Below are 461,373 nucleotides of genomic sequence, written 5' to 3'. Positions count from 1 at the left end.
GAGTTGGGCGACAGTAATCTAAGGTATCAGCGCGCTCAGCTAGGTTTTGAAGAACGTCTAATTGTGATACTGAAGAGGCGATGTTCTGCAGTTGCTCTAAGTGTGGCAGTAACAGGTCGAACAGCTCTTCCCAAAGCTGCTTTTCAATCGCTAGTGCTTTGGATTTTGAGTTCAGTACCTTGTCTTCGTGCTCTTTTAACTCAGGAATAATGTAGCGCTCAGCGTTCTTTAACGTTTGGCGGCGTACATAATGAGGCGGGACCAAGTGGCTTTGACCTCGGCTTACCTGAATAAAAAAGCCGTGTACGTTGTTGTAGCCAACCTTTAGCGTATCAATCCCGTGACGTTCACGCTCTTCCGCTTCGAGTTTGTCTAAGTACTCTGTTGCACCGTCTGCAAGGTCACGCCATTCATCCAGTTCTGCGCTGTACCCTGCAGCAATCACGCCGCCATCGCGAATTACAACCGGTGGGTTCTCTTTGATCGCACGAGTCAGTAGCTCAGAGACTTCTTCAAAAGGTGCCGCATATTGTGCAAGCTGAGTAAGATATGGATGAGAGACTTGCTCTAGGGTATCTGCAAGTTCTGGAAGGTAGTCCATCGCTTGGCGTAGGCGCGCCATATCGCGTGGGCGAGCTGAGCGAAGAGCTAATCGAGCAAGGATACGCTCAATATCACCAATCTGTTTCAGTGTTGGTTGTAGCTCTGTAAATAATGCCAAATCTTTCATCTCACCAATGGCATCTAAGCGTTGGTCGAGAGCGGAGATATTACGCATTGGCTGATGTAACCAACGCTTGAGCATACGACTACCCATTGGCGTTGCTGTATGATCGAGTACCTCTGCCAGCGTGTTGTCGGTGCCGCCTGCAAGGTTATGAGTGATCTCTAGGTTGCGACGAGTCGCTGCATCTAAGATCACAGAGTGATCTTGGCGATCATAAGTCAGTGAGCGAATATGCGGCAGAGCGGTACGCTGGGTATCTTTGACATATTGGATCAAACAACCTGCAGCACATAGACCGAGCTTGGCATGTTCCACACCGAAGCCGACGAGGTCGCGAGTACCGAATTGTTGGTTGAGTTGCTGCTTGGCCGTGTCTAACTCAAATTCCCATATTGGACGACGGCGGTTACCGTTACGGTTCGCCATCAGTTCTACAGGTTCGAAGTCTTCTGGGAAGAGCAGTTCTCTTGGTGAAGTCCGTTGCAGTTCAGCGGCCATTGACTCTTCGGTCTCTGGCTCCGAAAGTTGGAATCGACCTGAAGTGATATCTAAAGTAGCGTAACCAAACTTGCCGTTATGGTGATAAATCGCAGCAATCAGATTATCAACGCGCTCAGAAAGAAGGGCTTCGTCAGTGACGGTACCCGGTGTCACGATACGAACAACGGCACGCTCTACTGGACCTTTCGATGTCGCAGGGTTACCGATTTGTTCGCAGATCGCCACAGATTCACCGAGTTGAACCAGTTTAGCGAGGTAGCCTTCTACTGCATGAAACGGCACGCCTGCCATTGGGATAGGTTCGCCAGCAGATGAGCCACGTTTGGTTAGGGAAATATCAAGGAGTTGAGAGGCTCTTTTAGCATCATCATAGAAAAGCTCGTAGAAATCTCCCATGCGATAGAAAAGCAGGATCTCTGGATTCTCTGCTTTGAGTTTTAGGTACTGCTGCATCATGGGAGTATGTTTTTGATCGGCTTTCACTGGTAACTTCTTTCGTTTATTTCTATTGCGGCTTAGGATACGTGAAAGCGATACCTGCGAAAAGCGGTGCAAGCGATAAAGATTCAAATTCACTCATGTAGAAACCATGCAGAAACAATGGAGTTTGTCACCATGTCATCGATTCAACAACTCAGCGAAAAACTCGGCCAGCTTTTATTAAAAAATCAGCACGTTTTGGTCACGGCAGAGTCGTGTACTGGTGGTGGCGTTGCAAGTGCAATCACAGATATAGCCGGTAGTTCAGCATGGTTTGACCGTGCTTTTATCACTTACAGTAATGAAGCCAAACAAGAGATGATTGACGTGCAAGCTGCAACGCTGGAAGCGCATGGGGCAGTCAGTGAGGCTGTGGTGGTTGAAATGGCGCAAGGCGCATTGGCGCACTCTAATGGCACGATCGCCGTATCGATCAGTGGTATTGCAGGCCCTGGCGGAGGCAGTGAAGAGAAGCCAGTCGGCACTGTCTGTTTTGCTTGGGCTGCAAACAATGGCTGGCAAAACGTAGAAACGCATGTATTTGCGGGTGATCGATCACAAGTACGACAACAAGCGACCGCTTGTGCGCTTGAGGTTATTTATGATTACCTGTTGGAAGAGAAGTAACAATTGTACAAATAATTTTCATACAGGTATGGACACTGTATGAATCAACAGTATAATAAACACCAATTAGTCACCCCTATGTGGGTTAGAAACAGATTCTAAATCGCTTGTTATAGACAACCGATTATGTGGAGATAGTAATGGACGAGAATAAACAAAAAGCGTTAGCCGCAGCCCTTGGACAGATTGAAAAGCAGTTTGGTAAAGGCTCTATCATGCGTCTTGGTGACAACCGCACAATGGATGTAGAAACGATTTCTACTGGCTCGCTATCTCTAGATATCGCACTAGGTGCTGGTGGTCTACCAATGGGTCGTATCGTTGAGATCTACGGTCCAGAATCATCAGGTAAAACAACACTAACACTAGAACTTATTGCAGCAGCTCAGCGTGAAGGTAAAACGTGTGCATTCGTCGATGCGGAGCACGCACTAGACCCTATCTACGCTCAAAAACTGGGTGTTGATATCGATGCACTTCTTGTTTCTCAACCAGATACTGGTGAGCAAGCACTAGAAATCTGTGATGCGCTAGCGCGTTCAGGTGCGATTGACGTTCTTGTTGTCGACTCAGTAGCAGCATTGACACCGAAAGCGGAAATCGAAGGCGAAATGGGCGACAGCCACATGGGTCTGCAAGCACGTATGCTTTCTCAAGCAATGCGTAAGCTAACAGGTAACCTTAAGCAATCTAACTGTATGTGTATCTTCATCAACCAAATCCGTATGAAGATCGGTGTGATGTTTGGTAACCCAGAGACGACGACGGGTGGTAACGCACTTAAGTTCTACGCATCTGTTCGTCTTGATATTCGTCGTACAGGCTCTATCAAAGAGGGCGACGAGATTGTGGGTAACGAAACGCGTATCAAGGTTGTTAAGAACAAGATTGCTGCGCCATTTAAGCAAGCAGAAACTCAAATTCTATACGGCCAAGGCTTCAACCGTGAAGGTGAGCTGATCGACCTAGGTGTTAAGCACAAGCTGATTGAAAAAGCAGGTGCTTGGTACAGCTACAACGGCGATAAGATTGGTCAAGGTAAAGCGAACGCTGGTAAGTTCCTTCGTGAGAACCCAGAAGCAGCGAAAACTATCGATGCTAAACTTCGTGAAATGCTACTGACTCCAGCTCAGCCTGAAGCACCAGAAACTGGTGAGATGCCAGAAGAAGAGTTTTAATTCTCTTGATGAACAATAAAAGCCTCGCACTTGCGAGGCTTTTGTTTTTCTGAAGCCGAGGCCATAAATACTGGAAAATTATAGCTCTCCGGTTGGTGATGATCCGAAGCGGTTTTGTCCCGGTGTTCCTTTGAAAAATCCGCATTCGATGATCACCCATATTTGACCTATGATTGGGATCAGCCAGAGTAGCGCCCACCATCCCACTTTGTCTCGATCATGCCAACGCTTCACTTGAACGGCAAAATTAATCCAAATCACAATCACCATGTTAGTCAGGGTGAGAATGACATCACTAATCTGCATCAGGTTCTGCTCATTAAATTGAGAGAAGTAGACCTGATTTAATACACTCCCCCAAAGCAACAATGCAATACTGACCAACCAATAAGGTCGTCGAGAAATTCGTCCTTTGAAAGAAAATAGTAGTGCTTTTAAGCTCATATCGTCACCTAAAGTGCGGTTGCATTCTTTGAGTATAGAAGGTGTTTTAGTGTGTTGTTGTCCTCAAGGTAATTTTGCAAAAATCGATGCTTTGCGGTTTCTTTAGGTTGAACTGACCCTATAAGGACTCTTTTACGCTAGAAAACTAGTCGTCAGCGTTTGCTTGGTCTACAATAGCGCAAAATTCTAACTCGACTATTTTCAGGAAGAGCTGCATGTACATGAGCACTGATGAGGTTCGCAACGCGTTCCTTAAGTTCTTTGAGAGCAAAGGACACCAAATCGTAGACAGTTCATCGTTAGTTCCACATAACGATCCAACCCTGCTATTTACTAACGCAGGTATGAACCAATTCAAAGATTGTTTCTTAGGCGCCGAAAAGCGTGCCTACACTCGAGCGACTACGGCTCAACGTTGTGTACGTGCTGGTGGTAAACACAATGACCTTGAAAATGTAGGTTTCACGGCTCGTCACCACACATTCTTTGAAATGCTTGGTAACTTCAGTTTTGGTGACTACTTCAAAGAAGACGCGATTGCGTTTGCTTGGGAATTTCTAACCGAAACTCTTCAATTGCCTAAAGATCGTCTATTGGTAACGGTATACGAGACAGACGACGAAGCATTCGATATCTGGAACAAGAAAGTAGGTGTACCTGCTGACCGTATCGTTCGCATCGGCGACAAAGAAGGCGGTAAACAGTTCGAGTCTGATAACTTCTGGACAATGGGTGACACAGGTCCTTGTGGTCCATGTACTGAAATTTTCTACGATCACGGTGAACACATTTGGGGTGGCCGTCCTGGTACACCTGAAGAAGATGGTGACCGTTTCATCGAGATCTGGAACAACGTATTCATGCAGTTCAACCGTCACGCAGACGGCACAATGGAACCGCTACCTAAGCCAGCTGTAGATACAGGTATGGGTATTGAGCGTATCTCTGCAATCATGCAAGGCGTACACTCAAACTACGAAATCGATGTATTCCAAAAGCTAATCAAAGCAACGGCTGAAACGATCGGTTACGAAGACCTATCAAACCAGTCGCTACGCGTTATTGCTGACCACATCCGTTCTTGTTCATTCCTGATCGCGGATGGCGTTATGCCTTCAAACGAAGGTCGTGGTTACGTTCTACGTCGTATCATCCGTCGTGCAGTTCGTCACGGCAACAAGCTTGGTGCACAAGGCGTATTTTTCCACAAACTTGTGGGTGTACTGGCTGAAGTGATGGGCTCTGCAGCAGATGAGCTGAAGAAGCAACAAGAGCTTGTTGAGAAAGTACTTCGTATCGAAGAGGAAAACTTTGGCCGCACACTAGAGCGCGGCATGGTTATCCTGAACGAAGCACTAGACGCACTTGAAGGCAAAGAGCTAGACGGTGAAACCGTATTCAAACTTTATGATACTTACGGCTTCCCAGCTGACTTAACCAATGATGTAGCTCGTGAGCGCGACTTCACGATTGATGAAGAAGGCTTCGAGAAAGCGATGGAAGTTCAGCGTCAGCGTGCACGTGAAGCGGGCCAATTCGGCACTGACTACAATGCGACGCTCAAAGTTGAAACCAACACTGAATTCTGTGGTTACACAGGTACAGAAGGTGCTGGCGAAATCTCTGCACTGTTCGTTGAAGGCGAAGAGGTTGCTTCTCTGTCTGCGGGCGATAAAGCTATCATCATCCTTGAAGAGACACCATTCTACGCGGAATCAGGTGGTCAATGTGGTGATACAGGTACGCTAAAAACTGCGTCTGGTTTGTTCAAAGTTGAAGACACTCAAAAGCTAGGTAATGCATTTGCACACCACGGTGAGCTAGTTGAAGGCGTGTTCGCGAAAGGCGATAAAGTAGAAGCAACAGTAGACGCTGAGCGTCGTGCTGCTATCTCTCTGAACCACTCTGCAACTCACTTACTTCACGCGGCACTGCGCGAAGTTCTTGGTGAGCACGTGGCTCAAAAAGGTTCTTTGGTTAAGCCTGACAACCTACGTTTTGACTTCTCTAACCTTGAAGCGGTAACACCAGCACAACTAAAAGAAGTTGAGCGTCTAGTTAACGCACAAATTCGTAAGAACCATGTGATTGAAACCAACATCATGGACATCGAATCAGCGAAAGCGAAAGGTGCAATGGCACTGTTCGGTGAGAAGTACGATGATGAAGTTCGCGTACTGTCTATGGGTGAGTTCTCGACTGAGCTTTGTGGTGGTATCCACGCTTCAAACACAGGTGACATTGGCCTATTCAAGATCACTTCTGAAGGTGGTATCGCAGCGGGTATCCGTCGTATCGAAGCGGTAACGGGTGAAGCAGCACTTGATGCTATCGAAGAGCAACAAGCGAAGTACGAAGAGAAGATTGCTGAATCAGCTTCTAAGGCGAAAGCTCTAGAGAAAGAGATTCAAAAGCTAAAAGAGAAGATGGCTGCATCTGAAAGTGCAAACATCATGGGTAAAGCACAAGAAATCAACGGCGTGAAAGTTCTGATCGCTGGTATGGAAGGTGCGGATCCTAAGAACCTACGTACTATGGTTGATAACGCTAAGAACCAAATGGGTAGTGGTGTCGTGATGCTAGCTAACATCAACGGTGACAAGATTGGTCTTATCGCTGGTGTAACTAAAGATCTTATCGGCAAAGTAAAAGCGGGTGACCTAGTGAAGATGGTTGCTGAGCAAGTTGGCGGTAAAGGTGGTGGTCGTCCTGACATGGCGCAAGCAGGTGGTACTGATGTATCCGCTCTACCTGAAGCGATGAAGTCAGTTCAACCATGGCTAGAAGAGCGCCTATAAAACTTATCTCTTGATTCAAAGATGCCCAATCCGTCGATTGGGCATCTTTTATTTTGCATCGTCGTTAACTACTCGAACTTGTCGAATGCATTGAAATTAGCCAAGAGGTCGAGAGCCTATTCCGACCTTTTGGGTAATTTTTATGACTTCGCTATGACGCGAAGTGTGTTGTTTTGTCATATATAGACATTGGTCTTGGGAAGGTGAGGACGGGTGAAAATGCCTCTTATCGTGCAGAAATTTGGTGGAACGTCAGTGGGCTCTATCGAGAGAATCCACTCAGTTGCAGAGAAAATCATTGAAGCAAAGAACGACGGTAATCAAGTCGTGGTGGTGGTCTCTGCAATGTCAGGAGAAACAAACCGATTAGTTGATTTAGCCAATCAGATAGATTGCGTACCTAACGCGAGGGAGTTGGATGTCTTACTGACAGCCGGTGAACAGGTCTCGATGGCTCTATTAGCAATGACGTTACACAAATTGGGCTATGAAGCGACATCGATGACAGGTTATCAAGCCAAGATTCATACCGACTCAAACCACAACAACGCAGCCATCACTCATATTGATACCGCGCCGATCAAGGCTTTGCTCGAACAAGGACAGATCGTGATTGTGGCGGGCTTTCAGGGCGTTAATAGTAAAGGCGATATCACAACCCTTGGCCGCGGTGGTTCAGATACCAGCGCTGTTGCACTTGCGGGTGCACTCGATGCCCAAGAGTGTCAGATCTATACTGATGTTGACGGCGTCTACTCTTGTGACCCAAGAGTGGTTACGGATTCCAAACGCCTACCTCAACTGGATTTCCCTTCGATGGAAGAGATGGCGCGCTGCGGAGCTAAGGTTTTGCACCTGCCATGCGTTCAATTTGCATGGAAGCATCAAGTGCCACTGCGCGTGTTATCAAGCTTTGAGAAAGGCGAGGGGACATTGATCTGCGGCGAAGAGTGTTTGAATGACATATCTGGCATCGCCATTCAGAAAGATATGGTGTTAATAGAGTGCGCAGTAGAAGAGTTATCGTCTCTCATATCACAAGCGCAACTGCTTGGTATAGAAGTGTGTAGTGTGATCGAGGAAACAGAACGCGCAGCGGTGGTGATTAAACGCGACGCAAGTACGAAATTAAAACTAGTTTTTGCTGAAAAAATCCGTAATAGTGAACAAGTTAGTTTGTTAACTGTAGTAGGTAGTCGAACACAAGATATTGTGGTCAGTTCACATGGATTGTTGTCTGAAGGCGAGGTTGATGTACAGCATCACTTATTACAGCAGCAGTCTTTAACCCTGGTGGTTTCTCCCGACCAGGTCGATACAGCTGCTAACATACTACACACAGCATACATCGTAGCGCGTGAAACACAGGGTTATCTGAAAAAAGAAGTGCATTTTAGTTAAATAAACTCATTCGATAGTTTACGAAAATATAACTTTTGGTGGATAATGCTCTCGTAGCTAGATAAATTTAGAGATTATTCAAGGAGCAAAGAATGCTAATTTTGACTCGCCGCGTTGGCGAAACACTGATGATTGGTGATGAAGTAACAGTGACTGTACTAGGCGTTAAAGGTAACCAAGTACGTATTGGTGTTAATGCACCTAAAGAAGTATCTGTTCACCGTGAAGAGATCTACATGCGCATTCAAGCTGAAAAAGGTAATGGTAACGTTGCATCTGGCAACTACTAATACTTTCGCGTAGAAAAAGGGCTAGCACGGTTGCTAGCCTTTTTTGATCTTGGTGTGTTGAACCAAGAGTAGGTGGGAGTGATAGTGGGTGATTGAAGCATTTACTGCAATTCCACTTTCACCGCTAAACACTATAGCTGTGTCACGAGTTTGTCTTTTTTCTTGCATTCACATGTAGCGAAATTTTTAGGCTCGTAGTATGGTTGCTTATGCACTGACAATGTCATTGTTGAAAACTAGATAACTTAATTCAGCACGCAATCTCGCTAATCTTTCGCCTTAATTTTTAAGGGAAAAAGAGCCTTTTGATACGAATAAGTTCAAATAGCAAGCGCTTTGATTAAATTGCAAACGGTTGAGTGTTTTTATCCATTTTTTTTCAATAAAGTGTTTGACATATTTTCGGTAAAACGTAATATGTGCCTCCGCAAGACGGTGAGGTGGCCGAGAGGCCGAAGGCGCTCCCCTGCTAAGGGAGTATGTGGTTTGTAGCTGCATCGAGGGTTCGAATCCCTCCCTCACCGCCATTTCTTGCGAGTCTAAACGTAGCAAGTTAGACAACAATATGTGCGCTCTTAGCTCAGCTGGATAGAGTACCTGGCTACGAACCAGGCGGTCGGAGGTTCGAATCCTCCAGAGCGCGCCATTATCTCTCTTATCATAAGATAGGCGTGATAATAATGAATTAGGTGAGGTGGCCGAGTGGCCGAAGGCGCTCCCCTGCTAAGGGAGTATGTGGTTTGTAGCTGCATCGAGGGTTCGAATCCCTCCCTCACCGCCATTCATTACAGGCCGATGGCCTTTTTTTTGTTTCGTTGTAAGCAAAGTGTGATATATTTCACAACTTCATTCGGAAGAGTGAAACACCGTGCGCTCTTAGCTCAGCTGGATAGAGTACCTGGCTACGAACCAGGCGGTCGGAGGTTCGAATCCTCCAGAGCGCGCCACTATTTAGGGTTTCTTATTGAACTCCTGATATTGGAACACCGATATCGAAAACCGTGCGTCCTTAGCTCAGCTGGATAGAGTACCTGGCTACGAACCAGGCGGTCGGAGGTTCGAATCCTCCAGGACGCGCCACTTATTCAAGGGCTCTCTTTCTCAAGAGAATGAGAATCCTGATATTGATTATTATGCCTTTGGCAATTAATATCGAAACCGTGCGCTCTTAGCTCAGCTGGATAGAGTACCTGGCTACGAACCAGGCGGTCGGAGGTTCGAATCCTCCAGAGCGCGCCACTATTTAGGGTTTCCTCGTGAACTCCTGATGTTGGTAACACCGATATCAAAAACCGTGCGTCCTTAGCTCAGCTGGATAGAGTACCTGGCTACGAACCAGGCGGTCGGAGGTTCGAATCCTCCAGGACGCGCCACTATTTAACGGTTTTCTCTCGAATGAGTATGGAATCCGAGTATTAACTTAGGTTGATACAAAACCGTGCGCTCTTAGCTCAGCTGGATAGAGTACCTGGCTACGAACCAGGCGGTCGGAGGTTCGAATCCTCCAGAGCGCGCCACTATTTAGGATTTCCTCGTGAACTCCTGATGTTGGTAACACCGATATCAAAAACCGTGCGTCCTTAGCTCAGCTGGATAGAGTACCTGGCTACGAACCAGGCGGTCGGAGGTTCGAATCCTCCAGGACGCGCCACTATTTAACGGTTTTCTCTCGAATGAGTATGGAATCCGAGTATTAACTTAGGTTGATACAAAACCGCGCGCTCTTAGCTCAGCTGGATAGAGTACCTGGCTACGAACCAGGCGGTCGGAGGTTCGAATCCTCCAGAGCGCGCCACTCTTCAAAAAAAGCCTCGTTTATACGAGGTTTTTTTTCGTCTCGAGCTTTTAATGTTAACTAAATGTTAATATTTGGTTTTGGGTAACTTGTTGTATTTATTATAATTAGTCATATCTAACTATCTATTCCACCTTGCTCATATCATTTCCAGAAAAACACCTAATTAAGTCGCAGTTTATTCACCTGAAAATCACTAATTTATCAGATTTATGTGATCTGTATGGCGAATAATTAACCTGATCTGTGTGTTATCCGTAACACTACCTTAAACAAAATTGACAAACTTTTACCAATCGAGATAATCCAAGGGTCGGGATCATTATTCGCTGAAATCCTGCACACATGTCAGGATGACAAAGAAAGGAAGCAACATGACTAATATAGGAAGCCTGCTAGGAGATGCGGCAACCCTAATGGTGACAGGTATGTCTGTCGTCTTTATATTCTTAACTATTCTCGTTTATCTCGTTCGGTTAATGTCGAAACTGGTACCAGAAGAAGTACCCGAGCCGATCGCTGCACCAAAAACAATTCAAAAATCACAATCAACCCCTTCTGCTGTTAGTCCACAGGTTGTGGCAGCAATATCGTCCGCGGTTCATCAATACCGTGTATCGACTGCTAAGTAGCAATTAAAAGGATTAAAAGGAGTTAATGAGCATGTCTAAACCACTAGCTATCACAGACGTGGTACTTCGTGACGCCCATCAGTCACTATTTGCTACAAGAATGCGTATCGAGGATATGCTGCCAATCGCAGCTGAACTGGATAAAGTCGGATACTGGTCACTTGAAACATGGGGCGGAGCAACCTTCGATTCATGTATTCGTTTCTTGGGAGAAGACCCTTGGGAGCGTCTACGTGAGCTGAAAAAAGCGATGCCAAATACCCCAATGCAAATGTTACTTCGTGGTCAAAACCTTTTAGGCTACCGTCATTATGCAGACGACGTGGTAGAGAAATTTGTAGAGCGTGCACATAAGAACGGGATGGATGTATTCCGTATTTTTGATGCAATGAATGATGTACGTAACTTTGAGAAAGCGGTAAAAGCAACAGTTGATGTTGGCGCACACGCTCAAGGTACTCTGTCGTACACCACAAGCCCAGTGCACAACGCAGATACTTGGGTTGATCTTGCTAAGCGATTAGAAGATCTAGGCTGTCACTCGCTTTGTATCAAAGATATGTCGGGCTTACTGAAGCCTTATGAAGCAGAAGAGCTAATCACGCGTATTAAGGCGTCGTGTGATGTTCCTCTGGCACTGCACAGCCACGCGACAACGGGTCTATCAACAGCAACTGCTGTGAAAGCGGTTGAAGCGGGTATCGATATTCTAGATACCGCTATCTCTTCAATGAGCTGTACATACGGCCACACACCAACAGAAACGGTTGTTGCTATGCTGGAAGGCACTGAGCGTGCAACTGGCCTTAAGCTTGACCAAATTGAACCGATCGCTGCTTACTTCCGCGAAGTTCGTAAGAAGTACGCGAAGTGGGAAGGTCAATTGAAGGGTGTCGACTCACGTATCTTGATTGCTCAAGTACCAGGCGGTATGTTGACGAACATGGAAGGTCAGCTCAAAGAGCAAGGCGCTGCGGATCGCATGGATGAAGTTCTGGAAGAGATCCCACGTGTACGTAAAGAGCTAGGTTACATCCCACTGGTAACGCCAACTTCTCAAATTGTCGGTACACAAGCGGTCATCAACGTTCTAACGGGTGAGCGCTATAAGAGCATCACCAAAGAAACAGCGGGTCTTTTGAAAGGCGAGTACGGTCAAGCGCCTGCTGAGCTGGATGCTGAACTGCAAGCGAAAGTACTAGATGGTGCAGAGCCAATTACATGTCGTCCTGCTGATCTGCTTAAGTCAGAAATGGATGATCTAACTACTGATTTGTTAGAAAAAGCGAAAGCAGAAGGTATTTCTCTGGCTGAAGATACCGTCGATGACGTGCTGACGTACGCGCTTTTCCCACAAGTTGGTCTTAAGTTCCTTAAGAATCGCCACAACCCTGAAGCCTTTGAACCTGCACCAGGTGCTGAAGTTGAAGCTCCAGCAGCAGCTGCTCCTGCGCCAGTCGCGGGTGGTATTGAAAGCTACAGCGTGAAAGTGGATGGTCAAGTATACGATGTTGAAGTCGGCCCTCAAGGTCAACTGACGTCAGTATCACCTGCAGTACAACCAGCTCAGCAAAGCGCACCAGCAGCGCCTGCAGCATCGAACGCGGAATCTGTACCAGCACCATTGGCTGGCAACATCTTTAAAGTCAACGTACAGCCTGGTGCTCAGGTAGAAGAAGGTGATGTGCTACTGATTCTAGAAGCGATGAAGATGGAGACAGAAGTTCGTGCGGCACGTGGTGGTATCGTACAAGAACTGAATGTTAAAGAAGGCGATGCAGTTACTGTAGGCGCTCCACTACTAAGCTTGGCGTAAGGGAGTACCATGGAAGGATTGATGACCTTATGGTCTGAAACGGGTATTGCTAACTTTGAGTTTGGCCAGATCTGCATGATGTTGGTCGGCTGCTTACTGTTGTTCTTGGCAATTCGTAAAGGATTTGAACCCCTATTACTGCTACCGATTGGTTTCGGTGCAGTATTGGCGAACATTCCCAATGCTGGCTTTACCGAGCCGGGTGGTCTGCTGTACTACGTTTACTACATCGGGATTGAGACGGGCATCTTCCCGCTTCTGATCTTTATGGGCGTGGGCGCCATGACTGACTTCGGTGCGTTGATCGCTAACCCGAAAACATTGTGGCTTGGCGCGGCAGCGCAGTTTGGTATTTTTGCAACGCTATTTGGGGCGATCTTGCTGAACTACATCCCTGGTATGGAGTTCTCGATGGCGGATGCTTCGTCTATCGCGATCATTGGTGGTGCAGATGGCCCAACGGCAATCTTCTTAGCCAGCCAGTTGTCTCCGGATCTATTGGGTGCGATTGCGGTTGCAGCATACAGCTACATGGCGCTTGTACCCATTATCCAGCCGCCAATCATGAAGGCACTGACATCTCCAGAAGAGCGTAAAATTCAGATGGCTCAACTGCGTCACGTAAGTAAGGGTGAGAAGATCCTTTTCCCGCTTGCTGTGCTGCTGATGACGATTCTGTTCCTGCCATCGGCAACGCCGCTAGTCGGTATGTTCTGTCTAGGTAACTTGATGCGCGAAGCGGGTGTGGTTGATCGTCTATCGAAGACAGCTCAAAACGAGTTGATCAACGTGGTGACTATCTTCCTTGGTCTAGGTGTTGGTTCTAAGCTGCAAGCGGACACATTTTTGAACTTAGAGACGCTTGGTATTCTTGGCCTAGGTGCTGTTGCATTCAGTATCGGTACTGCGGGCGGTGTGTTAATGGCGAAGCTATTGAATAAGTTCTCCAAAGAAGACATCAACCCTCTTATTGGTGCGGCGGGTGTATCTGCTGTACCAATGGCGGCACGTGTAGTGAACAAGGTTGGCCTAGAGGCTAACCCACAAAACTTCCTACTGATGCATGCTATGGGTCCAAACGTTGCGGGCGTACTGGGAAGTGCGGTAGCGGCAGGTATCTTGTTAGCTCTCGTGGGTTAAGCAGGTTACATCTTGCCAAGCGGTTGAGTTAATTGGTGGTTAATTTTCAAACCAGTGGTTAACTTAGCCCAACAAAATGGTTTATAGTCGAAGGGATGCTTGTGCATCCCTTTCTTTTATTCGTTAGGTTTTAACTAATTAGGGACATGTTTAAATGGAAAACAAACAGATAGCGATTACCGAGTTTGGCGGGGTAGAAAATCTTGTACTTCAGACCAGTGCGATACCAGAACCTCAAGAGGGTGAGGTAGTGGTTAAGGTTGCGTTCTCTGGCGTTAACCCAATTGATGTTAAAACCCGTGCGGGATTAGGTTGGGCGGCTGCACAGAATAAAGATAACCTACCTTGGGTTCCTGGCTACGACATTTCGGGTCAAGTGATTGCTTGTGGTGAGTCGGCAGAGCGCTTCTCTATTGGCGCTAATGTCGCAGGTTTCATTGGTTTTCCGCTGCAAGGTGGCGGCTATAGCCAATACGTTGCTGTACCTGAGAGTGCTCTGAGTGCGGTACCTGATTCTGTGACTTTAGAAGCTGCGGCAGCACTGCCACTAGCCAGCCAAACTGCTGCACAGGCACTGAACAAAGCTGAAGTGAAAGAGGGCGACCGTGTTCTCATATTGGCTGGCGCAGGTGGTGTTGGTCACTTAGCGGTACAGATTGCCGTCGCCGCAAAAGCCGAAGTTTACACGACGTGCAGTGAAGCGAACCTCGACTACCTTGCTACATTGGGGGCTCATGCTATCAACTATCAGTTTGCTCCTGCGTCTGAGCGAGTGTCTGACGTTGATGTTCTGATTGATCTCGTTGGTGGCGACACGGCGCTTGATGCACTTAAGTGTCTTAAAGATGGTGCACGCGTAGTCACAGTGCCAACACTATCGGCAGAGCTTATCTGTGAAAAGGCTCAGCTGTTAGGCTTTACAGCAAGCGGTATGTTGGTTGAGCCACAACCAGAGCAGATGGATACCATGCTATACATGGTGAGTGTTGGTCTCTTGAAGACAGAAGTGCAACGTATCTTCCCAATGGAGGAAGCACAAGCGGCACACTTACAGGTTGAAACGGGTCATACTCGAGGTAAAGTTCTACTGGATATGAAGTGTTAGAATCATTTAATTCATTGTTTGAAGCCATAGCGCTGTGGTTCTCTGATTCCGCGCTATGGGTACTGTTCATTAGTGGTTTTCTCAGTGCCACACTGTTACCCGGAGGTTCAGAAGCCAGTCTTATTGCCGCTTTGAGCCTTAACCAATTTTCAACATTCTCGATTATTTTAGTCTCCACTGTGGGTAATACCCTAGGTGGATTAACCAACTATTGGATAGGTTTATGGTTACCGAATCGAACTCAATCCGAGAAGCATGGTCATAAAGCTATATCTTGGCTGCGCCGCTATGGTTATTGGACCTTATTGTTTAGCTGGTTGCCCGTGATTGGTGATCCTTTATGTCTCGCTGCGGGTTGGCTTCGAATGAAGTTCCTACCAAGTTTGATATTGATTGCGATAGGCAAAGCACTGCGCTACAGCTTATTGGCTGGCATCTATTTTGGTTTTTTCTAAGGAGAACCTATGAAGAAGGTTTTACTGGGTACATTTTCTCTTATTGCCCTTGCAGGGTGTTCTCATCAAGTACCTAGCTCAACTTCCCTATTTTCTTCCTTGCCAGAAGGCATCACGCTTGTTGATGAGGTGAAACCTTCTAGCGATAAAGTTGTGATTCCATACAAAAAGTATCAGTTGGAGAATGGTTTAACCGTCATCCTTTCACCGGATGATTCTGATCCCTTGGTACATGTTGACGTGACTTACCATGTCGGCTCTGCGCGAGAAGAGATTGGTAAATCTGGCTTTGCTCATTTCTTTGAGCATATGATGTTTCAAGGCTCTGAGAACGTAGGTGATCAAGAGCACTTCAAGATCATCACCGAAGCGGGTGGTACTTTAAACGGCACCACCAATCGAGACCGAACCAACTATTTTGAAACCGTGCCATCAAATCAGCTAGAGAAAATGCTGTGGTTGGAGTCTGATCGTATGGGGTTCTTGTTGGATGCAGTTTCTCAACGAAAATTTGAGATTCAGCGAGACACGGTGAAAAACGAGCGTGCTCAAACCTACGAAAACCGTCCTTATGGATTAATGTGGGAACGCATGGGGGAGGCGCTCTATCCTGAAGGTCACCCATATTCGTGGCAACCGATTGGTTATGTTGAAGATCTTGACCGCGTTGATGTTAATGATCTTAAAGCCTTTTTCCTTCGTTGGTACGGCCCAAACAATGCGGTACTGACTATCGGTGGTGATATTGATGTAGAAGACACACTTGAGTGGGTGAACAAATACTTTGGACCGATCCCTAGAGGACCAGAAGCCGAGAAAGCTGAGAAGCAACCAGCAGTCTTAACGGAAGACAAATACATTACGCTTGAAGATAATATTCGCCAGCCAATGGTTTTAGTTGGTTGGCCAACGACTTACCGTGGTGAAGAAACACAAGCGACATTGAATGCCTTGTCTGATGTTCTTGGTAAAGGAACGAACAGTTACCTGTATCAAGACCTAGTCAAGACACAGAAAGCCGTTAGTGCCGGTTCGTTCCATGATTGTGGTGAGCTTGCATGTACGCTTTATGTCTATGCGATGGGCGACTCGGGTAAGAAAGGCGACCTAACGGTATTGAACCAAGCACTATTGGATACGCTAGATAAGTTCTCTAAAGAGGGCGTGGATCAAGAGCGCCTTGACCAGATTACTGGCATGGCAGAGGCCAATGCAGTCTTTGCGCTGCAAAGTGTTCGCGGTAAAGTGTCTCAGCTTGCCTCAAACGAAACCTTCTACGGCCAGCCAGATCGCATTGAATCCCAGTTAGAGCAGATTCGAGCAGTAACCCCAGAGAGCGTAGCTCAAGCCTATAAAGACTTTGTCCAAGATAAGCACAAAGTGACGTTAAGCGTTGTTCCTCGTCGTCAGCTTGATTTAGCTGTGCGTGAAGCGACTTTTGTGACGCCACCTCGCACGCTACCTGAATATACCAAGGTAACAGAAGACCAGTTGGAGTTTAGAAAGGCACCTAATACCTTTGATCGCAGTGTCATGCCAGAGGTCACTTTTGGTGTTACCGCTACCATGCCTGAATTGTATCGTGTCCACTACGCCAATGGTGGTGAGTTGATTGGTACCGTGACGACAGAAACACCAACGGTGCAACTTCAATTCCAGCTACCGGCCGGTGAGCGTTACGTGGCAAAAGGTCAGGAAGGTTTAGCGACCCTAACCGCAGCTATGATGGAAGAGGGCTCAACGCAGCGTTCGGTTGAAGAGTTGCAGGCAACGCTCGATAAGCTTGGCAGCAGTGTCAGTATTAGCGCGGGTAGTTATACCACCGATATCTCAGTGTCATCGCTTGAGAAAAACCTAGCTCAGACATTGGCGATTGTAGAAGAGGTGCTGTTCTCTCCTAAGTTCGACGAACAAGACTTCGAACGAGTAAAAAAACAGATGCTAGAGGGTGTGGTGTATCAACATCAACAACCGAGCTGGATGGCATCGCAGGCCACACGTGAAGTGTTGTTTGGTGATAGCCTGTTTGCCCGCTCAAGTGATGGTACTGAAGAGTCTCTGAAGTCATTAACACTGGATGATGTAAAACAGTTTTACAATCAGCACTATACTCCTGAAGGGGCAAATATTGTTATTGTAGGCGATATCTCGAAAAGAGAGGCAGAAAAGCAGCTAAACTTCTTTAAAGAGTGGCAGGGTGATGCGGCACCATTGACGCGACCACAGATCATTACACCATTAGAAGGTCAACACCTGTACCTAGTCGACAAGCCAAATGCGCCACAAAGCATTGTTCGCTTGGTACGTAAAGGTCTGCCTTTTGACGCGACTGGTGAGCAGTACTTAGCTCAATTGGCGAACTTCAACCTTGCAGGTAACTTTAATAGCCGAGTGAACCAGAACCTACGTGAGGACAAAGGCTATACCTATGGAGCAAGCGGCTACTTCGCAAGTAATCGTGAAACCGGGGCGGTGGTATTCAGTGCTCAAGTTCGTGCTAATGCGACCGTTGCCTCTATTCAAGAGTTTATCAATGAGCTGAATGAGTTTAGCCAGAGTGGATTAACTGATGAAGAGGTGAAATTTATGCGCCTCGCAGTCGGTCAACAAGATGCACTCAAATACGAAACTCCAAGCCAGAAAGCGGGACTGTTAAGTAACATTGTGACCTTAGGTCTTGATGAAGACTATCTCAAGCAGCGCAATGAGATAGTCAACAACGTCTCTAAAGAGCAACTTAATGCGCTTGCTAAACGCTGGTTTGATCCGAATGATTATCAAATTATTGTCGTGGGTGATGCGGCTTCACTGCGTCCACAACTAGAAAAGTTAGATATTCCCATAGAAGAGCTTGAAATCATTCGTTAGAGTACACATTAAAGGGGGAGAAAAGAGAGAAGCTGTTTTTCTCTCCCCACCAATTATGATAGTTCTAATCAGAACGATATAAGATAAGTGAACTGAATTTTGACTGATTTTGCTGCGCGACTGAAGCAAGTTGCAACCAACCCAAAGACCTTTTCTCAATTTGGTCGTGGTGTTGAGAGGGAAACGCTCCGCTACAAGGAAGATGGTCGTTTAGCGACTGGTCCTCACCCTGAAGCTTTAGGTTCTGCGTTAACCAACGAGTGGGTAACAACAGACTTTTCTGAATCGTTACTCGAATTCATTACGCCGGTCTCGAATGATGTTCCGACACTTCTAAACCAGTTATCAGACATTCACCACTTTACTCAAACCAAGTTAAATGGTGAAAAGCTATGGCCCCTGTCTATGCCTTGTTACGTAGGTAGCGAAGATGACATTCAGCTGGCTCAATATGGCACGTCGAACACGGGTAAAATGAAGACTCTATATCGTGAAGGTCTCAAGCGCCGTTACGGTAGCCTGATGCAGATCATTTCAGGAGTTCACTTTAACTTCTCGTTCCCGGAAAGCTTCTGGGATAGCTTGTTTGGTGAGCAAACTGAACAAGAACGTAGCGATGCTAAATCGGATGCGTACTTCGGTTTGATTCGTAACTACTACCGCTTTGGTTGGTTGATCCCGTACTTCTTTGGTGCATCACCTGCTCTATGCTCTTCATTCATCAAAGGCCGCGAAACCAAGCTACCGTTTGAACAGCTAGGTGGCACCTTGTATCTGCCAAACGCAACGGCACTGCGCTTAAGTGACCTTGGCTACACCAACAGCGCGCAAAGTGTGCTTAAGATTGGTTTCAACAGCCTAGAGCAATATCTTGAAGGGTTGAACAAAGCGATTCGTACACCATCACAAGAGTTTGCTCAAATCGGCATTAAGGTTGATGATGAGTATCGTCAATTGAACAGTAATGTTCTTCAGATCGAGAATGAACTGTACGCACCAATTCGCCCTAAACGTGTGGCGAAAAGTGGTGAGAAGCCGTCTGAAGCGCTCGCGCGCGGTGGTGTTGAGTACATTGAAGTTCGTTCATTGGATGTTAACCCGTTTAGCTCGATTGGTATCACTGAGCAGCAGGTTCGCTTCCTAGACCTATTCCTAACTTGGAGTGTTCTATCTGAGTCGGCTGAAATGGACAACTGTGAACTTGAGTGCTGGCGCGACAACTGGAACAAGGTGATCCTTGAAGGTCGTCAAGTCGGGCTTGAGCTGCAAATCGGATGCGATGGCGAGAGATTGTCTCTACAAGATTGGGCGAAGCGCGTATTTAAAGATCTACGTGTGATTGCTGAGTTGATGGATGCTGAGCAGGGTGGTAGAGCTTACCAAGAGACATGCGATACTCTAGAAGCTTGGATTGATAACCCAGAACTGACGATTTCAGGTCAATTATTGGAAGAGACCAAAAAGCACGGCGGTTTAGGTAAGGTTGGTTGTGAGCTAGGTAAACAATATGCTCAGACACACCGCGAGCACCAATACCAAGTTTATTCTGCGGAGTTAATGGAGTCTGAGGTGACACGCTCAGTAATGGCCCAGAAACAGGTCGAAGAAGCGAGCACTCAAGACTTTGATAGCTTCTTGGCCGATTATTTTTCGTATCTTAAAGCGTAGCGAATAGCGAGTTTGTGGTGGAAAGGAATCAACCTGTATCAATAAACATGCGTCGACCATTGTTATCTTGGATCTCTTTTGGGGTTGCGGTAAGCCTACTAGCTGGTTGTGCAACCCCTCCACCTAAGAAACAGGATAACTTGTGTAGTATTTTCCGAGAGAACCCTTCTTGGTATGACGATGCGCTCGATATGCAAGAAGAGTGGGGTACGCCAATTAATGTGGCGATGGCATTTGTTAAGCAAGAGAGTAGCTTTCGACATGATGCACGCCCTCCGAAGGACTACCTACTAGGTTTTATTCCGTGGGGACATGTTAGCAGTGCGTATGGTTATGCTCAGGCGCAAGATCCGGCTTGGCAGGACTTTCAAAAAGCGACAGGACATGGTGGCTCTCGAACGAATTTTGATGACTCATTAATGTTCATTGGCTGGTATACCAATGAAACGCGTCGTCAATTAGGGCTCTCTTTATGGGACCCATACAATCAGTACTTGGCTTATCACGAAGGTCGTGGTGGCTATAAACGCAAAACCTATAACAGCAAGCCGTCATTGATTAAGGTGGCTCGCAAAGTTGAGCAGCAAGCGAAAGATTATGGTTGGCAACTGAAGCAGTGCCGCCAAGAACTGGAAGACAACCGGAGTTGGTTTTTCTAAACCGACCGTCATGGAGAAGAAGAATGCCTTTATTAGATAGTTTTACTGTGGATCACACACGCATGAATGCACCTGCGGTACGTGTGGCAAAAACCATGCAGACTCCTAAAGGAGATACGATCACAGTATTCGATTTACGTTTCACTGCACCCAATAAAGATATCCTGTCAGAGAAAGGAATTCACACTCTTGAGCACCTTTATGCTGGCTTCATGCGTGCACACCTAAATGGCGAACAAGTTGAAATCATCGACATCTCTCCAATGGGGTGCCGTACAGGTTTCTACATGAGCCTGATTGGTACACCTTCAGAGCAGCAAGTGGCTGATGCTTGGTTAGCGGCAATGGCTGATGTGCTTAAAGTTGAGAGCCAAAACAAGATCCCTGAGCTGAATGAATACCAGTGTGGTACAGCAGCAATGCACTCACTAGAAGAAGCGAAAGAGATCGCTAAAGCCATTCTAGATGCAGGTATTTCAGTGAACAAAAATGATGAGCTAGCTCTACCTGAGTCTATGCTAAAAGAGCTTAAGGTCGACTAAGTTCGTTTTATTACCGCTCTTGAAATGAAAAGCCCTGTTCAACGAGAACAGGGCTTTTTTGTGTCAGCTGAGACAGCAATGATTGTAGCGTTAGCCTGTTTTGTGGCTAAGTATTAAAGCTGGTGGTTTCTTGCATGATTTGCGGGAAAACACGCACCAATTTAATACGATTCTCTTCCAGCTCCACAATCTCCATTGGGTGACGCGCAACTTGAACACTCAGATGACTCTCTGGAATGTCTTCTAGGTGCTCTAGGATCAAACCGTTTAGTGTTCTTGGGCCGTCAGTAGGTAAGCTCCATTGAAGACCTTTATTAATGTCTCGAATATTGGCACTGCCCTCGATGAGGAAGCTGCCGTCGCTCTGCGGTGTGATCTCTTCTGATAGGCTTGGTGTCATTGAGGTGGTAAATTCACCGACAATCTCTTCCAAGATGTCTTCTAGCGTGACTAGGCCGTTGATATCCCCATACTCATCCACAATCAGTCCGATGCGCTGTTTATTGCGTTGGAATTTGAGTAGTTGAATATTCAGCGGTGTCGACTCAGGAATAAAGTAGACTTCATCGGCAGCGCGCAGAAGCGTTTCTTTGTTGAATTCATTCTTCTCTAGCATCAAGCGGTATGACTCACGCAATCTCAGCATCCCAACCACTTCATCGATCTGATCGCGATACAGCACGATACGGCCATGAGGTGAGTGAGTCAGCTGGCGAACGATGGATTTCCAGTCATCATTGATGTCGATACCTGTGATCTCATTACGAGGCACCATGATGTCATTCACGGTTACATGCTCAAGATCTAAGATAGAGACCAGCATATCTTGGTGGCGTTGTGGGATCAGAGTACCCGCTTCATTCACTACGGTTCTTAATTCTTCGGAGCTCAGGTGGTCAGTTGCATCGTGATCTGCCTTGACGCCTATGATGCGGATAAAACCGTTAGTGATGAAGTTAACCAGCACGACGAGTGGTGATAGCACCTTCATCAGGATCGTTAAGACAATGCTGCTGGCATAAGAGACGCGCTCTGGGTAAAGAGATGCAATGGTCTTTGGGGTGACTTCAGCAAAAACTAGGACCACTAAGGTCAGGGCACCCGTTGCGATAGCCACACCAAGGTCACCATAGATACGCATACCTAAGATGGTCGCAATAGCTGAAGCGAGAATATTAACGAGGTTATTGCCGATAAGGATAAGACCGATGAGGCGGTCAGGACGGCTCAGAAGTTTTTCTACACGGCGCGCACCCTTATGACCCGACTGGGAGAGGTGTTTCAAACGGTAGCGGTTCAAGGACATCATGCCCGTTTCAGAACCTGAGAAATAACCAGAAATTACAATGAGACACGCGAGTAGCGCAAATAAGATACCCGTAGATATGTCGTCCAAAACTATTACTTTCCTAAATTTGTATCTTGATTAATTTATGACCGATGCAGGTCGAGATGTCAACTGAATGTAAAGTATGCCATACATTAAAGGCAAGGTGTGTACCTTGCCTTTTATATCGAACTATTAATTCAGAATGATTTCTTGAACAAAGCGACTACCGAAGTAGGCGAGTGTCAGTAAGGTTGCACCCGCTAGCGCAAACCAAGTGACTTTCTGGCCTCGCCAACCTTTCTGGTAGTGACCCCAAAGCAGAATCGAGTAGATCACCCAAGCGATAAAAGAGAGTACGGCTTTGTGAGCTTTGCCTTGAGCAAACATGTCTTGAACAAAAATAAAGCCAGTTAATAGCGTACCCGTCAGTAGGCCATTACCAATAAGAATGATTTTGAACAGCTGCCTTTCTACCATCATCAGTGGTGGAAGGTTTGGGTTAATCACTAGTGCTTTTTTCTTCTTAAGCTTGTAATCAAGCCATGCTAACTGCATTGCGTACAGGGCACCGATGGTTAACGTTGCGTATGAGAACAGCGCTAAAGAAATGTGCATCAGCAGTTTAGGGTCGTTCTCTAAATGCTTAATAAAAGTACTTGGGAGAAACGCAGCGGCTAACAAGTTTAGGGCTGCAAAGCTGTATACAACAGGGAGAATAAACCACAAACGGTTTTTGAGCATTGCCCCGCTCATGACTAGCGAGATAATGAAACTGATCAATGAGGCAACATTGAGAATACTGAGATTTTGACCGCCGGCGTTAAAGATTAAGTCGCCCAGCAACCAAGCATGAAAAGCGATAGCAAGAAACGCGCTCACCAGTACCGTTTTGGCACGGATTCCTGTTTGGTGCACAAGACCTGGGATGATCGTGGATATGGCCATTATGTATAGAAAGGCTGCTGCGATCGCAATTAGACTGTCCATGGTATCCATTTAAATGATTACTAATTCACGAATTATACCCTGCATCGCCCTTTTGGGCTATGGTGAACCTCACTCATTTATTAGTGAACAGCGCCCTATATCACACACCGTCATTATTAACCGCAGACAACGGGTGTGACTCTATTCCACGCTAATGTATACTCTCGGTAATAGTCGCAGGATTGAGCGAAGAGAAAACTATGTTTGATAATTTAACGGATCGTCTATCCAAAACGCTGAAGAATATCAGCGGTAAAGGTCGTCTGACCGAAGACAACATCAAGGATACGCTACGTGAAGTACGTATGGCGCTACTGGAAGCCGACGTTGCACTACCGGTTGTCCGTGATTTCGTAAAGCGCGTTAAAGAAGGCGCGGTAGGTGTTGAGGTTTCTAAATCTCTAACTCCTGGCCAAGAATTTATTAAGATCGTACAAGCTGAGCTTGAAGCGGTAATGGGTGAGTCGAATGAGGCTCTTAACCTTGCTGCGCAGCCGCCAGCAGTGATCTTGATGGCTGGTCTACAAGGTGCGGGTAAAACCACATCGGTAGGTAAGCTATCTAAGCTCCTAACCGAGCGCGATAAAAAGAAAGTACTGGTTGTTTCTGCCGACGTTTACCGTCCAGCGGCGATCAAACAGCTTGAAACATTAGCCGCTGATGTTGGTGTGGATTTCTTCCCATCGTCTGCAGATCAAAAGCCTATCGATATTGCGAATGCAGCGATTGACCACGCGAAGAAGAAATTCTACGACGTGCTACTTGTCGATACCGCAGGTCGCTTAGCCATCGATGAAGAGATGATGGGCGAGATCAAAGAGCTACATACCGCTATTAACCCAGTTGAGACGCTGTTTGTTGTTGATGCAATGACAGGTCAAGATGCGGCGAACACAGCAAAAGCCTTTGGTGATGCACTTCCACTAACGGGTGTGATTCTAACTAAGGTCGATGGTGATGCTCGTGGTGGTGCGGCGCTGTCTGTTCGTCATATCACAGGTAAGCCAATCAAGTTCTTGGGTGTGGGTGAAAAAACCGATGCACTAGAACCGTTCCACCCAGATCGTGTTGCTTCTCGTATCCTAGGTATGGGTGACGTTCTGTCTCTTATCGAAGACCTACAGAAGAACGTAGACCAAGATAAAGCAGAGAAGCTGGCTAAGAAGTTCAAAGAGAAGAAAGGTTTCGACCTTGAAGACTTCCGTGAGCAGCTAGGTCAGATGCAAAACATGGGCGGCATGATGGGCATGATGGATAAGCTTCCAGGCATGTCTCAGCTACCAGACAATGTAAAAGACAAAGTTGATGACAAGATGTTTAAGCAAATGGAAGCGATCATCAACTCAATGACCATGAAAGAGCGTCAGCGCCCAGAGCTTATTAAAGGCTCACGCAAGAAACGTATTGCGGCAGGTTCTGGTACTCAGGTACAAGATGTTAACCGTCTGCTTAAGCAGTTCACCCAGATGCAGAAGATGATGAAGAAAATGCAGAAAGGTGGCATGAAAGGCATGATGCGTAACATGCAAGGTATGATGGGTGGCATGGGCGGTGGCGGCATGGGTGGCGGTTTCAACCCATTCGGTCGTTAAGTCCTTCTTCCTATTAAGTTTGAGCTATTACAGCTTAAGTTTGCGTAGTCAGTGAAATGCTCGCTACGTTACTTTTCAGAGTGTTAGCTCTGTCACAGAAAGTGTACAGAGACTCTGTTGGTGAAAAAATAGCTAAACCCCTTGCATTGCCCCGGAATAAGAGTAAAATTCCGGGGCTTTAATTTGGCACGAGACCCCAAGTTATTTATTGATAAATAGCTTCTGGGGTTAATTTATTTATTAAGAAAGCAAAGAGGACGACATGGTAACCATTCGTTTGGCACGTCACGGCGCTAAGAAGCGTCCATTCTATCAAATCGTAGTAGCGGACAGCCGCAATGCAGCAACTGGCCGTTTCATCGAGAAAGTAGGTTTCTTTAACCCTACTGCTCAAGGTCAAGAAGAAGGTCTACGTCTAGACCTAGATCGCGTTAACCACTGGGTTGGTCAAGGCGCATCTCTATCTGACCGCGTAGCTAAGCTAGTTAAAGACGCTCAAAAAGCGGCTTAATTTTACTTTAAGTAGAAGACATAGCTTATGTCGATGAAGGATAAAGAAACGATGAGCAAGCAAGACGAAAAAATTGTTATGGGCAAGTTTGGTGCTACCTATGGCATTCGCGGCTGGCTGAAAGTTTTTTCCTACACAGACAATGCTGAAAGCATATTCGATTACACCCCTTGGTATATTAACCAAAAGGGTAAGTGGGTTGAGTTCAATGTTGAAAGCTGGAAGCGCCATAACAAAGGTATGGTGTGTAAGCTTGAAGGGCTTGAGGTTCGTGAAGAAGCTCATACTCTGACTAACTTTGAAATCGCTGTAGACCCGGCATCACTACCTGAATTGTCAGAAGATGAATTCTACTGGCGTGAATTGTTTGGTATGCAAGTTGTTACCACTAAGGGCTATTCCCTTGGTGAGGTCACTGACCTATTAGAAACTGGCTCAAACGATGTTCTAGTGGTGAAAGCAAATCTTAAAGATGCTTTTGGCCAAAAGGAACGGTTAATCCCGTACCTTGAAGAGCAAGTGATCAAAAAAGTTGATCGCGAAGCTCAACGGATCGAAGTTGACTGGGATCCTGGATTCTAATTCCAAAATTGCAGAGCGAGAGAACACATGTGGGTTGGCGTAATTAGCCTTTTTCCTGAAATGTTCCGTTCTGTTACTGATTTTGGAGTAACAGGTCAAGCGGTTAAAAAAGGTCTTTTATCGATTGAGACATGGAATCCTCGCGATTTCACTCACGATAAACATCGCACTGTTGATGACAGACCTTACGGTGGTGGTCCTGGCATGTTAATGATGGTTCAGCCTTTGCGCGACGCTATCCATACTGCCAAGCAAGCATCACCGGGGAAGACGAAAGTTATCTACCTTTCACCTCAAGGTCGCAAGCTCGACCAGAAAGGTGTTGAGGAGTTGGCAACAAATGAGAATTTACTTCTTATCTGTGGTCGCTACGAAGGGGTAGATGAGCGCATCATACAATCTGAAGTCGACGAAGAATGGTCGATTGGCGATTTTGTGATGACGGGTGGCGAACTGCCAGCCATGACGTTAATTGACTCGGTCTCACGGTTTATTCCGGGAGTCCTAGGCGATTTCGCGTCAGCAGAAGAGGATTCTTTTGCAAATGGCTTGTTAGATTGCCCTCACTATACGCGCCCTGAGGTGCTAGACGATAAAGAAGTGCCTTCGGTACTCAAGTCTGGAAACCATAAGGACATTCGTCGCTGGCGATTAAAACAATCGCTAGGCCGTACTTGGCTAAGAAGACCAGAACTCCTGGAAAACCTAGCTCTGACTGACGAACAGGAACAATTACTGGCTGAATTCATTAAAGAGCATCGCTCTGAAACGAAAAGCAAGCAGTAACCTATTAAATTTAGTATCAGTTTATTCTAGGAATTTATACAAATGAGCAACATCATTAAAGCTCTTGAAGAAGAGCAACTAAAATCAGACCTTCCTAAATTCGCACCAGGTGACACTGTTGTAGTTCAGGTTAAGGTAAAAGAAGGTGACCGTGAGCGTCTACAGGCTTTCGAAGGCGTTGTAATCGCTATTCGTAACCGTGGTCTTCACTCTGCATTCACAGTTCGTAAGATCTCGAACGGTGAAGGTGTTGAGCGTACGTTCCAAACTCACTCTCCAATGGTTGATAGCATTGAAGTTAAACGCCGCGGTGCAGTACGTCGTGCCAAGCTGTACTACCTACGTGAGCGTTCTGGTAAGTCTGCTCGTATTAAAGAGAAGCTTGCTAAGAAGTAATTCTTTTTGCATTCTATCGATAAAAGCGGAGCCATTTGGCTCCGCTTTTTTGTGCGTGTTATATCGATTTTCGAAAGTAAGAGATCCCCAACTCGCTCGTTCCTCACTCTTGGGGATGACGGGGAGGTTTGAGTTACGAGGTTAGTAGCTAAAACTAGAGGAGCTGACAATGGGACTACTTTTGCCGTCATTCCCTAGACTGACGAAGGAAGGAGTAGGGAATCTCTTTCAGCCAACACCAATTTACCAGCAATAAAAAAGGATTGACGCAAAACGCCAACCCTTAATAATTCTTCTCGAATCTCGAATCTCGAATCTCGAATCTCGAATCTCGAATCTCGAATCTCGAATCTCGAATCTCGAATCTCGAATCTCGAATCTCGAATCTAGTACTGGTCTTCTGACCACCCATCACTATCAGACATATCCGGAGCACCAGCGATGCTGTTTTCTTCGTCTGCCCATTCACCAAAATCAATCATCTGGCACTGTTTGCTACAGAAAGGGCGGTGTGGACTCTGTTCACCCCACTCAACATCACTCTGACATTGTGGGCATTTAACGATGGTGACTTTTTTAGACATAATGTTTCTTAGTTGGGTGTGATTCTAGAATTGTAGGCCTGAGCGAGACTCAAGCCAATTTAATACGGTATTTAACTGCAGACAGCCAATTCAAATTCGATGTCTTGAGTACACGCCTGACCACTCTCAAAACACATAAACTTCACGGCAAAGCGGTTTTTGTGTCCTGAAATCATTGGGTAAGCACCATACTGCATTGGAATTGAGAGGCGTAAGATGTTCGCCTCTTCCGCATCGCTTTGAAAGAAGCCCGCACGAGCGATTTGCGGTTGGAAGTGCCCTGTTTCACGAGTTAACTTTAACCATAGGTTTAGGGCGTCGTACAGAGGTTGTAAGCTATCCATCCAAGCTTTAGCATCATTCATTCTCTTATCAAGAGGAAGATGCAGCCAATAGTGCAGAGCCGGTAGATCAAAGCAACATGAGCCACCGGGTAGGTTGAAACGCTGACGAATAGCACTTAGGAAGCGATCTTCTTTCAGAGACTGACCAAAGCGTTCAGCCAGCATTAGCTCACGGTAGATGTTGCTGATGTCTTCTAGCAGTGAAGTGAGCATCTCCTGATCGACGCCTTCGACATTGAGCCAGCTCTTGTACGTCACACGCTGCTTCTCAATGTCTTTTGCCAGTTCACTCTTTAGTTGAATTTGTTCAAAGATCTCAATCAGATCGAAGATTGAACGAAAGAACAGTTGGTACTGTTGAGCATCTGAAAATGTTGAAGACAGGTGCAGCTGCCTCAAGAGGGATTCCACTCTTAAGTAGATACGTGTTTTCTCATTTAGAGGATGTTCAAATTTATGAGTGATCATCAAGCAAACCTTCATTCAACATAAGACTATTTTTACCGATCTTGCGTGCTTATTGCTAGATACTTTTGATGTAAATCTGTGATTTGAGGCAAAAGATCTTGGTTTTTAGTATGGTTTTTAATCACGTCGTCCGCAACCGCTAAACGCTGTTCTCGTGAAGCTTGTGATTTGAGGATCGCGTTGACCTGTTCTTCAGAGACATTGTCTCGGTTCATGGTGCGTTGAATCTGAACTTCTTTAGGAACATCAATAACTAAAACGCGATCTGCCATACCTTGCATCTGGTTTTCAATCAGTAAAGGTGCAACGAGTAAACCATAGGGAGAGCGAATGTTTGTCAGCTCTTGTTCAATCTTATTACGAATCATTGGATGAAGCAGCGCATTCAACCAAGCTTTGTCTTCTGGGTGACTGAAGATCTGCTTACGAAGTTTCGCTCGGTTGAGGGTCCCGTCTTCTAAAAGGATTGCTTCGCCAAAATGTTCAGTGATCTGACGTAGTCCGTCGCTGCCTAGCGCAACGACTTCACGTGCTACGATATCGGCATCGACAATATCGATGTTGAAGTGCTTTTGAAACAGGTCAGCAACGGTGGTCTTTCCGCTAGCAATACCGCCAGTGAGACCAATAATGGTAGCCATAAAATTAAATTCCTAAAACCGAAGTAAAATACCAAGCCATAATGTTCTCGCCCCAAATTAGACTGATCCAACCGGCAATGGCGAGATAAGGACCAAAAGGGAAGGCTTTGTCGATGCCTTGCTGTTTCAATCGCAGCTGAATTAAGCCAAACACGAGGCCAACCAGCGAAGAGAGCAAAATGATCATGGGTAGGTGTTGCCAACCAAGCCAAGCCCCTAATGCGGCAAGAAGTTTGAAATCGCCATAGCCCATGCCCTCTTTGCCCGTTAGGAGTTTGAATAGCCAGTAGACTGACCATAGCGCTAAGTAGCCAGCCATTGCTCCTATGACAGAGTCTTGAAGGGTGATAGGGGTGATGCCAAACAGCGCAAGCGCAATACCTGACCAGACCAATGGTAGCGTGATTTGATCGGGCAGTAGCATGGTATCGAGGTCGATGAAGGTCGCTGATATTAAGGCAAAGGTAAAAAAGATCAGTGCGATTGCGTAGTAACCGAAACCAAAATGCGCCGCAACGAAGCTACACATCACCGCAGTGAGTAGCTCAACCAAAGGGTAGCGAGGGCTGATAGGGTTCGAACACTGTCGACATTTGCCTTTCAAAACCAACCAACTGAATACTGGAATATTATCGATGATTCGAATCTGCGTTTCACATTTCGGGCAGGTTGAACGGGGTACGCTGAGGTTGTATGTCCCCTTTGGCATCGGAATCTTGTAATCAGGGAAGCTTTCAGAGCACTCTTGCTGCCATTCTCGTTGCATCATAATTGGCAAACGATGGATAACGACGTTGAGAAAACTACCGATAAGTAGGCTGAAGATAAAAGCTAATACGGGGAATAGCCAAGGATAGTAGTGAAATACTTCCATAGTGTCCTGTCCACTGGGGTCTAACTGGCGAGAGCCATGAGTGTGTTGTCATTGATTGTCGCCTATCCTAACACACTCATTAAGTTAAAGATCGGTAAGTACATCGCAACCACTAAGCTCCCTACAACAGATCCCAGAAAAAGGATGATCAGTGGCTCTAAGATCTTGCCCAGATTATCGACGGTGTTGTCGACCTCAAATTCATAGATCGTCGCCACTTTATTGAGCATATCATCAAGGTTGCCAGACTCTTCGCCTATCATCACCATCTGCAGTACCATTTCAGGGAAGGCTTGGCTATTGCGCATCGCAATATACATTGGCATTCCTGCCGCTGTCTCTTTGTGGACTTCCGTAATCGCGGATTCAAAGTGTACGTTACCTGTCGTTTTGGCTGTCGTTCTAAGACTTGTCAGGATCGGTATCCCAGAACTGAAGCTGGTTGACAACGTGCGGCTGAATTTGGCTATCGAAGCCTTGGCGACTACACCTCCGATAATGGGTATGCGTAAGCCAATGCGGCTAGTGGCAAGCCGAATGGCATAAGAGCGTTTACGGGCCTGGATGAAGAGTAGAGTTACTGCACCCAAACCAACAAAGGTATAGAAGCCGTAGGCCTGCATCCAGTGAGACAGTTCCATGACTTTAGCTGTAAACCAAGGCAAGTCAGCACCAAATCCTGAAAACATGGACTCGAACTCTGGGATCACTTTAGTTAGCATCAGATAGGAAACCAATAAGGCTGTCATTACTACCATCACAGGGTAAATCAGCGCTTTAACCACTTTTGATTTGAGCTGCGCGCTCTTTTCTCGGTAGGTCGCCAGTCGTTCAAATACTTCTGCGAGGTTTCCAGACAGCTCTCCGGTTGCGACAAGGTCGGTATACAAGTCATCAAAATGGCGGCTTGCGGTTCTCATCGCTTTTGATAAAGGGGTTCCAGCTTCAATGCCTTTGCGTATCTGCGATAAAATCGATTTCATCTCAGCTTTTCTATGGTTATCTGACACCAGTTTTATCGCTTGGATGATTGGAACTCCGGTTCCTAACATGGTTGCTAACTGGCGTGTTAACAGGGTGATGTCTTTTGCTTTGACCTGATTTGTTAGGCGAGTGAGCGCGGAGATACTTTTTTTCTTTATCTTTTTGATCTGAATATGCTGTTCGCGAAGCTTGTCTCTGACTTCTAGCTCAGTAAGAGCCAAGGTTTGCCCTGACACTCTCTTTCCCGAGCTGTTAATGCCTCTCCAGTGATAATTCTTGAGTTGTGATTGTTTAGGTTTTATTGCCATAAATTTCACACCGTTGTTGGTCGAGGGGGAGATAATAAAAGGCGCATCTAGATATAAAGGACACGCTGCAGCTCTTGGTAGCTTGTGATACCCAATAACAGCTTCTCTAAACCAGAGTCTCGGAGAGTCTGCATACCTTCTTGTTTAGCGAGAGTTTCTATCTCGATCGCGTTTGGGCGGGAGATGAGACTGGCTTTGAGCTTGTCAGTAAACGGCATCACTTCATAGATACCCACACGGCCGGCATAACCTTGATTGCACTCATTGCAGCCGTTCGGATTCGCTTTAAAAAACGTGTGGTTAGCATCAATGGCATGACGGTGATAAATGGTTTGGTCATCGTCTCTAATTTTGCAATGTGGGCATAGTCGCCTTGCGAGACGTTGAGCAATGATGAGGCTCAATGATGAAGCCAAGTTAAAAGGTTCAATCCCCATATGTGCAAGGCGTGTGACTGTTTCTGCAGCTGAGTTAGTGTGCAGTGTCGAGAGTACCAAGTGGCCGGTTTGGGAGGCTTTTATCGCAATTTCAGCGGTTTCAATATCGCGTATTTCACCGACCATCACGATATCTGGATCTTGGCGCAGAAAAGATCGCAGCGCTTCAGCAAAGCCAAAGCCTATTTTGGGTTGAACCTGGACTTGATTGACGCCACAAAGGTTAATCTCTACAGGATCTTCAGCGGTAGAGATGTTTCTTTCTGAGGTGTTAAGGATGCGAAGCCCTGTATAAAGAGAGACGGTTTTGCCGCTACCGGTTGGGCCCGTCATAAGAATCATGCCTTGTGGACGTTTTAGCGCGTCGAGATAAAGTAATTTCTGCTGTTCACTGTAGCCAAGAGTGTCAATATCAAGGTTGGCTGCACTGCTATCGAGCAGGCGCAACACAATCTTCTCTCCCCAAAGTGTCGGCAGAGTAGAGACACGCATATCGATGGCGATCTCTTGATTGAGCCTCAGCTTAATTCGACCATCTTGAGGCAAACGGCGCTCCGCAATATCAAGCTTAGCAATGATCTTTAAACGTGCTGATAGTCTCCGACTAAGATGTGCTGCCGGTTGTTGGGTTTCGATTAAGATGCCATCGCAACGTAGACGGACTCGGTAGTACTCCTCATAAGGTTCAAAATGGATATCTGATGCGCCTTTACGCACCGCATCGACTAGGATTTGATTGATGAAGCGGCTGACGGGCGAGTCATCTTGGCTAAGATCTTCGACGGTACTGACTTCATCATCAGAAACCTCCACCAAATGGGCGAGTTCGTCTTGGGTAATCTCTTTGCGATTGCTATCACCATTGGTAATTGCTTTACCATAAAGTCGCCGAATTGCACTTTCAAGAGTACGATAGTTTGCAACTACTGAGTCAATTTGCAGTCCAGTGGCAAAACGAAAATCATCTTCAGCATGCAGGTTGGTTGGGTCAGCAGAAGCCAAGGTAAGTGTAGATGCTGCTTTGGCGATCGGTATGACTCGGTGTTGAGTGATGAGTTCGCGCAGCCCAAGCTGTTCACACAGAGGTTCATAGTCGTAATCAGTGAGTGATATTAACGGTAAGCCAAAGAGGTGTGCGGTCTGTTCGGCAAGGCTATCGGCACTGAACAAACCATGTGTGATTAAAGCTTCCGGTGTTGAGCCACCAGAAGCTTGTAAGTGTTCCACTACGACTTGTTCTTGAGCCAGGCTAAGTAGGTTAGCCTGACGCAGAACGGTGGGTAGGTTCGTTAGCATTAGTTTACAGGGCACCAGTCCGAAACGGCTGCGTTTTGCGTTGACCCATTGGCACAGGTGATAGACCACGTTACACCAGCGGTTGAAAGACTAGGAGTTATTGTTATTTTATCTCCAGCTAGGAGTTTTCCTTTACTTTGACCTGCATCAATTACTGCCTGGATCGTTGTCGCAGCACCACTCACACCTGCAACAGAAGATACAGTAAACGCGCCTAAGTCTTGTGCTGTTGGTACGCCTCCGTTACCCGAAGAACAGTCAGCTTCGCCGTTTATCAGGCATATCCCAAGTGAAGTTTTCATTGCAGAAGATGCGTTTAGCATTTCACTTGCGTGTGCTTTCATTGTGTAGTTTTGATAAGCAGGTACAGCAAAAGCCGATAAAATCCCAATAATCGCCACTACAATCATCAATTCAATTAACGTAAAGCCTTTCTGCTTTGTTTGTCTTGTTTTCATTGTTCTAATCCATTTGTTGTTGGTTACAGTGCAAGCACTTGGTGGATTTAGAATAAGAGTCGGTAATCGTGTGTGGAATGGTGTTCAGATAAGGGCGCGAGTCGCTTTGAATTTATTAGTAACCTGTTTCATATACTGCATAAGATTATGCGATCAAGTTAGATAAGATGTCTCATTAGTGACGTGTTAGAAACGAAAAAGGCACCGTAGGAAAGGGTGCCTTTAATATCAAATGTGTTTTTAATCAATAGATTACGCTTTGAAACGCATCGAAAGATCCATTGCTTTAAGGTGCTTAGTCAATGCGCCTACTGAGATGTAATCAACACCGGTTTCTGCAAACTCTGCAATGGTGTCTAGTGTCACGTTACCTGAATTTTCTAACGCTGCACGACCTGCGTTGATCTTAACCGCTTCACGCATCATGTCTGTGGTGAAGTTGTCTAGCATGATGATATCTGCCCCTGCGCTGATCGCTTGCTCAAGCTCTTCCAAACTCTCCGTTTCAACTTCAACCGGTTTACCTGGGTTGAGCTCTTTTGCTGTTGCGATGGCTTTCTCGATGCCGCCACAAGCAATGATGTGGTTCTCTTTAATGAGGTAAGCGTCGAACACGCCGATACGGTGGTTGAAACCGCCGCCACATGCTACAGCGTACTTGAGTGCGCTACGCAGACCTGGGATAGTTTTACGAGTATCAAGCAGACGGCACTCTGTGTGCTTAATTTTGTCTGCATAGATAGCTGTTGCCGTCGCACAGCCAGATAGCGTTTGAATGAAATTCATCGCATTGCGCTCACCCGTCAGTAGAGCGCGAGCAGGACCGGTTAGGGTGCAAAGCGTTTGGTTAGGTTCAACCTTGTCACCATCTTCTACGTTCCACTCAATAGTTACTTCACCGCCAAGCTGTTTAAATACCTCATCAGCCCATGCTTTACCACAGAATACGCCATGTTCGCGAGTGATGATGGTTGCGCTGTTGATTGCGTCAGCTGGGATTAGACTTGCCGTTATATCAGCCGCTGGATCCAGTGTACCGCCTAGATCTTCTTTAATGGTTTCTGCAACTGCACGAGAGATCTCTAATGGAAGCTGCTCTTTTAAGTAGTCAAGGCGTTGGTGGCTGTTATGTGTGTTTTTCATCGCAAATCTAATCTTGAAAGGGAGTGGGGTAGGAATGATACTCTTGCTTCACTGCAAATTAAAGAGTTGAGCCCGCCTTGAGTTAGGTCGAGCTCACACGAATAGTCATTATATATTGAGCAATAAGAGTAAGGAGTATGGCGTTTATGATGATCAGCGAAACTGGGTGGTATAGCGCCGCGAAACACCTGCCGTCCCCTTTCTATGACGCTCGCCCTCAGCAAGACGATGTCTCTTTGCTGGTGGTACATAACATCAGCCTGCCACCTGGACAGTTTGGTGGTCCTTATATTGAGCAGTTTTTTACTGGTCAGCTCAATCCAGAGGAGCACCCATTTTTTAAAGTCATTCACAATATGGGCGTGTCTGCGCACTGTTTGATTCGTAGAAGCGGAGAGATTGTGCAGTTTGTCTCTTTCCTTGACCGTGCTTGGCATGCGGGGAAGTCGAGCTTTGCTGGGCGAGAGCGTTGCAATGATTATTCTATTGGCATTGAGCTAGAGGGGACGGATTTTGTCGCCTACAGCGAATCGCAATACCGAGCACTAGCAGAGTTGACCGATGCGATTACCCAACGTTTTCCGCAGATCACGGCAGAACGTATTACAGGACATCAATACATCGCTCCATTAAGAAAAACGGATCCGGGGCTCTCCTTTGATTGGGTGAAGTACCGTCAACGCCTAACTCTGTAGCTATTCTGATAATCCTATATTGGCATATTGGTTTTACACCGATGTTAAGGGCTTGTAACTGTTCTGGGTGCAGGCCCTTTTTATCGCCTCAAGAGTGTGATGGATCTTTCAAAAGGCCAGATGTGAACAATTATTAATAGGATTTATTCTCAATCTGTGCGCTTGGTTTGAATTTTAACCAAGAGAGCCTAATCAATCTGAAATATTTCATTTTTATCCTGAAACTTTCTAGCACGGGCACTCCCCAATAGTATTAACGCTGTAAATGGTAAGACCAATTTAGTTGCTGTTTTAAATTTCATTTGTTAAATCATGGTTAATTCATGCTGCGTTCTATGATTCAGGTCAATTTTGAGCTGGACAGTGGCGTTTTAATTATGTTAATTTCTGCACCAATCAAAATTGGTATTACCAATTACCAGCACATAAAAAGAAGAACAGCAAACTATGGCTTATCAAAGGATTCGTCAGCCAAAACTCTCAGATGTCATTGAAAAAGAGTTAGAAAGGTTGATTGTGGAAGGAACACTGGCGCCCGGGCAGCAACTGCCGCCAGAGCGTGAACTGGCTAAACAGTTCGATGTGTCTCGTCCTTCGATCCGAGAAGCGATACAACGTTTAGAAGCCAAGCGCTTGCTTACTCGCCGTCAAGGTGGGGGAACGTTCGTCAGTGAAAATATCTGGAAAAGCTTTTCAGATCCGCTCCTGAATTTGTTGTCCACTCACTCCGAAACCCAACTAGACTTGTTGGAATCGCGTCATGCGATGGAGGGAATTTCTGCTTATTTTGCTGCGTTGCGTGGTACTGAAGAAGACTTTGCTCGAATTCAAGCATGCCTAGATAACATTCGAGGTGCGCAAGAAAAGACTGATATTGAAGCTGAATCTGCAGCTGTGATGGCTTTCCTTATCGCTTTAACGGAAGCGGCTCATAACGTCGTGCTTTTGCATATCGTTCGCAGTTTAGCTCCGTTACTTGAGCAAAATGTCTTAGAAAATCTAAAGCTGTTGCATCGTCGAAAAGACGTTGTGGAAAAAGTGAGTATACATCGAGCTAACATCGTGGATGCGATTGTTTCTGGCCAGCCTGAGAAGGCGCGTGAAATGTCACATTCTCATTTAGCTTACATCGAAGAAACATTGCTGGATTTGACCAGAGAAGAGTCGCGTCGCGAACGCTCACTGCGTCGAATTCAACAGGGTAAAGAGTCGTAATCCTACGGCTTTTTACGTGTTTAGTAGAATCCAACTAACAAAAAGGATAGATCGCCATGTCTGACATGAAGCATGACGTTGATGCTCTGGAAACTCAAGATTGGTTACAAGCTCTTGAGTCAGTAGTACGTGAAGAAGGTGTAGAACGTGCACAGTTCTTACTAGAAACAGTTCTAGAAAAGGCACGTTTAGACGGCGTTGATATGCCAACGGGTATCAACACTAACTACATCAACACCATTCCAGCAGCACAAGAGCCGGCTTACCCTGGTGACGTAACTCTTGAGCGTCGTATTCGTTCGATTATTCGCTGGAACGCAATCATGATCGTATTGCGCGCTTCTAAGAAAGACCTAGACCTAGGTGGTCACATGGCTTCTTACCAATCAGCGGCTGCTTTCTACGAAGTATGTTTCAACCACTTCTTCCGTGCTCCAAACGAGACGGACGGTGGCGATCTAGTTTACTACCAAGGTCACATCTCTCCAGGTATCTACTCTCGTGCATTCGTTGAAGGTCGTCTAACTGAAGAGCAGCTAGATAACTTCCGTCAAGAAGTTGATGGTAAAGGTATCCCTTCATACCCGCACCCTAAACTAATGCCTGAGTTCTGGCAGTTCCCAACGGTATCTATGGGTCTTGGTCCAATCTCTGCGATCTACCAAGCGCGTTTCCTTAAGTACCTAGAAGGTCGTGGTCTTAAAGATACTTCTGCTCAACGTGTATACGCTTTCCTAGGCGACGGTGAGATGGATGAGCCAGAATCACGTGGTTCTCTATCTTTCGCAGCACGTGAAAAGCTAGACAACCTAACATTCCTAATCAACTGTAACCTACAGCGTCTAGACGGCCCTGTAATGGGTAACGGTAGCATCATCCAAGAACTAGAAGGCCTATTCAAAGGTGCTGGTTGGAACGTTGTTAAAGTTATCTGGGGTAGCAACTGGGATTCACTACTTGCTAAAGATACGTCTGGTAAACTACTACAGCTAATGAACGAAACTGTAGATGGCGACTACCAAACATTCAAATCTAAAGATGGCGCGTACGTACGTGAGCACTTCTTTGGTAAGTACCCAGAGACAGCTGCACTAGTTGCAGACATGACTGACGACGAAATCTTCGCTCTTAAGCGTGGTGGTCACGAGTCTTCTAAGCTATACGCAGCTTACAAAAACGCGGCAGAAACTAAAGGTCGTCCAACAGTAATCCTAGCTAAGACTGTTAAAGGTTACGGCATGGGTGAAGCGGCTGAAGGTAAGAACATCGCGCACCAAGTTAAGAAGATGGACATGACTCACGTTCTACACCTACGTGATCGTCTAGGTCTTCAAGACATCCTAACTGACGAAGCAGTGAAAGAGCTTCCGTACCTGAAACTTGAAGAAGGTTCAGCGGAGTACGAATACCTACACGCTCGTCGTAAAGAACTAAAAGGTTACACGCCACAGCGTCTACCTAAGTTCACTCAAGAACTACAAATCCCAGAACTAGAAGAGTTTGCACCGCTACTAAGCGAACAGAAGCGTGAAATCTCTACTACGATGGCATACGTACGTACACTAAACATCCTTCTGAAGAATAAAGGCATCGGTAAAAACGTTGTTCCTATTATCTGTGACGAAGCGCGTACGTTCGGTATGGAAGGTTTGTTCCGTCAAATCGGTATCTACAACCCGCACGGTCAGAACTACACGCCTCAAGATCGCGACATCGTTTCTTACTACAAAGAAGCGACTTCAGGTCAGGTACTACAAGAAGGTATCAACGAACTAGGTTCAATGGCATCTTGGGTTGCTGCTGCGACTTCTTACAGCACAAACGATCTACCAATGATCCCGTTCTACATCTACTACTCTATGTTCGGTTTCCAACGTGTTGGCGACATGGCATGGATGGCTGGTGACCAACAAGCTCGTGGTTTCCTACTAGGTGCTACTGCTGGTCGTACTACGCTTAACGGTGAAGGTCTACAGCACGAAGATGGTCACTCGCACGTACTAGCGAACACTGTTCCTAACTGTATCTCTTACGACCCAACATTCGCTTACGAAGTTGCAGTTATCATGCAAGACGGTATCCGTCGCATGTACGGTTCTGAGCAAGAGAACGTGTTCTACTACCTAACAGTAATGAACGAAAACTATGCAATGCCAGCAATGCCAGAAGGCGCTGAAGAAGGCATCCGTAAAGGTATCTACAAGCTTGAGTCTTACGCTGGTGACAAGTCTAAAGTTCAACTAATGAGCTCTGGTACTATCATGAACGAAGTACGTAAAGCTGCGACTATCCTAAGCGAAGAGTACGGTATCGCGTCTGATGTGTTCTCTGTAACATCGTTCAACGAACTAACTCGTAACGGTCAAGATGTAGAGCGCTATAACATGCTTCACCCAGAAGGCGAAGCGAAAGTACCTTACATCGCTCAAGTTCTTGGTAACGAACCAGCAATCGCTGCGACTGACTACATGAAGAACTACGCTGAGCAAGTACGTGCGTTCATGCCAACTGAGTCTTACAAAGTACTTGGTACAGACGGTTACGGCCGCTCTGACAGCCGTGAAAACCTACGTCGTCACTTCGAAGTTAACGCAGGCTACGTAGTAGTTGCTGCCCTAACTGAGCTAGCTAAACGTGGTGATGTTGAGAAGTCTGTTGTTACAGAAGCAATTGCTAAGTTCAACATCGATACAGAAAAAACAAACCCGCAATACGCATAAGGTAGAAAAACAATGGCAATCGAAATTAACGTACCTGACATCGGTGCTGATGAGGTTGAAGTAACTGAGATTCTAGTAAACGTTGGCGACAAGGTTGAAGAAGAACAGTCACTGATCACTGTTGAAGGCGACAAGGCTTCAATGGAAGTTCCTGCGTCTCAAGCGGGTATCGTAAAAGAGATCAAAGTTTCTGAAGGCGATTCAGTAACAACTGGTTCTCTAATCATGATTTTCGAAGCCGAGGGTGCAGCGCAAGCTGCACCTGCTCCTGCGGCAGAAGCAGCTCCAGCAGCGGCTCCAGCTCCAGCAGCAGCGGCAGAACTGAAAGAAGTTCATGTTCCAGATATCGGTGGCGACGAAGTAGAAGTGACTGAAATCATGGTTGCAGTTGGCGATGCAGTAGAAGAAGAGCAATCTCTTCTAACTGTTGAAGGCGACAAAGCATCAATGGAAGTTCCGGCACCATTCGCTGGTACAGTTAAAGAAATCAAGATCGCTTCTGGAGACTCAGTATCAACTGGATCTCTAGTGATGGTATTTGAAGTAGCAGGCTCTGGCGCTCCAGTAGCAGCTGCTCCTGCAGTTGAAGCGGCTCCTGCAGCAGCTCCTGCGGCATCAGCAGAAAAAGAAGTAAACGTTCCTGATATCGGCGGTGACGAAGTAGAAGTTACTGAAGTAATGGTAGCGGTTGGCGACACAGTAGAAGAAGAGCAATCTCTAATCACTGTCGAAGGCGACAAAGCTTCAATGGAAGTTCCAGCTCCATTTGCTGGTACGGTAAAAGAGATCAAGATTGCAGCTGGCGACAAAGTAACGACTGGTTCTCTAATCATGACTTTCGTTGTTGAAGGCGCAGCGCCTGCTCCTGTTGCAGCACCTGCACAAGCAGCAGTTCCAGCACCTGCGGCGGCTCCTGCTCCAGCAGCAAAAGCTGAAGCGGCACCTGCAGCTAACGACTTCCAAGAAAACAACGATTACGCACACGCGTCTCCTGTTGTTCGTCGTCTTGCTCGTGAATTTGGCGTTAACCTATCTAAGGTTAAAGGTACTGGTCGTAAGAGCCGTATCCTTAAAGAAGACGTTCAGTCTTACGTTAAAGATGCACTTAAGCGTCTTGAGTCTGGTGCTGCGGCATCTGGCAAAGGCGGTGACGGCTCTGCTCTTGGTCTTCTACCTTGGCCAAAAGTTGACTTCAGCAAGTTCGGCGAAACTGAAGTTCAGAAGCTTTCTAAGATCAAGAAGATCTCTGGTGCAAACCTACACCGTAACTGGGTAATGATCCCTCACGTTACACAGTGGGACAACGCAGACATCACTGAGCTAGAAGCATTCCGTAAAGAGCAGAACGCAATCGAAGCTAAGAAAGACACTGGCATGAAGATCACTCCACTTGTGTTCATCATGAAAGCTGTTGCTAAAGCGCTAGAAGCGTTCCCAGCGTTTAACTCTTCTCTTTCTGAAGATGGCGAAAGCATCATTCTTAAGAAGTACGTAAACGTAGGTATCGCAGTAGATACGCCTAACGGTCTAGTTGTTCCTGTATTCAAAGACGTGAACAAGAAAGGCATCTACGAGCTATCTGAAGAGCTAATGGCTGTGTCTAAGAAAGCACGTGCTGGTAAGCTAACTGCAGCTGACATGCAAGGCGGTTGTTTCACAATCTCTAGCCTTGGCGGCATCGGCGGTACTGCATTTACGCCAATCGTAAACGCTCCAGAAGTAGGTATCCTTGGTGTATCTAAGTCTGAAATGAAGCCTGTGTGGAACGGCAAAGAGTTCGAACCACGCCTACAACTTCCACTATCTCTATCATACGACCACCGTGTGATCGATGGTGCTGAAGGTGCACGCTTCATTACTTTCCTAAACAGCGCACTATCTGACATTCGTCGTCTAGTACTGTAATTTAGAAAGTAAATATTAAGGTGGCTTTCGGGTCACCTTAATTCTTTATACAAAGTATTTTTTAGAGAACAGTTCCCGCTTTTCTCATAAAGCGAAAGGGAAGTGTTGTCTAGCTCACAGGCTAACTTAAAGCTACTTTCACACTGTTAACATCTCTGTAAAATGTTGGCTGTTTGAAAGCCCAATAATTTAAGAACATCTTCTCAAGCCTGTTAGGGATAATGACTACAAGAGGTCACAATGAGCAAAGAAATTAAAGCCCAAGTTGTTGTACTTGGTTCAGGTCCTGCTGGTTACTCAGCTGCATTCCGTTGTGCGGATTTAGGTCTAGAAACAGTACTAGTTGAACGTTACAGCACTCTTGGCGGTGTATGTCTAAACGTTGGTTGTATTCCATCAAAAGCACTTCTTCACGTTTCAAAAGTAATTGAAGAAGCGAAAGCGATGGCTGATCACGGCGTTGTATTCGGTGAGCCACAAACTGACATCAGCAAGATCCGTATCTGGAAAGAGAAAGTAGTAGACCAACTGACTGGCGGTCTTGGCGGTATGGCTAAGATGCGTAACGTGACTGTAGTTAATGGCTACGGTAAGTTCACTGGTCCTAACTCTATCCTTGTAGAAGGTGAAGGCGAGTCAACAACGGTTAACTTCGACAACGCTATCATTGCAGCGGGTTCTCGCCCAATCAAACTGCCATTCATCCCGCATGAAGACCCACGTATTTGGGATTCAACTGATGCGCTAGAGCTGAAAGAAGTACCAGAAAAACTGCTTATCATGGGTGGTGGTATCATCGGTCTAGAAATGGGTACGGTTTACCACTCTCTAGGTTCTAAAGTAGACGTAGTTGAGATGTTCGACCAAGTTATCCCAGCTGCGGATAAAGACATCGTTAAAGTATTCACTAAGCGCATTAAGAACAAGTTCAAGCTAATGCTTGAAACTAAAGTGACTGCAGTTGAAGCGAAAGAAGACGGTATCTACGTTTCAATGGAAGGCAAGAAAGCACCAGCTGAAGCTGAGCGTTACGATGCAGTTCTTGTTGCTATCGGTCGTGTTCCAAACGGCGCACTTATCGACGCTGAAAAAGCTGGTATCGAAGTTGACGAACGTGGTTTCATCAACGTTGATAAGCAAATGCGTACAAACGTTCCTCACATCCACGCGATCGGTGACGTTGTTGGTCAACCAATGCTTGCTCACAAAGGTGTGCATGAAGGTCACGTAGCGGCTGAAGTTATCTCTGGTAAGAAGCACTACTTCGACCCTAAAGTAATTCCATCAATTGCGTACACTGAGCCAGAAGTAGCATGGGTTGGTAAGACTGAGAAAGAAGCGAAAGCTGAGGGCATCAACTACGAAGTTGCTACTTTCCCTTGGGCAGCTTCTGGTCGTGCAATCGCATCTGACTGTGCAGACGGTATGACGAAGATGATCTTCGACAAAGACACGCACCGTGTAATCGGTGGTGCTATCGTAGGTACTAACGGTGGTGAGCTTCTTGGTGAAATCGGCCTAGCAATCGAGATGGGTTGTGACGCAGAAGACATCGCTCTTACTATCCACGCTCACCCAACTCTACACGAGTCTGTTGGTCTAGCTGCGGAAGTATTTGAAGGTTCAATCACTGACCTTCCAAACAAAAAAGCAGTGAAAAAGAAGAAGTAATTCTTCTTTAGCCACTCGCTAATGTTTTTGAAAGCCGCTGATTCGTCAGCGGCTTTTTTATGCTTGGAGTAAAGCAGTAACGTTGCACTTCGAGATGCGAGTACGCTGCGCTCTGGGATACGAAGAGCGGATGCATAAAAACAAAAAGGGCTGACCCATTAGGCCAACCCTTCACAATTATTCTCGAATCTCGAATCTACTTATAAATACACAACATATTTAAGTAGCTGTCAGTCAATGAGTGCAATTCTTCAGTTGAGTTTGCACGCTTCGCTTGGATGAACAGCGAGTAGCAAATACCGTGGAATAGGTTCGCCAAGTGTTTCGGTTCATGTTGGTCGCAAACTTCACCACGCTCGATCGCTTTAACGAACATGTTCTGTACCAGCATCTGGTTAGTGCGGTTGGTTGTTACGAACAGTGGCCATACTTCATCACGAGTTGACGCGCTCCACTCGAACCAAACATTGAGCCAGTGACAATCTTGCTCAACAAGAGTAAGCATCTCATTGGTGATGTTTGTTAAGTTCTGCTTAGCGTGAATATCGAGGTCAATATTGTCTGAAAGAAAGTTTGAGAACTGACGAACAACATGGTTTAGAACCTCGTCGACCAGATCTTCACGCGTTGGGAAGTAGTTAAATACAGTTGCGACAGATACTTGAGCAATGTCTGCGATATCTGCGTGTCCACCTCGGCCAATGCCGCGACGGGCGAATACTTCAAGTGCAATCTCCATCAATTGAAGTTTTCTTTTTAGGGGTGAAAGCCTAGTTCTAGGTCTCTTAGATATTGAGTCCATAATGTTTTCCTTGCCAACAAAATATTATATTAATGATTTTATTATTATTTAAGCCAGAATGAGTGTAATGGTGCATATGCAAATGGTCAATCATTTGTGCTTGTTTTATGGACAATTGCATCAAACTTGATACATAAATCGTGATCCGCACAGGGCGTTGTAATGCGATTTAACTCGGAAGCCGAGAATACGACTCTTGATACGAGAACTGTGATTTAAATTGATACGCGAGGTGGTGTGGGTATTTGAGCAGTGCTAGACTTACGCTCGAAAATCCGCGGCACTATTGATGAAACGATCTACACTTGTCGCAGTCACTAAACAAAATGAGAGCAGTATGAAACATACAGTTGAAGTCATGATCTCTGAGCAAGAAGTTCAAGATCGAGTGCAAGAGCTAGGCAAACAGATCACCGAGCACTATCAAGGTAGTGAAGATCTTGTGTTGGTAGGCCTATTACGTGGATCATTTGTATTCATGGCAGATTTAGCACGTGCAATCGATATTACTCACTGCGTTGATTTCATGACAGCTTCTAGCTACGGCAACACAATGGAAAGCTCGCGTGATGTGCGTATCCTTAAAGACCTAGATGATGACATCAAAGGTAAAGATGTACTGCTAGTTGAAGATATCATCGATACTGGCAATACGCTGAACAAGGTAAAAGAGATCCTAAGCCTGCGTGAGCCTAAGTCGGTACGAATCTGTACACTATTAGATAAGCCATCTCGTCGTGAAGTAGACGTAGAAGTAAACTGGATCGGTTTTGAGATCCCTGATGAGTTTGTTGTGGGTGTCGGTATCGACTACGCTCAGAAATACCGTCACCTACCATACATCGGTAAGGTTGTACCTCAAGAGTAATTGTCGATTGGATGAACTCGAATGATTAAAAAGCCCGCATGATGCGGGCTTTGTTGTATTTGTTAGCCTTGTTGCCCTAGAAGAGGCGTGGTTAGAATCTTGTTCAATGCCTCTAAATGACTGTTCTCTAGGGTATCGTTGCTTGAACAACGCACACCAAGATCTTTCAGTTTGCCATCACCGATACCATACACAACGCCGTGGATTTCAACCTCTTGGCCGCGCTCCCAAGCACTCTGCATAATAGTGGAATTACCTAAGTTGTAGACCTGCTCAGCAACGTTGATTTCACAGAGCTTATCACCCCATTGTTCACGAGGTAGCGCTTCAATTTGTTTGCGATACTTTAAATAGTTATCACGGATGTGCAGTAGCCAGTTATTGATAAGACCCAGTTTAGGGTTATCAATCGCTGCATTCACACCGCCGCAGCCGTAGTGACCGCAGATGATGATGTGTTTCACTTTCAAAACATCAACCGCATATTGCACAACGGATAGGCAGTTAAGGTCGGTATGAATGACTTGGTTTGCCACATTACGGTGGACAAACAGCTCACCAGAATAGAGCCCTGTTAAGCGCTCAGCCGGTACGCGACTATCTGAACAGCCGATCCAAAGAAACCCCGGGTTTTGACCCTCTTCAAGCGTGGTAAAATATTCAGGTCGTTCTGAACGAATTTCATCAGACCATTTGGAATTGTTTTCAAAAAGCTGTTTTATTTCTGGCATCTTGCTTCATACATCCCTCAATTAAGATGCTTAACTATACACAATGTTACAAATTCAATCTTGTAAAAAGTGCGTCAAAAAGTACTCATCTGACGTGTTCTAGTTCGTAAAATCATAAACTTAGGAATAAAGGTATCATCTGGTTATAAGACATAAATATTGTGATTGAATTAACACTTTCTGAGCAGTTGATACATTTGTTAAAGTAATAAGGTTTGTCAGTTCATCACATGGAGATGTATTTTGTTTGGAAGTCGTTTTGCAGATATCAATCTCAAAGGGGATATGTTCGGCGGTGTCACTACAGCCATTATCTCATTACCTTTGGCGTTGGCATTTGGTGTTGCTTCTGGTGCAGGCGCTGAAGCGGGTCTATGGGGAGCGATCATGGTCGGCCTATTTGCCGCACTATTTGGTGGTTCCAATACACTGATCTCTGAGCCAACAGGCCCAATGACGGTGATCATGACAGCGGTATTGACCAGTATGATGGCTAAGTACCCTGAAACGGGATTGGCAATGACCTTTACCGTGGTGATGATGGCGGGTGCATTTCAGGTGTTACTCGGAACGTTAAAGTTAGGGAAATACATAACTTTGATGCCATATAGCGTGATCTCCGGTTTTATGTCGGGTATCGGAGTTATTCTAATCATCCTACAGCTTTCTCCACTTCTCGGTCATGCAGCACCTGCAGGTGGTGTTATGGGTACCTTGTCAGCACTGCCTGACACAGTAGCGAATATGAAGTTCAGTGAGTTGTTTCTTGGTTTACTGACGCTGGGCATTCTATTTTTCTTCCCTAAGCAGTATCGAAAATATGTTCCCGCGCAATTGGTAGCCTTGGTTGCTGTAACACTGCTTTCGGTTATTTTGTTTGATACTGATGCGATTCGCCGCATTGGTGAAATCCCTGCTGGTTTGCCATCGCTGGTTGTGCCACATATTGATGCTTCTATGTTTACCGAGATGGTCATTGATGCATTGGTGTTAGGTACTTTAGGCTGTATTGATACACTTTTGACCGCTGTTATTGGGGACTCTTTGACTCGTAAAGAGCACGATTCGGATAAAGAGCTGCGTGGTCAAGGTTTAGCAAATATGATCTCTGGTTTGTTCGGTGCCCTTCCGGGTGCGGGTGCAACCATGGGAACCGTAACCAACATTCAGGTTGGTGCGCGCTCTCCATTATCGGGTGTGATTCGTGCATTAGTACTTGCACTAGTTGTTCTGGTGGCTGGTGGTTTGACTGAACCTATCCCAATGGCGGTACTGGCGGGCATTGCGGTGTATGTGGGTTTCAATATCCTTGACTGGAGTTTCATACAGCGTGCACACCGCGTGAGCTTTGCGGGTATGGCGATCATGTATGGCGTTATGTTGCTAACTGTATTCGTTGATCTAATTGTGGCGGTTGGCCTTGGTGTCTTTATTTCTAACATCATCATCATTGAGCGATTGAGCCGTGAGCAAGCGCGTCAAGTGAAGGCGATCAGTGATGCCGATGAAGATGATGTACCTTTATCGGACAGTGAGCGGGGCTTGCTGGATATGGCCAATGGCAAAGTGTTGTTCTTCTATCTATCCGGGCCAATGATCTTCAGTGTCTCTAAGGCGATTTCTCGTCAGCACACCAGCATCTCCGATTATGAGGCGATGATTCTCGATCTCACGGATGTACCTATGATTGATGTAACGGTTGGTCTTGCTCTAGAGAATGCGATTAAGGATGCTCTGGACGCCAACTGTGAAGTGTACTTATTGTGTCCGAATGACAATACTCGTCAACAGCTTGAAAAGTTCCATGTGCTTGACCTCGTACCAGAGTCGAATACCTATCGCTTCCGTTATGAAGCACTACGAGCTGCAACTAACTACGTGGCACGTGATGAGCATGAACTCGGTTCCGCTTAGTAAAAATGAATAGTTAGATGATAAGTACCGTTAAGTTAATGACTTAACGGTATTTTTTTATCTTGTTTGAGGCTGGTCTTTCTATATTTCTATAATTTTGGAAATATCAGTTTGTTTTCATCGTTATTTGACGATAGACTTGTTGGTATATTGGACGTGTTTGAGAATAAGGTCATTTTTTCTCTCATGCCTACTCACTAATCGCAAATGGCAAGTTATCTTCATGTACGCATTAGAAATAGAACAACTTAGAAAGACCTACACCGGTGGGTTTGAGGCTCTAAAAGGCATCAGCCTGCAGGTGAAAAAAGGCGACTTTTACGCACTACTTGGGCCCAATGGTGCGGGTAAATCGACAACGATTGGGGTTATCTCCTCGCTGGTAAACAAAACTTCGGGCAAGGTAAAAGTGTTTGGTTTCGACATCGACCAAGATCTTGAACTGGCTAAACAGAACCTTGGTCTAGTACCTCAAGAGTTTAATTTTAACCCGTTTGAAACCGTTGAGCAGATCGTACTTCAACAGGCAGGCTACTACGGGGTGTCTAAGTCTCTAGCTAAAGAGCGCGCTAAAAAGTATCTATCTAAGCTCGATCTGTGGGAAAAACGCAGCGAACGAGCAAGAAACCTGTCTGGTGGTATGAAACGTCGTTTGATGATCGCTCGCGCACTGATGCACGAACCTCAATTACTGATCTTAGATGAACCTACAGCCGGTGTTGATATTGAACTACGTCGTTCAATGTGGGAATTCCTACAAGAGATCAACGAGAAACAGGGTATCACTATCATCCTAACGACTCACTATTTGGAAGAAGCGGAGATGCTGTGTCGTAATATCGGCATCATTCATCGTGGTGAGTTGATAGAGAACACGACCATGAAGTCACTACTGAATAAGCTTAGCGTTGAAACCTTCATTCTCGATTTAGAAGAGGGGGCACCTGAGCCGACATTACAAGGGGTCAATAGCCAAGCGATGGTGAATGGCTCTCTAGAGATCGAGATTGATAAAGCCTTAGGTTTGAACACCATCTTTAGCCAACTTACAGAGCAAGGTATTAATGTATTGTCGATGCGTAACAAAGCGAACCGTTTGGAAGAGCTATTTGTGAGCATCGTGCGAGAGGGGAGTAAATAATATGTACAGCTTATATTGGACCGCTTTTCGCAGCTTATTGAACAAAGAAATCAACCGTTTTACTCGTATTTGGGTGCAAACACTTGTGCCGCCAGCGATCACTATGACGCTCTATTTTATTATTTTCGGTAACCTGATTGGTGCGCGAATTGGTGAAATGAACGGTTTTAGCTATATGGAATACATAGTACCTGGCTTGATTATGATGTCGGTAATTACTAACTCTTATTCGAATGTGGCGTCGTCGTTCTTTAGTGCGAAGTTCCAAAAGAACATTGAAGAGCTATTGGTCGCTCCGGTACCGAACTACGTAATTATTGCGGGTTTCGTGATGGGCGGAGTTGTTCGTGGTTTATTGGTTGGTGCTATTGTAACTTTTGTGTCGCTGTTCTTCGTTGATCTGCAAGTTGATCATTGGGGCGTGATCATTGCAACGGTATTTTTAACGTCAGTAGTATTTGCGTTGGGTGGTCTTATTAATGCGGTATTTGCGCGTACCTTTGATGATATCTCAATTATTCCAACGTTTATCCTAACGCCTCTGACTTACCTTGGCGGAGTGTTCTACTCAATCAGTCTACTGCCTGAATTCTGGCAAGGTGTCTCTAAGTTGAACCCGATTGTGTATATGGTTAATGCGTTCAGATATGGCTTCTTGGGCGTGTCGGATGTCGGTATTGTGACCTCGTTTGGCGTACTGGGTGTATTTATTGTAGTGCTTTATGGCGTTGCCCATTACTTGGTGACAAAGGGCATAGGTTTACGTAGCTAGTCTTTACACCACCGAGCTAACAGATAAAGAAAAAGGTCGATTTAACATCGACCTTTTTAGTTTTTTTCGTTCGAAAAACGGACGAATTATTCAGCGGCTTCTTCTTTCACTTCATCTTTTGTTTCCGTCACCAAATCAAGAACTTGGTTGTCGATAAGACGAGTCTTTCCTAAGAAGGCTGACATAAGAATGACGGCTTGCGTGGATTCAGAAGTGATGGATTGCAGAGTTTTAGCATCGCAGATGAAGATCTCATCCGGTTGTATGTCTGCAGCGCGAAGCTGATCAGTAGCATCTTCAATTACTGACGCATAGTCATCACGACCACCACGGATAGCACTGCTGATCCAACGCATAGTACGCGCCAGTACAGGAGCACGCTGACGCTCATCTATCGTAAGGTTGCCGTTACGAGAGCTCATTGCTAAGCCGTCCATCTCACGCACCGTAGGTACGCCCACAATGTCGATATCGAGTGCCAGATCGGCTGTCATTTGACGAATGACTGCAAGCTGTTGGAAATCTTTTTCACCGAAGCAGGCAACATCAGGCTGAACGATGTTGAACAACTTGGTTACGATCGTTGCTACACCACGGAAGTGACCTGGACGAGAAGCCCCCTCAAGCATGTGAGAAAGGCCAGGTACTTCAACAAACGTCTGTTTATCAAGGCCTGCCGGGTACATGATCTCTGGCGTTGGTGTAAATACCAACTCAACGCCTTCACCAGTCAATTTGCTCAAGTCAGCTTCTAGAGTACGAGGGTAGTTGTTAAGATCGTCTGCGCGGTCAAACTGCATTGGGTTGACGAAGATACTAACCACAACGATATCAGCCAATTCACGCGCTTTTCTTACTAGAGTAAGGTGACCCTCATGAAGGTTGCCCATAGTAGGAACGAAAGCAACAGTGCGTCCATCGCGTTTATATTGCTTAATCTGCTCACGAAGAGCCGCTACTTCAGCGAAAGATTGCATACTCTAACTCCTAAGCGATTGTGTGAGCGTCATCAGGGAAACGTGCGCTCTCAACATCTTCTTTATATTTGGCCACGGCTTTACGCATATCCCCTGTTTCCGCTAAGAAATTCTTAGAGAATTTAGGCATATAGTTCGCAGAGATACCGAACATGTCGTGCATAACTAGGATTTGACCGTCGGTCACATTGCCCGCACCAATACCGATTACTGGTACATCACAGGCTTCAGTAATACGTTTTGCCAATGAAGCAGGTACACACTCAAGCAGAACGATTTGCGCGCCAGCGTCTTGTAGAGCCAATGCGTCTGCCACCATTTTATCGGCTTGCTCGTCATCGCGACCTTGTACTTTGTAACCACCAAAGATGTTTACCGACTGAGGCGTTAAACCTAGGTGCGCACAAACTGGTACAGCGCGCTCTGTTAGCATTTTCACTGTATCTACCAGCCAGCTGCCACCTTCAATCTTAACCATGTTGGCACCAGCGCGAATGAGCTTTGCTGCGTTTTCACAAGCTTGTTCAGGTGTTGCGTAGCTCATGAATGGCATGTCAGCCATCAATAGGCAGTTAGGGCTGCCTGCGCGTACTGAACGAGTGTGGTACGCAATGTCTTCAACGGTAACTGGCAGTGTGTCAGTTTGGCCTTGCAGTACCATACCAAGCGAATCACCGACTAAAAGGACTGGGATCTCTTGGCTTTCGAATAGTTGACTGAAGCTGGCATCGTAAGCCGTTGACGTTGCAAATTTGCGGCCTTCACGTTTGCACTTGATCAGGTCGTTAATGGTTACTTTTTTCATTGGTTTTCCTTAATGCGTCTGGCTTATTTTTGCCAAACATTGAGCCCGTTTTTATCGACTACTTTCAGCAGTTCGCTGAGCTCAGTCCCATCAGGGAGTTGTAAACTTGGTGCGATTTCAGCTAGCGGGTAAAGAACAAACTCTCGCTCTTTCATTCCGTAGTGAGGAACAGTTAAGCGCTCTGAATCGATCACCTCATTGCCGTATAAGATGATGTCTAGGTCCAGGGTTCTTGGCCCCCAACGCTCATCTTTACGGACACGCCCTTGCTCTTGCTCAATCGCTTGGGTGCAGTTGAGCAGTTCAATTGGCGTTAATTCGGTCTCAATAGCGACCACCGCGTTGATGTAATCGGGTTGATTTTGCGGCCCCATTGGAGTGCTACTATATAGCTTAGAGGTCGCAATAAACTTTGATTGCGGTAGGCTTTTTAATGTTTCGATAGCCAAATTAGCTTGGCTTACAGGGTCGGCCAGATTACTGCCGACCGCGATATACGCTGTGATCATGATGACGGCTTACTTTTCTTGTTGCGGTAAGTCTTACGGCGTCGATGACCTGATTTTGATGGTGGCGCTACATCGTTTGCCATCGCTTGACGCATGTTGCGTCCTGCGCTTTGGTAGCGCTCCCACCATTTAGCAAGCTCTTGGGTTTCACCACCTTCGATCTCGCCGCGCATCTCAAGGAAGTCAAAGCCAGCACGGAACTTGTTGAGCTCCATTAGGCGTTGAGCGCGCTTGCCGTTGCGACGAGGTAGGCGAAGTTGCAGTTGCCATACTTCACGAATCGTCGCTGTGTGACGACGTGGAATAGCGATGCTCTTAACTTGTTGATCAAGAATAACATTGCTCGCTTCCATGATAGCGTCATATTGAGAAAGACCAAGCTCATCGGCCAGCTTCTCTGCCAGTTTGTTCATCGGGTACCACAAGATGGCCGCGAACATAAAGGCTGGGTTAACGCGTTTTCCATCTTCGATACGTAGGTCAGTGGAATCGAGGACCAAGTCTAGCATCTGTTCTGTCTGAGAAGAGTAGTCTTCAGTAAAGAACTCAGCCACCGCTGGGAACATCTGTTGGAACAGATTGTACTCGCGCATTAGGTGGTAAGTCTCAAGACCGTAGCCTGATTGAAGAAGCTTTAGTGACTCTTCATAGAGACGAGCCGCTGGGATATCTTTTAGCAGGTGTGCCAACTCTTCAATTGGATCAGCCGTGTCTTCTTCGATGTCAAAGTCTAGTTTCGCAGAGAAGCGCATTGCACGAAGCATACGCACCGGGTCTTCACGGTAGCGAGTTTCTGGATCACCAATCAGGCGGATTAATCGATCTTCTAAGTCTTCTACACCACCAGCGTAATCGTGGATGCTGTAGTCTGCAATGTTGTAGTACATCGCATTGATGGTGAAGTCACGACGTTCTGCATCTTCATCTACGCTGCCGTAGACGTTATCACGCAGCAACATGCCTTCTTTAGACTGAGCTGATACGTTTTTCGATGGTTCTTGGTGGTGACCACGGAAGGTGGCGACTTCGATGATGTCACGACCAAACATGATGTGCGCAAGGCGGAAGCGACGACCGATAAGACGGCAGTTTCTGAATAGGTTTTTGATCTGCTCTGGCGTCGCGTTAGTCGCGATGTCGAAATCTTTCGGTTGTGAGCCGAGCAGTAAATCTCGCACACCACCACCGACTAGGAATGCGTCAAAACCCGCACCATTCAGGCGATATAACACTTTGAGTGCGTTATCACTGATCTGCTTGCGTGAAATATTGTGCTCTTGTCGAGTGTAAATATTCAGAGCTAAATCGTGGAATCCACGTTGTTCGCTAGGGGTATTGTCGTTTGTATTCATTAGTTTACAACAAAGTAGGTATCGCCAACTTTGCTTTTCTCTTAGTCCAAAGTGGTAGTGCAGAGTTTAATTGCGGCTAATAATAGCCTAGCGGAAGCCATTTGAGAACATTGTCCGCTTATACGCACCTAAGGGTTATGGCATTTTTATGTGTCGTTTATACGATTTCATGCCGCGAACGTGTCAATCACGGTGCTCTTTATGCAGTGTATCGGGTAGCTGATTGATACGCCAATGCTGACAGCCCCAAGCCAAAATCTCGCTTAAAGAGCCCTGCTCAATGTCGAAAGGTAAAGTGAAACCGAGAAAGCGCATAGCGCTCAAAAGGGCCGGTTTAGGGTTATTTAAATCGATGCCTCGTGCACGATTCTGCTTTGAGAGCTTGTTACCTGTAGCATCGGTCGCTAAAGGCAAATGAAGATAACTGACTTGTGGCTGATTGAGCGCTTTATAGAGGCTGATTTGACGGCCTGTAGGCTCGATTAAGTCAGCTCCTCTCACGACCTCTGTCACGCCTTGAGCGATATCATCCAGTACTACCGCTAGGTTGTAGGCGAATAAACCGTCGCGACGCTTGATAATAAAGTCTTCTTTAGCGAGTTCGGCAGGGATGCTCATGGTGCCGTGACGAATATCCTCAAATGACTCAATAGGGTGATTCATCACTAGGCGTACCGCGCGTTCACCATTATCGTTTAGCGCTGCGTGACGACAGTGACCGTTGTAGAAGCCACCTAGGGCTTTTATCTGCTTGCGGGTACATTCGCAGTAGTAAGCTTGCTGTTCGGTAAGCCACTGTTCAATCTGAGCTTGGTAAGCCGCGTGTCGATGACTCTGGTATACGACTTCGCCATCCCAATGCAACTGATAGGTCTCTAAGGTTTTTAATATAAGATCGGCGGCTCCTGGCATTTCGCGCGGTGGATCAAGATCCTCCATGCGCACTAGCCATTGTCCCTTTTGTGATTTTGCTTGGAAGTAGCTACCGAGTGCAGCCACAAGTGAGCCAAAATGAAGAGGGCCAGAAGGAGAAGGTGCAAAGCGCCCGATATAACTCATAGTAAAAGCCTAAGTAATGGTTGTATGGGGAATAAAAGACCAAATAAAAAAGGGAGCGAGTGCTCCCTTTCTTCACATCAACAAGGATTAACCTTGCATCTGTTTTTCTTTGATTTCTGCAAGTGTTTTACAGTCAATACAAAGATCAGCAGTCGGGCGAGCTTCAAGACGACGAATACCGATTTCGATACCACAAGAGTCACAGAAGCCGAAATCGTCTTCTTCGATCTTGTCTAGTGTCTTCTCAATCTTCTTGATCAGACGACGTTCACGGTCACGGTTACGTAGCTCTAAGCTGAACTCTTCTTCTTGAGAAGCGCGGTCAACTGGGTCTGGGAAATTTGCTGCCTCGTCCTGCATGTGGTGAACAGTACGATCAACTTCTTCCCTGAGCTGGTTGCGCCAAGCTTCTAAAATCTTTGTAAAATGAGCCATTTGCTCAGGTGACATGTACTCTTCACCTGGCTTTTCTTGATATGGTTCAACACCTGCGATTGCTAGGATGCCTAGCGCTTTTTTCTTAGATTCTGGCATACAGCATCTCCTATTTACACCTAGTCAACTGCAAAGCAGCTATTTTTAAGGCGGGTATCTATAGCAGAAAGAACGAGTGGTGGCAAACACTCAAATGTAAACTTGCTATCAATGTGCAGAGTTCTGCATTTTGTGAATCAAGCGATGAATTCAACCGCTTGATTCAATGCCATTTGAGTATTGTTGAGCTCCGCTTTGTAACAGATAACTTCAACACCCGCGTCTTGTGCTTGTTTTAGTAATAACGAATATTTGGCGTCTATATGGTGTGCCGCTGAGACTTTTTCAATACCTGAATGTAAAACAGTGAATAAAAGTACTGCTCTTTGACCAGATTCTGCCATTTCTGTGAGTTCACGCAGATGCTTTTGACCACGCGTAGTAACGGCGTCTGGAAAGTAGCCTTGTCCCTTTTCAACACATGGGTCATCTGCCAGTAGCGTGACGCTTTTCACTTCGATATAGCAATCGGCCTTGGTTTCATCCTCGAGCAAAATATCTATCCGGCTATTCTCACTGCCATATTTCACTTCGGTACGCAGTGATTGATAACCCGAAAGTTCAACTATAGCGCCATTTTGAATCGCTTCCACTGCCAATTGGTTAGCGCGGGCAGTGTTCACACAAATTCGATCGCCTTGTGCTGTTTCTGAGATCTCCCAACTGTTTGGGTATTTTCTCTTAGGGTTGTCGGAGGTCGAGTACCACACGGTGTTTCCCGGTTCAGCGCAACCTGTCATCGCACCAGTATTGGCACAATGGATAGTACGTTCACTGCCGTCAGGAAGTTTGATGTCTGTAAGGAAACGTTTATAGCGTTTTATAAGAGTCGCAGACTCTAAAGGAGGATCGAAGTGCATTTTACTTATTTAGAGAGAACTGTTTTTATGTACAATATTGGCAACATTACACCACAAGGTCTTTCCATTGTCACAACTGCCCATTGAAGCTGTGATGCCCGAGTTGCTCTCCGGCGTTCGTTCTCACTCCCAAGTCATTCTTAAAGCGGCCCCCGGTGCGGGTAAATCGACGTTCTTCCCACTGCAACTGGTTAAGTCTCAGGCGGTGAGTGGCAAGATAGTTATGCTTGAACCAAGACGCCTTGCGGCACGAAATATTGCCAGTTATCTCGCTGAGCAATTGGGGGAGAAGGTTGGGGAGACGATAGGCTTTAGGGTTCGTGGTGAGAATAAAACCAGTAGCAATACTCGTCTGGAGATTGTCACTGAAGGGATCATGACCCGTATGATTCAGAGTGATCCTGAGCTCACGGGAGTTGATATGGTGATCTTCGATGAATTTCATGAACGCAGTATTCATGCTGATACCTCTTTAGCTTTCAGCCTAGAGATCCAAGAAGCGCTCAGAGACGATCTCAAAATAGTGGTGATGTCAGCGACGCTCGATCAAACGACCCTGCAAACTCTGTTACCAGAGGCCGAATACATTGAATCACAGGGGCGCTCATTTCCTGTCGCATACCGCTACCAACCGTTGGTAACCAATGACTACTTACCAGCTAAAATGGCCGCAACAATCGAATCTTTGATGGAGAGAGAGCAGGGGTCACTGTTAGCGTTTTTGCCCGGAGTTTCGACGATTAAGCAGGTGCAAGAACGATTGCAACATTTGAGTAATGACGTGGATGTATTTGCTCTGTATGGTCAGTTGAGTTTTTCTGAGCAACAGAAAGCAATTTCGCCAGCTGAAAAAGGCAAGCGTAAAGTGGTGTTGGCGACCAATATCGCCGAGACCTCACTGACGATTGAAGGGATCCGCTTGGTGGTCGACTCTGGGTTGGAACGAGTGGCGAAGTTTGATTTGAAAACTGGTGTTACTAAGCTAGAACAGGTCAAAATATCTCAATCTTCGGCTGAACAAAGGGCGGGCCGCGCAGGGCGTATTGAAGAAGGCTTATGCGTTCGTTTATACAGCGAAGCTCAATTGCAACAACAGCCCTTGGTTCCTGTTCCTGAAATTCTTCATTCTGATCTCTCCTCTTTGCTGGCTGAGTTGATTCAATGGGGAGCGACAAGTGCTGATGAGCTTCATTGGCTTGATACTCCACCTCAAGCGGCATTAGCGCAGGCGAGCAGCTTGCTACAGCAATTAGGGCTTTTGGATCATAGTAGGCAATTTACTGCGCAAGGTAAGCAAGCCCAGCAACTCGGGTTAGAACCTCGGATTGCGAGTATGCTGACCAAAGCTAAGCAGCACAGTAGTCAGTTGTTGAACGCTGCGATTGCTGCTGCTGCGTTGGTTGAGGAGCCTGAGCGTAACGTCTCTGATGTCCAGCACTCTTTATACCGTTTGCAGCAAGGAAAACACGCACGCAACCATTTCATGACTCAGAGAGTGAAAGTGCTCTCGGCGAAATTAGAACACAAATTTGACCTACAAAGTGTTGATGAATCACTGCTGTCTTTGGCATTGTGTCTTGCATTTCCTGATCGTATCGCTCAATCACGAGGTAAGCAGAATCATCAATTTCTGCTCGCGAATGGTCACGGTGCAGAAGTACGTGATGATGACCCACTCGCTGATAGTGAGTACATAGTGGTGATTGACCTAATGAGAAGTGCGGGCCGTTCCAGCCAAGTATTCTTAGCGACAGCAGTCGATATCGTGAATCTAGAAGCGCATTTTTCGGATATGTTTACTGTTCTTGACTATGTCGATTGGGATGATGCACGCGGGCGCTTAGTCGCTGAGCAGCGAGTTTGTCTGGGTCAGCTCGTCATTAATACCAAAGCCTTACCTGAACCGGATAGTGAGAAAGTCAGTGAGGCACTGCTCAATTATGTAGGGCGAAAAGGTCTAGATATATTGAACTGGACACCGGCTGCGAAGCAGCTCCAAGCTCGCATACTGTGTGCGGCGCAGTGGCTACCTGAGCAAGAGTGGCCAGCGGTGGATGAGCAAAGTTTGTTGACGAACTTAGATGCTTGGTTAATGCCGTACCTGAATGGCGTGAAATCAGTAAAAGGGCTGCACAGTGTCAATCTCGAGCAGGCTTTGATGGCGTATCTAGGATGGCCATTGAATCAAGAGATTGACCAATGGTTACCTACGCATTATGTAATGCCTACGGGTAGTAACAGATCTATTCGCTATCAAGAAAATGCAGAACCTGTGATATCGGTTCGAATGCAAGAAGTGTTTGGTGAGCAAGACTCTCCTTTGATTGCTCAAGGACGTAAAAAGGTCGTACTTGAGTTACTCTCACCGGCACAAAGGCCACTGCAAATCACTCAAGACTTAGCTGGTTTTTGGGCTGGGGCTTATAAAGAAGTGCAGAAAGAGATGAAAGGTCGATACCCTAAACACCCTTGGCCAGATGATCCGGCTAACCATGTAGCAACGACCAAAACTAAACGACAGTTGAATCGATGATGATAAAGATGTTTACACCCCAAAAGGGGCCTGCGAAAAAGGCACCTACGAAAAAGTCACCGACAGCTAAGTCGCCTCGAGCTAAGTCAACCAAAGCCAGAAAGCCGAGAGCCGCGGCAAAAAAACGCGCGCCGAGTAAGGGAGGCAAAACCAATCGTGGTTGGTTGAAGATGTTATGGGGCTTTGCTTGGAAAGCAGGCCTTGCCGTCGCTGCGATCTTACTCTTTGTCGGCATTTATCTCGATACGGTCGTCAAACAGCGCTTTGAAGGGCAGCTCTTTGACTTACCGACTGTGGTTTATGCGCGAGTATTAGATTTATCACCGGGTACGCCAATCAGTATTCAGCAAGTGCGTAATGAGCTTGATGTGCTCAATTACCGCAAGGTCAGTGCCCCTCGTCATCCTGGTGAGTACTCCTCGTCTTCCACTAAGATTGAGCTGATCCGTCGCCCATTCGAATTTGTAGATGGCCCAGAAGCAGACCGCCATGTGATGCTTCATTTCGATAGCAATGAGTTAACCCGCATTCAGTCGCTCGAGAAGAAGGGCGATATGGGTTACCTGCGTATCGAACCTAAGATGCTGGGTATGCTTGAGAAAAGTAACGACGAACAACGTCTTTTTTTAAAGCGCAACCAGTTCCCTGAAGTGATGGTTGATGCGCTGCTCGTGACCGAAGATAGAGATTTTTATCAGCATGATGGTGTATCGCCATTAGCGATAGCGCGAGCGATGGTGGTTAACGTAAAGGCTGGGCGCACCGTTCAGGGCGGCAGTACGTTGACGCAGCAATTAGCTAAAAACCTATTTCTCTCTAGTGAGCGCACTCTGTGGCGTAAGCTTCGTGAAGCTTATATCGCACTGATTTTGGATTACCGTTATAGCAAAGATCAGATCTTAGAAGCTTACCTAAATGAAGTATATCTAGGTCAGAATGGTGGTGAAGCGATCCACGGTTTTGGTTTGGCATCGCGTCTCTACTTTGGTCAACCAATCCAAGAGCTGAGAATCGATCAACTGGCACTGCTGGTGGGAATGGTGAAAGGGCCGTCATATTATAACCCTGTTCGTTATCCGGAGCGTGCAAAGGCACGGCGTGACTTGGTATTACGTTTGATGATGCAGCAAGATATTTTGAGTGCGAGTCAATATGAAGCGGCTGCCGGTCGAGATCTTGATATTCAAGATAACCCGCGTATTGCGAGCCGTCAGCCCGCTTATTTCCAACAAGTAAATATCGAGCTTAAGCAGTTTGTTGGCGACCGATTCGAGGCGCAAAAGGGTTTGCGGGTATTCACCTCACTAGACCCTGTTTCACAGCAAGAGCTAGAACGCTCTATCGCACGTAAGGTGCCTCAACTAGCTCAAACAGCAGGCAATAAGCTTGAAGCCGCTGCGGTTGCGGTTGACCGTAATACTGGTGAGATAAGAGCGATGGTCGGCGGCAAACGCACGGATTACGACGGCTTTAACCGTGCACTCAATGCAAGTCGTCCAATCGGCTCTTTAGTCAAGCCTGCGGTGTACCTGACCGCACTACAGCAGCCTGAAAAGTACACACTGGCGACCACGTTGATGGATACACCGCTGAGCTTGAAAGGCAGTAAGGGGAGCGTGTGGAGCCCGAGAAACTTCGACCGTAAATTCCGAGGAGAGGTGCCTTTATATGTGGCGCTATCTAAGTCTTACAATGTGCCGACGGTTCGCTTGGGAATGCAATTAGGCATTGAATCCGTATCGAATACCATCGAACAGCTGGGGGTGAATAAGAGTGAGATTCGTCCTGTGCCATCGATGTTCCTAGGTGCATTTTCTCTGACGCCTTTCCAAGTGGCACAGATGTATCAAACGGTGACCAACTCCGGTAAGAAAGCAACTCTGTCAGCGCTGCGCTCAGTGGTGGATAGTGATGGTGAGGTGCTCTATCAATCGATACCTCGTGTGTCACAAAGTGTCGAGCAACAAGCCGCGTGGCTTACCACTTATGCGATGAAGCGGGGTGTTTCGGAAGGTACGGGACGATTCTTGCAAAACCAGTTCTCTTGGGCTGGACTCGCAGGTAAAACCGGTACCAGTAACGACAGCCGCGACAGTTGGTTTGTTGGTGTTGATGGTCGCGAGGTAACCACCATTTGGTTAGGGCGCGATGACAATAAACCAACGAAATTAACAGGTTCGAGTGGCGCCCTGCGTGTCTATGCTGATTATCTAAAACAACGCGGCCCAGAAGTGCTGCGTTTACCTTGGCCAAATGGCATAACCACTGCTCATTTTAGAAATACGAGCTCAGGAGCACTAGAGTTTGATTGCGATGGCCCCGTGCAGTTACCTATTTGGGATGAACGTGGTGATATTAAAAAGGGGTGTGAAAGCCAACCAAAGCAGTGGCTAAAGAAGCTTTTTGAGTGGTAAAGTTGCACAAGCAATAGATGACAAGGATAGAGTTTTAATGGTGATTTCTCGTTGGCTGAGTCGAGGTTTAGGCGTCGTTGGCGTTATGTTTTGTTCGCAGATTTTGGCTGACAACGTCGTTGTACCTGCTGACAAAATGAAAGTTGAGCAAAAAACGCGCCCAAGTATCGCAGTGGTTCTTGCGGGGGGCGGAGCCAAAGGTGCAGCTCATATTGGTGTTCTAAAAGCTCTTGAAGAGATGCACATCCCTGTCGACTACGTCACAGGTACCAGTATGGGCGCTTATGTAGGTGGCTTATACGCAACGGGCATGAGTGCTGATGAAATTGAAAGTTTTATCTACTCAGTGGATTGGAACAAAGGCTATCGCGACCGTGTCAACCGTAGCGATCGACGCGTGCGTGACAAAGAGTATGAGGACCGTTACCAGCTGATCACGGATTTAGGTTTAGGTTGGGGAGAGATGCGTGCGCCAACCGGAGTCGTTCAAGGTCAGAACATGCTACGCATATTGCGTGAGACAACCGGTAATCTGGCACCATTTGAATCCTTTGATGATCTTGCTATCCCGTACCGTTCTGTCGCAACAGATATCATTAAACTTGAAGAGGTGATAATCGACAAAGGGCAGATTGTCGATGCAATGATGTCAAGTATGTCAGTACCGGGCGCTTTGCCGCCTTATGAGGTAGATGGTCGTATGTTGGTCGATGGTGGCGTCGTCAACAACATGCCGGTAGATATTGCCCGTGCAATGGGAGCTGACATTGTTATCGCGGTCGATATTAGTACCAACTATAAAGGCGAAGAGGAGTTTACCAACCTTTTTACTGTGGCTGACCAACTGTCTAACTACTTAGTACGTCGTAGTACTCAACAACAAGCGGAAGCCTTAACGGAAGAAGATGTCTTTCTTAAGCCAGATGTTGGCCAAATGGAGACCACTGAGTTTGATAAGATGCCGAGCGCCTATGAAGCGGGTTATCAAGTGGCTTACCAGTTTGAAGACAAGCTTCGTAGCCTTTCAGTAGGGGCTGCTAAGTATCAAGGCTACCTTGAAGGTAAACAGCAAGCTCGCCGGAAATTAAAACATGGCGACCAAACAGTGGTTGATGAGGTGGTGATTAATAACAATAGCCACTATTCCGACAAATTAATTGAAAACCGCCTTAATCTTGAAGCTGGAGAAGTGTTAAAAACCAACCATATTGAAACCAGCGTACAAAACCTCTATGCACTAGACCGTTTTGAATTGATTACCTATGAATTTGATAATGTTGATGGCAAAGAACAATTGGTTGTCGATGTAAATGAGAAAGAGTGGGGGCCAAATTACCTAAACTTCCGTTTCTTTTTAGAAGATGATTTTGCTACCGATAGTCAGTATTCAATTGGTGTGTCTGCAAACTTTACAGATATCAATCAACACGGTGCAGAGCTTAGAACAAATTTAGAAATGGGCACTGACAAGCGTATTGAGGCGGAGCTGTTTTCTCCTTTCTTCTCTCAGCAGAAGCTATTTACCTCAGCGTCGTTGGTCTATGCGAATCAAAAACGTAATTTGCCATTTAACGGTGAAATAGAAGAGCCGTCATTAGATGCGACGCAAGACTTTGTCTCGATGACCTATAAAGAGAGTATCGGTGAGTTGGCGTTTGGTTACCAACCAACCCTGTGGCAAGAGCTGAAATTTGGAGGTCGATACACTGACGGTGAAGTTGAAGTGTCGTCACTACCTTCATTCGGTGGTGGTTCTTACCAGCGAATAGGTGCTTTTGTTCGTTACCGTTTGGATACACTAGATAACTTCAGTTTACCGACGGAAGGCTATTTCGTTGATTTAGAATACCTTGTTTCTCATGATGAGTTTGACTCCGACCCTATAGCTTCTGATCCTACTTATATTGAGGACAGTGACACTGTTTATGAGTTCTCAGCGAATTTGAGAGCGGCACAAAGCTACAAACGCCATACTTTAGTCGCAAAGATGGATTATGGCATCGTAGAGAGTAAAAATTCTCTATTCCCGATTGACCCTAAACAGCTCGGAGGCTTTTTAAACCTCTCCGGTATTCCACGTAACAGTCTACTGGGGCAAAACCTGGCGTTTACCAGTTTGGTGTACCGCTATAAGTGGTTTGACAACGATTTCGGTTTGTTTGAATCCCCATTCTACCTAGGCGCGTCCATTGAGCATGGTGGAGTTTGGTCGAACAGTGATTTAAAAATTAGCGAAGCTCCGATGTACACCGCAGGTTCGCTGTTTGCTGGTATCGACTCTCCGATTGGGCCGATTATTTTGGCGTATGGTATGACAGAAGATAACTACAATTCGGTTTACCTTATTGTTGGAACGTCTTATAAATAACCATGCGAAAAATAACGATACTGGTGACTAATTAGGCAAAAATAATGGGACTTTCGTCTTAACTTGCTATGTTGGTCAAAATGATAAGATTTTAATTAATCGTTAAATTTGCTACTATACCGCCCACAGTTTGGCCTCTCTGATGCCGATCATCAATACAAATTGAATGACGAAAATGGCAATGGAGAGCCAAGTTTCCAAGGATGTTCACCGCTTTATTTTACTAACAATTATGAAGGAAGGTGGTGGACCGCAATGAGAGGAAAAAAGTCGTGCTTGAAGCCTACCGTAAACACGTCGAAGAACGTGCTGCCGAAGGAGTTGTTCCAAAACCACTAGATGCCGAGCAGGTTGCTGGCCTAGTTGAACTTCTAAAGAACCCACCTCAAGGTGAAGAAGAGTTCATTCTTGACCTACTAGAAAACCGCATTCCACCAGGTGTAGATGAAGCTGCTTATGTAAAAGCGGGCTTTTTAACAGCTATCACCAAAGGTGAAGTAACATCACCACTTGTTAGCAAAGAGAAAGCAGCAGAGCTGCTAGGTACTATGCAAGGTGGTTACAACATCGAGTCGTTAGTTTCACTTCTTGATGATACTGAACTTGCTCCTATTGCTGTTAAAGCACTATCGCACACATTACTGATGTTTGATGCTTTCTATGATGTAGAAGAGAAGGCCAAGGCAGGTAATGCTTCAGCACAACAAGTACTTCAATCTTGGGCAGACGCAGATTGGTTTACTTCGAAAGAGAAAGTTGCTGAAAAAATCACAGTAAAAGTCTTTAAAGTCACTGGTGAAACCAACACCGATGACCTATCTCCAGCACCTGATGCATGGTCTCGTCCAGATATTCCAGTACACGCAAAAGCGATGCTGAAAATGGAACGTGACGGCATTAACCCTGATCAACCAGGCACTGTTGGCCCAATCGCTCAGATTGAAGAGCTGCAAAAAGACGGTATCCCACTTGCGTACGTAGGTGATGTCGTTGGTACGGGTTCTTCACGTAAGTCTGCGACGAACTCAGTACTTTGGTTTATGGGGGAAGATATCCCATACGTGCCGAACAAGCGTACTGGTGGTGTTTGTCTGGGTGGTAAGATCGCTCCAATCTTCTACAACACAATGGAAGACTCAGGCGCACTGCCAATCGAACTAGACGTACAGAAAATGAACATGGGCGATGTTATCGATATCTTCCCATACGAAGGCGTTGTACGTAAAAACGGTGAAGTGATCTCTAGCTTTGAACTGAGCAAAGTGCTGCTTGATGAAGTTCGTGCTGGTGGTCGTATTCCACTTATCATCGGTCGTGGTCTAACTAGCCGCGCTCGTACTTCTCTTGGTCTAGAAGAGACTGATCTGTTTGCTAAGCCAGTCGATCCATCTGCATCTGATAAGGGCTACACGCTCGCTCAGAAGATGGTTGGTAAAGCATGTGGTGTTGAAGGTGTTCGCGCTGGTCAATACTGTGAGCCTAAAATGACCACAGTTGGTTCTCAAGATACGACAGGCCCTATGACGCGTGATGAGCTTAAAGACCTTGCATGTCTTGGCTTCTCAGCGGACCTAGTGATGCAATCTTTCTGTCACACATCGGCATACCCGAAACCAGTTGACGTAAACACGCACCACACGCTACCTGATTTCATCATGAACCGTGGTGGTGTTTCATTACGCCCAGGTGATGGTGTTATCCACTCATGGCTAAACCGTATGCTTCTTCCTGATACTGTAGGTACAGGTGGTGACTCGCATACTCGTTTCCCTCTAGGTATTTCATTCCCTGCGGGTTCTGGTCTGGTTGCATTCGCGGCTGCGACAGGTGTGATGCCTCTTGATATGCCAGAATCTATCTTGGTTCGCTTTAAAGGTGAAATGCAGCCGGGTATCACGCTACGTGACCTAGTACATGCCATTCCTCTATACGGCATTAAGCAAGGTCTCCTAACCGTAGAGAAAGCAGGCAAGATCAACGAATTCTCTGGTCGTGTACTAGAAATCGAAGGTGTTGAACACCTCTCTGTTGAGCAAGCGTTCGAACTTTCTGATGCGTCTGCTGAGCGTTCAGCGGCGGGTTGTACTGTTAAACTGTCTAAAGAATCTATCGAAGAGTACCTAAACTCAAACATCGTTATGCTTAAGTGGATGATCGCTGAAGGCTACGGTGATGTTCGTACTATCGAGCGTCGTATTACAGCAATGGAAGAGTGGCTAGCAAATCCAGAGTTGCTGTCTGCAGATCCAGATGCTGAATACGCTCACGTTATCGAAATCGACCTTGCTGACATCGATCAGCCAATTCTATGTGCACCAAATGATCCAGATGATGCTCGTCTTCTTTCTGACGTTCAAGGTACTGAGATTCAAGAAGTGTTCATCGGTTCTTGTATGACCAACATTGGCCACTTCCGCGCCGCTGGTAAGATGCTTGAAGAGTTCAACGGTTCTTTAAGCACACGTCTATGGGTGGCTCCACCAACTAAGATGGATAGAGATCAGCTAACAGAAGAAGGCTACTACGGTATCTTCGGTCGTGCAGGGGTTCGTATCGAAACTCCGGGTTGTTCACTATGTATGGGTAACCAAGCTCGAGTTGCAGACAAGTCGACCGTAATGTCTACGTCTACGCGTAACTTCCCGAACCGTTTGGGTACAGGTGCGAACGTATACCTAGCGTCTGCGGAGCTATCTGCTGTTGGTGCCATTCTAGGTCGCATTCCAACGAAAGAAGAGTACCTAGAGTACGCAGAGAAGATTAATGCAACGGCAGCTGATACGTACCGTTACCTGAACTTCCATAAAATGGGTCAGTACACAGAAAAAGCCGATACGGTTATTTTTCAGCAGCCAGCATAATCGCTGACTGATTGAGTCACTGACAGAACGCCCTCTATTTGCAGAGGGCGTTTTTTTATGTCTGAATGCTGGGGGACGAGCCCCTCGATCTATTGATCACTTCACTATATACTCTCGCCTCATTTTTACCCTGTCTCAGTTACTGCGTGGAGCCACTATGGAATTCGAATTTACAAGAAACACTTTGATGGGCGAGTACTACGTGAAATGCAGTATGGGGCACGAGATCGTTGGACGTTGGCTCCAGGAAGAGATTGGCAAAGACAAAAGCAAAATCGATCAGGTGTTAGCGCTTATTGAAGCGTCACGCACTAACTTTAGTGATGAACGCTCTATGGTCGGCAAAGAGATCACTTTATCGATTAATGAAGATGAAGTAACAATTCAAGAGAATGTACTTGGTCACGACTATGAAATGGAAGAGGGCAGCGAGTTCGATTTTTACAACAGTGAAAGCTTATCGGTTTGTGGAATTGATGACTTCGAGCTTTTAATAGAACGCTGGGTCGATTTCTTAGGGTTGTAGAGTATTAAAACAAACGCATTGCCCAAATATAGAGCAATTTGATACCAGCGCATTAAGATAGTGAAAAGACCGCACCATTATGGTGCGGTCTTTTTCGTTATTGGCGTTGTGTGAACATTAAAGTGTTTAATATCAATAGTTTAACTTTTTGGCACGCTACTTGGATTATAGAAAGAGTATTAACGGACTAAGTGAAAAATCTAAGGAACGATTATGAAACTCATCAATGCCATAGTGAAACCATTCAAATTAGACGATGTAAGAGAAGCGCTATCTGATGTCGGTATCGAAGGTATGACTGTATCAGAGGTCAAAGGTTTTGGTCGTCAAAAAGGCCACACGGAGCTGTATCGTGGTGCGGAATATCAAGTTGATTTCCTTCCAAAAGTAAAAATAGAAATCGCTACGCAAGCAGAAAATGTAGATCGCGTTGTTGAAGCGATTAGCCAAGCGGCTCACACAGGGAAAATTGGTGACGGTAAGATTTTTGTGTACGACCTGAGTCAAGCAGTACGTATTCGTACAGGTGAAATGGACGCAGAAGCACTTTAAGAATTCAAGGACTGGAGAATTTAATATGGAACTTTTAACAACAGTAACGGAGTTACGTTACGCACTAGACACTTTTTTCTTCCTCATTTCAGGTGCGTTGGTAATGTGGATGGCGGCAGGTTTTGCAATGCTTGAGGCAGGGCTTGTACGTTCAAAGAACACGACTGAAATCCTAACCAAAAACATTTGTTTGTATGCAATTGCATGTACTACTTACCTAGTGGTTGGTTACAACATCATGTATGTCGACAATGGTGAAGGCGGTTGGTTGCCATCTTTTGGTGCACTGATTGGTACACAAGGTGAAGGTGCGGATCACTCTTTAGAGTCTGACTTCTTCTTTCAAGTTGTATTCGTTGCAACAGCAATGTCAGTCGTATCTGGTGCGGTTGCTGAACGCATGAAACTATGGTCATTCCTAATCTTCTCTGTGGTTCTGACAGCGTTCATCTACCCAATGGAAGGTTACTGGACATGGGGCGGCGGTTTCCTATCTGAAGCTGGCTTTAGTGACTTCGCAGGTTCAGGTATCGTACACATGGCAGGTGCAGCAGCAGCTCTAGCTGGCGTACTTCTACTAGGTGCTCGTAAAGGTAAATACGGTAAAAACGGTGAAATCTACCCAATTCCTGGTTCAAACATGCCACTAGCAACATTAGGTACATTCATCCTGTGGTTCGGTTGGTTCGGCTTCAACGGCGGTTCTCAGCTAATGGTATCGGACTTCGAAAACGCAACAGCAGTGGGTCAAATCTTCCTAAATACAAACGCAGCAGCAGCAGCAGGTGCAATCGCAGCACTACTCGTGTGTAAGACAACTTGGGGTAAAGCAGACCTAACCATGGTATTGAACGGTGCGTTGGCTGGTCTAGTGGCTATCACAGCGGATCCACTATCTCCATCGCCTCTATTCGCAGTTGCTATCGGTTCAGTATCTGGTGCGCTAGTGGTATTCAGCATCATCGCTCTAGATAAAGCTAAGATTGATGATCCAGTAGGCGCTATCTCAGTACATGGTGTGTGTGGCTTCTTCGGTCTAATGGCTGTGCCACTAAGCAACGCGGATGCAACGTTTGGTGCTCAACTATTCGGTGCTGCAGTTATCTTTGCTTGGGTGTTCGGTGCAAGTCTAGCGGTGTGGGCAATCCTTAAAGCAACAATCGGTATCCGTGTAAGCGAAGACGAAGAGCTAGAAGGTATGGATATGCACGATTGTGGTGTTGGTGCTTACCCAGAGTTCGTATCTGTGAAGTAATATTTACAAATATTTACATTTAACCTACTTGAAACCTGCTCGGATGAGCAGGTTTTTTTGTTCTTCGTCATTGTTTTCTAAATTATGATGAATATAATAACGCAACTGATAAACGTTATCATTACGAAGTTAAAGGACTGAACCAATGAAAAAACTGCTAACTCTTTCTGCTCTAGCTTGTGCAACAATCGCACCTACAGCTGCAATCGCGGCAGAAGAAGTGAACGTATACTCTTACCGTCAACCTTTCCTTGTAGAGCCAATGTTCAATGAGTTCACGAAAGAAACGGGCATTAAAGTAAACGTTAAGTTCGCGAAGAAAGGTCTAGCAGAGAAGCTAGCGCAAGAAGGCGAGTACAGCCCAGCTGACGTTATCCTAACTGTAGACATCAGCCGTCTGTCTGAGCTAACTAAGCAAGGTCTTGTACAATCTGTTGAGAGCGATGTACTAGAGAAGAACATCCCTGCTCAGTACCAAGATACTGATAACGAATGGTTTGCTCTTACAACTCGTACACGTAGCGTTTACTCTTCACGTGACCGCGTTGGTCGTCTAGGTGAAGACTTCACTTACGCAGATCTAGCTAAGCCAGAATTCAAAGGTAAAATCTGTACTCGTAGCGGTAAGCACCCATACAACGTATCTCTAGTTTCTTCTATGATTGCTCATAAAGGCGAAGCAGAAACTAAAGAGTGGTTAGAAGGCGTTAAAGCAAACCTAGCTCGTAAGCCTCAAGGTAATGACCGTGCACAAGTTAAAGCTATCAAAGAAGGTCTATGTGACGTTTCTCTTGGTAACAGCTACTACCTAGGTAAGATGGTTAACGATAAAGAGCAAAAAGCTTGGGCTGATGCTGTTTACATCAACTTCCCTAACCAAGAGACGACGGGTACTCACGTAAATATCTCTGGTATGGCAATGGCGAAATACTCTCCAAACAAAGAGAACGCTGTTAAGCTAATGGAATTCCTAGCGGGTAACACTGCACAAGGCATGTACGCTGAGGTAAACTACGAATACCCAGTAAAAGCGGATGTTAAGCCATCTGAGCTTGTAGCATCTTGGGGTGAGTTTAAAGCAGATACAATTTCTCTAGATGAAATTGCTAACCACCACGAAGCGGCAATTAAGCTTCTAGACGAAGTGAAGTTCGACCTTTAATTTCATTGATGTAGGCTTCGGCCTAGATTAATCAACAACCTCAAGTTCCTACTTTAAGGGCTTGGGGTTGTTTTGTTTTTAAGTAAGTCACTTTTTGATACAAAGTAACGTCTAGAACGGTGGAGTTCTGAGCTTCGCGCCTTGCAGTCAATGCGCGATATCGGTATAACTACCCTTAGTTTTTAAAAGGATATGAGATGTATTTTCAAACGCATTTTCGAGTTATCCCTCTCCGTTGTAATTAAGCGATGAAACAAAAGAATTATATATGGAATACCAGTAGTGGAGTGATAGCTCTACTGCTGGTTTTGCCGATCTTAGCGATATTCACAACCGCTGTTGGTGAAACGGGTGATCTTTTCTCCCATCTTATGTCTACGGTGATGCCTACTTACGCCTACAATACGGTTGTACTGGCTTTGGGCACTATGTGTTTGTCGTTAATCTTTGGCATTCCCTCTGCGTGGATCATGGCGATGTGCCGCATCCCCAGTGAACGAGTCCTTCAATGGGCTTTGGTACTTCCTTTGGCGATGCCGGGTTACATCGTAGGTTATATCTTTACCGATTGGTTCGACTTTGCTGGGCCTGTACAGATTCTGCTACGTGATATTACAGGGTGGGGACCCGGTGAGTATTGGTTCCCTGACATACGCACTTTAAGCGGCGCGATAATCGTACTCTCCCTAGTTTTCTACCCGTATGTTTACCTACTGTGCCGAGCTGCGTTTATGGAGCAGAATGTCTCTTTGCTGCAATCTGCAAGACTCCTAAAATGTTCTCCGTGGGAAAGCTTCCGACGTATTTCTCTGCCTTTAGTTCGTCCGTCGATGGCGGTCGGTTTATCCCTTGTGGCGATGGAAACTATCGGTGACTTCGGTACTGTGAGCTACTTTGCGGTAAACACATTAACGACGGCGGTTTATGATACTTGGCTCGGCTACTCTAGCCTCACTGCTGCGGCTAAAATTTCGGCTATCATGCTGGTTATCGTGATCATGTTACTGAGTACAGAGCGTTACAGCCGCCGTAAGCAAAAGCTATTTCAAAACCAATTCAATAGCCGAGAAGATTTCCGTTATCAGCTCAACGGCTGGAAAAAGTGGCTAGCACTTTTTTGGTGTTGGGGATTGGTTTGTGTCGCTTTCTTATTCCCGCTCGGTCAACTGCTTATCTACGCGTACAAGTACTTCGCACAGAGCTGGACTGCTGAGTTTAGAGAATACGCGATGAACAGTTTAAATGTCTCTTTTCTCGCCGCTATGATTGCTGTGCTTGTGGCTCTGATTGTGAACTTTAACCAGCGAGTGAATCCAAGCAAGCGTAACCTTGCTTGCATGCGTCTTTCATCCATGGGCTATGCGGTACCGGGTACAGTGCTTGCCATCGGTGTTATGGTTTCGGTTCTATTTATGGATCACTTCGTCAATGATGTCGCTAAAGCTATGGAGTGGGGCCGTCCAGGACTTATCTTCTCTGGTTCAATGTTCGGACTGATTTTTGCCATGGTAGTACGATTTTCGGCAGTCGCCATCGGCAGTATTGAGAGTAGTTTGAGCAAGGTTTCTCCATCACTGGATATGGCTTCTAAAACGATGGGTTGTAACACCAACCAGATGTTGCGTCGAGTACATCTTCCTTTGATCAAGCGTGGTGCTTTAATTGCTGGCTTATTGGTGTTTATTGAATCAATGAAAGAGCTGAATGCGGCACTGTTATTGCGCCCGTTCAACTTTGAAACGCTAGCAACCTATGTTTATAACTACGCGTCGGATGAACACCTTGAGTTGGCTGCAATGCCAGCAGTATTGCTAGTTCTGGTGGGATTGATTCCGCTTATCATCGTTAACCGTTCTTTGGAGCAAAAAAACTAATGAGCTGTGCACTATTAATTAAAGATCTGACTTGTAAGTATGAGTCTCAGACGGTTTTAGAGTCTCTCTCTCTAGAGGTTGAGCACGGTGAGATTGTCTGTCTGCTTGGTGCTAGCGGTTGTGGTAAAACAACGTTGTTAAAGGCGATTGCTGGTCTGCTTCCGCTAAGCAGTGGTGTAATGAACCTTAACTGTCAAACCATTGATGATGGTAAGAATTGGTTACCACCGGAACAGCGCAATATTGGGATGATCTTTCAAGATTATGCGCTTTTTCCACACTTAACGGTAAACCAAAACGTAGCTTTTGGTTTGCGAGATCTTTCTGAGAAGGAGAAGCAGGCTAAGGTTAGAGAGATGCTTGAACTGGTTCATCTTGATGAGTACGGTGAGCGCTACCCTCACCAACTATCAGGCGGTCAACAGCAACGCGTCGCTATCGCACGCTCATTAGCTTATAAGCCTGATCTGCTGCTACTTGATGAGCCGTTTTCAAATATCGATACTCAGGTTCGACATGAGCTGATTTCTCAGATCAGAAAGATTTTTAAAAAACAGGGTGTTACCGCGATATTCGTAACGCATAGTCGTGAGGAAGCTTTTGCTTTTTCTGACAAAATGGCCGTGATGAACAATGGTGTGATCGAACAGTACGGTTCTGCTTCGGAGTTGTATTTCCACCCTTCAAGCAAGTTTGTGGCTGACTTCTTAGGTGGCGGTAGCTACTTGAATGCGCAGCGTATCTCCGAACATGAATTTGAAACCAGCTTAGGTGTGGTTGAGGCCAAATCTCAAACTGACATCAAGTTAGGCAATGATTGTGAACTGCTATTAAGACCTCAGCATATCTTGGCGAGCTATGAGCAAGACAGTGCTATCTCTGTGTTAGAGCAGCAGTTTATGGGAGACCATTGCCGCTACGTGATTGAAGCGCATGGTCAGAAACTGCTGGCGACCTCTTCTGAAGCATTGGAAGTCGGCATGCCAGTGACAGTGAAAGTTGATAGCAAGGGTGTTCTTGCTTTCTAAATTGTTCATCAGTAACTCATTGGCTTCAATCGAAATAATCTCATATGAATAAAAAAGCCCAGTATCAGACTGACTAAGTCGATACTGGGCAAGCGTTCTTCACCTATAGGGTTAAATCTAGGTATAAAACCCTTCCTTAAGGAGTTACAAAGATAGGAAGGCTTTCATGTTTTGAAGAACACGTTCAGCAGTGTCTTTATCTTCCATTTCTGCAAATATACGCAGCAACGGTTCGGTTCCTGAGAAGCGGGCAATCACCCAGCCACCATTCTTGAAGTAGACTTTCGCACCATCGTCATAGCTGACTTTTTCAATCTCATATTCAAACTCTGGCAGCTGTTTCTCGACATAAATTTTGGTGTAAAGCGCCTCTTTCTGAGAAGGTTTGAACGTGCAATCTCCCTCCGCTGTGTAGGCATAACCGTACTTTGAGTAGATCTCATCCAGCAATTCTGAGAGCTTCTTGCCCGTTACACTGATCATCTCAACCAACAAGCTTGAAGCGAATACGCCATCTTTACCCTTGATATGTCCACGAATGGTCAGGCCGCCTGAGCTTTCGCCACCAATCAGTGAGTCATCCGCTTCCATTTGAGAACTAATGTGCTTAAAGCCTACTGGAACCTCAAAGCTCTTTTCACCGTGGTCAGCGGCGACTTTATCGAGTAGGTGAGTGGTTGCAATGTTACGCACTACCGAACCTTTCCAGCCTTTGTATTCCAGCAAGTAGTAGTAAAGCAGCAGTAGCACTTCGTTTGGGTGAATGAAATTACCTTTCTCATCGATAATACCTAGGCGGTCAGCATCGCCATCGGTGCCAATACCGATGTCATAACCTTCAGCCGCAACCAAGTGCTTCAAGCGATACAATGTTGCTGCGCTTGGTGAAGGCATCAAACCGCCAAAGTCTGGGTTCTTGCCGTCGTTAATGACATCAACATCACAACGGCCGTTGATAAGAACAGTTTGCAGGGCATTTTTAGCTACACCAAACATAGGGTCAATCAGTACGCGCAGGTTAGCTTTCTTGATCGACTCGATGTCGATGAAGTTGATGATCGAATCGACAAAGTCGTTCATCGGGTTGATGATTTCGATCTCTTTGTCACTGAGTGCTTGTTCGAAATCGACACGTACAACGTCCTCGTTGGTTAACGTCGCAATCTGTTGTTCGATCTTTTCAGTAATAATCTCATCAGCATCGCGGCCACCCTCGATGAACACCTTAATGCCATTATAATCTGCTGGGTTGTGCGAAGCGGTGATACACGCCGAGTAGGTACAGCCCATCTCTTTCGCTTGGAACATCACTATTGGTGTCGGTACAAATTTGTCGATGAAACTGACCTTGATGTTGTTAGCAGCAAGTACTTCTGCAAACCAGCAGGCCGCTTTATCGGATAAGAAGCGACGATCGTAGCCAATGACAAAGCCATTTTGTGCTGCATCTTCATCATTGATGATGTTAGCCAATGCTTGAGCGACCAAGCGAACGTTATCGCGAGTGAACTCTTCACCTATGAAAGCGCGCCAGCCACCCGTACCAAATTTAATCATGTGAAAATCCTTTGAGTCTCATTGCCTCAAGTCACTTATGACCTGAGGCAAGAGCGATTGGTTAAATTACGCGATTAGCCTAGAACAACGATAACATCGTTCACGCTGCCTTCTGCCTGAACTGGGATAGCACCTTCGACTGCTTCGCCATTGATGGTGATAGAGGCCACCCCTTTGCTTACTGCATTCGGGTTCTGCACCGTGATGTTGTATGTCGCACCACGCCATTGGCGAGTCACTTCAAACTCTGGCCAATCTGTTGGGATACAAGGATCTACGGTTAAGCCTTCAAAGCCTGTACGAATACCAAGAATGAAGTTGGTAACCGCAAAGTATGCCCAACCTGAAGTGCCGGTTAACCAAGGGTGGTTAGCACGGCCATGGTCTTGGTGGTCTTTACCCATGATGAACTGCACGTACGAGTATGGTTCTGCGTAACGTGTTTCAATCATGTCGTTTTGGTTGTACGGGTTAAGTGCATCGTAGAATTTCATTGCACGGTCACCACGACCAAGTTTCGCTTCTGCTACCCAAGCCCATGGGTTCGGGTGAGAGAAGATTGCGCCATTCTCTTTTACGCCTTGGTAAACGCGAGTGACGAAGCCGATATCATCGTTTGGTGTCGCAAATGATGGAGAGTTTAGGTGCAGGCCGTATTCAGAGAATAGATTCTCATCGACAGCGTCCATCGCCTTCTCGCCACGCTCTTGAGATACTGCGCCGGATAAAACCGCTAGTGTGTTTGACTCTAGGTGTACGCGACCTTCAGTTTGTTGTGCAGTACCGATCTTGTCGCCATCTTTTGTTAGACCACGGATGTACCAGCCACCTTCGTCATCCCACAGGTGTGTTTCACACGCTTCACGAACGTTCGCGGCCATTTCAGTGTATTTCTCAACATCAGCGTCGTTATTGCGGAATTTAGCGAGATCTAGGAACTCTTGTAGAGCCCAGAAGTGTAGGAACGACACCATAGATGACTCACCGCCACCTAGGTTCAGACAGTCATTCCAGTCAGCACGTAGACCTTTACAGATACCGGTTTGACCAACGTATTCTGCAGAGAAGTTCAGTGCTGCTTTCATGTGTTCGTAGACAGTCGCTTCACCGCCGTCTGCGTATGGAATCACTTCATCAAAGAACTCGTGTTCACCGGTTTCCATCACGTATTTGATGATGGTTGGTACGATCCATAAATGATCATCAGAGCAGGTGTCTTCAATGCCGTGGATCTTGTCGTCGTCTGATGGCGTCGGCACTACCGTTGGTGATTTCGAAGGCTTAACATCCGCTTTCTCTGGATCAAACCAGTCAGGATCGAATAGGTGTAGGCCGTAGCCCGCTTTAACTTGGCCGCGTAGTAGGTCGACAATGCGCTTACGTGTCATCTTAGGGTTTGCGTGAGGTACAGAGATAGCGTCCTGCGCGGTATCACGGTAGCCAAGACCAGTACGGCCGCCCACTTCAATGAATGATGCAAAGCGCGACCACACTACACAAGTCTCTGCTTGGTATAGTGTCCAGGTGTTGATCATGGTATCTAAGCCTTCGTTTGGAGACTTAACTTGGAACTTGTTGCAACGCTCGTCCCAGTGATCTTTGATTCCTTGGAACGCAGCATCTACGTTTGCAGTGTCTTGATATTTCTCACGTAGGCGCTCACCGTTGCCTTTGCCGATACCTAGTACGTAAGCAAAGCGAACTTCTTCGCCTGGCTGAATGGTAAATTGCTTATGCAGAGAACCACAGTGGTTGTAACAGGTTTGCGCACTGTTCGAACATTTACCATTTTCAACCGCAATCGGGTTAGCTTCATCGCGGTACATGCCAAGGAAGGTGTCACGCTGACCGTCGTAGCTGTCTGGTGAGAAGGTGGATGCTAGGTAGTAGAAGCCTTCAAAGTCGTTGGTGTTGTAGTACAGATCGTATTCCAACACACCTTCTTGGTAAGACGTGCCCGCAGAGTACAGAGACATCTGGTGGTTTTGGTTGTCTGATTGGATGTGGCTGAATGAGAACTCTACAAATGAGAATGTGCTGATAGTACGTGGCTTATCAGTGTTATTCTTTAGTATAACGTCCCAAATCTCTGCATCTTCGCCTTTAGGGACGAATAGCGTTTTGGTTGCGGTAATGCCGCTATATTCACATTTGAACTTTGAGTATGACAGGCCGTGACGAACCTCGTAGTTGGCTTCGTCGAGGCTTTTAGCCACTGGCTGCCAAGAGATAGACCAGTAATCACCTGTCTCATCATCACGCAGGTAGACATAGTGTCCCGGACGATCAAAGGTGCCGTTGGGACGGAATTTAGTAACACGGTTATATTCTGGTGAGTTGTAGAACGAGTAACCGCCAGCGTTGTGTGATATGACAGTACAGAACTTCTCGGTACCTAAGTAGTTAGTCCAAGGTGCCGGTACGTCTGGGCGAGTGATGACGTATTCGCGATTCTCGTTGTCGAAATAGCCGTATTTCATTGTTATTTCCTTTTTAACAAACTGCACTCCGGCAGTTAATCTTACAAATATTGATTCAGAGCCTCGTGGCTATGTATCCGAAATTAATGGGTTTTCTAGTGTTCTTACCAAGGTGAGCGGTACTGAATATCTAACCGTTCAAGCAGAGGTAAGTGACCTTTTAAGCGGGATAGGTAATCCAGCCAGTTACGATTGTTCTTGTGGGTCCAGCATCCTTCCGCTAGTGCGCTGATCCGAGGGAATACCATGTAATCCATACGCTGTTGGTGGGTAACAATTTCACACCAAAGCGCACACTGAATGCCGCGAATTCGTTTTCGAATCGGGTCAGTGTCAGAGATCTCCGCGAGTGGCTCATAGTTGTAGGCTTGTTCCAGTGGAATCACTGAAGCCCAGTCGACACCAGGTTCTTCTGGTGCAAAATCTTGTGTCATGTCGAGGTAAGTGAATTGAGCTGGTTGCAGCACCACGTCAAAGCCTTGTCTAGCACAATTGACAGCGGCTTCTTCACTTAGCCATGAGTAGATGATGGTCTCTTTGCTGACCTTGTCGCCGTGTTGTGCTTCTTCCCAGCCGACCATTTTTTTACCAAGTTGTTTGAGCTTGTTTTCGGCATAGCGGAATAGGTGACCTTGCAGCTCTTTACTGTCTTGATAACCGTGTTCTTTCATTACTGCTTGAGCTGCAGGACTGTTTGTCCAAACGCCATGTGGCACTTCATCGGCGCCCATGTGGATAAGCTTGCTTGGAAAGAGAGCAGCGACTTCTTCGATAACAATATCTAGGAACTGATAGGTGCCTTTAAGCCCAGGGTTAAGTACGTTATCGGTATAGTGCTGAATACTCTTGTATGCGGTTGTATCTTCCTGCTCAACCAACATTTCTGGTAGAGATTTGATTGCTGCTCGGCAGTGACCCGGGATATCAATTTCTGGAATCACTGTAATGCCGCGCTTTTCGGCGTAGGCGATCACTTCACGAATCTCTTGTTGGGTGTAATAGCCACCGTAGCGCTGTGCCAGATGGGTATATTGAGGTTCCAGTGCTTCATTACGACCGCGCCATGCGCCAATGTCGGTCAGTTTAGGCAGCTGTTTTATCTCTATGCGCCAACCTTCATCGTCGGTGAGGTGCCAGTGGAAAACATTAAACTTGTATAGAGCGAGTTGGTTGATTAAACGCTTCACATCCTCTAGTGAGTGAAAGTGGCGTGCACAGTCGAGCATCATCCCGCGGTATCTAAATCTTGGTTTGTCGACGATTTTGCAGCATGGAACTGAGAAAGACTCCACACCTTGCTGATCAATAAGTTGAATCAGGGTTGCGGCTGCATGGATAAAACCACTTTGACTACCGGCTTCTGCTGTTATGGCTTCCTCTGTTACCGTGAGTTTATATTCAGCATCATCGAGTGTTGGGTTGGCTCTAAAGGTAATGGCACCCACCTCTTGCTCAGGCAGTGATAGCTCGAAATGGGTGCGCAATTCTTCTTTCAGCCACTCTCCACCATCGCTTGCCAGTGCAGAGATGATAGCGAGCGCTGTGTTTGGATTTAGAGAGAAGAGCCCGTTTTGTATTGTGACTGAGTTTGGTTGTGGGATCAGCGCCAATGGCGCGGCATCAACCTGAGGAACTTCAGTGCGTTCGCGGTAAGGAGAGGCCAGAACAATTGGGGAAATATCTACCGGTAAGATTTGCGTTTCATTATTAGTGTGAGTTTGGATAAACGCATCGTTTAAACCGTCCGAAAGAAAACGGAACGGAGCACTCTGAATACTGAATTCAAAGTAGTAGTGATTATTGGCTTTAAGTTCGCAGTCATTCGGCGTGTACGTGCAGTAGCTACCTACCTGAGTCAGAGTGCCTTGCGATAAGCTCTCTGGAACAATAAAACGATCAAAGGCAAAGTGTAGCGACCATGTTTTGATGTCGGCATCACTTAAGTTGTGTACGGTTAGACCAAAGCGGCAGTTTTGCTTCTGTTCTGAGAGAACGGCTAAGTCAATGCGGTAATTCATATCACTTCCCTGTTAAGTCTATTAGTACAAGTTGTGTTCGGGCTTTCCAGCAAACATCAATGCACCTTCGATGGCGTCGAATTGAGGCTGTACAACCCATTGCTGAACAACGGGAGAGAGCCAAGGCAGAATACGTTCAGCGATACTGCCCATTAGGCACACTTGATTGGCTCCTTTTCGGTGGAGGGCATTGATAAACATCTCGATGTCAGCTGCAGTTTGTTTGAGCATCTCAATCGCGAGCTCATCCCCTTCGTTAGCGAGTTGAAAAATCACCGGGGAAAACTGACCGTAGTCTTTTGGTATGGCGGTCTTTGACCATTCAACAATATTGTCGACGTCATTATCGAAGTGGTTCATGACGTGTTGGCACAGTGATGTTTTTGGGCGAATACCATCTTCCGCAAGCAGTACTTGCTGGATAAGTCTCAGTCCCATCACGGCACCACCACCTTGGTCTGAGATTGGGAACTCGCGACCACCAACGACGTGTTGATCCCCATCTTTTAGCAAGATCCCACATGAGCCTGTACCACCAATCATGATCGCGCCGTCTTGCCCGTTATGAGCACCAACACAAGCACCATAGGCATCGGTATTTAGGGTGATAGAGGCAAAAGGGTGGTCAATTTGCATAAAGCTCAACCAAGCCGCTTTTTGTTCAGCTCCTGCAAGTGCTAGTCCGACATGCATCTTAGAAAAGTCAGACTCCGTTAAACCGCCTTGTAGAGCTGCATCACGAATAGCAGCTACGATGGACGCCATCGCAATATCAGTACCAAGAAGAATATTGGCGCTGCCGCTTTTGGCTTCACCAATAAATTGGCCTTCAGTGTCACGGATTCGAGCTCGGCAAGAGGTGCCGCCGCCATCAATACCAACGTAGTACATGTTATTGCTCCCCTTGATTAACGGTGAAGTTAAACTGGGCGGCTGTTGCTAACAGATACCAAGTAGCATGAGGGATCCACTGCTCCCCCCAACGCCAGTTTTGCAGCATGTCGTCTTTCTGAGCGGGTGGATTAAAGGCGATATCTTCTTCGTCTTCAAAACCCGCAGTAATGCCATTACAAATACCGCCCTTGGCATTGAAAAAACCAAGTTGTGGCAGGTAGTCTGGGTTGTTGTGGCCGTGACCGTCTAGCATGCACATGTGGTAAGGGTTGAGACCTAAAATCCAGTCTAAACAGTTTTGAGATAGGGTAATCAGACGAGCTTTAAGTGCTTCGTTATGAATATACGGTTGAGCGAGTAATGCCATAGTCGCCAAAGAACCTAGGCGCGCATTCTCCCCCTGCCACCAATAGCCCGTTTCGTTGTTGTGAGCGACGAAGAAGGCGTCTCGCTTATCGCCGTCGACTGGTTTGACATATTGTCGAGGGTAGCCAAATGGGTTCGTGACTTTGTCGGTAATATTGACTTCAAATTGGCAGGCTTGCTCGACCACGAGACGTGCAGCTTGATGCTGCTGCTCATCCGGTTCTATAGCTAAGTATTCGCATAGAGCGATAACAGGCAATCCTGCTTCTGCAGCATGGAAATAGGGGCGCGAGCCGTCAGCAGTTGCAGACCAGAAATACTCAACGGTTTGATCTGACTGTTGGCGCTGGCTAAGGCGTTTAGTCCAGATTCTTGCCTCAGCAAGGTATTTAGAGTCTTTAGTTACGCGATAGAGTTCGCTTGCCGCTAATAGTGCGCAGTACTCATCGATGATGTTCTCTTCACCATCGTTGAGATAGAGGTGGTTGTACTCTTTTAGGTGCCAGTAGCCTTTTTCAGCAGTCTCTAAATAGGTTTGATTTGAGTACTCTCCAGAAACGTCCAGAGCAGAAGCACTCGCCAGCGCTGCGATAGCGACTCCAGCACCTTGGCGGAATCCGGCTTGAAAATCATCAGATTTGATACCTTCTTGCGTCGCGTAGGCGCAGATATCACGTTGGTTGATATCTTTGCTCCACTTGTCAAACACAGTCATGTAGAAGTAGCCGGCTGCATCTTGCATACGCACTAAGAAGTCGGCGCCAAATAGTGCCTCTTCCGTAAGGCGAGTTTGAGTGAACTTTTGGAATGCTTGATGATCCTGAGCTAAACGCAGCCCTTTGAGCATGTTCCAAACCACCATCGGGATCTGTTGTGGATTTAGGTAGTTTGCATAAGAGAGGTGACTAAAGTACTTACTGACGTCACCCGATGCGTCGTACCAACCACCGTGCACATCAACATAACGCTCAGTGCCCAGCAATTGAGCTTGTTTATCCTTCTTGTCGAAAATGCCACCACAGCGCTGTGATTTGAAGTAGTGCAGAACGTCAGAGAAGGTTCTCTGCATCAGTAGATTTACACCAATCTCGAAAACTTCTGAACGCAGATTTTCAAAGCGTAGGTAGTAACGCCCCGGCTGTGTCACTTCACTGAAATCAATCGTGAAGTAGTTTCCTGTGTGCCAGTTTGCAACTTGGCCGTGCTTAACCACATCAAAACTATCAACGGTGACATGATTATCTGCACACACCAACAGTACGGAGGTAGAGGAAAGACGAGCCTTGCGAGTTTGCAGTATCGCTTGCTTTGGCGCATTGGCTTCATAGCCGATGTGATTGGTGAGTAACAGCATCAAATGTCTCCGACAGTCCTAATTTCTATTGGCTAGGTACTAAATCTTTGGTTAAAAATGGTCGACGTTAAATGACCAGAGTGAAAAGGTTAGGGACAGTGCAGCCCCCAACCAACTTGTTAACTCTCGTGTAGGTAACAACGTACGAAGTGGTTTTCACCCAACTGAGTCACACCCGGTAACTGCTCTTTACACTTGTCAGTTGCGTGCGTGCAGCGACCAGCAAAAGGACAGCCTGCAGACTCAGGAGTCCACAGTGGAATTTCGCCTTTGTTGCCAGCCAATTTTTCATGGATTGATTTCTTTGGATCCGGAACTGCTGACACCAAAAGCTGGGTATATGGGTGTTGTGGGTTGGCGATGACCTCATCGGTATCTCCCCATTCCACCATGTGTCCGACATACATCACTGAAAGGTCTTCCGCGATGTAGCGAGCTGTCGCGATATCGTGGGTGATGTAAAGTAGCGACATCTCTTTCTCAAACTTCATCTCTTCCATCAGGTTGAGAACACCTGCACGGATTGATACGTCGAGCATTGAGGTTGGCTCGTCAGCTAGAACTACCTCGGCACCTACTGCGATGTTACGCGCCAGATTGACACGCTGACGCTGACCGCCAGACAGTTGGTGCGGGTACTTCTGAGCTGTCTCTTTTGGTGGGATCAAACCAACTTGCTCAAGAAGATCGTATACGCGCTCTTCTTGCTCACGCTTATTGCGAGGGTCCACTTTTTTGTGAATCAGCAGTGGGCGCAAAATATGGTGGAAGATGTTGTGAGTTGGGTTGAGTGAACCAAACGGGTCTTGCCATACCATCTGTACGCCTTCACGGTAGGTCATCAAATCACGCTTAGACGCGATAGTTTGGATATCACGACCTTTGTATTCGATAACGCCGTCAGTTGGCGCGTACATCTTAGCGATCATCTTCGCTGTGGTTGATTTACCTGAGCCAGATTCACCTACAACGGCGAGGCCACGGCTTTTATACATCTTGAATGACACGTCGTTGATCGCACGCATCATTGGAGTTTGAATTGTGGTGCTGCTTATTGGGAAGTCTTTGACGACGTTCTTACCTTCTACCAATAGTTGACCGTAATTTTTGCTCATAATTGTCTCCAGAATCCTTTATCGCTTTTTGCTTGCATGGCGGTTTGTCCGCCTTGTTGTATTGATGCTCTAAGAGCAGGCAAGCTAGAGCTTGGTATGTACTATTGGCTCACCATAAAGGTGGCAGTTTGAAAGATGCCCTGGTTCAATTGAGCGCAGTTTGGTTGGCACTTTCGTACAAGTTTCATGTACACGGTCACAACGAGCTTGGAAGCGACAACCTTCTGGTATTTCTAATAAGTTCAGAGGGTTACCAGGGATGCCTGCCAATTTCGTTTTTGGACCCGTCAAAGGAGGGAAGGAACTTCCCAGTCCTTTGGTGTACGGGTGGTAAGGGTTTTCTAGAATATCTTGTGAGTTCGCCACCTCGATCAGTTCACCTGAGTACATGATGCCGATACGGTCAGAGAACTCGACCATCAGCGACAAGTCATGGGTAATGAACAAGATAGAGAAACCGAACTCCTCTTTTAGCGCGTGGATCTTCTGTAGGATCTCGCGTTGTACTACCACATCGAGAGCCGTTGTTGGCTCATCCATGATGATCAATTTCGGATTCAGAGCTAATGCAATCGCAATCACCAAGCGCTGACGCATACCGCCAGAAAATTGGTGCGGGTAATCGCTAAGACGGCTAGGGTGGATATCAACGATCTCCAGCAGGCCTTCAGCGCGTTGTTTTGCTTGTTCACGAGTCATGTTAGTGTGACGCATAATCACGTCACAGAATTGCTCTTCCATTGGTAATACAGGGTTCAACGCGTTCATCGCACTCTGGAATACCATCGACATCTCGCTCCAGCGGAATGCCTGCATACGTTCGTCGCTATAATCTAAGATGTTCTCACCATTGAAGATAACTTCACCACCTGTGATAAACGCTGGCGGCTTGTGAAGGCGCATCAATGAGAACGCGACCGTTGACTTGCCACAGCCAGACTCTCCAGCTAGACCGAAGACTTCTCCGGGTGCAATGTCAAAGCTTACGTTGTTACAGGCGCGGACATCGCCCGCGTCTGTGATGTAATCTACGCAAAGGTTGCGGATAGAAATGAGTGGTGCTGTCATGATTATTTATCTCCGCTCCAAAGTGCATTTTGTGGTGGTAGTTCAGGCTCACGCTCTTGTTTGTCTTGCGCTGCAAGTTTCTTCCAGCGCTTCATGCCTTTGTGTGAACGCAGTTGTGGGTTAGCAATCTCATCAACAGCAAAGTTCAGTAATGCCAGGCCGGTGACAAGTAGCGTTAGCGCAATACATGGAGCTAGTAGTTCCCACCAAGCGCCAATCAGCATTGAAGAAGAGGCTTGTACGTTGTAAAGCATGATGCCCCAGCTCACGGTATTCGGGTCGCCAAGACCAAGGAAAGAGAGCGTCGCTTCCATCATGATTGCGTACATCACTGAGCCGATGAAGCTCGCGCCAACGATAGAGATTAGGTTTGGTAGAATTTCAACAAAGATGATTCGGAAAGAAGACTCACCCAATACCTCAGCAGCTTTAACAAACTCTTTTTCACGCAGAGCCAGCGTTTGTGAGCGGATAACCCTCGCGCCCCAAGCCCAGGACATAAAGCCGATCACTAAGGTGATGGTTAATGGGCCGGCCTCACCAATGAATGCTGCGACTACAAAGAGCAATGGGTATTGTGGAATAACCAGCATGATGTTCATCGCCGCGGTAAGAATGTCGTCAACGCGACCGCCGAAGTAACCTGCCGAAACACCGATTACCGTTGCGAGCAGACATACTGTGATACCTGCACCGAAACCTACTGCTAATGATACGCGCGCACCGTGGACTACTTGAGACCAAACATCTCGACCCATGCGAGTGGTTCCCAGTGCGTGGTCTGCCTTTTTAGACATGATCAGTGTACGGCGATCATCAGCTAGGTTGGTTGCTACCCAGCCATCAGGGTTAGATTGAGCTGACTTCACTACGAAGCTTGGGTATTCGTGCGGATTACCCGTACGTTTGTCTGGAGCGTGTTTTGCAATTAATGGTGCAAACAGCGCTGCTAAGATGAAGACACCAAGGATAATGACACCAGTGAGTGCCATCGGGTTGCGCCAAATGAGTTTTAGAAAGTCTTTCATGATTATTTACCACCCTTACGTAGACGAGGGTCAAGAACAACGTAAAGCATGTCAGCGACAAGGTTAAAGAACAGCATGAATAGCGTCATGATAAGCAGCTGACCTTGAAGAACTTGGTAGTCACGCGCGTTAATCGCATTGAACAGAACCGTACCAAGACCTGGGTAGTTGAAAATGATTTCGATGATGAGCTGACCACCGATAGCCATACCAAGGGACATTGAAAGTGCGGTTACACTCGGTAATAGTGCGTTACGTGCCGCGTAGTTGAAAACGACTCGGTTTTCACTCAGGCCCTTACCTTTAGCCATAGTGATGTAGTCTTCTGCAAGAAGGTTGATCATGTTGTTACGCATGTTGACTAGGAAGCCACCGATCTGAACCACAGATGCACAAAATAGAGGAAGAACAGCGTGATAAGCCATATCTTTAATAAATGCCCAGCTTGTCCAATCTGGCACTGTACCTGCAGTATATGCATAGCCAGTCGGGAACCACTTAAGGCCGATTGCGAAGGTGAACAGGGCAATCATTGCGATAACCACTTGAGGTACCGCTTGTAGAATCAGCATACCTGGGGTCACGAATGCATCGTATTTACTGCCACGCTTCCAAGCTGCGAAGATGCCTAGAATAGAACCTAGCGAGAACGATAGAACAACCGCAGTACCTGCTAGGAATAGAGACCAACCGAATGCGCCGCCGAGTAGCGAGTTTACAGACAGTGGGTAGAATTGAATTGAAGTGCCTAGCTCCCAGCTAAGGATGTTCTTCATGTAAGCAATGTATTGTACTAACAGACCGCCATCGACAAAGCCGAGTAGCTCTTTCATTGCTGCGATACGCTCAGGGGTTACCTGAACAGAAGCATTAGCGAACATCATCGTCACCGGGTCGCCCGGCATTGCTCGAGGAATTGCAAAGTTTAACGTCGCAGCAACTAATAGCGCGACAAAATAAAATGACAAACGTCTTAAAAAATAACCCATAACTCACACCTTACTCACCCAGATTGTTTCCCTGTTTCTGGATTCAGGTCGCTCCTAGCGAAAATTTGGAACGAGAAACCCCCTGACGACGAGCGCCATACTTTCAATTGAGAGTGTGGGGATTTTTATAAGCGGCGTAAGGAGTTACGCCGCAAGGATTGAACGACTGCTTATTGAACTGGTTTTAGGTCCAGTACGTGAAGTAGACGCTCTGGAATACCAGCCCAGATGTTTGGACGACCTTTTGGATTCTCTTCATTCCACCAACCAGTGAAGCGAGTTGTGTTGTATTGGTACATGTAAGCACCAGACATTACAGGAATCGTTACTTGGTCAGCTGCGATGATCTTCTGGATACCGTGAGCGATGTCTAGCTGTTCGTTCTTATCAGCCGTTTTGTAGAAGCTGTTTAGAAGACCGTCTAGCTTGTCGTTCTTGTAGAAGTGCATCGCGAAACGAGGCATACCGTCACCAGATTGCAGTGAAGAGTTATACGCGCTGTTCCAGTAAGTGTATGGATCCGCACCGTGGAAGTAGTTTGTGTAAGCTACGTCGTACGTGCCTTCAAGCATTGCTTGGTTGTACACAGAGAAATCTGGTGTACGAGCTTTTGCTTTGATGCCAACTTCGTTCAGTTGCTCAACAGCAAGTTGTACTGTGTTGTTGAAGTCAGTCCAACCGTTTGGCGATTGGATCAGTAGCTCGAAAGATTTGCCTGATGGTGTATCAACAAAGCCGTCGTTATTTACATCTTTGAAACCAGCGTCAGCAAGAAGCTTCTTCGCGCCTTCTACGTTGTACGTGTTGTACGCTTTGTACTTGTTGTGAGTCTTTTCGTCAGACCAAGCTTCAAATGCGTAGCCAAGACCTGATGCGAAGTCATTCACTGTACCGCCACCGTAGAATGCGATATCGATGATAGTTTGACGATCAAGAGCCATAGAGAATGCACGACGGAATTCAACGTTGTTTAGTGCTTCGTTCTTCGCAGCATCTGGGTGCTTGAAGTTCACAACAAATGCTTGAGTACCTGCTGGCGGGTACCAGTAGTGGTGCTTAGGACTTGCTGCTGCGTACGTACGGTCGATGTCTGGTACGAAAGAAGATGTCCAGTCCATTTCACCGTTAACCACTTTACCTAGGAATTGGTCGTTGTTTGCGATTTGTGGAACACGCAGACAGTCAACGTCTAGGTTGTCAGCATCCCAGTAGTTCGGGTTTTCACACTGAATGTAAAGTTGAGCTGTGAAAGTATCGATCTCAGTAAATGGACCAGAACCTACAGGGTTCTCATTGGTGAACGTTGCTGGATCTTTGATGTCTTTCCAGATGTGCTTAGGTACTACAGGTACTTTAGCAATCTCATAAGGCACGTTTGAGTTTGCTTCTGTTAGGCGGAACTTAACTTGGTAATCGTTAAGTTTCTCTACTGAAGTTACCCAAGAGTTGATACCAGATTGGTCAAGCTCTGGCTTCTCTTTTACAAGGTTGAAAGAAAAAACAACATCATCTGCTGAGAAGGTTTCACCGTCAGACCATTTAACACCTTTACGGATGTCGAACGTTACGCTCATTAGGTCGTCAGCCATTTTGAAGTTTTCAGCTAGACGGAATACTGGTGTGTTACCGTGCATTTCGTTGAAAACAACAAGTGGTTCGTATAAGAAGTCCGTCGTTGTATGTAAGTTCGTCGCACCTAGGTACGGGTTAAAGTTACGTACAAACGTTGTGTACTCTTTCGGGTGGATAGTCAGTTCGCTGCGTTCTGCAGCTGTTGCTACCGATGCAAAACCTGTAGTAGCAGTCGCAATAATTGCTGTTGCTAGTGCTGTTTTTTTTATATTGGCAAGCATAGCTGTTCCTTACTATTTGCTTTCATTTCACTAATGGATTGAATGTCATCTTTTGCTATTCGTAGATACACACTCTGTTCAAGGTCTACCTCTTTGTCATTGTTCCAAGAATCATCGCTGCTTCTATGAAGTGGAAAGAGTGGCCTGTAGACCTTTGGCACGAGTAAGAAAACACCTTATTCATGAATTAATCAAACTCGTTTCCCGTTAAAAACGTTAAAACTACAAATCGACACGTCATTAACGTTAAAAAATGCACTTTTGATGGATAAGTGTACAATTAATGCTTGGGTGATATGAGTCGCAGTTAATAACAGGTAGATAAATTTTGTAAGTAGTCACTTACTTTTTATGTCATTATTGACGGAGTTTTATAGCCTGTTTTCATATTTGTAGATCTCCATCACTTAGCCAAATAACGTTAAATTTCCACAAAAAATTAAATCTGCCGTTCTGTTGTGACTCGCTTCTCAAAGTCCAACAAATAGTCAAGCCAACACCTAGTAATGTATCAGTAGCGAAGAAATGCGCCCGATAATTAGCCACTTTCAACCGTTTGTATAACGTGATTTAGGGCTTGTTTTATATCTTTAAATAAGTGCTTTGTGAAGTGATTTAAGCGCTGCAGAAGGGATAGGTGTTTAGTGTATTAAAACCTCTTAAAGCGGCTATTGTGAACCGCCTGAGCACACAATATGACGATAGAAATGATTCCTAAGGGAATTAAGACTTGGAGAAGTGAGTTAAGGTTAATGAGTAGGTGGTAGGTGCTATAGGCATTAAAAAGCCCGCTGATGTAAGCGGGCTAGAAGAGTGAAGTTAACACTAGCTTGTGAGGAGCTTTTGTAGCTTATCTCGGAGCATCTCAATATGAGTTCTTTCCGGCGTTTGTTCTTTACAGTGATCCAGAATAAATTCAAGAGAGCTCAATACGGTGCGCCAGCGAGGTGTCTTAGGCAGAGTTTCTACGCGCAAGTACTTATCTAGTGTTCGGGTTTGCAATGTACTTCTGTCGAGATAGACACGCCATAAGCCACTCTTTTCAGCGAAGGCAAATTTACTTTCCCCGGTAACCGACTCCCAATAGGTAAGGGCGTTGGTCATGGCTTCAACAAGCACCTCTCGCATTAACTCTTGTTTATTCTTGCCTTCACCGGCAGCCTTGTCAGCAAGGCGAGTAAACTCGCCCCCCAGCTCTTTTAGTTGCTGCAGTTTGTCCTTGTCGCCTTCAAACGCATAGCTTGATAGCGCTTCTATGGCTGTTTCTAGGTCATTGATACGATTTGAGTTTACTGCACCACCGACATTGAAAATATACATGGTATCTAACCCTGAGCCTTCTGGGAGCTTGAGAATGTCACTTGACACTCGTTGGCGAGTATCACTGATGTAGACATCAATCTCGCCACAGTAGTGCGCTTGGTCTATGCGTAAGTACTTAGGGGCGATGATCTCATCAGCCATTGAGCGTTTGAGTTGCTCTTGGCTGCGTTTAAAGAGTTTAGCGGCAGCGTCATTCGCAAAGCGAATACGTTGGTCATCACGAATGCATATGATCGCTTCAGGCGCTGATTCTAATTGCTCAAGCAGTCGACCTTGGGTTTCAAGCAGGTTGGCTTCTACCATTGCGCGATGTTTCAACTCTTGTTGCAGTTGATCGTTCTCGATGCGTCTTTGCTCCGCTTTACTTGCTGATAAATGCGCCGTGATTCTCGCCGCTAGTTCCTGTTTATTAAATGGTTTTGATAGGTAATCATTAGCGCCAACCTCAAAGCCTCGTACGCGGTCTTCGGGTTGGTTCAATGCGGTCAGCATAATGATTGGCAATTGTGCGTGGTCATACTGCTTTCTTAGTGTTTCACATACTTGGTAGCCGCTCATACCCGGCATCATGATGTCGAGCAGTAACAGCTCTGGTTTCTCTTTTTCGATTAACTCAATGGTATCCGGACCATCGCAAGCGGTACGAACACGGTAGCCTTCTAGCTTTAAGAAGCTATCAAGTACGCGCAGGTTAACCGGTTCATCATCGGCAATCACTAATAGCGGGCCGTCTGGGTCTTCGTGGATCTCACTGTTATCTTGTTGGCTACTCTCTAGTACTTCTGGAGCTTGGAAGTGTGAGTAACTGCTAGATTCACTGTAGTGTTCAAGCTCTTCCGGTGTGGCGAGTGGTAAGGTGAAGCTGAATGTGGTTCCCACCATCGGCTGGCTGCTGACATAGAGTGAACCACCCATTAATTCAATCAATTGACGGCTGATCGATAACCCAAGCCCCGCGCCTTGTCGATATGAACTTGCTTCTTGCCCTGCTTGAATTAACGGTTCAAAAATATGTTCTAAATGCTCTGCTGGGATACCTTGGCCAGTATCGACTACCTGAACGCGAATATTGTCGTCAATGACACTCGCAGAGATGACGATTTTGCCCTCAGAGGTGTACTTAATGGCATTACCAACCAAGTTATACATCACCTGCTCTAGGCGTTGCGGGTCAGATGATACAAGACCTAAGTCCGTTGGAACTTGGTTGATGATACGAATGGGTTTACTGCCAAGTAGATGATGTGATAGCTCAAGTACCAAGCTGGTCGCAGCAGAGAGGTCAACAGCAGACTTTTTAATGTCTAAACTGCCATAACGCATTTTGTGATAATCAAGAAGGTCATCGACCAGTGTAGCGAGGCGCTGACCACTGTTGATGATGATATCCAGTTGGTATTTCTGGTTTGCTGGGATAGGGCCATTCGCGCCAGAGATTAATGCCTCCGCAATACCTACCATGCCGTGCAAAGGAGTGCGCAGTTCATGCGAGGTCGTAGCGAGGAATTCATCTTTGAGCTTGTTGGCGAGTTGTAACTCCTCGTTCTGCTTTTGGATGGTCTTGAGGTTATCTTCAAGCTCTTCATTTTGTGATTTGATTAAGCGCATCTTTTCACGAATGGAGCGCTGCATACGCTCAAAGCTTACCGCTAGGCGTCCTATTTCATCTTTTCGCTCGGTGTTGATCATCGCTTCATCAAGATCGCCTGCTGAGACTTTTTCGGCAGCCCAAGTGAGCTTAAGCAGGGGAGAAGTAATGAAATTAGACAGGTAATGAGATGCAACAAACACCAGTACGATAGCGGTTAACATCACGATGACGAAGATTTTTTCAAGCTGATGGATTCGAGCAAAGGCTTCTTTTTCTGGCAGTTCAACCACCAGCGCCCAGTTTGCGTAATCCAACTTGATTGGCGCGTATGCTGCAATAATGGCCTGATTCAAACTGTTGTTGAAAGTACCAACTGCCGTCTCACCTGCTAACGCTTTATCTATCACATCCAAGCTAAGGTCGATGGCTTGTTGAGAATGCGCCAGGCTTCTCGGGAGGTGGTCACTACCCACAAGAAGAGTCTGCATGTTTGAGCTCTTGTTGAGATCCGCAATCAGCTTAGTGATGCCGTTGATTGGCAGTCGGAACATTGCGTAGCTGTGTAAGTAACCTTGCTGAACAATAGGGGCACCTAGCCAAGCGCTCTGTTTACCGTTTTCGTCTAAGAAATCAGAAACGATCACTGGAGTGTAATCTTCGTTAATTTTGCGCTTTTCTGTTACGTCTTTAGCCAACTTTTGGAAAGTGAGCCCAAGGTTTGAATCTTTGTATTTGCCAGTGAGTAGATTAGTACCGTAGTTATCATGCTTAAATACCGAATAGGCCACATTGCCGTTGATATCGACTAGAAGAATATCGTCAAAATCGGCACGTTTGATCAGCTCTAGATAGGCATTGTGGTAGCGTTTATGAAGTAGGCGATAACGCTCACTGCCAACGTAGCTACTCGACTCCGGTAAAATTGACGTTTTTACCTCATTACCCGAACCTTGAATATAGCGTTGTTGCGCATTGCTACGTGCTTCTTCGATGTCTAAGCCGAGGCGTTGAAAAGCATTAATAAGGCCATAGAAACGCCCACCACTGGCGATAGCCAACTCTGAACGGACAAAACCAATCACTTGAGACTCTTGAGCTTCTAGGTAATCAATGATCTGTTGCTGTTTGGTATCACGAACTGAGACTAAATAGGAGGTACTCTGCTCTTGCAGATCTTGACTATGAGATTGGAGGAAAAAGACTGCGATAAGAGTAACAGGAGTCAGACTTAACACGAGAAACGCTAGCATGAGCGTACTTTGAAGGCGCTTAAACTTCTGCTTTCGATAGAATCTAAACATAAATTAGGGACTACTTCCTTGAATGTACTTCTGAAATCACTTGAAAATTGAGTACAAAGAATAGGTTGAGTGGTTTCTAATTTAACGAAATTAACGAGTTTTTTTACTTTGACAAGTAAGTGCTATTTAAAGCGTGTGCAGTCGCGCAAATTTACTAAAATTTGCGAGTAATTTGAGCGGAAAGTGCAGGCATTATCCTGCACTTGGAAGAGGTCGGTTATTTCGCTGCGTGATAGATAGCGAATTTTGTAGTCTTATTTAGAGTCGCGCATTTACCAAAGGCTTGCTCAATAATGGGTGGATATTTGAGGAAGCTGTTAGCCACAATGATTATTTCACCTTGAGCGTTCAGATAGCTTGGCGCATCGGCCAATAGTGTTTCTGTTGCGCTGTAGCTTGTGTCTAGACCTGAATGGAAAGGCGGGTTACTGATAATGAAGCGATAGTCCTTTGATGTGTCAGAGTAGACATCTGAAGCGAATACTCTGCCGTTTAGCCCATTGGCTGCCAATGTTGCTTTGCTTGATTCCACAGCAAAAGCACTGATGTCACACATCTCTAGCTCGATCTCTGGGTTACGCGAAGCCATTACAGCGCCAAGCACACCTGCACCACAACCAAAATCAAGCACCTTACCGTTTAGGCTTGGTAGTGTATCCAGCAGTAATTGGCTGCCGATATCAAACTCACCGTGGCTGAATACGCCGGGCAAGCTCTTAACGGTAAGTGATTGCTCACCAATGTTTACCGAGTAGGTTTTAAACCAGTCTTGAAGATTGAATGCTGGTGCTTGCTCTAGACATTGACCCCAATAGAATGAACAGCGGCGCGCGGAATCATATTTAACGACATTGCCGTATGTCTTGAACATCTTCTCGATACTCTTCACACCAGAGCGGTTTTCACCGACAACTACAATTTCAGTATCTTTACCTAGCTTCGCCATCAACATCGCCAATAAGAACTCTGCTTCCGCTTTGGCCTTCGGCCAGTACAGTAGAACGAGGTCTGCCTGAGTCTCTTCAGTGAACTCGGCACCGTAGAAACGTTGAATGGTGTGACAGTTTTCTAACTGACGGTAATAGCTGTAGTTTGAGGTAAATACCGATACCGACTCACAGTGCTTAGCCAATTCAACAGGGAAGAGGTCCTCCGCTTCACCAGCAACCAGAACATGTTTGCCTTCAAAGTAGGCGAGTTGGCGTTGAGCGATTTGACTTGGGGCGATATAGGCAGACATAGGGGCTCTCTGTTGAATCGTTAGCAAAAATAGGGGCGGATTTTCGCATAATCCGCCCTAAGCTTGAAGTTTTAATCGTCGCTAAGCTGATTATCTATTGTCTTGTCGATCGAGGAAGTCTTTAAACTCTTCATCGTAGATATTGAACAACACGATAGTAATCGCAAAGATCAGTGGACCGTAAATCAGACCGATAAGACCGAACAGTTGAATACCACCTAATAGTGAGAAAAAGATCATCAACGTATTCATACCTGCGCTGCCTTGCATCAAGAGTGGACGAAGCAGATTGTCAATCGAACCCACAACTGCGACACAGTAAACCGTAAGGAAAATAGCCCATGTAGTATCACCGGTTAGGAATAAGTAAACTGCGGCCGGAACCCAAATCAGTGCAGTACCAACGACCGGAATGAATGAGGCAAAGCCCATCATGGTGCCCCAAAATAGCCCAGGGAATCCTGCAATCCACATGCCTAAACCACCGGCAAAACCTTGCGCAATCGCAGTTAAAAATGAGCCCATAACTGCGGATTTAGAAACCTGTTCGATCTCTTCAAGCAACTTGTCTTCTTGACTGCGAGACAGAGGCAATATGTGGCGAACCACAGTGATGATCTTGTCGTGGTCGCGCAGTAGGAAGAACAGCACAAATAACATTAAGAAGAAGTCCATTAGGAAATTGGTCGCATCGCCTAAAATCTTGGCACTGATACCAACCAGTTTAGAGCCAAAGCTGGTGGCGAACTCGCCGACTTTCTTCGCAATAGCTTGTGGTTCAATCTTATCGAATGGCAGGTAGTCATTGATAAAAGCCAGTGCTTTAATCACCAATGGATGTTCAAACAGAGTTTGGATACCACCGTGCGTGACCCATTGATAAGTGTTTTGCGAGAACAACGAACCTTGCTGAACAATCGCAGCAAAGACAGCAAGCAAAGGGATCACAATGATGAACGTGAGAATAATGCACGAGAGTAGAGAGACTAGGTTGGCTTTATTGGGAAGTTTTTTCTCAAGCCATTCGTGGATAGGAAACATGAGTAGCGAGATGATGAACGCCATCACGATCGAATTGACGTAAGGTTCAATCAACAGATAACAGGCATACGCCGCCGCAAGTAGGGCAACAATAATCACCCAATGACTTGAGTTAATTTTGATCTTTTCTGACACGGTAATGGTCTCTATGTTTGCTAACTCAGTTTATAATGGCTGCAAAACAGAGAGTTAGCAATCAGGAGTTTTCATTATGGGGTGTTGCAATAACGACAATAAATGCCAAGAGAATGAACAGCAAGCTAAAAAAGCGATCCCGTGGTTTCGAATGTTGCTTGGCACCTTAATGCTATTGATGTTTCTATTTTGGGAGCGTTGATTGGAAGTCGCAAAAGGTGAGAAGTTTTTTGTCACTCTAGATTTGCTTGAAAAAGAAAAGGCTGCACAATGCAGCCTTTATAAAACAATGTGTTAAAGCTACATCGCTTTACTCTGCAGCAAGGATTGCAAAACAGCGGTCAGCCGCTTCTAGTGTTGCGTCGATCTCTTTTGAACCGTGAGCTAGCGATGTGAAGCTTGCTTCGAATGCTGAAGGTGCAAGGTATACACCGTGATCTAGCATTAGGTGGAAGAAGCGCTTGAAGCGTTCTACATCACACTTAGTTACATCTTCGTAGCAGGTCACCGTTTCTTGTTCAGTGAAGAAGAAACCAAACATACCGCCAACTTGGTGAACCAGTAGAGGAATACCGTGCTTGTCAGCAAGTTGCTTGAAGCCATTCGCTAGTTGCTTAGTTTTCGACGCTAGACGTTTCTCATTACCTTCTTCACGTAGAAGGTTCAGACATGCATAGCCCGCAGCCATTGCTACAGGGTTACCTGAAAGAGTACCCGCTTGGTAAACTGGGCCCGTTGGTGCGATGTATTGCATCACGTCTTTACGACCACCAAAAGCACCTACAGGCATACCGCCACCAATCACTTTACCAAGACACGTTAGGTCTGGTTTGATGTTGTAGTAAGCCTGCGCACAGCCTTCAGCAACACGGAAACCTGTCATCACTTCATCAAAGATAAGTAGTGCGCCTTCTTGGTCACAGATCTCACGTAAACCTTCGTGGAAGCCTTCTACTGGTGGAATACAGTTCATGTTGCCCGCTACAGGTTCAACGATGATACAAGCGATCTCACCTTTGTTTGCTTCGAATAGCTCACGTACAGAGTCTAGGTTGTTGAATGTTGCCGTTAGTGTGTGCTTAGCGAAGTCTGCTGGTACGCCTGGAGAGCTTGGTTGACCTAGAGTCAGAGCGCCAGAACCTGCTTTTACAAGAAGGCTGTCTGCGTGGCCGTGGTAGCAGCCTTCAAACTTAAGAATTTTGTCACGACCAGTAAAGCCACGAGCAAGACGAATCGCACTCATTGTTGCTTCAGTACCAGAGCTCACCATACGTAGCTGTTCCATTGAAGGAACCATCTCAGATACCAGTTCAGCCATTTTGATTTCAGTTTCTGTTGGAGCACCAAAGCTAAGACCGCGTTGAGCCGCTTCGATAACTGCATCACGGATAACCGCGTGGTTGTGACCAAGGATCATTGGACCCCAAGAACCAACGTAGTCGATATATGCTTTACCATCAGCATCAAAAATTAGCGGGCCATCAGCGCGCTCGATGAAGATTGGAGAACCACCTACACCGTTGAATGCACGTACAGGAGAGTTAACGCCACCCGGAATAGTTTGCTGTGCTTTTTGGTACAGCTCTGCTGATTTGGTCATTGATATATCCTCTTTTGACTGTCGGGACCAATTGGCTCGCATTGTACCTATCCGTAAACCAACTAGGAATGGTTTCGCTGAGATAATCGCCCGAATCTGGTGGTTTTGAGGGGTGAAGCGGCCAATTTATTTTTATTTGATGAGTTTTTAGCAGGAAAAGCGGCGATCAGATGGTGAATACTTGAACGTTTCAGTCAGGTATTGGATAATCAACGCAGTAGAAAAATAAATTCAACAACTATGATCTCGAACTCGATTTGTATCATGTTGTTTTTGACACAGGTAAGAGAGGTTGTCGTGAGCGAAGCAAATATTCCATTGTCTTTTTCTGATGCAGCAGCTACCCGCGTACAAACGCTGATTGCTGAAGAAGAAAACCCAGATCTAAAACTGCGTGTATACATTACCGGTGGTGGTTGTAGCGGTTTCCAATACGGCTTCACATTCGATGAAAAAGTAAATGATGGTGACATGACTATTGAAAATAGTGGTGTAACGCTAGTGGTTGACCCAATGAGCCTTCAGTACCTGATTGGCGGTGTTGTGGATTACACAGAAGGGCTTGAAGGTGCACGCTTTTTTGTAAACAACCCAAATGCAACAACAACTTGTGGTTGTGGTGCGTCGTTCAGCGTGTAAAAGCTGACAAAAACGTATTGTTTTATAGAAACGCTGAACTTAGGTTCGGCGTTTTTTTGTATTTTTATCTTAGTCGTTGGCACATTTACTAATGAATTCTGAGAGGGGGGATGCTCGGGTTTTAAGCTAAGTTGTTGTCTTTAAAAGAACTAGCTTTGTTTTCTATTGAACGACATGTTGAATAAAGTGTCGGTCCCATCGAATTTTACCTTTTTCGGGTCTGTTATGGTTGTAGGTGTGTATCAGGAAGTTGCACATGCTTAAATGAACTCAGTTTCTCTCTCAATCATCAGGTTATAAATAGTAAAAGGACGTGTTATGCCTAGCCGATTCTCCCGTATTGGGTTCTCCTTTTGGTCAAAGCAACCTTGGTTGGTATCTCTGTTTTTGGTGCTGCTACTATCTGCATGGTTAGGATTAGGTGTTGGGCAAGCTGAAGAGCCAACGTCCTCAGCGAACACAGAGGTTCCACTCGCCAAAGTCTCCTTTCAAACCTTTGATGCCTCACCCACTTACAAAACGATTGATTTGTATGGTAGAACAGCCCCAGATCGACATGCGCGTTTAGGTGCAGAGATCGCAGGAAAAATCGTTACACTCAATATTACGAAAGGTGATGTGGTCGAAGCGGGTCAAGCGATCGCGCAGATAGACAAAGCTGACTTAGGTATTCAATTAGAGCGAGCTTCAGCACTGTATCGCTTGAAGCAGAAAGAGTTTAAGGCTGCGCAGTCTTTGAAAAAGCGTGGCCTACAAGGTGAGATTGCCTACACCACCGCAGAAGCTGCACTGACCGAAGCAAAAGCCATGAAGAGTAATGCTGAGTTAGCCCTGCGCAATACGGTGATTCGTTCACCTTTCTCTGGCATTGTGCAGGAGTTACACGTTGAAGTTGGCGACTTCGTTGGGGTTGGCGATCCGGTTGCTGGTGTTATTGACCTCGACCCACTGGTGATTGAAGCCGATGTGAGTGAACGTCACATTCAACAACTGCAATTAGGTCAAGCGGCTAACGTTCGCTTGTTAGGGCATCAAAGTGTGGAAGGCAAGCTTCGCTATATCTCACGCATATCGACAGCGTCGACCAATACATTCCCAATTGAGATTGAAATCCCAAACCCGCAGCGCAGTTTGCCAGCTGGCGTCAGTGCAGAGGTTTCTCTGAATCTAGAAAGCAAGCTAGCGATCAAAGTGACACCTGCGATGTTGGCTCTCGATGATGCGGGCAACCTAGGTGTGAAAACCTTAGTAGCGTCTGATGATGCCAAGGTCGTCAAGTTTGTTCCAATTCAGTTAGTGAAAGCAGAACAAGATGGAGTTTGGCTTGCTGGACTAGGTGAGACAGTGGATATCATTACCGTTGGACAAGGTTTTGTCCGTGATGGTGATAACGTGATTGCCACAGAGCAACCAACAGCAGCGAACTAGGAGATAACGTCATGTATTCATTGATTGATGCTGCGATGTCTCGTTCGCGAACCATGCTGTCACTGCTGCTGTTTATTTTGGTCGCGGGCATCGGGACTTATATTACGATCCCCAAGGAGTCGAGCCCAGATATTACCATCCCAATCATCTATGTTTCTGTCGGCCACCAAGGTATTTCCCCAACCGATGCCGAACGCTTGTTAGTTCGACCAATCGAGCAAGAGCTGCGCTCGATTGAGGGTGTAAAAGAGATGACGGCCACTGCTTCTGAAGGCCATGCCTCAGTGGTGTTGGAATTTAATGTCGGGGTTGATCTCACCAAGGCAATGGCAGACGTGCGAGATGCGGTCGATCTTGCCAAACCTAAGTTGCCGGAAGACAGTGATGAACCAACCGTTAATGAGGTGACTTTGGCCTCAGAGCAACCCGTACTTTCCGTGGTTTTGTATGGCACGGTGCCCGAGCGCACTATCGTTCAGATTGCTCGTGAATTGGGGGACAAGCTAGAGAGCTATCGCCAAATACTCGAAGTGGATATTGCTGGTGACAGAGAAGATATCGTCGAAATCATTGTTGATCCCCTGCTTATGGAGAGCTACAGCTTAGATCAAGCGGATATCTATAACTTGATCGCACTGAATAACCGCGTCGTAGCCGCTGGGTTTGTGGATACCGGTTATGGTCGGTTCTCGGTCAAAGTTCCTTCGGTGTTTAATTCTTTGAAAGATGTGCTTGAGCTGCCAATCAAAGTTGACGGTAAACAGGTTGTCACTTTTGGCGATGTAGCCACGGTAAGGCGTGCCTTTCGCGACCCTGAAAGCTTTGCTCGTTTAGATGGTAAATCTGCCGTAGTATTAGATATTAAAAAGCGTGCCGGCGAGAATATTATTGAGACGGTAGAGCTGGTTAAGGCCGTTGTTGGTGTTGCTCAGCAAAGAGTAGAATGGCCAAACAACTTATTGGTTAAGTTCACTTGGGATGAGTCGAAAGACGTCAAGATCATGCTTAATGATCTGCAAAACAACATCCTCTCCGCCATTATTTTGGTGGTGATCGTAATCATCGCGATCTTGGGTGTTCGCACTGCGTTGTTGGTCGGTATCTCTATCCCCGGATCGTTCTTGACTGGGTTACTGGTGTTATCGGTGTTTGGTTTAACCGTCAATATCGTGGTGTTGTTCTCATTAATCATGGCCGTCGGTTTGCTGGTGGATGGTGCGATTGTTGTCACCGAGTTTGCTGACAGAAGGATGCAAGAGGGTGAAGCAAAGAAAACGGCTTACCAAGCGGCAGCGAAGCGCATGGCATGGCCAATCACAGCTTCCACAGCGACGACTTTAGCTGCATTTGCTCCGCTGCTGTTCTGGCCAGACGTGACTGGCGAGTTCATGAAGTACTTACCACTAACCTTGATAGCAACCTTGTTTGCTTCTCTGTTGATGGCACTGTTGTTTGTTCCTGTGTTGGGAGGGTTGATTGGTAAACCACAGTATGTCTCTGCTTCTAATCAATCTCGAATGGTCGCTCTACATAATGGGGACTTCTCACAAGCGACAGGGATAACCAAGCTCTATTACCACACCCTCTCTATAGCGATTCAACATCCACTCAAAATCTTGTTGAGTGCGATCTTGCTCTCGATCGCCGTTGGTTTTTCTTATGCGAAAGCGGGACTTGGGGCCGAGTTCTTCCCTGAGGTTGATCCCCCGTTTTTCAACGTTAAAGTGCGATCGCATGGTGATCTCTCGATTCAAGAAAAAGACGTCATCATGAGAGATATTGAGCAGATGATGCTTGGCCATGAAGAGTTCGACAGTGTTTATACGAGAACAGGGGGAGATGATCAGATCGGTCTTATTTCGATTACGCCTGTCGATTGGCAGTATCGTCGTAGTGTTAAAGCGATCATTGAAGAGCTAAAAGTTCAAACTGACCAATACCCAGGTGTCGAAATCGAGTTTAAGTTTCCGGATGCAGGTCCTCCAGTAGAGAATGACTTGGTGATTGAGCTCTCGGCCAAAACACCACAGCAGTTAAATCAAGCTGCTAAAATGGTTCGCTCGTGGGCAGATGCCAGTCCTGCTTTGACCAACATTAGCGACACTAGCAGTAAAGATGGTATTGATTGGAAAGTGGATATCAGGCGTGATGATGCGGCGCGCTTTGCTGCCGACGCCACTCTTGTCGGAAATACGGTTCAGTTTGTCACCAATGGGCTAAAGATTGGGGACTACTTACCTGATGACTCTTCGGAAGAGGTCGATATCTTAGTTCGTTATCCAAATGATAAGAGAGATATTGGTCGCTTCGATCAACTCAGAGTCAAAACGCCTGCAGGTCTGGTCCCTATCACCAATTTCGCTCAGATTGTACCCGACCATAAGCAAGACACCATTAAGCGCCTAGATGGGAAACGAGTGGTCAACGTGTTGGCTGATATGAAAGAAGGGTTCAACCTTGCGCTAGAGCTACCTAAGATTGAACAAGCGTTAAGTGAGTTGGGCTTGCCCAATGGCGTTGAGTTTCGTATTCGTGGTCAGAATGAGGAGCAAGAGAACTCATCAGCATTTTTGCAAAGTGCGTTCATGGTCGCGTTGGCGGCAATGGCCTTGATTCTCATCACTCAGTTCAATAGCTTCTATCAAGCCTTCCTTATCCTCAGTGCGGTGCTGTTCTCGACTGTGGGTGTGTTTATGGGATTACTGATATTCCAGCGTCCTTTTGGAGTGGTGATGTCCGGCATTGGGGTGATCGCATTGGCGGGTATCGTGGTGAACAATAATATTGTACTGATTGATACCTACAATCAGCTGGTCAAGCGGGGGCTAGACAAGCGAGACGCGATTTTAAGAACCGGTGTTCAGCGTCTAAGGCCGGTAATGCTAACAACCGTAACAACCATTTTGGGCTTGATGCCGATGGTGCTTGAGATGAACATCGACTTAATCAATCAGAAGATCGAGTTCGGCGCACCGAGTACCCAGTGGTGGTCGCAATTGGCAACCGCAATTGCTGGAGGTTTGGCATTTGCGACGGTTTTAACCTTGGTGCTTACACCTTGTTTGTTAATGCTAGGTAGAGATAAAAACAGACAGAGCACCAGCGCAGATGAATAATACCAATCACAGTAAATAAGTGATCAAAAATAGCGCAGGAAAAAGGCTTGAGAACAAGGCTGCTTTTCTGCAACAGAGAGTTTCGATAAATAGTTATTCTACAATCAAAAATTCTAACGCAGTTATCGAGCATTTTAACAAGCTAGGGTGAGCAATTATTTACTACGATTGGTATAAACTCAACAGTAAAAACTAGGTACGATAGATAAAACAAAGAGCACCCCAAAGTGCTCTTTGTCTTTTTATGTTGTTCAACGTTTTTGCTTACACAGAGTTCGAAGTGATAAATGAAAACGTTAGTTAGTGGCCAGTAGTTGGCTATACCGGTCTAACTTTTCCAGGCGTCGCTTCGAGTTAGCAATGAAGGTTGCTTTCGCTTTACCAGTCAGCGATTTAGACTGCGGTAGCTTCACAGTACGTGCGTTCTTGTGCACGCCATTAACTAAAAATTCGTAGTGAAGGTGTGGGCCGGTAACTCGACCTGTACCACCCAAGGTACCGATAGTTTGGCCTTGTTTCACTCGCTGCCCTGTTTTCACTAAGCGTTTCTTAAGGTGCAGGTACTTGGTTAGGTAAGTATTACTGTGTCGAATAAAGACATAGTTACCGTTGAATTGGTTGTAGCCCGACTTCTGAACAATACCATCGCCGGCAGCCCAAATCGGTGTACCCACAGGCGCGGCATAGTCGGTGCCTCTGTGTGGGCGTACTTTACCGGTGACTGGGTGCTTACGACGAGGGTTAAAGTTCGATGTTACGCGTCTAAAATCGACTGGAGAGCGGAGAAAGGCTTTTTTCATCGCTCGCCCTTGATCGTCATAGTAGTTTCCCGTCTTGTCATCAAGAATCGCGGTAAAGGTGTCGCCTTGGTTCTTGAAAATCGCAGCGGTGATCTTGCCGCGACCAATCACTTCACCCTCAACCACTTTTTCTTGGTACAGGATTTTAAAGCTGTCGTTTTTGCGAATGTCTAATGCAAAATCGATATCCCAACCAAAAATACCCGCAAGCTCCATGATTTGGTTGGCGGTTAAGCCCGCGCTAATGCCTGCGTTCCAGAAGTTAGAGGTGATGTCTGCTTCCGCGTAGTTGTATTGGTAAGCGACCTCTTTTTTATCAAAGCTTGAGGTGTAGCTGTCACCTGACTTGGTGATCTTAAAGCTCTCGAAGGCACTGAGTTGCCTTTTTAGCTGGATTAGGTCGTTGTTTTCATCAAAACCAAACTGCAAAACATCGCCAGGCTTAAGATTCGAGAGTTGTTTGTTGATGTCTTTGTTGGTGTTAAGCAGTGTAATTAAGAGCCGATAGGAGAGACCAATACGCTCGAACAGCACTGAGGTGCTTTCTCCAGAACGAACCGTGTACTTCTCCCAGTTGAGTACCGCTGTAGGTACATGTTCTTCATTGCTGACCAGTGCAGCAGCGTTGATGGTGAGGGGGTAATGTTTGCCAATAACGAGAGAGTCACTTTTATCACGCAGAGAACTGACATCGGGCAGAAGAAAAAGGGCAACGAAGATTACAGCACTAAAAAATGCAATAAAGACCCGGTGCAATATAGGAAGGCGTGCAAAAATAGACAACATGTTCCGGTTCGTATAGTAAAAATTAATAAAATAGACGGCTGAATAGTGTAACTGGTTTCAAAATACATCGCTATTCAAGTAAGATGTCTAACTATTATATTTTTGCCAAATCTGTGGGAGTGAACAAGAATGGCGAGTATTGAAGCTGCACTAGCCGAGATCAAACGTGGCGTTGAAGAACTGATTCCAGAAGACGAACTGATTGCAAAACTGAAAGAGGGTCGTCCTCTACGTATTAAGCTGGGTGCCGATCCAACAGCACCAGATATCCACCTGGGCCATACGGTTATCTTTAACAAGCTTCGTGCTTTCCAAGAGCTTGGTCATGAAGTGACATTCCTGATCGGTGATTTCACTGCAATGGTTGGTGACCCGTCTGGTAAGAACTCAACACGTCCACCACTAAGTCGTGAAGATGTTCTAAAGAATGCTGAAACATACAAAGAGCAAGTATTCAAAATTCTAGACCCAGAGAAAACACAAATTCGTTTCAACTCTGAGTGGCTATCAGACCTTGGTGCTGAAGGTATGATTCGCCTTGCTTCTAACCAAACTGTTGCTCGTATGCTTGAGCGTGATGACTTCAAAAAGCGTTACGCTGGTGGTCAACCGATCGCTATCCACGAATTTATGTACCCACTTCTACAAGGTCACGACTCTGTTGCGCTAGAGAGCGATGTTGAGCTTGGCGGTACAGACCAGAAGTTTAACCTGCTAATGGGCCGTGAACTGCAAAAAGCGGCAGGTCAGAAGCCACAAGCAGTGCTAATGATGCCACTACTTGTGGGTCTAGACGGCGTTAAGAAGATGTCTAAGTCTGCACACAACTACATCGGTATCAGCGAAGCACCAAGCGAAATGTTTGGTAAGATCATGTCTATCTCTGACGATCTAATGTGGAGCTACTACGAACTGCTGTCTTTCCGTCCGCTTGAAGAAGTGGCAGAGCTGAAAGCTGGCGTTGAAGCGGGTAAGAACCCACGCGACGTTAAAGTTCTGCTAGCGAAAGAGATCATTGCTCGTTTCCACAGTGAAGCAGATGCTGACGCAGCAGAGCAAGAGTTTGTAAACCGTTTTGCTAAGAACCAAGTGCCAGATGAAATGCCAGAGTTCGAATTCGAAGCAGGCCTACCAATCGCTAACGTTCTAAAAGAAGCAGGTCTAGTAAACTCAACTTCTGATGCAATGCGTATGATCAAGCAGGGCGCGGCTAAGATCGAAGGCGAAAAGATTGAAGACAGCAAACTAGTACCTGCAGCAGGTACAGCAGTTTACCAAGTAGGTAAGCGTAAGTTTGCTCGTATTACTATCAAGTAATATTCAATCTCAATGAGTTAGTAAAAAGGCATCTACGGATGCCTTTTTTATTGACCCCTATTTATTGACAGGAATTTGACCAAGTATTTTGTAAGGCCTTGCTACACTACGCACGCTGTCAAATTGGCAGTAATTTTGGAGATTTTTATGAACAATACCGACCATCCTCCTAGTTTGAAGGGAGAAGAATAACCTGTCTCGGTATTGATCTCATGTCCTGCCGTTCAGGTAGGGTATCTTTGTTTCCCCCTCATTCTTTTCCATACTCTAGACTCTACAAGTAGACACATCAGTGCTTTCAGCTCTTGGTGCGCTCAGTTATATGCTTTATGTATCGAGTTATACGCTCTTGATGTATACCGCTTTATGTTTGTGAAGTACTCACTGCAGGCTACTTGTTTTGATGGTCGTTACCTTTGCCAATCGGGAGATTCGCCATGACGGTAATGAACAACACTTTTTTATCTATAGAAGCTTTATACACTGAACGAGACATTCAGGCCGTATCGAGAGCCTTTCAACAGCACACGCGTGAGCAGCAAGTTGACCTGCTTAATCGTATGCCATTGGAAGATGCAGTCTTGGTACTGGGTCAGTGTTCTCTCAGTGTTATCCAAGCTCTACTTAGTGAGTTAGAAGAACAAGGGCATGAAAAACGCTCTCGCCATTTAGCCCACCAGTTAGGACTTATCTATTCTGAAGTTGAACCTCAACAGGGGTATCTCACAACGGGAGTAATGAACCACGTAAGGCAACGTATCGGTTGGATTATCGCGCTAGCCCTGCTAGGGATCGTTTCTGGCCTGATTATCGCCCAGTACGAGGATATTCTCAGCCAGTTGGTTTTGCTTGCGATTTACATGCCTGTCATTGCGGCTGCTGGGGGAAATACGGGCACACAAGCTGCGACCCTGGTAATTCGAGCCTTGGCAACGGGCGAACTCAAAAAGCGTCAATGGCTGAGCGTAGTTTGGAAAGAGTTTCGAGTGGCTATCTGTTTAGCTGGAGCGATTGCTGTAGTGATGGTTGGCCGTATTCTGCTGTTTAGCGAAAACCAGTCAACGGGTGGTTATGACATAAATATGATCGCGTTTGCGATTGCGATTGCTCTGTTTATTCAGGTGACGATTTCGACGGTACTTGGTGGCGGTTTGCCAATTGTTGCTCGTCTGTTCAAGCTCGACCCTGCGGTATTAGTGAGCCCAGTGCTCGCCTCTATCGTTGATATTTCTGGGATGTGGATCTACTTTACGGTGGTGAATACGTTTCTTGGTATCGCTTGATTTCACGCTTTAACTGGCTCCCAACAGTAAACGGTGCAGCAAGTGTTGACTTACTGCACCGTTTTTTATGTTTATTTACCCTGACTAAATTCAATCACATCAAGATAAAACGCCTTCTCGAAGGTCACTATAGGTGCTTCTACGGGCTTATCTTGGTCTTGCTTGTTTGGGAAGTAATCACGTACAAACTGTACAAACAGCGAGTTTGGTTTACCCGACTTATCAAGGCCATAACCTGCCATATTGTAGCTCCCATACACGGAACCACTCTTGGCGATGATGTTCTCTTTGATAGGGGCTTTACGCATACTCTGACGGTAACGCAGTGTGCCATCAACCCCAGAGGTTGGCATCGCCTTGATAAGCTGAAGATCAGTATCATTCTGCCATATGTAACGCAATACCTCAGCCATACTTTGCGATGTCATTCGATTGTTGCGAGAGAGCCCTGAGCCGTCTGCAAGATGCGCTTGGGATAAGTCGATATCTGCTTTGGTGAGTAAGATCTGTTTTATCGCCTCAGTACCGTTATTAAAGCTGCCCGGCTGTACGTAAAACTTAGAACCAAGAGTTTTAGTCAGGTTATCAGCGATCAAGTTATCTGATTTCTTAAGCATGGTATCGAGCAGAGCGGGGAGCTTCTTTGATTGATGGCTTGCGATGGCTTTATGCTGATCAGATGAAGGTTTAGACCCAATGATAACTTTGCCTTTGACGGTTATTCTTGACTCTTTGAGCAGCGATTGCGTTACCTTTTGGGTATAAAGCTCCGGGTTTTGAATCGCAAACTTAAGCGGCAATGGCTTCTTACGTTCAATCAAACACCCCGATAGCTGATAATGATTGTCTGGTGTGGTTAGAAGTTCTAACTCGCACTGTGTTGCTTTCTGGCCAGATTTAGTCACGGTATCAGCAATGGTTGAGACAATCACTGGGTAGTGAACAGGGATGTAGACACGCGTTTTGCCGTTGTCCTGAGTGTATATAGACGCTTGCGCACAATTGCTGTCTAGTGTGATAGCTGTGGACGGCGCACTGTAGCAGACGCCAAGAATGTCCCATGGCCAACCGACGGCTCGTTGATAACCAGTGAAAGCAGAGTTGTCTAAATAGAGATTTCCTTGAATCGTTTTGCTTTGCTTTTTCGCGTATTGATTTAACAGCTTTTTTAGGTCGTCACGTTGCAGGGTGGGGTCACCACTGAATTGGATGATCGCATCTTTCCCAGACTGAGCGATGCTGGTGGTGTAATGAAAATCATCGCCAAGTTCTAGCTTAGCGGCCAGCGCTGTTACTAGCTTGAGTGTGCTTGCTGGTGGATAGTAGCCCTGTGTGTTGGTACTTAGCTGAGCTTTATTTTCGCTCAAGGATTGTAAAATTAGGCTGCTAGAGCTGCCGTCAGGGAGTTTGTCGAGTGGGGCATAAGCTGATGCCGTGCAAGCGAAGCTGATAGCTAGCAAAGAAGACAATAGACGCATAAGAGTGCTGAGTCGTGGGTGATAATCTCAGTATACAGATATAAAAAACGCCCGCTAGTCAGCGGGCGCTTTGATTCGAAATTAACTAATTAATCAATTAGATAATCAGAATTAGAAGTCGTAACGCATACCTAGAGCTAGCTCGTCTTCAGCGCCTTTCTTACCTACAGTTGAGTTGCCTAGCGTGTCACCAGAGCTTAGTAGGTTAAAGTTGTACGATACGTAGCCACGGAAGTTAGGCTTGAAGTAGTAAGTAGCGTCTACCGCGATGTTGTCTGCAGAAGTATCGCTACCAGTTTCTGCGTTGTTGTAGGTCGCTGTGAACACAGTTTGGTCCATAGTGTAAGCTGCTGCTAGCTCGTAACCAGTGTAGTCTTGAACGCCAGAGAACTTAGAGTTTGTGTATTGAACACCGTCAAAATCTTTTTCACCGTCAGTGAATACACCCGCGAAGTATAGATCGCCCATAGTGTAAGAACCAGAAAGCATGTATTCGTTGTTCTTATCTTGGTCTGCGTAACCTGCACCTACTTTAATACCAGTTGAGCCAATTGCGTAGATACCAGATAGAGAGTAGCCGTCTTGACCGTTGTCAGTGTAGCCTTGATCGTTTGGAGTATTGTCGTCGCGGTCAGCGAAACGGTAGCTCGCTTTTACGCTTAGATCTTGGAATTGACCTTTGTAAGACAGCATGTTGTCTGAACGGTCAGCTACAGCAAGTTTGTCTGCAGCAGAGTTACCGTGGTAAGCCATGATATCTGTGAAGTCAGTGATTACGCCCAGTGCACCTTCGTTTTTACCGAAACTTACTTCACCGAATGTGCCACCTAGACCAGCGTACGCGTAACGGTTAGTTAGGCTGTCGCTGTTGCTGTCTGTAGCTCCGCCATTTTCAGCTGTTGTAAACTCACCTTCGTAGAAACCAACACCGTATAGGCCGTCTTGGATTTCAACTTTACCTAGGAAGTTTAGACGGATGCGAGATTTGTCTTCAACTTTGCCATCTTTCATAGATAGACGTGCTTCAGCGCGGCCGCCCATTTCTAGAGAAGTACCATCTTGGTTGTATAGCTCAGAAGCGTTAGCACCAGTTGCAAGAGCTGCAGCCGATACAGCAAGCGCGATCATAGTCTTGTTCATGTTATTAATTCCTAATTACTGTCCATAAAGGTTGTTATCAAGGATTTGAATCCTTTTTTTGTATTGCTCGTATAAATCAAGCTTCATAATCAGGCTTAGAACATAAGCGAGAAACTTGCCAGAGCAATCCATGGGGTACTTTTTACCCTTAAAGTTCCACCGCAAGATAGTAAAATGATATCAATAAAAATAATGAACAGTGTTTTTTTCTTGTTTTTATAAGTCAAGGTATTGTTTTTATTTGGTTTTTATTTTTAATTGCAAGTGTGGCTTTTTGCTTGTTTTTGTTTTTTTAGGTTTTTATTTCGATAGTTATTAATTATAAGGTTAATATTCATTTTTGTGATGTGTGTAATTTAGACCTAGATAGCGGTTTTGTAATACAACGCTGAATAAAGGTGATTTAGCCACTAAGTTTGTTTACACTAAGCTAAATCGTTTTGTTCTAACTACCTAACCCGCGAGGTTGGGTAGCTTTATTTTGGCTGAAGAAAACTTTCAGCATTGAGGTAGAAAATGGAAAAGGTTCCAATGACAGTTCGTGGCGCACAGCAGCTACGTGAAGAATTAGAGCGCTTACTAAAACAGCGTCCAATCATTTCAGCAGCGATCGGTGAAGCTCGTGAGCTAGGTGACTTAAAAGAGAACGCGGAATACCATGCTGCACGTGAAGAGCAAGGTATTTGTGAAGCGCAGATTCGTGATATCGAATATAAGCTATCTGTCGCTCAAATCATCGATGTTACACAGATGGAAAATACGGGTAAGATCATCTTCGGTACGACCGTAACGCTAATCGATGTCGATACCGATGAAGAAGTTCGCTACCAAATCGTTTCTGAAGATGAAGCGGACATCAAAACTGGCCGTATCTCTGTGAAATCACCAATCGCTCGTGGCCTTATCGGTAAAATGGAAGGCGATGAAGTCATTATTTCAACGCCAGGCGGCGAGAAAGACTTTGAAATTGATAAAGTAGAATACATTTAATTTATCAATCTCTAGATGGCAAAAAAGGTCGCAATTGCGACCTTTTTCTTTTCTCACCTAGTGATTCAACAACAAGATAATCTCTGATATTTGAGATTGCCTCTCGTGTTTAAATTACTTACGTGGAATCTCGATTTTACGCTCTTCAGACTGGCGGAATAGCACAAGTACTTTACCGATAGTTTGTACTTTTTCTGCTTTAGTCTCACGTACAATGGCGTCGATAATCAGTTGCTTAGTCTCACGGTCTTCTGATGCAACTTTAATCTTGATCAGTTCGTGGTGGTCTAGAGCGATTTCGATTTCCGCTAGAACAGCTTCAGTAAGTCCATTTGCGCCCATTAGCACAACAGGTTTTAAACTGTGAGCTAGGCCCTTTAGATGCTGCTTTTGTTTGGTACTTAGGTTCATTACGCGGCCAATTTTCTTTACTATTAGGGTTGAAAAAACCTATTTTAACGCCATCTAAAGCTGAAGACTATAATTTATTCAGCAATTAGTACTTTCCTCCAGTTTAGGTACCCAATGAGCAAACAGAAACATTCGGCCAGTTCAGGCCGTTGGTTGAAGGAACACTTCGACGACAAGTACGCGAACGAAGCCCGTAAGAAAGGCTACCGTTCACGCGCTTACTTCAAAATGGAAGAGATTCAAACGAAAGACAAATTGCTGTCTCCAGGCATGACAGTTGTCGATTTAGGGGCTGCACCTGGCGGGTGGTCTCAATATGCTGCTAAGATTGTAGGTGACAGTGGTCAAATCATTGCATGTGACTTATTACCTATGGATCCAATCGCAGGTGTGAGCTTCTTGCAAGGGGACTTCAGAGAGGATGCAGTACTAGAAGCACTATTAGATAGGATCCAACCGGACATGGTGGACGTAGTAATGTCTGATATGGCTCCGAATATCGCAGGCAACAACTCTGTAGATCAACCAAGAGCTATGTATTTAGTTGAATTAGCGTTGGATATGTGTCGACAAGTTCTAGCTACCAATGGTAGTTTTGTTGTTAAAGTATTCCAAGGCGAAGGGTTCGACCAATACGTTAAGGACGTTCGTGAGATGTTCAAAACGGTAAAAGTGAGAAAACCCGATTCTTCGCGAGCTCGTTCCCGTGAAGTGTTTATTGTAGCCACTGGTTACAAAGGTTAACGATTCTCTTAAATAGTGTGCGTTAACAATATAGCTACAGGTTACAAACTGTAGTACCCTACCTTTAATTACAATTAGTTATCGCGAGGCTGACACCTTGAGTGACATGGCAAAAAATTTAATTCTGTGGCTTGTTATCGCTGTAGTGTTAATGTCGGTATTCCAGAGCTTTGGCCCTGGTGAAAGTAACGGCAGAGCAGTAGATTACACCACGTTTGTACAGGAAGTTGGCCAAGGCCAGATTCAAGAGGCGCAGTTCAATAACAGCGAAATCACTTTCACACGTCGTGGTGGTGGTGCTAAGTACGTTACGTACATGCCTGTTTATGATCAGAAGCTGCTTGATGACTTAATTAATCAAAATGTGAAAGTTCAAGGTACACCACCTGAAGAGCAGAGCCTGCTTGGCACTATCTTCATCTCTTGGTTCCCAATGATCTTACTGATTGGTGTGTGGATTTTCTTCATGCGTCAAATGCAAGGCGGTGGCGGCGGTAAAGGCGCTATGTCTTTCGGGAAGAGCAAAGCTCGTATGATGAGCGAAGAGCAGATCAAAACGTTATTTGCCGATGTTGCTGGTTGTGACGAAGCAAAAGAAGACGTGAAAGAGCTAGTTGATTACCTTCGTGATCCAAGCCGATTCCAGAAGCTGGGCGGTAAGATCCCTACAGGTATCCTACTTGTTGGTCCTCCGGGTACAGGTAAAACGCTACTTGCAAAAGCGATTGCAGGTGAGGCCAAAGTACCATTCTTCACTATTTCTGGTTCTGACTTCGTAGAAATGTTTGTTGGTGTTGGTGCATCTCGTGTGCGTGACATGTTCGAACAAGCGAAGAAAGCAGCACCTTGTATCATCTTTATCGATGAGATCGATGCAGTAGGTCGTCAACGTGGCGCTGGTGTTGGTGGTGGTCACGATGAGCGTGAACAAACATTGAACCAAATGCTTGTAGAGATGGATGGTTTCGAGGGTAACGAAGGTATTATCGTTATCGCTGCGACTAACCGTCCAGACGTACTGGACCCAGCACTACTTCGTCCTGGTCGTTTTGACCGCCAAGTTGTGGTTGGCTTACCAGACGTACGTGGCCGTGAACAGATTCTTAAAGTTCACATGCGCAAAGTGCCTCTAGCGGGTGATGTAGAGCCTTCGTTGATTGCTCGTGGTACACCAGGCTTCTCTGGTGCTGACCTAGCGAACCTAGTTAATGAAGCAGCACTGTTCGCTGCCCGTGGTAACAAACGCAACGTATCTATGGTTGAGTTTGAACTAGCAAAAGACAAAATCATGATGGGTGCAGAACGTCGCTCTATGGTGATGTCGGAAGAGACGAAAGAGTCAACGGCATACCATGAAGCGGGTCACGCAATTGTTGGTCGATTAGTACCTGAGCATGATCCAGTGTACAAAGTCTCTATCATTCCACGTGGTCGTGCACTTGGTGTGACGATGTACCTACCAGAGCAAGATCGCGTAAGTATGTCTCGTCAACACCTAGAATCGATGATCTCTAGTTTGTACGGCGGTCGTCTTGCTGAAGAACTTATCTACGGTAAAGACAAAGTGTCGACTGGTGCATCTAACGATATCGAACGTGCAACTGATATTGCGCGTAAGATGGTGACTCAGTGGGGCTTCTCTGAGAAGCTTGGTCCTCTTCTTTACGCTGAAGAAGAAGGTGAAGTTTTCTTAGGTCGCAGTGTAAGTCAGACTAAACACGTTTCTGACGATACCACTAAGCTCATCGACGAAGAGATTCGTATCTTGATTGACCGCAACTACGCACGCGCGCAGAAGATCCTTGAAGAGAACATGGATATCATGCACGCAATGAAAGATGCGCTGATGAAATACGAAACGATCGATGCTGGTCAAATTGATGACCTGATGGCCCGCAAAGACACAATTCGTGAGCCTGCTGGTTGGGGCGACCAAGTAAAAGCGGAACCTGCAAAGGAAGAGCCACAAGCGGAAGCAAAACCAGAAGCTAAAGAAGAAGTGAAAGCTGAAGAAGCAAAAACAGATTCTGAAGATAACACGAATAAAGATTCTTAATATCTAAATCGTTAATAAAAACCCTGAGTGTTCGCTCAGGGTTTTTCTGTTTTTAGGCTAATGACCAGTAAAGAATGGAATTCATGAACTTAACAGCAAACAACAAAACCCTTACTCTCAACCATCCACATGTGATGGGTATCCTAAATGTTACACCAGACTCTTTCTCGGATGGTGGTAAATACAACTCCATAGATAACGCATTGGCTCAAGCTCAAAAGATGATAGATGCTGGTGTATCTATTATTGATATCGGTGGTGAGTCGACTCGACCAGGCGCGCCAGATGTGTCCCTTGAGGAAGAGCTCGAACGAGTGATACCGGTTATTAAAGCCATTCGCGCACGTCACGATGTGTGGATTTCTATCGATACCAGTAAAGCCGAGGTCATGCGACAAGCCGTTGCTGCAGGCGCTGATCTGATCAACGATGTTCGTGCATTGCAAGAACCAGGCGCACTTGAAGTGGCAGCCGAAACAGGTGTGCCGATCTGTCTAATGCATATGCAGGGGCAGCCACGTACAATGCAAACCAGTCCAACTTATGATGACTTGTTGCAAGATGTCTCTGATTTTCTTCAAGAGCGTATCGCAGCGTGTGAAGCTGCGGGAATATCAAAAGATAAGCTGATTCTGGACCCTGGCTTTGGGTTTGGTAAGACGCTTGAGCATAACTATCAGCTGTTAGCGCACTTTGATAAGTTCCACGCATTTGGTTTGCCAATACTTGCTGGGATGTCTCGCAAGTCAATGATCTTTAAGTTGTTGGATAAGAAACCAGCCGATTGTATGGTTGGTAGTGTAACTTGTGCTACGATTGCCGCCATAAAAGGCGCTCAGATCATTCGAGTTCACGATGTAGAAGATACATTGGAAGCAATGCAAATTATTAAAATGATGAATAACAATCATTAAAAAAGATAGAAATATAATTAAGGAAAACAACATGTCTAACGAAAGACGTTACTTTGGTACAGATGGTGTACGCGGTAAGGTTGGTCAGTACCCAATCACACCTGATTTTGTTCTAAAGCTTGGCTGGGCTGCTGGTCGTGTACTTGCAAAACAAGGCACAAAGAAAGTCATCATAGGTAAAGATACACGTATCTCTGGTTACATGCTGGAATCAGCACTAGAAGCTGGTCTGGCTGCGGCTGGTCTGAAAGCGACCTTTACGGGTCCAATGCCAACACCGGCAGTAGCATACTTGACGCAAACTTTCCGTGCTGAAGCGGGCATCGTCATCTCGGCTTCACACAACCCTTACTATGACAATGGTATTAAGTTCTTCTCTTCTGAAGGTACAAAACTGCCTGACGATATCGAACTGGCGATTGAAGCTGAGTTAGACAAAGAGATCGAGTGTGTAGAATCAGCAGAACTTGGTAAAGCAACTCGTCTGAATGATGCTGCGGGTCGTTATATTGAGTTTTGTAAGAGTACTTTCCCATCAGAGTTGAGCCTTGCGGGTAAGAAAATTGTTGTCGACTGTGCACACGGTGCGACTTACCACATTGCGCCTGCTGTATTCAGTGAGTTGGGTGCTGACGTAATCGCGATGGGTGTTGAGCCAAACGGCACTAACATCAACCACGAAGTTGGTGCAACAGATGTACGAGCTCTGCAAGCTCGCGTTGTTGAAGAGAAAGCAGACCTTGGCCTAGCGTTTGATGGTGACGGTGACCGTATCATCATGGTTGACGAACTGGGTAATAAAGTTGATGGCGACCAAATCGCTTACATCATTGCTCGTGACGCATTGCGTCGTGGCGAGTTAAAAGGCGGTGTTGTTGGTACGCTAATGACAAACCTTGGCATGGAAAATGGCCTGAAACAGCTAGGTATTCCATTTGTTCGTGCGGCTGTGGGTGACCGTTACGTAATGGAACAGCTTCTTGCTAAAGGTTGGAAGATTGGTGCTGAAAACTCTGGTCACGTGATCCTGCTAGATAAAGTCACAACGGGTGATGCTATTGTTGCGGCATTGCAAGTACTGGCATCGGTTGTCGGTAGCGAAATGTCATTAAATGAGTTGTCTCAAGGTATGACGCTTTACCCGCAAGTACTTGAGAACGTGCGCTTTAGTGGTGATTCAAACCCACTAGAAGCAGATGCAGTAAAACAGTCTGTTGCTGAAGTAGAAGCTGAGCTTGGCGAGAAAGGTCGAGTATTACTACGTAAATCAGGTACTGAGCCTCTATTACGTGTAATGGTGGAAGGCGAAGACGCTGAACTAGTACAAAACTCGGCACTTAAAATTGCTGAAGCAGTGAAAGCAAGCTGCTAAGTTACCTTTATCTAATTAACGAAAGTAGCTAAATAACGAAAACTGTAAAAAGGGCGATGCTTTGCCTCTCTTTCGAGAAGGTTTTATTGCGTTTTGCCCTTTTTTTGAGCGTTCGTTAGTCAAAGGCTTATTTTTTGGTAAATTCCGCTTGTCAGCGTACGTCGCATTCGCTAGTATTGCTCGGCCTTCAGTAAGGAGGTCGCTAGCCTTGTTCTGTATGACATGAGTTTATGTCAATACTTAACGGCGCTGGCTCAACAATTTGGAACATAGGTGGAAAAATGTTTACAGTTCTACTTGTGATTTACCTGTTGGCAGCGCTTGGTGTAATTGGCCTAGTGTTAATTCAACAAGGTAAAGGCGCAGATATGGGAGCCTCTTTCGGTGCTGGCGCTTCAAACACTGTGTTTGGTGCTAGTGGCTCAGGAAATTTCCTAACCCGAATGACTGCAATTTTTGCAACTACATTTTTTATCCTTAGCTTAGTGCTTGGTAATATGTCTACACATAAAACTGAGTCACAATGGGTAGACCCTACACAAGGTCAAGTTATCCAGCAAGCTGAAGATGCAGTGAGTGAAGTTCCGGCGCAAGGCGACGAAATTCCACAATAATCTGAAAGATTTGATGCCGAGATGGTGAAATTGGTAGACACGCCAGCATGAGGTGCTGGTGCCTTTGGTGTGAGGGTTCGAGTCCCTCTCTCGGCACCATTGTTTACAAACTTGTAAAACATCTTGTTGGGCGTATAATGCTCGCAAGTCGGACGCGGGATGGAGCAGCTTGGTAGCTCGTCGGGCTCATAACCCGAAGGTCGTCGGTTCAAATCCGGCTCCCGCAACCAATTTTAAGTGCTATATTTAGTCTTGATTGGTAGCAAGTTTGCACAGTGTGAACCTCACTGTGAACTAAGTGCAGTAACTCATTTTATGAAGGCGCTTAGTATATAAGGGTCCAGCAACAAAAACCCCGGCTTATACGGGGTTTTTTGTTATCTAAGCATTTGTAAATGCTATTAGATAATGTTTGCTTGGAATTTAAATTGGGCTTTGAGCCCTTTTTTTGTTTCTGGAGTGGTTAAATGACTGGTTTAGAAAGACAACTTACTGAAATGCTTGAAGCTCCAGTAGCAGCATCAGGTTATGAGTTAGTTGGATTAGAATTTATTCGTGCGGGTGAGCACTCAACGCTACGCATTTACATCGATTCACCAAACGGTATCAATGTGGATGACTGTGCAGAAGTAAGTCACCAAGTAAGTGCCGTAATGGACGTTGAAGATCCAATTTCAGTGGCTTATAACCTTGAAGTGTCTTCACCAGGTTTAGAAAGACCACTGTTCAAAGCAGAGCATTACCAACAATTTATTGGTCACGAGGTAAGCATCGTTTTGAAAATGGCTGTCGGCAACCGTCGTAAATGGAAAGGTGATATCCAATCTATTGAAGGCGAAACCGTAACAGTATTGGTTGAAGGGCAACAAGAAGAATTCGCCCTCAGCAATATTTCAAAAGCGAACCTGATCCCTAAATTTTAGTTCTCCCTGAGAGAAGAGCTTAAGAGGCTAGATTAATGAACAAAGAAATTTTGGCGGTAGTAGAAGCTGTTTCTAACGAGAAAGCAGTTCCTCGTGAGCGTATTTTTGAAGCGCTTGAAATCGCGCTTGCTACAGCAACGAAAAAGAAAAGCGAATTCGAAATCGAAGTTCGCGTAGAGATCGACCGTAAGACTGGTGATTTCGAAACTTTCCGTCGTTGGGAAGCGGTTGAAGAAGTTGAGAATCCAACAAAAGAGATCTCATTAGAAGCAGCACAGTTCGAAGACGAAACAATCGAACTTGGTGGTTTCATCGAAGACGAGATTGAGTCTGTAACATTCGACCGTATTACGACTCAAACGGCTAAGCAAGTTATCGTACAGAAAGTTCGTGAAGCTGAGCGCGCACAAATCGTTGAGCAGTTCATCGACAACGAAGGCGAGCTAGTAACAGGCGTCGTTAAGAAAGTTAACCGCGATACTATTATCCTAGACCTAGGTAACAACGCTGAAGCAGTTATCTTACGTGATGACCAACTTCCTCGTGAAAACTTCCGTCCAGGCGACCGTGTACGTGGTCTTCTTTACAAAGTTGCACCTGAAGCGCGTGGTTTCCAACTGTTCATCACTCGTTCTAAGCCAGAAATGCTTGCTGAGCTATTCCGCGTAGAAGTACCAGAGATCGGTGAAGAGCTGATTGAACTAAAAGGTGCTGCACGTGACGCTGGTTCTCGTGCTAAAATCGCTGTGAAAACAAACGACAAGCGCATTGACCCAGTAGGTGCGTGTGTTGGTATGCGTGGTGCACGTGTACAAGCGGTATCAAGCGAACTTGGCGGTGAGCGTATCGATATCGTGCTTTGGGACGATAACCCAGCACAATTTGTTATCAACGCAATGGCTCCAGCAGACGTTGCTTCTATCATCGTTGATGAAGATGCACACTCTATGGACATCGCTGTTGAAGCTGACAACCTAGCGCAAGCTATCGGCCGTAGCGGTCAAAACGTTCGTCTAGCGTCTCAACTGACTGGTTGGGAACTGAACGTGATGACAGTTGAAGACCTTCAGAAGAAACACCAAGAAGAAGCCGTTGCTTCTATTGAAAACTTCATGAAGCACCTAGACATCGAAGAAGACTTCGCTCAAATGCTTGTTGAAGAAGGTTTCTCTACGCTAGAAGAAGTTGCTTACGTACCAGTAAACGAGCTTCTAGAAATTGATGGTCTAGACGAAGATATCGTAGAAGAGCTACGTAGCCGTGCTAAAGATGCTCTAACAACGCTAGCCCTAGCGAAAGAAGAGACATTTGACGGTGTTGAGCCAGCAGAAGACCTTCTAGCACTTGAAGGCCTAGAGCGCGAAATGGCGTACAAACTGGCAGCGAAAGGTGTAGCAACACTAGAAGACCTAGCTGACCAAGGCGTTGATGAACTAGAAGGCATTGAAGACCTAACTGCAGAGCGTGCGGGCGAGCTAATTATGGCTGCACGTAACATCTGTTGGTTCGGCGACGAAGAATAATTCAGCAAGGAGAGAAAGCGGTATGACACAATTAACAGTTAAAGCACTGAGTGAAGAGATTGGTACGCCAGTTGACCGCTTAATTGAACAACTTGCTGATGCAGGCATGAAGAAAACAGGGTCGGATCAAGTTACTGATTCAGAAAAACAAGCATTACTGACGCATCTTAAGAAAGAGCATGGTGATACATCTGGTGAAGCAGAACCGACTCGTTTAACTCTTCAACGCAAGACCCGCAGCACGCTAAGTGTTGCCGCTGGAGGCGGTAAGAGTAAGGATGTTCAAGTAGAAGTACGCAAGAAGCGTACTTACGTGAAGCGCAGCGCTATTGAAGATGAAGCGAAACGTGAAGCTGAGGAAGCAGCGAAGCGTGAAGCTGAAGAGAAAGCACGTCGTGAAGCTGAAGAGCAAGCGAAACGTGAAGCTGCAGAGAAAGCACAGCGCGAAGCTGAAGAGAAGGCAAAACGTGAAGCGGACGCAAAACGTGAAGCTGAAGAAAAAGCAAAACGCGCACAAGCTGATAAGGCTAAAAAAGACATGAATGCAAAAAATGCAGACGCTAACGCACAAGCGAAAAAAGAAGCGGATGAGCTAAAAGCTCGTCAAGAGCAAGAAGCACAGCGTAAAGCTGAAGCTGAAGCGGCGAAGCTAGTTGAAGAAGCACGTAAACTAGCAGAAGAGAACGAAGCGCGCTGGTCTGAAGAAGAGCAGAAGAAGCAAGAGCAAGAGAAGTCTGCGGACTACCATGTGACCACTTCTACGTACGCTCGTGAAGCGGAAGATGCAGCTGACCAGAAAGAAGAGAAAGCGCCTCGTCGTCGTAAGAAGAAGCCAGCTGAAAAGCAAGCTACTAACAACCGTGGTGGTCGCAACCAACGTGGTCGTGGCGGTAAAGGTAAACTGGCTAAACCAACTTCAATGCAACAGGGCTTCGATAAGACAGCATCTGTAGCGAAAGCTGACGTTGTTATCGGTGAAACTATCGTTGTTTCTGAACTGGCTAGCAAAATGGCGGTTAAAGCAACTGAAGTTATCAAAGTGATGATGAAGATGGGCGCTATGGCGACTATCAACCAAGTGATCGACCAAGAGACAGCACAACTTGTTGCTGAAGAGATGGGTCACAAGGTAATCCTACGCAAAGAGAACGAGCTAGAAGAAGCGGTACTAAACGACCGTGACAACAACGCTGAAGCGGTTCCACGTGCACCTGTTGTAACGATCATGGGTCACGTTGACCACGGTAAAACGTCTACACTTGACTACATCCGTAAAGCTCACGTTGCTTCAGGCGAAGCGGGCGGTATCACGCAGCACATCGGTGCATACCACGTTGAAACTGACAACGGCATGATCACTTTCCTTGATACTCCTGGACACGCGGCATTTACAGCAATGCGTGCTCGTGGTGCTCAAGCGACAGATATCGTTGTTCTAGTAGTAGCAGCAGACGATGGCGTAATGCCACAAACGATCGAAGCGATCCAGCACGCGAAAGCTGCTGAAGTACCGCTAATCGTTGCTGTAAACAAGATCGATAAAGAAGACGCTAACCCAGACAACGTTAAGAACGAGCTGGCACAGTACGACGTTATCCCTGAAGAGTGGGGCGGTGAGAACATGTTCGTTCACATCTCTGCGAAACAAGGTACTAACATCGAAGGTCTTCTAGAGACTATCCTTCTACAATCTGAAGTTCTAGAACTAACAGCAGTAGAAGAAGGCATGGCATCTGGTGTGGTTGTAGAATCTCGCCTAGATAAAGGCCGTGGTCCAGTTGCTACTGTACTTGTACAGTCTGGTACTCTAAACAAGGGCGACATCGTTCTTTGTGGTCAAGAGTACGGCCGTGTTCGTGCAATGCGCGATGAGAACGGTCAAGAAGTAACATCTGCAGGCCCATCTATCCCAGTAGAGATCCTAGGTCTTTCCGGTGTACCAGCATCTGGTGATGAAGCAACAGTTGTACGTGATGAGCGTAAAGCACGTGAAGTAGCGAACTACCGTCAAGGTAAATTCCGTGACGTGAAACTAGCACGTCAACAGAAAGCGAAACTAGAGAACATGTTCTCTAACATGGCAGCTGGTGAAGTTGCTGAGCTTAACGTTGTTCTTAAGGCTGACGTACAAGGTTCTGTAGAAGCTATTGCAGACTCTCTACTGAAACTGTCTACTGACGAAGTTAAAGTGAACATCGTAGGTTCTGGTGTTGGTGGTATTACAGAAACTGATGCAGTACTTGCAGCAGCATCTAACGCTATTATCCTAGGCTTCAACGTTCGTGCAGACGCGACAGCTCGTCGTACTGTTGAGAACGAAAACCTAGATCTACGTTACTACTCAATCATCTACCAACTGATCGACGAAGTGAAACAGGCGATGGGCGGTATGCTTGCCCCTGAGTTCAAACAAGAGATCATCGGTCTTGCTCAAGTGCGTGACGTGTTCAAGTCGCCTAAGCTTGGTGCAATCGCAGGTTGTATGGTTACGGAAGGTACGATCAAGCGTAACAACCCAATCCGCGTACTACGCGACAACGTTGTTATCTACGAAGGTGAACTAGAGTCACTACGTCGCTTTAAAGATGACGTACAAGAAGTTAAGAATGGCTACGAGTGTGGTATCGGCGTTAAGAACTACAATGATGTTCGCGTTGGTGACCAAATCGAAGTATTCGAAATCGTTGAAGTTAAGCGTACTCTAGACTAATCAGTCCGCTGACTCGACATATTGACTAAGGTTACTAACATTACTGGTATAGGTAAGTGGTAATCGGTTGTTGAATACACCATGGGGGGCTGGTTATTACCAAGCCCCCCATCTTTCTAAGTGAGAAAAGAAAATGTCAAAAGAATTTAGCCGCACGCAGCGCGTGTCTCAGCAACTACAAAAAGAGCTAGCAATCATGCTGCAACGTGAAGTTCGTGATTCACGTATCGGTATGGTTACTATCTCTGATGTAGAGGTTTCTCGTGACCTTGCTTACGCAAAAGTATTTGTTACTTTCCTATGTGTGGGCGAGCAAACACCAGAGTCGAGCCTAGCTGCACTGAAAGAGCACGAGCCTCAACTACGTATGATGCTAGGTAAGCGTATCCGTCTACGTCTAACGCCAGAAATTCGTTTCACTTACGACAATACTTTGGTTGAAGGTATGCGTATGTCTAACCTAGTGTCTGAAGTGGTAAGCGAAGACAAGCGTAAGCAGCAAGCTGCTGGCCGTGATGAGTCTACTTCGGAAGGTGAAGAGTAATGGCTCGCCGTCGTAAAGGTCGCCCGATTAACGGGGTTATTTTATTAGATAAGCCGACAGGCATCTCATCGAATGACGCACTGCAGAAAGTAAAGCGTATTTACTTTGCAGAGAAAGCAGGGCACACCGGTGCTTTGGATCCTCTTGCGACAGGCATGCTGCCAATCTGTTTGGGTGAAGCAACCAAGTTTTCTCAGTTTCTATTAGATTCTGATAAACGCTATGTTGTGATCGCTAAGCTAGGTGAGCGTACCAACACTTCCGACTCTGATGGTGAAGTTGTTGAAACTCGTGAAGTGAATGTCACTCGCGAACAGCTTGAGCGCTGCATTGAGAGCTTCAAGGGTGAAACCGACCAAGTTCCATCCATGTTCTCGGCGTTAAAGTACCAAGGTAAGCCTTTGTATGAATACGCGCGTGCAGGCATCGAAGTACCACGTGAATCTCGTAAGATCACGGTTTACTCTATCGATCTACTTCGCTTTGAAGGTGATGAAGTGGAGATGGAAGTGCACTGTTCAAAAGGCACTTACATCCGCACTATCACGGATGACTTGGGCGAAATGCTAGGCTGTGGTGCGCACGTAACCATGCTACGTCGTACCGGTGTTGCAAAGTACCCATACGAGCGCATGGTAACGCTAGAGCAACTGAACGAGATCCTAGAGCAAGCTCAACAGCAAGATATTGCACCTAAAGAGCTGCTTGATCCACTGTTGATGCCAATGGACACCGCAGTAGAAGATCTACCAGAAGTGAACCTGAATGCGGAGCTGACAGATTTAGTTCAGCACGGTATGCCAGTACAAGTTGCTGGTGCACCAGCAGAAGGCACAGTGCGTATGACAAGTGGTGAAGAGAAACTGTTTGTCGGTGTGGCTCAGATCGATAATGATGGTCGTGTAGCCCCAAAACGCTTAGTGGTTTTCCGTGAAGAAGAGCCGCAAGCGTAAACAAGATTAAGTGCAATCTTCGTTTATATACTGTGAAAAGCAGAAGTCCCATTTAGGTCTTCTGCTTTTTTGTTTTTCGTTCAGTGAGATCACGATAGATTGTTATTGCACCACTAGGCAAACTTCCCTATAATCCACGGCTCGCGTAGCGGCTGAATCAGAGATTGGCTGCTACAAATATCAAACTACTCTTATCAGGAGAGAATTATGTCTCTGAATGCAGAAACTAAAGCAGCAATCGTTGCAGAATACGCGCGCTCTGAAGGCGACACAGGTTCACCAGAAGTACAAGTAGCTCTACTTACTGCTTCTATCAACCACCTACAAGGTCACTTCAAAGCTCACAAAGGCGATCACCACAGCCGTCGTGGTCTTCTACGTATGGTTTCTAGCCGTCGTAAGCTTCTAGACTACCTAAAAGGTAAAGATCTTGGTCGTTACCAAGAGCTTATCAAGCGTCTAGGTCTACGTCGCTAATCAAATCTCGAATTTGATGAAAGAGCCTCAGCAACTGCTGGGGCTTTTTTTATATTTGAAATATCGTCACAACGCAGAGAAAAGCACCTGCTATGTGTGCTGTAAACTCGTTTTTTGGCTCTGAAAATGTCTCTTGTCAGAAAAATAGTTTATACTCTTGCACGCCAGTAATTCTATGAAACTCTGGCACTTCACTTTACTCAACAATGACAGTCACAGATGTCGGCCAATAGGTCGCGACTATTAAAAACAGATGAGTGTAAAACGTGGTTGTTTTTCGTCTTTTTTTACTAGTCGCGATTAGTCATTGCGGAGTACCCATTCACTTATTCTAAAGAGCAATCTTTAGATGAAGGAAATACAATGTTTGAAAAACCAGTTGTAAAAACGTTTCAGTACGGTAACCACACCGTAACTCTAGAAACCGGTGTTATTGCACGTCAAGCTACGGCTGCAGTAATGGTAACTATGGACGATACAGCAGTATTCGTTTCTGTAGTAGGTAAAAAAGAAGCGGTAGAAGGTCAAGACTTCTTCCCACTAACAGTAAACTACCAAGAGCGTACCTACGCTGCTGGTAAAATCCCTGGTGGCTTCTTCAAGCGTGAAGGCCGTCCTTCTGAAGGCGAAACACTAACGGCTCGTCTAATCGACCGTCCAATTCGTCCTCTATTCCCAGATGCATTCAAAAATGAAGTACAAGTTATTGCAACTGTAGTATCTGTGAACCCGAACGTTCAACCAGACATCCCAACAATGATTGGTACGTCAGCAGCACTTGCTATCTCTGGTATTCCGTTCAACGGTCCTATCGGTGCAGCACGTGTTGGTCACATCGACGGTCAACTTGTTCTTAACCCAAGCAACACTGAACTAGAAACGTCTAAGCTAGACCTAGTTGTAGCGGGTACTGAAGGCGCTGTTCTTATGGTTGAGTCAGAAGCTGACAACCTAACTGAAGAAGAGATGCTATCTGCGGTTGTTTACGGTCACGACCAACAGCAAGTTGTTATCAATGCTATCAACGAGTTCAAAGCTGAAGTTGCGACTCCTGCTTGGGATTGGGTTGCTCCAGAAGAGAACACAGCGCTTGTAAACAAGATCGCTGAACTAGCAGAAGCTAAGCTTGTTGAAGCTTACCAAATCACTGAGAAGATGGCTCGTTACGACCGCATCCATGAGATCGCAGCAGAAGTTAACGAAGTACTAGTTTCAGAAAACGAAGAAGTGAACCTAAAAGAAGTTCACACTATCTTCCACGATCTAGAGAAGACAGTGGTACGTCGCAGTATCATCGCGGGTAACCCACGTATCGATGGTCGTGAAAAAGACATGGTTCGTGCACTAGACGTACGTACTGGTGTTCTTCCACGTACTCACGGTTCATCACTGTTCACTCGTGGTGAAACTCAGGCTCTAGTAACTGCGACTCTGGGTACGCAGCGAGATGCTCAAATCATCGACGAGCTAACTGGTGAGCGTAAAGATCACTTCCTACTACACTACAACTTCCCTCCATACTGTGTAGGTGAGACTGGTTTTGTAGGTTCTCCTAAGCGTCGTGAAATCGGCCACGGTAAACTGGCTAAGCGTGGTATTGCTGCAGTAATGCCATCTGTAGACGAGTTCCCATACACAGTACGTGTAGTATCAGAAATCACAGAATCTAACGGTTCTTCTTCAATGGCTTCTGTATGTGGTACGTCTCTAGCACTTATGGATGCTGGTGTTCCAATCAAGTCTTCTGTTGCGGGTATCGCAATGGGTCTTGTTAAAGAAGGCGACGATTTCGTTGTTCTTTCTGACATCCTTGGTGATGAAGACCACCTAGGCGACATGGACTTTAAAGTAGCGGGTACTAACACTGGTATCACTGCACTTCAAATGGACATCAAGATCGAAGGTATCACTAAAGAGATCATGCAAATTGCTCTTAACCAAGCGCAAGGTGCACGTAAGCACATCCTTTCTGTAATGGATGAAGCTATCTCTGGTGCTCGTGAAGATATCTCTGAGTTTGCTCCGCGTATTCACACAATGAAGATCAGCGCTGAGAAGATCAAAGACGTTATCGGTAAAGGTGGTGCAGTTATCCGTGCTCTAACTGAAGAGACAGGTACAACTATCGAAATCGATGACGACGGTACAATTAAGATTGCTGCAACTGAAGGTACAGCTGCGAAAGAAGCAATTCGCCGTATTGAAGAGATCACAGCAGAAGTTGAAGTTGGCCGCATCTACCAAGGTAAAGTTGCTCGTCTAGCAGACTTCGGTGCATTCGTTACTATCCTTCCAGGTAAAGATGGTCTAGTACACATCTCTCAAATCGCTGACAAGCGTGTTGAGAAAGTGTCTGACTACCTAACTGAAGGTCAAGAAGTGCCTGTTAAGGTTCTTGAAATCGACCGTCAAGGCCGTGTACGTCTAAGCATGAAAGAAGCAGTTGAAACGCCAGCTGAAGGCGAAGCACCTGCTGCTGAGTAATTCTCAGTAAAATGATGGAACTATCGCTTTTTAGTGATTTCTAACCCATCATTAACAAAGCATGTTATAAAGGGAGCATATCGCTCCCTTTTTTATTGCGGTCATAACAGGAGTAAGTATTTGTGAAATGGTTTCAAACCGCGAGTCTGTCTCTGCTGCTTGTTTTAACAGGTTGTGCATCGACAATGGACGGTTCAGCTCAGCGCTGGGTCTATCCACCTATGGCTGTGCCACTGCAGCCGAGTGTGCAGCAAGAAGTACAGATAGCTCGTTTATCTCAACTGTTACAAAGACCTGACCTTGGTGATGACGTTCGCGCTAAGATGCTTTTTGAGCGTGGCAACTATTACGACAGCGTCGGTTTGCGAGATCTCGCTCGACTCGATTTTAATCAGTCTTTGTCTTTGAATCCGGCACAACCTGATATCTTCAATCTATTAGGTGTTTACTTTACCCAAGTGGGTGAGTTTGATGCGGCTTATGAGTCATTCGATTCAACACTTGAGCTTGATCCAAGCAACTCATACGCAGAGCGTAACCGTGCCATTGCTCTCTACTATGGCGAGCGCTACGAGTTGTCAAACGAAGAGATGCTTAAGCATTATAACGATGATCCAAGTGATCCATTTCGAGCACTATGGCTTTACATTATTCAGACTGAGCTAACGCCAGAACAAGCACTAAAAGATCTGCAGTCACGCTACCAAGATCGTGATGAGCAGTGGGGCTGGGTACTGGTTGCGATTATGCTCGATGAGATTTCAGAAGAGCAGGCATTCAAAGCGATCTTGAGTGGCACTCGTGACAACACACTGTTGGCGCAGCGCTTAACCGAGACCTACTTCTACTTAGGTAAGCGTTATCATTTACGTGGTGACTACGCGAATGCGATCTCTCTTTATAAGTTAGCGGTTTCATTTAATGTCTATGAGTATGTAGAGCACCGTTACTCTTTCCTTGAGCTTGGTCGAATCTTTATGGACCTTAAGGAAGAGCGTCTTGCTCAGGCTAAGCTAGAACAGGCAAAAGCTGAAGAGAACTAGTCCTTTCAATAGATCTCAATAAAGCCGCTCTGATGAGCGGTTTTTTTATGCGGCACACTTTTTCTGATTGCAATTTAATCAACTTGGATTAAAATAGTTAGCATTGCTAATTAAATGTGAGTTATTCGAAAAACTGTGTTGAATGAGAACCTAGAAAAGATCGAGCGATTTGCATCGAAAATATGGCGAACGCAATCGAAAGAGGATCCAATTGGTCAGCTTAGCTTTAATGAGTATGACTACCTCAAGGTCATTGAGGCGGCGAAAGAGCCCATTCGATTGACTGATCTTGCAGAAGAGATGCAAGTGACCAAACCCTCTGCGACCACTATGGTGCAGCGCTTGGAGCGAAAAGGGTTAGTCGAGCGACTGCCGAGCCCTGAAGATGCACGTTCGAAGCTAGTTGTACTCACAGCAAAAGCTGAAGCGGGCTTAGAGGAAGAGAGTAAGATCTATCAGGTTATGGCGAACACATTAGAGAGCCAGTTAAGCGAGCAAGAAATAGAGCAGCTGAACTTATTGTTGAATAAGGCCCTCAAGTAAAAATTTGACCATTTAGTTAGCTTGGTTAACTAAATGGTCAGCAGGATGAGCATAGGTTTCAGGGACAACAGAAACGTCATCACTCACTGGTTATAGTGAGATAACAGTAGAAAGTAAGAGTAGAAAATGAGTCAGTCAATCAGTCGTCAATTTTGGCGCTATACAATCCCAACCGTGGCTGCGATGTTGGTCAATGGTTTATACCAAGTGGTTGATGGTATTTTCATTGGTCGTTTTGTGGGCGCCGATGGCCTTGCCGGTATCAACGTGGCTTGGCCGGTGATAGGTTCAATCCTCGGTCTAGGCATGCTTGTTGGTGTGGGTACCGGGGCTTTAGTATCGATTCGCCAAGGGGAAAAAGATACCCAAGGAGCGAAACAGATCCTCGCCACTGGTCTTACTCTATTGTTGGCGTTGACGCCGTTAGTCGCGGGTGTTCTTTTCTTCTTTGCCGACGACTTTTTGCGTTGGCAGGGTGCGGAAGGGCGCGTCTTTGAGCTGGGTTTGCAATATCTACAGATCTTGATTGTGGGCAGTGTCTTTACCTTGGGCTCGATAGCAATGCCGTTTTTGCTGCGCAATGACGATAGCCCCAACTTAGCGACTATTTTGATGGTAGTTGGTGCCGTGATTAACATCGTACTCGACTATCTGTTTATCGCATGGCTGAACTGGGAACTGACAGGTGCCGCTTTAGCAACGGCAATCGCACAGCTAGTGGTAACAGGACTAGGTTTAGCTTACTTCTTCTCACGCAGAGCGAACCTGCGTCTGCGTTGGAGTGAACTGAGACTCAAGCTTGATGTGATTCCACAGATCTTCGCTATCGGTACGTCGAGCTTCTTTATGTACGCTTATGGCTCAATGATGGTGGCGCTACATAACGCGTTGTTTGCACAATATGGTAATCAACTGATGATTGGTGCGTATGCGATTCTTGGCTACATCGTGACGGTTTACTACCTCACAGCAGAGGGGATCGCCAATGGCATGCAACCACTCGTAAGCTACAACCACGGTGCTAAGCGTCACGACAATATTCGCCAACTGCTTAAGATTGCGATGGTAAGCTCAGTCTGTGTGGGTCTGGTCTTTATCGTTCTGTTGAACATCTTCCCAAGAGAGTTTGTATCGGTGTTTAACTCACAAGATCCGCAGCTAGTCGAATACACAGTTTTGGGGATTAGACTGCATATGTTCGCCTTGGCACTGGATGGCTTCTTAGTCGTCGCAGGTGCTTACTATCAAGCCGTAAACAAAGGCAGCAAAGCGATGTTTGTAACGGTCGGCAATATGTTGATTCAACTGCCGTTCTTGTACATTATGCCGAAGCTGTTTGGTGTGCCGGGGATCTGGATTGCTTACCCACTGTCGAACATCGCGTTGAGTGTGGTAGTGATTCTGATGTTGGTGAAAGATGTAAAGAAGCTCAATGCGCAGCCATTGCAGACAGCAACTGCGTAGTTCATTGAGAATGATCGATAAAGAAAAGGTCTAGTGAGTGCTAGACCTTTTTCGTTTTGAAAATCGCTTCGTTCTGAAAATAGCGCTTAAATGTTTTTGACTTCTAAACCCGCTAACTGATGCCAGTAACCGTTACATTGGCGGTCAGCAATTTGAATTGGGTTCTCACCCTTTTCATTAGCTTTAAAGTTATTAAGCTCAGAGAAGGTATCAATGCCCAGTGGGCTTAAACGAACCACATCAACCAAGTCATGCATATTTGGCAAATCATTGATCAGGTTGTAGCAGTAACCTGACTGGGTTTGAATACCGTTTAGGTTGAAGACGGATTGTCCTTCTTGGCTCTCTACTTGAAGACCGGTTGGGTACTTAATGCAGCAGGTCTCGCAATCGTCCTTCGCTTTGTTTTCTGCGCGAGCTGTAAAGCAGCGTGCAGAGTAGGCCAAAGGTAGGTAGCCGTGGCTGAAGACTTCCACTTCAAACTTGTTGCGAATGTTGAGCTCTTCACACTGAGTCATCACGTTTGATAACCACTCTCGAGATAACTCAACCGGCATACACCAACGAGTCATACCTTGCTTAAGAAATAGGTTCAGCGTGTGCGCATTATAGGTGTTGACCGCTGGGCCAACCACAAATGGAACCTTACTTTCACTTGCCAGCTGGACTGCCGATACATCATTGGCTTCAATCGCAAAGTCGCCATTGTCGACGTACTTCTTCATGATGTTCACTTCACTTGGAGCTTCCAACAGCGCCATCGTCGATAGTACGACTTGTTTGCCTGACGCTGACAGCTCTTTGGCGATATCCAACCAGTGCTTTGCTTTCATCTCACGGCGTTTCGAACAGACCGCTTCACCCAAATAGATGATATCAGCAGAGCTTGTCTTAGCTTGCTCATAGAAGCTCTCTACGTCTTGTTTTGGCCAAAAATAGAGCAGTGGGCCTAATGCGTATTTCATTGTGTTCTCCATCAATCCTATTGCCATTTACGGTGGTAAGCACCAAGCGTGGTTTGTGTACCTTCAGATACGTTCGCTAGAGCAGCGTTCCAAGCGGCTTCAACTTGGTAAGCTTCTGGGTTTGCTTGGTAACGATCAATGGCAGCACGCCAAGTACGAGTCACTTGTTCTACGTAAGCAGGGCTACGTTGACGGCCTTCAACTTTGACTGACGCTACGTTGGCGGCAAATAGCTCTGGCAGCATCGATAAGGTGTTGAGGCTAGTTGGCTCTTCCAGTGCGTGATAACGTTTACGTTCGCCTTCAATTTCAGCTTCAAAGCGACCCTTACACAGAGTCGGGTAGCCAGCGTTTTCACCTTGCGCATACTTATCGATCAAGATTTCATTAAGGCGAGACTCTAGCCCGGTTTCGGTCTCTTGCCAGCGAACGTATTTTGCTGGAGAGCAAGCGCCTACGGTATTTGGGGATTCCCCTGTCATGTAAGACGAAAGGTAGCAGCGCCCCTCTGCCATGATGCACAGACTACCGAAGGCAAACACTTCGAGGTCAACATCTGAAGAGATATTGCGAGAGAGCTGTTTTACTTGGTGAATAGAGAGCACGCGTGGCAGTACCACACGCTTGACGTTGAAGTTTTTGTGGTAGAAATCAATCGCTGCTGCGTTGGTCGCTGACGCTTGTACTGATAGATGTAACTCCATATGCGGGTATTTATTCGCTGCGTATTCAAGAACAGCAATATCTGCGACGATCAGCGCATCCACACCTAGCGCAGCGGCTTGGTCAACAGCATTGGTCCAGCGTTCAAAGCCATTAGGGTGAGCGAATGTGTTGAGTGCGATATGAATTTTTTTCTTGCGGTCGTGGACGTATTCAACGGCACGATCTAGCTTTTTGCCAGAGAAGTTCAAGCCAGCAAAGTGACGTGCGTTGGTATCGTCTTTGAATCCGATGTAGACAGCATCCGCACCACAGTCAATGGCTGTTTTCAAAGCAGGTAAGTTTCCTGCTGGGCATAAGAGTTCCATTTGCTCACTACCAGTAGATAAATTTGAAGCGAGCATTTTATGAAGAAATGTGAACGTCAGAATTGATGTAAGGCAGGTTTAGTCTGATAAATCTGTTTTTACTCCGTTTGAGGTAGAGAAAAACTTAAAATTGGTGGGTTAATTTTTATGGCGGCGGTTCTGGGCAAACAGCTCTTCAACTTCCTGTTTTGGCTGAGGTCGGTAGAAGTGGAAGCCCTGAATTGAGCTACAGTTGAGGTTTGATAGGAGTGTCGCTTGCTCGCTAGTTTCAACACCTTCAGCAACCACTGTTAGGTTGAGAGACTTACCGAGGTTGATGATGTTCTCTATCACTGTGACTTGCTTTGGTAGAGTGTCAATGTCGGTGATAAAGGCGCGGTCTATTTTTAACTCGTCGATAGGGAAGCGAGCCAAATACGAAAGTGAAGAGTAACCTGTTCCAAAGTCATCAATCGAGAGGGCAAAGCCAAGTTTTTTAATGGCGTTGAGCATTTGAAGTGTGTGCTCGCTGTCACTCATCACCGCACTTTCGGTCAGCTCAAAGGTGATGGCGCTTGGGTCTAGCTCTGTCGTTCGCAGCAGCTTTTCCATGTAGTCGATCAGTTTAGGATTACCAAATTGCTCCGGCGAAAGGTTGATCGCAACACGTCCTGGTAAGATCCCTTGGATCTTCCAACGCTTAACTGTTGCAAACACCTCGCGCATCACCACTCGGCCTAGTTGTTCAATCAAGCCAGCACGCTCAGCCACAGGGATAAACGCGGCAGGACTGATGTAGCCTTCGACGGGGTGCTTCCAACGTACCAAGGCTTCTGCACCATTGATGGTAAAGTCACGGGCATTGACCTTAGGTTGATACCAAACCTCCAGACCGTTTTGCTGCAGTGCTTTCTGAAGTTCGATTTCAAGCCAGAGACGCATACGAGCCTCTTTGTTCATCTGCTCATTGAACTTAATCAGGCGATTACGACCTCGGTCTTTGGCTTCATACATTGCGGTATCGGCATTTTGTAGCAAGATACGCGCATCGGTGCCATCTTGAGGGAAGTTGACGCTGCCGATAGAGCAAGCTAAGCGTTTGCTAAAATGGTGAAGATCGAACGGTTGGTTGATCAGAGCAATGATCTTTTCGGCTAGAGTTTCAACGGTCTTTTTGTTCTCCGGCTCCGGCAGAATGATACCAAATTCATCCCCCCCTAAATGGCCGACAACAGCGCGCCTTGGCAGCAGGCGTTTAAGTCGAGATGCGACCTCTTTTATCACCTTATCACCAATGTGATGACCGAGTGAGTCATTGATATTTTTAAAGTTATCAATGTCTAAGTACAACATCACCACTGGCGTCTCATTATGAATAAACTGCTCTAATCGCTTCGTGAAACCAACACGGTTATACAACTTAGTCAGGTCGTCAATGTAGGCATCTTCATTTATGTTGGTAGTGAGCGTTTTCGGTGCTTCTTGCGCATCTTGAATCAAGACTAATTGGGTAGTACTACCCAATAGCGCAGTTGAATCAATATGCAACTGAACCTTGCGTTCAAACCCACAGCGCGCGCCAGTTAAGCACACCAAACCAGACTCAGAAACAATAGAGCTCAGCTTATTGTTGAAGACTGTTTTGGTTTGCTCATCAATGAATAGGCGTCCTAGCTCTTCGCCGAGCAGCTCTGATGGAGAGTTGAAGCCGAGCAAGCGAGCAGCCGCTGGGTTAGAAGAGAGAATGAAATCATCTTCGACAAGAAGAAGACCGTCAGGCAACAAGTGGGTTAGCTTATGGAACTTGGCTTCAGACTCTTCGAGTGAACGGACAAGTACTTGATTTTCTGATGTATCAAAGGCGTGAAAAACAATGTAATCGGTGTCTTTTCCGTTAGACAGAGGTGCTAGGCTAAAGTGAAGGCTGGTATCGAGGTCGGTTTCGTTGAGAGTAATTTCAGCCTCAATGGACTCACCCTTAAAGGCGCGTTCGTAATATGGTTTAAGGTGTTGGTAGAACTGTTCACCAAGGGTTTGGCGGTCGTTCATCCCTGTTAACTCTGATTGGTCTAACCCCGCAATATCACAGTAACGCTCATTAACTATAAAATAGTTATGCTGAGCATCAAGAATAGCAAAAAAGAAAGGGCTATTTGCTGTGAGCTGTGAAAACCAATGTTGTAGTTGCTGGGGAGGCATCAAAGTACTACCAATTCTCCAAGAGCTTGAGCATTCATTATCGATGAATGTTTATTACTGAATGATGTAATTTTTGCTATTTAGTCAAAATAGCAGCGATCTTGCGACTGTCCTTAGGGTCTGAGTTACTATAACCGCGATTCCGGGGATGTTAAAGCCCAAGTATCAAACCGAAATTAATTTGATACATAACAGGAATTGAGCTTTCAACATCACTTATGATAAGTGCCATATTATTGATAAAGTTACGGATAAGTCACGTGATAAACAAGATTCGCACTCAACTAGTTCAAAATGCCGCATCAATTTTGCGATCTCCAGTCCAGTTATTGCCAAAAACAGTACAAAAAAGAGCCTTGTTAGAAGCGCTAAAAAATGTGTTTAAGGAAGCGCTGGAAGATGGCGACTTTGAATTTCTTGAAGAGAAGTGGTTAAAAGTGTCGATTAAAGATATGGGGTTGAGTTGGTGTATCAGCTATAGAGATGAGCAACTGATTGTTGCAGATAAAGAAGTAATAGAAGATGTCAGCTTTAGCGGTAGTCTGAACGACCTTGTATTGATCGCTGGACGCAAAGAGGACCCAGATACTTTGTTCTTCCAGCGCCGTCTTTCTATCGAAGGTGATACCGAGCTGGGCCTAGAGGTGAAGAACCTGATGGACAGCGTAGATTTAGACCTTCTTCCGGCTCCAATGAAAATGTTATTGAATCAATTAGCTGATTTTGTGCAGAAGGGGGTACAATCACCTCAGACACAAAATGAGGTAATGAATGCTTATTCGAACTGAGGCACCTGCAGATATACTTGCAATTGACCGCTTGCTGAAATCTGTTTTTGAAACCGATGCAGAAGCGAACCTAGTGATGAGCCTACGTGAAAACAGTCATCTGACACTCTCTTTGGTGGCGTGCTCTGATGAAGGTGAAGTGGTTGGCCATGTGATGTTTAGCCCACTGACACTAAAGGGCGAAGATCATAACTGGCAGGGCTTAGCGCCATTAGCTGTGCGCGAGGACTTTCGTGGTCAAGGCATTGCTCACTCTTTGATGGAAGAGGCTTTTTCGTCACTGCGCGATTTTGGTTATCCAGCTTGTGTGGTTCTGGGCGATCCAAGCTTTTACAGTAAGGCCGGTTTTAAGGCTGCGAGTGAGTTTGGTTTTCAGTGCCGTTGGGATGTGCCTGAAGGCGCCTTTCAAGCGATTGAGCTGGTGGAAGGTGCGTTTTCTGGACACAGTGGTACCATTGAGTACAGCCCTGAGTTTAATGAGCTCTAGGCGAGCGTAACCCTCATCGACTTCGCCAGCACATAAGATGCGGATAGAAGAAACGTGACCAATAGAGATAAAGGAGCTTGATGCTCCTTTATTTTTTGTTAGTATCAGCTCGATTCAACCTTGGGCTCCGTCAGATAGGCACAGACATGTCACAGATTCATGCGCAGTATTTACAGGAAATGGGAATTACTCAGTGGGAACTGAGCCACCCTGAACGCTTGGCCGGTTATCAGACCGAGCTCGTTAAACTACCTGAAACATGCCAGTTACTATTGGTTTCACCAGAAAAGCCGCAAGGCGCGCTAGCTGAGATGTTTGAGCGAGTGCTAAAAAGCATTAAATTGGATCTATCACAAGCGCAGTATATCCATCCAAGTGAACTGAACCATTTTGATTTAACTTCACCGCAGTGGGTGTGGTTTGCTGGGTGTGAATCCGATACTGATATCACAGCTAAGACGCTGCAATCTCCCCTGTTATCTCTGATTGATGGTAATAACCAGCAACGTCGCGCTCTATGGCAGCAAATTTGTTCTTATGAATAGTCAATTTATTAGTATGTCAGACTCGCACCTCAACGCGATCTGGCAGATTGAGCAGCAAGCTCATACTCATCCTTGGTCACAAAACATGATTCGCGATCTCGACAGTCGAGGTGGTTGCCATCATGTAATGCTGGTCGATGACGAAGTTGTCGGGTACTTCTACGCACAAAACATTGTTGGCGAAGTAACGTTACTGAATATTGCGGTTGCTCCTCATCACCAAGGTAAGGGATATGGCAAAGCACTGATTGAGCACTTTCTGTTGGTGTGCGAAAAAGCGAAAGCAGAGAGTGCATGGCTCGAAGTTCGCGAAAGTAACACTAACGCATTTGGTTTGTACGAGTGGGTTGGTTTTAATGAGGTGGATCGTCGCCGTAACTATTACCCAACAACAACAGGCAAAGAAGACGCGATTATCATGAGCTACATCTTCTTCTAATGATTTACTCGACAATATCGAAATCAGTAGAGCTCAACTTCGGTTGGGCTTTTTGTTGTCTGATGTTTCTGAAACTAAGACAGACGTTTACTTACGTTCCATAAAGTGTTCGAAATTGGTACTCAGCTCTTTACTATTAAATACCGAGCCAATGGTTTGATCTTCAAAGATTGATTGGGCAGCGCTCTGCATTTTCGGGGAGAGTGGAATATAGCCAGCCGTGCTCACGACATACGATAAATGTTTTTGATTCAAGTAGTGTTCGATGAACTGATTGACGGAATGTCGGTTAACGGCTGCTTTGTTGACGTAGATAAACAGTGGCCGAGACAGTGAGCTGTACTGGCCACTGGTGACACTATTGATACTTGGAGCAATCGCCTGCTGCTCGTCATTGGAAATTGAAACAGCCTTGAGTTGGGTTTGATTGTTTTGGTAATAAGCAAAGCCTAAAAATGCCAACGCATTTGGGTCGGTAGCGACCTTTGAGGCCAATAGATAATCGTCTTCATTGGCGATGTGGTCACCGCGCAACTCGTCGCCATTGAGAACAACGTTGGTAAAGTAGTCGTAAGTCCCTGAGTCGCTTCCTGGAGCATAGAGCTTGATCGGCTCTGCTGGGAAGCTTGGATTGAGCTGATGCCAATGCGTAATGGTTTTCTCAGAAGAGGGGTGCCATAAGGTTGCCAGCTCCTCAAGGGATAGGTGTTGTAACCACTCGTTGTCTTTACTGACCACGAGTGTGATCGCATCAAGTGCGATAGGCAGTTCTAAAAACTCAATACCGTTTTCTCGACACAGGGCTTTTTCTTGCGTTTTGATAGGGCGAGAGGCGTTAGATATATCCGTCTTACCACGACAAAACTTGCGAAATCCGCCCCCTGTTCCAGTGACACCAACCACTATCTGGGCGACTTCTTCTTGCTGGGCCATAAACTGCTGAGCGAATTGACGAGTGATGGGGTAAACCGTGCTTGAACCTTCGATCTTGATCAGATCTTTTGTCATGCCCATCGTTGGCCATAGAGACAAAAAGATAACAGTGGTGATTGCTTTGTGTAAGAACCTTTCCATCATAGTGTACGTTACGCTTCTCTCGGCCAGCATTGTCATATTTAATCGAGCTAAAGAAATATACGTTGCGTAACTTGGTTATACAATGCACATTCTTCAATATTCATCAAAACTTCATAAGCAACTGAATTGTTTACTTATTCATTAATTTGAAACATTGATGGATTAAGGTCGATGTATTACTCATCCTTTTATCCTGATTATGTTGTTCCCCAAAGTACTAAATAAGCGAAAGTTCTTATTCACCTCTCTATTGGCGTTGCTGGTGGTCGCGTCAACCACAGTTCTCGTGATGCAATCAACCAACCTTTTGGTTAAAAAATCCCCCCTTGCAGAAGCCGCTGCTGAGATAAAGATCAACGGCTCTCTGGCTTACTTATGGTTCGATGAGATTGTTTCCGGCGATACAACCCAATCGATCCAAGAGGTCTGGTACTACCTAGAGATTGCGGATTGGCATGTAGGGGCGTTGCTCGATGGGGGAGAGAGCATCATGGGTAGTTATCAAGCGATCAGCGATCCCGAACTTCGAGAGCGATTGATGATGCTGCGTCAAACGCTGGCTGAGTTTCGTCAATATGCGGGTTCGCATTATCAGCAATCGGTTTTAGAGACACCGTCATTGGGGTTAAAAACTGACGAGTATTATCTCGATTTCGCTAGTCAGGCAGATGAGATTCAACGCGTAATCAAAACCAGCTATGAATCCGGCATTGCGAGCTACACCAAAACCAGTATTACTCTAATTATTGCCGCCGTTTTTATCGCTGTGTACTCACTTCGTGTTCAGTTTAAATATGAGCAGAGCCGAGATTTGCTATTGAAATCGCTTACGGATGCCAAGTCATCGATTGAGCTCAAGAACAAGCAGTTACATACTCAAGCCTATTTCGATCCTTTGACCGAATTACCCAATCGTACTCTGTTTCTCGATAGGCTTGGACAGTCGATACTCAATGCTCAGCAGACTCAACGCCCATTCGCACTATTATTCCTCGACCTTGATCATTTTAAAGAGGTTAACGATCTCTATGGTCATGCTGCGGGTGATGAACTATTAAAGCAGGTCGCGCAGCGCATAACACAGTCGATTCGAGTAACGGATCTATCAGCGAGATTTAGCGGTGATGAATTTGTCATTGTTTTGGAACACTTGCGCGACGTCGATATGGCGGTGAGTGTAGCGAACAAGATCGCCTCGAAGTTGATTAAGCGTCTAAGAGAGCCTTTCACACTGAAACATGGCATTGCAGAAGTTACAGCGAGTATTGGTATCTCGATTTACCCGGATGATAGTACCTCTCAGCACTCACTGATCCGTTATGCTGATGACGCGATGTATCATGCTAAGTCATCAGGGAAAAACAATTTTCAGTTCTACTCAAAAGAGCTCAACTATATTGCGATGTCGCAGAAAGAGTTGGAACGCGAATTAAGACAAGCGGTCGATAAACAGCAGTTTGAAATTCACTACTTACCCAAATGGGCATTAAAATCGAGGGACGTGAAAGGGGTTGAAGCACTTGTACGCTGGAATCACCCGACTAAAGGTTTGATGTGTCCGAATGATTTTATTCCTGTAGCAGAAGCAACCGGGCAAATTCGTCAGATAGATCTGTTGGTAGCAGAAATGGCGTTGGCACAACACAAAAACTGGCTTACTCGCGGTATTGATATTGGTGTGATGAGCTTTAACATCTCAGCTCGCAGCTTGAAACATCCTCAGTTCTTTGATGCGTTGAAGCGTGTGATCATCTCCAGTGGTGTGGCAACACACAGAATTGAAGTGGAGATCACCGAAACCGTGATGATAGATAATGATCAGTTTGCACAGATCATCTTTAAAGAGCTTCATCAACTTGGTGTTCGTATCGCGCTTGATGATTTTGGTACTGGCTTTTCATCTCTCTCTTATCTCAAAGATTTTGAATTCGATACGCTGAAGATCGATCGTAGTTTTGTGATGGACTATGTGACCAATTCAACCTCATTAGTGCTTCTCAAAAGCATGATTCAGATAGGCAATGAACTTGGGGTTGCGGTCGTCGCGGAGGGCGTAGAGACGTTGCAACAACAACGTGATCTAATGGTGATGGGGTGTGAAATAGGACAGGGCTTCTATCTTACTTCTCCTCAAACGGCTGATAAATTAATAGAGAATCTTAGGCTGAACTCTGTTTCTAATGTGGTACCTATGTCTAGCTCTCTAGGGTAGCGCACCTTCCCACACTCTAACTCTCTGACTTTTTCTAGCTCAGGCTTTAGAAAGCTGAGCGACTTCTGTATAATCCGCACACAAAATTCAAGGGCAAGTCTCAACAACTTGCCCTTTTTACGCTTTAGATCAGCAAAGGGCGACTATGTCTTTCCAACAAGAAGTGAGCAAACGTAGAACGTTTGCGATTATCTCTCACCCGGATGCGGGTAAAACCACGATTACTGAAAAGGTTCTTTTATTCGGAAACGCGATTCAAAAAGCGGGTACCGTAAAAGGCCGTGGCTCTAACCAGCATGCTAAATCTGACTGGATGGAGATGGAAAAAGAACGTGGTATCTCGGTAACCACGTCTGTGATGCAGTTCCCGTACAATGATTGCCTAGTAAACCTACTAGATACTCCGGGACACGAAGACTTCTCGGAAGATACCTACCGTACACTAACGGCTGTTGACTCATGTCTTATGGTTATCGATGCCGCAAAAGGTGTCGAAGACCGTACACGTAAGCTAATGGAAGTGACACGTCTGCGTGATACGCCAATCGTAACTTTCATGAACAAATTGGACCGTGATGTACGTGATCCAATGGAAGTTCTAGATGAAGTTGAAAGCGAGTTGGGTATGGCGTGCGCACCCATCTCTTGGCCAATCGGTTGTGGTAAAGAGTTTAAAGGTGTTTACCACATTCACCGCGACGAGACGATCTTATACGAATCTGGCCACGGCCATGAGATCCAAGAAGTTCGAATCATCAAAGGTCTAGATAACCCAGAGTTAGATGCAGAAGTGGGTGCTGATCTAGCGGAAAGTGTTCGTGAAGAGCTTGAACTTGTCATGGGCGCGTGCCCTGAGTTCGATCATGACCTATTCCTAGCGGGCGAACTAACACCAGTTTTCTTCGGTACTGCATTGGGTAACTTTGGTGTTGACCACATGCTAGATGGCCTGACGGAATGGGCGCCAATGCCGAAAACTCGTCAAGCCGTTGAGCGTGATGTTGAAGCGACAGAAGATAAGTTCTCTGGCTTCGTATTTAAGATCCAAGCAAACATGGATCCAAAACACCGTGACCGTATCGCATTCATGCGTATCGTATCGGGTACTTATTCTCAAGGTATGAAGATGAATCATGTTCGTACTGGTAAGAATGTCAGTATCTCTGATGCGGTAACCTTCATGGCGGGTGATCGTGCTCGTGCTGAGAAAGCGTACGCGGGTGACATCATTGGTCTACATAACCACGGTACGATCCAGATTGGTGATACCTTCACTCAGGGTGAGTCACTGAAGTTCTCTGGTATTCCTAACTTTGCACCAGAACTATTCCGTCGTATCCGCCTGCGCGATCCACTAAAACAGAAGCAACTACTTAAAGGTCTAGTTCAGCTTTCTGAAGAGGGTGCGGTTCAGGTATTCCGACCACTACAGAACAACGATCTGATTGTAGGTGCGGTTGGTGTGCTTCAGTTTGACGTGGTGGTCGCTCGTTTGAAAGCGGAATACAACGTTGAAGCGATCTACGAGAGTGTCAACGTTGCAACAGCGCGTTGGGTTGAGTGTGGCGACGTTAAGAAGTTCGAAGAGTTCAAGCGTAAGAACCAGACTAACCTAGCGTTGGATGGTGGCGATAACCTAACTTACATCGCACCAACTATGGTTAACTTAAACCTAGCGTCAGAGCGTTTCCCTGACGTTGAGTTCCGTGCAACTCGCGAGCACTAATCTTATTGATGACGGTGCCAACTCACTGAGCTGGTGCTAGTCGAAGTGATTAAAAACGTCTATTGTTCTGCAATAGGCGTTTTTTTATGTTGGCCTTAAGGAGAATGGATGTTTCAAGTCATTAAACGATGGATTAAGCAGTACGATAAATGGTGTAAAGAGTTAGGGTTAACGCCAGAAAATAAGCGCAGCTGCACCCCTTATCGTAGCGATCCTCAACCTGAACCCAAAGATAAGCCGTAATGTCGATACCGCTATTCGATACCCACTGTCATCTAGACTTCGACGTCTTTTCACTTGGTGAACAAGACAGTTCTACGGCTGCTCAAGATTATCTCTCAACCGCTCGAGAGAGAGGCGTTGAGAAGGTTGTTGTACCGTCAATTGGTCAAACCAACTGGAAAAAACTCGATCGACTGAGCTTGGAACACGCCAACCTTTACTATGCGTTGGGTTTTCATCCTTACTTTCTAGCGACAGCGAATGAGAGCGAATTTGCTCAACTTGAACAGCACCTAAGTGGCGCTTCTGAACGGTGTGTTGCGATCGGGGAGTGCGGCTTAGACTTCTTTGTGGATGTGGAACTCGATAAACAGGAACGCTTTTTTATCCATCAGATACAGCTCGCGACCGCTTTTGAACTGCCTCTGATTATCCACGAACGGAAATCACATAATCGCCTTATTCAGCTTATTAAGCAGCAAAAATTCACCAATGGTGGAGTGATTCATGGTTTTTCGGGCAGCGAACAGCAAGCTTTAGAGTGGATTCGCTTAGGATTCTATATTGGTGTCGGTGGAACGATAACTTACCCAAGAGCGCAGAAAACACGCACCACAGTTGCTCGTCTTCCTCTTGAATGGGTTGTTTTAGAGACAGATGCACCGGATATGCCGATCAGTGGTCAGCAAGGAAACATTAATCATTCCAAATATTTAGTTACGATATTAAATGAACTTGTTTCGCTTAGAAAAGAGCCAAAGCAATCGATTGCAACTCAAATTTGGCAAAATAGCCATCGGCTATTCGGTATATGTGAATAAAATCTAAAGTTTTTGTTTATCGTTTGCGTGTTTTACAACCGTATCGTGACTTGGCTCACAGATGTAAATGAATGATACATGAATCTTATACCAAAGTGTGAGGACGGCATTACTTTATTAGTGGTCGCATGAGTATAATTGCCTCCGCTTTATAGCCCCATTTTGTAACACGCCAATAAATAACCAATAAGGAAGTCATAAACTATGAGCCTGTTTATGAGCCTAGTCGGTATGGTAGTACTGATTGCAATCGCAGTATTACTGTCTGACAACCGCAAAGCTATTAACTTTAGAACGGTGGGTGGCGCATTCGCTATCCAATTCGCACTTGGTGCATTCGTACTTTACATCCCTTGGGGTCGTGATCTTCTTGCAGGTTTCTCTGCAGGTGTAGCAAACGTGATCGACTACGGTAAAGACGGTACTGGTTTCCTATTCGGCAGCCTAGTTAACTTCTCGGTTGACGGTATCGGTTTCATCTTTGCATTCCAAGTACTACCAACTTTAATCTTCTTCTCTGCACTTATCTCTGTACTTTACTACATTGGTGTAATGCAATGGGTTATCAAGATTCTTGGTGGTGGCCTACAGAAAGCTCTTGGCACATCTCGTGCGGAGTCTATGTCTGCTGCAGCAAACATCTTCGTTGGTCAAACTGAAGCTCCTCTAGTTGTACGTCCTTTCGTACCTAAAATGACTCAGTCTGAACTATTCGCTGTAATGTGTGGTGGTCTAGCTTCTGTTGCTGGTGGTGTACTAGCAGGTTACGCTTCTATGGGCGTACCTCTAGAGTACCTAGTTGCTGCATCATTCATGGCAGCACCAGGTGGTCTACTATTCGCTAAGATCATCAAGCCTGAAACTGACACGCCAGATGACAACATCACTGAAGAAATGGACGGTGGCGACGACAAACCAGCTAACGTTATCGACGCAGCGGCTGGTGGTGCATCTGTTGGTCTTCAACTTGCTCTAAACGTTGGTGCAATGCTATTAGCGTTCATCGGTCTAATCGCTCTAATCAACGGTATCCTAGGTGGCATCGGTGGTTGGATTGGTTTTGAAGGCCTAACTCTTGAGTGGATCCTTGGTAAAGTATTCTCTCCACTAGCATTCATTATTGGTGTGCCATGGGCTGAAGCAGATATTGCTGGCTCATTCATCGGTCAGAAGATCGTAGTTAACGAATTCGTTGCATACCTAAACTTCGTACCTTTCGTTGGTGAAAACGCGCAAATCGTTGAAGCGACTGGTCAAGTAATGTCTGTTAAGACTCAAGCAATTATTTCGTTCGCACTATGTGGTTTCGCAAACCTTTCTTCTATCGCGATTCTACTAGGTGGTCTAGGTGGTCTAGCTCCAAACCGTCGTCACGACATCGCTCGTATGGGTGTTAAAGCGGTTATTGCTGGTACTCTATCTAACCTGATGGCAGCGACAATTGCTGGCTTCTTCCTATCTTTCTAATTAAGTAGATTAGATTATATAGACGCCACTTTAATATCGCCCCGTAGCAAGAGATTGCTGCGGGGCTTTTTTGTTTTAGGGACCGGATTATTGAGCAGTAAGTGCAGGAAACGTTGATACACAGGATGTGTTATTCACAACGATTGCTGTCATCAATAACTCGGAAACTGAATTATTTTGAGATACAAACCGTTTGCGTTCTAAGGAGCACTACAAATTATCGAAGGATACCTATAATGTATAAGCTATAGAGATAGGATTTCTCTTTTTGGCAAGAAAATGACCGCTTGTTTAATCGCAATCGTGATTCTTCTGGGATTAAGCCAAACATAGCGATACGCTATAGATGTTAGACACAACAAGGTAACTTTGTTGTGCCATAGACCAAACTGGTACTGTGCGGTGACAAGGATAGCAATTGACGGCGTAAGGCCAACAAGTCTTCAGGGAACCAAGTCCGTTCATTGGTGACTACAGAGCATTACTAAAATATCCATCTATACTGGATGGAGGGCAAAGTAGTTAACTATTTGAATATATTGATCGGAGATAGAAATGAGCGATTTAAAAGCAGCAGCTCTACGTGCACTTAAACTTATGGACCTAACTACGCTAAATGACGACGACACAACGGAAAAAGTTGTAGCGCTTTGTCACGATGCGAAGACTGCAGTGGGCAACACAGCTGCAATCTGTATTTACCCTCGCTTTATCCCAGCCGCTAAGAAGGCACTGCGTGAACAAGGTACTCCAGAAGTACGTATTGCGACTGTAACTAACTTCCCTCATGGTAACGATGACATCGAAATCGCAGTGGCTGAAACTAAAGCAGCAGTCGCTTACGGTGCAGACGAAGTAGACGTAGTATTCCCATACCGCGCTCTAATCGCTGGTAACGAAGAGGTTGGTTTCGAGCTAGTTAAACAGTGTAAAGAAGCATGTGGCGACATTACACTGAAAGTAATCATCGAAACTGGTGAGCTTAAAGAAGAAGCACTAATCAAGAAAGCATCTGAAATTTGTATCAAAGCAGGCGCTGACTTCATTAAAACTTCAACAGGTAAAGTGCCAGTAAACGCGACTCCAGAGTACGCGCGCATGATGCTTGAAGTGATCCGTGACATGGGCGTAGCTAAGACGGTTGGTTTCAAACCTGCAGGTGGTGTTCGTACTGCTGAAGATGCAGCACAATACCTAGCAATGGCTGATGACATCCTAGGCGCAGATTGGGCTGACAATATGCACTACCGTTTTGGTGCATCAAGCCTACTGACTAACCTACTAAACACATTAGAAGTAACAGACGAGACAGCTGATCCAACAGCTTACTAATTCTTAAATTGTCTGTTTGATGGAGCGGTGATTTTGCCGCTCCATATTACCTCTTTACCTTACATACCATACTCATCATGAGTGTTGGGAGGAATCTAATGTCTGAAGTATCTAATACCAAAACTCCAACTTTTCTACCTCAAGAAATTATTCGCAGAAAACGTGACGGCGAAGTGCTAACTGCTGAAGAGATCAACTTCTTCATTCAGGGCGTTGCTAAAAACACGGTTTCTGAAGGCCAAATCGCGGCATTTGCAATGGCGATCTTCTTCAACGAAATGACAATGCCAGAACGCATTGCGCTAACGTGTGCAATGCGTGATTCAGGTATGGTTATCGATTGGAGCCACATGAACTTTGATGGCCCTATCGTTGATAAACACTCTACAGGTGGTGTTGGTGACGTAACTTCACTGATGCTTGGCCCAATGGTGGCAGCATGTGGTGGTTTCGTTCCTATGATCTCTGGTCGTGGTCTTGGCCACACAGGTGGTACGCTCGATAAACTTGAGTCTATCCCTGGCTACAACATCACACCGACAAATGAAGTGTTTGGTGAAGTAACCAAAGACGCAGGTGTTGCAATTATCGGTCAAACAGGTGATCTAGCTCCTGCGGACAAGCGCGTATACGCGACGCGCGATATCACAGCGACTGTAGACAACATCTCGCTAATCACCGCTTCAATTCTTTCTAAGAAACTGGCTGCTGGCCTAGATTCTCTAGTCATGGATGTAAAAGTAGGTTCTGGCGCATTCATGCCAACTTACGAAGCGTCTGAAGAGTTGGCGAAATCTATCGTTGCTGTAGCAAACGGTGCGGGTACTAAGACAACAGCGATTCTAACTGACATGAACCAAGTTCTGGCTTCTTCTGCAGGTAATGCCGTTGAGGTACGTGAAGCGGTTCAATTCCTGACGGGTGAATACCGTAACCCTCGTCTACTTGAGATCACGCTAGCTTCATGTGCTGAAATGCTCGTGCTTGGCAACCTTGCGAAAGACTCTGAAGAGGCTCGTGGGAAGCTAATGGCGGTACTGGATAACGGTAAAGCAGCAGAGTGCTTCGGCAAGATGGTTGCAGGCCTGGGCGGTCCAGCTGACTTCGTAGAAAACTACGACAACTATCTAGAGAAAGCGGAAATCATCAAGCCAGTATACGCACTTGAAAGTGGTGTTGTATCAGCAATGGATACGCGCGCAATCGGTATGGCTGTTGTTGGCATGGGTGGCGGTCGCCGCGTTGCAACTGACAGCATCGATTACGCAGTCGGCTTCGATAACTTCATCCGTTTAGGTGAAGTAGCAAGCGAAGACAAGCCTCTTGCGGTTATTCACGCACGTAACGAACAGCAATGGCAAGAAGCGGCAACAGCCCTTCAAAATGCGATTACTGTTGGTGGTGAATACACAGCAACGCCAGACGTTTACCGTCAAATTCGTTCAGAAGACGTTTAATTAAAAAATTACACAAAGCCTGCTCACACAACATTATTCGATAATGAGCGGGCTAAAGGAAATAGCAATGAAAAGAGCATTTATTTTAGTCTTAGACTCATTTGGTATTGGCGCAACGGCTGATGCTGAGAAATTTGGTGATGTAGGTTCAGACACTATGGGTCACATCGCGGATCAGTGTGACAAAGGCTTAGCGGATAACGCTGACCGTAAAGGCCCACTGACTCTGCCAAACCTATCTAAACTGGGCCTTGCGATGGCTCATAAAGAGTCAACAGGTCGTTTTGCTCCTGGTATGGATGCAGACGCTGAAATCATCGGTGCTTACGGTCACGCAGCTGAGCTGTCTTCTGGTAAAGATACACCGTCAGGTCACTGGGAAATTGCGGGCGTTCCTGTTCTTTTTGATTGGGGTTACTTCACTGATAAAGAGAACAGTTTCCCTAAAGAGCTGACTGACCGCATTCTAGAGCGTGCTGGCCTATCTGGTTTCCTAGGTAACTGTCACGCATCGGGTACTCAAGTACTGGACGATCTAGGTGAAGAGCACATGAAGACAGGTCTACCTATCTTCTACACATCGGCAGATTCCGTATTCCAGATCGCATGTCATGAAGAGACATTTGGTCTGCAAAATCTGCTAGATCTTTGTCAGATCGCGCGTGAAGAGCTAGAAGATTACAACATCGGCCGTGTTATCGCGCGTCCTTTCGTTGGTGCGGGTAAAGGTCAGTTTGAGCGTACCGGTAACCGTCGCGATCTATCTGTTGAGCCGCCATCAGCAACGATCCTGCAAAAACTGGTTGAAGAGAAAAACGGTGAGGTTCACTCAATCGGTAAGATCTCTGATATCTACGCAGGCTGTGGTATCACTAAGAAGACTAAAGCGACAGGTATTCCTGACCTATTTGAAGCAACCAAAGACGCGATCAAAGAAGCGGGTGACAACACGATTGTGTTCACTAACTTTGTAGATTTCGACTCTGCTTACGGTCACCGTCGTGACGTAGCGGGTTACGCAGCAGCGCTTGAGTACTTCGATGGTCGTCTTCACGAAGTTATGGATATGATGCAAGAAGATGACATCTTGATCCTAACCGCTGACCACGGTTGTGATCCAACATGGCCGGGTTCTGATCACACTCGTGAGCACATTCCAGTGATCGTTTACGGTAAGAATGTTCCTGTTGGCTCATTAGGTCGTCGTGATACGTTCGCCGATATCGGCCAAACGCTAGCTACATACTTTGGTACGTCGCCAATGGGTTATGGCACAAGCTTTTTGTAATTTTTAAGTATACTGAGGAGAGAGGGTAGCCTCTCTCTTCTTTTTTGTTTTGAGATAAAGGATATTTTCAATGGCAACTCCACATATTAATGCTGAAATGGGCGCATTCGCAGACGTTGTTCTTATGCCGGGTGACCCGCTACGTGCTAAATACATTGCTGAAACATTCCTAGATGATGTTGTTCAGGTGTGTGATGTTCGCAACATGTTTGGTTACACAGGTACTTACAAAGGTCGTAAGATCTCTGTTATGGGCCACGGCATGGGCATTCCATCGTGCTCTATCTACGCGACAGAGCTTATTAAAGACTTCGGCGTGAAGAAAATCATCCGTGTTGGCAGCTGTGGTGCGGTTAGCGAAGATATTAAAGTGCGCGACGTTGTTATCGGCATGGGCGCTTGTACAGATTCAAAAGTGAACCGTATTCGCTTTAAAGGTCATGACTTTGCTGCCATTGCTGACTACAAAATGGTTCGTGCAGCTGAAGACGCGGCAAAAGCGCGCGGTGTTGACGTAAAAGTCGGTAACCTATTCTCAGCTGAGCTGTTCTACACACCAGATCCAGAAATGTTCGATGTGATGGACAAGTACGGCATCGTTGGTGTTGAGATGGAAGCGGCTGGTATCTACGGTGTGTGTGCTGAATACGGCGCGAAAGCACTAACTATCTGTACTGTTTCAGACCACATTAAAACAGGTGAGCAAACCACATCTGATGAGCGTCAAACGACTTTCAACGACATGATGGTGATTGCACTAGACTCTGTTCTACTGGGTGACGACGAGTAATCGAAAGCCTCAGTATGCTTTGAGCTGAATGAAAAAAGCCCCTACAGTCTCGACTGTTGGGGCTTTTTATTGCGTGGTTGTATTGGAGTTTGCTTACTAAGAGCTAACATTCTTAAGTAGCAGGTTCTCGCCTGATTTGGATTTACCACGTCTAAGGATCAACAGAATAAACAGCACGCCACTGACAAATCCCATCACTACCATACCAATCATATAGCGGTCACTCTTGCGGTAATGGTGATCTGAGATAGCCGTTACTCGACCTGTCTCAAACGTTACTCGGATAAAACCAATGATGGTGTTTTCTGGTGAGTAGATAGGTTCCACTAACTGCTGTTTTCCGATACTGGCCGTGGAAAGTGGTGTGTCTAACCCAAGTACTTCACGGACCGTCAGTGCCTTTTCACTTGATGCCAAACGAATGCCTTCAGCGTTGTAGATTGTGGTATCAAAAACCAATCGGTCTTGAGATAGCTGATTGGCGAGATCTAACAGGCGCTCTTGATCTTGTTGAATGATCATTTTGCTTGCAGATAGCGATGCTTGTGAGATTAGAACCTTGGTTAGAGTCTCGAGCTGCTTGGCTTGAATTTTCTCATTACCTTTACTGATCACCACGGTGTTTTTGATGGTGACCACCAACATAGCGGCTAATAAAATAAGCGCTAGGATACGCAGTGCATTACGTAATGAGAACAGCGATTCATTCATGATTCATCTCGTCTGAAATAAACAAATGTTATGATTAAGGTATATTGAGACTTGCACATGTAAATTGCAATAGGTTAACGTCTAGCTAAGTTAATTAGGAATCATACACATGGACGCACAGAAACTCTTGCCTATCAAAAGGCATACTACGCTGCTCACTCGACTTCCAGAGACGCGATTCGCTTCTCAACTGGCGAAGTCAAAGGCAAACTGGATCGTATTTGGTGAGTACCTTTCTCCCCAAGCCTTCGACGACATCGACTTTTTTACAGGCTTCTACAACACTATTCTCGACACTTGGAAAGTAGGCAAATACGAAGTTGCTCTTATGTCTGGGCAGCTTACCCCTGCGCATGAAGAGATCTTACAAGGATTAAAACTCGATTACGCTTGCTTAAGTGAGGTTCCAGATTTGTCGAAGCCGGGTTTGATTGTGATGGATATGGACTCCACGGCGATTCAAATTGAATGTATCGACGAGATTGCAAAATTAGCGGGTGTGGGTGAACTGGTATCTGACATTACAGAGCGCGCAATGCAGGGGGAACTCGATTTTGAGCAGAGCCTTCGTCAGCGTGTCGGTGCACTGAAAGATGCCGATGAAGCTATCTTAGAGCAAGTGCGCAGTACACTACCATTCATGCCAGATTTGGTAGAGTTGGTGAACACACTGAATAAGCTAGGTTGGAAAACTGCAATAGCATCGGGCGGCTTTACCTACTTCTCGGACTATCTTAAAGACACCTTAAATCTCGATTACGCGCAATCTAACACCTTGGAAATCGTCGATGGTAAGTTGACAGGGCAAGTGTTGGGCGATGTTGTATCAGCACAAACCAAAGCCGACATTCTGATAGAGCTAGCTGAAGAGCATGAGATTGAGCTGCACAATACAGTGGCTGTTGGGGATGGTGCCAACGACTTAGTGATGATGAAAGCGGCAGGCTTGGGTATTGCCTATCATGCGAAACCGAAAGTGGAGCAGCAGGCTCAATCGGCTGTTCGTTATTCAGGTTTGGGTGGCGTGCTATGTATTCTTTCTGGTGTATTGGCTAAGCATCAAAAAATCAGCTGGCAAGTGAAACCATAGTATCCTTGTTTATAGATAGAAAAAGCAGGCCTTAGAGCCTGCTTTTTTAATGGGTTTTGCTAATAGTTGAATGATGTAATTCGGCTACTTGGTCAACTCGAGTCTGATTAGCACTTCATCTGTGATATCACACATTTCGCCGTAGCCAATAAAGGCCGTCACTTCATTTTCGAGTTTCTTCGCTTGATACATGCTTATACGAGCAATGCTCTCTAAATCGGATTGGAACAGGCTGGTTAATGGATCAAAAATCGGTGCTGTTGATACTCGTAAAACGTAGAGCTCACCCATGTGCTGAGCCTTTTTGATAAACATAATCCGTTCTTTAACCGATTTGAACTCTCGACTTAGCTTAGTGTGTACCGACTGAACCTTGTCACCAAACTTAATGGCGGCCACGTACACATCATGATGCTTCGGACCTGCCCCTTTTATTTTCTTCAGTGGATCTGCTAGCAGGGTATTACTGTGTCCTTTAAAAATCGGCTCTAAAGATAACTTATGATTGTGTCCAAGTTTTGCCAATAAGCTTAAGTAGCCATTAAGAGGGAAGTTAACCCCAATGATCTTGCAACGTAGCTTTGAGCTTGGCTTATCGATAAAGATCGGATTACTGACTATTTTACTCAACAAAACATTATGGAGAGACTCCAACAGTGAGTGAGTGGGCAGTATCTCTTGCTTTTTGATCAGTTTATTTTGGTTATGCTCAATGAGACCATTAAGGAAAGCCACGGTGCGCATGGTTTTGCCCGTTTCATCGATCGCCAACTGAACATTTTTTCCATTTGGGCTAACGCGGATCACTCGGTAAGGTACTGCACTCAGAGGCAGCTTCTTATCATAGAGTTGAAGCTCATTGAAGTTGATGGTAACAGGATCGTCGATCTTCAGTATCAGTGGCTGCTCTAATGCGACGCTTAAGCCACGCTTGGAAAGATCCAGAGTATGACCGTTCGCTGCTGCACCATCGCCTGCTGTGATCTGCAGTGGTGACTTAAACTGATAGCGTGGCTCTTTGCGGCGAGATTGAGAATCAAAGTAGATGCTCTGAATATTACCCACAACGGCGCGTGCATGGCGGAACTTATTCAGCTCACTGCTGGCAATACGTGGTTTTTCTGTAAGTAGGTAGTCGTCTGCACTGTCATCCGCACCTATCTCTTGCAAGATGCCACAGTGTGTTAATTGCTCAGAGCTTCTTGCGAGATCTTTCGAGTGCTGCGCTAGCGATTTACGTTCTTCTTCGGACAGTTCAAAAACAGAGAATTTAAAGGTTTTCCAGCTCACTCTTTTAGCACCAATATGCCAGAACAGCTGACGTTGTTCTCTGGTTGCCTCTGGCAGCATCATTGAGTAGAACAGCGTCTTATTTTGGTGCTCGTGAGTAAACGAGTAGATAACATTGCTCGTCCCTTTTACACCAGGCTTAGCTAATTGGCTCATACGCTGTTCATTAAATAGCGTCCCTAAAGCTTGTTGGTTCCGCTCATCATGCCAGTACTGCCAAAGAGGGAGATTGTTATCAGTCAGCAGAGCCAGTTTGAGTTCACTGCCGCTAAAAAAGAGGGGCAGGTTACAGGTGTGCTTGAGGTATGTATGCTCGATCCCGCGAGTTCGGGTGCGAATAATGCGATCTTGGTTCTCGTGCTGAGTTTTCTTGCTGTTGCTGTTTAATGACTCTTCGATTAAGCGACTGACAACATTACTATCACATACACGTATTGTTCGTAAAAACTTAACCGCATTGTTCTCAAAAGAGTCGTCGATACCAAGAATACGATACTCAATGGTTTTATCAACTTCAGGTTCTTTTGACTTTTCAACCAACTCAGTGAATTTGACGCCAATGACTTCACCAAGACTATATTTGAAGGCGCTCGGCACTTTAAACTTTCCGCCTGATGGTGATATATCCACTGTCACACCATACAGCACTTGGCCCTTTGAGGTTGTTATTTCAACTTGAGACGCAACTTTTAGACGGTTCTCTTGACGTTTCAAATCGTAACCCAGGTTAATAGCTTCCGCTTCATAGGGGCTATTGGCACTGGTAATGCCGTTATCTTCTTGCTGAGCGGTATTGATTTGATTATTGACAGGTTGAGTTCTCGGAGACATCACCATCTCCCAAACTCCCTCAGTATAGCCGCGAAACTTTTTAGTGCCTCGCTGATAGGCGTTGAGCGCGATATCATCAAGCCAGTGTTTACGTCCGTCTAGGGTAAACTGGTGACACTCATTGTCGATACGGCCTCGTAAATCGATACTCTTGGTGCATGGCGCCATGATACGATTCAGTTCCATTTTAACGAGCAATTTCAGAGACGGGGATTCACCCTCTGTCATTTGTGATAGAAGGAAGTCGAAATCCTCAGCGTGATAGGCTGGGATGAGTCGCTCTGCTATAGATAGAATTTCAGATTGCTGCATACTTTTATTGTTAGAATGGATAGTGCACTTATGTTATCGACTAGTTTTAATCGATCTTTAAGTATAACTGGTACGACTGCAACGATTATTTTAATCCGCACGGTCAACAACACCGTAATTTGACAACATCATCGTGTAACAAGGTAAATTATTGAGGTTTTATGGCTAAGGCAAAACGAGCTTATGTATGTAATGACTGTGGCGCAGACTTTCCGCGCTGGCAGGGGCAATGTAATGCATGCGGAGCTTGGAACACAATCACAGAGGTAAGGCTCGCTGCATCACCTCAAGTTGCACGTAATGAGAGACTCACCGGTTACGCAGGCAGCGCAACGGAATCGAGTGTTCAAACCCTTTCAGAGATCGATCTGCAAGAAGTACCGAGATTTAGTAGTGGCTTTAAAGAGCTCGATCGCGTTCTTGGCGGCGGTGTGGTTCCTGGTGCTGCGATTCTTATCGGTGGTAACCCAGGAGCTGGTAAGTCGACGCTACTGTTACAGACGATGTGTCTACTCTCTTCACAGCTTCCCACTTTATATGTGACAGGTGAGGAATCGTTGCAGCAGGTGGCGATGCGCGCCTCGCGTTTAGGCTTGCCGAAAGATCATCTCAAAATGTTGTCTGAAACCAATGTCGATAAGATCTGTCAGGTAGCAGAAAAAGAGCAACCGAAGATCATGGTTATAGACTCGATTCAAGTTATGCATGTCGCCGATGTTCAGTCATCGCCAGGCAGTGTGGCTCAGGTACGTGAGTCAGCAACCGCACTGACTCGCTTTGCCAAGCAGAATAATGTCGCTATTTTCCTTGTTGGTCACGTAACTAAAGATGGCACGCTGGCAGGCCCTAAAGTGCTAGAGCATATTATTGACTGCTCGGTGCTGCTTGATGGCGGTACTGATAGTCGTTTTAGAACGCTGCGCAGCCATAAAAACCGTTTTGGTGCGGTAAATGAGCTTGGTGTGTTTGCAATGACGGGGCAAGGGCTTAAAGAAGTCTCGAACCCTTCGGCTATTTTCCTTTCTCGTGGTGAAGAAGAAACCTCGGGAAGCTCAGTGATGGTGGTTTGGGAAGGTACGCGTCCACTTCTCGTCGAGATTCAAGCTCTGGTGGATTATTCACAGTTGGCGAACCCTCGTCGTGTCGCTGTAGGCTTAGAGCAAAACCGCCTCTCTTTATTACTCGCCGTGCTGCATAAACATGGCGGACTGCAAATGGCCGACCAAGATGTGTTTGTGAATGTCGTCGGTGGTGTTAAAGTAACCGAAACCAGTGCTGACCTAGCATTAGTGATGGCACTGTTGTCTAGTTTTAGAGACAGAGCACTACCTAAAGATGTGGTCGTGTTTGGTGAAGTCGGTTTGGCCGGGGAGATTAGGCCGGTTCCAAGTGGACAAGAGCGTCTAAACGAAGCCTTCAAGCATGGCTTTAAAAAAGCGATCGTGCCGGCGGCCAACATGCCCAAGGGTGGTATTCCAGGGATGCAAATCCACGGGGTGAAAAAATTGTCAGAAGCAATTAGTGCTTTTGATGAGTTGTAATAAAGCTAAGTTAGGCTAATCTATACAGCAGCAAATCAAATTGGGTTTGCGAATCGTCTTTCTGCGAGCCCAATATTAAAATTGACAACCGTTTAGGTTGTTTCTACAGAGCACTTTTCCTTTCTGATTGTGGAAAGACAAAAGTTTTTTAGTCTCAAATGCATGCAAAGCTATCAGTCTTCACAGATTGTGATATACTCTGCGCGCATTTTATATCCTATTAACAGAGTAAGACAATGGCAGATTTATCGAAATACAGAAACATTGGTATTTTCGCGCACGTTGATGCGGGTAAAACAACTACCACTGAGCGTATCCTTAAGCTAACTGGTCAAATCCACAAGACTGGTGAAGTACATGACGGCGAATCAACGACTGACTTCATGGAACAGGAAGCTGAGCGCGGTATTACTATCCAATCAGCAGCTGTAAGCTGTTTCTGGAACGGTCACCGTCTAAACGTTATCGATACTCCTGGACACGTTGACTTCACAGTTGAAGTATACCGTTCTCTTAAAGTACTTGATGGCGGTATCGGTGTATTCTGTGGTTCTGGTGGTGTTGAACCTCAATCAGAAACTAACTGGCGCTACGCTAACGAATCAGAAGTATCTCGTCTGATCTTCGTTAACAAACTAGACCGTATGGGTGCTGACTTCTACCGCGTTGTTGACCAAGTTAAGAACGTTCTAGGCGCAACTCCTCTAGTAATGGTTCTACCAATCGGCCGCGAAGATGAATTCGTTGGTGTTGTAGACCTACTAAGCCGTAAAGCATACGTTTGGGATGACACAGGTCTTCCTGAAAACTACGAAATCACTGATGTTCCTGCGGACATGGTTGATGACGTTGAGCAATACCGTGAAGAGCTAATCGAAACTGCTGTAGAGCAAGACGATGACCTAATGGAAGCGTACATGGAAGGTGAAGAGCCTTCTATCGAAGACATCAAGCGTTGTATCCGTAAAGGTACTCGTGATATCGCATTCTTCCCTACGTTCTGTGGTTCTGCATTCAAGAACAAAGGTATGCAACTTATCCTTGATGCTGTAGTAGATTACCTACCAGCTCCAACTGAAGTTGATCCTCAGCCTCTAACAGACAAAGAAACTGGTGAGCCAACTGGTGAAGTTGCTACAGTATCTGCTGATGAGCCGCTACGTGCTCTTGCATTTAAGATCATGGACGACCGTTTCGGTGCACTAACGTTCATCCGTATCTACTCTGGTCGCATGAAGAAGGGTGATACAATCCTTAACTCTGCAACTGGTAAAACTGAGCGTATCGGCCGTATGGTTGAGATGCAAGCTGATGAGCGTAACGAGCTAACTGAAGCACAAGCTGGTGACATCATCGCTGTTGTTGGTATGAAGAACGTTCAAACTGGTCACACTCTATGTGATGTTAAGCACGAATGTACTCTAGAGCCAATGATCTTCCCAACACCAGTAATCTCTATCGCTGTATCTCCAAAAGATAAAGGCGGTTCTGAGAAAATGGGTATCGCGATCGGTAAAATGGTTGCAGAAGATCCATCTTTCCAAGTTGAGACTGACGAAGAAACTGGCGAAACTATCCTGAAAGGTATGGGTGAACTTCACCTAGACATCAAGGTAGATATCCTTAAGCGTACATACGGTGTTGACCTTGTAGTAGGTGCTCCTCAAGTAGCTTACCGTGAAACAATCACGAAAGCTGTTGAAGATAGCTACACTCACAAGAAGCAATCTGGTGGTTCTGGTCAATTCGGTAAGATCGATTACCGTATCAAACCAGGCGAAGCTGGTTCTGGCTTCACTTTCTCTTCAACTGTTGTTGGTGGTAACGTTCCTAAGGAATTCTGGCCTGCAGTTGAGAAAGGTTTCGCATCTATGATGGAAAACGGTGTTCTTGCTGGCTTCCCAACTCTAGATGTTGAAGTAGAACTATTCGACGGTGGCTTCCACGCAGTTGACTCATCTGCAATCGCATTTGAAATCGCAGCGAAAGGCGCATTCCGTCAATCTATGCCTAAAGCGGGTGCACAACTTCTTGAGCCAATCATGAACGTTGACGTATTCACTCCAGAAGATCACGTTGGTGATGTAATCGGTGACCTTAACCGTCGTCGTGGTATGATCAAAGACCAACAAGCTGGCGCTACTGGCGTACGTATTAAAGCTGACGTACCACTATCAGAAATGTTCGGTTACATCGGTCACCTACGTACTATTACTTCAGGCCGTGGTCAATTCTCTATGGAATTCCTACAGTACTCTCCATGTCCAGCTAACGTGGCAGAAGAAGTAATCGCAAAAGCTAAAGAAGACAAAGAAAACAAGTAATTGTTTTTAGAATCTAATTAGTTTTAAAGCCCCGCAAGTGAAAGCTTGCGGGGCTTTTGTTGTGTGGGGTTTATTATGCGAGATGCGAGATGCGAGATGCGAGATGCGAGATTGATGTGGCCCCTAAAAAGTAGACACAGGGGGTAATCCCCGCGAAATAACTACGGGGAATTAGAGTGATTTAGGTAGTGAACATTAGCGTTTTAAATCGATATAGATTTGCTCTACTTTAGTTCGAGCCCATTCCGTTTTGCGCAGAAACTTTAAGCTCGACTTGATGCTTGGGTCTTTTTTGAAGCAGTTAATGTTAACCATGTAACTCAACTCTTCCCACCCATAGTGGTCCACTAGTTCAGTGAGTAGCTTTTGTAAAGTAATGCCATGTAGTGGGTTGTTTGCTTGTGTCATGATACGTCCGATAAGTATTTTTCGTCAGTATAGCAGCTTAGTCATCCGAGTTTCCGGGCCATTTCAATGAGAAGTCGGTATCAATGATGTTGAGTGTTGATTGGGATTTTTGTTGATTCTTCTCACGCCATCTTGAGGACAGGAGAGGAAAGCGTTTTGGGAATAAGGGAGTTAGAAAGCGTAACTCAAGTGGTTACCTGAGTTACGCTTGTCTATTCAAAAGCGCTTTTGATCAAAAAGAGTTTGGCTTAGGGCCGATTACTCTTCCCAAACGACAAGTTTGTCGCTCGGCCAGTTGTGGCCTATTTCGTGGTACTTCTGCTCGAGAACATGACGTTTGATCTTGAGTGTTGGAGTTAAGATCCCGTTTTCAATACTCCACGGCTCCTTAATCATAAGTACACCTTTGATCTTTTCATGAGAGCCTAATTGCGCGTTCATCTTATCGATCACTCGTTTTGTGGTTCTCTCATAGCGTGCACGATCGAAGTTAGGGAAGTCATGAGGAACAACCAGTAGGATAGGGCCTGGCAAGCCTAGACCGATTAGACACATCATCTCAACACGGCTGTATTCAAAGAGCTTTTTCTCAATAGGTACAGGAGCAACAAACTTCCCTTTCGCGGTTTTGAAGGTATCTTTTTTACGACCTTGGATCGTCAGGTAACCTTCGCTATCAATTGCTCCGATATCACCGGTGTGTAGCCAGCCTTCTTCATTGAATGACTCTTGTGTAGCGATATCATTTTTGTAGTAACCAGAGAACAGGCCTTTACTGCGTACTAAGATCTCGTCATCTTCAGCAATCTTGAGCTCAACACCCGGCCCCGCATTACCTACAGACCCAATTTTGTCCGCTCTGAATGGGTAGTTAAGGGTGCTGTAAGCGAAAGATTCTGTCATCCCCCAGGCTTCAGTGATGTGCAGACCTACGCTTTCGTACCAGTCCAGTAGAGCGGGAGACACGGGGGCAGAGCCACATCCAAGAACGCGTGCTTGATCCAATCCGAGACCATCAGCCAGTTTTTTCTTGATGAGTGAGTTAACAAACGGAATCTTTAGAAGAATATTTAGTTTCTTCTGAGGCAATTTGTCTTGAATACGCTGCTGGAAGAGAGTCCAGAGTCTTGGCACGGAGATGAATAGAGTCGGTCTGTGCATCTTAACGTCTTCGATGAAAGTATCGAGTGATTCTGGGAAAGCGGTTGGTACGCCACCCATGATAGACGAGCCAAAAATGTATACACGCTCAGTAATGTGAGCCAAAGGCAGATAAGAAAACAGGCGGTCGTTTTTCTCGATCCCAATATGGTCGATCAGACGCTGAACCGACCAAGTGAAAGCGCCATAAGTCAACATCGCGCCCTTTGGTTGCCCCGACGTCCCTGATGTATAGACCAGTGACATAAGTTTGTCGTCGTGATGCACTGGGCGTTTTGAAGAGGGGGTGCTGTTGTCGATGAGATCATTAAATGCGTATTGGCACTTTGCTGCGGTGTCATAAGGCAGAGCGATACTAATCAGCTCCGGATTATCATCGAGCACCTGCTGAGTAGCGGCAGGATCATCGAGTTTACCTGCTATAACGATTTTACTTTCACTGTGCTCAATGCAGTAAGCGATGGTGTCTGCTCCAGCGGTGGGAAAGATCGGAACACTGACAAAATCGCCCAGCATCATGGCTAAGTCGGTAATGAACCACTCGGCACAGTTTTTTGATACCAGGGCAATTCTATCGCCCGCCTTGGCACCGAGCTCCTCAAGTGCAGTAACCAATTTGAGTGCTTTATCTGCCACCTCTTTATAAGTGTACTCGACAAACTGACGGTTGATGATCTGTTTTAGATAGACCTCATTTGGGCGCTCCTCTGCCCATTTTAAAATCATTTCATTTGGTGTAGGGAGAGCTTGGTTTTGGTCTTGGCTAAACTCGTTAGGCTGAATCATTGTCTAACTCCATGTTTTTCGCTAAGTTATTATTGTTAAAATTATGTTAAACATAGCACGTAACTTATCTTTTAGGGAGTAAAATTAGCGTTTATTTGTCATCTATGCAGGCTCGCCTATAACTTGCTGGTGTGACCCCTGTTCTCTTCTTAAAAATTCGCGAAAAATAAGACACATCTTTGTAGCCACATTGATAAGCGATGACTGCAATCTTGGAGTCCGTATCTCTTTGCATGATCTCCTTGGCAAGCAAAATTCGCTTATCGCAAACGAAGTCTCGAAAGCAAACCCCAAAATACCGATGAAACTTTTTGGAAAAGTAGCTGGTAGAGCAGTGGCACATCTCAGCAAGATCCGATTCTCTTATATCGGTAGTAAGGTGGTTAAAGATGTATTCAGAGACTTGTGTCAGAAACAAAGTACCGCTATCTCTCTCTCGATAGTGACTTTCAATGTGGCAATGCGTATTGAATAAGTGGTCTGTCTTAATTTTGAGAAACTCAAGTTCACTTGTGAGACCAATCTCACTTACATTGACAATATCAATCAGACTTTTCTTATACTTAATTACATTATCTATAGAGCAGTTTGATATAACAATAATCTTCTTATTTAGGTTTTCACAAATAGAAATAGCCATGTTAAGTAGTTGATAATTTTTAGCGTCGTTAATTATAAAAAACACCAACCTCACTTCTAACTTACTGATAATAGAGATGTCTTGCCCAAAGGTTGTAATAGAAAAAAAACGCTCAATTTTCTTTATAATTATCGAATTAATTCTACTCTGCTTATCAAATAATAGAGGTGTAAATAAGTGCATAATCATATGCCTCAAGTTTCATTTGTTAATCATTATCGAAAGTAGGCGCATGGAGCCTCTATATTAAATAGATTAGAAAGAGAACAAAAAAGTACAAGTGATAAGAAAAAAAATCCTAACTCAATACCATCTTTGCCTCTAGATTTACCTTACAGGTTAGCAAAACCTGCTTTGAGAATAATGGAGATAAGATCATGGATAAATTAATGATTGATATTAAAAATTTCTTTAATGACGAGGAAGGGTTAACTGTAGTCGAATATGTTATCGGTGCGGCTATGCTCGTTTTCGGATTGACAACAATATTTTCTGGTATCGGTACAGTTCTTGCGAATAAATTGAGTGCAATTATTGGGGCGATTAGTACGACATCAGCGCCATAGAGTGAGTTGACAGTGAAGAGACAAGCGGGTCTTGCGACGGCAGAGTATGTCATTGGTGCATCCTTGTTGGTATTTGCGATATGGATGGTGATGTCTGGTGGTTCTACTGCCTTAATTAGTAAGTTAACGACTATTATGTCGGTATTGTAGACGATTTATGATTGACGATTTTCTTCCGTTTTGGATCGTTCTTTTGATAGTAGCGGTATGCGATGTATCTCAGCATCGCATACCCAATCGACTGCTACTATTAATGGTATTGTTGTTTTCCTTACAGTTATCGATTCAATTTTCATTTGAGCAGCTAAGAATATCTTTGGCTGGTGGTTTAGCGATGTTTTCATTTGGGTTGCTCTTATACTTTGTTAGAGCAATGTCTGCTGGAGATGTAAAGCTATTGGGGGTTATTGGTCTCTATGTCGGATGGGGTAATTTGCAGTCAGTAGCTTACTACATAACTATTTCAGCTGGCATTGTTGGTATTACTTATATTTTTCATCACTTTGCAAGCCATAACTGGTTGGGAATAAAGGGCTATTTTGAGCAAAAGGTTATTTCTGTGGCAAATATAAGCGCCAATTTGGAACATCCAGAAATTGGAAGTCATTCAAGATACAGAAATAAAGTGACCATGCCATTTGCACCTGCTGTTGTTATTGGCTTGGCAATGTATAGCTACTTTAATTGAAATGAAGTGAACAGTGAATAATATGGTGGGGTGATTTATGGATATTAGAGGTAGAAAACGGACATCGGATTTAAAACCTCAAATATCGGCTCCCTTAGTACCGACTTCGTCAGAGATGCTTGGTGTGCCTGATGTTGTCATTGAGAATCTTGTACTCAAGCACCTATCCGCATATCCAAAGTCAGACGTTTTGGATCTTTCCAACTATCTTTGTGTAGTCACTCATATTGTTGAGAATGCGCTTGCCGTTTTGCGAAAAAAATCTCTCATCGAAGTATTTCAGCCCAATGAGAATTTAGCTCTTAATACGCTTTCTCACAGCCATGTACGTTATTCGTTGTCGGAAAAAGGTTTAGAGGAGGCTGATTTGGCGTTCAAACGTGACGCGTATCTTGGTCCTGCTCCAGTGTCGTTAGATCAGTATAATGAGATTGTAAAAGCTCAGGATCTAAGAGCTCACCTGGTTTCTCGCCCTGACGTTGAAGCGGCTTTGGATGACGTTTATGGCGTTGAAAGTAAGGTACCTGTCTTAGGGCCTGCTATTAATTCTGGACGAGCACTACTTCTTTATGGACACGCAGGTACGGGTAAAACCTTTGTGGCATCAAGGATTGTAAATGCCCTGCGAACTTCAGTATTCATTCCTTACGCAGTTTACGCATTAGGCAACATCATCAAGGTGTTTTCAGCTCAGCATCATAAGCCAATTGATAATAATGGTAAGGATCGTTCAGTATCTTTGCTCGATCAATATGACAAGCGTTGGCTTAACTGTGAGCGACCAAATATTCAGGTTGGCGGTGAACTTACGATGGATATGCTGGAAGTTAACCATTCAGAAAACAGTCGGGTATGGTTAGCACCGCTGCAAATGATGGCTAACAACGGTATTTTCGTTATTGATGATTTGGGGCGTCAACCTATGCCCGTCGATGTGCTGTTAAATCGTTGGATTGTACCAATGGAGTACTTCTTTGATTACTTGTCATTACCGAATGGTCAGCAAATCACGATCCCTTTTATCTTAACGTTAGCCTTCTCTACTAACTTGGATCCCCAAAAAATCAGTGATCCAGCTTTTTTGCGTCGATTGGGCTACAAAATCGAGTTTGAGCCTTTATCACAAAAAGACTATCAAGCTTTATGGTTCGACACAGCTAAAGCTCAGGGTTTTGAAGTACCTGATAATACGATTGAACAGTTATATAAGCTTCATCGCATTCATGGCGTTAACTATTTTCCTTGCTTACCTAAAGATCTCGTCGGTATCAGTAAAGATATCGTTCTATTTGAACAGCTGCCGTTAATGATTACTCCAGAGATTCTGACCACAGCATGGAAGGTGTATTTCACTTCTGATGGACTCGAGGAAGAGAACAATGAGTAAAAGCCAAATATTTCTTCTATTTTTACTGTCCGTAGTATTCGGTTTAGCCGCTGTTTTTTTTGCTAAACAATGGATGGACAATCAAGTACAGCCAACCGTAGAAGTAGAGCAGGTTGAGCGTCATCCTGTGGTTGTTGCCTCACAAGAGATTGAGGCTGGAACGATTATCGAGGATCAATTCCTGACGACAAAACTGATGGAAGTGAGTTGGATTAACGAAAACAACTATTCCAACCCCGAAGAGCTAGTCGGTAAAGTGGTTGCCAATACCGTATATGCGGGAGAGGTCTTGCATAAGATGAGATTTACCGTACCCGGAGAGGGTTCAACTCTGGCTGCTTTGATTCCAGAAAATAAGCGAGCGGTGACGATTCGAGTCGATGATGTCATTGGCGTGGCCGGTTTCCTATTGCCCGGTAATAAAGTAGACATTCTTAATACTGTGTCATATGGAAAAAATTCTGCTGCGACTCGAACAGTGTTGAAAGACATTAAAGTGCTCGCTGTCGACCAAACAGCCAAAACCAAAGAGAACAGTCCTATTATTGTTCGTGCTGTGACACTGGAAGTGACCCCCAAAGATGCTGAGAAGTTACTCACGGCGAAAAGCAAAGGCAGTATTCAACTGACACTCAGAAACCCACATGAAGTAGACAAAAAAGTCGTGCAACGATACGTACCAAGACCAAGCGTTACTATCATCAAAGGTACGGAAACATCGAATGTTCGCGTCAAGGATTGAGGTGATTTATGAAAACAATAATAACATGTCTTATTGGTTTACTGTGTGTTTCGCTTTCTAGTTATGCTGCGATCCAAACAGGTAAAACGGTGACGGTGCCGCACCATAAGTCAACACACGTGAAGCTATCGGGCAAAGCGAGCAAAGTGTCTCTGGGTGATCCGGATGTCCTTGATATTGTCATGCTGAAATCAAATGAGCTGTTTCTGATAGGTAAGAAACTCGGCGCTACGAATTTAATGGCATGGGATTCTAGAGGGGTACTCATAGAGTCAATCAATATTGAAGTGACGCACGACTTAAATAGTCTGAAAGCTAAGTTATTTGAATTTTTGCCTAATGAGCAGATCGAAGTTCATAGTTCACAGAATCGTTTGTTATTGAGTGGGCAGGTCAGTAATCAACAGCAGATGAACATTGCAATGCGTATTGCCGAAACCTATGCAGCAGGGCAATCGGTGGATACATCGAATGCATCGGGTAGTGAAGTGACTGCTGCAACTGGTGTGATCAATTTGATGTCGATAGGTGGTGCGCAGCAGGTGATGTTAGAAGTCACGGTAGCGGAAGTTCAGCGGAGCTTAGTGAGAAAGTTTGACGCGAATTTCCATTTTTTCCAAAGCAGTGGCTCTAATTTTTCATGGGGTGGTGCGTCTGTTCCTGCCGGCATTGTTGGAGCTACACCTATTTTCGATATTCCTACTTCACAGGATTACGGCATTTTAGGGTCGTTTGTTGATGGCAATACATTGTTCAGCTTCGCATTAGATGTTGCCAAACAAAATGGTGTTGCCAAAGTGCTTGCAGAACCAAACTTAACCGCACTCAGTGGAGCAAAAGCCGAATTTTTAGCGGGTGGTGAGTTCCCTATTCCCGTTCCTGATGAAGACGGCATCACCATCGAGTACAAAGAGTACGGTGTTGGCTTAAAGTTCATTCCTACTGTTTTGAGCGATCAAAAAATCAACCTCAACCTTGCCGTTGATGTGAGTGAAATTGCAAATAGCAGCTCTCTCACCATTGAGCCGAGTTTGAGTAATGCGACTTACTTCATCCCACCAATTACTCGACGTAGCGCATCATCAACATTGGAATTAGCCGATGGACAAACCATAGGTATCGCAGGCCTGCTGAGTGAAAACGTGCGAGATGTCAGTAACAAGATGCCGGGGTTGGGAGAGGTCCCTGTATTGGGACAGCTATTTAATAGCCAAGAATTTGTATCAGGGGAAACTGAGTTGGTCATTTTAGTTACTCCGAGGTTGGCTAAGCCTATCGATAGAAATGCAGTTACCTTGCCGACGGATGCTTTTGTGAGCCCCAACGACCTTCAATATTACTTGCTTGGCCGAAGTGCTTACATTGTGGAGCCATCGGATGATGATGAACAAGCTCCTCGCCAATCAACACCTCAGACGATTCCAGTTGAAGGTGGAAGCGAAGGCTCATTTGGACACGAATTATAAGGAGATAGCTATGATTAAGATAATGATGGTTTGTCTCAGTGTAGGTTTGGTGGGGTGTGTGATGTCAGATGCACCTCTGGGTCACTCTGTAGCTCAGGTTAAAACAGAACAAATTTATAACCCAGATGCGACTCAAGAAAATTTGCTCGTAGTACCTGATGGTACAGGGGAGCGAATGCAGATTGGTTACGATCGGTATGTTGGTAAAGGAGAAGAAGCCTTATCTAGCAATAGTAGCCAAGTACTTCAAGAGTTTAATTAATATTTGGAGGTACTCATATGCTGTATCGAGTATCTAAAAGTCCTAAAAAGCAACAAGGTTTGGTGGTGATATTAGTCACCGTCGCACTGTTAGTTTTTTTGGCAGTCTCTGCACTTGCCGTCGATATTAATCATGCTTTGGTTAATAAAACACGACTGCAAAACGCAGTGGACTCTGCAGCTTTGGCTGCTGCGACAATACTAGACAATAGTAAAGATCAAACGGCTGTAAATACAGAGGTGAATACGGCGCTTTCGGCGATGGCAGGATCTGCAGGCAATCAGGAGATTGACTTTTCGACGGCGAATGTCTCGATAGAGTATTCCAATGATCCCCAAGATTTCTCTGGAACAGCAAGTTTTGGTGCTGATGATGACGTGTATGTTCGCGTTACCGTTTCCTCTCTCGATATGGAAGAATTCTTTATTCAAGCATTTGGTTTGGATAAAACGGTAGCTGCAAGCGCGGTGGCGGGGCCTAGTTCGGGTCAAAGGTTGATCAATAATGTTGTGCCTATCGGTGTCTGTATTGGGGATGGAACATTTGATAATGACGTTAATGAAGATGGCCTTGATGATGATACCGGTGAAGTGATTAACAGCGTGTTCGGTTATGAGCTTGGAACAGTGCATGCGTTGAAAGTTGGAGACAGTAACCTTTCTGAGATGGGAAATGGTAACTACCATTTACTCGATTTTGGTTCTGGTGGTAACACGATTAAGCATGCGCTTGGTGGCAGTTATGATTATCCAGTAGCAATAGGGGATGACATCGTTACAAAACCAGGCGGCACAGTGGGGCCAACAGGTGACGGTTTGAACACTCGCTTTGGTGACTACGGAGGTGGTTTATCTGCCTCAGATTATCCGTCCGATTACATCACGACAGAGCCAAACGATGATATTACGATTGACGGCAACTCGGGTGAGATAGATTTTGATGGCACCTATACCTACGCTGATTATGAAAGCGATACAAATGCTTGTATAGCAAGTGGTGGAACAGGGAGTGGTTGTGCAAATAACGGTGTGGCTTGGCGTAGAATCCTACCTATCCCAATGGTGGATTGTACCGGTAAAAGTGGCGGCGCTACCGAATTCACAGTCAATAAAATCGGTTGTTTTTTCTTGCTACAACGTGCCCCCACGAATAACAGTGGTACACAGGCTGTATTTGGTGAGTTCATTCACTCATGTACTGTGATTGGCGGTTCAGGCGGTGTCGACTCTACGACAGAAGGGGCGTATCGAATCGTGCTCTATGATGACCCTGATAGTGAGGAGTCGTAATCATGAAAGCGAACATGAAGTCCCAACAAGGCTGGGCTGCGGTAGAAGTGATCATCGCGACACCTGTGTTGCTTTTTTTCCTTGTACTGGTGCTGGAGGTGGGCAATTTACTGATTCATTACAATGTTATCTCAAAATCGGTACAGAATGGCGCTCGCTACGCGGTTAGCGAAGTTTATGGTACGAAAGGCGGTACTTTAGCTCCAACGTCTGAAATTCAGAATGTTGTTGTTTATGGTCAAAATACTTCTGGAAATGCTCTTTTGTCTAATCTGAGCACTTCCGATGTGACCGTAACTCTGCCCTCAACAGATAGCTACGTACGGATCAGTGTGAATTACAGTTATGTGCCCCACTTTATAGGCATTCCGTTCTCTAGCCAGGTCTTTTCGATACCGTTGCAAGTCTCTTCGGTAATGAGGGTATTGTGATGAACACGTTAACTAAACGTCACATGAAAGGGTTGGCGATTGTTGAATTCACATTAGTTTCTTGGTTTGTGTTTCTATTGATATTTCTGATCCTTGGTATCGGTGTCTATGTTTTTTCGTTGCAAATGGTTAGCGAAGCGACTCGAAAGTCGGCTCGACTTGCCACGGTATGTTGGGTGGAAGATAGAGATAACATTGCTGGAATGGTGGTCAAAGACATTCCATTGCTTGGATTCTCTGCTTCGAATATTGAAGTCGCGTACTTAGATGCAAGTGGGACAGAAATCACTTCGGGTTACACCACAAACCCTGGGTTTGGTGACATTAAGTTTGTTCGTGCAAGAGCTACGGGCTATGGAATACAGCTAATCAGTAACTTAAATTTCTTGGGCACTTCCGGGTATCTTACGGCTCCTGCGTTTGAAACGATCTTACCCGCAGAGAGTCTAGGTGTCATACGAGCAAATTCTAATATAAGGGCAAGGTGTCCAAAATTGCCATAGGAGTAGTGTTATGGGGGAAGCTATACCATTACCATCTAATGATAATGAGATCGCTAGGTTGAAGACAAATCTGAAGGTTTGGCTTATTTATCATAGTGAGAGTTTTCATGCCTATATGAGTCAAGAGCTGAAGAAATGTAGAAATCTATACACGCACTCTTTTTCTCTTTTGGGGATGAGCGAAGAGTACTTGCAGAGTCTTGATGCTCCAGATCTTATTTTTGTTGAAGCTGGTGGAGACTGGTCATTAAAGATGGCTGAACTACAGGGCTATAATCTCGCTTGGGAAGGCCACGATTTGTCTTTAGTTGTATTCGGAGATGAGAGCGATAACGCCTCGCTAAAAACAGCGCTCCGTTTAGGAGCCTCGGATTTCTTGTCTCACAGCGTCTCTATCGCTGGTCTGATTCCTTTATTGCAGAAAACATCATCGGACAAGTTGGCTAGCGCGAAACTTGGTGAACTGTTTCTGTTCCTCAATACCAAGGGCGGGATGGGCGCTACGACATTGGCTTTGAACACTGCGATAGAGATTGCAGAGCATCACCCTAATGAGGTGTTGTTGTTGGATATTGATCTGCAATTCGGTGTGATACCTGAGTATATGAATTTGCATCCGTCCTACAGTATTTCTGACGTTATCAATAACTCGAAAGATCTTGATGAAATCTCTTTAGGAACATTCGTTTGTAAGCATGAATCAGGTTTACATTTGTTGAGTTTCAAGCACGAAAACAACGCTGATGATTATGAACATGCCCTTAAAATCGGCAAGATGCTGCCTGTTCTTCGTCGTTACTATCCATACATTATTATCGATTTTTCTCGTGGATTAGACCATGTTTTTGCTTCAACGATATCCCCAGCGAATAAAGCTTTGTTGGTGATGCAACAGAACCTCGTCTCAATCAAAAACACGTCACGCTTAATTAAATCTTTGAAGTTTGAATATGGTCTGCAAACGGACGCTATCGAGATTGTCTTAAACCGTTATGACAAAAGACAGCCCATCAAGCTAAAAGATATCGAACAGACATTAGGAGCTCATGATATTCATATTATGCCTAATGACTTCAAGGTTGCTTTAGAGAGTGCAAATTTAGGTAAGCCATTTGTTCAAAGTAAGAAAAATAGCTCAATCACTCGCTCTATTGTTGAGTTGTCTAATTTCTTATCTCCTCATGAAGAAGAAAACAAAAGTTGGATTAAGCGACTATTCTCATAAAACGGCAGTGGCATACATAAGCGAGGGAGCGTTATGTTCTTTAAACGAAAAAATATTAACCCAGAGTTTGAAAAAAAAGCTGCAACTACGACTTCAAATGAAGTCCAAGCATCTTCTCCAGATCGAACACTTAAGGTTGATGTGGAAAACGCTAGTGCCGAAAAAGAAAAGTCGATAAATGAAGCGAGAAAAGCACTTGAGCAGGAGCTCTCAATCAAGCACTACTTCCACAAGCAATTGTTAGAGACATTGGATTTAGGGTTACTCTCAAGCTTGGAGACAGATAGGGCCAAAGTAGATCTACACGAGGCGATCGTTCAGTTAATGGCGAATGATTCAAGTCAAGCCTTAAGTGCGGAAGGTCGCAAGCGTGTCATTAAACAGATCGAAGACGAGGTTTTTGGGCTTGGTCCGCTAGAACCTTTGCTCGCAGACACCACAGTATCAGATATCTTAGTTAATGGCCCAAAGAGTGTTTACGTAGAGCGTCGAGGCAAACTGGAGAAAACACCGTATACTTTTCTTGATGACCGCCATCTAAGAAACATCATCGACAGAATCGTAAGTCAAGTGGGACGACGTATCGACGAGGCATCACCTATGGTGGATGCGCGGCTTGTCGATGGATCTCGTGTTAATGCCATTATCCCCCCTCTCGCACTGGACGGCCCTTCTGTATCAATTCGACGCTTCGCTGTTGATCGCCTGACGATGGATAATATGTTGAGCTATGGTTCTATATCACCAGGGATGGCTAAATTTGTGGAAGCGGCGGTGAAAGGGGAGCTCAATATTCTCATTTCTGGCGGTACTGGCTCAGGAAAAACGACCACACTTAACATCTTTTCAGGTTTTATTCCTAGAGATCAGCGAATTATCACGATTGAGGATTCCGCGGAGCTTCAATTACAACAACCTCATGTGATTCGTTTAGAGACGCGTCCTGCTAACCTTGAAGGTAAAGGTGAAATTAGCCAGCGTGAATTGGTGAAAAACACCTTACGTATGCGCCCTGACCGAATAGTAGTTGGGGAGGTTCGGGGGAGTGAAGCTGTGGATATGCTCGCAGCAATGAACACGGGACACGATGGCTCTTTAGCTACGATCCATGCCAATACCCCTCGAGATGCTTTGAGTCGAGTAGAAAACATGTTCTCTATGGCGGGTTGGAATATCTCAACCAAAAATCTCCGAGCTCAGATTGCATCAGCAATTCACTTGGTCGTTCAAATGGAACGTCAAGAAGATGGTAAGCGCCGTATGGTCAGCATACAAGAAATCAACGGTATGGAAGGTGAGGTGATCACCATGTCAGAGATCTTCCGATTTCAACGAAAAGGTGTTGATGCAGAAGGGAATATTCAGGGTTTTTACACCGCAACAGGTATCGTCCCACAAACTCATGATCAACTGGTTAAACGTGGGCTAGATATTCCTTTTGATATCTTCTCTGAGAGTCAAGAGTAGGAGGGAGTATGGATAGTGTTACTGTTTCACTCATGCTGCTGTTTGTTGCGGTTCTCTTCATCTCACAAGCCTTGTTACTGCCTGCTGCGGGGAAGAAGGCCAAACACCGAGAGTTGTCTCGCCGACTGAAAGAAGCACAGCGAAATATTGATGAGGAGAGCCTTTCTCTACTGAAAGAGCACTACCGCCGAGAACTGTCCCCATTAGACCGGAAGTTAGTCTCTATCACACTGTTTTCAGACTTGAAGCGAATGCTTGAGCTCGCAGGTATAAAGATGGCCCTCACACGTTTCCTGTTTACTGTTTTTCTGGCCGGGCTTTCGTTGACCTTGTTAGCGTTGCTTTTTAATCAGGAGTGGTTTATTTGCGTAGCTGTCTTTTTCTTTTCCTGGGTGATTGCGTATTTATATACGCAAAACCGGATCACTTACCGTCTTGCGCTTTTTGAGCAGCAGCTCCCTGAAGCCTTAGATATCATTCGTCGAGCTCTGCAAGCTGGGCAACCTTTGGTTCAGTCATTCAATGAAGTGGGTGAAGAGTTACCCGATCCCATTGGGACTGAATTTAAGAATACCTACAACTTGTTGAATTATGGTTATGACTTGCGTTTGGCTATTTTGCAAATGACAGAACGTGTGCCTACCGTGTCCATGTTGGCGTTTTCCAGTGCCGTTATGCTGCAAAAGGAGACCGGTGGTAACTTATCGGAAAATCTTCAAAAAGTATCAGAAGTATTAAGAGCTCGTTTTAAGTTGGAGCGAAAGATTAAGACACTCTCGGCGGAGAGCCGCTTGTCTGCATGGATATTAACGCTCTCTCCTTTTGCTTTGTTTTTCGGTCTTAAATTAGTGAATCCAGATTATGTAGAACCTTTGTACAGCGACCCTCGTGGTATCACTATGGTGAGTGTAGGTATTGTTTTGTTGGCCATTGGTGCTTTATGGATCAAGAAAATAATTAATGTAGAGATTTAAACTATGGAGTTATTCAATGTAAGCGCTTGGATACAAGCTATCGAAAACTTCGGTCTGAGTTCGCAATTTGTTATTTATGCGATGATTTTATTGACCACCGTTTTGTTGACTCTAACTGTGGGTTTTTTGGTGGTTGGAGCAAGTTCACCATTAGATAAGCGTTTGAAAAAAATATCGGGTCATGGTGGAAACTCGACACAAAGAAAACGTTACGACTTTACTAATACACTTGAGTCTTTAAGTCCTTTTATCGGTAAGGGCAACAAGCGTGACAATGAAACGTACTCGGAGAAGTTGATGCACGCTGGGTACCATAATAAAAGTGCATTGTCGGTTTTCTATTCATTGAAGTTATTATCGACTTTAATTGGTTTGCTATGTGCGTTTATGGTGTATTTTGCTGCGGTGGGTGGCAGTTATAACCACTTTTTGATTTTAACGTGTATTTTTTTGGGGATGTTTACACCGAACTTTATTCTCAATAAATTGCAAAAAGATCGCCAACGTAAAATTCGAAATGGTGTTCCAGACGCTTTAGATTTGTTGGTGGTTTGTACTGAGTCTGGCCTTGGTTTTAATGCTGCTCTTGGCCGCGTAGCCACCGAGTTATACGTATCTCAACCTGAATTAGCCGACGAGCTAGATACGGTGTTTGCTAAGATCCAAGCTGGCGTACCAATGCCAGATGCTTTGAGTCAACTTATTGAGCGCACAGGGTTGGTTGAGTTAGAAGGACTCGTTTCTATGCTTTCTCATGCCTCAAAGATGGGGGGGAGCCTTGCTCAAACTTTGAGAGACTATACCGCTGACTTCAGGGACAAGCGGCAACAAGCAGCAGAAGAGATCGCCGCTAAAATCCCAACCAAAATGTTGTTTCCAATGTTGTTGTTCATCTGGCCATGCTTCTTCATCGTTGCGCTAGGGCCGGGGATGATGATTGTAATGGATGCCTTGACATCTCCAGGAGCTGGATTATGAGAACCATAAATAGAGTCATATTATTCATGTTACCTCTTTTTCTTATTGGGTGTGTTTCATCTGATGAAACGGGCAACGACTTTAATTCTGAACTGTACGCGGGTAAACCGATAGACACGCTGAGTAACGATGCACCTCCTTTAAATGAGAAAGAGGCCATTGTCCGAGGGGACAAAGCGCTGCGTGACAATAATGTCGACCTTGCTTTATACGAATATATTCGCTCCCTTTCGTACCCAGAAAAAGAGTTCCACGACAGAACATTATTTACGATTGGTCGTATTCATCAATCAAGAGAAAATTACCCTTTGGCTGAAAAATCTTATCTTGCGGTGTTGAATGTGGACCCTGCCCATACCGGAGCGCTTGAACAGCTTGGGAGTTTATACACTAAACAGAATCGACTTGAAGAGGGGTTAAGTTACTTTTACAAAGCCATTAACTCAGACCAGTTGCGGATGAGTAGTGGTCAGAGTATCTCTAATAATCACTCACTGACCAAGAGTCAGGCTCAAGCTTTCAAAGTAGATGACCAGTCGCCGTTGCTTGCTTATATGGGCGTCGGGGTATTGCGTGATGTTGCCGGTGATCATGATGTGGCGCAGATTCTATTTGGTAAAGTGCTGACAATCTCTCCTCGCTCAGTGAAAGGATTAATGAATATGGGTTATTCTCACTATATGGATGGTGACTATGACGAAGCTATGCGTTTTACGACTAAGGCATTAAACCTAGAGCCTAACAATGAGAAAGCGCAGAATAACCTTGCGCTGATTTACCTTGCTAAAGGAGAGGTGCAGAAATCGGTAAACACCTTTATGCGTCATATGGATGCACCGGAGGCGTTGAATAATGTCGGTTACTTCTTAATCCTTCAAGGCAAGCCAGAGGAAGCCATCCCTTACTTACAGCAAGCGATTGACAAGAAAGCGTCGTACTATGAACTCGCTAACAAAAACCTGGAGACAGCGATTTCGCAAGTTCGAGAGATGAATTAAAAAGATACATTCTGCTGTTTTCTATCATTGAACGTATTTATGAAGCCGAAGCGAGCTGTCTCTCGCTTCGGCTTCAAGCGTTAATTGAGTTTACAGCCAATGCATCATTACGCCCGCAGCGATGAATACACCGACTAAGCCAACGATTGGTAACTTGACTGATTTAAGCAACCAAACTCCGACCACGATAAGTGCGAAGTCTAGTCCGCTACTCACTGCACTAGTGAAAATTGGTTGATACAGAGCAGAGAGCAGTAGACCAACAACTGCAGCATTAACACCAGTTAACGCGCCAGAAATTAGTGGTTTTCTCGCTATCGCTTGCCAATTCTTAAGAACACCTAACAGCAGTAAAAAACCCGGTAGGAAGACTGCTATGGTTGCAATCAGAGCGCCTAACACTGGCGATGTAGGCATAAGGACGTAACCCAGATAGGTTGCGAGCGTAAACATAGGTCCCGGAACGGCTTGTGCTGCTGCGTAACCTGTTAGGAAAGCGTCTTGGGATAACTGATCACCAATACCAGTTTGGAGTAATGGTAGAACTACGTGGCCACCGCCAAACACCAAACTACCTGCTTGATAGAACAAGCCGAACACTTCGATACCCTGAGAATAACTGCCTAGTAAAGGCAAGCTGAGTAACAGAGCAATAAAGAGAACTAAAGGTGCAAACGAAACCTTTTTGCTATTTGTCTCTGAAGAGTGAGTTTGTGAAGCCAGAAATTGACTGCCAATTAATGCCGCCACAATAAGTACCAAGATTTGTGGCCAAATACCTGGAAATAGAAGCAAAACCACAGCCGTCATAACGCACAGTGAGGTCGCGATAGCTGACGTACAAAAGTTTTTATACATTCCATAGGTCGCGTCGGCGACGACGACCACGGCAAGCAGCTTAAGCCCATGGATAACTGAGTTGAAAAGAGAGTTATCTAACAATTGTGAACTGGCAACCGCTAGAACTAGCATCAAGATCACGGATGGAGTTGTGAAACCAATGAACGCAGCAATTGCACCAGGCAGTCCTCCTTTTTTATAACCGACCGCGAAACCGACTTGGCTTGATCCCGGACCTGGCAAGAACTGACTTAGTGCGACGATCTGGCCATATTCTTCGTCAGTTAGCCATCTCATTTTCTCGACAAACGCATTTCTGAAATAACCAATGTGAGCCGCTGGACCACCAAAACTGATCCAACCGAGCCAAAAAAAGGTCTTAAAAATTGCAAACATGATCATACCCATTTAAAGAACTACGAGTAATTTAGGAGGAACAGTACTATGATTCAAATTAATTATTTTAATTATCTCTATTAATGAAGTGGGATGGGTAAGTGGCGAGTTTTAACTGGAAAGGTATAGATCTTAACTTATTGATTGCACTGCAAGCACTGTATAAAACCAACAGCGTGAGCAAGGCTGCCGAACGCTGCTTCGTTAGCCAGTCAGCGATGAGCCACAGTCTACAAAGGTTAAGAAAGTTGTTTGACGATCCCTTGTTTGAGCGAGTGGGAAGCCGAATGGAACCAACTGAGCGCGCGATCGAGCTGTCCCATTCAGTAGATTTGCTGCTGGCTCAGATTCAGACAGATATTTTGCGAGCTAAACCATTTAATCCGCAAACGTATGATGGAGTTTGGAAGATCGGTTTAACAGACTATGCAGAGCAAATGTTTGGGCCGTCACTGTTTGACACAATTAAAAGATTGGCACCTCAGTCGAAAGTCGCGTTGTTTAATGTTAATCGCGCTAACTACCAACAAGTTTATGAAAGTGAAAAGCTTGATGTCGTTATCGGTAGTTTTGGAGAAGCAGTAAAAAGATACAGTACTCAACTGCTTTATACTGAGCAACATGTCTGTTTATATGACGGTGATGTATGCAAGTTTTCTGATCCTATATCTCTGTTAGAGTTTACTTCTGTTGAGCATGCCTTAGTTTCACCGAATGGTGCGATGAGCACAGGCGTTGATAAAAAGCTTGAAGAACGTGGTTTGAAGCGACAAGTTTCTTTTATTTCAAGTAACTTCTTAACTGTTAAGAACCTTATCCAAGGTCGAGAATTAATTTGCATCGTTCCTAAACTCGTCGCGACTCAGCAAAATACGGTCAATTCTATCAAAGCCGTAATACCACCGATTGACGTTCCTGATTTTGATATACAGTTGATGTATCGAAAAGGTATGTTAAAAGACAATAAAAATAAATTTATTCGAAACCTTGTTAGTGAAACGGTTATTAGAATCGCTAAGAAGGGCCAGGATACGAACCAATCTTTCTGAGCAACCAATCGACTAAGTACCAGAGAGTGATGACGCATATCGCACCGATATAGCCATCGATAGCATAATGCCAAGCGAGATGGACAGATCCAATTTGAATCAAAATAGCATACACCCAAAGTGCGTATCCGAGTTTTTTGTTTAATTCATACCCGCACAGAGCCATAAGAACCGCGATTGTGACGTGCATGCTTGGCATAGCTGATATTCCGATACCTATTCCAGTTTCAGAGTTTATGTATTTGGCTAATAACATTTCTTGAGTACCTAACGCCCAAACCGGTGGTAAATCGGAAGAGACTAGGTGTGTGCTTTGCCGCTCCAGTGTTGCGATTAGATCAGAGTAGAGGGTCACATCTTCGAAGTAATGTATGAAAGCAGGACCTGCTGATGACAATAAAATAGCCATGATGTTGCCTAGTAAAGTCCAAGAACTCATAAAAGTGATAAAAAATCGATTTCTTAGGTGATTGCACTGTCTATATAGGATGAAGTATAGAATCATCCCCCACATTACAAAAAACCAGGCATTGTATAACGTGTTTATAAATAGTGTGAAATAGGAAGAGGAGAACAAGTAATGTGTTATCTCCCACGGGGAGTAGCCAAAATGAAGCCACTTATCGATATGGTAAAATTCCAAATCCAAGTAGTAAGGCATGACCTCAGGTATGATTGATTTTATGAATGTATAACTAGAGAAAGAGATATTTAGAGTAAATATCATTACGGCAAAGAAAATTGGTTTTGAAATTGGTATAAACAGCGTCTTTATTTTCATTAAAAAACGCTTAAGTGGTCTCTTTTCTCTATTAATCAGTAGGTAAATATAGAAATAGGTAGCCCAAACTATGAAACTCACATAACAGACGATAGATAGAATTTCTAAATAGTTATACAGCTCATATTGTAGAGTTCCATAAGTTGAAGAGTCGACTAAAAAAACAGGAAGGGTCGTTATCACAACAAAGTAGATGATCAATTTATTTCGATTGAACTCATTCTGCAATGAGAGAGCAAGACTTGAACGCTTTGTATTGAACGGGGATGACTGATCCATAAACACCTACAGCAAATAGCCGTTATAAGCAGTCTGAAGTTAACTGCAGAAAAAGTAGCACCTAATAAAATGCTAGCGTAGTTTTTGGGGTTTTGTGTAATTGGAGTAACAAATCCTAAAAACAGAGAATTTATCATCACCATGTTCAAACTGTGACTATACTTGGTTTGATACTTAATTTAGTTACAACGATAGATGATCGTATGTATGTTTAGTGACTCTAACTATGGATGCAGTTTTGCATGGTTAAAAATTTCCCTAACTAAATGGAATTAGTTGGTTTTGTCAGCGCTAGCTCCCCCTAGCGCTTTTCTTTTGGATTCGAAGCAGAAAGTTTACCGAAGTGGATTTGGGTGAGTATCGTTTAGCGACTTAAGAGCTCCGAACCACTAGAAGTAGGTCATCAATAATGCTGTGGTGATGCTCAGACACTCCCGCTAAGTTGCCATATTTAGGCTGGTGGCGATCGTTAATCATTGGGTGTTGCCAACCCTGCGTATGTTGCACAAAGTGAGAAGCGAAACTTTCTGATATTTCTAAACAGCCAGCAATGACAGTATCGACATAAGTTTGAACAATTGGACTGTTGCTGCAGGGCGCTTCAATCTCATCTTTAATGTAAACCCAGATCGTTTGAGAAGGGTCAAAGCCCTGATGAGCTTCGATCTGTTCAGGATCTAATTCAATTCGGTGATAGCCGCGCTCGCGACGATCAAACTCGGCCAGTGCTACCTCATCCACTTCGAGTAAGACGCCATTCACTTGCCCTTCGCCAAGGTTAACAATCAGTGGAGATAATACGTAACTGTCATCGATTTTACTCCAGTGGCGCACTAAACCATCGACGATCGCTGGGATCGCTTTTCCAGTCTGACCGGTGAGTTGTCGTGAAGAGGAGTTGATTAAACTGCCGTAGCCAAAAATATACATCGCTATCCTTGTCTGTTTATTGTTGAAAACCCTCCTACTATATGAGGGATGCAAATAAAAGTCAGTATATAACTGAAAGACTCGTAAGTGTTATATTGACACTGTTGGGCGTGTTTATTTGACTCTATATCGAAGAGTGAATGCCCCTAAAGTTAATAAATACAGTGATTTAGTATGTTGGAATGCTTCATGCATTGACCTAGTTATATGTGAATCTATCGCCAAGCCACTCTCGAATCCAAGTTGGCGATACGCTTATTTATTTAGGAGCGACTTTGTTAAATATCACAGACAAAAGTGTCGAGGATGCGATTCCCGCTTATCTACGCTTGGGCTTTAGACCCTTTTTCTTCCTCGGTAGTATCTATGCGGTGCTCGCCATTGTTCTTTGGGTATACATGTTCCAGAACGGTCAACCTGAGATCCTACAAGTGCCGGCTCTATGGTGGCATGTTCATGAGATGTTGTTTGGTTTCGCGATGGCGATTGTTGTGGGATTTGTGTTGACCGCGGTACAGACATGGACGGGCGTAAATGGTACTAAACATTATCGTCTCGCGGCTTTGGTCGGCTTGTGGCTTGCGCCTCGAATTCTGTTTTGGACACCCACACCCTTGTGGCTAATTTCATCGATTGAAGCGCTGTTTTTAGCTCTTGCTGCTTACGAAATTGGCTTTCGAGTAGTACATGCGAAAGGGTGGAAAAACCTATTTTTTGTTCCACTGTTTGTGTTGACGATCGTGGCGAACTTTGCCAGCTATGCAACCATTAAGGGGATGCCGCCATTCCCTGCTTCAGCGGTTTGGCATGCGATGCTGTGGTGGTTTACGCTGCTGTTATCTGTGATGGGAGGGAGAGTCATCCCATTCTTCACCGCACGTCGTTTTAACTTTGATAAGCCGCAACCTCTACTATGGCTCGAGTGGTTAGCCAATCTGCCGTTGGTTGGGTTGTTTGTATTGAGTTTCTTCCCACTGACTTTTGTCGAAGTCGGTAAGCCTTTGATGCTGTTTGCGGGTATTGCTCAGTTAATACGTGTGATTCGTTGGAAACCTTGGGCGACGCTGTCTGAGCCGTTGGTGTGGTCACTGCACGCGGCATACCTATGTATTCCGTTGAGCTTGCTATTACGTGGCTTACTGGATAATCCGTTTGCAGGGCATAACATGATTCACCTATTTGCAATAGGTGGCTTGAGCGGCTTGATCTTGGCGATGATTGCTCGTGTCACTATGGGCCATACAGGGCGCGCTATCTACAAAGGGCCGAATATGGCCGTAGCCTTTGCAGCCTTGATTCTCGCAGCGTTACTGCGCAGTGTCGGTGTCAGTTTGTTCCCGGTTTATATGATGCCTATCGTCAATATCAGTGCGGGTTTATGGGTACTCGCGTTTGGTATGTATGTGCTTAAATTTGGCATGATGTTGCTAACGCCTAGAGTTGATGGTCATCCGGGTTAAGTGATTAGATCTATGAATAACGAAAAAGGAAGCGATGTGCTTCCTTTTTCGTTTTAACTTGAGTGTCCAGGTTTAGTGGTTTTGGTGGTTGGCGAGATAGTGTCGAACCTGGGTAATCATATCTTCCTTAGCATGAGGGGAGATGAAACTCGCTTCGATAGCGTTGATACTAAACTGCGCCAGCTCTTGGGCTGTAACCCCGTGAGCATGGGCAACGGCTAAGAAGTTATCGTTCATGTAGCCACCGAAGTAGGCAGGGTCATCCGAGTTTATGGTTACACATAGCCCTTTTCTTAGTAGCTCAACGATGTTGTGCTGCTGCATAGTCTCAAACACTTTCAATTTGGTGTTCGACAGCGGGCAAACCGTTAAAGGTATACGCTGTGCGGCCAACTCTGCTATGAGTTCTGGATCGTCACTGCAGCGTACACCATGGTCGATCCGAGTAACCCCTAACATCTCAATGGCATCTCGAATGTTTTGAGCAGGTCCTTCTTCACCCGCGTGAGCGACGGTGAGGAAACCGTGATTGAGCGCCTCTTGAAATACGCGCTGAAACTTTTCTGGAGGATGGCCCATCTCAGAAGAATCGAGTCCGACGCCAATAATGTGTTCTTTGTAGGGAAGGGCGTGACTCAGAGTAGCGAAGGCGCTCTCTTCATCAAGGTGACGTAAGAAACACATGATCAACTGACTGCTGATCCCTAACTCCTGTTCGGCGTTTTTTAGAGCGCGGGTGATACCTGTGATCACTGTTTTAAACTCAATCCCTCGTTCAGTGTGGGTTTGAGGGTCAAAAAATATCTCGGTATGAATCACGCTATCTTGTTGGCATTTAAGCAAGTAAGCCCATGTCAGGTCGTAGAAGTCTTGCTCGTGAATAAGAACATTGGCACCTTGGTAATAGATATCGAGAAACGATTGTAGGTTGTGGAACTGATACGCCTGACGCACTTGCTCTGGAGTGTCGAATGGGATGTCAATACTGTTACGTTTTGCCAATTCAAACATCAGTTCCGGTTCTAGTGTGCCCTCAATATGTAGGTGCAGCTCAACTTTCGGTAGATTTTTGATGAAGCTATCCATAGCGACTCCTTAGCTATTTTAATTATGGGCGGAGTAGTTAAGACATTGAACATTGATGGGTAATCGAGTCGATTAGTGGTTCACTTGCCTATGTTTGAGCATAGTTCATTTCATCATTAACGCTCTGTTCTCTGCAAAGTGGAGGGGAAGAAAGGTGGAATGAAATTGAGGGCACCGAGTCGCAAACGATTTGCACAATTGGAGTGTGATCCTCTGCAAATTTTTGCAGCAATGTTTATGGATTTGTGCTCTAATACCGCGCTTACCAAGGGATGGTGTTAAAAGATGCTCACATAGATGGAGTTATCAAAGTTGACCGATCCCTTAATGATCTCCCTTAGGAAAATACAGAACATGTCTAAGACCAAAAAATTTGATATCCGCCTTTCAGAAAAACGCAATGGCTGGTGTGCAGAGATTACTCGTCAAGTAACTTCTCGCTCAACTCGCGTTTCTAAGCGTGAAACGGGTTTTGAAACAGAAGCTCAAGCACAAGAATGGGCAGAGAAAGAGCTAGCTTCTTTCGTTGCTAACCAAGCTGAGCGCAACGAGCGTAAAGCAGAGCAGCGTAAAGAGCGTGATGAACTGCGCCACGCTAAAGAGCTAAAAGCAGCACAAGCGCGTGAAGCACGTGCAAAAGCTCGCGCAGCAGCTGCTGAGCTTGATGCTGAATAAGATTCAGATTCTATGAGGTTGAGTTTACTCGCCCAGTAAAGAAAAGGCCCCAATCGTATTGAGCGACTGGGGCCTTTTTTGTGGAGTTTAGTTTCTCGTTCAGCCAGTGATCAGTTATTCAGAGTCGTTGACCAAACCTCTTCAGCGACCTCTTCAATGTAGTTTTCTACTGATTGTTCAACATCTTCATTATCTTGCTTGAAGTAAGCAATGTGGAACACAGCATCTCCTTCATTCACTAGTGGCAGTGTTTGTTGTCCAATCACAATACCGCCTTTCTTAGTGATGATTTGACCCTCTTGATGGCCTAGCGGTGAACTAACGTAAGCCAGAGTTTGTCCTGCTTCGACTTTTTCGCCAAGTCTTACCATGACACGTAAGATGCCGTCTGATTCTGCACGGATCCAGCTGGTGGAGCGGCTGATCACAGGTTCTGGTAATTTCTTACGGTTTGGTCTTAGCATACCGATGGCTTTCATCACTTGGTGAATACCTAAGTAACCAGCACGGATGGCTAAATGATCAAAGCGCAGTGCTTCACCGCCTTCGTACGTCAGCACTGGAATACCGAGTTTCTCGGCTTCGCTACGCAGTGAGCCTTCACGTAGTGGCGAGTCAATGATCACTGGTGTCGCAAACGCGTTCGCTATTCTTAATGTCTCAGGATTCGATAAGTTTGCGCGAATCTGAGGTAAATTAGTGCGGTGAATAGCACCGGTATGTAAATCCAAAATGTAGTCACAACGTGTTGCTACGTTCTCGAAGAAAGTATGTGCGATACGCGAAGTGAGTGAACCCTTTTCACTTCCCGGAAAGCAGCGGTTTAAGTCGCGACGATCGGGCAGGTAACGAGACTTATGAATAAAACCAAACACGTTGACGATAGGTACCACAATCAAAGTACCTTTGAGTTTTTTCGGATCGATAGCATTCGTCAGTTGACGCGCAATTTCAACACCATTGAGTTCATCCCCATGAATCGCTGCGTTTACCATCAACGTTGGTCCCGCTTGGCGGCCATGAATCACCTCAATAGGGATCGATAGCGGCGAGTGGGTATACAGTTGAGCCGCTTGCAGCTCAATTTCCATCCGTTGGCCTGGCTGTACAGTTTGATCAAGGAGTTCGAATGGTTGGTTAGGTTTTAGTCTTGCCATTTAGGTTTCTCAACGAATAGATAATGGGTTAAGTCGGAATGTAGCAATCGTTGATTTTTAGTACGAATCAATCACTTTACGGTGACGACAAAAATTTTTAATTGGTGGGTTCTGCGAATGGTGTCAGTGTTGATTTGACTCTGATCAGAGAGACTTTTGACTGTGTTAGCTCTGACAATTTATTGATTTTATTCTGATAATTCTTGAGTTTGAGGTTGGTACTATCCAGCCCCCTTTTTGGGGAGTAAATTAATCAACTGAGATCGTTATGAAAAAAACAATCACAAAGATCGTAGCATTGGCAGTGGCGTCGGCCGCTCTTTCTGGCTGTGTGGGTAGTAATGCTGTTACCGGTTACTTAATGCAATTTAACCTCAAAGCGGTGGACAACCGTTATGCGCGGGGTGGATTGAATATGCTGCTCGCGCCTGTTTACGGTTTAACCGTTGCGGCTGACTACTTGGTATTCAACTCGCTGGAGTTCTGGACGGGCAAAAACCCGATTACAGGTACTCCACATATTTTCGACAGCAAAACCGATACTTACATCGATATCAATCACAAATTAGATGAGTCTCTAACCGAAGCGCCAATCGCTCCGTTAACACAGAACCGTGTGATTGAGCGTGGTGAAATGACGCAGTTGGATGAAAATACGATTCAAATGAGCATCACCTACCAAAACGGTGACAAAGCAACTTTAATTGGTGTGCGTGACGGTGAAGTAGTGACGTATTCTATTGATGGTGAGATTGTGGCTCAAACGTCAATGGATGAACTAGCGGCTTACGCGGCAGAGCGCGCCTAAGATTTGTTGTAGAGAACGCAACAAACTCGTTATAAAAAAACAGGTGCTCGATGAGCACCTGTTTTAGTTTCTGCAAGAAAAGCGAATTATGCTTTTTCTGGGATGGCTTCAAGTAGTGCAACCATTTGGTTCCAGAATAGCTCAACCGTATCGATTTTCACTTTCTCATCTGGAGAGTGAGGGAACTTGATCGTAGGGCCGAAAGAAACCATGTCCATGTTCGGGTATGGTTCTTTGAATAGACCACACTCAAGACCCGCGTGGATAACCATAATGTTTGGCTTGTGGCCGTAGATGCCTTCGTACATGTCGCGGAAGATGTGCATGATTTCAGAATCCGCATCTGGCTTCCAACCAGGGTAAGCGCCAGAGAATTCGATAGTTGCGCCCGCAAGCTCTGCTACAGAGTGAAGCACGCTTTCAACTTGGCTACGGCCAGAATCGATAAGAGAGCGGATCAAGCACAGTACAGTGATTGAGTTCTCTTCAGTTGTGATAACACCCACGTTTAGAGATGTCTCTACCACACCTTCGATCTCATCACTCATACGGATCACGCCATTTGGCGCTGCGTTTAGTGCTGCAATGAATCGAGCTTGGTCAGCCGCGGCAAGTGCACCCATTTCAACTGAAGCTTCTTCGTTGAAAGTCACAATGCTGTCTTCTACTTTACCTAGCTCTGTTGAAAGAAGCTCCGTGTAGTAGTTGTATAGCGAAGCCAGTTTTTCTTGGTTTGCAGCGGGTACTGCAACTGTTACGAAGCCTTCACGAGGAATTGCGTTACGTAAGCTGCCGCCTTTGAATTCGACGATACGTAGGTCCAGCTCTTTTGCGTGACCAGCTAGGAAACGAGCAAGCAGTTTGTTCGCGTTTGCACGACCTGTGTGAATATCACAACCTGAGTGGCCGCCTTTCAGACCTTTTAGCGTTAGCTTGCGAGTTACGAAATCTGCTGGGATTGCAGTACGGGCAACGTTAAACTTCATCGCACCGTCGATACCGCCAGCACAACCCATGTACACTTCACCTTCTTGCTCTGAATCGGTATTAAGAAGGATTTCACCCTCTAACCAGCCCGCTTCAAGACCGAACGCACCAGTCATACCTGCTTCTTCGTCTACTGTTAGTAGAACTTCGATTGGGCCATGTTTAATGTCGTTTGATGCTAGAACCGCTAAGCATGATGCCATACCCATACCGTTGTCTGCGCCAAGCGTTGTGCCTTTTGCCGTTACCCATTCACCGTCGATGTACGGTTGGATAGGATCTTTAGTGAAGTCGTGAATCGTGTCTTCGTTCTTTTGAGGAACCATATCGATGTGAGCTTGCAGTACCACACCTTTTTTGTTTTCCATACCCGGTGTTGCAGGCTTCTTGATGAACACGTTGCCCGTTGGGTCACGACGAACATCTAGGCCCTGTTCTGTTGCCCAGGCAATAATGTATTGAGCAAGCTCTTCTTCGTGTTTTGATGGGTGTGGGATTGAGCAAATTTTATCGAAAAACTGCCAAAGTGGGGCAGGGGATAATTTACTGATCTCAGAATGGAATTCAGACACGGATAACTCCTTTTTTATTTAATAACCATATCTTTAGGTAAAAGTTGCTTTGTACAAAGGACAATTATCTAGAAATATAGGTCTGTTTTGATGCCGACAGCATACCATTTGAGCGGGTAGACGAGTAGCGGTAGTCGCGGGCAATTGTTTCAAAGTTTGAAAAGAGATTTGTTGCTCTGATCAAAAATAGGCGCTCAGTTGCTTAATAAGTTTCCATGCAAACGTTTTTATCGTTCTTTTGTGTAATTTAATTACATTTTGAATTTGTTATCTGGTCTTTTTTGATAAAAAATGTGATTTAGTGCAAGATTTTCTTGTAATCTTTTTTCTTTAAGGTATATTAATAACCAACTTCTGAGATGAAGAGTAAATGCTCAAAGGATGAGTCCGTTTATCGCCTCCAAGGAACCGAGAAATCAAAAGTGTTTTTTAATTGATTTATTAAGGTGATAGTTATGAAAGGTTTACCATCTGCAACGTTCTGGCTTAACAGCTCTGTTTACACTAGCAACTTTGCATACCCAACTAGCTTTGGTTACAAGTAACCTGAGCGTGTGACTTGAACAGTTTGTTCACCCCTATATATTGGAATTTTTTACAACCCTCTGGTTGACTGATTCTACCGCCACTCATAGTTGAGTGGCGTTTTTTTTGCCTGCTGTTTTCCATCACCGTTCCAATGCTCGATTTGTGACCTTAATACTGTGTCCTCAGGCTCTCTTTCTGCGCTATTTTTGATCACTGATTTAATGTAATTGGTAGCATAATGTTTGGTTGAATTTTGAACTGTAACTGTTCGGAATTTTCATTATTACTGGATCTGTTGAAAAATGGGGCAATTTTATGACTTTTATCGTACGCTACTTGCCTAACCTTCCATGTGAACTTTTTGCATAGTTCAAAAAAACACCACTTGCTTTTAGTTTTTTGTTTGTTTTAAGTATCTGTTAAATATTGTTTTTTTATGCTTTTAATGGCGTTTTTTAATCGATCTGTTTCATACGTTTTCACCATTAATATTAGTTAGAGTCTTAATTCTATCTGGAATTTGTTATTTGATAACTTTATAATCCTGAGCCAATCGATTACGCAACCGTTTACTTTTTACCCTTATAGGATTCGATAATGTTCGAAAAGCTATTTAAACTCAGTGAAAATGGCACCAATGTGCGCACTGAAATCATCGCCGGTCTAACGACCTTCCTTACGATGGCTTACATCATTTTTGTAAACCCAATGATCTTAGCTGATGCTGGTATGGATCACGGCGCTGTATTTGTAGCAACCTGTTTAGCTGCGGCTATTGGCTGTTTCATCATGGGCTTTGTTGCCAATTACCCAATTGCTCAAGCACCAGGTATGGGGCTGAATGCGTTCTTTACCTACGCCGTTGTAATGGGCATGGGTTACACGTGGCAGGTGGCTTTGGCTGCGGTATTCGTATCGGGCGTTATCTTCATTTTTCTAAGTATTTTTAAAGTTCGCGAATGGATCATTAACTCGATTCCTATGTCACTGCGCGTGGGTATCTCTGCGGGTATCGGTCTTTTCCTTGCCTTTATCGCTCTAAGCAACGCTGGTATCGTGGTTTCTAACCCAGCAACCAAAGTATCACTAGGTGACATTACAGCGATTGGCCCTATTTTGGGTGCACTTGGTTTCTTCTTAACGGTTGCACTGGTTCACCGTGGTGTGAAAGGTGCTGTAATGATCGCGATTCTTGCTATCACAGCGATTGCAATCATTGTTGGTGATGTGCAATACGGTGGTATTATTTCTACGCCACCAAGTCTAGCGCCAACATTCATGCAGCTTGATTTCTCTGCTGTATTTGAAATCGGTATGATCTCGGTTGTGTTTGCTTTCCTATTCGTCGACCTATTTGACACGGCGGGAACGTTAGTTGGTGTTGCAACTAAAGCAAACCTAATTAAAGAAGACGGTAAACTTCCTCGTCTGAACAAAGCACTGCTTGCTGACTCAACCGCAACGTCAATTGGTGCTCTTCTAGGTACATCAAACACCACTTCTTACGTGGAGAGTGTTTCAGGTGTTGCAGAGGGTGGTCGTACCGGTCTAACGGCTGTTGTTGTAGGCGTACTTTTCCTTCTTGCTCTATTCTTCTCACCTCTAGCGGGTATGATTCCAGCGTACGCAACGTCAGGTGCACTATTCTATGTAGCCATTCTGATGATGTCTGGTCTGGTTGGTATTGATTGGCGTGATATTACAGAAGCAGCTCCAGTCGTGGTAACATGTCTGCTTATGCCGTTGACGTACTCTATTGCAGAGGGTATCTCTCTAGGCTTCATCGCTTACGCTGCAATTAAGCTGCTAAGTGGTAAAGGTCGCGACGTTTCTATTGCCGTTTGGGTAATGTCATTGATCTTTATCCTTAAGTACATCTTCGCTTAATCGCTTGCAGAGGCCAAGTTGATATGGCCTCTAACAACATGACAATTTATTAGGTTTAATTACTATGAGTAACAAATTCATCATCACATGGGACAACATGCAATCTTACTGCCGTGAACTGGCTGCTAAGCAAATGCCTGCAGAACAGTGGAAGGGTATCTGGGCAGTAAGTCGTGGTGGCTTAGTACCAGGTGCAATCTTGGCTCGTGAGTTAGGTATTCGTTACGTTGATACAATTTGTATTTCTAGCTACGACCACGATCACCAACGTGATATGACTGTCGTTAAAGCGCCAGAGGGTGACGGTGAAGGTTTCCTAATCGTTGAAGACCTAGTAGACAGCGGTGACACTGCACGTAAACTGCGTGAAATGTACCCTAAAGCGAAGCTAATCGCGGTATGTGCTAAGCCTTCAGGTGCAGCGCTACTCGACGATTACATTGTTGATATCGCTCAAGACACATGGATTGAACAGCCGTGGGATCTAAGCCTAGGTTACATTGAGCCAGTAAATCGCAAGTCAAAATAAGCATAATCTGTGTTTTTTGAGAAATGACCCTTTATAGGGTCATTTTTTTTTATATTATTACAGTCATCATCCTCGACTGAGAATCCCCATGTCGTTATCTGAAGAAACCAGTAAAAACCTATCTGAAACTCTATTTGTCAAACATAAACAGGCGAAAGAGACCTCAATGCTGACGCAATATATGCCGAGCTCTGTCGACATGCTTGAACAGAAGCATGAACAACAAGACAGCGCGTGGTATCGAAACCTGCGCCGCATGCAGTGGGTCTGGCAAGGGGTAAACCCGATTGAACAAGAAGCGGTGTTGTCACGCATTGCATCATCGACCCATTCGCGTACGACAGATGATTGGTTGGATACCGTCATGGGCTACCGCAGTGGTAACTGGGCTTATGAGTGGACCAAGCTCGGTATGCAACACCAAAACCGTGCTAACGATAAGAGCGGCGAAGAGGTTGCAGAGGAACTGTTTTCTGCGTCACTTTGCTTTAGTATTGCTGGCTACCCTCACTTGAAAAACGACAACCTAGCGACTCAAGCTCAGGTGTTGGCCAACACAGCTTATGCAGAAGCGATTAAGCACACTAAACTGGTGGTAAAGCAGCTTGAGATTCCGTATCAAAATCGCAAGATCAAAGCGCACCTGCACCTATCGAACACAGATAAACCTCAACCTGTGGTGATTGTCAGTGCGGGGCTAGATAGTTTGCAAACGGATATGTGGCGTCTATTCCGAGATTATCTTGCACCGAAGAATATCGCGATGTTGACAGTAGATATGCCATCAATTGGTCACAGTTCTCACTGGCCGCTCACCGAAGACTCTTCTTGTTTGCACCAAGCGGTTCTGAATGAGCTACCGAACATCCCTTGGGTTGATCACTACAAGGTTGGTCTGTTTGGTTTCCGTTTTGGCGGCAACGCAATGGTTCGTCTGTCTTTCCTAGAGCAGCAGAAAATCAAAGCTTGTGTGGCACTCGGTGCACCGATTCACGATATCTTTGTCCATGCGGATAAACTGAAACAGATGCCCAAAATGCACCTCGACGTACTTGCCTCACGTCTGGGCAAGGGTGTCGTTGATATCAATAGCTTGTCGGGCCAACTGATGGCTTGGTCTCTAAAAGTTCAAGGGCTACTAGCCAACAGTAAAACACAAGTTCCTATCCTAGCATTGGCTCTAGAAGGTGATCCGGTATCACCGCCATCTGATAATCAATTAGTTGCTATTTACAGCGATTACGGTAAAGCGAAGAAAATTAAATCCAAATCAATTACACAGGGTTATGAGCAATCCCTCGAATTGGCGATAAAATGGCTCGAGGATGAATTATTTAGATGACATTTCTCCTAAATTAGTTAAGCATAAAAAATGTACAGATTAAGTACTTGATGCTCAGATAGAATTTATAAAATCCAATTGCAGCGTTTTTACGTATTGCCATCTGAGTAACGTCATTCTTAACATTGAAAATGGAGATTCAATATGTCAGAAGTGACACAACAACCTACGCATTATCGTCTGCTGAATGTTTTAAAGGCCATTGGCCCATATCTGAGAGAGCCACAATCGGAAGAGGGTCACTACATCTTCGATTGCCTTTCGGTATGTGTAAACGATAAGAAGTCACCAGAAGAGCGTGAGTTCTGGGGGTGGTGGCTAGAATTGGCAAAATCTGAACAAGGCTTTACTGCCAAATACAACATTGGAAAATATAATGTTGAAGGTGAATGGGAAGTGTTGGAACTTCCTAAAAAGGCTGTTTCTGAGGTAACTCGCACTCAGGAGGCTTTTCATCAAAAGCTCTCTGACGAGCTGAAATCTAAGTTCGAGCTGGAGGTTGGGCTAGACGCAGCTTCTGTCGAATTTGTTTAATTTTAAAGGTTACTCCTCTCTATAAGGTAAAAAGGTGCGATTTCGCACCTTTTCTACTTGTGAATTCCTGTTTTGATTGTTAAAACATCACCTCTTATTTGTTTTATTCATATAAAGACTTCATGACAACTAATCATCAAAGCGGGACAGCAACACAGCGTAAAACTGTGGTTGTTAAACTGGGTACCAGTGTCTTAACTGGTGGCACATTAGCGTTAGATCGAGCTCACATGGTAGAGCTTGTACGTCAGTGTGCAGAACTGAAAAAGCAAGGCCACTCTGTGGTTATGGTTTCGTCTGGCGCTATCGCAGCTGGACGTGAGCACCTTGGTTACCCCGCACTGCCCAACTCAATGGCGAGCAAACAGTTGCTTGCTGCAGTAGGACAGAGTCAGCTGATTCAGGTTTGGGAGTCTTTGTTTGCTATCTACGGCATCAAGATTGGCCAAATGCTGCTAACGCGCGCTGACCTTGATGACCGTGAGCGCTTCCTAAATGCACGTGACACCATTAATGCATTGGTGGATAACGACATTATCCCAATCGTTAATGAGAACGATGCAGTAGCGACCAACGAGATTAAAGTAGGCGACAACGATAACTTGTCGGCTTTAGTCGGTATTTTGTGTGGTGCTGATAAGCTTCTACTCCTGACTGATCAAAAAGGTCTATTTACCGCAGATCCTCGCAAAGACCCAAATGCTGAGTTGATTAAAGAGGTTAAGACCATCGATGATACTTTACGTAAGATCGCTGGTGGCAGTGGCACGACTTTGGGTACTGGCGGCATGGCAACTAAGCTGCAAGCAGCGGATATTGCACGTCGTGCTGGTATTGAAGTGATCATCGCAGCAGGCAGCGCGGAGAATGTGGTCTTCGACTCACTCAGTGCAGAACCACAAGGCACACGTTTCTTGCCATTAGAAGAGGCGCTTGAGAACCGCAAGCGTTGGATCCTAGCTGGCCCTGCATCGGCTGGTGATATCGTGGTTGATGACGGTGCAGTGAATGCTGTGAACACTAAAGGCAGCAGCTTATTGGCTAAAGGTGTGATTCAAGTTCGCGGTGAGTTCTCTCGTGGCGAAGTGACTCAAGTGACTGATAAAAAAGGTAAAGTGATTGCGCGTGGTATCGCAAGCTACTCAAGTCAAGACTTGGCGAAGATTGCGGGCAAACACAGTAAAGATATTGGAGAAATTCTGGGTTATGACTACGGCTCAGAGGTTATTCACCGTGATGACATGGTAGTGATCCAAGAGTAACAGACGAACTAAACGGAGTACGCTTACTCAGAAAATGAGAGACCAATGAATAGCTGCCGATAGAAGGTGGCTATTTCATTAACTAGCGCACCCAGAATTTCAGAGAGACAGACAGAATTAAGGGAGAGTTAAACGTGGATTTAACTAACATGGGTATCGCAGCAAAACAGGCTGCCTTTCACCTAGCAACAGCATCAACAGCGCAGAAAAACAAAGCGCTCTCTATCATTGCAGATGAGCTAGAAGCCAATGCAGCGACCATTCTTGAAGCGAACGCAAAAGATATTGAATTGGGTCGTGAAGCTGGTTTAACAGAAGCATTGCTTGACCGCCTACTTCTTAACGAAGAGCGTCTAACGGGCATTGCTAACGATGTGCGCAACGTTATTAGCCTGAATGATCCTGTAGGCAGCGAAATTGACAGCAAGGTACTAGAAAACGGTATGTCACTATCTCGCCGTCGTGTACCGCTTGGTGTTGTTGGTGTTATCTATGAAGCACGCCCGAATGTAACCATCGACATTGCTGCACTGTGCCTGAAAACAGGTAACGCAAGCATCCTACGTGGTGGTAAAGAGACGTTCTTCTCAAACATGGAGCTGGTTAAAGTTATCCAATCTGCACTCGAAAAAGCAGAGCTACCAGCAGCATCGGTACAATACATTGAGAAGCCAGATCGCGAACTTGTGTCTCAGCTACTTAAGCTAGACGAGTACGTTGATATGATCATCCCACGTGGTGGTGCAGGTCTACACAAAATGTGTAAAGAGAACAGCACCATCCCAGTAATCATCGGTGGCTTTGGTATTAGCCACATTTTCGTTGATGAATCGGCTGACCTAGAAAAGTCAGTAGATGTGGTTGAAAACTCAAAGGTTCAACGCCCATCAGCATGTAACTCGCTAGATACTCTGCTTGTTCATGAAGCGGTCGCTGAGGAGTTCCTTGGTAAGCTTAAAACACGCCTAGCGGGTAAAGTGACATTAGTCGCTGATGCAAGTGCTAAAGCGCTGCTTGCTGATTTCGCTGACGTGCGTGATGCGGGTGAAGATGATTTCGATACTGAGTGGCTAAGCTACACCTTGGGTGTCAAAGTGGTTGCTGACGTAGCTCAGGCAATTGACCACATGCGCGTACATAATGCGAGTCACTCAGATGCGATCATGACAAACAGCCTAGAGAGCTCTGAGCGCTTCATTAACTCAGTCGGTTCTGCGGCAGTGTATGTGAATGCATCAACTCGCTTTACTGATGGTGCACAGTTTGGTCTGGGCGCAGAAGTGGCGGTATCAACACAGAAGCTTCATGCTCGTGGTCCTATGGGATTGGAAGAGCTAACCAGTTACAAGTGGGTTGGTAAAGCGAACTACCTAGTTCGTAGCTAGGATGAATGTGAAGCTCGGTTGGTCATAATCAACCAATAACCACATAAAAGGGCCTTAATTGGCCCTTTTTCTTTCCCTACGTTTGGCAATTCCGTTACACTGACAATCAATTATTTGGAGGTGATATGCATTGTCCTTTTTGTTCAGAGAACGACACTAAAGTAATCGACTCAAGGCTAGTCGCAGACGGGCATCAAGTTCGTCGTCGCCGTCAATGCCTGGCCTGTAGTGAGCGTTTTACGACATTCGAATCGGCTGAGCTTGTTATGCCAAAAGTGATCAAGTCGAATGGCAACCGTGAACCCTTTAACGAAGACAAAATGGTCGGCGGAATTCAACGTGCATTAGAGAAGCGCCCAGTGAGCGCAGATGCCATTGAACTTGCGATCAGTACCATCAAGTCTCAACTGCGAGCAACTGGCGAGCGTGAAGTACCAACAGAGATGATTGGTAATCTTGTCATGGACCAACTGAAAGAGCTCGATAAGGTGGCTTACATTCGTTTTGCCTCTGTTTACCGCAGTTTTGAAGACATCCGAGAGTTTGGCGAAGAGATTGCCAAGCTAGAGGACTAACTCCCACTCATGTCAAAATTTTCTCCGTTAGATTTTCAAATGATGTCGCGTGCCATGCAACTGGCTAAGCGCGGCATTTATACCACTGCACCAAATCCAAATGTCGGCTGCGTTATCGCGCACGGCGACAACATTGTTGGTGAAGGTTTTCATGCCAAAGCGGGTGAAGCACACGCAGAAGTTCATGCCATGAGAATGGCTGGCGATAAAGCCAAAGGCGCGACTGCTTATGTCACGCTAGAGCCGTGTTCTCATTACGGTCGCACGCCGCCATGCGCTGAAGGGTTGATTAAGGCTCAAGTTGCCAAAGTGATTTGTGCAATGGAGGACCCGAACCCGAAAGTTGCAGGCCGTGGCATCAAAATGCTGCGTGATGCGGGTATTGAGGTTCAAGTTGGGCTGCTAGAGCAAGATGCATTGGCGTTAAACCCAGCCTTTATCAAACGCATGCAAACAGGTAGGCCGTTTGTTCAATTGAAGATGGCAGCAAGCTTAGACGGCCAAACTGCTTTGAGTAATGGCCAGAGCCAATGGATTACTTCGCCGCATGCTCGTCGTGATGTGCAGCATTACCGTGCCAAGGCGGGAACGGTGTTATCGACCAGTCAAACTGTGATTGAAGATAATGCGTCACTCAATGTGCGTTGGGATGAATTACCGCAAGCAGTTCAGGCTCTTTATCCTCAATCTTCGCTGCGCCAACCTACACGTGTGATTCTCGATCGACAGGCACAATTGCTTCAAGCTGATAATCAAGATCTCAAGTTGTATCAATCTCAAGCTCCAGTGCTACGGGTTGCTGAGTCTGAAGCTGACATTATGGTTGCTCTCGACAGTGAAGGGCAGCTTGATATTGCCCAGCTGATTCAAGATCTTCCTAGTCATCATATCGACCATATTTGGGTGGAAGCGGGCGCAACATTGGCAAAAAGCTTTATTGAGAATCAACTGGTTGACGAGCTAATCTTATACTTAGCACCTAAACTAATGGGCAGCGATGGCCGCGGTTTGATGGGTGCGTTGGGCTTAAGCTCAATGGATGCCGTGATCGATTTGTCGATCAAAGATGTGCGTATGGTAGGGCCTGATATTCGCATTGTCGCTCAGCCAGTATGGAAATCTTAATCCGCGATAGTTATATCTATAGTAATTTAACTGCTTGATGCAAAAGCAGTAAGAACAAGAGTTTTAGAATGTTTACAGGAATTGTAGAAGCCGTAGGTACCTTAAGTGCTATCACACCTCGCGGTGAAGATATTACGGTCACCGTGAATGTCGGTAAGCTGGATATGTCTGATGTACAGCTCGGCGACAGCATCGCCACCAATGGTGTGTGTTTGACTGTGGTTGAATTCGATGACAACAGCTACAGCGCTGACTTATCACTGGAAACTCTGAAAAAGACCGGCTTTATCGACTATCAAGCGGGCGATAAGGTAAACCTTGAGAAAGCAATGCTGCCGACCACTCGTTTTGGCGGTCACATTGTTTCTGGTCACGTTGATGGTGTGGGCGAGATCGTTGAGCGCAACCAAGTTGGTCGTGCAATTGAATTCTGGGTAGAGATGCCAGCGGAGATCTCAAAGTACGTCGCTCAAAAAGGCTCTATTACTGTCGACGGTATCAGTCTCACAGTGAACGATTTACGTAAGAACGCGTTTAAGCTGACTATTGTTCCTCACACCTCATCAGAGACGACGATTGATCAATTTAATGTCGGTCGTAAGGTGAACCTTGAAGTCGACGTACTTGCTCGTTACATGGAGCGACTACTGCAAGGCCAGCAAGAAGAGTCTAAGCCAGAGTCTCGTCTAACAATGGAATTCTTACAACAAAACGGTTTTGCTTAATCAACGACTCCTTGTGCGCGACAGCGAAGGGCAGTGGAGTTGAGCAATTCCAATCAGGTTTAAACAGTGTCGGTTCTTGGAAGCAGAACCATTTCAAAGGATATAAAATAATGCCAATTAGTACTCCTCAAGAAATTATTGAAGACATCCGCCTAGGAAAGATGGTTATCCTGATGGACGATGAAGATCGCGAGAATGAAGGCGATCTGATCATGGCGGCAGAGCATGTAACGCCAGAAGCAATCAATTTTATGGCGATGTTCGGTCGTGGCTTGATCTGTCTGACGCTAACCAAAGAGCGCTCGAGCCGTTTAGGTCTCGCGCCAATGGTTCAAGACAACAACGCGCAATACACCACTAACTTCACCGTTTCTATTGAAGCAGCGCAAGGCGTAACGACGGGCATTTCTGCATCGGACCGTGCCGTGACTGTTCAGGCGGCTGTAGCGAAAGAGGCGAAAGCGGCAGACCTCGTTCAACCGGGCCATATCTTCCCATTGACGGCTCAAGAGGGCGGTGTACTAACACGTGCAGGTCACACTGAAGCGGGTTGTGATTTGGCTCGCTTGGCAGGTTGCGAACCAGCATCTGTGATTGTTGAAATCCTGAATGACGATGGCACTATGGCTCGTCGTCCAGACCTTGAAGTGTTTGCTGAAAAGCACGACATCAAGCTAGGTACGATTGCTGACCTTATCGAATACCGCAACAACACCGAGACGACGATTGAGCGTGTTGCGCAGTGTCATTTGCCAACTGAGTTCGGTGACTTCGAACTCGTGACATACCGTGACACGATTGATAACCAAATCCACTATGCGATGCAAAAGGGTGACCTAACGGGCGAAGCACCACTGGTTCGTGTTCACCTGCATGACACCTTCACCGATCTGCTGCATTCTGATCGTGGTACTGAGCGCAGCTGGTCGCTAGATAAGGCGATGAAGCGTATCGGCGAAGAAGGCGGCGTTCTAGTGATTCTTGGCAATGAAGAGTCGTCTGATTCTCTGATTCACAAAGTGAAGACTTTCGAAGCTCAAGACAAGAACGAGCAGCCAACTATGGCTAAAAAGCAAGGTACGTCACGTCGTGTTGGTGTCGGCTCTCAGATCCTGCAAGACCTTGGTGTTCAGGACATGCGTCTACTCTCTTCAAGTACGAAACGCTACCACGCACTGGGTGGTTTTGGTTTGAATGTGGTTGAGTACGTGTGCGAATAGCGCTGATTCAAAACAGAACAATCAGCAAACTTTTTAGGTAATACAGTCTCGATTAAACGATAAGTATCAAGCAGAGAGCACAAGATTGCATAGTCCGCTCTCTGCGTTTTGAGCCTTATCGACAAAGGAATCACGCTGTCGTTACTACTTTATTTCTCCGGTATCAGCTCAATAAAATTAGCATTAGATATTGCTCACAGTTTTGTGCTAGAATCCGGCGATTCTCACTTGATGAAAATAGTTAAAGGAAGGCTTATGAAAGTGATCGAGGGTGGCTTCCCAGCGCCAAATGCAAAAATTGCTATCGTTATTGCTCGTTTCAACAGTTTTATTAACGAAAGTTTACTTTCTGGTGCAATCGATACTTTAAAACGTCACGGACAAGTTAGCGAAGACAACATCACTGTTGTTCGTTGTCCAGGTGCAGTTGAACTTCCACTTGTAGCGCAGCGCGTTGCAAAAACAGGTAAGTTCGACGCGATTGTATCTCTAGGTACAGTAATTCGTGGCGGTACGCCTCATTTTGACTATGTTTGTAGTGAATGTAATAAAGGTTTGGCGCAAGTGTCTCTGGAATACTCTCTTCCAGTAGCATTCGGTGTGCTAACTGTTGATACGATCGATCAAGCTATTGAACGCGCAGGAACCAAGGCTGGTAATAAAGGTGCAGAAGCTGCACTAAGCGCACTTGAGATGATCAACGTTCTTTCTGAAATCGATTCCTAATGGGGGCCAGTGTGAAACCAGCCGCACGTCGTAACGCACGTCAATTTGCTCTACAAGCAATTTATTCTTGGCAAATTACTAAAGAAAATATTGCCACAGTTGAAGAACAGTTCTTATCTGGTGGTAAGTATGATGAAGAAGAGCATCACGCAGCTGAGCCTGCGCTTGCTATGCCAGAAACAGACGTTGCATACTTCCGCGACCTGCTAACTGGTGTTGCTCTAAGCCACATGGAACTAGACAGCAAACTTCGTCCATTCGTATCTCGCCCGATGCAAGATCTGGACTTAATGGAGCTTGCTCTTCTTCGCCTAGCTATGTACGAGATGACTCGTCGCGAAGATGTACCATACAAAGTGGTCATCAACGAAGCTATCGAACTTGCAAAAGTATTTGCAGCAGAAGACAGCCACAAGTTTGTTAACGGTGTACTTGATAAAGCAGCACCGCACGTTCGTAAGAAATAATACGTTCGACATAGAATCGAAAGGTCAGCAAATATGCTGGCCTTTTTTGTAACTGATGACGGTAATACCAATCGTAGTAAATAACTGCTCACCCTAGCTTGTTAAAATGCTCGATAACTGCGTTAGAATTTTTGATTGTAGAATAACTACTTATCGAAAAATGCTGCCTTGTTCTCAAGCCTTTTTCCTGCGCTATTTTTGAACACTTACTTACTGTGATTGGTATAAAAGAAAGGTAATCACATGTCTGGTGAGTTTAACCTGATTGATAAATACTTCGTAAACCGACAGCCTCAACGTAAGGATGTACATCTTGCCGCAGGTGATGACTGCGCCTTGGTCAAGCCACCAAGTAATGTAGAAATTGCTATCAGCACTGACACCTTAGTTGCGGGGACACACTTTTTAGCCGAAGCGAATCCGGCTTGGGTGGCGCATAAGGCTCTGGCATCGAACATCAGCGATTTGGCTGCTATGGGCGCAACCCCTGCTTGGGTTTCGTTCGCGCTGACCATGCCTGAAGTTGATGAGCAGTGGCTGGCTCCTTTCTGTGACTCCTTTTTTAAGCTTGCGGACTATTTTGGTATTCAACTGATCGGTGGTGATACCACTAAGGGCCCTTTGAGCCTGACGTTGACAGTGCAAGGCTTTGTGCCTGAAGGTAAAGCGCTGCGTCGTGACGGTGCTAAGGTCGGGGATTGGATTTACGTGACAGGTAACCTAGGCGACAGTAAGGCAGGCCTAGAGGTGTTACTTAATCCAGAAGAAAACCAATCTAGACCCTATGCTAGAGAGCTTGAAGAGAGACACTACATTAGCTCTCCGCGAGTGCTTGCTGGTCAGGCTCTTGTGAACCTCGCTTCATCCGCTATTGATATCTCAGATGGCGTAATTGCGGACTTGAAACATATCCTTGAGCGTTCACAAGTGGGCGCGAGCATCGATGTGAGTGCATTGCCTATTTCTCAAGAGCTACGCCAGTTCACATCTGATATTTCAGCAGCCCAGAATTATGCGCTGACCAGTGGTGAAGAGTATGAGCTTTGCTTTACCGTGCCGGAAGAAAATAAAGGTTCATTGGAAAGTGCTCTGTCACACACTGGAACAAAAGTTACCTGCATTGGTCAGATAAGACCTGTAGAATTCTTTGAATTGCATAACAACGGTCAACCACTAAGTTGGGACTTAAGTGGATACGATCATTTTAAGGTAAACGGATGACAAACCCTCTCTCTCTTATTTCACTAAAGAACCCTTGGCACTTGTTGGCTACTGGATTTGGTAGCGGACTGTCACCAGTTGTGCCTGGCACTATGGGGACCTTAGCCTCGATTCCGCTATACCTACTGTTGGTGCAGTTGCCGTTTCCGCTGTATGTGGTGGCTGTGGTTATTAGCTGCGTTATTGGTGTCAAAATTTGTCAGGTCACTTCTGACGACATGGGTGTACACGATCATGGCTCAATTGTCTGGGATGAGTTTGCAGGCTTTTGGATCACCATGAGTCTAGTGCCTTTACTGCAGATACCAACCGATGAGTGGAAGTGGCTGTTGACAGGCTTCGTCCTGTTCCGCTTCTTTGATATGGTGAAGCCATGGCCGATCGGCTGGTTAGACAAACGCATTCATGGCGGTTTAGGCATCATGATTGATGATATCGTCGCGGGCGTGATGGCTGGCATTGCGCTTTACGCCGTGGGGCATTTTGCAGGTTGGTTAGCATAAACTGTTTACGGCGCTCTAGCAGGCTTGTATTGAGTTGGAGCGTCTTAGTTGGTTAGCAACACAATAGAAAACAAGGAATAATAATGTCTAAGAAGGTTTATTGTATTGCTCAGTTTCTGCCAAAAGAGGGCAAACTGAACGAGCTATTCGAAGTGCTAAAAGCGCTTGAGCCAAATACAATGCGTGAAGATGGGTGTATTCAATACACGGTGACGCGCCACTTGCAGAGCCCATTTGCTGAAGGTGAGAGCTACCCTATCGCATTCAACGAGATCTGGGCAGACAATGAAGCGTTTGAAGCGCACTGCCAACGTCGTGAAATTCAACAGTTCTTCCAGCAGCAATGCGTTGAAGAGACTGGCCTAGTTGAGAAGTTTAATGTGTGTATCTACACTGATGAGCCAGAGAACTACGACGCACCGATTCTAAAATAAACATGGTTAAATATAGAGCCTTCTACTTACCAATATTGGTTTGGGTTTTAGGTAAGTAGAGGTTACCTTATTATCTAAAATCACTAAGCTCAAGGTGATTTATATAGTCTCGTCTATATTGTTTTGCTTTTTCTGATAAATTTAATTCTATATAATTTGTGCATTAGTTGCTCATAAAACCTAAACGATTCCTTCATTATGATAGCTTTCGTCGTCTTTCGGCGTTGTCGTTTTCTATTACTGCCAATTTGAGATTTAGTTTGTTTATCTCTGTGAATTATCGCAGGGCTTAAGTGCTGAACTGAAATACCACTTCGCCAAGGCTTTTCGATGAAGTCGTCCACTGGCTCTATGATTTCTTTATACCTTTTTATAAGCTGTTTGGCAGCTTTGGGAGATATAATATATCCGGACGTGCCAGCCGTGGTTCTTTGCGAGTAACCTATATTAAACTTATCATCTACTTGGAAGTTAATTTTTCTTAACTTTTCTTCTCTTTGGTGAGAAATTTTTAAGTAGTTTAAATTATTCTTGCAAAAGGATTGATAAATGTTATTTAACAAAGTAGATAGACGGCCAATGTATTGATCTTCAATTCTAAAGTTGTCTTCTAAGATGATGGTGTTTTCATTATCTTCAACTACTTTTTCCCACATTTTAATATGTGAGTAAGCGCACGCAATTTCAGAATCTGTCAGGAAATAATTTTTTCTTCTAAGGGTTTTCTGAGATGTTTCATTGTGAACGCTTTCATGATTTCTTATTTCATGGATATTTGTGGCGTTGAAAAAGGTAAAGCTTATATTTTCACACGCCATTAGCTCTGATATTTTTCGCCTTCTTTCTTCTGAGGTTATCATACTTAATATCATTATTTGCATTTTTTAGCCTCATTGGAGTTTAGAATAAACATAAGTATGAAATATATGATAACACTTTGCGCGTGACTCATTGGAACATCAGTTAAAGACGCAACAATAAAAACCAGACCGACGAAAGCAAATGTTATGCTTGGGGCGCTTTTACTTTTATACGCCATGATGAAAGGCATCAAGTAAATAATCATTACTAGGGAAAAACCGAGCACACCGTACTTTGCGAAAGAGTCAATGTATTGGTTGTGGTAGTGTGTATAGTGAACGACAGATTGAGAAATGATCCCCGACTCAGCCATAGTGTTTTTGAGCGAGTTGTGATTGTCACCATGGCCCCAAATAGGGTTGTCTTTTATTAATATAAGTCCAGCTTTCCACATTTGAAGTCGTTGACCTATTGAACTTTCGAGCTGTCCGTTTTCGATCAAGCCAGACTCTATTTTAGTGGTCTCAACTCTATGTTCAATTAAGCCACTATTAATGGCAAGTGAAGACATTATTATTACAGATGTTATGATTAATTTTGACTTAATCTCTTTTTTTATCAAGTAACAATATACTACCAAGGCTAAGCTGGCGATAATAAAAGCAAGAGCTGTTCCTCTTGTTTGGCCAAATATTAGTGGATTAAAAGAAAGAGTGAATGATATAAACATCAATGTGTTTATTCTACTTTCTTTATTGAAAAACAAAATACACAAACTTGCGACGGCAAGTGATGCAGAAATGGTAGTATACGGAATAGGGTTGATACTCCAACCTCTGCCTAACTCTTGTATGAAAGTTTGAGTGTAAGTATAGCCAAACGAGAACACAGAACCAGTGAGAATTAGGTAGTGTATGTTGTTTTTTATTTTCAATATTATGGCTTTAGGGGTTAATGAGAACACCAAGAAAAGAACTGCATAAGCTCTAATTAAACTACTACTATAGCCATAGTATTCTTTAGCAATGAAAGATGCTGTTAATAAAGCTACCATTATCCATAAGATCTTATTATCTATTAGATTCTCACGAATTTGTTTGAATCCATACGCAAAGAGTCCAACTAGAGAAGACAAAATCGTAACAATGACAATGTGTTTTTTTGCATCTGGATACAGCAACATTGCGCTAAAAGACCAAAGGATCGGTAGCAACATGATGATGTTAATGATTTTGTTACTCTTGTCTGAGATAAAGGTGTTTTTCATGAATGTGAAATGCTTTATTAAATAGTGTGTTACTTAAATGTCTGCTTACTTAGCAAGGTAGTCGCTAATTGCTTTCTTTATGCCTTTCGCATCTAAGCCAAGTTCTTCGTGTAGCTCACCTTGTGTGCCTTGAGCGATGAACTTATCTGGTAGACCAAGGTTCAATACTGGCATTGGCAGTTTCTCTTGCATTAAGAACTCTACTACACCTGCACCAGCACCGCCGGCAATCGCATTCTCCTCAATCGTTACTAGAACATCGTAGTCAGCGGCCAGTTGCTTGATGAGAGCTTCATCTAGTGGCTTAACAAAGCGCATGTCTGCAACGGTGGCATCCAGTGCATCTGCAGCTTGAAGTGCATTTTCTAGGAATGTACCAAAGCTTAGGATAGCAACCTTAGCGCCATCTTTTTCTAATGAGCTTTCACGAACGATACGGCCTTTACCAATCTCAAGCGCAGTGAACTCGCTTTGAATTTCTGTGCCCATGCCGTTACCGCGAGGGTATCGAACCGCACTTGGACCATTGTGTTGGTGGCCCGTGTAGAGCATTTGACGACATTCGTTTTCATCGCTTGGTGCCATGATCACCATGTTCGGAATGCAGCGCATAAAGCTTAAGTCGAACGCACCTTGGTGAGTCTGACCATCAGCCCCAACAAGACCTGCACGGTCAATGGCGAACATGACTGGTAAATCCATGATAGCGACATCGTGGATCAACTGGTCGTAGCCACGTTGTAGGAAGGTCGAGTAGATAGCGACAATGGGTTTATTACCTGCAATCGCCATGCCTGTTGCTAGTGTCACTGCGTGCTGCTCTGCAATCGCAACATCGAAGTACTGTTCTGGGTACTCTTTCGAGAATCGTACCATGCCAGAGCCTTCACGCATCGCTGGAGTAATTGCCATCAGCTGGGGATCTTGCGCGGCCATATCACACAGAAAGTCACCGAAGATCTTAGAGAAGGTCGGCTTGGCACTGGTGCTCTTTGGCAGGCTAGAGTGTGCAGGATCGAACTTAGGTACACCATGGTAGCCAATGGGATCTTTCTCAGCCGGCTCGTAGCCCTTACCTTTTTTGGTCATGATGTGCAGGAACTGAGGGCCTTTTAGATCTCTCATGTTTTTAAGCGTTTTGATTAGCTCGTTAACATCATGGCCATCCACTGGGCCGATATAGTTAAAGCCAAGTTCTTCAAACATGGTGCCAGGAATGACCATGCCTTTTAGGTGTTCTTCAGTACGACGCACTAGCTCTTTAATCGGTGGAACGCCAGAGAGCACTTTCTTGCCACCTTCACGAATTGACGTGTAAAGATTGCCAGAAAGAACCTGAGCTAAGTGATTGTTAAGCGCACCCACGTTTTCAGAGATCGACATCTCGTTATCGTTAAGGATAACCAGCATATCGTTGTGAACGTCACCGGCGTGGTTCATAGCCTCAAATGCCATACCAGCAGTGATCGCACCATCACCGATTACGCTAACGACTTTACGATCTTTACCCTCTTTTTTGGCACTGATTGCCATACCAAGAGCGGCACTAATAGACGTCGATGAGTGACCAACAGATAGGGTGTCGTATTCGCTCTCTTCTCGCCAAGGGAAAGGGTGTAAGCCGTCTTTCTGGCGGATAGTTGATAGGCGATCACGTCGACCCGTTAAAATTTTATGTGGGTAAGCCTGATGGCCCACATCCCAAACCAACTGATCGAAAGGAGTGTTATATACATAATGTAAAGCGACCGTCAGTTCTACTGTACCTAGGCCTGATGCTAAGTGACCGCTTGATTGGCTCACGGAGTTCAAGAGGTAGGTACGAAGCTCATCGCAGAGCTGTGGAAGCGTCTCTTTTGGTAAAAGACGCAAGTCCTCTGGCTTATCAGCCAAGGCAAGAGTTGGGTACTTTGAAATATCAAGAGTCATAGGTAATGCGCGCTTATTGTCTTAGTTCTTGCGCTCGATGACATATCGGGCGAACTCTTCGAGTGACTGGGTATTGTATGGGATTGCATCTAAAGCTTGAAGCGCTTCGTTCAATAGAGTTTGAGCTTTTTCTTGAGCGCCGTCCAATCCTAACAAAGAAGGATAGGTGCTTTTGTTAAGTTCTTCATCAGAACCCTGTGGTTTACCAAGAGTTTCTGTATCACTAACGATATCGAGAATGTCATCTTGAACCTGAAACGCTAAACCAACCGCATCGGCAAATTTATCAAGTTGTGGTAGCACCTCGAAGGCTTTCTCACCAGCAGAGAGCGCACCTAAACGAATGGCACACTTCATCAATGCCCCTGTTTTGTTGCGATGAACCTCTTCCAGCTCTTGCAGGGAAATAGTGCGGTTCTCCGCTTCCAGATCAAGCGCTTGTCCAATGCACATACCTTGAGCACCAGAGGCTTGAGCTAAGCTTTGAATCATGCGGACACGGTTACTCTCGCCAACTGCACTTAGTGAGCCTTCTGCAAGTATAGTAAAGGCTAGGGTTTGTAGTGCATCGCCGGTAAGAATAGCTGTAGCTTCGTCAAATTTAATATGACAGGTTTGATGACCGCGACGCAGTTCGTCGTCATCCATTGCAGGCAGATCATCATGGATGAGTGAGTAAGCATGGATACACTCAATCGCTGATGCTGGAGTGTCTAGCTCTTCAGCGCTGCAGCCGAGCATTTCCCCTGTGATGTAGACAAGAAATGGACGCGCGCGTTTTCCACCCAGCAATAAGCCATAACGCATAGCCTTGATTAGGTTTTGGTTTTGATGTGGAAGGCGGTCAAGCCATTGGTTTAACTGCTCGTTATTACGTGCTTGATAAGACGTTAAAGTCTCAATCATAGGGGATCTCATACTATTCGTTATTCTGGTTGTGGGTTGAAGTCACTCAGCTCAGCATCTTCGCTGTTTTGCAAAAGAATACTCACGCGCTGCTCTGCGTCGTTGAGTCTGCTTTGACCTGCACGAGCTAGTGCAATTCCACGCTCGAATTTCTTCAGCGCATCATCTAAAGCTAGATCACCATTTTCAAGTTGATCAACTAAGCCATCAAGCTCTTCAATTGCTGCTTCAAAGCTCATATTCTCCGGTTTCTTAGTAGCCATAATAGTTCTGCGTTTGGAAAGATGAGCGAACGTTACCCTAGGGCGTGAAGATGGTCAAATGTAACCAATAAAATTTGCTAGAAAGTTTGTTTTATCGGACGCTTGGCAGTCATAACTGTGTGACTTGAGAAGTGTCTGGTTGGAGAGGGCTGACATTTGATGCGCTTGTTCGTGATGTGCAGTTATTCATAAGTCTTAATGTTATTGCTACTCAAAAGTGTGATACTTAGGCCAAGAATTTTCTAAAAGATCTTACAGTCTTGCCGATAAGAAGATTATTCTCGAGGTAGAACAAGAAAAAGCATGAGGAGTGCTCAGTGGATTTAGCAACCCTAATAGGTTTGATTGGTGGATTTGCCTTCGTGATCATGGCAATGATCTTGGGCGGAAGCCTTGGGATGTTCTATGACACGACTTCGATCTTGATCGTGGTTGGTGGTTCAACCTTTGTGGTCTTGATGAAGTTCACAATGGGCCAGTTCTTTGGCGCGGCAAAGATTGCAGGTAAGGCCTTTATGTTTAAAGCTGACGAGCCCGAAGACTTGATCGCGAAAGTGGTTGAGATGGCTGATGCGGCTCGTAAAGGCGGTTTTCTTGCTCTGGAAGAGATGGAAATCAATAATAGCTTTATGCAGAAGGGCATCGATTTGCTTGTCGATGGTCACGATGCTGACGTAGTAAGGGCGGCATTACAAAAAGATATCGCTCTAACCGATGAACGACATGAGCGTGGTGGCAAAGTATTCAGCGCCTTCGGTGACGTTGCACCAGCGATGGGTATGATTGGTACTCTTGTTGGTCTGGTTGCGATGCTTTCGAACATGGATGATCCAAAAGCGATCGGTCCTGCGATGGCGGTGGCACTCTTAACCACACTTTACGGTGCGATTCTGTCTAATATGGTGTTTTTCCCAATTGCCGACAAACTGGCACTGCGCCGTGAACAAGAGACGCTAAACCGCCGCTTAGTTATGGATGGTGTATTAGCGATTCAAGATGGTCAAAACCCACGTGTTATCGATGGCTACCTGAAGAACTACCTCAATGAGAGTAAACGTCTTCTTGATGGCGAAGCTGATTAAGGAGCTCGGTAATGGAAGAAGAAACGCCCTGTAAATGCCCGCCCCCCGGCTTACCTTTATGGATGGGTACCTTTGCTGACTTGATGTCGCTGCTGATGTGTTTCTTCGTACTGCTGCTCTCTTTCTCAGAGATGGACGTACTGAAGTTTAAACAGATCGCCGGCTCAATGAAGTTTGCCTTTGGTGTACAAAACCGTTTGGAAGTGAAAGACATTCCAAAAGGGACCAGTATCATCGCGCAAGAGTTTCGCCCGGGTCGTCCGGAGCCGACACCGATTGACGTGATTATGCAGCAGACCATAGATGTTACTCAGCAAACGCTTGAATTTCATGAGGGTGAATCTGATCGTGCAGGTGGCACCATGCGTGATCAAGGTAAGATGACCGGCGGCAAGTCGCCAGAGATTTCGACGCATGATAACCAAAATTCTGAGTCAGATAATCAACAGCAGCAGTCTGAAGCGCAATCGCAAGAGATGGAAACCTTAATGGAGAGCATTAAGAAAGCCTTGGAGCGTGAGATTGATCAGGGGGCGATTGAGGTAGAAAACCTTGGTCAGCAGATTGTGATTCGAATTCGAGAAAAAGGGGCGTTCCCTCAAGGTTCGGCGTTCTTGCAACCCAAGTTCCGTCCTTTGGTGAGACAGGTGGCTGAATTGGTGAAAGACGTACCGGGTATTGTTCGTATATCAGGGCATACCGATAACCAGCGCTTGGATTCAGAGTTATATCGTTCAAATTGGGATCTCTCATCTCAGCGAGCGGTATCGGTTGCCCAAGAGATGGAGAAGGTCAGAGGTTTCTCTCACCAGCGACTACGAGTTCGCGGCATGGCAGATACTGAGCCTCTGGAGCCGAATGATACTGACTGGCAAAGAAGTCTTAACCGCCGAGTTGAGATAAGTATCATGCAGGGTGAACCGCTCTACAGTGATGAAGTTCCGGTCGTGACTGAATAGAATCACTTCAATAATCAAGCTTAAATCGAAAGCCCGAGTTATCGAGACTCGGGCTTTTTTGTGGGAAAAACTAAACCTTTCACTGTGTTTAGCAGTACAAATTACGGGGGTTGAGTGCTTATTCCCTGTTGATGATAGGGTTAGGGCAAGCATTCTTTTCCTTGTATGACTTTCTCATGTATAATTCGCGCCCTTAGATTTAGATATGATCTATTCTTGCTTCAAGTGCTCGGTAAAATCTCAGTTTTTTGCTTAGCGCCGAGCCCCTTAAACTTGTTTAATGTTGTGAAAGTACTATGAAATTTATTGTTAAGCCCCATCCGGAAATTTTTGTAAAAAGTGAATCGGTGCGTAAGCGCTTCACAAGGATTCTAGAGTGCAACATTCGCAACGTTATCCAGCGTCGCTGTGAAAGTGTTGCGGTATTCAACCGTCGTGATCATATCGAAGTGACATCTGAGAGCGATAAGTACTACCCAGAAGTGCTTGAGATCCTGACTCAAACTCCAGGTATTCACCACTCTTTGGAAGTTCAGCAGTCTGAATTCAAAGACCTACACGATATTTTCGAGCAGGTATTAGAGCGTAGCCGTGGAGACATCGAAGGTAAGACTTTCTCTGTTCGCGCTAAGCGTCGTGGTAAGCACGAGTTCACGTCTATCGAACTAGAGCGTTACGTTGGTGGTGGTCTAAACCAAGCGGTAGAATCGGCAAGCGTTAAGCTGAAAGATCCAGAAGTGACGGTTAAAGTCGAAATCGCAAACGACAAGCTTAACCAGATCATCGCTCGTCACAAGGGCCTAGGTGGTTTCCCGCTAGGTACGCAAGAAGACGTGCTGAGCCTGATTTCTGGTGGTTTTGATTCTGGCGTTTCAAGCTACCTACACATCAAACGTGGTTCTAAAGTACATTACTGCTTCTTCAACCTAGGCGGTCCTGCACACGAAATCGGTGTTAAGCAAGTCGCTCACTACCTGTGGAACAAGTTTGGTTCTTCTGCAAAAGTGAAATTCATCTCTATCGACTTCGAACCAGTTGTGGCTGAAATTCTTGAGAACGTGGAAGACGGTCAAATGGGCGTTGTTCTTAAGCGTATGTTTATGCGTGCTGGTGGCATGGTGGCAGAGAAGTTCAAGATCGAAGCACTGGTTACAGGTGAAGCACTAGGTCAGGTATCAAGCCAAACGCTGACTAACCTACGTCACATCGATAACGTAACGGACACTTTGATCCTTCGCCCACTGATCAACTGGGACAAAGAAGACATCATCGACCTTGCGCGTAACATTGGTACTGAAGATTTCGCAAAAGTGATGCCTGAATACTGTGGTGTTATCTCTAAGAAGCCAACAGTAAAAGCGAAGAAAGGTAAGCTAGAAGCGGAAGAAGCGAAGTTTAACTTTGAAGTGCTTGAGCAAGTGATTGAGAACGCTCGCGTTATGGACATTCGTGACATCGAGAAAGAGAGCCAGGAGCAAGCACCTGAAGTTGAGCAGGTTCAAGCTGTTGCTGAGCACGCAATCGTACTGGATATTCGTAGCCCTGATGAGGAAGACGAAAACCCACTAGAGATTGATGGTGTTGATGTGAAGCACCTGCCTTTCTACAAGCTCGCAACTCAGTTTGGTGATCTTGACCAGAGCAAAGAGTACCTACTGTACTGTGACCGTGGTGTTATGAGCCGTCTGCAAGCGCTTTACTTACAAGAGCAAGGTTTCTCTAACGTGAAAGTGTACCGTCCTTAGGTCACTCTCCAAAAGTTATCTTAAAAGCCGCTATAACAGCGGCTTTTTTATGGTTCATCGCGGCTTTCCGGGGAAAGCCGCTTTTATCTTCAAGAAGAAGTAGTCAGTATCTCGATAACCATATCCCATTCGCTTGATTAGCTTTATCTTGTTGTTTATCCCTTCAAGCGTGCAGGTATTTAACGGATAACTTGCCGATGCGATAACCCCGTGAAGATATGGTCTGAGTTTTCGTGCAAACTCTTTTAATGGCTTAATCCCACTCTCTTGCACTTGTTCCCACCACGCGTCCCAGAGCCCCTTAGCGTGCCCTTCTGATTCACAATACCAAAGTTCTTTGAGTTGTGCTCCGAGTATATAAGTGGTCATTAAGTCCTTATTGATATTCAATATTTCAGTAAGATAGCTTTCTTGGCGTGTATTTAAGTTGCCTCTATTTTTCAGCAGTACCCAGCGTGAACGCTTCACCCATTGCCTCGCTTTTTTGTCTTGCTTAAGTTTGTTAGCTTGGTCGACTCTAACTCTATCCATCACCTCGCGACCGAACTTAGCGATAACATGGAATAAGTCGTAAACGATTTTTGCGTTCGGACAGTGCGCTTGAACTTCAAGATCGAAAGCCGTATTCATGTCCATCGCGACGGCTTCGATATTTATCCCATGCTCGCCTAATTGCTCGAAGAACGGTCGTATGTCTTTGCGGCTACGACCTAATCCTATCCAAATGACTTGGTGAGTCTTAGCATCAGCGATGACCGTGGCATATCGATGTCCTTTAAAGATGGCGAACTCGTCCATGACGAGTTGCCTTAGGTCTTCCCATTTTATTGACGGTACAACTTGTCTAAGCCGGTGTTTATCTATCTCTTTAATTGTGTGCCAATGAACGCTCGTTAACTGGGAGATATGCTTAATAGGGAGAAGAGGTAATAGTTGTTCTATATAGCTTTTTAGGCGCTTCGTTATGCGAGCATAAGGCTCTAACCAAGATAGAGACTCTGTTTTTATGCCGCAGTCGCGACACTTAATCCTTCGAGTTTGAACGGAAAGTTCAACTGGAACACCGAGTAACATGGCATCCTTTACATGACGCCATTGATACTCATGGATAGCTTCGGCTTCAAGACCACAGAGGCATTTAGCTTCAGAGTTAGGTTTAAGAGTAAGGGTAATAAGTGTTGCTGTCTGGTGAGACTTTACTATTTGAAAGCCTTCCCAGAATGAAGATAGGAAAGTATGATTCGGCATGGAAACGGTAGTTTGTGTATGATTTTTGTTTGGCGACTAAACCATATCACTTACTACCGTTTTTGTTTTAAGTTCCCGCTAATCCGCGATGAACCTTTTTTATTGGTCGTTGAAAACAGAGTGTTCCAAGTAACGGAGCTCTAGGCTTTAGGAAAGTTCTGCGGGAACAGGGCTCTTGCTGCTTCTTCATCGATTGTTGATTTAAAGTCTATCCCACTTTCGATCTCGCGTGCTTTGGCAACGGCTGGGCGCGCATTGATCTGTTCAAACCAGCGCTTTAGGTTTGGATAATCATCGAGTGCATCCTCTCCGAGCACAAATGGTGCTTTGTCTATCCAGCCCCAAGCCGCCATATCGACGATGGTGTATTCTTCACCCACCATGTATGTTTTATCGGCCAGATGATTGTCTAGTACCTCATAGTGCCTTTCTGCTTCACGACGGTAGCGATTCTTTGCGTAAGGAAGATCTTCTGGCGCCGCCTTATGAAAGTGAACCGATTGACCCGAGAAGGGCCCTAGCCCTGATGCGATAAACATCAACCAAGAGAGCAACTCACCGCGCGTTTGTGGCTGACCTGCAAACAGGCCGGTTTTCTCTGATAGATAAAGTAGGATCGCGTTGGAGTCGAAAATGCGGATGCCGTCATCCTCAATCGCAGGTGTTTTGCCGTTTGGGTTAACTAGGCGAAATTCTGGAGTGTGTTGCTCACCTTTGAGTGTGTCGACTGGGACAAGCTCGTAGGCTAGACCTGTCTCTGCAAGGTAGAGTGCAACTTTCATAGGGTTTGGCGTACGGTGGAAGTAGAACTTAATCATCATTGAACTCCTAGTTCGTTATTTGTCGTCGGCACGTCCGTGCTTGTGCATTGACTATAATTCAACATGAACAGTCGTTCAAATTTAATTTGTCAGTTTAAGCATAAATGACTCTGACTAAGAGTGTTTCAATTAGGTGAGCTATTGATAAACGTATTGTTATTAAACGGTAGATAAAAAAACACCGCCATAAAGGCGGTGTAAAGAAATTTGACAGACAGGTCAAAATAAATACAGGAAGTAGATGCCTCGTTTTAGGGGATTACTAAAACAAAACATTTGGTAGAACTCTACCCAACTCGAAAAGTACGAGTTTGCAAACACAACATCGCAGTGACTAAGCCAATTGATTCAGAGAGAATCAAGCCGTTCAGGCTAGTGACTGCGGGAGGAAATATAGAATTTCTCTAGCCGCTAAGCAATGGACAAATTATAATGTTTCAGATAAAAAAAACTAATGCCATTTTAGAGAGTAACTATGTCTCGTCGATTACCCCCACTAAACTCCTTACGAGTGTTTGAAGCTGCGGCTAGACACTTGAGTTTTACGCGTGCAGCAGAAGAGTTGTTTGTTACTCAGGCTGCGGTGAGTCACCAGATAAAATCATTGGAAGAGTTCCTCTCCTTGAAGCTCTTTCGCCGCAGGAATCGCTCTTTACTGCTTACCGAAGAGGGGCAGAGCTACTTCTTAGACATCAAAGATATCTTCACATCGCTTGCCGAGGCGACCGATAAGGTACTTGAGCGAAGTGAGAAAGGTGCGTTGACCATCAGCTTGCCGCCTAGCTTTGCTATCCAGTGGCTGGTGCCTCGTTTGGCCGATTTTAATCAACAAGAGCCTGATATTGATGTTCGTATCAAAGCGGTTGATATGGATGAGGGTTCACTGACAGACGATGTTGATGTCGCTATTTACTACGGGCGAGGTAATTGGCCGGGTTTACGTGCGGACAAACTTTACCAAGAATATCTGATCCCACTGTGTGCACCTTCAATTCTATTGGGCAATAAACCATTAGAGTCACTGAGTGATTTGGCATGTCATACGTTATTGCATGATACCTCTCGTAAAGATTGGAAACAGTTCGCAAAACAAAATGGTATTGATGGGGTTAACGTTAATCATGGCCCTATCTTCAGCCACTCAACCATGGTGCTGCAGGCTGCCGCTCATGGCCAAGGTATCGCATTAGGCAACAACGTATTAGCGCAGCCAGAAATTGAAGCTGGACGTCTGATCGCCCCGTTTGATGAAGTGTTAATTAGTAAGAACGCTTTTTATGTCGTGTGTCATGACAAACAGGCAGACATGGGACGTATTGCGACATTCCGTGATTGGATGTTGGCGAAAGCACAGAGTGAACAAGAGGAACTACTCGATGAATAATTGGCTGATTGATGGTGAAGAGCATAGCCAGTATACCTTTGTGTTTGCTCACGGTGCTGGCGCAGGTATGGATCATGAATTCATGCAGTCAGTCGCTAAGGGACTAGCGTTTAAGGGGATTCGCGTGATTCGATTCAACTTCCCTTATATGATCAAACGCGCTGAAGACGGTAAACGTCGACCGCCAGATCGTGCGCCTAAGCTATTGGAGGCGTACCAAGAAGTGATTGAGAAGATCGATACGCAACAATTAGTCATTGGTGGTAAATCGATGGGTGGGCGCATGGCCAGTCACTTATCTGATCACGACAAAGTGGCTGGTGTGGCGTGTTTGGGCTTCCCTTTTCACCCGCCGGGTAAACCGGACAAGTACAAAGGTGAGCACCTAGCTGAGCTGAGTAAAGCGTGTCTTATCTTACAGGGAGAGCGCGATACCTTTGGTAAGCGTGAAGAGTTTCCCGCGTTTAACCTCTCTGACTCAGTCTCTGTTGAGTTTATTCCGGATGGTGACCATAGTTTCAAGCCGCGTAAGAGCTCAGGGCATACTGAACAGCAAAACATTGCACTAGCGGTTGAGAAACTGGCTAAGTTCATTAAAGGAGCCATCGATGAAAAGTAAGGGGTTACTTACCTTTGCGGGCGTCTCTGGCGCGATTGCGGTGATGCTTGGGGCATTCGCAGCACACGGACTTAAATCTCAGCTAGCCCCTTATCTATTGGGTGTGTTCGAGACCGGTGTCTTGTATCAGTTCATCCATACCTTCGCGATTGTGGCGTGTGCTATCTTGCTGCAACTGAAACTTGGTGCTAAATCACAAAAATATTTTTTCATTGCGGCAATTTGCTTTATCATCGGCATCCTTTGTTTTAGTGGCAGCCTCTATGCGCTGGCGCTGACAGGAATTAAATGGTTTGGTCCAATAACGCCGTTAGGTGGACTACTATTTATCATTGGTTGGGGAGTCTTCTCCTTCGCTGCTTTGAATATAAAAGAGGTAACTCAGTGAAACACGTACTACTTTATTGTCGCTCTGGTTTTGAAAAAGAATGTGCTGGCGAAATTCAAGACAAAGCAACACAGCTGGAAGTGTTTGGTTTTCCTCGCTTAAAAAACAATACGGGCTTTGTATTGTTTGAGTGTTATCAAGATGGCGAAGCGGATCGTTTGATCAAAGAAATTGATTTCCAGTCGCTGATCTTTGCTCGTCAAATGCTAGCAGTAGCCGTTGAAATCAAAGATCTGCCAAAAGATGATCGCATCTCTCCAATCCTTGATGAGCTGGCAGACAAAGAAGGTTTCCCACGCTGTGGCGACATTCGTATCGAAACGCCAGATACTAACGAAGCGAAGGAGCTACTGAAGTTCTGTCGTAAGTTTACCGTGCCGATGCGTCAAGCGATGCGTGGTAAGGGTTTGATGACCGCGAAAGATAATCCGAAGAAGCCAGTACTTCATCTATGTTTCATCGCACCGGGTCACTGCTTTGTTGGCTACTCTTACCCGAACAACAACTCTCAGTTTTTCATGGGTATCCCACGTCTTAAGTTCCCAGCAGACGCGCCAAGCCGTTCAACGCTGAAACTTGAGGAAGCATTCCACGTTTTCATCCCGCGTGATGAGTGGGATGAGCGTCTTGCTCCGGGTATGTGGGGTGTAGATTTAGGTGCGTGTCCGGGCGGTTGGACTTACCAACTGGTGAAGCGCTCTATGTTCGTTCACTGTGTCGATAACGGCATGATGGCGGATAGCCTGATGGAAACAGGTCAGATCAAACACCACATGGTGGATGGTTTCAAATTTGAGCCAGACCGTAAGAACGTTACTTGGATCATCTGTGACATGGTTGAGAAGCCAGCGCGTGTTGCACACCTAATGGGCGAGTGGATCATCAAAGGTTGGGCGAAGGAAGCGCTGTTTAACCTCAAGCTGCCGATGAAGGGGCGTTACGATGAGGTTCTTCAAGATATCGAGAACCTAAAGCAGTTCCTAATCGAAAATAAAGTGAAGTTTAAGATGCAGGCGAAGCACTTGTACCATGACCGTGAAGAGATCACAGTACATATTCAGTCGCTTTCTAACATCTCTCCGCACTAATCGAAATCGATAGTCGTGTTGAAAAAATGCTCCTAATTGGGAGCATTTTTTATGCGCGTCAGATACCGGCGCTATTTGCCTTTCCTAGCCTATGGCTGAGGGTCGTAGCGCAGGTCTTGTAAATTGAAGCCAAGGTCGATGTCTGTCTTAAGTGCCGAAACCTGTTTACAGACACGTGCCGATTCAATATGTTCATCGAACTTTTTGCGATATTTTTTCGGCAGGTCTTCAGCTTGGTAGGCCGCTTCTATATCTGGATAATTGGTTAAGATCTCTTTAGCTGCTTTAGGTCCAATCCCTGGGATTCCGGGTACTTGACTAGAGCTTACGCCGGTTAAACCCCAATAGTCGGCAAGTTGACTCGGTTTAACGCCAAACTCCGCTTCGATAAAAGGTGTGTCTAACCAGCGTTGCTGGAAGTAATCACGAATTTGCAGAGTGGGAGAGAGCAACTGACAGTAGCCTTTATCCGTTGAGATAATCGTGACCTTCTGACCGCGGTCTGCCACTTTTTTGGCAAGCGTTGCGACTAAATCATCCGCTTCATCCCCATCGGATAACAGAGAATCGATGCCTAGATCCCACCAAGCTTGTTGAATAGCATCTAATCCAGCCATTAATGGTTCAGGCATGGGTTTACGGTTCTCCTTGTAGCTTGGTAAGAGCTCCGCGCGCCAGCCACGATCTTGTAGATGATGATCAAACACCGCTATGATATGACTTGGTTTCGATTCTTTGGTGATGTTGTTTAGCGTTCGCGTCGTGGTGGTGATGGTTCTTGCAATATCGCTTGGGTCCGGCTGTGCAGAGTGAACACGGCGGATGAGGTTAAGGGCATCGATAATAACAAGATGGATAGACATAAGTTTCCAATAACTAAACAATAAAAAAGGGGCGGATGAACTCGCCCCTTATAGTAACGTATCACTTAAGTAGTTGAAATGCTCTGATCAGAATGGTCAGTCATTGTTTTGAGCAATCTTATAACACGGCACGTAATCGCTGCCACCCGGCAACTTCATACGGTGCTGCTCGACAAAGTCGTTGAGCAATCTGTCCATTTTCGCCATTAGCGCTTTATCCCCGTCAATGATGAATGGGCCGTGTTTTTCAATCTCGAGAATGCCCTCTGCCTTAACATTACCCGCTACAACGCCCGAGAAAGCTTTACGCAGATTGGCCGCTAAGCTCTCGGCCTTCTGATCCATGTGTAAGTCGAGTGCTGCCATAGATTCATGAGTTGGTTCAAATGGCAGTTGGAACTCAGGCTCAATATGCAGTGACCAGTTAAAGCTGTACGCATCACCGGTCTCTTTACGGTGTGAACGTACCGCAGGCATCGCTTGCTTCATAATTTTCGCTGCTTTAGCAGGATCATCGATTACGATCTCATAGTGTTTCTGCGCTTCTTTACCCAGTGTCTCTCCGATAAAACGGTCAATAGAGCGGAAATACTCTTCACTCTCTTTTGAGCCTGTTAACACAATCGGCATTGGCTGATCTGCATTGTTCGGATGCATCATGATACCTAGGATATAGAGCAGCTCTTCCGCCGTACCCGGCCCCCCAGGGAAGATGATGATGCCATGCGCCATACGCACAAAGGCTTCGAGACGTTTCTCTATGTCCGGCATGATCACTAACTCATTCACAATTGGGTTTGGTGGCTCTGCGGCAATGATCGATGGCTCGGTTAAGCCCAAGTAGCGGTGTTGAGTATAACGCTGCTTCGCATGACCAATGGCCGCTCCCTTCATAGGCCCTTCCATCGCGCCGGGGCCACAGCCGGTACAGATATTGAGTTCACGTAGGCCAAGTTCATTGCCCACTTCGCGAGTGTACTGGTATTCGCTGGCATTGATCGAGTGACCACCCCAACAAACAACTAAGTTAGGTTCTATGCCCGGTGTTAATGCGCCGGCGTTTCTCAAAATGCCAAATACTAAGTTGGTGATATGCGTCGTATTGGTTAGGTTGAGCTTTTGGTTATCGGCAAGGTGCATGTTGACGTACACAATGTCGCGCAACACAGAAAACAGGTGCTCTTGAATACCTTTGATGATTTCGCCATCAACAAAGGCGTGCTCAGGTGGATTGTGAAGCTCGAGCTTTATGCCGCGCTCGCGTCGTATCACCTCAACATCGAAAGAGAGGTATTTATCCAGCAGCTCTTTTGAGTTGTCGGTGTGGCTGCCTGAGTTGAGTACCGCGAGGGTACAGTTGCGATACAACTGATAGAGATCACTGGATGCGGTTTTTTTAAGGCGCTCAACTTCCAGTTGAGAGAGTAAATCCATGCTACCGGTAGGACTGATATGAGTGATCATAGTGCCTCCTTGTTGAATAAGAGTCGGAGAGACAAGATGTGACGTCACCCTCAAACTCGGGAGTAGTGAAGCAAGGTATACAAAGCCAGAGGGCATTGGGTGATAATCACGTAATTTTATGCCTTGCTAAATGGTCTTGGCACAGGCTTTATCGCCAGAAAAGGCTTGTTAAGCAAATGTTAATCATTAGCTTAGCAAATAATTTGCTATTTGGTATGTGATAAGTATTTGAAAAAGAGAAATAATTTCTTGAAAAGAGCTCGTTATTGCCAAACCAGCTGGTTGGTTCCACGCTGTTTTGCCTTATTTAGGATACGATTTAGGCGCTCAAGTACCTCTTCAGGTGTATCCGATTGGCCAAATTGAGTACTTGCTGCACATAGAGTGATGGTGATCTGCTGATCGCGGAACTTAAAGGGCAGTCGGCTCACTTGTGTCTGAATGCTCTGAATCACTTGATGGCAGTATTCATCATTCTGCTCTGGCAGCAGTAGAATAAATTCTTCACCAGAAAAACGAGCCACAGTGTCAGTCTTGGACAGCTCCTTACTCATAGTGCGCGCAATGATCTTCAGAGCTTTGTCACCAGCAGTGTAACCGAAACTATCGTTGATAGCTTTAAAGTTATCAATATCAAGCAGCACTACACGTAGCGGGTGCTGAGCTCGAATCCAACGACGGTACTCTAACTCTAGGCGGTCGGTAAATGCAGTGCGGTTGTACACCTTAGTGAGAGGATCGAGCAACATACGCTGCGCTTGATCTTCAAGGCGTCGGCGGTACTCTTGGGTGGTTTCATACAAAGAATCGAGCTGAGTTTTGCCGTAGTTCATGCGCTCGATCAGAGCTTGTTCTTTTTGCTCTGCGTGGCTAAGTCTTTCTGATAGCGAGGCGATTTCGTTAAGTAGCGGTGTGATCGACTGCTTCAAAACATGGATATCGGTAGCTTTCTCTACGGATTGCTGGCTTTTTCCCACTAAGTTGCCGAGCTCGTTATTGAGGCTTTGGCGATGTTCAAAGTAGGTTTGGCTTTGGTCACTGTTCTGGTCTGCCGTTTTAATGCTTGACGAGAGAGAGGCATTAAGTTGCTCAAGGAACTGTTCAGACTTCTTGCGCTCTAGGTTTGTCCCTTCAATCACCAACTTCAACACTTGCAGTGTCAGTTCAAATAGATTTTGAGTAGAAACGCCAAGCAGAAGCTTCGCTCGGATGTCGATCAATAAATCTCCTGATTCCCCCTCGAAGTCGAGTTCGGTGATCAGGTGTTGCAGCTCGGTTGATAGTTCTGAGAGTAGGCTTTGCTCTGGAGAGCAATCGGCATCGGAAAAATGAGAACGGGAATTTGTCGCCATAATTTTCACTGCGCGCTCGTAGATGCTGAGCAGTTTCATTGCATGGTCGATTTTTTGACTACCATTGGCTTCAGAAAAACTCAGTAGATTACGCAAGTCGCGTTTAATCTGAGCTGGTAAGCCTGTTACACGTTGCAGTGTTTCACCACTGTGCTTAATGCTTTCGTCTAGATACCCGTTCTGTTTTTCCATAGCCACCGTTTTTTGTTTTAGCATACGCTCCAAAACGGCCAGCTTCGGAATCATTGAGCTGACATCTTTCTGTTTTTGCAGCGCTTCCCTAAGGGCGATTAAGTTTTCATCAAGGTGCTCATTGGTGCCGACACAAGCATCGCTTAAAGATGTGACAATACGTTTCAGGACCTTCTGTTCACGTATGAACTTGAACGAGGTGTCTCTCTGATTCAGACGAGCTTGATCTAACTGAGTTTTCAGTTGATGCAGCTGAGCCTGTATGTCTTTTTCGAGAATGCCCATAGGTCAATAAATTAGTGCCACATAGATCGCTGACGATCGCTTTGATGAAATGCCAATCTATCGATAATAACAAAACTAAAAATAAGGTCACTGCTTTGAGTGACTAACCGCTCGCAAATCACTCATCTTTTAGCATTTTTTTGATATTGTCCTCATTCTGATAAGAGGATTGTATTTTTATTAACCCTTGATTAATAGCGACTTTACACGCTTCTCTTATGTTATCAGTTGCAAGGCTCGCTGCTGGAGCATTATCGATGGCTTTCAAATAGACCCACTGACTGTTGCGCTCTTTGAGGCTCACTTCACGCGCAATATTGGTTGCCATCAGCAGCACATCGAGTAGTTCTTGGTCATTAATCGCGGTATAAGCGCGTGGCAAGAATGGGTAGTCGGCGATACCAACACGAATAGTGCGATTCATATTACGAGCGGGCTCAAAGTCAGAGATCCAAGATTGAATTTTGCGGAACATGGCCTCTGGAGACGCATTACGATCCGAATTTGGCTCAATGTATAGCAAGTTAGCATCAGAGAAGTGGTAGATACGTGACGGCTCATCAAGCTTGGTTTTCAGGTATTCCCCAAAGGCATCTTCGAGCTCAAGACCGGCTTTGTAACCGTTTTGTGTGTACATGTTACGCAGAAATGGTAAGTCAATCATCACAAAGCGTAGGCGGTCATTCAGCGGCTCATGAATGAGCTCACCAAGTTGCCACTGCTCGAAAGTCTGGCTGGTCTGTTCAAGCGAGTTAGACAGCTTAGCGTTGAGCATTCTCAGGTTTGGCAGTTTAGAGCGCGAGTGAGTGAATAGATCAGTACTCAGGCGTTCATTCTCTCTCGCTTGGCTTTGAATGACGTAACCACGACGTAATACAAAGAAGAACAAGATAATACTGAATAAGAACAGGGCAAAAGAGATCTTCTGGAACTTGCGGTGCTCTTCTTTATACAGCTCTAGCTCTTCAGCCTGACCTGCGTAGTGTAGCGTACGTTCAGCGAACTCTTTCTGTTGGCGAAAGGCATCTTCACTGATTCGGTTGAGGTTTTGTTGTTCTAGTGAAATCAGAGAGGTGTATTGCTTGAGATTCTCTAATGCTTTTTGCGGCTGTTGCGCCTGTTCGTAACCCAAAGAGAGCAGGTGGTACGAACGTTGTGAAAGGCGCATATTTTCAATTTGACGAGAGATATCCAGTGCGCGCTCTGCATATTTAATCACTTGGTCGCTGTCTTGAAGGTGGTAGGCAAGCCCCGCTGACAACAGCGCTGCACGACCTTCGAGTTTCAGGTTGTCTGTGTATTCCAGAAGTTCCAGTGCTCGCGATAGGTATTGCTCCGCCAATGGATAGTTATATAGACGTAGGTATGTCGCTGATAGACTCAAGCGAATATCAATGACTTGATTAATATCGCGGTCGGTACTTTCGTGATCCAAAACATTAAAGAAATGCACTAAAGCGAGGTTGTACTTACCTTGGAAGTAGTACACGTCACCCATCTTTTTCAATACTTGAGCAAGAATAGGGGATGTTTCGAAGTTATCATAAAAGTCAGCGGCTTGAGAAAGGTGTTCAATCGCTTTGTCTAAAACCTGTCTCTCAAAAAAGAGTTGTGCTAACAAGCGGTTGACCTTCGCCAAGCGCGCACTCAGGTTACCTTCAACCGATTTCCAATAGCCGTAGAGCAGCTCAGACAGTGCATGGTTGTACTCTTTGTGCGTCAAATAGAACTCACCTACTGCAATATGGTAGTCGATGGTCACTTTCTCAGAGTAGCGCTGGTCTAGGAAATCTTTAGCACGTTTATATAGGCTTTCTGCTTCATCGATTTGATTCTCATAAGAAGCGATTTCAGCTTTAAGCATAATTAAGCGGTAGCTAATGCCTTCAGTGAGACGTAGCGTCTTGTTGATCGATTGCAGGTTGGCTTCAATTGTGGCGAGAACCTCTTTGGCTTCTGCTGATTTGCGGTTGCTGAGCCACAGTAAGCGAGTTCTTAAGATCTGAAGGTCAAGCTCTAAGTATTGAAGTTTGTAGGTCTCCGCCAGTTCGCTTGCAGTTTCGATATGCTGAATCGCGGTGCGCGTGTGCCCCAAGTTGAACTCTGCCTTAGCGAGAATCTTATAAGCATCAATACTACTATTTGGGGTGCGAATGGAGGAGTCCGTCTCTTCGCGAGAAATGGCTGATGGGCTTTTCTCGCTTTGATCCGATAGGACGCGAAGCGTTAGATAACTGTTGGCCATCTGTTTGGCTCGGCTTGGTTCTATCTCAACCAAGTTATTGGCCTCGTTAAGCAAAGCCGATGAATATATCGAGGCGCTAACAGAAGCACTTAAGCTAACAAGCAGCAGGCCAATAAAAGTTAACCAACGCATTTTATTTTCCTTTCAGTCGAACTGCAGATATAGAGACGAAATACAGAGTTAGAGGCGAAACCTTTCAATGACTTACTGACGAGCCATACGCATATTGTGAGCAGGTTTATCCTGTTCTGTGGAACGGTATGGGTTGATGTCTAAGCCACCACGACGAGTATAACGAGCAAAAACAGTTAGTTTTGTTGGTGCGCAGTACTTCATGATGTCGGTGAAAATACGCTCAACACACTGTTCATGAAATTCGTTGTGCTCGCGGAAAGAGACGAGATAACGCAGCAGTGCTTCGCGGTTGATTTTCGAACCGGTGTAAGCAATTTCAACGCTGCCCCAGTCTGGCTGATTGGTGATCAGGCAGTTAGATTTTAACAGATGGCTATGAAGAGTCTCTTCAACTTGCTCCTGCTCAGTTGCACCCTCCAAGATTGATGCTTCGAAGTCGTAGCTGGTGATCTCTATATCTTGATCATCAATGCAATCGCCTTGCATAGTAACAATCGGTTGATTGGTGTAATCAGTCACTTTGTTTACGTTAACTAGTACTGCTTCACCTGCACATACTGACAAATCTTGAGTTAGGCGCTCGGTTACCGCTTCCCAATCAGAGAAACGAGTCTGGTTGTAGCTGTTTAGGTACAGCTTGAAAGATTTTGATTCAATGAGATTCGGACTTGTTGCTGGAATGAAAACTTCACCCACCGCCACCTGAGGTAAACCTTTGTCATTTAGCCATGACAGCTCATACATGGTCCAGATATCGTGACCAATGAATGGCAGTTCGTCGCCTAAAGCGAGGTCATCACGGTTCAAGCTACGTGGAACAGGCTGTAGTAGGCTGGCATCGTATTGGTTAGCGTACTCAGTTTTTTGACCTAGGGTCAAACCCGCAAGCTCTTTAGCGTCAGAATATTTGCTCATACTTTCGTTTCAAATTCGATTAGAATGGGGGCGATTTTACTGAATCCCCATTACTGTGTCATTAGGTCATCGCTTAATCGACGTGGAAAGGTGCCCGATTCTATTTATTATTTTCGCTTTAGGAGATTTTCATGACTCAACGTGCCCAAGACGCACTACTTTCATTCAGTCAGCAGTATGTCGATGCTTGGCAGCAGCAACATCAATCTTTACCTCGTAGTGAAGAGCTAGCAGACCTCGTTTCTCCGTGCGTTGAAGAAAAGTTGTCGGGTGCTGTGTTGTGGAAAAACTATCCTCGTGAGCAGCATGCAGATTTTACCAACGTTGAAAATGGTATTGAGTTATCACTGCATGAAGATATTAAGACATTCTACGGCGCGCAATACAGTGCAGATATGGATGCGACCTTTGATGGCAACCCTTTGACACTGCTGCAAGTTTGGAGCGATGAAGACTTTGTTCGCCTTCAAGAAAACATTCTTGGGCACTTAGTGACTCAGCGCCGTCTGAAGCTTAAGCCGACCGTATTTATTGCCGCAACCGATGCCGATATGGACGTGATCTCTATCTGCAACCTGACAGGTAATGTCATTCTTGAACGCCTTGGCACCGGCAATCGTGATGTACTCGCAGCGACGCTGGCTGAGTTTTTAGAGAAACTGGAACCGGCTGTTTAAGATGTACGTTGTAGAACTTCAATTCGAGTGTTTTGATAACACCACGATTAGCGCGGTCGATAAGGCCATTAACGGTTTGATGGATGCGCTGCGTTATAACGGGCAGGTATTGGGGCGTGAGTTTCCGGTTGTGATGGGTGAAGGCGAATTCTTTGTCCGTGTTGTTTGCCCTGAACAAGATAGCTTGCACCCAAGAAACCACTCAGATTTTGTGAAGGTTTGCTTTAACCGTCTGTCTGAAGCGAGCTTACTCGCGCCGAAAATGCGTATGCTTGGCCGTGATCTCAATTCTGAAGAGGCTGCCGAAGATGAAAAACCAAGTTGGCAGGTGCTTTACACCACTTATGTCCATACCTGCTCGCCATTGCGAAGCGGTGAGACATTATTGCCAATCCCGCTTTATCGCAATCCACCGACCTCCAATGGTGACCATAAAGCGGTGGTGAAATGGCAAACGGAGTGGCAGGCGTGTGATGAAATTCAGATGGCTGGTGGCTGTCGTGCTGAGCATGCAGCACTGCATGAAATTTGCGATGCTGACAGTGTGCTGTTCAAGCGCGGTTGGGATCTGCGAGGCCGTTTAGAGTACTTGTCAAAAGTACCGACATATTACTATCAGTATCGAGTCGGTGGTAAAAGTCTCGCAGATGAACAAGCCAGAAAGTGCCCGAAGTGTGGTGGTGAATGGCTGCTTGATGAACCGCTTCACGATATCTTCCATTTCAAATGCGACGACTGTCGTATCGTTTCTAATATGTCATGGGATCATATTAAGTAACTTTTTCAATTGGCTGGGGTGGAACGCCAATCGTAGTAAAGGTTAATCAAAGCTACCTATAAAAAAGGTTCATCGCGGCTTTCCGGGGAAAGCCGCTTTTATCTTCAAGAAGAAGTAGTCAGTATCTCGATAACCATATCCCATTCGCTTGATTAGCTTTATCTTGTTGTTTATCCCTTCAAGCGTGCAGGTATTTAACGGATAACTTGCCGATGCGATAACCCCGTGAAGATATGGTCTGAGTTTTCGTGCAAACTCTTTTAATGGCTTAATCCCACTCTCTTGCACTTGTTCCCACCACGCGTCCCAGAGCCCCTTAGCGTGCCCTTCTGATTCACAATACCAAAGTTCTTTGAGTTGTGCTCCGAGTATATAAGTGGTCATTAAGTCCTTATTGATATTCAATATTTCAGTAAGATAGCTTTCTTGGCGTGTATTTAAGTTGCCTCTATTTTTCAGCAGTACCCAGCGTGAACGCTTCACCCATTGCCTCGCTTTTTTGTCTTGCTTAAGTTTGTTAGCTTGGTCGACTCTAACTCTATCCATCACCTCGCGACCGAACTTAGCGATAACATGGAATAAGTCGTAAACGATTTTTGCGTTCGGACAGTGCGCTTGAACTTCAAGATCGAAAGCCGTATTCATGTCCATCGCGACGGCTTCGATATTTATCCCATGCTCGCCTAATTGCTCGAAGAACGGTCGTATGTCTTTGCGGCTACGACCTAATCCTATCCAAATGACTTGGTGAGTCTTAGCATCAGCGATGACCGTGGCATATCGATGTCCTTTAAAGATGGCGAACTCGTCCATGACGAGTTGCCTTAGGTCTTCCCATTTTATTGACGGTACAACTTGTCTAAGCCGGTGTTTATCTATCTCTTTAATTGTGTGCCAATGAACGCTCGTTAACTGGGAGATATGCTTAATAGGGAGAAGAGGTAATAGTTGTTCTATATAGCTTTTTAGGCGCTTCGTTATGCGAGCATAAGGCTCTAACCAAGATAGAGACTCTGTTTTTATGCCGCAGTCGCGACACTTAATCCTTCGAGTTTGAACGGAAAGTTCAACTGGAACACCGAGTAACATGGCATCCTTTACATGACGCCATTGATACTCATGGATAGCTTCGGCTTCAAGACCACAGAGGCATTTAGCTTCAGAGTTAGGTTTAAGAGTAAGGGTAATAAGTGTTGCTGTCTGGTGAGACTTTACTATTTGAAAGCCTTCCCAGAATGAAGATAGGAAAGTATGATTCGGCATGGAAACGGTAGTTTGTGTATGATTTTTGTTTGGCGACTAAACCATATCACTTACTACCGTTTTTGTTTTAAGTTCCCGCTAATCCGCGATGAACCATAAAAAAAGGGCTGACATCATGTCAGCCCTTCTTAATTGAGGTGCGCTCAAAGCGTGGATTACCAGCCTTTTACTACGCCGCCTTGGAAGATGTCAGATGCTGCGTTGTACACTTCTTCAGTTTGGTACGCTTTTACGAAGTTTTGAACGTTCTCTGCGTTTAGGTTCTCTTCACGTGACACAATTAGGTTTACGTATGGAGACTCTTTACCTTCAACGAACACACCATCTTTTTGTGGAGTTAGGTTGATAGAGCTTGCGTAAGTGGTGTTGATGATAGATAGCGCTACGTCATCCAGTGAACGTGGAAGTTGTGCTGCGTCTAGTTCAACAATAGTTAGGTTCTTTGGGTTACCTACGATGTCACGCACGGTTGCAAGAAGGCCAACACCGTCGCGAAGTTCTAGTAGACCTTGTTGCTCAAGAAGCAGTAGAGAACGACCTAGGTTTGTTGGATCGTTTGGTACCGCGATACGTGCACCGTCTTGAATCTCGTCAACAGAAGTCACTTGTTTAGAGTAACCTGCAATTGGGTAAACAAATGTGTTGCCCGCGATAGTAAGCTTGTAGCCACGATCAGCAACTTGCTGGTCTAGGTATGGCTTGTGCTGGAACGCGTTGATGTCGATTGAACCGTCATCTAATGCTGCGTTTGGTGTCACGTAGTCAGTAAAGGTGACAAGTTCAACGTCTAGACCGAACTTCTCTTTTGCAACTTTAGCCGCAACTTCTGCTACTTGAGCTTCTGCGCCTGCCATAACACCGACTTTAACTTTTGATGTGTCGATCTCTTTTTCGCCACAACCAGATAGCACGAGTGCTGATGCCGCGGCTGCGATAGCAAGTAAGCTTTTTAGACTGAATTTCATAATAATCTCCTTTTAATACATCTTTTTATCTGTGATCAACACGGCGAACAATCGAGTCACCAATGGATTGAATGATTTGAACTAGAACGATCAGCATCACCACAGTGACAGCCATAATCGTTACATCATAGCGGTGGAAGCCATAGCGAATCGCTACGTCACCGAGACCACCACCGCCCACGGTACCAGCCATTGCAGAGTAGCTCACTAGAGTGACTAGTGTGATGGTTACTGAATTGATAATAGTGGGTAACGCTTCAGGTAGCAGAACTTTTGTGATGATCTGCGTTGGTGTTGCGCCCATAGATTGTGCTGCTTCAACAAGCCCTGTTGGTACTTCTAATAGTGCTCCCTCAATAAGGCGAGCCACGAATGGGATTGCGCCAATAGTCAGAGGAACAATCGCTGCTGTTGTACCAATAAACGTACCGATCAGTAGTTTAGTCAGTGGGATGATAGCAACCATCAATACTAGGAAAGGTACAGAACGCCCGACGTTCACTATTGCGCCAAGAATTTTGTTTAGCTTGGTGTTTTCTAACAAACCCCCTTTTTTAGTGGTGTGCAGAATAACGCCAAGTGGAATACCTATAGCGAAACCGACGATGCCAGCTACTGCGACCATGTAGAGCGTTTCCCAAGTCGCGCCAAGTAGTAGGTTTCCGTTAAGACTTAACCAATCTGTGATTTCATTAAAGGACATAGCCAAGTACCTCTACTTTTACATTGTGTTCACGTAGGAATTCGATTGCTGCGTTGTCGTCTGCTTCTGTACCGAAAAGTTCAGCGACCATCATGCCGAACTTCACGCCACCGGCGTAATCGAGGTCGGAGCTTAAAATGCTAACGTCGATGTTGAACTTGCGTGCGATTTGAGTCATTAGCGGAGCATCAACGGTGGCGCCAGTAAACTCAAGACGGACCAGAGGGTAGCTACCTTCAACGCGCGTTGTTTGCAGCCTTACTTCGTAGTCTTCTGGAATAGAAAGATCGAGCGTTGAGCGAATGAATTGATGCGCCAGTTCTGTTTTAGGGTGAGCAAAAATGTCGCCAACAGTGCCTTTTTCTACCAGCTCACCACCTCCGATGATTGCCACTTCATGACAAATGCTTTTCACGACATCCATCTCGTGAGTAATCAATAGCATAGTGATATTTAGCTTGCGGTTGATCTCTTTAAGTAGCTCAAGGATAGATTGAGTCGTTGCCGGATCTAGTGCGCTGGTCGCTTCATCACACAGCAGAACTTTAGGATCAGACGCCAGTGCACGAGCAATCGCGACACGCTGTTTTTGACCACCACTTAGGTTTGATGGGTAGCTGTCGCGCTTATCTGCGAGGCCAACAAGCTCAAGCAGTTGGCTCACTTTCTCTTCGATGATTGCCTTGTCTGTGCCAGCAAGTTCTAGCGGCAGTGCCACATTATTGAATACGGTACGAGAAGAGAGCAGGTTAAAGTGTTGGAAAATCATACCGATGTTACGTCGTGCTTCACTCAACTCTGACTTGCTTAGCTTTGTGAGGTTGACGCCATCAACAATCACTTCACCTGAGGTAGGTGCCTCTAGCATGTTCACGCAGCGGATCAGCGTACTTTTACCTGCACCTGATGAGCCGATAACGCCAAAGATCTGACCTTGAGGGATGTGAAGATTGATGTCTATTAAGGCGTTGATCTCTTTCGCGCCTTGATAGAAAACCTTGTTGACTTGATTCACTTTAATCATAAATAAACCTGTAACGGTGAACAGAATAATATGTTGATAGTTTGTTCGATTTACAGACGATGCTATGGCGTTACGTGATCTAAGTCAATAGATATTTTTACGTCTAGACGTCTAAACGTAAAAATATCTATATCAAGCACTACAAATAGCAGGTGATGAAGCTACTAAAGCGTGCAATAATTAGTGATTAATAGAGAGTTGATTGAGAACCAAATTTTGTCAAAACCGGCTGTATTTTTAGATCGTGATGGCGTAATTAACGTTGACCACGGCTACGTGCATGATGAGCATGATTTCGAGTATATCGACGGCGTCTTTGAAGCAGCAAAAGCCTTCAAAGACATGGGATACCTTTTAGTATTGGTCACCAACCAGTCAGGTATCGCTCGTGGTATGTTTAGCGAAGACCGCTTTCTATCTTTAACTCAATGGATGGACTGGAATTTCGTCGACAATGGCGTAGAGTTAGATGGCATTTACTACTGCCCACATCATGCAGAGCACGGTATTGGCGAATATAAGCAAGATTGCGATTGTCGCAAGCCCAAGCCTGGAATGTTCATTTCGGCGCGTGACTTCTTGAAGATTGATATGGCGAAGTCAGTCATGATCGGCGACAAAGCGGAAGACATGATGGCAGCAGAAGCTGCAGGTGTTGGCACTAAGGTGCTCGTCAGAACGGGTAAACCGGTTACAGAAAAAGGTGAAGCCTTAGCGAGCGTAGTCCTCGATAGCATTGCAGACGTGCCTGCTTACCTGAAGCGTTAATTCAACAACAACAGCAGTTGGGTTGTTTTTTAATCGAAAGGGATGTTTATGAAGAGACAGTATACAGTTTGCCTATTTACATTGGCAGCACTGATGGGGTGTTCTCAATCTGAGGTGGTAGAGAAAGATATCTCCAGTGGTGAATACATGACTTACCAGTGCGAATCTGACCAAACATTTGATGTTGCTTACGGTGACGGGCAAGCGGTTCTTCGACTGCCTGATAACCAATATCGCCTTAAACACGTGGTGTCTGCTTCTGGTGCTAAGTATATTAGTGATGCCGAAACCACGGAACAGATGGACGCAATCACCCTGTTTACCAAAGGAGAACATGCTCGATTGGAACTTGGAAGAGTGACTTACCGCAACTGCCGTATCCAATAATCAATCAATAACGACAAGTCACGGAAAATCCGTTACTTGTCGTTTTTCTCTGAATAACTTTATAAGACTCGATGCAAAAAAAACTCACTATTCTTGATATCGCAAAGCTCTCAGGTGTTGGAAAATCAACGGTTTCCCGTGTTCTCACTAATGATCCTAAAGTGAAGCCAGAAACACGTGAAAGAGTAGAAAGAGTGATTCAGGAGTCGGGTTACACTCCCTCTAAATCAGCGCAATCGATGCGTGGCGGCAGCCAAAAAGTGGTTGGTGTGATCATCTCTCGTCTGGATTCTCCGTCTGAGAACAAGGCCGTAAGTACGATGCTCGAAGAGCTGTATCGCGCTGGTTATGATGTGGTGATCATGGAGAGTCTGTTCGATCGTGAGAAAGCCAATGAGCATCTTCAAGTCCTTAAGCAGCGTAATGTTGATGGCATTATTGTATTTGGCTTTACCGATTGTGACATCGAAGCCATCGAATCGTGGGAACACCGCGCAGTTGTGATTGCATTAGATACTGAGAACGTCACCTCGATTAACTACGATAACCAACAGGTGATTGGCAGTGCCCTCGCTTACTTGCAAGAGCAGGGCTTATCCGATATCGGCTTTATCGGTGTTGATCCTAGTGACAAATCGACGGGTGAATTACGTCTTAACGCCTACCTGAACTGGTGTAGTGACAACAACATTAAGCCAAACTACCAGACTGGTGCTCTGCATCATGAGAGTGCCTACCAACTGGTTGACCTAGTGCTTAGATCGACGACTCAAGCGATCGCTTGTGCGAGTGATACATTAGCACTGGGCGTGATAAAACGTCTGCAAGAGTTGCAACGTGAAGATGTGATGGTAACTGGGGTCGGTGGCAGTGATCTGCTTTCATTTTTATTCCCACGTGTATTTAGTATTGATCCTGGTTATCAATCTGCGGGTACTTTGGCTGCTAAGTTACTAATATCTCAATTACTTGGTCAAACTCCTATCTCTCATCATACCCAAAAGCCCATCGTTTAAGTCCTCATTTCTAGGGTGAGCTCGGTCTATTTACTAAACTGAAGAGTGTGATCTCATTCAATTAATGGGACTGTTCCCATTTTAATTCTATTATCATGCAGGCACTATAATTACCAAGTTGTGGGAATGTTCCCACTGATAATGAATTCAACTGAATTTGAGTGTAGAACGAAGAGAACCAGGGTGGGGTAGTATGGGTAAGATGGCGAAGCAAGACATTACGCGTCTTATTGAGTTAGTGGGTGGAAGTGACAATATCGCGAGTGTTAGTCACTGCTTAACTCGTTTACGTTTCGTATTGAATGACACAGACAAAGCGGACAAAACTGAGTTAGAGAAACTGAGCTTAGTAAAGGGGTGTTTTACCAACGCGGGTCAATTTCAAGTCGTGGTTGGTACTGAGGTCGATGAGGTCTACAAGTTACTGATTGAACAGACTGGCAAACAAGAGTCGTCGAAAGATGGGGCCAAGTTGGCTGCTCGTCAAAACATGAATGTGTTAGAGCGCGGTATTTCACACCTTGCCGAAATTTTTGTACCGCTGCTGCCTGCCATTATTACTGGTGGTCTTATTCTTGGCTTTCGTAATGTCATCGGCGACATTCGTATGTTCGATGGTAAGACTCTGGTTGAGCTCAGCCAGTTTTGGGCTACGGTCCACTCTTTCCTATGGTTGATTGGTGAAGCGATCTTTTTCTTCCTCCCGGTTGGGGTGTGTTGGTCTACAGTGAAGAAACTGGGCGGAACACCGATCTTGGGTATCACGCTTGGTGTCACCTTGGTTTCACCACAACTGATGAACGCCTACATGATAGGTAAAGCCGTGCCTGAGGTATGGGACTTCGGCCTGTTTGTCATTGAAAAAGTGGGCTACCAAGCGCAAGTGATTCCAGCCATGTTAGCCGGTGTTGCTCTGGCCTTCATAGAAACCAACCTCAAGCGTATTGTTCCGGCTTACCTATATCTCGTGGTTGTGCCATTCGTCTCTATCATTTTGTCTGTGATTTTGGCGCATGCTTTCATCGGTCCATTTGGTCGAGTACTTGGCGATGGTGTTGCCTTTGCTGCGAAAGCGGCTATGACAGGTGACTTCGCGATTCTAGGTTCCACAATCTTTGGCTTCCTATACGCGCCACTTGTGATTACCGGTATTCACCACACAACCAACGCCGTTGATTTGCAATTAATGCAAGAGCTTGGCGGCACTCCCATCTGGCCGCTCATTGCTCTCTCAAATGTGGCTCAAGCATCTGCCGTTGTCGGCATCATTATTTTGAGCAAGCGCGAAGGTGAACGTGACATTTCTGTGCCTGCAGCGATCTCAGCTTACTTGGGTGTAACAGAGCCTGCGATGTATGGCATTAACTTGAAATACAAGTTCCCAATGCTGAGCGCAATGTTAGGCAGTGCTGCTGCGGCTGCAATTTGTGGTGGTGCCGGGGTGATGGCGAATGGTATCGGTGTTGGTGGCTTGCCAGGCATTCTATCGATTCAGCCGCAATACTGGACGGTTTATCTGTTGGCATTGGCGGTGGCGATTGCAGTTCCAATCATCTTAACACTGTTCTTCTACAAGCGAGCACAGGCTAAGGGTGAGTTAACAGCGGCAAGCGCTTAATTTTATAAGGAGCAATAGTGTTTTGAGTCACTGTTGCTCCATTTTTATTTTTGTAAGTGAGTAGAGATGACCAATCAGAATCGTGATGCGATGTGGTGGAAGACCGCAACCATCTATCAAATTTATCCGAAGAGTTTTTGTGATAGTGGCGCCCAAGGAACTGGTGACATTCAAGGAGTGATATCCAAACTAGATTACTTAAAAACACTGGGTGTAGACGCCATTTGGTTAACACCAGTGTATCAATCACCGATGGTGGATAATGGCTACGATATTTCTGATTACTACGCGATAAACCCAGAGTTCGGCACTATGGCGGATTTTGACCAATTGTTGGTAGAGGCTCACCAACGTGGTATTCGCATCATCATGGATATTGTTGTTAACCATACCTCGACTCACCACGCTTGGTTCCAATCGGCTTTGGGCGATAAAGAGAGCCAATATCGTGACTATTACATTTGGAGAGATCCGGTTGATGGTAAGGCACCAACCAACTGGCAATCCAAATTTGGTGGCAATGCTTGGGAGCTAGATGAAGCAACAGGTCAATACTACTTGCACCTATTTGCAAAAGAACAAGCCGACCTTAATTGGGAAAACCCTAAGGTTCGTAGTGAAGTTAAAGAGATCATCAGTTACTGGGCGGAGAAAGGCGTCGATGGATTCCGTTTAGATGTTATTAACCTGATTTCTAAGCAGCAAGATTTCCCTAACGATGAGATTGGCGATGGTCGCCGTTTCTACACAGATGGCCTACGAGTTCACGAATACTTACAAGAGATCAGCGAAGCGGTTTTCCAAAAGTACGGCAGCGTAACGGTTGGTGAGATGTCATCGACCACCCTTGAGCACTGTCAGCAATACTCGAGCCTAGATAATAAAGAGCTATCAATGGTGTTCAATTTTCACCATTTGAAAGTGGATTATCCGAATGGTGAAAAGTGGACCAAAGCGCCGTTTGACTTCTTACAGCTGAAGTCGATCTTTAACCACTGGCAGAGTGGACTCAACGGTAAAGGTTGGGGCGCACTTTTCTGGTGTAATCATGACCAACCTCGTGTGGTGAGCCGTTTGGGTGACGATCAAAACTACCGCGTTGAGTCTGCGAAGATGTTGGCGGCGTCAGTACATATGATGCAAGGCACGCCATACATCTATCAAGGCGAAGAGATTGGTATGACGAATCCGGGCTACCAAGATATTGCCCAGTATCGTGATGTAGAGAGCACCAACATCTACCAACTAATGGTTAACGAACAAGGCGTTTCACACCAAGATATGATGGCAATTCTGGCGCAGAAGTCTCGTGATAACTCTCGTACACCAATGCAGTGGGATGCTTCTGACTATGCCGGCTTCTCTAAGGCTGAGCCTTGGCTAGAAGTGGCCAGTAACTACCGTGAAGTGAATGCAAAACAAGCGGTTGAAGATGCTGATTCCGTGTTCTATTTCTACAAAAAATTGATTGAGTTACGCAAACAAGTGCCAGTGATCACTGATGGTGATTATCAAGACTTGCTACCCGAGCATCCATCGGTATTTGCGTATTCTCGCGAGAGCGAAGGGCAAGCTCTGCTGTGTATAAATAACTATTATGGCGAAGAGACGGAGTGTGCTTTACCTGAGCGTTTTGAGATGACGAATGCCAAGTGCTTGCTTTCTAACTACCAAGAGACAGACGACTCAGTAACATCGCATCATCAAGTACTGCGCCCATATGAGACGCGCATTCTGCTGATTGATAACCAAGCCTAATATTGAGCCATAGGCTTGTCCAAAATAGGCCCCTACCTCAGTAGGGTAGGGGCTTAATATAGAAGAAAGGCGTTGTGGTACCTTCAAACAATCGGTTCTCAGAGCGAGGCTGTTTCGATCTTGTTGAGAGACGCTTTTACGTTCACTAGCGGACTCTCTTCACTCTTTAATTTTTCCGTTTGCTCAATCAATCCGAGAGTTGGGTTAAACCAGCGTTCAATCGTGCTCTCAAACTCCTTAGAATCGTTCAATTCCATATCTCCACATACAAGGTTGTAAGTGTTTTTCTCTGTTAGGTATGCGGCTTCAACCGATTGGCCTGATACATTTAACGTTTTGCGAGCACCTGTTTTACCGATTTGTTGATTCCAGGTGGTTCGACACTGAGCGGTATCTTCTAATGTTTCTACCCAAACATCGTAATCAAAGGAGTCAAGCATGCGCTTCACTTCCTCTCCTGACAAATCTACGGTTACAGACACAGGGTCTGAACTTATATCAATGTTCGGATCTTCGTCTTCAACAAAAGAGCCTTTGACTAAAAATTGTGGGCTGCTGCCCATTAGCATGGCCGTAGGAAGAGATTTCATGAAATAAAGATCGGTGATTTCATGAAGAGCGTTATCGGTGCCTGCAAAGTAAAATGTATATTCCGGTTGCGTCTGGTCTTCATTGAAGACGGCTTCCGATTGGTAGAACTGATTGACGCCATCAAAATTACTCAGAAGGTTGACAACGTCTTGCAATGCCTCACTCTCTGGATCTTGCTGTAATCGCTCGATGAGTTCGTCTGCACTCAATGCAGAGTAGAGCATTGACATATTGCCGTCTGGTTGACTATCAGCCTCGAATACATAGTTTAAAATAGTACTCGGCTTAGGGGCAAACAGCGCATTCTTGATTGGAAAGTCTGCTTGGTTGCTTGGACCTTTCTGATTGCTGGTGGAGCCCGAAGAAGAACCACCGCCACCACAGCCGTACAAGGCAACCAATGAAGCGGTAAGGAGAGTCAAAGTTTTATTCATGTTGAGTATTCCGAAAGTGAATGGGCAAGGCTTGCCGAAATTGCTCGGAATACTAGGTTTTAAATCGTTTATAGGGCAAAAAACGAAGTCACATGAGTTCTTAATTTATATTTAGGTCTTTGATTTTTATTGTTTTATCTTTATTTGTCAGCAAACTCTTCACCTACTGAAGTACAGTAATTAATCATCAGGTCTTCCCAAGGTTTAATGATTAAAGGCTCCTTGATACTCAGTTTTAAGCTTCTCCAAGGCTGCAAGCAGGTCTCTTTTGACTCCGGTTGCGACAGTCTAGAAAACAGTGCTTCGGAAGGAATAACCCTTAACAGGGCGACTAAAGATTCCATGTAGTTTAAACGAAAGTTGTCGAGGTTGCCTTGTTGAAAACTGATGTATGAGATCATCATGTAGATAAGTGCATTCTCAATGCTAGAGTGCCCTGATGGATTGGTGAGCAACGCTTTGGCTGTTGGCAGATCGCGCAGCTTAAAGTGAATCACACCAAGCCACAGCTTGAGTTCGTCTGGAAGCAACTTAAAGTGTGTTTGTACTCGGTTAGTAAAACGAATCAGGCGTTGATGGTCAGTTTCGTACAGTGCCAACTGACGAGCCATTAGGGTCGAGTTCATGCAGTTCAGCTTGATCGACTCCAAATCAACAAACTGCTTAGTCAGCAATGCACCAAGCTGGCTGTTATCGATAGACCAATGCGGCATTTCTGGCTGAGGTAACGCGAAGTAGTCAGCCAGTTCTCGATTGATCGCCATGAGACTATCACTCAGATCATTGACATCAATGCTATAGACGCCACGAAAGGCCAGTTTACCGGAGCTTGGGTAGATTAGACTGACCTGAGCTGCAAGGTGATCGTCCGTTTCTTGGTCTTTCAATTGGATATTTAACAGATAATCGCTGGTACGCATGTTTTTTGCGCCTGGAAAGAAAGGAGAGTTATCTATCGGGTCGACAAAGTAGCTCGGAGCATCTTGATTCGCGAGATCAGTATAGGAGTATTCGATCTGTTGTTGTAATAACAGAGCCTTAATCGCTGCTCGGTATTGTCTAGCGTTGTCACCGACGACATCAATGCGACTGAGCAATAACTCAACCTTAGGAATTAGACGTTGCTGTCGAGTGAGTTCAGAGCTGTGGTTTGGAGATTGCCACCACAGATAGCCCAATGTGATTGTGCTTGTGAGTAGCATAAGTGTCACTAGCCATAGCCAGCGTGGGCTTGCTGATGTTTTACTGTGCTCGGCCTCTGGTTCAGCAGGCTGCTTGCTTTCAACGCTCTCTAGATGAACAGAGCTCGGGTTGAGAAAATAGCCCTTGCGCGGGTAAGTCACGAGTATCTTAGTGGCGTCGCTGTCAGGAAGGTGTTTCTGTAATAGCGAACGCAGCGTGCTTACTCGGTTGGTTAGGACATTCTTGGAGATAAAGCTACTTTGCCAAATCTCTTGGATGATGAACTCTGCGGAAAGTGGTTCTCCAACATGGCGTAACAGAAGTTCCAGCAACTCGATTGAGCGTGGTTCCAAATTGATGACTTCTTGAGGTGTGCTTAACTCTCGGGTACTAGGGTTGTACACCAAATCGGCAATAACGATAGAGGTATTGTTCGCCTGAGCAGCAGAGAGGAAGTCTTGCATAGGAAACCGCGTGTCATAAAAGTAAACGATTTTAGCTGCTTTGTTTATAAAAAGCAGCTAAGTATCCCAAACAAAAGCACTAACTTTATTTTGACTCAAAATCGAGAAAGCGAGGGCTAACCTGCAAGCTTATGAGCTGTAGCTAACCGAGTATCGTGTCGGTTTGTGGTTCATAGCGAGTACAACGTTCAGTACCGCAGTCCCAAGTACTGAAACGGCGATGATCCAAGGTGATACAAAGAAGAACGACGCAAATAGGATACAGACATCAATCGCCATTTGAGTTTTACCCACTGAAATACCATAGCGGTCTTGGATGTAAAGGCACAAAACATTGAAGCCCCCCAAACTGGAGTGATGGCGAAATAGAATCAACATGCCAAGCCCCATGAGCAAGCCGCCAGCGATCGCACAATAAATCTCATTGTAGGCATCAAGTGAGATGACTAAATACAGATGATCTGCAAAAACAGACACTAAAGCACCGGAAAAAGCACTGCTAATGGCAAAATTACGTCCAAAACGTCTCCACGCCAATACATAGAATGGGCAGTTTGCGATAAAGTAAAGTACACCGAAGGTGATAGGTAGAAATTGACTCAATAGTAGAGCCAAGCCCGTAGTCCCCCCAGTAAGTAGTTGAGCAGACTGTAAAAAGAAGACGCCTTGTGCGACTAAGAAGGTCCCTGTAAGAATGGCAACCCAATCTTCCTTACGTGAGTGTTTTTCCATCGTTTTTATAATTACCTAGCCAATAAAGGCGTGCATAGTAGATAAAAACATGGATTTTCGGTAGCTTGAGACTCAAAATTAAGGTAAACCTATGTAATGTTCGTTTTACAGGGTGTAAAGCGAAAACTTGACAGTAAGTCGCGTGCTGATGCGATGTGTCGCATAAGTATGATGAAGCTTATATGTCATTATGAAGAAACTGCATGATAAAATTGCAATTAGCTCTTTATGACCTAGATCAAATTATGTATGATGCGTCCCATTAAAACGGTGACGAAAACGTTTGCTTTCGGTCGTTATGTGGTTTTTTTGAAACTTTCAGTACAATCTGAGTCAGGAGATACAGATGCTTAAGCGTGACATGAACATCGCTGATTACGATGCGGATCTATTCGCAGCTATCCAAGAAGAAACTCTTCGCCAGGAAGAACACATCGAACTAATCGCTTCAGAAAACTACACAAGCCCACGTGTAATGGAAGCTCAAGGTTCTCAGCTAACAAACAAATACGCTGAAGGCTACCCAGGCAAGCGTTACTACGGTGGTTGTGAGTACGTAGATAAAGTTGAAACTCTAGCGATCGAGCGCGCATGTGAGCTTTTTGGTGCTGAGTACGCGAACGTACAGCCTCACTCAGGTTCTCAAGCGAATAACGCTGTATACATGGCGCTACTGAACGCAGGCGACACTGTTCTAGGTATGAGCCTAGCGCACGGTGGTCACCTAACTCACGGTTCTCCAGTAAACTTCTCTGGTAAGCTTTACAACATCATCCCTTACGGTATCGACGAAGCAGGTCAAATCGATTACGAAGAGATGGAAAAGCTAGCTATCGAGAACAAGCCTAAGATGATCATCGGTGGTTTCTCTGCTTACTCTCAAATCTGTGACTGGAAACGCATGCGTGAAATCGCGGACAAAGTCGGTGCTTACCTATTCGTAGATATGGCGCACGTAGCAGGTCTAATCGCGGCAGGCGTTTACCCGAACCCAGTACCACACGCGCATGTTGTGACAACAACAACGCACAAAACGCTAGCAGGTCCACGTGGTGGTCTTATCCTTTCTAACGAAGGCGAAGATCTATACAAGAAGCTGAACTCAGCAGTATTCCCAGGCGGCCAAGGTGGTCCTCTAATGCACGTTATCGCTGGTAAAGCAGTAGCGTTTAAAGAAGCTCTAGAGCCAGAGTTTAAAGAGTACCAAGCACGCGTAGTTGCTAACGCAAAAGCAATGGTTGCAGAGTTTATCGCTCGTGGTTACAACATCGTTTCAGGTTCAACAGAGAACCACCTGTTCCTAGTCGACCTAATCGACAAAGACATCACGGGTAAAGAAGCCGATGCAGCACTAGGTGCAGCAAACATCACTGTAAACAAAAACTCAGTACCAAACGATCCACGCAGCCCGTTTGTAACGTCAGGTATCCGTATCGGTTCTCCTTCTATCACTCGTCGCGGCTTCACAGCAGCAGACGCGAAAGAGCTAGCTGGTTGGATCTGTGACATCCTAGATAACATGGGTGATGAGTCTGTTATCGAAGCAACTAAAGCAAAAGTACTAGAGATCTGTAAGCGTCTACCAGTTTACGCTTAATTTTTCTGGCTCAAATAGCTTAATTTCTGTGTCAAAGGTGCTCATTTACATTTGTAAACTCCGCGCCTTTTCCTTGAACTAAAGCTATTTGATTGAAAAATACGATTTGAAAGGCTCCTGTTGGGAGCCTTTTTTATTGGCATAGAAATGCTTAGAGAGTGAACGAATTTCTGTGTTGCACATACTCATTTGCTAGCGCAAACTCCGTGTGAGCTCCTTGAACTTCGCTCATCTACTTTGAAAAAATGATGATTTTGAAGGCTCCTTTGTTGGGGCCTTTTTAGTTTTTGAGAACCCTTTATTGCGACAAGCTCCACTGCTGAAGCTATTGCTCTAAGGCTGAGAAATAAAAGTATAGATGTAAATAGATAATTTATAATGAGTTTTTTGCTTTAACTCGCACCAATAAAAAAGACCAACACGAGGTTGGCCTTTGTCAATCTGTCTAGACTTATCGAAATTGTTTCGCTTCAGGTAGGAATTCAAAGCCTGCAGTCGCAAGTTTTGCCTCGAGTGCAGCCTTATCAATATCGAAGAAGTTAGCGAGTTTATCGAGGTCGCCAGAGAAGTCGTCACGTAGCTTCATGTTTACGATGCTCATTAGCATCACAGGATCCATGGTTTCAAAATTCGCTAAGTTCATGCCTAGTCCTCGAAATCAGAGATTAGCAAGTTTGCTGCAGCAAAAGCGGCACGTTCGCGCGCTTCGCGTGGCAAAGACTCGTCTGCGGCTAAATCGTTGAGTGTTTTCACTGCACATGTAATAGCTTGAGGGATGTAGCCTTGATCGCCACTGCCGATTTGAGAATAAAGCTCACGAACTAAATCACAACAATCGTATACTTTCATTTCTATACCTAACTAAATGATAACTTCTCTCAATATACACACAGAGAAAAGCAAAAACAAAGCGCATTCAACGAATATTCATTTAAGTTTGTTCTTGCTCAAGAACTCATTTTACGAGGTTAAATGGTGACCTGTTGTTCTCGCTGTAGTTTCACTTCATCGGCTAGGTATAACTGGCGAGCGAGCTCGTTGAGGTACGCTTTTTCATAAAGTTTTTATCATGAATTAAGAAAGGTAAACAGAAGAGATACAAAAAAGGCTACCGTGCGGCAGCCTTTTAGAGTTTCAATCGATGACGGTTTGCTTACTTAGCAAACTGAGCAGTTACGTGCTCAACGATTGAATCCATTGCGATTGCTTCTTTAGTGCCTTCGCGACGGTTCTTGTATTCGAAGTTACCTTCTTTCATTGAGCGGTCGCCAATCACGATAGTGTGAGGGATACCAATTAGCTCAATGTCAGAGAACATGACGCCTGGACGCTCTTTACGGTCATCGAATAGTACTTCGATACCCATAGCTGTTAGTTCAGCGTATAGCTTCTCAGCCGCTTCTTTAACTTCTTCAGACTTGTGCATGTTCATAGGAACGATAGCCACTTGGAAAGGTGCTAGTGCGTCTGGCCAAATGATGCCGTATTTGTCGTGGTTCTGCTCGATTGCAGAAGCAACAACACGTGATACACCGATACCGTAACAACCCATCTCAAGAATAACGTTCTTACCGTCAGGACCAAGCACGCCACAGTTCATCGCTTGTGAGTAAACGTTACCTAGTTGGAAGATATGACCCACTTCGATACCACGTTTAAGCTGAAGTGTACCTTTACCACATGGGCTTAGGTCACCTTCAATTACGTTACGTAGATCTTCTACTTGAGCAAGCTCAACGTCACGACCCCAGTTGATACCGAAGTAGTGCTTACCGTCGATGTTTGCACCTGCGCCAAAGTCACTCATTACTGCAACAGAGCGGTCAACGATGAACGGTAGCTTTAGACCCACAGGACCAAGTGAACCAGGGCCTGCGCCTACTAGTGCACGGATCTCTTCTTCAGAAGCCATCTCTAGTGGAGATGCCACTTGTGGAAGGTTTTCCGCTTTTACTTCGTTCAGTTCGTGGTCGCCACGGATGATTAGAGCAATGATGTCTGCGTCTACTTCATCAGAAGCTTTTACGAATAGAGTCTTAACCGTTTTCTCGATTGCTAGACCGTGCTGGTCCACTAATTCAGCGATAGTTTTCGCGTTTGGAGTGTCAACCAGTTCCATCTCTTGAGTTGGAGCCGCAGCTTCTTCAGTAGGAGCAAGTGCTTCTGCTTTTTCGATGTTTGCTGCGTAATCAGACTCAGTTGAGAATGCAATTAGGTCCTCGCCGCTTTCTGCGAGTACGTGGAACTCTTGAGAGCCACTACCACCAATAGCGCCAGAGTCAGCCAGTACTGGACGGTACTCAAGGCCCATGCGGTCGAATGCTTTACAGTAAGCATCGTGCATCGCTTGGTAAGATTTCTCTAGGCCTTCTTTGTCGATATCGAAACTGTACGCATCCATCATGCTGAATTCACGTGCACGCATTACGCCGAAACGAGGGCGACGCTCATCACGGAACTTAGTTTGAATCTGGTATAGGTTCAGAGGAAGCTGCTTGTACGAGTTTACTTCGTTACGAACTAGGCTTGTGATCACTTCTTCAGCGGTTGGACTAAGAACAAACGGACGAGAATGACGGTCAGTAAAGCGCAGCAGTTCTGGGCCCATTTTTTCGCTGCGACCAGTCTCTTCCCATAGTTCAAACGGCTGCACTACGGGCATTAAAGTCTCAACTGCACCTGCATTGTCGATCTCTTGGCGAACGATGTTTTCGACTTTACGCAGTACACGCAGACCGGTAGGTAGCCAAGTGTATAAACCTGAAGCTAGCTTACGGATCATACCTGCACGTAGCATCAGCTGGTGGCTGATAACTTCTGCGTCGTTTGGAGTCTCTTTCAGAGTAGAAAGAAGATAGTTACTGGTACGCATTCTATGGTATCCGTTTCATCATAAATTAAAGAAAATTCACTGTAGCTTTTGCCACAATAAATCCGATTTAGCCGCATATAATATCAGCCTATTTAGGATCTCAAAAGCGTTCAATGTCAGTAACATTGATGAAAAGTGCCTCTACAGTGAATTTGACGTTCAGATCGAACAAATTTACTGCATATTCCTTGGTATCGGGCTTACCTTTCTTATAGGCGGGACGAGGATCTTGACCTAGCACCTCTTTGATCACCTGAATAATATGACGCGCTTGCGGGTGCTGTGCCAGCTTGTTTTGTGCCTGCTGTGAAAAATTAACCTCCAACACTTCTGGCTCTTCGGCTGCAAACCCTCCCAGAGCATCCGGAATAGAATCTGAGTAGGGGATGTAGGGTTTGATGTCGATAATTGGTGTGTCATCAACCAAATCAACGCTGCCTAATTCGAGGTAAGTTTGTCCTTTCTCTTGCGTGACACCTTTTAGCTCTATTGCTGACATGCCAATACCGTTTGGTCTAAAAGTGGCTCTAGAAGCAAATACGCCAACTCTATCGTTGCCGCCCAAACGTGGAGGGCGAACTGTAGGCTTCCAGCCCGCTTGTAAGTTTTGGTCGAATAGAAATAGCAACCATACATGACTGAATTGTTCTATTTCTCGCACAGACTCCAAGCAATTCGCGGTTCCCGATAGTTTGACGCGAGCACGCGCTGAAGGCACTAACCTTGGCTGTCTAGGCACGGCAAACTTCTCTTTATATGGTGATTCTATAAAACCAACAGGCTCAATTGTGTACATGTTTGAGGCGTCTCAACTTACGATTTGTGGCAAAAATAGCATAAAACTGCTTGTGTTTCTTTTGATAATAATTATCATTCGCAATGTTATATCATAACATTTAATGATGGAGTAAAAGAAATGAAGCCGAATATTCACCCAGAGTACCGTACAGTTGTCTTTCACGATACGAGTGTTGATGAGTATTTTCTAATTGGTTCGACCCTACAAACTGACCGCACAATTGAATGGGAAGACGGTAACACCTACCCGTACTTCACGATTGAAGTGTCCTCAAAATCACATCCTTTCTATACCGGTAAGCAGCGTGTGATCCATAAAGAGGGTCGCGTGGCGAACTTTACACGTCGCTTTGGTCAATTCAGCAAAGGAGAGAAGTAAATGAAAGTCGTTAAATCCCTAAAAAGTGCGAAAAGTCGTCACCCTGACTGCCAAATCGTGAAGCGAAGAGGGCGCCTTTATGTGATCTGCAAAACCAACCCAAGATTCAAAGCGGTGCAAAAGTAAGCGTCACTGGCATGTGAAGAACATGTAACAATCTAGGAGACGAGGTCACATTTTTCTTTATTGGGCTGTGATCTCTTTCTCTGATGAGCTCTTCATCAGCGATAGACTGTTTTTATTGTATAGAGGGAATTTTAGGCGACGTTGAATCAAGTAGTTAGGGTACGGTATATAAACAGAATGAATGTATTTATATGAATTATAAGACTGTGTTTTTTGTTTTATTTGGTGTAATTTGCTAATTTTTTGTTCAAATGGCGTTAGTTTATATGATTTAATACACACTTTGTAACATTTTACATTTCTAATTGACTATTTTGTCGAGTACTCTGCGCCTGCAATTTGAACATTTTTGTCACATTTGCATAGGAATCACTACAAGGAGGGAACTGATGAGTTCATCAGCTTCAATAAAAAACAACTCGCCAAAGAAACCTATTTTTACCCGTTTTCTCGATGGTGTTGAGTATTTGGGGAATCTATTACCCCACCCGATCACTCTTTTTGCAATCTTCTGTGTCGCAATTCTAGTTACTTCAGGTATCGCAGGGTACTTTGAAGTGTCTGTTATGGACCCTCGTCCAGAAGGCGCTCCAGGGCGTGCTGCTGACGGCATGATCCACGTTGTAAGCTTGCTAAATGCTGAAGGCTTACAACTTATCGTAACGAATCTCGTTAAGAACTTTGTTGGCTTTGCGCCATTAGGTACTGTGCTTGTTGCAATGCTAGGTGTAGCAATTGCTGAGCACTCTGGTCTACTATCTGCTGCGATGCGTGGCATGGTAATGGGCGCATCTAAGCGCATGGTTACTGTAACTGTGGTATTCGCAGGTATCATCTCTAACACGGCTTCTGAGCTAGGTTATGTGGTACTTATCCCACTAGCAGCAATGCTTTTCCACTCTCTGGGTCGTCACCCTCTTGCTGGTCTAGCGGCAGCATTCGCTGGTGTATCCGGTGGTTACTCTGCAAACCTTCTAATCGGTACGGTTGATCCGCTGCTTTCTGGTATTACAGAAACAGCAGCACAAATGATCGACCCAACGTACACAGTGGGTCCAGAATCAAACTGGTACTTCATGTTTGTTTCTACTTTCTTTATCGCAATTACAGGTGCATTTGTAACCGAGAAGATTGTTGAGCCGAAACTGGGTAAATACAACGATGAAGAAGCGTCTGAAGACCTATCAAATGACTCAATGGGCAAGCTAACCGACATTGAGAAAAAAGGCCTTAAGCTAGCAGGTATCGCTGTGCTAGCAGTATCAGCACTTCTTGCTTGGACGATTGTTCCTGAAGATGGTGTACTACGCTCTGCAGCAGGCACGGTAGCAGGCTCTCCGTTCCTTAAGAGTATCGTAGCGTTTATCTTCGTATTCTTCGCAGTTCCTGGTTTCGTTTACGGTAAAGTGACTGGTTCAATGAAGACCGACCGTGACGTTATCGACGCAATGTCTAAGTCCATGTCTTCTATGGGTATGTACATTGTACTTGTATTCTTCGCTGCTCAGTTTGTTGCTTTCTTCAAGTGGACGAACTTCGGTCAAGTATTCGCAGTAGGAGGCGCAACCTTCCTACAAGACATCGGCCTAACAGGTCCAATGTTGTTCTTCGCATTCATCTTAATGTGTGGCTTCATTAACCTGATGATCGGTTCAGCTTCTGCTCAGTGGGCAGTAACAGCACCTATCTTTGTTCCAATGCTAATGCTTGTTGGTTACGCACCAGAAACGATTCAAGCGGCTTACCGTATCGGTGATTCAACAACGAACATCATTACTCCAATGATGAGCTACTTCGGTCTTATCCTTGCTGTAGCAACGCGTTACATGAAGAACCTAGGTATTGGTACTCTGATTGCAACTATGCTTCCATACTCGATCGTATTCATCGTTGGTTGGAGCTTAATGTTCTACGTGTGGGTATTCGTATTTGGTCTACCTGTAGGTCCTGGCGCTGCAACTTACTACACGCCTTAGTACTGAATTGTGAATTCATGATGAATGTAAAAGCCTGCACAATGTGCAGGCTTTTTTGTTCATGTCGTAGTTAGTTATAAACAACTCATAGAAGAGCTAATAGCGAGTATTAAAAGATTACAGGCCTGCAAAACGATAGGTTAAACCTACTTCTAACGACCAACCTATGTCTCTTTGGACAAGTGGGCTATCGGTATCATGGTGAATAAATTCTGCCTTACTGATGCCAATCCAGTGAGGGCTAAACTCGTACAGCCCTATCAGTCCTGCCTCATAAACAAAAGTGCCGCTAGCATTAAAGGTATTCAGTCCAGACGTAATCGATTCTGCTGCGCTTATGCCATAAAGATGATTTGAGAGTTTTTCGTTACGATAGTCGACTTCAAAGTAGGGAGTTAGAGTAAATGCAGAGTCCCAGGTCTCAAGGGTACGTCCTAGGTGCAGCTGAATTTCATAGCCTTTATGTTCAGAGGTTACATCGTGCAGAAAGGTCACGCGCGCACCAACAGTCCCGAGTGTTAGACCGAGTTCACCACTCCCGTCTCTGTCTTCGATACCGTTGGGTAAATCGGTAAAGGTGTCGGACACTTCAGCAAAACGCCACTGACCTGAAAGGCCAACATAGGGTAAGACTTGCCAATTGGCTAAGCTACCGTCAACAAACCCAATGGGACCTGAGTAGAAAAGGTTGGGCGTTACACCTACTTGAGCTGAGCCTTTGGTCGAAAAGACGCTTTCACCTACGGTGAGGCTACCTCCTACAATACCGTACTCTTTACTGGCAAAAGTGGTGGGACTGGCCGTGATAGCGAGAGTCATTGATAAGGCAATGCGAGACATCATAAGCAATACTCCGTTATTGTCGTCTTAGATAAGAACGGAGCAGTGCCTATTTTATTTCAGAGGGGGATTCTAGGTTTCTTAGCGTTTAGCAAGAATACGGTCGAGGTGATTGGCAAACTCTCGTCGATCCGTCTGTGACAGAGATGCAGGACCACCCGTTTGTACACCACTAGAGCGCATGGTTTCCATAAAGTCACGAATATTGAGACGTGCTTTGATGGTTTCCTTGGTATATAGCTCACCACGAGAACTGAGTGCTAATGCACCTTTGGTAATGACTTCATCAGCGAGTGGAATATCGGATGTAATTACAAGATCACCCGCTTCGGTACGTTTTACGATCTCATTGTCAGCAATGTCGAAGCCACTAGGTACTTGAACCGAGTGGATATTATTGCGTTTTGGAACAGGCACTGCATGGTTGGCAATAAAGGTACACTCAACGCCTGTACGTTCTGCGGCACGTACGATGGTCTCTCGAATTACCTTAGGGCAGGCGTCGGCATCAACCCAAATTTTCATCATTTACTCTTTCTCTGCTAATTTTGCTTCAAGCTGAGTTACGCGCTCGGTAAGAGCGATAATCTGTTGCTCGAGTTGTGCAAGTTTGTCGGTGGCATTGTCTTGCGAAGCCGCGACTTCGACTTTTGGAACTCGGTTGGCACTCTTCCAGCTTTTAATCGTCGTTATCAGTGCCGGCATTGGCACCGGTGTATTCATACGTGCCTTGACCAGTGCAACCGTCGGCTCTTTTCCTTGAGCTTGCAGTCCTTCCAAGACACTTTTTAGCTCGTCTGAGACATCTTTCGTTAGCATATTAACCTCCATAACGTCATCTCTCTGTATGTTACTCGCTCAAGCTGTGGATAGCGAATCCTAAAAGCGACATTCGTTTGTGCGAGATCTCTTACAAAGGCTGTAAGATAAAGCGATTTCGATATCGAGCTGATAACTTCATCTTGTTCCATTGTGTTGATTTTTAATGGTTTTATTTTGTTAACAATATAGCTGAGCTTAAAGTGTGATATCAATCTATTGTTCAGAATCTGAAAAAGCGTAAATTAAACCTTGTCGGAAGGAGTCTGACACGGAACAGGAAAGCACCAAGGATTTGGTTATCTTCAGGATGAAGATTTGGTTACTTAGGATGAGTGATCAAGCATGGAGCGTAAGGACATTGTAGGGATACGACAGTTGATAGGACATTAACTGCAACGGATTGGCAATGGACACCTTTAGGATAAAGGTTAGGAACAACATCAGGATGATGTAAAGGACACCGCTCACGGAACAAGTGATGTGCGCTAACGAGGATTGTTAGCTTTCAGGACGATAGGACACCGCTAGGACGGCGAAGTAAAGGAAAGAGCTGAAGGATTACAGCCACTATTATGGACGATGCATGGAGCATTAATTAGTAGCCGGACTGCTGCGAGTAAGACCCTAGCCCTGACACTTCGGTGTCGGGGCTTTTCTTTATCTATTCAAATTCAATATTGTCCACACAAGGAGTGTGATATGACGATTGCGACTGCAAGAACTTTAATCGTGCCGTATACCGAGCAGCTAGAACTTGATTTTATCAAGCTTCACTGTTGTCCGGTAAATCGAGCAGAAATGAATGGACCTCATACCATCTCATCAGCAAAGCGTCTGTTTCAGCATATTTTATCTGATCAAGAAGGCTTTGCCCGCGCCATTCTTAATAACCAAACTCGCGAATACATGGGGCATATCTTTATCTCTCACAGTGAAGGTCGTGATGAGTTGGGATTTATTTTAGATAAGCGTTTTTGGAATCAAGGTATCGCCAGCGAAGTGGTGAAACCCTTCTTTAATATGGCGAGGTTTGAAGCGGATCTGAATGAGGTAGTGGCAACAGTGAATGTCACTCATAACCCATCGATTAAACTGCTAGACAAGCTAGGTTTTGAGTTTGCTGGGACCAAACAAGATGAATTTGGCCCCTACCACGAGTATCGTTACTCGGAGCTTAGCGAGAAGAAAATCACATTCTATGAGGCTGCAGCTCAAAACGCATCGCGCGAAATCCAATCATGGTAAGGCTGCCTTTATAACAGTCATCACCGAGAGCAGAGAACTCGAATTGATATACGGTGTGCCAGCGCCAAATTGTGGTTAACTCATGGCGCATTTTCAACTTATGTCCACTGAACGCTACGCTTAACAACTGAAGATCGAGTTCTTTGCACTTTCTCGCAATTGCTGCCTTAGCAAGCTCTGACTGTCGGCGTTGCTGCCAAAACAGAAAGCAAAAGAAGCAAAGAAACAGAATCCCCAATAAATTATCTATCATTCTACGACACGTCCTTTTGTACCAACTCTTAATTTTTAAACTCGATCGTTATGATGCTTGCAGCATTACGCTTTTGCGGCTTGTTGTAACTTAATTAAAGCGTTAGCCAGTTCTGGTGATGGGTTCGAGTTTAAGAGTGGTAAGAATACCATTCGTAAGCTTGGAATCATCACAAGGTCAGCAAACAGCTGATTGAACAGGGTCTGGTTGCCTGTTTGGGCAAGGCGCAGCAAGAACTGCTCGGCGATTGTAGCGTCTTGCAATGTGTGCCAGCCTCGTCCTGCTAGACCAATCAATACCTCTTGGTGACTCAGTCTTGGGCTAGCCAGTATGCTAGTGACGACTTGTTTTGTGATTGAAGAGTCAGCGCCTGACAGCGCGCGGACCAGTGCAGACAGCAAGAACAGATCTGGGTCTTGGCTATTGATCTGGTCATTAGCCATCTCTTGAATACGTTCTGCAAGCTTATCGCCAAGAGTGGCGTGTTCAAGTGCACCAAGGGTGGCATAAAGTGGCTCAGAAGGCAGTTTGCGAAGGGCCTTACGAATGGCAACGCCGTTTTGCTTATCGCCTAAACGAGCACACATATCCGTGATGCCTTGCAAGCCGACGGTCTGCCAGTTCTCCCAACCAAGATCGCCCGTAAAGTAGTGCTGTGCATGCTCATAGTACTGGCTCGTTGGCAGTGATAGCTCAGCGCGAACTTGGCTATGGAATACCGCCATTTTGTCTTCTGATGGCTTAAAGGTGTATGGGTTGTTAGAGAGCTTCTGCTGCTGCTCTTCACTCATATCGCCGCTCAGACGAGTGCCCATTGCCTCGAGTACGAATTTTAAGAAGTTACCGATATCCGCTTGGCTCAATAGGCCGCGCTCATCGAGCTTAAATTTTAGAAACCAGATCCAAGGCTGCTTCTGTTCGTTCCAGTAGCTTATTGCTAGGTGTGCCTGTTTTTGTAATGGGAACGGGTAGGGCTGCATGCCTTGTTCAACATCGGCAAATAGATCGTTGTCGACTTTTTGAATTCGACGGCCAAGATCGTAGATTTCATATTGGCAGCCGCTATTTTTCAACAGCTGGGTGAGCGTGTGAATTGTTTCCATCAGTAATAAGCTCCTAACTTTCTTTCCCCAATAGATGGTACTCTATGGCCCAATTTCAAGGTCATGCGATAAATTACTTGGTGAAAAATGACGGCAACCACACAGTTATTCTCTTTGCTTCAGCAGTTGGAGCTGCAATTACAACACGCACAGCTATGGAGTGAGGTGCCACCTAGCGATGAGGCATTGGCGAGCACGCAGCCTTTTGCTATTGATACCCTAGAGCCTGAGCAGTGGCTCCAGTGGATATTCATTGCTCGAATCAAGGCGATGATCGCATCAGGTGCTGCACTGCCCAAAGGTTTTTCAATGGCTCCTTACTTTGTTGAAGTGTGGAAAAACGATGCGTCCAAGAGTGAACTATTGATGCTCATAAAGAAAATTGATGAGGTGTGCGCATAATGTTAGAGATCATCTATCAAGACGAATACTTTGTCGCGGTCAATAAGCCTGCAGGTATGTTGGTTCACCGCTCGTGGCTTGATAAACATGAAACACAATTTGTTATGCAGACGCTGCGTGATCAAATCGGTCAACATGTTTTCCCACTGCACCGTTTAGATAGGCCGACATCGGGTGTGCTCGTTTTTGCTCTGTCGAGCGAAGTTGCCTCTGAGGTGATGCCGATGTTTGCGAACCATGAGATGCAGAAAACCTATCATGCGATTGTACGTGGGTGGATAGAAGAGGGGGACACCCTAGATTACGCGCTTAAGGTTGAACTGGATAAGATCGCTGACAAGTTCGCAAAAGAAGATAAGGAAGCTCAAGAGGCTGTCACTGTGTATGAGCCGTTAGCTAAGGTTGAAGTCCCTTATTCGACAGGTCGCTTCCCAACCAGTCGCTACTGCTTAGTTGAAATGTTGCCAAAGACGGGTCGAAAACATCAACTGCGTCGCCATATGGCCCACTTAAGACATCCAATTGTCGGGGATACCTCGCATGGTGATGGTAAGCACAATCGACTATTTAGAGAGAATCTCGATTCACACCGTCTGCTGCTACATGCTTCAGAATTACGCTTCATTCATCCGTTTACTCAGCAAGAGGTGGTGATGAGAGCGAGTTTAGACGAGACTTGGCTGAACCTGTTTAGACAGTTTGAGTGGGATACTGCGTTAGTTGCGCAGAAGTAAATCGCTGACTACAAAATAAAGTAAAGGGCTATTAGTAGAAGACTATCAGCCCTTTTTATTAACTTAAGAAAGGGATCACTTCAGTTTTTCTAGATCCGCTTCGATCTCTGCGATCTTGCTTGAAACCACTTTTTCTAGGTGACGTAAGTCGGTCAGTATCTTCTGTTTCACATCGACGTCACTGCTTGGAGATGGCTTGGTGATCTTATTCAGCTCATCAATCACTAGCGTTAGATTGCGGTTGATCTCAGTAACTTCTTTATATTGGTTGTTACCGCCGCTGACCAACACGCTTTTTACTTGGCGTGGGTATTTGAATTTGACGCTTTTAGCGAACAGCTCGCCTTTTTGCTTGCGGAAGTAGATCTTTAGGATGTCTTTGTGAGCTTCTTGACGAAGTGAGTAACGTTCAATCTGTTTAGGTTCATGGATGCCTAAACCAGTGAGGTTTGGATACATAAGCGACCTCTAGTATCTGAATGGAAGACGGATTACATAGGTTAATGTAGCAGCCTAATCATGAGCTAGATAGCGCTGGTGAATGAATTGATACTAAGTTGTGGGCAAGATCGCTCTCTCGACCTTGCCCACACTAAAAGCAGAATATTCAACTACCTGCTAGAGGTGGTCTAACTATGGCGCAAGCTCCGATACGTGCTCAGTGAGACGTTCACGTAGAGCTTGTTGCTGCTCTTCAGTTAAGCGTCCTCCAATATCGCTAGTCAAGATAAACAAGTCTTCGGCACGCTCACCTATGGTAGTAATTTTGGCCGCATGTAAGTTGATATTGAGCTCGGCAAAGGTTGCACCAACTTGCGCCAATAATCCTGGCGTGTCGAGTGCTCTTAGCTCCATCAAGGTACGCTTCTTACTCTTGGTTGGCAAAAACTCTACGGACGTCTTCACCTTAAAGTGCTGCAAATTACGTGGCGTACGACGAGTTCTGATCTTGGTTGGTCGACCGTCTTCCAATACATGGGTTAGATGTTTAATAACCGCTTTATGCCGCGCCTCGTCGATCGCTTCGCCGTGTTGATCGAGTACCATAAAAGTATCGAGAACGTGACCATCTTTACTTACCATCACTTGAGCATCATGGACGTTGAAGTTGCGTCTATCCAGCTCTGCGACCACAGTTGCAAACAGTGCAGGTTGGTCTTTTGAATAAACAAATACTTCTGTGCCGCCACGTGTTGGCCTTTTGCTGATCAGTACCAGTGGCTGGTTAGAGTCTTCAAGACGCAGCAAATTTTCACAGTGCCAAGCGATCTGCTTGTGACTGTGACGCAGAAAGTAGTCGGCTTTGAAGCGTTGCCACAACACCTCTATCTCGCGCGCAGTAAACCCTTCTTTGCGCAGTAGGGCTGATGCCATTTGCTGGTTGTGACGAATACGGTCGCGTACATCAACAGGGTTCTCTAACCCGCGGCGCAGAGCTCGCTGAGTAGAGTGGAAGAGCTCAGCTAATAGAGTTCGTTTCCAGCTGTTCCAGAGCTCAGGGTTGGTTGCACAGATATCAGCAACAGTCAGACAAACTAAGTACTCCAGTGACTCTTCATCGCGTACTTTTTTGGCGAACTCGGTGATCACGTCCGGGTCGTAAATGTCACGACGCTGAGCAGTCACGGACATGAGTAAGTGGTTCTGAACCAACCAAGAGACAAGTTTCGCTTCAGGTTTAGACAATCCATGTTCGATACAGAAAGAGTACGCTTCCACAGCGCCAATCTCAGAGTGATCACCACCGCGTCCTTTTCCGATATCATGAAAGATTGCGGCAAGAATCAGCAGCTCTTTTTTCTGTATGCGTGGGTACACTTCACAACAGATCGGGTGCTTGTCATGGTTAGCGGCATAGCTAAAGCTGTTAATGTGCTTCAGCAGTCGAATACTGTGTTCATCGACGGTATAGACATGGAAAAGATCAAACTGCATCTGACCGACAATTTGGCTCCATTGTGGTAGATACGCCGAAAGTACCCCCAGTTTATGCATTAGGCTAAAGGCTTTATGCAGCGCATTAGGGTGACGCACCAAGGCCATGAATTTTTCACGAGCTTCAGGGATCGTATGCAGAAAGCGGTTAAGCCTGCGTCGTGCAGTACGTAGCTGTCTTAACGTTGGGGGGCTCACTCCTTCAATAGAGGAGTCATTAGCGATATGTATAAACATATCGAGAATGGTCTCTGGGCGCGCTTGGAACAAGGCTGGTTTACGCGCTTCAATCAGAGAGCCGCGTCGTTGAAAGTCGTCATCAAGGATTTGAGCGTCTTCGGTTTCTCCACCGTTAATGATCGCTTGATCAAACAGCTTAAGTAACATCTTGTTGAGCTCAGCGACTCGACGTAGGGTTCGATAGAACTCCTTCATCATCATTTCAACACCGCGATTCCCTTCACCTGAGTAGCCGAGGTGCTCGGCAACCTGAGCTTGATGGGCAAAAGTGAGGCGGTTGTCGTAGCGCCTTAGTTCGATGTGTAGTGCAAAACGTACACGCCATAAGAAATCCTGACACTCAACCAGTTCACGATACTCCGCATCGGTAAGGAAGCCATATTTGCTCATTTCAAGCAGGGACGTCGCGCCAAAGTGACGACGAGCAACCCAACTCAGAGTGTGAATATCACGCAGTCCGCCTGGGGTAGACTTGATGTCTGGCTCTAAGTTGTAGGTGGTGTCGTGATAGCGTGCATGACGCTCTCTCTGTTCTTGGATCTTGGCTTTGTAGAAGGTCTCGCTAGGCCAAAATGAGTCAGAATGAATCTTCAGTTTAAGTTGCTGGAAGGTATCTTCACTACCACATAACAGTCGAGACTCTTGCAGGTTCGTGGCTACAGTGAGATCAGCACTGCCGATGTCCAAACATTCAGTCACGGTTCTCACAGCGTGGCCGACTTCTAATCTTAGATCCCACAGGAGTGTGATGAATTCACTGACTTTGTCACCTAATGCTTTTGGCAGGGTTTTCTGGGAGACGACAAGAATATCGATGTCTGAAAGTGGGTGGAGTTCGCCACGCCCATAGCCGCCAACAGCAACCAGGCTAATGTGGGGCAAGTCACTAAACCCAAAATGTTGCCACAATCGAGTTAAAATACGATCCATATATTCGGAGCGGGAGAGGACAAGGTCTGTAACGGGGTGGTGGCTGAGAAACTCGTTTTTCTGATGCTCGGTGAACTGTTCGAGTTTCTGTTTGAGTTCACTGATTTCTATCTGTTCTTCTTTGAACGTGAGAGGACATTGGTATGGCATAATCTGCTATCCGTGCAAGCAAAATAGTAATAACAGACAATTTACCAGAGGTTGCCTGGAAACCGAAATGGTTGTTCAAACGCTTTTGCTAAGAGGTAAGAAGATCGACAGGTAAAAAAATATCCTCAACTAAGCGAGGATATTTTCATCTGTTTAAGTTAGTGATTTCGATGAACTAAGCGTTCTTCATGATACGAGGAATAGTATCATCACTACGCAGTGTTAGAACTTCACAACCAGTGTCCGTCACAACAAGAGTGTGTTCCCACTGAGCCGAGTTCTTGCTGTCTGCTGTGTACACTGTCCAGCTATCTTCGTCATCAAGACGGCAGCCGAACTTACCTGCGTTGATCATTGGCTCGATAGTGAAACACATGCCCGCTTTTAGCACTGTACGGTCATTGTTTTTGTAGTGTACGACTTGTGGGTCTTCGTGGAACTCAGAACCGATGCCGTGGCCACAGTAATCTTTCACGATAGAGAACTTAGCACGCGGGTTATTCTTGTTGTTGGTCTTGATGTACTTCTCAATCGCTGTACCGATTTGACCCAGTTGAACACCAGGTTTCACTTGGCGCATACCTTCGTATAGAGCTTCTTGTGCCACCATACATAGGCGCTTGTTGGCAGGTGAAACGTCACCTACAAGGAACATTTTAGAGGTGTCACCGTGGTAACCTTGAGGACGTACGCTTAAGTCTGCATCTTTGTCATCAGGGATAATAACCGTGATGTCGACGTTTAGAATGTCACCGTCTTTCAGTACAGCTGGCTTGTGTTGACCAGTGCTGCCCACTTCATCTTGCTCTGCCGGGATACCGTGACAAACGATGTGGTTGATAGAAGTACAGATCGACTTAGGGAAACCGTGGTAATCAAGGGGAGCTGAATATGCGCCTTTCTCTAGAGCGTACTCGTGGCAAAGCTTGTTAAGCTCTTCCGTTGTCGTACCCACTTGAATGTGAGGTTCGATCATCTCTAGTATCTCCGCAGCCAGTTTACCGGCAACGCGCATTTTTTCGATTTCTTCAGCAGTTTTAATTTTTACAGCCATTGCATATCTCTTAATTAGGTCGCACCTAAGTGTGCGTATGGGGCTATTCTAGCAGTGCAGCAGTTTAGCGCAACACTGCCATATCCATACGAAAAGGGTGGTTACTCTTGGTGCTGTTGGAGAGACGACAAATTATTCCATCATAGCGACGTAAAAATGCACTTTATCAGTCGCTGTTGTTAAGCCCTAAAACAGAATTTTTTCTAGCCAAAGATAGACAAAATATGGTATAAAGCGCGCCGGACATCAGGACTGTTTTCTCCCTCTTGGCGAAACAGCCTTTGTGTTCACTTACTATATCTTTAAATCACACACATTCCGACACATGTTCCGGGGTGCTTCAACAACATAAATAACCGCTGCTTTAAGCCGTTAGTTGTTAGGGGTCGGATTCATGGGGGATGTGGAGGCCTAACCCCATAGAGGATTTTAAAATGGCAACTGTATCAATGCGCGATATGCTAAAAGCTGGTGTTCACTTCGGTCACCAAACTCGTTACTGGAACCCAAAAATGAAGCCATTCATCTTTGGCGCTCGTAACAAGGTTCATATCATCAACCTAGAAAAAACTGTACCAATGTTCAACGACGCTCTAGCTGAACTAGCTAAAGTTGGCGAGAAGAAAGGTAAAGTTCTTTTTGTTGGTACTAAGCGCGCTGCATCTGAAGCTGTTAAAGAAGCTGCTGTAAACAGCAACCAGTTCTACGTTAACAACCGCTGGTTAGGCGGTATGCTAACGAACTACAAAACTGTTCGTCAGTCTATCAAGCGTCTAAAAGACCTAGAAGCTCAAGCTCAAGACGGTACTTTCGACAAGCTAACTAAGAAAGAAGCTCTAATGCGCACTCGTGAAATGGAGAAGCTAGAGAAGTCTCTTGGTGGTATCAAGAACATGGGCGGCCTACCAGACGCTCTATTCGTAATCGATGCTGATCACGAACACATCGCAGTTAAAGAAGCAAACAACCTAGGTATCCCAGTTTACGCTGTAGTTGATACTAACTCTAACCCAGACGGCGTTGACTTCGTTATCCCAGGTAACGACGATGCAATCCGTGCAGTACAGCTTTACCTAAACGCTGCTGCAGACGCGGTTAAAGAAGGTCGTAACAAAGACGTTGCTGCTGTAGCTGCTGAAAAAGATGGTTTTGTAGAAGCTGAATAATAGCGGCTCTGAATCACGCTTGGCTTATTAATCTAGATTTTGAAATCTTTATTAAATGTAAGCTAAGTTATAGTTAGATCGGGGGCCTCATTTTGGCCCCTGATTTTTACCTTATTTTCGAATCAACCGAGGAATAGAGAATGGCAACTGTAACTGCTGCTCTAGTTAAAGAACTTCGCGAGCGCACTGGCGCTGGCATGATGGAATGTAAGAAAGCGCTTGTAGAAGCAAACGCTGACATCGAACTAGCAATTGAAAACATGCGTAAATCTGGCGCAGCGAAAGCAGCTAAGAAAGCTGGTAACGTTGCTGCTGAAGGCGCAATCATCATCAAAGAAGAGAACGGCGTAGCTGCTCTTCTTGAAGTTAACTGTCAAACTGACTTCGTAGCAAAAGATGCTAGCTTCACTGCGTTCGCAGAAGAAGTTGCAGCTGCAGCAGTAGCTTCTAAAGCTTCTGTTGAAGAGCTACAAGCACAGTTCGAAGAAACTCGCGTTGCTCTAGTTGCAAAAATCGGCGAAAACATCAACATCCGTCGCGTATCTTACGTTGAAGGTGCTGCACTAGCTTCTTACCGTCACGGTGAGAAAATCGGTGTTGTTGTAGCTGGTGAAGGCGAAGCTGAAACTCTTAAGCACGTTGCAATGCACGTTGCTGCATCTCGTCCTGAGTTCGTTAACCCAGAAGACGTACCTGCAGACGTAGTAGCTAAAGAGAAAGCTGTTCAAGTTGAAATCGCTATGAACGAAGGCAAGCCTCAAGAGATCGCTGAGAAAATGGTTATCGGCCGTATGAAGAAATTCACGGGCGAAATCTCTCTAACAGGTCAAGCTTTCATCATGGAACCTAAGAAAACTGTTGGCGAAATCCTTAAAGAAAAAGGCGCTGCAGTAACTAACTTCGTACGTCTAGAAGTTGGTGAAGGTATCGAGAAAGCTGCAGAAATGAGCTTCGCTGAAGAAGTTGCAGCGGTACAAAAAGGTTAATCCTTAGCGTATTGTTCGAAAAAAGACCGTGGCCCATGCTACGGTCTTTTTATGAATAGCATATGGAAAATTAGCCGTGATGAATGGATAAAAATCTCGACACATTTTTGTCTATTCATGACTGTTAATCATCAACTCTTTGGAAGGTAAACTCCATGACTACGAACCCTAAACCAGCGTATCAACGTATTCTGTTAAAACTTAGCGGTGAAGCGCTACAAGGCGAAGAAGGTTTTGGTATTGACCCAACGATCCTTGATCGTATGGCTCAAGAAGTAAAAGAATTGGTTGAACTAGGTGTTCAAGTAGGTGTTGTAATTGGTGGCGGTAACCTTTTCCGTGGCGCAGGTCTTGCTGAAGCTGGTATGAACCGCGTTGTGGGTGACCACATGGGTATGCTTGCAACAGTAATGAACGGCCTTGCTATGCGTGACGCTCTACACCGTGCTTACGTAAACGCACGTGTAATGTCTGCAATCCCTCTTAAAGGTGTATGTGACGATTACAACTGGGCTGATGCGATTTCTCAACTTCGTCAGGGGCGTGTTGTGATCTTCTCTGCGGGTACAGGTAACCCATTCTTCACTACAGATTCTGCTGCATGTCTACGTGGTATCGAGATTGAAGCTGATGTTGTGCTAAAAGCAACTAAAGTAGATGGTGTATTTACGGCTGACCCAGTAGCAAACCCAGACGCAGAGCTGTATGATACTTTGTCTTACAACACAGTTCTTGAGAAAGAGCTAAAAGTAATGGACTTGGCTGCATTTACGCTAGCACGTGATCACAAGATGCCAATCCGCGTATTTAACATGAACAAGCCAGGCGCACTACGTCGCGTGGTTATGGGTGAGACTGAAGGTACATTAATCAGCGAAACTGAATAATGACCCTCTCGCCAAGGTATCGCCTTGGCGAGTTTATTTTCATCACTCCTAAAAGCTTTCTTGAAGAAAGAACATAATCAAGGTGAAATTGTGATTAACGAAATCAAAAAAGACGCTCAAGAGCGCATGGAAAAAAGTGTTGAAGCACTAAGAAATAGCCTGCAAAAAATCCGTACAGGTCGTGCGCACCCAAGCCTACTATCTGGTATCTCTGTAGAGTACTACGGTGCACCAACGCCTTTAACTCAAGTTGCTAACGTTATTGCTGAAGACGCTCGTACTCTAGCAATCACAGTGTTTGATAAAACACTGACACCGCTTGTTGAAAAAGCGATCATGACATCTGACCTAGGTCTAAACCCGATGTCTGCAGGTACGGTTATCCGTGTTCCACTTCCTCCGCTAACGGAAGAGCGTCGTAAAGACCTAGTTAAAATCGTTCGTGGCGAAGCTGAAGGTGGCCGTGTTGCTATCCGTAACATCCGTCGTGACGCAAACAGCGACCTAAAAGCGCTTCTTAAAGACAAAGAAATCTCTGAAGACGAAGATCGCAAAGCACAAGACGAAATTCAAAAGCTAACTGACGCTGCGGTTAAGAACGTAGACGAAGTTCTAGCTGCTAAAGAAAAAGAGTTGATGGAAGTTTAATTTTCCACATTCTTCTCTGTTGGAAAAACGCTGTTCTCACCGTTCAGCGTTTTTTTATGCTACTCTGTCCGACTATTAGAATTTGATTCACTCTTTTATGCATAATTCTCAAGCGTTCACAGACTCTCTCCCAAAGCACATTGCTATCATCATGGATGGTAATGGCCGCTGGGCTAAGGCTCAGGGTAAACCTCGCGTATTTGGCCATAAAAATGGCGTTCAAGCGGTTCGTAAAACCATATCATCTTCTGCAAGACTCGGTATCAAAGCCGTCACCTTATTTGCGTTCAGTAGTGAAAATTGGCGCCGCCCAGAAGAAGAGGTGGGTGTCCTTATGGAGCTTTTTATTACCGTTCTCGCTAGCGAGGTTAAAAAGCTGCACAAGAACAATCTACAGTTACGTGTTATTGGTGACAAAAGTCGTTTTAACGAGCGATTACAAAAGAAAATCGAAGAAGCGGAAGCTTTAACCAGCAATAACACGGGTATGGTGGTTAACATTGCTGCCAACTATGGTGGTAAATGGGATATTCAACAGGCAGTGAAGTCAATTGCGGCTCAAGTGAAAGAGGGCGAACTTAGCATTGATGAGATCGATGAGCCACTGATCACTTCGCATCTTACTATGTCTGATATTCCAGAAGTCGATCTGCTTATTCGCACTAGCGGTGAATGCCGAATCAGCAACTTCATGTTGTGGCAACTTGCTTATGCAGAAATGTATTTCACAGAACAGTACTGGCCTGACTTTAACGAAGATAGCTTGGTTGAAGCGGTAACTTGGTTTGTAAATCGAGAGCGTCGATTTGGCTGTACTGGTGAGCAAATCAAAGCAATGATGGACAGTTAACAAGGATTTTTTAGTTTGAAACAACGAATTATAACTGCGCTGATCTTAGCTCCTCTGGTTATTCTGGGCATCTTCGAGTTATCACTAGCAACCTTCATTTTATCACTATTCGTGATTACCCTTTTAGGTTACTGGGAGTGGACTCAGTTTGTAGAGAGTAAATCACGCTACTTGGCTCTTGTGCCGACGGTGGCGATCAGTGTTGCCAGCTTCGCTTTGATTCCATTTGATGCGTTTAGTTTAAACCACCTTTCAAGCGCGCACTTCGCGGTGTTAGCAATCGGTTCGGTATGGTGGGTTATTGCAAGTGGTTTAGCGGTAACTTATCCCAAGTCTACACCTGCGTGGCAAGGTTCCAGTCTACTGAGACATTGTTTCGGTATTTTGACACTACTCCCGTTTTTTTGGAGCGTAGTGATTTTAAGAGCCAATGGTATTGATCAAGATCCTTATCATGGAGCTAAGTTGGTGATGTTTGTTTGCTTGCTTGTATGGGCTGCGGACAGCGGTGCTTACTTTGCTGGAAAGAGTTTTGGAAAACGTAAAATGGCGCCGGCAGTGAGTCCAAATAAAACCATTGAAGGTTTGATTGGCGGTATCATTACTGCTCTGATTGTCGCGTGGATTTTCGCGGGACTATTTGATATTCAATTTGCAAGCTCGATTCAAATGATAGCGATTACCCTAATTACGGTCGTGATCTCTGTATTGGGTGACCTCGTTGAAAGTATGTTCAAGCGAGTTTCTGGCATTAAAGACAGCAGCAACTTGATTCCTGGTCACGGTGGAATACTGGACCGAATTGATAGTTTAACTGCTGCCTTCCCTGTCTTTGCTCTGCTTTACTTAGCATTCTAAATTATAAGGGCAGACCATCTGCCCTTTGTTCTATTCCTACGGTCTTACTGAGATGCGAAATCTAACTATCCTTGGCGCAACAGGCTCAATCGGTGCGAGTACCCTAAGAGTCGTTGAACAGAATCCTACTCAATACAATATTGTGGCGCTAGCGGCGGGTTCTAATGTAGAAAAAATGCGAGCGCTAGTGAATAAGTGGCAGCCAGAATACGTAGCAATGGCTTGTTCTCAAGCGGCTAAAGAGCTAGAGCGTCAGCTTCAACAAGACTCTGTTTCAACATTAGTGCTAAGTGGCAATGATGGCATGTGTCAGGTTGCGTCATTGGAGCATGTCGATACAGTGATGGCTGCTATCGTTGGTGCAGCAGGTTTGTTGCCGACGATGTCTGCGGTAAAGGCCGGTAAACGCATTTTGCTTGCCAACAAAGAAGCCTTGGTTATGTCAGGGCAGTTGTTTATCGATGCTGTTGAAAAGTACGGCGCGGAACTGCTTCCGGTCGATAGTGAGCATAACGCGATTTTTCAATGTCTGCCTGAGCAAGTTCAAACGCAGCTCGGGCGTTGCGATCTTGCCGAAAGTGGCATCAACCATATCCTTTTAACGGGGTCTGGCGGTCCATTCCGTTACACAGACGTATCTGAGCTGGAATTGGTGACTCCTCAGAAAGCGATAGCGCATCCTAACTGGTCTATGGGGCCTAAGATTTCAGTCGACTCCGCGACTATGATGAATAAAGGTCTTGAGTACATTGAAGCAAAGTGGCTTTTTAATGCATCTCAAGATCAGCTGAAAGTGATTATTCATCCACAGTCCGTGATTCACTCTATGGTGCAATATAAAGATGGCTCGGTGTTAGCGCAAATGGGCGAACCTGATATGGCCACCCCCATTGCACTGACGATGTCTTATCCAGAGCGTATCGATGCTGGTGTCAAGCCTCTCGACTTTACCCGAGTCGGTGAACTGACTTTCTTAGAGCCCGATTACGCACGCTACCCATGCTTAAAATTAGCTATCGAGGCTTGTTACCTTGGGCAGCATGCGACAACGGCAATTAATGCGGCCAATGAAGTGGCGGTGGACGCATTCCTAAATGAAAAAGTGAAATTTACCGACATTGCCTTGATTAACGAACACGTTATGAACAAAGTCTGTGAACAGCATACGTCTGAAAGTCTAGATAGCTTGGAAAGCTTGCTAGAGCTAGATACTATGTCACGAGATCTTGCCGTTCAGTTTATTGAAGAGCAGTTGTTATGAGTGGAATTTTATGGAACTTTGTATCCTTCATCGTCGCATTAGGGATACTGGTCGCCGTTCACGAGTTTGGCCATTTCTGGGTTGCTCGTCGTTGTGGTGTAAAAGTTGAAAAGTTCTCGATTGGTTTTGGTAAATCAATCTGGAGCAAAGTAGGAAAAGATGGCACTGAATACAGCTTGTCGATCATTCCTCTTGGTGGCTACGTTAAAATGCTCGACGGTCGAGTCGATGACGTTACTGAAGACCAACAGAAATACGCGTTCGACAAGAAACCGTTATGGAAGCGAACCGCGATTGTGGGTGCTGGCCCCGCATTTAACTTTCTGTTCGCCATCTTTGCGTATTGGTTAGTTTTTTTGATTGGTGTGCCTGCTGTTAAGCCTGTAATTGGTGAGGTGGCTCCGCAATCTATCGCTGCTCAAGCGGGAATTGAATCTGGAATGGAACTTAAATCTATTTCAGGAATCAAAACCGCTGATTGGGAATCTGTGAACATTGGTCTGATCTCACATATTGGTGACGACAGTATGACGGTGACCGTAGCTTCTCAAGACAATATTGGTTTAGAACAGAAGTTGACTCTTGATCTGACGCAGTGGTCTTTTGACCCAGAAACAGAATCGGCGATGTCGACTTTGGGCTTTAAACCATTTTCTCCTGAGATCTCAACAACGCTTGCTCAGGTTATGGAAGATGGTGCGGCGTACTCCGCAGGTTTTGAAGTTGGTGATCAGATTGTCAGTATTGACGGTGTAGCGATTAATGGCTGGCCGAGTGTGGTCGAAGCTATTCGTTCTAATCCTGAACAAGCGCTGAGTGTCGGTATTGAACGTAATGGCTATCAAACTGAGCTGACTTTAACACCGAAATCCCGTGATCTGTCTGACGGTAGTTCAATTGGTTATGCTGGTATTGCTCCAGAAGTCGCAGAATGGCCGGAAGATTATCGCTTTGAACTGCAATTTGGTGTATTTGAAGCAGTAGGGAAGGCGATTGATAAAACGGGTCAAATCATCGACCTAACGCTGACGATGCTTAAGAAGCTTATCGTGGGTGATGTAGGACTAAACAACCTTAGTGGACCAATCTCGATCGCAAAAGGTGCAGGCACCACCGCAGATTATGGTTTGGTTTACTTTTTAGGTTTCTTAGCTCTAATTAGTGTGAACTTAGGCATCATTAATTTAGTACCGCTGCCGATGTTAGATGGCGGTCATTTGCTCTTTTTCGCTATTGAGGCAATTACTCGTAAACCTGTACCAGAAAAGGTACAAGAGATGGGTTACCGAGTGGGCAGTGCGATTATCTTCTCACTGATGGCCCTAGCAATATTTAACGACTTTACTCGTCTGTGAATGGTTCCTCACAGGCTTTGGTAGTAGCAAGGAATAATTAGAATAAGTATGGCGATTAAGCAAATTCTATTCGCAAGTCTATTAGCCACCAGCGTGGCTGCGAATGGAGCAGAAAACTTCGTAGTTCAAGATATTAAGATTGAAGGCTTACAACGCGTCGCTTTAGGTGCGGCTCTCTTGAAAATGCCAGTGCGTATTGGCGACCAAGTAGACGAAAGCGATGTATCTGAGATCATTCGTGCGCTTTACGCATCAGGCAACTTTGAGAACGTGAAAGTATTACGTGATGAAGGTGTCTTGATTGTTCAAGTTAAAGAGCGTCCAACCATTGCTAGTATCTCTTTTTCTGGCAACAAAGCGATCAAGGAAGAACAGCTTCAGCAGAACCTAGATGCATCAGGTGTACGTGAAGGTGAAGCGCTAGATCGAACGACCTTGAGCAATATTGAGAAAGGTCTAGAAGACTTTTACTACAGCGTGGGTAAATACAATGCGACCGTAAAAGCGGTGGTAACCCCTCTTCCTCGTAACCGTTCAGATCTTAAGTTTGTATTCACCGAAGGTGTATCTGCGAAGATCCAACAGATCAACTTTATCGGGAACGAAGTATACAGTGATGAAGAGCTGCTAAGCCGCTTCAATCTAAATGTCGATGTTGCATGGTGGAACTTCTTAGCTGACGAAAAGTATCAGAAGCAAGTTTTAGCGGGCGATATTGAAGCGTTGAAATCGTACTATCTTGATCGTGGTTACTTAAAATTCCAGGTTGATTCTACTCAAGTCTCTATCTCACCAGACAAGAAGGGCGTGTACATTACGCTTGGCCTCGATGAAGGTAAACCATACAAGGTGAAAGACGTTAAGTTCCGTGGTGAACTTATTGGTCGCGAAGCTGACTTTGAAGCGTTAGTCCCGTTTGAAGAGGGTGAGACTTATAACGGTTCGGCTGTGACCTCTCTAGAAGAGGGCGTTAAGCGTATCCTAGGTGAGTCGGGCTATGCGTACCCACAAGTGCGTACTATTCCTGAGTTTGACGATGAGACTCAAGAAGTTTCTTTGGTGATTAATGTAGAAGCGGGCAGTCGTATCTACGTACGTGATATTCGTTTTACGGGTAACAATTCAACTAAAGACGAAGTATTACGTCGTGAAATGCGTCAAATGGAAGGCAGTTGGCTCAACTCGAAATCTATCGATACGGGTAAGAGCCGCTTGAATCGTTTGGGCTTCTTCGAAACCGTTGATGTTCAGACGGTACGTGTTCCGGGAACCGAAGACCAAGTCGATTTGGTATACAACGTGAAAGAAGCAAACTCGGGTAGCATCAACTTCGGTGTCGGTTACGGTACTGAATCTGGGGTGAGTTTCCAAGTTGGTCTACAGCAAGATAACTTCGCAGGTTCAGGTAACCGTGTTGGTGTAAGCGCCATGATGAACGATTACCAAAAGAACGTTAGCTTGGACTACCGTGACCCATACTGGAACCTTGATGGTGTGAGCTTGGGTGGCAAGATCTTCTACAACGAATTTGAAGCGTCTGAAGCGGGTATTGTTGATTATACCAACCAAAGTTATGGTACTAGTCTGACATGGGGTTTCCCAATGGATGAACTGAACCGTCTTGAGTTTGGTGTAGGTTACACTCACAACAAGATCGGTAATGTCCCAACTTACATTCAGGTTGAACAGTTTGCTCGCAGTATCAACCAGTATGGTGATGAACATATTCTTACCGATGATTTTGATATCAATATCTCTTGGACGCGTAACAATCTGAACCGAGGTTTCTTCCCAACAGAAGGTAACCACCAACGTGCTTTCGCTAAAATGACAGTACCGGGTTCTGATGTTAAGTACTTCAAAATGCAGTACGACGTAAAACATTACATTCCACTGACTAAAAAGCATGAGTTTACGCTACTGATGCGCGGTCGTTTGGGCTATGGTAATGGTTATGGTCAGACCGATGGTAATGATAACTTGTTCCCATTTTATGAGAACTACTACGCTGGTGGTTTCACCACATTGCGTGGCTTTGGCTCTAACTCAGCAGGTCCAAAGGCCGTTTACTCAAATAGCACGGGTAACAACCCAACTTACGACACAGCAACGGACGACTCAATTGGTGGTAACGCAATCGCACTCGCAAGCCTAGAGTTGATTGTTCCGACACCATTTGCCTCTGACGAAGCGCGTAGCCAGATCCGAACCAGTGTGTTCTTTGATATGGCAAGTGTATGGGATACAGAGTTCGTAGACCGTGGTGCACCAAGCAACGGCTCTCAGTACTACTATGACTACTCTGACCCAACACATTACCGATCTTCATATGGTGCAGCCCTACAGTGGATGTCGCCAATGGGACCACTGGTTTTCTCTCTAGCGAAACCAATTAAAATTTACGAAGGTGATGATGAAGAGTTCTTCACATTTACCATTGGTAGAACTTTCTAATACTTAAAGGACAATATTTTGAAAAAAATGATGAAAGCAGCAGGCCTAGGCCTAATCGTTCTTAGCTCTTCTTTCTTTGCAACAGCTGCAGAAGCGGCACAGAAAATCGGCTACGTGAACACTGCACAAGTATTCCAAGCTCTGCCTCAGCGTGAAGTTGTTCTTCAAAAAATGCAGGAAGAGTTTAAAGATAAAGCCGCTGAACTGCAGAGCATTCAAGCGGAAGCTCAAACCAAGATCGAAAAGCTAAAGCGTGATGGCGAGCTTCTTGGCCCTGAAGAAGTAGAAAAACTACGTATTGAAGTGGGTCAACTAGACAGCAAATACAAGATTAAAGCACAAGCTCTTGAGAAAGCGAGCCAACGTCGCGAAGCTCAAGAGAAACAGAAGCTATTTAAAGTGATTCAAGAAGCAGTAGAAAAAGTAGCTGAGAAAGAAGGCTACGACATGATTGTCGATATCTCTACGCTTCAATACGCGAAACCTGAATACAATATCTCTGAGAAAGTAATCAAATCACTAAAATAAGAGCTCTATGAAGAATCTGACTTTAGCCGAATTGGCAGAAATTACCGGGGGCGAGTTACATGGCGAAGGCAGCGTTGTTGTCACTGCAGTAGCTCCAATGGACAAGGCACAAGAAGGGGACGTGACATTCCTTTCAAATGCAAAGTACAGCAAGCACTTAGCTGAATGTAAAGCGTCTGCTGTGATGGTAAAAGAGAGTGAACGCGAACTGTGTACAACTCACGTGATCGTGGTTGATGACCCATATATTGCGTTTGCGAAAGTCGCACAAGCTCTTGATACTACTCCTGAACCGGCTTCGGCTATTGCAGATTCTGCAGTAATTGCTGAGTCAGCGGTTTTAGGAACGAATGTATCTATCGGTGCGAATGCAGTGATTGAGTCTGGCGCTGAGCTAGGTGATAACGTTGTTATCGGTGCTGGTTGTTTCATCGGTAAAAATGCGCAGATTGGCTCAGGCACGAAGCTGTGGGCGAATGTGAGCATCTACCATGAAGTTGTGCTAGGTGAAGCTTGTTTGGTTCAATCCGGTACAGTAATTGGTTCTGATGGCTTTGGTTATGCGAATGATAAAGGTGAGTGGATCAAGATTCCTCAAGTCGGAACTGTTCGCATTGGCAACCGTGTTGAGATCGGTGCATGTACCACGATTGATCGTGGCGCACTTGATGACACTGTTATCGAAGATAACGTAATTATTGATAACCAGTTGCAAATCGCTCATAACGTTCACATCGGATATGGTTCGGCATTGGCGGGTGGTATTATCGTAGCCGGCAGCACAACGATAGGTAAGTACTGTATTATTGGTGGTGGTAGCGTTATCAATGGTCATATTGAGATCGTAGACGGCGTGACAATCACCGGTATGTCGATGGTTATGCGTAGCATCACTGAGAAAGGCATGTACTCTTCAGGTATTCCTTTACAGCCAAATAGAGAGTGGCGTAAAACGGCAGCGCGTGTTCACCGTATTGATGAGATGAACAAACGTCTGAAAACTGTTGAAAAACTTATCGAGAAGGGCTCGGAATCATAATTCCGGCATTTCTAATTAAAAGGCTCGCGTCATGCGGGTCTTTTTCGTTTATAATCCCTTTAATTGACTAAAGAACACAAATAGGAATACGACTTTGACTACTGAACAGAAAACGATGAACATTACTGAAATTCAGGAACTACTACCTCATCGCTACCCATTCCTAATGATCGACCGTGTTACTCATTTTGAAGAAGAGAAAACACTGACAGCGATCAAGAATGTCTCTGTGAACGAGCCTCAGTTTACTGGCCACTTCCCACAACTTCCTGTATTCCCAGGTGTGTTGATTCTTGAAGCAATGGCTCAAGCAACCGGTCTGCTTGCATTTAAATCTTTTGGTGCGCCATCAGAGAATGAGTTGTACTACTTTGCAAGTGTTGATAAAGCGAAGTTCCGCAAGCCAGTAGTCCCTGGTGATCAGCTTGTTATTGAAGTGGAATTCCTTAAAGAACGCCGTGGCATCGCATCATTCAATGGTGTAGCAAAAGTGGACGGTGAAGTAGTATGTTCAGCTGAACTAAAATGTGCTCGTAGAGAGTTTTAATATGATCCATGAAACAGCAAACATTCACCCAGCAGCGGTAATAGAAGGTGAGGTGACCATTGGTGCAAATGTATCTGTGGGGCCATTCACTTACATTTCTGGCAACGTAACTATTGGTGAAGGCACTGAAGTTATGTCGCATGTTGTGATTAAAGGTCACACGACAATCGGTAAAGATAACCGAATCTTCCCGCATGCTGTGATTGGTGAAGAGAACCAAGATAAAAAGTACGGTGGTGAAGACACAACAGTAGTTATCGGTGATCGCAATGTGATTCGTGAAGCGGTTCAAATCCACCGTGGTACGGTTCAAGATAAAGCAACCACAGTGATTGGTGATGATAACCTACTGTGTGTTAACGCCCACGTAGCGCACGACGTTATTGTTGGTAACCACACTCACATTGGTAACAATGCTATCTTGGGTGGTCACGTAACGGTTGGCGATTACGCCGGTGTTATGGCGCTTTCTGCAATTCACCCGTTCTGTTCAATCGGAGCTTACGCATACATTGGTGGTTGCTCCGCTGTTGTTCAAGATGTACTTCCGTACGTACTTGCACAAGGTAACCATGCAGCACCATTTGGCCTCAACCTTGTAGGTCTGAAGCGAAATGGTTTCGAGAAGCCTGAGATTCGTGCGCTACAAAAAGCGTATAAAGAAATCTACCGTTCAGGAAAAACACTGGACGAAGCCAAAGAGACATTGGTAGAGATGGCGAATGAATTCCCATCAATTAATCCAATGCTTGAGATGCTTGAACGCTCAGAGCGCGGAATTATCCGATAGAAAAATGACAGGGTAGATGTCGTCTATGTGTATTCATAGTTTCATTTACCCATTAACAAAAAGATCGCTCTCACATTAGCGATCTTTTTTGTTTTAAGCCGTAAGGAATCAGGAAAGGTTTATGTCAGTAGAAACGATGCAATCAAACCATAATCAAGCACCTTCTGAACGCCCATTAAGAGTGGGGATTGTGGTTGGTGAACTCTCTGGTGATACCCTGGGTGAAGGCTTCATGAAAGCGATTCAAGCGCAGTATCCCAATGCAGAGTTTGTTGGTATTGGTGGTCCAAAAATGAAAGCCTTGGGTTGTGAGTCTCTGTTCGAAATGGAAGAGCTTGCCGTAATGGGCTTGGTGGAAGTGCTTGGAAGGTTGCCACGACTGTTGAAAGTTAAGGCGGAGTTGGTGAAGTATTTCACCAGTAACCCACCTGACGTTTTTATTGGTATTGATGCGCCAGATTTCAATTTACGCCTTGAGTTAGACCTAAAAAATGCTGGGATTAAAACGGTTCACTATGTGAGTCCATCTGTGTGGGCATGGCGTCCTAAACGCATTTTTAAAATCGATAAAGCGACCGACTTGGTATTGGCATTCCTTCCATTCGAAAAGGCGTTTTACGATAAGTATAACGTTGCCTGTGAGTTCGTTGGGCATACATTAGCGGATGCGATTCCATTAGAGCCAAATCAAGCACAAGCGCGTCAACTGCTCGGTTTAGAGCAAGACAAGAGGTGGTTAGCGGTTCTTCCTGGCAGTCGTGGCGGTGAGATGAAGCTGATTGCTCAACCATTTATTGAGACCTGTCAACGCATTCATCAAAAGTATCCGGATATCGGCTTTGTTGTCGCAGCGGTGAATGAGACCCGCAATCAGCAGTTTACCGAGATCTGGAAGGCAACGGCACCTGAGCTCGATTTTGTGATAGTGCAAGATACTGCGCGCAATGTCATTACGGCTTCCGATTCAGTCCTGCTCGCTTCTGGCACCGTTGCCCTGGAATGTATGCTACTGAAACGCCCTATGGTGGTTGGTTATAAGGTGAATAAACTGACGGGCTACATTGTTAAAAAGCTAGCGATTACCGAGTTTGTTTCTTTGCCAAACATTCTTGCTGGCGAAGAGATCGTCAAAGAGCACATCCTTGAAGAGTGCCACCCTGACTTTTTATTCCCGTCGGTAGATGCCATGCTTTCTCGTGATAACACCGCTTTAATCGAGCGCTTTACCGAGATGCACCACTGGATTCGTAAAGATGCGGATAAACAAGCCGCAAACCAAGTGTTGAAGCTGATTGGTTGGCCAACGCAAGACTAATAACAGATTACTAAATGCCCAGAGAACACTATGGCAGTAAAAGATAAAAAAGAACTTCCTCCTTTCGAGTACCCAGCAGGTTACCAGTTGTTTGCTGGCGTTGATGAAGTGGGCCGTGGGCCTTTGGTCGGCGATGTAGTGACCGCCGCGGTGATTCTTGACCCCAATAACCCAATTGAAGGGCTTAATGATTCAAAGAAGCTATCAGAAAAGAAGCGCCTAGCTCTATTGCCTGAGATAAAAGAGAAAGCGCTAGCATGGTCTGTAGGACGCTGCTCACCTCAAGAAATCGATGAGTTAAATATCCTTCAAGCGACCATGGTAGCGATGCAGCGTGCGATTGCCGGGTTAGATGTACAACCTGATATGGCATTGATTGATGGTAACCGAGTACCTGATTTACCAATGGCAGGTCAAGCCGTTGTTAAAGGCGATCTTCGAGTTGCAGAGATCAGTGCAGCTTCGATCATTGCTAAGGTGGTGAGAGACCAAGAGATGGAAGAGCTGGATAAGCAGCATCCAGAATTTGGTTTTGCAAAACACAAAGGCTATCCAACCAAAGCACACTTTGAAGCTATTGAAAAATATGGTGTGACTGAGCATTATCGTAAGAGCTTTAAGCCTGTAAAACGCATTTTAGGGCTTGATTAGCAGTCGCGCCACCAATAGAAACTCATAAAATTAACAGAACGTTGTTACCCCTAGGTCTAGCCTAGATATCAGGAAGAAGAATGTCAGATCCTAAATTCGTCCACCTTCGTGTTCATAGTGACTTTTCAATGGTCGATGGACTCTCAAAAGTACCGCCACTGGTGAAAAAGGTCGCTGAGATGGGTATGCCAGCGATGGCGCTCACCGATTTTACTAACTTGTGTGGTTTGGTGAAGTTTTATGGCACAGCTCATGGCTGTGGTATAAAGCCGATCATTGGTGCCGATTTCCTGATGCAGTCTCCAGAGTTTGGTGAAGAGCTTACGCGTTTGACCGTGCTAGCGACGGACAACAAGGGTTATAACAACCTGACTCTGTTGATATCGAAGGCCTATCTTCGTGGTCATGTTCAACACCATCCTGTGATTGATAAAGAGTGGCTGATTGAGAATGCGGAAGGCTTGATCATTCTGTCCGGTGCGAAAGACGGCGAGATTGGTAAAGCACTATTGAAAGGCAATCAAGCGCTTGCTGATAGCTGTGTTGCTTTCTATAAAGAGCACTTTGCCGATCGTTTTTATCTTGAGCTGATTCGTACGGGTCGTCCTGATGAAGAGTCTTACCTACATTTTGCTCTGGATCTTGCAGAACGAGTAGAGCTGCCGGTGGTTGCGACCAACGAAGTAGTATTTATCTCAGAAGACTTGTTTGAAGCGCATGAGATTCGAGTAGCAATCCATGATGGTTACACCCTAGAAGATCCACGACGCCCTAAAAATTACAGTGAGCAGCAATACCTTCGTAGTGAAGAAGAGATGTGCGAGCTCTTTGCTGACATTCCAGAAGCACTGGAAAACAGTGTTGAAATCGCCAAGCGTTGTAATGTGACGGTTCGTCTCGGTGAGTATTTTCTACCAAATTTCCCGACAGAAGGTCTGGCGATTGAAGACTTCTTGATTAAGAAGTCTGAAGAGGGCTTAGAGCGTCGTCTTGCGTTTCTTTTCCCTGATGAACAAGTACGTGCCGAGCGTAGACCAGAGTATGATGAGCGTTTGAAAGTTGAACTTGAAGTAATCAACAACATGGGTTTTCCAGGTTACTTCTTGATCGTAATGGAGTTCATCCAGTGGTCTAAAGATAACGACGTACCGGTTGGTCCAGGACGTGGTTCAGGTGCGGGTTCATTGGTAGCCTATGCGTTAGATATCACCGATCTTGATCCGCTTGAATACGATTTGCTCTTTGAACGTTTCTTGAACCCAGAACGTGTCTCCATGCCCGATTTCGATATCGACTTCTGTATGGATAAGCGTGACCAAGTTATTGATCACGTAGCAGAAATGTATGGTCGTGATGCGGTATCTCAGATCATCACATTCGGTACTATGGCGGCGAAAGCGGTTATCCGCGATGTAGGTCGTGTACTTGGTCACCCATTTGGTTTCGTTGATCGAATCTCAAAACTCGTCCCGCCTGATCCAGGGATGACCCTCGAAAAAGCCTTCAAAGCTGAGCCTGCATTACCAGAGTTGTATGACGGTGATGAAGAGGTACGTGAGCTGATCGACAAATGTCGTATCCTCGAAGGTTGTACTCGTAACGCCGGTAAGCACGCGGGTGGTGTTGTAATCTCACCAACCACGATCACGGACTTTGCACCTATCTATGCTGATGCCGAGGGTAACTTCCCAGTAACTCAGTTTGATAAGAACGACGTAGAAACCGCGGGTCTGGTTAAGTTTGACTTCTTGGGCTTGCGTACTCTGACGATCATTGACTGGGCATTAGGGCTCGTCAACCCAAGACTTGAGCGTGAAGGCAAAGATCCAGTACGTATCGAATCGATTCCGTTAGATGACCAAGCGTCGTTTAACCTGCTACAAAATTCAGAAACTACTGCGGTATTCCAGCTGGAATCGCGTGGTATGAAAGATCTCATCAAACGTCTTCAACCGGACTGTTTCGAAGATATTATCGCATTGGTAGCTCTATTCCGTCCGGGTCCACTGCAATCGGGCATGGTAGATAACTTTATCGACCGTAAGCATGGCCGAGAAGCGATCTCATACCCAGATGAAACATGGCAACACGAATCGTTAAAAGAGACGCTTGAGCCGACTTACGGCATTATCTTGTACCAAGAGCAAGTAATGCAGATTGCTCAAATCCTAGCGGGTTACACGCTCGGTGGCGCCGATATGTTGCGTCGTGCAATGGGTAAGAAAAAGCCAGAAGAGATGGCAAAGCAGCGTAGTATTTTTAAAGAGGGGGCAGAAGCCAACGGAGTCGATGGCGAACTAGCCATGAAAATCTTCGACTTGGTAGAGAAGTTTGCGGGTTACGGCTTTAACAAATCTCACTCTGCTGCCTACGCTCTGGTTTCCTATCAAACTCTTTGGTTGAAAACCCACTATCCTGCTGAATTTATGGCTGCGGTAATGACAGCGGATATGGATAACACTGAAAAGGTCATCGGCCTGGTGGATGAGTGTTTCCGTATGAAGCTGAAGCTGTTGCCGCCAGATATCAACTCCGGCTTGTATCGCTTTAATGTGGATGAAGATGGTGCGATTGTTTACGGCATCGGAGCGATTAAAGGGGTCGGTGAAGGCCCGATTGAAGCGATTATCGAAGCCAGAAACAAGGGCGGGTATTTTAAAGACCTATTTGATTTCTGTGCTCGTATCGACCTTAAAAAGGTCAATAAGCGTGTGATTGAAAAGCTCATTATGTCGGGTGCACTCGATCGCTTAGGTCCACACCGTGCAGCAATGATGGCTTCTCTTAACGATGCGGTGAAAGCGGCGAGCCAACATCACCACGCAGAATCGTTTGGTCAATCGGATATGTTTGGTGTGTTGACTGATGCGCCAGAAGAGGTTGAACAAAAGTATACTCAAGTACCTAAGTGGCCTGAGAAGGTATGGCTTGAAGGGGAAAGAGAAACTCTAGGCCTATACCTAACAGGTCACCCGGTTAATGCGTATATTAAAGAGCTTGCGAAATACACTAGCTGCCGTTTAAAAGATGCGACACCGACTCGTCGTGATCAGTCACTGACGATTGCAGGCTTAGTGATTGCAGCTCGAGTGATGACCACTAAACGCGGTACACGAATCGGTTTGATGACGATCGACGATCGATCGGGTCGAATGGAAGTGATGTTGTTCTCAGATGCGCTCGAACGCTATGCAGAATTGCTCGAAAAAGACAAAATTGTGGTCGTTTCCGGACAGGTCAGCTTTGATGACTTCAATGGTGGGCTTAAAATGTCCGCGCGCGAGGTCATGGACTTAGGAAGCGCCCGAGAAAAATATGCTCGCGGATTATCGATTTCTATCGATCAATCACAAATTAATGGTCAATTTTTTGAGCGTTTTAGCCAAATCTTAGAACCATATAGAGCCGGAACGGTCCCAGTCAATGTATACTACCAGCGTGCCGACGCTAGAGCGCGGTTAACATTGGGCACAGAATGGCGCGTAACGCCAAGTGATACATTACTAGATGAATTAAAACAGCTACTTGGAAATAGCCAAGTAGAACTCGAATTTAACTAAAATTCAGCTCTTGCTAATGGGAGCTGAGTCAACAAGGATTCATAGATGAGCCTGAACTTTCTAGAATTTGAAAAGCCTATCGCTGAACTTGAAGCAAAAATTGAAGCATTACGTGACGTTTCTCGTCACGGTGGTGATGCTGCGGTAGATCTAGACAAAGAAATTGAACAACTAGAGAAAAAAAGCTTAGAGCTTAAACAGAAAATCTTTAGTGACTTAGGTGCATGGCAAGTGGCTCAACTTGCTCGTCACCCACAGCGTCCTTACACGCTAGATTACCTAGAGAACGTATTCACTGAATTTGAAGAGCTAGCGGGTGACCGTGCTTACGCTGACGACAAAGCGATCGTTGGTGGTATGGCTCGTCTAAACGGTCGTCCAGTTATGGTTATTGGTCACCAAAAAGGTCGTGAGACGAAAGAAAAAGTAATCCGCAACTTTGGTATGCCAAAGCCAGAAGGTTACCGTAAGGCGCTTCGTCTAATGGAAACGGCTGAGCGTTTCAACATGCCAATCATTACCTTCATCGATACTGCTGGTGCATACCCAGGTGTTGGTGCAGAAGAGCGTGGTCAATCTGAAGCGATCGCGAAGAACCTAAAGGTAATGGCGGGTCTAACGGTTCCTGTTATCTGTAACGTTGTTGGTGAAGGTGGTTCAGGCGGTGCTCTGGCGATCGGTGTTGGCGACTACGTGAATATGCTTCAGTACTCTACGTACTCAGTTATCTCTCCAGAAGGTTGTGCATCAATCCTATGGCGCGACTCAGATAAAGCTCCACAAGCTGCAGAAGCGATGGGTCTTATTGCTCCTCGCCTAAAAGAGCTTGAGCTGATTGATGAGATCATTCCTGAGCCACTCGGTGGCGCTCACCGTGATCCAATCCAAATGGCTGAGAACATGAAAGCAACACTCGTTAAACAACTAGAAGAGCTAGAGCAATTTGATAACGATACGCTATTGGAGCGTCGTTACCAACGCCTAATGAGCTACGGTTACTGCTAATTTGGCGACGACAATCTTTTTAGATTGGATAAGCGACAATGAAAGGGTTGGACTCAGTGCCAACCCTTTTTTATTATTATTACATTACTCTTAACTGCCAAATTCTAATGTCCCAGCTATATCAAGCGTTCTCATCTGTACTCGAACCTTATTCACCTTCCATCAATCGGATTGTTATCGCATTTAGTGGCGGTGTTGATTCACGAGTGTTGCTAGAGTTGGCTGCTCGTTATGGTAAAGCGCGAGGCATTGAGTGCATTGCCGTTCATGTTCATCATGGCTTGAGCACCAACGCCGATGTTTGGGTAGAACAATGCCAGCAATGGTGTTTGGAGTCAGCTGTTAAGCTATATATCGAACGAGTCTCTTTGGATACCTCAAGCAGTGAAAGCCTAGAAAAGCTTGCTCGAGATGCGCGTTATGGCGCTTTAAAACAACACCTGAGCAAAGGAGATATTCTGCTTACCGGGCAGCATCAAGATGATCAGCTAGAGACGTTTTTGCTTGCCTTGAAGCGAGGCAGCGGACCTAAAGGTTTGTCTTCAATGGCAAAAGTGATGTCGTTTGGTGAAGCGGTTTTAGTGCGTCCTTTGCTCGGGGTTTCTCGCCAAGAGATAGAAGCGTTTGCTGACCAAAGCGGACTTGAATGGGTTGAAGATGAAAGTAACCAAGACCAGCGCTTTGACCGAAACTTTATTCGTCACGAGGTGACACCTAAGCTGGTGGCGCGCTGGCCCTCTTTTCCGGACTCGGTGGCTCGCAGTGCCCAATTGTGCGCAGAGCAAGAGTTACTACTTGATGAACTGTTAGTTCCTAAGTTGAACCAAGCTCTTGGGCTGCACCAAAGCTTGAAAATAGAGAGCTTGTTAGATTGTTCAAATGTGATGCGCGCTCGGTTATTAAGAATGTGGTTGGCTGAAAATGGTCTAGTTATGCCAAGCCAGAAGCAATTAGAACTGTTGTGGAGTGAGGTCGCTTGTGCACAGCAAGATGCGAATCCGGTCTTGGTGTTAGGCGACACCGAAGTGCGACGCTTTGACAACAAGCTGTTTATCGTCGAGTCTCGACCTTCATTAGAATCTTGGCAAGCTGAGTTAAAAGTAGGGCAGTCTTTGGAATTACCCGATAATCTCGGTTCTCTCTCTCTAAATATCAATGGTAGTGCAGCATCCCAAGAGGCTCAGAGTATGGTCAAATTCTCATTATCTAATGCTTCAGATCCAATAACAGTGATGTTTAACCCGGAAGGATTAACTGCTCACCCTGTGGGGCGTGGGCATAGTCGAAAAATGAAAAAGTTATTCCAAGAGTATAAGGTTCCGAGTTGGTTACGTCGAAGAACACCGATACTTATCGATGGGGATCATGTTGTTGCCGTAATGGGACTTTTTGTTGATAGGCGCTACCAAGGCCAAGATTGTGAAGCTGTCTGGAGCAAGTAATAGAACTTTGTGGCACAATTTAAAGGCACTTATATCAATAATAATCAATGGAATAAGCAATGAAAAAGATAGCAGTAGGATTCGTCCTTGGACTGGGACTATTAAGTGGCAATGCTCTAGCGGGTGATGTTGCAGCGGGTCAGGCAAAAGCAGCGGTTTGCGCAGCTTGTCATGGCGCTGACGGAATCGCGGTGATCCCAGGTTACCCGAACTTAAAAGGTCAAAATGAGCAGTACCTTGTTACATCAATTAATGCTTACAAAAGCAAGCAACGCAACGGCGGCCTAGCTGCTGTGATGCAGGCTCAGGCAGCGATGTTAAGCGATGCTGATATCGCGAACCTTGCGGCTTACTATGCAAGCCTAAAATAGTTTTACATCCGAACGTGATTTCTAAGCCAGTGCTTGTTAGCGCTGGCTTTTTTCATTGAATGTTTATGATAGCTATTCGATAATGGGCTATTCGTAGAGTTTAAGGGATGAACATGAAAAAGATTGAAGCCATTATCAAGCCGTTCAAACTTGATGATGTACGTGAAGCACTGGCTGAAGTAGGTATTACGGGCATGACGGTCTCTGAAGTAAAAGGCTTTGGACGTCAAAAAGGTCACACTGAGCTTTACCGTGGTGCAGAGTACATGGTTGATTTTCTTCCAAAAGTAAAACTAGAAATCGTAGTGACTGACGAAGTGGCGGATCAATGTGTTGATACCATCATCGAAACAGCGCAAACGGGTAAAATCGGCGATGGTAAAATATTCATTACCGACGTTGAACGTGTGGTTCGTATCCGCACTGGCGAAGAAGACGAAGACGCCGTTTAAAAAAACATTTACCCTAAAAGGAGCGATTATCGCTCCTTTTTTATTTTCTAGGGCGTGGTGTATGTTGAAGAAAGTGCTGTTTGGTTTTGTTGTTGGCTCTGCGCTTGTTTTTGCGAGCTTTAAACTGATTTTCAAAATTCCTACTCAACCTCATCTTGTTACTCACTCTCCCACTATCAGTAACGACGTTTATAGCTGCTATCAAAACTCAGAACCCAAAGCGCTAGATGTCGCTAATGGGTTGAATGTGACTGTGTGGAATATCTACAAACAGAATCGTGATAACTGGCGCACAGCCCTTAACGCATTGACCAATGAAAGCCAATTGGTGCTGCTTCAAGAGGCGAGTATGACTGAAGAGATGCAATCATGGATCACTAGTGGTTTGTGGGGGAGTAGTCGTGTTAATGCTTTTGAAGCATTTAATAAAAGTGCTGGGGTGCTGAATCTTGCATCTCATCTTCCTATTGAGGCCTGTGCTTATACTCACGAAGAGCCTTGGTTACAGTTACCGAAATCGGCGTTGTGGTCGCGTTACCAATTGAGCAACGGTGAGCAGCTTGCTGTGGTGAACATTCATGCGGTCAACTTTACTTTGGGCACCGAAGACTATGTACAACAGCTGTCTGCACTAACATCAGTACTGAGAGAGTACCGTGGTCCAATTATCTTTGCTGGAGACTTTAACAGCTGGAGTGAAGCTCGCTTTGGGGCGCTGCAGAAAGCTTTGAGTGAGATCGGTTTAGTTGAGGTTACCTTTTCACCAGATCATCGAACTCAGTTCGTGACTGGGTTAGTGCTGGACCATATCTTCTATCGCGGACTGAGTGTGAGAAACGCAAAAGCGCCCGAATCGGACGCTTCTGATCATAACCCTATGCAGGTTACGTTTGATGTTCAGTAGTCTGGCTAGATTAAGACACCAAAATATACAGTGCCCAGATTAGGTAGTACCCAACCCATGGCAGTGCCGAGATTACCAGTGCTTGACCACGTTCAAACTCGGTCCAAGTGAGTACTGCTGCGTAACCGAGTACGATGTACCAAGGCAGTAACAGTGGGAATGAACTAGCAAATTGCGACCAATCATTGGTTAGTGGCAGCTTAATAAGACCATTAATACTGTTCAGATCAGCGGCGTAGTTCATGACCTGACCATGCTTAAGCAGCAGGCTTGCGTAGCTCGCAATATCGCCTATCACGGCTGGGAAGGTAATCACCGCAGACGCAGCAAACCATTTCCAGTAGCCATGTTGGTGTTGGCTCGGTTTGGTTGCAAGGTTGAACCAGAATGCCAGCATCGCTATTGTTAGCGTACGGCCAAAGACATCGCTGATGATTTCACTGGCGAGCAGTGTGTTGCTATCAAGTAACTCCAATTGAGCTGGGTTGGTTTGCGCAAGTTGGCGAGTCAACTCTGCACTCAACCAGGTGAAATCTACGTTAGAAAAATAGGCACCCCAAAATAGAAATGGGCTGAGCATTAAGACAACGTAGGGTTGCCACCCCCAGGCTCCTCGCTGATACAGTGCGAGGAAACACGCAGTTGGAGAACGGAAAATGTCCAACAGCATTACGAGTGGGTTACTTGACGGGTTCATACACTTACCTTAGTTACATCAACATACAGCTTAAGCTTCTGGCCTGGCTGTAAGTACTTCTTGTTTTGCAAAGTGTTCCATTTTACAACATCCGAAGTTTTTACTTTGAACTTTGATGCAATACCGCTGACTGTGTCACCTGATTTTACGTTGTAGTAGACGGCTCTGATGATTGCACCATCGGCGCTGTTTTTCCAAACGACCAGATTTTGACCAACTCGCAGCGTGTCTCGAGGCCCCATGCCGTTCCATTTAGCAAGAGACTGATGAGAGACCTTATTGGCACGTGCAATTGTCCATAGACTCTCGCCACTTTTTACTGTGTGGGTCAGCTTATACTGACCGCGACTTTTCGACTGTGTGTTCGCTAAGCGGTTAGAGGCACTCAGAGCGTACGCTTTATCATCTTTAGTTGATGAAGGAATCATCAGATGCTGACCAACGCGAATGTTGTTGTTGGACATACCATTAGCGCTGCGAATGACTTTGCTGGTGGTGTTGTAACGCTGAGCAAGTACGCTGATGCTATCACCAGATTTCACCTTATAGCGCACCAGCTTCATGCCTTTGCCTTTGTTCGCAGCCACTTTTTTATTGAACTGTTCAACCGAATGGATTGGAAGAAGGAGCTGTTGGTGCTTCTCTGGCGCAGTGGCCCACTGGTTGTAAGCTGGGTTGTAGCTTTGTAGCTCTTTTACTGGGATACCTGCGTAATTAGCCGCAATCGCTAGGTCAAGCTGCTCTTCAGGATTCACCAGTTTAAGAACGGGTTTGTTGGCAATAGGTGGAATATCGATGCCGTACTTTTCTTGGTTAGCAATCACGTCCGCTAGAGCCAGCAGTTTTGGGACATAGCTGCTGGTCTCTTTTGGGAGGTCAAGAGAGAAAAAGTCTATCGGCTTACCCAACTTTTTGTTCTTACGAATCGCGCTGTTTACGCGGCCACCACCACTATTATAAGCCGCGATAGCGTGACTCCAATCACCGTCAAAGCGCTTATTTAGTGACTCAAGGTACTCAAGAGCAGCATCGGTTGACGCTGCAACATCACGACGTCCGTCGTACCAGAAGTTCTGTTCAAGACCATAGTATTTGCCAGTACCTGGGATGAATTGCCACAAACCTGCAGCACTACCATGGGAGTAGGCAAACGCATCAAATGAGCTCTCTACGACAGGGAGTAAAGCGAGCTCAAGCGGTAGACCCTTCTCTTCGATCTTTTCAGTGATCAAATAAAGGAAAGGTTCTGCTCGTTTTGATACGGTTTTTAGATGGTTAGGATGCTTCAAATACCAAGTGCGGTAATAGTCGACTTTTTTGTGGTTGGGTACATCCATTTCAAGTTGCATTGCAATGCGTTTCCAAACATCTTGTTGTGTTTGTGGGGTAACGACGGGTGCTTCAACTTTAGGTTGTTCTTTTTCTGCTTTTGATATTGAAACTTCTGGTTGAGAAATTTCTTTCGCAGGGGAAATGTTGGTTTGCTCGGAAGCTTGGCCTTGATTATCTGGCTGAGTTAATTGGCAACCAGAAAGTAGTAATACCAAAGCCCAGCTGTACTTAACTCGCATGTTACAGCCTTTTTTTTAAACGGCTGCTGATAATACTTGCCACTCCCTATGAGTGACAAGTCTCTAATTGTTAAAATTCGTTCTTCCACGCACGAAGCGCTGTAAACACTGAAAGGGGGTCTGTGTGCTCAGTTCGGTTAGATACTGATTTAATTACACTTGGTTCGCTGTAGCGAAGAAATGGGTTGATCCACTTCTCTAAACGTAAATTTGTTGGAATGGTCGACTTATTTTGTGCTCGTAAACGGTTTACGTCGTCTCTGTATTGTTGAAGTTGCATATTATCAGGTTCAACAGCAAGGGCAAACGCAATATTGGCAGCCGTATATTCGTGGGCGCAGTAGACCTCAGTTTCTTGCGGCAGAGCGGTGATCTTATTGAGGGCATCAAACATCTGTTGCGGGGTGCCCTCCATGATACGGCCACAGCCAGCAGAGAACAGCACATCTCCGCAGAATAACTTACCGTCGCCAACGTAACCGATGTGACCTGCGGTATGGCCGCTCAAACCAAGCACTAAGAATACTTCATCGAACAGTTCTAACTGATCACCATCATCAACAGGGTGAGTTAGGGTTGGAATAGGCTCGTTTTTAGGACCGACAACATCAATAGTTGGAAATTGTCTTACTAACTCCGGAACGCCACCAATGTGATCGTTGTGGTGGTGCGTAATTAAGATTGCATCTAAAGTTAGCTCATGACGCTCTAGGTATTCAAGCACTGGAGCCGCATCACCAGGATCGACAACAGCACAACGACGATCGCTATTTTCAATCAGCCAGATGTAATTGTCATTGAATGCAGGTATGCTTTTGATATGTAACATTATTGGTTCTCCAGTCACTTTTAGTGCGACAGAATAAGTGAGACAGATTATTGATGAAGCCAGCACGCAGCCGCAAGAAGTTTGAGCGACCTTATACTTGGGAACAATTACACAATGGCCCTTGGCTCCGCGAGTCTATTCAAACTCGTCTGGATGAATGGTGCCCTAAGCTGTTTGGCTATCATATGCTCAAGCTCGGTGGTCTCAGTTGCGAGATATCCAGCTGCACATGCAATATTCAACATCAAGTAAATCTAGATATCCAGAACCCTTTACACAATGTGATTGCAGATGACTATAATTTGCCCTTTTTAGAGAAGAGCTTCGATGTTGTCGTCCTCAGTCATCAATTAGATTATAGCAATGACCCTCACAGGATATTGCGAGAGGTCGATAGAGTGATGATGGATGACGGTTATCTGATCGTCACTGGGTTTAATCCGTTCAGTTTCACTGGGCTCGCCAGCTTATTGCCTTGGCGCAAGAACAGTCTACCTTGGAGTGGCAGAATGTACACACCGAACCGAGTTAAAGATTGGTTGGGTGTACTTAACTATCAGGTGATTCATTGTGATACCTATGCGTTATTCCCAATGAGTCGCTATCGCGCATTTTGGACATGGCTTGAAAACAGCCTCGGCAGTTGCGCTTCGGTCGCGGGTAGCCAGTACTTTATTGTGGCTCGCAAACGCACATACCCAATTAAGCCGATTAAACCTCACTGGCATCTTAAACGACGTTTTTCTCCGGTTGGTGCAAGCTTCAGGGCTGGTGTTCGCAGTACTGCCCTTGAGCCCTCTTCATTATCCAACCGCAATAAAAAAGCCGACTGATGGTCGGTTCGTCACGTTGATGTTTTATTGGCTCTTATTGTTGTCAGTCTGTGTTTCAGAATGCACTACTGATTAAGTTCACGAGTTTGTCTAGAAAAGCTTAGCTCGCTTGGTAACCTGTATCTTCTTCAGTCGGATTCTCTGCAGCGGTGCGCGCTAACTCATCACACATCTCATTTTCGCGATGACCCGCATGGCCTTTTACCCAACGCCACTCTACTTGATGACGTGCCGTCTCTTTATCCAGTAACTGCCAGAGGTCGGCATTTTTTACTGGTTTTTTGTCAGCTGTTTTCCAGCCGCGTTTTTTCCAGTTGTGGATCCACTGAGTGATGCCTTGGCGAACGTATTGGCTATCGGTTGTCAGGATAACAGCACAAGGCTCTTTCAAGGTTTGCAGAGCGACAACTGCAGCCATCATCTCCATACGGTTATTCGTCGTTAACGAGTAGCCCTTTGCCAGAGTTTTTTCAGTCTGTTTATAACGGAGTACAATCCCATAGCCACCAGGCCCTGGATTTCCGAGACACGAACCATCAGTGAAAATTTCAACTTGTTTCGTCATGATTTGATATTATTACCTCAAGCACATTATCGGCATAGTCTGACACAGTTATCCTTATGAATACCAGTAACAATTCTGAACACCACTCAAACGCTGAAAACAGGCGTATAGTTGTACTCGATACCGAAACCACGGGTATGAACACCGAGGGTGGACCGCACTACCTAGGGCACCGCATTGTCGAGATCGGTGCTGTAGAGATCATTAACCGAAAACTAACGGGGCGTCACTTCCACGTTTACATCAAGCCCGATCGTGCGATTCAAGAAGAGGCGATTGGCGTTCACGGTATTACCGATGAGTTCTTGGTGGATAAACCTGAATACCAAGATGTTCATAAAGAGTTTCTCGAATTCATCAAAGGCGCGGAACTTGTCGCGCACAATGCCCCCTTCGATACCGGCTTTATGGACTACGAGTTTGAGAGACTCGACCCAAGTATAGGTAAGACCGACGATTACTGTAAGGTCACCGATACCCTTGCTATGGCGAAGAAGATCTTCCCAGGCAAGCGCAACAACCTCGATATTCTCTGTGAGCGATACGGTATTGATAACTCTCACCGAACGCTCCACGGGGCTTTGCTCGATGCGGAGATCCTAGCTGACGTTTACCTACTAATGACGGGTGGACAAACCTCACTGCAGTTCAATGCGGGTCAGCAAGAAGGTGTAGCCGAAGGGATCCGTCGTGTCGAAAGTGGACGAAAATCGCTAAAGGTTTTGCGTGCAACGGCCGATGAATTAGAAGCGCATCAAAATCGTTTAGATCTCGTCGAGGAGAGTGGAAGCTGCCTTTGGCGTCAGTAGGGAGAGAGTATGTTTAAGGCATTGGCTTGGAGTTGCTTGTTACTTATCAGCATCGGTGTTCAGGCGGCAACAGAGTCTTCAATTCGACTCTTGGATAACCGCTTTAGAGTGGATCCAAGTATTGAACAGATTACATTTGTTATCTACCGAGCCGACAACTCTCAACCTGTAGTACTGGTTCGCCCGGATGGTAAAAAATACTATTCGTGGCGTAACGCAGACAATGTTCGTTGGTATCAAGAGTCATCGATGGACATTGTCTCGATTGAACACCCGATGCCGGGGCCTTGGCAGGCGGTAGGGAAGGTCTCTCCGAAGAACAAGATCAAGCTGCTTTCTCACTTGGTGCTTGATGCAAAGCAGTTCCCAGACAAACTTTATCAAACAGAAGTTTTGAAATTCACGGCGCGTTTGACTTCCGATGGTAAACCTCTGGTACTTCGAGATTTTCTGGATAGGGTTAACCTCAAGGTGACCTTTACTAAATACATAGAAAACGAAGATGCCTTGGTTCGAGAAGCCCGCCCAGTACCTGTTATCATGGGTGAATTTGCCGATAACGGTGAAGATCTTGATGAGAAAGCGGGTGATGGCGTGTTCACGGTTGCGTTACCGATTGATATTGAGCCGGGTAAGTATCGTGCTCGAATCACATCTGGAAACGGGGTTTTCCTACGTGCCCAAGAGCAGCAAGTCCTTGTTTATCCGTCACCGATATCAACCACCTTTATCCAGTCTCGCAAAGAGGGTTCTCCACATACAATTATTGTATCGGGTGAGCAGGGCATGATTGCGCCAAGCTCGTTGGCCACTCATGTCGAGCATACAGCGCCAGATGAATACGTCTCTTATCAGCAAGGACAAGCAGCGACGGATGGTATGAAGGTCTCGATGGAGATCCCTTACACTGGTGAGGTGGGGATCTATTCTTGGTCTGGAAAGGTATTTGCAACGGACGCTTCGAATCAACGTCCACTGATGTTTCCAATTAAACAGCAGACCTACAGCGTGGTTCAAGATATTGACTTGGCCGAGTCTCGTCGCCTACAGGAAGAGGCTTTAGCTGAGCAAAAACGTATTGCCGCTGAGCAGTTGCTGTTGAAGCAGCGTGAAGAAGAGCGACAACGCAGCATGATCATTATTGGTGTTGGGAATGTTGTGGCGATTCTTTTAGGTCTGTTGATTTGGTTTGTTGTTCGTAAAATCAGAGCCAAGAAGCAAGCGCAACCAGAGATGCAGCTATCTGTACCTAAGTCTTAGTCGATTAACGCTTAACATTGTTTTGTGGTGTGACGGCTGTAAGGCAATGATGTGAATTGTTGATATTGGTTAAATTGTTGATATTAGTTATAGGGTGATTGCTACTTGCTAGTAAGGCGTAGTGGGGGTGAAGAAGCGATTAAACAGCTTTACCTTGATGTTTGAACGGCTAAGATGAAGTATAAAAAAACGGGACTCACTGAGTCCCGTTTTGCTTCTAATATTAACTGTTCTTAACCCTATGCAACATTATCAATCGATGTCTCTGGGTACTGTGGCTTTGCTGCCAGTTCCTCTGGTGCGAAGTCATCAACGTTAATGGTGTATAGACGATGCTCTTCAGCACTCTTCAGCAGTGCCGCCTCTTCGTTGGTTAAGATGCCTTTATCCAAACCAATCTCAGCCACTAGATCTAAGCGTAGGAAAGGACGTCGCTGACTCGTCTCTTTACACACCTTATCAAATAGCGGCTCTGCCTCTAGAATCACCTCTAGCGCACGTTCAATCTTACCGACTGCGTTGTGTTCCGTTGGTGCCAAGAACTGTCCGCGGCCAAGGCGAGAGCGGGTTGCGCTTGGCGTTTGGATGATTTGCGCCACTTGGCTATCTAGCTTGTCACTTGGTGCGCGGCGAATACGGCCAAATGGCAACAAGATAACGCGCAGTAGACGACCGACAACTGGGTTAGGGAAGTTTGCTAGGAACTCATCAATCGCAACTTCTGTTTGACGAAGGCTGTCTTGCATCCCCCAGTGAACCAAAGCTAAATCCTCTTTATGGCTTCCTTCGCTCTCAAAGCGTTTTAGAGTCGCTGAACCAAGGTATAGCTGACTCAAGATATCACCTAGGCGAGCAGATAAACGCTCTCTACGTTTCAGAGAACCACCCAGTACCGCCATCGAGATATCAGACAGTAGCGCTAAGTTCGCACTGTAGCGATTCAGTTGTTGGTAGTAGCGCTTAGTCTCTTTATCTGAAGGAGTGCTTGAACCACGACCGTCAGTCAAACCGAACCATAAGCTACGTACTAGGTTACTCATGGTGAAGCTAACGTGCCCTGCGAGTGCGTTATCGAACTTTTCAAGTGCATCACTGCTTTCAGAGTAGGCCGCATTCATCTCCTCCAGTACATAAGGATGACAACGGATAGCACCTTGACCATAGATGATCATTGAACGAGTTAGGATGTTGGCACCTTCTACCGTAATGGCAATTGGTGAACCTTGGTAGCCACGCGCAAGGAAGTTTGATGGGCCTAAGCAGATGCCTTTACCGCCTACAATGTCCATCGCATCAATGATGCTGCGCTGGCCACGGTGAGTACAGTGGTACTTCACGATAGCTGAAATCACCGAAGGCTTTTCACCTAGGTCGATACCAGCAACAGTGAGGTTGCTTGCCGCATCCATGACGTAGGCGTTACCCGCCAAACGCGCTAATGGCTCTTCGACACCTTCCATTCGACCGATCGGCTGTTTGAATTGGCGACGGATACGTGCGTAAGCGCCGGTTGCGAGAGCTGCCGTTTTCAGGCCACCGGTAGAGTTTGATGGCAATGTGATACCACGTCCTACTGAAAGACACTCAACTAGCATGCGCCAACCTTGACCCGCCATTTTTTGTCCACCAATGATGAAATCCATTGGAACGAACAGGTCTTTAGCTTGAGTTGGGCCATTTTGGAATGGGACATTTAGTGGGAAGTGACGATTGCCAATCTCAACACCCGGAAGGTCGGTTGGGATAAGTGCACAGGTAATGCCAAGGTCTTGTGTGTCGCCGAGCAAGCCGTCAGGGTCGCGCAGTTTGAATGCTAAGCCAAGCACTGTCGCCACAGGTGCTAGAGTGATGTAGCGCTTGTTCCATGTAAGGCGCATACCCAGCACTTCTTCACCTTGCCATTCCCCTTTACATACGATGCCGTAGTCAGGAATTGAGCCAGCGTCTGAGCCTGCCTCTGGACTAGTTAGGGCGAAACAAGGAATCTCTTTACCTTCCGCGAGGCGAGGTAAGTAGTGATTCTTTTGCTCTTCAGTACCGTAGTGCTGTAGCAATTCACCCGGACCTAAAGAGTTAGGTACACCTACGGTTGATGACAGAACGCTAGAAACACCAGTCAGTTTTTGTAGTACCAGTGATTGTGCGTAAGCAGAAAACTCAAGACCGCCGTATTTCTTCTTAATGATCATCGCGAAGAATTTTTCATCTTTCAGATACTGCCAAACTTCTGGTGGCAGATCTGCAAGCTCATGAGTAACTTGATAATCACTCACCATCTCGCAGACAGTATTGACTGGGCCGTCTAAGAAAGCTTGCTCTTCTTTAGACAGTTTAGGGTCTGCGATATTCTGCAGCTTCTTCCAATCTGGCTTGCCTTTAAACAGCTCTGCTTCCCACCAAACTGTACCTGCTTCCAGTGCCTCTTTTTCTGTTTGAGACATCGCAGGCAGCACTTTCTTAAAGACGGTTAGTGCTTTTTGGCTAATCAGTGTTTGTCTAATTGCTGGGATAGCAAAAATAGCGACAGCAAGTAGGTAGCTCAGCCAACCCGTCATGCCGACATCCGCGGCGAAGGTCAGAGCAAACATAGTGGCCGTTAATGCCACGAGTGCGCGAGTGAGGGTGACTCGATGGTACAGGCAGACACTTAGTACGATGGTCATGCACAGTAGAGAGAGCAGTATGTTCATGATCGATTTCCTTTTCAGAGATCACTTATTGTTTTGGTTTATTTAAGAGGTCTAACCAGTTAAGTGTAAACAAAGTATTAAATATTTGTAAAACTCTAATTTGAGTAAAAAGTGATCTCTGTAGAGTTAAAGTTCTAATTGTGAGAGGTGTGTGGTGAATAAATGTGCGAATTGAAACCAGAACAACAATAAAGGTGGCAATCTTTTGGCTTAACTGTCGACACTCTTAAATGTTTGTGGGTAAACTCAAGTAAAAGGGGGAAACAACCTCCATTCTCATTTCGCGTATGCTTAAGTGACGCACATACATATAAGAGATAAGCCTTATGTACCAAGACCTAATCAAAAGTGAATTAAACGAAGCTGCTGAGGTTCTGAACAAGTTTTTAAGTGATGATCACAACATCGCGCAAATTGAAGCAGCAGCTAAGATGATTGCTGATTCTTTTAAACAAGAGGGTAAAGTACTTTCTTGTGGTAACGGTGGCTCACACTGTGACGCGATGCACTTTGCGGAAGAGCTAACTGGTCGCTACCGTGAAAACCGCCCTGGTTATGCCGGTATCGCTATTTCTGATCCGAGCCACCTTTCTTGTGTGAGTAACGACTTTGGCTACGACTACGTTTTCTCTCGTTACGTTGAAGCGGTTGGCCGCAAGGGTGATGTGTTGTTCGGCCTATCAACGTCTGGTAATTCAGGTAACATCCTGAAGGCGATTGAATCCGCTCAGGCGAAAGGTATGAAGACCATCGCTTTGACGGGTAAGGATGGTGGTAAAATGGCTGGTTGTGCGGATATTGAAATCCGTGTTCCGCATTTCGGTTACGCCGATCGTATCCAAGAAATTCATATCAAGATCATTCACATCATCATTCAACTTGTTGAAAAAGAGATGGAATAAAAACGTAGTAGCAGATTGGAGCTCTTTGATTTGAGCTCCATGTTTGGTTGAAGAGGGAGTAGGCTTAACCATGTGTGAATTGCTCGGCATGAGCGCTAATGTGCCAACGGATATTTGTTTCAGTTTTACCGGCCTGATGCAACGTGGTGGTAAGACTGGCCCACACCGAGATGGTTGGGGTATTACCTTCTATGAAGGAAAAGGCTTTCGCACTTTTAAGGACCCGACTCCAAGCTGTGAGTCCAAGATCGCAGAGTTGGTTCAAAACTATCCAATTAAAAGCTGTGCTGTAGTCAGTCATATCCGTCAAGCAAATCGTGGTGGTGTTAACCTAGAAAATACTCATCCTTTTACGCGCGAGTTATGGGGTAAGTATTGGACCTTTGCTCACAATGGTCAGTTAACCGGCTATGATGACCTTGAAAGCGGACGCTTTCGTCCAGTTGGTCAAACAGACAGTGAGTTGTCGTTTTGCTGGCTTATTAAGCAGTTAGAAGACCGTTTTCCAGAGCCTCCTCAAGATATGATGGGGATGTTCCGCTTTGTTGCAGAGTGTTGTGACAAACTGCGAGAAAAAGGCGTATTTAATATGCTGTTGAGCGATGGCGAGTACGTGATGACATATTGCACTAACCATCTTTACTGGATTACGCGACGCGCTCCGTTTGGTAAAGCGAGCCTGATTGATGAAGATGTTGAGATCAATTTTCAGGAAGAGACCACGCCGAATGATGTGGTGAGTGTCGTTGCTACACAACCATTAACGGATAATGAAGAGTGGGCGCGCATGAAGCCTGGCGAGTTTGCGCTGTTCCATTTCGGTGAATTGATTGAGTCTAATCATCAAGCTTTAGCTGATGTGGCGTACGCTCCTAAAAAGGTGGCAAGCCAAGCTCCAACCGAACCTTTAGAGTAATACCAAGCTCAAAACAATAAAGGCCGCAATGCGGCCTTTATTGTTCGAACTGATATGTTTTCTTTGTCTAGTCTTGTGCGTAGCCATGCTTGCCAAGCGTGTTTCCATCGAGCTTGGCACAACCCTCTCTCATCACTAATCTATCATCACAGAACCACTGACACACCAATGGATAGATTTGGTGCTCTTGTGTTAATACTCGGCTTGCTAATTCGTCTGCATCGTCCTCTGCAAAAACAGGCACCTTAGCTTGCAAGATCACTGGTCCACCGTCTAGCTCTTCCGTGACAAAGTGGACACTGGTTCCGTGCTCTTTGTCTTTGGCATCAATGGCTCTTTGGTGTGTATGTAGACCTGGGTATTTCGGCAGTAGTGAAGGGTGGATATTAATCATTCTTCCCAAGTAATGACGAACAAAGTCAGCACTCAGAATACGCATGTAACCAGCAAGAACAATTAAGTCTGGTTGATAGGCATCGATCTGTTGCATTAACTCGCGATCGAAAGCTTCTCGTGATTCAAATGATTTTGGGTCAAGAGAGTGCGCCGGGACTTCTGCGACACGAGCACGCTCTAGGCCATATGCCTCTGCTTTATTTGAGAAAACCGCTTTAACAGAAGCATTAATGTACTGGTTCTGACAAGCATCTAGGATTGCTTGGAGGTTACTTCCGCTGCCGGAGATCAAAACAACGATGTTTTTCTGAGGAGCATTATTTTTCATAGAGATATCAAAACGCGATAAGTGAAAGTAAATAACAATTTACCTACATATTTTAAGGTTTTCTGGGGCGTGAATAGCAGAATGAGGACCTAAAGTCCTCATTCTTAATCGTGCGAGCTAGCAATTAAGCTTAGTTGATTTCAACTTGCTCTTCACCTTCAGCGGCTTGTGCGATTTCACCAATCACCCAAGCGTTTTCGCCTTCAGCTTTTAGTAGTTCAACAGCCGCTTCAGCTTGCTCTTTAGGAAGCGCAACGACTAGGCCAACACCACAGTTGAAAGTGCGGTACATTTCAAATGTCTCCACGTTACCTTTCTCTTGTAGCCAGTTGAAGATAGCAGGCCATTCCCAGCTGTTGCCATCGATGACAGCTTTTGTACCTTCAGGAAGTACGCGTGGAATGTTCTCCCAGAAGCCACCACCAGTGATGTGCGAGATAGCATGAATATCATGCTCTGCAATCATCTTAAGTGCTGACTTGATGTAAATCTTAGTTGGTTCTAGTAGGTGTTCACCAATGGTGCGACCTTCTAGCTCTTCGTTCTTATCTGCACCAGATACTTCTAGTACTTTACGAATCAGTGAGTAGCCATTTGAGTGTGGGCCGCTTGAGCCAACTGCGATAAGTGCATCGCCCGCTGCTACTTTAGTGCCGTCGATGATGTCTGCTTTCTCAACAACACCAACACAGAAGCCAGCAACATCGTAGTCTTCGCCTTCATACATGCCCGGCATTTCAGCGGTCTCACCGCCAATCAGTGCACAGCCTGATTGAACACAACCTTCAGCGATACCAGATACAACATCTGCTGCTGTATCAACATCTAGCTTGCCTGTCGCGTAGTAGTCTAGGAAGAATAGAGGTTCTGCACCTTGAACGATTAGGTCGTTCACACACATTGCCACTAGGTCGATACCTATGGTGTCGTGTTTTTTCATATCCAAAGCAAGGCGAAGCTTAGTACCTACACCATCTGTACCTGAAACCAGTACAGGCTCTTTGTATTTAGTTGGTAGTTCACATAGGGCGCCAAAGCCACCAATGCCACCCATTACTTCTGGGCGACGAGTGCGTTTTACAGCACCTTTAATGCGATCTACTAGTGCGTTACCTGCATCGATATCAACACCAGCGTCTTTGTAGCTTAGAGAAGAATTATTACCGCTCACGGGATAGTCCTCGGTCTTAAGTTGGATGTGAAAACGGCGCTATTCTAACAGGGCTTACCAAACAAGAGCAAACGTTTGCGTGAATTTTTTGCCAAATAAACATACTGAAAATTTGATAAAAACGATGTATAATCTGTGGGTTTATTTAAATATTGCCGGAGTTGGAAATGAAAGTTGTTGAAGTAAAACACCCGCTAGTTAAGCACAAGATTGGCCTGATGCGTGAAGGCGAAATCAGCACGAAGCGTTTTCGTGAACTAGCAACAGAGGTGGGTAGCCTTCTAACATATGAAGCGACAGCAGATTTCGAAACTGAGCGTGTAGAGATCAACGGCTGGAATGGTCCAGTAGAAGTTGACCAAATTAAAGGTAAGAAAGTAACCGTTGTGCCAATCCTACGTGCTGGTCTTGGCATGATGGATGGCGTTTTAGAGCATATCCCAAGTGCACGTATCAGTGTGGTAGGTATCTACCGTGATGAAGAAACACTTGAGCCTGTACCATACTTCAATAAGCTAGCGTCTAATATCGAGGAGCGTATTGCTCTCGTTGTTGACCCAATGCTAGCAACGGGTGGCTCAATGATCGCAACTATCGACCTTATGAAAGAGAAAGGTTGTAAGCACTTTAAGATTCTTGTTCTTGTTGCTGCTCCAGAAGGCATTGCAGCACTTGAGAAAGCACACCCAGATGTAGAGCTTTACACTGCGGCAATCGATGAGAAGCTAAACGACAAGGGCTACATTGTTCCTGGTCTAGGTGATGCTGGCGATAAGATCTTCGGTACTAAGTAATTCGGTTGGTCGTAGCGATATTTGTTACGGCCTACAGTAAAAAAGGGAGCGTATCATTTGATACGCTCCCTTTTTATTTGTTCTCAATTTGTTCGACTACTTGATCTGTGCAGTGTCTACCGACTGGTTCTCACCTAGCTCTTCCGGCAGTACAAGGTTTAGTAGGATTGCGACGATACCACACAAGCTCACACCCTGAAGACTGAAATCACCGATACCAAAAGCCATACCACCTATACCAAATACCAGTGTCACACCAACGATCACTAGGTTGCGTGATTTGTGCAGGTCAACTTGGTTTTTGATAAGTGTGTTCAGACCAACCGTTGCAATAGAACCAAACAGTAGAATCATGATACCGCCCATTACTGGAACCGGGATGGTTTGCAGTAATGCACCTAGCTTACCAACAAGCGCAAGCACGATAGCTGTGACTGCAGCCCAAGTCATGATCACTGGATTGAACGCTTTGGTTAGCATTACTGCTCCCGTTACTTCGCTGTAAGTTGTGTTTGGTGGCGCGCCCAGCATCGAAGCAGCAATCGTTGCCACGCCGTCACCTGTGATGGTGCGGTGTAGGCCTGGCTTTTTAAGGTAGTCTTTACCCGTTACGTTCGAAATGGCTAGCATGTCGCCAACGTGCTCAACGGCAGGTGCGATAGCAACAAACACCATGAAGAAGATGGCATTGATGTTGAATTCAGGCGCAACAAAGTTAGGCATAGCCAACCAAGAGGCTTGAGCTACCGGAGTAAAGTCGACCGCACCGTACACCAAGCTTGTGATGTAACCTGCGACGATACCACCAAAGATTGGCAGTAGTTTCAAAAAGCCTTTAGCGAATACGCTAATAATGATAGTCACAACCAGTGAGATTGCTGAGATCCAAAGAGCGGCATCGGCATCCACCAACTGTACTGCGCCATCTCCAGTTTTACCTAGTGCCATGTTAACGGCTACCGGTGCTAGGCCAAGACCGATAACCATGATAACCGGGCCCACTACTACTGGCGGTAACAGCTTATGGATAAAGCCAACGCCGCGCACCTTAATTAAGCCACCCATTAGCACATAAACCACACCTGCTGCCATTAGGCCGCCCATTGTGGCACCTATGCCCCAAGTTTGTACGCCAAACATGATCGGTGCGATAAACGCGAAAGAGGAGGCTAAAAAAATTGGAACCGAACGGCGAGTAATGACTTGGAAGAGGAGGGTACCAATACCAGCACCGAAAAGCGCGACATTGGGATCTAGACCGGTAAGTAGGGGAACCAATACCAGTGCACCAAAGGCGACAAAGAGCATTTGCGCGCCTTGTAAAGCATTTTTCATGATAAGTCCTTGAGCTAATCGTGAAGTAAAAAACAAATTCGCGGGATTCTATCACTTAGCAATCGATTGCTGTATAGGTTATGTCAAATTTCTCTCTCATTTGCCGGAAATATGTGCATTATCACTTAAGTGTTCGCTATTTTTCTTTGAAAGCTATCTAACACCCCACCAATTCACGGATATTCAATCGAGTATCCGCTATCTTCCTTGCCCAGTTACCTATAGTTGCTTATCATCAGAGCACAAGATTTAAAGACTAGGATCGATATGCGTTATTTAGCATTGTTGATGGGACTTTTGGCTGCACCGAGTTATGCACTGACTCAGGTGGATATTTTTAGTGCCGAAGTTGCTATCAACTCAGAACAGAACGAGCCAGAGAGAGCGGCTAGAAATGAAGGTATGCAACAGGTGCTGGTTAGGGCAACTGGTCAAACAGACGTTGCCGAGAACAAGACAGTACAGAAGGCGATGCGCCAAAGCGCTCAGTACCTGTCACAAATGAGTTTTGGGGAAGCAAGCGAGCAAACTACGCTGCGCATGCGTTTTAATGGCGCTCAGATTCGCAACCTACTGACTCAAGCGCAATTACCATACTGGCCTGAAACACGTTCCAACGTCTTAGTGTGGCTAGTTGAAGAGCAAAACTACGACAAGAATATCGTTTGGGAACACTCGAATTCTGAGCTAGCGGCAGGCATTCAACAGAATGCAAAATTGCGTGGCCTACCGATTACGTTACCAGTGGGTGACTTCGACGACATCACAGGTATTGCAACCTCTGATCTGTGGGGCGGTTTTGTTTCACCTATCAGTCAAGCAAGTCAGCGTTACCCTGTGGATGCGGTGTTGGTTGTGCGTGCTCAGCCTTCAGGTCTACGCTGGACGCTTTACGATCAACAACCCAACCAAATAACCAGTTCACCGAAGTCACCGGTCACAGGCTCTATTTCAGGCAGTGGTGCTTCGGCGTCTCAATCATTGGTTAACGAGATCAGTAACTACTATGCAGCGAAAAGTGCGGTCACGGTCGCAAGCGAGTCGTCGGAGTCAATTCTGGCACAGTTCATTAGCTTGAATAGTGCGCAAGACTTCTTCGAGCTAGAGAATGCGTTAAAAGCGCTCAACTCGGTAGCAAGCCTAGATATTCTTAAAATTCAGAATCATGGAGTGACGTTCAGAATCCATCTGCTATCGACTCAAGATGAATTTGAGAATGAGGTCGAGAGACTACGCTCAGTGGCGAAGATTGAAGCTTCTTACTTAGAGCCAGAGCAAACTCCTGAATTTGAAGCACAAGACAACACCTTGTCGGTGGGTGGCGTTGAACCACAACCGGAAGCTGGGAATGCGCCTCAAGTGGTCACTCCAAGTAACTTGTCTGCGGAAGTCAAAGCATCGGACGTCAAGTCAGAAACGAATGTCAGTGAAGAAGCAGCCGGAGAAGTGGCAGGCAGTGAAGTTGTTGAGACGACCAGCGCTCCAAAACAGCTAAAGCCAAGCCTGGTTTACGAGTGGATTCGATAATCGAGCTTTAAAATGAGGAAAGCCCTGCAATGCAGGGCTTTTTTATAGCTGTTGGGTGTTGTAATCGATAGCGGTGCTGACGAAGAGACCTCCTACCAATTATATCAATCACAGTAAATAAGTGGTCAAAAATAGCGCCGGGAAAAGGCTTAAGAACAAGGCAGAATTTTTTGGTAAGTAGTTATTCTACAATCAAAAATTCTAACGCAGTTATCAAGCGTTTTAACAAGCTAGGATGATCAGTTATTTACTACGATTGGTATTACTGTTCAAACTTGGCTTTCTCTCTCTTTTCGACTTCAGATAGGCGTTTAAGCTTAATGCCCAGTTCTCTCGCTCGGAAACGAGCAAACAGAATGTTGCCTGCGAAACCTAAGGTCGTGAGCAGAAGCTCAACTGCCGCGAGCATGCGCTCCCCACCATCGACATACAAAATCGTCAATGCATGAAGAAAGTAGAGCATTAAAATGAAATTCGCCCACGCATGGGTGTATGGCTTCGCCGCCAAAATCCCCGGCAGTGGTAACAGCAGTGGTACTGCCCATACAATCGCCAGCGTGACACTGTCTAAATGAGGGTGCGGGGAAAGGGTCATCTGCCATGCAACTACCCAGCCCAAAAGCAATAAGTTACCCACCAAAGCAAAGTAACGAAATAGTTTTGTTTTGGGAGACATCGCTTTCTCAGACATATACATAATCAAGATATTCCTTTCTGGTTTATTGCCGTTCTCGCCAAGCGTTTTCCAAGGTTTTTTGCCAGTTCAATCTCTTCTTTGCTCAACGTGCTGTTTTCACCAGCACTGCTTGCTCCGTAAGGTGTGCCACCCGTTTGAGTGGTGTGCAGAGCCGGCTCAGAGTAAGGGATACCCATCACAAGCATGCCATGATGCAGCAAGGGCAGCATCATCGTTTGTAGAGTGGTCTCTTGACCACCATGCAAAGAGGAAGATGAGGTGAAGACACTGGCGGGCTTATCGATGAGGTCACCATTGACCCATAACGGGGTCGTGCTATCCCAGAAGTGCTTCATCGCCCCTGCCATATTGCCAAACCATACCGGGCTGCCTAGCGCTAAACCATCGCATTTTTTTAAATCGTCAAGGCTAGCGCATGGGTCGCTCGTTGTAATGTCATCACGTGGCGAAGTATCGCTGGTGTGGATCTCTTGCACTGTTCGTAACACAGCTTCACAGCCAGAGACGGACTCAACGCCACGTGCGATTTGTCGAGCCAACGCGAGTGTGTTGCCGTGGCGACTGTAATATAAGACCAGTATTGAAACGCTCATAAAGCTTTATAGGATCTCTAGTACTTGCTCTGGTGGACGGCCGATTTTTGCGCGGTTATTAGCAACAACAACAGGGCGTTCAAATAGTTTTGGGTTATCCGCCATTGCCGCGAACAGCTGCTCATCGGTTACTGAACTATCGCCTAGGTTCGCTTCTTTGTAATCCGCTTCTTTCGTTCTCATCATCTCACGAACGCTTTCAAAACCTAATTGAGAAAACAGAACCTTGAGCTGCTCAACAGACAGTGGTGTCTCTAGGTATTTGATGATTTCAGGTTGAACCCCATTTTCTTCAAGAATCGCTAGAGTTTGACGGCTCTTTGAGCAGCGAGGGTTATGATAAATTACGACAGACATGGTGCTTCCTCGGTATTATTTTTTGGTTTATTGCTGTGAGAGCCACGTAGTTGCTACTCTCACAGGTTGAGTCTTGTTTTAGATAATCGCTATTGTAGTGCTAAGAAGCGTTCACGTTGAATCATTAATTGGTCAATACGTGCGTCGTAACGCGCTTGTTTTAGACTTCCTAGCTCGGCTATCTGGCTGGCTTGAGTGTAGTACTGAATGGCTTTGTTCCAGTTCGCTTGTAGAGCTAAAATTTCTGCTCGTGCCGCTAAGTCTTCGTCACTGTTCCCTAAATCGATATTCGCCTTTGACAGTAAGTGCCAACCATTGGTGTCATTTGGGTTATCGTGAGTGTAACGCTGCAGCACTCGAATCGCTTCTTGCAGCTCTTCGTTCTCAAGTAGCGCATTAGCGTAATTGATGGTCAGTACGGGGTTGTTGGGTTGACGTACCAATGCCGCTTTGAGCTCTTTGATCGCCATTTGAGGTTTCTTCTGTTCGATGTGCAGATCCGAGATCGCATCGAGATAGAAAAGATTGGTTGGATCATTGGTGATCAGCTTGTTTAGAATCGGTTCGGCCTTATCGAGCTTCTTGGTATCTAGGTACACTAGCGCCTGCCCATATTCTAAAGATGGCATTATCGATGCTGGTGCTTTCTTCAATTTACGTTCAAACCAGTCCAATGCCGCATCACCATCAATCCCCGCATAACGAGCCACAATACGCGCTCTTGCTAAGTGGTAATCAAGTGATGGCGCGAGTTTTAGAGGTGGATAGCTGCGGGCACGTGCGCGCGAATCGGTAATACGATCTTCTGGCAATGGGTGAGTCAGCAACATAGGTGGAGGTGTACTTGCATAGCGGTACTCGTCGGCAAGACGACCAAAGAAGCGTGGCATCGCATTCACATCAAATCCAGCCTTAGCCATAGTGCTGATACCAAAGCGGTCTGCTTCTTTCTCATTGCTGCGCGTGTAGTTAATTTGGCTCTGCATGTTGCCAGCCGTTGTTGCGGTTAGCGCTGCGATACCCGCTTCTGGCGCTGCGATGGCCAATAACACCGAAGCAGCGAGTGCAGCAATGGTGGCCGGAGAGCGGCGCGCTTGGTCTTCCATGCTTCGCGCTAAGTGGCGTTGAGTTACGTGTGCAATCTCGTGAGCCAGTACTGAAGCCAGTTCACTCTCTGATTGAGCGTGTAGAAACAGTCCAGAGTGTAATGCGACATAGCCACCAAAGAAGGCGAATGCATTGATATTCCTGTCGCGAATCATGAAAAAGTTGAACGGCGTTTTTACATCGTTGGCGTTGGCAACGAGTTGGTGACCCAAGCTGTCAATGTATTGATTGAGTACCGGGTCATTGATTACAGGCTGACTACTACGAATGATGCGCATGTAAGCATCACCATAGATCAACTCTTGGTCTATGGTCAGGGTGCCGCCGGCAGCTGTGCCTATATCGGGAAGATCCAAGCTGTTGGCTTGAGCCAGTAATGGGGTGCCGAGTGTTGTAGCGATGCATAAGCAAGCTATTGAGCGAGCGCGTTTAAACATATTAGTCAGTAATACTCCGTTTCTTCTGACAGTAAGACAAGGACAACACGAAATGGTTCTTTATCTGTTCTCACCTTTGTTTGGTAACGTGCGTCAAACTAAAGGTTGTAGAATGAAAGATGGCACGTTTTTAAAAACAGATTACAATACGACCCTTATAATAAGCATCGAGCTAGATAATGAAACCTAATATTCTAGATTTACGCCAAGAGCGCTGCCCAATGGCGTTATTATTAGCCAAGCGTCACAGTGTTAAATTAGAAAACGGTCAGTCTTTGCTGATACATATTGCTGATCAGAGCTCAATGGCCGATATTGTAAGCTTTTTATCCAAGCATGCTTTTGATGTAAAAGTTGAAGCTTGCTCTGGTCATCACCAAATCCAAGTTACAAAAAAGGAATTGCAATCAAATGCTTGAAATGATGAATCGCTGGTACAGACGACGTTTTTCTGATCCACATGCAGTCAGTTTGGTGGCCATCATTTTATTTGGTTTTATTACCATTTATTTTTTCGGTCATTTGATCGCACCATTGCTGGTGGCGATTGTGCTTGCCTACCTACTAGAGTGGCCTGTGACACAATTACAGCGTCTTGGTTTACCGAGAACGCCTTCAGTGATGCTGGTCATCTTGATGTTCTTTAGTGTGATGCTAATAGCTCTATTTGGTTTGGTCCCAACCATTTGGAATCAAGTGGGTAATTTGCTTAATGATATCCCGAATATGTATATCGGGCTGCAAAAGTTCATCTCGACGATTCCTGAACGTTACCCAGAACTGGCTAATCTACAAATTGTAGAGTCAGTGATGTCGAATGCGAAAAACAAAGTCTTAGGTATGGGCGAGAGCGTTGTAAAAGGCTCTTTTGCCTCATTGGTGAGCATTGCCACACTTGCGGTCTACCTAATTCTGGTGCCACTGCTTATTTTCTTCTTACTGAAAGACAAAGAAGAGATGATCAGAATGGCAAGCGGACTGCTGCCTCAGAATCGTCGTTTGGCAACTAAAGTATGGGTTGAGATGAACCAGCAAATCTCAAACTACATTCGCGGTAAGGTACTTGAGATCTTGATTGTGGGTGGTGTCAGTTATGTGACCTTCGCTATCTTGGACTTGCGTTATTCTGCACTGCTGGCTGTCGCGGTTGGCTTCTCGGTGTTGATCCCCTACATCGGTGCTGCTGCGGTCACCGTACCGGTTGCTATCGTTGGTTTGTTCCAGTGGGGACTTGCGCCACCGTTTTACTGGCTGCTCTTAGCGTACGGTATTATTCAAGCGCTCGACGGTAATGTGTTAGTTCCAGTGTTGTTCTCAGAGGCGGTAAACTTGCATCCAGTTGCTATCATTGTCGCGGTATTGGTCTTTGGTGGTCTATGGGGCTTCTGGGGGGTCTTCTTTGCGATTCCTCTCGCCACACTTGTGAAGGCTGTGTGGAACGCATTACCAAGCCATGCATTGGAAGATGATATAGAAGAAGCGTAGCTTGCTTGATTCAAAACATGATGAGAAAGAAAGGCCGAATATTTAAGATATTCGGCCTTTCAATTTATTGGGTTTAAGTTGTTCAGAGCGCGGTTTAGTCTTGCTGCTTGAAGTAATCTAGAACCACTTCATGGTGCGTCTTTGTCTTGAACTTGTTGAATACATGTTCAATGACACCTTCTTCGTTGATTAAGAAGCTGATGCGGTGCAGGCCATCGTAAACTTTACCCATGAATTTTTTCTCACCCCAAACACCAAACTGTTCAGCAACGGCGTGGTCTTCATCAGAAAGCAGTGAGAAGTTCAGTGATTTCTTGGTAATGAAGTTTGGTAGACGTTTCACTGGGTCGATACTAACACCAAGCACCACAACGTTTAGTGCATCTAGCTCAGCTTTGATGTCGCGCAGGCCTTCTGCTTGCACAATACAACCCGGCGTCATCGCTTTAGGGTAGAAGTAGAAAAGGACTTTCTTGCCTTTGAAGTCATCAAGAGACACGATGTTGCCATCTTGATCTGGAAGAGAGAATGCAGGTGCTGGAGTGCCAGCTGTCAGCGTATTCATGACATTTCCTTTTTAAAGACTGTTTTTGATAAAGTTGAGCGAGCCTTGGACTGATAGGCTCTGACACAGCGCGTTAAATTCTTCTTGTAGCTGCATCAGGTTACATTCTGATTGAACAGAAGCAGTAATTGAAATATGGAATTGATCGTTATCGAGTTGTACCTTCGACTTGTTAATGGTCTGCGCGCTGAGCGAGTCCAAACCAATCTCTCTATCGGCGAAGAATTGGGTGAACTTTTCGGTAAGACCCAGTCTATCGTCAGATTCGATAAATACTTCGAGCGTATAGGAGTTCTCGATATGATCATGCGGGGACGTTCGTTTCATGATAGTAATCAGGTCATGCTCCTGACCAAGCAAAGGTAGGGTTGTCTCCACGCGCGTAATGTTGTTGGCTTTGCCTGATAACAGCATGATGAGAGTAAACTCTTCACCAAACATCGCGATGCGGCTGTCGATAATGTTACAGCCTGATTGGGTGACTAACTGAACCACTTGGTTACAAATACCCGGGCGATCTGTGCCCACTGCAGTGATTACTAGATGTTGAGTCATAAATCACGTCTCTTTATATTCCATTGATGAGAGCATGTTAGCACATATACAGGGACTAATGAGTGAAGGTCGGGGCGTTTTTATGCGTCACTTAGACTTAAGTGGGTACTCAATGAGCGGAGTTTGAGTTTAGTATGATACGAGCACAGTGATAAAAGCTTACCACTAACCGAGCGCTGACACGTGAGGAGCTAAATCGGTTACATTGGGTGTAAGCAAATCATTTCTGGTATTGAACCTGCTTATAAGTCGTCTGACCTCTAACATACGACAATATTTCATACAGTTGTGGCCGCGAAGCGACTTTAATCGCTTGTGTTTATTAATCGGCTTACAGTAACATGCAGAAAGAACAAATTAAGGGAGATAGACATGTTTTCAGGAAGTATCGTTGCGCTGGTTACACCATTCAATTCTGACGGTGAAGTGGATTTCGAAAGCCTTAAAAAACTGGTCGAGCACCACATTACTGCAGGTAGTGATGGTCTAGTAGCAGTAGGCACTACGGGTGAATCTTCTACATTGACTATTGAAGAGCATGTCAAAGTCGTTACCAAGATGGTTGAGTTTGCTGATGGCCGTATTCCTGTGATTGCGGGTACGGGTGCAAATGCAACTCATGAGTCGGTACTGTTCAGTCGTCTGCTCAATGGTTCTGGTATTGCAGGTTGTCTAAGTGTGACACCTTATTATAACAAACCAACACAAGAAGGTTTGTACCAGCACTATAAAGCGATCGCGGAAGTGAGCGACGTTCCTCAAATCTTGTACAACGTACCGGGCCGTACGGCAGTAGACCTATTGCCAGAGACTGTGGCTCGTCTTTCAAAGATTGATAACATCGTTGCACTTAAAGATGCGACGGGTGATCTAGACAGAATTGCAATTCATCGTGAACTTTGTGGCGAAGATTTTATCTTACTAAGTGGTGATGACCTCACAGGCCTAGAATTCGTAAAACGTGGCGGTGACGGTGTTATCTCAGTAACGAATAACGTTGCAGCAGCTGACATGGCGACCATGTTTAAGCTGGCGAAAGAGGGCAAATTCGAAGAGGCAGAGGCGATCAATGAACGTTTAATGCCACTTCACAAACATTTGTTCATTGAATCTAATCCAATTCCAGTAAAATGGGCGGTTCATAAAATGGGTTTGATCGCTGAGGGCAGTCTTCGACTTCCACTGACAGAACTGTCAGAGCCGGCTCAACCTATCGTTGCTCAAGCAATGACAGAAGCGTGTATTTACTAAATGTTTGAAACAGTGCCGAAGCTTGTCTTCGGCATTTAGGAGTATAAATGAAGTATTCTCACCAGCTAGTGATCGGCTCACTGGCTGTTTTCGTTCTTACAGCATGCTCTGGCAGCCCGACTCAACGTCGTCAAGCCAAGGATGACTTCGAATACTTAGAAACCCCAGCGTTGACTCAATGGCAACTGCCTGAAGACGCTACCCCTCAATTCTACCCAAACTACGATATCCCTAAAGGAGAGTTTGCTGGTGGTATTGGCCGCGATGTTGATATTCGACCACCACAGCAGGTGTTGGAGCTTATTCCAGGTGCGCGTGCTGAGCGTCAAAACGGAGAAGTCACTCTTTGGTTATTGCGTGCTGAAGAAGCTGATCGTGTATGGCAAACCGCCGTGGACATGCTGACAGAGCGTAACATCGGTATTCGTGAGCAGTCTGATAAAGAGATTGAGACTGATTGGGTTACTTGGGTCTCTGAAGACGAAGAAGTTGAGATTGGCAGTCGTTACACTATCTCTCGCTTTGAGGCGAATAATCGTCACGGCTTCAAGCTTAACTTGATTGATTGGCGTGAGGGTTCTGAAGAGAAGCCTGTTTCAGCGACCAATAAGGAGCGTTACAACGCCTTCATGACCAACTTGGTTATGGCGAAGTACGATGAGAACTTGCGTGCTGAAGCGGCGTTGAAAGCGCAAGAGCTGGTTAAGAAGATCCCTATTTCAATGGGGTCAGACCGCAGCGGATTCCCGGTGATCATCGCGCGTACACCTTACAACGTATTGTGGCAGCGTCTGCCTAAGCTTCTGCCTCAAATGGGCTTTGATCTAGAAGAGCGTAACCAGTCACAAGGTACAGTGAAAGCGAAATATGCCTCTCCAGATGATGAGTTTTGGGATGAGGTTGGCCTTAAGCCGATCGACCTAAGTCCAGGTACTTACACCTTCCTATTTGGTGATTTGGGTAACCGTACCTCTATCAATGTAACTGATGCTTCAGGTAAGCCAGTGGAAGAAGAGCTATTGAAGTCTCTGGTTCCTATCTTGGCGCACGTTGCAGACCAAACCAAAGATACCAAAGAGAAGTAACTAAGTAGGTAGGTTACTGTCTCAATGGCATCAATGAAAAAAGAGGACGCGATGTCCTCTTTTTTGTGTCTGTTAGCTTGAGAATGATGGCTCGATAGCGCCTAGTCACTTAGCTGTTATTTATCGTCGAGGTTTTCTCGATTGAGTTTGTCTAAACGATTGAGCTTATCGAGATCACTCTCTTTTTTCTGTTTATCTGCCTTGCCGACGTTCATGTTTGCCGTGTACTTGAGTGCTGCAATGTTACCGACGACAACACTGACCACGATAAAAATGATCACCCAAGGGTTGGTTAGCCATTCAAGCATATAAGCTCCTAGTTACTGATATTCGTTATGAAACGATCATAAATGGATTCAAGGTGCTCCATAACGATCTCATACCCTAATATTGGCTCAGACTGAAGTTGATTGCCAAGTCGGGGACACGATAACTGTGATAGACAAAGCTGCGCTGTGCGTTTATGACTAATATGCCACGGCTCAACAGCCACGCCTCCTAAGTCTTTGCGATATGGGAAGAAAAAACCAAATTCATCAGCGTTGGCCTCTAGCCATTGGTAAAAGCTATGCTGGTGGCCTGTGAAATATTCCCAAGGCTCTAACTGCAGTTGGGTGTCTTGGGGAAGGTGATTACGTGCAAAGACATCAAAATCAGTACCCCAGTGATGTCGACTAGCCCCGGGTAGGGCAGACCAGCGCAAGATAGCCCACAGCTTCTCAGTGTCAGTTAATTGAGCGGTGTCTAGAGGCTGACTATCACTGTCTAAAATTGCAGTTTCCCCTGCGAATTTTCGATTCCAAATCAACGACTGACGCTGATAGCTACGAAAACCACTGGCGATCTCCATTTTGTAGCCTGCTTGTTCAGCAGAAGCGATTAAACGTTGAAGATCTTGGGCGACTTCATGGTGCACAAGAAAGTTTTTGCTTCCAATTAATGTCTCAATTAAATGAGACTCTACTTGTCCGGTTAACTCTTTTGGTGTCATGAGGTTGTCCAATTTTTTTGCTGTCTTTTCGTTCTCAAAGACAATGTGTTTTTAAAGACTATGAGTTTTTAAAGACTATGAGTTTGCGAGTAGATTCACCAACGTACGTTGGTACATGTCGGTCAGTTTTTCTAGATCAGCGACTTTCACACACTCGTTCACTTTGTGAATTGTTGCATTCACCGGGCCTAGTTCCACAACCTGTCCACCCATGCGTGCAATGAAGCGACCGTCAGATGTACCACCAGTGGTTAACAGCGCTGGTTTTACGTCGTTTACGTGGTCAACGGCATCAACGATGGCATCCAGAAGAGCACCAGTATCAGTCAGGAACGGGTCGCCATTGAATGTCCACTTCAGGTCGTATTCAAAGTCGTACTTGTCTAGAGTACTCGTGATGCGCTCTACAATGATGTCGTTGCTCAGTTCAGTACTAAAACGGAGGTTAAACTGAACATTGAACTCGCCAGGAATAACGTTTGATGCACCTGTGCCCGCACTGACGTTTGGAATTTGGAAACTGGTTGGTGGGAAGTAATCATTCCCTTTGTCCCATTCCGTTGTTGCAAGCTCATGAATTGCAAGCAGAGAGCTGTGTACAGGGTTATTCGCCAGGTGAGGGTAGGCAACGTGGCCTTGTGTCCCTTTTACGGTAAGGTCGCCCGTGATTGAGCCACGGCGGCCATTTTTCACCACATCTCCGACGAACTCTGTACTTGAAGGCTCACCCACGATACACATATCGATATTCTCGCCACGAGCCATCAGTGTTTCCACAACGCGTACAGTACCGTTAATGAACGGCCCTTCTTCATCTGAAGTGATCAAAAATCCGATTGAACCTTTGTGATCTGGATTTTCAGCGATGAACTGTTCAACCGCCACAATCATTGAAGCCAGTGAACCTTTCATGTCTGCTGCACCACGACCGTGAAGATAACCATCAACAATCGTTGGTTCGAATGGTGGCGTATCCCAAAGCTCCGCTGGGCCAGAAGGAACGACATCTGTGTGGCCTGCGAAAGCGAACAGTGGTGCTTCTGTGCCTCGGCGGGCCCAAAAGTTAGTTGTGTCTTCGAATACCATCACCTCAATTTCAAAGCCGAGAGCTTTGAGGCGATCGATCATTACTTCTTGGCAGCCAGCGTCTTCTGGCGTGACTGATTGACGGCTAATGAGATCTTTTGCCAGAGCCAAAGTTGGGCTGTCTGTCATCCTTGAGTTCCTTGTTCTACTTGTCGTTTATTTTGTGAGAAATGTGGCACTTGTGCACCACATTTCTAAAGTTGTGCTTGTTTAGTGCTAGTGCAAATGGGGATTACGCAAAAATAGCGGAATATTGATCAGCTTTGAAGCCAATATGCAGCTTATCTTCAACTTTTAGGATTGGGCGCTTAATCATTGCAGGTTGTTCAACCAAAAGAGCGATAGCATTTTCTTCATTTAGGCCATCTTTTTGTTCTTGAGTGAGCTGGCGATAAGTCGTGCCACGCTTGTTCAGCACTTGTTCCCAACCGAGTTCTTCACAGAAGCCGCGAACTAGTGCTTCATCGACGCCTTGTTTACGATAATCGTGAAATTCGAAGCCGATTTCTTCAGCTTGTAGCCACTTCTTAGCTTTTTTGATTGTGTCGCAGTTCGGGATACCAAACATTGTGATAGTCATTATTCTTCCTTTTGGTGATCTTCTTTCATTGTTATGTATGGAATCCTATCAGGAACTCGGAATTCAGACAAAACAGAGTGAGGAATATTTCAAAGAACGAAAAAAAACGGTAAGAAAATGTCACGAATGGAGACTTATTGATCAACCTCAACATGCCGGATGAGAAAAAAGAAATAATTAACAGGCACAGATATAGGAGGTGTCAATGGAGTTGAGTCCTGTTTTTGCAAGGCGGCTATATTTAGCGTTACTCGTCGAAAGCCTTGAAAGGCCGAATGTGCCTAAACTCATCGAAAAAACGGGTTGGCCTCGTCGTACTATTCAAGATGTACTCAAGGCGTTACCGGGGATCGGTATCGAACTCATGTTTATTCAAGATGGGCGGCGTCATAATGATGGTTACTATCAGTTGTCTGATTGGGGACCATTCGACAGCCAATGGGTTCTGGAACGTAAGAGTGATATAGCGTCCAGTCTTGGATTTAGTGCATAAGCCAGCGAAAGCTGGCTTTTCTTTTTTTGTTGCCCTGTTTTCCAAGGTGTATTATCGAAAGCGCGATAAGGTTATGGGCATTGATAGGCAGTGCCAAGCATGGTTACTGAGGTGGCGAAATCTTGTGGTAGTGAGAAAACGACGGTGTTTGCACCTAGTGCGATAGCATTGGACTTGAGTTCGTTCATCGCTCCTTGAACCATGGTGTCATTCGGAAAGAATAGGTAGCTATACCAATGCCCTTCACTCCCGGTTATTTCACCTTTGTATTGGCAATCACTGATATCAACAATGCCATGATAATCCATCTTTACTCGATGTGCGTTTTCATGCGGCGCTTTTGTTGGGCTCGTACATCCTGCTAGCAGGCTAAGAGCTATTAGCGCCAATGGTAGTCGTTTCATTTCATCATCTCACAGTTGAGTAATGTAGGCAGCGAAACCAAGCCAGCTGGCAATCAATAGTGCCCACGGCAGCATGCTTGGTTTTTGTGTTGGTACTGCAGCGTGATCAGAGACAACCTCATTGGTTTGATTAAGGTTTTGTTGCTTCTCTTTTTGTTGCTTCTTTTTCGCTTTATCGGCCTGACGGTTTCGCTCTTTTTGCTGTTTCTTGTATTGCGCGATGCCTTTTTCGATACCTTGAGCGATCAGTTTAGTCTGCTCTTTGGTTTGTCCAGGCTTTTGAGTTGCTCTGGCTATTTTGAGTGCTTCTTGTTGGGATTCAATAGAAGGTGTTAGTGTCTTCTTTTTCATGTCGAGATAATCGTTAATTCCAATATGTAAATAAGATAACGTAAACCTAGAGAAGTATGAATGATTTGCGTTAAAGTGTCCGTTTTTTTAATATGTTGAAGTGAACGTTGTGCGGTATTCTTTAGAACAATATGACAAACATGGCTTTCTTAAAGCACCAGCTTTACTGTGGCTTGGCTGGCTATTTTTAGCCAAGGCTTTGGTCGTGTTTGTTGTGGCCGGTGCCAGCCGGGAATCAGGCGCTAAAATACTAGAGATAGTTTACCCTGACCATCAAATGTTTTATGTGGGGATTACTCTAAGTGTGCCGAGCGTTTTATTGATGTGGTTGTTTGGTCTGAGATCGCCTGAACGCCCCTATATTAATACGATTGTCTCTTGGGGACGATGGGTTACCCTTTTCGCTGTTTTAAGTCAGTTTGTACATACCGTTTATCTTGTCTATCTCGATCGCGGTGTGTTTCATTGGTTACATGGCGTCACACTCACGCTGTTGTTGTGGCTTTTGATCTACCTCATTAAGAGCAACGCTGTACGAGATTGTTTTACCAGCGTTGAAACTGATAATAGTCAAAAATAATTAATATAGTCATATTTATACTAGAAGCTAAAAATTGAAAGGATCGAACTATGCTTAACTCTTCAAATGAGCTGCCTCAAGCACAAGGTGCTATTTTACCTGAAGCTGGGCCTTTCGCTCTGTATGTGCAGCTAAAAGTCGTGGACAATGCCCCACAAGTTTTAGAACAATTAAAGCAGTTGCCTTCTCTAGTTGCGGAACTGAACGAGTCGCAACCAGAGTCAAACCTGACTCTTTCATTGGCTTTTTCTAAGACATTCTGGGACAAGTTTGAACAAGTAGCGCCAGCTGACTTGATCGCATTTCCAGAACTTGGCAAGGGTGATATTACTGCACCAAGCACAGATTCAGACGTGCTACTTCACTGCCACTCGAACCGTCACGATTTGCATTTTTACGTCATTCGTAAGTTGCTAGAGCAGGTTTCGGAAGATGTCGAAGTGGTTGATGAAACCTACGGCTACCGCTATTTAGATTCTCGTGACATGACGGATTTTGTGGATGGCACCGAAAACCCGAAAGATGCACAGCGCGCTGAAGTTGCATTAATTCCTGAAGGTGAATTTGCAGGCGGCAGTTACGTAATGGTGCAACGTTTTATCCATAACCTACCTGCTTGGAATCGATTAAATATTAAGGCGCAAGAGAAAGTAGTCGGTCGTACCAAGCCTGATTCGATTGAACTAGACGATGTGCCTGCGGCATCGCACGTTGGCCGTGTCGATATCAAAGAAGAAGGCAAAGGTCTGAAAATTGTTCGTCACAGCCTGCCTTATGGCAGCGCGACAGGCGATCATGGCTTACTTTTCATCGCTTACTGTAATGTTCGCCATAACTTTGATGCGATGCTTGAAAGCATGTACGGCGTGACCGACGGGAAGACAGACCAACTGCTGCGTTTCACCCGTGCTGTGACTGGTGCTTACTATTTTGCACCGTCGCAACAAATGTTGGCGGAACTGTCGATTAAGTCGTAAATAGCCATTAAGCGGCAATCCAATTAGTTAAAAAAAAGAGGCGTTTAGCCTCTTTTTTGATTAAAGAGTTAGCATACTTGGTCGATATAGAAGCAACGATTGACTTTATTACCTCCCAACGGTTGAGCGAACATCTATGGCGATTACGGTAAATACCAATGTTTCAGCGCTGGTGGCACAGAGAAATCTCTCTAATGCCAGCAACATGTTGAACCAATCTTTGGAGAGATTGGCTTCAGGTAACCGTATTAATAGCGCTAAGGATGATGCTGCTGGTCTACAAATATCAAATCGACTTGAAGCACAAATGAGCGGTATCGATGTTGCGGTTAGAAACGCCAATGATGGTATCTCTATTATGCAGACTGCAGAAGGGGCGATGAATGAGACCACCAATATCATGCAGCGAATGCGTGATCTTTCTTTGCAGTCAGCGAATGGTTCGAACAGTAAATCGGAACGAATTGCTATCCAAGAAGAGATTCGCGCGCTCAATGACGAGCTGAACCGAATTGCTGAAACCACCTCATTTGGTGGCAAGAAGCTATTGAATGGCAGTTTTGGTAACACCGCCTTCCAAATAGGTGGTAGCTCTGGTGAGGCGGTACAAGTTGGCCTAAAAAGCATGCGAACAGATGGTATCGACATGGGGGGCTTTAGCTATATTGCTAATGGTATGGCTGATAAGCGTTGGGCGGTAAGTTCGGGTAACACTGAGTTCAATATGTCATTTACTGATCGCTTCGGCCAATCTCAATCCATCTCTATTAACGCCAAAGTGGGCGACGATATCGAGCAGCTTGCGACTTACATCAACGGCCAAACAGACCAAGTGTCTGCATCGGTCAATGAAGATGGGCAGCTACAAATCTACATGGCGGGCGAGCAAACGTCAGGAACAATCTCCTTTTCGGGTGCTTTAGCGGATGAGTTATCCATGTCTTCAGGTCGCTATGAGTCGGTCAATGACATTGATGTAACCAGTGCTGGTGGTGCTCAGCGAGCAGTATCTATTCTTGATACAGCGATGAAGTACGTAGACAGTCATCGCTCTGAGTTGGGGGCGATGCAAAACCGCTTTGATCACGCGATTAATAATCTACAAAATGTACACGAGAACTTGGCGACCTCAAACAGTCGTATTAAAGATACCGATTATGCCAAAGAGACTACGCAGATGATCAAGCAGCAAATCTTGCAGCAGGTAAGTACCACTATTTTGGCTCAAGCTAAACAGGCGCCCAATTTAGCGTTAACGCTATTGGGATAAATTGTTACGCTCATCGGCCACACATTTTACAACTTTAGTATTTTTTTCTGTTTTTTCTTATATTTACACCTCTGGTCACGTTTCTTCATTCAACCGAATTTATTTCTGAATTTTCTCGTTTTTTCTCTAAAGGTTTCAGACTAAGCGCCGTTATTAAAAGTAACTTTGAGAGAACTACTTGGTTTTCCGAGACGTCGGAAACCGCAACACCGGAAAATCAATTGGAGAAATCACCATGGCAGTGAATGTAAATACCAACGTTTCAGCGATGACTGCGCAACGTTACCTAAACAACGCAAACAGCGCTCAGCAGACCTCTATGGAGCGTCTATCTTCTGGCTCTAAAATCAATAGTGCAAAAGATGACGCAGCAGGTCTACAAATTTCTAACCGTTTGAACGTACAAAGCCGCGGTCTAGACGTAGCGGTACGTAACGCGAATGACGGTATCTCGATTGCTCAAACCGCTGAAGGTGCAATGAACGAGACGACAAACATCCTGCAACGTATGCGTGATCTTTCTCTACAATCAGCAAATGGCTCAAACTCCAAAGCTGAGCGTGTAGCAATTCAAGAAGAAGTAACAGCACTGAACGACGAGCTGAACCGTATCGCAGAAACGACCTCTTTCGGTGGTAACAAGCTTCTGAATGGTACGTACGGTACTCAGTCTTTCCAAATCGGTGCGGACAACGGTGAAGCCGTGATGCTTGAGTTGAAAGACATGCGTTCAGACAACGACCAAATGGGTGGTCAGAGCTACCAAACTGAGAACGCAAAAGACAAAAACTGGAACGTTCAAGAGGGCTCTAACGACCTGAAAATGACGTTCACAGATAACTTTGGTCAAGCTCAAGAGATCAACATCAATGCAAAAGCGGGTGATGACATCGAAGAGCTAGCGACTTACATCAACGGTCAACAAGACTCTGTGAAAGCGTCTGTAACGGAAGATGGCAAGCTACAAATGTTCGCAGGTAACAACAAAGTAGAAGGCAAGGTAGATTTCTCTGGTGGTCTTGCGGGTGAGCTTGGTATTCAAGGTGGTAAAGAAGTAACGGTTGATACCATCGACGTAACATCGGTAGGTGGCGCTCAAGAATCAGTAGCTATCATTGATGCAGCACTAAAGTACGTAGATAGCCACCGTGCAGAATTGGGTGCATTCCAAAACCGCTTCGACCACGCTATCAATAACTTAGATAACATCAACGAAAACGTAAATGCATCTAAGAGCCGTATTAAAGACACAGACTTCGCGAAAGAGACGACGCAAATGACTAAGTCGCAAATTCTTTCTCAAGCGTCTAGCTCGATTCTTGCGCAAGCGAAGCAAGCACCGAACGCAGCACTGAGTCTACTTGGCTAATACAAAATAAAGTTAAGACTGAAAGCTAGGTGGTAAAACACCTAGCTTTCTTTTTATGAGTAAAACTTACCGAATGATAAATTGTATTGATGTTATGAGTTGTATCATTCAGCTGTATGCAATGGATGTTGAAAGGACGACACAAGCGGTGAGCTGGGGTGAACCTAGTTAAACGGAATACAACTAAATGGTTTCGATACACACAAACATATCTTCCTCAATCGCCCAACGGCATCTTGGTGATGCTCAAAGCCAATCTGTTGAGGCGCAATCAAAATTGCAATCGGGTTCTCGTATCAATGCAGGTAGCGATGATGCAGCAGGCCTGCAAATAGCCAATCGACTTAAAGCTCAAACCCGAGGGATTGATGCTGCTTTGTCGAATGCGACCAATGCGGATTCTATTGCACAAACGGCTGAAGGTGCTTTGCATGAAAGCACGAATATGCTTCAAAAACTCCGCGACCTTGGATTACAGGCTTCCAATGGTGCGTTGAGTCGAGACGAACGCGAAAGTATTCAGATTGAATCAAAAATGCTGATTAACGACCTCGATCGTATCGCGTCGTCAACGACGTTTGCAGGGGATGAGTTATTTGATGGCTCTTTTGGAAAGCGTAATTTCAACCTTGGCCCTGATTCGAACGCGGTCTCGCTCACGCTTAAGAGCATGTACACCAACATTCCACAGATGGGCGGGCAGTTTGCAGAAGCAAACAGTGACGTCGACAAGAATTGGCGAGTCTATTCTCATAATCAAGGGTTAACTATTCGCTATCAAGATAGCAATGACGAGGCTCAGGCGCTCGATATTCGGCTTAAAGAAGGGGATGATATCTATCAGGTTGCTACGTACATTAATGGGCAACAGGATGTGGTCAGAGCCTCGGTAAACGAAGATCATCAGTTGCAGTTGTTTACGGCTCATGCTGATGCACCTCAAGGTTTTGACATTTCGGGAAGCGCAGCGAACACCTTTAATTTTGGTGATACTGAAGCGATATCGTTAGATGATGTGGACATGACGACCGTAGGTGGGGCACAAGTTGGTGTAGCGGTAATTGATGCCTCACTGAACTATGTGGATGGACATCGTAGTGAAATTGGTGGTTTCCAGAACGGGGTTAGCCGTACGATGAATAGTCTCAACAACACTTTTCATCGTATTGCGGATTCAGAAGGGCAAATCAAAGATACCGATTACGCCAAGCTTACTACAGAGCTCACCAAATCTCAGATGCTTGAACGTGCTACGTCAACACTGTTTGCACAGGCAAATCAAAATACTAGCACTGCTCTGTCTTTGTTAGGGTAGTTTTTCTAGACAACAAAAAACGCAGCCCTGAGGCTGCGCTTTTTGAACTTTTGAAATGCTAAGTAGAGATTACTTAGTCACTTTCAGAACTGGAGTTTCACCTACAGTTACAGAACCAGAAAGTTTGTTCAGCTCTTTGATTTCGTCCATGTTAGAGATAACAACTGGAGTAAGAGTTGATTTTGCTTTTTCTTCTAGAAGCGCTAGGTCGAAAGTGATGATAGTGTCACCAGCTTTAACAGTTTGGCCTTCTTCTGCTACGCGAGTGAAGCCTTCGCCTTTAAGTTCAACAGTATCGATACCGAAGTGAACGAATAGCTCAACACCGTCGTCAGACTCGATAGAGAATGCGTGGTTCGTTTCGAAGATTTTACCGATAGTACCGTTAACTGGAGCTACCATTTTGTCGCCAGCTGGTTTGATCGCGATGCCGTCACCAACGATTTTTTCAGCGAAAACAACATCTGGCACGTCTTCGATATTTACGATTTCACCAGATAGAGGTGCGATGATTTCGATTGCACCAGCGTCAGCACTGTCATCAGATACTAGCTTCTTAAGTTTGTCAAACAGACCCATTGTGTCATGCTCCTAACGTTTAGTTTTATTCTGTAGAATATACTATACCAATCTAGCAAATTAGACGACTTTTTTTAAGTCGTCTAATCATATTAAGCCATTGGTGATTACTGAGTTTTCTCTGCGATGAACTTTTCTACTACTGCTTGGATTTCTTCAGCTGTTGGTAGAGAAAGTGCTTCGTCAGCCATTGCTTTAACTTCTGCGAAGTTAGAGTTACGAATAACTTTCTTCACTTTAGGGATAGAGATACCGCTCATAGAGAACTCATCTAGACCCATACCTAGTAGAAGCAGTGTTGCACGCTCATCGCCTGCAAGCTCACCACACATACCTGTCCACTTACCTTCAGCGTGAGACGCATCGATAACCTGCTTGATTACAGTTAGAACAGCAGGAGATAGTGGGTTGTAAAGGTGAGAAATCATCTCGTTACCACGGTCTACCGCAAGTGTGTACTGAGTAAGGTCGTTGGTACCGATAGAGAAGAAAGCAACTTCCTTCGCTAGGTGGTGTGCGATAGCGGCAGCAGCTGGCGTCTCAACCATTACACCGATCTCGATCTCTTCGTCGAATGCTAGGCCTTCAGCGCGAAGCTCAGCTTTGTATTCTTCGATAGCTTTCTTCAGTTCACGGATCTCTTCAACAGAGATGATCATTGGGAACATGATGCGAAGCTTACCGTGCGCAGACGCACGAAGGATGCCACGTAGTTGGTCGCGTAGGATTTCGCGACGATCTAAGCTGATACGTACTGCACGCCAGCCTAGGAACGGGTTCATCTCTTCTGGAAGATCCATGTATGGTAGATCTTTGTCGCCACCGATATCCATAGTACGGATGATCACTGACTCACCGTTCATTGCTTCTGCAACTTCTTTGTACGCTTGGTACTGCTCTTCTTCAGTAGGAAGTGCATCACGGTCCATGAATAGGAATTCAGTACGGTACAGACCAACGCCTTCACCACCGTTACGGATGATACCGTCACAGTCTTTAACCGTACCGATGTTACCGCAAACTTCTACACGGTGACCGTCTAGCGTTTCTGCGTGTAGATCTTTAAGTTTTGCTAGCTCTTCTTTTTCCGCTAGGAACGCAGCTTTCACTGCTTTTGCTTCTTCAAGCTCAGCTTCTGATGGGTTGATAACAATCTTGTTGTTCATCGCATCAAGAATAAGCATGTCGCCGTTCTTCACTTTCTTAGTGATATCGTTCGTACCAACGATAGCTGGAAGTTCTAGTGAACGCGCCATGATAGATGTGTGAGATGTACGACCGCCGATGTCACAAGCGAAGCCTAGTACGTAGTCTAGGTTGATTTGTGCAGTTTCAGATGGCGTTAGGTCGTATGCTGCTAGGATAACTTCTTCATTGATATCGCTTAGAGATACGATATTGATGCCTAGTGCATTTTTAACAAAACGAGTACCGATATCACGGATATCAGTTGCACGTTCTTTTAGGTATTCGTCGTCTAGTGACTCAAGCGCAGATGCTTGCTCTTCGATAACCGTGTGGATTGCGTTATCAGCGTGCATCTTGTCGTTCTTGATGAGTGCTAGGATTTCTTCCTCTAGCTCTTCATCTTCAAGAAGCATGATATGACCTTCAAAGATCGCCTCTTTTTCTTCACCGAAAGTTTCAAGCGCTTTTTGCTTAACAACTTCCAGTTGAGCTGCAGATTTGTTACGTGCGTCAAAGAAACGCTGAACTTCTGCTTCAACTTGGTCATCAGTGATAGTGTTAGTGTTTAGAACGATTTCATCTTCTTGAAGTAGTAGTGCTTTACCGATAGCAATACCAGGAGATGCTAGGATACCTGAAATCATAGCTTTACCTTAAGTTGGTCAACTGTAAACGGGAGAGTGTGTGACTTTTACCGCTTGGCGTTATGCCGAGCTTATTCTGTTCTATTTCGAACAAAGCCACTTTGCGGAGCAAAATGGCTTTGAAAGAAGAAGACCGAATTAGTGTAGTTGGTCCATTAGAGCAACTAGGTAGTCTACAGCTTGCTGAGCTTGTGGGCCTTCAGCAGAAATAGAAACTACAGTGCCTTTAACTAGGCCTAGAGTTTGTAGTTTGAATAGGCTCTTAGCGCTAGCGCTTTTACCGTTAGAAGTCACAGTGATGTCTGCGTCGAAAGATTTTGCTTCTTTAACGAACTGTGCAGCTGGACGAGTGTGAAGACCGTTTTCTGCTGTGATTTCTACTTGCTTCTCGTACATTTTATATACCCCAATTAATTTATTATTTGTAAAGATTATAACCAAGTTTAGCTTAACTTCTCTGACATGCATTCGCCAGAGTGTAGTGCGCTATGTTCGTGTTTGAACAGTTTGATTAAAATTTTATCCAGCCTTGGTGCTCTTTTGTGAGAACTCACGACTTTCAGAATCTGGTTTATTGCTTCTTTTATTTTGAAGCGAAAAATAAAACAAGGGTGATATTACCAAAGGTGGGGCAGGGATCAACAAAAAAGCCCCATTTAGGGGCTTTTTTAGACCAAATATTGATTTGACCACATATTACTGTTGGTTCTCTTTATCGGTAAAAATGCCGGCAAATAGGGCTGTGCTGAGGTAACGTTCACCTGAGCTTGGTAAAACTGTAACAATTGTTTTCCCTTCAAATTCAGGTAGTTCCGCGATGCGGTTTGCTGCAACGACGGCTGCACCAGAAGAAATACCAGCCAGGATACCTTCTTCGGCCATTAGGCGTTGTGCCATTTCAATGGCTTCTTCTGAAGTCACCGATTCAACACGGTCTACAAGTTCTAAATCAAGGTTACCAGGGATAAATCCTGCGCCGATACCTTGGATTTTGTGTGGCGCTGGTTGAATTTCATCGCCAGCCAGTGCTTGTGCAATTACTGGAGACTCTGCAGGTTCAACCGCTACAGAAGTGATTGCTTTGCCTTTTTCACCTTTAATGTAACGGCTTGTACCCGTAATTGTACCACCCGTACCCACACCGGCTACGAATACATCAATCTCACCGTCGGTTGCTTCCCAGATTTCAGGACCTGTTGTCTTCTCGTGGATTTCTGGGTTTGCAGGGTTGTTGAATTGTTGAAGAAGTAGGTACTTCTCAGGATCGCTTGCAACAATTTCTTCTGCTTTTGCGATCGCGCCTTTCATGCCTTTCGCCGCTTCTGTTAGCTCAAGGTTAGCGCCGAGCGCTTTAAGTAGCTTACGACGCTCCAGGCTCATTGACTCAGGCATAGTTAGCGTTAGTTTGTAACCACGAGCTGCTGCAACGAAGGCAAGTGCTACACCAGTGTTACCACTTGTTGGCTCTACAAGCTCTACGCCAGGCTTAAGAGTGCCAGCTTTTTCAGCTTCCCAGATCATGTTCGCGCCGATACGACACTTAACGCTGAAGCTAGGGTTACGAGCCTCCACTTTCGCTAGTACATTGCCTTTACTTACTTTGTTCAAACGAACCAGTGGTGTATTACCGATCGTAAGGGAGTTATCTTCGTAAATCTTGCTCATGGAATATTCCTTCATTTGATGACAGAACTAAACGCGGCATATCAATGACTTAGTCATCCCGTTTATTTCAATGTTTGTTTAAATTGAATTTAGATTAAACAAGTTGAAAAAAAGGTAAAAGGATTAAAAAGTTATATCATATAGATATGTAGCAGAATGCACGCCCATTTTGATAGAAATCAGTGATTCAACAAAATGGGCGTGCGTTTTATGAATAATAAAAGAGGTTAGCGAAGGTGAGTAAATTGCCCTTTGTGCTCTGATACCCACATGGCTGTTGCGCCACATACTGCTACAGGTACAACAATTAGGTTAAGGATTGGAATGGTCGTAAAAATAGACACCAGTGCTCCGAATCCATAGCTTTTACCTTGCTTTTGTTTCAATGAGCTTCTCATATCATCAAAGCTGATTTTATGGTTATCAAACGGGTAATCTGCGTATTGAATAGCTAACATCCACGCTGTAAAAATGAACCATAAAAACGGCGCGACAGTTTGGCCAAGAGCGGGAATGAGCAGCAGTAAGAACAGCCCAATCGCTTTTGGTAACGTGTAAACCAGCTTTCGCCATTCACGAGCCAGGATACGTGGCGTATCTTTAAGCACGTCCATTAAGCCATCGTCATTTACTTTTTTACCCGTTAACAGCTCTTCTACTTTTTCTGAAAGTAAGCCGTTAAACGGAGCCGCGATGAAATTTGCTAATGTACTAAAGAAGTATGAGAAGGTAGCGAGGATGGTTAACGCCAACAACGGCCACAAAATATAGCTCAACCAAGTGAGAAAACTAGGAAGACCTTCTAACCATCCATCAATCCAAGTGTTGAGGTTAGAAAAGATGTAAAACAGCGCACCACCAACCAGCAAAACATTTGCCAACAAAGGCATGAGTACAAATTTACGGATGCTTGGAGAAAGAGCGATTTTAGCGCCGAAAATGAAATAGCCGAAGCCAGAGCGAGGAATCGATAAATTAGTCATATTGGAATATCAGCTCACATAAGGGGGAGTTGGTTAAATAGCAAACACCTATAGTGTACTCGACCGATATTAAGAAAAAAAGCGTGGTGAAAATCACATCAACTGAGGAACTTATTGTATTAAGTTGTTCTAAAACAGTAGCTACTTTTGATACAGTAGTGAGATTGGTCAAATTAACCTAACTGATATAGCGACCTGAAAATTCAGGGTGACTATGAAAGCTGAGAGCGAAAAATGCAGGAATTGCGATTTGTACTCATTATTGTTGGCGCGTTAGCGATCGCCGCATTATTGTTCCACGGATTGTGGACGAGTAAAAAAGAAGGGAAAGCCAAGTTTGGTGATAAACCACTTGGTAAGCTCGACAACGACAGCTTAGATGACGTGAGCTCGACGCCAGAGCGCTCTTTTGCGCCAGAAGACGACTTTGAAATCATTCGTAAAGAGCGCAAAGAGCCGGATTTTGCTGTATCACCGACAAATGCAGACCCATTGATTGATTCTGATCCACTGACTTCAAGCCCATCGAGCAAGAATGAGCAAGAAGATCTTGAATTAAACGATCTGCCATCTTTCAGCGTTGAGGCATCGGTTAAAGAAGAGTCAGAGTTACAAACTGAGTCACCTGCTGATCTCGCTGTTCCAAGTTTTGAATTAACCGAAGCACAAAAAGAGAGCCACGCTGACTTTAAAGAGCACTACGGTGCTATGCCACAAGAGTCTGAGTTTGACACACAACCTGTGCAACAGAATTTGCAGCAGCAAGACACCTCACCCATCGTAGAAGCGCCTGAAGAGACACAAGACGACGATTTGGGCTTGGAAGTGATTGTACTGAATGTACACTGTGCAGGTGAGACACCATTTGTCGGTACTGAACTTTTCCGCAGCATGGAAAACAATGGTTTAACCTATGGTGAGATGTCTATCTATCACTGTTTCGCAGAAGCAGCAGAAACTCCGAAAGTGATCTTTAGTGTCGCTAATATGATGCAGCCGGGTACGCTAGAACATGACAACCCAGCAGACTTTACAACTAAAGGCATTTCATTTTTCATGACCTTACCTTGTTATGGTCAAGCCGATCAAAACTTCAATGTGATGCTGAATGCTGCGCAACAAATTGCCGATGATCTAGGTGGTAACGTATTGGACGAGTCACGAAACCTGATGACACCAAATCGCTTGTCTGAATACCGCAAACAAATTCGAGACTTTATGGCTAATCAAAGCGCTTAGTAGACAATGTAAGCCTTACAGTTAATCTATAATGATAGAAAGGGCTCCTGATGGGGCCCTTTTTGATACTTCAATCTGACAGAGAATGATATGAAAGAATCCATTCAAAGTACTTTAGAGCAGTTAAAAGAGACTCTGCACTATCATGCCGTTCGCTATTACGTTGAGGATAGCCCAGAGATCCCTGACGCAGAATATGACCGATTAATGCAGCAACTGCTGAAGATTGAGCAAGAAAATCCAGATTTGGTCACAGTAGACTCACCAAGTCAACGTGTCGGCGGTGCGCCATTAGATGGCTTTACACAAGTGACACATGAAATTCCAATGCTCTCTTTAGACAACGCTTTCTCTGATGAAGATTTAGACGCATTTAACAAGCGTATGTCTGATCGTGCTCCATTGGCTGACTTAAGCACATTTTGTTGTGAACCCAAGCTGGATGGATTAGCGGTGAGTCTGCTTTATGAAAACGGCACGCTTGTTCAAGCTGCGACTCGAGGTGATGGCACAACCGGTGAGAGCATCACTGAAAATGTGCGTACTATCAGTTCAATTCCACTGAAGCTTCAAGGTCAAGGTTGGCCGACACGTATTGAAGTGCGTGGCGAAGTCTTCATGCCTAAGGCGGGTTTCGAAAAACTTAACGAACAAGCACTAAAGAAAGGCGAGAAAGTGTTTGTGAATCCGCGTAATGCGGCAGCTGGTAGCTTGCGTCAGTTAGACTCTCGTATTACGGCTAAGCGTCCATTAGCGTTTTATGCTTACAGTGTTGGCGTTGTTGAAGGTGCAGAGCTTTCAGGCAGTCATTACCAACGTTTTCTTCAGTTGAAGAGTTGGGGCTTGCCAATGTGTCCAGAGACCAAACAGCTAAGTTCATTGGGTGACGTTAAAGCGTACTACCAAGACATCATGAGTCGTCGGGATGCATTGGCCTATGAGATCGATGGCGTGGTGATCAAAGTTGACAATATCGCAGCGCAAGAGGTTCTAGGCTTTGTTGCTCGCGCTCCACGTTGGGCGATAGCGTATAAATTCCCAGCGCAGGAAGAGATCACCTTACTCAACGATGTCGAGTTCCAAGTTGGCCGAACGGGTGCCATTACACCGGTAGCGAAGTTAGAGCCGGTGTTTGTTGGTGGAGTAACGGTAAGTAATGCGACTCTACATAACGCAGATGAAATAGAACGTTTGGGCGTTATGGTTGGGGATAGCGTGATAATCCGTCGTGCGGGTGACGTTATCCCACAGATCGTTGCTGTGGTAATGGAGCGTCGCCCTAACACTGCAAAAGAGATAGTTTTCCCTGCAGCTTGTCCTGTATGTGGCTCTGATGTCGAACGTGTTGAAGGCGAAGCGGTAGCGCGTTGCACCGGAGGCCTAGTATGTCAGGCGCAACGTAAAGAAGCGCTCAAGCATTTTGTCTCGCGTAAAGCACTGGATGTTGATGGTTTAGGTGTGAAAGTGATTGAGCAATTGGTTGACCGTGAAATGGTTGAGACCCCTGCTGATCTGTTTAAGCTAAGTGCTGGTGTCTTAACAGTGCTGGACCGCATGGGGCCTAAATCCGCTCAGAACGTGGTGAATGCGCTGAACAAAGCCAAAGAAACGACACTCGCTCGCTTTTTATACTCTTTGGGCATTCGAGAAGTGGGTGAAGCGACAGCTATGAACCTTGCTCAGCACTTTAAGTCGCTCGATTTGGTTCAGGCTGCAACGCACGAACAACTTGTAGAAGTACAAGATATTGGTGATATTGTCGCGAGTCATATTACCAGCTTCTTCTCCCAAGAGAATAACCGTGAAGTGGTTGAGAAGCTACTAGAGCTTGGAGTAACTTGGCCTGCGATAGAAGCACCTGTAGAAGGGCAGTCACTACCACTTGAAGGCAAGACTGTGGTTTTGACCGGTTCTCTCTCTCAATTAGGGCGCAGCGAAGCGAAAGCCGCTCTGCAAGCACTAGGTGCAAAAGTAACGGGCAGTGTTTCCAAGAAAACAGATATCCTATTTGCTGGTGAAGCCGCGGGTTCTAAACTGACTAAGGCGCAAGATTTGGGCATCGAAATAAGAAATGAGCAAGACTTAATAGATCTTATTTCATAAATAAACCGCTCTAAAAAAAGCAAAAAGGCACTCCCATGTTGGAGTGCCTTTTTTTGTATGTGAGCATTAAGTCTCACTCTTTTTATTTTTGGAAAAATTTGTCGTTATATTAAGTCTAAATTTAGGACTGTGAGCTTGCTCAACAATAATGAAATACCGTTCTGTCACTCTTTTATTTGCGAGTGATATCACTATTTATAAAGTTGTTTTAATTTTAAGTTGTTGTTTTTATTTTGTTTTATTGGTCTTATTGAGATTGCTATAATATTTGTCGATCGGGATCACTAAGTCATAGATAAATTTGCACCAACTCATATTTTTTTAGATGAGAATTAAGTTCTCATTGATCTTTTTAGAGGCGAAGTTAGTCTTGTTGTCATGGATGCACGCAGTGTATACCCAGTAAGGAAAAGAGCCTCATGTGGTTAGAGGTTCTAAACAAGAAAAGGTATTTCTCTCTACGGCGGCCAACTTTAGGTGAGAAATAATCAAACAGCTATATCCATTTTTAGGAGTTTTATTCCATGGACAACAAAATTTTCAAACGCACTCTACTAGGCGCGGCAGTAGCAATGATTTCTACTGGCGCAATGGCTAAAGAAGTAGGTATCAACTCAGACTTCAACGTTGATGTTTACGGTGTTGCAGCCATCTCTCTTGTGAATTACAACACGACAGATAACAACGATTCTAGCTCAGGTTTCGTTGTAGAAAACGAATCTCGTATTGGCTTCCGTGCCCACAAAGAGATGTTTGAAGACGTAACGATTACGATGCAAATCGAATCAGGTTACGTAGATAGCACTGACTGGTCTCATGGCGGTGTTTCTGGTGGTGTTCTAGGTTTCCGTGATACTTTCATCGGTGCATCTGGTGACTGGGGTAACCTACGTGTTGGTCGTGTTCTTACTCCTCTATACGAAATTGTTGACTGGCCGTTTTCTAACCCAGGTCTAGGTTCTGTATTCGATTGGGGCGGTATCAATGGCCACTACGATCGTCAATCTAACCAAATCCGTTACGATTCTGCTAAGTTCGGTGGCTTCTCTTTTGCTGCGTCTGTTGGTCGTGATGACAATGACAATGGCGGTGGTGCTGCTACACGTGATGCAGAGTTTTTCGGTGCAAGTGCAAAATATGCTTTCGAAAAAGTAACATTAATGGGTGCAGTAGAATCTGGTACTCGTGTTGTTGAAGAAACAGGCGGTGACTGGGAGCTTGATGATACTGGTACTCCAGTACAAAACCCAGTAGTGCCTGGCTACAAAGATGATACATTTGCGTATATTGTAGGTTTTGAAGCGAGCTTACCGGCAGGCTTCGGGATCGCTGCTGCATATAAAGGCGAAGAGCTAGACAACGGTACACGTAAACAAACTCAAGACTCTTACTCAATTATTGGTCAATACTGGAATGGCCCAATCGGTTTCAAACTTGGCTACGCAGCTAACCTTGAGTCTGAATTAAACGGTAAAAAAGAAGCTAACACAGATAGCAACACTATTTCTGGTCAGCTGATGGCTGTACACAATGGCTTTGTACCTTACCTACGAATCGCAGGTCGTACTGTAGGTGATGCTGATACAGATATCGTAACTCGTATCGGTCTTGAATACGGCTTCTAAGATATTGTCTTAGTGAGATAAACGAACGCTGGTAAGTTGCTTTACCAGCGTTTTTACATAGTGAATATAAGGAATTAAGCATAATGAATAAAGTAAGTATCGCAGTATTGTCATTATTTTTGGGAGCTTGTAGTTCACTAGATTCTAAAAGCAACTTTGATAATTCTGTGGCAGAGATAACTCCTAAAAATGGATACATCCAGGTTACAGGTCAATCGTACTCTCCCGATAGCAAAGCAAACGTTGGAGCAGATATTTTAAAGTCTTCACTGTACTTTACTTACAACCACAAAGTGTCTAACGATGCGACGCCTGAATCACTAATAACAATGGATGTAAGTTACTTCCAAAGCTACAAAGAATATTCCACTGTTAATTTCAATGGTAAGTCACTAGATATTAACAGTACTCAAGTGTCACGAGAAAGTTGTAGCGAGCACTGCACTAGAACACAATACTTTACCTTTCCTCTGACAGAAAAAGACGTCCAACAAGCAAGACAAAGTGATCTTGAGTTTACCCTTGAAGGGCAAGGTGGAGTTTTAAGTACTACCTTCATCGTTCCTAAAGAATATATCGAGACTATTTACAATAGCGCTTCAGGCACTACTTTGGCCCCAGCTATTATGGTTTCTGCGCCAGCTGTTGTCGTTCAACCGGAACAACCTATTGCGAGTGTATCTAAACCTGTTGAAATGTCGACTTACTGGTTTGAAGAAGTGCCAGCGGCTAAGAAAAATGAGATTCTAAATTGGGCTGTTGAAAACCGTTCTTCTGCGGAGATTCAGTCATTAACTGGTTCAAAAGAAGCGGAAATGTTTAGTTATTGGTTTGAGAAAGCATCAATAGATGAGAGAAAAGCAATAATTAAACAGTTACTATAGAATTGAGAAAAAGGAGCCAGCGGCTCCTTTTTTTTAATCTAAAACCGTACCATTACTGTGTTTACAAATAACGATAGGCACGTAATCGACGTGACCATTTAATTCGCAATTAACCAGAGGCCCTGAAGCGGAATTTCCTGGGTTCTGAGCTGATACAGAAAAACTAAAAATTAAACTACATGCAAATGCTAAAAAATATTTCATAATGACACCTCACTTAAAATCTCTTCAAACAAGAGATACTCATTAGTATGTGAACTATTTCGCAAAGATCAAAAAATATAAAAATTTTTTATAAAAAATAACAATCGATAGTTTGGTTAAATTAATCAGTAACTTATTGAAATTACGTAACGTGAATTTGTTGAAACTTGTTCGTTTATTTAAAAAGTCAGTGAAACTGAGCATAATTCGCGAGCTTTATTTTCTCTTATTATCTTTGCTACGCATTAAGCGTATTTGAGTGTATGATTTGGACGTAATGTGATGGTTTATGAGTGAGGTTGGAAACCTTGTTCTGCTAATGATTTGAGTAATATCATGAATATAAGTGAAGTCGCCAAGCTAACGAATTTATCTACGAAATCGATTCGTCTCTATGAAGACAAAGGCGTGATTTCTGAGCCGATGCGCTCAGAAAATGGTTATCGAACCTACACTCAGAAGCAATTAAAAGAGTTAAGTGTGGTTGCTAAGGCAAGAAGCGCTGGTTTTTCTTTAGAAGAGTGTAAGGAGTTGGTTGCTTTAGCGGACAATCCTTGCCGAGAAAGCGCCGATGTTAAAGCAAAAGCTCAGAGCAAGCTTGATGAAGTGAATCGAAAAATTGCGGATTTGATGGCGATAAAGACAACATTAGAGGGTTGGGTTGAAAAGTGCCCGGGCGATACCAATAGTCATTGTCCGATCATTAATGATCTTGTCGATGAGTAATCGATCAGGCCATTAGCATAGTACGCAGTGTTAACGCATAACCTAGTGGCCTTGTGACTATTTGTTGACTGGTGCGATCGTGAGAACAATACCATCAACCGCTGTTACTACGACTTCGGAGCCTGCGGCGATGTCAGTCTCGGCAATGGCTGACCAAGTGGTGTCACCGAGTCGGATACGACATCGACCTTTCTGGATAGCGTCTTCCAATCGAGTGGTTTTTCCTATCAACTGCTTATCGCGCTGATTGAGTACTCGAGCTTTATCTGACTTACGATCACTTTTTAGTTGTCTGCGCCACCATAACCAAGTTGTGATTAGCGAAAAACTGGCGAACGAGAGCCATTGCATTTGCCAGCTCAGCGGTAAAATGCCAAGCAGTGCACCGACAATCATTGCTGAAATGCCAATCCAGAGAAAGTACCCTGCAGTGCCCAATAGCTCTAATCCAAGTAGCAGTAAGCCAAAAGCAAGCCAGTGCCAGTGGTTTACCTGATCCAATAGTTCAATCATCAGCTACTCCTTGTTATTTGTTCCTTTGTGAGAAAACATCTCTGCAATACCCGCAACTGAGCCCATTAGCCCCGATGCTTCTAGTGGCAGCATGATGATCTTACCATTTTCCGCTTGACCAATCGATTTAAGCGCATCGGTATAACCTTGAGCGATGAAGTAGTTTACTGCTTGCATGTCACCTTGAGCTATCGCTGTAGATACCATTTCCGTTGCTTTCGCTTCTGCTTCTGCAGCACGCTCGCGCGCCTCTGCTTGAAGGATAGCCGCTTGCTTTTCACCTTCTGCTTTTAAGATTTCTGACTGCTTGTGGCCTTCAGCCTTTAGGATCTCAGCTTGTCGCACACCTTCTGCTTCTAGGATGTCAGCACGTTTGTTACGCTCAGCTTTCATTTGTGCGTTCATTGCAGCGGTAAGGTCAGCGGGTGGTTGCACGTCTTTAATTTCGATACGAGTGACTTTGACGCCCCAAGGGTTGGTGGCTTCATCAACAATATTTAACAACTTGCTGTTGATCATGTCACGCTGGCTTAGCATCTCATCCAGTTCCATAGAGCCAAGGACAGTACGAATGTTGGTGAGCGTTAGATTGCGAATTGCGTGCTCAAGATCGTTAACCTCATAGGCCGCTCTTGCTGCATCGATCACCTGCACGAAACAGACTGCATCGATAACAACATTCGCGTTATCTTTAGAGATAACTTCTTGTGCTGGAATATCTAATACACGCTCCATCATGTTGATTTTTTGACCAATGCTATCAATAAACGGAATGATCAAATTCAAACCCGGTTTGAGGGTATGGGTGTAGCGACCGAAACGTTCAACGGTCCAGTTGTTCCCCTGAGGGACGGTTTTTATACCTGCGAAAATAAATAGAAGGGCAACAACGGTAAAACCGCCGATAGTAATTAGAGTATCAATAGCCATACAAAATCCTTGTTTAAACGAGTCTTCGATTTTACTTTAAAGATAGTGGCTTAATTTTGTACTCTGAGCAAATTTATAAATGAGAAATGGGCTATAAAATATTGATTTTATAGCCCATTTTTAATTTCTATTATCTCGGGAAGAGCGAGCTTATTGAGTGCTTACACAGTAGCTGAGACTAGTAGAGCAGCGAGTAGAGTTGTCGACGGTACTTGCTCGCATTGGCGTTGCCTTGTCCTAGTGCACTTAGAATATCCATGAAGCTTTTCTTCATGTCGCCGTCTAGTGCGTTTAGGTCTTTCACTAGAAATGACCACAGCAATTCAAGTGCCTCTTCACTTCGGTTGACTTGGTGATACTGCAGTGCGAGCTCCGCAGCGATTTTCGCATCGCTAGGATTGGCTTGCAGGTTTGCTTCTAATGCTTGGATCTCAGGGCTATCAGCAGCTTGCTTATGCAGTTCGAGTTTTGCCACTAAGCCTTTGAAATAGTTGTCTTGATACTCTAGTGGGATAGCAGCGAGTTGTGCTTCCGCCAACTCAAACTGTTGCGTTTCTAGAAAACACTCTGCAATGGCGAGTTTCACTTCACCTTTATTGGTGAGTTCTTCTGGTAGCTGCTGCATTGCAGTAAGCGCTTGTAGATGTTCTCCAGCTTGCATTTGCTCTAGAGCTTGACGAAGCGCTAATTCATCTTGGCTAGGAAGATGCTTGCTTAGCATGTCAACAATTGCTTCGATAGTTTGTGGACCACCTAGGCCGTCTACAGGCTGTCCATTAACGAATAAAGCAATGGTCGGTAGTGCTTGCACACCAAATTGGCTCGCAATTGCTTGTTCTTGCTCGCAGTTTAATAGTGCCAAGGTAAATGCACCATTGTACTGCTGGGTAAGCGTTTGAAGATCAGGGATGATCTGAGCGCTCTCTTGGCTCATCGGTGCCCAAAAATGGATCAGAACAGGAGTCTGCATTGAACCTTCTAATACCTGACGAAAGTTCTGTTCATTGAGTTCAACAATATGCGGCGATTGCATCAGCGTTCCTTGAGTTAAGTTGAGTGCTAACAGTGATATGGGGGCAGTTAATGTAACTTCAAGATTATACCAATCGTAGTAAATAATTGCTCACCCTAGCTTGTTAAAATGCTCGATAACTGCGTTAGAATTTTTGATTGTAGAATAACTACTTATCGAAAAATGCTGCCTTGTTCTCAAGCCTTTTTCCTGCGCTATTTTTGATCACTTACTTACTGTGATTGGTATTACAGTGAAGAGAGAGCAAGATAGGGGATTAGGCCATAAAAAAACGCTACGATTTCTGCGCCGATTGTTAGGGCGTGAAAGCATAGCGTCATTTACCAATTAGGTTGGAGGTGCAATCCCGGTTAGTACTCAAAACAGTAAAAACAGGGTGATGGCAACACTCACACCAACCCAGTTTAAGGTGTTAAGAGTCATGAATGTACCTTCAATTGATACACCAAGCAGGAGCGCTTGATGCTACGATGTGAATCATGACATCTTATTGTTACGAACAAATTACATCGTTACACGATTTTTGCGATTTATTCGATTATTTGTTGTTAGGCTGCTTTACGTAAAATCGGATCCAGCCAACGGTTGGGTAGTAGGCGTTTTAGGATCGCAAAGATCTTTGTTGGCGTTGTCACTCGATAACGCAATCTAGGCTTTTCGGCGGTGAGTGCATGATAGACGGGCTCAATACAGCTTTCTGGAGGAAGTACGAAACGGTTGCCGGAGGCTTCGTTTTCTAGTCGCTGTTGTTGCTGTTGATAGTATTGATAGTGGACACTGCTGGTTGGATCAATCCAACGATTGAATGCGGTCAGAGCGTTGCGTCGAAACTCTGTTTCAATCGGCCCTGGTTGAAGTAAGCAAATGTGGATACCGCTGCCATGCAGTTCAAGTCTGAGAGTATCTGTCCACCCTTCGATGGCAAATTTAGAGGCGTTGTAAGCGCCGCGATATTTCATCGCTGCGAAACCAAGCACTGAGCTGTTTTGAATGATTCGTCCTTCGCCACGTTCACGCATACTCGGAAGCACTAACCGAATCAGATGATGCCAGCCGAAAAAATTGGTTTGGAATTGGTCGCGTAACCCTTGCGTTGGTAGATCTTCTAACGCGCCCGGTTGACCATAAGCGCCATTATTAAATACCGCATAAAGGCCATTTGGAGCTAATGTAAATGCTTGTTCTACACCTCGTTCAATACTCTGCTCATTATTGAGGTCGAGTTGAACGCAATCTAACCCTTCTTGTCGGAGTTTCTTCACATCGTGCTCGTTGCGGCACGACGCAATCACATGAAAGCCTCGTTGTTTGAGAGCATGAGCACAGGTGTAACCAATGCCGGTTGAGCATCCAGTAATCAATATTGATTTCGTCACGGGGGTTCCTTTCCTAGGGGCTGTTACCTTTCCCTAGGTTAAAGGAATTAGTCTCGATGTTGTAACAAGTTTTTCAATGCCGGTTCAATTCTTGAGTAACTGAATATAAAGCCCGTTTCTGTCAGTTTCTTTGGTTTAGCGCGAATGCTATCAAATAGTAGACAGGAGGATTCACCCATCATCAGCGACATCGCCCATTTGGGCGTGAACAGTATATGGGGACGCCCAAGCTGTTTGGCTAAGGTGCGACTGAACTGTTTATTGGTCGCAGGGTGAGGGGCGCACATATTGAACTCCCCTTGCGCATGGGGAGTATTGAGTAGGTGATTGATTGCTCGGATCATATCGAGGAGGTGGATCCATGGCATGTACTGATCACCTGAACCTAGTGGTCCACCCAAGCCTAGCTTATAGGGTAAAAGCATCTTTCTTAGTGCGCCGCCATGCTCTCCTAAGACAATGCCAGTTCTAAGCAGCACGACTCTGGTGTTTTCGGATTGTGCTCGTTTAGCTATCTCTTCCCAGTGTGCACAAACTTTATGCGCAAAGCTCTCGTCTGAAACGTGCAGCGCTTCATCAAAAGGGTGAGCTTGTTGATCACCATAGTAACCGACGGCGGAGCCGCTAATAAACACGCTTGGTGGGTTAGTGCTTGCGTGAATCAGCTCAACGATTTTCTCGGTAATGTGCCAGCGGCTTTGACAGATACGTTCTTTCTGTTTTGCGCTCCAACGCTTATCGGCGATAGGCTCACCCGCTAAATTGATAACAGCGTCAAAGCGGTTGAGATCAGAAAGGTCATCCAACGATTTGATGTAGTGAAGATTGTTTTGATTGAGGTGGTTAAGTGTCATCTTCGCTTTTGACGGATCCCGTGTCAGTAGTGTTACTTCATCTGTTTGCCAGCTTTTGATTAATTCTGAGCCAATAAACCCAGTGCCACCCGTCAATAGAATCTTCATACCTACCTCCTCTTAATTTGTTAATTATAGACCCGGCTTGTTTCAGTCTGCCAACCATTACGCAGAAAACTATATAACGATCATAAGGTTTCATTCATGTGATAACGCGTTCACTCTGGTTAGTGGTTGTGCTCACAGTTTAGCGAAAATGTTTCAATATGTTACTGAGTGCTCAATCAGAGTCACATAACAGCGAAGGATAATTTGTCATGCTTATTTGAGAAGTGACACTCACTGTGTGGTTAATTTGCCCGCACTAACTCGATAGCTAAGGAGATTTGATGACAGCGATACTTGCTTTGATGAAAGCCATGCTCGGTAGCCTAAGAGATTTGCTGCCTATTGTCGTTGTTATCGCGTTTTTTCAGCTGGTGGTACTGCAAGAGCCACTGCCAAACCTATTTTCAATCTTAAGTGGTCTGTTGCTCGTTGTACTGGGGTTGACCTTTTTTATCTTTGGGCTGGAAATGGGACTTTTCCCCATAGGTGAGTCGATGGCGCAGGCTTTTGCTCGTAAAGGTAGCGTCATGTGGCTATTGATCTTTGCGTTCTGTTTAGGCTTTGGTACAACCATAGCTGAACCGGCACTGACCGCCGTCGCCGATGAAGCCGCAGAAGTCGCCGCAGAAGGTGGTGTGATTCCTAACTCTGAGCAAGAGATGGAAGAGTACGCTAACGGCCTTCGTGTCACAGTAGCGCTCTCTGTTGGGTTAGCGATAGTGCTTGGCGTGCTGCGTATCCTTAAAGGTTGGCCGATTCATTTCATGATCATTGGCGGCTATGTGGGTGTTGTTATTCTGACGGCATTTGCTCCAGAAAACATTATCGGTATTGCTTATGACTCGGGTGGGGTAACGACATCGACCATTACTGTTCCTCTTGTCACCGCTTTAGGGGTTGGACTGGCTTCGTCAATAAAGGGCCGCAACCCTATGATTGATGGCTTTGGTTTGATTGCCTTTGCTTCCTTATTGCCAATGATGTTTGTGATGGTATACGGGATGGTGATTGCATGATGAGCCTGAATCTATTTTTCGATACCTTTTTAGGCACAGTGACAGATGTGATCCCGATTGCTGCCATCATTTTTGGCTTCCAACTGGCCGTTCTTCGTAAGCCTGTTACTAATCTGATGAGAGTCATTCTTGGTTTTTTCTACGTCATACTGGGTTTAACTCTCTTCTTGATGGGGCTAGAACTCGCTCTGTTTCCATTGGGGGAGACGATGGCGATGCAGCTGACGGCTCCAGATTTTTTGAGTAACTTTAAATTCAGTCATGGTCATCAGCTTGGCTGGTTCGACTATTATTGGGTCTATCTGTTCGCTTTCTTTATCGGCTTTAGTACCACGATTGCCGAGCCTTCACTTATCGCCGTTGCTCTCAAGGCGAATCAGGTTTCGGGTGGCAGCATTAGCGTTAATGGATTACGAATTGCTGTCGCGCTAGGGGTCGCTATTGGTATCTCTTTAGGGAGCTATCGGATTGTCGCGGGCGACCCTATTCATTACTACATTATTTGTGGTTATGTGGTGGTGGTCGTTCAGACATTTTACGCCCCGAAATTGATCATACCCTTGGCATACGATTCAGGCGGAGTGACGACATCGACGGTTACGGTGCCTTTGGTCACTGCATTAGGGCTCGGTCTGGCTTCGACAGTCCCTGGTCGAAACCCAGTTATTGATGGTTTTGGCTTGATCGCCTTTGCCAGCCTCTTTCCCATTATTTCTGTCATGAGTTACGCACAAGTCACTCAATGGCTCAATCAGTTACAGCGGCCAGAACCACAGAAAGCTCAGCCACAAGACGTTCAATCACAAGAATATAAGGAGCAGTAGATGCGTTTCAAACTCATTCTAGCTTTTGTTGAAGACAGCAAAACGGACATCGTTCTTGATGCGGCGCGCGGTGCTGGGGCAACAGGCGCAACAGTGATCAGCAACGCTCGTGGAGAAGGCCTTAATCAAAAGCGGACATTTTTTGGGTTAACGTTAGAGGTTCAAAAGGATGTCCTCTTGTTTGTTGTCGAGGAGCACCTATCCCGCCATATTCTAGAAACCATCAGTGAGGTGGGGGAATTCGATCAAGAGTCGGGACAAGGGATTGCAGTACAAATCGACGTCGAAGATGCCGTCGGTGTCGCACACCAAGTTGAAACATTAACCAAGGTTGTTGAGGAGAAACTATGAGCAAACAACAAACCATGTGCGTCGCGGACGTGATGGCGAATACTTACATTATTGTGGATGGATTGATCACCGTTGATGAGGCAATCAGGTTGGCTAGGCAACATCAAGTCAAGGCACTTATCGTTGATAAACGTCATGATGGTGATGAGTACGGTATTGTGTTGATGAATGATATTGCTAAACAGGTTTTGGCGAAAAATAGGGCTCCACAACGGACTAACATCTATGAAATTATGACCAAGCCAGCATTGAGTGTCTCAGCGGACATGAACGTTAAGTACTGCGCTCGGTTGTTTGAACGTTTCGGTGTGAGTAGAGCGCCGGTGATTCAAGAGGGAAAGATTATCGGCATGGTCAGTTACAATAATATTGTGATAAATGGTATGGCAAAGGATGACGTAAAGTGAGTGTAACCGTACAATAGGCCCATAGTTTTTATGGAGATGTACGCGTGAAATTATTTTTTGCTTCAGACTTACATGGATCGCTACCTGCGACTGAAAAAGTGCTAGAGCTATACAAGGCATCCGGAGCTCAGTATTTGGTGCTGCTGGGTGATACTCTAAATCATGGGCCAAGAAATCCGGTCCCTGAAGGTTACAACCCTCCAGTTGTAGCGGATAAATTGAATGAGTTTGCTTCGCAGATTATTGCGGTTAGAGGTAACTGTGATAGCGAAGTGGATCAGATGCTGCTTTCGTTCCCTATGATGATGGATTCTTCATGGGTACTGTTGCCGACGGGACAGCGCATATTTTTGACTCATGGCCATCTATATAACACCAATAAGCGCCCACCATTGAACCCAGGTGACGTGATTGCTCACGGTCATACTCATATTCCAGTTGCAGAGTATCAAGATGAAATTTTTATCTTTAATCCAAGCTCTGTCACCTTTCCTCGCGATGGTTACCCGGCCAGTTATGGTCTCTATGAAGATGGACTGTTTTCAGTCGTGAGTTTTGATGGGGAAGTTTTGAAGAGCGGTGCTCTATAACAGAAACCGCTCTTAAACTACTTTACAAACCTGTTTGAAACATAGGGTCTGAGTTTATTTTGAATCGACGTGGCCCAAATCGCGCTCTGGAGCAATAATATTACGAACTCTCTGTTTGAGTATTTTTGCTTCAGGGAACCCACCTTCGGCTTTTCTTTCCCAAATTTGTACTCCGTTACAAAAAATCTCGAATCGACCTCCCGTGTCTGGACAGAGTGTGACAGCACTAAGCTCTTCACTAAAAGTGTGCAGAAGCTCTTGAGATAACCAGCTAGCGCGTAACATCCAATTGCACTGGCGACAGTAATAAATAGTGACCGTTGGTCTATCAGCAGCTTGATTAAGAGTGGGTTGCTCCATGTCGTATTCTCTCATCGTATAAGTTGGTATTATGAGTTATTGACAACAAAAAAGGGGCATCATGCCCCTTTTCTATCGCAAATATTGAGTGACTTAGTTAGAAAACAATACTGTAGAACCGTGATTCAAGCTAGTTAGCAGCAGTGCCTTTGGGTTTACGATATCGATTCTTCTGCTTTGTTCCGCGTCCATTTTGATTACTTGAGTGATCAAATCCAACTGTTGTTGGGAGAAGTCTTGGGTCTGTGCTGACGTCACGTCTTTAAACTCCGTAGGTGACACTAACAAATAGTTGTCGTTGATGTCCCACTGACCCGTCTCTGAAATGTTGATCACATTGGCTGGTGCAGTTTCTGTTCCGTAAAGCCTAACAATCGACATTCTCAGATAAGTGCCATTTGGCAGGTACTTGGCATTTGAAGATAACTCTACCTTACGCAGTGGTCCAATTGTGTCTTCTTGCTTACTTTCTGTAATTAGCGTGACCATCTTTGACTGCCATTCATGTGCTGTTAGTAGGCGCGCAACCTTGGCATCGCTGCCCCAGTATAGCCAGCCGCTGAACAGTGCAGAAGCGACGAGTAACGCGAGTGAGATTTTTAATTTCATATTACTGGCCACCCTTACAAATTTCACTTAGGTCGGTTTGGTTAGCGTATAGCCTCAATGTGATGTTCTCACTTGAGTACTCTTGTGCATGGATGTAGTTGAGTGCCAAGTTATTAGTTTGGCCGCCAGTCGCAATAATTTGTGTTGGCTTAAGTTGCCCATCATGCTCAGCAATGTAGTGTGTGACACACTTTTCAATTGCAGGAATCCAGCCTGATAAATCAGGGTGATTCTTCGGAGATAGGATTTGGACGCCATCCACTTCCGCTAACGTTCTGAACTCAGACTCGGCAGGGTTCGTGAAAGTCACAACCAATATAGGTATTAAAATCGCCAGCAAACCAATAGCGCGATATAGCCATTTGTTTTCTTGAGGTGATGTAGTGCCAGTGCTCTGGCTCGAAAGCTCAGGCTTCGCCACTGGTGTTGGAGATACCACTGGCTCAAAAGTTGAGGTTTCAATACTTTCCTCAGTGGTAACTGGTGCTGAGTTTACCGCTTCTAGAGTCACCTCTTGTTTTTCAATTGAAGTGGTTTGATCGCTTGATGAAAATGGTGCTGAACGCTCAACCGTTGCAATAAACTGATAACCGCGCTTTGGCACGGTCTTAACGAACTCGGGAGATTTAGTTGAGTCTTTAAGCATTTTACGTAACGTAGAGATCGCTTGCGTTAAGCTTGAGTCATCGACTTCAAAGCCTTGGTCTCGCCATACGTATTCATGCAGTTCATTTCGGGTAATCACTTCATTCGGCCTTTCTGAAAGCATGAGGAGAATGCGGCTTTCATTACTGCCTAAACGGACGATTTCACCTTCGTTGGCCTGATCAACAAGGGAGTTACTATTAGGGTCAAATACAAATCGCTGCGCGAGAATAAACTTTGTGCCGATATTGCTCATTGAACTCTTCTATGTTTTTAATTGTTTTTGGATGCGAAATAGACAAATTGCGAAGGAATTCAGCTTCAATTCCATCTAAATCATGATTCTTTTATGTTCTTTTATATTTATGAGCCTTAGCATAATAAAAACAGATAAAAAAAACAGTGTTTTTATGATTTTTGACCTTGAATTTACAATTGTCATCCTCATGTTATTGAACATACTAGGGGGGAGAAACAGAACATCCTTCCGATTTTGACGTTTCAAGTATAGATGTTTTGGAGTAAAAATGAGCGAAACAGCAACGCAAAATAAAGAGACTCATGGCTTTCAATCAGAAGTTAAGCAGTTGCTTCACTTGATGATTCACTCACTATATTCAAATAAAGAGATCTTCCTTCGTGAATTGATCTCAAATGCATCTGACGCTGCTGATAAGCTGCGTTTCCAAGCATTATCAAACGGTGATTTATACCAAGGTGACGCTGACCTTGGCGTTAAACTCTCTTTTGACGCCGACGCAAACACCCTAACCATTTCAGACAATGGTATCGGTATGAGTCGTGATGATGTGATCGAGCACTTAGGTACGATCGCAAAATCGGGCACGGCTGACTTCTTCTCTAAGCTCTCTGAAGACCAAAGCAAAGATTCTCAACTGATTGGTCAATTCGGTGTTGGCTTTTACTCGGCATTCATTGTTGCGGACGCAGTAACTGTCCGTACTCGCGCTGCTGGTCTAGCAAGCGACGAAGCGGTTCAATGGCACTCTGCTGGTGAAGGTGAGTACACGATTGAGACGATTTCAAAAGAGTCTCGTGGTACTGACATCATTCTTCACATGCGTGACGAAGGTAAAGAGTTCCTGAACGAGTGGCGTCTGCGCGATGTTATCAGTAAATACTCAGACCACATTGGCATTCCAGTTTCTATTCTTACGGCAGTAAAAGATGACGAAGGGAAAGACACCGAAGAGAAGAAATGGGAGCAAATCAACAAAGCTCAAGCTCTTTGGACTCGCAACAAGTCTGACATTACTAAAGAAGAGTACCAAGAATTCTACAAGCACGTTTCTCACGACTTTGCAGACGCTCTGACTTGGAGCCACAACAAAGTTGAAGGTAAGAACGACTACACAAGCTTGCTTTACATCCCGTCTAAAGCTCCTTGGGATATGATGAACCGCGACCATAAGAGTGGCTTAAAGCTATACGTACAGCGTGTGTTCATCATGGATGATGCAGAACAGTTCATGCCATCTTACATGCGTTTTGTACGCGGCTTGATTGATTCGAATGATCTACCTTTGAATGTCTCTCGTGAAATTCTGCAAGACAATAAGGTGACTCAATCGCTACGTGGCGCATGTACGAAGCGCGTACTGACGATGCTAGAGCGTATGGCGAACAACGATAACGACAAGTACCTAGAGTTCTGGAAAGAGTTTGGCTTAGTGATGAAGGAAGGCCCAGCAGAAGATATGGCAAACAAAGAGAAGATTGCCGGTCTACTGCGTTTTGCTTCAACGGAAGTGGACTCTTCTGAACAGACAATCAGCCTTGCTTCTTACGTAGAGCGCATGAAAGAAGGTCAAGATAAGATCTACTACTTGACAGCAGACAGCTACACAGCCGCTAAAAACAGTCCTCACCTAGAGCAATTTAGAGCGAAAGGGATTGAGGTTGTATTGATGTTTGATCGTATCGACGAATTCTTGATGAACTACTTAACTGAGTTTGATGGTAAGCAGTTCCAATCTATTACTAAAGCTGGCCTAGATTTAAGTCAGTTTGAAGGTGAAGAAGAGAAAGAGAAGCAGAAAGAGACAGAAGAGGAATTCAAGTCTGTTATTGAACGCACTCAGTCTTACCTAGGTGATCGTGTTAAAGAGGTTCGTACAACATTCAAGCTGGCAAACACACCTGCAGTTGTTGTTACCGATGATTTCGAGATGGGTACGCAAATGGCGAAGCTTCTTGAAGCTGCTGGTCAGGCGGCACCTGAAGTGAAATACATCTTTGAGATTAACCCAGAACATGCACTTGTTAAGCAAATGGCCGACGAAGCGGACGAACAAGCGTTTGGTCGCTGGGTTGAACTTCTATTAGGTCAAGCTATGTTGGCCGAGAAAGGTTCAATGGAAGATCCATCACAGTTCTTGGGTGCAATCAATGAACTGCTGTCGAAACGCTAAGCTTTCGACTTTGGGCTAAAAGCCTAATTTCTTTAAAAAGCTCGCAAATGCGGGCTTTTTTTATGAATGTCGTTGAACTTCTGCAATTTGGTTGAAAAATGGCAAGGAGTGCAGCACTGTTCTTCAACCTTACATTCTTTAGTCTTAAATTCAGCCACAATGAATATTAATGTGGTAGAATGCTCGACCTAATCGGGTAGCAATCGTTAAATTGGTCTCTACCTGTATGATTTTTAAACGTTATACCGAAACTTACCGTTGTGCTTATTTTTGCAGTTTTCGAACTCTATTCGTCAAATGCGGAATCAATCAAATAGTGAGCTTCGGTATAAATCATAATTTTATAAGAGGATTAAACATGCGCATCATTCTTCTAGGTGCTCCTGGCGCGGGTAAAGGCACTCAAGCAAACTTCATCATGAACAAATTTGGTATTCCTCAAATTTCAACTGGTGACATGCTACGTGCTGCTATCAAAGCGGGTACTGAGCTTGGTAAGCAAGCTAAATCAGTAATCGACGCTGGTCAGCTAGTTTCTGATGAAATTATCCTTGGTCTAATCAAAGAGCGTATCGCTCAAGATGACTGCGAAAAAGGTTTCCTACTTGACGGTTTTCCACGCACAATCCCACAAGCTGATGGCCTAAAAGAGATGGGTATCGCTGTAGATTACGTTATTGAATTTGACGTAGCTGATGACGTGATTGTTGAGCGTATGGCTGGTCGTCGTGCTCACCTTCCTTCTGGCCGTACATATCACGTTGTGTACAACCCGCCTAAAGAAGAAGGTAAAGATGACGTAACTGGTGAAGAGCTAGTTGTACGTGATGACGACAAAGAAGAAACAGTTCGTGCTCGTCTAGGTGTTTACCATGAGCAAACAGCACCACTTATCGCTTACTACGGTAAAGAAGCTGAAGCGGGTAACACTAAGTACCTTAAATTCGACGGTACTAAGCAAGTTGCTGAAGTTAGTGCAGAACTTGAGAAAGCACTAGCATAATTGGCTAACAGCCAGTTTTATAATTTGATATATTGGAAGCGACCGGTTAGGTCGCTTTTTTTATATCAATGGTCAGCTTAGTTCGTGTTTGTGATCGCTAAAATGGTTGTTAAGTTAGAGATAATGAACCGAGGATCTGAATAGGTATATCAAGGTGATCCCAAAAGTGACTGGCTGAGTATAAAGCTTTCCAAATTTCATTAATGGTCTCAGGTATCTATGGAAAATAAAAAAAAGCAGGGTGTGTTGTTGGTGAACTTAGGGACACCTGATGCAGCAACTCCTGCAGCTGTGCGCCGTTTTTTAAGCGAATTTCTGCATGACAAACGAGTGGTGAGTCTCACTCGTTGGCTTTGGTGTCCGATTCTTCATGGCGTGATCTTACCAATCCGCTCACCTAAAGTTGCAAAGCTCTACCAATCTGTATGGATGGACCAAGGTTCGCCTCTGTTGGTTTACTCTCAGCGTCAGGTCGCTAAGCTACAAGATAAGTTGCAGATGCCTGTTGCGCTTGGTATGACTTATGGCAATCCAAGTCTCAAATCAGGTATTGAAGCCCTGATGGCACAAGGTGTCGAAGAGATTATTGTACTGCCACTTTACCCTCAATATTCTGGAACTACGACCGCTGCGGTATCTGACGGACTCACCAAAGCGTTCAAACAGCTGCCGGTGATACCGGGCTACCGCTTTATCCGTGATTACTATAGCCACCCAAGCTACGTTAAAGCTCTGGCTGAGAGTGTGAGAAAGCATTGGCGTGAAAATGGGCAAGGTGACCATCTTGTTTGTTCTTTCCACGGTATTCCGAAGCGTTTGGCTGACCAAGGTGACATTTATCCTCAACATTGTGAGCAAACGACCGAGTTGTTAGCTCAAGAATTGGGTTTGTCACCAGATAAGATCACCATGACTTATCAGTCTCGTTTTGGTCGTGAAGAGTGGCTTAAGCCATATACGGACGAAACGTTGGAAGCGTTGCCAAAGCAAGGTATTAAGAAGCTCGATATCATGGCTCCAGCGTTCTCTGTAGACTGTTTGGAAACACTGGAAGAGATCTCTGATCAATGTAAAGAGACCTTCATTGAAGCGGGCGGCGAAGCCTTCAGTTACATTAAGTGCCTAAACGACAATGATGAACACATCCAAATGATGGCAGAACTCGTCGAGATGCATCGATAGTTAAACGGCATTATTGAAAACAGAAAAGGAGTGACTCACAGAGCCACTCCTTTTTATTTATCTACTGTTTGTTGAGTCTAGTATTATACCAATCGTAGTAAATAATTGCTTATCCTAGCTTGTTAAAAGGCTCGATAACTGCGTTAGAACTTTTGATTGTAGAATAACTACTTATCGAAAAATGCTGCCTTGTTCTCAAGCCTTTTTCCTGCGCTATTTTTGATCACATATTTACTGTGATTGGTATTAAGCTAGCGAAGTTTGTGCACTAGTCTCTTCTGATTCGGTATTCACAGGGTTGCCTTCGACACCATGCATCCAAGCAACTAGCTTGTTCGCACAAAGAAGTAGAATCACACCACTAATCGTTGCTGAGATAGCAATACCACTAAAGATAGCCATTGCACCTAGCTCACCGACATGAGAACCCACCAGACCAGCAACATAGTTTGCGATCGCATTGAAACCGAACCATGCCCCCATCATCAAAGAAGCCAGGCGAAGAGGAGCCAGTTTCGTTACCAGCGATAGACCAATCGGCGATAGGCATAACTCACCAAGAGTATGGAAGAAGAATGCGCCAACTAACCAAAGCATAGAAGTCTTCACGCTTAGGTCGCCACCTTGCTCCATAACTGCACCGATCATACAAACGAAACCAAGAGCCAAAAAGAATAGAGCCATAGCAAATTTGACCGGAGAATTTGGTTCACGTTTGCCTAACTTCACCCAAAATGCCGCGATAATTGGTGCTAGCGTAATAATGAAGAATGGGTTTAGAGATTGGAACCAAGCTGCTGGTACTTCAAAATCGCCAATCATACGGTCAGTGTACTGCTGAGTGTAGATGTTCATTAGGCCACCTGCTTGTTCAAAGCCCGCCCAAAATACGATAACGAATAGACCCATAATAAGGATAACTTTGAGTCGATCGTACTCTTCTTTGGTTAGTGGTGCTTTCTCTTTCGATTTGCTTAGCGCTTTTGCACGAGCAGCCGCTGGCACTGAACCGATATCTCCTAACCAAGATTGGGCCATTGTCATTTGCATCACAAGGCTGATCACCATACCGATACCTGCAGCAAGGAAACCGGCTTTCCAACCATATGAATCCACAGCTGCACCAGAAATTAGACCACCCAGCAGTGCGCCCAGATTGATGCCCATGTAGAAAATAGTAAATGCGCCGTCACGACGGTTGTCACCTTCTTGGTAAAGGTCACCCACCATAGTAGAGATGTTTGGCTTGAACATGCCGTTACCACTGATCAGTAGAGCTAAACCTAGATACAAAGCGCTCACCTGGTCTAATCCCATAAAGCCGTTAGGTAATGCTAAAGTGAACTGACCCAGAGCCATTAACAGGCCACCAATCAGAATGGATTTACGTTGACCTAGGTAGTTATCCGCAATCCAACCGCCGATAAGAGGTGTGATGTAAACAAGACCTGTATAGATACCGTAAAGGTCGAGAGCGTCTTTGGTTGACCAACCAAGGCCGCCATTGATGGTGGTATCTGTTAAAAATAGAACGAGAATGGCGCGCATTGCGTAGTAGGAGAATCGCTCCCACAACTCGGTACTAAAGAGTAGAAACAGCCCTCGTGGGTGGCCGAAGATGTTGTGTGTTTTTGGCATAAGTTTTACTAATTTTAAATATTAAAAGATTTTATAGTTAATCATGTATACATACCCAGATAAAAAACTGCAATAGGGTCTTTTTATAGTGATGACAGTAATATTTTGTTAAACCTATGATTTGATTTGTTTTTATTGCTAGTGTGGGGTGGGATTTGTGTGCTGCAAACTAATTTTCCATTATTGAATAAGTGCTTATTAATGGTTTATGGGCTTGTAAGTAGCATTTTTCGGTTTGTAAGCGTATGTATTTTGCTCTCATTTTTGGGTGTGCGCCACTGTATAGTTCGGGTGTGGCTTTTGATGAAATTATTTTTGTTGAATAATTGGTCTGTTCCGCAATATTGACCAACGAGGATTAATTCATATCATCAACCTGAATTAATCCGAATTTGGCTATGTTAAGATGTAAAAAAAATACAAAATGGCTAGGAAAATGAAACGTTGGTATCTACTTTACTGTAAGCGAGGAGAGCAACTCCGAGCGAAACAGCATATGGAAAATCAGGGGGTAGAGTGTTTCTATCCTCAACTTGAAGTCGAAAAAATCGTCAGAGGAAAAAAGAAGCGTGTCAAAGAGCCGTTGTTTCCTTCTTATATTTTTGTTCGATTTGATTATGAACAAGGACCAAGTTTTACTACATTGCGGTCAACAAGAGGCGTGGTGGACTTCATTAAATTTGGTGCGATGCCACATGAAGTGCAAGGTGATCTGATTTACGAGTTGAAGCAGATTGAACACGAATGTCAGGGGTATCTCGTGGATGATTGTCCGCAGTTATGTCCAGACTATCAAGCGGGCGATGTCGTTGAGATCTGCAGTGGTCAGTTTGCAGGTATCAAGGCGGTTTATCATGAAAAAGATGGTGAAGCGCGATCGATTATGCTGGTACAGATGATTAGCCAGGTGGTTCCGGTAAGCATTGAGAACGCAGCTCTGGCAGCACGCATTTAATCTGACTTTCGGGTCTTTGGATAATAAAAAAGGCGCTAAGAGCGCCTCAGACTGCTGACAAAGGTCTAGCTTTCAAGCTAGACCTTTGATCTAATAGGGGTATCGAAATATGGATATCTCACTATGCTTCAAGAGCCTTCACCTCAACAATATGAACTCGAAATGGTCACCATGGAACAGCTCGTTCCTCAGAACCATTTAGTTCGTAAGATAGATAAAGCCATCGACTTCGAGTTTATCCGTAATGAAGTCGCTCACCTCTACTGTAAAGACAACGGTCGCCCACCTGTTGACCCTGTACGCCTGTTTAAAATCATCCTGCTTGGTTACCTCTTCGGAATAAAAAGCGAGCGACAACTCGTGAAAGAGATTGAAGTCAATGTCGCTTATCGATGGTTCCTGCGTATGTCACTGACAGAGAAAGTTATCCATGCATCGACACTCAGCCAAAACCGTATTCGCCGCTTTAATGGTACCGATGTGTTTGAGCGTATCTTTATCAATATCGTAGAGCAGGCAATGGCGAAAGGTTTGGTCGCAGGCCAAGAACTATTTACTGACAGCACGCACCTAAAAGCCAATGCCAACAAAAATAAGCACACGAACAAAGTGACTAAGGTTCGCGCCAGTGCTTATCTTGATATGCTCGATGAAGATGTCGCGCTAGACCGAGAGAAAGAGGGTAAGAAACCTCTAAAGTCACGTACCGCTGAGCCTAAAACTAAGAGCACCAAAACGAGTACTACCGACCCGGAAAGTGGCTTCATGACTCGAGATAATAAGCCCCAAGGCTTCTTCTATCTCGACCACCGTACAGTGGATGGACAGCATGGCATTATCTTAGATACCCATGTCACAGCAGGTAATATCAATGACTCTCAACCTTATGTGAAGCGTCTGGACTATACCCTAGAGCAATTTAACCTTAATCCAATCGCCGTTGGACTCGACGCGGGCTACTTCACTGCGCCAGTCGCTGAGTCATTAGAGCGTCGAAATATCTTAGGCGTGTTCGGTTATCGCAGACCATCGAGAACAAAGAATGCGTTCAAGAAAAAGCACTTCATCTACAATGGAGAGCGAGACAGTTACCGCTGCCCTAACGGTCAAGAGCTCATCTATAAAACAACGTCTAGAGATGCGTATCGTGAGTATCACTCCGACCCGAAAGAGTGTGCGTTCTGTCCAATGAGAGATGACTGTACGCAAAGTAAAAATATAAAGAAAGTCATTACAAGACATATCTATACGGACGCGATGGATAGAGCCAACCAAATGCGGCTCTCACCTTATGGAAAAAGACGTATAGGCGAAGAAGTGAGACGGTAGAGCGGAGCTTCGCCGACGCTAAGCAGCACCATGGTCACCGTTATGCCCGCTTCCGCGGGCTCTCGAAAGTGCAAATGCAATGTTGGTTGGCAGCTGCCGCTCAAAACATCAAGAAGATAGCCTTGGTGGTGAGCTATTTACAAAAAATAGGGCTAAATATGTCCCAAATACGTCAAATTATGGCGTCTAGATGCCAATTTAAGTGTTGGGCTCTTCCAAACTTCGCATAATAAAAAAATATCGCGATCGCGGCCTACGGCCGCTCGAAAAAGAGACCCCACTTCAAAAAGTGGGGTTCGTCAGCAATCTGAGGCGCTAAGAGCGCCTTTTTTGATTCTGATTTTCTAGAAAAGTCAGGTTCTAGTATGCGTCGTTGTGAACCGCTTTAACAGCGCGGCCTGAAGGATCGGCGTTGTTCTTGAATGACTCATCCCACTCAATCGCTTTCGCAGATGAACATGCTACAGAAGGACCACCTGGTACACACTCTGCTGCAGACTCTAGTGGGAACAACTCTTCAAAGATCTCACGGTAAGCGTAACCTTCTTTGGTTGTAGGCGTGTTGTATGGGAAGCGGAATTTCGCTGTTTCCATTTGCTGGTCGGTTACTTTTGCTTCTGCAGTTGCCTTCAGTGTATCGATCCAGTCATAGCCCACACCGTCTGAGAACTGCTCTTTTTGACGCCATGCGATAGAGTCTGGCAGGTAGTGCTCGAAACACTCACGTAGGATGTGTTTTTCCATTTTACCGTTGCCACACATCTTATCTTCAGGGTTTAGACGCATTGCCACATCAATAAACTCTTTGTCTAAGAAAGGTACGCGACCTTCAACGCCCCAAGCTGCTAGAGATTTGTTAGCACGAGCACAGTCAAACATGTTCAACGCTAGAAGTTTACGCACCGTTTCTTCATGGAACTCTTTCGCATTTGGCGCTTTGTGGAAGTACAGGTAGCCACCGAAGATTTCATCTGCACCTTCACCAGAGAGTACCATCTTGATACCCATCGCTTTGATCTTACGAGCAAGCAGGTACATCGGAGTCGATGCACGTATGGTGGTCACATCGTAAGTTTCAATGTGGTAGATAACATCGCGAATCGCATCCAAACCTTCTTGGATTGTGTAGGTCATTTCGTGGTGAACAGTACCAATCTTGTCAGCCACTTCACGAGCAGCGACTAAGTCAGGCGCGCCTTCAAGACCAACAGCGAAAGAGTGCAGTTGTGGCCACCATGCTTCAGACTGTTCGTCGTCTTCGATACGCATTGCCGCAAAGCGTTTTGCTACTGCAGATGTGATGGATGAATCCAAACCACCTGATAGAAGTACACCGTATGGAACGTCAGTCATGAGCTGGCGTTTAACCGCAGCTTCTAACGCTTCTGTCAGCTCTTCTTTGCTGGTTGAGTTACCTTGTACAGCTGCGTATTCGTTCCAGTCACGAATGTAGTAGCGCTGAGGCTCTGAATCTTTTGAACCGTATGAACAGCCAGGAGGGAATTCGCTCACTGTTTTACATACTGGTACTAGTGCTTTCATTTCTGACGCGACGTAGTAGTTACCGTGTTCATCGTAACCTTGGTATAGAGGGATAATACCAATGTGGTCACGGCCAACTAGGTATTCGTCTTTCTCTTCATCGTACAGTACGAATGCAAAAATACCGTTTAGCTCTTCCAGCAGATCCGCACCAAGTTCTTGATATAGGGCAAGGATAACTTCACAGTCAGAATCCGTCTGAAACTCGTATTTATCTTGGTAACGAGCTCGAAGTTCTTTGTGGTTATAAATTTCGCCGTTTACCGCCAGAATGTGTTTTTTATCTTGGCTGTAAAGAGGCTGTGCACCACTATTTAGGCCAACAATAGCAAGACGTTCGTGAGCAAGAATAGCTTTGTCGCTTGCGTAAATACCAGACCAGTCTGGACCACGGTGGCGGAGTTTTTTAGACATTTCTAGGGCAACAGGGCGAAGTGCTGCAGCATCACTTTTAATATCAAGAATGCCAAATACTGAACACATAGAACTTCCTTTCAAATCATTTCCAAATCAACTGTATTCAATTTGCCATTTTGGTTAAAAAATGCAACCGGGTATGATGAAAAAAATTATATAAAGAGGGTTCTATTAGAGATTTTCTATTTAAAGTGTATTTTTGATTGATTTTATTTAAATGCGGTGTGATTTTTAGCCACTCCTCCCTCATTGCCGACAATATTTGAACGAAAACAAGGGGGAGTGGCTAGGGTGAAATACTACATTTTCATAATGTTAGGGCTAAGTTGTTCGCACACGTGGCGTGCAAAACCGCTACCCGCTTCACTGTAAATGTTGAATGCAGCGTCAACGCCGTTTTCTTTCAGTGTCTCTAGTTGATCCGAATACTCTGCGATAGCAGCAATTTGACCTTTAAAGTTACGAGCTTTGAGCTGGTCAAGCGCGGTCTGGTTACCTTGGTGGTGAGGCATCGCAAGAATAACGAGCTTAACATTAGCCGTATCTAAAATACGTTCCCAAAAATCCGGGTCGGTTGCGTCGCCAGAGATAACGTTACGTCCATGACTGCGATGGCTGTCTGCGGCATCCTCTCGTACTTCGACGCCTAAGCAGACTTTTCCATAGCGAGTGAGAAGTTCGTCATAAGCACCAGTACCAATTCTGCCCATACCAAGGATCAATACTTGAGCATGGCCTGGATCAATCCGTTTATCACGCTGGTTGAGCTTTTCTGCTGCGTGCTCTTTTAGCCATTTACCTGAGTGTTGATACAGTTTGTGCCCAGCGCGATTGAGTGGAGCGGCAATCAAGAAAGATAATGAGACAGCAATCGCGACGGCAACCAAGATATCGCCAGACATCCATCCCATTTTAAATGCAAGGCCACCAACAATCAGACCAAACTCACTGAAGTTGAATAGAGAAAGTGATGCTAGCAGCGAGGTACGAACTCGGAATTTGAAGAAATTAAGCACCCAGAAGTAGAGGAAGCCTTTGACTGGCAATAACAGTAAGAACAAGATTGCCAGCATAAAGCCCTGAATAGTCGGCTGTTCAGACAAGCCAATATTTAAGAAGAAGCACACAAGGAACAACTCTTTTAGGTTAAAGAGTGATTTTGACAGTTCCGATGCTTTAGCGTGACCTGCCAGCAACATACCTAAAATCAGTGCGCCAAGGTCTGGTTTTACCCCAACAAACTCAAACAGACCGGCACCGACAACGAGAGCAAAGAAGATACCAAACAGCACCAACATTTCGCCGTGTCCTACCCAATCAAGTATTTTGTAGAAGAGTGGCCTTAGAAGAGGGAGTGCGAACAAGGCAATAGCATACCATTCAGGGAGCTTACCGGTAGAAGCGGTTAGAAACACGACTGCGAAGATATCTTGCATTACCAAAATACCGATCGCTAGGGTGCCGTAGGTGGCATTCATCTCACCTTTCTCTTGTAGCGTTTTGACCGCAAAAACCGTACTTGAAAAGGAAAGAGCAAAGCCTAGTAAGATGAGCTGTTCATTTGACATTGCAGCAAGGGAGGAGATCCCAAGCAATTTAAAGCCAAACAGAGCCACTGCAAAAAAGAGGGTAGAGATCAGGTTATGTACGGTTGCGCCGGCCCAGATTTCCTTGGATAACAAGGTTTTGATATCCAGCTTAAGACCAATCGTAAATAACAGTAGAGTGACGCCGAGATCGGCAAGAGTAACGATGGTGTCATTGCTTTCAAAGCCAAACGCGTTAAGCGCAAAGCCTGCAATGAGAAAGCCAACGAGTGGGGGTAATTGACACTTCAAAGAGATAAAGCCTGCAATAAATGCAGCGGATAATAATATAAGTTCCATAACTTGTAGTTGTTGTTCCCTAGCTTATAAAAACGGGCCGTGTTTTATCCAAACACGGCCCGCTGAAAATCAATATTGCTTTTCTTTAGTCTTCGAGTAGCTTCTGCAATAACACGCCGTTGAGCATGGCACGTTTGATCATCGCGAAGGCACCCATTGTCGGATGTTTGTCGATCTCAGATGCTACAATAGGCAAGCCGCTATGGAAAGTCGTTAACGATTGATTCTCTACATTACGCTTAATTGCCGGGAAAACAATGTCTTGAGCCTTGGTAATGTCACCAGCAATGATCACTTTTTGTGGGTTAAACAAGTTGATCGTCATTGCTATGGCTTTACCTAATTGGTTACCAACGCGAACCAAGCTCTGTTTTGCCAGTTCATCACCATTCATTGCGTGGTCACAAACATCTTGAATTGTGATGCACTCAAGCTCAGTTAGAGAAGATTCGTAACCTTGCTTAATTAGCTTTTGAACACGGTCGATAATAGCTGGGTTTGCAGCAACGGTTTCTAAGCAACCAAAGTTACCGCATTGGCACTGTTCACCTAGTGGATCAATTTGAATATGCCCGATCTCTCCAACGTTACGGTTATGCCCTAAGAACACTTGGCCGTTTACTATGATACCCGCACCTGTACCACGATGAACGCTGACTAGGATTGAGTCTTGGCTGTCTTGGCTTGCACCGAAGTAATGCTCTGCTAAAGCCATACCGCGAACGTCATTTCCGACGAAACAAGCCACGTGGAATGTGTCGCGAATAATGTCACTGAGGGCTAAATTATCGATATCCGTATTTGGCATGTACTCGACCACACCTGTTGTCGGGTTTACAAGGCCAGGTAAGGTAATGCCGATCGCAATCAATTGGTCGATTTGATACTGCTGTTCAGCAACAAATGATTTAAGGGTGGTCAATAAACCTTCCATCAAATCGGATTGATCTGAGTAGTTTAGGTCTTCTTGAACGAAAGCCAGCTCACGACCACCGAGGTCATGAAGGCTAAGTTGAATATAATCTCGCCCTAAACGAACAGCGATGGAGTGAAAAGGCTCCACCTCTGTCGTTAGGGAGATAGCGCGTCTACCGCCAGTAGACGCTTGCTGAGCCACCTCTTTGATGAGGCCGCGCTCTAATAATTGGCGGGTAATCTTTGTAACACTTGCTGGTGCGAGTTGGCTTACGTCAGCCACTTGTATGCGACTGATAGGACCTTGTTGGTCTATGAGCCTGTATACCGCCGCACTGTTTAGTTGTTTAACTAAGTCTACGTTACCTATTTGTCCGCCATTCATACTTAATTGTGCTCGTATTGTCCGTTAACAACAGTCGCTTTTACATTGAAGTCTCTATCGAACACAGCCAGGTTAGCTACCATGCCTTTCTTAATTCGACCTAGTTTACTTTCTACACCCATCGCAGTTGCTGGGTACAGAGTCGCCATGCGTAGAGCTTCGTCTAAAGCGATTCCAGCGTGCTCAACTGTGTTCTGTACTGCTTCAATCATAGTCAGAGCTGAGCCGCCCAGTGTGCCGTTCTCATCAACACACTTACCATCTCGGTAATATACTTTCTTACCGACAAAAATAAAGTATTCCATGTCAGCACCTGCAGGAGCTGTGGCATCCGTCACTAATACAAGCTTTTCTCCCTTGATTTTATGCGCAATACGGATGTTTGCGTAATCAACGTGGAAGCCGTCAGCGATGATACCCGCATAGACTTCAGGTGTATCGTAGATTGCGCCTACAACACCTGGTTCACGGCCAACCATTGGTGTCATCGCATTGAAAAGGTGTGTTGCGAAGGTGATACCAGACTCAAAGCCTTTGCGCGCTTCAGCATAAGTCGCATTGGTATGACCGATAGAAACAACGACGCCAGCTTTGTGTAGACGTTCGATATGCTCAGGGTCATTTAGTTCAGGAGCCAAAGTAACTTTAGCGACCAAATCGCTGTTCTCACAGATGAGGTCGATCATGTCGTTGTCTGATTTACGAATATGGTCGACGCTGTGAATCCCTTTTTTCGCGACGTTAAGGTATGGGCCTTCCAGATGCAAACCAAGAGATTGGTTTTGATATTGGTTGTGGTATTCACGAGCTGCTGTGATCACTGCGCGCATGTCTTCGTCTGAAGAGGTGATCAGAGTTGGTAGGAAGCTCGTGCAACCAGACTTTAAGTTAGCTCGATGCATAATCTGCATCGTATCAGCAGTGATTTCATCGTTAAGCATAACACCGCCGCAACCATTAAGCTGTAGGTCAATAAAGCCCGGACTCAGGTTAGCACCTTCTAGGTCACGAACTTCAATGCCGTTTGGCAGTTCAGCAACAGGGCAGACTTGCTTAATCAGTCCGTTTTCAATAACAACTGCGTGATCGGTCAGAACATCACTACCAGTGTAGATTTTACAGTTACTTAGCGCGTACATAGTCAGCTAATCCTTATTTCGTGAGAACTTTAAATTTTGTTCGTTACCTAAAATTTCGACTTACTTTGCGAACATCATTTACGTAACGATTTAACTTTTTGAAACTGGCAAACTTCAAGGTGAAGTGCGAATTAAGTTTTTGAAAATACAGTAAACAAATACGTTTTGGTCTTTCATTACTTGGCCTGATTATTGATTATTAGCGGGGTAAAGAAAGCAGGTTGTACCCATGCATTGGCCTAATAATTACTCTTGAATTTTATCTGTAAATCTTCATTTTTTTGAATGATAAAATAAGTTTTATGATCTCGCTAGCAAAAACCTTGTGATTTGGCAAAAACTGGTGATTATGATCACAAATGGTAAGGTTTTAATTTGCGGGGCAAAATTAATTGAATACACTGATTAGGACTAAATTGAGTGACTAAAATAAGTTTCTCAAACGAATACTCAAAATCCTATAGGGGGAAACAACAGGTGAATATTCTAGGATATGCACAGAAGCTAGGTAAAGCGTTAATGCTTCCTATCGCAACGCTTCCGATTGCGGCGCTTCTACTACGTTTAGGTCAAGGCGATCTACTTGATATTCCATTTATGGCGCAAGCTGGTGGTGCTATCTTCGGTAACCTACCGCTGTTATTTGGTCTAGGTATCGCAATTGGTCTTTCTAAAGACGGCAATGGTGCAGCAGGTCTTGCTGGTGCGGTTGCTTACTTCGTACTTACAGCGACAGCAACAACAATTAATGCTGACGTAAACATGTCTTTCTTTGGCGGTATCTTCGCAGGTATTATTGCAGGTCACTCATACAACGCTTTCCATGCAACACGCCTTCCTGAGTGGCTAGCATTCTTCGCAGGTAAACGTCTTGTGCCAATCATGGCCGGTCTATTTGCATTAGTTGCTGGTGCAATCTCTGGTGTGGTATGGCCTGGTGTTCAATCTGGTCTAGATGCATTAGCTCACGCAGTATCAACGTCTGGTGCTATCGGTCAGTTCGTATACGGTACTCTTAACCGTGCACTTATCCCTGTAGGTCTACACCACGTATTGAACTCTTACTTCTGGTTCGGTATGGGTACTTGTCAAGAGATCGTAGTAGCTGGTTCTGCTGGCTTCGAAAGCTTCAAACAACTTTGTGTTGACCCAGCTCTAGCGAAAACTCTAGTTGTTGGTCAAGAGTACACATTCAACTTCGCGAACTCTGTAAACCCAGAAATCACTGCAGTTGTTAAAGAAGTAACTGAAACAGTTAAGTCTGGTGACCTACACCGCTTCTTCGGCGGCGACAAAGGCGCTGGCGTATTCATGAACGGCTTCTTCCCTGTAATGATGTTTGGTCTACCAGGTGCAGCACTAGCAATGTACCTAGCAGCTCCAGCTGAAAAACGCGGTCAAGTTGGTGGCGCACTATTCTCAGTAGCATTCTGTTCATTCCTAACAGGTATCACAGAGCCACTAGAATTCATGTTCGTATTCCTAGCTCCTGCTCTATACGCAATGCACGCTGTATTTACTGGTCTATCTCTAGTCATCGCTAACATGTTCGGTACGCTTCACGGCTTCGGTTTCTCTGCTGGTCTAATCGACTTCGTATTGAACTTCGGTCTAGCGACTAAGCCAATGACGCTGCTATTCATCGGTCTAGGCTTCGGTGCTCTATACTTCTTCACATTCAGCTTCGCAATCCGCGCTTTCAACCTGAAGTCGCCAGGTCGTGAAGATGACGAAGAAGGTGCTGCAGCAACTGACGCTGAAGCGCCAAAAGGTGACCTAGCTCGTCAATACCTGAAAGCTCTAGGTGGTCACGAGAACCTAACTTCAATCGACGCTTGTATTACTCGTCTACGTCTAACTCTTAAAGACCGCTCAGTAGCTGACGAAGCTGTTCTTAAGAAACTAGGTGCGAAAGGTGTGGTTAAACTAGGTGAAAACAACCTACAGGTTATCCTAGGTCCACTAGCTGAAATCGTTGCTGGCGAAATGAAAGCAATCGGTGCAGGTGAAGACCTATCAGATGTTAAACTTCCTTAGTCGCTTTCGCGTAGAGCAAATCACTCACGCAACAGCCTAAAGAGCTAAGTAAGTCTAAATTGAAGCCTCCCTTATGGGAGGCTTTTTCGTATCTGGCTTTGGCGCTTGAATCATTCAGCGTTCTATTCTTCATCGAATAGCAGAAATATTCACAATAAACTGATGGTTCTTATTGTGTAAAGCCTAAGAATTGTGGATGATTAGCAACAATGATCTTTCTATCCTAGGCTTAAGTTAAAAGCGCTATTTCTGGAATGGAAAGAAGAATTTTTCTCTGACAATACTAAATACATAGAGGTGCTATAGATGAGTGAAGCTGAGGCTCGTCCATCGAATTTCATTCGCCAAATTATTGATAAAGATTTAGCGGATGGTACACACACTAGCGTGCATACTCGTTTCCCGCCGGAGCCGAATGGTTACCTGCACATTGGTCACGCTAAATCTATCTGCTTGAACTTTGGTATTGCTCAGGACTACCAGGGACAATGTAATCTTCGTTTTGATGATACAAACCCTGAAAAAGAAGACGTTGAATACGTTGAGTCAATTAAGAATGATGTAAGCTGGTTAGGCTTCGAGTGGTCTGGTGACATCTGTTACTCATCAAACTACTTCGATACGCTTTACGCTTACGCTGTCGAATTAATTAATAAAGGCTTAGCGTACGTTGACGAGCTAAGTCCTGAGCAGATCCGTGAATACCGTGGCACGCTAAAAGAGCCTGGTAAAGCGAGTCCATACCGCGATCGCAGCCCTGAAGAGAACCTAGCGCTATTTGAAAAGATGCGTGACGGTGGCTTTGAAGAAGGTAAAGCGTGTCTGCGTGCTAAGATCGACATGAGCTCGTCGTTCATGGTAATGCGCGATCCCGTTATTTACCGTGTGCGTTTTGCTCACCACCACCAAACGGGTGACAAGTGGTGCATTTACCCAATGTACGACTTCACGCACTGTATTTCTGATGCGCTAGAGGGCATTACGCACTCTATCTGCACACTAGAATTCCAAGATAACCGTCGTCTGTACGATTGGGTACTCGATAACATCACAATTGATTGTCAGCCACGTCAGTATGAATTCAGCCGTCTTAATCTAGAGTACACTGTGATGTCGAAGCGTAAGCTGAACACGCTTGTGACTGAAAACCTAGTTAACGGTTGGGATGACCCACGTATGCCAACAATCTCTGGTCTGCGTCGCCGCGGTTTCACGCCTGCGTCTATTCGTGAGTTCTGTAAGCGTATCGGTGTAACGAAGCAAGAGAACATGATTGAATTCGGTTCGCTTGAGTCTTGTATTCGTGATGACCTGAACGAGAACGCACCGCGTGCAATGGCAGTTCTGGATCCAGTTAAGATCGTGATCGAAAACTACGATGCAGATAAAGTGGAAACACTTACGGTAGCCAACCACCCGAACAAACCTGAAATGGGCACTCGTGAAGTACCATTTACCCGTGAAGTTTGGATTGAGCGTGATGACTTCCGTGAAGAAGCAAACAAGAAGTACAAGCGTTTGGTTCTAGGTAAAGAAGTTCGTCTACGTGGTGCTTACGTGATTAAAGCTGAGCGCATTGAGAAAGATGTAGAAGGTAACATTACAACGATTTTCTGTTCTTACGATAACGAAACGCTAGGTAAGAATCCAGCTGATGGTCGTAAAGTAAAAGGTGTTATCCACTGGGTATCGGCTGATAAAGCACTACCAGCAGAGATTCGTCTGTACGATCGCCTATTCACAGTCGCTAACCCAGCGGCTGCGGATGACTTCGCTGCAACAATCAACCCAGACTCTCTGGTTAAACTGAACGGCTTTGTTGAACCTAGCTTAGCTGAAGCAGCTCCAGAGCAAGGCTTCCAGTTTGAGCGTACAGGTTACTTCTGTGTTGATTCAAAAGACTCGAAAGCAGACGCGCTAGTATTCAACCGTACGGTTGGTCTACGTGATACTTGGGGTAAAACAGAAGCTTAATAACCTCTTCGGTTAGATAAAGGAAAAAGCCAGCGATTTGATTGGGCTCCCGATGACTGGGAGCCTCTTCAGAAGCTGGCTTTTTTGTATCTTGAGTTTAACTGTGTTCATTAAGGGTTGTTAAATGTCTGCTTCGGTACGTTTCGTTGCCTTCCAAATAAAAAACGCTGACCGAGGTCAGCGTTTGTTTTATTTCTTCGCTTTATGCGCGTCTGGGTTGCCTTTGCAGTCACCCGATATGCTCTTACCGTAAAGGTACAAGCTGTGGTTCGTTAGCTGAACGTTATAACGCTTGGCGATCTCTTTTTGTCTCTCTTCGATGATGTCGTCTGAGAATTCAATCACTTCACCACAGTCTAAACATACAAGGTGATCGTGATGATGCTGCGTTGATAGTTCGAATACAGACTTGCCGCCTTCGAAGTGGTGACGAGTTACAATGCCAGCGTCATCGAATTGGTTAAGAACTCTATAAACGGTCGCAAGGCCAATCTCTTCACCTAAGTCGATTAGCTTTTTATACAAGTCTTCAGCACTAATGTGTTGGCAGTCTGGCTGTTGTAATACTTCTAGAATTTTGAGCCTTGGGAGGGTCACTTTAAGACCAGCATCTTTTAGCGCTTGATTGTTGTCTGACATATACTTTCCTGTTGATGATCTGCAGCAATTAACAGAATTCAATATTCCCGTTATTATAGGATACTCGACCACAACAATAAACCACGAACTTCAAAGGGTTAATCACTTGTATCACAATCTGTTTTGTAAAATCTAAATATCTCTCTTATATTAGAGGTTAGACCAGTTATTATGGTGCTGAATAGAAGCAGAACATGGAAGATCGTAATGAACAAGCAACTCGCTAGAATCTACAAACCCGGTATCGTTAAATTTGCGCTCAACATCTGGCCGCCTTTTTGGGGGGCAGGTATTAAAATCGACCACATTAGCCATGATTTTCGAGTTGTAAAGACGGTGTTAAAGTTACGTTGGTGGAATAAAAATGCCAATCGTACCCAATACGGGGGCAGTATCTTTTCTCTCACTGATCCAGTTTACTCACTGATGTTAATGGGCATTCTTGGTGAGCGTTATTATGTTTGGGATAAAGAAGCGAGCATTAATTTTATCAAACCTGGTCAGTCGGATCTGTATGCCGAGTTTGAAATTACTCAAAATCAATTGGATGACATTTATCGTCAAACCCAACTGGGTGAAAAGTGCTTTCCGGAGTTCATTATTTATGTCAAAGACAAAAAAGGGCAGGTGGTGTCTGAAATCCAACGCACGCTCTATGTAAGGAAGAAACCACAATTTAGAGAAGACGATGAGCCTGTAGAGGCTTGATTAGCTGAAATTGGCAAGTAATAGATACAAAAAAACCTCCGCGTGGAGGTTTTTCAATATCTTCAACGAGCAGAGAGATGATTAGTCTTCTAGCTCTGCTAGGCACATCTCTTCGTGGATTTGCTTAACCCAGTTAGATACGCGCTCGTCAGTTAGCTCTGGTTGACGATCTTCATCGATACATAGACCCACAAATTGACTGTCGTCGCCTTCAACAAGGGCTTTAGACGCTTCGAACTCGTAACCTTCAGTTGAAGTGTAACCTAGAATAGTCCCGCCTTTCGCTTCAACGATGTCGCGGATTGTACCCATAGCATCACAGAAGTATTCAGCGTAGTCTTCTTGGTCACCACAACCAAAGATAGCCACTAGCTTAGTTGAGAAGTCGATGGCTTCTAGCTCTGGGAAAAAGTCGTCCCAATCACATTGTGCTTCGCCGTAGTACCAAGTCGGGATACCTAGAAGAAGCAGGTCGAAGTTATCGATATCTTCTTTGCTGCTTTTTGCAATGTCTTGAACATGAACGAGCTGCTTGCTCAATTGTTTTTGAATCATCTTTGCAACAGCTTCAGTGTTACCTGTATCGCTACCGAAGAAGAGACCTACACTTGCCATAGAATCATTACCTTTCATTTTGTCTGTTGTCGGTGTAATAAGTTTGGACGAGAATCAACCGATTCCTGAACCTTCCCAGCTCACTTGAATAATTCCCTTGGCGATAAAACCCGCGCAGCCAAGGAACAACACTAACCACACAATGCGACGACCAAACGCCGGAACATTACCCTGTTTCAGAACGTCTTTAATTGCCATACCGATTAGAAAGAAAATCGATGCAAATAGAAGATCTAAACCAATAGATTCAATGATGTTCATGTAGTCGTAAAGCATGGGAACCTTATATACCAATTTTGCTTGGGCGCACTATATCACTGTTGTGAGATAAAGTTAATCGGCAGAAATCGCTGACTTCTCATTTATCTATTGATATCGAGATTATGCTTTTAAAAAACGAGGCTGTTAGCTCAAAAACTTGCGAATAGCTCTGAGAACTTCCTTGGGTTTCTCTGCATGTAGCCAGTGCCCAGTATTGGCAATGACATGCGCTTTCACATTAGAAAACTGCTGCTGAACCAGAGGTTGATGTTCTGGCATCAAGTAGTCAGAGTCGCCACCCTTAATCAGTAGTGTTTTGACGCTGGTTTTTTCGATTGGTTCCCAACCAATAATATTGGCGTAATTTGCTTCTAACGATGCAACATTAAATCGCCACACCATTATCCCGCTTTCGTTTTTGTACAGTGACTTGGTTAAAAACTGGCGTACGCCGTCAATTTCAATATGGCGGGCTAATACCTTGAGCGCTTCTGAACGAGAAGCTGGTTGCTCTTCGATGACGGCGTTTAAACCTGCAAGAACATTGTCGTGGCGGTTTTGCGTATAAGCGACAGGTGCCATGTCGAGTACAATAAGTTTCTCGATGCTCACTAATTCAGTCAGCGCCATCGCAACCTTACCACCCATTGAGTGACCAATAACGGTTGGTTTAGAGATATTGAGTGACGTCAAAAGCTGCGCCACATCACCAGCCATCGAGTGGTAATCGTGTATATCGCTGTGCGGGGAAATACCGTGGTTACGTAGATCAATACTGAGTACTTGATGATCGGTTTTAAGATCACGAGCAAGTAGGCCTAAATTATCCAAGTTGCCGAATAATCCGTGGATCAAAACGATGGTGTGACCCTCACCTTCCAATTTATAGTTGAGCTGTACTGACATTTTTATCTTATTCATGGTGGGTTTGACGTAGAGTATCCGCGCGGATCTCGCTATAATCCCCCAGAGTTTAAACATTGAGATTGTGAAAAGCGAATGAAAACAATTGAGGTTGATGAGGACCTGTACCGTTATATCGCGGGTCAGACAGAACGTATCGGCGAAAGTGCTTCAGATATTCTGCGCCGCTTATTGCAGGTGGATAATCAAGGCTTGGCTCCGGCTGAAGAGATCGTGGAGCCGAAAGGTATCGTTGTGAGTAAGGAAGTAGGCTTTACTCCAGAGAAGCTAGATGGCGTTAAAGAGATGCGCTCGCTGCTTATTTCAGATGAATTTGCCTCTTTAAAGAAAGCCATTGATCGTTTCATGCTGGTGCTATCAACACTGCATAAAATTGACCCAGCGAGCTTTTCAGAAGCGACTCAAGTAAAAGGTCGCAAACGTGTCTACTTCGCAGACAATGAAGCGACACTGCTGGCTAACGGTAATACGACTAAGCCAAAAGCGATTCCAAACAGCCCGTTTTGGGTAATCACCAATAACAACACCAGTCGCAAAAGACAGATGGTTGAACAGTTGATGAGTCGCATGAATTTCCAAGCTGAACTAATAGAAAAAGTAACAGGTTCAATCTAAGGAAATCTGATTTAAACCTCATAATATCCATGCTAAAGAAGATATTATGAGGTTTTTTTGTTTTTTAATTTTGTATATAAGGATGTCAAAATGGCTATGCACCCTCGTGCCGGGCAGAAAGCTCAGCAGGAAGATCTTCATAATATCCCGGCTTTAGTTGCAAACTACTTCTTACAGCAACCGGATGCTTCAAACCCAGACCACAAAGTTCAGTTTGGTACTTCAGGTCACCGCGGTACAGCAGACAAATCAACATTTAATGAAAACCACATTCTTGCTATTGCTCAAGCAGTAGCTGAAGTGCGTGCAGAGCAGGGCACGACTGGTCCTCTGTTTGTAGGTAAAGACACGCACGCGCTTTCGGAACCAGCATTCTCAAGTGTTGTTGAAGTACTTGTTGCCAATGGCGTTCAAGTTATTACTCAGCAAGACAATGGCTACACTCCAACTCCGGGTGTCTCTCATGCGATTCTAACGCATAACCTTAAGCATGAAGATAAGGCTGACGGTATTGTTATTACGCCATCTCACAACCCACCACAAGATGGCGGTATCAAGTACAACCCAGTACACGGTGGCCCTGCTGAAGCTGAGTTGACACAAGCGATCGAAGATCGTGCAAATGCTCTTATTGCAGAAGGTCTGCAAGGTGTCAAACGTATGTCCCTTGTAGAAGCGAAAGCATCTGACTTGTTTGTAGAGATGGACCTTGTGAAACCATACATCGATGACCTAGTGAATGTGATCGATATGGAAGCAATCCAAAAAGCAAACCTAAAAATTGGTGTTGATCCACTTGGTGGTAGCGGCATCGACTACTGGCGTCAAATCGGTAAGGCATATAACCTTGACCTAACACTGGTAAGTGAAGCGATTGACCCATCGTTCCAGTTTATGTCTCTAGATAAAGACGGCGTGGTTCGTATGGACTGTTCTTCTCCTTACGCAATGGCAGGTCTGCTAGCGCTTAAAGACGAATACGACCTAGCATTTGGTAATGACCCCGATTACGACCGCCACGGTATCGTAACGCCAAAAGGTCTAATGAACCCGAACCACTTCCTAGCGGTATGTATCGATTACCTATACCGTCATCGTGAAGGTTGGGGCAAAGATGTCGCGGTTGGTAAGACACTGGTATCAAGTGCATTGATTGACCGCGTAGTTGCAGACCTTGGTCGTGAACTATGTGAAGTCCCGGTAGGCTTTAAGTGGTTTGTGGATGGTCTATACAAGGGTACGTTCGGCTTTGGTGGTGAAGAGTCTGCGGGTGCATCATTCCTACGTAAAGACGGTACACCATGGTCAACAGATAAAGATGGCATCATTCTGTGTCTTCTTGCTGCTGAGATTACCGCGGTAACGGGCAAGAACCCACAAGACTACTACGAAGAGCTAGCGGCAAAACACGGTGAGTCTAAATACAACCGTATTCAAGCCGTTGCTAACGGCCAGCAAAAAGACGTACTTAAAAAGCTATCACCAGAGATGGTTGCAGCGGAAACATTGGCGGGTGATGCAATCACTGCTCGTCTAACGCACGCTCCAGGTAATGGCGCAGCTATCGGTGGTCTTAAAGTAACAACTGAAAACGGTTGGTTTGCAGCTCGTCCGTCAGGCACTGAAGATATCTACAAGATCTACTGCGAAAGCTTTAAAGGCGAAGAGCACCTGAAGCAAATCGAAGAAGAAGCTCAAGAGATCGTTAACCAAGTGTTTGCTGCGGCAGGTTTATAATCGGTAATCGATTTTAGCTAGATAATAAGAAGGGTTGATGTGAAAGCATTAACCCTTTTTTGTGCCACTTTGAAAATAGCCTTATCCATGTGGCCAACGTTCTGGCATCACGAACCAGAACTGCCCAGACTTTGTTTGGCCATGTATAAAGCGATCGCCAAACTCTGTAATGGGTGACTGCTCGAAATCTTCAGTACCTGACGCCCATTGATTCTTGGTAAGTGGGTACAGCGCTTCTTCAATAAGGTGAGCTTGATTTTGATAACACCAGTAGCCGTTTACTTGCGTGGAATTAATTTTATAACCTAAACAATGAGTTGGAACTTTTTGTTCAAGAAATGGGTTAGTATACAAGCGGCCTTGCATTAACAGATGTTGCGATTGAATATCAAGGTCTGGGTATTGAGCACGAAATGCTTCAGAACAAGACATTTGCAATTGGTGGCTAAGCATACGATCAAGCTTCTTGTCGAGTTGGTCATGCGCATTTGGGCCATACCAAGTATCTTCATGAAGCAGATAAAACTTAATGGCCACTTCCCAATGCTCCAATTGAGCGTTGCGCTTATCTTCTAGAATAAAGTCTATGGCACCCAATGTTCGACCATCTACATTGATTTGGATCTCATCATGAGCAATGACGTAATTTGGTGAGTTTTCGAACAGAGTCTGGCACAAATGCTGATAAACAAAGCCTAATCTTGGATTGCCTTGATATTGGTGGTCATTTGGAAGTGATTGTGACGATGCAAATAGTGTTAAATCACTGACGGGGTCCTTGCACTCTAATAGTGGCGGTGAATCTATGATCCATTGAAAAAATCGTTGTAATGACGCCATCTCTTCCTCACTGATTGGCCAAGGTCGTCTGACCCCAGTATGCTTTCGACATTCTACCCGTAAATTGATATAACCACGTTATCAAAAATGTAAGCTGGAACAAGCAATGAATAACCTACAGTTAGAAAAAATTCTTAATGACAAGCTGCAACCTCAACAGATTAAAGATTACAGTCCGAATGGTCTACAAGTCGAAGGTACGCCTGAAGTCAAACGCGTTGTAACAGGAGTTACTGCTTCACAAGCTTTGATTGATAAGGCGGTTGAGCTAAACGCAGATGCACTGCTTGTTCATCATGGTTACTTCTGGAAAGGTGAGCCTGAACCGATTCGCGGAATGAAAGGTAAACGCATCCGCACTTTGATTAAGAATGACATCAACCTGATGGGTTATCACCTGCCTTTGGATATTCATCCGGAATTAGGTAACAACGCAGAGCTGGCTCGACTGCTTGAAATCGAGGTAGAAGGTGGTTTAGAAGGGCACCCGCAATCAGTCGCTATGTTTGGTAAGTTGAGCAAGCCAATGACAGGTGCTGAATTTGCGCAGAAGATCAATCAGGTGTTGAATCGTGCTCCTTTGCATATTGCTCCGGAAAACGCCGATAAAATGATTGAAACAGTCGGTTGGTGTACGGGTGGTGGTCAAGACTACATTGAGCTTGCTGCGTCAAACGGCTTAGATGCATTTATCTCGGGTGAGATCTCAGAACGCACAACGTATTCAGCGCGTGAGCAAGGCATCCATTATTTTGCTGCAGGTCACCATGCAACAGAGCGCTACGGCATTAAAGCGCTCGGTGAATGGCTTGCAAAAGAGCACGGTTTGGATGTTGAGTTTATCGATATCGATAATCCGGTATAAGAGCAAGTACGGGATAAGGGGTACGAGTAGAAGGTATTCCTTATTCCTCAAATTGATGGAGGAAGGAGTAGGGATTCTCTTGATAGCAGCGTGACAGGGTGCCATAGAGATTCAAAATATCTCGTATAAAAAGAAAAGGGTTGGTGCTTTCGCATCAACCCTTTTTAACAATCATACTTTAAAAACGATTATTCACGTTCGTGAAGTGCTTTAAAGTCACGCTGCTCTTTACCCGTGTAAAGTTGACGTGGACGACCGATACGGTTCGTTGGGTCGCTGTGCATTTCGTTCCAGTGTGCAATCCAACCGATAGTACGAGACATCGCGAAGATTACTGTGAACATTGAAACAGGGATACCGATCGCTTTCAGGATGATACCTGAGTAGAAGTCTACGTTCGGGTACAGTTTCTTAGATACGAAGTACTCGTCCGAAAGGGCGATACGCTCAAGTTCCATAGCAACGTCTAGCAGTGGATCTTTGATGTTCAGCTCTTTCAGTACTTCGTGACATGCTTCACGCATTACTGTCGCACGTGGGTCGTAGTTTTTGTAAACGCGGTGACCGAAGCCCATTAGACGGAATGGGTCGTCTTTGTCTTTCGCTTTTGCAACATACTCTTCGATGTTATCAACGCTGCCGATTTCTTCCAGCATACGTAGACACGCTTCGTTTGCACCACCGTGAGCTGGACCCCAAAGAGATGCGATACCTGCCGCGATACACGCGAACGGGTTAGCACCTGAAGAACCAGATAGACGTACAGTTGAAGTAGAAGCATTTTGCTCATGGTCTGCGTGCAGAGTGAAGATCTTATCCATTGCACGAGCAACGATAGGGTTCACTTCGTACTCTTCACATGGGTTTGCGAACATCATGTGAAGGAAGTTTTCTGCGTAGTTCAGGTCGTTACGAGGGTAGATGAACGGCTGACCGATCGAGTACTTGTAACACATTGCGGCTAACGTTGGCATTTTCGAGATTAGGCGGTAAGCCGCGATCTCACGGTGCGTGTCGTTATTGATATCAAGTGAGTCATGATAAAACGCAGCAAGAGCACCAACCACGCCACACATAACAGCCATTGGGTGGGCGTCACGACGGAAGCCGTGGAAGAAGCTTGCGATTTGTTCATGAACCATGGTGTGACGAGTAACGGTCGTTTTGAATTTCTCGTATTCGTCGCGAGATGGGGCTTCACCATAGAGAAGGATGTAACATACTTCCAAGTAATCAGCGTTATTGGCTAGTTGGTCAATTGGGTAACCACGGTGCAAAAGGATACCTTTGCCGCCGTCAATAAAAGTGATTTGAGACTCACAGGATGCAGTGGCAAGAAAACCAGGGTCAAAAGTGAAAAAACCATTAGAACCTAGTGTACGAACATCGATCACTGGCGTACCAAGTACACCTTCCGTAATCGGCAGCTCGATTGGCGCTTGACCTTCAATATGAAGGGTAGCTTTCTTATCCGCCATAACAATCTCCTTTGTTTATTATTTAATCCGTCCAGGATGTTTATGTGCCATTTTTTTACTGGTCTTACGTGGGAAAGTCAATTTTTCTGCAGCTTTGTGTGCACTTGTTAGTGTTTTTTACATTAAATTCGTTAAAAATCTGTGCTGTGTAGCATTATTTGTTACATCAATTGTATTAGAATGTTGCCGTCCGTATAGTGGCGCTGAAAAGTTTGGTTAAAACCTTATAAATGCAAGGCTAAGAAGAAATGTGAGGTGTCTTCGTTAACCTTGTTGTTAACAAATATTTTACAATTAACTCAGGCTCAACTTCAGTTATTTGTTAAGTTAATGTTAAATTTTGCAGGTTTGCGACCAAATTTTGTCCATAACAATATCAAAGGTTATTTAATGACCGTAATGCTCAATGGAGCTGAGTGAGCAAGCCCGTGAAAGAAAGAAAGACAAGACCTGTTAATTTAGATTTGCAGACTATCCACTTTCCTATCACAGCAATAGCTTCCATCCTACACCGCGTGTCTGGGGTGATTACTTTTGTTGCGATTGGAATTTTACTTTATCTATTAAATATTTCCCTCTCTTCCCCGGAAGGCTTCGCGGAAGCAAGCGACATCGTCGATGGCTTTTTCGTTAAGTTTATTCTGTGGGGCATTTTAACCGCTCTGGCATACCACATTGCTGGTGGTATTCGTCACCTTCTTATGGACCTAGGTCACTTTGAAGAGCTGGAATCTGGCGCTAAGAGCGCTAAGGTTGCATTCGCAGCGACAGCGGTATTGTCTCTACTAGCGGGGATCTTAGTATGGTAAACAACGTTTCTACATTTGGTCGTAATGGCGTTCACGATTTCCTACTGATTCGTGCAACTGCAATCATTATGACGCTTTACACAATTTATTTGGTGAGCTTTTGTGCCTTCACCGACATCTCTTACGTATCATGGACTCAGTTCTTTGGTGGAACTTTCACTAAAGTCTTTACCATGTTAGCGCTTACCTCGGTTCTTGTTCACGCTTGGATCGGTCTATGGCAAGTGCTAACCGACTACATCAAATGCGCTAAACTGCGTGTTGGTCTTCAAGTAGGTGTAGTTGCGGTTCTTCTAGGATATTTCTTCTCTGGTCTGTTTGTTTTGTGGGGTGCGTAAGTGACTATTCCTGTTCGTGAGTTTGATGCCGTAGTAATCGGCGCTGGTGGTGCTGGTATGCGTGCCGCACTACAAATTTCAGAGCAAGGCCTTTCATGTGCATTGCTTTCTAAAGTATTTCCAACTCGTTCTCACACCGTTTCTGCTCAAGGTGGTATTACGGTTGCGCTAGGTAATGCGCATGAGGACCACTGGGAACAACACATGTACGATACGGTTAAAGGTTCTGATTACATCGGTGACCAAGACGCTATCGAATACATGTGTAAAAATGGCCCAGAGTCCGTTATCGAACTAGAGAAGATGGGTCTTCCATTCTCTCGTTTTGACAACGGAACTATCTACCAACGTCCTTTTGGTGGTCAATCGAAGAACTTTGGTGGTGAGCAAGCAGCTCGTACTGCAGCAGCAGCTGACCGTACTGGTCACGCGTTGCTACACACGCTTTACCAACAAAACATCAAGCACAAGACAACCGTATTCTCTGAGTGGTATGCGCTTGACCTTGTGAAAAATGAAGACGGTGCCATCCTTGGTACAACAGCACTTTGCATGGAAACAGGCGAAGTATGCTACTTCAAAGCAAAAGCCACTATCCTAGCGACAGGTGGTGCTGGTCGTATTTACGCGTCAACGACAAACGCGCACATCAATACTGGTGACGGTGTTGGTATGGCGATCCGTGCTGGCGTTCCAATGCAAGACATCGAAATGTGGCAGTTCCACCCGACGGGTATCGCTGGTGCAGGTGTTCTGGTAACGGAAGGTTGTCGTGGTGAAGGTGGTTACCTTCTGAATAAAGACGGTGAGCGCTTCATGGAACGTTACGCACCAAACGCGAAAGACTTAGCGGGTCGTGACGTTGTTGCTCGTTCAATGATGGTTGAAATCCGTGAAGGTCGGGGTTGTGACGGTCCTTGGGGTCCACACATCAAACTGAAACTGGATCACTTAGGTAAAGAGACGCTTGAATCTCGTCTACCTGGCGTTTGTGAACTGTCTCGTACCTTCGCACACGTTGACCCAGTAAAAGAGCCAATTCCAGTAATCCCAACATGTCATTACATGATGGGTGGTGTTCCGACGCAAGTTTCTGGTCAAGCGATCAAGCAAGCTGCTGATGGTAGCGATGTCGAAGTACAAGGTCTATTCGCTTGTGGTGAGATTGCTTCTGTATCTGTACACGGCGCAAACCGCTTGGGTGGTAACTCGCTACTTGACTTGGTGGTATTTGGTCGTGCGACCGGTCTACACCTAGGTGAGACACTGAAGAAGCAAGCGGATGCGAAGCCAGCAACTGAAGAAGACATTGCCCGTTCACTAGAGCGCTACAACCGTTGGGAAAACAGCACAGACGGTGAAGATCCAGCGCAGATCCGTAAAGATCTACAGCAATGTATGCAGAACAACTTCTCTGTATTCCGTGAAGGTAAAGCAATGGCTGAGGGCCTAGAAGAGCTTAAAGCGATTCGCGAGCGTCTGAAGAATGCACACCTTTCTGACAAGTCTACAGAGTTCAATACGCAGCGTATTGAGTGTCTAGAGCTTGAAAACCTAATGGAAACAGCTTACGCGACTGCTGTAGCGGCTAACTACCGTACAGAGAGCCGTGGTGCACACGCTCGTTTTGACTTCCCTGATCGTGATGATGAGCAATGGCTATGCCACACGCTTTACAATCCAGATACAGAAGAGATGTCTAAGCGTAACGTAAACATGGAACCTATCCACCGTGAAGCGTTCCCACCAAAAGCACGTACGTACTAAGGAGATCTAACCATGAAACTGAATTTCTCTTTATACCGCTACAATCCAGATGTTGACCAAAAACCTTACATGAAGGACTACGTCCTTGAAGTAGACGAAGGGTCAGACATGATGCTTTTGGACGCTCTTATTCTATTAAAAGAGCAAGATCCAACAATTTCATTCCGTCGTTCATGCCGTGAAGGTGTATGTGGTTCCGACGGTCTTAATATGAATGGTAAAAATGGACTGGCATGTATCACTCCATTGTCTGCGCTATCAGGCCAAGACAAGATTGTGATTCGCCCACTACCGGGTCTACCGGTTGTTCGTGACCTTATTGTGGACATGACTCAGTTCTACAATAACTACGAAAAAGTGAAGCCATTCTTAGTGTCTGATGGCAATGTGCCACCGTCACGCGAAAACCTACAAACCCCTGATGAACGAGCTCATTTGGATGGGTTGTATGAATGTATCATGTGTGCATGTTGTACAACGTCTTGTCCTTCTTTCTGGTGGAACCCAGACAAGTTCATCGGTCCTGCAGGCCTACTAGCTGCTTACCGTTGGTTAATTGATAGCCGAGATACAGCGACAGATGAACGTTTGTCTGATCTTGATGATGCATTTAGCGTTTTTCGTTGCCACGGCATCATGAATTGTGTAAGTGTTTGTCCTAAGGGATTAAATCCGACGAAAGCGATTGGTCACATCAAGACCATGCTCGTGAATCGTTCGGTTTAGAAATGGATAAAAATTGCCGCCCTAGCTGTTTTGGGCGGCCTTTTAATAGCTCGGCATAGACCGCAGCAAACGTGAAAACTACTGGTTAAGGGAAAATATGCACAACGGCGTGATGAAGGCATGGCTCGAGTCTTCACACTTGGCTGGCGCCAATGCAACATACGTAGAGGAACTCTACGAACTGTATCTAAGTGACCCCGACTCGGTAAGTGACGAATGGAGAAGTGTTTTTGAAGAGTTGCCTGTGCAAGCTTCAGAAACGGTGGAACAACCACACTCTCGTGTTCGTGAATACTTCCGACGACTCGCTCAAGAAACAAAGCATTACAGTGTCCAAGTTAGTGATCCAGATGTCGATGCGAAACAAGTAAAGGTTCTGCAACTTATTAATGCTTATCGATTCCGTGGGCATCAAGCAGCAAACCTAGATCCACTAGGTTTATGGAAAAGAGATACAGTCGCTGAACTGGATCCCTCTTTCCACACTCTCACCGAAGAAGACCTCAACGAGACGTTTAACGTCGGCTCTTACGCGATTGGTCAAGAGACGATGGTTCTTAAAGATCTCTACAAATCTTTGAAGCAGACGTATTGTGGCTCTATCGGTGCAGAATACATGCACATGACTAACACAGAACAAAAACGTTGGATTCAACAGCGTCTAGAGTCTGTTTCTGGTCAACCATCATTCAACAAAGAAGAGAAGCGAGCTTTCCTAGAAGAGCTAACGGCTGCTGAAGGTCTTGAGCGCTATCTTGGTGCTAAGTTCCCTGGTGCGAAGCGTTTCTCTCTGGAGGGTGGTGATGCTTTGATCCCAATGACGAAAGAGATCATTCGTCATGCTGGTGGTCAAGGTATGCGTGAAGTTGTTATTGGTATGGCTCACCGTGGTCGTTTGAACATGTTGGTGAACGTACTTGGTAAGAAACCACAAGACCTATTCGATGAGTTTGCTGGCAAACACGACGAAACATGGGGTACAGGTGATGTGAAATATCACCAAGGTTTCTCTGCTGACTTCGCAACTCCAGGTGGCGATGTTCACCTAGCGTTGGCATTTAACCCGTCTCACCTTGAGATTGTGAACCCAGTAGTTATTGGTTCTGTTCGTGCTCGTCAAGATCGTCTAGACGATAAAGATGGTAGCAGCGTGCTCCCTATTACTATTCACGGTGACTCTGCAATTGCAGGTCAAGGTGTCGTTCAAGAGACATTCAACATGTCTCAAGCACGTGGCTTCTGTGTTGGCGGTACCGTTCGTATCGTTGTTAACAACCAAGTTGGCTTCACAACATCAAACCCACGTGACACGCGTTCTACTATGTACTGTACTGATATCGCTAAGATGGTACAGGCACCGATTTTCCACGTTAATGCAGATGACCCAGAAGCAGTAGCTTTCGTTGCGCGTCTGGCACTGGATTACCGTAATACGTTCAAGCGCGATGTGGTTATCGACCTTGTTTGTTACCGTCGTCACGGTCACAACGAAGCAGATGAGCCGAATGCAACTCAACCGCTGATGTACCAAAAAATCAAAAAGCATCCAACACCACGTAAGCTATACGCTGACATCCTAATGGAGCGCGGTGAGTTTGGTATCGACACAGCAACTCAGCTGGTGAACGAATACCGTGATGCTCTAGACCATGGTGAAGTTGTCGTTAAAGAGTGGCGCCCAATGGCACTACACTCTGTAGACTGGAGCCCATACATTGGTCACGATTGGAACATCGATTGGAACAGCCAAGTTGATATCGAGCGTCTAAAAGAGCTTGGTACTAAGTTGTGCCAATACCCAGATAGCCACAAGCTACAAAGCCGAGTAAACAAACTGTACAACGATCGTACTGCCATGATTAATGGTGAGAAACAAGTCGATTGGGGTATGGCGGAGACACTTGCGTATGCGACTCTGGTAGATGATGGTAAACGTATCCGTATTTCTGGCCAAGATTCCGGCCGTGGTACTTTCTTCCACCGTCACTCTGTTCTACATAACCAAACAGATGCGAGCACTTACGTTCCACTTGCGAACATTCACGATAAGCAGGGTCCTTTCCAAGTGTTTGACTCAGTGCTATCTGAAGAAGCAGTTTTGGCATTTGAATACGGCTATGCAACAGCCGAGCCTAGCGGTTTAACCCTTTGGGAAGCGCAGTTCGGTGACTTTGCTAACGGTGCTCAAGTGGTTATTGACCAATTCATCTCGTCGGGTGAGCAAAAATGGGCACGTCTATGTGGCCTAACAATGCTGCTTCCACACGGTTACGAAGGTCAAGGTCCAGAGCACTCTTCGGCACGTCTTGAGCGTTACCTACAGCTATGTGCTGAACAGAACATGCAGGTTGTTGTGCCATCAACACCCGCTCAGGTTTACCACATGATTCGTCGTCAGGTTGTACGTCCAATGCGTCGTCCTCTGATTGTAATGTCTCCTAAGTCATTGCTGCGTCACCCACTGTGTACCTCTTCACTTGAAGAACTCGCAGAGGGTACATTCCAGCCAGCAATCGCTGAGATTGATGACATCAAACCAGAGAACGTGAAACGCGTAGTGTTCTGTTCAGGTAAGGTTTACTTTGACCTACTAGAGCAGCGCCGTAAGAACGAACAAGACGATGTTGCTATTGTGCGTATCGAGCAGCTATACCCATTCCCTCTTGAGGAAGTTCAAGCTGCAATTGCACAGTACACAAATGTTGAAGATTACGTTTGGTGTCAAGAAGAGCCACAAAACCAAGGTGCTTGGTACAGCAGTCAACACAACTTCCGTGCTGCGATTCCAGCGGGTGCTGATCTTAAATATGCAGGCCGTCCTGCTTCAGCATCACCAGCGGTTGGCTACATGTCAGTACACTTGAAACAACAAAAAGCGTTAATTGAAGACGCTCTGACCCTACTTTCGAACTAGAAGTAAAAGGAAAACACAGATATGACAATTGAAATTCTGGTTCCAGATTTACCTGAATCGGTGGCTGACGCAACAGTCGCAACTTGGCACAAACAACCGGGCGAAGCGGTTGAGCGCGATGAAGTCATCGTAGATATTGAAACTGACAAAGTGGTTCTAGAAGTACCAGCTCCAGAAGCCGGTGTTCTAGAGGCTATCATCGAAGAAGAAGGTGCAACAGTACTTTCTAAGCAACTTATCGCTAAGCTTAAGCCTGGCGCGGTTGCTGGTGAACCAACGACTGATACAACGGAAGATACTGAAGCATCTCCAGACAAGCGCCACAAAGCGACGCTTTCTGAAGAGAGCAACGACGCGCTAAGCCCGGCAGTTCGTCGTCTTCTTGCTGAACACAACCTGCAACCAGCTGACGTTAAAGGCACTGGCGTAGGCGGTCGTATCACTCGTGAAGACATCGATGCACACCTAGCGGCAGCGAAATCTGCACCTAAAGCAGAAACCCCTGCAGCGGTAGAAGCGCCAGCAGCAGCTCGTAGCCAGAAGCGTGTACCAATGACTCGTCTACGTAAAACAGTTGCTAACCGTCTGCTTGAAGCGAAGAACAGCACTGCAATGCTAACGACGTTCAACGAAGTAAACATGAAGCCAATCATGGATCTTCGTAAGCAGTACAAAGACCAGTTCGAGAAGCGTCACGATACACGTCTAGGTTTCATGTCTTTCTACGTGAAAGCGGTAACTGAAGCATTGAAGCGTTACCCAGAAGTCAACGCGTCTATCGACGGTGATGATATCGTTTACCACAACTACTTCGACATCAGCATGGCGGTATCTACGCCACGTGGTCTAGTCACTCCAGTCCTTAAAGACTGTGACACTCTAGGTTTCGCTGACATCGAGAAAGGCATCAAAGAGCTAGCGATCAAAGGCCGTGACGGCAAGCTAACGGTTGATGAGCTGATGGGCGGCAACTTCACTATCACAAACGGCGGTGTATTTGGTTCACTGATGTCCACGCCAATCATCAACCCACCACAAGCGGCTATCTTGGGTATGCATAAGATCCAAGAGCGTCCAATGGCGGTTGACGGTAAGGTTGAAATCCTACCGATGATGTACCTAGCGCTATCTTACGACCACCGTCTAATCGATGGCCGTGAGTCAGTTGGTTTCCTAGTAACCATTAAAGAGCTACTAGAAGATCCAGCACGTCTCCTATTAGACGTTTAATATCGCTAAAACGTCTAGTTGTGCTCAACAGCTAGACGTTGATAGTTTCAAAGGCTAGGCTAGCTCAACGTCTGGCCTTCACTTGAGCTAAGGATTACTTGTTAAATATTCGCTATTTATCTTGAGTTGTCTTGGCTGATTTGAGAAGACCCTACAGACGTAACACAGATGACTGTGTCGTTATGGAAATAATAATCCCTTAAGGGAAAATAAACGGAATATCAAAATGAATTTGCATGAATACCAAGCCAAACAGCTGTTTGCAGAATTCGGTTTGCCTGTACCAGAAGGTTTCGCATGTGATACAGCTCAAGAAGCTTTCGAAGCTGCGGGTCGTATCTCTACTGAAAAGAAAGTTGTTAAGTGTCAAGTACACGCTGGCGGTCGCGGTAAAGCGGGCGGTGTAGAACTACATGACACAAAAGAAGGCGTTAAAGAGTTTGCTCAAAAGTGGCTAGGTAAGAACCTAGTGACTTACCAAACAGATGCAAATGGTCAGCCTGTAACTAAAATCCTAGTTGAAGAAGCGTCTAACATCGCTAACGAACTTTACCTAGGCGCAGTTGTCGATCGTGCAACACGTAAAATTGTATTCATGGCGTCTACTGAAGGCGGTGTGGATATTGAGAAAATCGCTGAAGAGACTCCTGAGTTGATTCACCAATCTGCGATTGATCCTCTAGTAGGTCCTCAAGCTTACCAAGGCCGTGAACTTGCGTTCAAACTTGGTCTAGTTGGCGACCAAATCAAACAGTTCGTTAAGATCTTCATGGGTCTTGGCCAAATGTTCTCTCAGTACGACCTAGCTCTACTAGAGATCAACCCACTTGTTATCACTGGCGAAGGCAACCTTCTTTGTCTAGACGGCAAGATCAACATCGACTCAAACGCGATGTACCGTCAGCCAAAACTACGTGAAATGCACGATCCATCTCAAGAAGATGAGCGCGAAGCACACGCAGCACAGTGGGAACTAAACTACGTAGCACTAGATGGTAACGTTGGCTGTATGGTTAACGGTGCAGGTCTAGCTATGGGTACGATGGATATCGTTAACCTACACGGTGGCAAACCAGCAAACTTCCTTGATGTGGGCGGCGGCGCAACGAAAGAGCGTGTAGCTGAAGCATTCAAGATCATCCTTTCTGATGACAATGTAAGCGCAGTACTAGTAAATATCTTCGGTGGTATCGTTCGTTGTGACATGATCGCAGAAGGTATTATCGGTGCGGTTAAAGAAGTAGGCGTAACAGTACCAGTTGTTGTTCGTCTAGAAGGTACAAACGCAGACCTAGGTCGTGAAGTACTTGCTAATTCTGATGTTGATATCATTGCAGCTGAATCTCTAACAGATGCTGCTCAGAAAGTTGTTGCTGCTGCGGAGGCGAAATAATGTCTGTACTAATTAACAAAGACACTAAAGTAATCTGTCAGGGTTTCACTGGCGGTCAAGGTACATTCCACTCAGAGCAAGCTATCGCATACGGTACGCAAATGGTTGGTGGTGTATCTCCAGGTAAAGGTGGTCAAACTCACCTTGGTCTTCCTGTATTCAACACTGTACGTGAAGCAGTAGAAGTAACTGGCGCAACAGCAACAGTTATCTACGTACCAGCTCCTTTCTGTAAAGATGCAATTCTTGAAGCGATCGACGCAGGTATCGAACTGATCGTAACGATCACTGAAGGTATCCCAACGACAGATATGATCGACGTTAAAGTGAAGCTAGAAGAAACTGGCGTTCGCATGATCGGTCCTAACTGTCCAGGTCTTATCACTCCAGACGAGTGTAAGATTGGTATCATGCCTGGTCACATCCACAAGAAAGGTAAAGTAGGTATCGTATCTCGTTCAGGTACTCTTACTTACGAAGCTGTTAAACAAACAACAGACGAAGGCTTCGGCCAGTCTACGTGTGTTGGTATCGGTGGTGACCCAATCCCAGGTTCAAACTTCATTGATATCCTAAAACTGTTCCAAGAAGACCCTGAAACAGAAGCAATCGTAATGATTGGTGAAATCGGTGGTACAGCGGAAGAAGAAGCAGCAGCGTTCATCAAAGAGAACGTAACTAAGCCAGTTGTTTCTTACATCGCAGGTGTTACTGCTCCTCCGGGTAAACGTATGGGCCACGCTGGTGCAATCATTTCTGGCGGTAAAGGTACTGCTGAAGACAAATTCGCAGCACTTGAAGCAGCAGGCGTTAAGACAGTTAAGTCTCTTGCTGACATCGGTAAAGGTCTACGCGAGATTACTGGTTGGTAATCAGCGCTTTACAGTGATAGATAATAAAAAGGCTTGGTCGATGACCAAGCCTTTTTTGTATGTTTTCTAAGATACGAGATACAAAAAGTAACTCTAAGCTCTATTTTTTACCATCTGTGACAACATAAACATTGCGGTTGCAGTGATGACGACAGAAGGACCCGCTGGGGTGTCGTAGAACCAAGAAAGACTCAGTCCACCAAGCACCGCCAGAGAACCAATACCAGATGCAATGAAGGCCATCTGTTCAGGGGTTTGAGCAAACTTGCGTGCTGTCGCGGCTGGAATAATCAGTAATGATGTCATGATCAGAGCACCAACAAACTTCATACCTACCGCAATAACGATACCGACCATTAACATCAATACCAAACGCATCAGGTCTATGTTGATACCCTCTACAGCAGCGAGGTCTTCATTAACCGTTGTCGATAGTAAAGGGCGCCAGAAAATAGCCAAAACGAGTGCTACAGCGGCAGCACCACTATAAATAAATACGAGGTCGGTCGGCGATACAGCAAGCAGATCACCGAATAGGTAGCTCATTAAGTCAACACGAACGTTATCGAGAAAGCTAACGGCCACTAAGCCAAGCGAAAGGGCGCTGTGTGCAAGGATGCCCAGTAATGTATCGGTCGCAACCAATTTCTGTTTCTGTAAGGTAACTAGCAGTACCGCGAGCATTAAACAGCAGATTAGCAGCGCTAAGTAGAGGTTAATCTCTAATAGGAAGCCAAGCGCCAGCCCCATCAATGACGCGTGCGCTAACGTATCACCAAAGTAGGCCATTTTACGCCACACAACAAAAGAGCCGAGTGGGCCAGCAATCAAAGCAATGCCAAGGCCAGCAAGAATAGAAGGTAAAAGGAACTCAAGCATTAGTGGTGTCCGTGATTGTGATTTTTACAACTATGAGCTTCACCTGATACAGGTTGACCTGCTAAATCATGGTGGTGATGATCATGTTGATGATGGTAGAAAGCCAAGCTCTCTTGAACCGCAGTACCGAATAAGGCGATGTAAGAAGGGTGATGCTTGATATCAGCCGGTGCACCTGAACAGCAAACATGGTGATTAAGACAAATCACATCATCGGTTTTCGCCATCACGAGGTGCAAATCATGAGATACCATGAATACTGCGCACCCGAAACGGTGCCGGATTGAGTCGATAAGTTCGTAAAGATCAATTTGACCTTGAACATCAACACCTTGTGCTGGCTCGTCGAGTACCAGTAAATCTGGGCGACGGAGCAGCGAACGAGCGATAAGTACACGTTGGTTCTCACCACCAGATAGCTGATGCATATTGTTCTTAATAAGGTGCTCTGCGCCAACCAGTTTTAATGATTCAAGAATCTCTTGTTGGCTGAACTTACCGGTAAGCTTGAGAAAACGTTCTACATTTAGAGGTAGAGAGTCGTTAAGCTTCAGTTTTTGAGGAACATAGCCAATTTTTAGTTTTTTGTTTTTGGTAATGGTGCCAGAGTATCGGTTTTGAAGCCCAAGTAGCACTTTGACTAGGGTCGATTTACCTGCACCATTTGGGCCTATTAGAGTTGTGATTTGGCCGCGCTCTATATTTAGAGATATATTGTCTAAAACTTTTCTACCGTCGAACTCAACACTGACGGAATCCAATTGGATTAAGTTATCCATGAATAGAACTCATTTGCAATTAGCTAATGTTATAATGTAACATCTACAGCAGGCCTAAGCTACTTTTCTATTATAGAGGTAATATGTTACGTTCATCTTTTATACTGACAAGCTTGCTATTGATCCCAAGCGTTGCCAGTGCCAGCACTATTCTAACAAGTTTTAAACCTATTCAAATGATTGTTACGGAATTAACGCAAGGTGTCAGTGAACCAGATGCGATAATGAACAGTAATGCCTCACCTCATGACTACGCTTTAAAACCGTCTGATGTAAAGAAAGTTCAGCAGGCTGACATGGTAATTTGGTTTGGTCCAGACCTAGAAGCCTTTCTAACCAAAGTCGTTAAATCGAATGATAACGTGGTGACTATTAGTGAAATCCCCAACATAAACCTAAAAGAGTTTGGTGACGATTCACATGACCACCATCATGATGGACATGATCACGGTAGTCATGATCCGCATTTCTGGTTAGGTATTGATCAGGTGAAAGTCGCTTCAACTTATATCACCGGCAAGCTGATCGAAGTTGACCCTCAGAATGCGAATGCTTACAACAAAAACCTTGAGAACTTCTTGAAACAGCTTGCTGAGAAAAAGAGCTCGATTGAAGCACAACTAGCACCGGTAAAAGACAAGGGCTACTACGTATTCCATGATGCATACAGCTACTATGAAGATGAATTCGGCCTCAACAAGCTTGGTCACTTTACAGTAAGTCCTGAGCGTAAGCCTGGTGCTAAGACACTGATCTCGATTAAAAAGACATTGGCGAAACAAGATGTACAATGTGTTTTCTCTGAGCCTCAATTTACGCCAGCGGTGATTGAATCAGTCGTTCGCGGTAGCTCTACTCAGAAAGGTCAATTAGATCCAATCGGTTCAACAATTGAAGTCGGTAAAGGGAGTTACTTCGAGTTCCTCCAGCAATTGACTGATAGTTACTCAAGTTGTTTATCTGCACAATAAATCGCATCTGAGTAAAGTTTCTATAGACTTAGTAATCAGACGCTTATGAATAATGCCGCATTTTGCGGCATTTTCGTGATCTACAAGATAAATCCTACCTCAAATTTGCAATCTGCCTTTTTCCCAAGCTAATTTCCGCTAAAATAGTGAGATAATTATAATCACAAAATAACTCATCGACGGCTGTTGCACTCTCAAAGTTGTGTGGGCCGGTACTATTTGCTGTTGTTAGGAAAAAGCTTGTATTCAGTGATCCTTAGATTACTCATCTTCATGAGTCTTTCGCTGAGTGTTTCTACACTGAGTGTCGCATCATCGGTTTTCTATCCTTTACCTGTTCAAGGGCAAGGGAACTTTCTTGCGGCTAAAAACCTTTACTTAGGTGAAGGCGGAGGCTTATGGATCCATGATGTGCACGGTAAAGTCATGTTTTATGACGGTGGAACCCTCTTACCAAGAAAGGGTAGCCTACTTGAGTTTTCTTTCGACGAAGTGGCTTTCTTAAACGATGAGTTTTGGACTTACTTTGATAATGAGGTCTATCGTCATGTTCCTGGTATAGAGAGCTTTCTCGCGTTCAGTTTAAGCCCTGGATCAGACATTCTTAATATCGGCGCTTCAGGCGACTATATCTGGGTGACCGATCGAAACAACTTCTATACCTTCAACACTCTCACCAGCGAGTTTGAGACTTACTCATTACTTAAGCTCTATCGCCATAATAAACGAGGCGATATCCAAATAAATGATGCTGAACGTGTACTGTCGAAGTGGGTACTCGCAACATCGGCTGGGGTATATCGCTCAGAAGAGAGGGAGTTTGAGCACATAACTGCTTCAGGTAAATTCTATATCGAAGAGGTCTACTTTTCTGATGCTCGACGTGAGTTACTTGTCGGCTCAAGGAGTGGGTTAGCGATCATTAGCTTATCATCACCGGATGTGGTGAATAGAATTCCTGGTTCTCACGTCTTGTCGCTTGCTGAGACCTCAGACCAATACTGGATTGGAACCGAACATGGCCTGATGAGCTATAACTTTATCACAGGTAAGATTACGCGTTTCCAAGGGGCTGATAACCAAGATTTTTCGCTCCCGGGTGAAAAAATATACTCTTTAGTCAACGACTCTGCTGGCGGTTTGTGGGTCGCGACTAACAATGGTATACGCTACTTTTCTTTGTACAGCAGCACCTTTCAAAGAACCTCAATCTCTGGGTTAGGTATGCATTCGGTGAGCTTTTCCGTCAATAAAATACTGTCTATCAGTGAATCCGAATTTTGGGTAGCGACGTCGGAAGGGTTATATGTAGCCAGAACAGATTCTAGAGTACTTCCCAAGCGAATCTACTCTGAACCAACGAGCGATATTGTTGCGTATCAAGGTTTAGTTTACCTTGCGACGCCAACCGGCTTAGTCGCTGTTGATCAGTATACTCGTCAGCTCAAATCGTTGAATTTACCTAGAAGCTTACTTCAACGGCAAGTCGATACTCTTGCTCTGAGTAAAGAAGGGTTACTTTGGCTGACATCTGAACAAAGCCTTTATTCACTCGATATAACCACAAATAAAGCGGTCTCCTATGGTGCGGATTGGCTAGTCAGTAAGTACTTACCTGCAAAGATTACCGATCTTTCGGTAGACGAACAAGGTGAGGTCTACATTGGTACGGACCATGGTTACTACTCATTGGTGAATGGCAAAATTGGCTTTAAAAAAGACAGCTTGAGGTTTGGTAAGGTCGTTGATATTACCCACTCTAGTGATGGCTCTCACTGGTTTGCTGGGCGCTATGGCGTTTATCGAATGGCGAAAGGGAGTGAGTTCATTGAAGATGTCGAGCTGGTTGAAGACAACATCAGTCCGGTGTGTTTGGTCAGTGATAAACATGGAGTTTGGCTGGGGTCTTCAAAAGGGATTAGCTTTTATGGGCTTAGTGGCAATCTCAATAAACATATTGGCTCACCATTCGGTTTGATTCTTAACGAGTTCTCACCTGGAGCGTGCAGTTTAGCAGTCGCTGAACCATTGCAATCGGGTTTGCTTGTTATGGGATCTAAGTATGGTCTCGTGGGGGCGATGTCTAATGAGCTTTTGGTGTCTGTGACACCGCAAAGGCGTGCGTTAGTAAGCAAAGTCACGGTCGATCAAGACACAGTTGCTTTGGGCGGAAAGTATATAGATTCATTGGAAGTGCCTTATGGCAGCTCATTGAGTTTTAAGTTTGGAGTTTTACCGTTTGGTTTTGTCCAAGCAATGGAGTATCGGTTGAGTGAAGATGAGCCCTGGATAGAGTTCGAAGGCGGCTTACTGACTCTTGAGCACATTTTGCCCGGTGACTATGTACTCGAAGTGAAGCCAGTTAAAGACTCACATTATCGTTTCGTCTCGACTAAGCAGCCGTTTTCTATTCTAGAGCCTTGGTATTTGAGTAATTGGGCTGCAGCAAGCTTTATTGTTTTGTTGGCAGGGTTCGTGATTGCGTTGGTATTTTGGCGTTCCCGTTTTGTTACTTTCGCCAACCGCAAGCTTAAGGCTCAAGTGGCATTGAAGACCGATCAGTTGCGACATCAAAGTCGAATTTTATTGGCAACTAACCAACAACTTAAAAAACAGCTGGCGGTAAAAAATGTTCTCGTAACCCATACAGCTAGCAGGTTAGTTGAAGAGGTAAATCGCGCCGCTGCACTGATCCCTAATTGGCAAGAGAGTGATGAAATATCGCCCATCGTAGAGCTTCGCCAAGGGCTAGAGCAACTCGCTCAGGGTCATGAGAATAGCCAAGCGATATATTACGATTTGGTTCTCGTTTTAGAGTCAGTGTTAACCGCATGGAAAGATGATCTTGCCAAGGCAGGTATTGAGCTCGAGGTCAGCTTAAACACTAAGCAGCGATATATCACACTGAATTACTTCAATCTTGATATTGTCTTCAATAGCTTGGTGGCCAGTGCAATCAAACGGAATTTTAAGTCTCAACGTATGCTTATTTTAGTTGAGGAGGTTCAACAGCAACTTGTGGTCACATTGCGTGATTTTGGGATGCCGTTCCCTAAATGGGCAGTAGCCAATCCTGATACCGGTGTAACTCAGTCGACAGATCTAAACATTGAGAAACTACCAATCCTTGTACAACAGAGTGGTGGTGAGCTGAAGGCATTCATATCGGATTCGCAAAATGTTGTGCAGCTGCTTTGGCCAATTGAGTACCAAGCCTCTCAGAAAGTCACCGAAAGCACCTTAGAGCAGATAGAAACGATTAAACATCCTGTGCTTACGCAAGAGCAGCAGAAAATGAGCGCTGAACAAGAGTGGAAGAACCGTGTCACTCTATTAGTTGGTGAGCATTACTCTGATGCAGAGTTTGGTACGGCTTCTGCTGCACGCTTGCTATACATGTCTGAGCGCAGTTTACAGCGTCGCTTTAAGTCTGCTTTCGACAAGACGTTTAAAGAGCACTTGAACCAAGTACGTTTGGAGCATGCTTGTGAAAGACTGTTAGCTGGTGAGAAAGTGTCTGACGTGGCTTTCAATTCCGGATTCAATGACCCGTCGTATTTCAGTCAGAGATTTAAACACCACTTTGGTATGTCACCTTCGAAGTTTGCTGAAAATAGTGACGACTAATAGAAATTGGAATACTAATGAGCCTCGACATTGTTCGGGGCTTTTTTTATGGTTCTGAGATGCGAGATGCGAGATGCGAGATGCGAGATGCGAGATGCGAGATGCGAGATAAGGGATACGAAAGAATAGACGATTGATTAGTAAGGAGTGAGGTAGAGAAGATAAGAAAAAAAATATCGTGGTATAGCCGGGGGGACTATACCACGGGTGTCAAAGACACCTTCGCTTGCTGCCGGAGTGATACAGCGAAAGCTATATCACCTCTGGAATAAAGTTAAAGAGAAGGAGTTTCTCTTCGTTGGAATTAACTATACGGGGTAGCACTTATTTTCCTTATAAAATTAACGACATCATGATGTAACAAATCCGACATATTCTTAAGTTATTGATTTTTAGTTATTTATTTGTGTTTGGTTGATTTCATACTCTTACGGTAGTTTTCCGTGAGTGTTGAAAATAACGGAATTGACGTAGCGTGTTTTGACGAAATTTACGAGTGTCTATTTTCGAAAACTTTGATTTCACACATTATTATTATGGTTATTGATGTGTATTATCACGTTAATAACAATATTTCTCATTATCAATATCTCTACTGGATGCTTATGAAACTGTCACAGCTTGAGCAAGGTAAAGCGGCTACTGTTGTAGCGCTCACAGGATTATCTCCCGATGTCAGAAAAAAACTTATGGTCATGGGGGTTCTTCCGAAAACCCAAGTCACTCTGGTTCGTCGTGCACCAATGGGGGACCCATTGCAGGTTGAAGTTAGAGGTGTATCTATTGCTATTCGTCAAAACATTGCCCAGCAGATCGAGGTGAGCCAATGAATTATCAAGTATTGACGGTTGGTAACCCGAACAGTGGTAAAACAACACTGTTTAATGCTTTAACCGGTGCTAAGCAGCATGTGGGTAACTGGGCTGGTGTGACTGTAGAGAAAAAGACAGGTACATACAGTCATGCAGGCGATCAGTTTAAACTGACTGATCTTCCGGGTATCTACGCTTTAGATAGTGGTAATGACAGTAACAGTATTGATGAATCTATCGCTTCTCGTGCTGTACTTACTCATCCTGCTGATGTGATCATCAATGTTGTCGATGCGAGTAGCTTAGAGCGCAGCTTATACATGACACTTCAATTGCGTGAGATGGGACGTCCAATGATTGTTGTACTCAACAAGATGGATGTGCTTAAGCGTGAGCGTCAGGTTCTCGATCAGAAAACTCTAGAAAAAGCATTAGGTTGCCCTGTTTTAAGCCTATCAGCAAACGACAAATCACAAGTTGCTCGCTTCAAAGAGAAGTTGCATAGATTGTTGGTTCAAGGTGTCAGCCTAGAGCCTATCACGATTGACTATGAAGAAGCGTTTGAAGCGTTAATACCACAAGTCGAAACAAAATTTGATGATACAGATGTATCGCATCGTGCGCTTGCTATTCGTGCCCTTGAAAATGATTACCTAGTTTTGAATAGCTTAGCGCCAAATGACCGTCAGCAGATTGATGCTATAAGAACCGGTACCCATCTCGATATCGACTTAGCGGTGGCAGATGCAAAATACACTATGCTGCATGAGCTTTGTAAGCGCGTGCGCCGTAGCGAAGGTAAGTTGAGCCGAAATTTCACAGAAAAAGCTGACCAACTGATTCTGAATAAGTGGGTAGGCATTCCGTTCTTCTTCGTAGTGATGTATCTGATGTTCATGTTCTCCATTAACATCGGTAGTGCATTCATCGACTTCTTTGACATCGGCGTTGGCGCACTGTTGGTCGATGGTGGTCACTATTTATTGGATGATCATTTACCCGTTTGGCTCGTTACTATATTAGCGGATGGTATCGGTGGTGGTATTCAAACGGTCGCCACTTTTATTCCTGTGATTGCTTGCTTGTACTTGTTCCTTGCTGTTCTCGAGAGTTCAGGTTACATGGCTCGTGCTGCGTTTGTTCTTGATAAAGTGATGCAGAAAATTGGTCTGCCAGGGAAAGCTTTTGTACCACTAGTGTTGGGCTTCGGTTGTAACGTTCCCTCAATTATGGCGACACGTACTCTTGACCAAGAACGTGAGCGTAAACTTGCCGCTGCAATGGCTCCATTTATGTCATGTGGCGCACGTTTACCGGTGTACGCTCTATTTGCAGCAGCGTTTTTCCCAGGTGCGGGACAGAACATCGTATTTGCTCTCTACTTATTGGGTATTGCAGCGTCTATCTTTACTGGCTTATTCCTGAAGAATACGCTTTACCCAGGCAGCAGCGACAGTCTAGTTATGGAGATGCCAGACTACGAATTGCCAACCATGCAAAACGTAATGCTGAAAACCTGGCAAAAGCTGAAGCGCTTTGTTCTGGGGGCAGGTAAAACTATTGTTATGGTCGTTGCAGTACTAAGCTTCCTTAACTCTCTGGGTACTGATGGCTCATTCGGTAACGAAGACAGCGAAAACTCTGTATTGTCGAAAGCAGCTCAAGTGGTCACGCCTGTGTTTGCGCCAATCGGTATTCAAGAAGAGAACTGGCCAGCGACGGTAGGTATCATTACAGGTATCTTCGCTAAAGAGGCAGTAGTGGGTACATTGAACAGTTTGTACACAACTCCTTCAGATGAAGAAGCTGCGGAGTTTGATTTAGCGGGCAGCCTGTATGAGGCGGTAATGACAATTCCAGATAACCTAGCAGGTCTAAGCTATTCAGATCCTCTAGGTATCGAAGTCGGTGATCTTTCAGATTCAAGCGCTGTAGCCGAAGAGCAAGAAGTTAATACATCTATCTTCGGCAACTTGAAAGAGAAGTTTGCCTCTAGCCACGCAGCATTTGCGTACCTAATTCTTATCTTACTATACACTCCTTGTGTGGCTGCGATGGGCGCATACGTAAGAGAGTTTGGTCAAATGTTTGCCCGCTTTATTGCGGTTTGGACAATGGCGCTAGGCTACTTTGGTGCGGCTTTCTATTACCAAGTAGCTAATTTCGCTGCTCACCCAATCTCAAGTGCAGTTTGGATGGTAGTGATTGTGGTTGGCTTTGTTGTCACTTACATCGGCTTTAAAAAGCTGGGTAAAAAACAGCGCGCACTAGAGGCTCAATTTGCATGATTTTAAGAGAGTTACATCAATACATTACCGAGCAAGGTAGTGCGGCTCGTAAGGAACTTGCGGCTAAGTTTGGCATGAGTGAAGATGGCGTTGATGCGATGCTCCATGTCTGGATAAAAAAAGGGAAAGTGAGTCGACTGGTGGATACCAATCAACATGGCCACACCACCCGCATTCGGTACACCATTAATCAACAAAACGGCTTATCACTCAACGTGATGATGTAGTTCTTAAGATGAAAATGAAAAAACCGCAGTCATAGAATGAAATGACTGCGGTTTTTGTTTTTATAGCTTTTGAAATATAGAGCTCAAAGATAGAACGTTCTGGATACGTGTCAGCAGTGCAGCTTGTTCTTCTTCACTGCGCTGTTCACCCTTGGTATTGCCCCATACTGGGCCCGGCCAAGCGATGTCGTCCTTAAAACGAGCAATATGATGGATGTGTAGCTGCGGCACCATATTACCTAGTGCACCTAAGTTAAGTTTGTCTGGCTGAAAAGTCGCTTCTAGAGCTTGGCTTACCGCTTGTGACTCATGCAAGAATTGTTGTTGCTCTTTCATCGGCAGGTGATGAAGTTCTTTTAGGTTGGCACGTTTTGGTACAAGGATAACCCAAGGCACGGCATTGTCTTTATGCAGCAGGGCAAGGCTTAGTGGAAACTCACCAATAACAGTGGTGTCTTTTGCTAATTGAGGATGAAGTTCGAAGCTCATGATCTTTCCAATTAATTGTTTTAGTTGAGTATAAAGTTGGAATGAGAATGTGGCTAGCGCTTACGATCTCAATAAGCAGATTCCCTATCACGGTCGTCCAAAAAAAACAAAAGGTTGACGCTTTCACGCCAACCTTTCTAATTATCTCGAATCTCGAATCTCGAATCTCGAATCTCGAATCTCGATTCGCTTACATACGCTCTAGAGTATCGATACCCAGTAGAGACAGACCTTGCTTAATTGTCTTCGCTGTCAATGCTGCAAGTTTCAGACGGCTTTGCTTAACCGCTTCGTCTTCAGCAACTAGGATAGGGCACGCTTCGTAGAAGCTAGAGAATTGACCCGCTAGTTCGAATAGGTAAGTACACATGATGTGTGGCTGACCTTCACGAGCAACAGACTGAACTGCTTCTTCAAATTGTAGAAGCTTCGCGATAAGTGCTTTCTCTTTCTCTTCAGTGATCTTGATTTCACCTTCAAGCGAGTCCATAGAAACGCCTGCTTTAGCGAATACAGAAGCAACACGAGTGTAAGCGTACTGCATGTATGGTGCAGTGTTACCTTCAAACGCAAGCATGTTGTCCCAATCGAACACGTAGTCAGTAGTACGGTGCTTAGAAAGGTCCGCGTACTTAACCGCTGCCATAGCAACTGTGTTTGCGATAGTTTTCTTCTCTTCTTCTGCTAGCTCTGGGTTCTTAGATTCGATCAGTTGTGCTGCGCGAACTTCTGCTTCATCAAGAAGATCAGCAAGACGAACCGTACCACCTGCACGAGTCTTGAACGGCTTACCATCTTTACCTAGCATCATGCCGAATGCGTGGTGCTCAAGAGATACAGACTCAGGGATGTAGCCCGCTTTACGAACGATTGTCCAAGCTTGCATTAGGTGCTGGTGTTGACGAGAGTCGATGAAGTAAAGAACGCGATCTGCGCCTAGCTCTTCGTAACGGTACTTAGCACATGCGATATCGGTTGTTGTGTATAGGAAACCGCCGTCACGCTTCTGGATGATAACGCCCATTGGGTCGCCATCTTTGTTCTTGTACTCATCTAGGAAAACAACTTGTGCGCCGTCATCTTCTTGAGCAAGACCTTGAGCTTTCAAGTCTTCAACGATTGCAGGAAGCATGTCGTTGTACTTACTTTCGCCCATCACGTCATCACGAGTTAGAGATACGTTTAGACGGTCGTAGTTACGCTGGTTTTGAATCATTGTGATATCAACCAGTTTCTTCCACATCTCTGCGCAGAACTCGTCGCCGCTTTGTAGTTTCACTACATAGTTACGTGCTTTAACTGCAAACTCTTCGTCTTCGTCGTATAGCTTCTTAGACTCACGGTAGAAGGCTTCAAGGTCAGAAAGCTCCATAGAAACTTCACCAGACTCTTGCTGCACACGCTCAAGGTTTGCGATAAGCATACCGAACTGAGTACCCCAGTCACCGATGTGGTTTGCGCGGATAACGTTGTGGCCTAGGAATTCTAGAGTACGAACAACGGCATCACCGATGATGGTAGAACGTAGGTGACCAACGTGCATCTCTTTAGCTACGTTTGGTGCCGAGTAGTCAGCAACGATAGTTTGAGCTTCAGCCGCTGCAACGCCGAGACGAGAATCAGCCAATGCTGCGTCTGCTTGTTGTGCAAGGAAAGCTTCATCTAGGAAGATGTTTAGGAAACCAGGACCTGCGATTTCAACTTTAGAAGCGATACCGTCTAGGTTTAGAACGTCCAATACTTTCTGAGCAAATTCTCGTGGGTTAGTGCCTAGTCGCTTTGCAACGCCCATTACGCCGTTTGCTTGGTAGTCACCAAATTGTGGTTTTGCAGATTGGCGAACAGCCGCAGGAGAGCCTGCAGGTGCGCCAGCGGCTTCTAGAGCCTGAGATACTTTGTCATTAATCAGTGCTTGGATATTCACACGCGTTTCCTTCAATTCAAGGATGATAAGAGTGGTCGTTACTTCGGAGTCAGCTAAGGTTAAGGTGCAATTTACTTAACGCTTTAGTGACGAAATGAACAACAGACTCTGTTTGAGTTCACAAAAATGGCGGTAATGATACCAATTTTGTTGGCCTTCTTATAGGGCGGATTGATAGAAAATTTACATTTCCTTTAACCCAATAAACGCAATTACCGTAGAGATTTCAAAACAACGCTCAATAGAAGGCTTGTTGCAAAAAATAGAGCTGCTACCATGCGCGCATCAGATTTGGAGAAAATAGATTATGACGCTCACGCAAGCACAATTAGAACCGCGACAGATGATTGAACGCCTAGATGATTTTATGGGCAGAATCGAAGAGTTTGGTAGTAAGCTCGGGTTAGATCTAAGCTTTGCTCAAGCAGACCATATTGCAATGAGGGTTAACGAGACCGCTTTAGCAAAAGCAGCGCATGAGGCGTGGGCGGGTTATGGTGAAACCATTTCTCAGGCGATAATCAATGGTCGCCCAATTGTTGTGATTGCTTTTGACGAACCATTAAAGAGCCGAGGTTGGTCGATTGAGTGTCTAGAATTACCATATCCGGCAAAAGGTAAGATTTACCCAAGCCAAGATTGGGAACATGTTGAGTTTGTTATTCCATCTCATGCACAAACGGCTGATGAGTACTTAGCGGACCTTAAAGACACGTACCCGCAGTTCGCTGCTAACTTTGCAACGTTGGCAGAGCAAGGCGTTAAGGTCAAACTTTCTAGTCCGAAAGGTGAAGGCGAGCGTTTGAATAACCCAACGGTTGCGTTTAAGCATCAAGGGATTTGCATCAAGCTGCACCCACACTCATTGAAGAAGATTGTGGAATCAGAGCAGGGTTAATAACGCCCTTCATTACAATGAAAAAAGGGTTGACGATAATTACCAACCCTTTAAAACTACTCGCTATAGAATCACAGTCTTATTGCCGTAAACAAATACATGATCGTTGATCACCTTGTTTAGCGCCTTACTCAATACGTTCTTCTCTACGTCACGACCAGCCTGAGCCATGTCTTTGGCACTGAAGTTGTGATCAACAGGGATCACGTCTTGCTTGATGATTGGACCTTCATCCAAGTCATTGGTTACAAAGTGAGCCGTAGCACCAATGATCTTCACACCGCGCTCATACGCTTGCTGATATGGCTTAGCACCAATAAACGCAGGTAGGAAGCTGTGGTGGATGTTGATGATCTTGTGGTTGTATTTCTCGACGAAGCCCGGAGTTAATACGCGCATATATTTTGCTAGAACTAGGTAGTCGGCATTGTAGCTGTCGATCACGTCTAGCATTTTTTGCTCGTGTTCTTCACGGTTGAGCCCTTCATGAGAAACGTGGTGATAAGGGATGTCGAAGCGCTCAGTCAGGCTCTGTAGAATATCGTAGTTGCCAACAACAGCGGCAATTTCAACGTCAAGGCTACCATCGAAATTCTTCATCAGAATGTCACCTAGACAGTGCGCTTCTTTGGTCACTAGCACTACAATACGTTTGCGTGAGGAGCCCACTAGCTTGCGCTTAGCATTGTCTGGTAGCGCTTGATCTAAATCGGCAAGAAAGGTCTCGTCATTGAAATACCCTTCAAGCTCAGTGCGCATAAAGAAGTGGCCGCTAGTGTTATCTACGAACTCGTTGTTGTGGATGATGTTGAGTTGATGCTTGTAACAAATGTTGGTGATTTTAGAGATTAGTCCCGGCGCATCGGTACAATGCGTTAGCAGTGTTTTCTTTTCCATTTTCATCTTACTTCCATGAAATATTTTTATTCTTTAAAAATTTATACAGTCAGTCGAACGGTTAACTTTGCTGTAATATGACCGTTATAATTAATCTATTATCTGACGACTTTCAACAAAATAGTTGGAAGATGGTTTGCTTTCATGGATATCCTAATAGGAATCGACTAGAGGTGTCTGTTTTACCACTTATTCATGTGCTTAATCTTTCTATCATACAGATGCACTCGGCATTCCACTGTCTCCTCAAACCTGCCATACTTCACGGTCAGATTCCTCAACCCGTACACGGTTTTCTCCAAGTTCGTAAATTATGATATCCAAAACGTTTTCTGCTGATGGCGCGCTAGGTAAAGCAATTCCCGGTTTTCAGCCGCGACAAGCTCAGCTTGATATGGCCGAAGCGGTTTCTAATGCAATCAAAGATTCAAGTCAGTTGGTGGTTGAAGCTGGGACTGGTACAGGTAAAACTTTTGCTTACTTAGTTCCCGCTTTGTTGAGTGGTAAGAAGACCATAATAAGTACGGGTTCCAAAAACCTTCAAGAGCAGCTTTTCCACCGCGACCTTCCGCTAATGACCGACGCGCTCGGCTTTTATGGACAAGTGGCACTGCTAAAAGGGCGTTCTAACTATTTGTGCTTGGATAGACTCAGTCGTCAGATGGTTGAGAGCCATGGTACACACACAGACCCAACACTGCTTGCACAGTTAGTCAAGGTGCGCAGCTGGTCGTCATCGACGCAAACGGGCGACCTTGGTGACTGTGACGATATCGCGGAAGATAGCCCAATTATCCCGACAATTACCTCCACGAATGACAATTGTTTAGGTAAAGAGTGTCCAAGCTATACAGATTGCTTTGTTCTTAAGGCTCGAAAGAAAGCGATGGATTCGGATGTGGTTGTGGTGAACCACCATCTATTCTTGGCGGATTTGGCGATCAGAGAAACCGGCTTTGGTGAGCTGATCCCCGATGCAGATGTGTTTATCTTTGATGAAGCCCATCAACTGCCAGATATTGCGAGTGAGTATTTTGGGCAATCGGTGTCGAGCCGCCAGATACATGAACTCGCGAAAGACATTGAGATTGGCTATCGCACCGAAGCCAAGGATATGCGCCAGCTACAAAAAGTGGGTGATAGGCTGGTTCAGTCTGCCGCAGATCTCAGAATTGTACTGGGTGATACCGGTTTTCGGGGCAACTGGCGTGAAGCACTGAAATCTGAGTCGATTGCCCGTGAATTGGTGCGTATGCAAGATGCGCTTGAGTTGGCGGTTGATGTTTTGAAGCTTGCTCTTGGGCGAAGCCAATTATTGGACACCGCGTTTGAGCGTGCCACTATGATTAAGGCTCGCATTGAGCGCGTTTGCGATGTCTCAATTACTGGTTATTCGTATTGGTATGACACCACGCCACGTCATTTTGCTCTGCATATTACGCCGCTGTCTGTGGCGGATAAGTTCCATGAACAGATCGAGCTCAAACCGGGAGCATGGATCTTTACATCGGCCACGCTCGCGGTATCGGATGACTTTGACCATTTTACCTCTCGTCTTGGCTTAAAACCGAGCCAGCAGTTCTCGCTACCAAGCCCGTTTGATTACTCGAAACAGGCGCGTTTATGTGTGCCTCGCTATTTGCCGGAACCAAACAGTCCGGGGCTCGCGGATAAACTGGTGCGCATGCTTTTACCTGTGATTGAGCAGAACCAAGGGCGCTGCTTTTTTCTGTGTACGTCACACAGCATGATGCGCGAACTTGGCGAACGCTTTAGAGAAACGTTGAGCGTCCCAGTATTGCTACAAGGGGAAACCAGTAAGCAAAAAACCTTGGCTGAGTTTATGGAGTTAGGTAACGCGTTGCTGGTGGCGACTGGCGCATTTTGGGAGGGGATAGATGTTAGGGGCGATGCGTTAAGCTGTGTTATCATCGACAAATTACCCTTTACGGCACCGGATGATCCCTTGCTCAAAGCGCGGATTGAAGATTGTAAGCTTAAAGGTGGCGATCCATTTGCTCAGGTTCAACTGCCTGATGCGGTGATCACCCTTAAGCAAGGTGTCGGGCGATTGATCCGTGATAAGAGCGACAGTGGCGCACTGATCATTTGCGATAATCGTTTAGTGACTCGGGATTATGGCGGCATTTTCCTGGGGAGTTTACCTCCTATTCCACGTACCCGAGATTTAGGGGTAATTAAAGAATTTCTAGCCAAAGCCGACGAATCATAAGTGACGCTTTGGCCACTGTTTTTAGATTTAGATAACGAATATTTGAGACACAAATGAGCGCAAAAATTCTTGCAGTAGACACAGCAACGGAAAACTGTTCAGTAGCATTGATGGTGGGGGAACAAGTGTTCGCCCGCAGTGAAGTAGCACCACGTGACCATACCAAGAAAGTACTGCCTATGGTTGATGAAGTACTGAAAGAAGCGGGATTGACTTTAGCTGAGCTTGATGCGATTGCATTTGGTCAAGGCCCTGGTAGCTTTACTGGCGTGCGTATTGGTATTGGTATCGCACAAGGTTTAGCGTTTGGTGCTGACCTGCCAATGATTGGTGTATCGACACTGGAAGCTATGGCGCAATCAAGCTACCGTCAGTTTGGTGAGACCCATGTTGCAAGTGCCATTGACGCACGTATGAGTGAAGTTTACTGGGCTCGTTACAGTCGTGAACAAGACGGCCGTTGGTCTCTGGTTGATGAAGAGTGCGTTATCCCGCCGCAAGAGCTTGTGAACCAAATTGAAGCAGATCAAAATACTTGGGCAAAGGTTGGTACAGGTTGGGCTGCGTACGCAGAGTACATGGATACGCTATCATTAACTACAAAGCCAAGTGATGTTCTTTACCCTGAGGCGCAAGACATGGCGTTTATCGCACAGTTTGCATTTGCGGCGGGTAAAGCGGTTCCAGTTGAAGAGTCTGAGCCTGTTTATCTACGTGACAAGGTGGCGTGGAAAAAACTTCCTGGTCGTGAATAGCTTCTAGGCTGAAAATAGCTTCTGGGTTGAAAGTAACTTCTTGGGTGCGAACAGTTTCTTGGTCGCAAATAAGCGACAGAGTCACGAACAAACAAAAACGTCATAACTTTTACACGGTTCTGATAAGCCATGACTCTAGATAGCGCATATTTAGAGTCATACCGAGGCAGAGATTGAGTGAATGGTATCAATTAATGGTTTACCTCCTTCTTCGATAGGCAATACATCTAAAGCCAATCGCACCAATAAGAAGAATCAGGTAAAGAAAACCGATGCAAAGACCTCAGTGGCACAACCCACTAAGGTAGCCAATGCTGTCTCGCACTCTATTCGTCATGTTCAAGAATCAGATATTCATCGAGCTCAAGTTCAGTACGACCTTCCTGAAGGGCGAGGACGAAAAGCGATGGAAGAGTATATGGATGTTATGAATCAGGCGAAAAAAGAGGAACTTACAAGACTCATCGGTGTCGATATTTATATATAAAGACATCAATTTATCTTCTACTTTAAGGGTTAGAACCATGTCGATTTCCCCTGCAAAGTTGCGCCTCTTTGCCCTTGGCTTATTCTCTGTGTTGTTGGTCGGGTGTTCATCTCTACCTACAGAACTTGAAACCTCATCTGAAACCGTGATTACTGACTACCAAGAGTGGGTAAATCAACTGCCTGATGCTAAGGATGTCCGTCTAGGCGGTGTGATAGCTAAAGTCACTAATCTAAAAGATAGATCACGCGTTGAAGTGGTAAATATGCCTATTTCCAGCAGTGGTAAGCCAGATCTTGATGCTGAACCAAGTGGTCGCTTTGTCGCTTATGTTGATGGTTATATTGAGCCTCTAAGCTTTGCAGAAGGTCGCTTGGTGACATTTGTGGGTCAATCGGCAGGTTCGGAAAATGGTAAAATTGGCGAGTTCCCGTATACATTCCCAGTGATGAATGTTGATAACCAGCGCCTATGGCAAATCACCGAGCATGTAATTGTGAATGACTTTGCTCCAACGTACTACTCGTGTCGTAGCCTACATTGCCGTAGTTTCCACACCATGCCTAGACAAGGTCGAGTGGTACAAGACTTAGAGTAGTCATTGGAGTTAGCGACTATGTCTCTCGCTTGAATAGACAAGATTAAGGAATGATCATAACGGATGATTGAAAAATCCTATTCACTCCCAAGTGGCACCATGGTGTACCAAGAGCTTGGAAATCCAGAAACGGCCGCTTTGACGGTCGTTTTTGTTCATGGCTGGTTAGATAATTCGGCCAGTTTTACCTCTGTGATGCAGGCAATGCATACCCAGTCGAACCACTATCACATGGTGGCGATCGATCTGTTTGGTCACGGACACTCCTCGCACAAACCCGGCAGTTATTACCCTTTTCATGACTATATCGATGATTTACATCAGTTGGTGGGTAAATTATCGCCAAACAGACTGGTACTAGTAGGACATTCGCTTGGTGCATTGATCGCAAGTTGTTATAGTGCCGCCTTTCCTGAAATGGTGTCTGGATTAATCCAAATTGAAGGTCACGGACCTCTTTCTGAAGCTCCCCAAGCAGCGGTCTCTCGGTTGCGAGATGGGGTACTCAGTCGTCAACGACAGCGAAGAAAGCCTTCACGTCCATTAGTCAGTCTAGAGGACGCCATTAAGCTGAGAGCTCATGCTAATCAAATTGCACCAGATTTGATCGCTCCCGTCGTTGTTCGAGGCATTGCCCAAATTGAGGGCGCTTGGCAGTGGCGTAGCGATCCAAAATTGAAGTGTGATTCTCTCTATCGAATGTCTCAAGCACACGCTGATGCGATTAACGAGGCGATAGAATGCCCTCAACTGATAATTTTGGGAAATGAAGGATTTAAGGATTTACAGCATAATCGCTACAAATCCACTCAAAATCCCCCAATTATCGAGATGATTTCAGGCGGACACCACTGTCATTTAGAGAACCCAGAGTCAGTTTCAGAGCTAATTCTTGGTGTAGTTAACAAAATTTAAACAAGTGTTTGAGCCTTTTAGTGCTCATGCACTAAAGCTGTGCTGTAATATCGCCATGATAAATAGCGGCGAAACAGTCGTCAGCTGATAAACGAGGAGTAACATCGTGGATAAACCTTGGCTTTCACGTTATCCAAGTGACGTACCAGAGCAGATCAACCCAGATCAGTACCAATCTTTAGTTGAGATGTTTGAGCAGTCTGTACAGAAGTACGCCGATCAACCTGCATTCGAAAACATGGGCTCGGTCATGACATTCCGTAAGCTCGAAGAGCGTAGCCGTGCTTTCGCCGCTTACTTACAGAACGATCTGAAACTGCAAAAGGGCGATCGCGTCGCTCTAATGATGCCAAACCTACTGCAATACCCAATTGCACTATTTGGTGTACTGCGTGCTGGTATGATTGCCGTTAACGTAAACCCTCTGTACACACCACGTGAACTTGAGCATCAGCTAAACGACTCGGGCGCAAAAGCGATTGTTATCGTTTCGAACTTCGCGAGTACGCTCGAGAAAGTGGTCGATAACACTCCTGTGAAGCACGTAGTACTGACTAGTCTTGGTCAAATGCTACCGCGCGCGAAGGGTACAGTTGTCGATTTCGTAGTGAAGTACGTAAAAGGCATGGTTCCTAAATACGATCTTCCGGGTGCAATCTCATTCCGTAAGGCACTGCATAAAGGTCGCCGCCTACAATACGTAAAACCATTCATGTCTGGTGATGACATCGCGTTCTTGCAGTACACCGGTGGTACTACGGGTGTCGCGAAAGGCGCAATCCTGACGCATCGCAATATGATCGCGAATGTTCTGCAGGCGAAAGGCGCATACGGCCCTGTATTGAATGAAGGGCGTGAGTTGGTGGTAACGGCACTGCCTCTTTACCACGTGTTTGCACTGACAGTAAACTGTTTACTGTTCGTTGAAATGGGTGGTCGTAACCTACTAATTACTAACCCTCGTGATATCCCGGGCTTCATCAAAGAGCTACAGAAAGTACCATTCACGGCGATTACCGGTGTAAACACACTGTTTAATGCGCTTGTGAATAACGAAGATTTCCATGAACTGGACTTCAGCAACTTACGTCTATCTGTAGGGGGCGGCATGGCTGTTCAACGCGCTGTGGCTGAGCAATGGAAAAAGGTAACAGGTATTCACCTACTGGAAGGTTACGGTCTAACGGAATGTTCTCCACTGGTAACGGGTAACCCTTACGATCTTAAAGATTACACCGGCGCTATTGGCCTGCCTGTACCATCGACAGAGGTTCGTATTATTGATGACGAAGGCAATGTTGTTGCGAATGATCAAGTGGGTGAGCTGCAAGTACGTGGTCCTCAAGTGATGCAAGGTTACTGGCAGCGTCCTGAAGCGACCAAAGAAGTGATCGATCATGATGGCTGGTTGTCGACAGGTGATATCGTTAAGTTTGATGATGAAGGTTTACTGCACATCGTTGATCGTAAGAAAGATATGATTCTGGTATCTGGCTTTAACGTTTACCCTAACGAAATTGAAGACGTCGTTGCTCTGCACGGTAAGGTGCTGGAAGTCGCGGCAATTGGTCAACCACACGAAGTTTCCGGTGAGCTTGTGAAGGTTTACGTGGTTAAGCGTGATCCAAGCCTGACTAAGGAAGATGTGATTGCGCACTGTCGTGAACACCTAACAGGCTACAAAGTGCCAAAACTGGTTGAGTTCCGCGATGATCTACCAAAGACCAACGTAGGTAAGATCTTGCGCCGCGTACTGCGCGAAGAGAACGATGCGGAGCTTGCTAAACGTGCAAGTGCATAAGTGATGGTCTTACCGCTTAATCTAAGCGGTTAATGTAAATTAGTGATAGAATGCCGACAGTGAATGTCGGCATTTTTGTATCCGGCGGAATAATTAAATCAGTGAGAGTTTTTGTGAACTATCAAATCATTACCCAATTGAAAGACCTTGAACGTGTATGTCAGCAAGCCCGTGAAGCCGATGTTGTGATGCTGGACACCGAGTTTGTCCGCACCAGAACTTACTACCCGCAGTTAGGTTTGATTCAATTATTTGATGGTGAAACTCTGTCTTTGATTGACCCAATCGCCTTGGATGAGATGACTCCGTTTGTATCATTACTGAAAGATGCTTCGGTAATGAAGGTGTTACATGCTTGTGGTGAAGATCTAGAAGTGTTCCAAAATGCGTTTGGTTGTACGCCAACACCAATGGTGGATACGCAAATCATGGCTGCTTTCTTGGGGCACGGTTTATCGACGGGGTTTGCAGCCCTGGTGTCCGAATTTGTTGGCATTGACCTTGATAAGAGCGAATCACGCACCGATTGGTTAGCGCGCCCGCTATCTCAAAAGCAGCTTGATTATGCAGCAGCGGATGTTTACTACTTGTTGCCAATGTACAACAAGCTGCTAGAAAAAGTGATGCAAGCTGGCTGGTGGGACGCTGCGCAGCAAGAGTCTGAGCTGCAAGTCAGCAAGCGTATTCGCTCAATTGAACCAGAGAACGCTTACCTAGAAATTAAAGGTGCTTGGCAGTTAAAACCTAAGCAACTGGCTATTTTGAAACCTTTGGCAACTTGGCGACTTAAAGAGGCGATTAAGCGCGACCTAGCGTTAAATTTCATTTTTAAAGAGCAAGATCTTTGGGCGGTAGCACGTTTTGCTATTAAGAATCCAAAGCGCATGGAAGAGGAAGGTTTTGATTTCCGCTCAGTGCGTCGCCACGGTGCGAAAATTAGCTCTATCGTAAAGCTGGCAGAACACACACCAGAAGAAGAGTATCCAGCGGTTGTCGAACGTTTGATGGACTTCCCTGGTTACAAGCAGATGTTTAAAGTCCTCAAAGATGAAGTGAAGAAAGCATCTCAACACAGTGGTTTGGCGACTGAGTTTATCGCGTCTAAAAAACAGCTTAATCAAGTCTTAAGCTGGGTTTGGAAGCACGATCGCAACCCAGAAAAATTGCCAGATGTGATGCAAGGCTGGCGCTTAGATGTGGTTGGCGAGAAGTTGAACAAAGCTATTAAATAGCACGACTATTGAACACACAGACGTAAAAAAAGAGAACTTCGGTTCTCTTTTTTATTCCACCTTTTTTGCAGATAGCGATGATTACTTATCGTCTTCTGGCAGTTTCACGTTCAGTTCCAATACAGAGATGTCGTCATCTTTGTGTTCGAACGTAAGGTCAACCATTGATGGATCAACCTCAACGTATTTGGCAATGCACTTTAAGATGTCTTCTTTAAGCTGCGGAAGGTACGAAGGCGCAGGATCGTCATGGCTACGACGTTCTGCAACAATGATCTGCAAACGCTCTTTCGCTAGGTTGGCTGTGGTTTTCTTCTGTGGTCGAAAAAACTCCAGTAATGACATAGTTGATTAGCCTCCGAATAGTCGTTTGAAGATGCCTTTCTTTTCTTCCGTCAAGAAGCGGAAGTCCACTTGGCTGCCAAGTAGACGGTCTACAGTATCGCTGTAAGCCATGCCTGCGTCGGTCGCTTCATCAAAGATAACAGGTACACCTTTGTTGGATGCGTTAAGTACTGCTTGGCTTTCTGGAATAACACCCAGCAGAGAAATGTGCAGGATCTCTTCCACATCTTCCACACTCAGCATTTCACCTTGGGTAACGCGTGCTGGGTTGTAACGAGTAAGAAGTAGGTGAGTTTTTACTGGCTCTAAGCCTTCTTCAGAGCGGCGAGACTTAGAATCCAAAATACCTAGAATACGGTCTGAATCTCGTACCGAAGAAACCTCTGGGTTAGTCGTCACAATCGCTTCATCTGCAAAGTAAAGTGCCATCAGAGCGCCTTGCTCAATACCTGCTGGAGAGTCACAGATGATGAAGTCGAAGCCCATGTCATCTAGCTCATCAAATACACGACGAACACCGTCTTTAGTGAGCGCATCTTTATCGCGAGTTTGAGAGGCTGGAAGAATGTATAGATTGTCGGTGCGCTTGTCTTTGATCATCGCTTGATTCAGAGTCGCTTCACCATTGATAACGTTGACGAAATCGTAAACGACACGACGCTCACAGCCCATGATAAGATCGAGGTTACGCAGACCAATATCAAAGTCGATAACCGCTGTTTTCTTTCCTTTCAACGCTAAACCTGAGGCAATAGCTGCACTGGAGGTCGTTTTACCTACACCGCCTTTACCTGACGTTACAACGATAATGCGTGCCATTATTTTTTTCCTTTTATTTCTTTATAGTGCGAGTACGTCAACACGTAGTACGTCGTTGTCCATGCTGAACATGGTCTTCTTCTGCCAGTACTCGCTTTCAATTTGATCGCTGAGCCAGTAGTTGCCTGCAATGGAAACCAGCTCGGCTTGTAAATCGTTACAGATAATCTTTGCTTCAGTTTGACCGCTTGCGCCTGCAATTGCGCGGCCGCGTAATGTGCCATGAATATGAATACTGCCATCCGCAATCACTTCCGCTCCAGCACTGACGTGACTCAAAATTAATAGGTCACCATCTTTAGCATAGACCTGTTGTCCAGAACGAATCGGAGTTCTTACCACTTTTGTGGGCGCCATCTTAGCTGGAGCCTGTGAAGGGGACTTGCTCGTCGTCATCACAGCGAAGCCAGCTTCTTTTGCTAGGTTTTGCATGCGCTTATCAGAACAACCCGTCACGCCGACAGGGATCATACCTGCTTGAGAGATGCCGTTTTTAAGTTGAAGGAAGTCGATATCACTAGCAACTTGACTGATGTTAATGACCACAGGAGCTGCAGCAAAAAAGTTTGGTGCTTGGTCGACTTTTTCTTGAAGGAATGACGCTGCATTTTCGACGTTATCATCGGATAAGTGCAAAACAGATAGCGTAAAGCTGCTACCTTTTAAATCTGGGTTACTAGACATCGAAAACTACAGGACCTCAATAACGGTTGGCTACAATTTCTTTCATCTTTACGATAAAGGGCATTGCCTGAAACTAGGTTTATCATGTTATATTCCCAGACCAAGCACAGCAAGTGATCTTGTTGTCAAATGGACGTTTTGTTCCCAATATTTCACCAACATAAACTATTGATCTCGCATGTGAGAGTTTTGTAGTCATAAACAGTTAAAAAAGGTTTGTCATGCTGTGTTCTATATATAAAAGCTCAAAAAAAGAAGGAACATACCTTTATATCCCTAAAAAGGATGATTTTTCACAAGTTCCTGACGCATTGATGGAAATGTTTGGTAAACCTACCTTCGTAATGGTCATCAAGATGGATGGTCGTAAACTGGCGCAAGTGAACATCGATAAAGTTCGTGAGTCTTTAGAAACTGACGGCTTCTTTTTACAATTGCCGCCACCACCAGTGAATGAACTTGAGTTGTACAAGGAGCGTAAAGCTCAACAAAACACTCAAGATGAAGAGTAGTCGTACTCACCTTAATTCAGGGAGGAATGATCGTTGAGTAAATTATCGCAAACCCTAATTACCGTGTCGGCGTTGTTGGCTGGCAGTGCAGTGGCTCCGTTACACGCTAACGAGTTGAGCTTTGAGCAGTTTGTTGAAAAGCTAAAACAGCAGGGCTCAGAGCAAGGCATCTCTCAATCGATCATCGACCAAGCTTTTGATGGCGTGACATTTAAACCGCGTGCAGTGAAGGCGGATAAAAATCAGCCAGAGAAAAAACTGACGCTCGACGAGTACATCCCAAGAGCGGTTCCTGCTTGGAAGGTGAAACAAGCGCAGTCGCTTTACGATAAGCACTATACGGAGTTGAAACGCATCGGTGACGAGTATGGTGTTCAACCTCGCTTTATCGTTGCATTATGGGGCGTCGAGAGTAACTTTGGTACTTTTACGGGCAATTATCGTGTGATTGACGCGCTAACAACCCTGGCTTACGAAGGTCGTCGCGAGGCGTTCTTTACCAAAGAAGCGATGGCAGCACTGACCATTCTTGAAGAGGGACATATTGAGCCTCAAGACATGAAAGGGTCATGGGCTGGAGCGATGGGGCAACCTCAGTTTATGCCAAGCTCTTTTCTAGCTTATGCGGCGGATGGTAATGGTGACGGTAAGAAGGATATCTGGAATACCGAAGCCGATGTTTTTGCTTCTGCGGCAAATTACCTGAGCCAGTCTGGTTGGGATGATAAGTATACATGGGGCAGACAGATAAAAGTGCCTGCGAATATCTCTCTTGACATGCAGGGTCGCTCGGAAGAGAAAGGCAAGTATCTTCAGGAGTGGTCAAAGTTGGGTATTACACGCTTTGATGGCAGCCCGTTACCTAAGCTTGATGAAGATATTAAAGCTTGGCTGATCATGCCAGACGACCAAACTGGGCGCTCTTATTTAGTTTACAACAACTACAATGTACTGATGAAGTGGAATCGTTCGTACTACTTTGCACTGGCAGTGAGTCACTTCGCTGATCGAATTAAGTTTAAATAGCTCAAGTTTAAACACATTGGCCAAGGCAAAGCGGCGCAAGCCAACAGATTAAAAAGGACTCTTCGGAGTCCTCAGATTGCTGACGAACCCCACTTTTTGAAGTGGGGTTCTCTTTTTCGAGCGGCCGTAGGCCGCGATCGCGATATTTTTTTATTATGCGAAGTTTGGAAGAGCCCAACACTTAAATTGGCATCTAGACGCCATAATTTGACGTATTTGGGACATATTTAGCCCTATTTTTTGTAAATAGCTCACCACCAAGGCTATCTTCTTGATGTTTTGAGCGGCAGCTGCCAACCAACATTGCATTTGCACTTTCGAGAGCCCGCGGAAGCGGGCATAACGGTGACCATGGTGCTGCTTAGCGTCGGCGAAGCTCCGCTCTACCGTCTCACTTCTTCGCCTATACGTCTTTTTCCATAAGGTGAGAGCCGCATTTGGTTGGCTCTATCCATCGCGTCCGTATAGATATGTCTTGTAATGACTTTCTTTATATTTTTACTTTGCGTACAGTCATCTCTCATTGGACAGAACGCACACTCTTTCGGGTCGGAGTGATACTCACGATACGCATCTCTAGACGTTGTTTTATAGATGAGCTCTTGACCGTTAGGGCAGCGGTAACTGTCTCGCTCTCCATTGTAGATGAAGTGCTTTTTCTTGAACGCATTCTTTGTTCTCGATGGTCTGCGATAACCGAACACGCCTAAGATATTTCGACGCTCTAATGACTCAGCGACTGGCGCAGTGAAGTAGCCCGCGTCGAGTCCAACGGCGATTGGATTAAGGTTAAATTGCTCTAGGGTATAGTCCAGACGCTTCACATAAGGTTGAGAGTCATTGATATTACCTGCTGTGACATGGGTATCTAAGATAATGCCATGCTGTCCATCCACTGTACGGTGGTCGAGATAGAAGAAGCCTTGGGGTTTATTATCTCGAGTCATGAAGCCACTTTCCGGGTCGGTAGTACTCGTTTTGGTGCTCTTAGTTTTAGGCTCAGCGGTACGTGACTTTAGAGGTTTCTTACCCTCTTTCTCTCGGTCTAGCGCGACATCTTCATCGAGCATGTCAAGATAAGCACTGGCGCGAACCTTAGTCACTTTGTTCGTGTGCTTATTTTTGTTGGCATTGGCTTTTAGGTGCGTGCTGTCAGTAAATAGTTCTTGGCCTGCGACTAAACCTTTCGCCATTGCCTGCTCTACGATATTGATAAAGATACGCTCAAACACATCGGTACCATTAAAGCGGCGAATACGGTTTTGGCTGAGTGTCGATGCATGGATAACTTTCTCTGTCAGTGACATACGCAGGAACCATCGATAAGCGACATTGACTTCAATCTCTTTCACGAGTTGTCGCTCGCTTTTTATTCCGAAGAGGTAACCAAGCAGGATGATTTTAAACAGGCGTACAGGGTCAACAGGTGGGCGACCGTTGTCTTTACAGTAGAGGTGAGCGACTTCATTACGGATAAACTCGAAGTCGATGGCTTTATCTATCTTACGAACTAAATGGTTCTGAGGAACGAGCTGTTCCATGGTGACCATTTCGAGTTCATATTGTTGAGGTGAAGGCTCTTGAAGCATAGTGAGATATCCATATTTCGATACCCCTATTAGATCAAAGGTCTAGCTTGAAAGCTAGACCTTTGTCAGCAGTCTGAGGACTCTTCGGAGTCCTTTTGTTTTGGTGTTTTCAGATAAATGGCCTTTTTAGAATAGGCCGTTTCTTAAAGATAGAGGGCAAGCGGAGTGTTAACAGACAGAGCGGCGCAAATGGTGATCTTTCACGCCTTGATCAAACACGGTGGTTTCACCAGTGCAGCGAAGAGTCTCAATGTATCGGTATCACACATCAGTAAGTAGATTGCACTGTTGGAAGACAACATTGGGATTAAACTGGTTCAGCGTACGACACGTAGCCTAACGCTGACCGGAGCAGGCGAAGTGTTCTATCAGCACTGTGAGCAGTTATTTGGCACGCTTAAAGCTGCACAAATGGATATGGAGAGTCAGCGCGATGATGTCTCCGGTAAGTTGCGAGTTGGGATCTCTCAATCGTTTGGTACTTTGCATGTCATTCCCGCTATCGATCAGTTGCGTCAGCTCTATCCACAGCTCAAAGTCGAGATTCACCTGTTCGATTACAAAGTAGACATGATCGAAGAGCGCTTGGATCTATGGATCACCAATAATGAGGCACTGCCGGAAGGCTACATTGCTCAACGATTGGCGGATAGCCAATTTGTGGTGGCGGCATCACCGGATTATTTGATCAAAGCAGGCACGCCAAGTTGCCCTTCGGAGCTGAGCGACCACAACTGTCTTATCTATCGTAGCCGTGAGCGTGATTACACCTCTTGGGCGTTCGATAACGGACAAGAAAGTTTATGTGTCACCGTAAGTGGTGATTACTCTGTCGATCTCGCAGAGGCGGTAAGAGACGCGGCTGTGGCAGGGTGGGGAATTGCTTATCTTGCGACTTACCTCGTCAAAGAGGAGTTTCGTAGTGGGCAATTGATTCAAGTCTTGCCGGAATGGAAAGCGAGCCAAATCATGCCATTTTTTGCCGTGTATCCGAGCCGCAAGAACATGCCGAAAAAACTATCGACCGTGATTGAGTTTCTTAAACAGCATATTGGCTCTCCAACTTATTGGGATCAAAATCTGAAAACTTGTGTTGAATTACACCGCTAACTGTCGCTGTTTTTGAAAATATAATTTCCATATGGAAAAAGTATTAAAAACAATCAATATAGTTTCAATTAATTCAATAGGTTAGATATTTCGGGTTAAAATCGCCTATTGAACCAACATCCATGTAACAACCGCAACTTGCCGCAAACGATTTCCTCTATACAATGCGTCGCCTTTCCTACTACAACTTTTTCAGGTTTGACGCACATGGCATCCCTAATTGGAATCATTACTCTTTTAGTAATCGCTTGGTTACTATCTACGGACAGAAAAAATATTCAGCTGAGAACGGTGTCTCTTGCTTTCCTACTACAAGTTTCTTTTGCACTGCTTGTACTTTACGTGCCTATGGGCAAAGAAGTGCTTAATGGTGTTACAGGAGCAGTGTCGAGCTTAATCAATTATGGTCAAGAAGGTATCGGCTTCCTATTTGGTGGCCTAACCAATAGTGGTTTTGTATTTGCTATCAATGTTCTTGGTATCATTATCTTCTTCTCAGCTTTGATTTCGGGTCTGTACCATATTGGTTTCATGCCAAAAGTGATCAACCTAATTGGCGGCGCATTGCAGAAGCTGCTGGGTACAGGCCGAGCGGAGTCTCTTTCTGCTACGGCGAACATCTTCGTTGGCATGATTGAGGCACCACTGGTGGTTAAGCCTTACCTGAAGCATATGACTGATTCTCAGCTGTTTGCGGTAATGACTTGTGGCTTGGCATCGGTAGCTGGCGGTACATTAGTAGGCTATGCGTCTCTGGGCGTAGATCTGAACTACCTAATCGCAGCGGCATTCATGTCTGCGCCTGCAGGCTTACTGATGGCGAAGATTTTGGTTCCAGGTAGTGCCAATGAGACTCAAGAGAGCATTGAATCAGATGTAGAAATTCCACGAGCAACCAACGTAGTTGAGGCCATGGCAGATGGGGCTATGTCCGGACTTCGTATTGCAGTCGCAGTGGGTGCAACACTTCTTGCCTTTGTCAGTGTGATTGCAATGCTGAACGGCATGCTAGGTGCAGTTGGAGGTTGGTTCGGCGTGGACCTAAGCTTCGAGCTTATCCTAGGTTATGTGTTTGCACCCGTTGCATGGCTGATTGGTGTGCCATGGGACGAAGCGATTGTTGCGGGCTCACTGATCGGTAACAAGATTGTTGTGAATGAGTTTGTAGCCTTCATCCAGCTGATGGAAGCGAAGGAAGTGTTGAGCGAACATTCTCAAGCCATCGTTACTTTTGCGTTGTGTGGCTTTGCCAACATCTCAACCATGGCGATTCTGATCGGTGGTTTGGGTAGCCTAGTACCAGAGCGTCGCTCATTCATCTCTAAGTACGGCTTCCGCGCGATTTGTGCAGGTGTGTTAGCGAACTTGATGAGTGCTTCGATTGCAGGTGTAGCACTGTCGCTATAGCCTTTTCCATAAGTGAATAGCTAACAAAAAAGCCGCGACGGATGAATTGTCGCGGCTTTCCTTTATTTGGAGTAATGTTGACTTGAGAAAGCCGTTACTTATGAGAGTGGAACTGCTCGCAAGCGATCATTGTGTTCTCGATAAGGCTTGCAACCGTCATCGGGCCAACACCACCCGGAACTGGAGTGATAAAGCTTGCGCTCTCTTTTGCGACATCATATTCCACGTCACCCACCAACTTGCCAGATTCTAGGCGATTGATACCCACATCGACCACCACGGCACCCTTCTTGATCCACGCTCCCGGAATGAAGTTAGGTTTACCTACCGCAACCACAACAACGTCTGCTTGACGAACGTGACCTTCCAAGTCTTTGGTGAAACGGTGACAAGTCGTGGTCGTACAACCCGCTAGAAGTAGCTCTAGAGTCATAGGGCGACCCACGATGTTTGATGCGCCGACAACAACCGCGTGCTTACCACGTAGGTCGATGTTGTAGCGATCAAGCAGAGTGATGATACCTTTTGGCGTACAAGAACGTAGCTTAGGGATACGTTGTGCCAGACGGCCGACATTGTATGGGTGGAAACCATCAACGTCTTTTTCTGGCGTAATACGCTCTAGCACGTGTGTGCTATCGATACCGGCAGGAAGAGGTAACTGAACAAGAATACCGTCGATTTCTGGATCTTCGTTCAGTTGGTCAACTAGAGTGAGTAGCTCTTCTTCGGTTGCTGTTGCTGGTAAGTCAAAAGACTTTGATACAAAACCGACTTCTTCACACGCTTTGCGCTTGCTTCCCACATAAACCTGAGAAGCTGGGTCTTCACCCACTAAAACTACCGCTAGGCCCGGAGCTCGCAAGCCTGCTTCAGTACGTGCTTTTACACGTGCAGCAACTTCAGAACGAACGGTTTGAGATATTAGCTTTCCATCAATATTTTGAGCAGTCATGAATTTCCTTAGTAGTGATATTCAAGTTAGTGGCTGATGTTTTGGCGCATTATTCCAGAAAACGTTTTTGATTTCCATCAAGCAAACGTTTGCTTTGCTCTAATTTTCAACACTTATAATGTCTTTGCCCTTTTTTTACCCACTTAGATCAGAATGTTAGATAAAGCCGTTGCTTTACTGATTCGAATTCGTATAATTCTTTCCTGTAGCGCGCCCTTAGCTCAGCTGGATAGAGCACGTCCCTTCTAAGGATGTGGTCGTAGGTTCGAATCCTACAGGGCGTGCCATTATTTTAAAAGGCCTGACAGCTTATTAAGTTGTCAGGCCTTTGTCGTTTTGGGGCGGTATAAAACAGTAATATGGTTTATACCAATCGTAGTAAATAATTGCTCACCCTAGCTTGTTAAAACGCTCGATAACTGCGTTAGAATTTTTGATTGTAGAATAACTACTTACCGAAACTCTCTGTTGCAGAAAAGCTGCCTTGTTCTCAAGCCTTTTTCCTGCGCTATTTTTGATCACTTACTTACTGTGATTGGTATTACTTAAAGTATGTCTGTGCTTGCGTCAGAATAACGAGAGATGATTGGGTTCTGCATAGCATTAGGGTCACCAGGCGACCACATACCACGTTTCATTCCTTGAACGATTAAGTGGATCACGGCTGCATCTATTGCTGACATCACAGCAATATTCACGGGTTCATTTTGACTATAGCCCATCTCAACTTCTAGTAACTCTTTGTAGTCAACAAAGCGAAAAGCCCCGAAGCCGATCTCATGTGAAGAAATGGTTTTGGTTGTGGTTACGCTCAAAAGAACCTGTCCAGTTCGAACATCAACTGCTCTTAGGTTAACCGTGACTTGATCCGTTCTGTATTGTCCTGAGCCACCAATACCTAAATACTTTGCACCTGCGCCACCGGTAACAATGTTCGAATCGTAAGCGACGATCCCGCCTTCAATAACAATGTTTGCAGAGCTCAAAGACGACAAGTCTGCGCCATGATTATTCACAACCTTATCTTTTTTCTGAGCGGCTCGAATGATCTTACGTTCCGTTAATAAATTCTGAAGCCCTTCACGCTCAAGTGGGATAAACCATCGTGAATCAATCAGTGCCGTTGTGAGCAGTGATGTTCCTCCCTGTGGCACCGCTGTTGAGAAGTTACTGTTGGGTTGAGGTTTGTATTGCCCGGTTTGATCTCTAAAATCATACACTGAGACCAAAATTTTACCGCGTGGTAGTGGCAACGAAATGAGGTCGACATACGTTGTTCCCCTCGGCATCAGCTTAGGTGATTCAGAAGTCTCTGGGATTTGCATAGAGTAAGAGCATCCTCCTAACACCAAGGTTAGGAAGACGATAATCATCGATTTCATAACATAACCCTTGTGATTAGAGGTCTGGGTTTAGTCCCGATACGCTAATTTCTGTTGATTCGCCGGTCGCTTTATCCACTATCTGAACGAGTAAAGATCCAGAATCATCAACAATATTGAGGAAGAAGTCGTCCGTTTCTAATTGTCCAGTGTTACCGTTCCCCACATCAGCAAGCAGCTGACTTATCAAACGAGACTCTAAGCTGGATGCTAGGCGATCTAGTGCGGATTCTTGTTCACCGAAAAAGTCCCTAGCGTTTGGGTCTTCAAAATCATTGATCGCATTAGCATGGTTAAATAGGTGAGAGCTATTTAAAGCATTTCCACCAAAACTTGGGTTTACGGGCGTATAGACCAATTCGCTCGCGCAAATAGTAGGGGAAGTTAGCAGTGCAATAAGCGTGATTTTTCTTAAAATTGTCGACATCCTTGGCTCCTTAAAATTCATCATGATCGAGATCGTAAGTGTCCTGAAAGAGCCTTTCCGCTTGCCATCTTATGATGTAATTCCCAACAACTCGCGTTGCATCAGCAGCTCGCTCTTTTGCTTGTCGACGACCGGGAGACAATGCTGTGCGGAAGATGGGTTTTCTAGAGTGCTGAACCTCTATGATGCTTCCAGACAATGCTGTTGGTCTCTCTTTTACCGTCAAATTTTCCTTCAGGTTGGGATAATTTTCATTGATCGATTGCGAGAAGAAGAAATAGAAATCATCACCTAAGCGCGTAATTGTTCTGTCAACTATTATCCCATTCACTTCACTAAAGTCGTTAAATTGTTCCTTCAAGCTTTTTGTCGAATCCTCAAAGTTTGTCCCATTTTCTAAAGGCGCACCATTTTCAAGTCTGTGACTCTTTTCTCCTGCACTAACAGTGCAAGACAGCAACGCAACGATATACAGTTTCATTGTCATATGTGCTTCCATTTATGAAATAAAAATATGATTCATCGAAACACAATTAAGCCTAACTGATGCTCACAGTGGCATATATAAACTTTTGGGTTAATTTTTAATAGGATTTAGTTAACTAATGTAGAGGTAGGCGCAACAATTACTAATTAAATTTATCATATGCAATTAAGTATTTTTACCTCTAAGTTTATAGATGATATTCATCTGCAAACCTATTATTCCCTCATGCTAGTGAGTTACATAGCGTTCAGTAGGAATATATAGATCATCGCGAGTAGAGAGTTTTCCTCAAATATATGCTCGTCGTTAATATGTATTCTTTGTTGATCAGGTGAACATTAGATATTTTAAGGTAGACATGATGATAAGTAAGATAGCGTCTCTTGCAAGCGTGGTTTGTTTATATTTATCAATAGGTAATGTCAATGTTTCAATGGCTTCTGATGTTGAAGGAGACTTTTTATACAATGTGGATCGAGACATAGTTAATGAGTACAGAGAACTTTATAATATGTACTCTACAGACTTAGACAACTATTCAGAGATCGACATAACTAATAGCTCTGATTCAAATGCTACCATTGTTCAATATAGCCCAGGAATTAAAGCAAACAATAGAGCGAAAATAAAACAGAGCGGATATTCTAATTCCGCTGATATTTCTCAAGTAGGGAGGAATAACGTCGCATATATAAATCAAGAAGGCACAGGTAATACCGTTGTAATTGGGCAGATCGGTGGGAATAGTGAAGCGCTGATTTCCCAAGATGGAAACCACAATTTGGCAGTACTAGGACAAGCAAACTTCTCTGGACAAAGAAGCCAATTAAGCATCGACCAAAAAGGTAATCATAATGTCGCGTTTATGGCTGGTTCGGGAGGTGACAACTTAGGGATTTCTCAAGATGGGCACGATTTAGCGATCGTTAACGCATCGAGCTCGATGAGGATCTTTATCAATCAAGCAAACTAGTGCGCAGTATAGAAAGCTTGATTCACAGCCACTTCAGATGAAGTGATAGATAGTCGACATGGAAAAGCAGAAGGATACAACCTATGAAACTTACACAAATTGGAATGATAGTCGGTGCCGTTATTGGCTTTAATGCAGCTCAAGCAGATCCACTTCCTGCACCTTATCCAGCACCAGAGCCAGCAATCGGTGTTAAAGAAGGTACAACGGACCTTGGCATTAAAGGGAAAGTGGCAGCTATAGAGCCGTTGGCTATGGACAACACAGCCGTATGGCAAATGGGTAGTGGTGACATGGCAAATGTGACTATCAACCAAAACACATCAGGTGTTACAGATGGGCACGTAGCTCTTGTTGATACACACGCTAGTTATAAATCAGATGTTGTTGTTGAACAATCGGGTAACCTCAACGAGGCTCACGTGAAACTGCGCTACAGAAGAAACAATGCTCTGATAGATCAAGACGGTTTACATAACCAAGCAAGAGTAAAAGTGAATGGAGCTGGCCGCCTTAATGATCTGCGTGTCACTCAAATGGGTGACGAGAACATTTCGGTAGTAAAAGCTAAAGGCGGTGCTGACCGAAATGAAGCGGACGTATACATTAATGGTAACTCAAATACGACTTACACTGAGTTTAGTAATGGCAGTGTAGATAGAAACGATGTGGCTATCGATGTCTCGGGTGATGGAAACTATGTAGAAACCATTGTGAACACTGATGTTGGTGGTGGTGATTGGAACGATGTTGATATCGATCTAATGAACAGTAATGATAACCGCGTGTTCACTCTTCAAACAGGTTCTCATTCAAATGTGACAGTTGACCTAGTTAACAGCAATATGAACCAATTTATGATTGAGCAAACTTCTTACGATAATGCTGCTGTGTTAGGGAATGGTGCAAACGGGAATGTCGGTCTGATTTATCAAAATTAATATGAAACATTTTACATATACTGAAGCGGCGATGATCGCCGCTTTATTTTGCCTTGCTTCTTTGCCCACTTACTCTGGAACGTCAAGTACAGTCGAATGTTTAATTAAAAAACAAGATACCATATTGATAATTAAAAACAGTTCACCATTCTCATTAACGTTAAAAACACGTACCAATTCGGAGTATAATCAGAGGGTTAATAGTGGGAGAACAACGATTATATTAGGATTAGAGCAATTACCTGCAATATTAGAAATTCATAATAATAGCGAAGTATGGGAAATTTTTAGATATTGTAAAATAACCAAAACAAATTCAGAGTAAACATACACTTCCAGTAAAATAATAAAATACACCTTCACGTGTTCTATTAATTAATAGTGAAATGATAGAAATATTTAATGATCAAATTATCAGTCCATGTTATAAACTTTAAATTCTAATAAGCAAGCGATGAACAGTAAAAAGGAGTTCACATATGGCTATTACGGAAGTTCATCAAGCCATTTTAATAGCAGAAAATAATTTGCAATCAACGCTGCTCAAAGAGTCCATAGAACAAAAGGTGAAATTGGGCATTAAGTTAGTATCACCAGAAAAGCTATCCACTAAATCACTGCAAGTACCTAACTTAGATCTGGTGATTATTGATTACCCAACCATGAGTAACCAGTACATCGAAAAATATCAAGAGATTAGGGATGATATCAAGAGTGATGTTCATGAAGTACTGTTAAATACCCCTAGCGATTTCCCTCACCATGAGATGCTCAAATGGCAGTATCTGGTTGGCATTTTTTATGCGTCTGACACACTTGATAAGCTCGTGACGGGCTTTAACTGTATTATGCAAGATGAAATGTGGATGAGTAGAAAGCTCATCTCCCAGTACATTCGCTTTTACAGAGAGAGACAGTGTGCGAAAACCAGCCCTTACTACCTGAAACTCACCAAACGTGAGCAGCAAATCATCAAGCTCCTTGGTGATGGTGCGTCTAACACACAAATTGCGGATGCACTTTACGTAAGTGAAAACACGGTTAAAGCGCACCTTCACAACACCTTTAAAAAAATCAAAGTGAAAAATCGATTACAGGCGTTAATTTGGGTAAAAAATAACGTTGCCAGCAATGAATTTATCCAATAATTCATCTTTAGATCTGGTCTTCGAATATAAGGTATGACGTTGAAGTGATTGTTCTTGAATAGTGGTTTTGAGGCAATCATTTTTTTGATCAATGATAAAAACGGCATTTCTTTTCAATAGCTTACAAAATGTATCAATTCATTTCTTGGCAATTGATAGGGTTGAAAGTTCTGGGATATAAAACCAGTAGCTATAATAACTGGCACTTAAAATGGACTTTAGCCTCAGTAGCACTCAACTTTTTTATCATCTGATTGATAAGGAATCCAGCGAACGCGATCTTATCCTCTCTGACGTTCGTCGAAGCTCGCCCCAACTTGCTCATGAAGTCGATGCCTTATTGAAACAAGCCAATAATGATTCTGTGATTGAAGCACTAGAGGCGCACTTATCGACAACCAGTCAAGCAACTATCTGCTACGAAAACCTTCACATTGATCGCTATGTTATTGGTCATGAGTTGGGCAGAGGGGGCTTTGCTTCGGTTTACTACGCAACTCGCTGCGATTCGCTTTTTCATCAGCAGTACGCAATCAAGTTTTTTCATCCCGAGATTTTAGGACTGTTAGGTCAAGAGGCGCTCTTTTCAGAAGCACAGCTTCTTGCTGATGTTAGCCACTCCAATATTGCCAAAGTTTACGATGCAGGTATCTATAACGGAGTGGTGTATATCGTGATGGAGTTTGTGGATGGGGTGAACTTAAAAACGTATCTAAGCTCGCAAAAGTTGAGTTTTGGACAGAAATTGATGATGTTCCGAGATATTTGTTTGGCCGTCGAGCATGCTCATCAACATCAAGTGGTGCATGGAGATCTCAAGCCACAAAACATACTGATTTGTAGCGATGGTACGCCGAAAATCATCGACTTTAATATTGCCCTAAAAGTACAACCGCTCAATATTGGAGACAGGGGCGTCCACACCTCAAGTGTAGTCGCACTCACTCGAAGCTATGCAAGTCCAGAACAGCTTGATGGAGATACGATAGATTGTCGCACGGATGTTTATGCCTTAGGTCGGATTCTGTATTTGGACATCCTTAGGGCTCAGCCGAGAGGTGACATGACTAAGGTTGTGGCGTTAGCGACTCACTGTTCACTTAACCATAGATATGCCAGAGCGATAGATCTTGCCAAAGATATCGAAAACGTTCGCTGCTGTTTCCCTTTAACTCAAGAGTCGACAGTAAGGGTCGAAGTGATAAAAAAGGCAATTGTTCGCTCTCCAGTTTTTACTCTGTGCAGCACAGCTCTGATGTTGATCATGGTTGTTGTCATTATGGCTTTGTCGACAGCGACTCAAGACCTTAATCGTCAAAAATTGACACTGGATTCGGTGCTTAATGATGTCACGGCCAGCGTCTACCCCATGAATAACAATTTGACGGATTGGGAAGTGGGTATCGAGAGTCGAGAAAACCGACCTAAGCTTTTATTGGATAGTCCTTCAGTCCCCTATTGGCCGCAAAGTCGGGAGGAATTGAATGATCCAATTCGAGTTGTCCGTAGTCGAGCGGCTGATGAGGTTGAACACAGCTCTATTGAGCTTATGAATATACAGTTTGTGCAGCCTATAGGAGATGAAGGGCATGATGAGATTCAATCAACCGATGAGGCTATTGCTTCAAAAGAATCTTTGGGGTGATCAATAATGATTGAAACTGAGGACGCTAGGGTCGATAGCGATCACCTGACAGCGTTGATTTCACAGTGGCAGATTGGTTGTAAGAAGTCTGAGGAACAGATATTTCATTTTGCCTACCGTAGGCTAAAAGAGTTGGCTCAACAGCGTCGTCAAAAGTCGGGCGCTCGTTTGAACAAAGAGTCCACTAACACTACCGCTCTGATTCATGAGTCATATTTGAAGGTAACTGCATTGGATAAAGGAGCGATAGGGAAAACTCGAGATTTTTATTTGATGGCTGCCAAAGCAATGCAACACATTCTTATCAATCAAGCGTGGGCAGCACAAGCGGATAAGCGTCAACCTGATCAATCGCTTGTCATAGAACAGACATTGTCGATTGAAGGCCTGCCTTTAGAACGCAGGATTGCATTAGAACAATCCTTGGTTGAGTTTACCCGACACTATCCACGTCAATCTAATGTATTGAAGCTAAAGTACTACATTGGGCTGAAGCATACCGAGATCTGCCAACTTCTAGAGTGCAGCTCTAGTCTGGTCGAAAAAGATCTTAAATTTGCTAAGAGCTGGCTACACAACAGGTTGGCGGCCTAAGTTAATGAAAATGTCTCAATTTTTTGATGAATTCATAAAAAAATTTACGCTTTTTCCTGTATTCCCTGTGTCTTGTTAAGCAGTACTGATATCTCTAAAAATAACGTCGACTTGAAGCCACTGATTCTCAGTATTCAGTCATGGCTCAAACAATAAAAGGCTTATAAAGGGAATATCAATGAAAAAGCAAGGTTTACTGGCAGCGTCAATTGCAGTGGCTTTAGTCGGGTGTGGTTCGGACAACGAATCCAGCGCCCCAACAACATTTTCTATTACCGCAATTGATGGCTACTTAGCTAATGCCAATGTTTCGGTAGATAGTACTCAAGATGGTGTTTGTGATCTGTCTCAGGGTAAAACGGATAATAAAGGTCAAGCAAATCTCAGCGTAGAGTATCGAAATTCCACAGTCTGTGTAGATGCAGTTGCAGGTCAAACAATCGACAGCAACCGTGGTCTGATACAGCACGACTTTACTTTAGCAAATGCGGGCAGTGGCACAATCATCAACCCGATGACTAACATGGTGCAAAAACTGCTGGCCGCAGACACCGAACTTACTTTGGCAGAGGCAGAAGAGCAAGTCGTTGCGGCGATCACGGGTGATGCTGGTCTTGAGGTATCACAAGCACTTATTTTTGGTGACTACATTGCCGATACCTCAGAGCAAGCAGAAGCACTTAATTTGATTGGTGAAGTGCTAGTTGATAAATCCGACCAAGATATCGACACTAAGCTAAAACTAGCACAGGCGATGGCGGAGGCAACGCAAGAGATCATTGAAACTGGCGAGTCTCTTGATGGCTACTCGCCAATCATTGATATTCCACCAAGCGGCGGCGATATCATTATTATTCCAAACACTCGACCAAAAGTTGTTGGTACGACTGACCCTGTTGAATTGACGCTAGGTGATGCTTGGCTTCCGTACGATGTAAGTGACAAATTCCAAGATACCGATGATATGACCTTTACTATGGCTGTCGCTGAATTTGATGGTGATGATAATTTCGAAGGGAATAATGGTCTGTCTATCGATGCGCAAACGGGTATGATCACTGGCGTGCCAGAAAAAGCAGGTAGTTTTGTTTACCATATCTTTGCTACCGATACGCACGACGCACGTTCATACCCACTGACGTTTGAAGTAACCGTGTTAACGGAAAACAAGCCACCTGTTTTGGATGAAGGCGAACTGGCAAACCTACAGTCGACAATGAATGCATGGGTGATGACAGAAGGTGAGACGTTAGACGATACGTTAGATGTCAGTGCATTGTTCACAGACAGCGACGGTGACGACCTTGACTACAAAGTAGAAACAACATTATCAACAGTCACTCGCACAGGCTTTAATGCTTTAGTGAGTAATGACGGCATAGTGAGCTTCACTGGTCTGATTCCGCGTTCAGCTGCGGCAGATACTGAAACAGTGACGGTTTCAGTGAATGATGGCGTGAACAGTGATTGGGTTTCGGCAACCTTGAGCTTCCCAATCATTGAAGAAGCACCGTTACCACCTGGCGATACACATCCGCTTGAAGAGAACACTTGGTATTTCTTGGAGCGAGGCTCTAACGGAACGAGTTACGCTCAAGTATGGTGTGACACAGTGCGTTTTGAAAATGGTGAGATCTTCTACAACGACCGTGACCTAAGCAACAAATCTGAATGTACCACTGAAGCGACCATGAAAGTGGGAACCTATGTTATTGAGGGTGACACCCTAGTTGGCTCATACACAGAAGACGATGAGACAATGACCATGCGCTACGACATCACTAATGACTACGATAGCAACGTAATCTCACCAGGTGCCGTGACCATGCTTTGGACTGAAGAGGGGCGCTCGAGTCGTTATGTTGGATTTAGCAGCCAAGAGGATGCAGAAAAGCGCATTCAAGTGAAATCCAGTGATGGTCCTGAGTTGCGTGATGCTTATTTGTACTGGCCTGGCGAACAAGCACACCAATATCAGTTGATTTCGACTTCATTACAGATGAATACAGCAGAACCTTCTTCGGATAATTCACACGACTACATCAAGGTGTGGATGAATGGTATTAGCTGTGATGGATTGTTTGATTCTCATGATGGTGATACCGCTATTTTTGAACGTTTCACAGTGACATCTGAAACCATTTCGGCAAGCAATGGTAATAGCTTACATCCACAATTCTGTGACGATGTATTCGAAGGCGGCACTCCAAATGCGGTGCTTTCATTCCTGTTTGGTTTAGGTAACAGCTACTCACTTGAGTTAGACGAGACTTACAGCATCATTGGCCAAATCAGTGATGACTGGAGCGAGTACATTACTGATGTGAACTTCAATATGGTGTGGGATGGTTCGTCGAACGACGACTAATAGAAAACTTGTTATTTAGACATGCACTGAATGACAAGTGACTTTAATAATTGAAACAAGGAAGCCTAGCGATAGGTTTCCTTTTTTATTTCTCGATAATCTAACAATTGTTCTCTATTGGGGCTTTACATCATTTAGTAATAAAGCCACTATGAATCCACGAAGAATAGACAAGTAAAGCCGCTAGGAAGAAGGTTTACTTATTCAAACCGCCTCACTAGCTGCTAATTTAGAGGAAGCAATGGCAGGAAACAGTATCGGACAACACTTTCGAGTGACCACATTCGGAGAGAGTCACGGTATCGCACTAGGATGTATCGTAGACGGGTGCCCACCAGGATTACAAATCACCGAAGAAGATCTGCAGAAAGATCTAGACCGTCGTCGTCCGGGTACTTCTCGCTATACCACGGCTCGTCGTGAAGCGGACGCAGTCAAGATCTTATCGGGTGTTTTTGAAGGTCAAACCACGGGTACGTCTATTGGTCTACTGATTGAAAACACAGACCAACGCTCTAAAGACTATTCAGAAATTAAAGACAAGTTCCGTCCAGGTCATGCGGATTACACATACCATCAAAAGTATGGTGTGCGTGATTACCGTGGTGGCGGTCGCTCTTCAGCTCGTGAAACAGCAATGCGTGTAGCAGCGGGTGCCATTGCGAAGAAATACCTGAAGCAAGAGTTCGGAGTCGAGATTCAGGCATACTTATCTCAGATGGGCGATATCGCTATCGAGAAAGTAGATTGGAACGAAATCGAGAACAATGCATTCTTCTGCCCTGATGCAGATAAAGTGCCAGAGTTCGATCAGATGATTCGTGATCTACTTAAAGAAGGTAACTCGATTGGTGCTAAGATCCAAGTTGTGGCAAAACAAGTGCCAGTCGGTCTTGGTGAGCCAATCTTTGATCGCCTAGATGCTGACATCGCACACGCACTCATGAGTATTAATGCGGTTAAAGGTGTTGAGATTGGTGACGGCTTTGATGTTGTTAATCAAAAGGGCAGCGAGCACCGTGACCCACTAACACCGGAAGGTTTTACAAGTAACCACGCTGGTGGCATCTTGGGTGGTATTTCAACGGGGCAAGATATCGTAGCAAGCATCGCGCTTAAGCCAACTTCAAGCATCACAGTGCCGGGCGATACCATTACTAAAGATGGCGAGCCTACACAGCTGATCACTAAAGGTCGTCACGACCCATGTGTGGGTATCCGTGCTGTGCCAATTGCAGAAGCGATGCTGGCGATTGTACTTCTGGATCACCTATTACGTCATCGTGGTCAAAACCACGGCGTGACAACCAATACACCTCAAATCTAACGACTGAGTGTATAGGGTAATGGATTAAAAAAGGGTTGCTTCCTGTTGGAGCAACCCTTTTTGTTTTCTAGTGAATGCAGTGTCTCTAATTAGCCCAAAGATTAATGCACTGAGCTTTCTGGATCTAAGTGGAACGAAGGTAAACGCCACTTAAAGCGCACGGCTGCCATTCGCAATAGGTAGCCAACAACCAAGGTTGTGATAGTTGCGGTTACATCGTTAATACCAAACTCTAGCAGGGCAAGGTATAGGCCTGATGCGATAAGTGCGATCGATGCGTAAAGCTCCTCATGCAGTACTAGCGGTGTTTGACGACAGATTAGATCGCGCAGCAGGCCACCAAAGACACCAGTGACCAGTGCCGACACCATACAGATCATTGGGTGTAGACCCATGTTCATCGCCACTTTTGTACCAATGATGCTAAATACAATCAAACCTAGAGCATCTAAGCGGATAAATAAGCCTTTAAGCTTAATCACCCACTTGGCTAGGCCGGTCGTGATGACGCCCGCAATGCACGTAATCGCCAGAAACTCTGGGTTTTCCACCCAGCCTAGCGGGTAGTGACCGAGCAAAATATCTCGAACTGTACCACCACCAATTGCCGTTGCGCTGGCAACCAGCATTACCCCAAACCAATCCATTTTTTGTTTACCAGCGCTGAGTGCGCCAGTCATGGCTTCTGCCGTGATACCAATGATATATAAAACACTTAGTAGCATTGCTGTAACTCTATAATTTCGCCCTATAAAACCGTGATTTATGAGCCGTGCGATGTAAAAAAGAAGCGCGAGTTTAGTGCGAAAAGTCACATTTTACGAATGAATATTTGTACCGCGAATTAGCGTTTCAGATTAGCTAAACTAATCATGCAACTTCAGCCGGGTTAACCTGGGGTGAGCAATCGATTATCATGGCCTTATAAGCACAATAACTCAATGACATTACATAGAATAGGGCTTTACCAAGCGCTTAAAAAAACGCAGAATGCCCTCGTTGTTCTTATTTAGTTTTAATCTTATGACGCATCAATATCCAGACATCATCAATATCTTCAATCAAACCTTTTTCGAGAGCTTCAATACCAAGCTAGAGCTAGGAGAAGATGAGCCGATTTATCTTCCAGCGGATGAGCAAGTTGCTTACCATCGCATCATCTTTGCTCGTGGGTTTTACGCATCAGCTTTACACGAGATTGCCCACTGGTGTGTGGCTGGCCCAGAGCGTCGTTTATTGGAAGACTTTGGTTACTGGTATGAACCTGATGGTCGTACTGAGGCTGTACAAGCAGAGTTTGAGAAAGTAGAAATTCGACCTCAAGCATACGAATGGATCTTAGCATTGAGCGCGGGCTTTCCTTTTAATGTCAGCTGTGACAATCTACACGGCGATTTTGAGCCAGATCGTTTGGCCTTTATGCAAAAAGTGCACAACGAAGTCATGGGGATTTTAGAAGCGGGTTTACCACCTCGTGTAAAAATGCTGTCAGAGGCGTTGCGAGATTTCTATAATATTGCTCCATTGACGGCCAACCAATTTATTGTGAAATAAGAGAAAACTATGATTATCGAATTTGAAGAAAAGCTACTTGAAGTAATTGACGCTCGTATTGAGAATGCTTCTGATGATGAGCTGTTTGCGGGTGGCTATCTGCGTGGTCATATTTCACTGTCTGTTGCTGCATGTGAAGAAGAAGGCATCGAAGATATTGCTGAAGTAAAAGTTCGTATTGAGCAGAGCCTAGAAGAAGCTCGTTCCGAACTGACCCCAGCAGACCGTACTATCGTTAACGACCTTTGGGTTGAGCTACAAAATCTCGCTTAACTTATTTATCTTAACGTGTTCGTTTATGGCGCGCTGATTTTGCCCTCCTCGTGGCGCGCCTCTCCTCCTCTTACCGTTTATTCGAAAAATTTGAATGAGTTTGTACAAATCTTGTGATGGTTCCATTTCGTACTTGGGTTAATCTAATACCACTTACCGAGATAAATGAAAGGACATCATCATGAAAGTTATCGCATTTGGCGCAAGCACCAGCTCTACTTCTATCAATAAAGCTCTAGCAACTTACGCGGCTAACTTGATTGAAGGGGCCGAAGTGAAAGTTTTAGACATAAACGATTACCAAGTTCCAATGTTCAGTGAAGATACTGAAAAAGAGATTGGTCAAGCAGAAGGGGCGAAAGCATTCTTGCGCGACTTAGCTGAAGCCGACGCCTTTGTTATCTCTTTCGCTGAGCACAACGGTCACCACCCAGCAGCATTTAAGAATCTGTTTGACTGGACGACACGAATTGAACGTTCAGTGTATGGCGACAAACCAGCGGTGTACTTAGCAACCTCTCCCGGCCCAGGTGGAGCACAGAGTGTCCTAGGTGCAGCAACCGGTTCGGCACCTTACTTTGGTGGCAATGTAAAAGCGTCGGTGTCGGTACCAAGCTTCTACGATAACTTCGATTTTGAGACGGGTTCGATTAGCAATGAAGATATCGCAACTCAAATTAAGGATGCGGTAGCCAAGCTGTAAGTCATACTTACCCAAAATTAAAAAAGCCCAAGCTTTTAATCAAGCTTGGGCTTTTTGCGATGTCTGTTTTAGAAATTAGAGCGTCTGCCTAACTCACAAGATAACAGTTTGAGGTTATTGATTACGTCCTGCCTGTTTGTCTGCCACCCAGCCAGCGGTGAGCGCTTTGCCTTTGCGTAATCGTCTTACCCACATGCGACTTGGGTGAATTGCCTCCAGTACATCAACAGGCAGTGGTATTGGGTCGCCACAGATCTGTGAGGCTAACACCTCTGCCAGCAAGGGCGCTGAGCTTAGCCCGCGCGAGCCTAAACCAATAAAGCAGTAGAGGTTAGGGTAGCTGGCAACTGTCTGAATGCTGCTAGCTTCATCACGCTGTGGGTTGAAGTTATGCAGGTTTTGATACTGAGTTTTAATCGTTTCAAAATCGCCGACATTACCAACAAATGGCAAGTGATCACGGCTAACACTGCGGATGCCTTGGCGTGATAGGTTGCCAGTGGTGTCGACATCTTGGGTCCATGCTTGATCTGGCAGCGAACCATGTAGGCGCTCACCATTGTGCTTTTGAACCTCAGTATCAAAATCTTGGTTGATATTACTCTTGTCGTAGTTTGCCCCAATACAGTGGTGACCATTGTTCGGGTTTTGCGGTGTCATATAGCCATCGAAGCAGAGCACGGTTTTAAGCTTGCTCAGACTCTCAGTGGTTGGGATATGACTAACCTGACCTTTTACCGGAGTTAGTGGTACTGGAGCGGTTTGCTCAAACTGAGTAAATTTGTGCCCGTTAGCAACCACCACTTGTTTATGTAACTTGGTGATTTCGCCTTGCGGAGTATCGATGGTGAGCTTCCACTTCTGGTCGGTATCAAGCCACTCCAGATTGGTCACTTGGTTCTGGTAGTGAGCTTGCAGTAACCCAGATGCCTCAAGTTGAGAAATCAAGCCTTGAGTGAGCTGGCGGGGGCTCAACCATCCTCCTAATGGGAAGTAGACACTCTCTTTATCGACAGGCAGGCCGATCTTTTCATTAGCTTGCTCTGGAGACAGGCGTTGAATCAAATCAGGATGGAAGTTACCTTCAAGCATACGATTGAGCTTTTTGGTCGAGCCTTCATCCCACATCAGAATATTTACGCCGCACCAGTCGTGATCAAACTCGACAGATTGAGAGGCTTGCTCAAGGAACTGGCGCGCAAAGAGTAACCCCGGACCAAATATACGCGATACGTTTGAACGGGTTTCGCTCAGTAACGGATAGATCGCTCCTTGGTTGTTACCAGATGCATTTTCTGCTGGCTGTGTGTGCTCGCAGTAGAGTGATACGTGTTTACCGCGACGGGTGAGCGTTTTGGCCAGAGCTGCGCTCGCCACACCGCCTCCAATGACCGCGATATCATCAGTGTCACTATGAGGCGCTAAACCAAACCAAGGCTTGATGTTGGAATCGGCTTGTTTGTGATTCAGGCGTCCCGCGATCATTTCCCGTTTCGTACCAAAGCCTTTAACCTTTTTCATCTCAAAGCCGGCTTCAATCAGACCGCGGCGCACAAAGCCTGCAGCCGTGAAGGTCGCGCAGCTACAGTCTTGCTTAGCCAGTTTAGCCATACCGTTGAACAGGTTCTGATTCCACATCTCAGGGTTTTTACTCGGTGCGAAACCATCGAGGAACCAAGCGTCGACTAGCCCTTGTTCTGGATTAGGGACAAGTGGCATGCAGTCTTTAATATCACCAAACCACAGATCGAGGGTGATTTTGCCATCGCCTAGTACAATACGATGACATTCAGGCAGTGCAATCGGGTAGTGCTCTTGGAGCTGAGCTGCATACTCAGCAAGTTCTGGCCATGCCTCGTGTGCTTTGATTAGGTCGTCTTTGTTTAACGGGTATTTCTCAAAACTGATGAAATGTAACGCTTTGGTCACAGCTTGTGGGTTATCTTTTAGAAACGCATCAAACCACTGCCAGACGGCAAGGAAGTTTAGGCCCGTTCCGAAGCCCGTTTCTGCAATTACAAAGCGGCGTTGTTCATGTTCTAGCCAGCGCTCTGGAAGGTGGTTTTGTTTTAAGAACACGTAACGAGTCTCTTCCAAACCATTCACGTTTGAGAAGTAAACGTCGTCGAATTGGTCGGAAACTGGCGTACCAGACTCGTTCCAATCCAGTTCAGCATTAGTAATTGAAGTCATAAAATCTATCATTTTGTGATTTGAAGCGATATGTTTGGAGGGATTGTACGAATTTCTAGGAAAGCTGACCACTTTTGTTGGTCTTCTTAGTTATCATCTAGCTGAATTTTGAATTATAGGAATGTCACATGAAACGAGTCGTAATCACCGGTATGGGTATTGTTTCAAGTATCGGTAACAACGTCGAAGAAGTTTTAGCATCATTAAAAGCGGGTAAATCAGGTATTACCGCTTCAGAACAGTTCAAGGAACAAGGCCTCCGCTCGCAAGTTTGGGGTAACCTAAAAATGAACCCAGCTGACCATATCGATCGCAAAAAAATGCGCTTTATGGGTGATGCAGCGGCATTTGCATACCTTTCAATGGAGCAAGCAATCGCTGATTCTGGCCTGACAGAAGAGCAAGTTTCAAACGATCGTACTGGTATTGTTGCGGGTTCTGGTGGTGCTTCATCTCTAAACCAAGTGAACGCGGTTGATATCCTGCGTGAAAAAGGCGTTAAGCGCGTTGGTCCATACATGGTTCCACGTACAATGGCGTCAACGGTTTCTGCTTGTCTAGCGACTCCTTTCAAAATCCGCGGTGTGAACTACTCAATGAGCTCTGCGTGTGCGACATCTGCTCACTGTATTGGTCACGCAATGGAACTTATCCAACTGGGTAAACAAGACGTAGTATTCGCTGGTGGCGGTGAAGAGCTAGATTGGTCTCTGACTATGATGTTCGACGCGATGGGCGCACTATCGACTAAGTACAACGACACTCCAGAGCAAGCATCTCGTACATACGATGCAGACCGTGACGGTTTCGTAATCTCTGGTGGCGGCGGCATGCTTGTTATCGAAGAGCTTGAGCACGCGAAAGCACGTGGCGCGAAAATTTACGGTGAGATCATAGGCTACGGTGCAACATCTGACGGTTACGACATGGTAGCTCCGTCTGGTGAAGGCGCAGTTCGCTGTATGAAGATGGCAATGCAAAACGTTGAAGGTGTTGACTACGTGAACACTCACGGTACTTCAACGCCAGTTGGTGACGTTAAAGAACTTGGTGCTATCCAAGAAGTGTTCGGTGGTAACAGCCCAGCTATTTCTGCAACGAAAGCGATGACAGGTCACGCTCTAGGTGCTGCTGGTGTACACGAAGCGATTTACTCAACGCTAATGCTAGACAATGGTTTCATTGCACCAAGCATCAACGTTGCAAACCTAGACGAAGCAGCAGCGGGTTTAGACATTGTAACTGAAGCTCGTGAGCAAGAGCTAACAACAGTTATGTCGAACAGCTTCGGTTTCGGCGGTACTAACGCAACACTAGTGATCAAAAAGTACCAAGACTAAGTCTGTACTTTCGTCACCAATAAACAGAATAAGTCTGACGACAGGTGTATAGATTATTAGATTTATAGGTTTCCAGAGCTTGATCAGTACTGGCTTTGGTTAGTCACTGATCGAACAGACGCAGACTCTGTCTCCTGGAGAGCGAGACAGGATCCTTTTGTTCTGGGTATTTGCCCGATTGTTTATTCAATCGGGCATTTTTCTTTTTATCACCAAGCAAATATACCAAAGTGAGGCGTTTTTCTATTTGCCCTCGACAGTCGCTGTCTAATTTTGCACAATCATTTCAATCCTCATTTTAGGTCGATGGACCGTAACTAAAGTACCCGCGTAATGAAAATCTTAATCGATGAAAATATGCCTTATGCTGAAGAACTATTCAGTCAACTGGGCGAAGTGATTTTAAAGTCAGGTCGAACCCTAACAGCTGACGACCTTGTAGATGTTGATGCTCTAATGATTCGCTCTGTAACTAAAGTGAATGAGTCACTGATCAGCAAAGCGAACAAATTGAAATTCGTTGGTACAGCAACCGCAGGTATGGATCATGTTGATCAAGACTTGATGAAAGAGCGTGGGATTTTTTTCACAGCCGCTCCGGGTTGCAACAAAGTCGGTGTAGCTGAGTACGTGTTTAGCGCAATGATGGTGCTGGCTCAGCAGCAAGGCTTTTCAGTATTCGACAAAACGGTCGGCATTATCGGTTGTGGTCAAGTGGGCAGCTACCTAGCAAAATGTTTGGAAGGTATCGGCATAAAAGTGCTTTTGAATGATCCTCTAAAACAGCAAGAGGGCGACGCGCGTGAGTTCACTGAGCTTGAAACTCTCCTAGAGCAAGCGGACATTATCACCACGCACACGCCGATCACCAAAACGGGTGACTACCCAACGCATCACTTGATCAACGAAACGGTACTAAACAACTTCCGTGCTGATCAAATCTTGATTAACGCAGCTCGCGGTCCTGTGGTGGACAACCAAGCACTGAAGGCTCGCTTACAAAAAGCGGATGGTTTCACAGCGGTATTGGATGTATTTGAATTCGAACCAGAAGTGGACATGGAGCTATTGCCACTGCTTGCCTTCGCAACACCGCATGTTGCTGGTTATGGTTTAGAGGGCAAAGCGCGCGGTACAACCATGATTTTCAACAGCTATTGTGAGTTCTTAGGTAAAGAGCAGCGTGCTTATGCCAGTGACTTATTGCCGACGGCACCAGTGCCGCAAATGAAATTAGATAGAGCATGGGACGAAGCAACACTGCACAATTTGACTCAGTTGATCTATGATGTGCGCAAAGACGACGCCTTATTCCGTCGCAATATCGCTACGCCAGGTTCTTTTGACCGCATGCGTAAAGAATATTGGGACCGCAGAGAATACAGTGCAGTCGAACTAACGGGTGATGAGACTTGTAACTTAGCACCGTTAGCGAAACTCGGTTTTATGGTAAAGCCAACTTTATAAAAGAGAGAAACAATGAGCCAAGAATTTAATATTGCTATTTTAGGTGCGACGGGTGCGGTTGGCGAAACCATTATCGAAGTACTAGAAGAGCGTAAATTCCCTGTCGGTGAACTGCACTTACTAGCAAGTGAACGTAGTGAAGGCAAAACCTACCGTTTCAATGGTAAAACGGTAAAAGTGCAGAATGTAGAAGACTTTGATTGGTCTCAAGTACACATCGCATTTTTCTCTGCTGGTGGTGATCTATCTGAGAAGTGGGCTCCGATTGCAGCAGACGAAGGCGTCGTTGTTATCGACAACACCTCTAAGTTCCGTTACGAGTACGATGTTCCTCTGGTTGTTCCTGAAGTGAACCCAGAAGCGATCGCAGAGTTCCGTAACCGTAACATCATTGCAAACCCGAACTGCTCAACTATCCAAATGGTTGTGGCACTAAAACCGATTCACGATGAAGTGGGTCTAGAGCGTATTAACGTTTCTACCTATCAATCGGTTTCTGGTGCAGGTAAGCCGGGTATTGATGAGTTAGCAGGCCAAACAGCGAAACTGCTCAACGGTATGCCAGCAGAGAACTCAGCGTTCCCTCAACAGATCGCGTTCAACTGTATCCCACAGATTGATGAGTTCACAGAAAATGGCTATACCCGTGAAGAGATGAAGATGGTTTGGGAAACTCAAAAAATCTTCGCTGATTCTTCAATCACAGTAAACCCAACCTGTGTTCGTGTACCAGTATTTTACGGCCACGCTGAATCTCTACACATTGAAACACGCTCTCCAATCGGAGCTGAGCATGTTGTTCAACTGCTAGAGAACACAGAAGGTATTGAAGTGTTCCACGGTGCAGAGTTCCCAACTCAGGTTCGTGATGCGGGCGGTAAAGACCATGTCATGGTTGGTCGTATCCGCGGTGATATCAGTCACTACAGTGGCGTGAACATGTGGGTTGTTGCGGATAACGTTCGTAAAGGCGCAGCGACCAACGCAGTACAAATCGGTGAAGTATTGATTCGCGATTACCTATAATCGAATCCCCTCACTGTTTACTGAAGCCTCACTCATTAGTGGGGCTTTTTTAATCAATCAAAAATACATCCTCATAAATTGTGTGAAATTGCTGCGAATATTGTCGTCGTAACACATTTTTTGTTTTCATCCCTATAGTTTTGCTCCTGATATCCGATATATTTAGTAGATCATTATTTTTCCGAATTTAAGCACCTAACTGAGCCTTTTATGTTTCAAATTTTCAAGCAGTGGTGGATGCCTTTAGCGTTTATCATTGCGACTCAGATTTCCGTAGTTCGTGCAGATACTATTCGAGTCGTTGGCCCTGATGGACAGATCAAATCCTCGCCAACATTCTCAGAGCCCGTTCGCGCTCAATCACTCAATCAAGCGAGTGAGCCTTCTCGATTTTATGGGCCAACCAATGGCAATGAAACCTTGTGGTCTATTGCGTCTCGGCTGCGCCCTGATAACTCAGTTTCCGTGCAACAAACGCTTTTGGCGATCTATCGATTAAACCCTCAGGCTTTTGAAAATCAAAACATCCACAGTTTAGTGCCATCGAGCTACCTACGTGTACCATCTTTAGAGCAGGCTCGAGCAAGCTCAACGCAGCAAGCTATCCAAATTATGGACTCGCACCAAGCTAAGCTGAATGCACCGTCTCGTCAGCCAGTCGCTCCCGCTAAACCAGAAGTAACGAGACCTGCGACAGCAAAACCTGATCCAGTTGTAAAACCTGAAACGGTTGAACCTAAGGTAACGGCTGAGACGAAACCTGCAGCGCCATCAAAGCCGCTGACTTCGTCTCAAGAAGATGAAGTTAATCAACTCGAGAAGCAGTTGGAGATGTCAGAATCTGAACTGTTGTCTCTTGAAGAGAAAAACCATCAGTTACGTTTGATGCTGTCGAATGTTCAGTCTGAAGTCGAATTACTTAAAAGTGAGCTGAGCGATGAAGACCGTATTCGTAACGAAGTAGAGAAGCTGCTCGAGGAAGAGCGTCAGAAGAACGCAGACATTGAAAAAATGGCTCCGAGCACCTTAGATCAACTGCTATCTAACGGTTGGCTCGTTGCAGCTTTGGCTATTATTCCAGGTCTTCTGGTTGGTCTTTTCATTATTATGCTTTTGGGTAGAAAGTCGAAACAAGACGAGCCCCAACAAGCTGAGCAAGGAACAAATAATTTACCTGAACAAAGTAATATGGTTCCAATGCCTCTCGATGAAGAGCTGGCGGATCTTGACACTGAGCTTTCCTTAGATGATGAGCTGTTCGGTACTGATAATGACACAGAGAAGCTGTTTGAAGACGAAGGTAGCAGTGCGCAAGAAGATGTCTTTGCTGGGCTGGACGACGCTGACCTGGACTTTAACCTTGACGGTGAAGATGACGACCCATTTGCCGGTATCGGGGACGACGGTGACCTAGATGGTAACTTCGAAGATATCGATCTAGACAGCAATGACCTTGGTAGCAATAACGGCATCAGTGTTAACGGCGAAGAAAAAGCCCTTGGTTTAGAAGAGATGGAGCGCGCCCTCGACGAAACAGTTGAGAGTGCGCTTGATTCTGATGAAGGTGACTTTGACCTCTCAGATGACAATCCAATGTCAGCCGATGATATTGAAGCACTATTGTCTCAGGATGCACAAACTGAAGATCTTGGCTCTAATGAGTTAGATCAGTCGATGTTGGATGATCTGTTTGCATCAAGCGATGACGATGATAGCTTCGATCTCGATACCTTGATGTCGGAAGACGACAGCTCTACGACGCCGGGTGTGAGCGATGACTTTGACATTGATGCGCTTATTTCAGAGCAGCAATCGTCAGTGGATGAGTCGCCAGCTTCTACCGAAACGCCTGACTTGGGTGACGAATTCGATATTGATGCTCTTATCTCAGAGCAACAATCGCCAGCTGAGACCGCAAGTAACAATGACATTGACGACATTTTTGCGCAAGTTGCTGAGCAAGCGCCAGCGGGTTCTGATAATGATTTCAATCTTGATGAACAAGAAGACCTGACATCTCAGTTCACAAGTGAACTCGCTTCTGATGATGATATCGAGAATATCCTTTCTCAATTTGATCTGCCAGAACCTGAAGAGGAAGCGCTGATTGGAGACGATCTACTCTCCAATAGCCCAGCATTGGCTTCTAACGAAAGCACGGATTTGCTCGATGAGTTGCTAGATGGTGACGATGTAGATCTTAGCAATTCAACCGATCTTCTTGATGAGATGATCGGAGATGACGATGATACCGACCAACAAGAGCATCTAGACTTAGATCCACTTACGGAACTTGAAGAGCTGTCTGGATTATCTGAAGAAAGTGAAGATGACTTTAAACTAGATGAAAGCAGCACGGATCTACTCGATGACTTTTTAGATGACGATGATACACCGTTAACACTTGAAGAGGATGAAACACTCGATGAACTCCTAGGTAATGATTTCTCTGAGTCATCACTGTTAGAGCCAGAAGCGGAAGAAGCGTCGGAATCACTCGACCCGTTTGACGAGCTATTAACCAACGGTATTGATGATTTAGATCTTGAACAAGGCGCCCAGCCTGAAGAATCAAGTTTTGAGCAGTCTCTCTCTTCAGCGCTTGAAGAGACGGCTGAAACTTCAGAAGCGAACTTAGGTGAACTTGAGCACTCCGATACAGCAGAAGTGCCTGAGCGGAAAGAAGATGCTGACCAAGAGAGTGCGGCGGAACGTCAATCTGAAGCGTTAGAAACGGAGAGCTCACTTGATGATGCCGAAGTGCATGATGAGCCAACGGTTCCGGTTGAACAAGAAAGTAAAGATTTCAACCGCAACGATTTCATCGGTGACATGCACGATATTGCACCTCAAGCAGACGCCTTGTTTGATGAGTCTACTCAGCACTCAGACACTGCTGCGTCTGATGATGCGACTCTAGAAAACGCCTCAGTTACTGAAGAGACGGACGAAAGCGCAATTATTGATGAAGATAAGCTGGCTTTTCCAAACGTTGACAACTTAGATCAGGATATCGCATCGGTTGAAGAGTCTCCGTCACAAGAGTCAGAGCCTGAGCTAGAAGCGTTTGATGAATCGTTACCATCTGAAGATTTGCAAGAGAGTGTCGAAGAATTACTGTCTCAACCTGAGCCAGAAGTGAAATCGACTCCAAATGATCTCGAGGATGTCTTGGCTGCGGATGTAGAGCAACAGACACCCCCTCAAGTGACAGATGAACAAGCGCTAGAAGATTCGACGGAGCTTGAAGATGATTGGCTCTCTGCAGCAATCGATGATGTTGAGTCACCGCAAGCTGTAGAGTCGGATTTCGACTTCGCGCCGAAAATTGAAGCTAGCGAGCCTCAGCTAGATATGGAAGACTCCTTGCCAGAGCCAGAGCCAGAGCCAGAGCCAGAGCCAGAGCCAGAGCCAGAGCCAGAGCCAGAGCCAGAGCCAGAGCCAGAGCCAGAGCCAGAGCCAGAGCCAGAGCCAGTTCGTGCTGCGAATATGCCTGAGATCATTCCAAATGAGTTTGGCGTTCCAGAAGATGATGATTGGTTGTTCGAAGATGATACGAGTTCTGAGCCTTTAACGGAAGAGGCGCAGGTTGATGAATCACCAGCGTCTGAATTACCAGCTCCAGAAGCACCATCTCCAGAGCAAGTCGCTGATGAAGCGTTTTCGTTCGATGATCTAGAGCTGCCAGAGTTTGATGAAGACGACGCATTCGATGCCGTTCAAAATGAGCCGCAACTAGAATCAGAAGCCCCTGTTCAAGAGCAAACAGCAGAGGAAGAGTTCTCGTTCGATGATCTAGAGCTGCCAGAGTTTGATGAAGACGACGCATTCGATGCCGTTCAAAATGAGCCGCAACTAGAATCAGAAGCCCCTGTTCAAGAGCAAACTGCTGAGGAAGAGTTCTCGTTCGATGATTTAGAGCTGCCAGAGTTTGATGAAGACGATGCACTCGATGCCGTTCAAAATGAGTCACAGCCAGAAACAGAGTCGTCAGCCCCTGAACAAACTGCTGAAGACGAACTCTCGTTCGACGATTTGGAACTACCAGACTTTGAAGAAGAGGACGCTTTAGCTGAGATCCTAAGTGGTGAAGATGATGCCCAATTGGAGCAAGATCTTACGATTGATGATAATGCGCTTGAGCTTGAAGAGAGTGAGTTACCTGAGTACGACGAAGAGAGTGCAAAAGCCGATGCGGTGTTAGATGACATCGAATTGCAGCAGCCTGAACCAGTCCCTCTTGAGCCGGGGGTAGAGCTTGATGAAAGTAAGCTACCTGAGTATGGCGAAGATGAGGCGCTGAGCGACGCGTTCTCTGAAATTGGCGAGCCACTCAATACATACGGCGCGCAAGCGGAAGAGCAAGATGCACTGCATGACCTTTTCTCCGGTGCGAATAGCTTTGTGAGTGATGAGATTACGTCGCATCAGCCTGAAGCAGAACAACCATCATCGCCAGTTACACAAGATGAACCATTAGAGGGTTTTGACGAATTCGATGAGTCAGCATTAGCAGAGCTGCTATCTGAAGATGTACAAGACTCGGTTGACTCGATGTTCGAGCAACCAATGGACGACACCGCCATTGACAGTGCTGGTCTTGATATTGATGCCATGTTGGAAGTGGGTGGCGAAGATTGGAAAGGTTTCAGCTTAGAGCCTGATCAGCAATCGAGCTTATCTCATGATGTACCGGATGATCAGCAAGAGATCTGGGAGTCTGCACAGCGTCAAGTAGAACCTCAAATTCAAGAGGAGAACTGGGGGGCGCAAGACCAACTGCTCGAAGCCACGGCTGAAAAAGAGCAACAGTTTATGACTATTGATGAACTGATGGCGCAGGTGGAGCAAGAAAATGGTGAGGCGGTGAATCCCGATGAAGAAGAACTGAAGCTAGACGTTGGTCTGAATGAGTTCCCTGACGTAATTGGCGATATCGGTAATTATGATGTCGATAGCAATGCTGAAGCAGCGGGTAAGCTAGACCTTGCTAAGATCTACATCGAAATGAGCGATCCGCAAGGCGCAATTAAGTTGTTGGAAGAGGCCATTGTTGATGGTTCGGATGACATTCGCCGAGAAGCGAAGAACTTAATAGATACATTAAACGGGCGCTAAGCCAAGAAAGTCAAAAGAGAGCCAGATATATGGCTCTCTTTTTTTATCGGTAGTTTTCTGCTAAGCGGTTTGGGATACGCTCCTTTTACGTATATACTTCGAGCCCCATTTTCAAAGAGATCAAAAACATGAAAATTGCTTTAGGTATTGAATATGACGGTACCCACTATTTTGGTTGGCAGCGCCAACGTGACGTAAAGAGTGTCCAAGAATCTTTGGAAAAGGCGCTTTCGGTTGTCGCAAACCACCCTGTTGAAGTGCAATGTGCAGGTCGAACAGACGCTGGAGTACATGGTACAGGGCAGGTTGTTCACTTTGAAACCAATGTAAACCGCAAAATGGTGGCATGGACAATGGGTGCCAATGCAAACATGCCCAAAGATATTGCGGTTCGTTGGGCAAAAGAGGTGCCTGAAGATTTTCACGCTCGTTTCTCAGCAACGGCGCGTCGCTACCGTTACGTGATATTCAATCATGCACTTCGCCCGGGGATTTTGAACTCAGGTGTGAGTCATTATCATGGTCAGCTTGATGAGAAGAAAATGCATGAAGCAGGGCAGTACTTACTGGGCGAGAATGATTTCACCTCGTTCCGAGCGACGCATTGTCAGTCTCATAGCCCTTGGCGTAACCTGATGCACTTAAACGTTACCCGTCATGGTCACTATATTGTGATTGATATTAAAGCCAATGCTTTTGTGCATCACATGGTGCGTAATATCACGGGTAGTTTGATCGCTGTCGGTAAAGGAGAGCAAGAACCGCAATGGATTAAGTGGTTACTTGAAGCCAAAGATAGAAAGTTGGCTGGTGCGACGGCTAAGGCGGAGGGGCTCTATTTGATTGATGTGGATTATCCTGCACACTTTGAGCTTCCAAGAGAGCCGATCGGCCCACTATTTTTGCCTGATAATTTGAACTAAATGTGGGACTTAGGTTCAAAAAATATGACGAAATCGTGCGTAAAATAGCTCGTAAAAATAGGTACAACCAGTTTTTTATCTACACTTGCTGTTTTATGTGTTTTAATCTCCTCGCATAATTCCCAAATTTATTTCTTTCGCAATTAGGCGGAAGAATCGAAAGAAAAGGTCTTCCATGAGTTGGCTTGAAAAGATTTTAGAAAAAAGCAACATCGTAACTTCTCGTAAAGCGTCTATCCCTGAGGGTGTTTGGACTAAATGTACCTCTTGTGAGCAGGTTCTTTACCATGCTGAGCTAGAGCGTAACTTAGAAGTATGTCCAAAATGTGACCATCACATGCGCATGAAAGCGCGTCGCCGTTTAGAAACTTTCTTAGATGAAGGTGAGCGCGTCGAGCTAGGTTCTGAGTTAGAGCCACAAGATAAACTAAAATTCAAAGATTCAAAGCGCTATAAAGAGCGTATCTCTTCTGCTCAAAAGAGCAGTGGCGAAACAGACGCACTTGTTGCAATGAAAGGTGAACTTTTAGGTCTACCTATCGTTGCTTGCGCATTTGAATTCTCATTCATGGGCGGATCAATGGGTTCGGTTGTGGGTGCTCGTTTCGTTCGTGCGGTTGACGCAGCTATCGAGAACAACTGCGGTCTTGTATGTTTCTCTGCTAGTGGCGGTGCTCGTATGCAAGAAGCACTGATGTCTCTTATGCAGATGGCAAAAACCAGTGCGGCTCTAGAGCGTCTTTCTGCGAAAGGTCTACCATTTATCTCTGTGATGACTGACCCAACAATGGGTGGTGTTTCAGCAAGTCTAGCGATGCTAGGTGATGTGAACATCGGTGAGCCGAAAGCACTTATCGGTTTTGCTGGTCGTCGTGTTATCGAGCAAACGGTACGTGAAGATCTACCTGAAGGTTTCCAACGCAGTGAGTTCCTACTAGAGCATGGTGCTATCGATATGATCGTAGATCGTCGTGACATGCGTCAGCGTGTAGGTAGTCTAATCGCGAAAATGACTAACCAGCCTTCACCATTAGTAGTTTCTGTGAACGATTCACCGAATGAAGCTACTTATGAAGTACCAGAAGCGCCAGAAAAAGGGTAAAGTACCATCTAACAAACCTACTTACATATGGTTATGAGTTAGATGAGTCAACAACCAATTCCTCAAGCCACATCCTCTCTCGAGATGTGGCTTGATTATTTAACAAACATTCACACCAGTGCGATCGACCTCGGATTAGACCGTGTTCAAGCTGTCGCACAGAAATCCAACCTTACTAAACCTGCTAAGCATGTGATTACGGTTGCCGGGACGAACGGCAAAGGCTCAACATGTGCGTTGATGGAAGCGATTCTTCTTGATGCTGGCTACTCAGTTGGCGTATACAGCTCTCCACACCTGATTCGTTACAACGAACGTGTTCGTATAAATGGCCAAGATCTCTCAGACCAACAATTGGTCGACTCTTTCGATTTTATTGAGAAAGAACGAGGCGAAATTAGTCTAAGCTTTTTCGAGTACGGCACTTTAGCCGCCCTGCGCGCTTTCCAAGTTGAAAATGTCGATGTGGTGCTTCTAGAAGTGGGTCTCGGTGGGCGTCTCGATGCAACTAATGTCGTTGACCATGACGTTTCTGTTATCACCAGTTTAGCGGTCGACCATGTTGACTGGCTAGGCGATGATATTAACGTAATTGGCTTTGAGAAAGCGGGCATCTACCGCAGTGGTAAACCTGCAATTTGTGGTCAACCTAAGCCGCCAGCAACGGTCGCAGCACATGCAGACGATATTCGAGCGGACTTCTATCAAGTTGGCATTCAATACACTTATGAAGTGACGGGTGATACTTGGGACTGGCATAGTGGTGCATTCCACCTTGAACAGCTACCTATTCCAAGCCTACCACTACCGAATGCTGCAACAGCGTTAATGGCTCTTGGGACCTCAGAACTGGACATCAGTGACGTTAATGTTGTCAATGGTCTTAAGAATGCTCAGCTTCCAGGTCGTATGCAGAAGATCAGTGACAAACCAACAATCATCCTAGATGTGGCACACAATCCACATTCGGCTGAGTATTTTGTTAAGCAAGTTGGCCAACAGTATGCAGGTAAAACACTGCATGTGGTGGTCGCTATGCTGCACGATAAAGACATTCCTGCCACGTTAGAGGTGCTAACTCCAATCGCTCAGCATTGGTATCCAGCGTCGCTACAAGGCCCGAGAGCAGCGAAAGCGGCAGAGTTGTGTGAAAGCTTACCAAGTGGCACAACAGAGTATTCTTCGCCTGTAGAGGCATTTGAGGCGGCGCTATCTACTGTAAGCGAAGACGAAGTGATTCTTGTTGTGGGTTCATTCCATACCGTGGGTGAAGTACTGGAGCACTGGCAAACAAAAGGAAACTAAATGGCAAGTAAATTCCAAAGCCGCTTAGTGGGCACTATTATTTTGGTGGCCGTTGGCGTTATTGTTCTTCCGGACGTACTGGATGGCAAAAAGCTTCACTATAAAGAGGAGTTTGCAAGCATTCCAATTAAGCCTGAATTAGAAGGTGATGTTGAAGTGTTCGAGGTACTCGATCCTGTCGAAGACCAAATTGCACTGCCAGATTCACCGGTAGAAGCGGTTGTTCAAGAGTTATCGCAACCAGAATCTGTCACAGCTACCAAAGAGAGTGATGTCGATGATAATGTCGAGATTGCGATCAAGCCGGTGACTGAAAAGAATGAGTATCAAGATAGCGCTTGGATCATCCAACTCATGGCATTGAAGAATGCAGACAACGCTAAGAACGTTGTGAAGGATCTGCAAAAGCGTGGTTATCAAGCGCATACCAAGCAAGAAAACACATTTACGCGAGTCATCATTGGCCCAGATATCTCTAAATCCAAACTTGAGCGTCAAATTAAGGAATTAGAAAAAATTACTGGTTCAAAAGGCCAATTGCTCAAATTTAAACCGTTAAATCCATAAGAAAACGTTTGCGTCAGCATTTTTTCTGTTAAAATGCGCGCCAACTTAAGATGAAGAATTCATGAATTGGTTAGATTTTATCATTTTAGGGGTGATCGGCTTTTCAGCTTTGATCAGTTTAGTTCGTGGTTTTGCTAAGGAAGCACTGTCACTCGTTATTTGGTTTGGTGCCTTTTTTATCGCCAGCCAGTATTACGCCAAATTGGCGGTTTACTTTACAAATATCGAAGATGACATGTTTCGAAATGGCGCCGCGATAGCAGCACTGTTTGTTTCGACTCTGGTTGTCGGTGCGTTAATCAATTACGTGATTGGGCAGCTAGTACAGAAAACGGGCTTGTCTGGTACAGATAGAATCCTGGGTATCGTCTTCGGCGGTTTACGAGGTGTTCTGATTGTGTCAGCGGTGCTGTTTTTTATGGATGCTTTTACTGCATTCCCAAGTTCTGAGTGGTGGAAGAACTCGCAGTTGGTTCCTGAATTCAGTCGAATCATTGCACCGTTCTTCGAGCATTTACAAGCAACATCAAGTTTCTTATCTGGCGCGCTTTAGCGCCAGTTAATGTCGAAAATCGAGGATTAGGACATGTGTGGTATTGTTGGAATCGTGGGTTCAACACCTGTAAACCAGTCAATTTATGACGCTTTAACGGTATTGCAGCATCGTGGCCAAGATGCCGCTGGTATTTGTACCATAGAAAGCAATCGTTTTCGTCTGCGTAAGGCGAACGGTTTAGTTAAAGATGTTTTCGAAGCTAAACACATGCAACGCCTCCAAGGTGATGTTGGTATCGGTCATGTTCGTTACCCAACAGCAGGTAGCTCTAGCGCTTCTGAAGCTCAACCTTTCTACGTAAACTCGCCATTTGGCATTACCCTAGCTCACAACGGTAACCTAACGAACGCAAACGAAGTTCGTGAGAAGCTGTTTGAAAAAGACCGTCGTCACGTAAACACAACATCAGATTCTGAAGTACTGCTAAACGTACTGGCTCACGAGATCGATACTGTGAAAGGCAACGTAACGTCTGACGATGTATTCCGCGCAGTGGCTAATGTACACCGCACCATTCGTGGCGCTTACGCAGTAACAGCCATGATCATCGGCCACGGTATGATTGCGTTCCGCGATCCAAACGGTATTCGCCCACTGTGTCTTGGTAAGCGTGAAGTTAATGGTCGCACTGAGTACATGGTCGCGTCTGAGTCGGTCGCGCTAGATGCGGTTGGTTTCGATTTTGTGCGCGACGTTGCGCCGGGCGAGGCTATCTACGCTACGTTTGAAGGTGAGCTGTTTACTAAGCAGTGTGCTGACAATCCAAAACTGAACCCTTGTATTTTCGAATTTGTTTACTTTGCACGCCCAGACTCTTTTATCGACAAGATCTCTGTCTACAGTGCGCGTGTTGAGATGGGTGAAGCACTGGGTCGTCGTATCAAAGACGAATACTCAGATCTTGATATCGACGTGGTTATCCCAATCCCAGAAACATCGAATGACATTGCTCTACGCATTGCTCAAGCGATTGAGAAGCCATATCGTCAAGGCTTCGTGAAGAACCGTTACGTAGGTCGTACTTTCATCATGCCGGGTCAACAGCAGCGCAAGAAATCTGTTCGTCGTAAACTCAATGCGATTCGCTCTGAATTTAAAGGCAAGAATGTACTGTTAGTCGATGATTCTATTGTCCGTGGTACAACTTCAGAGCAGATCATTGAGATGGCTCGTGACTCTGGTGCCAACAAGGTTTACATGGTTTCAGCTGCACCAGAAGTTCGTTTCCCGAATGTTTACGGTATCGATATGCCGAGTGCAAATGAGTTAATTGCTCACGGTCGTGACAATCAAACCATCTGTGACCAAATTGGCGCAGACGCGCTTATCTTCCAAAAATTGGATGATCTGATTGAAGCGGTAGGTCAAGGCAACCAAGACATTACTCAATTTGATACTTCGGTATTCAACGGTGAGTACGTGACAGGTGATATCGACCAGAAGTACCTAGACTTCCTAGATGCACTGCGTAACGATGATTCAAAGATACAGCGTGAGATTCAGCAAGATTTAGCCAACCTAGAGCTACACAACGAAGGTGCTTAAGCTTTATTTACCGCTTAGTTAGCTAATTTATCGCTTTCTCTGCAAACCAAAGACTAAAACCAGAGCGCTGAGGCTCTGGTTTTTTATGGGGTAAGCAGAATTTTTTGATTAATGAATGTGGTACGCGATCACAAAATCGATAAATAGACGTACTTTTTCTGGCAGGTGATCTTTGTGATTGTAGAGCATGTAAATGTCTCTCGGGTTAGCACTCCAATCATCTAACACCCGCACTAAACTGCCATCTTCAATGTACTCACGGATCATAACATCTGGCATTAGAGTGATGCCTAAGCCTTCTGAACATGCCTGTCTTACTACGTTTAACGCATTAGCATTGAAACGACCTTTTTCTGTGTTTACCACACTTTCGTCGTTGGAGTTGCTTAGCTGCCATTTGATTAAAGGGTAACCTTTGAGAAGTGAGTGATTAGCTAGCTCTTCTGCATGGGTAGGGGCTGGGTTTTTCGCTAAATAATCAGGACTTGCTACGAGTATGTCCTTAACTTCGCTGATCTTACGAGCAATAAGGCTAGAGTCTCGCTGTGGGCCAACACGAAAAATAACGTCCCATTCAGTCGGGTCGAGTTGGTCAGCTTGGTTGTTCATCATAAGCTCAATGTTGATATCTGGGTATTGGCTCATGAAGTCGCTGAACATTGGCATCATCATACGCTTGGTTAGGTTTGATGGTGCGGAAATACGGATCTTACCTGATGCGCCCTTGCAGACATCTGTTAATTCTTCAGCCGTTGATGCCAAACGCTGTAGTAACGGTGAGCACTCATTGAAAAAACGCTCTCCAGCCTCTGTCAATGAAAGTTTACGCGCATGTCTGTTTAGAAGCCTCAGATTTAGAGAGTCTTCCAAAGCTTGAATACGTCGTGTGATCGTCGCAACCGGAATCATAGTTTTGCGCGAGGTTGCGGTGTAGCTCCCATTTTCGACGACTAATCGAAACAGGTTTAAATCATCTAATTTCATAAATCCAGATACATTTATTTACAAACTTACTTAATTTATACGTAACACCGAGAACAAAGTTTGCGTCACGTCAACTTGTTGCACTATTTACAAGTATTCCAATCCCTGATGGTAATTACCAGTAAAGTTAGCAAATTTGTGTATTCACCAATTTATTACTAAGTTTGATAGAGAGCTCTTAGAACAGATAACAATAATAAATCGACTTTTTTGTGAGGTTAATGAGTATGTATAAAACTCACAGTCAGCCCGTTACGACCTCGGCACAGGAAGCGCTCAACCAAAAATGCATAATGTTGGTTGATGATGACCCCATCTTTCGCCGCATAACATCAGCATACCTTGATGCTGTCGGGTATCGTGTGGTTGAAGCTGAAAACGGCTTAGACGCACTTCAAAAATTACGCGACGCAGCACCCGATCTCATCGTGTGTGATCTCTCCATGCCGATACTCGATGGTATCGAGCTCGTAGAAGAGTTAAGTCTCGAATACCCATCACTGCCTATGATTGTGGTTTCTGCCACTGATGAAATGTCAGACGTTGCTAAAGCGCTGCGTTTTGGTATTAAGGACTTCCTACCTAAGCCACTGGAAGATCCAAACCACTTAGGTAGTGCTATAGAAAACACTTTGAAAGATTCCTTTGATAACATGAATAGTCAAAGGGACTTTTCGAGCCAATGGTTCAGTGTCGACGATGGTGGTGAGATACCTGAAGACCAAGAGCTGCATTGGCATTTGAATTATCTTCAGAATAACCCAAGCGCTGCACGAGATTTGCTGCACGCACTGTTACCCGATAAAGATACCAGCCAAGGTACTTGGCGCAGCAGTTATCGTTTACTGCAGTCGACAGAGATGATGCCCTTGGTGTTTGATTATGCCTGGCTGATGAATGGGCAGTTTGTGTTTTATCTTGTGGACTCTTCGTCGTCATCTGAGGGCGGGGCGGCCACCACCTTGTTAGTACGAGCCTTGTTCCACGATTACGTTAGAAATCTACAAAGTTTCAGTGCAGATCTGAAAGATATGGCGGAGATTTTAGAGAAGGGCATTCAATGCTCACAGTGCGCGACTCCGGTGAATGCACTGTTTGGTGTTGCCAACCTAGCTGAGGGTACCGTTTCTATATTACCAGCGGGTTTGGATGGTCAGTGGTCAAATGGCCTAGTCAATCAACACATTGCCGCAGGGCAGAGGTTAGGTGAAAACTGCAAGAAGAACTTCATTACTGACAGGCTTCCGATCGAGACAGGTTGTCAGCTCTCTTTGAGTCTTTTAGGTTCAGCCAGTTTTAGTCTCGACCTGCATCAAGGCGGTGGCGATTAACCCTACAGTTGCTCGGTATTTGTAGATGTTTTATTAAGGTATAGTTGCAAAATTGTGTGGCTATACCTTTTTTGTTGAGTGTCATTTAACAGAAACTATGTGGGTTAGCGTTAATATTGTAAGAAAGAAATAATCATGGCAGATAATCAAGATTTTAAAGACCCGTTTAATGTATTCTACTTTTTAGGATTTTTATTAGCATTTGCAGCGATTCCGCTACTACCTGCAACTCTAACGCTTTACCGTGTTTTCAATGGTTACGCGACATTTTAAAGACTTCCGGAGGTCACTATTAGCATTAAAGTTCTTAGCCTGAACCTCGCTGGTGGCCTCTGCATTATCCTCGCTTTTCTAGGCATTGTTTTACCTTTACTACCAACAACACCTTTTTTGCTACTAGCAAGTGCTTGTTTCATGCGCAGTAGTCCGCGCTTGCATCGTTGGATGCACCAACACCCAACATTAGGCCCTCTGCTTACCAACTGGTATGAACATGGTGCGGTCACAAAACGCGTGAAAAGTCGTGGTGTGCTGTTTATTCTTCTTAGCTTTTCACTCTCTATCTACTTTGCACCTATTGTATGGGTAAAAGTGTTCCTAATTGCCGTACTTGTTATTCTTCTCACATGGTTTATTCGCCTTCCTACCCACGAGTTAGTTGCTGACAGCAAAGAAAATCACTAACATTAAGCCAGTGTGCCTGCTAACTTATAGCGGGCGTTTATTTTTTCAGCATCAGAGTTATGACTCTGATTGCAATGAAAGCCAACCAAGCCTTTCTCAAGCAAAAATAGTAACGACGATGGCGTTGATTGATGTTGGGAAAGCGGCCTAATGAAGTGCATCACTATTATGAACACAGAAAAAATCGCTCTGATCAAATCAAGCATCAAAAGCATTCCTGATTACCCAAAAGCGGGCATTCTATTTCGCGACGTAACTAGCCTTATGGAAGATCCGGCTGCTTACAAAGCGACGATCGAACTGTTAGTGGATACTTACAAAGACATGGGTTTCACTAAAGTTGTTGGTACGGAAGCGCGCGGTTTCCTATTTGGTGCGCCACTAGCGCTTGAGTTGGGTGTTGGTTTTGTTCCTGTTCGTAAGCCGGGCAAGCTACCGCGTCAAACTGTGGCACAGTCGTACGAGCTTGAGTACGGTACAGATACGCTTGAGATCCACACTGACGCGATCTCTGAAGGCGATAAAGTGCTGATGGTCGATGACCTATTGGCAACAGGTGGTACTATTGAAGCGACAACTAAACTGATTCGTCAGCTTGGTGGTGTTGTAGACCACGCAGCCTTTGTTATTAATCTTCCTGAAATTGGCGGTGACAAGCGCTTAGAGGGCCTAGGCCTTGAAGTGTTTAGTATCTGCGAATTTGACGGTCATTAATCCTTTCGGAATTATTCATGAGCTATCTAGCGTTAGCGCGAAAATGGCGACCAACGAAGTTCAAAGAAGTCGTTGGTCAAGCCCATGTTTTAACAGCTTTAGAGAATGCACTTAGCCAAAACAGGTTGCACCATGCGTACCTGTTCAGCGGTACTCGAGGTGTCGGTAAAACGACCATTGGCCGCTTGTTTGCAAAAGGCCTAAACTGTGAAACAGGCATTACTTCTACACCTTGCGGTGAGTGTGCAACCTGTAAAGAGATCGACGAAGGTCGTTTTGTTGATCTCCTAGAAATCGATGCGGCGTCTCGAACCAAGGTTGAAGACACTCGTGAGCTATTGGACAACGTTCAATACAAGCCAGCTCGTGGTCGCTTTAAGGTTTACCTTATCGATGAAGTTCACATGCTTTCTAGGCACAGTTTCAATGCTCTTCTAAAAACGTTAGAAGAGCCGCCTGAGTATGTGAAATTCTTATTGGCAACAACGGATCCTCAGAAACTGCCTGTGACCATTTTGTCTCGCTGTCTGCAGTTCCATTTGAAGCCTATTAGTGTTGATAACATCCACGAGCAGCTCGACCATATTCTTGCAGAAGAGAAGGTGACGTCTGAGTCTCGCGCTCTGGGAATGATAGCGCACGCTGCTGACGGCAGTATGCGTGATGCGTTGAGCTTAACCGATCAAGCGATTGCATTGGGCAACGGTAATGTAGCCACTGACATTGTCTCCCATATGCTGGGTACGCTAGATACTGACCAAGCTATTCACTTGCTTGAGGCTATCAGTAGCAAGCAGCCACAAACTGCGATGGCGTGCATCCAAGCACTAGCGGAGAACGGTGTCGAGTGGGATGGCTTGCTGAATCAGTTGGCGACTCAACTGCATCGACTCGCTATGTATCAGGCTCTCCCAGCTTCGTTAGATCAAGCTCAGCCAGACGCTGAGAAAATAGAGCTTCTTGCACAAGCACTCAGCCCGCAAGACGTACAACTCTATTATCAGATTGTGCTTAAAGGGCGTGAAGACCTGCCTCTTTCGCCAACGGCTCGCGTTGGTATTGAGATGGTTGTGCTGAGAATGTTGGCATTCCGTCCTGCTGCAAAGCTGTCGTCAAGCGCTATATCCACCGCACCTGCGGAGTCTAAAGTGACAAGGCCCCCAACAGCCGCACCTGCACAAGGGACGCAACCTGTTAACTCGGTGCAGCCTATGAATCAGGCTCAGCCAGCGCCAAACTCTGTGCCGCCCCAGCAAGGTTACGCGCAACCGAACGCGCCACAATATTCAGAGCCTCAAGGGTATCCTGACTCTGGTTATATGGGCGGCCCACAGGATATACCTCCGGCGTATGATGATCATGGGCCGTATGGCGCGCCTGCTGCGCCAGCGAACCAAAAGCCTGTGGCACCTGCTCCAAGCCAACCAGCGGCACAAAATCAGTCTGTACCGGCTTCTGAGCGCCCTGCATCACCTGTGAGTGGATTACGTCACCAGTTACGTTCTCAGCGTAGAGGTGCAACGCCAGACGCAAGAGGCAGTGCTCCAAAAAAGGCTAAAGCGACACCAGCTAAAACTTCAGTGCTCGACCGAGTTGCTCAGCAACACGGTGGTTCTGAGCGGGTGTCGCCAACTTCTCTCTCTGCAGCATCGACACAAAATGTAACCGATGATAATGAACCTTATCGTTGGAAACCGTCTAAACCTGCAGTGAAAGAGGTCTCGAAAGAGTTAACACCTACTCAGATAAGACGCGCTTTAGAGCACGTTAAAACGCCGGAAATGACTGAAAAGCTATTGCATGAGTCGATCGCTCAAGATGAATGGTCGGCAACCATACAGAAGCTTGAAACGGCGAAACTTGTCGAGCAGTTGGCACTGAACTCCGTGTTCAGTAAAAACGGCACTTCAATCAGTCTGATGCTACGACCAACACAAGCACACTTGAATACTGATAAAGCGCAGAGTGAATTATTGCAAGCTCTGAACAGCGTATTCGGTGAAGAGTGCCATTTAAGTGTCGAGATCGGCGAATCAGGCGAAACGCCACTAGAATTACGTGAGAGGCTGTATCAAGGTAAGCTTAAAGATGCGTTCACTAGCCTTGAGAACGATCCCAATGTTCAGTTCATTGAAAAGCGCTTTGCCGCTGAACTGGACAGAGACAGTGTTCGTCCAATTTAGTCATCACGAGTGTGAAAATTGGCGATATGTCCTTTGTCACATTAACAGTATCATAGGGTTGAATCAGAACGGTTCAGCCCCCATTAAGTCAGTTATTGCTTAATGTATTTTATAACCAATTAGACCAGAGAGATTATCATGTTTGGTAAAGGTGGTATGGGCAACCTAATGAAGCAAGCCCAGCAAATGCAAGATCGCATGCAAAAGCTTCAAGAAGAAATCGCAAATATGGAAGTAACCGGTGAATCTGGTGCTGGCCTAGTAAAAGTAACGATCACTGGTAGCCACAGTGTACGTCGCGTTGATATCGATGAAAGCCTAATGGAAGACGATAAAGAGATGCTTGAAGATCTCATCGCTGCGGCATTCAACGATGCAGCTCGTCGTGTTGAAGAGACTCAAAAAGAGAAAATGGCTGGCGTAACTGGTGGTATGCAACTTCCACCAGGTATGAAGATGCCTTTCTAATTCGTTTTTCTCAGTGATGTGCTAAGTGCATCGTGAATTAAAAACTGAAATGGTTGAATAATGCGTACCAGTCATATGCTGGAGCATTTGATGGAGGCCTTACGTTGTCTACCTGGGGTTGGCCCCAAGTCGGCGCAGCGTATGGCCTTTCATTTGTTACAGCGCGATAGAAAAGGCGGCCTGCAATTGGCTGAGGCGCTTGGTCAAGCGATGACAGAAATTGGCCACTGTAGTGAGTGTCGTACTTTTACAGAAGAAGATGTTTGTCATATTTGTACCAACCCTAAGCGTCAAGAAAATGGTCAAATATGTGTGGTTGAAAGCCCTGCAGACATCGCAGCAATCGAGGCGACAGGTCAGTACTCTGGTCGTTACTTCGTGTTGATGGGGCACTTATCGCCGCTTGATGGTATTGGCCCTAGCGATATCGGTCTCGATGTTTTGGACTACCGTCTGCGCCGTGGCGATATTGCAGAAGTGATTCTTGCGACTAACCCAACAGTAGAAGGTGAGGCAACCGCCCACTATATCGCTGAGTTGTGTAGCGCTCATCAAGTGAACGCTAGTCGAATTGCTCACGGTGTTCCCGTCGGTGGTGAGTTAGAGTTGGTGGATGGCACCACACTGTCTCACTCACTATTAGGTCGACACAAAATCTAATCTCAGCCGCTTGCTCTCTTATCTAGAAAGTCAGCGGCTTTTTTGTTCATGAGCTAACAATTTTATTGAGACAGAGGCTATGTGATGGCTTCGAGTTCGGTGATATTGTCGAGCGCTTCTTGATTTGTTTTGCCACAAATGATTGGGCACGCCTTAAATTGGTGACACACTTTTGGGCGTTCAGGTTGCCCGAATAGTTTGCAGAGATTCTGTTCATTGAGCTGAATACAACGAACGCCAGCAGGCTTGCCATTTGGCATACCAGGAATAGCAGATGTAATACTGGGTGCAATACAGCAGGCACCACAACCTAGACGACATTCCATCAATTTATACTCAGTCAAAACAGGGGGCGCGATAGTAGCAAAAATTATCGCTTGTGACAGCTTTTGTCTGTGATTAACCCCTGAACACTTTTTATCCTTGAACTTTTTGTGGGCTAGCGGTATAACACGCACCCCAGTAAAAGAGTAAGAAGTCCTATTATGACCAGTCCATTTTGGCAAGAAAAATCACTAGAACAGATGACCGAACAAGAGTGGGAATCGCTTTGTGATGGCTGCGGCAAATGTTGCCTGCACAAACTAATGGATGAAGATAGCGACGAAGTGTACTACACCAACGTGGCGTGTAGTTGGTTAAACAGTAAGACGTGTTCTTGTAAAGATTACCCAAATCGCTTTAGCTCGGGTGAAGAGTGTTTGAAGTTAACTCGTGACAAGATTGATGAGTTTCACTGGCTTCCTGACACATGTGCTTATCGCCTACTGTCAGAAGAGAAGCCACTGCCAGAATGGCACCCACTGATCACTTGCTCTAAATCTGCAATGCACGCTGCGGGTGAAAGTGTACGTAATAAAGTAGTGTATGAGATTGATGTTGTTGATTGGGAAGACCACATTTTAAATCACCCCAATAGAAACTAGGCCGTACAAGGCGTGGTGGGGCTTTATCAAAAGCTTATCCATCAATAATCATCAATATTTATCTATATTCTGAAAATTTGTGGACACAATGTGGACATTAAAGTGTCCACATGGGGTGGTCATTCTGCCTTTTTAGTGTCCACAGAAACCGCTTGTTTGATATTCACTAACGGGTTCTTTGTGACCACATCTTCTAGGTGATCTGGGGCGAGGTGTGCGTATCGCATGGTCTGCTTAATATCGCTATGACCAAGGATTCGTTGAAGGGCGATGATGTTGCCACCGTTCATCATGTAGTAAGACGCGAAAGTATGGCGCAGAACGTGGGCCGCTTGCTGCTTTAGTCGTGGGACATTTCTCACAATGAATCGGTAAACGGTCGAATAGCCAATGCTAAACAATGGGCCAGAACCTTCCTTGTAAATCTCTTCGTAAAGTTCGGGGCTGATCGGTACCGAGCGATTCTTTTTACCTTTCGTTTGAGTGAACGTGACTTTGTATTTTGTGATTTGAGCGCCCGTTAGTCGGGATGCTTCACGAAAGCGACCACCTGTAGCCAAACAAAGTTTAATAATCTTATGCATGTCATCATGGAATTCGTGTGCTTCTGCCTTTGTGATAAGGTTCTGCATTTCCTCAATGGTGAGAAATTCCATTTCAGGTTCATGAAGTTTGAATTGACGGACAGCTTTTAAAGGGTTTTCGCCTTTCCATTCTCCCATGCGCTGCAGCTCTACAATCACAGCATTCAGCAGATCTTGTTCGTTGTTGCAAGTACGAAAAGACACTTCAACCTTTCGGCCATTCAAATCAGCCACTTCACCTGCAAGGCGGCGAGTGCGGTATTCAGTAAACATCGTTGCCGTGAGCTTATGATAAAGCGGGTCGCCCAACGCCAAGCCCATAACCTTCAACTTATTGTAAGTGTATTTGGAATGGGCAAGTGATTGGCCGTGGCGTTCTTGCCATAAGTCGATCATATCCAACAGGCTACGGGTTTGGCTTTTCTCACCTAACCATGGTTTGTCGTCAGTTTCTTTTAAGACAAACTTCTCATACGCAAGTGCTTCACCTTTAGTCGCAAAGCGTTTTCTTACACGTTTACCATTACGGCCATTTGGACGGACATCGCATATCCATGGTTTTTTGTTGCCGTCTTCTGTTTTACGTACAGTCATAGATAGGAGTGATTATTTAGAAAGTCTTTGGCAAGTACTCGAGACTCAGTCGAGTACTTGCCATCACTTAGGCAACAGCTTCTTGCTGCTGTTGTTTCTCAATAGCTAAGCTTTCACGATATTCGGCAGCTTCAGCTTTTAACGTCCAGTGAACATCAGATACGCCTTGTTGATCTACGGCTTGTTTGACCTCTGCAATTGTGGTTTTGAAGAACTCTTTACGAGGGTTAACTTTGTTTACTGACTGTAAGTCAAAGCGACGGTGTAGTTCTTTCTCTAGAGCAGGGGCATCATCACTATAGATCATGGCGTGTACATCAAAAGAAAATGGAACAGATGCATCACCTAATTCTTTAACTCGATCCATTGGTTCTAGTCGTCGGGTCATTCCAATCTTGAAGACTTCCTCACCGAAGCTGCCAACATTACTAATTACATAAACATGTCCACGCCTGGTCTGTTGAGCCATAGAAAGTGCACGTTGCCCTTTTTCTTCTGCTTCATGTAATTTGTTTTCCAGTTCCGCCAATTGAGCTTCATATTGTTCTTTTTGCTCTTCTGTTGCTTGAGCTAATTCTGAGCGAGCTTTCTCAAGTGCTTTCTGAATGAGTCGCTCTTCTTTTTCCGCTTCTTTTCGAGCTTTCTCCATTTCACGGATAGCACGCTCCTCTTCACGGATTTGTGCCCTTATTTCAGCTTGCTCTTCTCGTTCAATTCTTCGTAATTCGAATGCAGCAACGGCCCATTTCAACTCTGTTAGACGAGCATCCAAAAATTCTTGATTGATGCGAGCATTTCGAAAAGGTGAACCGTTATGGTTTACTAAGGCGAATGCGTCAACTATTTCTTGTTTAATCTTTCCATAGTTATCATGCTTAACTTTTGAGAGGGCACTGTCTACTTTTCCATTAAAAGCGTCTACAGCAAAGTGAATTGCGTATGTTTTCCGATTGGCCTCTGCATAATCACATGAGCCAGCATAGCCATCTTTAACCATCTCTCGAACGCGTTTTCTAGCTGCTTTTAGTTCTTCTCCGGCTTCTTTATGGCCAAATTCATCAGCTAGGTCATCAAGTACTGAATGGTTAGGAATAATATAGTCATCTTTATAACCATCAATGGTATTCCGCATTGCTCGGATAGCCTTTTCATATGAGTCAGCTTTAGCTTTTGCTTCATATGCATCTCCTGCAATTTCTTTAGCTTTAGCTTCAGCAAAGCTTATAACTTTGGTTGCTTCGTCACGAGCCTCGCATTTGATTGTTTCAGCTTTTTCTTTTGAATCTTTTACGCGTTGTGTTGCTTCTGTTCGTAACGTTTTAGCTTCTAAGCGAATAACTTCCGCCTCTGCTTCTGCATCGGACACTAGCTTTAAAGACAGATCACGTTTAGCAGTAGCATCTTCTTCTACTTCATCAAGTAATATAGCTGCGTGTTTTTCAATGTCGATAATTGGACTATATTTCTTAGTTAAACTATCTATCTCAGATTCAAGCTTTGCTAGTTTTATAAGGTTGAGTTCATTTTGATGGTTAGCGTCAGTTAGTTTTAATTCGAGCGCTTTTCGTCTTCTTTTTCCTATCACCAGAGTGATGATTAGTAAAAGCAAGGGTAAAAAGAATATTGTAAGAGCGAAGATAGTACTTGCTTCCATAGACATACCTCATTCAGTCCATTTAATTGTATAAGAGTTTAAACATCCTCTGGTACTTCACCAGTTTCAATGAGCGTTTCCAGCTGCTCTTTGTTTAGAATCATCGCACCTTGTGATAGGGCTTTTTCGAGTTTTTTGGGGCCTGCATTGTAGCCATAGCATAAGATATCGAGGTGTTTTGTAACCTCACCTCGAACGCTCATGCCATTTTTTTGGGCTAAGGTAGTGAGCTGATTTTTATCTGCCTTTTTGAATCCAGTAAAGCAGATATCCATGGTTTCAGGGCTAGAGTACCTACTTGATCCAAGAGAACGTTGAGTATTGAACTCAAAGCCCTCTTGCTTAAGTTTGATTTTGGCAAACTCGAAGTAGGCTTCAGCTTCTTCATAGGTATCATGAAATGCGAGTACATGGTCATAGCGTAATGTGCGCGGTGAGCCCTTGTTTGCACACCATCCTTGGATGTGGACAGGCTCGTCCTTTTCATCAACCATTAAAGTCGGCTTTTCAATAGTTTGAGTAGATAGTCGCTGTCTCTGCGATAGGTAAGTACAGATAACTTGGTCATCATTTTCCATGTTGTCTCCTAGCCTTTATTGAAAGCTAGATGTTAACCGAAAAATACAAGCTTAGATAAGCATTGATGAAACATGATGCGTATTTGTGATCTGAGGCAACTAGAGCCCGGTCTACTCTTTAATCATGCTCATTGTTACACGGCCAAGTACATTGATGTCTTCTTCTGCGGCTTCAATAGTCGAGTTCCCAAAGCTTATTGCGAGCTTCTTACCAGGTAATCTTTGTACTTGGTTTATAGAGTGAGCCCCATCTATCTCTATCAAGTAACGTCCAGAAGTGGCGTTTGTTTCTTCCTTGTTGATAAAACAGCGTTGGTTGTCCAACTCTATAATCAGAGTTGTACTTGCTTTTAGTCCATACCCATCAAGTGTTAAAGCATCAATAGCTATCTGACCCGATTCAACGAGTTCACCATTTAGTATTGAATGAACAAGAACTGAATCTGTGGGTGTGCGATCTTCTCCCTTGTCGTACGGTTCACCCTCTCCAAGAGCCATAAAGCGAACTGAAGCACCAGTGGCTAAATGTTCTCTGACGATTAATTCAAAACCTGTTCTGTTATGAGTATGCCAAGTTGAAAATGTTGAATTTGGCACACCGTAGCGATCGCTCATCAACTCAAAAGTCTTACAGCCAGTAACCTTTTTGAGCTTTTCTGTGAAATCTCGCCCACCAAGGTAGTTAAATGGGGGTATTTTTGCCTTTAACCTGCTCATAAGAGAAATTTTCCTATTCAAATAGGTAATTGAATTGCGCTAGATCACGTTAATGGGTTTATTTTCTCTAATAAGAAGATAAATTTTGCAAACGAGAAAAAATGATCGTACGCTTTTCACATACACAAAGATGGCTAACCAATCTCACTCAATCGCCATCAAACAAACACAAACAAGTAGGATAACACTTATGGCAACTATTCAAATAGCGGTAGACGCACCTTTTTGTACTAAAAAAGAGTTTATCCGTCGTACTGGTTGGTCTTCATCTTCCTTAGATCGCGCTATCACTGCAGGTGAAATCCCAGTTCTAGAGAAGAAAGGCAGAAGCGGCAGCGTTCTTATCAACCTGGTCAAGCTTTACCAACGTGCAGCGGAGCAACAAGTATGAGCTCTGCTATCCCACCTAAAACCAAACTCACCCAGCAAAATGCAATGAGTGAGTCTTGGGAAGAAAACTACCCAGACAAATGTCCGCTTTGGCTGAATATCATCGGCTGGTCATTCGTTTTCGTTCCTTTCTTCTTTAAATGAGTATTGGTTATGGACGCAAATAACTCAATGTGTGTATTACGCGAGCTCAAACAACAAACTTTTGATGCAGCTTGTTGTGATTTTGTCGTCAATCACGATGTTGAAGCGATTGCCCGAAAGTTAGAGCTAAATGGCACGATGCTTCGCAACAAGCTGAACCCAAATCAACCGCACGTTCTTAAGCCGGTTGAGTTGGCGTTAATCAGCCGCGTTTCTGGCGACTACTCAATCGTAAACACGTTATTTGCCAATGATGGTGTTGTAACCATTCCACTTCCAAAAGACGAAGACGAACTCAACTTGCTTGAAAGGGTTCTTCAGCTAAACGCCCACTCTGGTGAGCTTTCTAGCGATGCGTTAGCCATGTGCACCGCAGAGCGTTTACCGCGATCTACTAAACGCAAAACCTTAGCCAAGGCGCAAGCCGCTTTGGGCAATCTGGTTTTGCTTATCAATGACCTTGAACACCGCACCACAGGCCTGCAGCCACTAATGCAATTTGGCACAGATTTTCTGGCTAATGGTGCACCTATTCCAGGCTTAGCCTAAACAGCTTGAGCCCGATTAAGAGGATATGAACACCATGAGTCAGTTAGCCAGACAACAAGAAATGCAGCCTTCTTCACTTAAAGAAAGAGCGCCAAGCGCAGCAGAAAGCATTGCCGCCTGTAAGTCGCTTTTCGATAAAAGTGCAAAGCGTAGAAAGCTACGCGATATGTATAACGAAATGAGTGATCGTAGCCGTGGCTTAATTCTGATTGCAGGTGGTATGCCACCAAAAGATTACAGCCGCGAGTTTGATTCATTCGATGACCTTGAGTTGCAAAAAGTCCGTTCTGGCATGCAACTACTCAAAGAAATGGTGATGAAGTTCGACCGCAAAGTGGGTGATGTTCGCCGCCTAAAGCATTCCGATATCAGCAAAGTAATTTAACAGCCTAGCCAGCCCTTTGCCCCTGCTGTATTCCACAAGGAATGGGGGCTTTTTTTTCGTCTTAGCGTAGGAGCATAGAAGATGAACGAAAACAAATCTGAACTTGAGCAAGCAAAAGAACTTCACCAAGAAGCCATGGAGTTCTTAACCAAAGCTCGACAACTTCACGACAGCACATTGAGTCATCAACGTAAATTAGCATTTGCGTTGAGCTCTGTTCTGCCAAAGAACGTCGGCCTTATTGAGCATGATGAATTACCGCCAGAAGTATTAGCTAACAAGAGTCGCCAACTAGTAGATGTAATTGCCAGTCGTGATCTTATGGATGTGATTAATACCATCATGAATATGGCAATCACCAACAAAGACTTAATTCATACCTCTGTCGACTACGCAGCTTCTGTAGATTGTGTTTGTGTTCGCGCAAGCTCATTGAAGCAAGAAGGCGGCTTAACAGTTAATGAAAATATTTTCTTGCAGAGCGATAACGCTCTAGCAGAGCTGTTGGCAATTGAAGACAAACTCATAGACCTAATTGCTGATGCGCATGAAGCCTCTGAATCTATCGCGGAGGTGGAAGCATGAGCAACATCTACGCACAACTATTCAACCAGTCGTTTGAACAGATTGCCGCACGCTTTGAAAAAAGCAGCACAGCGCAGCAAGAAGAAATCGTGATTCAGCTTGATGCTATCGCTAAAAAGCTAACTCCTGTTCAAACCCACCGCCCACTAGAAGACGTTTTAGCCGACATCAAAGAAGCAATGCAGGGTGATCGTGCAAGCGTGTTCTTCGCTCATACCTATGTGAGCTGGTATCGCTCTTATCAAAACGAGAATGCTAAACCACAGCTACACCATTGGTCGCAGCTAGATATGAAAAACCGCAGCTTGTTTATTGAAATGCTTGCTCTGCGTGATCTTGGCCGCTTCGACGATGAGGCGCTTTATCAATTTGAACAGTACTGCTTGTCAGTGATTGAGGGGTAAGGCATGAGCACTATCACCGTATTTCGTAAAGATTTAGAGCACGGCCTTCGTGGTGAAGGCTTTACCACTCGCAAAATTGAGCAGTTCATTCGTGTGTTCAAAGGCGTTGATTCAAGCCAGGGCGCAATGCTTCAGCTTGATTCTACTCGCGCTATGTTGGTGAACGTGAACGGCACTGAGCAAGGGTTATGTCTTGAAGATTTTATTACTGCTTGGTGGGTTTTCTGGGTTGTTGTATTCAACCAATCAACTGATAGCGCAATGCATCATCAAGCCTTAGGTGCAATTCGCGCACTTTTCTTTGTTTCTGCTTGCACCAAAAGCACTAGCCAAAACGCAACCATGCAAATGTGGTGGAGAGACTGTGAGCCGCTACATGGTCATCCAACAGTGGAGGCGATGTGATGCTGCATGAATTTGTAAGCCACGGAGAAAAACTGAAAGTCACAAACGCAGGATGGGTGAATTCAGCCAGAGCAGTTTATGTCACCTTTACGGGCAACGATGGTTGGGGTGTTTCAATTACGATTCCAGAGTCAAAGCTCAGTGAGTTTTTAAATGATCCAATTGCCCAGTACGCATTCATTTGGAAGGCCAAAAGGTACCTAGGAATGGAGGAACCATCATGCAATACGCCGCAGTAATGCTTTGTCCTGATGGCGGAATCGTCCGCCATCAAGATACCCAAGAAGTTGCCAATGTTTTGGTTGGCGACTTTGAATCAATGGAAGTGGCCATTGAACAAGCTTGCCAAGACCTAAGTTGCACTCACCTACACAAAGGGGTGATCAGCAAGGGAAAAGGGAAAGGCGGTTTTATGTTGGTTACAACTCAAGAATTGGAGGAAGTATGAGCATACAGGCCGCATTGAAAGAAGCAGGTTCACGTCCTGCAAAGGACATAGCTCAAGACTATGGAATTTCTAGCGATTACCTCCGTTCTGCTGCGTCTCGACGTGGTATTTCTCTCGCTTACAGTTTGGTAAATGTAGTAAAGAAATCTTGGACAAACAAAGAAGAGCAATTTCTGAAACTTAATGCGCAATGCATGACTGCCAAAGAAATTGGAAAGCATCTAAATCGAACAGAAGTTGGCATCAAGAGTAAAGCCAAGCAGCTTGGTGTGACGTTTCAAAAGTACGGTGATCAGCATCATTTAGCTAAACATTGTGCGGGTGACGTTGAACTGTGCCGTGCTTTAGAGGATGAGGGGTTAAAGCCGTATCAGATTGCCGAAAAGATGGATCTTGATTACAGCTATGTCCAATGCATTTTGAAATACCGCATTAGACGTAATGGGTGATCGGCTTTGAGCTCTTCAAAACCTGAATTCTCAACTAAACAAAAACGTGCAGCCTCCATCGCTTGTCAGCAATGGGGGCATTTGCACGTTTATCCGCAAAAACCTAAGGCGGTAGAAGTTTTGGCAGAACGCCCTGTGTTTGATCGTGAACCGGAAGGCATGAGTGTCATTGAACGCAAACTATTTGAAGCGAACCCAGAAGATTTCGAATGGGCACGAGAAAGACTTAAAGACCTACCGGATTACCTAACCAAGTACTTCGTGACTCGTTACATTTCCGTTTTCGAAAAGAAAAGCAGAAGAGAAGCGAACATCTTTTTGCGTGAGCGCATGGGGCCAGCTGCAGAGCGAGCGCTTATGGTTTTGCGCAAATACAAAAAACTACCGACAACCCAAAAGGTTGCTTTGCTCAGTGAAGATAATGAGAGCACTGACCAAAGCGACTTAGCTAACAACAGCCAAGCTTACTTTGACTTTGAGCATGCAGAGCGTAACCGAAAGCCAGTTAAAAACCGATTGCTAGCAGAGCTTGAGCAAACAGAATTACGCGACATGGCTTTTAATATCTCCAATATTGTTGACCGCTTTAGAATGATAGAAGCGAGCAAGTACCATGCGAAAACAGCTTTAGGTACTGAAATGGCGGCAGTGTTCACCTATGAGCAAGTAGCTAAGTTCGTGACAGATACTTTTGGTGTTAAGCCTCCTCGCAAGTACAAAGACCAATCCGAACTATCTGCCCTACAAGACATCTCAAGGCTGATCAGCGAGAAGTGGTGGTGTGACCGCTTAAAGAAGATTCGCAAAATCATGCGCGAGCATCTTGCCATCGCAATGGGACAAGTTTCTTCAAAAGCCTCTCCTTATGCCTCATGGGATTGCATTCGCGAGCACCGAGAGCAGCAGACCAAAAATTGGGAGTTCATTAAGCAGCATGAACTGTTTGATGAAGAAACCGAAGAAGTAACTGATCTGGCTCCAATGGTATTGAAAAGCGTGTCTAACCCTGCAATTCGACGTCATGAACTGATGACTCGTTGCCGTGGCTGTGAAGACATTGGAAACGAACTTGGTTTGCAAGGTTTGTTCTTAACGCTGACCACGCCAGCTAAATATCACAACTCATACAAGAAAGGCGGTTTCATTGGTCACTGGAACGGCGCAAGCCCACGTGATGCACAAACGTACTTAAACAATGTATGGCAACGAATCCGCGCCAAGTTGGGCCGCAAAGACATTCGTTGGTTTGGGGTTCGCGTAGCCGAACCACACCATGATGGCACACCACACTGGCACTTGCTTATCTGGGTTAAACCAGAGGATAAAGAGTTAGTTACAGAAATATTTGTCGATTACGCAACGAAAGAAGACAAGCATGAGCTATTTGATAAACAAGGCAAGTTTGATCACTCGGCTCGTTGTGATGTGGGTGACATTGACCCAGAGTTAGGCACCGCAACAGGCTACATCGCTAAATACATTTCCAAAAACATAGACGGTTTCGCTATGGACGATGAAGTGTCCGACGAAACTGGCAAGTCAGTTAAAGACATGGCGAAGAATGTGAGTGCTTGGAAAAGCCGTTGGAACATCCGCCAGTTCCAGTTCTTCGGTGGTGCACCGGTTACGACTTACCGTGAATTACGCCGCTTTGCTAACCAGAACAAAAAAGCCTTTATGGAATACCTCTTCATGCAAGAGCGTGTCGACCTACTCACTATTTACTCGATGTTGCAGCGTGATTTGGTTGGGCCTATCAAGCCGAGCAAGCTGATCACCAATGAAGAGTTAATGAAGGTGATCGGTGATAGCTACCAAGCACGCACCAAGTCAGAAGATGCGAGCATCACAGACACTTTAAAAGCTGCCGACCATGGTAACTGGCAAGGTTACATCATGGGGCAAGGTGGCCCATTCGTTAAGCGTGAAGATTTGCTGATCGTGAACTCTTATGAGGTTTTGCCGTTTGCTTCACCACATGGGGAAGACGTTCGCAAAATCGAAGGTTTCGCGACACCAGAAGAAACCATTAAAACACGCACCAAAGTTTGGACGATTCAGAAGAAATCAAAGGTTAACGATGATGTTGAAGCGGGGGCTCTTGCTCTTTCTGGAGCCTCTGGCTCCTCTCGGAGTTCTGTCAATAACTGTACGGAGCCCGAGAAAGTACAGGTCTGCGATCAGCTAACCAGGTTATTAGCTCCAAATGAAATATTGGCGAATAGCCCACCAAATATTGATGACTTTGCCTTAACTGCATTGCTAAAAGGCAGCTCACTAAAAGTAGATAACGAGACAAGTCTTAAAATCCGCCCTGCGGAGGTAGACGAACACGGCAATAAACGTCTAGCACAGCTTGTCGAAGTCAGCCGTGCACCGGCAGATGATCTGAAATGGATGGATTTTGAAGGGTGGGACCAACTATTTGCTCAACCTGAGCAAGTAAAAGATGAATACCAACAACCAGACCTTTCGTTCTTCCCTGAATTGGAAAGCGATTGGCCGTTAGCGTAGGAGAGAAGAAGTTATGAACACTAATCGTGAAAGCCTAGATATGGAGCTGGTAAATGTGCTCAGTTCGGCAATTGAAGAATATGTATCGGAAATGAGTGGAGAGGCGACCGACTTTGAAATCCAGTTGGCGCTTAAAAACGCGTTGTCAAAAAAGGAGAACGAAACGGCAATAAAGATGCAAGGTGCTGCCTACTATGCGGCGTTGAAGAACATTGGGCGATAATGGTATCAAATAATCAGCAGAAGGCTTGGCGCTACTGCTGAGGTGTCGATGAATTGTATGTAATGTGCGAAACATAGGTATCAGGGTATGGCATGCTATTAGCTTTGCGCTTTTTTTCTAGTTCTTTCTTCTTGAATTTAACGTAGGTGCTTAGATCGAAAAACGAAAATGTCTCGATGTGGTCGGTTGGAACTATAATTCGAAAGTGATCTTTTGTTAGCTCTTCGTGAATACCTTCCTCGATACCTTCTTCAATGTAGTGAGCTTGGTAGTTGTTTGTTATGTCGATAGATAAGTCGTCTTTGTCTCGATAACCGCTGAGCAGTGGAATAATAGAAATGTGCTCAATTTTACTGTTGATTAGCTCATCACCTAAGCAGATACCGATATAGGTTTTACGTGACTTTAACGTGATTGCGATTGGGAACTGTGTGTAAGAAGCCTCAACGATGAACTTTTCAAGGTGGTTCTCATTGACAATGTCCTTTATTTTTTGTGCTTTTCGTCTTGGGCATATTTTGTAAACAGCAAGAGTTAAAAGCCCTGTAATCAGAGCAAGAACGACAGTTAAAATAGCCCAAGAGCCTTGCTTTAACATATCTGCACTTATTGCCAGTTTGCTAAAATCTTGCAGTTTCCAACCGTACATTTGCATGAGTTTGGCCACACAATCGTAATAGTCGATTAAAAAGCAAATTACCATGCTAGAGACGGCGAAGAAAATTCCACGGGCGGCCACAAAAAAGTATGAGTGCCAGCCTTCAGTTCTGGTGAGCTTGTAGTGGGAAGATAGGTGTAAATAAGAAAAAAGGTAGCCCGAGATGAGGACTACCACGACTAAAGTTATTCCCATGTTATACGGCGTATTTTTCTAATTCATCAAGCTCTTTGAGTTTCTCAATGTGCTTTTGAATCTCTTTTTTAACGTCCTCGTTTTCGAGGTTTACCCGTACAACTCCATTGTGACTGATGGTCACCCGATCATGGTTTTCTAACATTAGTTTCAGCAAGCGATCAGGTTTCTCATCTTTTTTAAAGCTAAAAAGTCTAAGCATACGCGTATCCTTTGCTGTTATTAGTGGTGACGCAAACTATACATTACTCTAAAGTTTCAAACAATCGTCGCATTGTCAAATCTTAATCAATACGCATCAATGTTTATCAATATCTCTACATTACATAAATTATGATAGTTCACATCAGACCCAATGTAAGTACAGATTGTGGTAATTCGTGACTAGGATCTAGGTAGATTAATGGTGATACTTAGCCATCACTCGGCTGTGATGAATTTCACAACTTCGACTGTGGCATTATAGTTACCACACTTAACGCATTGAAAATATAGAGTTTATTTTCTTGCTGCTTTTTTGCGCAAAGAATATGGTTGACTCATAAATCTGATTTGGCAGTATAAATACACCCTCCTTCTCAAACCTCCCAACTTCAATTTTTATTAAGCACAGATCCATTTTTTGAGCCTGACTTTGTGGCACGGAAAAAACGCTGACCGTATCTGTCGTCAAATTGGATTCTATTTCAGTTTGATATTGTGACTTCGAAACCAACTGGTTCAACCCTGTAATTACGGGCGACTTTGGAAATTTTAAAGTCGTGGTAGCGTTTAATAGGGACCGCATTTTTGGCATTGAGATTAGCGTATTTATCTACAGGTAACGTTGTGTAGAAAAGAGCGGCCAAAAAACTAAATATCGGGATGCAGTGTGTATAAATCAGCTAAAGGGAAACTAGGAGAATAGTATGAATTTGACAAAACCAGAAACCACCTATCACTTTGTGATTGAGATGCGAGAAGAAAAGCTCGCTAAAGCCAAAACCTTAGAAGAAAAGCTTCAAGTGCTCAGTCATTTCTGTGCAATTCAAGACGCAATCTATGAGAGAGACTGGCAATCACTCAACACGGTGGCTTAGTGTTTTTACCAGTTCCGTGAGCGATTTTTTTACAGGTTCTGGGAGTCTTTCCAAGTAGGTTAACAGCTCAATACTATTGGTGGGGCGTAAAGCTAGGGTGCCTTGCGCCATCTCCAACAAGCTGATTTGGTAAAACTCACACAGCTTTTCTATTTGTTCTGCGTTGATCACGGCGCGATGTTGTTCTAGCCGTTGCACTGTTCGATAGGGAATCCCTGTCTGCCTTGAAACGTCTTTCTGTGTTGTGCCTCGTGCGATCCTTAATTGGGTAAAGTATTGATTAATTGAATAGGTATTGTTTTTTAGTATCGGCATTTCTATCCCTTAGTGCGCCAAATATGGCGTATTGGATGGATGAAAAGCCAGCCGTGGTTAGCAGTTAAATAAATGCTAAATAATTCAAATAATTAGAGTTGTTTTAACTTTAGACTGCGCAGTGAAATCTATTGCATTTTCTAAGTGTAGTTGACCACATAAAAAGTAATTAAATTTGTACAGGGAAAACCACTGTATTAATATACAGTAAATCGTCAGTTAGGAGGCTAAATGTCTGAACTACATAACAATGCGGAGGCGTTTGTTTTATGCGCTTTGGCTGAGGATACAAGCGGCAACAATGAAGATAACCAAGACATTGGCATGTTCTTAATTTCGTTGATTCTTGCCCATAAAAAAGGACAGCTAAAAGCTGTCCATGTTAATGGGTCTGAATGCGAGGTCGAATTGGTTAAAACAAAGCTAACTGCTGCTTTAAGTGGTCACGGTGATCAGGCTTTAGCACCTTGATTAAGCAGTTAGCCAGTTCACTGGTATCTTTCGATGACGGGCTTAGTGTGTGACTAAAATACAAAGACATAACAAACTGATGTTCACACGCTGGGTTCTTACACTCACAATACAAATCTGCACAGTCGTTCGATAGGCGGTTGGTTTTATTAATCACCGCCCGTTCGCCACAACCGCAATGAACTCGGGTTCCACGCATAAAAGCGCCCATACCTAAATGAATCTTGGAAGGCTTTAATGAGTGACGATACCCTATAGAACTGACAAAAGAATGACCGCAATTTGGGTCGGTACAGGAACATGACAAATCAGCGCAATTGTTTTCCGTGCTTTGGCTTCTATTTACAATCGCGCGTTCACCACATTTGCAATAAACTCGCATACATTGACCTAACTTATTTGACTGACAGAACAATATTACGTCAATGCCTGTGTTTTTGTACAGTTTTATGCAGTTGTTCCCGTATCGGTATCAAACTTTAAATGGAGTCGTTTGGGGATTTCTGGGTCGCTGTTCACTTCATCCATAATCAGCTCACAAACAGGAATGATTTCATCTTTGGCGTATTCGCTGCCAATCTTAATCGGGTCACCCAAACTGGTGGTACCTTGAGGGATGATCCCTGCTTTACCTACTGGGAAGCGATGGCCCACTAGAATATCTTGGGCGGTAATGTTTTTAATCCGTTCAAATTCATCCTTAGTGGCAATGTCACCCACAGGGATTAACTGAATACCTTTCTCTTTCCCGTTTGGAATGTTCACAAACATGCTGCGGAAATTACCCACGCCCTTGGAGCTTGCAATGGTTTCCTTCATCTTCTTTTCGTCTTCTTCACTTAGGTTCGGGTCAGAAGCGTAGAAGATAAAGCCCATGTGAGCCCCGTTCTTGTAATAACGGCGACGAAATAGAGTGGCATCTTTATTTAGTAAGCTGCTCTGAATACTGCCTAAGTAATCAGGTAACCCATAAATTTGTTGTTGTGGGTCGTACTGAGGCAAGAAGATCACATCTTCTTTGCGGTATTCTCGTTGCTGGTTGTCTCGTTCTAAAATAACAATGTTGCCGTTTTTGCGCCTACGTAAATACATGCCCGGTAACGGGTGCAAACGTACTACACGTTTAAAGCCATCACGGATTTTTAAGAAACCGCCATCCCCAAAGGTGAAGTAATCACGGCAAAAGGCTTGAACGTGTCTGCGGCGAGTCGCCCCACCTCGTTGAAATCGTCCTGCGACATAGTTTGCCCGAGCAATCAACAAAGAGCCGTGATAAGCGTTGGCTCTGGCAATGTCGGCTAATCCAGCGCGTGAAATTGGCGGTTCCCAATAATTGTCGGAATCGTTGTAAAACAAATCTGAGTAGGAAGTCATCCAACTATTAGAGTCGATGGCTTCAGGTGTTGAGTCGATGTGGTAGACCGACTCGGGTGTTTGTTCTTCTTGTTTGACTAAAGTTTCTGTTTGCTCGGTCATGCTGCAGTTGCCCAAGTTGATTTAGTTGGTGTTGAGTGATCTAACGGCTCATTGGCGACGGCGTGAGAAATAGCCCAGAATGCATCGGCGTGGCCTGTGGTCTGGCTGCGCTCTGCCTTGAATGTCATGGCGTTACCGCTGGCCGTTGGTACTCGCTTAATCGCCATAAATGCCATAGCAATGTCTTTATGCTCGGCATCAAATTGAAGTCGGTTGGCTTCTACAACGTCGATCATCTTCATTACTAGGCGGTTTTTTTGTTCGTTGCTGTAGTGGATTGCGTGAGCCTCACGCGGGTATTTCTTAGAAATTAAATCCCAAACACCGCCACCAATACCTGTGGTATCGACGCCAATGTAAGTGACTTTGTAACGCTGAAAGACTTTTTCGATTTCTGAAACGTGATACTGGAAGTTGAGCCCTTTCCAATAGTGCTTTTCCAATACACGGAATTTTTCACCCGCTACAGCAGGCGGTGCCACAACCACCAAGCAGGCATTGTCTCGGGTTCGGGATGGGTCATAACCTAACCAAACCTCTCGATGGGCAAAGGGTTGTTTGTTGTTTGGTTTGAAGTCTTGCCAGTGCGCCGCGTCTACCATGCCTTTTTCAAGATCAGAGAACTTGAAGACAGAAAGCGAACCATCGACAAACACACACATAAACAGGTTGTTGAAGTCGTCTTGGCTGTATTCTTCTCGAAGTTCGTCAATGTCGAATAGGTCACAACCACCATTAGCGGCATCTTCAATGGTGACAACATAACGCCATTGCTTATCGTCGCAGAGTCGGCCACCATCGCGATATTCTTCAAAGGTTGGAAATTCAATCTTGGCGCGAGACTCTTTGCCTTTTCGCCATTGGTCGCCCGTCCAAAATGGGTAAGCCTGGTGCATTTTTGAAGACGGTGTAGAAAAGTAGGTTTTACGCCACTTCTTATGCGTCGCCATTGCTGAAGCAAGTTTGTTCAGCTCATCAAACTTAGGTATCCAGAAATATTCATCAACATAAACATGGCCGTGGTAGCTCTGGGCTGTTTTACTGTTGGTTGATAGAAAGCGAAGTTCTGCGCCGTTAGAAAGAATGATTGGGTTACCGGTTAACTCGATGTCTAAAAACTCTTTACCAATAGCAATAATGTAGCTGCGGAAAACTTCCGCTTGAGCGCGAGAAGCAGAAAGGAATATTTGGTTATCGCCCGTTAGGATTGCATCTTCTAACGCTTCACCGCTGAAATAGTAAGTCGCACCGATTTGGCGTGATTTAAGGATGTTGCGAATACGCTGTTTGATGTTGTTACGCATCGTGTGCTGATATTCGAACAGTGATTCATGCCAACCTACAAAGTCACCTTCACAAAGGTGCTCGATGTTGTTTTTGCCTTTACCTTTTTTCTTGCTGTTGCCACTACCACCACGGCTTTGATTAGACGGCTCGGAACCATTCGACTTCGAGCTGCCTTGCGAAAGCATACGTTCAGCTTTTGCTTTTGCATCGGCATGAGCTTTTAGCAACTTAACGTGATGGTCTATAAGCTTGTCCATTTCTTTAAGCTGCTGATCGCTTTTCTCGTCTTTATCAATTAACACGGCCAAACGGCGGTTAATCATTTCCTCTACAGAAAGTTCGTTCAACAACAAAGCCCAGCCGAATTTCCCCGCCCAGGTATAAATGATGCGGTCGCTATTTAGGTTAAGTTGCGCCGCTATTTCCTTTGGAGGTACCCCGCGTAAATAAAGCTTTTTCGCGGCCTCTTTTATTTCTTCTGAATATGCCATAGCTGCATCATACGCCCCGAAAACTCGCAAATGACTAAGCAAAATTCGGATGAATTCGGATTTAGCCAAAATCCGAATTTCTAGGAATTGAAGTGGCTGAAAGCAGTCAGTCAAAGGCGTATTGTTTGCCGTGACCAAGATTCATTTGACGCAATTAACTAGGCAAACGACAAACATGAGCAAAACCAGTGATTGGAATATTGTTGCAACTGAAGGTGCTACCGTAGACGGTCGCCAAATTAGCGCTGCGCAAATTAAAGAGATGGGTGAGTCATATTCCCCAGCGCTCTATGCAGCATTAATTTGGCCTGAACACTCTCGCTCTCATTGGAACGTATTCGAAGGTAACAACTGGGGTGAAGTGCCGGAAGTTAAAGCCGAAAAACGTGCAGGTAAGTTGCGATTACTTGCCAAGATTACGCCCAATGACCTCTTACTCTCCGCTAACAAAAAAGGTCAGAAGCTCTATACCTCTATCGAGATGCATCCAGATTTCCAAGGAACGGGGCGAGCTTACCTGGTTGGCCTAGCTGTGACTGACTCCCCAGCCTCAACAGGCACGACTCGCCTCAAGTTCTCTCGCCAAGCGGGTGAAACTCAAGAGATTGAAACCGATTCATTGGAGCAAATAGACCTTAGCGAGTTTTACTCTGTCAATCCGTTAGCGCAAGCATTTGCGACCATCGCAAGCTATTTCCAATCTGGTGGGGAACTGCCAGAGCAACCATCAGAACCAGAGCCACCGCAAGAGGATAGCGACGTGACCGAAGAGCAACTAAAAGCCGCCTTGAAAGAACAGTTCAAAGAGCAGTTCAGCGCACTAAAAGGCGAATTGAAAACCGAGCTATTGGAAGAGCTTGAAACCAAGTTCAGCCAAGCCCTAACGCCTGAAGGTGAGCTCGAAGAAACCCCTAAAGGCGAAACCGAGATTAACCAACAGTTCTCAGACACTTTAGCCGAGTTGCTAAAACCAGTGACCGACAAGTTGGATGGTCTTGAAACCAAATTCAACAAGCTTTCACAAGAAGTGCCAAATCAAGAACCAGGTGCAGAAGGTGCAGGCAAAACAGAGGTGTACTTCTAAATGCTGAACCCTGTCTCAACTCAACTACTACAAGAATTTACCCAAGGCGTTGCAACCACTGCAGGTGCACCAACCGCCTATGGCACATTCAACATCACGCCTCCAATGGAAACGGCACTACGCCAAGCGATCCTACAATCGCACTCATTCCTTGGCATGATCTCATTGATTCCCAAGCTGCAAATCCAAGGTCAGGTAGTTGATGTTGGTAATGATGGCTTGGCAACAGGTCGTGCTGCAACTGGTCGATACGGTCGCAAAATGGGGCAAACGGGTAACACCTATCAACTAGTGAAAACCGACTCTGGTGCATTTATCGAATGGGACACCCTCACCGAGTGGGCAAACTCTGGTGACAAAGGCCAATGGATGAAGCTAATGAAGAATGCGATTACAAGCATCTTCGCACTGGACATGCTCCGCATCGGCTTCAACGGCGTTAAGGTTGAAACCCCTACTGATCCTGTCACCTACCCAATGGGTGAAGATGTCAACAAAGGCTGGAAGCAGCTCGTAAAAGAGAAGATGCCTTCACAAGTTCTTGCCAATGCCAAGTTAGATCCAACGGGTAGCACTGCTGATTCCTACAAAAACCTAGATTCCTTGGTTCAATCCATGATTAACGATGTGATTGCGCCAGAGCATCGAGAAGATCCTGACTTGGTTGTGGTTGTAGGTTCAGCCCTAGTTGCATCAGAGCAGCACCGTCTGCTAGAAGCCGCCAACACCCCAACCGAACACGCCGCAGCGCAGAAGCTGGCGAAAACCATTGCGGGTAAACACGCATACATTCCGCCGTTCTTCCCTGCGAATGGCATCTGGGTAACTAACTTGAAGAACCTTCAAATCTTAACCCAGACAGGGACACAGCAGCGCCGTCAGAAGAACGACGATGATGAGCTGATGTTCAAGTCGAACCATCTACGCATGGAAGGTTACGCCGTAGGTAACATGAAGAAGTTTGCTGCTATCGAGCAAGTAGACATCATCACCCCTGCACCTTAAGGAAGAGTCAATGGTTAGCCCTCTAGCAAAACAACGCCAGAAGATACTCGAACAGCAAGCTAACCCGTCGGCGTTGGGCACTGTGCCCAACGTAGACACCGACAGCCTGCACATCAAACTGATTGACTTCGAAGAAGACCGCAAGCATTTGCGCTCTTTCAATGCGATTGCTGATCGTGTCGAGCATAAGCGCAATGTCTTAGTCCCGAAATACAAGCCGTATGTTCAAAGCTACTTAGAAAGTGGCGAACAGTTCGAAAACCCAATCTTTACCAACTTGGTGATCTGGCTATTCGATATTAAAGAGCTGGATACCGCCATTGATTGGTGCATGAAGGCAATCGAACGAGATTTGCCAACACCAGAGAACTTCCGCCGTGATTGGCCGACATTCTGTGCTGATCAGGTCTTGGAGTGGGCTGAAAGTGAATCGGAACGTGGTAATTCAATTGAACCTTACTTCTCCCAAGTATTTGAGAAGGTCGAGAAAGATTGGCGCTTACACGAGAAGGTTCACGCCAAGTGGTACAAGTTCGCGGGTTTATACCTGATTCGAAACGAAGAAGGCCAGCCGCAAGCGACAGCGATCGGCAATTTGGAAACGTTGGAAAAGGCATTGGCCCTACTTCAACACGCTCACAATAAGCACTGCAAAGTGGGTGTGGGTACCCAAATCAAGAAAATTGAACAACGTATTCGTGCCATTAAAGATGGCAAGAATCTGTAAAGACTCCTACGCCACCGCGCCTCGGCTGGTGAGGTAAGAGAAGCCAATAGGCTAACTCGATACCGTCGACCCAGTGGCTAGAGGCGCACTTATTTACTTACGTTGAAAAACAAGGGAATCGTGATGAGCTTTGGTGGAAAAGTTAACAGTGCAGCCAATACAGCCATACCAGGTGAAGGCTGGCCGGATTTATCAACCGATGAATTCCGCAAGCTGCGCCGTATTCCACATACGTTTGATAACGATTCTATGGCTGCAGCCGTGACCATTGCAGCTTTGAATATTCAGCAGCGACTTGAAAGCCTGCTAGTTGATGGCAATCCGCCTGTGCTGAGTGCTGCTAAAACGGCGGTATATAAACGCGCGGTTTATGGTTTAGCCCACGCTGACCTATTGCCAGAGTTTGCCACGCAAGACCGCCGCAAAGAGGGTGAAAGCGTAGCGACAGATGAGCCAGAACAAGAGGCACGTTTTGTCACCCAAAGCAACCAAGATGTGCGCTTGTTACTTGGCCGCAGTGCCAATGGGATTGCTTCGATATGAGCGAGACAGCTTACAACAAAACTAAGTTGGAGCACTTAACGGATTACATCGTTAGCCACCTCAATAGCAATGTGCTTGATAACAAAATTGATGCTTGGCAAGAGAACGGTTCGATTGTCCCAAGCGGTGAAGACCGAGGCAACGATGGTTACATCGCGTGTTACTGGAAATACAACGCGGTGATCTCGGTAGAGGAATTTCCTCACCGATTGTTAGACCCGCGCTGTTTGCTTGCTCTTGTGGCCTGTTGGTTAAGCGACCATGAAGAAGACCGCAACGAGCAAGAGCTCGAAGACCCAACACTTTCGGTTGATGTGATCAGCAGTGAGCTGGCTGATGTGAGCATAGAGCTTGAGCTGATGGAACCTATCGAGTTGGTACCAGATGCAGAAGCCGGAATGATTACATGGCGCGGAATCAAATACCGAGTTCAAGCCGTAGAGATTTACACCGCAGAAGAAGCGGAGTTGGTGAATGAAACCGACGATTAGTGCGAATAAAAGGGATGCGCTCAACATGCAAGAAAAGCTTGCCATGTTAGCACTACCACCCAAAAAGCGAGTTTGGATACTGAAAACTCTTGGCCGTTGGGAAAAGACCAATACACGCAAACGCATTCAGCAACAGAAAGATATTCATGGGCAAGCATTACAGCCCAAAAAAGGGAAGAAGCGCGGCAAAGTGATGCGCCGTATGGCGAAGGGATTAACCCCTTATGTACGAAACGCCAACATGCTCGACCTAACTTGGAGCAACAAACTCACCGCAAGAATTGCAGCTAGGCACCACGTTGGTCAAAAGCAAAAAATGACCAAGCGGCAAATGCAAAAGCGATGGGGAACACCAAACTATTCCGCGCCTTGCTCTAAAGGGCAAGCGCGAAAGCTAAGGGAACTGGGTTACACGGTGCCGAGAAAAAGCGGCAAAGGACGGAAAAAGCCAAGCCTTCGCCTATTGATGGAAACCGTTAACCATGGGCAAGCAGGGCAAATTATCCGAGAGCTGAGCAATCAGCCCAATGTCACCGCTTGGGATATCCCATTAGCAGAACGCCAGATATTAGGCAGTAACGAACGCGAAGTAACCCGCCAACTCATAAAGATTTTTGAGCAGGCCAAGACGCGAACATAAGCGAGGAAATAACCAATGGCAACCGGAAAGGTAGAGGTAAACAACCTCAATTTAGGGCAAGGCGGGATTCCAGAGATTGAACGCCACCTGCTCTACATCGGGCGAACGGATAAAGCCGAACTGCAAGGCAAAGTTACCCGTGTAAACAACATGACCAACCTTGATGAAGTGGTCGCTGATGATGCGCTAGGCGCAAACGTCAAAGCCGCACAGCTAAATGGTAAACAAAACTGGACGGGTGCCATCTTCGGTTTGGCTGACGGTGACTCTTGGGAAGATGCTGTAGATACTGCCAACCTTACCGACTCTTTCGAAGGTATTTGTATTGTTGATGTTGTGGCTGACAAAGCCGAGTTCACAACGATGCAAGACAAAGCAACAGAGCTAACGAGCAAACTTGGTCGTTGGGTGTTCTTCCTTGCTGCGTGTGCTGGTATTGATGCAGATACCCAAACGTGGTCGGACTATGAAACCGCAATGCTAGCCCTAGTGAAAGATGTGGCAGCAAACATGGTAACGCCAGTGCCAATGCTTAACGGCAATAATGTTGGTGTGCTTGGTGGTCGCTTATGTGATCGAGCTGTCACAGTAGCCGATAGCCCAATGCGAGTCGCAACGGGAAGCCTATTAGGTCTTGGTGAAATGCCAGTGGATAGCGCTGGTAAACCACTGGAAATGAGCACTATTTCAGCGCTAGCCGATGCGCGTTATTCACTGCCCCAGTGGTACGCAGATATGGAAGGTGTTTACTGGACAGACGCCACCACGCTGGAAGCGAAAGGCGGAGACTATCAATACCTTGAATATGTTCGCCCTGTTCACAAGCTAAATCGCCGCGTTCGAATTAAAGCGATTCGTCGTATTGCTGACCGCATTCTTAATTCAACACCACCAAGTATAGAGCTCAACCGCACTTACTTCAGTAAAGACATGCGCGATATGTCGAAGACCACTGAGATTGGCGGCATTCCGTTCCCTGGTGAAATCATGCCACCACGCGATGAAGATGTGTCAATTCAGTGGATGAGCAAAACCAAAGTAAACATTGGCTTAATGGTTCGTCCTCATAACTGCCCGAAACACATTGTGGTCAACATTGGGCTTGATCTCTCTAACCCTGCAGATTCGGAGGTGTAACCAATGAGCATGCGTATTTCTGGCAAGAACATGCACTTTTCAATGGGCGACTACAAGCTAAAAGCGCAAAAAGTCACCCTATCTATTACCGACAATTCCGCCGTGAACAAAACCTCTGGTGTGCCAGATGGTTATGTCGATGGTGATGTAGAAGCAAGTGGTGAAATGGAGCTCACCACGCAGCAGTTTAACCAATTGAGCAAGGCCGCAAAACAGGCCGGTTCTTGGCGTGGCCTGCCTGCCTTTGACGCTTTGTTCTACGGCAAGATTGATAAAGATGAGCTGAAAGTAGAAGCCTTTGGTTGTCGAATCAAGATTTCTGATTTGCTTGATGTTGATTCCAATGGTGGTAGCGCACTGGTTCACAAACTGCCGTTTGAAGTAACAAGCCCAGATTTTGTGAATATTAACGGTGTTCCATACCTGCGCTCAGATGAAACCGAAGACTTGGTGCAGTAAGAAGGGGGCGTGATGTCTGATGTTATCGACCATGCCAGTGGCCTTGAAACCCAATTCACAGAAGTGGCGATTGCCAACCAACTGGCAAGGGCTAAGCAAATGGAACAACGGGAAAGCGCACAGGAATGCGGCGAATGTGGCGTCCCAATACCCGAAGAACGCCGCCAAAAAGTACCAGGGTGCCAATATTGCACATCATGCCAAGCCGCAAGGGAGTGAATAAGATGCAAGATTGGTACGACAAAGTAACGGGTTATATCGCTTATTTGATGTCGGCAACGGGTGTGCTGTTGAGTTCAGTAACATTAGAGCAGTGGTATTTCTTAACCTCCATATTTATTGGTTTAGGCGCGTTATTAGCGAACGTATGGCACAAACGAGCTATGCAGAAAATAGCCAAAGAGAAAGGTGTTTTTATAAATGAAACTAAGTAAAAAAATCCTGTGTTCGGTAGTGGCGGCCATGGGCTTAATCACTGGAGGCAATAGCCTCTATGGTGATGAGTTCACAACGTCAGTCGGCCAAGTGGTGATCGATGGTGAAGCCCAAGGTGAATTGCGTGTTAGCCCTAAAGCGTTGGACATTACAGGCAATGCGGAAGGGTGCCGACTTGAGCCCTACACCTGCCCTGCAGGGTTAATCACCAACGGAATTGGTAACACTCACGGTGTGCCAGACCAACCCATCACACTTGAGCAAGTGGCAAAAGATTGGGTGGTTAACCTGCAAGGTGCTGAGCAGTGCATCGAGTCGGCAGAAAAGGCGGCTAAGCGACCCATGAGCCAAGGGCAGTTTGATGCGTTCACCTCGTTTAGTTTTAACACTGGCTGTTCACGGTTCATGAAAAACCATGATGGTAGTGCCACGCGGATTTTTACTTACATCAAACAAGGCGACTACGAACGAGCCTGTAAAGAGTTACCTAAATGGGTATATGGCGGCGGTGAAAAGTTACCCGGTTTAGTGACAAGGCGAGGGCTTGAATATGCTCGCTGCATGGAAGTGGATTAAGTTACTCGCGGTTGGAACGTTGTGCATAACGGTTTGGGTTTTATGGCTGAAATTGGATGCAAGTCAGTTAAAACAAGTCGCTTTTGCTGAAAAGCTTAATCGAGCCAAGGCCGATAATGTCGCCAACTTGGCAGTGATTAACACCTTACAAAGTGACGCAGATGAAACGAACCAACTCTTTGTACGGCGTAAGCAAGAACAGATAGAAGCAGAAAGGAAACTCAATGCAGAACTGGACAAGCTTAAAAAGGAAATGGAAAGCATTGATTGCCATATCCCTGCCGGTGTTACTGAGCGCTTGCGCGAACCCTATTGAAACCGTTTCAACGCAGGTGATCGTTAAATTGCCACCTGCTGGAATGTTGGTCCCATGCTACAAGCCAACTGTAAAAGGTACATGGCCCGAAGTAATAACCGAAGACATTCCCAAGTTAAAAGTCGCCGTGACTGCGTGCGATAAACAAATTGAAGATTATTTAAATTGGCGTGCTGAGCACGAAAGCAAAATAGGAATATCAAAATGAGCAAGATTGTACTGACTGTTGGTGAAACTGACCTTGAATTCAACCCGACGCCAGCCGAATACGACGAAGCGCAAAACACCATCTTACAAGGTGATGCGAGTAACGCGGCCCACAACTTCTTGATGAGCTGTATTAGCGAAGGCTCAAAAGATGCGCTGCGTGAACTGACTCAGCAGAACCCAGGTGCGGCAACGCAGATTTATGGCGTGGTTCTTAAAGAATACGCACCTAAGCTTTCCATCTCGGTAAAAAAATAGATGGGCTTGTCGCTGCCATTGAGAGCAGCGACAGGCAAAAAATGTATGCGTGGCGGCGAAAGTGGCTACCTAATGAACCGGATACTGATCAGAACCTTGCTTATGCGATTTGGTTGGAGAAGAACCATTGGGAAAACATGCAAGCCGTAACCGCTAGCGGTGTAGCCAAAGCCTTTGGCGGTTAGCCACTAAGCTTCAGTTCGCAAAGTAAGTAGAGAATTGTTGATGTTACCAGAAGCACTCAGATTTCAAGTTGGACTGATTGACCAGATTTCAAAACCTCTGGGCAATATTCAACGACAAATGACCGATGTTACCAACACCTATCGTCAAGGTACTCATACCATGATGGCAGGTGCGGCAGGCATGGTGGGTGCTGGTTTCGCATTGCAACAAGCTTTGATGCCAGCCATTGAAATGGATAGGGCATTAGGTGAGGTTAAATCTCTTGGTGTTGCTGATGAGCAGTTGAAGCAGCTAAGTGACACGGCACTTGAGTTTGCCGTGGACTATGGCAAATCAGCCTCAGATTTTGTGGCGGCTTCTTATGATATTCAATCCGCTATTTCTGGCTTAGGAGGCAATGAGCTTTCTGAGTTTACCCGTGCGTCTGGGGTGCTCGCAGCTGCGACCAAAGCCGATACTTCAACCATTACCAACTATGTCGGCACCATGTACGGCATTTTCCAGAATTCAGCCAATGAAATGGGTAAGGCGGATTGGGTAAATGTGTTGGGTGGTCAAACTGCGAAAGCGGTTCAGATGTTTAAAACCACTGGTGAGGGCATGTCATCGGCATTCACCTCGGTAGGTGCTGCGGCAACCTCTGTCGGTGTGGGTATGACTGAGCAAATGGCGATTCTTGGTACTTTGCAGTCCACTATGAGTGGTAGTGAAGCGGGTACCAAATATCGTGCGTTCTTAGCGGGTACGGCCAAAGCTCAAGAAGCTTTGAATATGCAGTTCACGAATGCTCAAGGTCAAATGTTGCCAATCGTCGATATCTTGAATCAAATCAAGGGCCGTTATGGTGAAACCATTTCGGTAGCGGAAGCGGCAGAGCTGAGTAAAGCGTTTGGTACTCAAGAAGCCACAGCCATGATCCAACTTCTGATGCAAAACACCGATGGGCTCGCCACTTCAATAAATGAGCTCGGCAAAGTCAAAGGGCTTGATGTTGCTGAGCAAATGGCGGGAGCTATGACCGACCAATGGGAGCGGTTAGAGCAAGGCGTTTTTGCCATAAGTGCTGCTTTTGGCTCTGTGCTTCTACCCGCCATCTTGCCTGTTGTTGGCGGCATGGTTGAAGGAGCTACCGCAATTGTTCAATGGACACAGATGTTCCCGAACCTTACCAAATACATTGGCTTTGCTGCTATAGCGATTTTAGGTGCTGCGGCAGCAGGTGGTGCATTTACTTTGATGATGGGTGTGGGTAAGCAAGCAATGGCAACTTACATGCTCACCATGAAGATGTTCACGGGTGTAAGTTTCTTATTAACTAAGGGCATGGCAGCACTACGTGTGGCCGTGTTAGCAGCCAACATTGCGATAGCGGCTAACCCAATCATTTTGGTCGTTGGTGCAGTGGTTGCAGCAATCGCTGCAGTAGGGGCTTTGATTTACTACTGGGATGATCTCAAGGCTTCATTTGGTGACACAACATGGTTCCAGGTATTAGAAGGCGCAATCACGTTAATCACGATGCCATTTAGAGCGATGTTTGAGTTCATCAAAGCAGGTTGGCAATGGGTTATGAGTGGCTTCACCGATACCAGTGGCTTTGCCTTCATAGGAGAAATGGCCGAGTCGATGCGAAACATTTTTGGAAGCGTCTTTAGTTGGTTCACTGAGAAGTTAGCGGGTATTTGGGAAACCATGAAAGGACTCGTTGATTGGCTACCAGGTTTCGGCAGTGATGATGAAACGGCTCCGGTGAAATCTAAGTCAGTCCAAAGCGCGACACCTTACGCACAAGTTCAACCAGGTGGCGCGGCCAAGAATATTGCTAGTTACCAAAACAGTTCAACTAGTTACGGCGAAATTAATATGTATGTTCAGCAGATGAACAATCCACAGGACATGCATACAGAACTTGAATTTGCGGCAGGCTAATGGCGGATTATATCTATCAAGACATCCTAATTGAAAACGGTGACGTGGTACTCGATGCAGGCCGTAACCCTGTATTGATTCAAGACCGAGCAGTGATCGCCCAAGACATTAAACACGCCATCATTGAAAGCAATTTAGCGGTTGATCTTATTGCAGAGCGCAGCCCATCAAAGAAGGCGGATATTCGCACCAAGTTAGAGCTGTTGGTTGAAGAAGATGTTCGCCTAGTGCCGGGAACTGTGAGGTTAGAAGAACCAACAGAAGGCACGATTTATGTTTTCGCCACGACTGCAGACTTTGGCGATGTAACTCTTGATATCAAAACTTCGGAGACAACCAATGTCTGATATTCCCAAACCAGATTACGCCGAACTGGTAAAGCAATCCGGTATCCCTACCGATGCAGCTAGTTGGAAAAAAGTGCTGAAAGAGGAAATGGAAAAGGAAGAGTGCATTATCTCTAACGACTCGCTTTTCTCCCCGTTCTGGCGCTTGATTGAATCGGCAGTGGTACAAGTGACCTTGTGGCTCATTAATACATTATTGGTGGG

General features: G+C 45.3%; 425 protein-coding genes, 13 tRNA genes and 5 pseudogenes (2 of these 443 cut by a window edge). 287 read left to right on the top strand and 156 right to left on the bottom strand.

Translation table 11 applies throughout. The features are described from left to right. Positions 1–1,711, bottom strand: partial view of a DNA mismatch repair protein MutS gene (gene mutS / locus AC6I7V_RS11455; RefSeq protein WP_498010912.1) — the 5' portion only. 851 nt of this gene lie to the left of the window's left edge; the window shows 1,711 of its 2,562 coding nt (coding positions 1–1,711); its start codon is at positions 1,709–1,711; its stop codon lies beyond the left edge, outside the window. A 132-nt stretch (positions 1,712–1,843) separates the two neighbouring features. Between mutS and pncC the strand changes: the two genes are divergently transcribed. Then, positions 1,844–2,335, top strand: a complete 492-nt coding sequence (pncC, locus tag AC6I7V_RS11450) for a nicotinamide-nucleotide amidase (protein WP_498010911.1) — start codon at positions 1,844–1,846, stop codon at positions 2,333–2,335. Positions 2,336–2,475: 140 nt separating this feature from the next. Beyond that, a complete protein-coding gene (gene recA / locus AC6I7V_RS11445) occupies positions 2,476–3,513 on the top strand; it encodes a recombinase RecA (RefSeq protein ID WP_255229916.1) in 1,038 nt (345 codons plus the stop codon). 78 nt (positions 3,514–3,591) lie between these two features. Here recA and AC6I7V_RS11440 read toward each other — a convergent pair whose 3' ends face one another. After that, the gene (locus AC6I7V_RS11440) at positions 3,592–3,957 is read right to left on the bottom strand and encodes a DUF805 domain-containing protein (RefSeq protein ID WP_261882081.1); all 366 of its coding nucleotides are present in this window, start codon (positions 3,955–3,957) and stop codon (positions 3,592–3,594) included. Positions 3,958–4,172: 215 nt separating this feature from the next. On the opposite strand from AC6I7V_RS11440, the gene alaS reads away from it, so the two are divergent. The 22 genes from alaS to luxS all read left to right on the top strand — a co-directional run bounded on the left by alaS (position 4,173) and on the right by luxS (position 21,126). Further along, on the top strand, positions 4,173–6,755 hold the full coding sequence (alaS, locus tag AC6I7V_RS11435; protein WP_498010909.1) for an alanine--tRNA ligase: 2,583 nt from the start codon (positions 4,173–4,175) through the stop codon (positions 6,753–6,755). Between the two features lie 219 nt (positions 6,756–6,974). Beyond that, the gene (locus AC6I7V_RS11430) at positions 6,975–8,156 is read left to right on the top strand and encodes an aspartate kinase (protein ID WP_498011680.1); all 1,182 of its coding nucleotides are present in this window, start codon (positions 6,975–6,977) and stop codon (positions 8,154–8,156) included. Between the two features lie 92 nt (positions 8,157–8,248). Beyond that, on the top strand, positions 8,249–8,446 hold the full coding sequence (csrA, locus tag AC6I7V_RS11425) for a carbon storage regulator CsrA (RefSeq protein WP_004415691.1): 198 nt from the start codon (positions 8,249–8,251) through the stop codon (positions 8,444–8,446). 434 nt (positions 8,447–8,880) lie between these two features. Continuing rightward, a tRNA-Ser gene (locus AC6I7V_RS11420) sits at positions 8,881–8,973 on the top strand. 42 nt (positions 8,974–9,015) lie between these two features. After that, positions 9,016–9,092 (top strand) — tRNA-Arg (locus tag AC6I7V_RS11415). A gap of 42 nt (positions 9,093–9,134) precedes the next feature. Further along, positions 9,135–9,227 (top strand) — tRNA-Ser (locus AC6I7V_RS11410). 89 nt (positions 9,228–9,316) lie between these two features. Next, positions 9,317–9,393 (top strand) — tRNA-Arg (locus tag AC6I7V_RS11405). A gap of 56 nt (positions 9,394–9,449) precedes the next feature. Then, positions 9,450–9,526 (top strand) — tRNA-Arg (locus AC6I7V_RS11400). An 82-nt stretch (positions 9,527–9,608) separates the two neighbouring features. Further along, positions 9,609–9,685, top strand: a tRNA-Arg gene (locus AC6I7V_RS11395). Positions 9,686–9,742: 57 nt separating this feature from the next. After that, a tRNA-Arg gene (locus AC6I7V_RS11390) sits at positions 9,743–9,819 on the top strand. Between the two features lie 67 nt (positions 9,820–9,886). Then, positions 9,887–9,963, top strand: a tRNA-Arg gene (locus AC6I7V_RS11385). 57 nt (positions 9,964–10,020) lie between these two features. After that, positions 10,021–10,097: transfer RNA gene (locus AC6I7V_RS11380), tRNA-Arg, on the top strand. 67 nt (positions 10,098–10,164) lie between these two features. Further along, positions 10,165–10,241: transfer RNA gene (locus tag AC6I7V_RS11375), tRNA-Arg, on the top strand. A 374-nt stretch (positions 10,242–10,615) separates the two neighbouring features. Further along, positions 10,616–10,873, top strand: a complete 258-nt coding sequence (locus tag AC6I7V_RS11370; RefSeq protein WP_032549775.1) for an oxaloacetate decarboxylase subunit gamma — start codon at positions 10,616–10,618, stop codon at positions 10,871–10,873. 31 nt (positions 10,874–10,904) lie between these two features. Beyond that, on the top strand, positions 10,905–12,689 hold the full coding sequence (gene oadA, locus AC6I7V_RS11365; protein WP_498010908.1) for a sodium-extruding oxaloacetate decarboxylase subunit alpha: 1,785 nt from the start codon (positions 10,905–10,907) through the stop codon (positions 12,687–12,689). A 9-nt stretch (positions 12,690–12,698) separates the two neighbouring features. After that, a complete protein-coding gene (locus AC6I7V_RS11360) occupies positions 12,699–13,829 on the top strand; it encodes a sodium ion-translocating decarboxylase subunit beta (protein WP_261882079.1) in 1,131 nt (376 codons plus the stop codon). A gap of 154 nt (positions 13,830–13,983) precedes the next feature. Further along, complete coding sequence (locus AC6I7V_RS11355; protein ID WP_261882078.1) at positions 13,984–14,934, top strand: NADP-dependent oxidoreductase; 951 nt, start codon at positions 13,984–13,986, stop codon at positions 14,932–14,934. Then, positions 14,928–15,389: a YqaA family protein gene (locus AC6I7V_RS11350; RefSeq protein ID WP_032549771.1), complete on the top strand. Its 462-nt coding sequence runs from the start codon at positions 14,928–14,930 to the stop codon at positions 15,387–15,389. The genes AC6I7V_RS11355 and AC6I7V_RS11350 overlap by 7 nt, the downstream gene beginning before the upstream one ends. A 9-nt stretch (positions 15,390–15,398) precedes the next feature. After that, positions 15,399–18,257, top strand: a complete 2,859-nt coding sequence (locus AC6I7V_RS11345) for a M16 family metallopeptidase (RefSeq protein ID WP_498010907.1) — start codon at positions 15,399–15,401, stop codon at positions 18,255–18,257. A gap of 99 nt (positions 18,258–18,356) precedes the next feature. Continuing rightward, a complete protein-coding gene (gene gshA / locus AC6I7V_RS11340) occupies positions 18,357–19,925 on the top strand; it encodes a glutamate--cysteine ligase (RefSeq protein ID WP_498010906.1) in 1,569 nt (522 codons plus the stop codon). A gap of 47 nt (positions 19,926–19,972) precedes the next feature. Beyond that, complete coding sequence (locus AC6I7V_RS11335; protein WP_498011679.1) at positions 19,973–20,584, top strand: transglycosylase SLT domain-containing protein; 612 nt, start codon at positions 19,973–19,975, stop codon at positions 20,582–20,584. A 23-nt stretch (positions 20,585–20,607) separates the two neighbouring features. Beyond that, entirely contained in the window at positions 20,608–21,126 is a 519-nt protein-coding gene (luxS, locus tag AC6I7V_RS11330; protein ID WP_032549766.1) for an S-ribosylhomocysteine lyase, read from the top strand. 106 nt (positions 21,127–21,232) lie between these two features. Here luxS and AC6I7V_RS11325 read toward each other — a convergent pair whose 3' ends face one another. Next, positions 21,233–22,522, bottom strand: a complete 1,290-nt coding sequence (locus AC6I7V_RS11325; protein ID WP_239841214.1) for an HlyC/CorC family transporter — start codon at positions 22,520–22,522, stop codon at positions 21,233–21,235. 126 nt (positions 22,523–22,648) lie between these two features. Next, entirely contained in the window at positions 22,649–23,443 is a 795-nt protein-coding gene (locus tag AC6I7V_RS11320) for a cytochrome C assembly family protein (protein WP_239841213.1), read from the bottom strand. Positions 23,444–23,643: 200 nt separating this feature from the next. On the opposite strand from AC6I7V_RS11320, the gene ffh reads away from it, so the two are divergent. The 5 genes from ffh (at position 23,644) to rplS (ending at position 27,310) form a co-directional block, all read left to right on the top strand. Beyond that, the gene (ffh, locus tag AC6I7V_RS11315; protein WP_261903141.1) at positions 23,644–25,035 is read left to right on the top strand and encodes a signal recognition particle protein; all 1,392 of its coding nucleotides are present in this window, start codon (positions 23,644–23,646) and stop codon (positions 25,033–25,035) included. A 262-nt stretch (positions 25,036–25,297) separates the two neighbouring features. After that, positions 25,298–25,546, top strand: a complete 249-nt coding sequence (gene rpsP, locus AC6I7V_RS11310; RefSeq protein ID WP_004410028.1) for a 30S ribosomal protein S16 — start codon at positions 25,298–25,300, stop codon at positions 25,544–25,546. A gap of 27 nt (positions 25,547–25,573) precedes the next feature. Further along, on the top strand, positions 25,574–26,128 hold the full coding sequence (gene rimM / locus AC6I7V_RS11305; protein ID WP_032549760.1) for a ribosome maturation factor RimM: 555 nt from the start codon (positions 25,574–25,576) through the stop codon (positions 26,126–26,128). Positions 26,129–26,155: 27 nt separating this feature from the next. Beyond that, positions 26,156–26,914: a tRNA (guanosine(37)-N1)-methyltransferase TrmD gene (gene trmD / locus AC6I7V_RS11300; RefSeq protein WP_239841211.1), complete on the top strand. Its 759-nt coding sequence runs from the start codon at positions 26,156–26,158 to the stop codon at positions 26,912–26,914. A gap of 42 nt (positions 26,915–26,956) precedes the next feature. Beyond that, the gene (gene rplS / locus AC6I7V_RS11295) at positions 26,957–27,310 is read left to right on the top strand and encodes a 50S ribosomal protein L19 (RefSeq protein WP_032549758.1); all 354 of its coding nucleotides are present in this window, start codon (positions 26,957–26,959) and stop codon (positions 27,308–27,310) included. A gap of 386 nt (positions 27,311–27,696) precedes the next feature. On the opposite strand, the gene yacG is transcribed toward rplS, so the two are convergent. From yacG to nadC, 8 genes are all read right to left on the bottom strand, one after another. Further along, a complete protein-coding gene (gene yacG, locus AC6I7V_RS11290) occupies positions 27,697–27,894 on the bottom strand; it encodes a DNA gyrase inhibitor YacG (RefSeq protein WP_239841210.1) in 198 nt (65 codons plus the stop codon). Between the two features lie 71 nt (positions 27,895–27,965). After that, positions 27,966–28,706, bottom strand: coding sequence for a cell division protein ZapD (gene zapD, locus AC6I7V_RS11285; protein WP_255229930.1), 741 nt, complete (start codon positions 28,704–28,706; stop codon positions 27,966–27,968). A 32-nt stretch (positions 28,707–28,738) separates the two neighbouring features. Beyond that, positions 28,739–29,347 (bottom strand): dephospho-CoA kinase, encoded by a 609-nt coding sequence (gene coaE, locus AC6I7V_RS11280; protein ID WP_255229931.1) that lies wholly within the window; start codon positions 29,345–29,347, stop codon positions 28,739–28,741. A 4-nt stretch (positions 29,348–29,351) separates the two neighbouring features. Then, positions 29,352–30,221, bottom strand: coding sequence for a prepilin peptidase (locus AC6I7V_RS11275; RefSeq protein WP_498010905.1), 870 nt, complete (start codon positions 30,219–30,221; stop codon positions 29,352–29,354). Positions 30,222–30,283: 62 nt separating this feature from the next. Continuing rightward, a complete protein-coding gene (locus tag AC6I7V_RS11270) occupies positions 30,284–31,513 on the bottom strand; it encodes a type II secretion system F family protein (protein WP_498010904.1) in 1,230 nt (409 codons plus the stop codon). A 47-nt stretch (positions 31,514–31,560) separates the two neighbouring features. Then, complete coding sequence (gene pilB, locus AC6I7V_RS11265; RefSeq protein WP_498010903.1) at positions 31,561–33,246, bottom strand: type IV-A pilus assembly ATPase PilB; 1,686 nt, start codon at positions 33,244–33,246, stop codon at positions 31,561–31,563. Beyond that, positions 33,246–33,704: a pilin gene (locus tag AC6I7V_RS11260; protein WP_498010902.1), complete on the bottom strand. Its 459-nt coding sequence runs from the start codon at positions 33,702–33,704 to the stop codon at positions 33,246–33,248. Before AC6I7V_RS11260 ends, pilB begins: the two co-directional genes overlap by 1 nt. A 252-nt stretch (positions 33,705–33,956) precedes the next feature. Next, positions 33,957–34,847, bottom strand: a complete 891-nt coding sequence (gene nadC / locus AC6I7V_RS11255) for a carboxylating nicotinate-nucleotide diphosphorylase (protein WP_255229936.1) — start codon at positions 34,845–34,847, stop codon at positions 33,957–33,959. Between the two features lie 146 nt (positions 34,848–34,993). Between nadC and ampD the strand changes: the two genes are divergently transcribed. The 5 genes from ampD to lpdA all read left to right on the top strand — a co-directional run bounded on the left by ampD (position 34,994) and on the right by lpdA (position 43,053). Next, positions 34,994–35,542 carry a 1,6-anhydro-N-acetylmuramyl-L-alanine amidase AmpD gene (ampD, locus tag AC6I7V_RS11250; RefSeq protein WP_255229937.1) on the top strand — a complete coding sequence of 183 codons (549 nt, stop codon included), beginning with the start codon at positions 34,994–34,996 and terminating at the stop codon, positions 35,540–35,542. A 447-nt stretch (positions 35,543–35,989) separates the two neighbouring features. After that, positions 35,990–36,757, top strand: a complete 768-nt coding sequence (gene pdhR / locus AC6I7V_RS11245) for a pyruvate dehydrogenase complex transcriptional repressor PdhR (protein ID WP_255229938.1) — start codon at positions 35,990–35,992, stop codon at positions 36,755–36,757. Positions 36,758–36,813: 56 nt separating this feature from the next. Continuing rightward, positions 36,814–39,477 carry a pyruvate dehydrogenase (acetyl-transferring), homodimeric type gene (gene aceE / locus AC6I7V_RS11240; RefSeq protein ID WP_255229939.1) on the top strand — a complete coding sequence of 888 codons (2,664 nt, stop codon included), beginning with the start codon at positions 36,814–36,816 and terminating at the stop codon, positions 39,475–39,477. Positions 39,478–39,489: 12 nt separating this feature from the next. Beyond that, positions 39,490–41,382: a pyruvate dehydrogenase complex dihydrolipoyllysine-residue acetyltransferase gene (gene aceF / locus AC6I7V_RS11235; RefSeq protein ID WP_498010901.1), complete on the top strand. Its 1,893-nt coding sequence runs from the start codon at positions 39,490–39,492 to the stop codon at positions 41,380–41,382. A 240-nt stretch (positions 41,383–41,622) separates the two neighbouring features. Then, on the top strand, positions 41,623–43,053 hold the full coding sequence (lpdA, locus tag AC6I7V_RS11230) for a dihydrolipoyl dehydrogenase (protein WP_255229941.1): 1,431 nt from the start codon (positions 41,623–41,625) through the stop codon (positions 43,051–43,053). A gap of 196 nt (positions 43,054–43,249) precedes the next feature. Here the strand turns inward: lpdA and AC6I7V_RS11225 are convergent, their stop codons facing one another. Beyond that, the gene (locus AC6I7V_RS11225) at positions 43,250–43,855 is read right to left on the bottom strand and encodes a LuxR/HapR/OpaR family quorum-sensing transcriptional regulator (RefSeq protein ID WP_255229942.1); all 606 of its coding nucleotides are present in this window, start codon (positions 43,853–43,855) and stop codon (positions 43,250–43,252) included. A 337-nt stretch (positions 43,856–44,192) separates the two neighbouring features. Here AC6I7V_RS11225 and hpt point away from each other — a divergent pair, with 337 nt between their 5' ends. Beyond that, entirely contained in the window at positions 44,193–44,723 is a 531-nt protein-coding gene (gene hpt / locus AC6I7V_RS11220) for a hypoxanthine phosphoribosyltransferase (RefSeq protein WP_255229943.1), read from the top strand. A 62-nt stretch (positions 44,724–44,785) separates the two neighbouring features. Here hpt and can read toward each other — a convergent pair whose 3' ends face one another. Further along, positions 44,786–45,454 carry a carbonate dehydratase gene (can, locus tag AC6I7V_RS11215; protein WP_255229944.1) on the bottom strand — a complete coding sequence of 223 codons (669 nt, stop codon included), beginning with the start codon at positions 45,452–45,454 and terminating at the stop codon, positions 44,786–44,788. Between the two features lie 243 nt (positions 45,455–45,697). Here can and AC6I7V_RS11210 point away from each other — a divergent pair, with 243 nt between their 5' ends. From AC6I7V_RS11210 to AC6I7V_RS11200, 3 genes are all read left to right on the top strand, one after another. Beyond that, complete coding sequence (locus AC6I7V_RS11210) at positions 45,698–47,368, top strand: SulP family inorganic anion transporter (RefSeq protein WP_261882070.1); 1,671 nt, start codon at positions 45,698–45,700, stop codon at positions 47,366–47,368. A gap of 223 nt (positions 47,369–47,591) precedes the next feature. Next, entirely contained in the window at positions 47,592–48,509 is a 918-nt protein-coding gene (locus AC6I7V_RS11205; protein WP_255229946.1) for an ABC transporter ATP-binding protein, read from the top strand. Position 48,510: 1 nt separating this feature from the next. Beyond that, positions 48,511–49,281 carry an ABC transporter permease gene (locus tag AC6I7V_RS11200; protein WP_255229947.1) on the top strand — a complete coding sequence of 257 codons (771 nt, stop codon included), beginning with the start codon at positions 48,511–48,513 and terminating at the stop codon, positions 49,279–49,281. 86 nt (positions 49,282–49,367) lie between these two features. On the opposite strand, the gene panC is transcribed toward AC6I7V_RS11200, so the two are convergent. The 7 genes from panC to sfsA all read right to left on the bottom strand — a co-directional run bounded on the left by panC (position 49,368) and on the right by sfsA (position 55,377). After that, positions 49,368–50,258 (bottom strand): pantoate--beta-alanine ligase, encoded by an 891-nt coding sequence (panC, locus tag AC6I7V_RS11195; protein ID WP_255229948.1) that lies wholly within the window; start codon positions 50,256–50,258, stop codon positions 49,368–49,370. 10 nt (positions 50,259–50,268) lie between these two features. Beyond that, complete coding sequence (panB, locus tag AC6I7V_RS11190) at positions 50,269–51,063, bottom strand: 3-methyl-2-oxobutanoate hydroxymethyltransferase (protein ID WP_255229949.1); 795 nt, start codon at positions 51,061–51,063, stop codon at positions 50,269–50,271. A gap of 23 nt (positions 51,064–51,086) precedes the next feature. Then, positions 51,087–51,572: a 2-amino-4-hydroxy-6-hydroxymethyldihydropteridine diphosphokinase gene (gene folK / locus AC6I7V_RS11185; RefSeq protein ID WP_032551501.1), complete on the bottom strand. Its 486-nt coding sequence runs from the start codon at positions 51,570–51,572 to the stop codon at positions 51,087–51,089. Further along, entirely contained in the window at positions 51,569–52,924 is a 1,356-nt protein-coding gene (pcnB, locus tag AC6I7V_RS11180) for a polynucleotide adenylyltransferase PcnB (RefSeq protein ID WP_239841193.1), read from the bottom strand. The genes folK and pcnB overlap by 4 nt, the downstream gene beginning before the upstream one ends. 183 nt (positions 52,925–53,107) lie before the next feature. Beyond that, entirely contained in the window at positions 53,108–53,983 is an 876-nt protein-coding gene (gene gluQRS, locus AC6I7V_RS11175) for a tRNA glutamyl-Q(34) synthetase GluQRS (protein ID WP_498010900.1), read from the bottom strand. 87 nt (positions 53,984–54,070) lie between these two features. After that, positions 54,071–54,517 (bottom strand): RNA polymerase-binding protein DksA, encoded by a 447-nt coding sequence (gene dksA / locus AC6I7V_RS11170; protein WP_032551504.1) that lies wholly within the window; start codon positions 54,515–54,517, stop codon positions 54,071–54,073. A 137-nt stretch (positions 54,518–54,654) separates the two neighbouring features. Beyond that, positions 54,655–55,377 (bottom strand): DNA/RNA nuclease SfsA, encoded by a 723-nt coding sequence (sfsA, locus tag AC6I7V_RS11165; RefSeq protein WP_255229951.1) that lies wholly within the window; start codon positions 55,375–55,377, stop codon positions 54,655–54,657. Between the two features lie 94 nt (positions 55,378–55,471). Here sfsA and hrpB point away from each other — a divergent pair, with 94 nt between their 5' ends. The 10 genes and pseudogenes from hrpB to AC6I7V_RS11115 all read left to right on the top strand — a co-directional run bounded on the left by hrpB (position 55,472) and on the right by AC6I7V_RS11115 (position 71,950). Further along, a complete protein-coding gene (gene hrpB / locus AC6I7V_RS11160) occupies positions 55,472–57,910 on the top strand; it encodes an ATP-dependent helicase HrpB (RefSeq protein ID WP_498011678.1) in 2,439 nt (812 codons plus the stop codon). After that, complete coding sequence (gene mrcB / locus AC6I7V_RS11155) at positions 57,907–60,324, top strand: penicillin-binding protein 1B (protein WP_498010899.1); 2,418 nt, start codon at positions 57,907–57,909, stop codon at positions 60,322–60,324. The genes hrpB and mrcB overlap by 4 nt, the downstream gene beginning before the upstream one ends. 157 nt (positions 60,325–60,481) lie before the next feature. Further along, a pseudogene (locus tag AC6I7V_RS11150) lies at positions 60,482–62,692 on the top strand (patatin-like phospholipase family protein); the annotation flags it as partial. 272 nt (positions 62,693–62,964) lie between these two features. Then, positions 62,965–65,553: a bifunctional aconitate hydratase 2/2-methylisocitrate dehydratase gene (gene acnB, locus AC6I7V_RS11145; RefSeq protein ID WP_261882064.1), complete on the top strand. Its 2,589-nt coding sequence runs from the start codon at positions 62,965–62,967 to the stop codon at positions 65,551–65,553. Positions 65,554–65,710: 157 nt separating this feature from the next. Next, a complete protein-coding gene (locus AC6I7V_RS11140; RefSeq protein WP_255229954.1) occupies positions 65,711–66,079 on the top strand; it encodes a YacL family protein in 369 nt (122 codons plus the stop codon). A gap of 213 nt (positions 66,080–66,292) precedes the next feature. Further along, on the top strand, positions 66,293–66,631 hold the full coding sequence (gene glnK / locus AC6I7V_RS11135; protein ID WP_255229955.1) for a P-II family nitrogen regulator: 339 nt from the start codon (positions 66,293–66,295) through the stop codon (positions 66,629–66,631). A gap of 25 nt (positions 66,632–66,656) precedes the next feature. Further along, positions 66,657–67,886, top strand: a complete 1,230-nt coding sequence (locus tag AC6I7V_RS11130; protein ID WP_255229956.1) for an ammonium transporter — start codon at positions 66,657–66,659, stop codon at positions 67,884–67,886. A gap of 145 nt (positions 67,887–68,031) precedes the next feature. Then, the gene (locus tag AC6I7V_RS11125) at positions 68,032–69,048 is read left to right on the top strand and encodes a Fe(3+) ABC transporter substrate-binding protein (protein WP_032551510.1); all 1,017 of its coding nucleotides are present in this window, start codon (positions 68,032–68,034) and stop codon (positions 69,046–69,048) included. A 248-nt stretch (positions 69,049–69,296) separates the two neighbouring features. After that, positions 69,297–70,922 carry an ABC transporter permease gene (locus AC6I7V_RS11120; protein ID WP_498010896.1) on the top strand — a complete coding sequence of 542 codons (1,626 nt, stop codon included), beginning with the start codon at positions 69,297–69,299 and terminating at the stop codon, positions 70,920–70,922. Further along, on the top strand, positions 70,922–71,950 hold the full coding sequence (locus AC6I7V_RS11115; RefSeq protein WP_498010895.1) for an ABC transporter ATP-binding protein: 1,029 nt from the start codon (positions 70,922–70,924) through the stop codon (positions 71,948–71,950). The genes AC6I7V_RS11120 and AC6I7V_RS11115 overlap by 1 nt, the downstream gene beginning before the upstream one ends. Before the next feature lie 144 nt (positions 71,951–72,094). On the opposite strand, the gene AC6I7V_RS11110 is transcribed toward AC6I7V_RS11115, so the two are convergent. From AC6I7V_RS11110 to hemL, 14 genes are all read right to left on the bottom strand, one after another. Next, positions 72,095–73,507 (bottom strand): phosphoglucomutase/phosphomannomutase family protein, encoded by a 1,413-nt coding sequence (locus tag AC6I7V_RS11110; protein ID WP_498010894.1) that lies wholly within the window; start codon positions 73,505–73,507, stop codon positions 72,095–72,097. A 74-nt stretch (positions 73,508–73,581) separates the two neighbouring features. Beyond that, a complete protein-coding gene (locus tag AC6I7V_RS11105; protein ID WP_498010893.1) occupies positions 73,582–75,987 on the bottom strand; it encodes a glycoside hydrolase family 94 protein in 2,406 nt (801 codons plus the stop codon). A gap of 104 nt (positions 75,988–76,091) precedes the next feature. Further along, positions 76,092–78,005: a beta-N-acetylhexosaminidase gene (locus AC6I7V_RS11100; RefSeq protein WP_498010892.1), complete on the bottom strand. Its 1,914-nt coding sequence runs from the start codon at positions 78,003–78,005 to the stop codon at positions 76,092–76,094. Between the two features lie 21 nt (positions 78,006–78,026). After that, a complete protein-coding gene (locus tag AC6I7V_RS11095) occupies positions 78,027–78,896 on the bottom strand; it encodes a glucosamine kinase nucleotide-binding domain-containing protein (RefSeq protein WP_255229962.1) in 870 nt (289 codons plus the stop codon). 1 nt (position 78,897) lies between these two features. After that, on the bottom strand, positions 78,898–80,619 hold the full coding sequence (locus AC6I7V_RS11090; protein WP_498010891.1) for a glycoside hydrolase family 9 protein: 1,722 nt from the start codon (positions 80,617–80,619) through the stop codon (positions 78,898–78,900). A gap of 119 nt (positions 80,620–80,738) precedes the next feature. After that, positions 80,739–81,734, bottom strand: a complete 996-nt coding sequence (locus tag AC6I7V_RS11085; protein ID WP_150869238.1) for an ABC transporter ATP-binding protein — start codon at positions 81,732–81,734, stop codon at positions 80,739–80,741. Positions 81,735–81,818: 84 nt separating this feature from the next. Further along, entirely contained in the window at positions 81,819–82,802 is a 984-nt protein-coding gene (locus AC6I7V_RS11080; protein WP_261882056.1) for an ABC transporter ATP-binding protein, read from the bottom strand. Positions 82,803–82,804: 2 nt separating this feature from the next. Beyond that, on the bottom strand, positions 82,805–83,830 hold the full coding sequence (locus AC6I7V_RS11075; protein ID WP_255229966.1) for an ABC transporter permease: 1,026 nt from the start codon (positions 83,828–83,830) through the stop codon (positions 82,805–82,807). A gap of 2 nt (positions 83,831–83,832) precedes the next feature. Continuing rightward, entirely contained in the window at positions 83,833–84,819 is a 987-nt protein-coding gene (locus AC6I7V_RS11070; protein WP_255229967.1) for an ABC transporter permease, read from the bottom strand. Between the two features lie 170 nt (positions 84,820–84,989). Continuing rightward, on the bottom strand, positions 84,990–86,672 hold the full coding sequence (locus tag AC6I7V_RS11065) for an ABC transporter substrate-binding protein (protein ID WP_255229968.1): 1,683 nt from the start codon (positions 86,670–86,672) through the stop codon (positions 84,990–84,992). Positions 86,673–87,497: 825 nt separating this feature from the next. Next, positions 87,498–90,887 carry a response regulator gene (locus AC6I7V_RS11060; protein WP_498010890.1) on the bottom strand — a complete coding sequence of 1,130 codons (3,390 nt, stop codon included), beginning with the start codon at positions 90,885–90,887 and terminating at the stop codon, positions 87,498–87,500. A gap of 217 nt (positions 90,888–91,104) precedes the next feature. After that, on the bottom strand, positions 91,105–92,127 hold the full coding sequence (rsmC, locus tag AC6I7V_RS11055) for a 16S rRNA (guanine(1207)-N(2))-methyltransferase RsmC (RefSeq protein ID WP_261882054.1): 1,023 nt from the start codon (positions 92,125–92,127) through the stop codon (positions 91,105–91,107). Positions 92,128–92,217: 90 nt separating this feature from the next. After that, positions 92,218–93,303: an AI-2E family transporter gene (locus AC6I7V_RS11050; RefSeq protein WP_255229972.1), complete on the bottom strand. Its 1,086-nt coding sequence runs from the start codon at positions 93,301–93,303 to the stop codon at positions 92,218–92,220. A gap of 310 nt (positions 93,304–93,613) precedes the next feature. Further along, entirely contained in the window at positions 93,614–94,903 is a 1,290-nt protein-coding gene (gene hemL, locus AC6I7V_RS11045; RefSeq protein ID WP_255229973.1) for a glutamate-1-semialdehyde 2,1-aminomutase, read from the bottom strand. Between the two features lie 297 nt (positions 94,904–95,200). Here hemL and erpA point away from each other — a divergent pair, with 297 nt between their 5' ends. The 3 genes from erpA to AC6I7V_RS11030 all read left to right on the top strand — a co-directional run bounded on the left by erpA (position 95,201) and on the right by AC6I7V_RS11030 (position 100,086). Next, positions 95,201–95,542, top strand: coding sequence for an iron-sulfur cluster insertion protein ErpA (gene erpA, locus AC6I7V_RS11040; RefSeq protein ID WP_032551754.1), 342 nt, complete (start codon positions 95,201–95,203; stop codon positions 95,540–95,542). Between the two features lie 318 nt (positions 95,543–95,860). After that, positions 95,861–96,970 (top strand): efflux RND transporter periplasmic adaptor subunit, encoded by a 1,110-nt coding sequence (locus AC6I7V_RS11035; RefSeq protein ID WP_255229974.1) that lies wholly within the window; start codon positions 95,861–95,863, stop codon positions 96,968–96,970. Positions 96,971–96,981: 11 nt separating this feature from the next. After that, entirely contained in the window at positions 96,982–100,086 is a 3,105-nt protein-coding gene (locus tag AC6I7V_RS11030) for an efflux RND transporter permease subunit (RefSeq protein WP_498010889.1), read from the top strand. A 296-nt stretch (positions 100,087–100,382) separates the two neighbouring features. Here AC6I7V_RS11030 and shyC read toward each other — a convergent pair whose 3' ends face one another. Then, positions 100,383–101,672, bottom strand: coding sequence for a peptidoglycan DD-endopeptidase ShyC (gene shyC, locus AC6I7V_RS11025; RefSeq protein WP_498010888.1), 1,290 nt, complete (start codon positions 101,670–101,672; stop codon positions 100,383–100,385). A 129-nt stretch (positions 101,673–101,801) separates the two neighbouring features. On the opposite strand from shyC, the gene tyrS reads away from it, so the two are divergent. Both tyrS and AC6I7V_RS11015 read left to right on the top strand, forming a co-directional pair. Next, a complete protein-coding gene (gene tyrS, locus AC6I7V_RS11020; protein WP_032551533.1) occupies positions 101,802–102,989 on the top strand; it encodes a tyrosine--tRNA ligase in 1,188 nt (395 codons plus the stop codon). Between the two features lie 437 nt (positions 102,990–103,426). Beyond that, positions 103,427–104,272 (top strand): magnesium transporter, encoded by an 846-nt coding sequence (locus AC6I7V_RS11015; protein WP_498010887.1) that lies wholly within the window; start codon positions 103,427–103,429, stop codon positions 104,270–104,272. Between the two features lie 71 nt (positions 104,273–104,343). Here AC6I7V_RS11015 and dacB read toward each other — a convergent pair whose 3' ends face one another. Together dacB and AC6I7V_RS11005 are read right to left on the bottom strand one after the other, a co-directional pair. Next, positions 104,344–105,750 (bottom strand): serine-type D-Ala-D-Ala carboxypeptidase, encoded by a 1,407-nt coding sequence (gene dacB, locus AC6I7V_RS11010; RefSeq protein WP_498010886.1) that lies wholly within the window; start codon positions 105,748–105,750, stop codon positions 104,344–104,346. 111 nt (positions 105,751–105,861) lie between these two features. After that, positions 105,862–106,890 (bottom strand): porin, encoded by a 1,029-nt coding sequence (locus AC6I7V_RS11005; protein WP_498010885.1) that lies wholly within the window; start codon positions 106,888–106,890, stop codon positions 105,862–105,864. Positions 106,891–107,406: 516 nt separating this feature from the next. Here AC6I7V_RS11005 and greA point away from each other — a divergent pair. Continuing rightward, positions 107,407–107,880, top strand: a complete 474-nt coding sequence (gene greA, locus AC6I7V_RS11000) for a transcription elongation factor GreA (RefSeq protein ID WP_255229983.1) — start codon at positions 107,407–107,409, stop codon at positions 107,878–107,880. 114 nt (positions 107,881–107,994) lie between these two features. Here greA and yhbY read toward each other — a convergent pair whose 3' ends face one another. Next, the gene (yhbY, locus tag AC6I7V_RS10995; RefSeq protein ID WP_032551538.1) at positions 107,995–108,291 is read right to left on the bottom strand and encodes a ribosome assembly RNA-binding protein YhbY; all 297 of its coding nucleotides are present in this window, start codon (positions 108,289–108,291) and stop codon (positions 107,995–107,997) included. A gap of 114 nt (positions 108,292–108,405) precedes the next feature. Here yhbY and rlmE point away from each other — a divergent pair, with 114 nt between their 5' ends. The 17 genes from rlmE to AC6I7V_RS10910 all read left to right on the top strand — a co-directional run bounded on the left by rlmE (position 108,406) and on the right by AC6I7V_RS10910 (position 126,655). Further along, a complete protein-coding gene (gene rlmE, locus AC6I7V_RS10990; RefSeq protein ID WP_032551539.1) occupies positions 108,406–109,035 on the top strand; it encodes a 23S rRNA (uridine(2552)-2'-O)-methyltransferase RlmE in 630 nt (209 codons plus the stop codon). 106 nt (positions 109,036–109,141) lie between these two features. Beyond that, positions 109,142–111,091 carry an ATP-dependent zinc metalloprotease FtsH gene (gene ftsH, locus AC6I7V_RS10985; RefSeq protein ID WP_255229985.1) on the top strand — a complete coding sequence of 650 codons (1,950 nt, stop codon included), beginning with the start codon at positions 109,142–109,144 and terminating at the stop codon, positions 111,089–111,091. 83 nt (positions 111,092–111,174) lie between these two features. Beyond that, on the top strand, positions 111,175–112,005 hold the full coding sequence (folP, locus tag AC6I7V_RS10980) for a dihydropteroate synthase (protein WP_498010883.1): 831 nt from the start codon (positions 111,175–111,177) through the stop codon (positions 112,003–112,005). Between the two features lie 31 nt (positions 112,006–112,036). Then, positions 112,037–113,377 (top strand): phosphoglucosamine mutase, encoded by a 1,341-nt coding sequence (glmM, locus tag AC6I7V_RS10975; RefSeq protein ID WP_498010882.1) that lies wholly within the window; start codon positions 112,037–112,039, stop codon positions 113,375–113,377. A gap of 281 nt (positions 113,378–113,658) precedes the next feature. Next, positions 113,659–113,991, top strand: coding sequence for a preprotein translocase subunit SecG (gene secG, locus AC6I7V_RS10970; protein ID WP_032551755.1), 333 nt, complete (start codon positions 113,659–113,661; stop codon positions 113,989–113,991). Positions 113,992–114,006: 15 nt separating this feature from the next. Beyond that, positions 114,007–114,090 (top strand) — tRNA-Leu (locus AC6I7V_RS10965). A 54-nt stretch (positions 114,091–114,144) separates the two neighbouring features. After that, positions 114,145–114,221, top strand: a tRNA-Met gene (locus AC6I7V_RS10960). A 237-nt stretch (positions 114,222–114,458) separates the two neighbouring features. After that, complete coding sequence (rimP, locus tag AC6I7V_RS10955; protein WP_032551544.1) at positions 114,459–114,914, top strand: ribosome maturation factor RimP; 456 nt, start codon at positions 114,459–114,461, stop codon at positions 114,912–114,914. A gap of 35 nt (positions 114,915–114,949) precedes the next feature. Then, positions 114,950–116,437 carry a transcription termination factor NusA gene (gene nusA / locus AC6I7V_RS10950; protein ID WP_150869221.1) on the top strand — a complete coding sequence of 496 codons (1,488 nt, stop codon included), beginning with the start codon at positions 114,950–114,952 and terminating at the stop codon, positions 116,435–116,437. A gap of 22 nt (positions 116,438–116,459) precedes the next feature. Beyond that, a complete protein-coding gene (gene infB / locus AC6I7V_RS10945; protein WP_255229988.1) occupies positions 116,460–119,147 on the top strand; it encodes a translation initiation factor IF-2 in 2,688 nt (895 codons plus the stop codon). Between the two features lie 133 nt (positions 119,148–119,280). After that, entirely contained in the window at positions 119,281–119,691 is a 411-nt protein-coding gene (gene rbfA, locus AC6I7V_RS10940; RefSeq protein ID WP_032551547.1) for a 30S ribosome-binding factor RbfA, read from the top strand. Then, positions 119,691–120,644, top strand: coding sequence for a tRNA pseudouridine(55) synthase TruB (gene truB / locus AC6I7V_RS10935; protein WP_150869219.1), 954 nt, complete (start codon positions 119,691–119,693; stop codon positions 120,642–120,644). The genes rbfA and truB overlap by 1 nt, the downstream gene beginning before the upstream one ends. A 207-nt stretch (positions 120,645–120,851) precedes the next feature. Continuing rightward, positions 120,852–121,121, top strand: a complete 270-nt coding sequence (rpsO, locus tag AC6I7V_RS10930; protein WP_032551549.1) for a 30S ribosomal protein S15 — start codon at positions 120,852–120,854, stop codon at positions 121,119–121,121. A 363-nt stretch (positions 121,122–121,484) separates the two neighbouring features. Beyond that, on the top strand, positions 121,485–123,605 hold the full coding sequence (gene pnp, locus AC6I7V_RS10925; protein WP_261882044.1) for a polyribonucleotide nucleotidyltransferase: 2,121 nt from the start codon (positions 121,485–121,487) through the stop codon (positions 123,603–123,605). 122 nt (positions 123,606–123,727) lie between these two features. Continuing rightward, positions 123,728–124,648: a lipoprotein NlpI gene (nlpI, locus tag AC6I7V_RS10920; protein ID WP_255229990.1), complete on the top strand. Its 921-nt coding sequence runs from the start codon at positions 123,728–123,730 to the stop codon at positions 124,646–124,648. A 135-nt stretch (positions 124,649–124,783) separates the two neighbouring features. Continuing rightward, positions 124,784–125,191 carry a MarR family winged helix-turn-helix transcriptional regulator gene (locus AC6I7V_RS10915; RefSeq protein WP_498010881.1) on the top strand — a complete coding sequence of 136 codons (408 nt, stop codon included), beginning with the start codon at positions 124,784–124,786 and terminating at the stop codon, positions 125,189–125,191. A gap of 126 nt (positions 125,192–125,317) precedes the next feature. Then, complete coding sequence (locus AC6I7V_RS10910; RefSeq protein WP_498010880.1) at positions 125,318–126,655, top strand: MATE family efflux transporter; 1,338 nt, start codon at positions 125,318–125,320, stop codon at positions 126,653–126,655. Between the two features lie 86 nt (positions 126,656–126,741). Here AC6I7V_RS10910 and AC6I7V_RS10905 read toward each other — a convergent pair whose 3' ends face one another. The 3 genes from AC6I7V_RS10905 to AC6I7V_RS10895 all read right to left on the bottom strand — a co-directional run bounded on the left by AC6I7V_RS10905 (position 126,742) and on the right by AC6I7V_RS10895 (position 130,829). After that, positions 126,742–127,620 carry a U32 family peptidase gene (locus tag AC6I7V_RS10905; RefSeq protein ID WP_498010879.1) on the bottom strand — a complete coding sequence of 293 codons (879 nt, stop codon included), beginning with the start codon at positions 127,618–127,620 and terminating at the stop codon, positions 126,742–126,744. A 17-nt stretch (positions 127,621–127,637) separates the two neighbouring features. Next, entirely contained in the window at positions 127,638–128,651 is a 1,014-nt protein-coding gene (gene ubiU / locus AC6I7V_RS10900; RefSeq protein ID WP_498010877.1) for a ubiquinone anaerobic biosynthesis protein UbiU, read from the bottom strand. A gap of 138 nt (positions 128,652–128,789) precedes the next feature. Continuing rightward, positions 128,790–130,829 (bottom strand): sensor domain-containing protein, encoded by a 2,040-nt coding sequence (locus tag AC6I7V_RS10895; RefSeq protein ID WP_255229993.1) that lies wholly within the window; start codon positions 130,827–130,829, stop codon positions 128,790–128,792. Between the two features lie 260 nt (positions 130,830–131,089). Between AC6I7V_RS10895 and ubiT the strand changes: the two genes are divergently transcribed. The 4 genes from ubiT to rimI all read left to right on the top strand — a co-directional run bounded on the left by ubiT (position 131,090) and on the right by rimI (position 133,088). After that, positions 131,090–131,617 carry a ubiquinone anaerobic biosynthesis accessory factor UbiT gene (gene ubiT, locus AC6I7V_RS10890; protein WP_255229994.1) on the top strand — a complete coding sequence of 176 codons (528 nt, stop codon included), beginning with the start codon at positions 131,090–131,092 and terminating at the stop codon, positions 131,615–131,617. Then, a complete protein-coding gene (locus AC6I7V_RS10885) occupies positions 131,601–132,104 on the top strand; it encodes a GNAT family N-acetyltransferase (RefSeq protein ID WP_255229995.1) in 504 nt (167 codons plus the stop codon). Before ubiT ends, AC6I7V_RS10885 begins: the two co-directional genes overlap by 17 nt. 146 nt (positions 132,105–132,250) lie before the next feature. Beyond that, positions 132,251–132,649 (top strand): DNA polymerase III subunit psi, encoded by a 399-nt coding sequence (locus AC6I7V_RS10880; RefSeq protein WP_498010876.1) that lies wholly within the window; start codon positions 132,251–132,253, stop codon positions 132,647–132,649. Then, positions 132,642–133,088, top strand: coding sequence for a ribosomal protein S18-alanine N-acetyltransferase (rimI, locus tag AC6I7V_RS10875; protein WP_255229998.1), 447 nt, complete (start codon positions 132,642–132,644; stop codon positions 133,086–133,088). Before AC6I7V_RS10880 ends, rimI begins: the two co-directional genes overlap by 8 nt. Before the next feature lie 87 nt (positions 133,089–133,175). Here rimI and AC6I7V_RS10870 read toward each other — a convergent pair whose 3' ends face one another. After that, positions 133,176–134,201, bottom strand: coding sequence for a PstS family phosphate ABC transporter substrate-binding protein (locus AC6I7V_RS10870; protein ID WP_498010875.1), 1,026 nt, complete (start codon positions 134,199–134,201; stop codon positions 133,176–133,178). 163 nt (positions 134,202–134,364) lie between these two features. Between AC6I7V_RS10870 and AC6I7V_RS10865 the strand changes: the two genes are divergently transcribed. The 9 genes and pseudogenes from AC6I7V_RS10865 (at position 134,365) to deoD (ending at position 145,480) form a co-directional block, all read left to right on the top strand. Further along, on the top strand, positions 134,365–136,377 hold the full coding sequence (locus AC6I7V_RS10865; RefSeq protein ID WP_255230000.1) for a putative bifunctional diguanylate cyclase/phosphodiesterase: 2,013 nt from the start codon (positions 134,365–134,367) through the stop codon (positions 136,375–136,377). Between the two features lie 145 nt (positions 136,378–136,522). Next, the gene (gene prfC, locus AC6I7V_RS10860; protein WP_255230001.1) at positions 136,523–138,103 is read left to right on the top strand and encodes a peptide chain release factor 3; all 1,581 of its coding nucleotides are present in this window, start codon (positions 136,523–136,525) and stop codon (positions 138,101–138,103) included. Between the two features lie 108 nt (positions 138,104–138,211). Continuing rightward, positions 138,212–138,407, top strand: a pseudogene (locus AC6I7V_RS10855) (DUF5363 family protein). Beyond that, a complete protein-coding gene (locus AC6I7V_RS10850) occupies positions 138,346–139,146 on the top strand; it encodes a TatD family hydrolase (protein ID WP_498010874.1) in 801 nt (266 codons plus the stop codon). Before AC6I7V_RS10855 ends, AC6I7V_RS10850 begins: the two are co-directional and overlap by 62 nt. Before the next feature lie 204 nt (positions 139,147–139,350). Beyond that, entirely contained in the window at positions 139,351–140,613 is a 1,263-nt protein-coding gene (locus AC6I7V_RS10845) for a NupC/NupG family nucleoside CNT transporter (RefSeq protein ID WP_372064852.1), read from the top strand. Positions 140,614–141,168: 555 nt separating this feature from the next. After that, entirely contained in the window at positions 141,169–141,945 is a 777-nt protein-coding gene (gene deoC, locus AC6I7V_RS10840) for a deoxyribose-phosphate aldolase (protein ID WP_032551567.1), read from the top strand. A gap of 98 nt (positions 141,946–142,043) precedes the next feature. Next, complete coding sequence (gene deoA, locus AC6I7V_RS10835; protein WP_498010872.1) at positions 142,044–143,402, top strand: thymidine phosphorylase; 1,359 nt, start codon at positions 142,044–142,046, stop codon at positions 143,400–143,402. Between the two features lie 67 nt (positions 143,403–143,469). Continuing rightward, entirely contained in the window at positions 143,470–144,690 is a 1,221-nt protein-coding gene (locus AC6I7V_RS10830) for a phosphopentomutase (RefSeq protein WP_498010870.1), read from the top strand. A gap of 70 nt (positions 144,691–144,760) precedes the next feature. After that, on the top strand, positions 144,761–145,480 hold the full coding sequence (gene deoD / locus AC6I7V_RS10825; RefSeq protein ID WP_255230006.1) for a purine-nucleoside phosphorylase: 720 nt from the start codon (positions 144,761–144,763) through the stop codon (positions 145,478–145,480). Positions 145,481–145,576: 96 nt separating this feature from the next. Here the strand turns inward: deoD and AC6I7V_RS10820 are convergent, their stop codons facing one another. Next, positions 145,577–146,191 carry a YtjB family periplasmic protein gene (locus AC6I7V_RS10820; protein ID WP_255230007.1) on the bottom strand — a complete coding sequence of 205 codons (615 nt, stop codon included), beginning with the start codon at positions 146,189–146,191 and terminating at the stop codon, positions 145,577–145,579. A gap of 109 nt (positions 146,192–146,300) precedes the next feature. Here AC6I7V_RS10820 and serB point away from each other — a divergent pair, with 109 nt between their 5' ends. Beyond that, positions 146,301–147,281, top strand: coding sequence for a phosphoserine phosphatase (gene serB, locus AC6I7V_RS10815; RefSeq protein WP_255230008.1), 981 nt, complete (start codon positions 146,301–146,303; stop codon positions 147,279–147,281). Positions 147,282–147,365: 84 nt separating this feature from the next. On the opposite strand, the gene AC6I7V_RS10810 is transcribed toward serB, so the two are convergent. After that, positions 147,366–149,714, bottom strand: a complete 2,349-nt coding sequence (locus tag AC6I7V_RS10810; protein ID WP_255230009.1) for a PilZ domain-containing protein — start codon at positions 149,712–149,714, stop codon at positions 147,366–147,368. A gap of 161 nt (positions 149,715–149,875) precedes the next feature. On the opposite strand from AC6I7V_RS10810, the gene radA reads away from it, so the two are divergent. Beyond that, positions 149,876–151,255, top strand: coding sequence for a DNA repair protein RadA (radA, locus tag AC6I7V_RS10805; protein ID WP_255230010.1), 1,380 nt, complete (start codon positions 149,876–149,878; stop codon positions 151,253–151,255). Positions 151,256–151,491: 236 nt separating this feature from the next. After that, a complete protein-coding gene (fusA, locus tag AC6I7V_RS10800) occupies positions 151,492–153,579 on the top strand; it encodes an elongation factor G (RefSeq protein WP_255230011.1) in 2,088 nt (695 codons plus the stop codon). Positions 153,580–153,774: 195 nt separating this feature from the next. Here the strand turns inward: fusA and AC6I7V_RS10795 are convergent, their stop codons facing one another. The 3 genes from AC6I7V_RS10795 to AC6I7V_RS10785 form a co-directional block, all read right to left on the bottom strand. After that, positions 153,775–153,987, bottom strand: coding sequence for a VF530 family protein (locus tag AC6I7V_RS10795; protein ID WP_255230012.1), 213 nt, complete (start codon positions 153,985–153,987; stop codon positions 153,775–153,777). 258 nt (positions 153,988–154,245) lie between these two features. Further along, positions 154,246–155,934: an AMP-binding protein gene (locus AC6I7V_RS10790; RefSeq protein ID WP_498010869.1), complete on the bottom strand. Its 1,689-nt coding sequence runs from the start codon at positions 155,932–155,934 to the stop codon at positions 154,246–154,248. 91 nt (positions 155,935–156,025) lie between these two features. After that, positions 156,026–156,757, bottom strand: a complete 732-nt coding sequence (locus AC6I7V_RS10785) for a helix-turn-helix domain-containing protein (RefSeq protein ID WP_498010867.1) — start codon at positions 156,755–156,757, stop codon at positions 156,026–156,028. Between the two features lie 194 nt (positions 156,758–156,951). Between AC6I7V_RS10785 and AC6I7V_RS10780 the strand changes: the two genes are divergently transcribed. From AC6I7V_RS10780 to AC6I7V_RS10710, 15 genes and pseudogenes are all read left to right on the top strand, one after another. After that, positions 156,952–157,140: a Flp family type IVb pilin gene (locus AC6I7V_RS10780; RefSeq protein ID WP_150869199.1), complete on the top strand. Its 189-nt coding sequence runs from the start codon at positions 156,952–156,954 to the stop codon at positions 157,138–157,140. Between the two features lie 12 nt (positions 157,141–157,152). Further along, positions 157,153–157,290: a hypothetical protein gene (locus AC6I7V_RS10775; RefSeq protein ID WP_255231830.1), complete on the top strand. Its 138-nt coding sequence runs from the start codon at positions 157,153–157,155 to the stop codon at positions 157,288–157,290. A gap of 7 nt (positions 157,291–157,297) precedes the next feature. Further along, the gene (locus AC6I7V_RS10770; RefSeq protein WP_498010865.1) at positions 157,298–157,828 is read left to right on the top strand and encodes an A24 family peptidase; all 531 of its coding nucleotides are present in this window, start codon (positions 157,298–157,300) and stop codon (positions 157,826–157,828) included. Positions 157,829–157,865: 37 nt separating this feature from the next. Then, a complete protein-coding gene (locus tag AC6I7V_RS10765; protein WP_498010864.1) occupies positions 157,866–159,215 on the top strand; it encodes a DUF8689 domain-containing protein in 1,350 nt (449 codons plus the stop codon). Beyond that, complete coding sequence (gene cpaB / locus AC6I7V_RS10760; RefSeq protein WP_255230019.1) at positions 159,208–159,957, top strand: Flp pilus assembly protein CpaB; 750 nt, start codon at positions 159,208–159,210, stop codon at positions 159,955–159,957. Before AC6I7V_RS10765 ends, cpaB begins: the two co-directional genes overlap by 8 nt. An 8-nt stretch (positions 159,958–159,965) precedes the next feature. Next, positions 159,966–161,423, top strand: a complete 1,458-nt coding sequence (locus tag AC6I7V_RS10755; RefSeq protein WP_498010863.1) for a type II and III secretion system protein family protein — start codon at positions 159,966–159,968, stop codon at positions 161,421–161,423. Between the two features lie 10 nt (positions 161,424–161,433). After that, complete coding sequence (locus tag AC6I7V_RS10750; RefSeq protein WP_255230021.1) at positions 161,434–161,685, top strand: hypothetical protein; 252 nt, start codon at positions 161,434–161,436, stop codon at positions 161,683–161,685. 17 nt (positions 161,686–161,702) lie between these two features. Further along, positions 161,703–162,974, top strand: a complete 1,272-nt coding sequence (locus AC6I7V_RS10745) for a Tad domain-containing protein (RefSeq protein WP_255230022.1) — start codon at positions 161,703–161,705, stop codon at positions 162,972–162,974. A 2-nt stretch (positions 162,975–162,976) separates the two neighbouring features. Next, a complete protein-coding gene (locus AC6I7V_RS10740) occupies positions 162,977–163,405 on the top strand; it encodes a TadE/TadG family type IV pilus assembly protein (protein ID WP_498010862.1) in 429 nt (142 codons plus the stop codon). After that, positions 163,405–163,908 carry a TadE/TadG family type IV pilus assembly protein gene (locus AC6I7V_RS10735; RefSeq protein WP_255230024.1) on the top strand — a complete coding sequence of 168 codons (504 nt, stop codon included), beginning with the start codon at positions 163,405–163,407 and terminating at the stop codon, positions 163,906–163,908. Before AC6I7V_RS10740 ends, AC6I7V_RS10735 begins: the two co-directional genes overlap by 1 nt. Positions 163,909–163,918: 10 nt before the next feature. Further along, positions 163,919–165,133 carry an AAA family ATPase gene (locus AC6I7V_RS10730; protein ID WP_255230025.1) on the top strand — a complete coding sequence of 405 codons (1,215 nt, stop codon included), beginning with the start codon at positions 163,919–163,921 and terminating at the stop codon, positions 165,131–165,133. Between the two features lie 150 nt (positions 165,134–165,283). Further along, positions 165,284–166,600 (top strand): annotated as a pseudogene (locus AC6I7V_RS10725) (TadA family conjugal transfer-associated ATPase); the annotation flags it as partial. An 8-nt stretch (positions 166,601–166,608) separates the two neighbouring features. Continuing rightward, positions 166,609–167,574 (top strand): type II secretion system F family protein, encoded by a 966-nt coding sequence (locus AC6I7V_RS10720; RefSeq protein ID WP_255230027.1) that lies wholly within the window; start codon positions 166,609–166,611, stop codon positions 167,572–167,574. Between the two features lie 3 nt (positions 167,575–167,577). Then, complete coding sequence (locus AC6I7V_RS10715; RefSeq protein WP_255230028.1) at positions 167,578–168,552, top strand: type II secretion system F family protein; 975 nt, start codon at positions 167,578–167,580, stop codon at positions 168,550–168,552. Then, on the top strand, positions 168,549–169,550 hold the full coding sequence (locus AC6I7V_RS10710) for a tetratricopeptide repeat protein (RefSeq protein WP_255230029.1): 1,002 nt from the start codon (positions 168,549–168,551) through the stop codon (positions 169,548–169,550). Before AC6I7V_RS10715 ends, AC6I7V_RS10710 begins: the two co-directional genes overlap by 4 nt. A gap of 90 nt (positions 169,551–169,640) precedes the next feature. Here the strand turns inward: AC6I7V_RS10710 and chrA are convergent, their stop codons facing one another. Further along, complete coding sequence (chrA, locus tag AC6I7V_RS10705) at positions 169,641–170,786, bottom strand: chromate efflux transporter (protein ID WP_498010861.1); 1,146 nt, start codon at positions 170,784–170,786, stop codon at positions 169,641–169,643. Between the two features lie 101 nt (positions 170,787–170,887). Here chrA and AC6I7V_RS10700 point away from each other — a divergent pair, with 101 nt between their 5' ends. Then, positions 170,888–171,835: a LysR family transcriptional regulator gene (locus tag AC6I7V_RS10700; protein ID WP_498010860.1), complete on the top strand. Its 948-nt coding sequence runs from the start codon at positions 170,888–170,890 to the stop codon at positions 171,833–171,835. Here AC6I7V_RS10700 and AC6I7V_RS10695 read toward each other — a convergent pair. Then, a complete protein-coding gene (locus AC6I7V_RS10695) occupies positions 171,801–172,496 on the bottom strand; it encodes a phosphatase PAP2 family protein (RefSeq protein WP_498011677.1) in 696 nt (231 codons plus the stop codon). The genes AC6I7V_RS10700 and AC6I7V_RS10695 overlap by 35 nt on opposite strands. Positions 172,497–173,267: 771 nt before the next feature. Next, a complete protein-coding gene (locus tag AC6I7V_RS10690) occupies positions 173,268–173,825 on the bottom strand; it encodes a gamma-glutamylcyclotransferase family protein (RefSeq protein ID WP_498010859.1) in 558 nt (185 codons plus the stop codon). 275 nt (positions 173,826–174,100) lie between these two features. On the opposite strand from AC6I7V_RS10690, the gene AC6I7V_RS10685 reads away from it, so the two are divergent. Further along, positions 174,101–175,285, top strand: a complete 1,185-nt coding sequence (locus AC6I7V_RS10685; protein ID WP_498010858.1) for an NnrS family protein — start codon at positions 174,101–174,103, stop codon at positions 175,283–175,285. A gap of 72 nt (positions 175,286–175,357) precedes the next feature. On the opposite strand, the gene AC6I7V_RS10680 is transcribed toward AC6I7V_RS10685, so the two are convergent. Beyond that, positions 175,358–176,371, bottom strand: coding sequence for an adenosine deaminase (locus tag AC6I7V_RS10680; RefSeq protein WP_498010857.1), 1,014 nt, complete (start codon positions 176,369–176,371; stop codon positions 175,358–175,360). Positions 176,372–176,725: 354 nt separating this feature from the next. On the opposite strand from AC6I7V_RS10680, the gene AC6I7V_RS10675 reads away from it, so the two are divergent. Then, positions 176,726–177,046 carry a DUF3622 domain-containing protein gene (locus AC6I7V_RS10675; RefSeq protein ID WP_261882003.1) on the top strand — a complete coding sequence of 107 codons (321 nt, stop codon included), beginning with the start codon at positions 176,726–176,728 and terminating at the stop codon, positions 177,044–177,046. A gap of 110 nt (positions 177,047–177,156) precedes the next feature. On the opposite strand, the gene AC6I7V_RS10670 is transcribed toward AC6I7V_RS10675, so the two are convergent. Then, positions 177,157–178,203, bottom strand: coding sequence for a succinylglutamate desuccinylase/aspartoacylase family protein (locus AC6I7V_RS10670; RefSeq protein ID WP_255230035.1), 1,047 nt, complete (start codon positions 178,201–178,203; stop codon positions 177,157–177,159). A gap of 268 nt (positions 178,204–178,471) precedes the next feature. Between AC6I7V_RS10670 and AC6I7V_RS10665 the strand changes: the two genes are divergently transcribed. Beyond that, entirely contained in the window at positions 178,472–179,011 is a 540-nt protein-coding gene (locus AC6I7V_RS10665) for a DUF3332 family protein (protein WP_498010855.1), read from the top strand. Positions 179,012–179,097: 86 nt separating this feature from the next. Here AC6I7V_RS10665 and AC6I7V_RS10660 read toward each other — a convergent pair whose 3' ends face one another. Continuing rightward, positions 179,098–180,570 (bottom strand): aminoacyl-histidine dipeptidase, encoded by a 1,473-nt coding sequence (locus AC6I7V_RS10660; RefSeq protein ID WP_498010854.1) that lies wholly within the window; start codon positions 180,568–180,570, stop codon positions 179,098–179,100. Positions 180,571–181,025: 455 nt separating this feature from the next. On the opposite strand from AC6I7V_RS10660, the gene vcdP reads away from it, so the two are divergent. From vcdP to AC6I7V_RS10580, 16 genes are all read left to right on the top strand, one after another. Beyond that, the gene (gene vcdP / locus AC6I7V_RS10655) at positions 181,026–181,115 is read left to right on the top strand and encodes a small protein VcdP (protein WP_498010853.1); all 90 of its coding nucleotides are present in this window, start codon (positions 181,026–181,028) and stop codon (positions 181,113–181,115) included. A gap of 580 nt (positions 181,116–181,695) precedes the next feature. Beyond that, the gene (locus AC6I7V_RS10650; RefSeq protein ID WP_498010852.1) at positions 181,696–182,985 is read left to right on the top strand and encodes an NCS2 family permease; all 1,290 of its coding nucleotides are present in this window, start codon (positions 181,696–181,698) and stop codon (positions 182,983–182,985) included. 64 nt (positions 182,986–183,049) lie between these two features. Next, entirely contained in the window at positions 183,050–183,514 is a 465-nt protein-coding gene (gene gpt, locus AC6I7V_RS10645) for a xanthine phosphoribosyltransferase (RefSeq protein ID WP_032551628.1), read from the top strand. A gap of 88 nt (positions 183,515–183,602) precedes the next feature. Beyond that, positions 183,603–184,856 carry an esterase FrsA gene (gene frsA, locus AC6I7V_RS10640; protein WP_255230040.1) on the top strand — a complete coding sequence of 418 codons (1,254 nt, stop codon included), beginning with the start codon at positions 183,603–183,605 and terminating at the stop codon, positions 184,854–184,856. A gap of 144 nt (positions 184,857–185,000) precedes the next feature. Then, positions 185,001–185,390, top strand: a complete 390-nt coding sequence (crl, locus tag AC6I7V_RS10635) for a sigma factor-binding protein Crl (RefSeq protein ID WP_498010851.1) — start codon at positions 185,001–185,003, stop codon at positions 185,388–185,390. Positions 185,391–185,512: 122 nt separating this feature from the next. Further along, positions 185,513–186,652: a glutamate 5-kinase gene (proB, locus tag AC6I7V_RS10630; RefSeq protein ID WP_261882000.1), complete on the top strand. Its 1,140-nt coding sequence runs from the start codon at positions 185,513–185,515 to the stop codon at positions 186,650–186,652. A 134-nt stretch (positions 186,653–186,786) separates the two neighbouring features. Next, entirely contained in the window at positions 186,787–188,037 is a 1,251-nt protein-coding gene (locus tag AC6I7V_RS10625) for a glutamate-5-semialdehyde dehydrogenase (RefSeq protein ID WP_498010850.1), read from the top strand. 125 nt (positions 188,038–188,162) lie between these two features. Then, entirely contained in the window at positions 188,163–188,612 is a 450-nt protein-coding gene (gene nrdR / locus AC6I7V_RS10620; protein ID WP_255230043.1) for a transcriptional regulator NrdR, read from the top strand. 9 nt (positions 188,613–188,621) lie between these two features. Then, positions 188,622–189,737: a bifunctional diaminohydroxyphosphoribosylaminopyrimidine deaminase/5-amino-6-(5-phosphoribosylamino)uracil reductase RibD gene (gene ribD / locus AC6I7V_RS10615; protein ID WP_498010848.1), complete on the top strand. Its 1,116-nt coding sequence runs from the start codon at positions 188,622–188,624 to the stop codon at positions 189,735–189,737. 68 nt (positions 189,738–189,805) lie between these two features. Next, positions 189,806–190,462, top strand: a complete 657-nt coding sequence (locus AC6I7V_RS10610; protein ID WP_032551635.1) for a riboflavin synthase — start codon at positions 189,806–189,808, stop codon at positions 190,460–190,462. A gap of 110 nt (positions 190,463–190,572) precedes the next feature. Further along, on the top strand, positions 190,573–191,682 hold the full coding sequence (gene ribBA, locus AC6I7V_RS10605) for a bifunctional 3,4-dihydroxy-2-butanone-4-phosphate synthase/GTP cyclohydrolase II (protein ID WP_032551636.1): 1,110 nt from the start codon (positions 190,573–190,575) through the stop codon (positions 191,680–191,682). Between the two features lie 255 nt (positions 191,683–191,937). Further along, positions 191,938–192,408: a 6,7-dimethyl-8-ribityllumazine synthase gene (ribH, locus tag AC6I7V_RS10600; protein ID WP_004741508.1), complete on the top strand. Its 471-nt coding sequence runs from the start codon at positions 191,938–191,940 to the stop codon at positions 192,406–192,408. Beyond that, entirely contained in the window at positions 192,408–192,875 is a 468-nt protein-coding gene (gene nusB / locus AC6I7V_RS10595; RefSeq protein WP_004734399.1) for a transcription antitermination factor NusB, read from the top strand. Before ribH ends, nusB begins: the two co-directional genes overlap by 1 nt. A gap of 243 nt (positions 192,876–193,118) precedes the next feature. Continuing rightward, complete coding sequence (gene thiL / locus AC6I7V_RS10590; protein WP_498010846.1) at positions 193,119–194,096, top strand: thiamine-phosphate kinase; 978 nt, start codon at positions 193,119–193,121, stop codon at positions 194,094–194,096. Continuing rightward, the gene (gene pgpA / locus AC6I7V_RS10585) at positions 194,093–194,599 is read left to right on the top strand and encodes a phosphatidylglycerophosphatase A (RefSeq protein WP_255230055.1); all 507 of its coding nucleotides are present in this window, start codon (positions 194,093–194,095) and stop codon (positions 194,597–194,599) included. The genes thiL and pgpA overlap by 4 nt, the downstream gene beginning before the upstream one ends. Before the next feature lie 83 nt (positions 194,600–194,682). Then, positions 194,683–195,033, top strand: coding sequence for a putative quinol monooxygenase (locus AC6I7V_RS10580; RefSeq protein WP_498010845.1), 351 nt, complete (start codon positions 194,683–194,685; stop codon positions 195,031–195,033). Between the two features lie 113 nt (positions 195,034–195,146). Here the strand turns inward: AC6I7V_RS10580 and AC6I7V_RS10575 are convergent, their stop codons facing one another. Genes AC6I7V_RS10575 through xseB form a run of 5 tightly spaced genes read right to left on the bottom strand, consistent with a single transcriptional unit; the run spans position 195,147 to position 200,199 of the window. Then, positions 195,147–195,914: a glycosyltransferase family 25 protein gene (locus AC6I7V_RS10575; RefSeq protein WP_255230058.1), complete on the bottom strand. Its 768-nt coding sequence runs from the start codon at positions 195,912–195,914 to the stop codon at positions 195,147–195,149. Next, positions 195,905–197,101, bottom strand: coding sequence for an O-antigen ligase family protein (locus AC6I7V_RS10570; protein ID WP_498010844.1), 1,197 nt, complete (start codon positions 197,099–197,101; stop codon positions 195,905–195,907). The genes AC6I7V_RS10575 and AC6I7V_RS10570 overlap by 10 nt, the downstream gene beginning before the upstream one ends. 45 nt (positions 197,102–197,146) lie before the next feature. Then, complete coding sequence (dxs, locus tag AC6I7V_RS10565; protein ID WP_498010843.1) at positions 197,147–199,030, bottom strand: 1-deoxy-D-xylulose-5-phosphate synthase; 1,884 nt, start codon at positions 199,028–199,030, stop codon at positions 197,147–197,149. A gap of 21 nt (positions 199,031–199,051) precedes the next feature. Beyond that, positions 199,052–199,936: a (2E,6E)-farnesyl diphosphate synthase gene (gene ispA / locus AC6I7V_RS10560; protein ID WP_255230061.1), complete on the bottom strand. Its 885-nt coding sequence runs from the start codon at positions 199,934–199,936 to the stop codon at positions 199,052–199,054. Positions 199,937–199,956: 20 nt separating this feature from the next. Further along, the gene (gene xseB / locus AC6I7V_RS10555) at positions 199,957–200,199 is read right to left on the bottom strand and encodes an exodeoxyribonuclease VII small subunit (protein WP_255230062.1); all 243 of its coding nucleotides are present in this window, start codon (positions 200,197–200,199) and stop codon (positions 199,957–199,959) included. A gap of 317 nt (positions 200,200–200,516) precedes the next feature. Between xseB and pomA the strand changes: the two genes are divergently transcribed. The 3 genes from pomA to thiI all read left to right on the top strand — a co-directional run bounded on the left by pomA (position 200,517) and on the right by thiI (position 203,985). Then, positions 200,517–201,281 carry a flagellar motor protein PomA gene (gene pomA, locus AC6I7V_RS10550; RefSeq protein WP_255230064.1) on the top strand — a complete coding sequence of 255 codons (765 nt, stop codon included), beginning with the start codon at positions 200,517–200,519 and terminating at the stop codon, positions 201,279–201,281. 11 nt (positions 201,282–201,292) lie between these two features. After that, positions 201,293–202,240, top strand: a complete 948-nt coding sequence (locus AC6I7V_RS10545) for a flagellar motor protein MotB (RefSeq protein WP_255230065.1) — start codon at positions 201,293–201,295, stop codon at positions 202,238–202,240. A 296-nt stretch (positions 202,241–202,536) separates the two neighbouring features. Continuing rightward, positions 202,537–203,985, top strand: a complete 1,449-nt coding sequence (gene thiI, locus AC6I7V_RS10540) for a tRNA uracil 4-sulfurtransferase ThiI (RefSeq protein WP_032551649.1) — start codon at positions 202,537–202,539, stop codon at positions 203,983–203,985. A 54-nt stretch (positions 203,986–204,039) separates the two neighbouring features. Here thiI and AC6I7V_RS10535 read toward each other — a convergent pair whose 3' ends face one another. After that, positions 204,040–205,233 (bottom strand): ISL3 family transposase, encoded by a 1,194-nt coding sequence (locus tag AC6I7V_RS10535; RefSeq protein ID WP_498010837.1) that lies wholly within the window; start codon positions 205,231–205,233, stop codon positions 204,040–204,042. A 140-nt stretch (positions 205,234–205,373) separates the two neighbouring features. Then, complete coding sequence (locus tag AC6I7V_RS10530) at positions 205,374–206,051, bottom strand: glutathione S-transferase family protein (protein WP_498011676.1); 678 nt, start codon at positions 206,049–206,051, stop codon at positions 205,374–205,376. Positions 206,052–206,529: 478 nt separating this feature from the next. Between AC6I7V_RS10530 and AC6I7V_RS10525 the strand changes: the two genes are divergently transcribed. From AC6I7V_RS10525 to rlmM, 4 genes are read left to right on the top strand one after another with little or no spacing between them, the layout of a single operon-like run. Continuing rightward, a complete protein-coding gene (locus tag AC6I7V_RS10525; protein ID WP_032551652.1) occupies positions 206,530–207,438 on the top strand; it encodes a transcriptional regulator GcvA in 909 nt (302 codons plus the stop codon). After that, positions 207,431–208,057 carry an alpha/beta fold hydrolase gene (locus AC6I7V_RS10520; RefSeq protein WP_498010842.1) on the top strand — a complete coding sequence of 209 codons (627 nt, stop codon included), beginning with the start codon at positions 207,431–207,433 and terminating at the stop codon, positions 208,055–208,057. Before AC6I7V_RS10525 ends, AC6I7V_RS10520 begins: the two co-directional genes overlap by 8 nt. Then, complete coding sequence (locus AC6I7V_RS10515; protein ID WP_255230069.1) at positions 208,047–208,445, top strand: DUF423 domain-containing protein; 399 nt, start codon at positions 208,047–208,049, stop codon at positions 208,443–208,445. The genes AC6I7V_RS10520 and AC6I7V_RS10515 overlap by 11 nt, the downstream gene beginning before the upstream one ends. After that, positions 208,442–209,533 (top strand): 23S rRNA (cytidine(2498)-2'-O)-methyltransferase RlmM, encoded by a 1,092-nt coding sequence (gene rlmM, locus AC6I7V_RS10510; RefSeq protein WP_150869153.1) that lies wholly within the window; start codon positions 208,442–208,444, stop codon positions 209,531–209,533. The genes AC6I7V_RS10515 and rlmM overlap by 4 nt, the downstream gene beginning before the upstream one ends. A gap of 89 nt (positions 209,534–209,622) precedes the next feature. On the opposite strand, the gene xni is transcribed toward rlmM, so the two are convergent. The 5 genes from xni to queF form a co-directional block, all read right to left on the bottom strand. Beyond that, positions 209,623–210,396 carry a flap endonuclease Xni gene (gene xni / locus AC6I7V_RS10505; protein ID WP_255230071.1) on the bottom strand — a complete coding sequence of 258 codons (774 nt, stop codon included), beginning with the start codon at positions 210,394–210,396 and terminating at the stop codon, positions 209,623–209,625. Between the two features lie 96 nt (positions 210,397–210,492). Beyond that, positions 210,493–211,860 (bottom strand): nucleotide 5'-monophosphate nucleosidase PpnN, encoded by a 1,368-nt coding sequence (ppnN, locus tag AC6I7V_RS10500; RefSeq protein WP_498010841.1) that lies wholly within the window; start codon positions 211,858–211,860, stop codon positions 210,493–210,495. 263 nt (positions 211,861–212,123) lie between these two features. After that, on the bottom strand, positions 212,124–213,689 hold the full coding sequence (locus tag AC6I7V_RS10495; protein WP_498010840.1) for a GGDEF domain-containing protein: 1,566 nt from the start codon (positions 213,687–213,689) through the stop codon (positions 212,124–212,126). Positions 213,690–213,807: 118 nt separating this feature from the next. Then, the gene (locus AC6I7V_RS10490; RefSeq protein ID WP_498010839.1) at positions 213,808–216,066 is read right to left on the bottom strand and encodes a tetratricopeptide repeat protein; all 2,259 of its coding nucleotides are present in this window, start codon (positions 216,064–216,066) and stop codon (positions 213,808–213,810) included. A gap of 72 nt (positions 216,067–216,138) precedes the next feature. Continuing rightward, a complete protein-coding gene (gene queF, locus AC6I7V_RS10485) occupies positions 216,139–216,984 on the bottom strand; it encodes an NADPH-dependent 7-cyano-7-deazaguanine reductase QueF (RefSeq protein WP_255230075.1) in 846 nt (281 codons plus the stop codon). Positions 216,985–217,115: 131 nt separating this feature from the next. Here queF and syd point away from each other — a divergent pair, with 131 nt between their 5' ends. Together syd and AC6I7V_RS10475 are read left to right on the top strand one after the other, a co-directional pair. Then, positions 217,116–217,661 carry a SecY-interacting protein gene (gene syd, locus AC6I7V_RS10480; protein ID WP_255230076.1) on the top strand — a complete coding sequence of 182 codons (546 nt, stop codon included), beginning with the start codon at positions 217,116–217,118 and terminating at the stop codon, positions 217,659–217,661. Position 217,662: 1 nt separating this feature from the next. Next, positions 217,663–218,439 carry a Zn-ribbon-containing protein gene (locus AC6I7V_RS10475; RefSeq protein WP_255230077.1) on the top strand — a complete coding sequence of 259 codons (777 nt, stop codon included), beginning with the start codon at positions 217,663–217,665 and terminating at the stop codon, positions 218,437–218,439. Positions 218,440–218,508: 69 nt separating this feature from the next. Here the strand turns inward: AC6I7V_RS10475 and AC6I7V_RS10470 are convergent, their stop codons facing one another. The 4 genes from AC6I7V_RS10470 to metN all read right to left on the bottom strand — a co-directional run bounded on the left by AC6I7V_RS10470 (position 218,509) and on the right by metN (position 222,394). Next, entirely contained in the window at positions 218,509–219,702 is a 1,194-nt protein-coding gene (locus tag AC6I7V_RS10470; RefSeq protein WP_498010837.1) for an ISL3 family transposase, read from the bottom strand. 155 nt (positions 219,703–219,857) lie between these two features. After that, complete coding sequence (metQ, locus tag AC6I7V_RS10465; protein WP_261881987.1) at positions 219,858–220,667, bottom strand: methionine ABC transporter substrate-binding lipoprotein MetQ; 810 nt, start codon at positions 220,665–220,667, stop codon at positions 219,858–219,860. A gap of 25 nt (positions 220,668–220,692) precedes the next feature. After that, on the bottom strand, positions 220,693–221,370 hold the full coding sequence (locus tag AC6I7V_RS10460; protein ID WP_498010836.1) for a methionine ABC transporter permease: 678 nt from the start codon (positions 221,368–221,370) through the stop codon (positions 220,693–220,695). Then, on the bottom strand, positions 221,360–222,394 hold the full coding sequence (metN, locus tag AC6I7V_RS10455) for a methionine ABC transporter ATP-binding protein MetN (protein WP_498010835.1): 1,035 nt from the start codon (positions 222,392–222,394) through the stop codon (positions 221,360–221,362). The genes AC6I7V_RS10460 and metN overlap by 11 nt, the downstream gene beginning before the upstream one ends. Positions 222,395–222,610: 216 nt before the next feature. Here metN and gmhB point away from each other — a divergent pair, with 216 nt between their 5' ends. From gmhB to treC, 5 genes are all read left to right on the top strand, one after another. Beyond that, complete coding sequence (gene gmhB, locus AC6I7V_RS10450; protein ID WP_032551763.1) at positions 222,611–223,162, top strand: D-glycero-beta-D-manno-heptose 1,7-bisphosphate 7-phosphatase; 552 nt, start codon at positions 222,611–222,613, stop codon at positions 223,160–223,162. A gap of 48 nt (positions 223,163–223,210) precedes the next feature. Then, the gene (locus tag AC6I7V_RS10445) at positions 223,211–223,549 is read left to right on the top strand and encodes an MliC family protein (RefSeq protein ID WP_261881985.1); all 339 of its coding nucleotides are present in this window, start codon (positions 223,211–223,213) and stop codon (positions 223,547–223,549) included. A 71-nt stretch (positions 223,550–223,620) separates the two neighbouring features. Continuing rightward, positions 223,621–224,565 carry a trehalose operon repressor TreR gene (gene treR / locus AC6I7V_RS10440; protein ID WP_255230083.1) on the top strand — a complete coding sequence of 315 codons (945 nt, stop codon included), beginning with the start codon at positions 223,621–223,623 and terminating at the stop codon, positions 224,563–224,565. 193 nt (positions 224,566–224,758) lie between these two features. Continuing rightward, positions 224,759–226,183 (top strand): PTS trehalose transporter subunit IIBC, encoded by a 1,425-nt coding sequence (gene treB, locus AC6I7V_RS10435; RefSeq protein ID WP_498010834.1) that lies wholly within the window; start codon positions 224,759–224,761, stop codon positions 226,181–226,183. Positions 226,184–226,249: 66 nt separating this feature from the next. Next, positions 226,250–227,941, top strand: a complete 1,692-nt coding sequence (gene treC, locus AC6I7V_RS10430) for an alpha,alpha-phosphotrehalase (protein ID WP_498010833.1) — start codon at positions 226,250–226,252, stop codon at positions 227,939–227,941. A gap of 98 nt (positions 227,942–228,039) precedes the next feature. Here treC and AC6I7V_RS10425 read toward each other — a convergent pair whose 3' ends face one another. The 3 genes and pseudogenes from AC6I7V_RS10425 to AC6I7V_RS10415 all read right to left on the bottom strand — a co-directional run bounded on the left by AC6I7V_RS10425 (position 228,040) and on the right by AC6I7V_RS10415 (position 231,344). Then, positions 228,040–228,966: a hypothetical protein gene (locus AC6I7V_RS10425; RefSeq protein ID WP_498010832.1), complete on the bottom strand. Its 927-nt coding sequence runs from the start codon at positions 228,964–228,966 to the stop codon at positions 228,040–228,042. Between the two features lie 100 nt (positions 228,967–229,066). Continuing rightward, positions 229,067–230,612: pseudogene (locus tag AC6I7V_RS10420) on the bottom strand (winged helix-turn-helix domain-containing protein). 129 nt (positions 230,613–230,741) lie between these two features. Beyond that, positions 230,742–231,344: a YitT family protein gene (locus AC6I7V_RS10415; RefSeq protein ID WP_255230088.1), complete on the bottom strand. Its 603-nt coding sequence runs from the start codon at positions 231,342–231,344 to the stop codon at positions 230,742–230,744. 346 nt (positions 231,345–231,690) lie between these two features. Between AC6I7V_RS10415 and glyA the strand changes: the two genes are divergently transcribed. Next, a complete protein-coding gene (glyA, locus tag AC6I7V_RS10410; protein ID WP_498010831.1) occupies positions 231,691–232,941 on the top strand; it encodes a serine hydroxymethyltransferase in 1,251 nt (416 codons plus the stop codon). Between the two features lie 451 nt (positions 232,942–233,392). Here the strand turns inward: glyA and AC6I7V_RS10405 are convergent, their stop codons facing one another. The 4 genes from AC6I7V_RS10405 to tsaA all read right to left on the bottom strand — a co-directional run bounded on the left by AC6I7V_RS10405 (position 233,393) and on the right by tsaA (position 236,609). Next, positions 233,393–233,584 (bottom strand): DUF4250 domain-containing protein, encoded by a 192-nt coding sequence (locus AC6I7V_RS10405; RefSeq protein ID WP_032551680.1) that lies wholly within the window; start codon positions 233,582–233,584, stop codon positions 233,393–233,395. A 2-nt stretch (positions 233,585–233,586) separates the two neighbouring features. Continuing rightward, a complete protein-coding gene (locus AC6I7V_RS10400) occupies positions 233,587–233,790 on the bottom strand; it encodes a YaeP family protein (RefSeq protein ID WP_032551682.1) in 204 nt (67 codons plus the stop codon). A gap of 304 nt (positions 233,791–234,094) precedes the next feature. Next, positions 234,095–235,813 carry a proline--tRNA ligase gene (locus AC6I7V_RS10395; protein WP_498010830.1) on the bottom strand — a complete coding sequence of 573 codons (1,719 nt, stop codon included), beginning with the start codon at positions 235,811–235,813 and terminating at the stop codon, positions 234,095–234,097. 100 nt (positions 235,814–235,913) lie between these two features. After that, positions 235,914–236,609 carry a tRNA (N6-threonylcarbamoyladenosine(37)-N6)-methyltransferase TrmO gene (gene tsaA / locus AC6I7V_RS10390; RefSeq protein ID WP_498010829.1) on the bottom strand — a complete coding sequence of 232 codons (696 nt, stop codon included), beginning with the start codon at positions 236,607–236,609 and terminating at the stop codon, positions 235,914–235,916. Between the two features lie 120 nt (positions 236,610–236,729). Here tsaA and AC6I7V_RS10385 point away from each other — a divergent pair, with 120 nt between their 5' ends. The 3 genes from AC6I7V_RS10385 to AC6I7V_RS10375 all read left to right on the top strand — a co-directional run bounded on the left by AC6I7V_RS10385 (position 236,730) and on the right by AC6I7V_RS10375 (position 239,092). Beyond that, complete coding sequence (locus AC6I7V_RS10385; RefSeq protein WP_150869137.1) at positions 236,730–236,990, top strand: type B 50S ribosomal protein L31; 261 nt, start codon at positions 236,730–236,732, stop codon at positions 236,988–236,990. Further along, entirely contained in the window at positions 236,991–237,116 is a 126-nt protein-coding gene (gene ykgO, locus AC6I7V_RS10380) for a type B 50S ribosomal protein L36 (protein ID WP_005380299.1), read from the top strand. 389 nt (positions 237,117–237,505) lie between these two features. Continuing rightward, positions 237,506–239,092, top strand: coding sequence for an AbgT family transporter (locus AC6I7V_RS10375; protein WP_498010828.1), 1,587 nt, complete (start codon positions 237,506–237,508; stop codon positions 239,090–239,092). Between the two features lie 117 nt (positions 239,093–239,209). Here AC6I7V_RS10375 and AC6I7V_RS10370 read toward each other — a convergent pair whose 3' ends face one another. The 3 genes from AC6I7V_RS10370 to AC6I7V_RS10360 form a co-directional block, all read right to left on the bottom strand. After that, entirely contained in the window at positions 239,210–239,935 is a 726-nt protein-coding gene (locus AC6I7V_RS10370; protein WP_498010827.1) for a MipA/OmpV family protein, read from the bottom strand. 78 nt (positions 239,936–240,013) lie between these two features. After that, the gene (locus AC6I7V_RS10365; RefSeq protein ID WP_255231802.1) at positions 240,014–240,457 is read right to left on the bottom strand and encodes a YaiI/YqxD family protein; all 444 of its coding nucleotides are present in this window, start codon (positions 240,455–240,457) and stop codon (positions 240,014–240,016) included. 3 nt (positions 240,458–240,460) lie between these two features. Continuing rightward, complete coding sequence (locus AC6I7V_RS10360) at positions 240,461–240,751, bottom strand: hypothetical protein (protein WP_498010826.1); 291 nt, start codon at positions 240,749–240,751, stop codon at positions 240,461–240,463. 702 nt (positions 240,752–241,453) lie between these two features. On the opposite strand from AC6I7V_RS10360, the gene AC6I7V_RS10355 reads away from it, so the two are divergent. Further along, positions 241,454–241,999: a GNAT family N-acetyltransferase gene (locus tag AC6I7V_RS10355; protein WP_498010825.1), complete on the top strand. Its 546-nt coding sequence runs from the start codon at positions 241,454–241,456 to the stop codon at positions 241,997–241,999. Here AC6I7V_RS10355 and AC6I7V_RS10350 read toward each other — a convergent pair. Both AC6I7V_RS10350 and AC6I7V_RS10345 read right to left on the bottom strand, forming a co-directional pair. Further along, positions 241,944–242,252, bottom strand: coding sequence for a DUF3301 domain-containing protein (locus AC6I7V_RS10350; RefSeq protein ID WP_255230099.1), 309 nt, complete (start codon positions 242,250–242,252; stop codon positions 241,944–241,946). The two genes, AC6I7V_RS10355 and AC6I7V_RS10350, sit on opposite strands and share 56 nt — an antisense overlap. Positions 242,253–242,317: 65 nt before the next feature. Beyond that, positions 242,318–243,355 carry a DUF3549 family protein gene (locus AC6I7V_RS10345; RefSeq protein WP_498010824.1) on the bottom strand — a complete coding sequence of 346 codons (1,038 nt, stop codon included), beginning with the start codon at positions 243,353–243,355 and terminating at the stop codon, positions 242,318–242,320. A gap of 87 nt (positions 243,356–243,442) precedes the next feature. Between AC6I7V_RS10345 and AC6I7V_RS10340 the strand changes: the two genes are divergently transcribed. Next, positions 243,443–243,757, top strand: coding sequence for a YqcC family protein (locus AC6I7V_RS10340; RefSeq protein ID WP_498010823.1), 315 nt, complete (start codon positions 243,443–243,445; stop codon positions 243,755–243,757). Further along, positions 243,757–244,491 (top strand): tRNA pseudouridine(65) synthase TruC, encoded by a 735-nt coding sequence (gene truC / locus AC6I7V_RS10335; RefSeq protein WP_255230102.1) that lies wholly within the window; start codon positions 243,757–243,759, stop codon positions 244,489–244,491. Before AC6I7V_RS10340 ends, truC begins: the two co-directional genes overlap by 1 nt. Positions 244,492–244,566: 75 nt before the next feature. Here the strand turns inward: truC and AC6I7V_RS10330 are convergent, their stop codons facing one another. The 3 genes from AC6I7V_RS10330 to map form a co-directional block, all read right to left on the bottom strand. Next, positions 244,567–244,950: a DUF3461 family protein gene (locus AC6I7V_RS10330; protein WP_032551697.1), complete on the bottom strand. Its 384-nt coding sequence runs from the start codon at positions 244,948–244,950 to the stop codon at positions 244,567–244,569. A 174-nt stretch (positions 244,951–245,124) separates the two neighbouring features. Beyond that, entirely contained in the window at positions 245,125–247,746 is a 2,622-nt protein-coding gene (gene glnD / locus AC6I7V_RS10325) for a bifunctional uridylyltransferase/uridylyl-removing protein GlnD (protein ID WP_255230103.1), read from the bottom strand. Between the two features lie 175 nt (positions 247,747–247,921). Then, entirely contained in the window at positions 247,922–248,800 is an 879-nt protein-coding gene (map, locus tag AC6I7V_RS10320) for a type I methionyl aminopeptidase (protein WP_152469160.1), read from the bottom strand. 434 nt (positions 248,801–249,234) lie between these two features. Between map and rpsB the strand changes: the two genes are divergently transcribed. The 21 genes from rpsB (at position 249,235) to AC6I7V_RS10215 (ending at position 271,869) form a co-directional block, all read left to right on the top strand. Further along, positions 249,235–249,966 carry a 30S ribosomal protein S2 gene (gene rpsB, locus AC6I7V_RS10315; RefSeq protein WP_032551700.1) on the top strand — a complete coding sequence of 244 codons (732 nt, stop codon included), beginning with the start codon at positions 249,235–249,237 and terminating at the stop codon, positions 249,964–249,966. A 140-nt stretch (positions 249,967–250,106) separates the two neighbouring features. Further along, on the top strand, positions 250,107–250,952 hold the full coding sequence (tsf, locus tag AC6I7V_RS10310) for a translation elongation factor Ts (protein WP_239841041.1): 846 nt from the start codon (positions 250,107–250,109) through the stop codon (positions 250,950–250,952). A 155-nt stretch (positions 250,953–251,107) separates the two neighbouring features. Continuing rightward, on the top strand, positions 251,108–251,839 hold the full coding sequence (pyrH, locus tag AC6I7V_RS10305) for a UMP kinase (protein WP_032551701.1): 732 nt from the start codon (positions 251,108–251,110) through the stop codon (positions 251,837–251,839). A 90-nt stretch (positions 251,840–251,929) separates the two neighbouring features. After that, positions 251,930–252,487 (top strand): ribosome recycling factor, encoded by a 558-nt coding sequence (gene frr / locus AC6I7V_RS10300; RefSeq protein ID WP_255230104.1) that lies wholly within the window; start codon positions 251,930–251,932, stop codon positions 252,485–252,487. Between the two features lie 97 nt (positions 252,488–252,584). Beyond that, entirely contained in the window at positions 252,585–253,337 is a 753-nt protein-coding gene (uppS, locus tag AC6I7V_RS10295; protein WP_255230105.1) for an undecaprenyl pyrophosphate synthase, read from the top strand. A 15-nt stretch (positions 253,338–253,352) separates the two neighbouring features. Continuing rightward, on the top strand, positions 253,353–254,195 hold the full coding sequence (locus tag AC6I7V_RS10290; protein ID WP_261881970.1) for a phosphatidate cytidylyltransferase: 843 nt from the start codon (positions 253,353–253,355) through the stop codon (positions 254,193–254,195). Between the two features lie 52 nt (positions 254,196–254,247). Next, a complete protein-coding gene (gene ispC / locus AC6I7V_RS10285) occupies positions 254,248–255,456 on the top strand; it encodes a 1-deoxy-D-xylulose-5-phosphate reductoisomerase (protein ID WP_498010822.1) in 1,209 nt (402 codons plus the stop codon). Continuing rightward, positions 255,453–256,811 (top strand): sigma E protease regulator RseP, encoded by a 1,359-nt coding sequence (gene rseP / locus AC6I7V_RS10280; protein ID WP_498010821.1) that lies wholly within the window; start codon positions 255,453–255,455, stop codon positions 256,809–256,811. The genes ispC and rseP overlap by 4 nt, the downstream gene beginning before the upstream one ends. A gap of 48 nt (positions 256,812–256,859) precedes the next feature. Next, entirely contained in the window at positions 256,860–259,265 is a 2,406-nt protein-coding gene (bamA, locus tag AC6I7V_RS10275) for an outer membrane protein assembly factor BamA (protein ID WP_498010820.1), read from the top strand. 27 nt (positions 259,266–259,292) lie between these two features. After that, complete coding sequence (locus AC6I7V_RS10270; RefSeq protein WP_032551707.1) at positions 259,293–259,793, top strand: OmpH family outer membrane protein; 501 nt, start codon at positions 259,293–259,295, stop codon at positions 259,791–259,793. Between the two features lie 7 nt (positions 259,794–259,800). Further along, positions 259,801–260,832, top strand: a complete 1,032-nt coding sequence (gene lpxD, locus AC6I7V_RS10265; RefSeq protein ID WP_498010819.1) for a UDP-3-O-(3-hydroxymyristoyl)glucosamine N-acyltransferase — start codon at positions 259,801–259,803, stop codon at positions 260,830–260,832. Between the two features lie 94 nt (positions 260,833–260,926). After that, entirely contained in the window at positions 260,927–261,379 is a 453-nt protein-coding gene (gene fabZ, locus AC6I7V_RS10260; RefSeq protein ID WP_032551709.1) for a 3-hydroxyacyl-ACP dehydratase FabZ, read from the top strand. A gap of 1 nt (position 261,380) precedes the next feature. After that, the gene (lpxA, locus tag AC6I7V_RS10255) at positions 261,381–262,169 is read left to right on the top strand and encodes an acyl-ACP--UDP-N-acetylglucosamine O-acyltransferase (RefSeq protein WP_255230112.1); all 789 of its coding nucleotides are present in this window, start codon (positions 261,381–261,383) and stop codon (positions 262,167–262,169) included. Between the two features lie 121 nt (positions 262,170–262,290). Then, positions 262,291–263,484 (top strand): lipid-A-disaccharide synthase, encoded by a 1,194-nt coding sequence (lpxB, locus tag AC6I7V_RS10250; protein ID WP_498010818.1) that lies wholly within the window; start codon positions 262,291–262,293, stop codon positions 263,482–263,484. Positions 263,485–263,514: 30 nt separating this feature from the next. After that, complete coding sequence (gene rnhB, locus AC6I7V_RS10245) at positions 263,515–264,135, top strand: ribonuclease HII (protein WP_255230114.1); 621 nt, start codon at positions 263,515–263,517, stop codon at positions 264,133–264,135. 80 nt (positions 264,136–264,215) lie between these two features. Then, entirely contained in the window at positions 264,216–267,695 is a 3,480-nt protein-coding gene (gene dnaE, locus AC6I7V_RS10240; protein WP_255230115.1) for a DNA polymerase III subunit alpha, read from the top strand. 45 nt (positions 267,696–267,740) lie between these two features. After that, a complete protein-coding gene (accA, locus tag AC6I7V_RS10235) occupies positions 267,741–268,700 on the top strand; it encodes an acetyl-CoA carboxylase carboxyl transferase subunit alpha (protein WP_032551713.1) in 960 nt (319 codons plus the stop codon). Between the two features lie 107 nt (positions 268,701–268,807). Next, positions 268,808–270,142 carry a tRNA lysidine(34) synthetase TilS gene (gene tilS / locus AC6I7V_RS10230; RefSeq protein ID WP_255230116.1) on the top strand — a complete coding sequence of 445 codons (1,335 nt, stop codon included), beginning with the start codon at positions 268,808–268,810 and terminating at the stop codon, positions 270,140–270,142. A gap of 59 nt (positions 270,143–270,201) precedes the next feature. After that, positions 270,202–270,513, top strand: a complete 312-nt coding sequence (locus AC6I7V_RS10225) for a c-type cytochrome (RefSeq protein WP_255230117.1) — start codon at positions 270,202–270,204, stop codon at positions 270,511–270,513. 113 nt (positions 270,514–270,626) lie between these two features. Beyond that, entirely contained in the window at positions 270,627–270,965 is a 339-nt protein-coding gene (gene glnB / locus AC6I7V_RS10220) for a nitrogen regulatory protein P-II (RefSeq protein ID WP_004738609.1), read from the top strand. A 61-nt stretch (positions 270,966–271,026) separates the two neighbouring features. Continuing rightward, positions 271,027–271,869, top strand: a complete 843-nt coding sequence (locus AC6I7V_RS10215; RefSeq protein ID WP_255230119.1) for an endonuclease/exonuclease/phosphatase family protein — start codon at positions 271,027–271,029, stop codon at positions 271,867–271,869. 10 nt (positions 271,870–271,879) lie between these two features. Here the strand turns inward: AC6I7V_RS10215 and AC6I7V_RS10210 are convergent, their stop codons facing one another. The 3 genes from AC6I7V_RS10210 to gloB form a co-directional block, all read right to left on the bottom strand. Continuing rightward, the gene (locus AC6I7V_RS10210) at positions 271,880–272,566 is read right to left on the bottom strand and encodes a YIP1 family protein (RefSeq protein ID WP_255230120.1); all 687 of its coding nucleotides are present in this window, start codon (positions 272,564–272,566) and stop codon (positions 271,880–271,882) included. Next, on the bottom strand, positions 272,563–274,137 hold the full coding sequence (locus tag AC6I7V_RS10205) for a LysM peptidoglycan-binding domain-containing protein (RefSeq protein ID WP_498010817.1): 1,575 nt from the start codon (positions 274,135–274,137) through the stop codon (positions 272,563–272,565). Before AC6I7V_RS10205 ends, AC6I7V_RS10210 begins: the two co-directional genes overlap by 4 nt. A gap of 70 nt (positions 274,138–274,207) precedes the next feature. Then, positions 274,208–274,966, bottom strand: a complete 759-nt coding sequence (gene gloB, locus AC6I7V_RS10200) for a hydroxyacylglutathione hydrolase (protein ID WP_255230122.1) — start codon at positions 274,964–274,966, stop codon at positions 274,208–274,210. Between the two features lie 53 nt (positions 274,967–275,019). On the opposite strand from gloB, the gene AC6I7V_RS10195 reads away from it, so the two are divergent. Further along, the gene (locus AC6I7V_RS10195) at positions 275,020–275,799 is read left to right on the top strand and encodes a class I SAM-dependent methyltransferase (protein ID WP_255230123.1); all 780 of its coding nucleotides are present in this window, start codon (positions 275,020–275,022) and stop codon (positions 275,797–275,799) included. Between the two features lie 100 nt (positions 275,800–275,899). On the opposite strand, the gene rnhA is transcribed toward AC6I7V_RS10195, so the two are convergent. Next, positions 275,900–276,364 (bottom strand): ribonuclease HI, encoded by a 465-nt coding sequence (gene rnhA, locus AC6I7V_RS10190; protein ID WP_255230124.1) that lies wholly within the window; start codon positions 276,362–276,364, stop codon positions 275,900–275,902. Between the two features lie 56 nt (positions 276,365–276,420). On the opposite strand from rnhA, the gene dnaQ reads away from it, so the two are divergent. Both dnaQ and AC6I7V_RS10180 read left to right on the top strand, forming a co-directional pair. Then, entirely contained in the window at positions 276,421–277,173 is a 753-nt protein-coding gene (gene dnaQ, locus AC6I7V_RS10185; RefSeq protein ID WP_255230125.1) for a DNA polymerase III subunit epsilon, read from the top strand. A gap of 9 nt (positions 277,174–277,182) precedes the next feature. Continuing rightward, positions 277,183–278,433, top strand: coding sequence for a TIGR03503 family protein (locus AC6I7V_RS10180; protein WP_255230126.1), 1,251 nt, complete (start codon positions 277,183–277,185; stop codon positions 278,431–278,433). Positions 278,434–278,672: 239 nt separating this feature from the next. On the opposite strand, the gene fadE is transcribed toward AC6I7V_RS10180, so the two are convergent. Beyond that, a complete protein-coding gene (gene fadE, locus AC6I7V_RS10175) occupies positions 278,673–281,123 on the bottom strand; it encodes an acyl-CoA dehydrogenase FadE (protein WP_255230127.1) in 2,451 nt (816 codons plus the stop codon). A gap of 326 nt (positions 281,124–281,449) precedes the next feature. Between fadE and lpcA the strand changes: the two genes are divergently transcribed. Together lpcA and AC6I7V_RS10165 are read left to right on the top strand one after the other, a co-directional pair. Further along, complete coding sequence (lpcA, locus tag AC6I7V_RS10170; protein WP_255230128.1) at positions 281,450–282,025, top strand: D-sedoheptulose 7-phosphate isomerase; 576 nt, start codon at positions 281,450–281,452, stop codon at positions 282,023–282,025. Positions 282,026–282,095: 70 nt separating this feature from the next. Next, on the top strand, positions 282,096–282,941 hold the full coding sequence (locus tag AC6I7V_RS10165; RefSeq protein WP_255230129.1) for a class II glutamine amidotransferase: 846 nt from the start codon (positions 282,096–282,098) through the stop codon (positions 282,939–282,941). Between the two features lie 67 nt (positions 282,942–283,008). Here the strand turns inward: AC6I7V_RS10165 and purN are convergent, their stop codons facing one another. Together purN and purM are read right to left on the bottom strand one after the other, a co-directional pair. Beyond that, complete coding sequence (purN, locus tag AC6I7V_RS10160) at positions 283,009–283,665, bottom strand: phosphoribosylglycinamide formyltransferase (protein ID WP_498010816.1); 657 nt, start codon at positions 283,663–283,665, stop codon at positions 283,009–283,011. A gap of 130 nt (positions 283,666–283,795) precedes the next feature. Next, the gene (purM, locus tag AC6I7V_RS10155) at positions 283,796–284,836 is read right to left on the bottom strand and encodes a phosphoribosylformylglycinamidine cyclo-ligase (RefSeq protein ID WP_032551727.1); all 1,041 of its coding nucleotides are present in this window, start codon (positions 284,834–284,836) and stop codon (positions 283,796–283,798) included. Between the two features lie 167 nt (positions 284,837–285,003). Here purM and upp point away from each other — a divergent pair, with 167 nt between their 5' ends. After that, on the top strand, positions 285,004–285,630 hold the full coding sequence (gene upp / locus AC6I7V_RS10150; RefSeq protein WP_255230131.1) for a uracil phosphoribosyltransferase: 627 nt from the start codon (positions 285,004–285,006) through the stop codon (positions 285,628–285,630). Positions 285,631–285,726: 96 nt separating this feature from the next. Here upp and AC6I7V_RS10145 read toward each other — a convergent pair whose 3' ends face one another. Then, positions 285,727–286,965, bottom strand: a complete 1,239-nt coding sequence (locus tag AC6I7V_RS10145) for a uracil-xanthine permease family protein (RefSeq protein WP_261881955.1) — start codon at positions 286,963–286,965, stop codon at positions 285,727–285,729. Between the two features lie 267 nt (positions 286,966–287,232). Here AC6I7V_RS10145 and AC6I7V_RS10140 point away from each other — a divergent pair, with 267 nt between their 5' ends. Continuing rightward, positions 287,233–288,492: a DUF2066 domain-containing protein gene (locus AC6I7V_RS10140; protein ID WP_498010814.1), complete on the top strand. Its 1,260-nt coding sequence runs from the start codon at positions 287,233–287,235 to the stop codon at positions 288,490–288,492. A gap of 262 nt (positions 288,493–288,754) precedes the next feature. On the opposite strand, the gene AC6I7V_RS10135 is transcribed toward AC6I7V_RS10140, so the two are convergent. The 4 genes from AC6I7V_RS10135 to bepA form a co-directional block, all read right to left on the bottom strand. After that, complete coding sequence (locus AC6I7V_RS10135; protein WP_255231803.1) at positions 288,755–289,192, bottom strand: DUF2069 domain-containing protein; 438 nt, start codon at positions 289,190–289,192, stop codon at positions 288,755–288,757. Then, positions 289,192–289,782, bottom strand: coding sequence for an NAD(P)H:quinone oxidoreductase (gene wrbA, locus AC6I7V_RS10130; RefSeq protein ID WP_255230135.1), 591 nt, complete (start codon positions 289,780–289,782; stop codon positions 289,192–289,194). Before wrbA ends, AC6I7V_RS10135 begins: the two co-directional genes overlap by 1 nt. 6 nt (positions 289,783–289,788) lie before the next feature. After that, positions 289,789–290,139: an arsenate reductase (glutaredoxin) gene (gene arsC, locus AC6I7V_RS10125; RefSeq protein WP_372068148.1), complete on the bottom strand. Its 351-nt coding sequence runs from the start codon at positions 290,137–290,139 to the stop codon at positions 289,789–289,791. A gap of 89 nt (positions 290,140–290,228) precedes the next feature. Next, on the bottom strand, positions 290,229–291,683 hold the full coding sequence (gene bepA / locus AC6I7V_RS10120) for a beta-barrel assembly-enhancing protease (protein ID WP_498010813.1): 1,455 nt from the start codon (positions 291,681–291,683) through the stop codon (positions 290,229–290,231). Positions 291,684–291,862: 179 nt separating this feature from the next. On the opposite strand from bepA, the gene AC6I7V_RS10115 reads away from it, so the two are divergent. Together AC6I7V_RS10115 and AC6I7V_RS10110 are read left to right on the top strand one after the other, a co-directional pair. Continuing rightward, positions 291,863–292,102 carry a sulfurtransferase TusA family protein gene (locus AC6I7V_RS10115; protein WP_498010812.1) on the top strand — a complete coding sequence of 80 codons (240 nt, stop codon included), beginning with the start codon at positions 291,863–291,865 and terminating at the stop codon, positions 292,100–292,102. Further along, positions 292,095–293,168, top strand: coding sequence for an AI-2E family transporter (locus AC6I7V_RS10110; RefSeq protein WP_261881951.1), 1,074 nt, complete (start codon positions 292,095–292,097; stop codon positions 293,166–293,168). The genes AC6I7V_RS10115 and AC6I7V_RS10110 overlap by 8 nt, the downstream gene beginning before the upstream one ends. Positions 293,169–293,262: 94 nt before the next feature. Here AC6I7V_RS10110 and bcp read toward each other — a convergent pair whose 3' ends face one another. Together bcp and AC6I7V_RS10100 are read right to left on the bottom strand one after the other, a co-directional pair. Beyond that, the gene (gene bcp, locus AC6I7V_RS10105; RefSeq protein WP_372068140.1) at positions 293,263–293,733 is read right to left on the bottom strand and encodes a thioredoxin-dependent thiol peroxidase; all 471 of its coding nucleotides are present in this window, start codon (positions 293,731–293,733) and stop codon (positions 293,263–293,265) included. 12 nt (positions 293,734–293,745) lie between these two features. After that, positions 293,746–294,288: a glycine cleavage system transcriptional repressor gene (locus tag AC6I7V_RS10100; RefSeq protein ID WP_032551739.1), complete on the bottom strand. Its 543-nt coding sequence runs from the start codon at positions 294,286–294,288 to the stop codon at positions 293,746–293,748. A gap of 372 nt (positions 294,289–294,660) precedes the next feature. Between AC6I7V_RS10100 and dapA the strand changes: the two genes are divergently transcribed. Then, entirely contained in the window at positions 294,661–295,539 is an 879-nt protein-coding gene (gene dapA / locus AC6I7V_RS10095) for a 4-hydroxy-tetrahydrodipicolinate synthase (RefSeq protein WP_255230141.1), read from the top strand. Positions 295,540–295,586: 47 nt separating this feature from the next. Next, on the top strand, positions 295,587–296,624 hold the full coding sequence (bamC, locus tag AC6I7V_RS10090; RefSeq protein ID WP_255230142.1) for an outer membrane protein assembly factor BamC: 1,038 nt from the start codon (positions 295,587–295,589) through the stop codon (positions 296,622–296,624). A gap of 116 nt (positions 296,625–296,740) precedes the next feature. Here the strand turns inward: bamC and AC6I7V_RS10085 are convergent, their stop codons facing one another. The 4 genes from AC6I7V_RS10085 to AC6I7V_RS10070 form a co-directional block, all read right to left on the bottom strand. Beyond that, positions 296,741–296,932: a DUF2897 family protein gene (locus tag AC6I7V_RS10085; protein WP_255230143.1), complete on the bottom strand. Its 192-nt coding sequence runs from the start codon at positions 296,930–296,932 to the stop codon at positions 296,741–296,743. An 8-nt stretch (positions 296,933–296,940) separates the two neighbouring features. Then, entirely contained in the window at positions 296,941–297,615 is a 675-nt protein-coding gene (locus AC6I7V_RS10080; protein ID WP_498010811.1) for a M15 family metallopeptidase, read from the bottom strand. Positions 297,616–297,690: 75 nt separating this feature from the next. Beyond that, complete coding sequence (dapE, locus tag AC6I7V_RS10075) at positions 297,691–298,830, bottom strand: succinyl-diaminopimelate desuccinylase (protein WP_261881933.1); 1,140 nt, start codon at positions 298,828–298,830, stop codon at positions 297,691–297,693. A 103-nt stretch (positions 298,831–298,933) separates the two neighbouring features. Next, entirely contained in the window at positions 298,934–299,281 is a 348-nt protein-coding gene (locus AC6I7V_RS10070; protein WP_372068130.1) for an ArsC family reductase, read from the bottom strand. A gap of 205 nt (positions 299,282–299,486) precedes the next feature. On the opposite strand from AC6I7V_RS10070, the gene AC6I7V_RS10065 reads away from it, so the two are divergent. Continuing rightward, a complete protein-coding gene (locus AC6I7V_RS10065) occupies positions 299,487–299,774 on the top strand; it encodes a winged helix-turn-helix domain-containing protein (RefSeq protein ID WP_032551746.1) in 288 nt (95 codons plus the stop codon). Between the two features lie 71 nt (positions 299,775–299,845). Here the strand turns inward: AC6I7V_RS10065 and AC6I7V_RS10060 are convergent, their stop codons facing one another. Then, a complete protein-coding gene (locus AC6I7V_RS10060) occupies positions 299,846–300,178 on the bottom strand; it encodes a DUF4156 domain-containing protein (RefSeq protein ID WP_255230147.1) in 333 nt (110 codons plus the stop codon). Between the two features lie 9 nt (positions 300,179–300,187). Beyond that, entirely contained in the window at positions 300,188–300,529 is a 342-nt protein-coding gene (locus AC6I7V_RS10055; protein WP_255230148.1) for a DUF2956 domain-containing protein, read from the bottom strand. Positions 300,530–300,638: 109 nt separating this feature from the next. On the opposite strand from AC6I7V_RS10055, the gene AC6I7V_RS10050 reads away from it, so the two are divergent. The 5 genes from AC6I7V_RS10050 to AC6I7V_RS10030 all read left to right on the top strand — a co-directional run bounded on the left by AC6I7V_RS10050 (position 300,639) and on the right by AC6I7V_RS10030 (position 306,040). After that, complete coding sequence (locus AC6I7V_RS10050; protein WP_261881932.1) at positions 300,639–301,109, top strand: DUF2919 domain-containing protein; 471 nt, start codon at positions 300,639–300,641, stop codon at positions 301,107–301,109. A gap of 50 nt (positions 301,110–301,159) precedes the next feature. Beyond that, a complete protein-coding gene (locus tag AC6I7V_RS10045; RefSeq protein WP_255230150.1) occupies positions 301,160–302,086 on the top strand; it encodes a Dyp-type peroxidase in 927 nt (308 codons plus the stop codon). A 136-nt stretch (positions 302,087–302,222) separates the two neighbouring features. Then, positions 302,223–303,356: a flagellin gene (locus tag AC6I7V_RS10040; protein WP_498010810.1), complete on the top strand. Its 1,134-nt coding sequence runs from the start codon at positions 302,223–302,225 to the stop codon at positions 303,354–303,356. Positions 303,357–303,591: 235 nt separating this feature from the next. Then, complete coding sequence (locus AC6I7V_RS10035; RefSeq protein WP_255231200.1) at positions 303,592–304,725, top strand: flagellin; 1,134 nt, start codon at positions 303,592–303,594, stop codon at positions 304,723–304,725. Between the two features lie 187 nt (positions 304,726–304,912). Beyond that, positions 304,913–306,040: a flagellin gene (locus tag AC6I7V_RS10030; RefSeq protein WP_498010809.1), complete on the top strand. Its 1,128-nt coding sequence runs from the start codon at positions 304,913–304,915 to the stop codon at positions 306,038–306,040. A gap of 69 nt (positions 306,041–306,109) precedes the next feature. Here the strand turns inward: AC6I7V_RS10030 and crr are convergent, their stop codons facing one another. The 5 genes from crr to cysZ all read right to left on the bottom strand — a co-directional run bounded on the left by crr (position 306,110) and on the right by cysZ (position 311,099). Further along, positions 306,110–306,619, bottom strand: coding sequence for a PTS glucose transporter subunit IIA (crr, locus tag AC6I7V_RS10025; protein WP_255230154.1), 510 nt, complete (start codon positions 306,617–306,619; stop codon positions 306,110–306,112). A gap of 107 nt (positions 306,620–306,726) precedes the next feature. Continuing rightward, positions 306,727–308,451 (bottom strand): phosphoenolpyruvate-protein phosphotransferase PtsI, encoded by a 1,725-nt coding sequence (ptsI, locus tag AC6I7V_RS10020; RefSeq protein WP_032551816.1) that lies wholly within the window; start codon positions 308,449–308,451, stop codon positions 306,727–306,729. A gap of 138 nt (positions 308,452–308,589) precedes the next feature. Beyond that, positions 308,590–308,847: an HPr family phosphocarrier protein gene (locus tag AC6I7V_RS10015; RefSeq protein WP_498010808.1), complete on the bottom strand. Its 258-nt coding sequence runs from the start codon at positions 308,845–308,847 to the stop codon at positions 308,590–308,592. A 300-nt stretch (positions 308,848–309,147) separates the two neighbouring features. Further along, positions 309,148–310,116, bottom strand: coding sequence for a cysteine synthase A (cysK, locus tag AC6I7V_RS10010; protein WP_498010807.1), 969 nt, complete (start codon positions 310,114–310,116; stop codon positions 309,148–309,150). A gap of 227 nt (positions 310,117–310,343) precedes the next feature. Next, on the bottom strand, positions 310,344–311,099 hold the full coding sequence (cysZ, locus tag AC6I7V_RS10005; RefSeq protein WP_498010806.1) for a sulfate transporter CysZ: 756 nt from the start codon (positions 311,097–311,099) through the stop codon (positions 310,344–310,346). Between the two features lie 234 nt (positions 311,100–311,333). On the opposite strand from cysZ, the gene zipA reads away from it, so the two are divergent. From zipA to cueR, 5 genes are all read left to right on the top strand, one after another. Continuing rightward, positions 311,334–312,338, top strand: coding sequence for a cell division protein ZipA (gene zipA, locus AC6I7V_RS10000; RefSeq protein WP_255230159.1), 1,005 nt, complete (start codon positions 311,334–311,336; stop codon positions 312,336–312,338). Between the two features lie 90 nt (positions 312,339–312,428). Beyond that, positions 312,429–314,441 (top strand): NAD-dependent DNA ligase LigA, encoded by a 2,013-nt coding sequence (gene ligA, locus AC6I7V_RS09995; protein WP_498010805.1) that lies wholly within the window; start codon positions 312,429–312,431, stop codon positions 314,439–314,441. A gap of 524 nt (positions 314,442–314,965) precedes the next feature. After that, entirely contained in the window at positions 314,966–316,066 is a 1,101-nt protein-coding gene (chiP, locus tag AC6I7V_RS09990) for a chitoporin (RefSeq protein WP_255230161.1), read from the top strand. Between the two features lie 83 nt (positions 316,067–316,149). Continuing rightward, entirely contained in the window at positions 316,150–316,950 is an 801-nt protein-coding gene (locus tag AC6I7V_RS09985; RefSeq protein WP_255230162.1) for a DUF2057 domain-containing protein, read from the top strand. 540 nt (positions 316,951–317,490) lie between these two features. Next, positions 317,491–317,880, top strand: a complete 390-nt coding sequence (gene cueR, locus AC6I7V_RS09980; protein ID WP_255230163.1) for a Cu(I)-responsive transcriptional regulator — start codon at positions 317,491–317,493, stop codon at positions 317,878–317,880. Positions 317,881–317,937: 57 nt separating this feature from the next. On the opposite strand, the gene AC6I7V_RS09975 is transcribed toward cueR, so the two are convergent. The 5 genes from AC6I7V_RS09975 to AC6I7V_RS09955 form a co-directional block, all read right to left on the bottom strand. Continuing rightward, positions 317,938–318,393, bottom strand: a complete 456-nt coding sequence (locus tag AC6I7V_RS09975; protein WP_498010804.1) for an NfeD family protein — start codon at positions 318,391–318,393, stop codon at positions 317,938–317,940. Positions 318,394–318,396: 3 nt separating this feature from the next. Next, complete coding sequence (locus AC6I7V_RS09970; protein ID WP_498010803.1) at positions 318,397–319,323, bottom strand: SPFH domain-containing protein; 927 nt, start codon at positions 319,321–319,323, stop codon at positions 318,397–318,399. Positions 319,324–319,501: 178 nt separating this feature from the next. Then, positions 319,502–320,356, bottom strand: coding sequence for a tetratricopeptide repeat protein (locus AC6I7V_RS09965; protein ID WP_498010802.1), 855 nt, complete (start codon positions 320,354–320,356; stop codon positions 319,502–319,504). A 548-nt stretch (positions 320,357–320,904) separates the two neighbouring features. Beyond that, on the bottom strand, positions 320,905–321,732 hold the full coding sequence (locus AC6I7V_RS09960) for an SDR family oxidoreductase (RefSeq protein ID WP_498010801.1): 828 nt from the start codon (positions 321,730–321,732) through the stop codon (positions 320,905–320,907). A 47-nt stretch (positions 321,733–321,779) separates the two neighbouring features. Continuing rightward, positions 321,780–322,694, bottom strand: a complete 915-nt coding sequence (locus AC6I7V_RS09955) for a TIGR01777 family oxidoreductase (RefSeq protein ID WP_261881919.1) — start codon at positions 322,692–322,694, stop codon at positions 321,780–321,782. Between the two features lie 281 nt (positions 322,695–322,975). On the opposite strand from AC6I7V_RS09955, the gene AC6I7V_RS09950 reads away from it, so the two are divergent. Genes AC6I7V_RS09950 through yfcE form a run of 5 tightly spaced genes read left to right on the top strand, consistent with a single transcriptional unit; the run spans position 322,976 to position 325,882 of the window. Further along, positions 322,976–323,710 (top strand): DUF1538 domain-containing protein, encoded by a 735-nt coding sequence (locus AC6I7V_RS09950; RefSeq protein WP_255230168.1) that lies wholly within the window; start codon positions 322,976–322,978, stop codon positions 323,708–323,710. Next, on the top strand, positions 323,707–324,534 hold the full coding sequence (locus AC6I7V_RS09945; RefSeq protein WP_498010800.1) for a DUF1538 domain-containing protein: 828 nt from the start codon (positions 323,707–323,709) through the stop codon (positions 324,532–324,534). The genes AC6I7V_RS09950 and AC6I7V_RS09945 overlap by 4 nt, the downstream gene beginning before the upstream one ends. Next, on the top strand, positions 324,535–324,885 hold the full coding sequence (locus AC6I7V_RS09940) for a P-II family nitrogen regulator (protein WP_255230170.1): 351 nt from the start codon (positions 324,535–324,537) through the stop codon (positions 324,883–324,885). It begins immediately after the preceding gene. After that, positions 324,882–325,292, top strand: a complete 411-nt coding sequence (locus AC6I7V_RS09935; protein ID WP_255230171.1) for a CBS domain-containing protein — start codon at positions 324,882–324,884, stop codon at positions 325,290–325,292. The genes AC6I7V_RS09940 and AC6I7V_RS09935 overlap by 4 nt, the downstream gene beginning before the upstream one ends. Positions 325,293–325,336: 44 nt before the next feature. Beyond that, positions 325,337–325,882: a phosphodiesterase gene (gene yfcE, locus AC6I7V_RS09930; protein ID WP_498010799.1), complete on the top strand. Its 546-nt coding sequence runs from the start codon at positions 325,337–325,339 to the stop codon at positions 325,880–325,882. A 54-nt stretch (positions 325,883–325,936) separates the two neighbouring features. Here the strand turns inward: yfcE and AC6I7V_RS09925 are convergent, their stop codons facing one another. The 3 genes from AC6I7V_RS09925 to AC6I7V_RS09915 all read right to left on the bottom strand — a co-directional run bounded on the left by AC6I7V_RS09925 (position 325,937) and on the right by AC6I7V_RS09915 (position 327,752). Beyond that, positions 325,937–326,242, bottom strand: a complete 306-nt coding sequence (locus AC6I7V_RS09925; protein ID WP_255230173.1) for an Rdx family protein — start codon at positions 326,240–326,242, stop codon at positions 325,937–325,939. Positions 326,243–326,335: 93 nt separating this feature from the next. Further along, positions 326,336–326,851, bottom strand: coding sequence for a regulatory protein ToxS (locus tag AC6I7V_RS09920; protein WP_255230174.1), 516 nt, complete (start codon positions 326,849–326,851; stop codon positions 326,336–326,338). Between the two features lies 1 nt (position 326,852). Then, the gene (locus tag AC6I7V_RS09915) at positions 326,853–327,752 is read right to left on the bottom strand and encodes a winged helix-turn-helix domain-containing protein (RefSeq protein WP_498010798.1); all 900 of its coding nucleotides are present in this window, start codon (positions 327,750–327,752) and stop codon (positions 326,853–326,855) included. A gap of 271 nt (positions 327,753–328,023) precedes the next feature. On the opposite strand from AC6I7V_RS09915, the gene htpG reads away from it, so the two are divergent. The 3 genes from htpG to hemH all read left to right on the top strand — a co-directional run bounded on the left by htpG (position 328,024) and on the right by hemH (position 332,113). Further along, the gene (gene htpG, locus AC6I7V_RS09910; RefSeq protein ID WP_498010797.1) at positions 328,024–329,928 is read left to right on the top strand and encodes a molecular chaperone HtpG; all 1,905 of its coding nucleotides are present in this window, start codon (positions 328,024–328,026) and stop codon (positions 329,926–329,928) included. A 358-nt stretch (positions 329,929–330,286) separates the two neighbouring features. Continuing rightward, entirely contained in the window at positions 330,287–330,931 is a 645-nt protein-coding gene (adk, locus tag AC6I7V_RS09905) for an adenylate kinase (protein ID WP_255230177.1), read from the top strand. Positions 330,932–331,150: 219 nt separating this feature from the next. After that, positions 331,151–332,113 (top strand): ferrochelatase, encoded by a 963-nt coding sequence (gene hemH, locus AC6I7V_RS09900; RefSeq protein WP_255230178.1) that lies wholly within the window; start codon positions 331,151–331,153, stop codon positions 332,111–332,113. Positions 332,114–332,359: 246 nt separating this feature from the next. Here the strand turns inward: hemH and AC6I7V_RS09895 are convergent, their stop codons facing one another. Then, positions 332,360–333,751 (bottom strand): peptide MFS transporter, encoded by a 1,392-nt coding sequence (locus AC6I7V_RS09895; RefSeq protein WP_255230179.1) that lies wholly within the window; start codon positions 333,749–333,751, stop codon positions 332,360–332,362. Positions 333,752–334,187: 436 nt separating this feature from the next. On the opposite strand from AC6I7V_RS09895, the gene rfaH reads away from it, so the two are divergent. Continuing rightward, on the top strand, positions 334,188–334,706 hold the full coding sequence (gene rfaH, locus AC6I7V_RS09890) for a transcription/translation regulatory transformer protein RfaH (protein WP_255230180.1): 519 nt from the start codon (positions 334,188–334,190) through the stop codon (positions 334,704–334,706). Between the two features lie 123 nt (positions 334,707–334,829). Then, positions 334,830–336,265 (top strand): IS1182 family transposase gene (locus AC6I7V_RS09885; protein ID WP_498010782.1). Its coding sequence is split into 2 segments (ribosomal slippage): positions 334,830–336,003 and positions 336,003–336,265, totalling 1,437 coding nucleotides; the frame shifts between segments, so codons are not numbered across the junction. 130 nt (positions 336,266–336,395) lie between these two features. Here the strand turns inward: AC6I7V_RS09885 and asnB are convergent. From asnB to nagA, 4 genes are all read right to left on the bottom strand, one after another. Further along, complete coding sequence (gene asnB, locus AC6I7V_RS09880; RefSeq protein ID WP_255230181.1) at positions 336,396–338,060, bottom strand: asparagine synthase B; 1,665 nt, start codon at positions 338,058–338,060, stop codon at positions 336,396–336,398. A 233-nt stretch (positions 338,061–338,293) separates the two neighbouring features. Then, entirely contained in the window at positions 338,294–339,880 is a 1,587-nt protein-coding gene (locus tag AC6I7V_RS09875) for a cation:proton antiporter family protein (RefSeq protein ID WP_255230182.1), read from the bottom strand. Between the two features lie 85 nt (positions 339,881–339,965). Then, positions 339,966–341,180, bottom strand: coding sequence for a DNA-binding transcriptional regulator NagC (nagC, locus tag AC6I7V_RS09870; protein ID WP_255230183.1), 1,215 nt, complete (start codon positions 341,178–341,180; stop codon positions 339,966–339,968). Positions 341,181–341,182: 2 nt separating this feature from the next. After that, positions 341,183–342,319: an N-acetylglucosamine-6-phosphate deacetylase gene (nagA, locus tag AC6I7V_RS09865; RefSeq protein WP_261881911.1), complete on the bottom strand. Its 1,137-nt coding sequence runs from the start codon at positions 342,317–342,319 to the stop codon at positions 341,183–341,185. Positions 342,320–342,838: 519 nt separating this feature from the next. On the opposite strand from nagA, the gene nagE reads away from it, so the two are divergent. Both nagE and glnS read left to right on the top strand, forming a co-directional pair. Further along, positions 342,839–344,356, top strand: a complete 1,518-nt coding sequence (gene nagE / locus AC6I7V_RS09860; RefSeq protein WP_498011675.1) for an N-acetylglucosamine-specific PTS transporter subunit IIBC — start codon at positions 342,839–342,841, stop codon at positions 344,354–344,356. A 306-nt stretch (positions 344,357–344,662) separates the two neighbouring features. After that, positions 344,663–346,330, top strand: a complete 1,668-nt coding sequence (gene glnS / locus AC6I7V_RS09855) for a glutamine--tRNA ligase (protein ID WP_498010796.1) — start codon at positions 344,663–344,665, stop codon at positions 346,328–346,330. 189 nt (positions 346,331–346,519) lie between these two features. Here the strand turns inward: glnS and fcrX are convergent, their stop codons facing one another. Further along, complete coding sequence (gene fcrX, locus AC6I7V_RS09850; RefSeq protein WP_239833054.1) at positions 346,520–346,969, bottom strand: ferric iron uptake transcriptional regulator FcrX; 450 nt, start codon at positions 346,967–346,969, stop codon at positions 346,520–346,522. 207 nt (positions 346,970–347,176) lie between these two features. On the opposite strand from fcrX, the gene AC6I7V_RS09845 reads away from it, so the two are divergent. Continuing rightward, entirely contained in the window at positions 347,177–347,677 is a 501-nt protein-coding gene (locus AC6I7V_RS09845) for a DUF4442 domain-containing protein (RefSeq protein ID WP_255230187.1), read from the top strand. 81 nt (positions 347,678–347,758) lie between these two features. Here AC6I7V_RS09845 and fldA read toward each other — a convergent pair whose 3' ends face one another. The 3 genes from fldA to AC6I7V_RS09830 all read right to left on the bottom strand — a co-directional run bounded on the left by fldA (position 347,759) and on the right by AC6I7V_RS09830 (position 349,459). Beyond that, positions 347,759–348,292, bottom strand: a complete 534-nt coding sequence (fldA, locus tag AC6I7V_RS09840) for a flavodoxin FldA (RefSeq protein WP_239841325.1) — start codon at positions 348,290–348,292, stop codon at positions 347,759–347,761. A gap of 54 nt (positions 348,293–348,346) precedes the next feature. After that, on the bottom strand, positions 348,347–348,568 hold the full coding sequence (locus tag AC6I7V_RS09835) for a DUF2788 domain-containing protein (protein WP_032551852.1): 222 nt from the start codon (positions 348,566–348,568) through the stop codon (positions 348,347–348,349). A gap of 129 nt (positions 348,569–348,697) precedes the next feature. Then, the gene (locus AC6I7V_RS09830) at positions 348,698–349,459 is read right to left on the bottom strand and encodes an alpha/beta fold hydrolase (protein ID WP_255231804.1); all 762 of its coding nucleotides are present in this window, start codon (positions 349,457–349,459) and stop codon (positions 348,698–348,700) included. A gap of 93 nt (positions 349,460–349,552) precedes the next feature. On the opposite strand from AC6I7V_RS09830, the gene seqA reads away from it, so the two are divergent. Further along, positions 349,553–350,092 carry a replication initiation negative regulator SeqA gene (gene seqA / locus AC6I7V_RS09825; protein WP_255230188.1) on the top strand — a complete coding sequence of 180 codons (540 nt, stop codon included), beginning with the start codon at positions 349,553–349,555 and terminating at the stop codon, positions 350,090–350,092. A gap of 90 nt (positions 350,093–350,182) precedes the next feature. Further along, positions 350,183–351,829, top strand: a complete 1,647-nt coding sequence (gene pgm, locus AC6I7V_RS09820) for a phosphoglucomutase (alpha-D-glucose-1,6-bisphosphate-dependent) (protein ID WP_498010795.1) — start codon at positions 350,183–350,185, stop codon at positions 351,827–351,829. An 81-nt stretch (positions 351,830–351,910) separates the two neighbouring features. Here the strand turns inward: pgm and AC6I7V_RS09815 are convergent, their stop codons facing one another. Next, entirely contained in the window at positions 351,911–352,669 is a 759-nt protein-coding gene (locus AC6I7V_RS09815) for a DUF1853 family protein (RefSeq protein ID WP_255230190.1), read from the bottom strand. A gap of 106 nt (positions 352,670–352,775) precedes the next feature. On the opposite strand from AC6I7V_RS09815, the gene AC6I7V_RS09810 reads away from it, so the two are divergent. After that, entirely contained in the window at positions 352,776–353,534 is a 759-nt protein-coding gene (locus AC6I7V_RS09810; RefSeq protein ID WP_498010793.1) for a Nif3-like dinuclear metal center hexameric protein, read from the top strand. Between the two features lie 188 nt (positions 353,535–353,722). On the opposite strand, the gene AC6I7V_RS09805 is transcribed toward AC6I7V_RS09810, so the two are convergent. Beyond that, positions 353,723–355,012 (bottom strand): citrate synthase, encoded by a 1,290-nt coding sequence (locus AC6I7V_RS09805; protein WP_255230192.1) that lies wholly within the window; start codon positions 355,010–355,012, stop codon positions 353,723–353,725. Between the two features lie 416 nt (positions 355,013–355,428). Here AC6I7V_RS09805 and sdhC point away from each other — a divergent pair, with 416 nt between their 5' ends. The 8 genes from sdhC (at position 355,429) to sucD (ending at position 365,061) form a co-directional block, all read left to right on the top strand. Further along, the gene (gene sdhC, locus AC6I7V_RS09800; protein WP_150893808.1) at positions 355,429–355,821 is read left to right on the top strand and encodes a succinate dehydrogenase cytochrome b556 subunit; all 393 of its coding nucleotides are present in this window, start codon (positions 355,429–355,431) and stop codon (positions 355,819–355,821) included. Beyond that, positions 355,815–356,159 (top strand): succinate dehydrogenase, hydrophobic membrane anchor protein, encoded by a 345-nt coding sequence (sdhD, locus tag AC6I7V_RS09795; protein ID WP_032551860.1) that lies wholly within the window; start codon positions 355,815–355,817, stop codon positions 356,157–356,159. Before sdhC ends, sdhD begins: the two co-directional genes overlap by 7 nt. Continuing rightward, on the top strand, positions 356,160–357,926 hold the full coding sequence (gene sdhA / locus AC6I7V_RS09790) for a succinate dehydrogenase flavoprotein subunit (protein WP_255230193.1): 1,767 nt from the start codon (positions 356,160–356,162) through the stop codon (positions 357,924–357,926). A gap of 12 nt (positions 357,927–357,938) precedes the next feature. After that, positions 357,939–358,652, top strand: a complete 714-nt coding sequence (locus AC6I7V_RS09785; RefSeq protein ID WP_150869062.1) for a succinate dehydrogenase iron-sulfur subunit — start codon at positions 357,939–357,941, stop codon at positions 358,650–358,652. A gap of 97 nt (positions 358,653–358,749) precedes the next feature. Beyond that, entirely contained in the window at positions 358,750–361,566 is a 2,817-nt protein-coding gene (sucA, locus tag AC6I7V_RS09780) for a 2-oxoglutarate dehydrogenase E1 component (RefSeq protein ID WP_255230194.1), read from the top strand. A 21-nt stretch (positions 361,567–361,587) separates the two neighbouring features. Continuing rightward, on the top strand, positions 361,588–362,796 hold the full coding sequence (gene odhB, locus AC6I7V_RS09775; RefSeq protein WP_255230195.1) for a 2-oxoglutarate dehydrogenase complex dihydrolipoyllysine-residue succinyltransferase: 1,209 nt from the start codon (positions 361,588–361,590) through the stop codon (positions 362,794–362,796). A 226-nt stretch (positions 362,797–363,022) separates the two neighbouring features. After that, the gene (gene sucC / locus AC6I7V_RS09770; protein ID WP_032551865.1) at positions 363,023–364,189 is read left to right on the top strand and encodes an ADP-forming succinate--CoA ligase subunit beta; all 1,167 of its coding nucleotides are present in this window, start codon (positions 363,023–363,025) and stop codon (positions 364,187–364,189) included. Next, positions 364,189–365,061, top strand: a complete 873-nt coding sequence (gene sucD / locus AC6I7V_RS09765) for a succinate--CoA ligase subunit alpha (protein WP_004737919.1) — start codon at positions 364,189–364,191, stop codon at positions 365,059–365,061. The genes sucC and sucD overlap by 1 nt, the downstream gene beginning before the upstream one ends. Positions 365,062–365,154: 93 nt before the next feature. On the opposite strand, the gene znuB is transcribed toward sucD, so the two are convergent. Next, complete coding sequence (gene znuB / locus AC6I7V_RS09760; RefSeq protein WP_261881905.1) at positions 365,155–365,940, bottom strand: zinc ABC transporter permease subunit ZnuB; 786 nt, start codon at positions 365,938–365,940, stop codon at positions 365,155–365,157. Beyond that, positions 365,940–366,719 (bottom strand): zinc ABC transporter ATP-binding protein ZnuC, encoded by a 780-nt coding sequence (gene znuC, locus AC6I7V_RS09755; protein ID WP_255230197.1) that lies wholly within the window; start codon positions 366,717–366,719, stop codon positions 365,940–365,942. The genes znuB and znuC overlap by 1 nt, the downstream gene beginning before the upstream one ends. 83 nt (positions 366,720–366,802) lie before the next feature. Between znuC and znuA the strand changes: the two genes are divergently transcribed. The 5 genes from znuA to AC6I7V_RS09730 all read left to right on the top strand — a co-directional run bounded on the left by znuA (position 366,803) and on the right by AC6I7V_RS09730 (position 374,644). Next, on the top strand, positions 366,803–367,690 hold the full coding sequence (gene znuA, locus AC6I7V_RS09750) for a zinc ABC transporter substrate-binding protein ZnuA (RefSeq protein ID WP_255230198.1): 888 nt from the start codon (positions 366,803–366,805) through the stop codon (positions 367,688–367,690). A gap of 273 nt (positions 367,691–367,963) precedes the next feature. Next, on the top strand, positions 367,964–371,317 hold the full coding sequence (locus AC6I7V_RS09745) for an AraC family transcriptional regulator (protein WP_498011674.1): 3,354 nt from the start codon (positions 367,964–367,966) through the stop codon (positions 371,315–371,317). 605 nt (positions 371,318–371,922) lie between these two features. Then, complete coding sequence (locus AC6I7V_RS09740) at positions 371,923–372,147, top strand: FeoA family protein (protein ID WP_255231806.1); 225 nt, start codon at positions 371,923–371,925, stop codon at positions 372,145–372,147. After that, positions 372,144–374,417: a Fe(2+) transporter permease subunit FeoB gene (gene feoB, locus AC6I7V_RS09735; RefSeq protein WP_498010792.1), complete on the top strand. Its 2,274-nt coding sequence runs from the start codon at positions 372,144–372,146 to the stop codon at positions 374,415–374,417. Before AC6I7V_RS09740 ends, feoB begins: the two co-directional genes overlap by 4 nt. Next, positions 374,414–374,644 (top strand): FeoC-like transcriptional regulator, encoded by a 231-nt coding sequence (locus AC6I7V_RS09730; protein ID WP_255230200.1) that lies wholly within the window; start codon positions 374,414–374,416, stop codon positions 374,642–374,644. The genes feoB and AC6I7V_RS09730 overlap by 4 nt, the downstream gene beginning before the upstream one ends. Before the next feature lie 60 nt (positions 374,645–374,704). Here AC6I7V_RS09730 and AC6I7V_RS09725 read toward each other — a convergent pair whose 3' ends face one another. Together AC6I7V_RS09725 and argS are read right to left on the bottom strand one after the other, a co-directional pair. Next, the gene (locus AC6I7V_RS09725) at positions 374,705–375,133 is read right to left on the bottom strand and encodes an HIT family protein (RefSeq protein WP_255230201.1); all 429 of its coding nucleotides are present in this window, start codon (positions 375,131–375,133) and stop codon (positions 374,705–374,707) included. 190 nt (positions 375,134–375,323) lie between these two features. Then, positions 375,324–377,057 (bottom strand): arginine--tRNA ligase, encoded by a 1,734-nt coding sequence (argS, locus tag AC6I7V_RS09720; RefSeq protein ID WP_255230202.1) that lies wholly within the window; start codon positions 377,055–377,057, stop codon positions 375,324–375,326. 307 nt (positions 377,058–377,364) lie between these two features. On the opposite strand from argS, the gene AC6I7V_RS09715 reads away from it, so the two are divergent. Next, positions 377,365–377,955 carry a VOC family protein gene (locus tag AC6I7V_RS09715; protein ID WP_498010791.1) on the top strand — a complete coding sequence of 197 codons (591 nt, stop codon included), beginning with the start codon at positions 377,365–377,367 and terminating at the stop codon, positions 377,953–377,955. 63 nt (positions 377,956–378,018) lie between these two features. Here AC6I7V_RS09715 and purU read toward each other — a convergent pair whose 3' ends face one another. Further along, positions 378,019–378,852, bottom strand: coding sequence for a formyltetrahydrofolate deformylase (gene purU / locus AC6I7V_RS09710; RefSeq protein WP_255231808.1), 834 nt, complete (start codon positions 378,850–378,852; stop codon positions 378,019–378,021). Between the two features lie 313 nt (positions 378,853–379,165). Here purU and yoaA point away from each other — a divergent pair, with 313 nt between their 5' ends. The 7 genes from yoaA to rnd all read left to right on the top strand — a co-directional run bounded on the left by yoaA (position 379,166) and on the right by rnd (position 386,873). Further along, complete coding sequence (yoaA, locus tag AC6I7V_RS09705) at positions 379,166–381,085, top strand: DNA repair helicase YoaA (RefSeq protein ID WP_498010790.1); 1,920 nt, start codon at positions 379,166–379,168, stop codon at positions 381,083–381,085. A 53-nt stretch (positions 381,086–381,138) separates the two neighbouring features. Continuing rightward, positions 381,139–381,840, top strand: a complete 702-nt coding sequence (gene tsaB / locus AC6I7V_RS09700; RefSeq protein ID WP_498010789.1) for a tRNA (adenosine(37)-N6)-threonylcarbamoyltransferase complex dimerization subunit type 1 TsaB — start codon at positions 381,139–381,141, stop codon at positions 381,838–381,840. A 181-nt stretch (positions 381,841–382,021) separates the two neighbouring features. Next, positions 382,022–382,327, top strand: coding sequence for a chromosome partitioning protein ParA (locus tag AC6I7V_RS09695; RefSeq protein WP_255230205.1), 306 nt, complete (start codon positions 382,022–382,024; stop codon positions 382,325–382,327). A 37-nt stretch (positions 382,328–382,364) separates the two neighbouring features. Further along, a complete protein-coding gene (locus AC6I7V_RS09690) occupies positions 382,365–382,925 on the top strand; it encodes a Slp family lipoprotein (RefSeq protein WP_498010788.1) in 561 nt (186 codons plus the stop codon). Between the two features lie 63 nt (positions 382,926–382,988). Beyond that, positions 382,989–383,840, top strand: coding sequence for an alpha/beta fold hydrolase (locus AC6I7V_RS09685; protein ID WP_498010787.1), 852 nt, complete (start codon positions 382,989–382,991; stop codon positions 383,838–383,840). A gap of 106 nt (positions 383,841–383,946) precedes the next feature. Beyond that, complete coding sequence (gene fadD, locus AC6I7V_RS09680; protein WP_498010786.1) at positions 383,947–385,641, top strand: long-chain-fatty-acid--CoA ligase FadD; 1,695 nt, start codon at positions 383,947–383,949, stop codon at positions 385,639–385,641. Between the two features lie 113 nt (positions 385,642–385,754). Next, on the top strand, positions 385,755–386,873 hold the full coding sequence (rnd, locus tag AC6I7V_RS09675; RefSeq protein WP_498010785.1) for a ribonuclease D: 1,119 nt from the start codon (positions 385,755–385,757) through the stop codon (positions 386,871–386,873). An 81-nt stretch (positions 386,874–386,954) separates the two neighbouring features. Here the strand turns inward: rnd and minE are convergent, their stop codons facing one another. Genes minE through minC form a run of 3 tightly spaced genes read right to left on the bottom strand, consistent with a single transcriptional unit; the run spans position 386,955 to position 388,721 of the window. Beyond that, positions 386,955–387,218 (bottom strand): cell division topological specificity factor MinE, encoded by a 264-nt coding sequence (minE, locus tag AC6I7V_RS09670; protein WP_004737949.1) that lies wholly within the window; start codon positions 387,216–387,218, stop codon positions 386,955–386,957. 6 nt (positions 387,219–387,224) lie between these two features. After that, a complete protein-coding gene (gene minD, locus AC6I7V_RS09665; protein ID WP_255230216.1) occupies positions 387,225–388,037 on the bottom strand; it encodes a septum site-determining protein MinD in 813 nt (270 codons plus the stop codon). Between the two features lie 21 nt (positions 388,038–388,058). Next, on the bottom strand, positions 388,059–388,721 hold the full coding sequence (minC, locus tag AC6I7V_RS09660; RefSeq protein WP_498010784.1) for a septum site-determining protein MinC: 663 nt from the start codon (positions 388,719–388,721) through the stop codon (positions 388,059–388,061). 221 nt (positions 388,722–388,942) lie between these two features. On the opposite strand from minC, the gene AC6I7V_RS09655 reads away from it, so the two are divergent. Both AC6I7V_RS09655 and AC6I7V_RS09650 read left to right on the top strand, forming a co-directional pair. Then, positions 388,943–389,233 carry a YcgL domain-containing protein gene (locus tag AC6I7V_RS09655; protein ID WP_255230218.1) on the top strand — a complete coding sequence of 97 codons (291 nt, stop codon included), beginning with the start codon at positions 388,943–388,945 and terminating at the stop codon, positions 389,231–389,233. A 33-nt stretch (positions 389,234–389,266) separates the two neighbouring features. Further along, positions 389,267–390,259 (top strand): lytic murein transglycosylase, encoded by a 993-nt coding sequence (locus AC6I7V_RS09650; RefSeq protein ID WP_498010783.1) that lies wholly within the window; start codon positions 389,267–389,269, stop codon positions 390,257–390,259. A 153-nt stretch (positions 390,260–390,412) separates the two neighbouring features. Here AC6I7V_RS09650 and AC6I7V_RS09645 read toward each other — a convergent pair. After that, positions 390,413–391,848, bottom strand: a protein-coding gene (locus AC6I7V_RS09645; protein WP_498010782.1) for an IS1182 family transposase whose coding sequence is annotated in 2 segments (ribosomal slippage) — positions 390,413–390,675 and positions 390,675–391,848 — 1,437 coding nt in all. Because the reading frame shifts where the segments join, the coding sequence is not laid out codon by codon here. 165 nt (positions 391,849–392,013) lie between these two features. Between AC6I7V_RS09645 and AC6I7V_RS09640 the strand changes: the two are divergent. Beyond that, positions 392,014–392,958, top strand: a pseudogene (locus AC6I7V_RS09640) (LysR family transcriptional regulator). Between the two features lie 207 nt (positions 392,959–393,165). Next, on the top strand, positions 393,166–394,365 hold the full coding sequence (locus AC6I7V_RS09635; RefSeq protein WP_255230220.1) for a NupC/NupG family nucleoside CNT transporter: 1,200 nt from the start codon (positions 393,166–393,168) through the stop codon (positions 394,363–394,365). Positions 394,366–394,459: 94 nt separating this feature from the next. Here AC6I7V_RS09635 and folD read toward each other — a convergent pair whose 3' ends face one another. After that, positions 394,460–395,320 carry a bifunctional methylenetetrahydrofolate dehydrogenase/methenyltetrahydrofolate cyclohydrolase FolD gene (gene folD / locus AC6I7V_RS09630; RefSeq protein WP_255230222.1) on the bottom strand — a complete coding sequence of 287 codons (861 nt, stop codon included), beginning with the start codon at positions 395,318–395,320 and terminating at the stop codon, positions 394,460–394,462. A gap of 210 nt (positions 395,321–395,530) precedes the next feature. On the opposite strand from folD, the gene AC6I7V_RS09625 reads away from it, so the two are divergent. After that, a tRNA-Arg gene (locus tag AC6I7V_RS09625) sits at positions 395,531–395,607 on the top strand. Between the two features lie 258 nt (positions 395,608–395,865). Here the strand turns inward: AC6I7V_RS09625 and AC6I7V_RS09620 are convergent. The 3 genes from AC6I7V_RS09620 to AC6I7V_RS09610 are packed head-to-tail and all read right to left on the bottom strand — an operon-like array spanning position 395,866 to position 397,628. Beyond that, positions 395,866–396,702, bottom strand: a complete 837-nt coding sequence (locus AC6I7V_RS09620) for a CsgG/HfaB family protein (RefSeq protein WP_498010781.1) — start codon at positions 396,700–396,702, stop codon at positions 395,866–395,868. A gap of 16 nt (positions 396,703–396,718) precedes the next feature. Next, positions 396,719–397,129 carry a curli assembly protein CsgF gene (locus tag AC6I7V_RS09615; protein WP_255230224.1) on the bottom strand — a complete coding sequence of 137 codons (411 nt, stop codon included), beginning with the start codon at positions 397,127–397,129 and terminating at the stop codon, positions 396,719–396,721. Between the two features lie 10 nt (positions 397,130–397,139). After that, positions 397,140–397,628, bottom strand: a complete 489-nt coding sequence (locus tag AC6I7V_RS09610) for a curli production assembly/transport protein CsgE (protein WP_420833778.1) — start codon at positions 397,626–397,628, stop codon at positions 397,140–397,142. 346 nt (positions 397,629–397,974) lie between these two features. On the opposite strand from AC6I7V_RS09610, the gene AC6I7V_RS09605 reads away from it, so the two are divergent. The 7 genes from AC6I7V_RS09605 (at position 397,975) to aroC (ending at position 406,612) form a co-directional block, all read left to right on the top strand. Continuing rightward, positions 397,975–398,589: a curlin subunit CsgB gene (locus AC6I7V_RS09605; RefSeq protein ID WP_498010780.1), complete on the top strand. Its 615-nt coding sequence runs from the start codon at positions 397,975–397,977 to the stop codon at positions 398,587–398,589. A gap of 83 nt (positions 398,590–398,672) precedes the next feature. Continuing rightward, the gene (locus AC6I7V_RS09600; RefSeq protein ID WP_498010779.1) at positions 398,673–399,530 is read left to right on the top strand and encodes a curlin; all 858 of its coding nucleotides are present in this window, start codon (positions 398,673–398,675) and stop codon (positions 399,528–399,530) included. Positions 399,531–400,009: 479 nt separating this feature from the next. Further along, positions 400,010–400,678, top strand: a complete 669-nt coding sequence (locus AC6I7V_RS09595; protein ID WP_498010778.1) for a LuxR C-terminal-related transcriptional regulator — start codon at positions 400,010–400,012, stop codon at positions 400,676–400,678. Positions 400,679–400,889: 211 nt separating this feature from the next. Next, positions 400,890–402,323: a serine/threonine protein kinase gene (locus AC6I7V_RS09590; RefSeq protein WP_498010776.1), complete on the top strand. Its 1,434-nt coding sequence runs from the start codon at positions 400,890–400,892 to the stop codon at positions 402,321–402,323. A 6-nt stretch (positions 402,324–402,329) separates the two neighbouring features. After that, the gene (locus AC6I7V_RS09585; RefSeq protein ID WP_498010775.1) at positions 402,330–402,917 is read left to right on the top strand and encodes an ECF-type sigma factor; all 588 of its coding nucleotides are present in this window, start codon (positions 402,330–402,332) and stop codon (positions 402,915–402,917) included. 178 nt (positions 402,918–403,095) lie between these two features. Beyond that, complete coding sequence (locus tag AC6I7V_RS09580) at positions 403,096–405,285, top strand: putative Ig domain-containing protein (protein ID WP_498010774.1); 2,190 nt, start codon at positions 403,096–403,098, stop codon at positions 405,283–405,285. Between the two features lie 241 nt (positions 405,286–405,526). Continuing rightward, positions 405,527–406,612, top strand: coding sequence for a chorismate synthase (aroC, locus tag AC6I7V_RS09575; RefSeq protein WP_032551893.1), 1,086 nt, complete (start codon positions 405,527–405,529; stop codon positions 406,610–406,612). Positions 406,613–406,713: 101 nt separating this feature from the next. Here aroC and AC6I7V_RS09570 read toward each other — a convergent pair whose 3' ends face one another. After that, on the bottom strand, positions 406,714–407,337 hold the full coding sequence (locus AC6I7V_RS09570) for a trimeric intracellular cation channel family protein (protein WP_150869040.1): 624 nt from the start codon (positions 407,335–407,337) through the stop codon (positions 406,714–406,716). 298 nt (positions 407,338–407,635) lie between these two features. On the opposite strand from AC6I7V_RS09570, the gene AC6I7V_RS09565 reads away from it, so the two are divergent. From AC6I7V_RS09565 to AC6I7V_RS09555, 3 genes are all read left to right on the top strand, one after another. After that, positions 407,636–408,166, top strand: a complete 531-nt coding sequence (locus tag AC6I7V_RS09565) for an elongation factor P hydroxylase (RefSeq protein ID WP_255230233.1) — start codon at positions 407,636–407,638, stop codon at positions 408,164–408,166. A 9-nt stretch (positions 408,167–408,175) separates the two neighbouring features. Further along, the gene (locus AC6I7V_RS09560) at positions 408,176–408,439 is read left to right on the top strand and encodes a YfcL family protein (RefSeq protein WP_255230234.1); all 264 of its coding nucleotides are present in this window, start codon (positions 408,176–408,178) and stop codon (positions 408,437–408,439) included. Positions 408,440–408,620: 181 nt separating this feature from the next. Then, entirely contained in the window at positions 408,621–409,142 is a 522-nt protein-coding gene (locus AC6I7V_RS09555; RefSeq protein ID WP_255230235.1) for an NADPH-dependent FMN reductase, read from the top strand. Between the two features lie 114 nt (positions 409,143–409,256). Here AC6I7V_RS09555 and mnmC read toward each other — a convergent pair whose 3' ends face one another. Beyond that, positions 409,257–411,407, bottom strand: coding sequence for a bifunctional tRNA (5-methylaminomethyl-2-thiouridine)(34)-methyltransferase MnmC2/FAD-dependent 5-carboxymethylaminomethyl-2-thiouridine(34) oxidoreductase MnmC1 (gene mnmC, locus AC6I7V_RS09550; protein WP_498010773.1), 2,151 nt, complete (start codon positions 411,405–411,407; stop codon positions 409,257–409,259). Positions 411,408–411,463: 56 nt separating this feature from the next. On the opposite strand from mnmC, the gene fabB reads away from it, so the two are divergent. The 10 genes from fabB to purF all read left to right on the top strand — a co-directional run bounded on the left by fabB (position 411,464) and on the right by purF (position 426,284). Beyond that, positions 411,464–412,675, top strand: coding sequence for a beta-ketoacyl-ACP synthase I (gene fabB / locus AC6I7V_RS09545; RefSeq protein WP_498010772.1), 1,212 nt, complete (start codon positions 411,464–411,466; stop codon positions 412,673–412,675). A 333-nt stretch (positions 412,676–413,008) separates the two neighbouring features. Beyond that, on the top strand, positions 413,009–414,142 hold the full coding sequence (locus AC6I7V_RS09540) for a 4-phosphoerythronate dehydrogenase (protein ID WP_255230238.1): 1,134 nt from the start codon (positions 413,009–413,011) through the stop codon (positions 414,140–414,142). 12 nt (positions 414,143–414,154) lie between these two features. Next, complete coding sequence (locus AC6I7V_RS09535) at positions 414,155–415,168, top strand: aspartate-semialdehyde dehydrogenase (RefSeq protein WP_255230239.1); 1,014 nt, start codon at positions 414,155–414,157, stop codon at positions 415,166–415,168. 210 nt (positions 415,169–415,378) lie between these two features. Next, positions 415,379–420,286, top strand: coding sequence for a FimV/HubP family polar landmark protein (locus AC6I7V_RS09530; RefSeq protein ID WP_498010771.1), 4,908 nt, complete (start codon positions 415,379–415,381; stop codon positions 420,284–420,286). Between the two features lie 128 nt (positions 420,287–420,414). Continuing rightward, positions 420,415–421,209: a tRNA pseudouridine(38-40) synthase TruA gene (gene truA / locus AC6I7V_RS09525; protein WP_255230242.1), complete on the top strand. Its 795-nt coding sequence runs from the start codon at positions 420,415–420,417 to the stop codon at positions 421,207–421,209. Between the two features lie 175 nt (positions 421,210–421,384). Further along, positions 421,385–422,311 carry an acetyl-CoA carboxylase, carboxyltransferase subunit beta gene (accD, locus tag AC6I7V_RS09520; protein WP_255230244.1) on the top strand — a complete coding sequence of 309 codons (927 nt, stop codon included), beginning with the start codon at positions 421,385–421,387 and terminating at the stop codon, positions 422,309–422,311. 42 nt (positions 422,312–422,353) lie between these two features. Next, positions 422,354–423,616 (top strand): bifunctional tetrahydrofolate synthase/dihydrofolate synthase, encoded by a 1,263-nt coding sequence (gene folC / locus AC6I7V_RS09515; RefSeq protein ID WP_498010770.1) that lies wholly within the window; start codon positions 422,354–422,356, stop codon positions 423,614–423,616. After that, on the top strand, positions 423,617–424,183 hold the full coding sequence (locus AC6I7V_RS09510; protein WP_498010769.1) for an SPOR domain-containing protein: 567 nt from the start codon (positions 423,617–423,619) through the stop codon (positions 424,181–424,183). A gap of 61 nt (positions 424,184–424,244) precedes the next feature. Continuing rightward, entirely contained in the window at positions 424,245–424,736 is a 492-nt protein-coding gene (locus tag AC6I7V_RS09505; RefSeq protein ID WP_255230248.1) for a CvpA family protein, read from the top strand. Positions 424,737–424,769: 33 nt separating this feature from the next. Then, on the top strand, positions 424,770–426,284 hold the full coding sequence (gene purF, locus AC6I7V_RS09500) for an amidophosphoribosyltransferase (RefSeq protein ID WP_255230249.1): 1,515 nt from the start codon (positions 424,770–424,772) through the stop codon (positions 426,282–426,284). Positions 426,285–426,392: 108 nt separating this feature from the next. Here purF and AC6I7V_RS09495 read toward each other — a convergent pair whose 3' ends face one another. Next, positions 426,393–427,268, bottom strand: a complete 876-nt coding sequence (locus AC6I7V_RS09495) for a LysR family transcriptional regulator (RefSeq protein ID WP_150893855.1) — start codon at positions 427,266–427,268, stop codon at positions 426,393–426,395. 227 nt (positions 427,269–427,495) lie between these two features. On the opposite strand from AC6I7V_RS09495, the gene AC6I7V_RS09490 reads away from it, so the two are divergent. The 7 genes from AC6I7V_RS09490 (at position 427,496) to recR (ending at position 433,308) form a co-directional block, all read left to right on the top strand. Next, positions 427,496–428,599, top strand: coding sequence for a response regulator (locus AC6I7V_RS09490; RefSeq protein ID WP_261881877.1), 1,104 nt, complete (start codon positions 427,496–427,498; stop codon positions 428,597–428,599). A gap of 135 nt (positions 428,600–428,734) precedes the next feature. Continuing rightward, positions 428,735–428,872 (top strand): hypothetical protein, encoded by a 138-nt coding sequence (locus tag AC6I7V_RS09485; RefSeq protein ID WP_239841369.1) that lies wholly within the window; start codon positions 428,735–428,737, stop codon positions 428,870–428,872. An 18-nt stretch (positions 428,873–428,890) separates the two neighbouring features. After that, positions 428,891–429,283: a YbaN family protein gene (locus AC6I7V_RS09480; protein WP_255231810.1), complete on the top strand. Its 393-nt coding sequence runs from the start codon at positions 428,891–428,893 to the stop codon at positions 429,281–429,283. 168 nt (positions 429,284–429,451) lie between these two features. Continuing rightward, positions 429,452–429,997 carry an adenine phosphoribosyltransferase gene (apt, locus tag AC6I7V_RS09475; protein ID WP_032552216.1) on the top strand — a complete coding sequence of 182 codons (546 nt, stop codon included), beginning with the start codon at positions 429,452–429,454 and terminating at the stop codon, positions 429,995–429,997. A gap of 17 nt (positions 429,998–430,014) precedes the next feature. Continuing rightward, positions 430,015–432,180 carry a DNA polymerase III subunit gamma/tau gene (gene dnaX / locus AC6I7V_RS09470; RefSeq protein ID WP_498010768.1) on the top strand — a complete coding sequence of 722 codons (2,166 nt, stop codon included), beginning with the start codon at positions 430,015–430,017 and terminating at the stop codon, positions 432,178–432,180. Between the two features lie 138 nt (positions 432,181–432,318). After that, the gene (locus AC6I7V_RS09465; RefSeq protein ID WP_004748326.1) at positions 432,319–432,648 is read left to right on the top strand and encodes a YbaB/EbfC family nucleoid-associated protein; all 330 of its coding nucleotides are present in this window, start codon (positions 432,319–432,321) and stop codon (positions 432,646–432,648) included. A 60-nt stretch (positions 432,649–432,708) separates the two neighbouring features. Next, complete coding sequence (gene recR, locus AC6I7V_RS09460; RefSeq protein WP_255230252.1) at positions 432,709–433,308, top strand: recombination mediator RecR; 600 nt, start codon at positions 432,709–432,711, stop codon at positions 433,306–433,308. A 77-nt stretch (positions 433,309–433,385) separates the two neighbouring features. On the opposite strand, the gene AC6I7V_RS09455 is transcribed toward recR, so the two are convergent. Further along, positions 433,386–433,634 carry a YkgJ family cysteine cluster protein gene (locus tag AC6I7V_RS09455; protein WP_032551915.1) on the bottom strand — a complete coding sequence of 83 codons (249 nt, stop codon included), beginning with the start codon at positions 433,632–433,634 and terminating at the stop codon, positions 433,386–433,388. A 159-nt stretch (positions 433,635–433,793) separates the two neighbouring features. Here AC6I7V_RS09455 and AC6I7V_RS09450 point away from each other — a divergent pair, with 159 nt between their 5' ends. Further along, positions 433,794–434,234: a YcgN family cysteine cluster protein gene (locus AC6I7V_RS09450; RefSeq protein WP_498010767.1), complete on the top strand. Its 441-nt coding sequence runs from the start codon at positions 433,794–433,796 to the stop codon at positions 434,232–434,234. 119 nt (positions 434,235–434,353) lie between these two features. On the opposite strand, the gene AC6I7V_RS09445 is transcribed toward AC6I7V_RS09450, so the two are convergent. The 4 genes from AC6I7V_RS09445 to AC6I7V_RS09430 form a co-directional block, all read right to left on the bottom strand. Then, positions 434,354–435,412, bottom strand: coding sequence for a phage integrase (locus AC6I7V_RS09445; protein WP_498010766.1), 1,059 nt, complete (start codon positions 435,410–435,412; stop codon positions 434,354–434,356). A 67-nt stretch (positions 435,413–435,479) separates the two neighbouring features. Further along, positions 435,480–437,066 (bottom strand): SNIPE associated domain-containing protein, encoded by a 1,587-nt coding sequence (locus AC6I7V_RS09440; protein ID WP_498010765.1) that lies wholly within the window; start codon positions 437,064–437,066, stop codon positions 435,480–435,482. A 38-nt stretch (positions 437,067–437,104) separates the two neighbouring features. Beyond that, complete coding sequence (locus AC6I7V_RS09435) at positions 437,105–437,644, bottom strand: BRCT domain-containing protein (protein ID WP_498010764.1); 540 nt, start codon at positions 437,642–437,644, stop codon at positions 437,105–437,107. A 111-nt stretch (positions 437,645–437,755) separates the two neighbouring features. After that, positions 437,756–438,361, bottom strand: a complete 606-nt coding sequence (locus tag AC6I7V_RS09430) for a phage repressor protein CI (RefSeq protein ID WP_498010763.1) — start codon at positions 438,359–438,361, stop codon at positions 437,756–437,758. Between the two features lie 190 nt (positions 438,362–438,551). Between AC6I7V_RS09430 and AC6I7V_RS09425 the strand changes: the two genes are divergently transcribed. The 11 genes from AC6I7V_RS09425 (at position 438,552) to AC6I7V_RS09375 (ending at position 444,857) form a co-directional block, all read left to right on the top strand. Beyond that, a complete protein-coding gene (locus AC6I7V_RS09425; RefSeq protein ID WP_032552218.1) occupies positions 438,552–438,752 on the top strand; it encodes a hypothetical protein in 201 nt (66 codons plus the stop codon). After that, on the top strand, positions 438,749–438,895 hold the full coding sequence (locus tag AC6I7V_RS09420; RefSeq protein WP_498010762.1) for a hypothetical protein: 147 nt from the start codon (positions 438,749–438,751) through the stop codon (positions 438,893–438,895). The genes AC6I7V_RS09425 and AC6I7V_RS09420 overlap by 4 nt, the downstream gene beginning before the upstream one ends. Before the next feature lie 9 nt (positions 438,896–438,904). Next, the gene (locus AC6I7V_RS09415; protein WP_072859696.1) at positions 438,905–439,444 is read left to right on the top strand and encodes a phage regulatory CII family protein; all 540 of its coding nucleotides are present in this window, start codon (positions 438,905–438,907) and stop codon (positions 439,442–439,444) included. A 34-nt stretch (positions 439,445–439,478) separates the two neighbouring features. Next, positions 439,479–439,829 carry a hypothetical protein gene (locus AC6I7V_RS09410; protein ID WP_498010761.1) on the top strand — a complete coding sequence of 117 codons (351 nt, stop codon included), beginning with the start codon at positions 439,479–439,481 and terminating at the stop codon, positions 439,827–439,829. A gap of 81 nt (positions 439,830–439,910) precedes the next feature. Continuing rightward, positions 439,911–440,414: a hypothetical protein gene (locus AC6I7V_RS09405; protein WP_498010760.1), complete on the top strand. Its 504-nt coding sequence runs from the start codon at positions 439,911–439,913 to the stop codon at positions 440,412–440,414. Beyond that, positions 440,411–440,818 (top strand): hypothetical protein, encoded by a 408-nt coding sequence (locus AC6I7V_RS09400; protein WP_498010759.1) that lies wholly within the window; start codon positions 440,411–440,413, stop codon positions 440,816–440,818. The genes AC6I7V_RS09405 and AC6I7V_RS09400 overlap by 4 nt, the downstream gene beginning before the upstream one ends. Before the next feature lie 3 nt (positions 440,819–440,821). Continuing rightward, the gene (locus tag AC6I7V_RS09395; RefSeq protein ID WP_498010758.1) at positions 440,822–441,223 is read left to right on the top strand and encodes a hypothetical protein; all 402 of its coding nucleotides are present in this window, start codon (positions 440,822–440,824) and stop codon (positions 441,221–441,223) included. 220 nt (positions 441,224–441,443) lie between these two features. Beyond that, the gene (locus AC6I7V_RS09390; RefSeq protein ID WP_239841384.1) at positions 441,444–441,671 is read left to right on the top strand and encodes a hypothetical protein; all 228 of its coding nucleotides are present in this window, start codon (positions 441,444–441,446) and stop codon (positions 441,669–441,671) included. After that, positions 441,668–442,120 (top strand): hypothetical protein, encoded by a 453-nt coding sequence (locus AC6I7V_RS09385; RefSeq protein WP_498010757.1) that lies wholly within the window; start codon positions 441,668–441,670, stop codon positions 442,118–442,120. Before AC6I7V_RS09390 ends, AC6I7V_RS09385 begins: the two co-directional genes overlap by 4 nt. Before the next feature lie 6 nt (positions 442,121–442,126). Continuing rightward, positions 442,127–444,634: a replication endonuclease gene (locus AC6I7V_RS09380; RefSeq protein WP_498010756.1), complete on the top strand. Its 2,508-nt coding sequence runs from the start codon at positions 442,127–442,129 to the stop codon at positions 444,632–444,634. A 13-nt stretch (positions 444,635–444,647) separates the two neighbouring features. Beyond that, positions 444,648–444,857 (top strand): hypothetical protein, encoded by a 210-nt coding sequence (locus AC6I7V_RS09375; protein ID WP_060641579.1) that lies wholly within the window; start codon positions 444,648–444,650, stop codon positions 444,855–444,857. Positions 444,858–444,888: 31 nt separating this feature from the next. Here the strand turns inward: AC6I7V_RS09375 and AC6I7V_RS09370 are convergent, their stop codons facing one another. Together AC6I7V_RS09370 and AC6I7V_RS09365 are read right to left on the bottom strand one after the other, a co-directional pair. After that, positions 444,889–445,512 carry a hypothetical protein gene (locus tag AC6I7V_RS09370; RefSeq protein ID WP_498010755.1) on the bottom strand — a complete coding sequence of 208 codons (624 nt, stop codon included), beginning with the start codon at positions 445,510–445,512 and terminating at the stop codon, positions 444,889–444,891. Between the two features lie 199 nt (positions 445,513–445,711). Then, positions 445,712–445,912 carry a hypothetical protein gene (locus AC6I7V_RS09365; protein WP_498010754.1) on the bottom strand — a complete coding sequence of 67 codons (201 nt, stop codon included), beginning with the start codon at positions 445,910–445,912 and terminating at the stop codon, positions 445,712–445,714. A 706-nt stretch (positions 445,913–446,618) separates the two neighbouring features. Here AC6I7V_RS09365 and AC6I7V_RS09360 point away from each other — a divergent pair. Further along, positions 446,619–446,789: a hypothetical protein gene (locus AC6I7V_RS09360; RefSeq protein WP_152917526.1), complete on the top strand. Its 171-nt coding sequence runs from the start codon at positions 446,619–446,621 to the stop codon at positions 446,787–446,789. Here the strand turns inward: AC6I7V_RS09360 and AC6I7V_RS09355 are convergent. Beyond that, a complete protein-coding gene (locus AC6I7V_RS09355) occupies positions 446,769–447,104 on the bottom strand; it encodes a helix-turn-helix domain-containing protein (protein WP_498010753.1) in 336 nt (111 codons plus the stop codon). The genes AC6I7V_RS09360 and AC6I7V_RS09355 overlap by 21 nt on opposite strands. A gap of 231 nt (positions 447,105–447,335) precedes the next feature. On the opposite strand from AC6I7V_RS09355, the gene AC6I7V_RS09350 reads away from it, so the two are divergent. Next, complete coding sequence (locus AC6I7V_RS09350) at positions 447,336–447,575, top strand: hypothetical protein (protein WP_255230270.1); 240 nt, start codon at positions 447,336–447,338, stop codon at positions 447,573–447,575. Here the strand turns inward: AC6I7V_RS09350 and AC6I7V_RS09345 are convergent. The 3 genes from AC6I7V_RS09345 to AC6I7V_RS09335 all read right to left on the bottom strand — a co-directional run bounded on the left by AC6I7V_RS09345 (position 447,517) and on the right by AC6I7V_RS09335 (position 450,829). Next, positions 447,517–447,774, bottom strand: a complete 258-nt coding sequence (locus AC6I7V_RS09345) for an ogr/Delta-like zinc finger family protein (protein ID WP_228026880.1) — start codon at positions 447,772–447,774, stop codon at positions 447,517–447,519. The genes AC6I7V_RS09350 and AC6I7V_RS09345 overlap by 59 nt on opposite strands. Positions 447,775–448,022: 248 nt before the next feature. Next, a complete protein-coding gene (locus tag AC6I7V_RS09340) occupies positions 448,023–449,051 on the bottom strand; it encodes a phage portal protein (protein WP_060641575.1) in 1,029 nt (342 codons plus the stop codon). Beyond that, the gene (locus AC6I7V_RS09335; protein ID WP_498010752.1) at positions 449,048–450,829 is read right to left on the bottom strand and encodes a terminase large subunit domain-containing protein; all 1,782 of its coding nucleotides are present in this window, start codon (positions 450,827–450,829) and stop codon (positions 449,048–449,050) included. Before AC6I7V_RS09335 ends, AC6I7V_RS09340 begins: the two co-directional genes overlap by 4 nt. Positions 450,830–451,004: 175 nt before the next feature. Between AC6I7V_RS09335 and AC6I7V_RS09330 the strand changes: the two genes are divergently transcribed. The 18 genes from AC6I7V_RS09330 to AC6I7V_RS09245 form a co-directional block, all read left to right on the top strand. Then, positions 451,005–451,913: a GPO family capsid scaffolding protein gene (locus AC6I7V_RS09330; RefSeq protein WP_498010751.1), complete on the top strand. Its 909-nt coding sequence runs from the start codon at positions 451,005–451,007 to the stop codon at positions 451,911–451,913. Beyond that, positions 451,914–452,918: a phage major capsid protein, P2 family gene (locus tag AC6I7V_RS09325; RefSeq protein ID WP_498010750.1), complete on the top strand. Its 1,005-nt coding sequence runs from the start codon at positions 451,914–451,916 to the stop codon at positions 452,916–452,918. A gap of 10 nt (positions 452,919–452,928) precedes the next feature. After that, the gene (gpM, locus tag AC6I7V_RS09320; protein WP_060641571.1) at positions 452,929–453,645 is read left to right on the top strand and encodes a phage terminase small subunit; all 717 of its coding nucleotides are present in this window, start codon (positions 452,929–452,931) and stop codon (positions 453,643–453,645) included. Between the two features lie 123 nt (positions 453,646–453,768). Next, positions 453,769–454,188 carry a head completion/stabilization protein gene (locus AC6I7V_RS09315; RefSeq protein ID WP_086712988.1) on the top strand — a complete coding sequence of 140 codons (420 nt, stop codon included), beginning with the start codon at positions 453,769–453,771 and terminating at the stop codon, positions 454,186–454,188. Next, positions 454,185–454,679 (top strand): phage tail protein, encoded by a 495-nt coding sequence (locus AC6I7V_RS09310; RefSeq protein ID WP_498010749.1) that lies wholly within the window; start codon positions 454,185–454,187, stop codon positions 454,677–454,679. The genes AC6I7V_RS09315 and AC6I7V_RS09310 overlap by 4 nt, the downstream gene beginning before the upstream one ends. Then, on the top strand, positions 454,663–455,319 hold the full coding sequence (locus AC6I7V_RS09305; RefSeq protein ID WP_498010748.1) for a phage virion morphogenesis protein: 657 nt from the start codon (positions 454,663–454,665) through the stop codon (positions 455,317–455,319). The genes AC6I7V_RS09310 and AC6I7V_RS09305 overlap by 17 nt, the downstream gene beginning before the upstream one ends. A gap of 15 nt (positions 455,320–455,334) precedes the next feature. Then, positions 455,335–456,456, top strand: a complete 1,122-nt coding sequence (locus AC6I7V_RS09300) for a DUF2586 domain-containing protein (protein WP_498010747.1) — start codon at positions 455,335–455,337, stop codon at positions 456,454–456,456. 3 nt (positions 456,457–456,459) lie between these two features. Then, positions 456,460–456,915, top strand: coding sequence for a phage protein (locus tag AC6I7V_RS09295; RefSeq protein ID WP_010437010.1), 456 nt, complete (start codon positions 456,460–456,462; stop codon positions 456,913–456,915). 12 nt (positions 456,916–456,927) lie between these two features. Beyond that, positions 456,928–457,134, top strand: coding sequence for a TraR/DksA C4-type zinc finger protein (locus tag AC6I7V_RS09290; RefSeq protein ID WP_498010746.1), 207 nt, complete (start codon positions 456,928–456,930; stop codon positions 457,132–457,134). 5 nt (positions 457,135–457,139) lie between these two features. Then, positions 457,140–457,349, top strand: a complete 210-nt coding sequence (locus tag AC6I7V_RS09285) for an HP1 family phage holin (RefSeq protein WP_004734118.1) — start codon at positions 457,140–457,142, stop codon at positions 457,347–457,349. Then, a complete protein-coding gene (locus AC6I7V_RS09280; RefSeq protein ID WP_498010745.1) occupies positions 457,336–457,926 on the top strand; it encodes a lysozyme in 591 nt (196 codons plus the stop codon). The genes AC6I7V_RS09285 and AC6I7V_RS09280 overlap by 14 nt, the downstream gene beginning before the upstream one ends. Further along, positions 457,901–458,242 carry a hypothetical protein gene (locus tag AC6I7V_RS09275; protein WP_498011673.1) on the top strand — a complete coding sequence of 114 codons (342 nt, stop codon included), beginning with the start codon at positions 457,901–457,903 and terminating at the stop codon, positions 458,240–458,242. Before AC6I7V_RS09280 ends, AC6I7V_RS09275 begins: the two co-directional genes overlap by 26 nt. Continuing rightward, entirely contained in the window at positions 458,151–458,450 is a 300-nt protein-coding gene (gene lysC, locus AC6I7V_RS09270) for an Rz1-like lysis system protein LysC (RefSeq protein WP_498010744.1), read from the top strand. The genes AC6I7V_RS09275 and lysC overlap by 92 nt, the downstream gene beginning before the upstream one ends. Next, positions 458,447–458,707: a putative phage tail assembly chaperone gene (locus AC6I7V_RS09265; protein WP_498010743.1), complete on the top strand. Its 261-nt coding sequence runs from the start codon at positions 458,447–458,449 to the stop codon at positions 458,705–458,707. Before lysC ends, AC6I7V_RS09265 begins: the two co-directional genes overlap by 4 nt. Before the next feature lie 41 nt (positions 458,708–458,748). Beyond that, positions 458,749–458,892, top strand: coding sequence for a DUF6890 family protein (locus AC6I7V_RS09260; protein ID WP_167332346.1), 144 nt, complete (start codon positions 458,749–458,751; stop codon positions 458,890–458,892). Between the two features lie 40 nt (positions 458,893–458,932). After that, complete coding sequence (locus AC6I7V_RS09255; protein WP_498010742.1) at positions 458,933–460,822, top strand: phage tail tape measure protein; 1,890 nt, start codon at positions 458,933–458,935, stop codon at positions 460,820–460,822. Further along, a complete protein-coding gene (locus AC6I7V_RS09250) occupies positions 460,822–461,169 on the top strand; it encodes a DUF2590 family protein (RefSeq protein WP_032551943.1) in 348 nt (115 codons plus the stop codon). Before AC6I7V_RS09255 ends, AC6I7V_RS09250 begins: the two co-directional genes overlap by 1 nt. Continuing rightward, positions 461,162–461,373, top strand: partial view of a baseplate J/gp47 family protein gene (locus tag AC6I7V_RS09245; RefSeq protein WP_498010741.1) — the 5' portion only. Its footprint extends 976 nt past the window's final position; the window shows 212 of its 1,188 coding nt (coding positions 1–212); it begins with the start codon at positions 461,162–461,164; its stop codon lies beyond the right edge, outside the window. The genes AC6I7V_RS09250 and AC6I7V_RS09245 overlap by 8 nt, the downstream gene beginning before the upstream one ends.

The sequence above is a fragment of the Vibrio sp. KUL70 genome, assembly GCF_059725515.1.
Note: the sequence above shows the minus strand (reverse complement) of the source record. Positions and strands in the feature narration are given on the sequence as shown.

Bases quoted from the DNA above. Each gene is read 5' to 3' on its own strand.
- pncC (WP_498010911.1), top strand. From the start codon at position 1,844: ATGTCATCGATTCAACAACTCAGCGAAAAACTCGGCCAGCTTTTATTA.
- recA (WP_255229916.1), top strand. From the start codon at position 2,476: ATGGACGAGAATAAACAAAAAGCGTTAGCCGCAGCCCTTGGACAGATT.
- AC6I7V_RS11440 (WP_261882081.1), bottom strand. From the start codon at position 3,957: ATGAGCTTAAAAGCACTACTATTTTCTTTCAAAGGACGAATTTCTCGA.
- alaS (WP_498010909.1), top strand. From the start codon at position 4,173: ATGTACATGAGCACTGATGAGGTTCGCAACGCGTTCCTTAAGTTCTTT.
- AC6I7V_RS11430 (WP_498011680.1), top strand. From the start codon at position 6,975: ATGCCTCTTATCGTGCAGAAATTTGGTGGAACGTCAGTGGGCTCTATC.
- csrA (WP_004415691.1), top strand. From the start codon at position 8,249: ATGCTAATTTTGACTCGCCGCGTTGGCGAAACACTGATGATTGGTGAT.
- AC6I7V_RS11370 (WP_032549775.1), top strand. From the start codon at position 10,616: ATGACTAATATAGGAAGCCTGCTAGGAGATGCGGCAACCCTAATGGTG.
- oadA (WP_498010908.1), top strand. From the start codon at position 10,905: ATGTCTAAACCACTAGCTATCACAGACGTGGTACTTCGTGACGCCCAT.
- AC6I7V_RS11360 (WP_261882079.1), top strand. From the start codon at position 12,699: ATGGAAGGATTGATGACCTTATGGTCTGAAACGGGTATTGCTAACTTT.
- AC6I7V_RS11355 (WP_261882078.1), top strand. From the start codon at position 13,984: ATGGAAAACAAACAGATAGCGATTACCGAGTTTGGCGGGGTAGAAAAT.
- AC6I7V_RS11345 (WP_498010907.1), top strand. From the start codon at position 15,399: ATGAAGAAGGTTTTACTGGGTACATTTTCTCTTATTGCCCTTGCAGGG.
- AC6I7V_RS11335 (WP_498011679.1), top strand. From the start codon at position 19,973: ATGCGTCGACCATTGTTATCTTGGATCTCTTTTGGGGTTGCGGTAAGC.
- luxS (WP_032549766.1), top strand. From the start codon at position 20,608: ATGCCTTTATTAGATAGTTTTACTGTGGATCACACACGCATGAATGCA.
- AC6I7V_RS11320 (WP_239841213.1), bottom strand. From the start codon at position 23,443: ATGGACAGTCTAATTGCGATCGCAGCAGCCTTTCTATACATAATGGCC.
- ffh (WP_261903141.1), top strand. From the start codon at position 23,644: ATGTTTGATAATTTAACGGATCGTCTATCCAAAACGCTGAAGAATATC.
- rpsP (WP_004410028.1), top strand. From the start codon at position 25,298: ATGGTAACCATTCGTTTGGCACGTCACGGCGCTAAGAAGCGTCCATTC.
- rimM (WP_032549760.1), top strand. From the start codon at position 25,574: ATGTCGATGAAGGATAAAGAAACGATGAGCAAGCAAGACGAAAAAATT.
- trmD (WP_239841211.1), top strand. From the start codon at position 26,156: ATGTGGGTTGGCGTAATTAGCCTTTTTCCTGAAATGTTCCGTTCTGTT.
- rplS (WP_032549758.1), top strand. From the start codon at position 26,957: ATGAGCAACATCATTAAAGCTCTTGAAGAAGAGCAACTAAAATCAGAC.
- yacG (WP_239841210.1), bottom strand. From the start codon at position 27,894: ATGTCTAAAAAAGTCACCATCGTTAAATGCCCACAATGTCAGAGTGAT.
- zapD (WP_255229930.1), bottom strand. From the start codon at position 28,706: ATGATCACTCATAAATTTGAACATCCTCTAAATGAGAAAACACGTATC.
- coaE (WP_255229931.1), bottom strand. From the start codon at position 29,347: ATGGCTACCATTATTGGTCTCACTGGCGGTATTGCTAGCGGAAAGACC.
- AC6I7V_RS11275 (WP_498010905.1), bottom strand. From the start codon at position 30,221: ATGGAAGTATTTCACTACTATCCTTGGCTATTCCCCGTATTAGCTTTT.
- AC6I7V_RS11270 (WP_498010904.1), bottom strand. From the start codon at position 31,513: ATGGCAATAAAACCTAAACAATCACAACTCAAGAATTATCACTGGAGA.
- pilB (WP_498010903.1), bottom strand. From the start codon at position 33,246: ATGCTAACGAACCTACCCACCGTTCTGCGTCAGGCTAACCTACTTAGC.
- AC6I7V_RS11260 (WP_498010902.1), bottom strand. From the start codon at position 33,704: ATGAAAACAAGACAAACAAAGCAGAAAGGCTTTACGTTAATTGAATTG.
- nadC (WP_255229936.1), bottom strand. From the start codon at position 34,847: ATGAAAAACACACATAACAGCCACCAACGCCTTGACTACTTAAAAGAG.
- ampD (WP_255229937.1), top strand. From the start codon at position 34,994: ATGATGATCAGCGAAACTGGGTGGTATAGCGCCGCGAAACACCTGCCG.
- pdhR (WP_255229938.1), top strand. From the start codon at position 35,990: ATGGCTTATCAAAGGATTCGTCAGCCAAAACTCTCAGATGTCATTGAA.
- aceE (WP_255229939.1), top strand. From the start codon at position 36,814: ATGTCTGACATGAAGCATGACGTTGATGCTCTGGAAACTCAAGATTGG.
- aceF (WP_498010901.1), top strand. From the start codon at position 39,490: ATGGCAATCGAAATTAACGTACCTGACATCGGTGCTGATGAGGTTGAA.
- lpdA (WP_255229941.1), top strand. From the start codon at position 41,623: ATGAGCAAAGAAATTAAAGCCCAAGTTGTTGTACTTGGTTCAGGTCCT.
- AC6I7V_RS11225 (WP_255229942.1), bottom strand. From the start codon at position 43,855: ATGGACTCAATATCTAAGAGACCTAGAACTAGGCTTTCACCCCTAAAA.
- hpt (WP_255229943.1), top strand. From the start codon at position 44,193: ATGAAACATACAGTTGAAGTCATGATCTCTGAGCAAGAAGTTCAAGAT.
- can (WP_255229944.1), bottom strand. From the start codon at position 45,454: ATGCCAGAAATAAAACAGCTTTTTGAAAACAATTCCAAATGGTCTGAT.
- AC6I7V_RS11205 (WP_255229946.1), top strand. From the start codon at position 47,592: ATGTACGCATTAGAAATAGAACAACTTAGAAAGACCTACACCGGTGGG.
- AC6I7V_RS11200 (WP_255229947.1), top strand. From the start codon at position 48,511: ATGTACAGCTTATATTGGACCGCTTTTCGCAGCTTATTGAACAAAGAA.
- panC (WP_255229948.1), bottom strand. From the start codon at position 50,258: ATGCAATCTTTCGCTGAAGTAGCGGCTCTTCGTGAGCAGATTAAGCAA.
- panB (WP_255229949.1), bottom strand. From the start codon at position 51,063: ATGAAAAAAGTAACCATTAACGACCTGATCAAGTGCAAACGTGAAGGC.
- folK (WP_032551501.1), bottom strand. From the start codon at position 51,572: ATGATCACAGCGTATATCGCGGTCGGCAGTAATCTGGCCGACCCTGTA.
- pcnB (WP_239841193.1), bottom strand. From the start codon at position 52,924: ATGAATACAAACGACAATACCCCTAGCGAACAACGTGGATTCCACGAT.
- gluQRS (WP_498010900.1), bottom strand. From the start codon at position 53,983: ATGAGTTATATCGGGCGCTTTGCACCTTCTCCTTCTGGCCCTCTTCAT.
- dksA (WP_032551504.1), bottom strand. From the start codon at position 54,517: ATGCCAGAATCTAAGAAAAAAGCGCTAGGCATCCTAGCAATCGCAGGT.
- sfsA (WP_255229951.1), bottom strand. From the start codon at position 55,377: ATGCACTTCGATCCTCCTTTAGAGTCTGCGACTCTTATAAAACGCTAT.
- hrpB (WP_498011678.1), top strand. From the start codon at position 55,472: ATGCCCGAGTTGCTCTCCGGCGTTCGTTCTCACTCCCAAGTCATTCTT.
- mrcB (WP_498010899.1), top strand. From the start codon at position 57,907: ATGATGATAAAGATGTTTACACCCCAAAAGGGGCCTGCGAAAAAGGCA.
- AC6I7V_RS11140 (WP_255229954.1), top strand. From the start codon at position 65,711: ATGGAATTCGAATTTACAAGAAACACTTTGATGGGCGAGTACTACGTG.
- glnK (WP_255229955.1), top strand. From the start codon at position 66,293: ATGAAACTCATCAATGCCATAGTGAAACCATTCAAATTAGACGATGTA.
- AC6I7V_RS11130 (WP_255229956.1), top strand. From the start codon at position 66,657: ATGGAACTTTTAACAACAGTAACGGAGTTACGTTACGCACTAGACACT.
- AC6I7V_RS11125 (WP_032551510.1), top strand. From the start codon at position 68,032: ATGAAAAAACTGCTAACTCTTTCTGCTCTAGCTTGTGCAACAATCGCA.
- AC6I7V_RS11120 (WP_498010896.1), top strand. From the start codon at position 69,297: ATGAAACAAAAGAATTATATATGGAATACCAGTAGTGGAGTGATAGCT.
- AC6I7V_RS11115 (WP_498010895.1), top strand. From the start codon at position 70,922: ATGAGCTGTGCACTATTAATTAAAGATCTGACTTGTAAGTATGAGTCT.
- AC6I7V_RS11110 (WP_498010894.1), bottom strand. From the start codon at position 73,507: ATGATTAAATTTGGTACGGGTGGCTGGCGCGCTTTCATAGGTGAAGAG.
- AC6I7V_RS11105 (WP_498010893.1), bottom strand. From the start codon at position 75,987: ATGAAATACGGCTATTTCGACAACGAGAATCGCGAATACGTCATCACT.
- AC6I7V_RS11100 (WP_498010892.1), bottom strand. From the start codon at position 78,005: ATGAATTACCGCATTGACTTAGCCGTTCTCTCAGAACAGAAGCAAAAC.
- AC6I7V_RS11095 (WP_255229962.1), bottom strand. From the start codon at position 78,896: ATGTACTACGTTGGTATTGATGGCGGCGGCACCTCTTGCCGAGCTCGA.
- AC6I7V_RS11090 (WP_498010891.1), bottom strand. From the start codon at position 80,619: ATGCTGTTACTCACCAATCACATCGGCTATGAAGCCAATGCGCCAAAG.
- AC6I7V_RS11085 (WP_150869238.1), bottom strand. From the start codon at position 81,734: ATGAGCAAAAATTACGGTCAACTATTGGTAGAAGGTAAGAACGTCGTC.
- AC6I7V_RS11080 (WP_261882056.1), bottom strand. From the start codon at position 82,802: ATGACAGCACCACTCATTTCTATCCGCAACCTTTGCGTAGATTACATC.
- AC6I7V_RS11075 (WP_255229966.1), bottom strand. From the start codon at position 83,830: ATGAAAGACTTTCTAAAACTCATTTGGCGCAACCCGATGGCACTCACT.
- AC6I7V_RS11070 (WP_255229967.1), bottom strand. From the start codon at position 84,819: ATGGGTTATTTTTTAAGACGTTTGTCATTTTATTTTGTCGCGCTATTA.
- AC6I7V_RS11065 (WP_255229968.1), bottom strand. From the start codon at position 86,672: ATGCTTGCCAATATAAAAAAAACAGCACTAGCAACAGCAATTATTGCG.
- AC6I7V_RS11060 (WP_498010890.1), bottom strand. From the start codon at position 90,887: ATGTTTAGATTCTATCGAAAGCAGAAGTTTAAGCGCCTTCAAAGTACG.
- rsmC (WP_261882054.1), bottom strand. From the start codon at position 92,127: ATGTCTGCCTATATCGCCCCAAGTCAAATCGCTCAACGCCAACTCGCC.
- hemL (WP_255229973.1), bottom strand. From the start codon at position 94,903: ATGACCAAATCAGCAGAGCTGTACCAAAAAGCACAGCAAACTATTCCG.
- AC6I7V_RS11035 (WP_255229974.1), top strand. From the start codon at position 95,861: ATGCCTAGCCGATTCTCCCGTATTGGGTTCTCCTTTTGGTCAAAGCAA.
- AC6I7V_RS11030 (WP_498010889.1), top strand. From the start codon at position 96,982: ATGTATTCATTGATTGATGCTGCGATGTCTCGTTCGCGAACCATGCTG.
- shyC (WP_498010888.1), bottom strand. From the start codon at position 101,672: ATGTTGTCTATTTTTGCACGCCTTCCTATATTGCACCGGGTCTTTATT.
- tyrS (WP_032551533.1), top strand. From the start codon at position 101,802: ATGGCGAGTATTGAAGCTGCACTAGCCGAGATCAAACGTGGCGTTGAA.
- AC6I7V_RS11015 (WP_498010887.1), top strand. From the start codon at position 103,427: ATGACGGTAATGAACAACACTTTTTTATCTATAGAAGCTTTATACACT.
- dacB (WP_498010886.1), bottom strand. From the start codon at position 105,750: ATGCGTCTATTGTCTTCTTTGCTAGCTATCAGCTTCGCTTGCACGGCA.
- AC6I7V_RS11005 (WP_498010885.1), bottom strand. From the start codon at position 106,890: ATGAACAAGACTATGATCGCGCTTGCTGTATCGGCTGCAGCTCTTGCA.
- greA (WP_255229983.1), top strand. From the start codon at position 107,407: ATGGAAAAGGTTCCAATGACAGTTCGTGGCGCACAGCAGCTACGTGAA.
- yhbY (WP_032551538.1), bottom strand. From the start codon at position 108,291: ATGAACCTAAGTACCAAACAAAAGCAGCATCTAAAGGGCCTAGCTCAC.
- rlmE (WP_032551539.1), top strand. From the start codon at position 108,406: ATGAGCAAACAGAAACATTCGGCCAGTTCAGGCCGTTGGTTGAAGGAA.
- ftsH (WP_255229985.1), top strand. From the start codon at position 109,142: ATGGCAAAAAATTTAATTCTGTGGCTTGTTATCGCTGTAGTGTTAATG.
- folP (WP_498010883.1), top strand. From the start codon at position 111,175: ATGAACTTAACAGCAAACAACAAAACCCTTACTCTCAACCATCCACAT.
- glmM (WP_498010882.1), top strand. From the start codon at position 112,037: ATGTCTAACGAAAGACGTTACTTTGGTACAGATGGTGTACGCGGTAAG.
- secG (WP_032551755.1), top strand. From the start codon at position 113,659: ATGTTTACAGTTCTACTTGTGATTTACCTGTTGGCAGCGCTTGGTGTA.
- rimP (WP_032551544.1), top strand. From the start codon at position 114,459: ATGACTGGTTTAGAAAGACAACTTACTGAAATGCTTGAAGCTCCAGTA.
- nusA (WP_150869221.1), top strand. From the start codon at position 114,950: ATGAACAAAGAAATTTTGGCGGTAGTAGAAGCTGTTTCTAACGAGAAA.
- infB (WP_255229988.1), top strand. From the start codon at position 116,460: ATGACACAATTAACAGTTAAAGCACTGAGTGAAGAGATTGGTACGCCA.
- rbfA (WP_032551547.1), top strand. From the start codon at position 119,281: ATGTCAAAAGAATTTAGCCGCACGCAGCGCGTGTCTCAGCAACTACAA.
- truB (WP_150869219.1), top strand. From the start codon at position 119,691: ATGGCTCGCCGTCGTAAAGGTCGCCCGATTAACGGGGTTATTTTATTA.
- rpsO (WP_032551549.1), top strand. From the start codon at position 120,852: ATGTCTCTGAATGCAGAAACTAAAGCAGCAATCGTTGCAGAATACGCG.
- pnp (WP_261882044.1), top strand. From the start codon at position 121,485: ATGTTTGAAAAACCAGTTGTAAAAACGTTTCAGTACGGTAACCACACC.
- AC6I7V_RS10910 (WP_498010880.1), top strand. From the start codon at position 125,318: ATGAGTCAGTCAATCAGTCGTCAATTTTGGCGCTATACAATCCCAACC.
- AC6I7V_RS10905 (WP_498010879.1), bottom strand. From the start codon at position 127,620: ATGAAATACGCATTAGGCCCACTGCTCTATTTTTGGCCAAAACAAGAC.
- ubiU (WP_498010877.1), bottom strand. From the start codon at position 128,651: ATGGAACTCTTATGCCCAGCAGGAAACTTACCTGCTTTGAAAACAGCC.
- AC6I7V_RS10895 (WP_255229993.1), bottom strand. From the start codon at position 130,829: ATGCCTCCCCAGCAACTACAACATTGGTTTTCACAGCTCACAGCAAAT.
- AC6I7V_RS10885 (WP_255229995.1), top strand. From the start codon at position 131,601: ATGCTTATTCGAACTGAGGCACCTGCAGATATACTTGCAATTGACCGC.
- AC6I7V_RS10880 (WP_498010876.1), top strand. From the start codon at position 132,251: ATGTCACAGATTCATGCGCAGTATTTACAGGAAATGGGAATTACTCAG.
- rimI (WP_255229998.1), top strand. From the start codon at position 132,642: ATGAATAGTCAATTTATTAGTATGTCAGACTCGCACCTCAACGCGATC.
- AC6I7V_RS10870 (WP_498010875.1), bottom strand. From the start codon at position 134,201: ATGACAATGCTGGCCGAGAGAAGCGTAACGTACACTATGATGGAAAGG.
- AC6I7V_RS10865 (WP_255230000.1), top strand. From the start codon at position 134,365: ATGTTGTTCCCCAAAGTACTAAATAAGCGAAAGTTCTTATTCACCTCT.
- prfC (WP_255230001.1), top strand. From the start codon at position 136,523: ATGTCTTTCCAACAAGAAGTGAGCAAACGTAGAACGTTTGCGATTATC.
- AC6I7V_RS10850 (WP_498010874.1), top strand. From the start codon at position 138,346: ATGTCGATACCGCTATTCGATACCCACTGTCATCTAGACTTCGACGTC.
- AC6I7V_RS10845 (WP_372064852.1), top strand. From the start codon at position 139,351: ATGAGCCTGTTTATGAGCCTAGTCGGTATGGTAGTACTGATTGCAATC.
- deoC (WP_032551567.1), top strand. From the start codon at position 141,169: ATGAGCGATTTAAAAGCAGCAGCTCTACGTGCACTTAAACTTATGGAC.
- deoA (WP_498010872.1), top strand. From the start codon at position 142,044: ATGTCTGAAGTATCTAATACCAAAACTCCAACTTTTCTACCTCAAGAA.
- AC6I7V_RS10830 (WP_498010870.1), top strand. From the start codon at position 143,470: ATGAAAAGAGCATTTATTTTAGTCTTAGACTCATTTGGTATTGGCGCA.
- deoD (WP_255230006.1), top strand. From the start codon at position 144,761: ATGGCAACTCCACATATTAATGCTGAAATGGGCGCATTCGCAGACGTT.
- AC6I7V_RS10820 (WP_255230007.1), bottom strand. From the start codon at position 146,191: ATGAATGAATCGCTGTTCTCATTACGTAATGCACTGCGTATCCTAGCG.
- serB (WP_255230008.1), top strand. From the start codon at position 146,301: ATGGACGCACAGAAACTCTTGCCTATCAAAAGGCATACTACGCTGCTC.
- AC6I7V_RS10810 (WP_255230009.1), bottom strand. From the start codon at position 149,714: ATGCAGCAATCTGAAATTCTATCTATAGCAGAGCGACTCATCCCAGCC.
- radA (WP_255230010.1), top strand. From the start codon at position 149,876: ATGGCTAAGGCAAAACGAGCTTATGTATGTAATGACTGTGGCGCAGAC.
- fusA (WP_255230011.1), top strand. From the start codon at position 151,492: ATGGCAGATTTATCGAAATACAGAAACATTGGTATTTTCGCGCACGTT.
- AC6I7V_RS10795 (WP_255230012.1), bottom strand. From the start codon at position 153,987: ATGACACAAGCAAACAACCCACTACATGGCATTACTTTACAAAAGCTA.
- AC6I7V_RS10790 (WP_498010869.1), bottom strand. From the start codon at position 155,934: ATGATTCAGCCTAACGAGTTTAGCCAAGACCAAAACCAAGCTCTCCCT.
- AC6I7V_RS10785 (WP_498010867.1), bottom strand. From the start codon at position 156,757: ATGCACTTATTTACACCTCTATTATTTGATAAGCAGAGTAGAATTAAT.
- AC6I7V_RS10780 (WP_150869199.1), top strand. From the start codon at position 156,952: ATGGATAAATTAATGATTGATATTAAAAATTTCTTTAATGACGAGGAA.
- AC6I7V_RS10770 (WP_498010865.1), top strand. From the start codon at position 157,298: ATGATTGACGATTTTCTTCCGTTTTGGATCGTTCTTTTGATAGTAGCG.
- AC6I7V_RS10765 (WP_498010864.1), top strand. From the start codon at position 157,866: ATGGATATTAGAGGTAGAAAACGGACATCGGATTTAAAACCTCAAATA.
- cpaB (WP_255230019.1), top strand. From the start codon at position 159,208: ATGAGTAAAAGCCAAATATTTCTTCTATTTTTACTGTCCGTAGTATTC.
- AC6I7V_RS10755 (WP_498010863.1), top strand. From the start codon at position 159,966: ATGAAAACAATAATAACATGTCTTATTGGTTTACTGTGTGTTTCGCTT.
- AC6I7V_RS10750 (WP_255230021.1), top strand. From the start codon at position 161,434: ATGATTAAGATAATGATGGTTTGTCTCAGTGTAGGTTTGGTGGGGTGT.
- AC6I7V_RS10745 (WP_255230022.1), top strand. From the start codon at position 161,703: ATGCTGTATCGAGTATCTAAAAGTCCTAAAAAGCAACAAGGTTTGGTG.
- AC6I7V_RS10740 (WP_498010862.1), top strand. From the start codon at position 162,977: ATGAAAGCGAACATGAAGTCCCAACAAGGCTGGGCTGCGGTAGAAGTG.
- AC6I7V_RS10735 (WP_255230024.1), top strand. From the start codon at position 163,405: ATGAACACGTTAACTAAACGTCACATGAAAGGGTTGGCGATTGTTGAA.
- AC6I7V_RS10730 (WP_255230025.1), top strand. From the start codon at position 163,919: ATGGGGGAAGCTATACCATTACCATCTAATGATAATGAGATCGCTAGG.
- AC6I7V_RS10720 (WP_255230027.1), top strand. From the start codon at position 166,609: ATGGATAGTGTTACTGTTTCACTCATGCTGCTGTTTGTTGCGGTTCTC.
- AC6I7V_RS10715 (WP_255230028.1), top strand. From the start codon at position 167,578: ATGGAGTTATTCAATGTAAGCGCTTGGATACAAGCTATCGAAAACTTC.
- AC6I7V_RS10710 (WP_255230029.1), top strand. From the start codon at position 168,549: ATGAGAACCATAAATAGAGTCATATTATTCATGTTACCTCTTTTTCTT.
- chrA (WP_498010861.1), bottom strand. From the start codon at position 170,786: ATGTTTGCAATTTTTAAGACCTTTTTTTGGCTCGGTTGGATCAGTTTT.
- AC6I7V_RS10695 (WP_498011677.1), bottom strand. From the start codon at position 172,496: ATGCCTTACTACTTGGATTTGGAATTTTACCATATCGATAAGTGGCTT.
- AC6I7V_RS10690 (WP_498010859.1), bottom strand. From the start codon at position 173,825: ATGTATATTTTTGGCTACGGCAGTTTAATCAACTCCTCTTCACGACAA.
- AC6I7V_RS10680 (WP_498010857.1), bottom strand. From the start codon at position 176,371: ATGGATAGCTTCATCAAAAATCTACCGAAAGTTGAGCTGCACCTACAT.
- AC6I7V_RS10675 (WP_261882003.1), top strand. From the start codon at position 176,726: ATGTCTAAGACCAAAAAATTTGATATCCGCCTTTCAGAAAAACGCAAT.
- AC6I7V_RS10670 (WP_255230035.1), bottom strand. From the start codon at position 178,203: ATGGCAAGACTAAAACCTAACCAACCATTCGAACTCCTTGATCAAACT.
- AC6I7V_RS10665 (WP_498010855.1), top strand. From the start codon at position 178,472: ATGAAAAAAACAATCACAAAGATCGTAGCATTGGCAGTGGCGTCGGCC.
- vcdP (WP_498010853.1), top strand. From the start codon at position 181,026: ATGAAAGGTTTACCATCTGCAACGTTCTGGCTTAACAGCTCTGTTTAC.
- AC6I7V_RS10650 (WP_498010852.1), top strand. From the start codon at position 181,696: ATGTTCGAAAAGCTATTTAAACTCAGTGAAAATGGCACCAATGTGCGC.
- gpt (WP_032551628.1), top strand. From the start codon at position 183,050: ATGAGTAACAAATTCATCATCACATGGGACAACATGCAATCTTACTGC.
- frsA (WP_255230040.1), top strand. From the start codon at position 183,603: ATGTCGTTATCTGAAGAAACCAGTAAAAACCTATCTGAAACTCTATTT.
- crl (WP_498010851.1), top strand. From the start codon at position 185,001: ATGTCAGAAGTGACACAACAACCTACGCATTATCGTCTGCTGAATGTT.
- proB (WP_261882000.1), top strand. From the start codon at position 185,513: ATGACAACTAATCATCAAAGCGGGACAGCAACACAGCGTAAAACTGTG.
- nrdR (WP_255230043.1), top strand. From the start codon at position 188,163: ATGCATTGTCCTTTTTGTTCAGAGAACGACACTAAAGTAATCGACTCA.
- ribD (WP_498010848.1), top strand. From the start codon at position 188,622: ATGTCAAAATTTTCTCCGTTAGATTTTCAAATGATGTCGCGTGCCATG.
- AC6I7V_RS10610 (WP_032551635.1), top strand. From the start codon at position 189,806: ATGTTTACAGGAATTGTAGAAGCCGTAGGTACCTTAAGTGCTATCACA.
- ribBA (WP_032551636.1), top strand. From the start codon at position 190,573: ATGCCAATTAGTACTCCTCAAGAAATTATTGAAGACATCCGCCTAGGA.
- ribH (WP_004741508.1), top strand. From the start codon at position 191,938: ATGAAAGTGATCGAGGGTGGCTTCCCAGCGCCAAATGCAAAAATTGCT.
- nusB (WP_004734399.1), top strand. From the start codon at position 192,408: ATGGGGGCCAGTGTGAAACCAGCCGCACGTCGTAACGCACGTCAATTT.
- thiL (WP_498010846.1), top strand. From the start codon at position 193,119: ATGTCTGGTGAGTTTAACCTGATTGATAAATACTTCGTAAACCGACAG.
- pgpA (WP_255230055.1), top strand. From the start codon at position 194,093: ATGACAAACCCTCTCTCTCTTATTTCACTAAAGAACCCTTGGCACTTG.
- AC6I7V_RS10580 (WP_498010845.1), top strand. From the start codon at position 194,683: ATGTCTAAGAAGGTTTATTGTATTGCTCAGTTTCTGCCAAAAGAGGGC.
- AC6I7V_RS10575 (WP_255230058.1), bottom strand. From the start codon at position 195,914: ATGCAAATAATGATATTAAGTATGATAACCTCAGAAGAAAGAAGGCGA.
- AC6I7V_RS10570 (WP_498010844.1), bottom strand. From the start codon at position 197,101: ATGAAAAACACCTTTATCTCAGACAAGAGTAACAAAATCATTAACATC.
- dxs (WP_498010843.1), bottom strand. From the start codon at position 199,030: ATGACTCTTGATATTTCAAAGTACCCAACTCTTGCCTTGGCTGATAAG.
- ispA (WP_255230061.1), bottom strand. From the start codon at position 199,936: ATGATTGAGACTTTAACGTCTTATCAAGCACGTAATAACGAGCAGTTA.
- xseB (WP_255230062.1), bottom strand. From the start codon at position 200,199: ATGGCTACTAAGAAACCGGAGAATATGAGCTTTGAAGCAGCAATTGAA.
- AC6I7V_RS10545 (WP_255230065.1), top strand. From the start codon at position 201,293: ATGGAAGAAGAAACGCCCTGTAAATGCCCGCCCCCCGGCTTACCTTTA.
- thiI (WP_032551649.1), top strand. From the start codon at position 202,537: ATGAAATTTATTGTTAAGCCCCATCCGGAAATTTTTGTAAAAAGTGAA.
- AC6I7V_RS10535 (WP_498010837.1), bottom strand. From the start codon at position 205,233: ATGCCGAATCATACTTTCCTATCTTCATTCTGGGAAGGCTTTCAAATA.
- AC6I7V_RS10530 (WP_498011676.1), bottom strand. From the start codon at position 206,051: ATGATTAAGTTCTACTTCCACCGTACGCCAAACCCTATGAAAGTTGCA.
- AC6I7V_RS10525 (WP_032551652.1), top strand. From the start codon at position 206,530: ATGTCTCGTCGATTACCCCCACTAAACTCCTTACGAGTGTTTGAAGCT.
- AC6I7V_RS10520 (WP_498010842.1), top strand. From the start codon at position 207,431: ATGAATAATTGGCTGATTGATGGTGAAGAGCATAGCCAGTATACCTTT.
- AC6I7V_RS10515 (WP_255230069.1), top strand. From the start codon at position 208,047: ATGAAAAGTAAGGGGTTACTTACCTTTGCGGGCGTCTCTGGCGCGATT.
- xni (WP_255230071.1), bottom strand. From the start codon at position 210,396: ATGTCTATCCATCTTGTTATTATCGATGCCCTTAACCTCATCCGCCGT.
- ppnN (WP_498010841.1), bottom strand. From the start codon at position 211,860: ATGATCACTCATATCAGTCCTACCGGTAGCATGGATTTACTCTCTCAA.
- AC6I7V_RS10495 (WP_498010840.1), bottom strand. From the start codon at position 213,689: ATGGGCATTCTCGAAAAAGACATACAGGCTCAGCTGCATCAACTGAAA.
- AC6I7V_RS10490 (WP_498010839.1), bottom strand. From the start codon at position 216,066: ATGCGTTGGTTAACTTTTATTGGCCTGCTGCTTGTTAGCTTAAGTGCT.
- queF (WP_255230075.1), bottom strand. From the start codon at position 216,984: ATGAGCAAATATTCTGACGCTAAAGAGCTTGCGGGTTTGACCCTAGGT.
- syd (WP_255230076.1), top strand. From the start codon at position 217,116: ATGACTCAACGTGCCCAAGACGCACTACTTTCATTCAGTCAGCAGTAT.
- AC6I7V_RS10475 (WP_255230077.1), top strand. From the start codon at position 217,663: ATGTACGTTGTAGAACTTCAATTCGAGTGTTTTGATAACACCACGATT.
- AC6I7V_RS10470 (WP_498010837.1), bottom strand. From the start codon at position 219,702: ATGCCGAATCATACTTTCCTATCTTCATTCTGGGAAGGCTTTCAAATA.
- metQ (WP_261881987.1), bottom strand. From the start codon at position 220,667: ATGAAATTCAGTCTAAAAAGCTTACTTGCTATCGCAGCCGCGGCATCA.
- AC6I7V_RS10460 (WP_498010836.1), bottom strand. From the start codon at position 221,370: ATGTCCTTTAATGAAATCACAGATTGGTTAAGTCTTAACGGAAACCTA.
- metN (WP_498010835.1), bottom strand. From the start codon at position 222,394: ATGATTAAAGTGAATCAAGTCAACAAGGTTTTCTATCAAGGCGCGAAA.
- AC6I7V_RS10445 (WP_261881985.1), top strand. From the start codon at position 223,211: ATGAAGAGACAGTATACAGTTTGCCTATTTACATTGGCAGCACTGATG.
- treR (WP_255230083.1), top strand. From the start codon at position 223,621: ATGCAAAAAAAACTCACTATTCTTGATATCGCAAAGCTCTCAGGTGTT.
- treB (WP_498010834.1), top strand. From the start codon at position 224,759: ATGGGTAAGATGGCGAAGCAAGACATTACGCGTCTTATTGAGTTAGTG.
- treC (WP_498010833.1), top strand. From the start codon at position 226,250: ATGACCAATCAGAATCGTGATGCGATGTGGTGGAAGACCGCAACCATC.
- AC6I7V_RS10425 (WP_498010832.1), bottom strand. From the start codon at position 228,966: ATGAATAAAACTTTGACTCTCCTTACCGCTTCATTGGTTGCCTTGTAC.
- AC6I7V_RS10415 (WP_255230088.1), bottom strand. From the start codon at position 231,344: ATGGAAAAACACTCACGTAAGGAAGATTGGGTTGCCATTCTTACAGGG.
- glyA (WP_498010831.1), top strand. From the start codon at position 231,691: ATGCTTAAGCGTGACATGAACATCGCTGATTACGATGCGGATCTATTC.
- AC6I7V_RS10405 (WP_032551680.1), bottom strand. From the start codon at position 233,584: ATGAACTTAGCGAATTTTGAAACCATGGATCCTGTGATGCTAATGAGC.
- AC6I7V_RS10400 (WP_032551682.1), bottom strand. From the start codon at position 233,790: ATGAAAGTATACGATTGTTGTGATTTAGTTCGTGAGCTTTATTCTCAA.
- AC6I7V_RS10395 (WP_498010830.1), bottom strand. From the start codon at position 235,813: ATGCGTACCAGTAACTATCTTCTTTCTACTCTGAAAGAGACTCCAAAC.
- tsaA (WP_498010829.1), bottom strand. From the start codon at position 236,609: ATGTACACAATTGAGCCTGTTGGTTTTATAGAATCACCATATAAAGAG.
- AC6I7V_RS10385 (WP_150869137.1), top strand. From the start codon at position 236,730: ATGAAGCCGAATATTCACCCAGAGTACCGTACAGTTGTCTTTCACGAT.
- ykgO (WP_005380299.1), top strand. From the start codon at position 236,991: ATGAAAGTCGTTAAATCCCTAAAAAGTGCGAAAAGTCGTCACCCTGAC.
- AC6I7V_RS10375 (WP_498010828.1), top strand. From the start codon at position 237,506: ATGAGTTCATCAGCTTCAATAAAAAACAACTCGCCAAAGAAACCTATT.
- AC6I7V_RS10370 (WP_498010827.1), bottom strand. From the start codon at position 239,935: ATGATGTCTCGCATTGCCTTATCAATGACTCTCGCTATCACGGCCAGT.
- AC6I7V_RS10365 (WP_255231802.1), bottom strand. From the start codon at position 240,457: ATGAAAATTTGGGTTGATGCCGACGCCTGCCCTAAGGTAATTCGAGAG.
- AC6I7V_RS10360 (WP_498010826.1), bottom strand. From the start codon at position 240,751: ATGCTAACGAAAGATGTCTCAGACGAGCTAAAAAGTGTCTTGGAAGGA.
- AC6I7V_RS10355 (WP_498010825.1), top strand. From the start codon at position 241,454: ATGACGATTGCGACTGCAAGAACTTTAATCGTGCCGTATACCGAGCAG.
- AC6I7V_RS10350 (WP_255230099.1), bottom strand. From the start codon at position 242,252: ATGATAGATAATTTATTGGGGATTCTGTTTCTTTGCTTCTTTTGCTTT.
- AC6I7V_RS10345 (WP_498010824.1), bottom strand. From the start codon at position 243,355: ATGGAAACAATTCACACGCTCACCCAGCTGTTGAAAAATAGCGGCTGC.
- AC6I7V_RS10340 (WP_498010823.1), top strand. From the start codon at position 243,443: ATGACGGCAACCACACAGTTATTCTCTTTGCTTCAGCAGTTGGAGCTG.
- truC (WP_255230102.1), top strand. From the start codon at position 243,757: ATGTTAGAGATCATCTATCAAGACGAATACTTTGTCGCGGTCAATAAG.
- AC6I7V_RS10330 (WP_032551697.1), bottom strand. From the start codon at position 244,950: ATGTATCCAAACCTCACTGGTTTAGGCATCCATGAACCTAAACAGATT.
- glnD (WP_255230103.1), bottom strand. From the start codon at position 247,746: ATGCCATACCAATGTCCTCTCACGTTCAAAGAAGAACAGATAGAAATC.
- map (WP_152469160.1), bottom strand. From the start codon at position 248,800: ATGGCTGTAAAAATTAAAACTGCTGAAGAAATCGAAAAAATGCGCGTT.
- rpsB (WP_032551700.1), top strand. From the start codon at position 249,235: ATGGCAACTGTATCAATGCGCGATATGCTAAAAGCTGGTGTTCACTTC.
- tsf (WP_239841041.1), top strand. From the start codon at position 250,107: ATGGCAACTGTAACTGCTGCTCTAGTTAAAGAACTTCGCGAGCGCACT.
- pyrH (WP_032551701.1), top strand. From the start codon at position 251,108: ATGACTACGAACCCTAAACCAGCGTATCAACGTATTCTGTTAAAACTT.
- uppS (WP_255230105.1), top strand. From the start codon at position 252,585: ATGCATAATTCTCAAGCGTTCACAGACTCTCTCCCAAAGCACATTGCT.
- ispC (WP_498010822.1), top strand. From the start codon at position 254,248: ATGCGAAATCTAACTATCCTTGGCGCAACAGGCTCAATCGGTGCGAGT.
- rseP (WP_498010821.1), top strand. From the start codon at position 255,453: ATGAGTGGAATTTTATGGAACTTTGTATCCTTCATCGTCGCATTAGGG.
- bamA (WP_498010820.1), top strand. From the start codon at position 256,860: ATGGCGATTAAGCAAATTCTATTCGCAAGTCTATTAGCCACCAGCGTG.
- AC6I7V_RS10270 (WP_032551707.1), top strand. From the start codon at position 259,293: ATGATGAAAGCAGCAGGCCTAGGCCTAATCGTTCTTAGCTCTTCTTTC.
- lpxD (WP_498010819.1), top strand. From the start codon at position 259,801: ATGAAGAATCTGACTTTAGCCGAATTGGCAGAAATTACCGGGGGCGAG.
- lpxA (WP_255230112.1), top strand. From the start codon at position 261,381: ATGATCCATGAAACAGCAAACATTCACCCAGCAGCGGTAATAGAAGGT.
- lpxB (WP_498010818.1), top strand. From the start codon at position 262,291: ATGTCAGTAGAAACGATGCAATCAAACCATAATCAAGCACCTTCTGAA.
- rnhB (WP_255230114.1), top strand. From the start codon at position 263,515: ATGGCAGTAAAAGATAAAAAAGAACTTCCTCCTTTCGAGTACCCAGCA.
- dnaE (WP_255230115.1), top strand. From the start codon at position 264,216: ATGTCAGATCCTAAATTCGTCCACCTTCGTGTTCATAGTGACTTTTCA.
- accA (WP_032551713.1), top strand. From the start codon at position 267,741: ATGAGCCTGAACTTTCTAGAATTTGAAAAGCCTATCGCTGAACTTGAA.
- tilS (WP_255230116.1), top strand. From the start codon at position 268,808: ATGTCCCAGCTATATCAAGCGTTCTCATCTGTACTCGAACCTTATTCA.
- AC6I7V_RS10225 (WP_255230117.1), top strand. From the start codon at position 270,202: ATGAAAAAGATAGCAGTAGGATTCGTCCTTGGACTGGGACTATTAAGT.
- glnB (WP_004738609.1), top strand. From the start codon at position 270,627: ATGAAAAAGATTGAAGCCATTATCAAGCCGTTCAAACTTGATGATGTA.
- AC6I7V_RS10215 (WP_255230119.1), top strand. From the start codon at position 271,027: ATGTTGAAGAAAGTGCTGTTTGGTTTTGTTGTTGGCTCTGCGCTTGTT.
- AC6I7V_RS10210 (WP_255230120.1), bottom strand. From the start codon at position 272,566: ATGAACCCGTCAAGTAACCCACTCGTAATGCTGTTGGACATTTTCCGT.
- AC6I7V_RS10205 (WP_498010817.1), bottom strand. From the start codon at position 274,137: ATGCGAGTTAAGTACAGCTGGGCTTTGGTATTACTACTTTCTGGTTGC.
- gloB (WP_255230122.1), bottom strand. From the start codon at position 274,966: ATGTTACATATCAAAAGCATACCTGCATTCAATGACAATTACATCTGG.
- AC6I7V_RS10195 (WP_255230123.1), top strand. From the start codon at position 275,020: ATGAAGCCAGCACGCAGCCGCAAGAAGTTTGAGCGACCTTATACTTGG.
- rnhA (WP_255230124.1), bottom strand. From the start codon at position 276,364: ATGACGAAACAAGTTGAAATTTTCACTGATGGTTCGTGTCTCGGAAAT.
- dnaQ (WP_255230125.1), top strand. From the start codon at position 276,421: ATGAATACCAGTAACAATTCTGAACACCACTCAAACGCTGAAAACAGG.
- AC6I7V_RS10180 (WP_255230126.1), top strand. From the start codon at position 277,183: ATGTTTAAGGCATTGGCTTGGAGTTGCTTGTTACTTATCAGCATCGGT.
- fadE (WP_255230127.1), bottom strand. From the start codon at position 281,123: ATGAACATACTGCTCTCTCTACTGTGCATGACCATCGTACTAAGTGTC.
- lpcA (WP_255230128.1), top strand. From the start codon at position 281,450: ATGTACCAAGACCTAATCAAAAGTGAATTAAACGAAGCTGCTGAGGTT.
- AC6I7V_RS10165 (WP_255230129.1), top strand. From the start codon at position 282,096: ATGTGTGAATTGCTCGGCATGAGCGCTAATGTGCCAACGGATATTTGT.
- purN (WP_498010816.1), bottom strand. From the start codon at position 283,665: ATGAAAAATAATGCTCCTCAGAAAAACATCGTTGTTTTGATCTCCGGC.
- upp (WP_255230131.1), top strand. From the start codon at position 285,004: ATGAAAGTTGTTGAAGTAAAACACCCGCTAGTTAAGCACAAGATTGGC.
- AC6I7V_RS10145 (WP_261881955.1), bottom strand. From the start codon at position 286,965: ATGAAAAATGCTTTACAAGGCGCGCAAATGCTCTTTGTCGCCTTTGGT.
- AC6I7V_RS10140 (WP_498010814.1), top strand. From the start codon at position 287,233: ATGCGTTATTTAGCATTGTTGATGGGACTTTTGGCTGCACCGAGTTAT.
- wrbA (WP_255230135.1), bottom strand. From the start codon at position 289,782: ATGAGCGTTTCAATACTGGTCTTATATTACAGTCGCCACGGCAACACA.
- arsC (WP_372068148.1), bottom strand. From the start codon at position 290,139: ATGTCTGTCGTAATTTATCATAACCCTCGCTGCTCAAAGAGCCGTCAA.
- bepA (WP_498010813.1), bottom strand. From the start codon at position 291,683: ATGTTTAAACGCGCTCGCTCAATAGCTTGCTTATGCATCGCTACAACA.
- AC6I7V_RS10115 (WP_498010812.1), top strand. From the start codon at position 291,863: ATGAAACCTAATATTCTAGATTTACGCCAAGAGCGCTGCCCAATGGCG.
- AC6I7V_RS10110 (WP_261881951.1), top strand. From the start codon at position 292,095: ATGCTTGAAATGATGAATCGCTGGTACAGACGACGTTTTTCTGATCCA.
- bcp (WP_372068140.1), bottom strand. From the start codon at position 293,733: ATGAATACGCTGACAGCTGGCACTCCAGCACCTGCATTCTCTCTTCCA.
- AC6I7V_RS10100 (WP_032551739.1), bottom strand. From the start codon at position 294,288: ATGACTCAACATCTAGTAATCACTGCAGTGGGCACAGATCGCCCGGGT.
- dapA (WP_255230141.1), top strand. From the start codon at position 294,661: ATGTTTTCAGGAAGTATCGTTGCGCTGGTTACACCATTCAATTCTGAC.
- bamC (WP_255230142.1), top strand. From the start codon at position 295,587: ATGAAGTATTCTCACCAGCTAGTGATCGGCTCACTGGCTGTTTTCGTT.
- AC6I7V_RS10085 (WP_255230143.1), bottom strand. From the start codon at position 296,932: ATGCTTGAATGGCTAACCAACCCTTGGGTGATCATTTTTATCGTGGTC.
- AC6I7V_RS10080 (WP_498010811.1), bottom strand. From the start codon at position 297,615: ATGACACCAAAAGAGTTAACCGGACAAGTAGAGTCTCATTTAATTGAG.
- dapE (WP_261881933.1), bottom strand. From the start codon at position 298,830: ATGACAGACAGCCCAACTTTGGCTCTGGCAAAAGATCTCATTAGCCGT.
- AC6I7V_RS10070 (WP_372068130.1), bottom strand. From the start codon at position 299,281: ATGACTATCACAATGTTTGGTATCCCGAACTGCGACACAATCAAAAAA.
- AC6I7V_RS10065 (WP_032551746.1), top strand. From the start codon at position 299,487: ATGGAGTTGAGTCCTGTTTTTGCAAGGCGGCTATATTTAGCGTTACTC.
- AC6I7V_RS10060 (WP_255230147.1), bottom strand. From the start codon at position 300,178: ATGAAACGACTACCATTGGCGCTAATAGCTCTTAGCCTGCTAGCAGGA.
- AC6I7V_RS10055 (WP_255230148.1), bottom strand. From the start codon at position 300,529: ATGAAAAAGAAGACACTAACACCTTCTATTGAATCCCAACAAGAAGCA.
- AC6I7V_RS10045 (WP_255230150.1), top strand. From the start codon at position 301,160: ATGCTTAACTCTTCAAATGAGCTGCCTCAAGCACAAGGTGCTATTTTA.
- AC6I7V_RS10040 (WP_498010810.1), top strand. From the start codon at position 302,223: ATGGCGATTACGGTAAATACCAATGTTTCAGCGCTGGTGGCACAGAGA.
- AC6I7V_RS10035 (WP_255231200.1), top strand. From the start codon at position 303,592: ATGGCAGTGAATGTAAATACCAACGTTTCAGCGATGACTGCGCAACGT.
- AC6I7V_RS10030 (WP_498010809.1), top strand. From the start codon at position 304,913: ATGGTTTCGATACACACAAACATATCTTCCTCAATCGCCCAACGGCAT.
- crr (WP_255230154.1), bottom strand. From the start codon at position 306,619: ATGGGTCTGTTTGACAAACTTAAGAAGCTAGTATCTGATGACAGTGCT.
- ptsI (WP_032551816.1), bottom strand. From the start codon at position 308,451: ATGATTTCAGGTATCCTAGCATCTCCTGGTATTGCTATCGGTAAAGCA.
- AC6I7V_RS10015 (WP_498010808.1), bottom strand. From the start codon at position 308,847: ATGTACGAGAAGCAAGTAGAAATCACAGCAGAAAACGGTCTTCACACT.
- cysK (WP_498010807.1), bottom strand. From the start codon at position 310,116: ATGAGCAAGATTTACGAAGATAACTCCCTTACGATCGGTAATACACCA.
- cysZ (WP_498010806.1), bottom strand. From the start codon at position 311,099: ATGACTAATTTATCGATTCCTCGCTCTGGCTTCGGCTATTTCATTTTC.
- zipA (WP_255230159.1), top strand. From the start codon at position 311,334: ATGCAGGAATTGCGATTTGTACTCATTATTGTTGGCGCGTTAGCGATC.
- ligA (WP_498010805.1), top strand. From the start codon at position 312,429: ATGAAAGAATCCATTCAAAGTACTTTAGAGCAGTTAAAAGAGACTCTG.
- chiP (WP_255230161.1), top strand. From the start codon at position 314,966: ATGGACAACAAAATTTTCAAACGCACTCTACTAGGCGCGGCAGTAGCA.
- AC6I7V_RS09985 (WP_255230162.1), top strand. From the start codon at position 316,150: ATGAATAAAGTAAGTATCGCAGTATTGTCATTATTTTTGGGAGCTTGT.
- cueR (WP_255230163.1), top strand. From the start codon at position 317,491: ATGAATATAAGTGAAGTCGCCAAGCTAACGAATTTATCTACGAAATCG.
- AC6I7V_RS09975 (WP_498010804.1), bottom strand. From the start codon at position 318,393: ATGATTGAACTATTGGATCAGGTAAACCACTGGCACTGGCTTGCTTTT.
- AC6I7V_RS09970 (WP_498010803.1), bottom strand. From the start codon at position 319,323: ATGGCTATTGATACTCTAATTACTATCGGCGGTTTTACCGTTGTTGCC.
- AC6I7V_RS09965 (WP_498010802.1), bottom strand. From the start codon at position 320,356: ATGCAATCGCCGCATATTGTTGAACTCAATGAACAGAACTTTCGTCAG.
- AC6I7V_RS09955 (WP_261881919.1), bottom strand. From the start codon at position 322,694: ATGAAGATTCTATTGACGGGTGGCACTGGGTTTATTGGCTCAGAATTA.
- AC6I7V_RS09950 (WP_255230168.1), top strand. From the start codon at position 322,976: ATGACAGCGATACTTGCTTTGATGAAAGCCATGCTCGGTAGCCTAAGA.
- AC6I7V_RS09945 (WP_498010800.1), top strand. From the start codon at position 323,707: ATGATGAGCCTGAATCTATTTTTCGATACCTTTTTAGGCACAGTGACA.
- AC6I7V_RS09940 (WP_255230170.1), top strand. From the start codon at position 324,535: ATGCGTTTCAAACTCATTCTAGCTTTTGTTGAAGACAGCAAAACGGAC.
- AC6I7V_RS09935 (WP_255230171.1), top strand. From the start codon at position 324,882: ATGAGCAAACAACAAACCATGTGCGTCGCGGACGTGATGGCGAATACT.
- AC6I7V_RS09925 (WP_255230173.1), bottom strand. From the start codon at position 326,242: ATGGAGCAACCCACTCTTAATCAAGCTGCTGATAGACCAACGGTCACT.
- AC6I7V_RS09920 (WP_255230174.1), bottom strand. From the start codon at position 326,851: ATGAAATTAAAAATCTCACTCGCGTTACTCGTCGCTTCTGCACTGTTC.
- AC6I7V_RS09915 (WP_498010798.1), bottom strand. From the start codon at position 327,752: ATGAGCAATATCGGCACAAAGTTTATTCTCGCGCAGCGATTTGTATTT.
- htpG (WP_498010797.1), top strand. From the start codon at position 328,024: ATGAGCGAAACAGCAACGCAAAATAAAGAGACTCATGGCTTTCAATCA.
- adk (WP_255230177.1), top strand. From the start codon at position 330,287: ATGCGCATCATTCTTCTAGGTGCTCCTGGCGCGGGTAAAGGCACTCAA.
- hemH (WP_255230178.1), top strand. From the start codon at position 331,151: ATGGAAAATAAAAAAAAGCAGGGTGTGTTGTTGGTGAACTTAGGGACA.
- AC6I7V_RS09895 (WP_255230179.1), bottom strand. From the start codon at position 333,751: ATGCCAAAAACACACAACATCTTCGGCCACCCACGAGGGCTGTTTCTA.
- rfaH (WP_255230180.1), top strand. From the start codon at position 334,188: ATGAAACGTTGGTATCTACTTTACTGTAAGCGAGGAGAGCAACTCCGA.
- asnB (WP_255230181.1), bottom strand. From the start codon at position 338,060: ATGTGTTCAGTATTTGGCATTCTTGATATTAAAAGTGATGCTGCAGCA.
- AC6I7V_RS09875 (WP_255230182.1), bottom strand. From the start codon at position 339,880: ATGGAACTTATATTATTATCCGCTGCATTTATTGCAGGCTTTATCTCT.
- nagC (WP_255230183.1), bottom strand. From the start codon at position 341,180: ATGAATGGCGGACAAATAGGTAACGTAGACTTAGTTAAACAACTAAAC.
- nagA (WP_261881911.1), bottom strand. From the start codon at position 342,319: ATGTACGCGCTAAGTAACTGTAAAATCTACACTGGTAGTGATGTTCTG.
- nagE (WP_498011675.1), top strand. From the start codon at position 342,839: ATGCTTCCTATCGCAACGCTTCCGATTGCGGCGCTTCTACTACGTTTA.
- glnS (WP_498010796.1), top strand. From the start codon at position 344,663: ATGAGTGAAGCTGAGGCTCGTCCATCGAATTTCATTCGCCAAATTATT.
- fcrX (WP_239833054.1), bottom strand. From the start codon at position 346,969: ATGTCAGACAACAATCAAGCGCTAAAAGATGCTGGTCTTAAAGTGACC.
- AC6I7V_RS09845 (WP_255230187.1), top strand. From the start codon at position 347,177: ATGAACAAGCAACTCGCTAGAATCTACAAACCCGGTATCGTTAAATTT.
- fldA (WP_239841325.1), bottom strand. From the start codon at position 348,292: ATGGCAAGTGTAGGTCTCTTCTTCGGTAGCGATACAGGTAACACTGAA.
- AC6I7V_RS09835 (WP_032551852.1), bottom strand. From the start codon at position 348,568: ATGCTTTACGACTACATGAACATCATTGAATCTATTGGTTTAGATCTT.
- AC6I7V_RS09830 (WP_255231804.1), bottom strand. From the start codon at position 349,459: ATGTCAGTACAGCTCAACTATAAATTGGAAGGTGAGGGTCACACCATC.
- seqA (WP_255230188.1), top strand. From the start codon at position 349,553: ATGAAAACAATTGAGGTTGATGAGGACCTGTACCGTTATATCGCGGGT.
- pgm (WP_498010795.1), top strand. From the start codon at position 350,183: ATGGCTATGCACCCTCGTGCCGGGCAGAAAGCTCAGCAGGAAGATCTT.
- AC6I7V_RS09815 (WP_255230190.1), bottom strand. From the start codon at position 352,669: ATGGCGTCATTACAACGATTTTTTCAATGGATCATAGATTCACCGCCA.
- AC6I7V_RS09810 (WP_498010793.1), top strand. From the start codon at position 352,776: ATGAATAACCTACAGTTAGAAAAAATTCTTAATGACAAGCTGCAACCT.
- AC6I7V_RS09805 (WP_255230192.1), bottom strand. From the start codon at position 355,012: ATGGCGGATAAGAAAGCTACCCTTCATATTGAAGGTCAAGCGCCAATC.
- sdhD (WP_032551860.1), top strand. From the start codon at position 355,815: ATGGTAAACAACGTTTCTACATTTGGTCGTAATGGCGTTCACGATTTC.
- AC6I7V_RS09785 (WP_150869062.1), top strand. From the start codon at position 357,939: ATGAAACTGAATTTCTCTTTATACCGCTACAATCCAGATGTTGACCAA.
- sucA (WP_255230194.1), top strand. From the start codon at position 358,750: ATGCACAACGGCGTGATGAAGGCATGGCTCGAGTCTTCACACTTGGCT.
- odhB (WP_255230195.1), top strand. From the start codon at position 361,588: ATGACAATTGAAATTCTGGTTCCAGATTTACCTGAATCGGTGGCTGAC.
- sucC (WP_032551865.1), top strand. From the start codon at position 363,023: ATGAATTTGCATGAATACCAAGCCAAACAGCTGTTTGCAGAATTCGGT.
- sucD (WP_004737919.1), top strand. From the start codon at position 364,189: ATGTCTGTACTAATTAACAAAGACACTAAAGTAATCTGTCAGGGTTTC.
- znuB (WP_261881905.1), bottom strand. From the start codon at position 365,940: ATGCTTGAGTTCCTTTTACCTTCTATTCTTGCTGGCCTTGGCATTGCT.
- znuC (WP_255230197.1), bottom strand. From the start codon at position 366,719: ATGGATAACTTAATCCAATTGGATTCCGTCAGTGTTGAGTTCGACGGT.
- znuA (WP_255230198.1), top strand. From the start codon at position 366,803: ATGTTACGTTCATCTTTTATACTGACAAGCTTGCTATTGATCCCAAGC.
- AC6I7V_RS09745 (WP_498011674.1), top strand. From the start codon at position 367,964: ATGAGTCTTTCGCTGAGTGTTTCTACACTGAGTGTCGCATCATCGGTT.
- AC6I7V_RS09740 (WP_255231806.1), top strand. From the start codon at position 371,923: ATGAAACTGTCACAGCTTGAGCAAGGTAAAGCGGCTACTGTTGTAGCG.
- feoB (WP_498010792.1), top strand. From the start codon at position 372,144: ATGAATTATCAAGTATTGACGGTTGGTAACCCGAACAGTGGTAAAACA.
- AC6I7V_RS09730 (WP_255230200.1), top strand. From the start codon at position 374,414: ATGATTTTAAGAGAGTTACATCAATACATTACCGAGCAAGGTAGTGCG.
- AC6I7V_RS09725 (WP_255230201.1), bottom strand. From the start codon at position 375,133: ATGAGCTTCGAACTTCATCCTCAATTAGCAAAAGACACCACTGTTATT.
- AC6I7V_RS09715 (WP_498010791.1), top strand. From the start codon at position 377,365: ATGACGCTCACGCAAGCACAATTAGAACCGCGACAGATGATTGAACGC.
- purU (WP_255231808.1), bottom strand. From the start codon at position 378,852: ATGGAAAAGAAAACACTGCTAACGCATTGTACCGATGCGCCGGGACTA.
- yoaA (WP_498010790.1), top strand. From the start codon at position 379,166: ATGATATCCAAAACGTTTTCTGCTGATGGCGCGCTAGGTAAAGCAATT.
- tsaB (WP_498010789.1), top strand. From the start codon at position 381,139: ATGAGCGCAAAAATTCTTGCAGTAGACACAGCAACGGAAAACTGTTCA.
- AC6I7V_RS09695 (WP_255230205.1), top strand. From the start codon at position 382,022: ATGGTATCAATTAATGGTTTACCTCCTTCTTCGATAGGCAATACATCT.
- AC6I7V_RS09690 (WP_498010788.1), top strand. From the start codon at position 382,365: ATGTCGATTTCCCCTGCAAAGTTGCGCCTCTTTGCCCTTGGCTTATTC.
- AC6I7V_RS09685 (WP_498010787.1), top strand. From the start codon at position 382,989: ATGATTGAAAAATCCTATTCACTCCCAAGTGGCACCATGGTGTACCAA.
- minE (WP_004737949.1), bottom strand. From the start codon at position 387,218: ATGTCATTACTGGAGTTTTTTCGACCACAGAAGAAAACCACAGCCAAC.
- minD (WP_255230216.1), bottom strand. From the start codon at position 388,037: ATGGCACGCATTATCGTTGTAACGTCAGGTAAAGGCGGTGTAGGTAAA.
- minC (WP_498010784.1), bottom strand. From the start codon at position 388,721: ATGTCTAGTAACCCAGATTTAAAAGGTAGCAGCTTTACGCTATCTGTT.
- AC6I7V_RS09655 (WP_255230218.1), top strand. From the start codon at position 388,943: ATGCTGTGTTCTATATATAAAAGCTCAAAAAAAGAAGGAACATACCTT.
- AC6I7V_RS09635 (WP_255230220.1), top strand. From the start codon at position 393,166: ATGGCATCCCTAATTGGAATCATTACTCTTTTAGTAATCGCTTGGTTA.
- folD (WP_255230222.1), bottom strand. From the start codon at position 395,320: ATGACTGCTCAAAATATTGATGGAAAGCTAATATCTCAAACCGTTCGT.
- AC6I7V_RS09620 (WP_498010781.1), bottom strand. From the start codon at position 396,702: ATGAAATCGATGATTATCGTCTTCCTAACCTTGGTGTTAGGAGGATGC.
- AC6I7V_RS09615 (WP_255230224.1), bottom strand. From the start codon at position 397,129: ATGTCGACAATTTTAAGAAAAATCACGCTTATTGCACTGCTAACTTCC.
- AC6I7V_RS09610 (WP_420833778.1), bottom strand. From the start codon at position 397,628: ATGGAAGCACATATGACAATGAAACTGTATATCGTTGCGTTGCTGTCT.
- AC6I7V_RS09605 (WP_498010780.1), top strand. From the start codon at position 397,975: ATGATGATAAGTAAGATAGCGTCTCTTGCAAGCGTGGTTTGTTTATAT.
- AC6I7V_RS09600 (WP_498010779.1), top strand. From the start codon at position 398,673: ATGAAACTTACACAAATTGGAATGATAGTCGGTGCCGTTATTGGCTTT.
- AC6I7V_RS09595 (WP_498010778.1), top strand. From the start codon at position 400,010: ATGGCTATTACGGAAGTTCATCAAGCCATTTTAATAGCAGAAAATAAT.
- AC6I7V_RS09590 (WP_498010776.1), top strand. From the start codon at position 400,890: ATGGACTTTAGCCTCAGTAGCACTCAACTTTTTTATCATCTGATTGAT.
- AC6I7V_RS09585 (WP_498010775.1), top strand. From the start codon at position 402,330: ATGATTGAAACTGAGGACGCTAGGGTCGATAGCGATCACCTGACAGCG.
- AC6I7V_RS09580 (WP_498010774.1), top strand. From the start codon at position 403,096: ATGAAAAAGCAAGGTTTACTGGCAGCGTCAATTGCAGTGGCTTTAGTC.
- aroC (WP_032551893.1), top strand. From the start codon at position 405,527: ATGGCAGGAAACAGTATCGGACAACACTTTCGAGTGACCACATTCGGA.
- AC6I7V_RS09570 (WP_150869040.1), bottom strand. From the start codon at position 407,337: ATGCTACTAAGTGTTTTATATATCATTGGTATCACGGCAGAAGCCATG.
- AC6I7V_RS09565 (WP_255230233.1), top strand. From the start codon at position 407,636: ATGACGCATCAATATCCAGACATCATCAATATCTTCAATCAAACCTTT.
- AC6I7V_RS09560 (WP_255230234.1), top strand. From the start codon at position 408,176: ATGATTATCGAATTTGAAGAAAAGCTACTTGAAGTAATTGACGCTCGT.
- AC6I7V_RS09555 (WP_255230235.1), top strand. From the start codon at position 408,621: ATGAAAGTTATCGCATTTGGCGCAAGCACCAGCTCTACTTCTATCAAT.
- fabB (WP_498010772.1), top strand. From the start codon at position 411,464: ATGAAACGAGTCGTAATCACCGGTATGGGTATTGTTTCAAGTATCGGT.
- AC6I7V_RS09540 (WP_255230238.1), top strand. From the start codon at position 413,009: ATGAAAATCTTAATCGATGAAAATATGCCTTATGCTGAAGAACTATTC.
- AC6I7V_RS09535 (WP_255230239.1), top strand. From the start codon at position 414,155: ATGAGCCAAGAATTTAATATTGCTATTTTAGGTGCGACGGGTGCGGTT.
- AC6I7V_RS09530 (WP_498010771.1), top strand. From the start codon at position 415,379: ATGTTTCAAATTTTCAAGCAGTGGTGGATGCCTTTAGCGTTTATCATT.
- truA (WP_255230242.1), top strand. From the start codon at position 420,415: ATGAAAATTGCTTTAGGTATTGAATATGACGGTACCCACTATTTTGGT.
- accD (WP_255230244.1), top strand. From the start codon at position 421,385: ATGAGTTGGCTTGAAAAGATTTTAGAAAAAAGCAACATCGTAACTTCT.
- folC (WP_498010770.1), top strand. From the start codon at position 422,354: ATGAGTCAACAACCAATTCCTCAAGCCACATCCTCTCTCGAGATGTGG.
- AC6I7V_RS09510 (WP_498010769.1), top strand. From the start codon at position 423,617: ATGGCAAGTAAATTCCAAAGCCGCTTAGTGGGCACTATTATTTTGGTG.
- AC6I7V_RS09505 (WP_255230248.1), top strand. From the start codon at position 424,245: ATGAATTGGTTAGATTTTATCATTTTAGGGGTGATCGGCTTTTCAGCT.
- purF (WP_255230249.1), top strand. From the start codon at position 424,770: ATGTGTGGTATTGTTGGAATCGTGGGTTCAACACCTGTAAACCAGTCA.
- AC6I7V_RS09495 (WP_150893855.1), bottom strand. From the start codon at position 427,268: ATGAAATTAGATGATTTAAACCTGTTTCGATTAGTCGTCGAAAATGGG.
- AC6I7V_RS09490 (WP_261881877.1), top strand. From the start codon at position 427,496: ATGTATAAAACTCACAGTCAGCCCGTTACGACCTCGGCACAGGAAGCG.
- AC6I7V_RS09485 (WP_239841369.1), top strand. From the start codon at position 428,735: ATGGCAGATAATCAAGATTTTAAAGACCCGTTTAATGTATTCTACTTT.
- apt (WP_032552216.1), top strand. From the start codon at position 429,452: ATGAACACAGAAAAAATCGCTCTGATCAAATCAAGCATCAAAAGCATT.
- dnaX (WP_498010768.1), top strand. From the start codon at position 430,015: ATGAGCTATCTAGCGTTAGCGCGAAAATGGCGACCAACGAAGTTCAAA.
- AC6I7V_RS09465 (WP_004748326.1), top strand. From the start codon at position 432,319: ATGTTTGGTAAAGGTGGTATGGGCAACCTAATGAAGCAAGCCCAGCAA.
- recR (WP_255230252.1), top strand. From the start codon at position 432,709: ATGCGTACCAGTCATATGCTGGAGCATTTGATGGAGGCCTTACGTTGT.
- AC6I7V_RS09455 (WP_032551915.1), bottom strand. From the start codon at position 433,634: ATGGAATGTCGTCTAGGTTGTGGTGCCTGCTGTATTGCACCCAGTATT.
- AC6I7V_RS09450 (WP_498010767.1), top strand. From the start codon at position 433,794: ATGACCAGTCCATTTTGGCAAGAAAAATCACTAGAACAGATGACCGAA.
- AC6I7V_RS09445 (WP_498010766.1), bottom strand. From the start codon at position 435,412: ATGACTGTACGTAAAACAGAAGACGGCAACAAAAAACCATGGATATGC.
- AC6I7V_RS09440 (WP_498010765.1), bottom strand. From the start codon at position 437,066: ATGGAAGCAAGTACTATCTTCGCTCTTACAATATTCTTTTTACCCTTG.
- AC6I7V_RS09435 (WP_498010764.1), bottom strand. From the start codon at position 437,644: ATGGAAAATGATGACCAAGTTATCTGTACTTACCTATCGCAGAGACAG.
- AC6I7V_RS09430 (WP_498010763.1), bottom strand. From the start codon at position 438,361: ATGAGCAGGTTAAAGGCAAAAATACCCCCATTTAACTACCTTGGTGGG.
- AC6I7V_RS09425 (WP_032552218.1), top strand. From the start codon at position 438,552: ATGGCAACTATTCAAATAGCGGTAGACGCACCTTTTTGTACTAAAAAA.
- AC6I7V_RS09420 (WP_498010762.1), top strand. From the start codon at position 438,749: ATGAGCTCTGCTATCCCACCTAAAACCAAACTCACCCAGCAAAATGCA.
- AC6I7V_RS09415 (WP_072859696.1), top strand. From the start codon at position 438,905: ATGGACGCAAATAACTCAATGTGTGTATTACGCGAGCTCAAACAACAA.
- AC6I7V_RS09410 (WP_498010761.1), top strand. From the start codon at position 439,479: ATGAGTCAGTTAGCCAGACAACAAGAAATGCAGCCTTCTTCACTTAAA.
- AC6I7V_RS09405 (WP_498010760.1), top strand. From the start codon at position 439,911: ATGAACGAAAACAAATCTGAACTTGAGCAAGCAAAAGAACTTCACCAA.
- AC6I7V_RS09400 (WP_498010759.1), top strand. From the start codon at position 440,411: ATGAGCAACATCTACGCACAACTATTCAACCAGTCGTTTGAACAGATT.
- AC6I7V_RS09395 (WP_498010758.1), top strand. From the start codon at position 440,822: ATGAGCACTATCACCGTATTTCGTAAAGATTTAGAGCACGGCCTTCGT.
- AC6I7V_RS09390 (WP_239841384.1), top strand. From the start codon at position 441,444: ATGCAATACGCCGCAGTAATGCTTTGTCCTGATGGCGGAATCGTCCGC.
- AC6I7V_RS09385 (WP_498010757.1), top strand. From the start codon at position 441,668: ATGAGCATACAGGCCGCATTGAAAGAAGCAGGTTCACGTCCTGCAAAG.
- AC6I7V_RS09375 (WP_060641579.1), top strand. From the start codon at position 444,648: ATGAACACTAATCGTGAAAGCCTAGATATGGAGCTGGTAAATGTGCTC.
- AC6I7V_RS09370 (WP_498010755.1), bottom strand. From the start codon at position 445,512: ATGCAAATGTACGGTTGGAAACTGCAAGATTTTAGCAAACTGGCAATA.
- AC6I7V_RS09365 (WP_498010754.1), bottom strand. From the start codon at position 445,912: ATGCTTAGACTTTTTAGCTTTAAAAAAGATGAGAAACCTGATCGCTTG.
- AC6I7V_RS09360 (WP_152917526.1), top strand. From the start codon at position 446,619: ATGAATTTGACAAAACCAGAAACCACCTATCACTTTGTGATTGAGATG.
- AC6I7V_RS09355 (WP_498010753.1), bottom strand. From the start codon at position 447,104: ATGCCGATACTAAAAAACAATACCTATTCAATTAATCAATACTTTACC.
- AC6I7V_RS09350 (WP_255230270.1), top strand. From the start codon at position 447,336: ATGTCTGAACTACATAACAATGCGGAGGCGTTTGTTTTATGCGCTTTG.
- AC6I7V_RS09345 (WP_228026880.1), bottom strand. From the start codon at position 447,774: ATGCGTGGAACCCGAGTTCATTGCGGTTGTGGCGAACGGGCGGTGATT.
- AC6I7V_RS09340 (WP_060641575.1), bottom strand. From the start codon at position 449,051: ATGACCGAGCAAACAGAAACTTTAGTCAAACAAGAAGAACAAACACCC.
- AC6I7V_RS09335 (WP_498010752.1), bottom strand. From the start codon at position 450,829: ATGGCATATTCAGAAGAAATAAAAGAGGCCGCGAAAAAGCTTTATTTA.
- AC6I7V_RS09330 (WP_498010751.1), top strand. From the start codon at position 451,005: ATGAGCAAAACCAGTGATTGGAATATTGTTGCAACTGAAGGTGCTACC.
- AC6I7V_RS09325 (WP_498010750.1), top strand. From the start codon at position 451,914: ATGCTGAACCCTGTCTCAACTCAACTACTACAAGAATTTACCCAAGGC.
- gpM (WP_060641571.1), top strand. From the start codon at position 452,929: ATGGTTAGCCCTCTAGCAAAACAACGCCAGAAGATACTCGAACAGCAA.
- AC6I7V_RS09315 (WP_086712988.1), top strand. From the start codon at position 453,769: ATGAGCTTTGGTGGAAAAGTTAACAGTGCAGCCAATACAGCCATACCA.
- AC6I7V_RS09310 (WP_498010749.1), top strand. From the start codon at position 454,185: ATGAGCGAGACAGCTTACAACAAAACTAAGTTGGAGCACTTAACGGAT.
- AC6I7V_RS09305 (WP_498010748.1), top strand. From the start codon at position 454,663: ATGAAACCGACGATTAGTGCGAATAAAAGGGATGCGCTCAACATGCAA.
- AC6I7V_RS09300 (WP_498010747.1), top strand. From the start codon at position 455,335: ATGGCAACCGGAAAGGTAGAGGTAAACAACCTCAATTTAGGGCAAGGC.
- AC6I7V_RS09295 (WP_010437010.1), top strand. From the start codon at position 456,460: ATGAGCATGCGTATTTCTGGCAAGAACATGCACTTTTCAATGGGCGAC.
- AC6I7V_RS09290 (WP_498010746.1), top strand. From the start codon at position 456,928: ATGTCTGATGTTATCGACCATGCCAGTGGCCTTGAAACCCAATTCACA.
- AC6I7V_RS09285 (WP_004734118.1), top strand. From the start codon at position 457,140: ATGCAAGATTGGTACGACAAAGTAACGGGTTATATCGCTTATTTGATG.
- AC6I7V_RS09280 (WP_498010745.1), top strand. From the start codon at position 457,336: ATGAAACTAAGTAAAAAAATCCTGTGTTCGGTAGTGGCGGCCATGGGC.
- AC6I7V_RS09275 (WP_498011673.1), top strand. From the start codon at position 457,901: ATGCTCGCTGCATGGAAGTGGATTAAGTTACTCGCGGTTGGAACGTTG.
- lysC (WP_498010744.1), top strand. From the start codon at position 458,151: ATGCAGAACTGGACAAGCTTAAAAAGGAAATGGAAAGCATTGATTGCC.
- AC6I7V_RS09265 (WP_498010743.1), top strand. From the start codon at position 458,447: ATGAGCAAGATTGTACTGACTGTTGGTGAAACTGACCTTGAATTCAAC.
- AC6I7V_RS09260 (WP_167332346.1), top strand. From the start codon at position 458,749: ATGTATGCGTGGCGGCGAAAGTGGCTACCTAATGAACCGGATACTGAT.
- AC6I7V_RS09255 (WP_498010742.1), top strand. From the start codon at position 458,933: ATGTTACCAGAAGCACTCAGATTTCAAGTTGGACTGATTGACCAGATT.
- AC6I7V_RS09250 (WP_032551943.1), top strand. From the start codon at position 460,822: ATGGCGGATTATATCTATCAAGACATCCTAATTGAAAACGGTGACGTG.